The 434,170-nt window shown below is 70.2% G+C and carries 427 protein-coding genes, 2 tRNA genes and 101 pseudogenes (2 of these 530 cut by a window edge); 242 read left to right on the top strand and 288 right to left on the bottom strand.

Annotated elements, in window-relative coordinates; all coding sequences use genetic code 11:
* The 4 genes and pseudogenes from ACQ86J_RS35975 to ACQ86J_RS35960 all read right to left on the bottom strand — a co-directional run.
* Positions 1-233: pseudogene (locus ACQ86J_RS35975) on the bottom strand (TolC family protein); it reaches 952 nt to the left of the window's first position.
* A gap of 271 nt (positions 234-504) precedes the next feature.
* On the bottom strand, positions 505-876 hold the full coding sequence (locus ACQ86J_RS35970) for a hypothetical protein (RefSeq protein ID WP_431269262.1): 372 nt from the start codon (positions 874-876) through the stop codon (positions 505-507).
* 12 nt (positions 877-888) lie between these two features.
* Entirely contained in the window at positions 889-1,284 is a 396-nt protein-coding gene (locus ACQ86J_RS35965; protein WP_431269261.1) for a hypothetical protein, read from the bottom strand.
* 19 nt (positions 1,285-1,303) lie between these two features.
* The gene (locus ACQ86J_RS35960; RefSeq protein ID WP_431269260.1) at positions 1,304-1,909 is read right to left on the bottom strand and encodes a MerR family transcriptional regulator; all 606 of its coding nucleotides are present in this window, start codon (positions 1,907-1,909) and stop codon (positions 1,304-1,306) included.
* A 147-nt stretch (positions 1,910-2,056) separates the two neighbouring features.
* Here ACQ86J_RS35960 and ACQ86J_RS35955 point away from each other — a divergent pair, with 147 nt between their 5' ends.
* Positions 2,057-3,043: a cation diffusion facilitator family transporter gene (locus tag ACQ86J_RS35955; RefSeq protein ID WP_431269259.1), complete on the top strand. Its 987-nt coding sequence runs from the start codon at positions 2,057-2,059 to the stop codon at positions 3,041-3,043.
* 4 nt (positions 3,044-3,047) lie between these two features.
* Here ACQ86J_RS35955 and ACQ86J_RS35950 read toward each other — a convergent pair whose 3' ends face one another.
* Together ACQ86J_RS35950 and ACQ86J_RS35945 are read right to left on the bottom strand one after the other, a co-directional pair.
* Positions 3,048-3,785, bottom strand: a complete 738-nt coding sequence (locus tag ACQ86J_RS35950; RefSeq protein WP_431269258.1) for a hypothetical protein — start codon at positions 3,783-3,785, stop codon at positions 3,048-3,050.
* Complete coding sequence (locus tag ACQ86J_RS35945; protein ID WP_431269257.1) at positions 3,785-4,024, bottom strand: DUF29 family protein; 240 nt, start codon at positions 4,022-4,024, stop codon at positions 3,785-3,787. The genes ACQ86J_RS35950 and ACQ86J_RS35945 overlap by 1 nt, the downstream gene beginning before the upstream one ends.
* A 153-nt stretch (positions 4,025-4,177) precedes the next feature.
* On the opposite strand from ACQ86J_RS35945, the gene ACQ86J_RS35940 reads away from it, so the two are divergent.
* The 3 genes from ACQ86J_RS35940 (at position 4,178) to ACQ86J_RS35930 (ending at position 7,844) form a co-directional block, all read left to right on the top strand.
* The gene (locus ACQ86J_RS35940; RefSeq protein WP_431269256.1) at positions 4,178-6,466 is read left to right on the top strand and encodes a heavy metal translocating P-type ATPase; all 2,289 of its coding nucleotides are present in this window, start codon (positions 4,178-4,180) and stop codon (positions 6,464-6,466) included.
* The gene (locus tag ACQ86J_RS35935) at positions 6,463-7,005 is read left to right on the top strand and encodes a copper chaperone PCu(A)C (RefSeq protein WP_431269255.1); all 543 of its coding nucleotides are present in this window, start codon (positions 6,463-6,465) and stop codon (positions 7,003-7,005) included. Before ACQ86J_RS35940 ends, ACQ86J_RS35935 begins: the two co-directional genes overlap by 4 nt.
* A 146-nt stretch (positions 7,006-7,151) precedes the next feature.
* Positions 7,152-7,844 carry a sterol desaturase family protein gene (locus ACQ86J_RS35930; RefSeq protein WP_431269254.1) on the top strand — a complete coding sequence of 231 codons (693 nt, stop codon included), beginning with the start codon at positions 7,152-7,154 and terminating at the stop codon, positions 7,842-7,844.
* 47 nt (positions 7,845-7,891) lie between these two features.
* Here ACQ86J_RS35930 and ACQ86J_RS35925 read toward each other — a convergent pair whose 3' ends face one another.
* Both ACQ86J_RS35925 and ACQ86J_RS35920 read right to left on the bottom strand, forming a co-directional pair.
* Positions 7,892-8,287, bottom strand: coding sequence for a YnfA family protein (locus ACQ86J_RS35925; protein ID WP_431269253.1), 396 nt, complete (start codon positions 8,285-8,287; stop codon positions 7,892-7,894).
* Positions 8,288-8,304: 17 nt separating this feature from the next.
* On the bottom strand, positions 8,305-8,952 hold the full coding sequence (locus ACQ86J_RS35920; RefSeq protein WP_431269252.1) for a glycine zipper family protein: 648 nt from the start codon (positions 8,950-8,952) through the stop codon (positions 8,305-8,307).
* A gap of 233 nt (positions 8,953-9,185) precedes the next feature.
* Here ACQ86J_RS35920 and ACQ86J_RS35915 point away from each other — a divergent pair, with 233 nt between their 5' ends.
* The 16 genes and pseudogenes from ACQ86J_RS35915 (at position 9,186) to ACQ86J_RS35840 (ending at position 25,061) form a co-directional block, all read left to right on the top strand.
* Positions 9,186-9,551: a hypothetical protein gene (locus ACQ86J_RS35915; RefSeq protein ID WP_431269251.1), complete on the top strand. Its 366-nt coding sequence runs from the start codon at positions 9,186-9,188 to the stop codon at positions 9,549-9,551.
* A 166-nt stretch (positions 9,552-9,717) separates the two neighbouring features.
* Positions 9,718-9,882 carry a hypothetical protein gene (locus ACQ86J_RS35910; RefSeq protein WP_431269250.1) on the top strand — a complete coding sequence of 55 codons (165 nt, stop codon included), beginning with the start codon at positions 9,718-9,720 and terminating at the stop codon, positions 9,880-9,882.
* A gap of 23 nt (positions 9,883-9,905) precedes the next feature.
* Positions 9,906-10,127, top strand: a complete 222-nt coding sequence (locus ACQ86J_RS35905; RefSeq protein WP_431269249.1) for a FixH family protein — start codon at positions 9,906-9,908, stop codon at positions 10,125-10,127.
* A 15-nt stretch (positions 10,128-10,142) separates the two neighbouring features.
* Complete coding sequence (locus ACQ86J_RS35900) at positions 10,143-11,450, top strand: TolC family protein (RefSeq protein ID WP_431269248.1); 1,308 nt, start codon at positions 10,143-10,145, stop codon at positions 11,448-11,450.
* A 477-nt stretch (positions 11,451-11,927) separates the two neighbouring features.
* Positions 11,928-13,064, top strand: a complete 1,137-nt coding sequence (locus ACQ86J_RS35895) for an efflux RND transporter periplasmic adaptor subunit (protein WP_431269247.1) — start codon at positions 11,928-11,930, stop codon at positions 13,062-13,064.
* A complete protein-coding gene (locus ACQ86J_RS35890) occupies positions 13,061-16,225 on the top strand; it encodes an efflux RND transporter permease subunit (protein WP_431269246.1) in 3,165 nt (1,054 codons plus the stop codon). The genes ACQ86J_RS35895 and ACQ86J_RS35890 overlap by 4 nt, the downstream gene beginning before the upstream one ends.
* A pseudogene (locus ACQ86J_RS35885) lies at positions 16,222-16,716 on the top strand (protein-disulfide reductase DsbD domain-containing protein); the annotation flags it as partial. The gene ACQ86J_RS35890 and the pseudogene ACQ86J_RS35885, both read left to right, overlap by 4 nt.
* Before the next feature lie 61 nt (positions 16,717-16,777).
* Positions 16,778-17,842 carry a hypothetical protein gene (locus tag ACQ86J_RS35880; protein WP_431272781.1) on the top strand — a complete coding sequence of 355 codons (1,065 nt, stop codon included), beginning with the start codon at positions 16,778-16,780 and terminating at the stop codon, positions 17,840-17,842.
* On the top strand, positions 17,782-18,402 hold the full coding sequence (locus tag ACQ86J_RS35875; RefSeq protein ID WP_431272655.1) for a thioredoxin family protein: 621 nt from the start codon (positions 17,782-17,784) through the stop codon (positions 18,400-18,402). The genes ACQ86J_RS35880 and ACQ86J_RS35875 overlap by 61 nt, the downstream gene beginning before the upstream one ends.
* A 693-nt stretch (positions 18,403-19,095) precedes the next feature.
* Positions 19,096-20,361, top strand: a complete 1,266-nt coding sequence (locus ACQ86J_RS35870; RefSeq protein ID WP_431269245.1) for a multicopper oxidase family protein — start codon at positions 19,096-19,098, stop codon at positions 20,359-20,361.
* A gap of 32 nt (positions 20,362-20,393) precedes the next feature.
* Positions 20,394-20,834: a DUF411 domain-containing protein gene (locus ACQ86J_RS35865; protein ID WP_431269244.1), complete on the top strand. Its 441-nt coding sequence runs from the start codon at positions 20,394-20,396 to the stop codon at positions 20,832-20,834.
* Positions 20,835-22,762: 1,928 nt separating this feature from the next.
* Entirely contained in the window at positions 22,763-23,095 is a 333-nt protein-coding gene (locus ACQ86J_RS35860; RefSeq protein WP_431269243.1) for a hypothetical protein, read from the top strand.
* An 82-nt stretch (positions 23,096-23,177) separates the two neighbouring features.
* Entirely contained in the window at positions 23,178-23,450 is a 273-nt protein-coding gene (locus tag ACQ86J_RS35855; RefSeq protein ID WP_431269242.1) for a hypothetical protein, read from the top strand.
* A gap of 67 nt (positions 23,451-23,517) precedes the next feature.
* Entirely contained in the window at positions 23,518-24,000 is a 483-nt protein-coding gene (locus tag ACQ86J_RS35850) for a hypothetical protein (RefSeq protein WP_431269241.1), read from the top strand.
* Entirely contained in the window at positions 24,000-24,449 is a 450-nt protein-coding gene (locus ACQ86J_RS35845) for a MauE/DoxX family redox-associated membrane protein (protein ID WP_431272654.1), read from the top strand. Before ACQ86J_RS35850 ends, ACQ86J_RS35845 begins: the two co-directional genes overlap by 1 nt.
* A 105-nt stretch (positions 24,450-24,554) precedes the next feature.
* The gene (locus ACQ86J_RS35840) at positions 24,555-25,061 is read left to right on the top strand and encodes a class I SAM-dependent methyltransferase (RefSeq protein ID WP_431269240.1); all 507 of its coding nucleotides are present in this window, start codon (positions 24,555-24,557) and stop codon (positions 25,059-25,061) included.
* 255 nt (positions 25,062-25,316) lie between these two features.
* Here the strand turns inward: ACQ86J_RS35840 and ACQ86J_RS35835 are convergent, their stop codons facing one another.
* On the bottom strand, positions 25,317-26,684 hold the full coding sequence (locus tag ACQ86J_RS35835; protein WP_431269239.1) for a DUF4396 domain-containing protein: 1,368 nt from the start codon (positions 26,682-26,684) through the stop codon (positions 25,317-25,319).
* Positions 26,685-26,687: 3 nt separating this feature from the next.
* Complete coding sequence (locus ACQ86J_RS35830; RefSeq protein ID WP_431272653.1) at positions 26,688-26,915, bottom strand: heavy-metal-associated domain-containing protein; 228 nt, start codon at positions 26,913-26,915, stop codon at positions 26,688-26,690.
* Positions 26,916-27,483: 568 nt separating this feature from the next.
* Here ACQ86J_RS35830 and ACQ86J_RS35825 point away from each other — a divergent pair.
* From ACQ86J_RS35825 to ACQ86J_RS35810, 4 genes are read left to right on the top strand one after another with little or no spacing between them, the layout of a single operon-like run.
* A complete protein-coding gene (locus ACQ86J_RS35825) occupies positions 27,484-27,762 on the top strand; it encodes a hypothetical protein (protein ID WP_431269238.1) in 279 nt (92 codons plus the stop codon).
* A gap of 52 nt (positions 27,763-27,814) precedes the next feature.
* Positions 27,815-28,390 (top strand): multicopper oxidase domain-containing protein, encoded by a 576-nt coding sequence (locus ACQ86J_RS35820; protein ID WP_431269237.1) that lies wholly within the window; start codon positions 27,815-27,817, stop codon positions 28,388-28,390.
* Positions 28,276-29,637 carry a copper resistance system multicopper oxidase gene (locus ACQ86J_RS35815; RefSeq protein WP_431272652.1) on the top strand — a complete coding sequence of 454 codons (1,362 nt, stop codon included), beginning with the start codon at positions 28,276-28,278 and terminating at the stop codon, positions 29,635-29,637. The genes ACQ86J_RS35820 and ACQ86J_RS35815 overlap by 115 nt, the downstream gene beginning before the upstream one ends.
* Positions 29,634-30,422, top strand: a complete 789-nt coding sequence (locus ACQ86J_RS35810; RefSeq protein ID WP_431269236.1) for a copper resistance protein B — start codon at positions 29,634-29,636, stop codon at positions 30,420-30,422. The genes ACQ86J_RS35815 and ACQ86J_RS35810 overlap by 4 nt, the downstream gene beginning before the upstream one ends.
* A gap of 76 nt (positions 30,423-30,498) precedes the next feature.
* Here the strand turns inward: ACQ86J_RS35810 and ACQ86J_RS35805 are convergent, their stop codons facing one another.
* The 3 genes and pseudogenes from ACQ86J_RS35805 to ACQ86J_RS35795 all read right to left on the bottom strand — a co-directional run.
* A complete protein-coding gene (locus ACQ86J_RS35805; RefSeq protein WP_431269235.1) occupies positions 30,499-31,071 on the bottom strand; it encodes an HAD-IC family P-type ATPase in 573 nt (190 codons plus the stop codon).
* Positions 31,072-31,159: 88 nt separating this feature from the next.
* Positions 31,160-32,218, bottom strand: a pseudogene (locus tag ACQ86J_RS35800) (heavy metal translocating P-type ATPase); the annotation flags it as partial.
* A 440-nt stretch (positions 32,219-32,658) separates the two neighbouring features.
* Positions 32,659-32,718 (bottom strand): annotated as a pseudogene (locus tag ACQ86J_RS35795) (hypothetical protein); the annotation flags it as partial.
* 460 nt (positions 32,719-33,178) lie between these two features.
* Here ACQ86J_RS35795 and ACQ86J_RS35790 point away from each other — a divergent pair.
* A complete protein-coding gene (locus ACQ86J_RS35790; RefSeq protein ID WP_431269234.1) occupies positions 33,179-33,511 on the top strand; it encodes a four-helix bundle copper-binding protein in 333 nt (110 codons plus the stop codon).
* Positions 33,512-33,574: 63 nt separating this feature from the next.
* Here ACQ86J_RS35790 and ACQ86J_RS35785 read toward each other — a convergent pair whose 3' ends face one another.
* The 3 genes from ACQ86J_RS35785 to ACQ86J_RS35775 are packed head-to-tail and all read right to left on the bottom strand — an operon-like array spanning position 33,575 to position 34,929.
* Entirely contained in the window at positions 33,575-34,210 is a 636-nt protein-coding gene (locus ACQ86J_RS35785; RefSeq protein ID WP_431269233.1) for a calcium-binding protein, read from the bottom strand.
* Between the two features lie 52 nt (positions 34,211-34,262).
* Positions 34,263-34,556: a hypothetical protein gene (locus ACQ86J_RS35780; protein WP_431269232.1), complete on the bottom strand. Its 294-nt coding sequence runs from the start codon at positions 34,554-34,556 to the stop codon at positions 34,263-34,265.
* A gap of 1 nt (position 34,557) precedes the next feature.
* Complete coding sequence (locus ACQ86J_RS35775) at positions 34,558-34,929, bottom strand: calcium-binding protein (RefSeq protein WP_431269231.1); 372 nt, start codon at positions 34,927-34,929, stop codon at positions 34,558-34,560.
* A gap of 396 nt (positions 34,930-35,325) precedes the next feature.
* On the opposite strand from ACQ86J_RS35775, the gene ACQ86J_RS35770 reads away from it, so the two are divergent.
* Both ACQ86J_RS35770 and ACQ86J_RS35765 read left to right on the top strand, forming a co-directional pair.
* The gene (locus ACQ86J_RS35770) at positions 35,326-37,293 is read left to right on the top strand and encodes a copper resistance system multicopper oxidase (RefSeq protein ID WP_431269230.1); all 1,968 of its coding nucleotides are present in this window, start codon (positions 35,326-35,328) and stop codon (positions 37,291-37,293) included.
* Between the two features lie 17 nt (positions 37,294-37,310).
* Positions 37,311-38,150, top strand: a complete 840-nt coding sequence (locus tag ACQ86J_RS35765; RefSeq protein WP_431269229.1) for a copper resistance protein B — start codon at positions 37,311-37,313, stop codon at positions 38,148-38,150.
* A 256-nt stretch (positions 38,151-38,406) separates the two neighbouring features.
* Here the strand turns inward: ACQ86J_RS35765 and ACQ86J_RS35760 are convergent, their stop codons facing one another.
* From ACQ86J_RS35760 to cueR, 6 genes are all read right to left on the bottom strand, one after another.
* A complete protein-coding gene (locus ACQ86J_RS35760) occupies positions 38,407-39,084 on the bottom strand; it encodes a DUF1542 domain-containing protein (protein ID WP_431269228.1) in 678 nt (225 codons plus the stop codon).
* Positions 39,085-39,154: 70 nt separating this feature from the next.
* The gene (gene dmeF, locus ACQ86J_RS35755; protein WP_431272651.1) at positions 39,155-40,135 is read right to left on the bottom strand and encodes a CDF family Co(II)/Ni(II) efflux transporter DmeF; all 981 of its coding nucleotides are present in this window, start codon (positions 40,133-40,135) and stop codon (positions 39,155-39,157) included.
* A 55-nt stretch (positions 40,136-40,190) separates the two neighbouring features.
* Positions 40,191-41,090 carry a copper resistance D family protein gene (locus ACQ86J_RS35750; RefSeq protein ID WP_431269227.1) on the bottom strand — a complete coding sequence of 300 codons (900 nt, stop codon included), beginning with the start codon at positions 41,088-41,090 and terminating at the stop codon, positions 40,191-40,193.
* Complete coding sequence (locus ACQ86J_RS35745) at positions 41,087-41,443, bottom strand: copper resistance CopC family protein (RefSeq protein ID WP_431269226.1); 357 nt, start codon at positions 41,441-41,443, stop codon at positions 41,087-41,089. Before ACQ86J_RS35745 ends, ACQ86J_RS35750 begins: the two co-directional genes overlap by 4 nt.
* Before the next feature lie 214 nt (positions 41,444-41,657).
* Complete coding sequence (locus ACQ86J_RS35740; RefSeq protein WP_431269225.1) at positions 41,658-42,494, bottom strand: DUF305 domain-containing protein; 837 nt, start codon at positions 42,492-42,494, stop codon at positions 41,658-41,660.
* A gap of 493 nt (positions 42,495-42,987) precedes the next feature.
* On the bottom strand, positions 42,988-43,443 hold the full coding sequence (gene cueR / locus ACQ86J_RS35735; RefSeq protein WP_431269224.1) for a Cu(I)-responsive transcriptional regulator: 456 nt from the start codon (positions 43,441-43,443) through the stop codon (positions 42,988-42,990).
* 157 nt (positions 43,444-43,600) lie between these two features.
* Between cueR and ACQ86J_RS35730 the strand changes: the two genes are divergently transcribed.
* From ACQ86J_RS35730 to ACQ86J_RS35715, 4 genes and pseudogenes are all read left to right on the top strand, one after another.
* Positions 43,601-43,840 carry a heavy-metal-associated domain-containing protein gene (locus tag ACQ86J_RS35730; protein WP_431269223.1) on the top strand — a complete coding sequence of 80 codons (240 nt, stop codon included), beginning with the start codon at positions 43,601-43,603 and terminating at the stop codon, positions 43,838-43,840.
* Positions 43,837-44,628 carry a response regulator gene (locus ACQ86J_RS35725; RefSeq protein WP_431269222.1) on the top strand — a complete coding sequence of 264 codons (792 nt, stop codon included), beginning with the start codon at positions 43,837-43,839 and terminating at the stop codon, positions 44,626-44,628. The genes ACQ86J_RS35730 and ACQ86J_RS35725 overlap by 4 nt, the downstream gene beginning before the upstream one ends.
* A 167-nt stretch (positions 44,629-44,795) precedes the next feature.
* A pseudogene (locus ACQ86J_RS35720) lies at positions 44,796-45,257 on the top strand (hypothetical protein); the annotation flags it as partial.
* Between the two features lie 358 nt (positions 45,258-45,615).
* Positions 45,616-46,032, top strand: a complete 417-nt coding sequence (locus tag ACQ86J_RS35715; RefSeq protein WP_431269221.1) for a sensor histidine kinase — start codon at positions 45,616-45,618, stop codon at positions 46,030-46,032.
* Between the two features lie 202 nt (positions 46,033-46,234).
* On the opposite strand, the gene ACQ86J_RS35710 is transcribed toward ACQ86J_RS35715, so the two are convergent.
* From ACQ86J_RS35710 to ACQ86J_RS35680, 7 genes are all read right to left on the bottom strand, one after another.
* Positions 46,235-47,155, bottom strand: a complete 921-nt coding sequence (locus tag ACQ86J_RS35710; protein WP_431269220.1) for a site-specific integrase — start codon at positions 47,153-47,155, stop codon at positions 46,235-46,237.
* A 92-nt stretch (positions 47,156-47,247) separates the two neighbouring features.
* Positions 47,248-48,435 carry a hypothetical protein gene (locus ACQ86J_RS35705; RefSeq protein WP_431269219.1) on the bottom strand — a complete coding sequence of 396 codons (1,188 nt, stop codon included), beginning with the start codon at positions 48,433-48,435 and terminating at the stop codon, positions 47,248-47,250.
* Positions 48,432-49,763, bottom strand: a complete 1,332-nt coding sequence (locus ACQ86J_RS35700; protein WP_431269218.1) for a hypothetical protein — start codon at positions 49,761-49,763, stop codon at positions 48,432-48,434. The genes ACQ86J_RS35705 and ACQ86J_RS35700 overlap by 4 nt, the downstream gene beginning before the upstream one ends.
* Positions 49,764-50,373: 610 nt before the next feature.
* Positions 50,374-50,565 (bottom strand): DUF433 domain-containing protein, encoded by a 192-nt coding sequence (locus ACQ86J_RS35695; protein WP_431269217.1) that lies wholly within the window; start codon positions 50,563-50,565, stop codon positions 50,374-50,376.
* A 67-nt stretch (positions 50,566-50,632) separates the two neighbouring features.
* Complete coding sequence (locus tag ACQ86J_RS35690) at positions 50,633-50,995, bottom strand: hypothetical protein (RefSeq protein WP_431269216.1); 363 nt, start codon at positions 50,993-50,995, stop codon at positions 50,633-50,635.
* Between the two features lie 116 nt (positions 50,996-51,111).
* The gene (locus tag ACQ86J_RS35685; protein ID WP_431269215.1) at positions 51,112-51,261 is read right to left on the bottom strand and encodes a hypothetical protein; all 150 of its coding nucleotides are present in this window, start codon (positions 51,259-51,261) and stop codon (positions 51,112-51,114) included.
* Between the two features lie 202 nt (positions 51,262-51,463).
* Complete coding sequence (locus ACQ86J_RS35680) at positions 51,464-51,886, bottom strand: SPFH domain-containing protein (protein WP_431269214.1); 423 nt, start codon at positions 51,884-51,886, stop codon at positions 51,464-51,466.
* Positions 51,887-51,907: 21 nt separating this feature from the next.
* Here ACQ86J_RS35680 and ACQ86J_RS35675 point away from each other — a divergent pair, with 21 nt between their 5' ends.
* From ACQ86J_RS35675 to ACQ86J_RS35655, 5 genes and pseudogenes are all read left to right on the top strand, one after another.
* On the top strand, positions 51,908-52,174 hold the full coding sequence (locus ACQ86J_RS35675) for a hypothetical protein (RefSeq protein WP_431269213.1): 267 nt from the start codon (positions 51,908-51,910) through the stop codon (positions 52,172-52,174).
* A 24-nt stretch (positions 52,175-52,198) separates the two neighbouring features.
* Positions 52,199-52,363, top strand: a pseudogene (locus tag ACQ86J_RS35670) (hypothetical protein); the annotation flags it as partial.
* Between the two features lie 143 nt (positions 52,364-52,506).
* Positions 52,507-52,668, top strand: a complete 162-nt coding sequence (locus ACQ86J_RS35665) for an SDR family oxidoreductase (protein ID WP_431272650.1) — start codon at positions 52,507-52,509, stop codon at positions 52,666-52,668.
* The gene (locus ACQ86J_RS35660; protein ID WP_431272780.1) at positions 52,605-52,862 is read left to right on the top strand and encodes an SDR family oxidoreductase; all 258 of its coding nucleotides are present in this window, start codon (positions 52,605-52,607) and stop codon (positions 52,860-52,862) included. Before ACQ86J_RS35665 ends, ACQ86J_RS35660 begins: the two co-directional genes overlap by 64 nt.
* A gap of 180 nt (positions 52,863-53,042) precedes the next feature.
* Positions 53,043-53,327 (top strand): annotated as a pseudogene (locus tag ACQ86J_RS35655) (MaoC/PaaZ C-terminal domain-containing protein); the annotation flags it as partial.
* A 20-nt stretch (positions 53,328-53,347) separates the two neighbouring features.
* Here ACQ86J_RS35655 and ACQ86J_RS35650 read toward each other — a convergent pair.
* From ACQ86J_RS35650 to fusA, 5 genes and pseudogenes are all read right to left on the bottom strand, one after another.
* The gene (locus ACQ86J_RS35650) at positions 53,348-54,643 is read right to left on the bottom strand and encodes an ATP-binding protein (RefSeq protein WP_431269212.1); all 1,296 of its coding nucleotides are present in this window, start codon (positions 54,641-54,643) and stop codon (positions 53,348-53,350) included.
* 54 nt (positions 54,644-54,697) lie between these two features.
* A complete protein-coding gene (locus ACQ86J_RS35645) occupies positions 54,698-54,988 on the bottom strand; it encodes a hypothetical protein (protein ID WP_431269211.1) in 291 nt (96 codons plus the stop codon).
* Positions 54,985-55,344, bottom strand: coding sequence for a hypothetical protein (locus ACQ86J_RS35640; RefSeq protein WP_431269210.1), 360 nt, complete (start codon positions 55,342-55,344; stop codon positions 54,985-54,987). Before ACQ86J_RS35640 ends, ACQ86J_RS35645 begins: the two co-directional genes overlap by 4 nt.
* A gap of 277 nt (positions 55,345-55,621) precedes the next feature.
* Positions 55,622-57,076 (bottom strand): annotated as a pseudogene (gene rfaE1, locus ACQ86J_RS35635) (D-glycero-beta-D-manno-heptose-7-phosphate kinase).
* A 94-nt stretch (positions 57,077-57,170) separates the two neighbouring features.
* Positions 57,171-59,285 (bottom strand): annotated as a pseudogene (gene fusA / locus ACQ86J_RS35630) (elongation factor G).
* 313 nt (positions 59,286-59,598) lie between these two features.
* On the opposite strand from fusA, the gene ACQ86J_RS35625 reads away from it, so the two are divergent.
* Complete coding sequence (locus ACQ86J_RS35625) at positions 59,599-61,107, top strand: LVIVD repeat-containing protein (RefSeq protein WP_431269209.1); 1,509 nt, start codon at positions 59,599-59,601, stop codon at positions 61,105-61,107.
* A 147-nt stretch (positions 61,108-61,254) separates the two neighbouring features.
* Here the strand turns inward: ACQ86J_RS35625 and wrbA are convergent.
* Both wrbA and uraH read right to left on the bottom strand, forming a co-directional pair.
* Positions 61,255-61,889: pseudogene (gene wrbA, locus ACQ86J_RS35620) on the bottom strand (NAD(P)H:quinone oxidoreductase).
* Positions 61,890-61,952: 63 nt separating this feature from the next.
* Positions 61,953-62,309: a hydroxyisourate hydrolase gene (gene uraH, locus ACQ86J_RS35615; RefSeq protein WP_431269208.1), complete on the bottom strand. Its 357-nt coding sequence runs from the start codon at positions 62,307-62,309 to the stop codon at positions 61,953-61,955.
* A gap of 38 nt (positions 62,310-62,347) precedes the next feature.
* Between uraH and ACQ86J_RS35610 the strand changes: the two genes are divergently transcribed.
* On the top strand, positions 62,348-63,706 hold the full coding sequence (locus ACQ86J_RS35610; RefSeq protein ID WP_431269207.1) for a M20/M25/M40 family metallo-hydrolase: 1,359 nt from the start codon (positions 62,348-62,350) through the stop codon (positions 63,704-63,706).
* Positions 63,707-63,724: 18 nt separating this feature from the next.
* Here ACQ86J_RS35610 and ACQ86J_RS35605 read toward each other — a convergent pair whose 3' ends face one another.
* The 5 genes and pseudogenes from ACQ86J_RS35605 to ACQ86J_RS35585 all read right to left on the bottom strand — a co-directional run.
* Entirely contained in the window at positions 63,725-63,925 is a 201-nt protein-coding gene (locus ACQ86J_RS35605) for a hypothetical protein (protein WP_431269206.1), read from the bottom strand.
* Between the two features lie 2 nt (positions 63,926-63,927).
* Positions 63,928-64,179 carry a hypothetical protein gene (locus ACQ86J_RS35600; protein ID WP_431269205.1) on the bottom strand — a complete coding sequence of 84 codons (252 nt, stop codon included), beginning with the start codon at positions 64,177-64,179 and terminating at the stop codon, positions 63,928-63,930.
* A 44-nt stretch (positions 64,180-64,223) separates the two neighbouring features.
* Positions 64,224-64,835: pseudogene (locus tag ACQ86J_RS35595) on the bottom strand (alpha/beta fold hydrolase); the annotation flags it as partial.
* A 104-nt stretch (positions 64,836-64,939) separates the two neighbouring features.
* Positions 64,940-65,408, bottom strand: a pseudogene (locus ACQ86J_RS35590) (RidA family protein).
* A gap of 102 nt (positions 65,409-65,510) precedes the next feature.
* Positions 65,511-65,822: pseudogene (locus ACQ86J_RS35585) on the bottom strand (AtzH-like domain-containing protein); the annotation flags it as partial.
* A 269-nt stretch (positions 65,823-66,091) separates the two neighbouring features.
* On the opposite strand from ACQ86J_RS35585, the gene ACQ86J_RS35580 reads away from it, so the two are divergent.
* Positions 66,092-67,225: a hypothetical protein gene (locus tag ACQ86J_RS35580; protein ID WP_431269204.1), complete on the top strand. Its 1,134-nt coding sequence runs from the start codon at positions 66,092-66,094 to the stop codon at positions 67,223-67,225.
* Between the two features lie 53 nt (positions 67,226-67,278).
* Here ACQ86J_RS35580 and folE read toward each other — a convergent pair whose 3' ends face one another.
* Positions 67,279-67,887, bottom strand: a complete 609-nt coding sequence (gene folE / locus ACQ86J_RS35575; RefSeq protein ID WP_431269203.1) for a GTP cyclohydrolase I FolE — start codon at positions 67,885-67,887, stop codon at positions 67,279-67,281.
* A 164-nt stretch (positions 67,888-68,051) separates the two neighbouring features.
* Here folE and ACQ86J_RS35570 point away from each other — a divergent pair, with 164 nt between their 5' ends.
* A complete protein-coding gene (locus ACQ86J_RS35570; RefSeq protein ID WP_431272779.1) occupies positions 68,052-68,255 on the top strand; it encodes a hypothetical protein in 204 nt (67 codons plus the stop codon).
* On the opposite strand, the pseudogene ACQ86J_RS35565 reads toward ACQ86J_RS35570, so the two are convergent.
* Positions 68,186-68,527: pseudogene (locus ACQ86J_RS35565) on the bottom strand (MerR family transcriptional regulator); the annotation flags it as partial. The gene ACQ86J_RS35570 and the pseudogene ACQ86J_RS35565 overlap by 70 nt on opposite strands.
* Positions 68,514-68,829: pseudogene (locus ACQ86J_RS35560) on the bottom strand (integration host factor subunit alpha). The pseudogenes ACQ86J_RS35565 and ACQ86J_RS35560, both read right to left, overlap by 14 nt.
* A gap of 217 nt (positions 68,830-69,046) precedes the next feature.
* Between ACQ86J_RS35560 and ACQ86J_RS35555 the strand changes: the two are divergent.
* The 4 genes and pseudogenes from ACQ86J_RS35555 (at position 69,047) to ACQ86J_RS35540 (ending at position 72,084) form a co-directional block, all read left to right on the top strand.
* Positions 69,047-69,850, top strand: coding sequence for an FIST signal transduction protein (locus ACQ86J_RS35555; protein ID WP_431269202.1), 804 nt, complete (start codon positions 69,047-69,049; stop codon positions 69,848-69,850).
* Positions 69,757-70,188 carry an FIST C-terminal domain-containing protein gene (locus ACQ86J_RS35550; protein ID WP_431272649.1) on the top strand — a complete coding sequence of 144 codons (432 nt, stop codon included), beginning with the start codon at positions 69,757-69,759 and terminating at the stop codon, positions 70,186-70,188. Before ACQ86J_RS35555 ends, ACQ86J_RS35550 begins: the two co-directional genes overlap by 94 nt.
* A 5-nt stretch (positions 70,189-70,193) precedes the next feature.
* Positions 70,194-71,378 (top strand): diguanylate cyclase domain-containing protein, encoded by a 1,185-nt coding sequence (locus ACQ86J_RS35545; RefSeq protein ID WP_431269201.1) that lies wholly within the window; start codon positions 70,194-70,196, stop codon positions 71,376-71,378.
* Positions 71,264-72,084: pseudogene (locus ACQ86J_RS35540) on the top strand (putative bifunctional diguanylate cyclase/phosphodiesterase). Before ACQ86J_RS35545 ends, ACQ86J_RS35540 begins: the two are co-directional and overlap by 115 nt.
* Before the next feature lie 10 nt (positions 72,085-72,094).
* Here ACQ86J_RS35540 and ACQ86J_RS35535 read toward each other — a convergent pair.
* From ACQ86J_RS35535 to ACQ86J_RS35520, 4 genes and pseudogenes are all read right to left on the bottom strand, one after another.
* Positions 72,095-73,075 (bottom strand): beta-ketoacyl-ACP synthase III, encoded by a 981-nt coding sequence (locus tag ACQ86J_RS35535; protein WP_431269200.1) that lies wholly within the window; start codon positions 73,073-73,075, stop codon positions 72,095-72,097.
* A gap of 28 nt (positions 73,076-73,103) precedes the next feature.
* Positions 73,104-74,155 (bottom strand): annotated as a pseudogene (gene plsX, locus ACQ86J_RS35530) (phosphate acyltransferase PlsX).
* 32 nt (positions 74,156-74,187) lie between these two features.
* Positions 74,188-74,390, bottom strand: a pseudogene (rpmF, locus tag ACQ86J_RS35525) (50S ribosomal protein L32).
* A 111-nt stretch (positions 74,391-74,501) separates the two neighbouring features.
* A complete protein-coding gene (locus tag ACQ86J_RS35520) occupies positions 74,502-75,551 on the bottom strand; it encodes a YceD family protein (protein ID WP_431269199.1) in 1,050 nt (349 codons plus the stop codon).
* Positions 75,552-75,607: 56 nt separating this feature from the next.
* Between ACQ86J_RS35520 and ACQ86J_RS35515 the strand changes: the two genes are divergently transcribed.
* Positions 75,608-76,174, top strand: a complete 567-nt coding sequence (locus ACQ86J_RS35515) for an outer membrane protein assembly factor BamE (protein WP_431269198.1) — start codon at positions 75,608-75,610, stop codon at positions 76,172-76,174.
* 60 nt (positions 76,175-76,234) lie between these two features.
* Here ACQ86J_RS35515 and thiL read toward each other — a convergent pair.
* From thiL to ACQ86J_RS35440, 15 genes and pseudogenes are all read right to left on the bottom strand, one after another.
* Positions 76,235-77,198: pseudogene (gene thiL, locus ACQ86J_RS35510) on the bottom strand (thiamine-phosphate kinase).
* Positions 77,199-77,211: 13 nt separating this feature from the next.
* Positions 77,212-77,874 (bottom strand): transcription antitermination factor NusB, encoded by a 663-nt coding sequence (nusB, locus tag ACQ86J_RS35505; RefSeq protein WP_431269197.1) that lies wholly within the window; start codon positions 77,872-77,874, stop codon positions 77,212-77,214.
* On the bottom strand, positions 77,874-78,155 hold the full coding sequence (locus tag ACQ86J_RS35500) for a 6,7-dimethyl-8-ribityllumazine synthase (RefSeq protein WP_431269196.1): 282 nt from the start codon (positions 78,153-78,155) through the stop codon (positions 77,874-77,876). Before ACQ86J_RS35500 ends, nusB begins: the two co-directional genes overlap by 1 nt.
* A complete protein-coding gene (locus ACQ86J_RS35495; RefSeq protein WP_431269195.1) occupies positions 78,124-78,357 on the bottom strand; it encodes a hypothetical protein in 234 nt (77 codons plus the stop codon). Before ACQ86J_RS35495 ends, ACQ86J_RS35500 begins: the two co-directional genes overlap by 32 nt.
* Entirely contained in the window at positions 78,354-79,493 is a 1,140-nt protein-coding gene (ribB, locus tag ACQ86J_RS35490) for a 3,4-dihydroxy-2-butanone-4-phosphate synthase (protein ID WP_431272648.1), read from the bottom strand. The genes ACQ86J_RS35495 and ribB overlap by 4 nt, the downstream gene beginning before the upstream one ends.
* A 96-nt stretch (positions 79,494-79,589) precedes the next feature.
* A pseudogene (locus ACQ86J_RS35485) lies at positions 79,590-80,135 on the bottom strand (riboflavin synthase); the annotation flags it as partial.
* Between the two features lies 1 nt (position 80,136).
* Entirely contained in the window at positions 80,137-80,583 is a 447-nt protein-coding gene (locus ACQ86J_RS35480) for a dihydrofolate reductase family protein (RefSeq protein ID WP_431269194.1), read from the bottom strand.
* Positions 80,532-81,275, bottom strand: coding sequence for a bifunctional diaminohydroxyphosphoribosylaminopyrimidine deaminase/5-amino-6-(5-phosphoribosylamino)uracil reductase RibD (gene ribD, locus ACQ86J_RS35475; RefSeq protein WP_431269193.1), 744 nt, complete (start codon positions 81,273-81,275; stop codon positions 80,532-80,534). The genes ACQ86J_RS35480 and ribD overlap by 52 nt, the downstream gene beginning before the upstream one ends.
* 46 nt (positions 81,276-81,321) lie before the next feature.
* Positions 81,322-82,296 (bottom strand): Bug family tripartite tricarboxylate transporter substrate binding protein, encoded by a 975-nt coding sequence (locus ACQ86J_RS35470; protein WP_431269192.1) that lies wholly within the window; start codon positions 82,294-82,296, stop codon positions 81,322-81,324.
* Entirely contained in the window at positions 82,229-83,587 is a 1,359-nt protein-coding gene (locus ACQ86J_RS35465) for an alpha/beta fold hydrolase (protein ID WP_431269191.1), read from the bottom strand. Before ACQ86J_RS35465 ends, ACQ86J_RS35470 begins: the two co-directional genes overlap by 68 nt.
* A gap of 49 nt (positions 83,588-83,636) precedes the next feature.
* Positions 83,637-84,088 (bottom strand): annotated as a pseudogene (gene nrdR / locus ACQ86J_RS35460) (transcriptional regulator NrdR).
* A gap of 27 nt (positions 84,089-84,115) precedes the next feature.
* On the bottom strand, positions 84,116-85,420 hold the full coding sequence (gene glyA, locus ACQ86J_RS35455) for a serine hydroxymethyltransferase (RefSeq protein ID WP_431269190.1): 1,305 nt from the start codon (positions 85,418-85,420) through the stop codon (positions 84,116-84,118).
* Between the two features lie 24 nt (positions 85,421-85,444).
* Positions 85,445-85,894, bottom strand: a complete 450-nt coding sequence (gene rpiB, locus ACQ86J_RS35450) for a ribose 5-phosphate isomerase B (RefSeq protein WP_431269189.1) — start codon at positions 85,892-85,894, stop codon at positions 85,445-85,447.
* A gap of 159 nt (positions 85,895-86,053) precedes the next feature.
* Positions 86,054-86,872, bottom strand: a complete 819-nt coding sequence (locus ACQ86J_RS35445; protein WP_431269188.1) for a hypothetical protein — start codon at positions 86,870-86,872, stop codon at positions 86,054-86,056.
* A gap of 73 nt (positions 86,873-86,945) precedes the next feature.
* Positions 86,946-87,038, bottom strand: a pseudogene (locus ACQ86J_RS35440) (hypothetical protein); the annotation flags it as partial.
* 285 nt (positions 87,039-87,323) lie between these two features.
* On the opposite strand from ACQ86J_RS35440, the gene ACQ86J_RS35435 reads away from it, so the two are divergent.
* The 4 genes and pseudogenes from ACQ86J_RS35435 to ACQ86J_RS35420 all read left to right on the top strand — a co-directional run bounded on the left by ACQ86J_RS35435 (position 87,324) and on the right by ACQ86J_RS35420 (position 90,505).
* A complete protein-coding gene (locus ACQ86J_RS35435; protein WP_431269187.1) occupies positions 87,324-88,046 on the top strand; it encodes a PLP-dependent transferase in 723 nt (240 codons plus the stop codon).
* Positions 87,953-88,624: a PLP-dependent transferase gene (locus ACQ86J_RS35430; protein ID WP_431272647.1), complete on the top strand. Its 672-nt coding sequence runs from the start codon at positions 87,953-87,955 to the stop codon at positions 88,622-88,624. The genes ACQ86J_RS35435 and ACQ86J_RS35430 overlap by 94 nt, the downstream gene beginning before the upstream one ends.
* A pseudogene (gene hemB, locus ACQ86J_RS35425) lies at positions 88,621-89,641 on the top strand (porphobilinogen synthase). The gene ACQ86J_RS35430 and the pseudogene hemB overlap by 4 nt, the downstream one beginning before the upstream one ends.
* A gap of 72 nt (positions 89,642-89,713) precedes the next feature.
* Positions 89,714-90,505 carry an SDR family NAD(P)-dependent oxidoreductase gene (locus ACQ86J_RS35420; RefSeq protein WP_431269186.1) on the top strand — a complete coding sequence of 264 codons (792 nt, stop codon included), beginning with the start codon at positions 89,714-89,716 and terminating at the stop codon, positions 90,503-90,505.
* 162 nt (positions 90,506-90,667) lie between these two features.
* Here ACQ86J_RS35420 and ACQ86J_RS35415 read toward each other — a convergent pair whose 3' ends face one another.
* The 6 genes and pseudogenes from ACQ86J_RS35415 to ACQ86J_RS35390 form a co-directional block, all read right to left on the bottom strand.
* A complete protein-coding gene (locus ACQ86J_RS35415; RefSeq protein ID WP_431269185.1) occupies positions 90,668-91,483 on the bottom strand; it encodes an alpha/beta fold hydrolase in 816 nt (271 codons plus the stop codon).
* Positions 91,484-91,786: 303 nt separating this feature from the next.
* On the bottom strand, positions 91,787-92,575 hold the full coding sequence (locus tag ACQ86J_RS35410) for an alpha/beta fold hydrolase (protein ID WP_431269184.1): 789 nt from the start codon (positions 92,573-92,575) through the stop codon (positions 91,787-91,789).
* 320 nt (positions 92,576-92,895) lie between these two features.
* Positions 92,896-94,101 carry a CaiB/BaiF CoA transferase family protein gene (locus ACQ86J_RS35405; protein WP_431269183.1) on the bottom strand — a complete coding sequence of 402 codons (1,206 nt, stop codon included), beginning with the start codon at positions 94,099-94,101 and terminating at the stop codon, positions 92,896-92,898.
* Between the two features lie 72 nt (positions 94,102-94,173).
* Positions 94,174-95,459 (bottom strand): annotated as a pseudogene (locus ACQ86J_RS35400) (SLC13 family permease).
* A 38-nt stretch (positions 95,460-95,497) separates the two neighbouring features.
* Positions 95,498-95,752: a hypothetical protein gene (locus ACQ86J_RS35395; RefSeq protein WP_431269182.1), complete on the bottom strand. Its 255-nt coding sequence runs from the start codon at positions 95,750-95,752 to the stop codon at positions 95,498-95,500.
* A pseudogene (locus tag ACQ86J_RS35390) lies at positions 95,731-96,847 on the bottom strand (malonyl-CoA decarboxylase). The gene ACQ86J_RS35395 and the pseudogene ACQ86J_RS35390 overlap by 22 nt, the downstream one beginning before the upstream one ends.
* 366 nt (positions 96,848-97,213) lie before the next feature.
* Here ACQ86J_RS35390 and ACQ86J_RS35385 point away from each other — a divergent pair.
* The 5 genes from ACQ86J_RS35385 to ACQ86J_RS35365 all read left to right on the top strand — a co-directional run bounded on the left by ACQ86J_RS35385 (position 97,214) and on the right by ACQ86J_RS35365 (position 100,546).
* On the top strand, positions 97,214-97,921 hold the full coding sequence (locus tag ACQ86J_RS35385; RefSeq protein WP_431269181.1) for a GntR family transcriptional regulator: 708 nt from the start codon (positions 97,214-97,216) through the stop codon (positions 97,919-97,921).
* 79 nt (positions 97,922-98,000) lie between these two features.
* Positions 98,001-99,512: an aldehyde dehydrogenase family protein gene (locus ACQ86J_RS35380; RefSeq protein WP_431269180.1), complete on the top strand. Its 1,512-nt coding sequence runs from the start codon at positions 98,001-98,003 to the stop codon at positions 99,510-99,512.
* Between the two features lie 5 nt (positions 99,513-99,517).
* Positions 99,518-99,823, top strand: coding sequence for a hypothetical protein (locus ACQ86J_RS35375; protein ID WP_431269179.1), 306 nt, complete (start codon positions 99,518-99,520; stop codon positions 99,821-99,823).
* A gap of 259 nt (positions 99,824-100,082) precedes the next feature.
* Positions 100,083-100,274 carry a hypothetical protein gene (locus tag ACQ86J_RS35370; RefSeq protein WP_431269178.1) on the top strand — a complete coding sequence of 64 codons (192 nt, stop codon included), beginning with the start codon at positions 100,083-100,085 and terminating at the stop codon, positions 100,272-100,274.
* Between the two features lie 110 nt (positions 100,275-100,384).
* Positions 100,385-100,546 carry a hypothetical protein gene (locus ACQ86J_RS35365; RefSeq protein ID WP_431269177.1) on the top strand — a complete coding sequence of 54 codons (162 nt, stop codon included), beginning with the start codon at positions 100,385-100,387 and terminating at the stop codon, positions 100,544-100,546.
* Between the two features lie 87 nt (positions 100,547-100,633).
* Here the strand turns inward: ACQ86J_RS35365 and ACQ86J_RS35360 are convergent, their stop codons facing one another.
* Positions 100,634-101,677, bottom strand: coding sequence for a zinc-dependent alcohol dehydrogenase family protein (locus tag ACQ86J_RS35360; RefSeq protein ID WP_431269176.1), 1,044 nt, complete (start codon positions 101,675-101,677; stop codon positions 100,634-100,636).
* A 207-nt stretch (positions 101,678-101,884) separates the two neighbouring features.
* On the opposite strand from ACQ86J_RS35360, the pseudogene ACQ86J_RS35355 reads away from it, so the two are divergent.
* From ACQ86J_RS35355 to ACQ86J_RS35340, 4 genes and pseudogenes are all read left to right on the top strand, one after another.
* Positions 101,885-104,277, top strand: a pseudogene (locus tag ACQ86J_RS35355) (penicillin acylase family protein).
* A 46-nt stretch (positions 104,278-104,323) separates the two neighbouring features.
* A pseudogene (locus ACQ86J_RS35350) lies at positions 104,324-105,093 on the top strand (arginyltransferase).
* 32 nt (positions 105,094-105,125) lie between these two features.
* Entirely contained in the window at positions 105,126-105,245 is a 120-nt protein-coding gene (locus tag ACQ86J_RS35345) for a DUF202 domain-containing protein (protein WP_431269175.1), read from the top strand.
* A 123-nt stretch (positions 105,246-105,368) separates the two neighbouring features.
* A complete protein-coding gene (locus tag ACQ86J_RS35340) occupies positions 105,369-105,500 on the top strand; it encodes a hypothetical protein (RefSeq protein WP_431269174.1) in 132 nt (43 codons plus the stop codon).
* Between the two features lie 16 nt (positions 105,501-105,516).
* Here the strand turns inward: ACQ86J_RS35340 and ACQ86J_RS35335 are convergent.
* From ACQ86J_RS35335 to recO, 3 genes and pseudogenes are all read right to left on the bottom strand, one after another.
* A pseudogene (locus ACQ86J_RS35335) lies at positions 105,517-107,831 on the bottom strand (DNA topoisomerase IV subunit A).
* A 72-nt stretch (positions 107,832-107,903) separates the two neighbouring features.
* Positions 107,904-108,332 carry a hypothetical protein gene (locus ACQ86J_RS35330; protein WP_431269173.1) on the bottom strand — a complete coding sequence of 143 codons (429 nt, stop codon included), beginning with the start codon at positions 108,330-108,332 and terminating at the stop codon, positions 107,904-107,906.
* An 87-nt stretch (positions 108,333-108,419) separates the two neighbouring features.
* Positions 108,420-109,157 carry a DNA repair protein RecO gene (gene recO, locus ACQ86J_RS35325; RefSeq protein WP_431269172.1) on the bottom strand — a complete coding sequence of 246 codons (738 nt, stop codon included), beginning with the start codon at positions 109,155-109,157 and terminating at the stop codon, positions 108,420-108,422.
* Between the two features lie 124 nt (positions 109,158-109,281).
* On the opposite strand from recO, the gene ACQ86J_RS35320 reads away from it, so the two are divergent.
* The 8 genes and pseudogenes from ACQ86J_RS35320 (at position 109,282) to ACQ86J_RS35285 (ending at position 114,630) form a co-directional block, all read left to right on the top strand.
* Positions 109,282-110,364 carry an SbmA/BacA-like family transporter gene (locus ACQ86J_RS35320; protein ID WP_431269171.1) on the top strand — a complete coding sequence of 361 codons (1,083 nt, stop codon included), beginning with the start codon at positions 109,282-109,284 and terminating at the stop codon, positions 110,362-110,364.
* A 64-nt stretch (positions 110,365-110,428) separates the two neighbouring features.
* Positions 110,429-110,965: a transcription elongation factor GreB gene (gene greB / locus ACQ86J_RS35315; RefSeq protein ID WP_431269170.1), complete on the top strand. Its 537-nt coding sequence runs from the start codon at positions 110,429-110,431 to the stop codon at positions 110,963-110,965.
* Between the two features lie 31 nt (positions 110,966-110,996).
* Positions 110,997-111,344: a hypothetical protein gene (locus ACQ86J_RS35310; RefSeq protein WP_431269169.1), complete on the top strand. Its 348-nt coding sequence runs from the start codon at positions 110,997-110,999 to the stop codon at positions 111,342-111,344.
* The gene (locus ACQ86J_RS35305; RefSeq protein WP_431269168.1) at positions 111,326-111,991 is read left to right on the top strand and encodes a hypothetical protein; all 666 of its coding nucleotides are present in this window, start codon (positions 111,326-111,328) and stop codon (positions 111,989-111,991) included. Before ACQ86J_RS35310 ends, ACQ86J_RS35305 begins: the two co-directional genes overlap by 19 nt.
* 144 nt (positions 111,992-112,135) lie before the next feature.
* Complete coding sequence (locus ACQ86J_RS35300; RefSeq protein WP_431269167.1) at positions 112,136-113,002, top strand: alpha/beta fold hydrolase; 867 nt, start codon at positions 112,136-112,138, stop codon at positions 113,000-113,002.
* Positions 112,938-114,025: pseudogene (locus ACQ86J_RS35295) on the top strand (tripartite tricarboxylate transporter substrate binding protein). The gene ACQ86J_RS35300 and the pseudogene ACQ86J_RS35295 overlap by 65 nt, the downstream one beginning before the upstream one ends.
* Before the next feature lies 1 nt (position 114,026).
* Positions 114,027-114,311 (top strand): annotated as a pseudogene (locus tag ACQ86J_RS35290) (amidohydrolase family protein); the annotation flags it as partial.
* Between the two features lie 46 nt (positions 114,312-114,357).
* Entirely contained in the window at positions 114,358-114,630 is a 273-nt protein-coding gene (locus ACQ86J_RS35285) for a hypothetical protein (RefSeq protein ID WP_431272778.1), read from the top strand.
* 222 nt (positions 114,631-114,852) lie between these two features.
* Here the strand turns inward: ACQ86J_RS35285 and ACQ86J_RS35280 are convergent.
* A pseudogene (locus ACQ86J_RS35280) lies at positions 114,853-115,116 on the bottom strand (hypothetical protein); the annotation flags it as partial.
* 232 nt (positions 115,117-115,348) lie between these two features.
* On the opposite strand from ACQ86J_RS35280, the gene ACQ86J_RS35275 reads away from it, so the two are divergent.
* Positions 115,349-115,576 (top strand): hypothetical protein, encoded by a 228-nt coding sequence (locus ACQ86J_RS35275; RefSeq protein WP_431269166.1) that lies wholly within the window; start codon positions 115,349-115,351, stop codon positions 115,574-115,576.
* Positions 115,577-115,776: 200 nt separating this feature from the next.
* Here ACQ86J_RS35275 and ACQ86J_RS35270 read toward each other — a convergent pair whose 3' ends face one another.
* The 3 genes and pseudogenes from ACQ86J_RS35270 to ACQ86J_RS35260 form a co-directional block, all read right to left on the bottom strand.
* Positions 115,777-116,172, bottom strand: a complete 396-nt coding sequence (locus ACQ86J_RS35270) for a multicopper oxidase domain-containing protein (RefSeq protein ID WP_431272646.1) — start codon at positions 116,170-116,172, stop codon at positions 115,777-115,779.
* Entirely contained in the window at positions 116,058-116,657 is a 600-nt protein-coding gene (locus ACQ86J_RS35265) for a hypothetical protein (protein WP_431272777.1), read from the bottom strand. The genes ACQ86J_RS35270 and ACQ86J_RS35265 overlap by 115 nt, the downstream gene beginning before the upstream one ends.
* Before the next feature lie 46 nt (positions 116,658-116,703).
* Positions 116,704-117,598: pseudogene (locus tag ACQ86J_RS35260) on the bottom strand (Bug family tripartite tricarboxylate transporter substrate binding protein).
* Positions 117,599-117,722: 124 nt separating this feature from the next.
* On the opposite strand from ACQ86J_RS35260, the pseudogene ACQ86J_RS35255 reads away from it, so the two are divergent.
* The 3 genes and pseudogenes from ACQ86J_RS35255 to ACQ86J_RS35245 form a co-directional block, all read left to right on the top strand.
* Positions 117,723-118,130, top strand: a pseudogene (locus tag ACQ86J_RS35255) ((2Fe-2S)-binding protein); the annotation flags it as partial.
* Positions 118,131-118,282: 152 nt separating this feature from the next.
* Complete coding sequence (locus ACQ86J_RS35250; RefSeq protein WP_431269165.1) at positions 118,283-119,131, top strand: molybdopterin cofactor-binding domain-containing protein; 849 nt, start codon at positions 118,283-118,285, stop codon at positions 119,129-119,131.
* Positions 119,128-120,186, top strand: a pseudogene (locus tag ACQ86J_RS35245) (xanthine dehydrogenase family protein molybdopterin-binding subunit); the annotation flags it as partial. The gene ACQ86J_RS35250 and the pseudogene ACQ86J_RS35245, both read left to right, overlap by 4 nt.
* Positions 120,187-120,523: 337 nt before the next feature.
* Here the strand turns inward: ACQ86J_RS35245 and ACQ86J_RS35240 are convergent.
* Positions 120,524-121,480 (bottom strand): amidohydrolase family protein, encoded by a 957-nt coding sequence (locus tag ACQ86J_RS35240; protein WP_431269164.1) that lies wholly within the window; start codon positions 121,478-121,480, stop codon positions 120,524-120,526.
* 97 nt (positions 121,481-121,577) lie between these two features.
* Positions 121,578-122,771 carry a CoA transferase gene (locus ACQ86J_RS35235; RefSeq protein ID WP_431269163.1) on the bottom strand — a complete coding sequence of 398 codons (1,194 nt, stop codon included), beginning with the start codon at positions 122,769-122,771 and terminating at the stop codon, positions 121,578-121,580.
* Positions 122,772-123,185: 414 nt separating this feature from the next.
* On the opposite strand from ACQ86J_RS35235, the gene ACQ86J_RS35230 reads away from it, so the two are divergent.
* The 8 genes and pseudogenes from ACQ86J_RS35230 (at position 123,186) to ACQ86J_RS35195 (ending at position 127,709) form a co-directional block, all read left to right on the top strand.
* Entirely contained in the window at positions 123,186-123,329 is a 144-nt protein-coding gene (locus tag ACQ86J_RS35230; RefSeq protein ID WP_431272645.1) for a KGG domain-containing protein, read from the top strand.
* Positions 123,277-123,429: a KGG domain-containing protein gene (locus ACQ86J_RS35225; RefSeq protein ID WP_431272644.1), complete on the top strand. Its 153-nt coding sequence runs from the start codon at positions 123,277-123,279 to the stop codon at positions 123,427-123,429. Before ACQ86J_RS35230 ends, ACQ86J_RS35225 begins: the two co-directional genes overlap by 53 nt.
* A gap of 373 nt (positions 123,430-123,802) precedes the next feature.
* Entirely contained in the window at positions 123,803-124,072 is a 270-nt protein-coding gene (locus ACQ86J_RS35220) for a DUF6489 family protein (protein ID WP_133289556.1), read from the top strand.
* Between the two features lie 30 nt (positions 124,073-124,102).
* Complete coding sequence (locus ACQ86J_RS35215; RefSeq protein WP_431269162.1) at positions 124,103-124,261, top strand: hypothetical protein; 159 nt, start codon at positions 124,103-124,105, stop codon at positions 124,259-124,261.
* Positions 124,262-124,601: 340 nt separating this feature from the next.
* On the top strand, positions 124,602-125,162 hold the full coding sequence (locus ACQ86J_RS35210; protein WP_431269161.1) for an energy transducer TonB: 561 nt from the start codon (positions 124,602-124,604) through the stop codon (positions 125,160-125,162).
* Positions 125,163-125,504: 342 nt separating this feature from the next.
* Positions 125,505-126,650: a DUF3141 domain-containing protein gene (locus tag ACQ86J_RS35205; RefSeq protein WP_431269160.1), complete on the top strand. Its 1,146-nt coding sequence runs from the start codon at positions 125,505-125,507 to the stop codon at positions 126,648-126,650.
* Positions 126,550-127,138, top strand: a pseudogene (locus tag ACQ86J_RS35200) (DUF3141 domain-containing protein). The gene ACQ86J_RS35205 and the pseudogene ACQ86J_RS35200 overlap by 101 nt, the downstream one beginning before the upstream one ends.
* Positions 127,062-127,709 (top strand): DUF3141 domain-containing protein, encoded by a 648-nt coding sequence (locus ACQ86J_RS35195; protein WP_431269159.1) that lies wholly within the window; start codon positions 127,062-127,064, stop codon positions 127,707-127,709. Before ACQ86J_RS35200 ends, ACQ86J_RS35195 begins: the two are co-directional and overlap by 77 nt.
* Before the next feature lie 22 nt (positions 127,710-127,731).
* On the opposite strand, the gene ACQ86J_RS35190 is transcribed toward ACQ86J_RS35195, so the two are convergent.
* Positions 127,732-128,541: an enoyl-CoA hydratase-related protein gene (locus tag ACQ86J_RS35190; protein WP_431269158.1), complete on the bottom strand. Its 810-nt coding sequence runs from the start codon at positions 128,539-128,541 to the stop codon at positions 127,732-127,734.
* Between the two features lie 106 nt (positions 128,542-128,647).
* On the opposite strand from ACQ86J_RS35190, the gene ACQ86J_RS35185 reads away from it, so the two are divergent.
* The 4 genes from ACQ86J_RS35185 to ACQ86J_RS35170 all read left to right on the top strand — a co-directional run bounded on the left by ACQ86J_RS35185 (position 128,648) and on the right by ACQ86J_RS35170 (position 131,733).
* The gene (locus ACQ86J_RS35185; protein ID WP_431269157.1) at positions 128,648-129,871 is read left to right on the top strand and encodes an N-acyl-D-amino-acid deacylase family protein; all 1,224 of its coding nucleotides are present in this window, start codon (positions 128,648-128,650) and stop codon (positions 129,869-129,871) included.
* Positions 129,855-130,346: an amidohydrolase family protein gene (locus tag ACQ86J_RS35180; protein WP_431269156.1), complete on the top strand. Its 492-nt coding sequence runs from the start codon at positions 129,855-129,857 to the stop codon at positions 130,344-130,346. Before ACQ86J_RS35185 ends, ACQ86J_RS35180 begins: the two co-directional genes overlap by 17 nt.
* A gap of 155 nt (positions 130,347-130,501) precedes the next feature.
* Positions 130,502-131,230 (top strand): hypothetical protein, encoded by a 729-nt coding sequence (locus tag ACQ86J_RS35175; protein ID WP_431269155.1) that lies wholly within the window; start codon positions 130,502-130,504, stop codon positions 131,228-131,230.
* Positions 131,167-131,733, top strand: a complete 567-nt coding sequence (locus tag ACQ86J_RS35170; protein ID WP_431269154.1) for a hypothetical protein — start codon at positions 131,167-131,169, stop codon at positions 131,731-131,733. The genes ACQ86J_RS35175 and ACQ86J_RS35170 overlap by 64 nt, the downstream gene beginning before the upstream one ends.
* Positions 131,734-131,758: 25 nt before the next feature.
* On the opposite strand, the gene ACQ86J_RS35165 is transcribed toward ACQ86J_RS35170, so the two are convergent.
* Positions 131,759-132,217 (bottom strand): hypothetical protein, encoded by a 459-nt coding sequence (locus ACQ86J_RS35165; protein WP_431269153.1) that lies wholly within the window; start codon positions 132,215-132,217, stop codon positions 131,759-131,761.
* A 44-nt stretch (positions 132,218-132,261) separates the two neighbouring features.
* Between ACQ86J_RS35165 and ACQ86J_RS35160 the strand changes: the two are divergent.
* Positions 132,262-132,606: pseudogene (locus tag ACQ86J_RS35160) on the top strand (alcohol dehydrogenase catalytic domain-containing protein); the annotation flags it as partial.
* Between the two features lie 130 nt (positions 132,607-132,736).
* The gene (locus ACQ86J_RS35155; protein WP_431269152.1) at positions 132,737-133,312 is read left to right on the top strand and encodes a zinc-binding dehydrogenase; all 576 of its coding nucleotides are present in this window, start codon (positions 132,737-132,739) and stop codon (positions 133,310-133,312) included.
* On the opposite strand, the gene ACQ86J_RS35150 is transcribed toward ACQ86J_RS35155, so the two are convergent.
* From ACQ86J_RS35150 to ACQ86J_RS35125, 6 genes are all read right to left on the bottom strand, one after another.
* A complete protein-coding gene (locus ACQ86J_RS35150) occupies positions 133,309-134,073 on the bottom strand; it encodes an SDR family NAD(P)-dependent oxidoreductase (RefSeq protein ID WP_431269151.1) in 765 nt (254 codons plus the stop codon). The two genes, ACQ86J_RS35155 and ACQ86J_RS35150, sit on opposite strands and share 4 nt — an antisense overlap.
* On the bottom strand, positions 134,070-135,029 hold the full coding sequence (locus ACQ86J_RS35145; protein WP_431269150.1) for a 3-hydroxyacyl-CoA dehydrogenase family protein: 960 nt from the start codon (positions 135,027-135,029) through the stop codon (positions 134,070-134,072). Before ACQ86J_RS35145 ends, ACQ86J_RS35150 begins: the two co-directional genes overlap by 4 nt.
* Positions 135,030-135,099: 70 nt before the next feature.
* On the bottom strand, positions 135,100-135,957 hold the full coding sequence (locus tag ACQ86J_RS35140) for a thiamine pyrophosphate-dependent enzyme (protein ID WP_431269149.1): 858 nt from the start codon (positions 135,955-135,957) through the stop codon (positions 135,100-135,102).
* Complete coding sequence (locus ACQ86J_RS35135; RefSeq protein ID WP_431269148.1) at positions 135,851-136,756, bottom strand: thiamine pyrophosphate-binding protein; 906 nt, start codon at positions 136,754-136,756, stop codon at positions 135,851-135,853. The genes ACQ86J_RS35140 and ACQ86J_RS35135 overlap by 107 nt, the downstream gene beginning before the upstream one ends.
* Positions 136,753-137,163, bottom strand: a complete 411-nt coding sequence (locus ACQ86J_RS35130) for a carboxymuconolactone decarboxylase family protein (protein ID WP_431269147.1) — start codon at positions 137,161-137,163, stop codon at positions 136,753-136,755. The genes ACQ86J_RS35135 and ACQ86J_RS35130 overlap by 4 nt, the downstream gene beginning before the upstream one ends.
* Positions 137,135-137,284 (bottom strand): hypothetical protein, encoded by a 150-nt coding sequence (locus ACQ86J_RS35125; protein ID WP_431269146.1) that lies wholly within the window; start codon positions 137,282-137,284, stop codon positions 137,135-137,137. Before ACQ86J_RS35125 ends, ACQ86J_RS35130 begins: the two co-directional genes overlap by 29 nt.
* Before the next feature lie 73 nt (positions 137,285-137,357).
* On the opposite strand from ACQ86J_RS35125, the gene ACQ86J_RS35120 reads away from it, so the two are divergent.
* Positions 137,358-137,816: a hypothetical protein gene (locus ACQ86J_RS35120; RefSeq protein ID WP_431269145.1), complete on the top strand. Its 459-nt coding sequence runs from the start codon at positions 137,358-137,360 to the stop codon at positions 137,814-137,816.
* Here ACQ86J_RS35120 and ACQ86J_RS35115 read toward each other — a convergent pair.
* The 21 genes and pseudogenes from ACQ86J_RS35115 to ACQ86J_RS35015 all read right to left on the bottom strand — a co-directional run bounded on the left by ACQ86J_RS35115 (position 137,809) and on the right by ACQ86J_RS35015 (position 154,383).
* A complete protein-coding gene (locus ACQ86J_RS35115; RefSeq protein ID WP_431269144.1) occupies positions 137,809-138,288 on the bottom strand; it encodes a MaoC family dehydratase in 480 nt (159 codons plus the stop codon). The two genes, ACQ86J_RS35120 and ACQ86J_RS35115, sit on opposite strands and share 8 nt — an antisense overlap.
* 4 nt (positions 138,289-138,292) lie before the next feature.
* Positions 138,293-139,656: pseudogene (locus tag ACQ86J_RS35110) on the bottom strand (hydantoinase B/oxoprolinase family protein).
* Positions 139,580-139,915 (bottom strand): hydantoinase B/oxoprolinase family protein, encoded by a 336-nt coding sequence (locus ACQ86J_RS35105; RefSeq protein ID WP_431269143.1) that lies wholly within the window; start codon positions 139,913-139,915, stop codon positions 139,580-139,582. The pseudogene ACQ86J_RS35110 and the gene ACQ86J_RS35105 overlap by 77 nt, the downstream one beginning before the upstream one ends.
* Positions 139,915-140,220 (bottom strand): hypothetical protein, encoded by a 306-nt coding sequence (locus ACQ86J_RS35100; protein ID WP_431272643.1) that lies wholly within the window; start codon positions 140,218-140,220, stop codon positions 139,915-139,917. Before ACQ86J_RS35100 ends, ACQ86J_RS35105 begins: the two co-directional genes overlap by 1 nt.
* 316 nt (positions 140,221-140,536) lie before the next feature.
* Positions 140,537-141,229, bottom strand: a pseudogene (locus ACQ86J_RS35095) (hydantoinase/oxoprolinase family protein); the annotation flags it as partial.
* 236 nt (positions 141,230-141,465) lie between these two features.
* Positions 141,466-141,954, bottom strand: a pseudogene (locus ACQ86J_RS35090) (hydantoinase/oxoprolinase N-terminal domain-containing protein); the annotation flags it as partial.
* Positions 141,955-141,958: 4 nt separating this feature from the next.
* Positions 141,959-144,712, bottom strand: coding sequence for a TRAP transporter large permease subunit (locus ACQ86J_RS35085; protein ID WP_431272642.1), 2,754 nt, complete (start codon positions 144,710-144,712; stop codon positions 141,959-141,961).
* Between the two features lie 5 nt (positions 144,713-144,717).
* Entirely contained in the window at positions 144,718-145,008 is a 291-nt protein-coding gene (locus ACQ86J_RS35080; RefSeq protein WP_431272776.1) for a hypothetical protein, read from the bottom strand.
* The gene (locus tag ACQ86J_RS35075) at positions 145,005-146,375 is read right to left on the bottom strand and encodes a hydantoinase/oxoprolinase family protein (RefSeq protein WP_431269142.1); all 1,371 of its coding nucleotides are present in this window, start codon (positions 146,373-146,375) and stop codon (positions 145,005-145,007) included. Before ACQ86J_RS35075 ends, ACQ86J_RS35080 begins: the two co-directional genes overlap by 4 nt.
* A complete protein-coding gene (locus ACQ86J_RS35070; RefSeq protein WP_431269141.1) occupies positions 146,375-147,088 on the bottom strand; it encodes a hydantoinase/oxoprolinase N-terminal domain-containing protein in 714 nt (237 codons plus the stop codon). Before ACQ86J_RS35070 ends, ACQ86J_RS35075 begins: the two co-directional genes overlap by 1 nt.
* Positions 147,085-147,249, bottom strand: coding sequence for a hypothetical protein (locus ACQ86J_RS35065; RefSeq protein WP_431272775.1), 165 nt, complete (start codon positions 147,247-147,249; stop codon positions 147,085-147,087). Before ACQ86J_RS35065 ends, ACQ86J_RS35070 begins: the two co-directional genes overlap by 4 nt.
* 80 nt (positions 147,250-147,329) lie before the next feature.
* Positions 147,330-148,507 (bottom strand): annotated as a pseudogene (locus tag ACQ86J_RS35060) (hydantoinase B/oxoprolinase family protein); the annotation flags it as partial.
* Between the two features lie 115 nt (positions 148,508-148,622).
* Positions 148,623-148,772 (bottom strand): annotated as a pseudogene (locus tag ACQ86J_RS35055) (hydantoinase B/oxoprolinase family protein); the annotation flags it as partial.
* Between the two features lie 496 nt (positions 148,773-149,268).
* Positions 149,269-149,535 (bottom strand): annotated as a pseudogene (locus tag ACQ86J_RS35050) (alpha/beta hydrolase); the annotation flags it as partial.
* Positions 149,477-149,917, bottom strand: coding sequence for a hypothetical protein (locus ACQ86J_RS35045; RefSeq protein ID WP_431269140.1), 441 nt, complete (start codon positions 149,915-149,917; stop codon positions 149,477-149,479). The gene ACQ86J_RS35045 and the pseudogene ACQ86J_RS35050, both read right to left, overlap by 59 nt.
* Before the next feature lie 173 nt (positions 149,918-150,090).
* Positions 150,091-150,870: an alpha/beta fold hydrolase gene (locus ACQ86J_RS35040; protein ID WP_431269139.1), complete on the bottom strand. Its 780-nt coding sequence runs from the start codon at positions 150,868-150,870 to the stop codon at positions 150,091-150,093.
* A gap of 25 nt (positions 150,871-150,895) precedes the next feature.
* Complete coding sequence (locus tag ACQ86J_RS35035) at positions 150,896-151,189, bottom strand: PIN domain-containing protein (RefSeq protein WP_431269138.1); 294 nt, start codon at positions 151,187-151,189, stop codon at positions 150,896-150,898.
* A 205-nt stretch (positions 151,190-151,394) separates the two neighbouring features.
* Positions 151,395-151,568: an antitoxin gene (locus ACQ86J_RS35030; protein WP_431269137.1), complete on the bottom strand. Its 174-nt coding sequence runs from the start codon at positions 151,566-151,568 to the stop codon at positions 151,395-151,397.
* Positions 151,569-151,592: 24 nt separating this feature from the next.
* Positions 151,593-152,789 (bottom strand): amidohydrolase, encoded by a 1,197-nt coding sequence (locus ACQ86J_RS35025; protein ID WP_431269136.1) that lies wholly within the window; start codon positions 152,787-152,789, stop codon positions 151,593-151,595.
* 52 nt (positions 152,790-152,841) lie between these two features.
* A pseudogene (gene opgC / locus ACQ86J_RS35020) lies at positions 152,842-153,938 on the bottom strand (OpgC domain-containing protein).
* A gap of 4 nt (positions 153,939-153,942) precedes the next feature.
* On the bottom strand, positions 153,943-154,383 hold the full coding sequence (locus ACQ86J_RS35015) for a hypothetical protein (protein WP_431269135.1): 441 nt from the start codon (positions 154,381-154,383) through the stop codon (positions 153,943-153,945).
* Between the two features lie 96 nt (positions 154,384-154,479).
* On the opposite strand from ACQ86J_RS35015, the gene ACQ86J_RS35010 reads away from it, so the two are divergent.
* A complete protein-coding gene (locus ACQ86J_RS35010) occupies positions 154,480-154,839 on the top strand; it encodes a DUF427 domain-containing protein (protein ID WP_431269134.1) in 360 nt (119 codons plus the stop codon).
* Here ACQ86J_RS35010 and ACQ86J_RS35005 read toward each other — a convergent pair.
* From ACQ86J_RS35005 to modA, 6 genes are all read right to left on the bottom strand, one after another.
* Positions 154,803-155,819 carry a hypothetical protein gene (locus tag ACQ86J_RS35005; protein WP_431269133.1) on the bottom strand — a complete coding sequence of 339 codons (1,017 nt, stop codon included), beginning with the start codon at positions 155,817-155,819 and terminating at the stop codon, positions 154,803-154,805. The genes ACQ86J_RS35010 and ACQ86J_RS35005 overlap by 37 nt on opposite strands.
* A 40-nt stretch (positions 155,820-155,859) precedes the next feature.
* Positions 155,860-156,603, bottom strand: a complete 744-nt coding sequence (locus ACQ86J_RS35000; RefSeq protein ID WP_431269132.1) for a sulfite exporter TauE/SafE family protein — start codon at positions 156,601-156,603, stop codon at positions 155,860-155,862.
* Positions 156,604-156,872: 269 nt separating this feature from the next.
* Positions 156,873-157,082 (bottom strand): TOBE domain-containing protein, encoded by a 210-nt coding sequence (locus ACQ86J_RS34995; RefSeq protein WP_431269131.1) that lies wholly within the window; start codon positions 157,080-157,082, stop codon positions 156,873-156,875.
* A gap of 76 nt (positions 157,083-157,158) precedes the next feature.
* A complete protein-coding gene (locus tag ACQ86J_RS34990) occupies positions 157,159-157,932 on the bottom strand; it encodes a molybdate ABC transporter substrate-binding protein (RefSeq protein WP_431269130.1) in 774 nt (257 codons plus the stop codon).
* A 34-nt stretch (positions 157,933-157,966) separates the two neighbouring features.
* On the bottom strand, positions 157,967-158,140 hold the full coding sequence (locus ACQ86J_RS34985) for a substrate-binding domain-containing protein (protein ID WP_431269129.1): 174 nt from the start codon (positions 158,138-158,140) through the stop codon (positions 157,967-157,969).
* Positions 158,137-158,742 (bottom strand): molybdate ABC transporter substrate-binding protein, encoded by a 606-nt coding sequence (gene modA / locus ACQ86J_RS34980; RefSeq protein WP_431269128.1) that lies wholly within the window; start codon positions 158,740-158,742, stop codon positions 158,137-158,139. Before modA ends, ACQ86J_RS34985 begins: the two co-directional genes overlap by 4 nt.
* A 191-nt stretch (positions 158,743-158,933) precedes the next feature.
* On the opposite strand from modA, the gene queA reads away from it, so the two are divergent.
* From queA to queF, 3 genes are read left to right on the top strand one after another with little or no spacing between them, the layout of a single operon-like run.
* Complete coding sequence (gene queA, locus ACQ86J_RS34975; RefSeq protein ID WP_431272641.1) at positions 158,934-159,965, top strand: tRNA preQ1(34) S-adenosylmethionine ribosyltransferase-isomerase QueA; 1,032 nt, start codon at positions 158,934-158,936, stop codon at positions 159,963-159,965.
* Complete coding sequence (gene tgt / locus ACQ86J_RS34970) at positions 159,962-161,131, top strand: tRNA guanosine(34) transglycosylase Tgt (protein ID WP_431269127.1); 1,170 nt, start codon at positions 159,962-159,964, stop codon at positions 161,129-161,131. Before queA ends, tgt begins: the two co-directional genes overlap by 4 nt.
* Complete coding sequence (queF, locus tag ACQ86J_RS34965; RefSeq protein WP_431269126.1) at positions 161,128-161,598, top strand: preQ(1) synthase; 471 nt, start codon at positions 161,128-161,130, stop codon at positions 161,596-161,598. Before tgt ends, queF begins: the two co-directional genes overlap by 4 nt.
* A gap of 12 nt (positions 161,599-161,610) precedes the next feature.
* Here queF and ACQ86J_RS34960 read toward each other — a convergent pair whose 3' ends face one another.
* A complete protein-coding gene (locus ACQ86J_RS34960) occupies positions 161,611-161,799 on the bottom strand; it encodes a hypothetical protein (RefSeq protein WP_431269125.1) in 189 nt (62 codons plus the stop codon).
* Positions 161,800-162,001: 202 nt separating this feature from the next.
* On the opposite strand from ACQ86J_RS34960, the gene queG reads away from it, so the two are divergent.
* From queG to ACQ86J_RS34930, 6 genes are all read left to right on the top strand, one after another.
* On the top strand, positions 162,002-163,081 hold the full coding sequence (gene queG, locus ACQ86J_RS34955) for a tRNA epoxyqueuosine(34) reductase QueG (RefSeq protein ID WP_431269124.1): 1,080 nt from the start codon (positions 162,002-162,004) through the stop codon (positions 163,079-163,081).
* Entirely contained in the window at positions 163,081-163,776 is a 696-nt protein-coding gene (gene queC / locus ACQ86J_RS34950) for a 7-cyano-7-deazaguanine synthase QueC (protein ID WP_431272640.1), read from the top strand. The genes queG and queC overlap by 1 nt, the downstream gene beginning before the upstream one ends.
* On the top strand, positions 163,769-164,332 hold the full coding sequence (locus ACQ86J_RS34945; RefSeq protein WP_431269123.1) for a VUT family protein: 564 nt from the start codon (positions 163,769-163,771) through the stop codon (positions 164,330-164,332). The genes queC and ACQ86J_RS34945 overlap by 8 nt, the downstream gene beginning before the upstream one ends.
* 36 nt (positions 164,333-164,368) lie before the next feature.
* Positions 164,369-164,494 carry a hypothetical protein gene (locus ACQ86J_RS34940; RefSeq protein WP_431269122.1) on the top strand — a complete coding sequence of 42 codons (126 nt, stop codon included), beginning with the start codon at positions 164,369-164,371 and terminating at the stop codon, positions 164,492-164,494.
* Between the two features lie 85 nt (positions 164,495-164,579).
* Positions 164,580-164,897, top strand: a complete 318-nt coding sequence (locus ACQ86J_RS34935) for a hypothetical protein (RefSeq protein WP_431269121.1) — start codon at positions 164,580-164,582, stop codon at positions 164,895-164,897.
* Between the two features lie 84 nt (positions 164,898-164,981).
* Positions 164,982-165,422, top strand: coding sequence for a C1 family peptidase (locus ACQ86J_RS34930; RefSeq protein ID WP_431269120.1), 441 nt, complete (start codon positions 164,982-164,984; stop codon positions 165,420-165,422).
* Here the strand turns inward: ACQ86J_RS34930 and ACQ86J_RS34925 are convergent.
* The 8 genes and pseudogenes from ACQ86J_RS34925 to ACQ86J_RS34890 form a co-directional block, all read right to left on the bottom strand.
* Positions 165,419-166,369 (bottom strand): ABC transporter substrate-binding protein, encoded by a 951-nt coding sequence (locus tag ACQ86J_RS34925; RefSeq protein ID WP_431269119.1) that lies wholly within the window; start codon positions 166,367-166,369, stop codon positions 165,419-165,421. The two genes, ACQ86J_RS34930 and ACQ86J_RS34925, sit on opposite strands and share 4 nt — an antisense overlap.
* A gap of 55 nt (positions 166,370-166,424) precedes the next feature.
* Entirely contained in the window at positions 166,425-166,748 is a 324-nt protein-coding gene (locus tag ACQ86J_RS34920; protein WP_431269118.1) for a hypothetical protein, read from the bottom strand.
* A complete protein-coding gene (locus ACQ86J_RS34915) occupies positions 166,742-167,134 on the bottom strand; it encodes a molybdopterin cofactor-binding domain-containing protein (protein ID WP_431269117.1) in 393 nt (130 codons plus the stop codon). The genes ACQ86J_RS34920 and ACQ86J_RS34915 overlap by 7 nt, the downstream gene beginning before the upstream one ends.
* 185 nt (positions 167,135-167,319) lie before the next feature.
* A pseudogene (locus ACQ86J_RS34910) lies at positions 167,320-167,835 on the bottom strand (molybdopterin cofactor-binding domain-containing protein); the annotation flags it as partial.
* Positions 167,836-167,982: 147 nt separating this feature from the next.
* Entirely contained in the window at positions 167,983-168,627 is a 645-nt protein-coding gene (locus ACQ86J_RS34905) for a molybdopterin cofactor-binding domain-containing protein (protein WP_431269116.1), read from the bottom strand.
* Entirely contained in the window at positions 168,624-168,947 is a 324-nt protein-coding gene (locus ACQ86J_RS34900; RefSeq protein WP_431269115.1) for a (2Fe-2S)-binding protein, read from the bottom strand. The genes ACQ86J_RS34905 and ACQ86J_RS34900 overlap by 4 nt, the downstream gene beginning before the upstream one ends.
* Before the next feature lie 194 nt (positions 168,948-169,141).
* Entirely contained in the window at positions 169,142-169,510 is a 369-nt protein-coding gene (locus ACQ86J_RS34895; RefSeq protein WP_431272639.1) for a tripartite tricarboxylate transporter substrate-binding protein, read from the bottom strand.
* Positions 169,511-169,527: 17 nt separating this feature from the next.
* Positions 169,528-170,106: a tripartite tricarboxylate transporter substrate-binding protein gene (locus ACQ86J_RS34890; RefSeq protein ID WP_431269114.1), complete on the bottom strand. Its 579-nt coding sequence runs from the start codon at positions 170,104-170,106 to the stop codon at positions 169,528-169,530.
* 478 nt (positions 170,107-170,584) lie between these two features.
* Between ACQ86J_RS34890 and ACQ86J_RS34885 the strand changes: the two genes are divergently transcribed.
* Together ACQ86J_RS34885 and ACQ86J_RS34880 are read left to right on the top strand one after the other, a co-directional pair.
* Positions 170,585-171,889, top strand: a complete 1,305-nt coding sequence (locus tag ACQ86J_RS34885; RefSeq protein WP_431269113.1) for a peroxidase family protein — start codon at positions 170,585-170,587, stop codon at positions 171,887-171,889.
* On the top strand, positions 171,808-172,137 hold the full coding sequence (locus tag ACQ86J_RS34880) for a peroxidase family protein (RefSeq protein WP_431269112.1): 330 nt from the start codon (positions 171,808-171,810) through the stop codon (positions 172,135-172,137). The genes ACQ86J_RS34885 and ACQ86J_RS34880 overlap by 82 nt, the downstream gene beginning before the upstream one ends.
* A 28-nt stretch (positions 172,138-172,165) precedes the next feature.
* On the opposite strand, the gene ACQ86J_RS34875 is transcribed toward ACQ86J_RS34880, so the two are convergent.
* Together ACQ86J_RS34875 and ACQ86J_RS34870 are read right to left on the bottom strand one after the other, a co-directional pair.
* Complete coding sequence (locus tag ACQ86J_RS34875; protein ID WP_431269111.1) at positions 172,166-172,744, bottom strand: fumarylacetoacetate hydrolase family protein; 579 nt, start codon at positions 172,742-172,744, stop codon at positions 172,166-172,168.
* Between the two features lie 290 nt (positions 172,745-173,034).
* A complete protein-coding gene (locus ACQ86J_RS34870) occupies positions 173,035-173,805 on the bottom strand; it encodes a peptidase (protein ID WP_431269110.1) in 771 nt (256 codons plus the stop codon).
* Between the two features lie 119 nt (positions 173,806-173,924).
* Between ACQ86J_RS34870 and nhaA the strand changes: the two are divergent.
* Positions 173,925-175,129: pseudogene (gene nhaA / locus ACQ86J_RS34865) on the top strand (Na+/H+ antiporter NhaA).
* A gap of 38 nt (positions 175,130-175,167) precedes the next feature.
* On the opposite strand, the gene ACQ86J_RS34860 reads toward nhaA, so the two are convergent.
* Complete coding sequence (locus ACQ86J_RS34860) at positions 175,168-176,106, bottom strand: alpha-E domain-containing protein (protein WP_431269109.1); 939 nt, start codon at positions 176,104-176,106, stop codon at positions 175,168-175,170.
* Positions 176,106-177,552 (bottom strand): annotated as a pseudogene (locus ACQ86J_RS34855) (circularly permuted type 2 ATP-grasp protein). Before ACQ86J_RS34855 ends, ACQ86J_RS34860 begins: the two are co-directional and overlap by 1 nt.
* 263 nt (positions 177,553-177,815) lie before the next feature.
* On the opposite strand from ACQ86J_RS34855, the gene ACQ86J_RS34850 reads away from it, so the two are divergent.
* A complete protein-coding gene (locus ACQ86J_RS34850; protein WP_431269108.1) occupies positions 177,816-179,459 on the top strand; it encodes a thiamine pyrophosphate-binding protein in 1,644 nt (547 codons plus the stop codon).
* Entirely contained in the window at positions 179,456-180,073 is a 618-nt protein-coding gene (locus ACQ86J_RS34845; protein ID WP_431269107.1) for a pyridoxamine 5'-phosphate oxidase family protein, read from the top strand. The genes ACQ86J_RS34850 and ACQ86J_RS34845 overlap by 4 nt, the downstream gene beginning before the upstream one ends.
* A 143-nt stretch (positions 180,074-180,216) precedes the next feature.
* On the opposite strand, the gene ACQ86J_RS34840 is transcribed toward ACQ86J_RS34845, so the two are convergent.
* Both ACQ86J_RS34840 and ACQ86J_RS34835 read right to left on the bottom strand, forming a co-directional pair.
* A complete protein-coding gene (locus tag ACQ86J_RS34840) occupies positions 180,217-180,528 on the bottom strand; it encodes an amidase family protein (protein ID WP_431269106.1) in 312 nt (103 codons plus the stop codon).
* The gene (locus ACQ86J_RS34835; protein WP_431269105.1) at positions 180,513-181,625 is read right to left on the bottom strand and encodes an amidase; all 1,113 of its coding nucleotides are present in this window, start codon (positions 181,623-181,625) and stop codon (positions 180,513-180,515) included. The genes ACQ86J_RS34840 and ACQ86J_RS34835 overlap by 16 nt, the downstream gene beginning before the upstream one ends.
* A 370-nt stretch (positions 181,626-181,995) precedes the next feature.
* Here ACQ86J_RS34835 and ACQ86J_RS34830 point away from each other — a divergent pair, with 370 nt between their 5' ends.
* Entirely contained in the window at positions 181,996-182,208 is a 213-nt protein-coding gene (locus tag ACQ86J_RS34830) for a PsiF family protein (protein WP_431269104.1), read from the top strand.
* A 163-nt stretch (positions 182,209-182,371) separates the two neighbouring features.
* Here ACQ86J_RS34830 and ACQ86J_RS34825 read toward each other — a convergent pair whose 3' ends face one another.
* From ACQ86J_RS34825 to def, 7 genes and pseudogenes are all read right to left on the bottom strand, one after another.
* Positions 182,372-183,223: an ATP-binding protein gene (locus ACQ86J_RS34825; RefSeq protein WP_431269103.1), complete on the bottom strand. Its 852-nt coding sequence runs from the start codon at positions 183,221-183,223 to the stop codon at positions 182,372-182,374.
* 148 nt (positions 183,224-183,371) lie between these two features.
* Positions 183,372-183,731: pseudogene (locus ACQ86J_RS34820) on the bottom strand (PAS domain-containing protein); the annotation flags it as partial.
* Positions 183,613-183,876 carry a hypothetical protein gene (locus ACQ86J_RS34815; RefSeq protein WP_431272638.1) on the bottom strand — a complete coding sequence of 88 codons (264 nt, stop codon included), beginning with the start codon at positions 183,874-183,876 and terminating at the stop codon, positions 183,613-183,615. The pseudogene ACQ86J_RS34820 and the gene ACQ86J_RS34815, both read right to left, overlap by 119 nt.
* Before the next feature lie 320 nt (positions 183,877-184,196).
* The gene (locus ACQ86J_RS34810) at positions 184,197-185,498 is read right to left on the bottom strand and encodes an AsmA family protein (protein ID WP_431269102.1); all 1,302 of its coding nucleotides are present in this window, start codon (positions 185,496-185,498) and stop codon (positions 184,197-184,199) included.
* A 122-nt stretch (positions 185,499-185,620) separates the two neighbouring features.
* A complete protein-coding gene (locus ACQ86J_RS34805) occupies positions 185,621-186,070 on the bottom strand; it encodes an AsmA family protein (RefSeq protein ID WP_431269101.1) in 450 nt (149 codons plus the stop codon).
* Positions 186,071-186,170: 100 nt separating this feature from the next.
* Positions 186,171-186,764, bottom strand: a complete 594-nt coding sequence (locus tag ACQ86J_RS34800) for a COQ9 family protein (RefSeq protein ID WP_431269100.1) — start codon at positions 186,762-186,764, stop codon at positions 186,171-186,173.
* Positions 186,761-187,264, bottom strand: coding sequence for a peptide deformylase (gene def, locus ACQ86J_RS34795; RefSeq protein ID WP_431269099.1), 504 nt, complete (start codon positions 187,262-187,264; stop codon positions 186,761-186,763). The genes ACQ86J_RS34800 and def overlap by 4 nt, the downstream gene beginning before the upstream one ends.
* 218 nt (positions 187,265-187,482) lie before the next feature.
* Between def and rpsU the strand changes: the two genes are divergently transcribed.
* The 5 genes from rpsU (at position 187,483) to ACQ86J_RS34770 (ending at position 191,489) form a co-directional block, all read left to right on the top strand.
* A complete protein-coding gene (gene rpsU, locus ACQ86J_RS34790; RefSeq protein WP_007006360.1) occupies positions 187,483-187,686 on the top strand; it encodes a 30S ribosomal protein S21 in 204 nt (67 codons plus the stop codon).
* Between the two features lie 174 nt (positions 187,687-187,860).
* Positions 187,861-188,484, top strand: a complete 624-nt coding sequence (locus tag ACQ86J_RS34785) for a glutathione S-transferase N-terminal domain-containing protein (protein ID WP_431269098.1) — start codon at positions 187,861-187,863, stop codon at positions 188,482-188,484.
* Positions 188,485-188,691: 207 nt separating this feature from the next.
* A complete protein-coding gene (locus ACQ86J_RS34780; RefSeq protein WP_431269097.1) occupies positions 188,692-190,002 on the top strand; it encodes an MBL fold metallo-hydrolase in 1,311 nt (436 codons plus the stop codon).
* A gap of 395 nt (positions 190,003-190,397) precedes the next feature.
* Positions 190,398-191,213 carry a pyridoxal-phosphate-dependent aminotransferase family protein gene (locus tag ACQ86J_RS34775; RefSeq protein WP_431269096.1) on the top strand — a complete coding sequence of 272 codons (816 nt, stop codon included), beginning with the start codon at positions 190,398-190,400 and terminating at the stop codon, positions 191,211-191,213.
* Between the two features lie 141 nt (positions 191,214-191,354).
* Positions 191,355-191,489 (top strand): entericidin A/B family lipoprotein, encoded by a 135-nt coding sequence (locus ACQ86J_RS34770; protein WP_431269095.1) that lies wholly within the window; start codon positions 191,355-191,357, stop codon positions 191,487-191,489.
* A gap of 42 nt (positions 191,490-191,531) precedes the next feature.
* Here ACQ86J_RS34770 and ACQ86J_RS34765 read toward each other — a convergent pair whose 3' ends face one another.
* From ACQ86J_RS34765 to ACQ86J_RS34740, 6 genes and pseudogenes are all read right to left on the bottom strand, one after another.
* Positions 191,532-191,708, bottom strand: coding sequence for a hypothetical protein (locus tag ACQ86J_RS34765; RefSeq protein WP_431269094.1), 177 nt, complete (start codon positions 191,706-191,708; stop codon positions 191,532-191,534).
* A 359-nt stretch (positions 191,709-192,067) separates the two neighbouring features.
* Positions 192,068-192,130, bottom strand: a pseudogene (locus ACQ86J_RS34760) (hypothetical protein); the annotation flags it as partial.
* A gap of 2 nt (positions 192,131-192,132) precedes the next feature.
* Positions 192,133-192,636: a hypothetical protein gene (locus ACQ86J_RS34755; RefSeq protein ID WP_431269093.1), complete on the bottom strand. Its 504-nt coding sequence runs from the start codon at positions 192,634-192,636 to the stop codon at positions 192,133-192,135.
* An 82-nt stretch (positions 192,637-192,718) separates the two neighbouring features.
* Positions 192,719-192,874, bottom strand: coding sequence for a hypothetical protein (locus tag ACQ86J_RS34750; RefSeq protein WP_431269092.1), 156 nt, complete (start codon positions 192,872-192,874; stop codon positions 192,719-192,721).
* Complete coding sequence (locus tag ACQ86J_RS34745) at positions 192,837-193,610, bottom strand: MFS transporter (protein WP_431269091.1); 774 nt, start codon at positions 193,608-193,610, stop codon at positions 192,837-192,839. Before ACQ86J_RS34745 ends, ACQ86J_RS34750 begins: the two co-directional genes overlap by 38 nt.
* Before the next feature lie 255 nt (positions 193,611-193,865).
* On the bottom strand, positions 193,866-194,066 hold the full coding sequence (locus ACQ86J_RS34740; RefSeq protein WP_431272774.1) for a hypothetical protein: 201 nt from the start codon (positions 194,064-194,066) through the stop codon (positions 193,866-193,868).
* Here ACQ86J_RS34740 and ACQ86J_RS34735 point away from each other — a divergent pair.
* From ACQ86J_RS34735 to ACQ86J_RS34715, 5 genes and pseudogenes are all read left to right on the top strand, one after another.
* Positions 194,008-194,154 (top strand): annotated as a pseudogene (locus tag ACQ86J_RS34735) (hypothetical protein); the annotation flags it as partial. The gene ACQ86J_RS34740 and the pseudogene ACQ86J_RS34735 overlap by 59 nt on opposite strands.
* A gap of 94 nt (positions 194,155-194,248) precedes the next feature.
* Positions 194,249-194,404 (top strand): annotated as a pseudogene (locus tag ACQ86J_RS34730) (CoA transferase); the annotation flags it as partial.
* 94 nt (positions 194,405-194,498) lie between these two features.
* Positions 194,499-195,158, top strand: a complete 660-nt coding sequence (locus tag ACQ86J_RS34725) for a CoA transferase (protein ID WP_431269090.1) — start codon at positions 194,499-194,501, stop codon at positions 195,156-195,158.
* A gap of 114 nt (positions 195,159-195,272) precedes the next feature.
* Positions 195,273-195,941 carry a hypothetical protein gene (locus ACQ86J_RS34720; protein ID WP_431269089.1) on the top strand — a complete coding sequence of 223 codons (669 nt, stop codon included), beginning with the start codon at positions 195,273-195,275 and terminating at the stop codon, positions 195,939-195,941.
* Positions 195,899-196,024, top strand: a complete 126-nt coding sequence (locus ACQ86J_RS34715; protein WP_431269088.1) for a hypothetical protein — start codon at positions 195,899-195,901, stop codon at positions 196,022-196,024. Before ACQ86J_RS34720 ends, ACQ86J_RS34715 begins: the two co-directional genes overlap by 43 nt.
* Before the next feature lie 203 nt (positions 196,025-196,227).
* On the opposite strand, the gene ACQ86J_RS34710 is transcribed toward ACQ86J_RS34715, so the two are convergent.
* From ACQ86J_RS34710 to ACQ86J_RS34690, 5 genes are all read right to left on the bottom strand, one after another.
* The gene (locus tag ACQ86J_RS34710; protein WP_431269087.1) at positions 196,228-196,839 is read right to left on the bottom strand and encodes a glutathione S-transferase family protein; all 612 of its coding nucleotides are present in this window, start codon (positions 196,837-196,839) and stop codon (positions 196,228-196,230) included.
* Between the two features lie 20 nt (positions 196,840-196,859).
* Positions 196,860-197,102, bottom strand: a complete 243-nt coding sequence (locus ACQ86J_RS34705; protein WP_431269086.1) for a DUF2269 family protein — start codon at positions 197,100-197,102, stop codon at positions 196,860-196,862.
* The gene (locus ACQ86J_RS34700; RefSeq protein ID WP_431269085.1) at positions 197,039-197,323 is read right to left on the bottom strand and encodes a DUF2269 family protein; all 285 of its coding nucleotides are present in this window, start codon (positions 197,321-197,323) and stop codon (positions 197,039-197,041) included. The genes ACQ86J_RS34705 and ACQ86J_RS34700 overlap by 64 nt, the downstream gene beginning before the upstream one ends.
* Positions 197,320-197,880 carry a UGSC family (seleno)protein gene (locus ACQ86J_RS34695; RefSeq protein WP_431269084.1) on the bottom strand — a complete coding sequence of 187 codons (561 nt, stop codon included), beginning with the start codon at positions 197,878-197,880 and terminating at the stop codon, positions 197,320-197,322. Before ACQ86J_RS34695 ends, ACQ86J_RS34700 begins: the two co-directional genes overlap by 4 nt.
* Before the next feature lie 93 nt (positions 197,881-197,973).
* On the bottom strand, positions 197,974-198,984 hold the full coding sequence (locus ACQ86J_RS34690) for a hypothetical protein (RefSeq protein ID WP_431269083.1): 1,011 nt from the start codon (positions 198,982-198,984) through the stop codon (positions 197,974-197,976).
* Positions 198,985-199,086: 102 nt separating this feature from the next.
* Here ACQ86J_RS34690 and ACQ86J_RS34685 point away from each other — a divergent pair, with 102 nt between their 5' ends.
* From ACQ86J_RS34685 to ACQ86J_RS34665, 5 genes and pseudogenes are all read left to right on the top strand, one after another.
* Positions 199,087-199,413, top strand: a complete 327-nt coding sequence (locus tag ACQ86J_RS34685; protein ID WP_431269082.1) for an NIPSNAP family protein — start codon at positions 199,087-199,089, stop codon at positions 199,411-199,413.
* Positions 199,414-199,426: 13 nt separating this feature from the next.
* Complete coding sequence (locus ACQ86J_RS34680) at positions 199,427-200,506, top strand: arginase family protein (RefSeq protein WP_431269081.1); 1,080 nt, start codon at positions 199,427-199,429, stop codon at positions 200,504-200,506.
* Between the two features lie 39 nt (positions 200,507-200,545).
* Positions 200,546-201,082, top strand: a pseudogene (locus tag ACQ86J_RS34675) (hypothetical protein); the annotation flags it as partial.
* 124 nt (positions 201,083-201,206) lie between these two features.
* Positions 201,207-201,953: a hypothetical protein gene (locus ACQ86J_RS34670; protein ID WP_431269080.1), complete on the top strand. Its 747-nt coding sequence runs from the start codon at positions 201,207-201,209 to the stop codon at positions 201,951-201,953.
* A gap of 84 nt (positions 201,954-202,037) precedes the next feature.
* Positions 202,038-203,456 (top strand): homospermidine synthase, encoded by a 1,419-nt coding sequence (locus tag ACQ86J_RS34665; protein WP_431269079.1) that lies wholly within the window; start codon positions 202,038-202,040, stop codon positions 203,454-203,456.
* Between the two features lie 53 nt (positions 203,457-203,509).
* Here the strand turns inward: ACQ86J_RS34665 and ACQ86J_RS34660 are convergent, their stop codons facing one another.
* From ACQ86J_RS34660 to ACQ86J_RS34640, 5 genes and pseudogenes are all read right to left on the bottom strand, one after another.
* Positions 203,510-204,358: a zinc-dependent alcohol dehydrogenase family protein gene (locus ACQ86J_RS34660; protein WP_431269078.1), complete on the bottom strand. Its 849-nt coding sequence runs from the start codon at positions 204,356-204,358 to the stop codon at positions 203,510-203,512.
* A gap of 232 nt (positions 204,359-204,590) precedes the next feature.
* On the bottom strand, positions 204,591-205,724 hold the full coding sequence (locus ACQ86J_RS34655; RefSeq protein ID WP_431269077.1) for a zinc-dependent alcohol dehydrogenase family protein: 1,134 nt from the start codon (positions 205,722-205,724) through the stop codon (positions 204,591-204,593).
* A 12-nt stretch (positions 205,725-205,736) separates the two neighbouring features.
* Positions 205,737-207,653 carry a Bug family tripartite tricarboxylate transporter substrate binding protein gene (locus ACQ86J_RS34650; RefSeq protein ID WP_431269076.1) on the bottom strand — a complete coding sequence of 639 codons (1,917 nt, stop codon included), beginning with the start codon at positions 207,651-207,653 and terminating at the stop codon, positions 205,737-205,739.
* A gap of 10 nt (positions 207,654-207,663) precedes the next feature.
* Entirely contained in the window at positions 207,664-208,278 is a 615-nt protein-coding gene (locus tag ACQ86J_RS34645; RefSeq protein ID WP_431269075.1) for a Bug family tripartite tricarboxylate transporter substrate binding protein, read from the bottom strand.
* Positions 208,279-208,354: 76 nt separating this feature from the next.
* Positions 208,355-208,624, bottom strand: a pseudogene (locus tag ACQ86J_RS34640) (Bug family tripartite tricarboxylate transporter substrate binding protein); the annotation flags it as partial.
* Positions 208,625-208,791: 167 nt separating this feature from the next.
* On the opposite strand from ACQ86J_RS34640, the gene ACQ86J_RS34635 reads away from it, so the two are divergent.
* The 7 genes and pseudogenes from ACQ86J_RS34635 (at position 208,792) to ACQ86J_RS34605 (ending at position 215,012) form a co-directional block, all read left to right on the top strand.
* Entirely contained in the window at positions 208,792-209,013 is a 222-nt protein-coding gene (locus ACQ86J_RS34635; protein ID WP_431269074.1) for a DUF2795 domain-containing protein, read from the top strand.
* A gap of 11 nt (positions 209,014-209,024) precedes the next feature.
* Positions 209,025-209,594, top strand: coding sequence for a type 1 glutamine amidotransferase domain-containing protein (locus tag ACQ86J_RS34630; RefSeq protein ID WP_431269073.1), 570 nt, complete (start codon positions 209,025-209,027; stop codon positions 209,592-209,594).
* 57 nt (positions 209,595-209,651) lie between these two features.
* Positions 209,652-211,255: pseudogene (ggt, locus tag ACQ86J_RS34625) on the top strand (gamma-glutamyltransferase).
* Positions 211,256-211,298: 43 nt separating this feature from the next.
* Entirely contained in the window at positions 211,299-212,216 is a 918-nt protein-coding gene (locus ACQ86J_RS34620; RefSeq protein WP_431269072.1) for an ABC transporter permease, read from the top strand.
* Entirely contained in the window at positions 212,213-213,082 is an 870-nt protein-coding gene (locus ACQ86J_RS34615; protein ID WP_431269071.1) for an ABC transporter permease, read from the top strand. The genes ACQ86J_RS34620 and ACQ86J_RS34615 overlap by 4 nt, the downstream gene beginning before the upstream one ends.
* A complete protein-coding gene (locus tag ACQ86J_RS34610) occupies positions 213,079-214,062 on the top strand; it encodes an ABC transporter ATP-binding protein (RefSeq protein WP_431269070.1) in 984 nt (327 codons plus the stop codon). The genes ACQ86J_RS34615 and ACQ86J_RS34610 overlap by 4 nt, the downstream gene beginning before the upstream one ends.
* Positions 214,059-215,012 (top strand): ABC transporter ATP-binding protein, encoded by a 954-nt coding sequence (locus ACQ86J_RS34605; RefSeq protein WP_431269069.1) that lies wholly within the window; start codon positions 214,059-214,061, stop codon positions 215,010-215,012. Before ACQ86J_RS34610 ends, ACQ86J_RS34605 begins: the two co-directional genes overlap by 4 nt.
* A 145-nt stretch (positions 215,013-215,157) precedes the next feature.
* Here the strand turns inward: ACQ86J_RS34605 and ACQ86J_RS34600 are convergent.
* The 4 genes and pseudogenes from ACQ86J_RS34600 to ACQ86J_RS34585 all read right to left on the bottom strand — a co-directional run bounded on the left by ACQ86J_RS34600 (position 215,158) and on the right by ACQ86J_RS34585 (position 217,336).
* Positions 215,158-215,803 (bottom strand): annotated as a pseudogene (locus ACQ86J_RS34600) (MBL fold metallo-hydrolase).
* A 4-nt stretch (positions 215,804-215,807) separates the two neighbouring features.
* Positions 215,808-216,065, bottom strand: a complete 258-nt coding sequence (locus ACQ86J_RS34595; protein WP_431269068.1) for a hypothetical protein — start codon at positions 216,063-216,065, stop codon at positions 215,808-215,810.
* Between the two features lie 16 nt (positions 216,066-216,081).
* Complete coding sequence (locus ACQ86J_RS34590; RefSeq protein ID WP_431269067.1) at positions 216,082-216,327, bottom strand: hypothetical protein; 246 nt, start codon at positions 216,325-216,327, stop codon at positions 216,082-216,084.
* On the bottom strand, positions 216,317-217,336 hold the full coding sequence (locus ACQ86J_RS34585; protein ID WP_431269066.1) for an ABC transporter substrate-binding protein: 1,020 nt from the start codon (positions 217,334-217,336) through the stop codon (positions 216,317-216,319). The genes ACQ86J_RS34590 and ACQ86J_RS34585 overlap by 11 nt, the downstream gene beginning before the upstream one ends.
* 99 nt (positions 217,337-217,435) lie before the next feature.
* Here ACQ86J_RS34585 and ACQ86J_RS34580 point away from each other — a divergent pair.
* The 7 genes and pseudogenes from ACQ86J_RS34580 to urtE all read left to right on the top strand — a co-directional run.
* Positions 217,436-217,828 (top strand): annotated as a pseudogene (locus ACQ86J_RS34580) (EamA family transporter); the annotation flags it as partial.
* A gap of 151 nt (positions 217,829-217,979) precedes the next feature.
* Positions 217,980-218,354, top strand: a complete 375-nt coding sequence (locus ACQ86J_RS34575) for an EamA family transporter (RefSeq protein WP_431269065.1) — start codon at positions 217,980-217,982, stop codon at positions 218,352-218,354.
* A gap of 222 nt (positions 218,355-218,576) precedes the next feature.
* Positions 218,577-219,823: pseudogene (urtA, locus tag ACQ86J_RS34570) on the top strand (urea ABC transporter substrate-binding protein).
* 55 nt (positions 219,824-219,878) lie between these two features.
* The gene (urtB, locus tag ACQ86J_RS34565) at positions 219,879-221,447 is read left to right on the top strand and encodes an urea ABC transporter permease subunit UrtB (RefSeq protein WP_431269064.1); all 1,569 of its coding nucleotides are present in this window, start codon (positions 219,879-219,881) and stop codon (positions 221,445-221,447) included.
* Positions 221,448-221,488: 41 nt separating this feature from the next.
* A complete protein-coding gene (urtC, locus tag ACQ86J_RS34560; RefSeq protein WP_431272637.1) occupies positions 221,489-222,538 on the top strand; it encodes an urea ABC transporter permease subunit UrtC in 1,050 nt (349 codons plus the stop codon).
* Positions 222,535-223,284, top strand: a complete 750-nt coding sequence (gene urtD, locus ACQ86J_RS34555; RefSeq protein ID WP_431269063.1) for an urea ABC transporter ATP-binding protein UrtD — start codon at positions 222,535-222,537, stop codon at positions 223,282-223,284. The genes urtC and urtD overlap by 4 nt, the downstream gene beginning before the upstream one ends.
* Before the next feature lie 3 nt (positions 223,285-223,287).
* Complete coding sequence (urtE, locus tag ACQ86J_RS34550; protein ID WP_431269062.1) at positions 223,288-223,983, top strand: urea ABC transporter ATP-binding subunit UrtE; 696 nt, start codon at positions 223,288-223,290, stop codon at positions 223,981-223,983.
* A 103-nt stretch (positions 223,984-224,086) separates the two neighbouring features.
* Here the strand turns inward: urtE and ACQ86J_RS34545 are convergent.
* The 3 genes and pseudogenes from ACQ86J_RS34545 to ACQ86J_RS34535 all read right to left on the bottom strand — a co-directional run bounded on the left by ACQ86J_RS34545 (position 224,087) and on the right by ACQ86J_RS34535 (position 226,173).
* Positions 224,087-224,624 (bottom strand): annotated as a pseudogene (locus ACQ86J_RS34545) (GNAT family N-acetyltransferase).
* A gap of 70 nt (positions 224,625-224,694) precedes the next feature.
* On the bottom strand, positions 224,695-225,912 hold the full coding sequence (locus ACQ86J_RS34540) for an amidase (RefSeq protein ID WP_431269061.1): 1,218 nt from the start codon (positions 225,910-225,912) through the stop codon (positions 224,695-224,697).
* Positions 225,913-226,020: 108 nt separating this feature from the next.
* On the bottom strand, positions 226,021-226,173 hold the full coding sequence (locus ACQ86J_RS34535) for a hypothetical protein (protein ID WP_431269060.1): 153 nt from the start codon (positions 226,171-226,173) through the stop codon (positions 226,021-226,023).
* Between the two features lie 171 nt (positions 226,174-226,344).
* On the opposite strand from ACQ86J_RS34535, the pseudogene ACQ86J_RS34530 reads away from it, so the two are divergent.
* The 4 genes and pseudogenes from ACQ86J_RS34530 (at position 226,345) to ACQ86J_RS34515 (ending at position 229,985) form a co-directional block, all read left to right on the top strand.
* Positions 226,345-227,156, top strand: a pseudogene (locus ACQ86J_RS34530) (ferredoxin--NADP reductase).
* Between the two features lie 705 nt (positions 227,157-227,861).
* A complete protein-coding gene (locus ACQ86J_RS34525) occupies positions 227,862-228,089 on the top strand; it encodes a hypothetical protein (RefSeq protein WP_431269059.1) in 228 nt (75 codons plus the stop codon).
* A gap of 263 nt (positions 228,090-228,352) precedes the next feature.
* A complete protein-coding gene (locus ACQ86J_RS34520) occupies positions 228,353-228,997 on the top strand; it encodes an MFS transporter (protein ID WP_431269058.1) in 645 nt (214 codons plus the stop codon).
* Entirely contained in the window at positions 228,960-229,985 is a 1,026-nt protein-coding gene (locus ACQ86J_RS34515; protein WP_431269057.1) for an MFS transporter, read from the top strand. The genes ACQ86J_RS34520 and ACQ86J_RS34515 overlap by 38 nt, the downstream gene beginning before the upstream one ends.
* A 62-nt stretch (positions 229,986-230,047) precedes the next feature.
* Here ACQ86J_RS34515 and ACQ86J_RS34510 read toward each other — a convergent pair whose 3' ends face one another.
* The 5 genes from ACQ86J_RS34510 to ACQ86J_RS34490 form a co-directional block, all read right to left on the bottom strand.
* Complete coding sequence (locus ACQ86J_RS34510; protein WP_431269056.1) at positions 230,048-230,725, bottom strand: 3'-5' exonuclease; 678 nt, start codon at positions 230,723-230,725, stop codon at positions 230,048-230,050.
* A complete protein-coding gene (locus tag ACQ86J_RS34505; RefSeq protein WP_431269055.1) occupies positions 230,722-232,431 on the bottom strand; it encodes a DUF294 nucleotidyltransferase-like domain-containing protein in 1,710 nt (569 codons plus the stop codon). The genes ACQ86J_RS34510 and ACQ86J_RS34505 overlap by 4 nt, the downstream gene beginning before the upstream one ends.
* A 154-nt stretch (positions 232,432-232,585) precedes the next feature.
* Entirely contained in the window at positions 232,586-234,139 is a 1,554-nt protein-coding gene (locus ACQ86J_RS34500) for a cation acetate symporter (RefSeq protein WP_431269054.1), read from the bottom strand.
* Entirely contained in the window at positions 234,111-234,281 is a 171-nt protein-coding gene (locus ACQ86J_RS34495) for a hypothetical protein (RefSeq protein ID WP_431269053.1), read from the bottom strand. The genes ACQ86J_RS34500 and ACQ86J_RS34495 overlap by 29 nt, the downstream gene beginning before the upstream one ends.
* Entirely contained in the window at positions 234,281-234,586 is a 306-nt protein-coding gene (locus ACQ86J_RS34490; RefSeq protein ID WP_431269052.1) for a DUF485 domain-containing protein, read from the bottom strand. Before ACQ86J_RS34490 ends, ACQ86J_RS34495 begins: the two co-directional genes overlap by 1 nt.
* 223 nt (positions 234,587-234,809) lie before the next feature.
* Between ACQ86J_RS34490 and ACQ86J_RS34485 the strand changes: the two genes are divergently transcribed.
* Positions 234,810-236,714, top strand: coding sequence for an AMP-binding protein (locus tag ACQ86J_RS34485; protein ID WP_431269051.1), 1,905 nt, complete (start codon positions 234,810-234,812; stop codon positions 236,712-236,714).
* Between the two features lie 48 nt (positions 236,715-236,762).
* Here the strand turns inward: ACQ86J_RS34485 and ACQ86J_RS34480 are convergent, their stop codons facing one another.
* Positions 236,763-238,022, bottom strand: coding sequence for a nucleotide sugar dehydrogenase (locus ACQ86J_RS34480; protein WP_431269050.1), 1,260 nt, complete (start codon positions 238,020-238,022; stop codon positions 236,763-236,765).
* 366 nt (positions 238,023-238,388) lie between these two features.
* Here ACQ86J_RS34480 and ACQ86J_RS34475 point away from each other — a divergent pair, with 366 nt between their 5' ends.
* Genes ACQ86J_RS34475 through ACQ86J_RS34465 form a run of 3 tightly spaced genes read left to right on the top strand, consistent with a single transcriptional unit; the run spans position 238,389 to position 239,351 of the window.
* Positions 238,389-238,814: a GDP-mannose 4,6-dehydratase gene (locus tag ACQ86J_RS34475; protein WP_431269049.1), complete on the top strand. Its 426-nt coding sequence runs from the start codon at positions 238,389-238,391 to the stop codon at positions 238,812-238,814.
* Entirely contained in the window at positions 238,717-239,094 is a 378-nt protein-coding gene (locus tag ACQ86J_RS34470; protein ID WP_431269048.1) for an NAD-dependent epimerase/dehydratase family protein, read from the top strand. Before ACQ86J_RS34475 ends, ACQ86J_RS34470 begins: the two co-directional genes overlap by 98 nt.
* Positions 238,989-239,351 (top strand): hypothetical protein, encoded by a 363-nt coding sequence (locus ACQ86J_RS34465; protein WP_431272773.1) that lies wholly within the window; start codon positions 238,989-238,991, stop codon positions 239,349-239,351. The genes ACQ86J_RS34470 and ACQ86J_RS34465 overlap by 106 nt, the downstream gene beginning before the upstream one ends.
* A gap of 732 nt (positions 239,352-240,083) precedes the next feature.
* Here the strand turns inward: ACQ86J_RS34465 and ACQ86J_RS34460 are convergent.
* Positions 240,084-240,230, bottom strand: a complete 147-nt coding sequence (locus tag ACQ86J_RS34460; protein ID WP_431269047.1) for a hypothetical protein — start codon at positions 240,228-240,230, stop codon at positions 240,084-240,086.
* Between the two features lie 10 nt (positions 240,231-240,240).
* Between ACQ86J_RS34460 and ACQ86J_RS34455 the strand changes: the two genes are divergently transcribed.
* From ACQ86J_RS34455 to ACQ86J_RS34430, 6 genes are read left to right on the top strand one after another with little or no spacing between them, the layout of a single operon-like run.
* Positions 240,241-241,632: a glycosyltransferase gene (locus ACQ86J_RS34455; protein WP_431269046.1), complete on the top strand. Its 1,392-nt coding sequence runs from the start codon at positions 240,241-240,243 to the stop codon at positions 241,630-241,632.
* Positions 241,632-242,876: a glycosyltransferase family 4 protein gene (locus ACQ86J_RS34450; protein WP_431269045.1), complete on the top strand. Its 1,245-nt coding sequence runs from the start codon at positions 241,632-241,634 to the stop codon at positions 242,874-242,876. Before ACQ86J_RS34455 ends, ACQ86J_RS34450 begins: the two co-directional genes overlap by 1 nt.
* A gap of 28 nt (positions 242,877-242,904) precedes the next feature.
* Complete coding sequence (locus tag ACQ86J_RS34445) at positions 242,905-245,382, top strand: ATP-binding cassette domain-containing protein (RefSeq protein WP_431269044.1); 2,478 nt, start codon at positions 242,905-242,907, stop codon at positions 245,380-245,382.
* A gap of 43 nt (positions 245,383-245,425) precedes the next feature.
* Positions 245,426-246,943, top strand: coding sequence for an ATP-binding cassette domain-containing protein (locus ACQ86J_RS34440; protein ID WP_431269043.1), 1,518 nt, complete (start codon positions 245,426-245,428; stop codon positions 246,941-246,943).
* Positions 246,910-247,074: a hypothetical protein gene (locus ACQ86J_RS34435; protein ID WP_431269042.1), complete on the top strand. Its 165-nt coding sequence runs from the start codon at positions 246,910-246,912 to the stop codon at positions 247,072-247,074. The genes ACQ86J_RS34440 and ACQ86J_RS34435 overlap by 34 nt, the downstream gene beginning before the upstream one ends.
* Positions 247,058-248,431: an HlyD family type I secretion periplasmic adaptor subunit gene (locus ACQ86J_RS34430; protein WP_431269041.1), complete on the top strand. Its 1,374-nt coding sequence runs from the start codon at positions 247,058-247,060 to the stop codon at positions 248,429-248,431. Before ACQ86J_RS34435 ends, ACQ86J_RS34430 begins: the two co-directional genes overlap by 17 nt.
* Before the next feature lie 19 nt (positions 248,432-248,450).
* On the opposite strand, the gene ACQ86J_RS34425 is transcribed toward ACQ86J_RS34430, so the two are convergent.
* Entirely contained in the window at positions 248,451-249,647 is a 1,197-nt protein-coding gene (locus tag ACQ86J_RS34425; RefSeq protein ID WP_431269040.1) for a TRAP transporter substrate-binding protein, read from the bottom strand.
* 46 nt (positions 249,648-249,693) lie between these two features.
* Here ACQ86J_RS34425 and ACQ86J_RS34420 point away from each other — a divergent pair.
* From ACQ86J_RS34420 to ACQ86J_RS34410, 3 genes are all read left to right on the top strand, one after another.
* Positions 249,694-249,784: transfer RNA gene (locus tag ACQ86J_RS34420), tRNA-Ser, on the top strand.
* A gap of 411 nt (positions 249,785-250,195) precedes the next feature.
* A complete protein-coding gene (locus ACQ86J_RS34415) occupies positions 250,196-250,924 on the top strand; it encodes a HipA domain-containing protein (protein WP_431269039.1) in 729 nt (242 codons plus the stop codon).
* A gap of 99 nt (positions 250,925-251,023) precedes the next feature.
* Complete coding sequence (locus ACQ86J_RS34410; protein WP_431269038.1) at positions 251,024-251,812, top strand: HIRAN domain-containing protein; 789 nt, start codon at positions 251,024-251,026, stop codon at positions 251,810-251,812.
* Positions 251,813-252,467: 655 nt separating this feature from the next.
* Here the strand turns inward: ACQ86J_RS34410 and ACQ86J_RS34405 are convergent.
* The 20 genes and pseudogenes from ACQ86J_RS34405 to ACQ86J_RS34310 form a co-directional block, all read right to left on the bottom strand.
* A complete protein-coding gene (locus ACQ86J_RS34405) occupies positions 252,468-252,656 on the bottom strand; it encodes a hypothetical protein (RefSeq protein WP_431269037.1) in 189 nt (62 codons plus the stop codon).
* Between the two features lie 139 nt (positions 252,657-252,795).
* Positions 252,796-254,673: a caspase family protein gene (locus ACQ86J_RS34400; RefSeq protein WP_431269036.1), complete on the bottom strand. Its 1,878-nt coding sequence runs from the start codon at positions 254,671-254,673 to the stop codon at positions 252,796-252,798.
* A gap of 1,190 nt (positions 254,674-255,863) precedes the next feature.
* Complete coding sequence (locus ACQ86J_RS34395) at positions 255,864-256,058, bottom strand: hypothetical protein (RefSeq protein ID WP_431269035.1); 195 nt, start codon at positions 256,056-256,058, stop codon at positions 255,864-255,866.
* Positions 256,058-256,276, bottom strand: a complete 219-nt coding sequence (locus ACQ86J_RS34390) for a hypothetical protein (protein WP_431269034.1) — start codon at positions 256,274-256,276, stop codon at positions 256,058-256,060. The genes ACQ86J_RS34395 and ACQ86J_RS34390 overlap by 1 nt, the downstream gene beginning before the upstream one ends.
* A complete protein-coding gene (locus tag ACQ86J_RS34385; RefSeq protein WP_431269033.1) occupies positions 256,273-256,722 on the bottom strand; it encodes a DUF5681 domain-containing protein in 450 nt (149 codons plus the stop codon). Before ACQ86J_RS34385 ends, ACQ86J_RS34390 begins: the two co-directional genes overlap by 4 nt.
* Positions 256,723-257,002: 280 nt before the next feature.
* Complete coding sequence (locus ACQ86J_RS34380; protein WP_431272636.1) at positions 257,003-258,397, bottom strand: phage/plasmid primase, P4 family; 1,395 nt, start codon at positions 258,395-258,397, stop codon at positions 257,003-257,005.
* Entirely contained in the window at positions 258,397-259,011 is a 615-nt protein-coding gene (locus ACQ86J_RS34375; RefSeq protein ID WP_431269032.1) for a DUF7146 domain-containing protein, read from the bottom strand. The genes ACQ86J_RS34380 and ACQ86J_RS34375 overlap by 1 nt, the downstream gene beginning before the upstream one ends.
* Before the next feature lie 107 nt (positions 259,012-259,118).
* Positions 259,119-259,364, bottom strand: coding sequence for a hypothetical protein (locus ACQ86J_RS34370; RefSeq protein ID WP_431269031.1), 246 nt, complete (start codon positions 259,362-259,364; stop codon positions 259,119-259,121).
* Entirely contained in the window at positions 259,361-259,579 is a 219-nt protein-coding gene (locus ACQ86J_RS34365) for a hypothetical protein (RefSeq protein WP_431269030.1), read from the bottom strand. Before ACQ86J_RS34365 ends, ACQ86J_RS34370 begins: the two co-directional genes overlap by 4 nt.
* Positions 259,576-259,809, bottom strand: a complete 234-nt coding sequence (locus ACQ86J_RS34360; RefSeq protein WP_431269029.1) for a hypothetical protein — start codon at positions 259,807-259,809, stop codon at positions 259,576-259,578. The genes ACQ86J_RS34365 and ACQ86J_RS34360 overlap by 4 nt, the downstream gene beginning before the upstream one ends.
* Before the next feature lie 128 nt (positions 259,810-259,937).
* Positions 259,938-260,192, bottom strand: coding sequence for a helix-turn-helix domain-containing protein (locus ACQ86J_RS34355; protein ID WP_431269028.1), 255 nt, complete (start codon positions 260,190-260,192; stop codon positions 259,938-259,940).
* 1,813 nt (positions 260,193-262,005) lie between these two features.
* A complete protein-coding gene (locus ACQ86J_RS34350; RefSeq protein WP_431269027.1) occupies positions 262,006-262,332 on the bottom strand; it encodes a hypothetical protein in 327 nt (108 codons plus the stop codon).
* A gap of 122 nt (positions 262,333-262,454) precedes the next feature.
* Entirely contained in the window at positions 262,455-262,844 is a 390-nt protein-coding gene (locus tag ACQ86J_RS34345) for a tyrosine-type recombinase/integrase (RefSeq protein ID WP_431269026.1), read from the bottom strand.
* Positions 262,845-262,915: 71 nt separating this feature from the next.
* Positions 262,916-263,323, bottom strand: a pseudogene (locus ACQ86J_RS34340) (Arm DNA-binding domain-containing protein); the annotation flags it as partial.
* Positions 263,296-264,681, bottom strand: coding sequence for a TauD/TfdA family dioxygenase (locus tag ACQ86J_RS34335; RefSeq protein WP_431269025.1), 1,386 nt, complete (start codon positions 264,679-264,681; stop codon positions 263,296-263,298). The gene ACQ86J_RS34335 and the pseudogene ACQ86J_RS34340, both read right to left, overlap by 28 nt.
* A 28-nt stretch (positions 264,682-264,709) precedes the next feature.
* Positions 264,710-265,383, bottom strand: a pseudogene (locus ACQ86J_RS34330) (PrpF domain-containing protein).
* A 127-nt stretch (positions 265,384-265,510) separates the two neighbouring features.
* Positions 265,511-265,600: pseudogene (locus tag ACQ86J_RS34325) on the bottom strand (PrpF domain-containing protein); the annotation flags it as partial.
* A 17-nt stretch (positions 265,601-265,617) separates the two neighbouring features.
* Positions 265,618-265,854: a PrpF domain-containing protein gene (locus ACQ86J_RS34320; RefSeq protein WP_431269024.1), complete on the bottom strand. Its 237-nt coding sequence runs from the start codon at positions 265,852-265,854 to the stop codon at positions 265,618-265,620.
* A gap of 10 nt (positions 265,855-265,864) precedes the next feature.
* Complete coding sequence (locus tag ACQ86J_RS34315; RefSeq protein ID WP_431269023.1) at positions 265,865-266,125, bottom strand: hypothetical protein; 261 nt, start codon at positions 266,123-266,125, stop codon at positions 265,865-265,867.
* Complete coding sequence (locus ACQ86J_RS34310; RefSeq protein ID WP_431269022.1) at positions 266,118-266,885, bottom strand: Bug family tripartite tricarboxylate transporter substrate binding protein; 768 nt, start codon at positions 266,883-266,885, stop codon at positions 266,118-266,120. Before ACQ86J_RS34310 ends, ACQ86J_RS34315 begins: the two co-directional genes overlap by 8 nt.
* Before the next feature lie 235 nt (positions 266,886-267,120).
* Here ACQ86J_RS34310 and ACQ86J_RS34305 point away from each other — a divergent pair, with 235 nt between their 5' ends.
* Both ACQ86J_RS34305 and ACQ86J_RS34300 read left to right on the top strand, forming a co-directional pair.
* Positions 267,121-267,432, top strand: a complete 312-nt coding sequence (locus tag ACQ86J_RS34305; protein WP_431269021.1) for a tripartite tricarboxylate transporter substrate-binding protein — start codon at positions 267,121-267,123, stop codon at positions 267,430-267,432.
* Between the two features lie 25 nt (positions 267,433-267,457).
* Positions 267,458-268,096 carry a tripartite tricarboxylate transporter substrate binding protein gene (locus ACQ86J_RS34300; protein WP_431272635.1) on the top strand — a complete coding sequence of 213 codons (639 nt, stop codon included), beginning with the start codon at positions 267,458-267,460 and terminating at the stop codon, positions 268,094-268,096.
* 30 nt (positions 268,097-268,126) lie between these two features.
* Here the strand turns inward: ACQ86J_RS34300 and ACQ86J_RS34295 are convergent.
* Positions 268,127-269,744: pseudogene (locus tag ACQ86J_RS34295) on the bottom strand (ABC-F family ATP-binding cassette domain-containing protein); the annotation flags it as partial.
* A 123-nt stretch (positions 269,745-269,867) separates the two neighbouring features.
* Here ACQ86J_RS34295 and ACQ86J_RS34290 point away from each other — a divergent pair.
* Positions 269,868-270,707, top strand: coding sequence for a sugar phosphate isomerase/epimerase family protein (locus ACQ86J_RS34290; RefSeq protein ID WP_431269020.1), 840 nt, complete (start codon positions 269,868-269,870; stop codon positions 270,705-270,707).
* Here ACQ86J_RS34290 and ACQ86J_RS34285 read toward each other — a convergent pair.
* Positions 270,704-271,444 (bottom strand): IclR family transcriptional regulator, encoded by a 741-nt coding sequence (locus tag ACQ86J_RS34285; RefSeq protein WP_431269019.1) that lies wholly within the window; start codon positions 271,442-271,444, stop codon positions 270,704-270,706. The genes ACQ86J_RS34290 and ACQ86J_RS34285 overlap by 4 nt on opposite strands.
* Positions 271,445-271,629: 185 nt before the next feature.
* Here ACQ86J_RS34285 and ACQ86J_RS34280 point away from each other — a divergent pair, with 185 nt between their 5' ends.
* The 5 genes from ACQ86J_RS34280 to ACQ86J_RS34260 all read left to right on the top strand — a co-directional run bounded on the left by ACQ86J_RS34280 (position 271,630) and on the right by ACQ86J_RS34260 (position 276,311).
* On the top strand, positions 271,630-272,028 hold the full coding sequence (locus tag ACQ86J_RS34280; protein ID WP_431269018.1) for a hypothetical protein: 399 nt from the start codon (positions 271,630-271,632) through the stop codon (positions 272,026-272,028).
* Positions 272,029-272,174: 146 nt separating this feature from the next.
* Complete coding sequence (locus tag ACQ86J_RS34275) at positions 272,175-272,603, top strand: hypothetical protein (RefSeq protein WP_431269017.1); 429 nt, start codon at positions 272,175-272,177, stop codon at positions 272,601-272,603.
* A 16-nt stretch (positions 272,604-272,619) separates the two neighbouring features.
* Entirely contained in the window at positions 272,620-273,966 is a 1,347-nt protein-coding gene (gene hmgA / locus ACQ86J_RS34270; protein WP_431269016.1) for a homogentisate 1,2-dioxygenase, read from the top strand.
* A 78-nt stretch (positions 273,967-274,044) separates the two neighbouring features.
* Complete coding sequence (locus tag ACQ86J_RS34265; RefSeq protein ID WP_431269015.1) at positions 274,045-274,647, top strand: SRPBCC family protein; 603 nt, start codon at positions 274,045-274,047, stop codon at positions 274,645-274,647.
* 74 nt (positions 274,648-274,721) lie between these two features.
* Entirely contained in the window at positions 274,722-276,311 is a 1,590-nt protein-coding gene (locus ACQ86J_RS34260; protein ID WP_431269014.1) for a thiamine pyrophosphate-binding protein, read from the top strand.
* A gap of 6 nt (positions 276,312-276,317) precedes the next feature.
* On the opposite strand, the gene ACQ86J_RS34255 is transcribed toward ACQ86J_RS34260, so the two are convergent.
* From ACQ86J_RS34255 to ACQ86J_RS34225, 7 genes are all read right to left on the bottom strand, one after another.
* Entirely contained in the window at positions 276,318-277,106 is a 789-nt protein-coding gene (locus tag ACQ86J_RS34255; RefSeq protein ID WP_431269013.1) for a Bug family tripartite tricarboxylate transporter substrate binding protein, read from the bottom strand.
* A gap of 168 nt (positions 277,107-277,274) precedes the next feature.
* Positions 277,275-277,712, bottom strand: coding sequence for an acyl-CoA dehydrogenase family protein (locus tag ACQ86J_RS34250; protein ID WP_431269012.1), 438 nt, complete (start codon positions 277,710-277,712; stop codon positions 277,275-277,277).
* Positions 277,713-277,753: 41 nt separating this feature from the next.
* Positions 277,754-278,308 carry an acyl-CoA dehydrogenase family protein gene (locus ACQ86J_RS34245; protein WP_431269011.1) on the bottom strand — a complete coding sequence of 185 codons (555 nt, stop codon included), beginning with the start codon at positions 278,306-278,308 and terminating at the stop codon, positions 277,754-277,756.
* Between the two features lies 1 nt (position 278,309).
* Positions 278,310-279,524, bottom strand: a complete 1,215-nt coding sequence (locus ACQ86J_RS34240) for an acyl-CoA dehydrogenase family protein (protein ID WP_431269010.1) — start codon at positions 279,522-279,524, stop codon at positions 278,310-278,312.
* Between the two features lie 5 nt (positions 279,525-279,529).
* Positions 279,530-280,669, bottom strand: coding sequence for an NAD(P)H-dependent flavin oxidoreductase (locus ACQ86J_RS34235; RefSeq protein ID WP_431269009.1), 1,140 nt, complete (start codon positions 280,667-280,669; stop codon positions 279,530-279,532).
* 99 nt (positions 280,670-280,768) lie between these two features.
* The gene (locus ACQ86J_RS34230; protein WP_431269008.1) at positions 280,769-282,742 is read right to left on the bottom strand and encodes an NAD(P)-binding domain-containing protein; all 1,974 of its coding nucleotides are present in this window, start codon (positions 282,740-282,742) and stop codon (positions 280,769-280,771) included.
* A gap of 140 nt (positions 282,743-282,882) precedes the next feature.
* A complete protein-coding gene (locus tag ACQ86J_RS34225; RefSeq protein ID WP_431269007.1) occupies positions 282,883-283,503 on the bottom strand; it encodes a hypothetical protein in 621 nt (206 codons plus the stop codon).
* 130 nt (positions 283,504-283,633) lie between these two features.
* On the opposite strand from ACQ86J_RS34225, the pseudogene ACQ86J_RS34220 reads away from it, so the two are divergent.
* Positions 283,634-284,050 (top strand): annotated as a pseudogene (locus ACQ86J_RS34220) (DUF599 domain-containing protein); the annotation flags it as partial.
* Between the two features lie 62 nt (positions 284,051-284,112).
* Positions 284,113-284,316 carry a DUF599 family protein gene (locus ACQ86J_RS34215; protein WP_431269006.1) on the top strand — a complete coding sequence of 68 codons (204 nt, stop codon included), beginning with the start codon at positions 284,113-284,115 and terminating at the stop codon, positions 284,314-284,316.
* 547 nt (positions 284,317-284,863) lie between these two features.
* Here ACQ86J_RS34215 and alaS read toward each other — a convergent pair.
* A pseudogene (gene alaS, locus ACQ86J_RS34210) lies at positions 284,864-287,517 on the bottom strand (alanine--tRNA ligase).
* Between the two features lie 261 nt (positions 287,518-287,778).
* On the opposite strand from alaS, the gene ACQ86J_RS34205 reads away from it, so the two are divergent.
* Entirely contained in the window at positions 287,779-288,045 is a 267-nt protein-coding gene (locus tag ACQ86J_RS34205; RefSeq protein ID WP_431269005.1) for a DUF892 family protein, read from the top strand.
* Positions 288,026-288,313 carry a ferritin-like domain-containing protein gene (locus ACQ86J_RS34200; protein WP_431272634.1) on the top strand — a complete coding sequence of 96 codons (288 nt, stop codon included), beginning with the start codon at positions 288,026-288,028 and terminating at the stop codon, positions 288,311-288,313. Before ACQ86J_RS34205 ends, ACQ86J_RS34200 begins: the two co-directional genes overlap by 20 nt.
* A gap of 126 nt (positions 288,314-288,439) precedes the next feature.
* Here ACQ86J_RS34200 and recA read toward each other — a convergent pair.
* From recA to ACQ86J_RS34175, 5 genes and pseudogenes are all read right to left on the bottom strand, one after another.
* Positions 288,440-289,411: pseudogene (gene recA, locus ACQ86J_RS34195) on the bottom strand (recombinase RecA); the annotation flags it as partial.
* A gap of 178 nt (positions 289,412-289,589) precedes the next feature.
* Positions 289,590-290,327 (bottom strand): ATP-binding protein, encoded by a 738-nt coding sequence (locus ACQ86J_RS34190; protein WP_431272633.1) that lies wholly within the window; start codon positions 290,325-290,327, stop codon positions 289,590-289,592.
* On the bottom strand, positions 290,224-290,628 hold the full coding sequence (locus tag ACQ86J_RS34185) for a hypothetical protein (RefSeq protein WP_431269004.1): 405 nt from the start codon (positions 290,626-290,628) through the stop codon (positions 290,224-290,226). The genes ACQ86J_RS34190 and ACQ86J_RS34185 overlap by 104 nt, the downstream gene beginning before the upstream one ends.
* Before the next feature lie 188 nt (positions 290,629-290,816).
* Positions 290,817-291,146 carry a PAS domain-containing protein gene (locus ACQ86J_RS34180; protein WP_431269003.1) on the bottom strand — a complete coding sequence of 110 codons (330 nt, stop codon included), beginning with the start codon at positions 291,144-291,146 and terminating at the stop codon, positions 290,817-290,819.
* The gene (locus tag ACQ86J_RS34175; RefSeq protein ID WP_431269002.1) at positions 291,139-292,104 is read right to left on the bottom strand and encodes an EscU/YscU/HrcU family type III secretion system export apparatus switch protein; all 966 of its coding nucleotides are present in this window, start codon (positions 292,102-292,104) and stop codon (positions 291,139-291,141) included. Before ACQ86J_RS34175 ends, ACQ86J_RS34180 begins: the two co-directional genes overlap by 8 nt.
* On the opposite strand from ACQ86J_RS34175, the gene ACQ86J_RS34170 reads away from it, so the two are divergent.
* Positions 292,105-292,257 carry a hypothetical protein gene (locus ACQ86J_RS34170; RefSeq protein ID WP_431269001.1) on the top strand — a complete coding sequence of 51 codons (153 nt, stop codon included), beginning with the start codon at positions 292,105-292,107 and terminating at the stop codon, positions 292,255-292,257. It begins immediately after the preceding gene.
* Here ACQ86J_RS34170 and ACQ86J_RS34165 read toward each other — a convergent pair.
* Genes ACQ86J_RS34165 through ACQ86J_RS34145 form a run of 5 tightly spaced genes read right to left on the bottom strand, consistent with a single transcriptional unit; the run spans position 292,193 to position 294,200 of the window.
* Complete coding sequence (locus tag ACQ86J_RS34165) at positions 292,193-292,351, bottom strand: flagellar biosynthetic protein FliR (protein WP_431269000.1); 159 nt, start codon at positions 292,349-292,351, stop codon at positions 292,193-292,195. The genes ACQ86J_RS34170 and ACQ86J_RS34165 overlap by 65 nt on opposite strands.
* Entirely contained in the window at positions 292,351-293,232 is an 882-nt protein-coding gene (locus ACQ86J_RS34160) for a flagellar biosynthetic protein FliR (protein WP_431268999.1), read from the bottom strand. Before ACQ86J_RS34160 ends, ACQ86J_RS34165 begins: the two co-directional genes overlap by 1 nt.
* Positions 293,233-293,236: 4 nt before the next feature.
* The gene (locus tag ACQ86J_RS34155; RefSeq protein ID WP_431268998.1) at positions 293,237-293,533 is read right to left on the bottom strand and encodes a flagellar hook-basal body complex protein FliE; all 297 of its coding nucleotides are present in this window, start codon (positions 293,531-293,533) and stop codon (positions 293,237-293,239) included.
* Positions 293,533-293,940, bottom strand: coding sequence for a flagellar basal body rod protein FlgC (flgC, locus tag ACQ86J_RS34150; protein ID WP_431268997.1), 408 nt, complete (start codon positions 293,938-293,940; stop codon positions 293,533-293,535). The genes ACQ86J_RS34155 and flgC overlap by 1 nt, the downstream gene beginning before the upstream one ends.
* A 14-nt stretch (positions 293,941-293,954) precedes the next feature.
* A complete protein-coding gene (locus tag ACQ86J_RS34145; RefSeq protein ID WP_431268996.1) occupies positions 293,955-294,200 on the bottom strand; it encodes a hypothetical protein in 246 nt (81 codons plus the stop codon).
* Between the two features lie 305 nt (positions 294,201-294,505).
* On the opposite strand from ACQ86J_RS34145, the gene ACQ86J_RS34140 reads away from it, so the two are divergent.
* Both ACQ86J_RS34140 and fliP read left to right on the top strand, forming a co-directional pair.
* Complete coding sequence (locus ACQ86J_RS34140; protein ID WP_431268995.1) at positions 294,506-294,997, top strand: flagellar biosynthetic protein FliO; 492 nt, start codon at positions 294,506-294,508, stop codon at positions 294,995-294,997.
* Positions 294,994-295,731 (top strand): annotated as a pseudogene (gene fliP / locus ACQ86J_RS34135) (flagellar type III secretion system pore protein FliP). The gene ACQ86J_RS34140 and the pseudogene fliP overlap by 4 nt, the downstream one beginning before the upstream one ends.
* 80 nt (positions 295,732-295,811) lie before the next feature.
* On the opposite strand, the gene ACQ86J_RS34130 reads toward fliP, so the two are convergent.
* The 16 genes and pseudogenes from ACQ86J_RS34130 to ACQ86J_RS34055 form a co-directional block, all read right to left on the bottom strand.
* Positions 295,812-296,606 carry an FAD binding domain-containing protein gene (locus ACQ86J_RS34130; RefSeq protein ID WP_431268994.1) on the bottom strand — a complete coding sequence of 265 codons (795 nt, stop codon included), beginning with the start codon at positions 296,604-296,606 and terminating at the stop codon, positions 295,812-295,814.
* 81 nt (positions 296,607-296,687) lie between these two features.
* Complete coding sequence (locus ACQ86J_RS34125) at positions 296,688-298,472, bottom strand: xanthine dehydrogenase family protein molybdopterin-binding subunit (protein WP_431268993.1); 1,785 nt, start codon at positions 298,470-298,472, stop codon at positions 296,688-296,690.
* A gap of 40 nt (positions 298,473-298,512) precedes the next feature.
* Positions 298,513-299,136: pseudogene (locus tag ACQ86J_RS34120) on the bottom strand (xanthine dehydrogenase family protein molybdopterin-binding subunit); the annotation flags it as partial.
* Positions 299,137-299,206: 70 nt separating this feature from the next.
* A pseudogene (locus ACQ86J_RS34115) lies at positions 299,207-299,711 on the bottom strand ((2Fe-2S)-binding protein).
* 74 nt (positions 299,712-299,785) lie between these two features.
* Entirely contained in the window at positions 299,786-300,133 is a 348-nt protein-coding gene (locus tag ACQ86J_RS34110; protein ID WP_431268992.1) for a hypothetical protein, read from the bottom strand.
* A gap of 1 nt (position 300,134) precedes the next feature.
* Positions 300,135-301,184, bottom strand: a complete 1,050-nt coding sequence (locus ACQ86J_RS34105) for an ABC transporter ATP-binding protein (RefSeq protein WP_431268991.1) — start codon at positions 301,182-301,184, stop codon at positions 300,135-300,137.
* Positions 301,181-302,173, bottom strand: coding sequence for an ABC transporter ATP-binding protein (locus ACQ86J_RS34100; protein WP_431268990.1), 993 nt, complete (start codon positions 302,171-302,173; stop codon positions 301,181-301,183). Before ACQ86J_RS34100 ends, ACQ86J_RS34105 begins: the two co-directional genes overlap by 4 nt.
* Positions 302,174-302,177: 4 nt before the next feature.
* Entirely contained in the window at positions 302,178-303,110 is a 933-nt protein-coding gene (locus tag ACQ86J_RS34095; protein WP_431268989.1) for an ABC transporter permease, read from the bottom strand.
* A complete protein-coding gene (locus ACQ86J_RS34090) occupies positions 303,110-304,027 on the bottom strand; it encodes an ABC transporter permease (protein ID WP_431268988.1) in 918 nt (305 codons plus the stop codon). The genes ACQ86J_RS34095 and ACQ86J_RS34090 overlap by 1 nt, the downstream gene beginning before the upstream one ends.
* A gap of 42 nt (positions 304,028-304,069) precedes the next feature.
* A pseudogene (locus ACQ86J_RS34085) lies at positions 304,070-305,667 on the bottom strand (ABC transporter substrate-binding protein).
* Positions 305,668-305,841: 174 nt separating this feature from the next.
* The gene (locus ACQ86J_RS34080; RefSeq protein ID WP_431268987.1) at positions 305,842-307,425 is read right to left on the bottom strand and encodes an ABC transporter substrate-binding protein; all 1,584 of its coding nucleotides are present in this window, start codon (positions 307,423-307,425) and stop codon (positions 305,842-305,844) included.
* Between the two features lie 71 nt (positions 307,426-307,496).
* The gene (locus ACQ86J_RS34075) at positions 307,497-309,068 is read right to left on the bottom strand and encodes an ABC transporter substrate-binding protein (RefSeq protein ID WP_431268986.1); all 1,572 of its coding nucleotides are present in this window, start codon (positions 309,066-309,068) and stop codon (positions 307,497-307,499) included.
* A gap of 106 nt (positions 309,069-309,174) precedes the next feature.
* Positions 309,175-310,751: pseudogene (locus ACQ86J_RS34070) on the bottom strand (ABC transporter substrate-binding protein); the annotation flags it as partial.
* Positions 310,748-312,328, bottom strand: a complete 1,581-nt coding sequence (locus ACQ86J_RS34065) for an ABC transporter substrate-binding protein (protein ID WP_431272632.1) — start codon at positions 312,326-312,328, stop codon at positions 310,748-310,750. The gene ACQ86J_RS34065 and the pseudogene ACQ86J_RS34070, both read right to left, overlap by 4 nt.
* Positions 312,329-312,343: 15 nt before the next feature.
* Positions 312,344-313,941: pseudogene (locus ACQ86J_RS34060) on the bottom strand (ABC transporter substrate-binding protein).
* Between the two features lie 90 nt (positions 313,942-314,031).
* Positions 314,032-315,620, bottom strand: a pseudogene (locus ACQ86J_RS34055) (ABC transporter substrate-binding protein).
* A 371-nt stretch (positions 315,621-315,991) separates the two neighbouring features.
* On the opposite strand from ACQ86J_RS34055, the gene ACQ86J_RS34050 reads away from it, so the two are divergent.
* The 5 genes and pseudogenes from ACQ86J_RS34050 to ACQ86J_RS34030 all read left to right on the top strand — a co-directional run bounded on the left by ACQ86J_RS34050 (position 315,992) and on the right by ACQ86J_RS34030 (position 320,057).
* Entirely contained in the window at positions 315,992-316,282 is a 291-nt protein-coding gene (locus tag ACQ86J_RS34050) for a GtrA family protein (protein ID WP_431268985.1), read from the top strand.
* Positions 316,283-316,545: 263 nt separating this feature from the next.
* Positions 316,546-318,000: an exopolysaccharide biosynthesis polyprenyl glycosylphosphotransferase gene (locus ACQ86J_RS34045; RefSeq protein WP_431268984.1), complete on the top strand. Its 1,455-nt coding sequence runs from the start codon at positions 316,546-316,548 to the stop codon at positions 317,998-318,000.
* Between the two features lie 97 nt (positions 318,001-318,097).
* Positions 318,098-319,023: pseudogene (locus tag ACQ86J_RS34040) on the top strand (glycosyltransferase family 2 protein).
* A 166-nt stretch (positions 319,024-319,189) separates the two neighbouring features.
* Entirely contained in the window at positions 319,190-319,597 is a 408-nt protein-coding gene (locus ACQ86J_RS34035) for a glycosyltransferase (protein WP_431268983.1), read from the top strand.
* Positions 319,533-320,057 (top strand): glycosyltransferase family 2 protein, encoded by a 525-nt coding sequence (locus tag ACQ86J_RS34030; protein ID WP_431268982.1) that lies wholly within the window; start codon positions 319,533-319,535, stop codon positions 320,055-320,057. The genes ACQ86J_RS34035 and ACQ86J_RS34030 overlap by 65 nt, the downstream gene beginning before the upstream one ends.
* Positions 320,058-320,128: 71 nt before the next feature.
* On the opposite strand, the gene ACQ86J_RS34025 is transcribed toward ACQ86J_RS34030, so the two are convergent.
* Together ACQ86J_RS34025 and ACQ86J_RS34020 are read right to left on the bottom strand one after the other, a co-directional pair.
* A complete protein-coding gene (locus tag ACQ86J_RS34025; RefSeq protein ID WP_431268981.1) occupies positions 320,129-320,698 on the bottom strand; it encodes a WecB/TagA/CpsF family glycosyltransferase in 570 nt (189 codons plus the stop codon).
* A 194-nt stretch (positions 320,699-320,892) separates the two neighbouring features.
* The gene (locus tag ACQ86J_RS34020; RefSeq protein WP_431268980.1) at positions 320,893-322,164 is read right to left on the bottom strand and encodes an outer membrane beta-barrel protein; all 1,272 of its coding nucleotides are present in this window, start codon (positions 322,162-322,164) and stop codon (positions 320,893-320,895) included.
* A gap of 344 nt (positions 322,165-322,508) precedes the next feature.
* On the opposite strand from ACQ86J_RS34020, the gene ACQ86J_RS34015 reads away from it, so the two are divergent.
* From ACQ86J_RS34015 to ACQ86J_RS34000, 4 genes and pseudogenes are all read left to right on the top strand, one after another.
* On the top strand, positions 322,509-323,012 hold the full coding sequence (locus ACQ86J_RS34015; protein WP_431268979.1) for a hypothetical protein: 504 nt from the start codon (positions 322,509-322,511) through the stop codon (positions 323,010-323,012).
* Positions 322,972-324,477, top strand: a complete 1,506-nt coding sequence (locus ACQ86J_RS34010; RefSeq protein ID WP_431268978.1) for a type I secretion system permease/ATPase — start codon at positions 322,972-322,974, stop codon at positions 324,475-324,477. The genes ACQ86J_RS34015 and ACQ86J_RS34010 overlap by 41 nt, the downstream gene beginning before the upstream one ends.
* Positions 324,443-324,739 carry a hypothetical protein gene (locus tag ACQ86J_RS34005; RefSeq protein ID WP_431268977.1) on the top strand — a complete coding sequence of 99 codons (297 nt, stop codon included), beginning with the start codon at positions 324,443-324,445 and terminating at the stop codon, positions 324,737-324,739. The genes ACQ86J_RS34010 and ACQ86J_RS34005 overlap by 35 nt, the downstream gene beginning before the upstream one ends.
* Positions 324,739-325,092: pseudogene (locus ACQ86J_RS34000) on the top strand (hypothetical protein); the annotation flags it as partial. The gene ACQ86J_RS34005 and the pseudogene ACQ86J_RS34000, both read left to right, overlap by 1 nt.
* 21 nt (positions 325,093-325,113) lie before the next feature.
* On the opposite strand, the gene ACQ86J_RS33995 reads toward ACQ86J_RS34000, so the two are convergent.
* Positions 325,114-325,383: a hypothetical protein gene (locus ACQ86J_RS33995; RefSeq protein ID WP_431272772.1), complete on the bottom strand. Its 270-nt coding sequence runs from the start codon at positions 325,381-325,383 to the stop codon at positions 325,114-325,116.
* Between the two features lie 271 nt (positions 325,384-325,654).
* Between ACQ86J_RS33995 and ACQ86J_RS33990 the strand changes: the two genes are divergently transcribed.
* The 3 genes and pseudogenes from ACQ86J_RS33990 to ACQ86J_RS33980 all read left to right on the top strand — a co-directional run.
* Entirely contained in the window at positions 325,655-326,083 is a 429-nt protein-coding gene (locus tag ACQ86J_RS33990; RefSeq protein WP_431268976.1) for an HlyD family efflux transporter periplasmic adaptor subunit, read from the top strand.
* 174 nt (positions 326,084-326,257) lie between these two features.
* Entirely contained in the window at positions 326,258-326,536 is a 279-nt protein-coding gene (locus ACQ86J_RS33985; protein WP_431268975.1) for a hypothetical protein, read from the top strand.
* 240 nt (positions 326,537-326,776) lie between these two features.
* Positions 326,777-327,325, top strand: a pseudogene (locus tag ACQ86J_RS33980) (glycoside hydrolase family 5 protein); the annotation flags it as partial.
* Positions 327,326-327,375: 50 nt separating this feature from the next.
* Here the strand turns inward: ACQ86J_RS33980 and ACQ86J_RS33975 are convergent.
* The gene (locus ACQ86J_RS33975; RefSeq protein ID WP_431268974.1) at positions 327,376-328,278 is read right to left on the bottom strand and encodes an acyltransferase family protein; all 903 of its coding nucleotides are present in this window, start codon (positions 328,276-328,278) and stop codon (positions 327,376-327,378) included.
* Positions 328,172-328,540, bottom strand: coding sequence for a hypothetical protein (locus ACQ86J_RS33970; RefSeq protein WP_431272771.1), 369 nt, complete (start codon positions 328,538-328,540; stop codon positions 328,172-328,174). The genes ACQ86J_RS33975 and ACQ86J_RS33970 overlap by 107 nt, the downstream gene beginning before the upstream one ends.
* A 69-nt stretch (positions 328,541-328,609) precedes the next feature.
* Here ACQ86J_RS33970 and ACQ86J_RS33965 point away from each other — a divergent pair, with 69 nt between their 5' ends.
* The 4 genes from ACQ86J_RS33965 to ACQ86J_RS33950 are packed head-to-tail and all read left to right on the top strand — an operon-like array spanning position 328,610 to position 331,064.
* Positions 328,610-329,095, top strand: coding sequence for a hypothetical protein (locus tag ACQ86J_RS33965; RefSeq protein WP_431268973.1), 486 nt, complete (start codon positions 328,610-328,612; stop codon positions 329,093-329,095).
* Positions 329,089-329,835 (top strand): O-antigen ligase family protein, encoded by a 747-nt coding sequence (locus ACQ86J_RS33960; protein WP_431268972.1) that lies wholly within the window; start codon positions 329,089-329,091, stop codon positions 329,833-329,835. Before ACQ86J_RS33965 ends, ACQ86J_RS33960 begins: the two co-directional genes overlap by 7 nt.
* Positions 329,778-330,008, top strand: a complete 231-nt coding sequence (locus tag ACQ86J_RS33955) for a hypothetical protein (protein WP_431268971.1) — start codon at positions 329,778-329,780, stop codon at positions 330,006-330,008. Before ACQ86J_RS33960 ends, ACQ86J_RS33955 begins: the two co-directional genes overlap by 58 nt.
* An 18-nt stretch (positions 330,009-330,026) precedes the next feature.
* Positions 330,027-331,064, top strand: coding sequence for an acyltransferase family protein (locus ACQ86J_RS33950; RefSeq protein ID WP_431268970.1), 1,038 nt, complete (start codon positions 330,027-330,029; stop codon positions 331,062-331,064).
* Here the strand turns inward: ACQ86J_RS33950 and galE are convergent.
* Genes galE through ACQ86J_RS33935 form a run of 3 tightly spaced genes read right to left on the bottom strand, consistent with a single transcriptional unit; the run spans position 330,987 to position 334,247 of the window.
* A complete protein-coding gene (gene galE, locus ACQ86J_RS33945; protein WP_431268969.1) occupies positions 330,987-332,066 on the bottom strand; it encodes a UDP-glucose 4-epimerase GalE in 1,080 nt (359 codons plus the stop codon). The two genes, ACQ86J_RS33950 and galE, sit on opposite strands and share 78 nt — an antisense overlap.
* Before the next feature lie 8 nt (positions 332,067-332,074).
* Complete coding sequence (locus tag ACQ86J_RS33940) at positions 332,075-332,935, bottom strand: polysaccharide biosynthesis tyrosine autokinase (protein ID WP_431268968.1); 861 nt, start codon at positions 332,933-332,935, stop codon at positions 332,075-332,077.
* Positions 332,936-332,945: 10 nt separating this feature from the next.
* Positions 332,946-334,247 (bottom strand): GumC family protein, encoded by a 1,302-nt coding sequence (locus tag ACQ86J_RS33935; RefSeq protein ID WP_431268967.1) that lies wholly within the window; start codon positions 334,245-334,247, stop codon positions 332,946-332,948.
* Positions 334,248-334,603: 356 nt separating this feature from the next.
* Between ACQ86J_RS33935 and ACQ86J_RS33930 the strand changes: the two genes are divergently transcribed.
* Together ACQ86J_RS33930 and ACQ86J_RS33925 are read left to right on the top strand one after the other, a co-directional pair.
* The gene (locus tag ACQ86J_RS33930; RefSeq protein ID WP_431268966.1) at positions 334,604-335,167 is read left to right on the top strand and encodes a polysaccharide biosynthesis/export family protein; all 564 of its coding nucleotides are present in this window, start codon (positions 334,604-334,606) and stop codon (positions 335,165-335,167) included.
* Positions 335,168-335,316: 149 nt separating this feature from the next.
* Positions 335,317-335,991 (top strand): annotated as a pseudogene (locus ACQ86J_RS33925) (penicillin-insensitive murein endopeptidase).
* 79 nt (positions 335,992-336,070) lie between these two features.
* On the opposite strand, the gene ACQ86J_RS33920 reads toward ACQ86J_RS33925, so the two are convergent.
* From ACQ86J_RS33920 to ACQ86J_RS33900, 5 genes and pseudogenes are all read right to left on the bottom strand, one after another.
* Positions 336,071-336,394, bottom strand: coding sequence for an ABC transporter substrate-binding protein (locus ACQ86J_RS33920; protein ID WP_431268965.1), 324 nt, complete (start codon positions 336,392-336,394; stop codon positions 336,071-336,073).
* A gap of 115 nt (positions 336,395-336,509) precedes the next feature.
* A pseudogene (locus ACQ86J_RS33915) lies at positions 336,510-337,190 on the bottom strand (ABC transporter substrate-binding protein); the annotation flags it as partial.
* Between the two features lie 206 nt (positions 337,191-337,396).
* On the bottom strand, positions 337,397-337,579 hold the full coding sequence (locus tag ACQ86J_RS33910) for a 2Fe-2S iron-sulfur cluster-binding protein (protein ID WP_431272631.1): 183 nt from the start codon (positions 337,577-337,579) through the stop codon (positions 337,397-337,399).
* Between the two features lie 54 nt (positions 337,580-337,633).
* On the bottom strand, positions 337,634-337,882 hold the full coding sequence (locus ACQ86J_RS33905; protein ID WP_431268964.1) for a hypothetical protein: 249 nt from the start codon (positions 337,880-337,882) through the stop codon (positions 337,634-337,636).
* A gap of 281 nt (positions 337,883-338,163) precedes the next feature.
* Positions 338,164-338,631, bottom strand: coding sequence for a hypothetical protein (locus tag ACQ86J_RS33900; protein WP_431268963.1), 468 nt, complete (start codon positions 338,629-338,631; stop codon positions 338,164-338,166).
* Here ACQ86J_RS33900 and ACQ86J_RS33895 point away from each other — a divergent pair.
* The 3 genes from ACQ86J_RS33895 to ACQ86J_RS33885 are packed head-to-tail and all read left to right on the top strand — an operon-like array spanning position 338,602 to position 340,519.
* A complete protein-coding gene (locus tag ACQ86J_RS33895; protein ID WP_431268962.1) occupies positions 338,602-339,264 on the top strand; it encodes an alpha/beta fold hydrolase in 663 nt (220 codons plus the stop codon). The genes ACQ86J_RS33900 and ACQ86J_RS33895 overlap by 30 nt on opposite strands.
* A 14-nt stretch (positions 339,265-339,278) precedes the next feature.
* Positions 339,279-340,250 (top strand): LLM class flavin-dependent oxidoreductase, encoded by a 972-nt coding sequence (locus ACQ86J_RS33890; RefSeq protein WP_431268961.1) that lies wholly within the window; start codon positions 339,279-339,281, stop codon positions 340,248-340,250.
* The gene (locus ACQ86J_RS33885) at positions 340,247-340,519 is read left to right on the top strand and encodes a hypothetical protein (RefSeq protein WP_431268960.1); all 273 of its coding nucleotides are present in this window, start codon (positions 340,247-340,249) and stop codon (positions 340,517-340,519) included. The genes ACQ86J_RS33890 and ACQ86J_RS33885 overlap by 4 nt, the downstream gene beginning before the upstream one ends.
* 15 nt (positions 340,520-340,534) lie before the next feature.
* Here the strand turns inward: ACQ86J_RS33885 and der are convergent.
* The 4 genes and pseudogenes from der to ACQ86J_RS33865 all read right to left on the bottom strand — a co-directional run bounded on the left by der (position 340,535) and on the right by ACQ86J_RS33865 (position 343,964).
* A pseudogene (gene der / locus ACQ86J_RS33880) lies at positions 340,535-341,879 on the bottom strand (ribosome biogenesis GTPase Der).
* Positions 341,880-341,951: 72 nt separating this feature from the next.
* Entirely contained in the window at positions 341,952-342,167 is a 216-nt protein-coding gene (locus ACQ86J_RS33875; RefSeq protein WP_431272630.1) for a hypothetical protein, read from the bottom strand.
* Positions 342,067-343,305, bottom strand: coding sequence for a PQQ-binding-like beta-propeller repeat protein (locus tag ACQ86J_RS33870; protein WP_431268959.1), 1,239 nt, complete (start codon positions 343,303-343,305; stop codon positions 342,067-342,069). Before ACQ86J_RS33870 ends, ACQ86J_RS33875 begins: the two co-directional genes overlap by 101 nt.
* 14 nt (positions 343,306-343,319) lie before the next feature.
* On the bottom strand, positions 343,320-343,964 hold the full coding sequence (locus ACQ86J_RS33865; RefSeq protein ID WP_431268958.1) for a tetratricopeptide repeat protein: 645 nt from the start codon (positions 343,962-343,964) through the stop codon (positions 343,320-343,322).
* Positions 343,965-344,166: 202 nt separating this feature from the next.
* Here ACQ86J_RS33865 and ACQ86J_RS33860 point away from each other — a divergent pair, with 202 nt between their 5' ends.
* The 3 genes from ACQ86J_RS33860 (at position 344,167) to ACQ86J_RS33850 (ending at position 346,650) form a co-directional block, all read left to right on the top strand.
* Positions 344,167-344,592 carry a hypothetical protein gene (locus ACQ86J_RS33860; RefSeq protein ID WP_431268957.1) on the top strand — a complete coding sequence of 142 codons (426 nt, stop codon included), beginning with the start codon at positions 344,167-344,169 and terminating at the stop codon, positions 344,590-344,592.
* Complete coding sequence (locus tag ACQ86J_RS33855; protein WP_431268956.1) at positions 344,589-345,674, top strand: amidohydrolase family protein; 1,086 nt, start codon at positions 344,589-344,591, stop codon at positions 345,672-345,674. The genes ACQ86J_RS33860 and ACQ86J_RS33855 overlap by 4 nt, the downstream gene beginning before the upstream one ends.
* A 106-nt stretch (positions 345,675-345,780) precedes the next feature.
* Complete coding sequence (locus tag ACQ86J_RS33850) at positions 345,781-346,650, top strand: oxygenase MpaB family protein (protein ID WP_431268955.1); 870 nt, start codon at positions 345,781-345,783, stop codon at positions 346,648-346,650.
* Here the strand turns inward: ACQ86J_RS33850 and ACQ86J_RS33845 are convergent.
* Positions 346,643-348,413 (bottom strand): annotated as a pseudogene (locus tag ACQ86J_RS33845) (aminopeptidase P family protein). The gene ACQ86J_RS33850 and the pseudogene ACQ86J_RS33845 overlap by 8 nt on opposite strands.
* A gap of 237 nt (positions 348,414-348,650) precedes the next feature.
* On the opposite strand from ACQ86J_RS33845, the gene ACQ86J_RS33840 reads away from it, so the two are divergent.
* The 3 genes from ACQ86J_RS33840 to ACQ86J_RS33830 all read left to right on the top strand — a co-directional run bounded on the left by ACQ86J_RS33840 (position 348,651) and on the right by ACQ86J_RS33830 (position 350,311).
* The gene (locus ACQ86J_RS33840) at positions 348,651-348,989 is read left to right on the top strand and encodes a DUF1127 domain-containing protein (RefSeq protein ID WP_431268954.1); all 339 of its coding nucleotides are present in this window, start codon (positions 348,651-348,653) and stop codon (positions 348,987-348,989) included.
* Positions 348,990-349,118: 129 nt separating this feature from the next.
* Positions 349,119-350,051: an MFS transporter gene (locus ACQ86J_RS33835; RefSeq protein ID WP_431268953.1), complete on the top strand. Its 933-nt coding sequence runs from the start codon at positions 349,119-349,121 to the stop codon at positions 350,049-350,051.
* Entirely contained in the window at positions 349,985-350,311 is a 327-nt protein-coding gene (locus ACQ86J_RS33830) for a hypothetical protein (RefSeq protein WP_431268952.1), read from the top strand. The genes ACQ86J_RS33835 and ACQ86J_RS33830 overlap by 67 nt, the downstream gene beginning before the upstream one ends.
* A 126-nt stretch (positions 350,312-350,437) precedes the next feature.
* Here the strand turns inward: ACQ86J_RS33830 and ACQ86J_RS33825 are convergent, their stop codons facing one another.
* The 3 genes and pseudogenes from ACQ86J_RS33825 to ACQ86J_RS33815 all read right to left on the bottom strand — a co-directional run bounded on the left by ACQ86J_RS33825 (position 350,438) and on the right by ACQ86J_RS33815 (position 354,111).
* Positions 350,438-351,406 (bottom strand): 50S ribosomal protein L11 methyltransferase, encoded by a 969-nt coding sequence (locus tag ACQ86J_RS33825; protein WP_431268951.1) that lies wholly within the window; start codon positions 351,404-351,406, stop codon positions 350,438-350,440.
* Positions 351,406-353,620, bottom strand: a pseudogene (locus tag ACQ86J_RS33820) (ATP-dependent helicase). The gene ACQ86J_RS33825 and the pseudogene ACQ86J_RS33820 overlap by 1 nt, the downstream one beginning before the upstream one ends.
* Complete coding sequence (locus ACQ86J_RS33815; RefSeq protein ID WP_431268950.1) at positions 353,617-354,111, bottom strand: pentapeptide repeat-containing protein; 495 nt, start codon at positions 354,109-354,111, stop codon at positions 353,617-353,619. The pseudogene ACQ86J_RS33820 and the gene ACQ86J_RS33815 overlap by 4 nt, the downstream one beginning before the upstream one ends.
* Before the next feature lie 57 nt (positions 354,112-354,168).
* On the opposite strand from ACQ86J_RS33815, the gene ACQ86J_RS33810 reads away from it, so the two are divergent.
* Both ACQ86J_RS33810 and ACQ86J_RS33805 read left to right on the top strand, forming a co-directional pair.
* Positions 354,169-355,113, top strand: a complete 945-nt coding sequence (locus ACQ86J_RS33810; RefSeq protein WP_431268949.1) for a hypothetical protein — start codon at positions 354,169-354,171, stop codon at positions 355,111-355,113.
* On the top strand, positions 355,110-355,751 hold the full coding sequence (locus ACQ86J_RS33805; protein ID WP_431268948.1) for a 2-hydroxychromene-2-carboxylate isomerase: 642 nt from the start codon (positions 355,110-355,112) through the stop codon (positions 355,749-355,751). The genes ACQ86J_RS33810 and ACQ86J_RS33805 overlap by 4 nt, the downstream gene beginning before the upstream one ends.
* 3 nt (positions 355,752-355,754) lie before the next feature.
* Here ACQ86J_RS33805 and ACQ86J_RS33800 read toward each other — a convergent pair whose 3' ends face one another.
* Positions 355,755-356,555, bottom strand: coding sequence for a phytanoyl-CoA dioxygenase family protein (locus ACQ86J_RS33800; RefSeq protein ID WP_431268947.1), 801 nt, complete (start codon positions 356,553-356,555; stop codon positions 355,755-355,757).
* 115 nt (positions 356,556-356,670) lie between these two features.
* Here ACQ86J_RS33800 and ACQ86J_RS33795 point away from each other — a divergent pair, with 115 nt between their 5' ends.
* Entirely contained in the window at positions 356,671-357,642 is a 972-nt protein-coding gene (locus ACQ86J_RS33795) for a Bug family tripartite tricarboxylate transporter substrate binding protein (RefSeq protein ID WP_431268946.1), read from the top strand.
* A gap of 58 nt (positions 357,643-357,700) precedes the next feature.
* Here ACQ86J_RS33795 and metF read toward each other — a convergent pair.
* A pseudogene (gene metF, locus ACQ86J_RS33790) lies at positions 357,701-358,681 on the bottom strand (methylenetetrahydrofolate reductase [NAD(P)H]).
* Between the two features lie 189 nt (positions 358,682-358,870).
* Here metF and ACQ86J_RS33785 point away from each other — a divergent pair.
* The 3 genes from ACQ86J_RS33785 (at position 358,871) to ACQ86J_RS33775 (ending at position 361,697) form a co-directional block, all read left to right on the top strand.
* Complete coding sequence (locus ACQ86J_RS33785; RefSeq protein ID WP_431268945.1) at positions 358,871-359,716, top strand: MlaA family lipoprotein; 846 nt, start codon at positions 358,871-358,873, stop codon at positions 359,714-359,716.
* Between the two features lie 19 nt (positions 359,717-359,735).
* Positions 359,736-360,368, top strand: a complete 633-nt coding sequence (locus ACQ86J_RS33780) for an MlaC/ttg2D family ABC transporter substrate-binding protein (RefSeq protein ID WP_431268944.1) — start codon at positions 359,736-359,738, stop codon at positions 360,366-360,368.
* A 288-nt stretch (positions 360,369-360,656) separates the two neighbouring features.
* Positions 360,657-361,697 carry a Bug family tripartite tricarboxylate transporter substrate binding protein gene (locus tag ACQ86J_RS33775; protein WP_431268943.1) on the top strand — a complete coding sequence of 347 codons (1,041 nt, stop codon included), beginning with the start codon at positions 360,657-360,659 and terminating at the stop codon, positions 361,695-361,697.
* Here the strand turns inward: ACQ86J_RS33775 and ACQ86J_RS33770 are convergent.
* From ACQ86J_RS33770 to ACQ86J_RS33705, 14 genes and pseudogenes are all read right to left on the bottom strand, one after another.
* Entirely contained in the window at positions 361,645-362,151 is a 507-nt protein-coding gene (locus tag ACQ86J_RS33770; protein WP_431272629.1) for a GNAT family N-acetyltransferase, read from the bottom strand. The two genes, ACQ86J_RS33775 and ACQ86J_RS33770, sit on opposite strands and share 53 nt — an antisense overlap.
* A gap of 41 nt (positions 362,152-362,192) precedes the next feature.
* Positions 362,193-363,873 (bottom strand): annotated as a pseudogene (gene ettA, locus ACQ86J_RS33765) (energy-dependent translational throttle protein EttA).
* A gap of 94 nt (positions 363,874-363,967) precedes the next feature.
* Positions 363,968-364,483: a Bug family tripartite tricarboxylate transporter substrate binding protein gene (locus tag ACQ86J_RS33760; RefSeq protein WP_431272628.1), complete on the bottom strand. Its 516-nt coding sequence runs from the start codon at positions 364,481-364,483 to the stop codon at positions 363,968-363,970.
* A gap of 96 nt (positions 364,484-364,579) precedes the next feature.
* Positions 364,580-364,944, bottom strand: a pseudogene (locus ACQ86J_RS33755) (tripartite tricarboxylate transporter substrate-binding protein); the annotation flags it as partial.
* Between the two features lie 2 nt (positions 364,945-364,946).
* Positions 364,947-365,765, bottom strand: a complete 819-nt coding sequence (leuB, locus tag ACQ86J_RS33750; RefSeq protein ID WP_431268942.1) for a 3-isopropylmalate dehydrogenase — start codon at positions 365,763-365,765, stop codon at positions 364,947-364,949.
* Positions 365,678-366,031 (bottom strand): isocitrate/isopropylmalate family dehydrogenase, encoded by a 354-nt coding sequence (locus tag ACQ86J_RS33745; RefSeq protein WP_431268941.1) that lies wholly within the window; start codon positions 366,029-366,031, stop codon positions 365,678-365,680. The genes leuB and ACQ86J_RS33745 overlap by 88 nt, the downstream gene beginning before the upstream one ends.
* Positions 366,028-366,630 carry a 3-isopropylmalate dehydratase small subunit gene (gene leuD, locus ACQ86J_RS33740; protein ID WP_431268940.1) on the bottom strand — a complete coding sequence of 201 codons (603 nt, stop codon included), beginning with the start codon at positions 366,628-366,630 and terminating at the stop codon, positions 366,028-366,030. Before leuD ends, ACQ86J_RS33745 begins: the two co-directional genes overlap by 4 nt.
* A gap of 3 nt (positions 366,631-366,633) precedes the next feature.
* Positions 366,634-368,048: pseudogene (gene leuC, locus ACQ86J_RS33735) on the bottom strand (3-isopropylmalate dehydratase large subunit).
* A 15-nt stretch (positions 368,049-368,063) separates the two neighbouring features.
* Entirely contained in the window at positions 368,064-369,032 is a 969-nt protein-coding gene (locus ACQ86J_RS33730; RefSeq protein WP_431268939.1) for a tripartite tricarboxylate transporter substrate binding protein, read from the bottom strand.
* Positions 369,029-369,814, bottom strand: coding sequence for an N-acyl homoserine lactonase family protein (locus ACQ86J_RS33725; RefSeq protein ID WP_431268938.1), 786 nt, complete (start codon positions 369,812-369,814; stop codon positions 369,029-369,031). Before ACQ86J_RS33725 ends, ACQ86J_RS33730 begins: the two co-directional genes overlap by 4 nt.
* Positions 369,811-370,680 carry an NAD(P)/FAD-dependent oxidoreductase gene (locus ACQ86J_RS33720; RefSeq protein ID WP_431268937.1) on the bottom strand — a complete coding sequence of 290 codons (870 nt, stop codon included), beginning with the start codon at positions 370,678-370,680 and terminating at the stop codon, positions 369,811-369,813. The genes ACQ86J_RS33725 and ACQ86J_RS33720 overlap by 4 nt, the downstream gene beginning before the upstream one ends.
* A 35-nt stretch (positions 370,681-370,715) precedes the next feature.
* The gene (locus tag ACQ86J_RS33715; protein ID WP_431268936.1) at positions 370,716-371,765 is read right to left on the bottom strand and encodes an NADH:flavin oxidoreductase; all 1,050 of its coding nucleotides are present in this window, start codon (positions 371,763-371,765) and stop codon (positions 370,716-370,718) included.
* Between the two features lie 6 nt (positions 371,766-371,771).
* Entirely contained in the window at positions 371,772-372,704 is a 933-nt protein-coding gene (locus tag ACQ86J_RS33710) for an NAD(P)-dependent oxidoreductase (protein ID WP_431268935.1), read from the bottom strand.
* Positions 372,705-372,708: 4 nt separating this feature from the next.
* Positions 372,709-372,981 (bottom strand): carboxymuconolactone decarboxylase family protein, encoded by a 273-nt coding sequence (locus tag ACQ86J_RS33705; RefSeq protein WP_431268934.1) that lies wholly within the window; start codon positions 372,979-372,981, stop codon positions 372,709-372,711.
* Between the two features lie 232 nt (positions 372,982-373,213).
* Here ACQ86J_RS33705 and ACQ86J_RS33700 point away from each other — a divergent pair, with 232 nt between their 5' ends.
* Complete coding sequence (locus ACQ86J_RS33700; protein WP_431268933.1) at positions 373,214-373,723, top strand: VOC family protein; 510 nt, start codon at positions 373,214-373,216, stop codon at positions 373,721-373,723.
* Between the two features lie 11 nt (positions 373,724-373,734).
* Here ACQ86J_RS33700 and ACQ86J_RS33695 read toward each other — a convergent pair.
* Positions 373,735-373,827 (bottom strand) — tRNA-Ser (locus ACQ86J_RS33695).
* 89 nt (positions 373,828-373,916) lie between these two features.
* Positions 373,917-374,441 (bottom strand): glutathione binding-like protein, encoded by a 525-nt coding sequence (locus tag ACQ86J_RS33690; RefSeq protein WP_431268932.1) that lies wholly within the window; start codon positions 374,439-374,441, stop codon positions 373,917-373,919.
* 315 nt (positions 374,442-374,756) lie between these two features.
* On the opposite strand from ACQ86J_RS33690, the gene ACQ86J_RS33685 reads away from it, so the two are divergent.
* Positions 374,757-374,984 carry an NINE protein gene (locus ACQ86J_RS33685; RefSeq protein WP_431268931.1) on the top strand — a complete coding sequence of 76 codons (228 nt, stop codon included), beginning with the start codon at positions 374,757-374,759 and terminating at the stop codon, positions 374,982-374,984.
* A 137-nt stretch (positions 374,985-375,121) separates the two neighbouring features.
* Here the strand turns inward: ACQ86J_RS33685 and gatB are convergent.
* The 4 genes and pseudogenes from gatB to gatC form a co-directional block, all read right to left on the bottom strand.
* Positions 375,122-376,571: pseudogene (gene gatB, locus ACQ86J_RS33680) on the bottom strand (Asp-tRNA(Asn)/Glu-tRNA(Gln) amidotransferase subunit GatB).
* Complete coding sequence (locus ACQ86J_RS33675) at positions 376,555-376,938, bottom strand: hypothetical protein (RefSeq protein ID WP_431268930.1); 384 nt, start codon at positions 376,936-376,938, stop codon at positions 376,555-376,557. Before ACQ86J_RS33675 ends, gatB begins: the two are co-directional and overlap by 17 nt.
* A pseudogene (gene gatA / locus ACQ86J_RS33670) lies at positions 376,935-378,424 on the bottom strand (Asp-tRNA(Asn)/Glu-tRNA(Gln) amidotransferase subunit GatA). Before gatA ends, ACQ86J_RS33675 begins: the two are co-directional and overlap by 4 nt.
* Complete coding sequence (gene gatC, locus ACQ86J_RS33665) at positions 378,424-378,711, bottom strand: Asp-tRNA(Asn)/Glu-tRNA(Gln) amidotransferase subunit GatC (protein WP_431268929.1); 288 nt, start codon at positions 378,709-378,711, stop codon at positions 378,424-378,426. The pseudogene gatA and the gene gatC overlap by 1 nt, the downstream one beginning before the upstream one ends.
* Positions 378,712-378,771: 60 nt before the next feature.
* Between gatC and ruvX the strand changes: the two are divergent.
* The 11 genes and pseudogenes from ruvX to rpmG all read left to right on the top strand — a co-directional run.
* Positions 378,772-379,241 (top strand): annotated as a pseudogene (gene ruvX, locus ACQ86J_RS33660) (Holliday junction resolvase RuvX).
* A 78-nt stretch (positions 379,242-379,319) separates the two neighbouring features.
* Positions 379,320-380,270, top strand: a complete 951-nt coding sequence (locus ACQ86J_RS33655) for an aspartate carbamoyltransferase catalytic subunit (RefSeq protein ID WP_431268928.1) — start codon at positions 379,320-379,322, stop codon at positions 380,268-380,270.
* Positions 380,263-381,270: a dihydroorotase gene (locus ACQ86J_RS33650; RefSeq protein WP_431268927.1), complete on the top strand. Its 1,008-nt coding sequence runs from the start codon at positions 380,263-380,265 to the stop codon at positions 381,268-381,270. The genes ACQ86J_RS33655 and ACQ86J_RS33650 overlap by 8 nt, the downstream gene beginning before the upstream one ends.
* Positions 381,267-381,536 (top strand): amidohydrolase family protein, encoded by a 270-nt coding sequence (locus ACQ86J_RS33645; protein ID WP_431268926.1) that lies wholly within the window; start codon positions 381,267-381,269, stop codon positions 381,534-381,536. Before ACQ86J_RS33650 ends, ACQ86J_RS33645 begins: the two co-directional genes overlap by 4 nt.
* Positions 381,533-382,117 (top strand): glycerol-3-phosphate 1-O-acyltransferase PlsY, encoded by a 585-nt coding sequence (gene plsY / locus ACQ86J_RS33640; RefSeq protein ID WP_431268925.1) that lies wholly within the window; start codon positions 381,533-381,535, stop codon positions 382,115-382,117. The genes ACQ86J_RS33645 and plsY overlap by 4 nt, the downstream gene beginning before the upstream one ends.
* 171 nt (positions 382,118-382,288) lie before the next feature.
* Positions 382,289-383,429: pseudogene (gene dprA / locus ACQ86J_RS33635) on the top strand (DNA-processing protein DprA).
* Between the two features lie 72 nt (positions 383,430-383,501).
* A complete protein-coding gene (topA, locus tag ACQ86J_RS33630; protein ID WP_431268924.1) occupies positions 383,502-386,327 on the top strand; it encodes a type I DNA topoisomerase in 2,826 nt (941 codons plus the stop codon).
* 245 nt (positions 386,328-386,572) lie between these two features.
* The gene (locus ACQ86J_RS33625) at positions 386,573-386,728 is read left to right on the top strand and encodes a hypothetical protein (RefSeq protein ID WP_431268923.1); all 156 of its coding nucleotides are present in this window, start codon (positions 386,573-386,575) and stop codon (positions 386,726-386,728) included.
* Positions 386,713-386,982, top strand: a pseudogene (locus ACQ86J_RS33620) (ribonuclease R); the annotation flags it as partial. The gene ACQ86J_RS33625 and the pseudogene ACQ86J_RS33620, both read left to right, overlap by 16 nt.
* A 139-nt stretch (positions 386,983-387,121) precedes the next feature.
* On the top strand, positions 387,122-390,049 hold the full coding sequence (locus ACQ86J_RS33615; protein WP_431268922.1) for a VacB/RNase II family 3'-5' exoribonuclease: 2,928 nt from the start codon (positions 387,122-387,124) through the stop codon (positions 390,047-390,049).
* Between the two features lie 118 nt (positions 390,050-390,167).
* Positions 390,168-390,329 (top strand): annotated as a pseudogene (gene rpmG, locus ACQ86J_RS33610) (50S ribosomal protein L33); the annotation flags it as partial.
* A gap of 113 nt (positions 390,330-390,442) precedes the next feature.
* On the opposite strand, the gene ACQ86J_RS33605 reads toward rpmG, so the two are convergent.
* From ACQ86J_RS33605 to ACQ86J_RS33590, 4 genes are all read right to left on the bottom strand, one after another.
* Entirely contained in the window at positions 390,443-391,021 is a 579-nt protein-coding gene (locus ACQ86J_RS33605) for a diguanylate cyclase (RefSeq protein ID WP_431268921.1), read from the bottom strand.
* A gap of 114 nt (positions 391,022-391,135) precedes the next feature.
* On the bottom strand, positions 391,136-391,831 hold the full coding sequence (locus ACQ86J_RS33600) for a response regulator (protein ID WP_431268920.1): 696 nt from the start codon (positions 391,829-391,831) through the stop codon (positions 391,136-391,138).
* Positions 391,832-392,316: 485 nt separating this feature from the next.
* On the bottom strand, positions 392,317-392,877 hold the full coding sequence (locus ACQ86J_RS33595) for a VOC family protein (protein WP_431268919.1): 561 nt from the start codon (positions 392,875-392,877) through the stop codon (positions 392,317-392,319).
* Between the two features lie 346 nt (positions 392,878-393,223).
* Positions 393,224-393,757, bottom strand: coding sequence for a thermonuclease family protein (locus ACQ86J_RS33590; protein WP_431268918.1), 534 nt, complete (start codon positions 393,755-393,757; stop codon positions 393,224-393,226).
* Positions 393,758-393,896: 139 nt separating this feature from the next.
* Here ACQ86J_RS33590 and ACQ86J_RS33585 point away from each other — a divergent pair.
* Positions 393,897-394,737 (top strand): annotated as a pseudogene (locus ACQ86J_RS33585) (IS5 family transposase).
* A gap of 30 nt (positions 394,738-394,767) precedes the next feature.
* Here the strand turns inward: ACQ86J_RS33585 and ACQ86J_RS33580 are convergent.
* Entirely contained in the window at positions 394,768-395,952 is a 1,185-nt protein-coding gene (locus ACQ86J_RS33580) for a pyridoxal-phosphate-dependent aminotransferase family protein (protein WP_431268917.1), read from the bottom strand.
* Between the two features lie 338 nt (positions 395,953-396,290).
* Between ACQ86J_RS33580 and ACQ86J_RS33575 the strand changes: the two genes are divergently transcribed.
* The 19 genes and pseudogenes from ACQ86J_RS33575 (at position 396,291) to ACQ86J_RS33485 (ending at position 407,249) form a co-directional block, all read left to right on the top strand.
* Positions 396,291-396,893: a zinc-binding dehydrogenase gene (locus ACQ86J_RS33575; protein ID WP_431268916.1), complete on the top strand. Its 603-nt coding sequence runs from the start codon at positions 396,291-396,293 to the stop codon at positions 396,891-396,893.
* 8 nt (positions 396,894-396,901) lie between these two features.
* On the top strand, positions 396,902-397,099 hold the full coding sequence (locus tag ACQ86J_RS33570; protein WP_431268915.1) for a hypothetical protein: 198 nt from the start codon (positions 396,902-396,904) through the stop codon (positions 397,097-397,099).
* Between the two features lie 117 nt (positions 397,100-397,216).
* Positions 397,217-397,593, top strand: a pseudogene (locus ACQ86J_RS33565) (FAD-binding oxidoreductase); the annotation flags it as partial.
* Positions 397,594-399,111 (top strand): FAD-linked oxidase C-terminal domain-containing protein, encoded by a 1,518-nt coding sequence (locus tag ACQ86J_RS33560; protein WP_431272627.1) that lies wholly within the window; start codon positions 397,594-397,596, stop codon positions 399,109-399,111.
* A gap of 36 nt (positions 399,112-399,147) precedes the next feature.
* Complete coding sequence (locus ACQ86J_RS33555; RefSeq protein ID WP_431268914.1) at positions 399,148-399,837, top strand: hypothetical protein; 690 nt, start codon at positions 399,148-399,150, stop codon at positions 399,835-399,837.
* Positions 399,838-400,013: 176 nt separating this feature from the next.
* Positions 400,014-400,169, top strand: a pseudogene (locus ACQ86J_RS33550) (DUF924 family protein); the annotation flags it as partial.
* Positions 400,170-400,191: 22 nt separating this feature from the next.
* Positions 400,192-400,593, top strand: coding sequence for a DUF924 family protein (locus ACQ86J_RS33545; protein WP_431268913.1), 402 nt, complete (start codon positions 400,192-400,194; stop codon positions 400,591-400,593).
* 305 nt (positions 400,594-400,898) lie between these two features.
* Positions 400,899-401,150 (top strand): annotated as a pseudogene (locus tag ACQ86J_RS33540) (DUF1194 domain-containing protein); the annotation flags it as partial.
* Entirely contained in the window at positions 401,125-401,556 is a 432-nt protein-coding gene (locus tag ACQ86J_RS33535) for a DUF1194 domain-containing protein (RefSeq protein WP_431268912.1), read from the top strand. The pseudogene ACQ86J_RS33540 and the gene ACQ86J_RS33535, both read left to right, overlap by 26 nt.
* Positions 401,557-401,709: 153 nt before the next feature.
* A complete protein-coding gene (locus ACQ86J_RS33530) occupies positions 401,710-402,600 on the top strand; it encodes an EAL domain-containing protein (protein ID WP_431268911.1) in 891 nt (296 codons plus the stop codon).
* 45 nt (positions 402,601-402,645) lie between these two features.
* Entirely contained in the window at positions 402,646-402,834 is a 189-nt protein-coding gene (locus ACQ86J_RS33525) for an FAD-dependent oxidoreductase (RefSeq protein ID WP_431268910.1), read from the top strand.
* A gap of 89 nt (positions 402,835-402,923) precedes the next feature.
* Entirely contained in the window at positions 402,924-403,622 is a 699-nt protein-coding gene (locus tag ACQ86J_RS33520) for an FAD-dependent oxidoreductase (RefSeq protein ID WP_431268909.1), read from the top strand.
* A gap of 17 nt (positions 403,623-403,639) precedes the next feature.
* Positions 403,640-403,969, top strand: coding sequence for a DUF3253 domain-containing protein (locus tag ACQ86J_RS33515; RefSeq protein ID WP_431268908.1), 330 nt, complete (start codon positions 403,640-403,642; stop codon positions 403,967-403,969).
* Positions 403,966-404,415, top strand: coding sequence for a DUF1499 domain-containing protein (locus ACQ86J_RS33510; protein WP_431268907.1), 450 nt, complete (start codon positions 403,966-403,968; stop codon positions 404,413-404,415). The genes ACQ86J_RS33515 and ACQ86J_RS33510 overlap by 4 nt, the downstream gene beginning before the upstream one ends.
* Positions 404,416-404,451: 36 nt before the next feature.
* Positions 404,452-405,288 carry an SbmA/BacA-like family transporter gene (locus ACQ86J_RS33505; RefSeq protein WP_431268906.1) on the top strand — a complete coding sequence of 279 codons (837 nt, stop codon included), beginning with the start codon at positions 404,452-404,454 and terminating at the stop codon, positions 405,286-405,288.
* The gene (locus ACQ86J_RS33500) at positions 405,267-405,479 is read left to right on the top strand and encodes a hypothetical protein (protein ID WP_431268905.1); all 213 of its coding nucleotides are present in this window, start codon (positions 405,267-405,269) and stop codon (positions 405,477-405,479) included. Before ACQ86J_RS33505 ends, ACQ86J_RS33500 begins: the two co-directional genes overlap by 22 nt.
* Complete coding sequence (locus ACQ86J_RS33495; protein WP_431268904.1) at positions 405,476-405,994, top strand: ATP-binding cassette domain-containing protein; 519 nt, start codon at positions 405,476-405,478, stop codon at positions 405,992-405,994. The genes ACQ86J_RS33500 and ACQ86J_RS33495 overlap by 4 nt, the downstream gene beginning before the upstream one ends.
* A complete protein-coding gene (locus tag ACQ86J_RS33490; protein ID WP_431268903.1) occupies positions 405,967-406,188 on the top strand; it encodes a hypothetical protein in 222 nt (73 codons plus the stop codon). The genes ACQ86J_RS33495 and ACQ86J_RS33490 overlap by 28 nt, the downstream gene beginning before the upstream one ends.
* A 77-nt stretch (positions 406,189-406,265) precedes the next feature.
* Complete coding sequence (locus ACQ86J_RS33485; protein WP_431268902.1) at positions 406,266-407,249, top strand: YihY/virulence factor BrkB family protein; 984 nt, start codon at positions 406,266-406,268, stop codon at positions 407,247-407,249.
* Between the two features lie 57 nt (positions 407,250-407,306).
* On the opposite strand, the pseudogene recQ reads toward ACQ86J_RS33485, so the two are convergent.
* The 6 genes and pseudogenes from recQ to ACQ86J_RS33455 form a co-directional block, all read right to left on the bottom strand.
* A pseudogene (gene recQ, locus ACQ86J_RS33480) lies at positions 407,307-409,136 on the bottom strand (DNA helicase RecQ).
* A gap of 49 nt (positions 409,137-409,185) precedes the next feature.
* Complete coding sequence (locus tag ACQ86J_RS33475) at positions 409,186-409,578, bottom strand: OmpA family protein (protein WP_431268901.1); 393 nt, start codon at positions 409,576-409,578, stop codon at positions 409,186-409,188.
* A gap of 72 nt (positions 409,579-409,650) precedes the next feature.
* Entirely contained in the window at positions 409,651-409,737 is an 87-nt protein-coding gene (locus ACQ86J_RS33470) for a hypothetical protein (RefSeq protein WP_431272626.1), read from the bottom strand.
* Positions 409,707-409,844 carry a hypothetical protein gene (locus tag ACQ86J_RS33465; protein ID WP_431272770.1) on the bottom strand — a complete coding sequence of 46 codons (138 nt, stop codon included), beginning with the start codon at positions 409,842-409,844 and terminating at the stop codon, positions 409,707-409,709. The genes ACQ86J_RS33470 and ACQ86J_RS33465 overlap by 31 nt, the downstream gene beginning before the upstream one ends.
* On the bottom strand, positions 409,844-410,485 hold the full coding sequence (locus tag ACQ86J_RS33460) for a radical SAM protein (RefSeq protein WP_431268900.1): 642 nt from the start codon (positions 410,483-410,485) through the stop codon (positions 409,844-409,846). Before ACQ86J_RS33460 ends, ACQ86J_RS33465 begins: the two co-directional genes overlap by 1 nt.
* The gene (locus ACQ86J_RS33455) at positions 410,482-410,607 is read right to left on the bottom strand and encodes a hypothetical protein (RefSeq protein WP_431268899.1); all 126 of its coding nucleotides are present in this window, start codon (positions 410,605-410,607) and stop codon (positions 410,482-410,484) included. The genes ACQ86J_RS33460 and ACQ86J_RS33455 overlap by 4 nt, the downstream gene beginning before the upstream one ends.
* 207 nt (positions 410,608-410,814) lie before the next feature.
* Here ACQ86J_RS33455 and ACQ86J_RS33450 point away from each other — a divergent pair, with 207 nt between their 5' ends.
* The gene (locus ACQ86J_RS33450; RefSeq protein WP_431268898.1) at positions 410,815-411,294 is read left to right on the top strand and encodes an Hsp20/alpha crystallin family protein; all 480 of its coding nucleotides are present in this window, start codon (positions 410,815-410,817) and stop codon (positions 411,292-411,294) included.
* 143 nt (positions 411,295-411,437) lie between these two features.
* Here the strand turns inward: ACQ86J_RS33450 and cydC are convergent, their stop codons facing one another.
* Entirely contained in the window at positions 411,438-413,084 is a 1,647-nt protein-coding gene (cydC, locus tag ACQ86J_RS33445; protein WP_431268897.1) for a thiol reductant ABC exporter subunit CydC, read from the bottom strand.
* A 5-nt stretch (positions 413,085-413,089) separates the two neighbouring features.
* On the bottom strand, positions 413,090-414,763 hold the full coding sequence (gene cydD, locus ACQ86J_RS33440) for a thiol reductant ABC exporter subunit CydD (protein ID WP_431268896.1): 1,674 nt from the start codon (positions 414,761-414,763) through the stop codon (positions 413,090-413,092).
* A gap of 104 nt (positions 414,764-414,867) precedes the next feature.
* Between cydD and ACQ86J_RS33435 the strand changes: the two genes are divergently transcribed.
* The 4 genes and pseudogenes from ACQ86J_RS33435 to ACQ86J_RS33420 form a co-directional block, all read left to right on the top strand.
* Complete coding sequence (locus ACQ86J_RS33435) at positions 414,868-415,302, top strand: hypothetical protein (RefSeq protein WP_431268895.1); 435 nt, start codon at positions 414,868-414,870, stop codon at positions 415,300-415,302.
* Positions 415,299-415,757, top strand: a complete 459-nt coding sequence (locus ACQ86J_RS33430) for a hypothetical protein (protein ID WP_431268894.1) — start codon at positions 415,299-415,301, stop codon at positions 415,755-415,757. The genes ACQ86J_RS33435 and ACQ86J_RS33430 overlap by 4 nt, the downstream gene beginning before the upstream one ends.
* A complete protein-coding gene (locus ACQ86J_RS33425; protein ID WP_431268893.1) occupies positions 415,754-416,293 on the top strand; it encodes a lipocalin family protein in 540 nt (179 codons plus the stop codon). The genes ACQ86J_RS33430 and ACQ86J_RS33425 overlap by 4 nt, the downstream gene beginning before the upstream one ends.
* 215 nt (positions 416,294-416,508) lie before the next feature.
* A pseudogene (locus tag ACQ86J_RS33420) lies at positions 416,509-417,609 on the top strand (sensor histidine kinase); the annotation flags it as partial.
* Between the two features lie 265 nt (positions 417,610-417,874).
* Here ACQ86J_RS33420 and ACQ86J_RS33415 read toward each other — a convergent pair.
* The 3 genes and pseudogenes from ACQ86J_RS33415 to ACQ86J_RS33405 all read right to left on the bottom strand — a co-directional run bounded on the left by ACQ86J_RS33415 (position 417,875) and on the right by ACQ86J_RS33405 (position 420,964).
* Complete coding sequence (locus ACQ86J_RS33415; protein ID WP_431268892.1) at positions 417,875-418,774, bottom strand: hydroxymethylglutaryl-CoA lyase; 900 nt, start codon at positions 418,772-418,774, stop codon at positions 417,875-417,877.
* A gap of 133 nt (positions 418,775-418,907) precedes the next feature.
* Positions 418,908-419,966, bottom strand: a pseudogene (locus ACQ86J_RS33410) (CaiB/BaiF CoA transferase family protein); the annotation flags it as partial.
* 608 nt (positions 419,967-420,574) lie between these two features.
* The gene (locus tag ACQ86J_RS33405) at positions 420,575-420,964 is read right to left on the bottom strand and encodes a hypothetical protein (RefSeq protein WP_431268891.1); all 390 of its coding nucleotides are present in this window, start codon (positions 420,962-420,964) and stop codon (positions 420,575-420,577) included.
* Between the two features lie 221 nt (positions 420,965-421,185).
* Between ACQ86J_RS33405 and ACQ86J_RS33400 the strand changes: the two genes are divergently transcribed.
* The 3 genes from ACQ86J_RS33400 to ACQ86J_RS33390 are packed head-to-tail and all read left to right on the top strand — an operon-like array spanning position 421,186 to position 424,357.
* Entirely contained in the window at positions 421,186-421,377 is a 192-nt protein-coding gene (locus ACQ86J_RS33400) for a hypothetical protein (protein WP_431268890.1), read from the top strand.
* Positions 421,374-422,768, top strand: coding sequence for an amidase (locus tag ACQ86J_RS33395; RefSeq protein WP_431268889.1), 1,395 nt, complete (start codon positions 421,374-421,376; stop codon positions 422,766-422,768). Before ACQ86J_RS33400 ends, ACQ86J_RS33395 begins: the two co-directional genes overlap by 4 nt.
* 14 nt (positions 422,769-422,782) lie before the next feature.
* Positions 422,783-424,357: an ABC transporter substrate-binding protein gene (locus tag ACQ86J_RS33390; RefSeq protein ID WP_431268888.1), complete on the top strand. Its 1,575-nt coding sequence runs from the start codon at positions 422,783-422,785 to the stop codon at positions 424,355-424,357.
* Positions 424,358-424,501: 144 nt separating this feature from the next.
* Here the strand turns inward: ACQ86J_RS33390 and ACQ86J_RS33385 are convergent, their stop codons facing one another.
* The 6 genes and pseudogenes from ACQ86J_RS33385 to thiS form a co-directional block, all read right to left on the bottom strand.
* A complete protein-coding gene (locus ACQ86J_RS33385) occupies positions 424,502-424,969 on the bottom strand; it encodes an Lrp/AsnC family transcriptional regulator (RefSeq protein ID WP_431268887.1) in 468 nt (155 codons plus the stop codon).
* Between the two features lie 222 nt (positions 424,970-425,191).
* On the bottom strand, positions 425,192-426,322 hold the full coding sequence (locus tag ACQ86J_RS33380; protein WP_431268886.1) for a type III PLP-dependent enzyme: 1,131 nt from the start codon (positions 426,320-426,322) through the stop codon (positions 425,192-425,194).
* Positions 426,323-426,749: 427 nt separating this feature from the next.
* Positions 426,750-428,012, bottom strand: coding sequence for an FCSD flavin-binding domain-containing protein (locus ACQ86J_RS33375; protein ID WP_431268885.1), 1,263 nt, complete (start codon positions 428,010-428,012; stop codon positions 426,750-426,752).
* Entirely contained in the window at positions 428,012-428,293 is a 282-nt protein-coding gene (locus ACQ86J_RS33370; RefSeq protein WP_431268884.1) for a hypothetical protein, read from the bottom strand. The genes ACQ86J_RS33375 and ACQ86J_RS33370 overlap by 1 nt, the downstream gene beginning before the upstream one ends.
* An 87-nt stretch (positions 428,294-428,380) precedes the next feature.
* Positions 428,381-429,194: pseudogene (locus tag ACQ86J_RS33365) on the bottom strand (thiazole synthase).
* A gap of 3 nt (positions 429,195-429,197) precedes the next feature.
* Positions 429,198-429,446 (bottom strand): sulfur carrier protein ThiS, encoded by a 249-nt coding sequence (thiS, locus tag ACQ86J_RS33360; protein ID WP_431268883.1) that lies wholly within the window; start codon positions 429,444-429,446, stop codon positions 429,198-429,200.
* A gap of 98 nt (positions 429,447-429,544) precedes the next feature.
* Here thiS and aroQ point away from each other — a divergent pair, with 98 nt between their 5' ends.
* The 6 genes and pseudogenes from aroQ to serA form a co-directional block, all read left to right on the top strand.
* Positions 429,545-430,009, top strand: a complete 465-nt coding sequence (gene aroQ / locus ACQ86J_RS33355) for a type II 3-dehydroquinate dehydratase (protein ID WP_431268882.1) — start codon at positions 429,545-429,547, stop codon at positions 430,007-430,009.
* The gene (gene accB, locus ACQ86J_RS33350; protein WP_431268881.1) at positions 430,006-430,512 is read left to right on the top strand and encodes an acetyl-CoA carboxylase biotin carboxyl carrier protein; all 507 of its coding nucleotides are present in this window, start codon (positions 430,006-430,008) and stop codon (positions 430,510-430,512) included. Before aroQ ends, accB begins: the two co-directional genes overlap by 4 nt.
* 12 nt (positions 430,513-430,524) lie before the next feature.
* Positions 430,525-431,879 (top strand): annotated as a pseudogene (gene accC / locus ACQ86J_RS33345) (acetyl-CoA carboxylase biotin carboxylase subunit).
* 210 nt (positions 431,880-432,089) lie between these two features.
* Positions 432,090-432,760: pseudogene (aat, locus tag ACQ86J_RS33340) on the top strand (leucyl/phenylalanyl-tRNA--protein transferase).
* Positions 432,757-433,572 carry a hypothetical protein gene (locus tag ACQ86J_RS33335; RefSeq protein WP_431268880.1) on the top strand — a complete coding sequence of 272 codons (816 nt, stop codon included), beginning with the start codon at positions 432,757-432,759 and terminating at the stop codon, positions 433,570-433,572. Before aat ends, ACQ86J_RS33335 begins: the two are co-directional and overlap by 4 nt.
* Positions 433,573-433,614: 42 nt before the next feature.
* Positions 433,615-434,170: pseudogene (serA, locus tag ACQ86J_RS33330) on the top strand (phosphoglycerate dehydrogenase); it runs 690 nt beyond the window's last position.

Genomic DNA, 434,170 nt, shown 5'->3' with positions numbered 1-434,170 from the left:
GCCGCCTCGATGCGCGCCTGCCGCTTGCCGCCGGTCTCGATGCGCTGCGACAGGCTGTAGGTGGTCTCCAGGGTGGAGACGCCGCCGTAACGCCCGCTGCCGCCGATGTTCTCGGCGTTGAAGGAGAAGTCCGGGTTCGGTCGCAGCCCAGCGGTGACGCGGTCGCCCTGCGTCGCCCGGCGGCCCGCCTCGGCGCTGCGCAGGATCGGCGCGCGCGCCAGGGCCAGTTCCACCGCCTGCTCGGGGGAGGTCAGCAAGAGCCTGTCGCCCGCATCGGGCGGTGCCGGGGCGGGCGCCGCCTGCGCCGCGCGACGCCGCGCCGGAGGGTCGGCGGCAGCGGCCGGGGGCGTGGTTGTGGCGAGGACGGCCGCGCCCAACAGGGCGAGCGGGAATGTGGAGCGGAATCGAGGAGACATGGCACCCGGGACTGACGGAACGCGAGGCAAGGCGAGCCGCCGTCCCCGGTGTCTCCGGGGCGCGGCGGCCAGGGCGGCTCTGGTTCGGTCAGGCCCGGGGTGGGCGCGCGGGTGGCTTCGCCTCGAGCGAAGCGCGGGCGTACGCCGCAAAGGCCGGGTGGCCCACGACAATAAGGGCGGTAGGCGCCCAGGGCTGCGGCGGTGTCAGTCGGTCCGCCACCTGGCAGGCGCAGTGAGTGCCAGCGTGGACGATGCCGTCAGGGCGCGACGGCGTGCCCGGGGCGCCGTCCTGGTCCATGGCGGCCGACAGGGTCACGGCGGGGACGGACGGCGCGCCGGAGGCGGCGGCCACGGCGAGGGGCGGCACCAGCAGAGACGCGAGCAGGAAGGCAACGGCGAGCAGGCGGGCGATGACCGCCCACCTCCACGCCAGCCCTGTCCTGCCCGTACCCAGCTTCATGCTCGGTCCGCCTCAGCGTGCCGGGTCGACGTTGAAGCGGCCAGTGCCGAGCTCGCCCCCGGGACTGCGCAGGGTCACCGTCGCCCGGAACTTGCCGTCCACCTGGAAATCGACGGGTGCCACGAGGCGGTTCCCGCCCGCGGGCCGGAATTCCAAGGTACGGCGCTCGTTGCCCCGGGCCAGGACGACGGCGGTCACGCCGAAGGCGGCGCCGTCCACGGGCTGCTCCTTGTCGTCGACGATGGACAGGGTCGCCTGGCCGCCGCGGACCGCCAACTCCACCTCGTGGCGACCGATCCTGACCTCGTTCCCGCTGTGCGCGTGGCCGTGCCCAGCGGCTTGGCCCCAGGCCAGGGTGGGCGCCAAGGCGGTGGCCGCCACCAAGCCGGTCATGGTCCTTCGACGCACGCTGCTTCCCCTTTGCCGTTCATCCCTTGCCCCGCCGCGAACGCGGCAGGCGACCGAGGGTCGACACGGCGCTAGGTATAGAACCTCCAGCCACTAGAGATTCAAGCCTGAGCTTGATCGCTGGCGTGTTATTCAGGACGGTGCCATCGGCCGCCGCGTGGGCGGCGGACAGGCAGTGCCCGTGGTCGTGGTCGGCGAGGGTCTCAAGGACGCGGCACTCGGCGGCGATGCCGTCGCTACACCCGGTCTCCACCAGGCGCGCCAACTCGTCCCGCAGGCCCGCCAGCCGCCGGAGCTTGGCCTCGACCTCGGCAAGCTGGGTGACGGCCAGGGCGTGGGCATCGCCGCAGGGGCGCTCGGGATGGGCGGCGAGGTCCAGGAGCTGCCGGATCGCGTCGAGGCCGAAGCCGAACTCCCGCGCGTGCCGGATAAAGGCCAGCCGCTCTCGGTGCGGGCGGCCATAGAGGCGGTGGCCGCCGTCGGTCCTGGCGGGGCTCGGCAGCAGTCCTACCTCCTCGTACCAGCGCACGGTCTGGACCTTGCAGCCCGCCTCGCGGGCGAGCTGGCCGATTCCGATCAGCTCTCCCGTCTCAGTTGCGGCCCGCGGCGGAAGTGAATGATCCATGCGCCTTAGGATGGGTCCGGTCTGCCCGTGGCGCAACGCAACCGGTGCTCCCGGCGGGACGGCTTGGATGCCCGGCACCTGATGTCCGAAGAACCCGCGTGCCCACCGGCCGTTTGGCTGGGATCGAGACATCTGGGACAGACAACGATGGGCGCCGGGCATAGCCACGGAGCGGGCGCGAACGAGCGGGCGCTGCGCTGGGCGCTGGCGCTGACGGGTGGGTTCATGCTGGCCGAGGTCGTCGGCTCCTTCCTGACCGGCAGCCTCGCCCTGCTGTCCGACGCCGCCCACATGTTCACCGATAGCGCGGCGCTGGCGATCTCGCTCGTTGCCATCCGGGTCAGCCGCCGTCCCGCCGATCGCACGCGGACTTGGGGCTACCACCGCCTCGAGATCCTGGCGGCCGCATTCAATGCCTCCCTGCTTTTCCTAGTCGCCCTCTACATCCTGTGGGAGGCTTGGCAGCGCTTCCGCGACCCGGCCGAGGTGCAGAGCCTCGGGATGTTGGCGGTCGCCGTCGTCGGGCTGGTGGTGAACTGGCTCTCCATGCGGATCCTGGCTGGCGGCAGCGAGCACAGCCTGAACGTGAAGGGCGCCTACCTGGAGGTCTGGAGCGACCTGCTCGGTTCGGTGGCGGTCATCCTCGGCGCAGGCGTCATCTGGCTGACGGGCTGGTCCTGGGTGGACCCGGCGCTTGGGGTTGGCATCGCCCTCTGGGTGCTGCCGCGCACCTGGATCCTGTTGCGCGAGGCGGGGAACGTCCTGCTCGAGGGCGTGCCCTCCGAGGTCGACCTCGACGCGGTCGAGCGGGCCATGCTGGATGCCCAGGGCGTGCGCGGGCTGCACGACCTGCACGTCTGGGAACTCTCCTCCGGCAAGGTCGCACTCTCGTGCCATGTCGAGGTGGAAGCGTCCCTGGCCCGCGAAGAAAGGCTGGAGGACGCGCTCGGCGCCATGCTGGCGACGCGCTTCGGCATCACCCATGCCACGGTGCAGGTGGAGTTGCCCGGTGCCCATGGCGGCCGCGACCCGCACGCGGCCTGGGCAGCGGCGAACGACCGGCATGGCCACGACGATGGACACGACCACGACGCTGGCCAGGGAGAGGCGGCACGCGTGATGCGGCAGGGATGAAGCGTCAGGGGCGGCGAAAGGAAGGCAGCCGCACCCGAAGCCGCTGCGCGGTCAGCCTGTCGCCTCCTCGAGCAGCAAAAGGAGGAGAAAGCCAACGAAGAACATGGCGGTGACCAGCGGCGTCTCCGGGACCCTTGTGCGCCTCGACCAGCAGTTCCTCGGTCACGAGGTAGAGCAATGCCACCAGGGCGAAGGCGAAGAGCCCCGTCCTCCAAGCCAGCGGCAGGCCCGCCGTCGGTGCCCCGAGCAGTGCGCCGAGCGGCAGCAGCAGCGCGAGCCCGGCGACCGCCAGGACCGTCCGCGCGGCCGAGCCCAGCGTGGGCCTCAGTTCCGTGGTGACCGACAGGCCGAGGAACATGATCTCGATGGTCAGGGCGATCGTCAAAAGCAGGCCCTCGCGCGGTCCGGCGGCGAAGCCGAGGCCCAGCACCAAGCCGTCGATCAGTATGTCGACGCCGACGACCACGGCCAGGGCAACGCCGCCCTCGGCGCCCTCGCCCAGCCGCCGAACGATGAGCATGAGCGCGACGCCGACGGCGCCGCCGAGCGCCACGGGCAGGGCCGCGCCCGCGTGCTTCAGGTCGGGCAGGATCTCGCCCGCCGCCGCCGCGAAGACCACGCCCGCGGCGAAGTGCTGGATGGCGGCCGCGGTCTTGGGGCCGGGTGGGCGCCAGACCGCGATCGCGGCGCCCAGCACCGCTGCCGAGGCGGGGATCAGCGTGTAGAGCCAGGCGGCGGCCATCAGGCGGGGTCGCCCGACCCAATCCCGCCGCCCTCCCGGCGAGGCGCATCCCCCTCGGCGGCGCGGACCTCTCCCAGGCGCTCGATTTCCTCGGCCAGGTGCTCGTAGTCGAGCCCGATCGCCTCGGCGCCGCCGTGCTGCGCCGCCCGGAGGGCGGCCGCCTGCCGTCGGGTCCACTCCACGAAGTTACGGTCGTAAAGCGCGGCCGCCTGGGCCGCCGGAGTAGAACCAACCACCATCGCTGCCCTCTTGCCACCAGACTTCCGACCTCAAGCGTTGCCGGAACCGTCGCGTTCGCGGGGCATCTGCCAGGTCGCGACACCCGGCGTGGCCCTTGAACCTCCAGTCGCTGTAGGTCCCATACCTGGGGCCGACGATCATGGAGGCTGACGATGGCGGACGGGGTGCAGCGGGCTGGGACGACCCTGCCGGATGGCGGGGAGGCGCTGGCCTGGCGGCTCGAGGGCATGGACTGCGCCTCCTGCGTCGCCAAGGTCGAGGGTGCCCTGGCCCGGATGCCGGGCGTCTCCGCCGTCGAGGCCAACCTGATGGGCGAGCGGCTGACGCTCCGCCTCGACCGTTCGGCCGGGCCGGAGGCGACACCCGAGACGGTAGAGCGGCGACTCGCCGCAATCGGCCACCCGGCGACCCGCTTGGCGCCGCCCGGCGCCCCGGCCACCCACCGGGCGCGCGAGGCCGCCTCCGAGGCCCATGCCCGGGGCGAAGCCTTCCTGCATGCCCACGGCGACGAGGACGACGACGAGGCCGCCGAGGGCAGACGCTGGTGGCAGACCGCCAAGGGCAGGCTCGTCCTCGGCCTCGGCGCGCTGGTCGCGGCGGCCTGGGGGCTGTCGCACCTGCTGCCGCGCGAGGCCTACTGGATCTACCTCGCCGCCACGCTGGTCGCCCTCTGGCCCTTCGGCCGCCGTGCCGTCGCCCTCGCTCGGGCTGGCAACCCCTTCTCCATTGAGACCCTGATGTGCGTCGCCGCGCTCGGCGCGGTGGCGATCGGGGCGGCCGAGGAGGCCGCCGTCGTCGTCTTCCTCTTCGCCCTGGGCGAGCTGTTGGAGAACGTCGCCGCCGGTCGGGCGCGGGCGGGCATCCGCGCCCTGGTCGAGCTCATCCCGCGCACCGCCCGGCGGGAGCGGGCGGACGGCGCGGTCGAGGCGGTCCCGGCCGAGCGCCTCGGGGTCGGCGACCTCGTGCGGGTCCGGCCCGGGGACCGGGTGCCCTGCGACGGCGAGATCATCGAGGGCCGGTCCTCGCTCGACGAGAGCCCAGTAACCGGGGAGAGCGTGCCGGTCCCGCGCGGACCCGGCGAGCCGGTGCTGGCCGGGTCGGTAAACGCCGACGGCAACCTGCGCGTCCGCGTCACCCGCGCGGCGGCCGACAACACGCTCGCCCGCATCGCCCGCATGGTCGAGGAGGCCACCGCCTCGCGGGCGCCGACCCAGCGCCTCGTCGAGCGCTTCGCCCGCTGGTGGACGCCGGGCGCCATGGGCGCGGCGCTGCTGACCATCCTGGTCCCGCCGCTCCTCTTCGGCGGGGACTGGTGGACCTGGACCTACCGCGGATTGGCGCTACTGCTGGTCGCCTGCCCCTGCGCGCTGGTCATCTCGGTCCCGGCCGCCGTCGCCTCCGGCCTCTCCGCCGGGGCGCGGCGCGGGCTCCTGGTGAAGGGCGGGGCGGCGCTGGAGGCCATCGGCGCCGCGCGCACCGTCGCCTTCGACAAGACCGGCACCCTGACGGCCGGGCGGCCGCGCGTGACCGACGTCGTCCCCCTCGCGGCAGGTGCCGACGACGCTGCCGTGCTGCGGTCCGCCGCGGCGGTCGAGGCGGGCTCCTCGCACCCGCTGGCGCGCTCCGTCGTCGAAGCGGCCGCGGCGCACGGCATCGCGCCGCCGCCCGCGACGGAGGCGGGCACCGTGCCCGGCAAGGCGGTGTTCGCCACAGTGGAGGGCAGGCGCGTCGAGGTCGGCAGCCCGCGCCACGCCGCCGAGGCCGGGGCCGCGCTGCCCGCGGCCGCGGCGGCCCGCATCGAGGCGCTAGAGGCGGAGGGCAAGACCGTGGTCGCCGTGCTCTCGGGCGGCGCGCCGCTCGGGCTGCTCGCCTTCCGCGACGAGCCGCGCGAGGACGCGGCGGCGGGCATGGCCGCGCTGCGCGGGCTTGGGGTCACGCCGGTGATGCTGACCGGCGACAACGAGCGCACCGGGCGTGCCGTGGCAGGCGCACTCGGCATGGAGGTGCGTGCGCAACTGCTGCCCGAGGACAAGTTGCGCGTCATCGAGGCCATGAAGGCGGACGGCCCCGTCGTGATGGTGGGCGACGGCATCAACGACGCGCCCGCCCTCGCCGCCGCCTCGGTCGGCGTCGCCATGGGCGGCGGCACCGACGTGGCCCTGGAGGCGGCCGACGCCGCCCTTGTGCGCGAGCGTGTCATGGGCGTGGCCGAACTTGTCGCGCTCTCGCGGGCGACGGTCGCCAACATCCGGCAGAATGTCGGCATTGCGCTCGGCTTAAAGGCGCTTTTTCTCGTGACGACGCTGGCGGGGGTGACCGGGCTCTGGATCGCCATCCTGGCCGACACCGGGGCCACGGTGCTGGTCACTGCGAACGCGCTGCGGATGCTGCGCTGGCGTCCGGCGGCGGTCCCCGGGCCATCGACGGAAGCTCCCGCATGACCCGCGAACCGCCACGTCGTCGCCTCCTGCTGGCCGTAGCGGCGCTGCTGCCGATCCTTGCGCCGCTCCGGCCTTCGGCCGCCCAGCAGCCGAGTGGATCCGTAATTGAGGTCGAGCGCGCCTGGACGCGCGCCACCGGCCCGACCGCCCAGACCGCAATCGCCTACGTCGCGCTCCGGAACCGTGGCGCCGCGCCCGACCGGCTGCTGTCCGCCTCCTCGCCGGACGCGCGCGCGGTCGAGATGCACGAGACCACGATGGAGGGCGGCGTTATGCGCATGCGGCCGGTGGAGGGCGGCGTCGCCGTCCCGCCCGGCGGGATCGTGCGCTTGGAGCCGGACGGCGGCGGCGTGCATCTGATGCTGGTCGGCCCGACGCATCCCTTCGCCCGGGGCGAGCGCGTGCCACTGACGCTGACCTTCGAGCGCGCAGGTGACGTACGGGTGGAGATGACGGTCGAGGCCGCGGGCGCGCGCCGTCCCGCCGCGGCTGGCGGCGGGCACGGCGACCACGCGCCGGGCGGCCGCCCCGAGGGCTAGGCGGGAACGGCCGTCCCGCGCCGTTAGCCGGGCAGCAGGTCGACGATCCGCATCACCGCGACGGTGCTGCCGCTATTGTGCCCCGGCGGGCGCCGCAGACCGTCAGCCGCCGATGGCGCTGGCCAAGCAACCTTGGCGTTGTGGTCGTGGCCACGCTCGTGGTGCGCGTCCTGTTCCCCGCCGGGGCTGTTGGCATGGCGATGCTCGCGCAGGCCAAGGGCTGGGGCGCGCTGAACGTCCTACAGGCGCCGGGCTGGGTCGTCGTGCCTCTCTCCGTCCTCGTCCTTGACCTCGCCATCTACGCCCAGCACGTCGCCTTCCACCACGTGCCAGTGCTGTGGCGGCTGCACCGGATGCACCACGCCGACCTCGAGTTCGACGTCACCACGGGCGTGCGCTTCCACCCCGTCGAGATCGTCCTGTCCATGCTCATCAAGTCGGCTGTGGTCATCGCCCTCGGCGTGCCGCCGCTGGCTGTGCTCGCCTTGGAGGTGTTGCTGAACGCGACGTCGATGTTCAATCACGGCAACATCCACCTGCCGGGACGGCTGGACCGCGTCCTGCGCTGGCTGGTCACGCCGGAGATGCACCGCGTCCACCACTCCGTGCTGCGGCGAGAGACCCACAGCAATTTCGGCTTCAACCTTCCCTGGTGGGACCGCCTGTTCGGCACCTACCGCGCCCAGCCCAAGGCCGGACACCAGGGCCTGACTATCGACATCGACCGCTTCCGCGAGTCCCGCGAGCGGCGGCTCGACCGCATGCTGCTGCAGCCGCTCCGCCGCAACGCTTCCGATCCGCGTTCCGCGGCCACCGAGGGCACCCGCACCCGCGCATGATTTCCAGGTCCGAGCAGGAGGACCGATGTCGGACGAAGTCGAAGCCATCAGTGCGGCAGAGGGCGCCGGTCAGGCCGAGCGCGGCGCCCAGAGTATGAGCGCCGCGTCAGTAAGGCAGACGGCGCCCCCACAAGATCCCAGTGGTCAGGCCGCCGCCGCTCGACGGCCCAGAGCCAGAACAGCGATGCGTCGATGTAGACCCCGCTGCAGGCGGCGGAGGCGCGCTCGGCGGCGTCGCTGTCCTCCAAAGTCAGCAGGTAGCCGAACGCGGCCAGGGACAGCATGCCGGGCACGAGCCACCAGACCGTCTGATCCGGGCGCCGCCAAATCCAGTAGGCAAAGCAACCGGCGATTTCGGCAACGCGGCGCCGATGTAGGCGAGGATGGTGACCATGCGCCCGCCATACAACGCCGCGGTCCTTCGGCAACCCTCCGCTCGCCACCGCCGGAGCAAACCCGGCTAATGGCGATGGCCGTGCCCCCCGAAGTGGCGATGGCCGCCGAAGTGGTGGTGATGGCCGAAGTGGCGATGGCCCCAGCCGCCCCCGAAAAAGCCGAGGCTAACCGTCGGCGCACCCCAATAGGGGCCGTAGTAGGACGGCGCACCCCAGTACGAGGGGCCCCAGTAGGTGCTCGGGCCGTAGAGGTAGGGCGTGCCCGCCGTGGTTGTCGCCGCCGCCCTGTTGCCGCTCGCGGCCATGCACTGCAGGTAGGCCGCGTCGTACCGCTGTTGCAGGCCGCCCGCCGATGCCTGCGCGTTCCCGGCTCCGACCGCGGAGCCCGCCAGCAGGCCACCCCCGGCGCCGATCGCGGCGCCCGCCCCGGCGTTGCCGCCCGCCGCCCCGACCAGGGCGCCCGCGGCGGTGCCGAGCACCGTGCCGGCGGCGACGCTGCCCACCGCGCTCTGGCTCGCCGCCTGCTGGGGCGAGCCGTAGCCGATCTGCTGCTGCGCGCTGCCACGGCAGACGGCGTCCTCGCCCTGGAACTGCGCGAGGTTCTTGCCCTCTGGCGGGAGCACCAAGACGCTGGGACCCGTCGGTGGCGCGACGGTACAGGCGCTGAGGGCGATCGCCCCGGCGAGTGCGGCGGAAGATCTGAGGCCCGGCATGGCGGCGTTTCTCCGGCCCGCTTCGCGGCTCGTCCGGGCCGGGCGGGTTTGTAAGAAAAACGTCCTTCCGGATTGGGGGTTCTGTATGGTTGGGCGAGCAACGCTCGAAGCCACCATCCGCCCAGTCTCAGATCTCCCTGGGTTCCACACCCTGACCCGCGGACGGTCCCAGCGCATCGGCCGCTCTGACCGAGGCCCTTCTACCCCCACCCACACAGGGCTATGTTGACGCCATGCTCTCCCGGGTCGCCAGGCTGGTCGTCGCTATCATCACGGTCTGCGCCTTCCTCGGCGCCGGTCTGGTGCAGAACCTGCCGTCCTCGCAGGTGGACACGGCAGTCGTGGCCATGATGGCCGACATGGGGGACGACGGCGCGGCGATGCCCTGTCACGACACTCAAGAGTCGGATCCATGCAAGGACAAGGTGCCCGGGTGCATGACCGACATGGGCTGCATTTTCGTGGTCGGCATCCCGGTGCCTCACGCGCCTGCCGTCTCGGGTCTGGCTTGGTCCCGGGTGGCCTACTGGCAGTCCGTCCGGCTGGTCGACGGCGTCTCCCTCAAGCCCTATCTCGGGCCTCCCATCCGCTTCGTCTGAGCTGAGCCGCCCGCGCCCACGCGCCGCGGCTTCCCCTGCCCTCTCCGGTCTCTGGCGCACCCGGCCTCAACGGTTTTGCGGCGTGTCCGGCATCGGGAGAGCGGATTCCTCCAGACGCAACCAGCCGCTCGCCCTCGTCCGTGGGCGTCCGACGGAATGGGACAACATGATGTTCTCCAAGCTCCTGCGCGCGGCCGTGCTCGGCGCCGCCACCATGCTCGCGCTCGCCCTCCTCGCCACTGGCGCCTTTGCGGCCGCCAGCGACTACCGCTTCGAACTGGCCAGCGCGCGGCCGCCGGACCGGGTAAGACCGACGTCACCGTCCGCCTAGTGCGGGTCCGGGACGGCAGGCCGATGCCGGACGCGGTCGTCTTCCAGACCAGGGCCGACATGGCGCCCGCGGGCATGCCGACCATGACCGGCAACGTCGCCCTGCAGGCCGCCCAGCAGCCGGGCACCTACCGGTTCCAGGTAGACACCGGCATGGCCGGAGGTTGGGCGCTGACGCTGGCCGCCAAGGTCCAGGGCGAGCCGGAGACGGTGCGCGCCACGGTCAACTTCAACGCGGCCCAATGAGATGGCGCGCCCTGCATGGGGGCCGCTGCGCTCCCCGAGGCGCGCCGGGCGAGGGCCCGGCGCGACCCTCGCGCTCAGCCTGACGCTCGCTCTCCTGGCCGGGCCGGGTCAGGCCCAAACCAGGACGGCGCAGCGTGCCGCGGGGAGAACTCCCCGGGGCCACACTGGAGAGCGTCCTCGCCGTCGCCCACCAAGCTCAGCCCGGAGCTGGCGGCCCGCGCGCTCGACACCGCTGCCGCCCGGGCACGCGTCACCGTCGCCGGGTCGCTGCCTGATCCGCAGGTCCAAGTGATGTCGGACGACGTCGATCGGACCTCGGGGCCGCGGCCGAACAAGATGATCTACTCGTTCCAGCAGGAGATCCCGCTCTGGGGCAGGCGCGACCTACGGCGCCAGGTCGCCCGGGCCGAGGTTGGCCAGAGGATGGCGCAGGCCCAGGCGGCCGAGGTCGAGTTGACCGACCGGGTGAAGGTCGCCTTCGCCCGCTACTACACCTCCTACGAAGCGGTCCACCGGACGGAGGAGTTGCATCGGGCTATCCACGGCGTCTCGCAGGTGGCCCGGGAGCGCTACGCCCAGGGCCGTGGTGAGCAGCAGGAGGTGTTCCGGGCCGAAGTCGAGACCACGCGGGTGGCGACCGAGATCGTCCGCCTCGAGGCGGCGCTCCGCAGCGCGCAGGGGCAGCTGAACGCGCTCCTAGTCCGCCCGACCGACGCGCCGCTGACTCGGCCCGAGCGCCTGCGCCCGCTCCCCGACGCGCGCACCCTGGACGCCGCCCAGCTGGCCGGGCGCGCCAGGGGCACCAACCCGATGCTGGCGGCCGACGCCTCCGCCGTTCGCGGCGCCGAGACCAACCGCAGACTCACGGACCGGAACTGGTACCCGGACGTCACCCTGGGCGCGTCGGCCATCGACCGCTCGGGCTTTGGCCCGCCCGGATACCAGGCGTGGGTCGCGTTCAAGGTCCCGCTCCAGTGGGGACTGCGCGAGGCGCAGGCGGCAGAGGCCGGTGCCCAGGCCGGGGCGGCGCGGGCCCGGCTGGAGGCGCGCGAGCAGCAGATCCGGAGCGACCTCGCCGAGGCCGTGGCGGGCTTCGAGGGCAGCCGCCGGACCGCCGACCTCATCCGCCGCCAGCTCCTGCCGCAGGCCGAGGCGCTCGTGCGCTCCGGGGCTGCCGGGTACGGCTTCGGCCGGGTGGACCTCGCCTCCGTCCTGCGGGCGCAGCACGACCTCGCCGACTTCCGCCTGCAGCTCCTCTCGGCCGAGTTCGATGGGCAGCGCCAGCTGGCTCTCATTGAACGGCTCGTCGGAGGCGACCTGTGAACCGGCGCCTCCTTGGCGGCGTCTGCGTGCTTGCCGTGGCGACCGCGGTGGCGGGCTTCTGGCTGGCGGGACCGTCTCGACGTCTCCTTGCCCCCGGCGCGGCGGCGGCGCAGCAGCCCCCGCGCGCCAGCCGCTCTACTACCGCGATCCTTCGGGAGGGCCGGACTTCTCTCCGACCCCCAAGAAGGATTCGCAGGGCCGCGATTACGCCCCCGTCTACGAGGACGGCGACGCGGCGCCACCCGCGCCGGCGACCGCTTCAGCACCGGCTGCACCGGCGTCCGCGGTCCCGGCGCGCCGCCCGCTCTACTACCAGGACCCGTCCGGCAGGCCCGAGTATTCGGCCACCCCGAGAAAAATCACCGACGGGCGGGACTTCGTCCCCGTCTACGAGGACACCGGCGCACCGTCCCAGTCCGCGGCACCTGCCCCGGCGTCCCCAGAGGACGTGGCCGGATCCTCTACTACCGCAATCCGATGGGCCTGCCCGACACATCACCGGCGCCCAAGAAGGACTCGATGGGGATGGATTACATCCCCGTCTACGAAGACGAAGCCAGGCAGCCCGCGGGCACGGTCACGGTCAGTCCGGAGCGGGTGCAGATGCTCGGCGTCCGCACCGAGGCGGCGGCCGAGCGAACCATGACCCGCTCCATCCGGGCGGTCGGCACCATCGCCGTCGACGAGCGTCGGCTGACCGTCGTGGCGCCACGCTTCGAGGGCTGGATCCAGAAGCTCCTCGTCAACGAGACGGGGCAGCCGGTGCGCCGCGGCCAGCCCCTATTCGAGGTCTACAGCCCCGAGCTGGCGGCAGCCGAGCAGGAGTATGTCATCGCCCGGCAGGCGGAGGGCGCCATGGCGCACGCCGACCCCGCCATGCGCAGTGGCAGCTCGGGCATCGCGGCTGCCGCGCTGGCGCGGCTGCGCAACTTCGACCTGCCCGCCGAGGAAGTCGCCCGCCTGCGGCGCACCGGCGCGATCGGCCGCACACTCACCCTGACCTCGCCGATGGACGGCGTGGTCCTGGAAAAGACTGCGTTGCAGGGCATGCGCTTCGCCCCAGGCGACGCGCTCTACCGCATAGCCGACCTCTCGACCGTCTGGCTGCTGGCCGACGTCTTCGAGCAGGACCTGGGTCTCGTCGCGCCCGGCCAGGAGGCCAGTATCGCCATGACCGCCTACCCGGACCGGCGCCTCGCCGGAAAGGTCACCTTCGTCTACCCGACCCTGAACGCGGCCACGCGCACGGCCAGGGTGCGCATTGAGATCCCGAACCCGGAGCAGCTGCTCAAGCCGGACATGTACGCGACCGTCGAGATTGCGGCCCTCCTCGGGTCCGCGCCGGTGGTCGCCGTGCCGGACTCCGCGGTGCTCGACAGCGGGACGCGGCAGGTCGTGCTCGTCGAGCGGTCGCCGGGCCGCTACGAGCCGCGCGCCGTCCAGACCGGCCGTCGGGCAGACGGCCAAGTCGAGATCCGTCAAGGAATCAGGGCGGGCGATCGGGTGGTCGTCGGCGCCAACTTCCTTATCGATGCCGAGAGCAACCTGCGGGCCGCGCTCCAGGCGTTCGCGGCGCCCCCGCCGCCCACCCCACAGGAGGGCCAGCGGCCATGATCGCCCGCGCCATTCGTTGGTCGGCGGCCAACCCTTTCCTTGTGCTTCTCGCCACGCTGTTCCTGGTCGGTGCCGGGGTCTGGGCGGTCCGCAACACGCCGCTCGACGCCATCCCGGACCTCTCCGACGTCCAGGTCATCGTCTACACGGACTACCCCGGGCAGGCGCCGCAGGTGGTCGAAGACCAGGTCACCTATCCGCTGACCACGGCGCTATTGACGGTGCCGCGGTCGAAGACGGTGCGCGGCTTCTCCTTCTTCGGCTCATCCTTCGTCTACGTGGTGTTCGAGGACGGCACCGACCTCTACTGGGCCCGCAGCCGGGTGCTTGAGTACCTCAGCCAAGCCGCCCGGCGTCTGCCCGCGGGCGTGACGCCCTCGCTCGGACCGGACGCCACCGGCGTTGGCTGGGTCTACCAGTATGTTGTCACGGGCGCGCAGCGCACCTTAGCCGAGCTGCGGTCCATCCAGGACTGGTTCCTGCGCTACCAGCTCGCCCGAGCAGATGGGGTGGCCGAGGTCGCCAGCGTCGGCGGCTTCGTCCAGCAGTACCAGGTCGTGGTTGACCCGCAGAAACTCCAGGCCTACCGCATCCCGCTCTCGCGCATCACCGAGGCCATCCGCGCCAGCAATCGCGACGTCGGCGGCCGCTCGGTCGAAATGGCAGAGACCGAGTATCTCGTCCGCGGCCGTGGCTACCTGCGCGGAACCCAGGACATCGAACAGATTGTCCTGACAATGCAGAACGGCGTCCCCGTACTGCTGCGCGACATCGCCCGGGTCGAGCTCGGCCCTGAGGAGCGGCGCGGCATCGCCGAACTCAACGGCGAGGGCGAGGTGGTCAGCGGCATCACCCTCCAGCGCGAGGGCCAGAACGCGCTCACCGTCATCGAGAGCGTCAAGCGGCGGCTCACCGAGATCGCGGGCAGCCTGCCTGAAGGGGTGAGCGTCTCCGCAGTCTACGACCGCTCCGACCTCATCGGGCGCGCCATCGAGACCCTGAAGCACACCCTCTTGGAGGAGAGCGTCATCGTCGCGCTGGTCTGCGTGGTCTTCCTACTGCACGTCCGCAGTGCCCTCGTGGCCATCCTGATGCTGCCCGTCGGCGTCCTCATCGCCATGGCCCTGCTGCACGCGCTCGGGCTCAGCTCGAACATCATGTCGCTCGGCGGCATCGCCATCGCACTCGGCGCCATGGTGGACGCGGCCATCGTCATGATCGAGAACGCCCACAAGCACCTGGAGCGGGCGGAGCCGGGCGCGCCGCGTGCCCGGGTGCTGACCGAAGCGGCGGTCGAGGTCGGCCCGGCGCTGTTCTTCAGCTTGGCCGTCATCACCGTTTCCTTTCTGCCGGTCTTCACCCTTGAGGACCAGGAGGGGCGGATGTTCCGGCCGCTCGCCTTCACCAAGACCTTCGCCATGGCGGCTGGCGCGCTGCTGTCGGTTACCCTCGTGCCGGTGCTGATGCTGCTGTTCATCCGCGGCCGCATCCTGCCCGAGCGCCGGAACCCTGTGAACCGGTTGCTCATCTGGCTCTACCGTCCCCTCATCGCGGGCGTCCTCCGGGCCAAGACCCTGACCATCCTCCTGGCGCTGCTCGCGGTTGGCGCGACCGCCTGGCCGCTGGCCAGGCTCGGCAGCGAGTTCATGCCGACGCTGAACGAGGGGACGCTGATGTACATGCCGGTCAGCCTGCCTGGCCTGTCCGTCACCAAGGCCGCCGAGCTGCTCCAGACCCAGAATCGCGTCATCCGGAGCTTCCCGGAGGTGGCGAGCGTCTACGGCAAGGCGGGCCGGGCGGCGACCGCGACGGACCCGGCGCCGACCGAGATGATCGAGACCATCGTCAACCTCAAGCCGCCTGCCGAGTGGCGTCCGGGCGTCACCGTGGACTCCCTGATCGCCGAAATGGATGCGGCGCTGCGGATGCCCGGCGTCAGCAACGCCTGGACGATGCCGATCAAAGCCCGCATCGACATGCTCTCGACCGGCATCCGCACACCGGTCGGCGTCAAGGTCTACGGCCCGGACCTCGCGGGCATCGACCGGCTCTCGCGCGAGGTCGAGGCCGCGGTCCGGACAGTGCCCGGCACGACCAGCGCCTTCGCCGAGCGGGTCGAGGGTGGCTACTACCTGGAGATCGAGCCCGACCGGGCGGCGCTGGCCCGCTACGGCCTGACCGTCGGCGACCTGCAGGAGACCATTGCCATCGCACTCGGCGGCGAGCCGGTCACCACCACAGTCGAGGGCCGCGCCCGCTACACGGTGAACGTCCGCTATCCGCGCGGCCTGCGGAGCGACCCGCAGGGCATCGCCGAGCAGGTGCTGGTCCAGGGCATGCAGGGTGCCGCCATCCCCCTGGGCCAGCTGGCGGCCGTTCAGCTGCGGCGCGGCCCGCCAACCATCCGGACCGAGAACGCGCAGCTGGTGAACTACGTCTACGTTGACATGCACGGCCGCGACGTCGGCGGCTACGTCGCCGACGCACAGCGGGCCGTCGCGGAACGGGTGCGGATGCCGCCCGGCTACCACGTCGAGTGGAGCGGCCAGTTCGAGTACATGCAGCGCGCGAAGGCGAAGCTGGCCGTCGTCGTGCCCGTCACGCTGCTCGTCATCTTCGTGCTGCTCTACCTGAACTTCGGAAGGCTAACCGAGACGTTCATCGTCATGCTCTCGGTGCCCTTCGCCCTCGTCGGCGGCGTCTGGCTGATGCACCTGATGCACTTCAACCTCTCAGTCGCCGTCGCGGTCGGCTTCATCGCACTGGCCGGGGTTGCAGCGGAAACCGGTGTCATCATGCTCATCTATCTCGACCACGCGCTCGCCGAGGTGCAAGAGCGGTGCTGCGCCGCGGGGCGGCCGTTGACCCAACCCGACCTGCGCCAAGCCATCATGGAGGGTGCCGTCGAGCGGGTGCGGCCGAAGATGATGACGGTCACGGCCATCATGGCCGGGCTGGTGCCGATCCTCTGGAGCACCGGCACGGGCTCGAAGCTCATGCAGCGCATCGCCGTCCCGATGGTCGGCGGTATGGTGTCATCGACGGTGCTGACCCTCCTCGTTATCCCGGCCATCTACGGCCTCGTGAAGGGCTGGCGCCTGCCGCGGGCCGAGGCGGCGACGGCTCACGGGACACAACCACTGGCGAGGGCGGCGGAATGACCTGGGAGGCCGCCCCGGGTCGCGAGCGCACACAGCCTCACGACACTCGCCGCAAGGGACACGTCATGCGCTCGTCGAAGGACAAATGCGTCGGTGTCAGGGCAGCGGCCCGGCGCTGGCTCGGCAGGCCGCTCCTCGCGCTCGCACTGCTGTGGCCCGTCGCGGCGCCGCGGGCGGCGAGTGGCCCGTGGGCACCCGGGGACACCATGCGCGCGCGCCTGCTCGCGGCGGCCGACGCCGCCGGGGCCGAAAAGGAAATCCGCGCCGGACTCCAGGTCTCCATGGCCGAGGGCTGGGACACCTACTGGCGGTCGCCAGGGGACGCCGGGGCGGCGCCCACGGTGGACTGGTCCCGCTCGGCGAACGTCGCCGCGGTGGAGTGGCGCTGGCCCGCACCCACCCGCTTCACGCTGTTTGGTCTCGAGACCTTTGGCTACCTCGACGAGGTCGTCTTCCCGCTCACTGTCCGCCCCGAGCGGCCCGGCGAGCCGGTCGCGCTCCGGGGCAGGCTCGACCTCCTTGTCTGCAGCACCGTCTGCGTCCCGAAGAGCCTTGAAGCTCTCGCTCGACCTGCCAGTGGGCACGGTGGCGGTGGACCCGGAGGCGGCAAACCTCATCGCCCGCCACGATGCCCGGGTACCGGACGACGGCTCGCGGTCCGGGCTCGCTGTGGACGGCGTCGCCGCGGTCCCCGGGAACCCGGCCGCCCTCGAGGTCCGGATCTCCTCGCGGCAGCCGCTCTCGGCGCCGGACATCATCATCGAGAGCGACAGGTGGACCTTCGGGAAGCCGGGATTCTCCTTCGGCGCCGACCGCGGGACCGCCACGGCGGTGCTGCCCGTCACCTCGGGGCCGGACGCGGTCGGCATGCCCGGCACGGGCGTGACGGTGACCGTCCTCGACGGGCCGCGGGCGGCGGAGACCCGGGGCGCGGTCGCGGCGGGCACCGCCCGCCCAGGATGGGGCAACCTGCTGCCGTTCCTCGGGCTGGCGCTGCTCGGCGGCCTGGTCCTCAACCTGATGCCCTGCGTCTTGCCGGTGCTCAGCCTGAAGCTGATGGCCGCGCTGCGGCATCAGGGGCGGGCGCGGCGCCAGGTCCGCCTGGGCTTTCTGGCCACGGCGGCGGGCGTCGTCGCCTCCATGCTCGTCCTCGGCGGCGCGCTGGCCGCCCTGAAGGCCGCCGGGGTCGCCGTCGGCTGGGGCATGCAGTTCCAGCAACCGATTTTCCTCGTGGCGATGGCGGCCGCCGTCACCGTCTTCGCGGCAAGCCTCGCCGGGTTGCTCGAGATCCGGCTGCCGTCGCGCCTGGCAACGCGCTGGGCCGCCCGGGCGGGGACGGGCTCGCGGGCAGCTTCGCCGCCGGGGCGTTCACGACGGTGCTGGCGACGCCGTGCTCAGCCCCATTCGTCGGCACGGCTGTCGGCTTCGCGCTGGCGCGGGGCCCGGCCGAGATCCTGGCCATCTTCGGTGCCCTGGGGGCGGGACTGGCCGCGCCGCACTTCCTGGGCGCCGCCTTCCCCGGTCTCGTCCGCCTCCTGCCGAGGTCGGGGCGGTGGATGCTCGCGCTCCGGCTGGTGCTGGCCATGGCCCTGGCGGGGACGGCGGTTTGGCTGCTGACCGTGCTGGCCGCCCAGACCTCCTGGCAGGCCGCGGGCGCGGTGGCGGCTGCGCTGGCGGTGCTGACCGGGGCGGTGGCGCTCAAACCGCGGATCGGCGCACCCGCTGCCGCGGCGGTGGCCCTCCTGGCCCTGCTCGGAGCCGGAACCGCGGCCGTCGTGTTTACGGCGCCGCCGCCAAGCGCCGCGGCGACGGCCTGGGCGCCCCTCGACGAGGCGGCCCTCCGGCGTCTCGTGGCCGAGGGCAAGGTTGTCTTCGTGGACGTGACCGCGGACTGGTGCGCCAACTGCAAGGTCAACGACGCCCTGGTTCTGGCGCGGCCCGAGGTGGCGGCGGCCCTGGCCGGGCCGGGTGTGGTCGCCATGCGCGCCGACTGGACCCGCCCGGACGCCCGGATCTCCGACTACCTCGCCAGAAACGACCGCTTCGGCATTCCCTTCAACGCGGTCTACGGCCCCAGTGCCCCGCGGGGGATTCTCCTGTCCGAGGTCCTGACCCGGGAGGCGGTGCTGGACGCGCTCCGGCGTGCCCGCGGAGCCGACCTGGTGTCGTCGCAGTGAGGAGGGTCGGGCAGGCATGACCTTGCAGGGCGGATGCCGAGGGACATATCGTCCGGTCATGGGTATGCCCGTCCTCCGGCGCCTGGTGTTGGTCCTGACCGCCCTCGCCTTCATGCTGGCGACGGCGCTGCCGGGCACTGCATCGGCGATGCCCATGCCCGGCGGCACCATGATGGCGGGAGTCCCCGGCCAGCCCTGCGGCGACTGCGCGGCCAAGATGCCTGGCGGCGACGGCGGCGCAAAGATGATGCCCTGCGGTGCCCTCGCCTGCTCGGGTGCCGTCATCGGACTGCCGACCCCGACGGTCCTGGACGCGCCCGCCGCTGTCGCTTTCGAGTACGCGGCATGGGCACCCACGAGCCAGCGGGGCATGACGCCTCCGCCCGACCCCTTCCCGCCCAGACCCTCCTTCCTCGTCTAACCGCGGCCCGCCACTGCGGGCCGCGGCTGGAGTTCCATGGGTTCGGCCTTCGCCGGGCCCGCGCCACGCACCCGCCCTCGAGCGGCTGCGTCGGCATGACGAGGACAGGGACCATGCCAATCACCACACCGCTGGAGCTGACCCGGCGGCAATTCTGGAAGGCGGGCGGCGCCCTCGCACTGGCGGGTGGGCTTCCCGCCAGGGGACATGCCGCGGCCGCCACGAGCGCGCCCGCTTCCCTGCGGCTGACCGCCGCATCGGCTCGCGCGCCGATGGTCGGCGACGACTACCCCGCCACGGCCGTGTGGGCCTACGGCGGCTCGGTCCCCGGGCCCGTGCTGCGAGTCCGCCAGGGGACGAGGTTCCGCGCCGTCGTCGAGAACCGCCTGGACGAGAACACGACCGTGCACTGGCACGGCATCCGCCTGCCCAACGCCATGGACGGCGTGCCCGGGCTGACCCAGCCACCCATCAGGCCCGGCGAGAGCTTCGCGTACGAGTTCACGCCGCCCGACGCAGGAACCTTCTGGTACCACCCGCACGATAACAGCCTTGTCCAGATGGGGCGCGGGCTGGCCGGGGCGCTGATCGTCGAGGAGGCCGAGCCGGCCCGGGTGGACCGCGAGCTGCTCTGGGTCATCCAGGACTGGCGCCTGACGCGCGACGCCCAGGTCGCCCCGGGCTTCGGCGGCCGCATGGAGGCGGCGATGGCGGGCCGCGTCGGCAACACGGTCACCGTCAACGGCCGGGTTCCCGATGCGGTGCCCGTCCGCGCGGGCGAGCGGGTGCGGCTGCGCATCGTCAACGCGGCGACCGCGCAGATTGTGGCGCTGCGGTTCGAGGGGCACCGGCCCGTCGTCGTCGCGCTCGACGGCCAGCCTTGCGAGCCGCACGAACCTGCAGGCGGGCGGCTGCTGCTCGGCCCCGCAATGCGCGCCGACATCATTCTGGACATGACGGGCCGGTCGGGGAGCCGCCACGCCGTCATCGACGATTTCTACGACCGCCTCGCCTACGAGCTCGTCACTCTCGCCTACGAGCCCGGAGCGCCGCTGCGCGAGCATCCGCTGGACGCCCCGATGCGCCTGCCGCCCAATCCGCTGCCGCGGCCCGACATGGCCTCGGCGGCGCGGCACGAGCTCGTCCTCCAGGGCGGGATGATGGGCGGCATGGGCATGATGGGTGGCATGGGCATGCGCGGGGCGGCATGGGCCATCAACGGCATGTCCATGACCGGCGACGGCCATGCGGGAATGCCGCCGCTCCTGACGCTGGCCCGCGGCCGCACCTGCGCGCTGACGCTCCGGAACGAGACCGCCTGGTGGCACCCGATGCACCTGCACGGGCACAGCTTCAGGGTGCTCGACCGCACGGCTTCGCCGGGCACGGGAGCGATCTGGGGCGACACGGTGCTGGTGCCGCCGCGCGAATCCATTGAGGTCGCCTTCGTCGCCGACAACCCGGGCGACTGGATGCTGCACTGCCACGTCATGGACCACCAGGTCAGCGGTCTAATGACAATCATCCGCGTTGCCTGAAACGACACATGAAACACAAGAGGAGACAGAGCATGACGCCGATCTCACGCCGGGCCGCACTGCTGGCGGCTGTTTGCGCCCCGCTGCCCGCGCTGGCGAGCGCGCCCACGCAGGTCACGCTCCACAAGAGCCCGGAATGCGGCTGCTGCGAAGACTACGCGGCTTACCTCAGGCGGAACGGCTTCGCAGTCGACGTGCGGCCGACCCACGATTTGGCGACGATGAGCCGCGAGGCGGGGGTTCCCGAGGAGCTGGACGGCTGCCACATCGCGGTCGTCGAGGGCTACGTCGTCGAGGGCCACGTCCCCGTCGAAGCCATCCGCAGGCTTCTGGCCGAGCGGCCGTCGCTTCGGGCGATCACCCTGCCGGGCATGCCGCCCGGCTCGCCGGGAATGGTGGGGCACAAGCGTGAGCCGTTCACCATCCACGCAGTCGCCCGGGACGGCGGCACCAGCGTCTACATGACGATCTGAGGAAACCTGTCGATGACCACCCACCAAACGGAGCCGCGCGCGATCGAGCCCACCCCGCAGGCGCGGTACCGCGCCCGCGAGATTCACGCCCGAAGCAGCTGACGGAGGCTAATCATGACGAGGATCCCAAAGCACTTGCTCGCGGCCTCCGCCCTGCTCGGGGCTGCCACGCTCGCCGTCCCGGCGCTCGCGCAGCGCGGTGGCATGATGGAACGCCCTCACATGAGCGGCTCCGGGATGACGGGCGGCCACATGGGCCGGGGCGAGGTGGCACAGATGTGCGGCCGGATGATGCAGGGCAGGCCGGGCGGTGGGAATGGCGGGCGCCCGAACCAGCAATGGCGGCAGCGGGCACCCGCTTCAAACCGCGGATGAATGTGGCGACGTGGTTCACGTGGCTCGCTTCGTGGGCAGGAGGCACGCCACAATGCACGGCATGATGGACGGGATGATGTGGGGCATGGGCCTCGTGTGGCTCCTCATCATCGCGCTGCTGGCGCTCGGCATCGCGGCGCTTCTGAAGTACCTGCTCTCGCGTGGCCGGTGACCCACGCCGCACTCGGAGTGCAGCCCCGGGCGACTTGGCCTCGGGGTTGCAGTCCCCCGACGACCGTGAGCTTCGCGTCCGCCAAGAGCAGATCCGATGAGCGCTCGGCAGAAGGCGGCCGGAACTTAGGAGGCCCAAATCCTGACTGTGCCGCGCACGGGCTGTGCCACGCCCGGCACCCGGGCCGTGAGAGACAGGCTCCACTCGCCTGTTATCGGCAGCTCGGCCTGAAGGCGGAACGCGCCGTTGTCCTCGCCCGGGCCGACCGAGGCCGCCATCCACGACGCGATGTCCTTGTATCCGGACATCCACATGCCGAGCCGCTGGGGCTGTCAATCCCAGCGCCGGTCACCGGCCCAGTGGGGTAGTGCGCCGCTGCAAAACTGGCAGCAGGGCGGTGTGGTGCCATCCGAGGCGCCGCTGGTGCTGGCGGGCGCGGCAGGCAACGCGGGCCCGTTTGGGCCGCCCACCCGGAATGCCACAGCGACCAGCAGCATCGCCGGGATGCGTTCGGCCCACGTCTTGGTTGGCATAGGGAGGAGTTGTGAGAATGTCGGTCGGACCGCGCCATGCAGGAGGAAATCCTCTTGACCCTACCATGTGGGAAGCCCGGATGCTTCGGCCGCACTTACTCCAACACCATGGAGAAGAACGTGGCTGGCGCGAGGACGGCCGGGATGCACACGGAGCATCGGAGACGAAAGCGCACGGCAGTTCACCTCGCGCCGTCGCTGATCCAGTCTGTTAGCTGCCGGTGGACGCCGTCTCGCGCGGCGGGTCCTGGATGCGGCGACCGCGTGATCGACAGGAAGTCCGAATGAGCGGCTTCAGGATCCTGTATGGGATGATTCTCGCGCCGTGGGCGCGGCTAGCCGCGGAGCCGGGCGGCCCGCGCCTTGAACCGCTCGCACCCTTTGGCCAAGTCGCAGCCATGGTGCTCCGCCTTCTCAGGCCGCTGCTTGCCATCCTGGTCGCCGTCGCTCTGGTCGGGGCACCGACGGTCCAGGCGACGTCCGCGGTTCCGTGCGACACGATGCACATGACCAACGCGGACCATCAAGCATCTTCCGGCGGCGCACAGGCACCTGCGCCCTGCAAGATGATGCCTGGCTGCGTCGACGCGCTCGGCTGCGTCTCCTTGCCAATTTGCCTGTCCCTGCGATCTCGGCGGAGCCGTCGGTCTGGACCGCCATTGCTTACTGGATCGGCACGGACGTCTGCGAGGGGCGTTCCGTCGAACCCATCCTCGATCCTCCCATTCCGTTCGCCTGACCGCTGGGGCCGCCCGCCAGGGTGGCTCCGGGCCAAGACGCGCCGCCGGTTCCCCAGGACGACCACTCCCACACGCCGCGCCACGCGGCACAGCGAACGGATTCGAAAGATGAACACCTCCACCCCCACGCGGGACCTCGCCATGAACGCGCCCGTCCCGCGCGACGACAGCGGCCGACCATCGAGGGTTTCCGCCATTTGGGCCAATGCCCCAGCGTTCTTGCGGGGGCGCAGTGGCCTCCTCGCCCTGGCGGCCGCACTCGCAGCGACCGGGCTCCTGGCCGGGTGGGCCTGGCTTGGAGCGGCGGCGGTGCTGCCGCTGCTCTACACTCTGCCCTGCGCCGCGATGATGGCGATGTGCATGAAGGGCCACGGTGGCTCCGACGGGAACGCCTCGGCCAAGCCCGACGCCGCAAACACGAACGCCAGCCCGTCCCACTGACGTGTGCAACCTCGGCTTTGCAGGCGCCGCCTGCGCCAGAACCGATTCAGGGAGACCAGATATGATGACGAAGTGCATTTCCATGACTACTGCAGCGGTCCTGCTCGCCACCACCCTCGGCACGGCGGCGGCCCTCGCGCAGGGAAGCCAGTCCCAGACGCCGCAAGCTCCGGCGCCGCAGAACGCCCCCGACCAGGGCATGATGGGGCAAGGTGGCATGATGGGCCATGGCGGGATGATGGGTCAGATGGACCCGACGCAGATGAACCGCATGATGGAGAACTGCAACCGGATGATGGAGGGCATGCAACGCTCCCCGCCCACCCCGCGTGACGCGCAGCCCGGCCACGGCTGACCGAACGGCTCCCGCCGCCCAAGGCATGGGTGGCGGGGCCCGACGCCAGCAAGGAGGACCACTGCCTGTGACCGGCTACCCGAACTGGCTCTCCGCGCTACGTGCCTACCTGCTGACCGTCGCCGCGGGCGACCTCGCATGGGAGGCGGCCCACCTTCCGCTCTACACGCTTTGGCGGACCGGGACCGCGGGTGGGAAGCTGTTTGCGGTGGTCCACTGCACGTTCGGCGACCTCCTCATCGCGCTCGCCTCTCTCGCCCTTGGCCTCGTGCTTGCCGGGCACCGGGACTGGCCCGTCCGGCGGTTTGGGGCGGTCGCCGCGCTCACCGTGGCGTTCGGACTCGGCTACACCGCCTTCAGCGAGTGGCTGAACATCGTCGTCCGCGAGAGCTGGGCCTACTCCGAGCTGATGCCGGTCGTGCCGGTCTTCGGGTTCGAGGTGGGCGTTTCGCCCCTGCTGCAGTGGGTCATCGTTCCCGCGCTGGCCCTACACCTAGCCCACCGCGCGGGCGCAACCCGGAAGGCAACGGCCGCGGCGGCAACGTCGTGATGGTCGGGGAACGGGCCGCGGTGCATCCGTCATGGGTGACAGCGCTGCGATGCGTGCTGGCCGCCGTCCTGGTTGCAACCGGGCTTGGCAAACTGCTCGACCTCCATGGCTTCGCCGATATTGTTGCATCCTACCGGGTGCTTCCGGATGCCCTGAGCTTCGCGGCAGGAACCACGCTCAGTGTCACCGAGCTGGGCCTTGCGGTGTGGTTGCTGTCCGGATGGCGCCTGGCTTGGGCAGCGTCCCTGGCGGCCTTGCTGCACCTGGCATTTTTTGTCTGGGCGGCCTTGGCTCTGGCGCGTGGGCTCAACATTCCCAACTGCGGCTGCTTCGGCGTGTTCCTCGCGCGGCGCCTGACACCGCTGACGCTTGTCGAAGACGGGATCCTGTTCGCTGTCGCCCTTGCGATTGTCCTGGGAGCCCGACCTGGAGTGAGGCAGTGGCGATGAACGTGTACGAACGCTTCGTCCTTCCTCGGCTGCTGACGCTCGCCATGCGGAACCGCGAACTCGTGCCCTACCGCCAGCGGGTCGGGCTCGCCGCCTCGGGTCGGAGTGCTGGAACTCGGGATCGGCTCCGGCCTGAACCTTGGCTTCTACGGGCCCGACGTCACCTCGGTGGTCGGCGTCGATCCGTCTCCCCAACTCCTCCGGATGGCGCAGGAGCGGTCCCGAGGGGCACGCTTTCCGGTCGAACTCGTCGGGGCGGCAGGCGAGCGGCTGCCCCTCGACGACCGCAGCGTCGACACCGTCGTGACCACCTGGACCATGTGCAGCGTCAGCGACCCCGCTGCGGCGCTGCGGGAGGCGCGCCGAGTCCTGCGGCCCGGCGGCGCGCTGCTCTTCGTCGAGCACGGCCGCGCGCCCGACCGGGGCGTCCGCTGGTGGCAGGACAGGCTCACGCCCGCCTGGCGATGCATCGCGGGTGGATGCCACTTGAACCGCAAGATGGACGACCTTGTACGCGCCGCCGGGTTCCGCGTGGATAACGTGAAGACCGGCTACCTGCCAGGTCCGAAGGCCCTGACCTTCATCTACGAGGGCCGGGCTCGGCCGGACTGACGTCCGCGTCGGTTTCGCCGCGGTGCCTCTACCGCGAGGCAGGCCTCGCCCAGCGGCGAGCCCGGTGCGGCGTCGGGGCAGAGCGCCTCAAGGGCGCGCAACAGATGCTCGGCAACGTCCTCGCGCCGCTCCCGCAAGGCGTGCTCGAGAGCGGCCAGAACCTGGTCCTCGAGTAGCGGTGCGTCCGGCATCGGCGACTTCCTCCTGGTCCACGGTGGGCCACTCACGAAGGTGGGGTCTGCCTCCGTGGGAGGGTCAAGGGCCGCTTTCATGCTTTGTCACACAGCTTGGGCGCGCGGGACGGGGGCACTCGGCATCTTCCCGGATACGGTAGCGTTCCCCGCAACGAGGCGGGCCACAGGCGTCCGCTCGCGCCTTGGCCACCAACAGCGGCGCATACGGCAACCAAGGAGACACGCCGGGATGATCGATACTAAAGCGCTTCGAAGCACCGGCCTCGCGCTGGCGCTTGGCCTGTCGCTCGCGGCCTGCGCCCAGCAGCAGAGCCCCCCGCCCGCGCAGCAGACCGGCGGCATGTCCGGCATGGGCTCTCAGGGCATGGCGGGCCACAGCATGTCCGGGATGTCCGGCATGCAGGGGCACAGCATGTCCGGCATGAGCATGGAGCAGATGATGTCCCACTGCGCCCAGATGCGTCAGCAGATGCGGCCGGGCGCCACGATGAGCGCCGACATGCAGGCGATGATGACACACTGCGACCAGATGGACAGCCAGATGGGCGGGATGTCCGGAATGCAGCCCGGCGCCCGCCCGCAGGGTCGCTGAGCGAGTGGGCGGGAACGGCTCGGGCTGCTCCCGCCTTTCATACGCGTGGCTCAAGCGCGTGGCGCCCGCGCAAAGCGCCCCGTGCGCGAGGCACGTCCGGTCTACATCTTCTCCTTGATGCCCTTGCGGATGAGCCACCAGTTCACCGGATAAGAGGTGACAAACCCGCAAACCATGGCGATCTGCATCATGAACCAGAACTCGACCGAGTTGGTCTCGAGCCTCACCCCAGAGGAGATGGCGGAAGAGGTAAAAGCTGGCGAAGGCCATGAAGCCGTACATACCGACCTGCCACGCCGTCAGCGACAGGGTGTCCGCCTTGAGCGCCTGGAAGAGCCCCTCACCGACCGACAGGTTCCGCATCGGCTTGATGGTGAAGTATTGGAAGGCGATCCCGAGCGCGAAGGCAAAGATGTAATCGACGATCCAAACGGCATACATCTTCTCACCGAACAGGCTGTGCCAGCCGAACCAGACAGCGATCGCGGGCACGAAGAAGACCAGCCACTCGGCGAGGATGTCGCCGAGGGTGCAGCCGCTTCCGCAGTGGCTGGCGCCCTTGCCGACCATCACCGGGAAGGGCGTCTCCCGCTTGCTCGGCATCTCCTCGTGGCACTCCATCGCCGCGTGCGCCCGCTCGCGCGTGGCGAGGCGGCCATAGGTGAAGTAGCCCCACAGCGTGACGACGGTCCCGAACAGCGCCGTCACCGGCCAAACGACGTTCATGATCCCCATGTGCTGGGGATGGCGGATGACGTTGGCCGCAATGACCGCGGCGCAGATGGCCCCGAGCAACAGGGCGGCGATGGACAGGTCGTGCAGCCAGCTCGGAACCATCGGTCAGCACCCGCATCCGCAACCGCCTGCCTTTGGCGCTCTCCCGGGTAGCCCATCCGGCCCCATGGCGGCTCGGTACCCGGCTCCTCTCACGGCGGCAAGCAAGTCCTCCGGTCGCGCGCTGCCCCGAACCATGGCACGGGCCGCCCCGAGCTCGACATCGACGCTGACGGCGCCTGGAACGGCGGACAGCGCACGGTGGACGGCATTGGCGCAGGACCCGCAGGTCATGCCGCCAATGGAGAGGATGGCGCAGTCCCTGTCCTGGCCGGACAGCCCAACGCGCTGGGTCGTAGTGGCTTCGGTCATCTTCGATTCCCTGGATGTTGTTGGAGCTGAGGTGGTGATTCCCATCGTGGGAAGGTCAATACCCAAGGCGGCGCGGACACGCTCGTACCAGCGGGATTGGACGGCGGTGAGTGCTGGCGGGGCACCGCCGCGTCCAACGTCACGGGGCGCCAGAGCGCAGCACCCGGACAAACTTTGAAATATTCGCGGTGGCAAACGCATTCCCCTCGTCGCGTTCATGCGCAACCAAGAACGAGTGATGGACGGGGGCCTGTGTCCATGTCTTTCCAGCCGCCTATTGGAGAGCCAGCGCACGGGGCGGGAAGGCCCGCTCCACTGTCGGGGACAGGCCACCGCCGGTTGGCCCTCGAAGTCAGCCGAGGCGCGCACCAGCTTCTGAACCGTCGCGAGCGACCCTGGTCGCATCACCCTGTCTGGATGAACGGCGCGAACGCCTCCCTCGACCGGGGTGCCGTCGCAGCAAGAGCATCGGCGACGCCGCTGCCCAGCGATGGCCCTGACTGCCCTCGCCTTTGCGCTGGCGGCCTGCTCGTCGCCCACGCAGGCTCCAGGTTCGTCACGGCAGACCGCGTCCGGCCCAATCAAGGGGTATGGCGTTCTAGGCGTCGAGGGCCCTGACCTCGCGTCCATGCTGCGCACCTGCGGCACCATCGAGAACAACTCCTCGAGCGACCTCTCAGGCGCCGACCAGGATCTTCGGACGCGGTGCGACCAGTTGCAGCGAACGATGGGCACGCAGCCCGGCAACTCCGTTCGAGCCGAGCGGTGAGCCGGGATGACGCCAAGCGCCATGGGCTGATGCAATCCAGGGAGACCTTCCGATGAACCCAACGGCAACGCGCGCTGGCTTTAGCCGTCGCAGTCTCTTGCAAGGAACGGCGGCGATCGGCGGCGCAGGCTTGCTGGGCGGCTACCCCGGTGTCGCAGCAGCGGCGGGTGCCCGTGCCCGTGCCGCCTTTACGCTGACCAGTCCGGACGAGCCCACCGTGCGGCCCGGCCGGGAGTTCGACCTGACCGTGGACCGGCAGCCCATCAACAAGACCGGCACGCGATCCTGGGCCAACGCCGTGAACGGCGGCGTCCTGGCTCCAACGCTGCGCTGGCGCGAAGGCGACGTCGTCACCATCAACCTGACCAACCACATGCCTGAAACAACCGGTTTCCACTGGCACGGCATCATTCTGCCGAATCCGATGGACGGTGTGCCTGGCCTGCAATTCCCGGGCATCAAGCCGGGCGAGACCTTCACCTACCGCTTTCCGGTGCTGCAAAGCGGCACCTACTGGTACCACAGCCACATGGGCTTCCAGGAGCAGAAGGAGCCTACGGCGCACTCATCATCGATCCGGCGGGCGAGCCGCTGGTCAAGGCCGACCGCGACTATGCGGTCATCCTGAGCGATTGGACGGACGAGGATCCGCAGGTCATCGCCAACAACTTCAAGCAACAAAGCGACATGTACAACTTCCACAAGCGCACGCTCGGCACCTTCGTCTCGGACGCGGCGCGGAGCGGCCTCGGCGCCGCGGTTTCGGAGCGCCTGCGCTGGGCCGACATGCTGATGGACCCCACCGACGTGCAGGCGCCGACCAGCTACACCTACACCTACCTGGTCAACGGCTTCCCACCGGAGGCCAACTGGACCGCGCTGTTCCGCCCCGGAGAGCGGGTGCGGCTGCGCTTCATCAACGCCTCGGCGGTCAGCTTCTACGACGTCAGCCTGCCGGGCCTCACCATGGATGTCGTGCACGCGCACGGCAACGACGTGGTCCCCGTGCCGGTGGAGCAGTTCCGCATCGGCGTCGCCGAGACCTACGACATCATCGTGCAGCCGCGCGATGACCGGGCCTACACCATCTTCGTCCAGAGCATGGACCGCAGCGGCTACGGGCGCGCCACGCTCGCGCCGCGGGATGGCATGGAGGCGCTGATCCCGCCGATGGACGACCGCCCGCTGCGCACCATGACCGACATGGGGATGCCCGGCATGGCGCCTGCCCAGATCGGGGCTTCACCCACCGACAACAGCTTGCGCATCGGCGGCCTGATGCCTTCCATGCATGGCGGCCACGGGATGCCTGCTGCGAGGAGGCCAAGCGGGCAACCGAGGACCGAGAACCCACCGAACTCGCCCGGGACGGGCGTGGAGAGCCTGTTCGTGGCCCGGACGCCGACGCGACGGCTCGACCTTCCGGGCGACGGCCTCAACCACCTGAATCGACGGGTGCTCACCTATGCCGACCTCCGCTCGATCCAGCCAGGCGTGGACCGGCGCGCCCCGACGCGGGAGATCCTGTTGCACATCACAGGGAACATGCGGCGGTTCATCTGGGGTCTTGATGGCAAAAAATTCTCCGAGGTCGGCCCGATCGACGTGACGCTCGGCGAGCGTTTCCGGCTCCGCTTCATCAATGACACGATGATGAACCACCCCTTCCACCTGCACGGCATGTGGATGGTGCTGGAAAACGGCCAGGGCGACCACTGCCCCTACCTACACACCGTAAACGTTCAGCCCAGCGAGGACATCAGCATGCTGGTCACGCCGGTGGCGACCGGCCAGTGGCCACTGCACTGCCACGTGCTCTATCACTTCGAGGCGGGCATGTTCCGCACCGTCCGCGTGCTGCCGAGGAACGCATGATGCGCGCGCATATCTTGCTGACCCATTGGGCCGCCCTCGCCGTTCTCGTCGCCGTGCCGCAGGCGAAGGCGCAAGTGCGGCTGTTCGGCACCGGCCTGGGATCGGACACGCTGCAGGGCGCCGCGCCCTACGGCAATCCGATCCGGGACGACCGGGTTTACGCCCACGGCATCTTCAACCAGCTCGAGGGGCGAATCGGCGACGGCGCCTACCTACGCTGGAGCGGGCAAGCCTGGGTCGGTACCGACTACAACCGGCTCTGGTTCAAGTCCGAGGGGCGCTACAACGCGGACCGCCGCGGCAGGGTCTCGGACGGCGACCATGAGTTGCTCTATGACCGGCCGATCACGACGTTCTTCGACCTCCAGGCAGGGGTGCGCTACGATCTGGACGACAGCACGGGGCGGACCTGGGCGGCCCTTGGGGTGCAGGGCCTCGCCATCGGCTTCTGGAACGTCGAGGCGACGATGTACGCCAGCGACAAGGGGCATTACGCACTGCGGACCGACGCGTCCTATGACCTGTACCTGACCCAACGGCTCGTGCTGCAGCCCCAGTTCGAGACCAACTGGTACACCAAGATCGACCGCAGCCGTGGCGTCGGGGCGGGCCTGTCGGACATCGCTATGGGCCTGCGGCTTCGCTACGACGTCACCCGCAAGATCTCGCCCTATATCGGCGTTGCGTACCAGCGGTACTTCGGCGGGACACTCAACCTCCGCCGCGAGGAGGGACGCGATCCGGACGACCTCCGCTTCCTCGTCGGCATCAGGACATGGTTCTGATTCGGTGCCGCATCACGTCCACCTCATAGCCGCACGGTCCGCAGGCGCAGCGAGTTGCCGATGACCGACACCGAACTCAGCGCCATAGCCAGGGCCGCGACGATCGGGCTGAGCAGGATGCCGAGGAAGGGGTAGAGCACGCCCGCGGCCAGCGGATTCCGAGGGCGTTGTAGACGAAGGCGAAGAACAGGTTCTGCCGGATGTTGCGCATCACCGCGCGCGACAGTACCCGCGCCCGCGCGATGCCTGCGAGGTCACCCTTCACCAGCGTCACGCCCGCGCTTTGCATGGCGACGTCGGTGCCGGTGCCCATGGCGATGCCGACGTCGGCCTCGGCCAGCGCCGGAGCATCGTTGACCCCGTCGCCCGCCATGGCGACGACCTTCCCCTTGGCCCTGAGCTCGCGGACGATGCGGTGCTTGTCCTCAGGAAGGACGTCGCCCTGGAACTCGTCGATGCCGAGCCTCCGGGCGACCGCCTCGGCGGTAGTCCTGTTGTCGCCGGTCAGCATGACGATGTGGATGCCCTCGGCGCGCAGGCTCGCCAGCGCGGCGGGCGTGGTCTGCTTGACGGGGTCGGCTACGGCGATGACGCCGCCCGGCCTGCCGTCCACCGCCAGGAACAGCGCCGTGCCTCCCTCGCGCCGCAAGCTCGTCCGCCCTTGCTGCCAAGGCGCCCAGATCGACGCCCTGGTCAGCCATCAGCCGGGCGTTACCCAGCGCGACCCGGCGCCCACCGACCGAGCCGGTCACGCCCTTGCCGGTGACGGAGGCGAAATCGGCAGGTTCCTGAATGGCGACGCCGCGTTCCTTGGCCGCAGCAACGACGGCGGCTGCCAACGGGTGCTCGCTCGACCGCTCCAGGCTCGCTGCCAGCGGCAAGACTTCGGCCTCGGTTAGGCCAGGAGCCGGGACCACGGCCACCACCTTGGGCTTGCCCTCGGTCAGGGTCCCGGTCTTGTCTACGACCAGTGTGTCGACGCGCTCCATGTGCTCCAGCGCCTCGGCCGACTTGATGAGAACGCCCGCGCCGGCGCCCTTGCCGACGCCGACCATGATCGACATCGGGGTGGCGAGGCCGAGTGCGCAGGGGCAGGCGATGATGAGCACGGATACGGCGGCGATCAGCGCGTAGGACAGCGCCGGGCTCGGTCCCCAGATGGCCCAGGCCAGGAAGGCGAGGACGGCCACAGCGATGACGGCCGGGACGAACCAGCCCGCCACCGTGTCGGCCATGCGCTGGATGGGCGCACGGCTGCGCTGGGCCTCGGCCACCATGGCCACGATGCGGGACAGCATGGTGTCGGAGCCGACCTTGTCCGCTCTCATTACGAGCGAGCCGGTGCCGTTCACCGTGGCGCCGATGACCTTGGAGCCGGTCGCCTTCTCGACGGGCAAGGATTCGCCGGTGACCATGGACTCGTCCACGGCGCCGCCGCCCTCGAGCACCTCGCCGTCTACCGGCACGCTCTCGCCCGGCCGCACCCGCAGCCGGTCGCCAACCTGCACGTCCGCCAGCGGGACCTCCTCGTCCGAGCCGTCCGGCCGGATGCGGCGCGCCGTCTTGGGCGCCATGTTCAACAGGGCCCGGATGGCGCCGCCGGTCGCCTCGCGCGCCCGGAGTTCCAACACCTGGCCGAGCAGGACAAGAACTGTGATGACGGCCGCCGCCTCGAAGTAGACGGCCACCGTACCGTCCATGCCCCGGAAGCCCTCGGGAAAGATGCCGGGCGTGAAGGTCGCGACCAGGCTGTAGAGGTAGGCGGCGCCGGTCCCGAGCGCGATCAGGCTGAACATGTTCAGGCTGCGGTTCATCACCGATTGCCAGCCGCGGACGAAGAACGGCCACCCGGCCCAGAGCGCCACGGGCGTCCCGAGCAGGAACTGGATCCAGACCGAGGCCCTGGGCGAAACGAGGTGGTGCAGGTTCAGGCCGGGGAAGTGCGCGCCCATCTCCAAGATGACGACCGGGATGGACAGGGCCAGCCCGACCCAGAGCCGCCGCGTCATGTCGGCGAGCTGCATGGTTGGGCGCGGCCTCGGCTGTCACCTCCAGCGGCTCGAGGGCCATGCCGCAGATGGGGCAGTTGCCCGGCCCTTGCTGCCGGATCTCCGGGTGCATCGGGCAGGTGTAGATGGCGGCCTTCTCGCGCCGCCGTCGGCGCGGCAGCCTTCTCCGGCTTCAAATACTTCTCGGGGTCCGCCTCGAATTTCGTCCGGCACCCGGCCGAGCAGAAGTGGAAAGTCGTCCCGCCGTGCTCCAGGCGGTGCTTCGAGGTGGCCGGTTCCACCTTCATGCCGCAAACCGGGTCGGTGACCAGGGCGGCCTCGGCCATTGCCGCGTTCTCGTGGCCTTGCTGTTCGTGGCCATGGTCGCATTCCGGGCCGTGCTTGTGCCCATGCCCCCCGTGGTGCCCGTGTCCGTGACCTTGGTGCTGACCGCTCATGGTGCCGTCTCCGGGTTGGTCCGCCTCGGCGGGCCGGTTCTGGTTTGATTGCCGCAAGGTGGGGATTCCCTATGGTGGGAAGGTCAAGGCAGGCGTCGTCTGATGCCGGGCAGACATGTTTTGTCGCAATGGCAGGCGCAAACCTCACGGGCGGGTTGGGTTCACCTCCGGTCGGGGGCGCCAACGAGCTTCTGCCAGGACCCGGTCATCGCCGGGCACGCTCTGCGGTGGCGTTGGATGCGGGACACGGAGGTCACGGCGCCGCCTCCGTCCAGCCGACGGCGAGGCGCCATCAGAACGGGAGACGACCATGCACCAGATGTCCGCCGAGATGCGCGCCTGCATCGAGGAATGCCTGCGCCGCCACAGCACCTGCCTCGGGATGGCGATGAACCACTGCCTCGAGCAGGGCGGCAAGCACGTCGAGCCGGAGCATTTCAAGCTGATGATGGCCTGCGCCGAGATCTGCCAGACCTCCGCCAACTTCATGCTCATCGGCACCCACCACCACAAGCACACCTGCCGCGAGTGCGCCGAAATCTGCGAGGAGTGCGCCAAGAGCTGCGAGCAGGTCGGCGGCATGGACGACTGCGTGCAGCAGTGCCGCCGCTGCGCCGAGAGCTGCCGCAAGATGGCGGCCTGACCGGCGGCTCACCTCGGACGCCTGGGCGCCGGTCCGGGAGTTCCTGTCCGGCGCCCTCACGCCTCAGGCGAAGATGTACCAGGACCCGACGTCGCTGACGCCTTCCACGAACTGGGGCGTCGGGAACATGAAGTCGCTCTGCCGCAGTTCGTCCTTGGCCACCCCGAGGAGCAGGATGGAGCCGTCCTCCCCGCCAGCATGGTCCACGTCCCACGAGACCTTGGCGCCGAGGTCGGTGTCCTCGACCTTCACATCCTTCGCGTTGATATCCATGAAAGCGATGTGGTCGAACAGGCCCTGCGCCGGGCCGGTGGCGCGGAAGTCGAGCACGATGTCGTTGCCGCTGTCCATCGAGACCATGAAGGCGTCCGAGCCCGCGCCGCCCAGGTAGACGTCATCGCCCTTCCCGCCGTTGAGCATGCCGTGGCCCGGACCTTCAGCGAGCCAGTCCCGGCCGTCTCCGCCCATCAGCTCGTCATTTGCGGCACCACCAATCAGGGTGTCCCCGCCTTTGCCGCCTTCGAGCTGGTCCGGGCCGTCCCCACCCAGGAGCAGGTCCCTGCCACCGCCCCCATCGAGGACGTCGTCGCCGCCCTTGCCGAGCAGGACGTCGGCACCCGTGCGACCGAAGATCTGGTCCCAGTCGTCGCTGCCGCTCAGGAATCCGCCCTTCTCGGTCCCGATGGTGGCCGCGTACATGTCGAAGGCGACGGTGTGGGCGCCATCGCCGGAACCGGGAACCAGGGTTTTGTCAGCAGCCGAAAGGGAGCCGGTGATTTCCGGTCCGGATACGCTCGGGGTCGGGGCCTCGTCGACGGGCCCGTCCGGCGCGCGGGCGCCCGGCGGCAGGTCCGGTTCTGTTGTAGAACATGAAGTCATCCTGCGAGAGCTTGGACTTCTGCACGCCCTCGAGCAGGACGGAGCCATCGCTCCAGCTGACCTTCACACCACCATTGGTGTCGTTGATGGTCAGGTCTTCCCAACGGATCTCCTCGAGGGCGATGTGGTCGCCCACGCCGGGTCCGGCGGTGAAGTCGCGGACCACGTCATCCCCCGAGCCGTGGCGCACGATGAAGGCATCTCGGCCCCATGCCGCCAACGAGGGTGTCGTTGCCCTCCTCGCCGTCCAGGCTGCTGTGGCCGGGACCCTCGTCCAGGTAGTCGTTGCCGGGGCCGCCCATGAGTGCATCAGCGTCGGCGCCGCCATAAAGGGTGTCGTTGCCCGCGCCGCCGTGCAGGTGGTCCATCCCCGGGCCGCCCGAGAGCAGATCGGCTCCGTCGCCGCCTGTCAGGACGTCACCCTCGGGGCCGCCGCCGAGCTTATCCGCCCCGCCGAGCCCCCAGTAGTGGTCGGCGGCGTCAGTGCCGCCGAAGCTGTCCGCCCCGGCACCGCCTACTGCAAGCTGATGGTCTGGCATGCCCGCGAACCGGGTCGAGAACTGCTCGCGCTCGGTTCGCTCCGCCGCCGCTTCGCCCTCGCCTCCCCACCAGTCGCTCCACCGAATTAAGCATTTCGTCCGCCATGCCGCCATCCTCCGATTGCCTGGAGCCGCGCGGTCGAGGCTGCATTCGGGCAGGCGCTGGCGCGCGGCAGCCAGAGAACACGGCGTGCTCCGCAGGGGTTGGCCCCGCGTCCATGACGTAGTGTGTCAGCGTGTCGGTCTCAGACCGTTGCTGCCCGGCTGCGACCGCGGGCCAGCATGACGAAGTATGTCCAGGCGCCATTCACGCGTTGCGGGCGGCGAGCGCGGTCGGCAGCTTCCGACACCAATGTGAGCCTCGAGCGGCGGCGTGCCGGGGTCGGAGGTGTCGGGATGACGAAGGCATTCGGGTTCGGGGCCGCGCTCCGGCGGCTGTCGCTGGCCGGGGCGACGCTGCTGGCCATGGCGGCGCCCGCGCTGGCGCAGCGCTACGACCTGACGCTCGAGGAGCGCACGGTCAACATCAATGGCGCCGACCGACCGGCAGTTACCGTCAACGGTCAGTTCCCCGGCCCGCTGCTCCGCCTGCGCGAGGGCGAGGAGGCGGTGATCCGGGTGACGAACCGGCTGGACAAGGCCAGCAGCATCCACTGGCACGGCCTTATCCTGGCCGCGTCGATGGACGGCGCGCCCGGCTTCAGCACCGGCTTCGTCCGCGGCATCGCGCCCGGCGAGACCTTCGAGTACCGCTTCCCGGTCGTGCAATCCGGCTCCTACTGGTACCACGCCCACAACCTTGACCACGAGCAGCGCGGCCTCTACGCGCCAATCGTCATCGACAAGCGCGAGCCGGAGCCGTTCCGCGTACGACCGGGAGCACGTCGTACAGCTCTCGAGTGGACGGACGAGCGCCCGGTGCGTGTCCTCCAGAACCCTCAAGCGCGACCCCGGCTACTACAATTGGAACCGGCGCACGCTGGTGGACTTGGCCCGCGACCTGGGCCGCGCGCCGGACGCCGATGCGCGCCAGGACATCGTCCGGATCGCATCGAGTGGGGGAACATGCGAATGGACCCCACCGACATCGCCGACGTCACCGGCTCCACCTACCGCTATCTCGTGAACGGCTTCCGGCCGGAGGTGCCTGCCACCCTGCTGTTCCGGCCGGGCGAGCGCGTGCGCCTGCGGCTCATCAACTCGGGTGCCATGACCTACTTCGACGTCCGCATTCCCGGCCTCAAGATGACCGTGGTTCAGGCGGACGGGAACAACATCCAGCCCGTCGTCGTCGACGAGTTGCGCATCGCCGTCGCCGAGACCTACGACGTCATCGTCGAGCCGCGTGACGGCCGCCAGTACCAGATCCTCGCCGAAACCATGGACCGCACCGGCTGGGCCCGGACCCGGCTGGCGACGCGCATGGACGCCCCGGTCGAATCCTTGCCGCCCCATCGTCCGCGGCCGGTCCTGACCATGGCGGACATGATGATGAACCCGGGTCCGACCGGCCTCGACCGCGGCACGCCACGGCCTGAGCAGGACCAGCCCGGCCACGTGGCGCCCATGGGCGGCATGGACCACGGCTCCATGCCGGGGATGGGCGCCGGGCAGCCGCAGGGACAGGCGGCCGCCCCGGCCATGGACCACGCGGCCATGGGGCACGGCAACATGGCCGGGATGCCAGGCATGGGCGGTGGGCAGGGTGCTTCTCCCGCGATAGACCACTCCGCGATAGGGCACAGCGCACCGCCGCGTGCTGGCGCGCAGGGGCGCGGTACCCCGGCCACGACCACGGCGGGCGGGATGGAGGCGCATGCCGGGCACGACGGCATGGCGATGGCGGACCCCGTCCAGCAGGATACCGGCGCGCCGCCCAGCGCCCGCGTGCTGTCCTACCGCGACCTGCGCCCGCTGCGCGCCGATCCCCAGTGGCGGCCCTACGACCGCATCATCGAGGTGCGGCTGACCGGGAACATGGAACGCTACATCTGGTCAATGAACGGGAACGAGTTCTGGCGCGCCCAGCCCATCGTCGCCCGGCTCGGCGAGCGGCTCCGCATCAGGTTCATCAACGAGACCATGATGAACCATCCAATGCATCTGCACGGGATGTGGATGGTGCCGGACCTCGGCAACGGGGCATTCAATCCGCGCAAGCACGTGGTCAACATCAAGCCTGGAACCTCGCTCGACGTCGATGTCATCGTGGACGCCGAGGGCGACTGGGCCTTCCACTGCCACCTGCTCTATCACATGGAGTCCGGGATGATGCGCATCTTCCGCGTCACCCGCGATGGCGTGCCCGTCGCCTCCGCGCAGCAGCCCATGCAGGCCGCCATGCCCGCCGGTCACCGCCACTGATGCCGCGGAAGCGCAGCATGACCCTCTCGGTGTTCAAAGGCGTAGCGGCTGGCTTCGTGGCCGTCGCGCTCTCCTCCACCGCAGCCATCGCCCAGTCCGGCACCGATCACTCAGCGCACGGGATGGCGGCCGCGAATCCTTCCGCCGTCCAGAGCGCCGGGGCAACACCGGCGACCAATGCTGAGGAGCACACCGGCCACTCGCCCATCTATTTCGGTGCCGTGCTGCTCGACCAAAACGAGATGCGCAGCAACGGCCGCGGCAGCCCGATCTACGCCTGGGAGGGCTCGGCCTTCTACGGCACCGACTACCACCGCGTCTGGGTCAACACGCGCGGCGAGACCAGCCGCGAGCGCGGCGGCCTTGAGCGGACCGAGGCGCAGGTGCTCTACTCGCGCCTGGTCGGCTACTACTGGGACCTCCAGGCGGGGGTGCGCCACGACTTCCGCATCGACCCGCGCGAGGGCACGCCTTCGCGGACCTACGGCGTTTTCGGACTCCAAGGACTGGCACCGGGCTTCTTCGAGGTACAGCTGCAAGGATTCGTTGGGGGCAATGGCGTGTTCCTCGCCCGCGCCGCCGCGTCCTACGACCTGCTGATCACCAATCGGCTCGTCCTCCAACCCGAAGCGGAGCTGAATTTCTCGACCGGCTGGGACCGCGACGCCCTCATTGCGCCCGGCATCTACCGGACCGAGGTGGGGCTGCGGCTGCGCTACGAGATCACCCGCGAGTTCGCGCCCTACATCGGCTACTCGTTCGAGAGCTTCAACGGTGGCGCGACCGGCCTGAACCGGCGGATTGGTCAGCAGCCCTCGCAGTCGACGGTCGCCGCGGGCATCCGTATCTTCTTTTGAGAGCAGGCACCGTGCTGACAAACGCAGGACCCATGCTGCAGCGGACGGGACTTTTCCTTGCGGCGGCCATCTTGCTGGCTGCCTGCGCCACTGCGCCGACCGGAATGCAGCGGGCGACTTCGCCCGCCCACGCCACCGGCGAGGGCCTAGCCAAGCCATCGGGCGCGACCGGCGCGACCGCGGCGGTGGCCCCGGACACAGCCTCGGAGCACCGGCATCACTGACACCGGGCGTGGGGCCGGTATCCGCTCCTGAGCTATAGGCCCAGCGCACCGCGTATGACGGGGCCGACCTGCTCCCAGACACCGGCCAGGTCGGCGGCGGCCCCGAGAGCGCCGCTCAGTCCTCCTATCACCGCCTTTAGCATGCCCGGCTTTCGCTGCTCGGGCTTCGCGACGGCCTGCTGGGCCACGTACTCGACCTGGTCCAGCAAAGCGTTCTTCTCGGTGTCGCTAGCGTCTTTGGACTGTATGATTGCTTCGGTCAGGGTTTTCAAAGCCTTCTCGACTTCGTGGTGCCCTGCCTCGCCCAGCCCCTTCACCGTGACGACAATGCTACGGACGGTGCCCGTATTGATCGAGCCGACTACCCCGCCACTGACGGTGATGCTGGTGTTGGAAATGGCGCCGTTGGGGATTTGTGGCACTTGCACTCGGTAGCTCCCTCCAATGCCGCCGGTCATCGCATCCATCTCGGCCAGCGCCATGGTCATCATGGCGGCGTGCTGCTGGAATTGGAGCGTCTGGGCTATGGTGAACCGGTAGTAACAGTCCACGCACAAACCCTGGCCATCTACGTTCATCAAAGCGGGGCGGCCATCCTGCGAACAGACGAGGACGCGGGCCTTCTTGGCTGCGGAAGAGGACGCATCAACCATAGCCTCTTCTATCCTCGCGGCCCCGTGATGGCTCTGCGGATTGATGTGCCGACGCATCTCCAAGGCGCTCCGCCGCCGAACTCGCTGAAGCGGAGGGTCGAGGGCAGTGTCCCCGTGCTACCGATCCTTACGCCGCATGGTCATGCACCGCAGGCCGCTCCCTGCACTCCTGCACCTCGACCGTGACGTGGGCGATGCCCAGATCCCCCGGGATGAGCGCCTTGTAGTGCTCCGGCGGGCGCGGCGTGTGTGTAATCACCCCAAGAGCGGCCGCGTAGACGCCGGGCGCCACAGACCAGACGTGGAGGTCGTAGAGGCGGTTGTCGGCCACGGCCTCGACGGCCTCGCGCACCGCTCGCAGAACCGATTCCGGCGCCTGGTGGTCGAGCAGGATGCGGCTAGTGTCCCGCAGCAGCCCCCAGGACCATCGCGTGACCAAGGCGGCGCCAAGCAACCCCATCATTGGGTCCATCCACCACGCGCCAAGGAACAGGCCCGCCAGCAGCGCCGCGATGGCCAGCACCGAGGTTAGCGCGTCGGCCAGAACATGCAGGTAGGCCGACCGGAGGTTCAGGTCGTGCCCATGCCCATGGTGTTCGTCATCGTGGTCGTGGTGACCATGGTCATGATGGTCGTGGTCGTGATGGTGGTGGTCATGACCGTGGTCGTGAACGCCGAGTATCAGCACCGAGGCCGCGTTGACGGCGAGGCCGACCACAGCGACCGCAATGGCCCAGCCGAATGCGATGGGGACCGGGTTCAGGAGCCGGGCGACACTCTCCCAGACCATCGCCAGCGCGAAGGCTGCGAGCAGGACGGCCCCGGTGTAACCGGCGAGCGCATTGACCTTGCCGGTCCCGAAGGCGAAGCGCGGGTCGGCCGCGTGGCGGCGCGCGTAGGCGTAGGCTAACGCGCTGATGCCGAGGGCGGCCGCGTGCGAGCCCATGTGCAGCCCGTCCGCGAGCAGGGCAACGGAGCCGAACGCCATCCCGGCGCCGATCTCGACCACCATCGTGATTGCGGTGAGCAGAAGGACGAACAGCGTTCGCCGCTCGCCCCTGTGAGGGAGGTCCTGGCCGAAGGTGTGGCCGTGCCGCCAAGTGTCCATCGAGTGCGTGTGCATAGTGCTCCTAACGCCGCCATCGCTTTGGAGGCATCGTGCCTCAGTGCATCCGGTGCGCGAGGCCCGGAGGCGACGTCGAGACCATCTCGGCGGCCGCGTAGAGGACCAGCAACGCGACCACCGCCTCGAGCGCGACCGATCGGGCCAGCCTGGCCCCAGCGTCCGGGGCACAGGCCGCCAGCGCCGGTGTCAGCCTGAAGCGGTGCCAGGCCGCGAAGCCCAGAAGAACTGCCACAAGGGCCACCTTGGCCATGAGCGCCCAGCCGTACCAGGAGCCGAGGAGCTGCCCGAGGTCGCCGACGATCCACCAGGCGAGCACCAGGCCCGCCGCCACCAGAACCGGCACGGCGACCGCCGCGACGCGGGCCCAGTCCTCGACGAGGCGGGCCGCGTGCGGGCCGTCGCGCCGAGACACCCAGGCGAGCGGAGGGAGGCTGCCGATCCAGTAGGCAGCCACCACAAGGTGGACCAGCAGCAGTCCCGCCAGCAGTGGCCGGGGGGCGAGCGACGTCGTGTGTCCGAGGAGCGCGTAGCTGGCGCAGGCCAGGACGCCACCGGCGGCGGCCAGGGGCGCCCACCGCGCCCCAAGGGCAAGCGAGGCGACAAGGAGCATGCCCGCACCGCCCACGCCGTAGGAAGCCCCGGCCGGTGACATGAGCACGATAGTCCAAGCGTCGGGGTCCGTGAGGGTCTCACCACCCATCAGGACGCCGACATGGGCAGTTATGGTGCCCGCACCTGCCACGACGCCCAGCAGGGCGGCGCCGAGCACCCAGCGCCGCAGCCGCCGGGCGTCCCCCTCGTCCAGCCGGGAGTCGAACAGGAGCGCGAAGAAGGCGAAGCCCGCGCCACCGAGGCTGCCCGCGTAGTAGGAGGCGCGCAGCACGACGGCTGCAGCACCCCAGCCCAGTTCGCTGCCCTGGAGCAGGGCCAGGATCACCGGCTGGCGCGCTCGATCCGGAAGGTCAGCGTGCCGCCGCCAACATGGCCATCGGCCGAGGCGCCGCGCCATTCGACCCGGTAGGCTCCGGGCTGCAGCGTCTCCTGAACGGTCGCCCGGGCCTCCTCGACGGCGGCGGCGCGATTGCCCTCCCGGACCAGTTTCTTCTCGCGTCCGGCCTCGTCCACGAGCTTCAAGGTCATCACCCGCACCGGCATCGCAAACACCAGGGAAATGGCGGGCGGGGAAGTCCGGAGCACGGCGCCGTCGGCGGGTTCGGCATGGTGAACGTCGGAGTGTGCCAGGGCCGATCCGGCCGCAGCCAAGGAGAGGAGGACGGTGGTGACAGCCACGAGGGCGCAGCGTCGGAAAAGCGAAGCAGTCATATCAAACCTCTGGTCTGCAGCCGGGCCACTCCGGGCCGCGGGGCCTGCGTGTGGACAGATCCCATCGCATGCGCCAGGGGCGCCACGGAACAGACCGGACATCGCCAGCAATCATTCGAAATCTGGGTGTCCGATCGGCCGCGGCTTGGCTCGGCAGCTATGCGGCTGCCGAGCCTGCTGGTCAGTGCGCGTGCCCGCTGTGGGACATGCCCTTCATGCCATGAATCATAGAGGCGTCCACCTGCACCGCGTTCGGGTCGCCAGGGTAGGAGGCGATGACCGAGTTCATCAGCGCGATCTCCTGGGCTTGGTCGGTGATAATGTCGACGTTCACCAGGCCGAGGAAGCCGTTCCGGGCCGCCGGATTGGCGTGGTAGGCGCGCGCCATGTCCAGGGCCGCCTGGTGGTGCATCGTCATTCCCTTGGCGAACTGCACGTCCCGCGCCGTGACCGGGGCACCGGGATCAGCCAGCGCCGCCTCGGGTCCGGGGATGGGCAAACGCTGGAAGCGCTGGATCTGACCGATGCCCTCGGTTGCCGCGGGCTGTAGCGCGAGCCGGGCCAAACCGCGGTTCAGCACCACCGGCGGCCGGTCGAGGTTGCGGCCCACCTCGTTGGGCAAGCCGATCTCAAAGCTCTGGTTGCGGATGATCGCCCGCGCCAACGCCTTGAGAATGGGGCTGCTCGCCTGCGGATCGGCTAGGTACTCCTTCGCCATCGTCAGTGCGCCTGCATGGTGCGGCCTCATCCCGGCGACATAGTCGCGGTCGGCCTTAAGCGCTGCCGGATCGGCAGCCTCCCACCAGGTCGTGGGCACGGGCGACCCGTTCGGGTCGTAGCCATCCTCGATGGCGGCCATGGCTGGTGCCGTTGCGAGCGCCAGCCCGACAGCCGCCGTCGCCAGGGCGAGACGCAGCGCGGGCCGCCGAGAGGTCTGGTTCGGGTTGTTCGTGAACAACGTCGTTGTCCTGTCCTTGAGCCGTAAACCCGCGAGCGCGTGGCCCTGCGGGCGGGGCATTTCGTCGTTCGAAGCGCGATGCTGCGCCGCCGCGGCCGCTCATTGCTGCCGTCAGCGGCCTCGATCAGGCGGCTTCGCGCGGCGGCGGCAGGGCCGGAGCAACGTCAGTGCCGGAGGCTTGGGGCAAGTGTAGAGCGTCGCGCACAAGTGGGCCCTGCCACGGCAGGAATTCCGGCTGCATGACAGGGAGGCTCCCGAGCAGCATCGGACACTGGAGGGCCAAGCAGCAGGTCAGTGCAGGTTCGGACCAGTGATGCCCCCGCCCGGCTGGCCATGGTCATGCCATGCGGAGGCGGTGGCTGGGCCGTCGCCGCCCGGTAGCAGGCAGTCTTCCGCAGCAGGCAGTCTTCCGCAAGGTGGCGGTGGCCGTCGTGGGCCGTCGGCCTCGCAGCCGCGAGCGACGGCGAGGCCGACAGCGCGAGCATGACCATGACGAGCAGGCCCGCAGTCAGCCTCCGGAACATGCCCGTCCGCACCATCGTCAGCCTGACCGTCAACCCTGCGCCGCGACAAGCGCGTCGGCGACGCGCCTGCGGCTGGCGGACGCACCGGAGGGAACGGCACCGCCCTCGAGGTCATGCAGGATCGGGCAGTCGGGTCGGTGGTCGCCGTGGCAGGCGTCGGCCAGCTCCTGCAGGGTGTCCCGCATGGCGGTGAGTTCGAGAATTTCGGCGTCGAGCTCGGCCACATGCTCCGTGGCGACCCGCTTCACGTCGGCGCTGGACCGCTCCCGGTCCTGCCACAGGCCGACCAGCAGCTTGATGCGCTCCATAGACAGGCCGAGGTCACGCGCCCGCCGGATGAAACGGAGTGTGTTCACGTCCGTCGCCGAGTAGACGCGGTAGCCCGCCTCGGTCCGGGCTGCCTTCGGGAGAAGCCCGATGCTCTCGTAGTAACGGAGCATCTTGGCCGACACGCCCGAGGCTGCCGATGCCTGCCCGATGTTCATGCCTGCCTCCATCCGAACCGCTGACCAAGAAGATGGGGCTTCCCATTGTGGGAAGGTCAACGGCGATTTTGTCACCGCCATAGACTTGAGCGGCCATTGACCTTCCCATCATGGGAAGCCCCATCTGGGGAGCCTCCCCGGGTTACAAGAGGGCGGCATGGTGGTCTTCAAGGTTGCGAACTTGAGATGTGGCGGCTGCGTCCGGTCGGTCACGTCTGCCCTGCGCGGCGTTGACCCGGCGGTCGAGGTCCGGGTGGACCTGGGGCGCCGTGAGGTCACCGTCGAAGGCGCGGCGGACGTGGACGTCCTAGCCCGGAGCGCTGCGCGGGGCGGGCTTCGAGGGCGAGAGGATCGACGCTTGATGGTCGGCCTGGCACCCCGACCTGGCCCGGGATGAACACCGTCCGCAGCGGCGGCCAATCCGGCGAGCCTCCGGGCCGTCGCGGCATCGACCCGGAGGCGCACGTCCTCGTCGTCGAGGACGACGCGGCGATGCGCCACCTCATCTCCCGCCTGCTGCGCGAGAACGGCTTCCGCTCCACCGGCGTCCGCGATGGCCGGGAGATGTGGGAGACGCTCAGAAACACCGAGATCGACCTGATCCTGCTCGACGTGATGCTGCCCGGCGACTCCGGGCTCAAGCTCCTCCGCGACCTGCGGGCCGAGCGTGGGGCGCTGCCGGTGGTCATGGTGACCGCCAAGGGGTCGGAGGCGGACCGCGTGCTCGGCCTCGACCTCGGGGCCGACGACTACCTGCCGAAACCCTTCGGGCGGCGGGAGCTGCTGGCGCGCGTCCGCGCGGTGCTGCGTCGCACCCGCACCCCGACCGAGGCGCCTGTGGAGCCTGCGGCCCGCGCCACCGTCCAACGGGTGCGCTTCGATGGCTGGACCGTGGACCTGGCGCGGCGGGAGGTGCTGGCGCCCGGGGACACGGTCGTTGAACTCTCCGGCGCCGAGTACGACCTGCTGCTGGCGTTCCTCGAGCACCCGCACCGGGTGCTGGCGCGGAACCAAATCCTTGAGCTGTCGCGCGGCCGCCTCGCGGATCCGAATGACCGCAGCGTGGACGTGCTGGTTAGCAGGCTACGTCGCAAGCTCGAGGGCGAGACGGGAGGGACCACGATGATCAAGACGGTGAGGGGCGCGGGCTACATGTTCCTGCCCGCGGTGGAGCGCGTGGTTTGAGGCGCGGGCTCGGCTGGCTCTCGCCGGCGACGCTGGCGGGACGGACAACCCTCGCCCTCCTCGCCGGGCTCTTGGTCTTCCATCTTGGGAGCGTCTGGCTCCTCGAGCGTGACGTGCGCGGCGCGGTTGAGGAAGGACGCGAGACTCATTTGGCGGACCACGCGGCCATGGCGGCGCGGGTCATGGGCACCCTGCCCGAGGACGTGCGGGAGGCCGCCGCACGAGCCCTCTCGACGCCTGCCTTCGAGGCTACCTGGGGCCGCTCTGCCCCAACGGAAGCTGCAGACAACACGGCCTCGGCGACGCTCCGCGACCGGCTGCTACGGCGCGTGCCCGAGTTAGCGAACCTTCGCCTCCGGCTCGGCCTCGCCCCCAAGGACGACGGCTCGAGACGCCTCCGCGGCACCATGCGCCTTGCAGACGCAAGCTGGGTTTCCTTCGCCACCGAGGCGCCGGATCTCGCGCCAGTACCGACCCACACCTCGCTTCCCTCGCTCAGCGCCATGGCGCTCGGCATCGTGCTGGTTTCCCTGCTGGTCGTGCGTTGGATCACTCAGCCGTTGCGGCACCTCGCCAGAGCGGCGGAGAGCTTCGGTAAGGGTGCCTCGCCGGTGCCGCTGACGGAGAGTGGACCGCGCGAAGTCCAGGAGGCCGCGCGGACCTTCAACGCTATGCAGGCAAGGATCCACCGTCTGGTCGCCGACCGCACGCAGGCGCTCGCTGCCGTCAGTCACGACCTGCGCACCCCCATCCAGCGGCTGCGGCTGCGCGCGGGCTTCCTCGACGACATCGAGGCGCAGCGAGCCATCGACGGCGACCTCGACGAGATGGAGGGGATGGTCGAGATCGACCCTCGCCTACCTGCGCGGCGAGACCGAGAGCGAGAAGCCGCGCCAAGCCGACCTCGCAGCCATACTGGCCACGCTTGTGGACGACGCCTCCGACCGTGGCGCCACGGCGACCTACACTGGGCCCGACCGGCTCCCGATGCAGCTGCGGCCGGTCGCCATCAAGCGCGCCCTGGCGAACCTCGTGGACAACGCGGTCAAGCACGGGGGCGGGGCACGCGTCACCCTCGAGGAGAGGCCGGGGGTCGTCACCGTGCGGGTCGAGGACAATGGCCCCGGCATTCCGGAAGCGGCGCTCGAGGCGGTGTTCGAGCCATTTCACCGCCTCGACGCCTCACGCAACGGGGTCACCGGCGGCACGGGGCTTGGCCTCGCCATCGCACGCCAGGTGGTGACCGCCCACGGTGGCAGCGTGGCCTTGGTCAATCGTCCCGGAGGCGGGTTAGTGGCCACCGTGCGGCTGCCGCGCCCGCACGCGACCGGACGCGACGGCGCCGCCGTCGTCGGCGCAGGCGCTCGCCCGCCGGTGACGCCCCTTGGCGAGCATCAAGCCTGACCGTCCCTGAGCACGGAACGACCTGTAAAGCGTGCTGCCCTTACGCGTCATCTCGGGAGCCGCGTTCGCGGCACCGGACCCGGCGCCGACCGGACGCGGCGGACTTAAGGAGTGAATGTCGCCATGGCTCTAAACATCGCACGGCTCGCCGCCATCCGCCCCTGCGGTGTCGAGAGGTCAAGATCCCCAAACTTGCATTGACCTACAAGTCGAGGCGCTTCGCGGGGCTGTCCTCGAGCAACTTCGCCCGTCGCACATACCTGCGCATCGTCCGAAGGTCGCGGTGCCGGCTGTGCTGCATAATTTCCTCATCGCGAAGCCCGGCATTGTAGGCCTGCGTGACGAACCCTGCTCGTAGGCCATGCGAGCTGATGGGCTCGAGCGCGGTGCCTTCGATGCCGGCCTGCTCGGCCCGCCGAAGAAGGATCTGTCGCACACCGCTCGGGTGCAGGCGGCCAGGCTCCAGCCCGCCCCACCTGTTCACCTTGCGGAAGATCGGCCCGTACTTCGTATCAGAGGCCACCATCCAGGCTTCGAGAGTTCGAACGGGACAAGTTTCTCGGCGTTGGCCCCGGGGAATGCCGAGATCCTCACCTTCCCCCGCTTGGTCGCCTTTGCTCTTGGGGATGTGCAGCCGCAGGCCCTGCGCGTCGAACCTGAGGTGCTCGACGTCGACCGCGACCAGCTCGGCGCGACGCAGGGCCGCGGCGTAGCCGAGCAGGATGAGAGCGCGATCGCGGAGCCCGGCCAGATCCGAGCCGCAGGTCGCCACCAAGCGTCGGATTTCCGGCGTCGTGAGTGCCGCGGCGCGACGCTGCGGGCGGCCTCGACTGCGCGTGATGCCGCGCAGGGTTTCACCGATGATTGGATGAGCTGGCCAGAATCCGGTGTGCCCGGCCACGCGGTGCGCCTTGGCGATCGACACCAACCGACGGCGTAGAGTGGCGACGGCATGGGTTCGCGCCAGAGCGGCCAGATACCCGGCGACCGTCTCCGGCGTCGCCGGCAGGGCAGCAAGGCCAGTCGTGATGCACCAAGCGGCGAAATCCTGCCAGTCCGAGGCATAGGCGAGGCGAGTATTGTCCGACAGGGCCCCGCGGGCGTACCCGAGCGCCTCCTCCATGGCCTCGCGGGCCGCCGGCGAGAGAGCGGTAGCCGTCACCGCTTCGAGGTCAGCAGAAGCCATAGGAGCAGACGGCGGGTTCTGACGTTCGCTCACGCACCTCCCTTCCCCAGTAACTGCAGAAGTGAATCGGTGTGTTCATTCGAGGATGACGACTCTGGATTGCCGCTCTGAGGTTGCTCTATCGCCTCCGCCTCCAGCAGCATGTTGACATCTCTTTCTACGGCCGAAGCGAAATCCTTCGGCAGCCCGGCGGCATTCACAAGATATGCGGTGACGGCAAAGATGAACTGGCGAGCCCGCGGGTTCTGTCGGAACATGCGCTGCAGTCGTACATCCGCAAGCGGCAAGGGGGCTTGGGCTAACCTGAATGCCATTTCTTTAGCAAGGAGCGGCAGTGCACTCAGCGCATCCGGTGCGTCGAGTAGACTCCTCATTAGGTTGATAAGCCGGCCCCATTCTGGAAGGAGATCACTGCTGTCCTCGACACCCCGCGCGCGCTCAAGGGCCGCCCGCATCTGCCTTCTAATCTCGTAATTTTCCCGGCCTTCCCAGATGAAGTAGCGGAGCGTCTTCTCGAACGGCTCACGCTCCATTGGTAGGGCTAGAACATCCTTGAGTTCTCCGACCGCTCTGGCGAGAAAAACGAGATAAGCAGACAAGCCACTGCCGAAGAGAAGACGGTGCCTCGGCTTTGCTGGATCGAGTTCGGGTGCAGCCTTTAGGAAGGCCGCCAGCCCATGACGCAGCCCCCGACCGCCCGACTTCTCAAGCGCCGCCTGTGTACAAGAGAACGAGACGAGGTTCTCCAGCGGCCCTACTCCCGCCATGGCGAACAGTTCGTCCCACGTTTCGGGGTTCTCCAGATACGTCGCCCCAGACACATAGTCGGCTGCTAAGCTCGCGGCATACAGGTCGAACGTCTTCTCCGTGTGCAATAGGATGCCCATGCGGCTGGCCGCGAGCTTGTGACTGTGCGGCGTCTCCCGCTGTTGGATGACGAAGGCACGTTCCGCACCCACCAACAATTTGAGGCCACCCGCCCACAGAGCGCGGTTAATGGGAGTCAACTTGGGGCCGCCAGTTTTGCAATCGAACAGCGTGCGCGACGTGGTACCCGCACGCGACAGCTCGAGACCCACAACGTCGATGTCGGTGATATTCATCGGGCTCTCGTCGAGGCTTGCCGGCGAGCGCACCACCACCTCAAGGAATGGAACCAAGCCCTGTGCCGCGCAGAATCTTGCGGCCATTCGTTTTTGCTCGCGGTCCTTGATCATGGCAGCTGCAGCCAGAGTTGCTTCATCTCCGCCTCAGCGCGCTTCGACATGGGGACGGGCGTAGGCTTACGAAGGCTAGCCGCAGAGATCTGCGACCTCACGTAGGCCTCGTCTTGGCCCAACAGCAGCCGTGCCTCTTTGTCCTGTTCCAGGTTCATTGGCTGCTCGCCGACCAGTAGAATCCTGGCGATTCTGACAGCCTGGAGATTCTCCGGAACATCGATGAGATGGAATCGGTGGAAGTCACCCCCAGTGCTAACGAGTCGTCCAACGCCGAGGACGGCAAGATTTTTGTACTGGTACGCCGCCTCAGAACTAGCATTGATCCACTTTCTGTCCTCCAGCGCTGAGAGCAGGGCCTGTGGAGACCGAATCCTGACCTGCTCCGGTAGTAACTGCCCCTTCCGGACCGCCGCGGCGAGCGCCATTCCCTTCTCGTAGATCTCCCGGTTGGCCGCAGACATCCTTACCCGGCCCGGAGACGGCGTGAAGACGAAGCGCTCCTCCATGCTGTTTGGCCGGATGATAGAAGGTGGTTTGATGATACCCTCGCTCGCAAGCGCCTGTAGCAACGCCGCCTCGTCGGCGGAGATCGAGGTCTCGGCAATCCTATGCTGCGACAAGATCGTCGACAGCGGCATACCTTGGTGCTGCTTAACGAGGCCGAGCAGCCGTTTGAGGTGCGGCGTATCACCACGCGCCGCCACATCAATCAGCGCGTCCAGGTTGTCGAAATAGAGAGGGCTAGCGACGATATCGCGACCACGCGCGCGCTGGTCGAGCATGACACCTGCCTGAACTCCGATCTCTAAGCAGGAGTCGAAGGCAGCTTTGTCGGCGCCGAGCTTGGCGCGGAGTGCATCTCGGTTCATTGGGTGCTGATGCAGATGATGCAGCAGGGCTACCGTCAGCTGCTCAAGCTCGTTCAAAGGCCGCGCGGCAACGTAGGCGCCAACACGCTCGTATATGTCCTCGAAGTGGGGGACGTCGGGGATTACGGTGTTGATAGTGGCGCCCCGGGTGACGAGTTTCACGAGTTCCAAGTCGGCGAGGATCCGCAGCACGCCATCGAGCACATCTGAGCGGACATGGAAGTGACGCGCCGCGACCAGTCTTAGGGTCTGGTACTGCACTTCGCCCAGTCCGCGGAGATTAACCGCGAGGACAGCGGCGTTCCCTACCGCTGTTGCAGCGTCGTATTCGGGCACGTCCGCACCTTGCAGGCCGACCTGCAGGTCGAAGGCATGTTCGGCGACCGTTTTGGCGGTCATGAGGGCAGCAAAGCCAACTTTGGGACTGCCTGCGCTACTATTGGTCTTCCCATCCATCTTGAACGAAGTCCCTGCCATCTCAGCTGTAAGGTAAATTTGGAAGTCCGATTATTCGCCTAGATACGATTTAACAACATAAATGTCCTGAGACGAAGACGCCCTTTCGCTCGCTTCTAATCGTCTATCACCAGCCTCGCGCAGTTGAGAACCGTATACCCCTTCAGCTACCGGTAGCAAAGCTAAAATACCATAGCTGTCTATTATCGAACCTTATACCGGATATCTCAGTCAGTTGGTAAGACTTAGACACCTAAGCAACTATATACGTAACCCTGCGACCCCTTCCCAGGAGGGCCTCGCGGCCGACAGCAGAACGCGGGGGGCCAAAAATCCAAGTCGCAGCCCTGGCCCCAGGGTCCGCACACGATTTACCCCCTCCAGATTACGGGTCGTCAGCCGTGAGATCGTACTCGTCGCCAGGCGCCCCGTGCTGCTCCGCAGCCGCTTGTGACGCCACTGCCCAGAGGCCGGCCATCGCTCTCCGCTCCTGTTCGATCCTGGCCTTGAGATCAAGCGCGTTGGGCACCGTGGGGCGGCCAGCCACGCCGGCCACGATGACCCGTGCGCCTGGTGGGATCCGTTCGGACAGAGGTCGGGGCGGCTTCGCCTACGGCGGGTTGTCCCGGTCCCAGGCGACCGCTTCGGCAACCTGCTCGGCCGTGATGCTGGGGTAACTGCGCAGGACGTCCTCCAGGGGGACGCCGGCGTTGGCGGCGTGGGCGATGTCTCGGGCTGGAACCCTGGTGCCTGCTATCACCGCCTCTGATCCACCAAGGATGTCAGGATCCACCGGAATCATAACCCGCTGTTCTTTAAGCGTTTTTCCCGCATTTCTCCAACTTTGCCGATTTGCGGGAAAAATCGGCCTAGATCAGAGACATAGTTTCGACTGGACCGGCCAGGGTCAGCTTGGCCTTGCGCCAGATACGCCGCCGCAGCGCCTCGTCTTGGAACCCCACTAGGGAGGGGAGCGGCGAGGAGAGCCGGAAACGCGTCATCTTGGCGTTCCGACTTACGATGGCCCGCCTGACGTCCGCCGGGCCGCGGCCGAGAAGGCGGTCCCACTCTGCAGCGCAATCCAGCGCCGCCCCCTCGGCCAACCGTCGCCGCACGAGGCCACGCGCCTGCTCGACCAACGCCGGGTCCTGCGCGAGGCGGCGCGCGATCAGGCGGTGCATGAGAAGTTTTGCTCGGTCGTTGACGCTTTCCTTGTTCACGGCGCTCGGCATGGATCTTTCCAGGGCATGCTCCCAACGACTCTCGATCTCCTGAAAAAAGAACGAACAGGCTGAAAATCTATTGCCGCCCTGGTGACGCTCCGATGCGGGCCGCGCCCGGCAGCGGGTCAGGCCGTTCCGGCGACGCTGCCGGGCACGAAATCGCGGTAGGCGCGGTGCGGCAACTCCGCCAAGCCGCCCAGCAGGCGATCGAAGCTGGCGTGCCGGATGTTTCGCCGGCTCCAGCGCCACCCGAATTCGTCTACGTGCACCTGCACGCGCGAGCGGCGGAAGCGAGCCTTCTATCGCTGATGACCACCCGTCCCTGACCTCGGGCGAGGGTACCAAGCGCCTACCGCATGCCCCTCGCGTTTGCCGCGCTCAATCGTTCGTTGATTAGAACATTTTCTACTATGAGCACGTCGCTTTGCGATAGGCGCAACAGCAAAACCGGATATTCCAGGGACTGCCGTTGCGCATTTAAGCCCGGTACGGTCGTGCGGCGCAACAAGGTTCAAACCGGAGGGAGTCGCCGATCACCGCGCGGATATTGGTCATCGCCAGGGCGGTCAGCGCCTGTTCCATCCGCTGCACCGCATAGGCCGCCTTGGCCGGGTCCATCACCCGGTAATAGACGATGCCGTCGACCAGGACCGAGGCATTGTCGCGGGTGATGACCGACTGCTCGGGGATGTCGAGAACGACCTCCTGCACGTTCAGCTTCCGCCCGACCTGGTCGATGAAGGGGATCACCAGGTTCAATCCGGGCTGGAGCAACCGGGTGAAGGCGCCGAAGCGCTCGACCGTCCAGACCTCCCCCTGCGGCACGGTGCGGATGCCCTTCGACACCGCGAGGACGGCGAGCAGCAGCAGGACGAGGAGGACGATCTCGGTGCCGGTCATGGCAATCCTTCCGGACATTCGTTGCGGCCCCGTATAGCACGTCCCGCGGCGCGGCGGCGGCCAAGCTTCGGCGAGGCCCGGCTTGCGCCCGCCGCGCCGCCGCCCGACCATCGCGGCGAACCGGGGAGGCTGGGGTCGACGCAGGCCAATCGGGCGCCGCTGACGGTGCGGCTGGACGGGTCGCGGGTGGCGGTCAGCGCCGGGGCGGGCGGCATCGGCCGCGCCCTGGCGGACCGGTTCGTCGGCTGCGGCGCCCGGGTCTTCCTCCGCGATATCGACCGCGAGTAGCGGGCCGCCTGCCCGCACCCCGCGATGCTCGCCGACATGGAGACGGTCGAGGGCTGCGAGGGCTTCGCCGATGCCGCCGTCGCGCATCTCGGGGGTCTCGACGTGCCGGTGAACAATGCCGGCATCGCCGGCCCGACCGCGCGGGTCGAGGAGGTGACGCCGGAGGCGCTGACCCGCACGCCGAAGATCGCCCTGGAAGCGATGTTCCACTGCCCGCGCCGGGCGGTGCCGGCCCCGCGCGCCGCGGGGGCGGGTCCATCGTCACTCTCTCCTCCGCCGCCGGGCGCTTCGGCTTTCCGCTCCGCAGCCCCCATGCCGCGGCGAAATGAGGCATCATCGGCTTCACCAGGTCGCTGGCGATCGAGCTGGGGCCGGAGGGCATCCGGGTCAACGCGATCCTGCCCGGCCTGGTCGCCGGCGACCAGGCCGGGTGGTGGAGGCCAAGGCGCAGGCGGATGGCCGCAGCTTTGCCGAGCGGGAGGCGGAGGCGTTGAAGCTGGTCCCGCTGCGCTGCTACGTGACGCCGGAGGACATCGCCAACATGGCGCTCTATCTCTGCTCGGCCTTCGGCGCGACCATCAGCGGGCGGTCGCTGGCGGTCGGCGGGGACATGCAGTCGCTGGCCAGAAGAGGAAGATCGGGGAGGGAAAAGTATTTCCTTCCCAAGCCCCACCCTTCCCTCTCGTGAGTCTGGCTCCCGTCGCGCAGCGGATGCCAGACTCGCAAAAACAGATGAGGGGTCCGGGGAGAATGCCTTCTCCCCGGCCTTGTTCCTTTCGACGCGCATCGAGGCCCCCCGCATGATCACCCCCTCGCCTCCTTCGACAAGCTCTCGGTCGGCCAGGAATTCCACTTCGGCAGCATCCGGATGGAGCTGGAGGAGATCCTCGACTTCGCCCGGCGCTGGGACCCGCAGCCCTTCCACATCGACCCGGAGGCCGCCGCCGCGCGGCCCTTCCGCGGCCTCATCGCCAGCGGGCTGCACACCCAGGCCGCCTGCTTCGGCCACATCATCCGCAGCGGCTGGGTGGCGCAGGTCTCGATGGGCGGGGCGGACCAGCTGGTGCGCTGGCCGGCCCCGGTGCGGCCAGGCGACGAAATCGCGGTGAGCGCGCGGATCGAGGCGCTGACCCCGTCCCGCAGCAAGCCCGACCGCGGCGTGGTGAAGGTGCTCTATACCGGCCGGCGCACGGCCGACGGCGCGGTGGTGCTGGAGATGCTCGGCACCCACATTCTCGAGGCGCTGAGCCGCAACGACCCGGCCTCGGCCGGCGCCTCCGTCGGGTCGGGTGCAGCGGCCAGGGTGATGGTGAAGACCGCCCCGTCCGCGTCATTGCGCGCCTCGATCGTCCCGCCCATGCCGCGCACCAGCCCATGGCAGATGGACAGGCCGAGCCCGGTGCCCCTCTCGGCATCCTTGGTGGTGACGAAGGGCTCGAACAGCCGGTCCAGCACCGCCTGGGGAATGCCGCCCGCGGTATCCGCCAGGGTGATCCGCACCCGCCCCGCCGCCTGGTCGGCGGTGATGCGCAGCCGGCGGGGCGCCCCCGGTGGATGGTCGGCGAAGGCATCCCGCGCATTGCCGATCAGGTTGGCCAGCACCTGCTCCAGCGGCACCAGCTGGGCCATCACCAGCGGCCCCGGCGGCGGCCCGAGCGCGACCTCGAGCGTCACATGCGCATCGCGCAGCAGGCGCCGACCAGCGCCAGCGCGCCGTCCAGCGCCCGGCGCAGCGGCATCGGACCCGGCATCTCCCCCGCCTCGGCGCCGCGGGCGAAGCGGCGCAGGTGCTCGATCAGCTCCCCGCCCGGGCCGCCTGGGCGGCAATCCGGTCGAGCCGGCCGAGCGCGCCGCTTGGTTTTCGGCCCGCAGCGCCCGGGCGGCGTTCTCCGCCGCGAGGGAGATGATGGCGAGCGGCTGCTTCAGCTCATGCGCCAGGCCGGCCGCCATCTCGCCCAGCGCCGTCAGCCGGCCGGAGGCGGCGGCGCGCGCCGCCGCGGCGCGCTCGACATGGATGTCGAGGATGCAGCCCACCACCTCGGCCCCGCCCTCCGGCCGGTGCGACAGCACCCGCGCGGTGGTCCGCATCCAGCGCCAGCTGCCATCCGGCTGGCGCAGCCGCCATTCCGAGGAGGCGCTGCCCTCGGCCACCACCCGGCGCAGGAAGGGGACCAGCGGCGTGGTGCCCGGCGCCGCCAGTTCGGTCATGTCGGGGCTGGCGGCGATGCGCTCGGCGGGCCAGCCGAAGACCGCCGCGGTGTCCCCGCCGCGATAGAGCAGCCGCGATTCGCCGTCCGCCGCGACCGAGCGGAGGAAGACGACGGCGGGCAGGTTGCGCAGCAGGCGCTCGATCTCCGCCCGTCCGGCCCGCAGCGCGGCTGCACTCGTTCCGCCTCGCCCGCGTGGTCTGCCGCCAGGCGGCCCAGCCCACCGCGGCCAGGCCGAGCAGCAGCGCGAAGGCGCCGGCAAGGGTCCAGCCAATGACCCGCCTGGCGGAGATCAGCTGCGCCGCACGCGGGCTGGCTACCACCACCGACCAGCCCGGGGCGATCTGCAGCCGCTCGAAGGCGAAAGTGGTCGGCTCGCCACGCAGGTTGCGGGCCTGGAAGACGCCACTGGCGCGCCCCGCCTCCCCTTGGCGGCGGTCGCCGGGATCGGCGCGCCGACCAGCATGGCATTATCGCTGACGGAGGTCGCGACGATGCGGCGGTTGCCATCCGCAATGGCGACGAAGCTGCCGACCGGCAGGTCCTGCCGCGTCAGCAGCGCATGCAGCCGGGATGGCTCGAAGGCCATGGCGACGGCGCGGATCACCCGCCCCTCCCGCCGCACCGGTGCCAGCGCCCAGAGCAGCGGCAGGCCGATCGCCGGCCCGGTGAAGAGATCGGAGATCGCGGACTCCCCGCGCTCGAAGACCCCGCGAGCGGCCTGGCCAGGGCCGGGTCAAGCTGGGGGTCGCGCAGCCAGGCCGGCATGCAGGGCACGTCGGGCAGGGTGATGGCCTGGAATCCGTAGTCGGGCCCGGGTCCGATGACGACGAACCAGCCGCCGAATTCCCGGCCGATCGGCCGGGCATTGAGGGTGAAGCGGGCAAGGTCGCCGCCGCTGTCGAGCATCGGCCCGTAGGACAGTGCCCGGGCGGCGGAGGCATAGCTGGCGAAGCTGGGCATCGACCGCGGCGGCAACCGCCCTGGTGGTGCCGCGCAGCCGCGCCTCGTCCGCCGCGTGGTAGGCCCGGGATGCCTCGAGCATGGCGAAGACGGCCAGCGCGACGAGCGGCAGGAAGGCGCAGAGCGCCACGGCCAGCAACGTGCGGTCCTTCCTGCCACCCCGGGCGACCGCGGCCTCCATGTCGATCCTCCCCTCTCCCGGTCTACAGCGATGCCGCGATCCTGGGATGCCGATCAACCTATGGGTTGAGACTGCCTGACCCCGCGCGAAAAAGCTTCATCCTTCGCTCGGCCGATGCCCGGCCATGCGGGCGACGAGGCCCGTGGTCGAGCGGCCCGGAACCAGGTCGATCAGCACCACGTCCCCGCCCGCGGCCTGGACGATGTCGGCCCCGACCACGGTCTCGATCGTGTAATCGGCGCCCTTCACCAGCACGTCGGGCCGCAGCAGGCGGATCAGCTCGCGCGGCGTCGGCTCGTCGAAGGCGACCACGGCATCCACCGCGGCCAGCGCCGAGATCACCGCGGCGCGGTCGGCCAGGCCGTTGATCGGCCGGGTCGGCCCCTTCAGCCGGGCCACGCTGGCATCGGTGTTCAGCGCCACCACCAGCCGGTCGCAGCGCCGCCGCGCCGCCCGCAGCAGCGACACATGGCCGGCATGGAGGATGTCGAAGCAGCCATTGGTGAAGCCGACCCGCAGCCCATGCGCCTGCCAGTCGCGCATGAGCCCGGCCGCCGCCGCATGGTCCAGCAGCGCCTCCTCCCCGGGCGTCGAGCCGCTGCCGGCGCGGAGCGCATGCGCCAGCTCATCCGCCGTGACCGTCGCGGTGCCGAGCTTGCCGACGACGATCCCGGCGGCGGCATTGGCGATCCGCATCGCCTCCGGCAGGGATGGCCGCCGGCATGGGCGAGCGCGAGGGCGGCGATGACGGTGTCGCCCGCGCCGGAGACGTCGAAGACCTCGCGCGCCTCGGCCGGGACGCTGTCCACCCCGCCCGCGGCGCGGACCAGGGTCATGCCCTTCTCCGCCCGGGTGCAGAGCAGCGCGGGCAGGCCGGCGGCGGCCATGACGCTGTGGGCCGCGGCGACCACCTCGGCCTCCGTCCCGACCGGCAGCCGGGCGGCGCGGCCGAGCTCCCGCGCGTTCGGGGTCAGGCAATGCGGCACCGCGGTGGAGGGCGAAGTCGTCGCTCTTCGGGTCGGCCAGGACCGGGATGCCCTGGCCCCGCGCCGCGGCGATGGCGGCGGCGACCACGGCCGGGGCCAGCACGCCCTTGGCATAGTCCGACAGGACCAGCGCCGCGCAGCCCGGCAGGGCGGCCTCGACCGCGGCGATGAGCGCCGCCTGTTCGGCCGCATCGGCCGGGGCGGCGGTCTCGTCGTCCAGCCGGACCACCTGCTGGGTGCCGGCGATGACCCGCATCTTGCAGATGGTGGGGCGGCCGGCGCTTTCGACCAGGGCATCGGCGATGCGCGGGTCGGCGGCGAGCAGGGCACGGAATTCGGCCGCCGCCGCGTCGCGCCCGACCAGCCCGACCAGCACCGCCCGGCCGCCGAGCGCGGAGATGTTGCGGGCGACGTTGCCGGCGCCGCCGGGCATCGCCAGGCTGCGGCCGAGCCGCACCACCGGCACCGGCGCCTCGGGCGAGATGCGTTCCACCGCGCCGTAGAGGAAGCGGTCGAGCATGACGTCGCCGAGGACGAGGATGCGCAGCGCGGAGAAGTCGAACATGCCGCCGGAATAGACTGCGGCGGGGCGGAAAAGCAAACGGCGCGGGGATTTCTCCCCGCGCCGTTCCCAGAACCCGTGGCCTACGGCCGCGGGATCAGGCGCTGTTCTTCATGATCTCGTCCGCCACGTTGCGCGGCACCGGATCGTAGTGGTGGAACTGCATCGAGAAGCTGGCGCGGCCCTTGGTCATGCCCCGCAGGTTGGAGATGTAGCCGAACATCTCCTTCAGCGGCACATGCGCCCGGACGATGACCGAGGTGCCGGCCATGTCCTGCGACTGGATCACGCCGCGGCGGCGGTTGAGGTCGCCGACCACGTCGCCGACATGGTCCTGCGGGGTCGTCACCTCAACATCCATGATCGGCTCGAGGATGACGGGACCCGCCTTCTCGCATGCCCCTCGCGGAAGCAGGCCTTGCCGGCGATCTCGAACGCGAGCGCCGTGACGAGTCGACGTCGTGGTACTTGCCGTCGACCAGGGAGAACTTGAAGTCCACCGTGGGGAAGCCGGCCAGCACGCCGGTCTCGGCCTGCACCTTGATGCCCTTGTCGACCGCCGGGATGTATTCCTTCGGCACCGCGCCGCCGACCACGGCATTGACGAACTCGATGCCGGTGTTCCGCTCCTTCGGCTCGAAGGTGATCTTCACCTCGGCGTACTGGCCCGAGCCGCCCGACTGCTTCTTGTGGGTATAGGTCTCGGTATGCGGCTTGGTGATGGTCTCGCGGTAGGCCACCTGCGGGGCGCCGATATTGGCGTCCACGCCGTATTCGCGCTTCAGCCGGTCGACGATGATCTCAAGGTGCAGCTTGCCCATGCCGGACAGGATGGTCTGCCCGGTCTCCTGGTCGGTCTTCAGCCGCAGCGAGGGATCCTCGCCGGCCAGCTTCTGCAGGCCGAGGGTCATCTTCTCGACGCTGTCCTTGGTCTTCGGCTCGACGCTGATGTCGATGACCGGGACCGGGAAGGCCATGCGCTCGAGCACGACCTCGTTCGACTTGGAGCCCTGCAGGTTCGGCGCCGTCAGCGTGTCGCCCGTGCCGGTGTCCTTCAGCCCGACGAAGGCGGCGATGTCGCCGGCGATGACCTCGTTGATCTCCTCGCGCTTGTCCGCATGCATCTGGTACATGCGGGAGATGCGCTCCTTGGTCCCCTTGGTCGTGTTGATGACCGTGTCACCGGTCTTCAGCGTGCCGCGGTAGACCCGGACGAAGGTCAGATTGCCGAACTTGTCGTTGATGATCTTGAAGGCGAGGCCGGCGAAGGCGCCGTTCGGGTCGGCCTCGATCGTCTCGCGCTCGACGGTCTCGTCCTGGCCCTCTTCCGGCGCGACCTTGATGCCGGCCACTTCGGTCGGGCTCGGCAGGTAGTCGATCACCGCGTCCAGCAGCGGCTGCACGCCCTTGTTCTTGAAGGCGGTGCCGCAGAGCACCGGGCGGAACTCGCCGGTGATGGTGCCCTTCTTGATGCACTTCTTCAGCAGGTCGGTCGGCAGGTCCTCGGTCTCGAGGTAGACGTCCATCGCCTCGTCGAGGGCGGTCGCCGCGGTCTCGACCAGCTTGGCGCGGTATTCGGCCGCCAGCTCGCGCATGTCCTCGGGGATCGGCTCCTCATGGTAGGAAGCGCCGAGGTCGTCGCCCTCCCAGATGATCGCCTTCATCTCGACGAGGTCGACGAGGCCCTTCATCGTGTCCTCGATGCCGATCGGCAGCTGCAGCGTCACCCAGTTGATGCCGAGCTTCTCGGTCAGGGTCGCGCAGGCCTTGTAGAAATCGGCGCCGGTGCGGTCGAGCTTGTTGACGAAGATGATGCGCGGGACGTTGTAGCGGTCCGCCAGGCGCCAGTTCGTCTCGGACTGCGGCTGCACGCCGGCCACGCCCTCGATGATGAAGATGGCGCCGTCGAGCACGCGCAGCGAGCGGTTCACCTCGATGTTGAAATCGATGTGGCCGGGCGTGTCGATGATGTTGATCTGGTAGTCGTTCCAGCGCGCGGTCACGGCGGCCGAGGTGATGGTGATCCCCGCTCGCGCTCCTGCGCCATGTAGTCGGTCGTGGTGTTGCCGTCATGGACCTCACCGATACGGTGGGACTTGCCGGTGTAGTACAGGATCCGCTCGGTCGTCGTGGTCTTGCCGGCGTCGATATGCGCCGTGATGCCGATGTTGCGGATCTTCTCGAGCGGGGTATGCGCCACTTGGGCCTCCATAGGCGAGAGCGGGCCCGGCGCCTGGGCTCCCTGCTTCGGGGCCTGGCGCCGCCCGCCGAACGGTCTCGGTCGTCGGTGAGGTGTCGGGCAGGGACATGCCCCTCTGGCCCGGATTTGCAAGCGCGAAGGCACAGGCGCGCAGCATGCCCGGGGCCAGCCGGGGGACGGAGCGCCAACCTTTATGCTGTGGTATCGTTCCCCGGGACAACCCGCAGGCAGGACAACCCGCCCGGAGCCACCAATGCCGCTCAGCCGCGGCTTGAGCAACCTCTCGGCAGCAGGCCTGGCACAGCCAGGGCCAGTTCGGTCTAGCATGGCGCCAACCGCCGGAAGGCGGAGGAGGATCATCCATGCGACGTGCCCCGCCCGCCTTTCTGGCCGCCAGTCTCCTGTCGGCCGGCCTGCTCGCCACCGGCGCCCCCGCCGCGGCCCAATCCGCGCCGGAGGCGGCGAACATGCGCCTCCTCGGGTCGCACGACCTGCAGGCCCGCAGCGCCTACCAGCCGACGATCCACCGCCAGGGGAGCGCTGGATTCTCTATGTCGGCCACCACGGCGGCACCGCGGCCGAGCCGAAGCCGCTCAACCCGATCACCGGGCAGCGGGAGTTCAACGGCACCTCCATCCTCGACGTCACCGACCCGGCGAAGCCCGCCTATCTCGCGCATATCCCGGGCGAGGAGGGGCTGGACGAGGATGGCGGGGCGCAGATGGTCCGGGTCTGCGACGGACGCGGGCTGAAGGGCGCCGACCCGGCCGCCTTCTACATGCTCCGCACCCAGGGCAATGCCGGGCACCAGGTCTTCGACGTCTCCGACCCGGCGAAGCCCCGCCTGCTCGCCCGCATCCCGGCCGGGCACACCCACAAGAACTGGTGGGAATGCGACACCGGCATCGCCTATCTCGTCTCCGGCAACCAGCCGCCCTGGCGGGTCCGCCGCATGACCCAGGTCTTCGACCTGAACGACCCGGCCCATCCGAAGCACATCCGCGACTTCGGCCTGCCCGGCCAGCAGATCAAGGAAGGCGAGGCCCCGGGCCAGCAGCATGGCGAGCACGGCGCCATCCCGACCGAACTGCACGGCGGCATCTCGACCGGGCCGGAAGGCAATAGGATCTACTTCGGCTACGGCACCAATTCCGGCGGCATCGTGCAGATCGTCGACCGGAAGCGGCTGATTGAGGGCCCGGCGGCCCCGACCGACGACAACCTCCGCGCGCCCGAGCTCGGCCGCCTCGTGATGTCGCCGCTGGTCGGGGCGCATACCGCCTATCCGCTGCTGGGCATGGCGATCCCCGACTTCGCCAAGGACGCCAAGGGCGCGACGCGCGACATGCTGATGATCGTCGACGAGGCGCTGAAGAACGAGTGCCGCGACGAGGCGCGGCAGATGGTCTGGTTCGCCGACATCACGGTGGAGAGCCAGCCGATGGTGGTGTCGAACTTCACCGTGCCGGAGGCCTCGGGCCATTTCTGCGCGCGCGGCGGCCGGTTCGGCTCGCACTCGTCGAACGAGAGCATGGCGCCGGTCTTCCACAGGAAGCTGGCCTTCATCGCCTGGTTCAATGCCGGGGTCCGGGCACTGGATATCCGCAACCCCTACCGGCCGCGCGAGGTCGGCTTCTACATCCCGGCCACGACCGAGCGGACGGCGCCGCGCTGCGTGACGGTGGACGGCCAGCAGCGCTGCAAGCGGGCGATCCAGACCAACAACGTCGAGACGGATGAGCGCGGCTATGTCTACATCGTGGATCGCGCCAATACCGGGGTGCACATCCTGGAGGTGACCGGCGAACCGCGGGAGATCGCCGGACTGCGCTGAGCAGGCAAGCTTGGGGAGGAAAGTATCTCCTTCCCAAGCGCCACGTTGTTTCTTCCGGATCGGACCGCCGCCAGGCGAGACCATGCCTGGCCAGGCAAAATAGATGAAGGGACCGGGGAGTATACTTTCTCCCCCAGCCCCTTCATCTTACAGCGGCGACCCGCCCTCCCCCGCATCCTGCACGGCCCGGGCCAGCTTCGCCGCGATCTGCGCGACATGCCGTCCCTGGAAGCGCGCCAGCTCCAGCTCGTTCGCGCTCGGCTGCCGCTCCCCTTGCCGCCGGCGATGGTGGTGGCGCCATAGGGGGTGCCGCCGCTCACCTCGTCCAGGACGGTCAGCCCGGGCGCGCTGTAGGGCAGGCCGACCAGCACCATGCCGTGGTGCAGCATCATGGTGTGCATGGCCATCAGGGTGGTCTCCTGCCCACCATGCTGGGAGGCCGTGCTGCTGAAGGCGCTGCCGACCTTGCCGATCAGCGCCCCGCGCGCCCAGAGCCCGCCGGTCTGGTCCCAGAACTGCGCCATCTGCGCCGCCATCCGCCCGTAGCGCGTCGGGCAGCCGAGGATGATGGCGTCATAATGCTCCAGCTCCTGCGGGGAAGCCTCGGGCGCCGCCTGGTCCAGCTTCGCATGCGCCTTCTCGGCCACCTCGCGCGGGACCAGCTCCTGCACCCGCTTGATTGTCACCTCGGCGCCGGCGGCGCGGGCACCCTCGGCCACGGCGCCTGCCATGGTCTCCACATGGCCGTACATGGAATAATAGAGGACGAGAATGCGTGCCATCGCCGGGCCCTTTCCGCTGCCCCGGGATGACGCGCGGTGCCCGTTCCGGTTGCCTCCGGCGGCTCAGGACCCGCGATAGGTCGTGTAGCTGTAGGGCGCGCAGAGCAGCGGCACGTGGTAGTGGCCCTGCCCGGCCGCGAGGTGGACGCGCACCGGCACGACGTCCAGGTAGGGCGGGTCGCTGGCCAGGCCGGCCGCGGCGAAGTAGGCGCCGATATGGAAGCGCAGCTCGTAGCGGCCGGGGACGAAGCCCGGCTCGGGCAGCAGCGGGTCGGCGTTGCGGCCATCCTTCGTGGTCACCGTGGTGGTGACATGCGCCGGGTCCGGCTCCAGCCGCCAGAGCTCCACCGTCACCCCGGCGCCCGGCCGGCCGCGCGCGGTGTCGAGGATATGGGTGCTGAGATAGCTGTCATGCGCCATGGTCGGTCGTGCTCCCGCTCGGAGGATGCTGGCCTAGCATGATCTCGCGCCGCACCCGCTTGACGCCGGGCGGCGAGCCGCGCTGTAGCGCAACCCTGGATCGGGACGAGGGCGGGATGGGCAGCACGGTAGCGCCGAATGCGGTGGCGGCGGTCAGCGAGGCGCGCCAGTGGGACCGGCTGATGGAGCTGGCGAAACTCGGCGCCATCACCGGCGCCGACGGCTCGCCCGGCGTCAACCGCCAGGCCCTCACCCCGCTCGACCGCGCCGCCCGCCGGCTGGTGATCGGCTGGGGCGAGGCGATCGGCCTGACCGCCTCGGTCGACATCCTCGGCAACCTCTTCCTGCGCCATGAGGGGACCGAGCCGGGCGCGGCGCCGGTGCTCGCCGGCAGCCATATGGACAGCCAGCCCGCGGGCGGCCGGTTCGACGGCATCTGGGGCGTGATCGCGGCGCTCGAGGCGGTGCAGGCGCTGCGCGAGGCGGGCGTCGCCACCCGGCACCCGATCGAGGTGGTGGCCTGGACCAACGAGGAAGGCAGCCGCTTCGCCCCGGGCTGCATGGGCAGCATGGCCTATGCCGGCCACAGCGCGCCCGATACCTGGGATGCGGTGACGGATGGCGAGGGCTTGGCCTTCGGCGCCGAAGCTGCGCGCCCTGCTCGACAGCGAGGCCGACCTGCCGCGGCGCGGCCTCGGCGTGGTCGAGGGGCCGAGGCCGCACGCCTATGTCGAGGCGCATATCGAGCAGGGCCCGATCCTCGAGGATGCGGGGATCGATATCGGCGTGGTCACCGGCATCCAGGGCAGCCGCTGGTTCCTGGTCGAGCTGACCGGCGAGAGCGCGCATGCCGGCACCTCCCCGTCTCCACCCGGCGCGACGCGGTGCAGGACATGGTCCGGGCGATTAACGCGCTGAACGCGCTGATGGCGGACCCGACCGACGTGCTGCGCTTCACCGTGGCGCGGATCGAGGTGGCGCCGAACAGCTCCAACTCGGTCGCCGAGACCGTCCGCTTCACCATCGACTTCCGCCACCCCGACGCCGGGGTGCTGACCGAGCGCGGCGACGCGATCGAGGCGACGATCCGCGGCGCGGTGCGGGATTGCGACGTGGCGGTGACCGAGCGCTTCCACGCCCTGCCGGTGGCCTTCGCGCCTGAGGTCACGGGCGCGGTGGAGCGCGCCGCCGCGGCGCAGGGTCTGAGTGCCAAGCGGATGCCCTCCGGCGCCTTCCACGACGCCCAGTTCATGGTGCCGCTCTGCCCGAGCGGGATGATCTTCGTGCCCAGCCGGCGGGGGATCAGCCACAACCCGGCGGAGTATTCCTCGTCCGAGCAGCTGGCCAAGGGCACCCGGGTGCTGGCGCAGGTGCTGGCGGAGCTGGCGAAGGGCTGACGCCGGCCAGCGCCGCGCTCAGCCGCCGCGCCGCCCGATCATGCGGGCCAGCACCATCAACCCGAGCCCCGCCGCTACCACCCCGTAGGTCTCCGGGTTGCGGCGGACCGCGGCGACCGCGGCCTCGGGGATCCAGAGCAGGGCGTCCCAGCCGATCCAGGCTGCGGCGAGCCCCAGCAGCACCAGCAGGCCGCCGAGGCTGGAGAGCCAGCGGGCCATGCTCAGCCCGGGCGCCGGGCGCGGTCCTGGGCCAGCGCCGTCTCGATCAGCCTCCGGTCGCGCGCCTCCCGCTGCCGGCCGCGGACGACCAGCACGGCCCAGGCGACCGCGAGGCCCCAGGTCATCAGCCCAGGCACGAAGGGCAGGACGATCAGCACCAGGCCGGAAAGCCAGAGCAGCGCGTTGAAGACCGCCTGGAAGGGGCGGCCGGCCAGCAGGAGCGCCAGCGGCAGGATCAGCAGGGCGAGCATCATCACGCAGCGAAACCTTCGGGGGGCCGGATGGTTGCCCCGCCGCCTCAGCCGAGGCCGAGCAGCAGCGCCGCCGGCGCCTCCGGCGCGGTGATGTTGGGGCTGTGGCTGGCATCTAGGGCGTGGAAGCGCCAAGCCGGGTCGGCGCGGAAGCGGTCGGCGAACTGCGCGAAGACGTCCGGCCCCTGCTTGCGGGTGCAGTGGATGTAGCTGCGCGGGAAGGCCGGGGCGGCTTTCGTCACGCGAAGCTTCTGGCTGAAGCACCGGACCGGCTGGTGGACCCGGCGCGGCAGGGTCCAGGCGAGGTCGGCCTCCGAGGTGTCGGGGGCCGAGGGGTTGGGCGGGATCAGCCAGCCGGCGAGCGGCGCGGCCACCGGCGCGGCGCCGACCAGATCCTGCAGCGACTGGCCGTCCCGCGGCACGAAGGCATCCAGGTAGCAAAGATGCCGGACCAGCCCCGGCACCCGGTCCGCGACGCCGGTCGCCACCATGCCGCCGTAGCTGTGGCCGACGAGCAGGATGTCGCGCAGCCCCTCGGCCTCGATCACTCCGAGGATGTCCTGGATATGGGTCTCGAGGTCCACCAGCGGATGCGCCAGGTGGGCCCGCTCGCCGAGGCCGGTATAGGTCGGCGTGAAGACCTCGTGCCCCGCCGCCCGCAGCGGCGGGCGCAGTTTCTTCCAGGCCCAGCCGGCGGACCAGGCGCCGTGGCAGATGAGGTATGTGGCCATGGCGGCGCCTCGCCCGGGGTGACGTGGATAGGTCAGCCGATCTCGAACATCCCCTCGACCTCGACCGCCGCGTCGCCGGGCAGCGAGGGTACGCCGATGGTGGTGCGGGCATGCCGGCCGGCCTCGCCGAAGACCTCGACCGCAAGGTCGGAGGCGCCGTTCATCACCACGGCATGCTGGGTGAAGTCCGGACCCGCGGCGATGAAGCCGCCAAGGCGGACGACGCGGGTGACCTTGTCGAGGTCGCCGCCGCAGGCCGCCTTCACCTGGGCGACGAGGTTGATGAAGCAGAGCCGCGCCGCGGCCCGGCCATCCTCCATCGAGACGCCGGCGCCGACCTTGCCGGTGAAGGCGATCTTGCCGTCGCGCAGCGGAATCTGGCCGGAGACGACCACGAAGCTTCCCCGTGACGTTGTAGGGGATGTAGTTCGCCACCGGCGCCGCCGGCGTGGGCAGGGTGATGCCGAGTTCCGCCAGCCGCGCCTCGATCCGTCCAGCCATGCTCGTCTCCTGATCCTTCTGCACCCGGCCGGGATCGTTGCCCGCCAGCAGCGAGACATGCGCCGAGACGACCTTGAAGCCAAGCCCGGGGATGCGCGCCATGATCTTGGTCTCGCGTCCCACTAGCCCGGTATCGGTGCGTTCGTACTCCAGGTGGGTGCAGGCCACGTCCTGGCCGAAAGCGGTGATGTGGACGCGGCGGATGGCGCGCGGTGCGTAGCGGGCGACGCCGGCGCGGAAGGCGCGGATCGCCTCGATGCCATAGAGGATCTCGGTCGTGCCGAAGCGCACGGTGCGCGGGTCGGCCCAGAAGCTGTCGTCCAGCACGGCGGTGTCGTTCCCGGCGATCGCCCGCTCGTAGCGGTCGAAGACGGCACGGGCCTCGGCGATCACCGCCGGGTCGTCGATCTGCATGCGGCATGGCTCCTGGCTGCGTGGCGAGGATGCCGCGATCCCGATGGGGCGGCAAAAATGACAGCGAGTTCATGCGACATCGCTCGCGAAATACTGAATACAATAGCCGATCACGAATTCCTTGGGACCCACCCGATGCTGGACGCCCTCTCCCCGCTCCCGCTGCCTCCCTGTCGCCGCACGCGCTGGCCAGCCAGGGCTTCCTGTTCGCCACCGGCATCGAGAACAGCGCTCCCACCATCCAGGGCGGCCGGATCCGGCGCGACCAGATGGCCGAGTGCGGCCATTACGACCACTGGAAGCTCGACCTTGCCCTGGTGAAGGAGATCGGCTGCAGCCTCCTCCGCTACGGCCCGCAGATCCACACCACCCTGCGCGCGCCGGGTGTGCATGACTGGGCCTTCGCCGACGAGGGCTTCGCCGAGATCCGCCGGCTCGGCATCGTGCCGGTCGTGGACCTTGCCATTTCGGCCTGCCGGACTTCCTCGGCGACTTCCAGAACCCGGACTTCCCGCAGCTTCTTCGCCGACTACGCCCAGGCTTTCGCCGCCCGCTTCCCCTGGGTGCAGCTCTACACCCCGGTGAACGAGATGTTCATCACCGCGGTCTTCAGCGCCAAGTACGGCTGGTGGAACGAGGAACGCCGCGACGACCGCAGCTACGTCACCGCCATCAAGAACATCGTCCGCGCCAATGTCCTGGCGATGCGCGCCATCCTGAAGATCCGCCCGGACGCCATCTTCATCCAGTCGGAATCGACCGAGCATTTCCACCCGGAATGCCCGCTCGCCCTGCCGCATGCCGAGCACCGCAACGCCGAGCGCTTCCTCACGCTCGACCTCAACTACGGCCGCCGCGTCTGCTCGGCGATGTACGAGTTCCTGGCCGACAACGGGATGACGCGGGAGGAATACCACTTCTTCATGCGCGGCAAGGAGCTGCGCCGCAGCTGCATCATGGGCAACGACTGGTACGTCACCAACGAGCACCTGATCGGCGGCGACGGCCATAGCCGCTGGGCCGGCGAGGTCTTCGGCTACGACACCGTCACCCGCGACTACCACGCCCGCTACGGCCTGCCGGTGATGCACACCGAGACCAACATGGACGAGGGCCCGCGCGGCGACGAGGCGGAGCGCTGGCTGTGGAAGCAGTGGTCCGGCATCATGCGGCTGCGCCAGGACGGCGTGCCGGTGCTCGGCTTCACCTGGTACTCGCTGACCGACCAGGTGGACTGGAACCATGCGCTGCGCGAGCAGCGGGGCGACGTGAACCCGCGCGGGCTCTACGACCTCGACCGCAACATCCGCACCGTCGGCCGCGCCTACAAGCGGCTGATCGAGACCTGGAAGCCGGTGCCGCAGGCCGAGAGCCACTGCCTGCGGCTGCCCGTGACGGCCTGAGCGAGGGCGCGCCAGGTAGGAGGCCTTCTCGGGCCTCCGGGCGGCTCTCCGGCTCAGCTCTTGCCGATGAGCGCCATCAGCTCGCGGCGGGTATTCGCGTCGTCGCGGAAGACGCCGAGCATCCGGCTGGTGACCATGCTGGCGCCGTGCTGGTGCACGCCGCGCGTCGTCATGCACTGGTGCTCGCTCTCGATCACCACGCCGACGCCGCGCGGCTGCAGCACCGCCTCGATAGTGTTGGCGATCTGCGCGGTCAATTTCTCCTGGATCTGCAGCCGCTTGGCATAGGCCTGCACCACCCGCGCCAGCTTGCTGATCCCGACCACCCGGTTGCTCGGCAGGTAGGCGACATGGGCGCGGCCGATGATCGGGACCATGTGGTGCTCGCAATAGGATTCGAGGCGGATGTCCTTCAGCAGGACGATCTCGTCATAGCCCTCGGTCTCGGCGAAGGTGCGCTCCAGCACCGCCACCGGGTCCACCGCATAGCCGGCGAAGAACTCCTCGTAGGACCGCACCACCCGGGCCGGCGTGTCGAGCAGCCCCTCCCGCGCGGGATCGTCGCCGGCCCAGCGCAGCAGCGTCCGCACGGCGGCTTCCGCCTCGGCCCGGCTGGGGCGGGCGACGGGCATCGGCGTCTCGGCAAGCGGCTTGGCGACCATGGGGGACCTCCGTGAAGGGCTTCGCCACCGCAACGCCCGGGCGGCCCGCGGTATCCCCTTCGCCTCGTCCGGAGTGCGATCCGCGCCGCGCAACTGCAGGCTGGCTCGCCGTGTCGCCGGGCCGGCCGCATTCCCGCGGCCTGCGGCATTCGGTCGCAACGGCCATGTCGTCGCATCGTGGCGAGGTCAGGCGCCGGCCCGCCTCACCGCCCGGCAAGGGCGTGCAGCTCCTCGGCCAGTTCCTCCAATTCCTCGAGCAGCGCCCCGACGCTGCCGGGCGGCGAATCCGGGTCGCCCAGGGCAGCTTCTGCTCGCCCTCGGCCAGCCCGCCCTCGCGCAGCAGGCGTTGCACGCCCTTGATGGTGTAGCCCTGGGTATAGAGCAGGTCGGAAATCCGCCGCAGCAGGGCGATGTCCTCCGGCCGGTAGTAGCGCCGTCCGCCGCCGCGCTTCAGCGGCTTCAACTGGGAAAGTTTCGTCTCCCAGAAGCGCAGCACGTGCTGCGGGATGTGCAGGTCGTCCGCCACCTCGGAGATGGTGCGGAAGGCGGTCGGCGCCTTGCGGGCCCGCAACCGGCTGGCCTCGCCGTGATCCTCGGTCATCGGCACGCGCGGTCCATGCCCCGGCTCATGCCTCGTCATCCCCGCCGGTCACCGCCTGCCCGTTGATCCGCGCCTTCAGCACCTGGGACGGGCGGAAGGACAGCACCTTGCGCGGCAGGATCGGCACCTCGATGCCCGTCTTCGGGTTGCGGCCGACCCGCTGGCCCTTCTGCCGCACCATGAAGGTGCCGAAGGCGGAGATCTTCACCGCCTCCCCGGCCTCGAGCGCCCCGGCCATGCGGTCGAGCACCGCCTCCAGCAGCGCCGCGGATCTCGTTCCGCGAGAGCCCAACCTGGCTGTAGATCGCCTCCGCGAGGCTGGCACGCGTCAGCGTGTTCATGGCGCAACTGGGTCCCGCAAGCCCTTATGCAGCCTAGGAAACCTGTATCGATTGCGGTGGTCAAGCAAGGTATCGCACCGGCGCATCGAAGCTGGCCGGGCGTGTCCCGTACGCCGCAGTGTGTTGTAAATGGCACACCTCGGACGCTAACCGAACCTTATCCCCTTGGTTGCATCCTGTGCCCCCGACCCCGTGACGGGGCCGGCGGAGGCTGCGGATGCACTGCGACGAGATGGTCTGGACCCCGGCCACCGGCTGGCAGGGCGGCGCCCCCTTCGGCGCGGCGGCTGGGGTGGTGCTCTATTTCGGCCGGCGCGACCTGCTGGCGGATGGCGCCTGCCACCGCGAGCTGCAGGCCAGGCATCCCGGCGCCCTGGTGCTGGGCTGCAGCACCGGCGGCCAGATCCGCGGCGAGGAGGTGGAGGATGACGGCGTCGCCGCCCTGGCCCTCGCCTTCCGTGCCACCCGGCTGCACCTGGCGGTCGAGCGGGACTGCGCGCCGTCCCGCTCGCACGCCTGCGGCACGGCGCTCGGCCGGGCGCTCGCCGCGCCGGGGCTGGCCGGGGTCTTCGTGCTGGCGGACGGACTCCGGGTGAATGGCAGCGCGCTGGCCGAGGGGCTGGCGGCCGCGCTCGGCCCGGGCGTGCCGGTGACGGGCGGCCTGGCGGGGGACGGCCCGCATTTCGGCGCCACCCTGGTCGGCGCCGGGGCGCACATGCCGCAGCAGCGGCTGGTCGCCGCCCTCGGCCTCTATGGCGATGCGCTGCGGCTGGGCCATGGCAGCGCCGGCGGCTGGGAGGCCTTCGGCCCCGCCCGCCGGGTGACCTGGTCGGCCGGCAACGTGCTGCGCGAACTGGACGGGGCGCCGGCGCTCGACCTCTACGAACGCTACCTGGGGAGGAAGCCGCCGGCCTTCCCGGCACCGGGCTGTTCTACCCGCTGCGGGTCTGGGACCCCGGCAGGCCGGACCATGACCTGGTCCGCACGCTGCTCGGCATCGACCGCGCGGCGCGCAGCCTGACCTTCGCCGGCGACGTGCCGGAAGGCTGGGCGGCGCAGCTGATGCGCGGCGGCCCCGACCGGCTGACCGCCGGCGCGGCGGAGGCGGCGGCGCAGGCCGCGGCGGGCGGCATGGGCCAGGGCCGCGGCGTGGCGCTGCTGGTCAGCTGCATCGGCCGCCGCCTGCTGCTGGGCCAGGCGACGCCTGATGAGATCGAGGCGGTGGCCGGGCAGCTCCCGCCCGGCACCCGGCGGTTCGGCTTCTACTCCTATGGCGAGATCGCGCCGCACCCGGTCTCCGGCAGCGCCGAGCTGCACAACCAGACCATGACCGTCACCCTGCTCTCGGAAGTGGACTGACCGCCATGCCGGGCCCCCAGCACCGCCTCTTCGCCAAGCAGCTGGCGCGCGCGACCGATGCCGCCGGCGCGGTGGACATCGCCCGGCTCGGCGCCCTGGTCGGCGCCGCCTATGCCGAGGCCGAGCGCGGCCGCCGCCGCACCGAGCGCGCCATGGGGCTGATGGCCGAGGAGCTGGCCGCGACGAATGCCCGGCTGGAAGCGCTGGTGCAGGCGCTCAGCACGCAGAACCGGCGGTTCGAGGCGGCGCTCGACAACATGCCGATGGGCCTGGCGATGTACGATGCCGGGGAGCAGCTGGTGGTCGCCAATGCCCGGCTGAACGCGGTGCTGAGTCCGCAGCCCGGCACGCTGCGGGCCGGCATGTCCTACCGGCAGGTGGTCGCCGCCTGTACCGAAGCCGGCCATTTCGCCGAGGCCAGCGCCGAGGAGGTCTATGCCGCCCGCCGCCGCATCTTCGCCCCCGGCAGCGCCTACGCCTTCGAGGAACGGCGCGGCGACCGCATCGTCGCCGTCGCCGGACGGGCGCTCGAGGGCGGCGGCTGCATCCTGACCTTCCAGGACATGACCGAGCGCCGCGAGGCCGAGGCACGGATCGAGCACATGGCGCGGCACGACGCGCTGACCGGCCTGCCGAACCGCGCCCAGCTCCGCGTGCGGATGGAGGAGGCGCTGGCCCGCGCCCGGCGGGGCGAGCAATTCGCCGTCCTCTGCCTCGACCTCGACCGCTTCAAGGCGGTGAACGACACGCTGGGCCACCCGGTGGGGGACGGGCTGCTGCGCGCCGTCACCCTCCGCCTGCGCGGCCTGGTGCGGGAGACCGACACGGTGGTGCGGCTGGGCGGCGACGAATCCGCCATCATCCAGGCCAGCGTGCCGCAGCCCGATGCCGCGACCGCCCTCGCCCGCCGGCTGATCGCCGAGCTGGCCGAGCCCTACGAGATCGAGGGGCATCAGGTGGTGGTCGGCGCCAGCGTCGGCATCGCGCTCGCGCCGCAGGACGGCAGCGGCGCCGACCTGCTGCTGAAATCGGCCGACCTCGCGCTCTACCGCGCCAAGGCCGATGGGCGCGGCACCTGGCGGTTCTTCGAGCCGGAGATGGATGCCCGCATGCAGGCGCGGCGGCAGCTCGAGCTCGACCTGCGGCAGGCGCTGGCGGCGGGGAGTTCCATCTGCTCTACCAGCCGCTGATCGACCTCGCATCCGGCCGCATCACCGGATTCGAGGCGCCGCTGCGCTGGCACCATCCGGAACGCGGCCTGGTCTCGCCGGCCGATTTCGTGCCGCTGGCGGAGGAGACCGGGCTGATCCTGCCGCTCGGCGAATGGGTGCTGCGGCAGGCCTGCGCCGAGGCTGCCGGCTGGCCGCCCGGAATCTCGGTCGCGGTCAACGTCTCCGCCGTGCAGTTCGGCAGCCCGCGGCTGGTCGATGCGGTGGCCGAGGCGCTGGCCGCCTCCGGCCTGCCGGGCGCACGGCTCGAGATCGAGGTGACGGAATCGATCATGCTGCAGGACACCGCGCAGACCATGGCCGTGCTGCACCGGCTGCGAGGCCTCGGCATCCGCATCTCGATGGATGATTTCGGCACCGGCTACTCGTCGCTGAGCTACCTGCGCAGCTTTCCTTCGACAAGATCAAGATCGACCAGTCCTTCGTGCGCGACCTCGAGAAGCGGGGCGACGCGCGGGCGATCGTCCGGGCGATCTCCGGCCTCGGCGGCAGCCTCGGCATGCGGACAAGCGCCGAGGGGGTCGAGACGCGCGAGCAGTTCGAGCAGTTGCGCGCCGATGGCTGCACCGAGGGCCAGGGCTGGCTGTTCGGCCGGCCGCTGCCGGACAGCGCCGCCAGGGCGCTGCTGCAGTCGCAGCCCGGTTTCGCCGAGCCGAGCGCCGCCTGAGGCGGCCGGCTCAGAAGCGGGCGAGCGCCGCGCCCCAGGTCAGCCCGCCGCCGATGCCTTCCAGCACCATCAGGTCGCCGCGCTCGATCAGCCCGCGGCCATCCGCATCGGCCAGCGCCAGAGGGATGGAGGCGGCGGAGGTATTGGCATGGCGGTCCACCGTGACCACCACCCGCTCCTTCGGCAGGCCAAGCTTCTTGCCCATGGCGTCGATGATCCGCAGGTTCGCCTGGTGCGGGATCAGCCAGCGGATGTCGGACTGCGCCAGCCCATTGGCGGACAACGCCTCGTCGACCACCGAAGCGAGCTTGGAGACGGCGTGGCGGAACACCTCCTTGCCGGCCATCCGCAGCTTGCCGGCCTCGCCGTTCAAGCCGGCGCCGCCATCGACCAGCAGGATGTCGCCGAAGCGGCCATCGGAATGCAGGTGGGTCGAGAGGATGCCGCGGTCGGCCGCGTCGCCCTGCCCTTCCCCGGCGACCAGCACCACCGCGCCGGCGCCGTCGCCGAACAGCACGCAGGTGCCGCGGTCGGTCCAGTCGAGGATGCGGGAGAAGACCTCGGTCCCGACCACCACGGCGCAGCGTGCCTGGCCGGTGCGGATCAGCGAATCCGCCAGCCCCAGGGCATAGACGAAGCCGGTGCAGGCGGCCGAGACGTCGAAGGCGAAGCCGCGCGTCGAGCCGAGCGCCGCCTGGATGCGGACGGCGGTCGCCGGGAAGGCGCTGTCCGGCGTCGCGGTGGCGCAGACCACGAGGTCCACCGCCTCGCCCGGGATGCCGGCGCGCTCCAGCGCCTTCCGCGCCGCCGCGGCGCCGAGCGAGGAGGCGGTCTCCTCCGGCCCGGCGATGTGGCGCTGGCGGATGCCGGTGCGCTCCACGATCCAGGCGTCCGAGGTCTCGATGCCGAAGGCCTCGGCCAGCCCGTCGTTGGTGACGACCCGTTCCGGCAGGTAGCCGCCGCAACCGGCGATGATGGCCCGGGTCACCATGACGGTCTTGTCCCCAACGGTCGGAGTCTCAGGGCCGGGCGGGCGCCAGCGGCGCGGCCGGCACGGTGGACAGCCGGGAGAGGCCCTCCCGGATGCGGTCGTTGAAATGGTGGGTCACCATGTCCATGGCAACGTCCACGGCATGGGCGAAGCCCAGCGCATCGGTGCCGCCATGGCTCTTCACCACCACGCCGTTGAGCCCGAGCAGGATCGCGCCGTTGTAGCGCCGCGGGTCCATCCATTCGCGCAGCCGGTCGAGCGCCGGCCGCGCCAGCAGGTAGCCGAGCCGCGCCGGGACGCTGCTGGTGAAGACTTGGCGCAGCAGGTCGCGCATCAGCTTCAGCGCGCCCTCGCCCGTCTTCAGCGCGACATTGCCGGTGAAGCCGTCGGTCACCACCACGTCGACGGTGCCGGCGGTGATGTCGTGGCCCTCGACGAAGCCGTGGAAGCCGGCGCCGATATGGCTCTCCCGCAGGATGTCGGCCGCAGCGCGGACCCGGTCGTCGCCCTTCAGCTCCTCTGAGCCGACATTGAGCAGGCCGAAGCTCGGCGTGGTCAGGCCGAGCACGGCACGGGCGAAGGTCTCGCCCATCACCGCGAATTCCACCAGGTTGCGCGCGTCGCAGGCGACATTGGCGCCGAGGTCGAGCATGACCACGTCGCCGCGGGCCGAGGGCATGATGGCGGCGAGCGCCGGCCGGTCGATCTCCGGCAGCGCCTTCACCACGATCTTCGCCAGCGCCATCAGCGCGCCGGTATTGCCGGCCGAGACCACGCCTGCGGATTCCCGCGCGGCGACGCTGTCGATGGCGATGCGCATCGAGCTGTTGCGGCCCTGCCGCAGCGCCGCGGTCGGCTTCATCTCCGAGGAGATGACGTCAGGCGCATGCCGGATCATGCAGGCCTTGGCGGCGCGCGGCCGGCGGGCGAGCAGGCCGCCGATCCTGGTCTCGTCGCCGACCAGCAGGAAGCGGGCCTGCGGATGCCGCTCGGCGGCAAGCTCCAGCCCGTCCAGTACGATATCGGGTGCGTTGTCACCCCCATGGCATCGATCGCCAGGGAGAAAGCGTGCGACACGATCTGCGTTTCCTTGCCGGCCGGGGCCCGGCGGCTCAGGTGCGGACCACGCCCTTCACGGCGTCGGCGGCGATAACTTCACGGCCGTCGTAATGGCCGCAGGAGCCGCAGACATGGTGCGGGCGCTTCAGCTCGCCTGCAGTCCGGGCACTCGGCATGCGCCTGGGTCGGCAGCGCCTCATGCGCACGGCGCATGCCGCCGGCGGGAGGGCGAAACCTTCTTCTTCGGAACGGCCATGGCGCCGAGCCTTTCTTGTCACAAACAGCAGGGTTCTGCGGGAGCGGGCGGCTGTAGCACCGCCCCCCTATACGCAAGCATCATGCCCCGGACCGCCCGGCCCGCGGGCCGCTACGATCCCTTGCGACGCAACGCCGCGAGCGCCGCGAAGGCTCCCGCCCCCGCGTCCGTCGCCTCCGGCGGCAGCTCCGCCCCCGGCGCCCTCGGGTAGGGGTCGAGTGCCAGAGCGAGCTGCTCGGCCACCGCCTCGCCCAGCTCGGCGATCCCGCCCTCGGTCTCGATCTCGTCCGGCTCGTCCGGCCCTTCCGCGGGCTCGCGCCCCGCCGGCAGCAGGCGGAACGCGATGTCCTCGGCGACCCGCTGCGGCACCGGCTCCAGGGTCACGACGCAATCCTGCACGACCGCCGCCTCGAGCCGGCCGCTGACCATGACCGCGCCGTCCTCCTCCGGCACCAACCGCAACGTGGCGCGCAGGCTGTCCACGGCGGGGATGCCGAATCGGCGGGCCAGCGCCGCGCGCTCGGACTCGCTCGCCTCCAGCACCTCGGTGCGCCCCTCCGGCCCCACCCGGCCGAGCGCCAGGGGGCGCGAGAACTCGAGTCGGTCAGCCGGCATCGGCGGGCACCTCCGGGCCAGGGAACCGCGCCTCGCCGCGCAGCAGCGCCGCGATCGGCTGCGTCTCGAGCGCCGCCGCGACGCGGCGCGCCTGGTCCGCCAGCAGGCCCGCCTGGGGCGAAGCCTCGCCCTCCGCGCGCCAGACGTTGCGCTGCAGGGCGGCGGCAAGCGCCGCGGCATCGCCCGCCTCGATCGCCGTCTCATAGGCCTGGGCACGGCCATGGAAGGCCTCCACATCGCCCGCACCCGCTTGCCCACGGCAAGGTCGCTGACTCCCATCTCCCGCAGGTTGATGTCCATGTCGGCGAACATGGCGTCGAACACCGCCTGGGCCAGCGCCGCGCCGCGCGCGTCAGGGTCCTTCCGCAGCCGGCGGATCAGCAGGGCCACATGCAGCCCGACCAGGTCGAAGCGGCCGTCCAGCGTATCCGGCACGCCGAGCGGGCCGAAGAACCAGGGGTCGCGGGCGGCCGCGACCGCCTTGCCGTACAGCTCGAATCCGGCCCGCTCGTGCGGCTTGCGGCGGAACAGGGCGGAGAGGCCCATGGGGGCGGGGTCCTTCAGGCTGGGCGCGGCGGCGTGGTTGACCAGGGCGCGGCAAGGTGGCATTCGGCCGCAGACATGGATCGCCCTTCCCGCCCGGTCAACGCGCCCCCCGCCCTCCGCGCGCTCCGCGTGGCCCGGCGCTCGCCCTGCTCGCCCTGCTGGCGCTTCCCGGCTGCAGCTTCTTCCAGGCGCCGACCATCCAGCGCGGCAACCGGATCACCGAAGAGCAGCTCAAGGAGATCACGCCGGGCGTGCAGACCCGGCAGGATGTCCAGGCCGTGCTCGGCTCGCCGACCCAGACCAGCACCTTTGGCGACAACACCTGGTACTACATCAGCAGCAAGACCCGGCAGCGGCCGGGCCGGGCGCTGTCGGTGACCGACCAGGAAACCGTGGTGGTCACCTTCGACGCCCGTGGCACCGTGCAGGAGATCAAGCGGGTCGGCGAGGACCAGGCGCAGGACGTCACCATGGTCACGCGCGAGACGCCGACGCCCGGCAACGACCGCACCCTGCTGCAGGCGCTGTTCGGCAATGTCGGCCGCTTCGGGCCGGGCGGCGGCCTGCCGACCGGCGCCGCCGCGGCGCCGGGCGGCGGCAGCGGCAGCGGGATCGCGCGGTAGGGTAAGGCAAGGCCGGGGAAGATACGTCCCCGGGGCCCGATCGTCGGCGGCCGGCTGGCGTCAGAAGTGGCTCCAGCCCCCTTGCGGCAAAGCCATCGGCGCCGAACCCGCATCCAGCACCTGGACCACGGGCGCGCCTGGCCCGAAGCGGCCGATGCGGGCGACCGGGACGCCGGCCGCGGCGGCACGCTCCAGGACGAGCGCCGCGGCCCTCCGGCGCCGCCGCGAAGAGCAGCTCGTAGTCGTCGCCTCCGGTCAGGCAGAGCGCCAGCAGCGCGGGATCGGCCGCGACCAGGGCCCGCGCGGCGGCGGAGAGCGGCACCTCCGCCGCCCGCAGCACCGCGGCACAGCCGGCGGCTCGGCAGAGATGGCCAAGGTCCTGCACGAGCCCGTCCGAGACATCCATCGCCGCCCGCGCCAGGCCCGCCAGCGCCTGGCCCAAGGCCAGCCGCGGCCGCGGCAACCGGAAGCGCCCGGCCAGGTGCCCGGCCGCGTCGGCTGCCAGCCTGCCCTGCAGCACCCGCAGGCCGAGCGCCCCATCGCCGATGCTGCCGGAGACCCAAATGTCGTCGCCCGGCCGGGCGCCGTTGCGGCGCAGCGCCGCGCCGGGCGCCACCGTGCCGAGGATGGTGAGGGAGAGCGAGAGCGGCCCCGGCGTCGAGACCGTGTCGCCGCCCAGCACCGAAAGCCCGAACTCCGCCTGGTCCAGCGCCAGCCCGTCGACGAAGCGGCCCAGCCAGTCCGCCGGCAGGCCGCGCGGCAGCGCCGTGGTCATCAGGTAGCCGAGCGGCGCCGCCCCCATGGCGGCAAGGTCCGAGAGGTTCACCCGCAGCAGCTTGCGGCCGATCGTCTCCGGCGGGTCCTCGGGCAGGAAATGCACGCCCGCGACCATGGCGTCGGCGGCCAGCACCAGTTGGCGGCCAGCCGGCGGGTCGAGCAGCGCCGCATCGTCCGAGAGGTCGAGCGCCCCTGGCCCGGCGAGCCGGCGGAAATGCCGGGCGATGAGGGCGAACTCGCCCGGCAGCGCGTCCGTCGGGTCAGCCACCGCGGCGGCGCGGCGGGCCGGTGAATTCCTCCGCGCGCAGGGTGCGGGCCATGGCGTCCAGCACGCCATTGGCGAAGCGTGGCTCGTCGCCGCCGAAGAAGCCGTGCGCGATGTCGAGATATTCGTTGATCAGCACCTTGGCCGGCGGCGCGGCGGCGGGCTGCTCGCGCAGCTCGGCGCAGGCGACGCGCAGCAGCGCCCGCAGCACCGGATCGAGCTTGCCGAGTGGCCAGGACGGGTCGAGATGCGCGGACACCACCTTGTCCACCGCCTCGGCATTCCGTGCCACCAGCATGACGATGGAGGAGAAGAGCGGCACGTCGGCCTCGGGCACCCGGCCTTCCTCGAAGCCGCCATCGCCGGGCTGGGTGCCAAGGCGGTGGCGCTGGAACTGGCTGACCACGGCCTCTGCCGGCTCGTTGTTCTGCTCGCTCTGGAACAGCGCCTGCACCGCGGCGACCCGGGCGCCGGTGCGCGGCCGGCCGCGCGGCTTCGACACGGCGGACTTCCTGCCGGCCTTCGCCGCGGCCGTGGGCGCCTGGCCCGGCACGGCGGGACGCAGCTGCGGCGCCGGGGCCTGCTGCGCCCGCTGCTCCGCCTCGTACTCCGCCCGCAGCCGGTCAAGCTCGCTCATCTCGGTCTTCGGCTCGGGCATCAGAGGCCCCAGCGGCGCCGCAGCGCCACCTGGCCGAGCAGCGCATGCGCCGCCTCGGCCCCCTTGTTGTGCCGGTCGTCGCCGGCGCGGGCCAGCGCCTGCTGCAGCGTGTCGACGGTCAGCAGGCCGAAGCCGATGGCCGCGCCCGTCTCGGCACTGATCTGCATCACGCCGTTGCAGATGGCGTCGCAGATGAAGGTGTAGTGGTCGGTCTCGCCCTTCACCACGGCGCCGAGCAGCAGGAAGCCGTCATAGCGCTCGGCGGATTGCGACAGCGCCATGCGCAGCGCCGCCGGCGAGCTCGTAGCCGCCGGCGACATCCACGGTCTGGTGCAGCGCGCCGGCCTCGGCGAAGACGCGCTCGGCGCCGCGCCGCATGCCGCCGACCACCTGGTCGTAATAGGGCGCCTGGATGGTCAGCAGCCGCGGCGCCGGGCCGGGGATGGGCTGGGCGGCGCGCTCCGGCGCGTCGATCGTGCTCATGCGTTGTCCTTGCTCGTCCTGGTCAGCGGCCGGGTCTCGACCACCCGCAGCCCATACCCTTCGAGGCCGACGATCGGCCGCGGGTTGTTGGACAGCCGCACCATGTCCCTGACGCCCAGATCCGCCAGGATCTGCGCGCCGATGCCGTAGTCGCGGATCTCGGGCGGCGAGACCCGGCGATCCTTGTTGCGCTTCACCTGCTCGCTCATGTTGGTGAGGCGCCAGTCGCGGATCACCACCACCACGCCGCGGCCGGCGCTGTTGATCATGCGCATGGAATCATGCAGGTCCGCGGTGCCGTCGCCGGCAACGATGTCGTGCAGCAGGTTGGCGGCGTGCATCCGCACCAGCACCGGGCCGGGGGCGGAGACGTCACCCTTCACCAGCGCCAGGTGCTCGGCGTATTCGAGCGTGTTGGCATAGACCACCAGCCGCCAGTCGCCGCCGATCTGGTGCTCGATCTGGCCTTCCTGCACGCGGCGCACCAGCCGTTCCGTCCGGCGGCGATGCGCGATCAGGTCGGCGATGGTGCCGAGCTTGAGGCCGTGGTGCTGGGCGAAGGCGACCAGGTCCGGCATGCGGGCCATGGTGCCGTCGTCGTTCATGATCTCGCAGATCACGCCGGAGGGGTTGAGGCCCGCCAGGCGCGCGATATCGACCGAGGCCTCGGTATGCCCTGCGCGGACCAGCGTGCCGCCGTCCCGCGCCAGCAGCGGGAAGACATGGCCGGGCGTCACGATATGCTCGCGGCCCATCTCCGGGTTGATCGCGGTGGCGATGGTATGGGCGCGGTCGGCGGCCGAGATGCCGGTGGTGACCCCCTCCTTTGCCTCAATGCTGACGGTGAAGGCGGTGCTGTGCCGGGTGCCGTTGGCGGCGGCCATCAGCGGCAGGCCGAGCTGGTCGACGCGGTGCCGCGTCATCGCCAGGCAGATCAGGCCACGGGCGAAGCGGGCCATGAAGTTGATCGCGTCGGGCGTCGCGGATCGCCCAGGGATGACCAGGTCGCCCTCGTTCTCCCGGTCCTCGTCGTCCACCAGGATGAACATGCGGCCGCGGCGCGCTTCCTCGATCAGCTCCTCGGTCGGGCTGACGAAGTCGGAGAAGTTGACGCGTTGCGGCGCGGCGGCGGTCATGCTCGGAATCCTCCAGCGAACGCCGGTGGCGCCCTGGTCTGCCGACACCAGCCGGGCGACGTAGCGCGCCAGGGTGTCGATCTCGATGTTCACGCGGCCGCCCGGCTGCAGGGTGCCGAAGGTGGTCACGGCCGCGGTATGCGGGATGATGTTGACCCCGAACACGTCCCCGTCAACCTCGTTGACCGTGAGCGAGCAACCATCGATCGCGACCGACCCCTTGGCAGCCACGAAGCGCGACAGGCCGGGCGGCAGCCGGAAGCGCCAGCGCACGGAAGCATTTTCCGGCACCGCCGAGAGAACCTCGGCGACGCCATCGACATGGCCGGAGACGAGGTGGCCGCCCAGCTCGTCGCCGAGGCGCAGCGAGCGTTCCAGGTTGATCCGGCTGCCGGCCCGCAGCAGGCCGAGCGTGGTCTTCGACAGGCTCTCGGCCGAGGCGTCCACCGCGAACCAGTCGCCGCCGAGTTGCACGGCGGTCAGGCAGCAACCGGAACAGGCGATGGAGGCGCCGATGACGGCCGGGGCCGGCTGCGCCAGGAAGGCCGGCGAGGTGCCGATGACGAGGCGCATGTCGTTGCCGTCGCCGAGCGGTTGGACCTCCCGCACCGTGCCGAGGTCCGTCACGATCCCGGTGAACATGTTACGGATCCTCCTCGCGCAGCAATTCGGTGAGCCAGTCGGCGCCGACGGGACGGCTGGCCACACGGCGGAAGCGTGGCATGGCGGAAAGCGCGGCCAGCGGCAAGGGTTGGACGGCCGGCAGCCCGTCCCCGCCCATGATTCCCGGCGCATGGAACCAGGCGATGCGGTCGACGTAGCCGCCGCGCAGCAGGGCGGCGGCGAGCCCTGCGCCGCCCTCGGCCATCACCCGCGTCACCCCGCGTTGCGCAAGCGCCCCGAGCAGGGCGCCGAGGTCGAGGCCCGGCCGGGTGCGCGGCACCGAGAGGATCTGCACCCCGGCTTCCAGATAGGGCGCCAGCACGCCCGGCCGCTGGTTGGTCCGGGTGGCGATCCAGGTCGGCACCTGCCGCGCCGTCAGCACCAGCCGGCTGTCGAGCGGGGTGCGCAGGCGGGCATCGGCGACCACCCGGGCGAGCGGCACAAGGGCGGTGCCCGGCAGGCGGGGGTCAGCTCCGGATCATCGGCCAGCACCGTGCCGCTGCCGACCAGGATGGCGTCGTGCCGGGCGCGGATCGCATGCGCCTCCCGCCGCGCCTCCGGCCCGGTGATCCACTGGCTCTCGCCGCCGGCGGTGGCGATGCGGCCATCGAGGGTCGTGGCAAGCTTGAGCGTCACCAGCGGCAGCCCGAGGGTGATGCGGCGGGCGAAGCCGGCATTGATGGCGCGGGCCTCGGCGCCGCCGAGGCCGAGTTCGACGATCACCCCGGCCTCGCGCAGCCGCTGCAGGCCGCGCCCGTCCACCCGCGGGTCAGGGTCGCCGGTCGCCACCACCACCCGGGCGACGCCGGCCTGGATCAGCGCGTCGCAGCACGGCGGGGTGCGGCCCCAATGGGAGCAGGGCTCGAGCGTGACATAGGCGGTGGCGCCGCGTGCTGCCTCGCCGGCCCGGGCCAGCGCCTCGGTCTCGGCATGCGGGCGGCCGCCGGGCTGGGTCCAGCCGCGGCCGACCACCCGGCCGTCGCGCACCAGGACGCAGCCGACCGCCGGGTTCGGCCAGGTATTGCCGAGGCCGCGCCGCGCCACGGACAGGGCGGCCGCCATATGGGCGCGGTCGGCCTCGGGGTCGGGCATCGGCTCAGCGCGGGGGAAGGCGATCATGCCGGCATAACTGGCGCAGCCGCGGGCGGCGGGAAAGGGGGCACCGCTACTGCATCTCGATCCCGGCGGCCTTGATGACGGCGGCATTGCGGTCGATGTCGGCGGCGATGCGGGCGCGGAAGGCCTCCGGCCGCAGCACCATGACCTCCCCCTGGCTGAGCAGGAGCTGGCGGGTGGCCGGCGCCGCGGCTGCGGCCTCCATCAGCCCGACCAGCCGGTCGAGGATCGCCGGCGGCAGCCCGGCGAGGGCGACCAGCCCGTTCCAGAAGGTGAAGACGAGATTGGGATAGCCAGAAGCGGCCAGGGTCGGCACCTCAGGCAGGTCGCGCCAGGGCGCCGGACCGGTGACGGCGATCAGGGTCAGCGCGCCGGACCGCATCAGCGGCGTCGCGGAGGGCGTCTCGAGCATCATGTCCACGTCGCCGGCAACGAGCGCGTTCTCCGCCGGCGCGGCGCCGCGGAAGGGGACGTGCAGCAGGCGGATGCCGGCCGCGGCGGCAGATTGCTCCATGTAGAGGTGCTGGAGGTTGCCGTTGCCGCCGGAGCCATAGCTGAGTCCGCCCGGATTGGCGCGGGCCAGGGCCAGCAGCTCGGCCAGCGTGCGGATGGAGCTGGTGCGCGGGCTCTTCGGCGAGGTGGTCAGGATGAAGGGGCTGAGGGTGATCGAGGCGACCGGCAGCAGGTCGCGCAGCGGGTGGTAGCGGATGTCCCGGTAGAGCAGGTGGTTGACCGTCATGGTGCTGGTGTTGCTGACCAGCAGGGTATGGCCGTCCGGCTCGGCCGCGGCGACCGCGGCGGCGCCGAGGCTGCCATTGGCGCCCGGCTTGTTCTCCACCAGCACGGGCTGGCCGATCCGGGCGCGCATGTCCTCGGCGAGGATGCGGGCGCAGAGATCGGTGGAGGCGCCGGCGGGATAGCCGACGATCAGCCGGACCGGGCGGCTGGGCCAGGCCTCAGCCGCGCGGGCGATCGCAGGGATGGCGAGCGCGCCCAGCAGGGCGCGCCGGCGGAGCGGCGGCATGGCCTTTCTTCCTCCCGTTTCGCGGGAGCAGACCAGAGGCGCGGGGCGGCGTCCAGCGCTGCGCCCGTCGTTGGCCCCGGCCGGGAGGAAGCAAGGCCGGGGAGACGGTGTTCTCCCGTCGGACGCCATGCGTCCAACCCCTCATCGATTTCGGTGAGTCGGACACCCGCCGCGCGGTGAGCGCCAACCCACAAGAAGCAAAGATGGGGCGTGGGGAGGAAATGCCTTTTCCTCCCCGATCTTCCTTTTCGGCCGGCATATTCAGCCCGGCCAAGCCGCCGGCACCCGCTGCGCCAGCCAGCGGGCGAGCGCGGCGTTCACCGCCGCCGGCTGCTCCTGCGCCATCCAATGGCCGGATTGCACCACCACCTCGGTCAGGTCGGCGCAGGCCGCGCGCATCGGCCGGGCGAGTTCGCTGTCCATCGTCTCGCAGGTGGTGTCGCAGGCGCCATGCAGGAACAGCACCGGCATGCCCAGCCGGCCGCCATCCGGCGCGCGGGCGGCATAGGCCGCATTGGCGGCGTGGTTGAGGTACCAGGAATCCGGCCCGGCGAAGCCGGTGCGGGTGAAGCGCCGCGACGTAGCGGCTATGGTCGGCCGGGGTCAGCACCGCCTCGTCCAGCGGTACGTCGGGCGCGCGATCGGCGCCGCCGAACCAGCCGCCATCGCGGCGGATCGTCGCGGTCCGGCCGGGCTTGCCGCGCGCCGCCGGGTTGCCGCGGCGGAACAGGGCGCGGACGGTCGCGTCCACATCCGCCTCGAACACCGCCCGGGCCCGGGCCGGGTTCTCCTCGTAGAAGAACTGGTAGTCCCATTGCCCGGCCGGGTACTCGGCCGCCGGATAGGTGCGGCGGTCGACCAGCGCGATCAGGTTGGGCAAGGCGAAGCCGGCGGGGATGTAGGGCACGCAGAGATTGGCGACCGCCACGCAGCGCTCCGGGTGGTGCGCCGCCAGGCTCCAGACCACCGGGCTGCCCCAGTCATGGCCGATCCAGACCGCCCTCTCCCGCCCCAGCCCCGCCAGCAGCTCCAGCATGTCGGCCGTGATTGCCTCCAGCGCGTAGTCGGGCGGCGCGGGATGGACGGAGGAGCGGCCATAGCCGCGCATGTCAGGAGCGATGCAGCGGAAGCCCATGGCGGCGAAGCAGGGCAGCTGGTGGCGCCAGCTGATCGAGAGCTCCGGCCAGCCATGCAGGAAGACCAGCAAGGGCCCGTCGGCCGGGCCGCAATCGAGGTAGAAGCTGGTATGGCGCGCAGTCCGCACCACGCCCTCGCGCCAGGCCTGGTCCATAAATGCCTCCCCGCGACCTTGCCGCCCCGGCATCAGGATGCGGCGGCCGCTAGCCTCCGTCCATCTTACCGAGGAACTCGCGGAAGTCCTTCGCCTCGCCGAAGTTCTGGTAGACGCTGGCGAAGCGGACATGGCCACCTGGTCCACCTCCTTCAGCGTCAGCATGACGATCTCGCCGATCTGGCGGGAGGTGACCTCGCTCTCGGCCTCGGTCTCCAGCTTGCGCTGGATGCCGTTGACGATCCGCTCGATCCGGTCCTCGTCCACCGGGCGCTTGCGAAGCGCGACGCGGATCGACCGCGCCAGCTTCTCCCGGTCGAAGGGCACCCGGCGGCCGTCGGTCTTGAGGACCGTGATCTCGCGCAGCTGGACCCGCTCGAAGGTGGTGAAGCGGCTGCCGCAGGAGGGGCAGGACCGGCGCCGGCGGATGGCGGCATTGTCCTCCGCCGGGCGGCTGTCCTTCACCTGGGTGTCGTCGCTCCCGCAGAAGGGGCAGCGCATATCCTTGCCCTCCCCTTCCCGGCCGGCTCAGGCCGGGTAGATCGGGAAGCGCTGGCAGAGGCCGAGGACGCGGGCCTTCACCCCCTCCTCCACCGCCGAGTTGGCCGCAGGGTCGTTGGCCCGGGCCAGCCCGTCCAGTACTTCGCCGATCAGCTTGCCCACCTCGCGGAACTCCGCCTCGCCGAAGCCGCGGGTGGTGCCGGCCGGGGTGCCGAGGCGGACGCCGGAGGTCACCATCGGCTTCTCCGGGTCGAAGGGGATGGCGTTCTTGTTGCAGGTCAGGTGGGCGCGGTTCAGCGCCGCCTCGGAAGCCTTGCCGGTCAGCTTCTTCGGCCGCAGGTCGACCAGCAGCAGGTGGTTGTCGGTGCCGCCGGTGACGAGGTCGAGGCCCTGGGCCTTCAGCTCCTCGGCCAGGGCCGCGGCATTGGCGACCACGGCGCGGGCATAGCTGCGGAATTCGGGCTTCAACGCCTCCCCGAAGGCGACCGCCTTGGCGGCGATCACGTGCATCAGCGGGCCGCCCTGCAGGCCGGGGAAGACCGCCGAGTTGAACTTCTTGGCCAGCGCCTCGTCGTTGGTCAGGATCATGCCGCCGCGCGGGCCGCGCAGGGTCTTGTGCGTGGTGGTGGTCGCCACATGCGCATGCGGGAAGGGCGACGGGTGCGCGCCGCCGGCGACCAGGCCGGCGAAATGCGCCATGTCCACCATGAAATACGCCCCGACCTCGTCGGCGATCTCGCGGAAGGCCTTGAAGTCCCAGACCCGGGCATAGGCCGAGCCGCCGGCGATGATCAGCTTCGGCTTGTTCTCGAGCGCGATGCGGCGGACCTCCGCCATGTCGATCCGCTGGTCCTCGCGCCGCACCGTATAGGGCACCGGCTTGAACCACTTGCCCGAGAGGTTGGCGGCCGAGCCATGCGTCAGGTGGCCGCCGGCCGCGAGGTCGAGGCCCATGAAGGTATCGCCCGGCTGGAGCAGGGCCAGGAAGACCGCCTGGTTGGCCTGGGCGCCGCTATGCGGCTGCACGTTGGCGAAGCCGCAGCCGAAGAGCTTCGTCGCCCGCTCGATCGCCAGGGTCTCGGCGACGTCCACGTATTCGCAGCCGCCGTAGTAGCGGCGACCGGGATAGCCCTCCGCATACTTGTTGGTCATCACCGAGCCCTGGGCCTCGAGCACCGCCCGGGAGACGATGTTCTCCGAGGCGATCAGCTCGATCCCGTCCTGCTGCCGGCCGAGTTCCTGGCCGATCGAGGCGGCCAGCTCCGGGTCGGCTTCGGCGAGGGAGGCGGCGAAGAAGCGCTCGGGGATGCGGTAGGCGGTGGTCTCGTTCATCGGATCGGCCCTGGAAAATAGCGGTCAGGCAGGCAGGTTGATCTTGTCGAGGCGGCGCTGGTGGCGGCCGCCCTCGAATTCAGTGCCGAGGAAGGCGGCCAGCGCGTCCAGCGCCACTTCCGGCCCGGTGGTGCGGGCGCCGAAGCAGGCCACGTTGGCGTCGTTATGGGCGCGGGTCAGCCGCGCCTCGGTCGTGCCGTGCAGGACGGTGGCGCGGATGCCGGCATGGCGGTTGGCGGCGATCTGCATGCCGATCCCGGTGCCGCAGACCAGCACGCCGAAGGTGGCCTTGCCCGCTTCCACCGCGGCGCAGACCTGGTGGGCGAAATCCGGGTAGTCGACGCTGGCGCTGGCATTGGTGCCGAAATCGACCACGGCATGCCCGGCGGCGGCCAGGGCCTCCTGCAGGGTGGCCTTCAGCGGCAGGCCAGCATGGTCGCCGCCGATGGCGATGGTGAGGGGCGCGGGGCTCATGATGCAGACCTACCATGCGCAGGGGGTTGGGGCGATGGCAAACCCCCAAGGCTAGTACCCCGGGAGTCCGTGGCCGGCAGATGGCAGCCCGGCCAGCGCCGCGCCAGGGCCGGAATCCGCAAGGCCGCCATGCGGGCAGCGGAATGGCGCCCCCGGGGGTCAGCCCGTCTCCCGCGCCGGCGCGCCAGCGGCGAAGCCGGCCGGCAGCGGCGGCAGGCCGAACAGGCCGGGTATCCGGCCCAGGACCCGGCCGGCGAGCAGCGACAGCGTCACCGCCGCCAGCGTCGCCAGCAGCACCCAGGCAGTCCGCGGCAGGGAGTCCGGCCGGTGGAACAGCAGGAAGAAGACCCGCATCACCAACGGGTGGAGCACATAGATCGGCAGGGTGTTGCGGCCGACCAGGATCAGCCCGCGCGCCAGCGGCCCGCCCCAGGCCGCCAGCCAGACCGCCGCGCCGAGCCCGGCGGGCACCGCCAGCAGCGCCAGCACCGCGGTGACCGGGGTGCCGAACAGCGGGTCGACCCGCACCGCGAAGCGCGTCGCCAGCGCCCAGAGCAGCCCGACGCCGAGCAGCGCCGGCCAGGCGCCGAGCCGCGGCGCCATTGCCCAGAGCCAGGCCGAACGCGACGCGCCGAAGGCGAAGAACGGGTAGTACCAGAGCTGGTCGATGGCGGTGGCGCCGCTGGCCCGGCCCCAGTCGAGCAGGCCGGGCACCGCCAGCAGCAGGGCGATGGCGGCATGCAGCCAGCCGGGCAGCCGGGACAGCAGCAGCGCCAGGCCGAAGAAGACGGCCAGCGCGTAGAAGAACCAGTGGTCGTCCTGTGCCGTGACGAACAACCGGGCCAGGCTGGGCGGGCTGGTGAAGATCGGCTCCATGCCGAAGGGCCCGAAAGGGTCGAGCCGAAGCTGGAGGAACCGCCCCAGCGCCCACCACAGCACCAGCAACCAGAGATAGCGGCCTACCCGGTGGACCAGCACGCCGCGCGCGCGCGCGCGAGGACCCCGCCCCGAGCACGCCCGAGATCAGGAAGAACAAGGGCTGGCGCAACGGCACCAGCAGCTCGTTCAGCAGGTGCAGATGCTCGTCGTTCTGGCCGATATGGCGCAGCGCATGGTCGACATGCAGCAGCACCACCAGGACCATGCAGGCGCCACGCGCCAGGTCAGGCCATGCCAGCCTTGCCTTCGGGACACGGGGCGCCATGCCCACGCCCGCCCGTGTCCCCGCCACCGCATCCATGCCCACTGGCCCCGCCGGCCTGCCCGGTCCTGATCATCTAGGTCGGCAACCGCCATCGTTGCATTCACGACGCCAATAGTGCGCTACACCTCCGGGCGAGCGGCGCCGCCCCTTCCGCGGCGCCGCCGGAAATGCGACGACTGCGCCGGAAACGCCCCACAGAGCGGACCAAGAACACGGAGACCCAGCATGTCGAAGCCCGCCTGGACCAGCCCCGAGACCCTGGCCCTGCATGGCGGCAGCCACCGGGCCGACCCGACCACCGGCTCGGTCGCCGTGCCGATCCACCAGACCACCAGCTTCCAGTTCCAGGACACCGGCCACGCCGCCCGGCTGTTCGGGCTGCAGGAGCTGGGCAACATCTACACCCGCATCATGAACCCGACCCAGGACGCGCTGGAGACCCGGGTGGCAGCGATCGAGGGCGGCGTCGCGGCGCTGGCCGTCGCCTCCGGCCAGTCGGCCACCGCATTCTGCGTGCTGAACCTGACCGGGCCGGGCGACAACATCGTCTCCTCGACCGACCTCTATGGCGGGTCCTGGAACCTCTTTGCCAATACCATGAAGCAGATGGGCGTCGAGGTCCGCTTCGTCGACCCGGCGGACCCCGAGGCCTTCGCCCGCGCCACCGACAGCCGCACCCGTGCCTACTATGCCGAGGTCCTGCCCAATCCGAAGCTGCAGGTCTTCCCCATCGCGGAAGTCGCCGCCATCGGCCGCAAGCTCGGCGTGCCGCTGATCATGGACAACACCGCCGCCCCGATCCTTTGCAAGCCGCTGCAGCACGGCGCCGCCGTGGTGATGCACTCGACCACCAGATCATCGGCGGCCATGGCACCTCGATCGGCGGCATCGTCGTCGATGGCGGCAATTTCGACTGGGAGGCCGGCGGCGCCCGCTTCCCCACGCTGAACAGCCCGGACCCCAGCTATCACGGCGCAGTCTGGACGGAGGCGGTGAAGCCGCTCGGCCCGATCGCCTACATCCTCAGGATGCGCACCTGCCTGCTGCGCGACCTCGGCGCCGCCACCACGCCCTTCAACGCCTTCATGGCGATCCAGGGCCTGGAGACGCTGCCGCTGCGGATGGAACGGCACTGCGCCAACGCCATCCGCGTCGCCGGCTGGCTGGCCGAGCAGAAGGGCGTGACGCGGGTGATCCACCCGAGCCTGCAGAGCGGCGAGGCGAAGCGCCGCGCCGATGCCTATCTGAAGGGCGGCTATGGCAGCCTGATGGGCTTCGAGCTGGCTGGCGGGATGGAGGCCGGCAAGCGCTTCATCGACGCGCTACAGATGTTCTACCATGTCGCCAATATAGGCGATGCGCGCAGCCTGGCGATCCACCCCGCCAGCACCACCCACAGCCAGCTCTCGGCCGAGGAGCAGGCGCAGACCGGCGTGACGCCGGGCTATGTCCGCCTGTCGATCGGCATCGAGCATATCGACGACATCATCGCCGACCTCGATCAGGCCCTGAAGGCAGCAGCATGAGCATCGCCACGCCTACGGGGAGCTTCCCCAACACCCGCATGCGCCGCAACCGGCGGGACGGCTGGACCCGCCGGCTTGTCGCCGAGAACACGCTGAGCGTGGACGACCTGATCTGGCCGATCTTCATCCGCGAGGGCACCGGCCAGACCACCGACGTGGCCTCGATGCCGGGCGTCGTGCGCGTCACGCTCGACCGGCTGGCGGGGCATGTCGAGAAGGCCGCCGCGCTCGGCATCCCGGCGATCGCGCTCTTCCCGATGACGCCGCCCGGGATCAAGGACGCGGAGGGGCGCGAGGCGCTGAACCCCGAGAACCTGATGTGCCGCGCGGCGCGCCTGCTGAAGCGCGGATTTCCCGACCTCGGCCTGGTCGGCGATGTCGCGCTCGACCCTTATACCGACCACGGGCATGACGGCGTGATCCGCGACACGCGGGCAGGCGAGTATGTCCACAACGACGACAGCGTCTCGATCCTGGTCACCCAGGCGGTCAACCAGGCGGAAGCCGGCATCGACGTCATCGCGCCGTCCGACATGATGGACGGCCGCATCGGCGCTGATCCGCCAGGCGCTGGACGCGAAGGGACTGATCGACACGCGGATCATGTCCTATGCGGCGAAGTATGCCAGTGCATTCTATGGCCCGTTCCGCGACGCGGTCGGCTCGGGCAAGGCACTGCGCGGCGACAAGAAGACCTACCAGATGGACCCCGCCAACACCGACGAGGCGTTGCGCGAAGTGGCGCTCGACCTTGCCGAGGGCGCCGACATGGTGATGGTCAAGCCGGGCATGCCCTATCTCGACATCGTCCGCCGGGTGAAGGACCGCTTCGGCGTGCCGACCTTCGCCTACCAGGTCAGCGGCGAATACGCGATGATCATGGCCGCGGTGAACAACGGCTGGCTCGAGCACGACCGGGCGATGATGGAAAGCCTGCTCGGCTTCAAACGGGCCGGCGCCAATGGCGTGCTGACCTACTTCGCCGTGCAGGCGGCGCAGCTGCTGCGCACCGGCTGAGGCAGCGCGGCCCCTTCCCTTGACCTACCCCGTCGCGGTGCGTCTCATGCGCCGGGATGGGGAGCGGTAAACATGAACGATGATTGGCTGGGCCTCGGCGGAAAGATCGCCGTCGTCACCGGCGCGGCGGGCGGCATGGGCCGCGCCATCGCCGCCTCCTTCGTCGAGGCCGGCTGCGCCGTCGCGCTGCTCGACCGCGAGCTCGATGCGCTGAAGTCGCTGGAACGCCAGTTGCTCGATGCCGGCGGCCGGGTCACCGCCATCCTCTGCGACACCGGCAGCGAGGGCAGCATCGCCGATGCGGCGCTGACCAGTTCGGACCGGCTCGGCGCCGCCGACATCCTGGTGAACAATGCCGGCATCCTGCGGCCGGGCGCGCTCGCCACGCTGCAGCTGGAGGAATGGAACACGCTGCTCAACGTGAACCTGACCGGCTATCTCCTGTGTGCCCAGGCCTTCCGCCACCAGATGATCGGCCGCGGCGGCGCGATGGTGCATATCGCCTCGATCGCCGCGAGCAACCCGCAGCCGCGCAGCGGGGCCTACAGCGCCTCGAAAGCCGCGGCCGCGATGCTGTCGCGGCAGCTGGCGCTGGAATGGGGCCCGGACGGCATCCGCAGCAACGTGGTCAGCCCCGGCTTCATCCGCACCCCGATGTCGGAAAGCTTCTACCAGCAACCCGAGGTGAAGGAGCGGCGGGAGAAGATGCTCCCCAGCCGGCGCATCGGCACGCCGCAGGACATCGCCGATGCGGTGATCTTCCTCGCCAGCCCGCGCAGCGCCTACGTGAACGGCGGCGAGATCCTGGTCGACGGCGGACTGGACCAGGTGATGATGGAGCTGACGCCGCGGCCGGGATTCTAGAAGGCCGGGGAGAAGGTATTCTCCCGCCCCCTCGTCTGTCTTCCTGAATCTGGCACTCGCCGCTTGGCGGGCGTGCGCCTCAAAAAAGGCATAGCTGGGGTTTGGGGGGAAATGCCTTTCCCTCCCCAAGGCTTGCCTGCCTCGCCGCGACGCGCACCGGCGTCAAGCGGCCTCGTCGACGCTACCGGCCGGTTCCGCCTGCCCCGCCGCCACGCCTTCGAAGAAGCCGCCAATCGCCCGCACCGCCATCGCTTCCGCCCGCCAGTCATAGAAGCCGCAATGCCCGCCGCCGCCGACCAGCAGCGGCAGCACCGCCGGGCAGGCCTGCCAGTCGATCCCCTCCATCGAGCCGATCGGCACCAGCGGGTCGTCCGCCGCCAGCATCACCAGCGTCGGCACCCGGATCTGCGGCAGCATGGCGGCCGGGCGGTTCACCTCGCAGAACACGTCATAGGACGGGTAGCCGAAGCGCGGCGCGGTCACCCGCGCCTCGAATTCCTGCACCGAGCCGGCTTCGCGCGCCGCCTGGCGCAGCGCGGGCGGCAGGTCGCGTGCCGGCACCGCCAGCACCTCCCGCCGGTACATCGCCAGCAGGGCGCGGCCGAGGACCGGGTTGGCGTCGATCGCCGCATGCGCCAGTTCGGGCTGCAGCGGCGGGGAGATCGCCGCGACGCCGAGCAGGCGCGGCAGCCCCGGCGTCGACGCCGCCCGGCCGAGCAGCAGCAGCGCCAGCGCGCCGCCGAGCGACCAGCCGGCGATCACCACCCCTTCCCCGGCCAACGCCGCCGGCAAGGCCGCCAGCGCCTGGGCCAGGTCCTCCGACCGGCCGAGATGGTAGTGGCTGGTGCTGTGCGGCTGGCTCATCGGGCTGCCGCGCAGGTTCAGCCGCAAGACGCGGAAGCCGCGCCGCAGCAGGCCGCGCGCCGCCTCCCGCAGATAGGGGTCGTCCTCGCCGCCGCACAGGCCGTGTACCAGCACCGCCAGGGAAGCGGACGTGGCGCGTCCGGGAAATGCAGCATGGCGGCCAGCGCGTCGCCATCGTCCAGCGGCAGCCAGAGCCGATGGCCCTCCGGCAGCGCGGCGGGGATCGGCCAGCGCAGGGCGCGGATCGTCTGCAGGCGGCCGGTCAGCCAGGGCGGGCGGGGGTGGAAGGGCAGCATGCAAGCGGCAACGCGGAACTGGGGAAAAGGTATTCCCCGCCTCCCGCCTTCCCTCGCCGCGGCGCCGCCGGGTCAGGCGGCCGACAGGAATCCGAGATAAGCCCAATCTGCGCCGGGTCCATCAGCGCCGGGGCATGGCCGCAACCGGGATCTCGGCCAGCCGGACGCCGGGGCGCCGGGCCATGGCGCGGGCCGTCTCGACCGGCAGCAGGTCGCTCTCGGCCCCGCGCAGGACCAGCACCGGCGCGGTCACCCGCGTCCAGATCGGCGAGAGGTCCATGTCCACCGGCTCGGCGCCGCGGAAGGGCGCGGCGATCGCCGGGTCGTAGTGCAGCGCGACCCGCCCGCCCGTGCCGGGCCGGGACGAGGTCTCGGCGAGGTACCGCCATTCGGCATCGCTTAAGCGCCCGAAGGGCGCATGCACCGTGCGAAGATAGCGTTCGAGCGCCGGTACGTCCGCGAAATCGCCGACCTCGCCCAGGTAGTCGCCAATCCGGGCGAGCGATTCCTTCGGCACGAAGGCGCCGATGTCGTTCAGCACCAGGCGGCGGATCGGGTGGCCCGGTGTCGCCGCCACCACCATGCCGCAGATCCCGCCCAGAGACGTGCCGACCCAGTCCACCGGCCCGTCCAGCCGGGCCAGCAGGTGCGACAGCGCCGCGACATAGGTCGGCGGAACATAGAGCGTCGGGTCGGGCAGCCAGTCGGAGGCGCCGCGCCCCGGCAGGTCCGGGCAGAGCACCCGGCGGCCTTCCAGTGCCAGGGCGGCTGCCAAAGCGTCGAAGTCGCGCCCGGTGCGGGTCAGGCCATGCACGCAGACCACGGGCGCGCCGTCCTCCGGCCCCCATTCGGTCCAGGCCAGGCCGAAGAAGCCCTGCGGCAGCAGGTAGCGCAGGTGGTGGCGACGCATGGAAACCCCCGTCTCGTCCAGGCAGTCCGGTGGCCGTGATGCCCGGCGCGCGAGGCACCGGATGCCGAACGGATGTTTCCTTCCCTTTTCATGGTTCTAGCCCGGCGCCGGCGTGCCGGGAAAGCACGCCTGCGCGGGATTCGCCCCGCAGGCCAGCCCAATTCGGACCATCGCGGCCTGCGCCGCTCCGGTCACCGGACCGAATGACGGCCGGACCGATTCAGACCGTCGCGGCTCACGCCGCTCCGGTCATCGGACCGAATGACAGCCGGACCGATTCAGACCGTCGCGGCTCGCGCCGCTCCGGTCATCGGACCGGATCAGGTGATCCCCTTCTCCTGCAGCCCGGCGATCTCGGACTCGCTCATCCCAAGCAGGCCGCCCAGCACCTCCCCGGTGTGCTGGCCGAGCACCGGCGGCGGGCTTCGATAGGTGGGCGGAGTGGCCGAGAGCTTCACCGGGTTGGCGATGACCTTCACCGGCTCGCCGGTCGGGTGCTGCATCTGAACCACCATGTTGCGGGCGACGACATGCGGGTCGGCGAAGACCTGTTCCAGCGTGTTGATCGGGCCGCAGCCGATCTTCTGCGCCTCCAGCAGGGTGATCCACTCCGACGTGGTCTTCGACTGCATCACCGGCGTCAGCGTCGCCGTCACGTGGTCGCGGTTGGCGACGCGGATCGGGTTGGTGGCGAAGCGCGGGTCGGAGAGCAGGTGCTCCTGCCCGGTCGCCTTGCAGAAGCGCTCGAAGGTCGGGTCGTTGCCGACGGCCAGGATGATGTAGCCGTCCTTGGTCGGGAATTCCTGGTAGGGCGCGATGTTCGGGTGCTGGTTGCCGAGCCGTGGCGGGTTCTCGCCCGTGGCGAGGTAGTTCATGCCCTGGTTGGCCAGCCAGGCGACATGGGTGTCGAGCATGCCGATATCGATCTGCTGCCCCTCCCCGGTCGCGTTGCGATGGTTCAGCGCCGCCAGGATTCCGATGCAGCCATAGAGGCCGGCGAACAGGTCGGCGACCGGCACGCCGACCTTCTGCGGCGAGCCCTTGGGCTCCCCGGTCAGCGACATGACGCCGCCCATCGCCTGGATCAGCGCGTCGTAGCCCGGGCGCGGCGCATAGGGGCCGGTCTGGCCGAAGCCGGTGATCGAGCAGTAGATCAGCTTCGGAAATTTCACCTTCAGCTGCTCGTAGCCCAGGCCGTACTTGGCCAGCGCCCCGACCTTGAAGTTCTCCGCCAGGATGTCGCAATGCTCGAGCAGCTTCAGGATAAGCGCCTGACCCTCGGGCTTGCCGATGTCGACGGTGACCGACTTCTTGTTGCGGTTCACCCCGACGAAATAGGCGCTCTCCTTGGTGTTCGGGATGAAGGGCGGGGCGAAGCCGCGGGTGTCGTCGCCGGCCTCGGGCCGCTCGATCTTGATGACCTCGGCGCCGAGGTCGCCCAGCATCTGGGTACAGGTCGGACCCGCCAGCACGCGCGTGAGGTCGAGTACGCGGATGCCCTTCAAGGGCCCGTTCGGTTCCTGCATCGTCCACTCCCCTGTCGGTCGAATTCCACGCGTCTCATGCACCAGTGCGCCGCGGCTTCCTAGCCACCCCGCCTACATCCAACCCGGCACGATGAACAGCAGCCAGGCCAGCGGCGGGCCGGCCAGCACCACCAGGATGCTGTAGACCAGGAAGCGCTTGTAGACGCGGTCGCGCTCCTCCGGCGCCGCATTGGCCACCACCAGCGCCCCGTTGGTCGAAAAGGGCGAGACATCCACCACCGTGGAGGAGATCGCCAGCGCCGCGACCATCCCCGCCGTGCCGATCTGGCCCTGCTGCAGGAAGGGTACCGCCAGCGGGATGATGGCGCCGAGCACCCCGACCGAAGAGGCGAAGGCCGAGACGACGCCGCCGATGTAGCAGAGCAGCAGGGCCGCCAGGAGCGGCGCGCCCATGCCGGAGACGCCCTGGCCGACGCTGTCGATGGCGCCCGATTTCTGCAGCACGCCGACATAGGTGATGACGCCGCCGACGAGCAGGATGGTGGACCAGCCGATCTTGTCCACCGCGCCCTTCTGCTCGTTCGGCGCGATCAGGGTCAGCACCACCGCCACCGACACGGCGACCAGGCCGACATTCAACCCGAAGACCAGGGCGCCGACCGCCAGCGCGGCGAGGCCCACCAAGGTCGCCACCTGCTGGAGGTTCAACGCATCCACCGCCGGCCGCGCGCCATGCGCGATGCTGGCATCGGCGTTGGTGCCATGGCCCTCGATGCCGACATCCGTCACCGGCGCCTGGGCGGCGCCGGCCGTCGCCATCCCGTGCCGCTTGCCGAGCAGGGCGCGGCCGCCGAAGGCGAAGAAGACGCCCAGCGCGCAGAGCAGGTTGAAGCCGAGGCTGGCGAGGAAGAGCGAAACCTCGCCGACCGGCAGGCCGGACCGGGCCACTACCTGGTTGGTGATGCCGCCATAGATCGAGATGGGAGAGAAGCCGCCGCCCTGGGCGCCATGGATCACCAGCAGGCCCATCAGCAACGGGCTGATGCCATAGGCGCGGGCGGATTGCAGGGCGACGGGGGCCAGGATGGCGCAGGCCGCGGGCGAGACAGCGCCGACCGCGGTGAGCGCCGCGGCGACCGCGAACATGATCCAGGGGATCGCCGCGATCCGCCCGCCCACCGCCCGCACCGCCTGGTGCACCAGCCAGTCGATCGTGCCGTTCTTCTGCGCGATGGCGAAGAGATAGGTGATGCCGACCAGGGTGACGAAGAGGTCCCCGGAAAGCCGGCGATGATGGCGTTCGACGACATGCCCACGAAGAGCGTGCCGATGAGGAAGGCCATCGCCAGGGCCAGCGCGCCCATGTTGATCGGCAGCGCGGTGGCCACGACGAACATGACGACGAGCCCCAGGATCGAGGCGGTTTGCGGGGACATTATGGTTTCCTCCCAGTGGGGCTGATCGGGGGCGGCCGATCAGCCCGGTTTGCCGCCGGCCTTCTCCTCGCCGCCCAGGAGGCGCGCGAAGGCGGAGCGTGAGGGGCGGCCGGCATCACCCGCGGCATCGACAGCAGCCCGTCGACCGCGGCGGAGCGGACCACCTGGCCGGAATGGACGAAGGCCTCGTGGTTCGCCTCGATCGCGTCGGGGTCATAGAGATAGTTGACCATCACCCCGTAGCTCTCGCGCATGCGCGCGCGGCGGTGTTGCCGAGCCAGTTGATGCGCTCCAGCTGCGCCCCGTTGCCGAGGTGGAAGCGGGCAACCGGGTCGATCCCGCCCATGCCGCTGTTCGGCCGGGTCAGGTAGGTCGCGGCCAGCCGCAGCAGCGGCGCCCGCAGCGCCTCGCGCCGCGGCTCGTCCTCCCACCAGGCGCCGGCGCTGACCGCCTTGAAGCCCTCGACCGGGTCGGTGCCGCCGAAGGCCGCCGCCTCCTCCGGCCGGAACAGCCCGCCTTCCGGCGGGCTGGCCAGCTGGCGGTCGAGCCAGCGGCGGAAGCCGGGCACCGGGGACAGGGTGGCGAAGCGGCTGAGCTGCGGCAGCTCCGCCTTCAGCTCCTCCACCACCTGCTTGATGAGAAATTGCCGAAGGAGATGCCGCGCAGCCCCTCCTGGCAGTTGGAGATCGAATAGAAGATCGCGGTGTCGGCCTCCCGCGCGCTGGCCGGGGCCTGGTCGCGCTGCAGCAGCGGCTGCACGGCATCGGCCATGCCGCGGACCAGAGCGACCTCGACGAAGATCAGCGGCTCCCCGGCAGCGCCGGGTGGAAGAAGGCGAAGCAGCGGCGGTCGGCCTCCAGCCGCCGGCGGAGGTCCTCCCAGCCCTGGATCTCGTGCACCGCCTCGTAGCGGATCAGCTTCTCCAGCACCGCGGCCGGGGTCTGCCAATCGATCCGCCGCAGCTCGAGGAAGCCGCGGTTGAACCAGGAGGCGAACAGGTGCTTCAGGTCCGCGTCCAGCAGCTTGAGCGCGGGGTCCTGGCGGGCGGCGGCGCCCAGCTCCTCCCGGATCCGGACCAGGGCCGCGGTGCCGCGCGGCGCCATGTTCATCCGCCGCAGCAGCTCCTGGCGCGGCGGCTCGGCGGCATCGGCCAGCCGCGCGGCGGTCTCCGCATCCGGCGCCGCCAGCCAGGCCTCGGCGGCCTTCCGCAGCTTCGCCGCATCCGGCGCGAAGCCCTTGGCGAGGAAGCGGAAGAAGGCGATGCGGTCCTCGGGCCCGAGCGCGGCCAGGCTCTCCTGCAGCTCCCGCGCCACGGCGGCGCCCGAAGCCTCGCCCCGTTCCGAGAGCATGGCCCTCGCCAGCCGGCGAGCACGTTCCAGCGGTGGCAGGCCGGAGCTCGGCACATCGGCATAGGCGCGGCCGCGATCGGCGATGCTGGACCAGAGGCGTTCCAGCCAGCCTCTGGTCTCGGAAACGCCGGTCGGACCCGGGCTGGGGCTGAGGCTGGGGCTCGGCGTGACCTGCGTCGCGGCGTCCTGCATGCAATCTCCCCGGGGCTGGAGCGCCCATGGTATTCAAAGCTTGTGTTTCACAACATTTCCGTATGCGCAAGCCTGCAGAATCGGCCCTTTTGTATAACGTTCGACGCTCGACCGCCGTCCCGGCCACTGGCATCATCGACAGTCCGGCCGGGACGCCGGCGGGAGGGCTGGTTCATGTCGCGTGGACGCAACGCGGAAGGTGCCGAGATCGTGCCCCTCGCCCCAGCGCCTGCCCTGGGCGCCACCACCCTGGCCGAGACCATCCGCGTCGCCCTGGCCGAGGAGATCATCACCGGCCGCCTCGCCCCCGGTACCGAGATCGAGGAGCAGCAGGCGGCCGAGCGTTTCGGCGCCTCCCGCACCCCGGTCCGCGAGGCGCTGCGCGAGCTGGCCGCGGCCGGGCTGGTGACGATCGAGCCGCGCCGCGGGGTGCGCGTCGCCGCCCTGACGCTGGAACGTCTGGGCGAGATGTTCGAGGTCATGGCGGAGACCGAGGCGATGTGCGCCCGTCTCGCCACCCACCGCATGACCGCGCCGGAGCGCTTCGCCCTGCAGGCGCTGCACGCGCAATCCGCCGCCGCGGTCGAGGCTGGCGACGTGGGCGGCTACGATGCGCTGAACCGGGAATCCCACTCGGCGATCTACCGCGCCACCCATAACGGCTTCCTGGCCGAGCACGCCCAGGCGCTGCGGCTGCGGCTGGCGCCGTTCCGCCGCGCGCAATTCCACGGCGAGGACCGGCTGCGCCGCAGCTTCGCCGAGCATGAGGCGGTGCTGCGCCAAGTGCTGCGCGGCGACGGAGAGGAGGCCGGGCGGCAGATGCGGGCGCATATGCTGACCGCGGGGGCGAGCCTGGCCAGCACCATGCGGGGACCGGGCTAGCCTGTCTTGCCGGGGGGCTGCGGGCGATCATCTTGCCGGCCGGCTGAACCACGGATTCCGTTTCGGGAGGACCCCCATAATGCTCGACCGGCCCCACCCCACCCCCGCCGATCCCTGCCTCGACCCCTTCGCGCTGGCCAAGGCGCTGTCGGGTTTCCACTTCATCGGCGGTGGCTATGTCCCGGGCCGCAACGGCAAGAGCTTCGCCGTGGTGAACCCGGCGACCGGCATCGAGGTCGCCCGCGCCGCCGAGGGCGATGCGGATGACGTCGATGTCGCGGTGCAGACCGCCGCTCGCGCCCAGAAGGAATGGGCCAAGCTCCCCGCCCGCAAGCGCGGCGCCATGGTGCATGCCTGCGCCGCCCTGCTGAAGGAGCACCAGGAGGAGCTGGCGCGGCTCATCGCGCTCGAGACCGGCAAGGCGCTGCGCACCGAATCGCGCGTGGAGGCCGGCGTCGTCGCCGATGTCTTCGAATTCTTCGGCGGCCTCGGCTCCGAGCTGAAGGGCGAGAGCGTGCCCTTCGCGCCCAACGTGCTGTCCGTGACGGTGCGCGAGCCGCTCGGCGTGGTCGGCGCCATCATTCCCTGGAACGTGCCGATGCTGCTGATGGCGCTGAAGGTCGCGCCGGCGCTGGTGGCGGGCAACACGGTGGTGGTGAAGTCGGCCGAGGAGGCGCCGCTCGCGGTGCTGCGCATCTGCGAGCTGATGAACCGCATCCTGCCGCCCGGCTGCTTCAACATGCTGTCGGGCTTCGGCCCGGAATGCGGCGCGCCGCTGGTGGACCACCCCAAGGTCCGCAAGGTGACCTTCACCGGCTCGGTCGAGACCGGCAAGATCGTCGCCCGCGCCGCGGCGAACAAGCTGATCCCGGTGACGCTCGAGCTCGGCGGCAAGTCGCCGATGATCGTCTTCGCCGATTGCGACTTCGACAAGACCGTCTCCGGCGCGCTGACCTCGATGCGCTTCACCCGCCAGGGGCAGAGCTGCACCGCGGCGTCCTGCATCTATGTCGAGCGGCCGATCTTCGACCGCTTCGTCGCGGCGATGAAGGACGCGGTGGACAAGATGGTCATGGGCGACCCGCTCGACGAGAAGACCGATATCGGCACCATCGTCTCCGAGGGCCAGCTCGAGAAGGTGCGCGGCTTCATCGAGGAGGGCACGAAGACCGCCGGCGCCACCGCGCATGTCTGCTCCGCCATGCCGACCGACCCGGCGCTGAAGAAGGGCCTGTTCATCCAGCCCGTCATCTTCACCGGCCTCGGCGCCGACAGCCGGCTGGTGCGGGAGGAAATCTTCGGCCCGGTCACCGTCATCGCGCCCTTCGACGAGCCGGAAGCGGTGCTGGCCGAGGCGAATGACAGCGAGTACGGCCTGGCCGCCAGCCTCTGGACCAACAACCTGAAGGTCGGGCTGGATCTGGCGCACCGGCTGGAAGCGGGGCTGGTACAGATCAACCAGAACCTCGTGGTGCAGGCCAACCTGTCCTATGGCGGGGTGAAGTCGAGCGGCCTCGGCAAGGAAGCCAGCCTCGAGGCGATGCTGGAGCACTTCACCCACAAGAAGACCATCATGGTGAACATGGGCTGAGACCCATGGGACGCGGCGCCGCCCGGCTGCGGCGCGGGCTCTGCGCCGCAGCCGCGCTCCTGCTCGCTGGCGGTGCCGCGGCGCAGACCGCCGGCGTTCCGGGGCGCGGCGGCTGCGCCGCGTATGAGGCGGAGTTCCCGGCGCTGGCCGGGCTGACCGAGGCGGCGGCGATCGCCGCGCTCGAGCGGATGCCCGGCATCCGCACCGTGCGCGTTGCCGGCGCGGGCGCGCCGGTGAGCCGCGACTGGCGGCCCGAACGGGCGACGCTGCTGCTGCGCGACGGCAAGGTCGACCGGGTGCTCTGCGGCTGAGATCCAGACCGCGGCGGGCACGAACGTCTTCATTGCATGATGCGTGCGGCGATTCCCTGGCCGGATGCCGGCCGGGCGGAGTCGCGCCCTCGGGCCGTCGCGCCTCGCCGCACCTCAATCCTCCATTGAACAGCCCCCAGGGCCAACGGGCCGCGCGGAGATTCCATCCCGCGGCCGGCGCGGCTGTGCGTTTGGACATTGTGCAACCAATCGGGTTCGGAAAAAGTATACAGCCTACGAACCGGAATGGAGACACCGCATGATGATCCAGCGCATTCCCTGTCCGCCGCATCCTGCGCCGGCCGCCGGCCAGTTCAAGGGACTGCATCTCGCCCTTCTCATGGTCCTGCCGGTCGCCCTGCTGTTCGGCGGCCTGGAAGTTGTCGCCACCCCGGAGCACATCGCCGCCATGGACCCCGTCCTCTGGCTCCTCGACGGTCCGGCGGGCTGACCCGGCCGCCGACCGAAGGCGGGAGACCCCGCATCCGGCTGCGCCGCTGTGCCGTATCGCACAGACAGGCGCGCCGGAGGTGGCGACCCTGCCATCCGAAGGAGGCCCGCATGAATCCGCATCCCCGCCACCGCAGGCCCGCCGGGCCGGTGCTGCTCGTGGCCGGCGCCTTCTGCTTCTGGCTTTTTGTCGTCAGCGCCCTGGTCGCGGTGCTGCCGGACCACGTCGCCTCGGCGGACCAGCCGGAGCGTGTGGCCTGGTCCGGGGACTGACCCCCGCGCTCCGTGCCGGCGCCATGGATCATGCGTGCCGGAGGCGGACACGGGCGGAGGCATGGGCTCCCCGCCCGCGCCGGCCGCTCAGATCAGGAAGACGCCCTTGCCGGTATTCTGCTGGTCGAACAGCTTGTAGGCTTCCTCCGCCTGGTCGAGCTTCCAGGTCTCGGTGAAGAGATCGTCAACCTTGATGCCGCGGTCGACGATGAACTGGGCGCATTCCTCCTGCCCGACGCTGGAGAAGGTCCAGGAGGCGACCACCGTCGCCTGCCGGCGCAGCATGTCGGGGGAGACGTCGATCGTCACCTCGCCCCCCTCACCGACGAAGCAGCAGGTGCCCCAGACCTTCAGCGACCGGATCGCCTGGATCCGCGCCTGCGGCGAGGAGGAGGTGTCGAGCGTCAGCTCCGCGCCGAGGCCGTGGGTCAGCTCGCGGATCGCCTCCACAGGGTCGGCATTGGAGGGATTGATGGTCTCGGCCGCGCCGAATTCCTTGGCCCGCTGCAGCCGCTGCGGCGAGATGTCGAGCGCGATCACCCGCGCGCCCATGGCGGTGGCCAGCTGCGTGGCGGAAAGTCCCACCGGCCCCTGGCCGAAGATGGCGATGGTGTCGTTGCCGGAGATGTTCATGCGCCGCAGCGCGCCCCAGGCCGTGCCGGTGCCGCAGGAGATGGCGGCGCCGGCCTGGAAGGTCAGCGCCTCGTGCAGCGGGACCAGGGTATTGGCGGGCACGCACATGTACTGCGCGTGGCCGCCATGCGCGTTGTTGCCGTACACCTTGACCGAGGTCTTCTGGCAGAGCTGCTGCCAACCGGTGCGGCAATGGCCGCAGGTGGTGCAGCCCTGGTAGTGGTGCACCATCACCCGGGCGCCCTCCTTGGCGACGCGCGGATCGACCCCGGGGCCGATCGCGGCGACCACGCCGCAGGGCTCATGCCCGGCGATGGTCGGGCCTTCCGGAGTCGCCAGGCCGTTGTTCTGCCGCACGCCGCGGGGACGGCGATACTGCTTCAGGTCGCTGCCGCACATGCCGGAGGCCTTCATCTCCAGCACCACCTCGCCGAAGCCCGGCGTGGGGTCGGGGAAGGAGATGATCTCCAGCTCCCGGTCACCGGTGAAGCGAGACACCGCGCATCGTTCCCTCCATGAATCTGGTTGTTGCCGCCGATGCTAGGGCCGGCCGGCGCGGGGCGAAACCCGTCTTCGCGCGGCGCGCGGCGAAAGCCCCGGCGCAAAGGCGGCGGCCCAGCCTTTGTTGAGCCAGCGACTCACGACCTGGGTATTTCCCCTCGGGGCGATCGCGGCTAGGTCGGAGGCGATGACGCATCCGATCGCGTGTCCGGCGCCGTGACTCGTCCCTCGCATGGCTGGCGCTGGCTGCGTCGCCTGCTGCTTGGCGCCCTGGCGCTGCTCCTCCTCGGCGCAGGCGGGATCGCCGGCGCCGTCTGGTGGACCGTCCCGGCGCGCGACGCGACGCTGCGGCTGCCCGGCCTCGCCGCCCGCGTCACCGTCACGCTGGACGCGCACGGTATCCCCCGCATCGCCGCGCGGACGGAAGCCGATGCCGCCATGGCGCTCGGCTGGCTGCATGCGCGCGACCGCCTCTTCGCCATGGAGCTGATGAGGCGCGGCGCCGCCGGGCGGCTGTCCGAGATCGCCGGGCCGGCGACGCTCCGCGCCGACCGCTTCGTCCGCACCCTCGGCCTGGCGCGGCGGGCGGCGGCGGACCTCGAGGCGCTACCGGTCGATGCGCGGGCCTTGCTGGAGGCCTATGCCGCCGGGGTGAATGCCTGGATCGCCGCGCATGGCCGCTTCGCCGCGCCGGAATTCCTCCTGCTCGGGGCGCCGGAGCCCTGGCGTCCGGAACACAGCCTGCTCTGGGCCAAGGTCATGGGCATCTGGCTGTCGGGCAATTGGCGGGCTGAGCTCGACCGCGCCCGGTTGGCGGCGATCCTCCCGGAGCCGCGGCAGCGCGAGCTCTGGCCCGAGGACACCACCGCCGGACGGCCCGACCTCGCGCGGCTGGACCCTGCCCATCTCGGCCGCCTTGCCGCCGCCCTGCCGCGCTTCCCGGAACCCGGCACCCTGCCGGGCTCCGCCAGCAATGCCTGGACGGTCGGCGCCGGGCGCTCGGTCTCCGGCGCGCCGCTGCTCGCCGCCGACCCGCATCTCGGCTTCCAGGCGCCGATCCTCTGGTATCTGGCAAGGATCGATCTGGCCGATGGGCGGATGCTGGCCGGCGCGACCAGCCCGGGCGTGCCGCTCATGGTGATCGGCCGCAACGCGGATCTCGCCTGGGGCTTCACCACCACCCAGTCGGATACGCAGGACGTCTTCGTCGAGCGGCTTGCCGGTTCGCATGGCTATGAGACGCCGGACGGCCCGCGGCCCTTCACGGTGCGGGAGGAGGTGATCCGGGTGCGCAGGGCCGCGCCGGTGACGCTGCGGGTGCGGGAGACGCGGCACGGCCCGGTGATCTCCGACCTGGACGAGGCGCCGCCCGCCGGCCGCGTGCTTTCCGTCGCCATGGCCAACCTGGCCCCGGCGGACTCCGCCGCGGCCGGGCTGCTGGCGCTGAACCGCGCCGGATCGCTGGCCGAGGCGCGCGCCGCCGCGGCGCTGATCTCGACGCCGCCGCAGAACCTGATGGTCGCCGACCGGGCGGGGCGGATCGGGATGTACCTCACCGGCCGCACCCCGGTCCGCCGCGGCGGTGACGGCACCCTGCCCGCCCCGGGCTGGGACGGCAGCCATGACTGGACCGGCTGGGTGCCCTTCGACGCCATGCCGCATGTCGAGGACCCGGAGAGCGGCGCCATCGCCAATGCCAACAACCGCCCCGCCCCGCCGGGCGGCCCGGTCTTCCTCGGCCGCGACTGGCCGGATGACGCGCGCTTCCGGCGCATCGGCGCGCTGCTCGCGGCTCGGCCGCAGCACGATGCCGCCGGCTTCGCCGCGATGCAGGCCGACACCGTCTCGATCTTCGCCCGCGACCTGCTCGGACCCGGGGCGCTGCTGCGGCGCCTGGCCCGGCCGCAGGGCGCCGCCGGCACCGCGCTGGACCTGCTGCTGGCCTGGGACGGCGATGTCCGGGCCGACCGGCCGGAAGGGCTGATCTTCAATGCCTGGATCGACCGGCTCGGCGAGCTGGCCCTGACGGCGGGCGGGGTGCCGGAGGGCGCCTGGACGCCGCGCGCCGGCTTCCTCCGCCTGGTGCTCTCGCCCGATGGCGCCGGCGGCGCCTGGTGCGGCGGCGATTGCGCCGCCCTGGCCGGCCGGGCGCTGGCGGAGGCTGTGGCCGGTCTGGCCGCCGGCCAGGGGCCCGACCCCGCCGCCTGGCGCTGGGGGCGGTGCATGTCGCCCGCTTCGAGCACCCGCTGCTGCGCGCCCTGCCCGGGCTCGGCTGGCTGACCGCGCTCGCAACGCCGACCGGCGGCGACGAATGGACCGTCTCCCGCGGCGGCATCCGCGGCTATGGCCCGGACCCCTTCGCCCATGTCCATGGCGCCGGGCTGCGGCTGGTGGCGGATCTGGCCGACCCGGATGCGACGCTGGCTGTGATCGCCACCGGCCAGTCCGGCAACCCGGCTTCCACCCATTGGGGCGACCTGCTGGCGCCCTGGCGGGACGGCCGGATGCTGCCGCTCGGCCAGGCGGCAGACGTGCTGGGGGGCGGATCACCCTCACGCCTTGATGTAAGACGAACCCCGTTGCGTCGAAGCGGTTGATTTCAGCGGCTTCCCCCGACACTGTCCCCGTCGAACCGTTAGGCCGATGCTGCACCGCCCCACTCGCCGCCCGCAATTCTTCTACACCACCGCCCCGCTGCCCTGCCCCTACTTGGCCGGCCGGACGGAACGGAAGATCGTGACCGAGCTGACCGGGCCCGGATGCGGAGGCGCTGCACGACCGGCTGTCCCGCGCCGGCTTCCGCCGCAGCCACAACATCGCCTACTCGCCGGTTCTGCCCGGGCTGCGCCGCCTGCATCCCGATCCGCATCCTGGTCCCGCGATCTGAGCCCAACCGGGCGCATCGCAAGCTGAACAAGATCAACGCCGACCTGGCCGGGTTCGAGATGCCGGCGCGCGCCACCGCCGAGCAGTTCCAGCTGTTCCAACGCTACCAGCAGGCCCGGCACGGCGATGGCGACATGGCGGCGATGGGCTTCTACGACTACCGCGCGATGGTCGAGGACACGCCGATCACCACCGGCATGATCGAGTTCCGCGATGGCCAGGACCGGCTGCTGGGCGCCTGCCTCACAGACTGGCTGAGCGACGGGCTCTCGGCGGTCTATTCCTTCTTCGACCCGGCCCAGGCGCGCCGCAGCCTCGGGTCCTGGGCGATCCTCTGGCTGGTGGCGCGGGCCCAGGCGCTCGGGCTGCCCTATGTCTATCTCGGCTACTGGGTGCCGGAGAGCCGGAAGATGTCATACAAGTCGCGCTACCGCCCGAGCGAGGTGCTGACCGGCGGCGTCTGGCGGGTGCTGGAGGACAGCATGGTGCCGGCCGAGGCCGCGATGGTGCCGGAGACGGCGGGGTAGCCACCCAAGGCGCGCTGCGGCGTTGCCGTGGCATGCCGGATTCCAACGACGATCCCCGCGTCCCCTATGCCGCCGACCGCACGGTGCTGGCGGCCGAGCGCACCTATGCCGCCTGGGTCCGCACCGGATTGGTCTCCTCGCGGCCGGGGTAGGGGCGAAGACCTCGCTCGGCGGTACCCTGCCGGAATGGGCGATCCTGTTCTTCGCCTCGCTGCTGGTGCTGTTCTCCGCCTTCTGCTTCGCCGTCGCGGTCTGGCGCGACCTGCGGCCGGGACATGATCTCGCCGCAACGCTCGGATGTGTGGCGCATACCACCGGGGGTGCTGCTGGTGGTGAATGGCGGGCTGCTGCTGGTGGCGCTCGGCGCGCTGCTCGGCGTCTGGTTCGGCCGGACGGGCGGCGGCTGAGCGCCGCCGCGCCGGCCTATTCGAACCGCCCGTGCTTCGGAAAGCCGTTGGGCGGTGCCTTGCCGGCGCCGGCACGGTTGCCGCGCCAGGTGGTCAGGTCGTCCTCCCGCCGCTGCCGGTCGCCCAACATCCAGGTCAGCCCCTCCTTCCGGGTGAAGACCTTCACGTCGGCCAGGGTGGTGTCGGCATCCTTGTAGCTCTGCAGCTGCACGCCGCGGCCGCGCGCCATCTCCGGCACCTGGTCCAGCGGGAAGACCAGCAGCTTGCGGTTGGTGCCGATGACCGCGACATGGTCGCCCTCGGCCTCGGTGCAGACTGCCGCCTCCTGCCCCGCCTCGGTCACCAGCACCTGCTTGCCGGTGCGCTTCTCCGCCAGCAGGTCCTCGCCCTTGACGACGAAGCCGCGGCCATCGGTGGCGGCGACCAGGAAGCGACGGCCCTCGGCATGCACAAACATGCAGACGATCGCGTCCTCGTTGGTCATGTCGACCATCAGCCGCACCGGCTGCCCGTCGCCGCGGCCGCGCGGGATCGCCTCGGCCTTCAGCGTGTAGGCGCGGCCGTTGGTGGCGAACAGGACGATGCGGTCGGTGCTCTGGGCATGCACCCAGGTGTGCAGCTGGTCGCCTTCCTTGAAGCGCAGCTCGGCCTCGGGCGCGATATGGCCCTTCTGCGCGCGGATCCAGCCCTTCTCCGACAGGATGACGGTGATCGGCTCGCGCTCGACGAAGGCGGCCTCGTCCACCAGCACGGCCGGCAGCAGGCGCCCGGTCTCGGTGCGGCGGGCGCCGAGGGACCCTTCGCCGAAGGCCTTCCGCGTCGCCTCGATCTCCGCCTCGATCGCCGCCCAGCGCTTGGGCTCCGAGCCCATCAGCCCCTGCAGCCCCTTCTGCTCCTTGGTCAGCTTCGTGTGCTCGCGGCGGATCTCCATCTCCTCGAGCTTGCGCAGCGCGCGCAGCCGCATGTCGAGGATGGCGTTGGCCTGCAGCTCGGTCAGCGAGAAGGTCGCCATCAGCGCCTCCTTCGGCTTGTCCTCCTCGCGGACGATGCGGATCACCTCGTCGAGGTTGAGATAGACGATGAGGTAGCCGTCGAGGATCTCGAGCCGCCGCGCGATGGCCGCGAGGCGATGCTCGGTGCGCCGCACCAGCACCACGTGGCGGTGCTCCAGCCAGGACCACAGCACCTCGGGCAGGCCCATCACCCGCGGCGTGCGCTCGGCATCCAGCGCGTTCATGTTCAGCGGCAGGCGCGTCTCGAGGTCCGTCGCGCGGAACAGGGTCTCCATCATGACCGCCGGGTCGACCGTGCGGCTCTTCGGCTCCAGCACCAGCCGGACCACATCGGTGCTCTCGTCGCGGACGTCGCCGAGCAGCGGGAGCTTCCTCTCCTCCAGCAGGGCGGCGATCTGCTCGATCAGCTTGGCCTTCTGCACCTGGTAGGGGATCTCGGAGACGATGACCTGCCAGGTGCCGTTCTTGGCGGCGACCTTCTCCCAGCGCGCCCGCAGCCGGAAGCCGCCGCGGCCGGTGCGGTAGGCCTCGCGGATCGCCTCCGGCGGCTCGACCAGCACGCCGCCGGTCGGGAAGTCGGGGCCCGGGATCGCCGCCAGCATCGGCGCGAGCGAGGCCTCGAGGAACTCGGCCCGGGTCGTGCCGCCGGCCTGCAGCGCCACCTGATCTAGGCCGAGCCTGCGCTCGCGGAAGACCTGCAGCTGCGCCAGCGCCGCGGCGCAGAGCTCGCCGGCATTGTGCGGCGGGATGCTGGTCGCCATGCCGACCGCGATGCCGTTCGCGCCGTTCGCCAGCAGGTTCGGGAAGGCCGCCGGCAGCACCACCGGCTCCTGCTCCTCGCCATCGTAGGTGGAGCGGAAATCGACGGTGTTCTCGTCGATCCCGGCAAGCATGGCCTGGGCGACCTCGGTCAGCCGCGCCTCGGTGTAGCGCATGGCCGCGGCGTTATCGCCGTCGATATTGCCGAAATTCCCTGGCCCTCGACCAGCGGGTAGCGGGCGGCGAATTCCTGCGCCAGCCGCACCATGGCGTCGTAGATCGCGGCGTCGCCATGCGGATGGTACTTGCCCATCACGTCGCCGACGATGCGGGCGCATTTCTTGAAACCCGCGGCCGGGTCAAGCTTCAGCTGGTGCATGGCCCACAACAGGCGCCGGTGGACCGGCTTCAGCCCGTCCCGCACATCCGGCAGGGAGCGGGACATGATGGTGGACATGGCATAGGCCAGGTAGCGTTCCGACAGCGCGGCCGCCAGCGTCTGGTCCTTGATGGTGCCGCCGTCCGGTGACGCCGGCGGGGCCTTGGTCTGGTCGGGCATGGGTCAGGGATTCGCGCTTCGTTCCCCTCCCTTCTAGCCGGTCGGGGCGCCCGGCGCCACCGCTACGCAGGCTCAGCGGGCGAGCGCGGCCATCACCTCCTCGACCGTCTCCCGCACCGCCACGTCCCGGGTATAGAGCAGCCCGACCATCACCAGCGCGGTCCGTGCCCCGGCGGCGTGCCGGGCCTCCGAGCCGCGGATCAGCACGATGCGGTCGGCCGCCAGCCAGGTGCGCTGGCCGCTCGGGTCGGTGAGCGGCACGAGGCGCACCCCGGCGGCGGCCAGCCGGTGCGCCAGGCTGTCCATCGGCTCGGCCGTGCGCTGCTGCACCCAGGCGGCGGTGTCGATCACCGTCTCGCCCTGCAACCGGCCGATGCGGACCACCTGGGAGACAGCCAACCGGACCGGCCCTTGCCCGGCGGGCGGCGCTAAGTCGATGAAGGTGCCGGAGGGGGTGACGAAGACCTGGTATGGCGCGGCAGCCGCCGGCAGCGCGCCCAAACCGGGCAGCAGAAGCCAGAGAACGCCGAATACGCGACTGGCCGGCAAGCGCCGCCTCCCGCCCGGGGTGATGCTATTCCATCCCAATCACAACCGGGCGTCCAGGGTTCCCACTCGGTCCGCAAGCATCGCGCGTGCCTGCGGCAGCCCGCCCGGCCGGTCGCCGAAGACGTCGCGCGAGAGGAAATGGCCAGTCAGCCGCAGGCCGGACAGCCAGTCCGACGGCCCCTCCCCGCCCCATTGCCCGAGCAGGTAGCGCGGCAGCGGCAGCAGCCGCGCCGCCCAGGGCTCTCCCGCCGCGGCCGAGACCGCCCGGCCGGTGCGCGGCGAGACCCAGGCCAGGTCCTCCGCCGTCCCGGTCGCGGCGCAGCGGGCCAGGTCGAGCCCGTAGCCGAGCTTCCCCAGCAGCTCGGCCTCCCAGCGCACGTAGTCCGGCAACAGCGGGCCGGCGCCCTCGCCGAGCCGAGCGATGAGCGAGACCATGCCGTGGAAGCAGCGCGGATGCGGCTCCCGCTCCGGCAGTGCGCCTTCGGCCACCGCGCAGGCGGCCGAGAGCAGCGCCAGCGCCAGCGGGTCCTCCATCGCCAGGGCCGCCGCGGGATGCACAAGCTCCCCGGTCAGGGCGCCGAGCTGGTCGGGCAGCCGTGCCACCCAGCGCGCCTCCACCAGGTTGCCGCGCTGCCAGACCGGCGCCTGGGCGCGCGAGGCGCCGCCCTTGGCGAGGCCGGCATGCCGTCCATGCGCCTCGGTCAGCAGCGAGACCACCGCGCCGCTCTCGCCGAGCGGACGGGCATCCAGCACCACGGCGGGAGCCTGCCATTCCATCACGCAATCATATGGGATGCCGCCCGGTTCAGCACAGCGTGCGCGCTGCATCGCGGCAACGGTCGGGAGCAACCCGGGGCCGGTCCGCATTGTTTCATCGTTAGAAAGCGAGGGATCGAGCAGGATGGCGGAGACCGAGGATCTGGCCCGCCCGCGCCCCCTGCCGCTCCGCTTCGCCGGGCTGGCCGGCGGCTTCTGGTCCGGCCCGACCCGCTGGCAAGCAGTGGCGCTGACCGGCATCCTGTTCAGCCTGACCGCGGCCGAGATCGCCCTCTCGGTCCGCTTCAACACCTGGCTGGGCGGGTTGTTCGACGTGCTGGACCGCCGCGCAGCGGCGGAGCTGCCGGCGCAATGCGCCGTGCTGGCCGCCCTCGTGCTCGGCTTCGGGGTGCAATCCGGGCTGCACCTGACCTGCCGGCGGGCGCTGCAGCTGCGCTGGCGGCGCTGGCTGACCGACCGCCTGGCCGGCGCCTGGCTGCGGCGCGCCGCCCCGGCCGAGTCCGACCCCGGCGCCGCCAATGTCGATGGCCGCATCGCCGAGGACATCCGCATCGCCACCGAAGAGGCGGTCGAGCTCTGCGGCTCGCTCTGGCAGGCGACGCTGCTGCTGGTGGTCTTCGGCGGGCTGCTCTGGGAGATCTCCGGCAGCCCGACCTTCCACCTGTTCGGCCGCGACGTGACCGTCACCGGCTACCTGGTCTGGCTGGCGCTGCTCTATGCCCTGGTCAGCGGCATCGCCGCCTTCGCGCTGGGCCGGCCGCTGGTGCCGGCGACCGACCGCCGGCAGGCTGCCGAGGCCGAATCCCGCGTCGCCCTGGTGCATCTGCGGGACAGCCCGCCCATGGCGCGGCGCGGCGGCATGGCGCGGCTGCGGCCGTTGTTCGCCATGGTGGGCCGCACCTGGGACGGGCAGACCCGCAGCATGGCACGGTTGGCCGGCTACAATGCCGGGCATGGCCGGGTGACCACGACCTTCCCGATCCTCGCCGGGCTGCCGGGCTACTTCCAGGGCGTGATGAGCCTCGGCGGGCTGATGCAGGGCGCCCAGGCCTTCCAACAGCTGGCCGCGGCGCTGACCTGGCCCGTGACCAGCATGGAGCGCGTCGCCACCTGGGGCGCCTCGGCCGAGCGGGTGCTGGCGCTGCAGGCGGCGCTGGCAGGGCAGGAACGGCCGCTGCCGGCGGCGCTGCCGGTGCCGGCGGAGTAGCCGGACCGCGGGCGGAGAAGTCGCGGGGCTGCCGCCGAGGCCGCTTCGCCGCTACACCCCGGCGATGGCCACGCATGACGACGATGACGACGACGCGGAGGGCCCGCCCGGCCTGCCCGCCGGCACGCCCTTCTACATGACCCCCGCCGGCCATGCCGCGCTGGCCGAGGAGCTGCGCCGGCTCTGGTACGACGAGCGGCCGAAGGTGGTGGAGGTGGTGTCCTGGGCCGCCGGGCTCGGCGACCGCTCGGAGAATGCGGACTACCAGTACGGCAAGCGCCGGCTGCGCGAGATCGACCGACGCGTCCGCTTCCTCCGCAAGCGGCTGGAACGGGTGCAGGTGGTGGACCCGGCGGCGCAGGCGAAGCGCGGCACGGTCTTCTTCGGCGCGACGGTGACCTATGCGCGGGATGCCGACCGGGAAGTCACCGTCACCATCGTCGGCGTGGACGAGGCCGACAGCTCGGCCGGCCGGATCTCCTGGGTTTCGCCGGTCGCCCGCGCGCTGCTGGGCCGGCAGGTCGGCGACGAGGTGAAGCTGCGCACGCCGCAGGGCGTCGAGGGCATCGAGGTCGTGGCGATCCGCTACCCCGAGCGCTGAACGACCGGCCGGCGCCGGCGTTGGCCATATCATGAGCGAACCGTCCGCCCGCCCCGCCCCGCCCCGCTTCCAGGATCACGGGGCGGCGACGCTGCCGGCGGTGATCCTCGACGGCTACAACGCCGAGCTGCGCACGCCGGAGGGCTTTCTCGGCGACCGCGCCAGCAGCCGCGCCTTCAAGGCGCTGCTGGACCATTGGCGCAAGCGGATCCGCGGCAGCGCCGAGGACGACCCACTGGGCGACGCGCCGACCAAGGACATCCCGCGCAAGAAGCTCGACGAATTGCTGGCCAGCGGCGACACCGAAGCGGCCGGGCTGGTGCATGGCGTGGTCGAGGATTCGCCCAGTCGCTCGCCACGGTGGTCCGCGCCCTGCTGAAGCTGAAGCATTGGCGCGAGGTCGAGCGCATCGTCGTCGGCGGCGGGATGCGCAGCAGCCGGGTGGGCGAGCTCGCGATCGGCCGCACCGCGATGATCCTGAAGGGCGAGGATATCGGCATCGACCTGCGGCCGATCCGGCACGACCCGGACGAGGCCGGGATGATCGGCGTGGTGCAGCTTGCGCCGCCCTGGATTTTCAAGGGGCATGACGCGCTGCTCGCGGTGGATATCGGCGGGTCCAACATCCGCGCCGGGCTGGTCCGGCCGCACCTGAAGAAGGCTGCCGATCTGTCCGAGGCCTGCATCTGGGAATGCGAGATCTGGCAACACCGGGCCGATCGGCCGGCGCGGGAGGCGGCGATCGACCGGCTCTGCGGCATGCTGGGTGACCTGCTGCACAAGGCGGAGAAGCGCGGGCTGCACCTCGCGCCGCTTCATCGGCGTCGGCTGCCCCGGCCATATCGAGCCCGATGGCAGCATCGCCAAGGGGCCCAGAACCTGCCCGGCAATTGGGAAAGCAGCCGCTTCAACCTGCCCGAGCGGCTGCGCGCCGCCCTGCCGGAGATCGGCGGCCAGGGAGACGGTGGTGGTCATGCACAACGACGCCGTGGTGCAGGGGCTGAGCCAGGTGCCCTGGATGAGTGACGTGAAGCACTGGGGCGTGCTGACCATCGGCACCGGCCTGGGGAATGCCTGCTTCACCAACCGCGAGCGCTGAGCCTCGCTGGACAGCGCGGCCGCCCCGGCCGACAAATCGGCCAAGGGACGGGACAGCGGGACCAGGACGCGATGCAGGACGGGCTGAGCAGCACCATCGAGGCACCGGAGGCGATGCTCGCCCGGCTGCAGGCCGGCGCCCGCCGGCTGGAGACGCCCTGCGGCGACGGGACGATGGCCTGGCACATCTGGGGCGAGGGCGAGCCACTGGTGCTGCTGCATGGCGGCAGCGGGTCCTGGCGGCATTGGGCGCGCAACATCGGCCCGCTGGCTCGGCACCGCATGGTGGTCTGCCCGGACATCCCCGGGCTCGGCGACAGCGCCATGCCGCCGCCGGCCGAGAGCCCCGCCCCGGTCGCCGCCATCATCCGCGCCGGGATCGGCCAGGTGCTGGGCGAGGCCATGCGCTACGACCTCTGCGGCTTCTCCTACGGTGCGCTGCTGTCCGGCCATGTCGCCGCCCAGGCGGGCGACGAGCTGCGCAGCGTGACGCTGGTCGGCGCCGGCGCGCTCGGCCCGAAGCGGCAGGTGACGGAGCTGACCAAGGTGCGCAGCCTGGAGGGCGAGGCGCGGGTCGCCGCGCACCGCCACAACCTGGCCGCGCTGATGTTCGCCGACCCGGCCAATATCGACCCGCTGGCCCTGGCGATCCAGGAATGGAACACCCGCCACGCCCGCTTCGTCAGCCGCGGCTTCGCCGGCAGTACCGGGCTGCGCGACAGCATCGCGGAAGCGCGCTGCCCGGTGGCGCTGCTCTACGGCGAGCGCGACGCGATCGCCTGGCCGGAGCTCGAGCTGCGCTTCGCCGCGCTGCGCAGCGTGCAGCCGGAGGCCTGGACCGGCGTCATCCCCGGGGCCGGTCATTGGGTGGCCTATGAGGCGGCGGAGAGCTTCACAGCCATGCTGCTGGACATGCTGCGCCGCCGGATCGGGTCATAGGCGGCACGCCTGCCCTGCCCTATCCTGGGCGGATCGGGAGGCCAGCATGACGAGCCCATCCATCACCCTCGGCCGCCGCGCCCTGTTCGCCGCCGCCGCGCTGGCCGCCGGCCCGGCCCGGGCGCAATGGGCGCCGCCGCGGCAGATGCGGCTGGTGGTGCCCTTCACCCCGGGCGGCGGCGCCGACACCACGGCGCGGCTCCTCGCACCCGGCATCTCTGCCTTCCTCGGCCAGCCCGCGGTGGTGGAGAACCGGCCCGGCGGCGGCGGCACCATCGGCGCGCAGGAGGTCGCCCGCGCCGCGCCGGACGGCACCACGCTGCTGGTCGATGCCGCCAACCAGGCGGTGGCGCCTTTCATCTTCCGCAACCTGGCCTTCGACTATGCCACCGCCTTCATCCCGATCAGCCGCGTCACCCTCTACCCGCTGATCCTGGTGGTGAAGGCCGACAGCAAGCTGCAATCGCTTCAGGCGCTGCTGGACCGGGCGCGGCGGCGCCGGGGCGGCTGAGCTATTCCTCCTCCGGCAATGCCATCTCCAACCACATCGCCACCGCCCTGCTGGCGAGCCGGGCGAAGGTGGAGCTGACCCATGCGCCCTATCGCGGCGGCGGGCCGGCGCTGCAGGCGGTGCTGGCCGGCGATGTGGATTTCGGCTTCGCCACCGTGGCCTCCGCCGCGGCGCTGGTCAGCCAAGGGCAGCTACGGGCGCTGGCGGTCTCCACTGCGCAGCGGGTCGCGACGCTGCCGGATGTGCCAACCGTCGCCGAACTCGGCTTCCCCGGCTACGACCAGGCCGAATGGAACGGCGTCTATGGCCCAGCCGGCCTGCCGGCCGAGGCGGTGGCGCGAATCCATGCCGCCTGCCTAGCCGCGCTGGCCGATCCGGCGGTGCAGCAGCGGCTGGCGACGCTCGGCGCCATCGGCCTCGGCACCGACCCGGCCCATTTCGCCGCCTTCCTGAAGGCCGAGCGCCTGGCGATGGAGGCGCTGGTGCGCGACGCGAAGATCTCGGCGGACTGAGATGGGGCCGGTCTTCGATGCGCATTTCCACATCTTCGCGCCCGGGGAGGCAATGCCCGGCCATGCCGGCTTCGTCCCGCCGGCCTTCGGGGTGGAGGACTACCGCACCCGGGCCAGGGCCCTCGGCATCACCGGCGGGGTGAACGTCGCCGGCAGCGTGCAGGGCGGCGACCCGCGGCCGCTGCTGGAGGCCGCGGCGGCGCTCGGCCCCGGCTTCGTCGTGGTGGCGCAGGCCGATGCCGGCCAGGGCGAGGCGGCGATGCGCGCCCTGGCCGTCGCCGGCGTGCGCGGGCTGCGCTACAGCCTGTACCGCGGCCAGTGGTCAGACCCGCATGCCAGTCGCGGACCACGCGGCGCGCGCCGCCGGCTGCGGCCTGCATGCGCAGGTCTATGCCGATGCCGCGGTGCTGGCGCCGGCCGCCGCCGCGCTGTCCCGCCTGCCGGCGCTGGTGATCGACCATCTCGGCATGACCGAGGCCGGCCTGCCCGTGGTGCTCGACCTCGCCCGCGCTGGGGCCAAGGTGAAGGCCAGCGGCTTCGGCCGGGTCGCGCCCGACGTGCCCGCGCCCTGGAACGCATTGCCGCGGCGGCGCCGGCGGCGCTGATGTTCGGCAGCGACCTGCCTTCGGTCCGCGCCGCGCGGCCCTTCGCCCTCGGCCGATATAGGCCTGCTGCGCGAGGTGCTGGGCGCGGCGCTGGCGCGCGCCGCGCTGCACGACACCGCGGCCGCCTTCTACCGAGTCACCACGGGTCCGCAGTGACCACGAAGGGCGCATCATCGCGTCATCCTCATGCGAGAGGATGTGGCAGTGCCGGACATAGTCGCCCGGCAGGTCGAAATGGGCGATGATGTCGATGGATTGGTGTGCCCCGACCCAGACGGTGTCCTGCCGCCCGGTATCTTCCGGGGCGATCGGCAGCGCGTCGCCGAGCGACCAGGCGCCGCCATCCGGGACGCCGTCCGCTCTGGCCTCCCTGCCTTCGTCCGTCTCGTCGGCGAAGGCTAGGCGTTCCGGGCCAGCAGCTGGAACTGCACCTGGTGCAGGTGGATCAGGGTGGGCGTCGTCGGTGAAGTTGGCAATCCGCCACATCTCGGTGGCTCCGAGATGGATCACCTCGGTCACGGCGCATCCCAGGGCAGCGGGCCGAAGGGGCACCGCTTTGCCGTCGATGTCCACCCCCGGCGCGGCCAGCCTAGCTCCGGCATCGGCTTCGGCCGAACGCGTCCACCGGCTCGAACAGGCCGCAGCTGGCGGACATGGTCCGGCACGGTCCAGCGATCGATGAAGTCCGGGTTCAGCGGCGTGCCATCGGTGACGGTGGATGGCGGGCGCGGCCCCGCAGGCCGCCACCTGGAACTGCAAGAGCTGGCCGACCGACGTGCTCTGCCGCGGCCTCTGGCTCATCGCCCGCCAGTGGCAGCCACTCGGGGTTGAGGCCCTGAAAGGGGTCGAATGCCGGACCTGGATCTGGCTGCAGCGTCACCGCATGCCCTGCTGCATGCGAGAAATCGACCATCAGGTCGAGCCGGTCGGCCGGCGCCAGCACTGAGCTCGCCTGGCCGCTGCAGGCCGTCGCCATCCATCACGGTGATAGCACTTCGGCAGCAGCTTCCGCCATCGGTGCTGACCAGCGTCGCAGCCACGTGCGGATCATCGAAGCGCATCACGTAGAAGCGGCTGTCAGAGGCATTCAGCAGATGCAGCATGTACTGCCCGGCCCCACCTGCGCCATCGGCCAGCGCATGCCGTTCACCAGCGGCACGTCGCCGAAGAACTCCGGCAGGATGGTCGGCACCGGCCGGCATAGTCGGGCGGCAGGTCGTCCGCCACGGTACCCTCCTTGCCCGGGATCGGGTCGCCCGGGGCGGACGGCATGTAGAGCTGCCCATCCGCGGTGAAGGCGCGGTCCTGCAGGATCAGCGGCAACTCGGCCGCGGCATCCGGCAGCACGCCGTCCCGCACCAGGCTCTGCCCGGTCGCGTCGCGCAGCAGCAGCATACCAGACAGGCCGGAATCCATGTGGATGCGGGTCAGGCCCAGCGCGTGGTCATGGTACCAGAGCGTCGCCGCCGGCTGGTCGTTGGGGTAGCTATAGACTTCAGTCGAGACACAGGGCCGGTTTCGGCAAAGTCCTGGGTGAACCAGGCCTCGGGCAGGCCGTCGCTCGCGGAGGGCGCATGCGCGCCGTGCAGGTGCACGACTGTCGGCACGTAGCCCTCCGCGAGCGTGGTGTCCTGCGGCATGGCCATGTGGATGCTGGTGTCGACCGGCAGCAGGTGGCCGGCGACAGGCAGCGCATTCTCCCACAGCACCTGCATTGGCTGGCCGCTGGCGGCCATCAGCGTTGGCCCCGGCGTGGTGGTCGGGCCGTCGGGCAGGCCGTAGCCCCAGATGACGGTGGAAAGCGGGTTGCCGGCCTCGTCCACCAGGCCGAGCCATTGCTGCGCCTGGCGAAGCTGCAGCGTGACCTCGGGGTTGCCGCCATATCGATTACCGGCGGCACGGGCAGCAGGTTGACGAAGCGCGGCTGCGTCGCCGGGTCCAGCAGGACGGGCGCCTCCGGGGCATGCTGCATGGCCGTCTCCTCTCCTGCCTGGAGAAGCAAGGGATGCCCGGGAGGTTCCAGCCACGCTTGCGGAACAGCAACGATGTAAATGTCTCTTGCGATTCACATGCTCAGCGCGTCATCAGCCTTCCCAGCGCGCCACGTCGCGCGCGACATATCCTTCCGACTCTGGGCGGCGTCGCCAGCACCCGGTCGACGCCGAGCTCGGTCCACTTCTTCCGGATCGCCTCCGTCCCCTGCACCCGGGCGATCGCCGCATGCAGCGCGGCCTTGAGCGGCGCCGGGGTCGCGGCCGGGACGAAGACGGCCTGCCAGACCACCATCTCGGCATCGACGCCGATCTCTCGCCAGGTCGGCACGTCCGGCGCCGTGGCGCTGCGGGCGGGCGAGGTGACCGCGAAGGCGCGCGCCTGGCCGCCCTTCGCGGTCTGCAGCCCGGTCAGGGCGATGTCGTAGACCAGCTGGATCCGCCCAGCCGCGAGGTCGAGCGTCGCAGGCGCTCCGCCGCGATAGGGGATCTCGTTCATCGAGAGGCCCGTGGTCTTCAGGAACAGCAGCGCCGCCATGCCGAGCGTGCCGCCGCCGCCGGTGCTGCCATAGTCAGATTTGCCGGGCGCGGCCTTCACCTTCGCCAGGGATTCCCGCCCGTCCTTGGCCGGGAAGTCGTTCGAGACCAGCATCACCATCGGCATCTCCGAAAGGATGGCGACTGGCGAGCTGCCGGATCGGGTCGATCGGCGCATTCGGCACCACCACGCGCAGCACGGCGTGGCTGGTATTGTTGAACAGGATGGTGTGGCCGTCGGCCGGGGCACGGGCGACGAATCCGGCGGCGATCATCCCGGCCGCGCCGACCCGGTTCTCCACCACCACTGGCTGCGGCAGCACCTGGGTCAGCGCCTCGGCCAGCACGCGGGCGCCGACATCGGTGGCGCCGCCGGCGGTGTAGGGCACCACCAGCCGCACCGGGCGGTCGGGCCAGGACTGCGCTGCGGCGGGCAGCATGGGGGCTGGCAGGACGGCAGCAATCAGGCCGAGCAGGCCCAGGGCGACTCGTTTCAAGTTTATATCCTCCCGGCAGGGGCGGCGATGGACGTAGGCCGCGCTTTAGGCTTCCTTACGCGCCGGAATGCAAGCCCGAGGGAGGCAAGGAATGAGCCAGGCACTGGCCATGACCGTCAACGGCCGCGCCGTGACCGTGACCGTCGACGACCCCGAGATGCCGCTGCTCTATGCGCTGCGCAACGACCTCGGCCTGACCGGCCCGCATTACGGCTGCGGCCTCGGCCAGTGCGGCGCCTGCACGGTGCATGTGGACGGCGCCGCGGCGCGGTCCTGCCAGCTGCCGGTCGGCAGCATGGCGGGCAAGCAAATCACCACGCTCGAGGGCCTCGGCACGGAGGCGAAGCCGCACCCGGTCCAGGCCGCCTTCATCGCCGAGCAGGCGGTGCAATGCGGCTACTGCGCCAACGGCATGATCATGGAGAGCGCCGCCTTCCTGGCGCAGACCCCGAAGCCGACCGAGGCGCAGGTGCGCGAGGCCCTGGCCAGCAACATCTGCCGCTGCGGCACTCAGCCGCGCGTGGTGCGCGCCGTGCTGCGCGCCGCGGCGCAGGCCCTAAAGGGGAGGCGATCATGGACGGCATGCAGCTCTCCCGCCGCGGCCTGTTCGGGGCCGGCGGCGCGCTCGTGGTCTCCTTCGCCCTGGGCGGCGCGAAGCCGGCCGCGGCCTGGACCGACAAGCCCGTGGCGCTCGAGCAGGTGGACAGCTTCCTGGCGATCGACGCACAGGGCCGCGTCACCATCTATGTCGGCAAGGTCGATCTCGGCACCGGGCTCCGCACCGGCTTCGTGCAACTCGCGGCCGAGGAGCTCGACGTGCCGATGGCCGCCGTCTCGGTGGTCGAGGGCGACACGGCCCTGACGCCGGACCAAGGCCCGACCTATGGTTCGCTCGGCATCCAGATCGGCGGCGTGCAGCTGCGCCAGGCGGCGGCGACCGCGCGCGCCCTGCTGGTGGCGGAGGCCGCGTCGCGCTTCGGCCTGCCGGCGGAGACGCTGCGCACCGAGGACGGCGCGGCGGTCGCGCCGGACGGGCGGCGCGTCACCTATGCCACGCTGGTCGGCGGCAAGGCCTTCGCCCGCCCGATCGATCCCGGCGCCACGATCAAGCCACCCGAGGCGCGTAAGGTGGTCGGCAAGCCGGTGCCGCGGGTCGACATCCCCGACAAGGTCATGGGCCGCTTCGCCTATGTGCACGACCTCAAGCTGCCGGGCATGCTGCATGGCCGGACGGTGCGGCCGCCGGCGATGGGCGCGGTGGCGGAGGCGGTGGACGAAGCGTCGGTCGCCGGCATCCCCGGCATCGTCAAGGTGGTCCATGAGAAGGGCTTCGTCGGCGTCGTCGCCGAGACCGAATGGGCCGCGATCAAGGCGCAGCAGGCGCTGAAGGTGCGCTGGTCCGCCTGGGCCGGGCTGCCCGACCAGGCGAAGCTCTGGGAGCATGTGCGGGCGACCCCGTCGCGCAGCGCCAAGTGACCAGCGAGAGGGGCGACCCGGCGGCCGGCATCGCCGGCGCTGCGAAGAACTTGTCCGCCAGCTACGATTTCGCCATCCACACCCATGGCTCGATGGGCCCGTCCTGCGCCGTCGCCGCGTTCAAGGAAGGCCGGCTGACGATCTGGACCGCCAGCCAGGCGACCCACAACCTGCGCAAGCAGCTCGCCATGATGCTCGGCCAGCCGGTCGAGCACATCCGCTGCATCTACCAGGAGGGCGCCGGCTGCTGCGGCCGCAACGGGCACGAGGACGCGGCGGCCGATGCGGCGCTGCTGGCCAGGGCCGTGGGCAGGCCGGTCCGCGTGCAATGGATGCGGGCGGAGGAGCATGGCTGGGACCCGAAGGGCCCGCCGACCCTGATCGACCTGCGCGCCGGGCTCGACGCGAACGGCAAGGTGGTGGGCTGGGAGAGCGAGGCCTTCATCCCGAAGGGCGCCGGCGGCAACGTGGACCTGGTCGCCGCCGAACTCGGCGGCCTGCCGCGGGAGAACCTGCTGTCGCCCGGCAACATCGTCCACAACCTGGCGCTGCCCTACAGCTTCCCGGCGGTTCGCACGACCTGCCTGCGGCTGGAGAGCACGCCCTTCCGCCCGAGCTGGATCCGCACGCCCGGCCGGATGCAGAACACCTATGCCAGCGAGGCCTTTCTCGACGAGCTGGCGGCGGCGGCGGGGAAGGATCCGGTGCAGTTCCGCCTGGAGAACCTCGACGACGCCCGCGGCAAGGAGGTTCTGGAACGCGTGGCGAAGCTGGCGGACTGGCAAGCCCGCCCTTCCCCGCAGCGCGACCAGGCCGGTGAGGTCCTGCGCGGCCGCGGCGTCACCTATGTGAAGTACGAGCTGGTGCGGACCTATGTCGCCGGGGTCGCCGAGGTGGAGGTGAACCGCCGCACCGGCGAGATCCGCGTCACCAACTTCTTCTGCACGCATGACTGCGGCCAGATCATCAACCCGGATGCGGTGACAGCGCAGATCGAGGGCAATGTGGTCTCAACCCTCAGCCGAACCCTGAAGGAGGAGCTGACCTTCGACCGCGGCACCGTGACCAGCCTCGACTGGGCCAGCTACAAGACGATCACCTTCCCAGAAATCCCGAAGATCACCGTGGAGCTGATCGACCGCCCGGCGGAGAAGCCCTGGGGCGCCGGGGAGCCGGCGGCGGCGATCGTGCCGAGCGCGGTGAGCAACGCGGTCTTCGACGCGACGGGGTGCGGCTGCGGAGCGTGCCGTTCAGCCCGGCCAAGGTGCGGGCGGCACTGCAAGGGGCGTAAGGTTGGGGAGGAAAGTGCATTTCCTCCCCAAGCCCCGCCTTTGCTTTGCGTGGGTCCGGCACTCGCCGCGCGGCGGGGAGAATACCTTCTCCCCGGCCTTCTCAGCCGAAGCCGTAGAGCCGCGCCGGGTTGTCCACCAGGATCTTCCGCCGCGTCGCCGCATCCGGCGCCCATTTCGCCAGCTGATTCAGCAGCAGCCCGTCATCGATCGGCACCGGCTCCGATATCTCCGTCGCCGGCTTCTGCAGCGAGGTATTGGGGTGCGGCCAGTCGGTGCCCCAGACGATGCGGTCGGGGTTGGCGGCGATCAGCGCCTGGGCCAGCGGCGTGACATCGGCGAAGTCGGGCGCTGCATTGCTGCTGCGATAGGCGCCGGAGATCTTCACATAGGCCTTCCCCGCCTTCACCAAATCGACCAGGGAAGCGAAGCCCGGCTGCGAGACGCCGAGCTCGCCGCGCGCCCCGCCGAAATGATCGACGACCAGCGGCACCGGCATCTGCATGAGCTGGTCCTTCAGCGCCTCGATGATCGAGAGCCGGGTGTAGGTCTGCACATGCCAGCCGCGCGCCTTCACCTGGTCCACCGCCGCCTTCAGCTTCTGGCCGGAGGCGGCGGGATCGACCACGCCGGCCGTCTCCAGGTTCACCCGGACGCCGCGGATGCCGGCCTGGTGCAGCTCATCGAGCTGCGCCGGGGTGGCGCTGCCGTCGATCACCGCGATGCCGCGGGCGCGCTGCGGGCCGAGTTCGCGGATGCCGTCCAGCGTCGCGCGGTTGTCGGTGCCATAGACGCTCGGCGTGACGATGACGACGCGGTCGAGCTTCAGCGCGCGCTGCAGCTGCAGCAGGTCGGCGGCGGTGGCGACCGGCGGGGTGTAGCTGCGGCCGGCGAAGAAGGGGAAGCGCGCCGGGTCGGGAAAGACATGCACATGGCAATCGCACGCGCCGGCCGGTATTTCGAAGGACGGGGCGGTCGGCGTCGCGGCCCGCGCCGGGCCCGTCGCCATCGCCGCGGCACCAAGGGCCGCGGCCTGCATCACTCTGCGCCGTGTGGTCATCGGGTTCCCTCCGTTCCACGCGTCCAGGCGACAAGGCCGGCGCGGGTTGCCGGAAAGCTTGCCCCTGCCCGCCGCGCCAGCGCAGCCCGCAGCGGGATCAGGCCCACTCGGCCCGATGCGTGCCGAGCGGCACTGGCGGCAGTGTCCAATGCGGCGGCGTCGCCGCCAGCCGGCCGGAATGCCGCAGCGCGGTCAGCGGGCCGAAGCCGCTCGGCCCGCTCTCCAGCAGGTCCCCCAGCTCCTCAAGCTTCGCCACCGGCACGCCGAAGCCGTCCTCCAGCCGCCCGAGGCTGCGCAACCACTGCCCGGTCCCGGCCAGCGAGACGGTGACCTTCCAGGAGCCGCCCTCCTCCGCCCGGCGCAGCAGTGCCGCTAGGGTGCCGAAGGCCAGCAGGAAGCCGGAGGCATGGTCGAGCGCCTGGGCCGGCAGCACGCGCGGCTCGGGGTCGGCCGGGTCGGCGCCGGCCGCCACGGCCTCGGCATGGTTGAAGCCGCTGGCGGTCTGCACCAGGCTGTCGAAGCCGCGCCGGCCGCCCCAGGGGCCGACCTCGCCATAGGCCGAGAGCGAGGTGCAGACGATCCCCGGCCGCAGCGCCGCAAGCTCGGCCGGCGCGAAGCCATGCGCCGCCACCGCGCCGGGGCGGTAGCCCTGGACGAAGACATCCGCCCCCGCCGCCAGCCCGCGCAGCGCCGCACGCCCCGCCTCGCTGCGCAGGTCGAGCGAGGCGCTGCGCTTGCCGCGGCCGGTATCTGGCAGCAGGTCGTCGAAGCTCGGCAGGTGCGCGGCGCTGATGTGCAGGACGTCGGCGCCGTGCGCGGCGAGGGTCCGGCCACAGACCGGCCCGGCGATCACCCGCGTCGCCTCCAGCACCCGGATGCCTTGCAGCGGCCGGTCGCCGAGCGGGGGCAGCGGCGTCGGCGGCGCCTCGCCGATCCGCTCGAGCCGCACCGGCGGCAGCGCCGCCACCGCCTGGCCCTGCGGATGCGCGTCCCATTCGGCGAAGCTGCGCATGGCGGCGACGCACATGCCGGCCTCGGCGGCCGCCTGCTCGAAGGCGAAGCCTTCCCAGTCCCGCAGCGCCTTGCCGACCGAGGCACGGTTGCCCTCGCAACCCAGCAGCCGCAGCACCCCGGCCCGGTGGTGCGGGAAATTGGTATGCAGCCGGACCCAGCGGCCATCGCCGCAGCGATAGGTGCCGGCAATGTCGTCCCAGCGCGCCGGGGCTGGGGCGTCGCCGAGCCGGAGATACCGCTCCGAGCCGGATTCCCAGCGCCGCGTGCCGCATCTCAACCTCGGCCTGCTGCGCGGGGCCGCCGCGCCGACGGTGGATTTCCGCCGCCGCCGCGGTCGCCGCGGCGATCGAGGCCTGGGCGGCGGCGCCGATCCGGAAGGAGGAGGGCAGCGCCGGCTCCTCCCCGTCAGCCGTGCCGGGGCCTCGTCCGCCAATCCCGCCCCCTGCCAGAGCCCGTCGAGGATCCTTCGCACCGCCGGTCCTGCCATCTGCGCCTCCTGCCCCACTGCCGAGCCTAGGACACCGCGGCCCCAGCCGAAACCCGCGCGGTCGTGGGCGGTTGGCGCTGCAACCGTTTTGCTAACGTCAAATAATGAATTGTTCCGATGGAAACGGCGGCGCCTCTACGCGTTTTACGAGTGGAGGCGCCATCGCGACGCCTCCCGCACGACAGAAGACGAATGGAAACGACCATGGCCAATCAGCAGCAGTCTGGCGGTGGTGGCAGGAACAATCCCGGCAACTTCGCCAATGACAGGGAAAAAGCGCGCGAGGCCGGCCGCGCTGGCGGCACCCATCAGGGCAAGGCGACCAATCCCGGCATATTTCGCGAATGACCGCCAGAAGGCGGCGGAAGCCGGGCGCAAGGGCGGCCAGCACAGCCATGGCGGGCATGGCAGCGCGCAGAGGGCCGAAGGCAAGGGCACAGCAAGTTAGCCGCGGGGCCGCGCCGGGCCTGCCGGCGGGGCTTTCCGCCTGAAACGCCGGTCATCGCCGCTCCTGGCACCGCCCCGCCTCGGGCACACGGTCGCCGCGTCGTCGCACCTCCGATCTTCGGGCCGGCGCGCAGGCGGCGGGACCGGCGGCTCGATGACCAGGGGGCCGTCCTTGCAAGGGCGCCCGGGCCGGGGCGGGTCCCGCCCCGGCCCGGCCTCTCCGGCGCAAGCGGGATAGGCCGCACCTGCACCTGCCGACCCCTTGCCGCGGCGGCGGACCGATCCGCCCCGTCGCGGCCTGGCAAACGCTGGCGGTGGGCCGCCGCCGGGTCCATATGGCGGGCTGGGCCGCAGCGGGGCGGAGCGCGCGACACATGAAGGTCAATGTCGAGATCGATTGCACTCCCGAGGAGGCCCGGCGCTTCCTCGGCCTGCCGGATCTGCGGCCGATGCAGGATGCGGTGATGGCCAAGGTGCAGCAGCAGATGCTGGACGCGGTCAACGTTCTGTCGCCCGAGAGCCTGCTGAAGACCTGGATGCCGCTGGCCCCGCAATCGCCGGAGCAGATGCGCGACGCCATGGCGGCGATGTTCCGCATGTTCACCCCCGGCGGCGGCGCGGGCGGCAAGTCCGGGCCGGGCTGACCATCAGGCGTGCGCGCATCCGAGCCACCGGTGATCGAGCGGCCCGCCGCCGCGCCGCGCCCGGCGCTGGCCTGGCCGCGCGTCGTGGTCGAGCCCGCGGCGCGGCCGCGCCCCGGCGGGGCCGGCGGGGCGGGCTGCGGCCCGGCCTCGCGGCCTCCATCCTTCTACATGGCGGCTTCTTCGCCCTGATCATCCTGGCGGTGCTGACCCGCGCGCCGCCACGCGAGCCCGGCTCGACCGAGGGCTTCGAGGTGGAGTTCATGCCGCCCGAGGACGCCGCGCCCGGTGGACCGCCGACCCCGCCGGCCCCGCTGCAGGCGGTGCCCATGACCGTCCCGCCCGCGCCGCCGCCCCTCTTGCCGACGCAGCCGCCGCAACCGCCGCGGGAGGTGACGCCGCCGCCCCTGCCGCCGGCGGCGCCCCTGCTGGCCCCTTCGGCCCCTTCGGCCCCCACGGTGACCGCGGTGCCGCCGCCGCCCGACCTGCGCCGTGCCGAGATCCCCCACCGCCGCCGGCACAGCCCGACGCCATGCCCCTGCCGCCGCCACCACCCCCGGCGCCGCGCCAGGAACGGCAGCAACAGGAGGCCACGGTCATCGCCCCGCCGCGCCCGGTCCGGCCGGCGCCGCCGACCGAACGGCTGCCCGGGCTCTGGCTGCCCGATGGCGCGAGGCTGGCGCCCTCGCCCGCGCCGCGGCCGGATGCCCCGGCGCGGCGGGGGATGGATCTCTCGCTCAACTCGCTGTCCGTCATCGGCCGCAACCAGCCGGAGGCGCAGGTCAGCATCCGCGGCGCCAATGTCGGGGATGACTGGCGGAAGGGCTTCCGCCGCTGGCTCGACGAGAATGTCCGCTATCCGGCCAATGCCGCCGCCGTTGGGGATGAGGGGGTGAACCGCATCCAGTTGCTGGTCGCGCCCGACGGGCGGGTGAAGTCCTGGCGGATCGTGCGGCGTTCGGGCTCGGTCTGGCTGGATGCCGGGCTGGAAGGGCCGTTCCGCAATGCGGTGCTGCCCGCCTTCCCACCTGGCGCCGATCCTGATGGGGTAGAAATCAACCTTACGGTTCATTGGAACATCATCCGGCAGTAGCATCGGGCATGGCGGGCAAGGCCGGTCCCGGCTATGCCTCGCTGCCGCGCGATGCCCCGCCGGCAGATCGGGCGGGAGCCGGAGGCTGGGCCTGGCGTTGGCGTGAGGGATGCGGGCCGGGCGGCATTGTCGGCCGCGCGAACGAGGCTGCCGCAGGCCTTCCCGCCACCCGGGCCGGATGCGCAATTGGCTGGACCGGGCTTATGCTGCAGTGCACCATAAAGCCACGAGCAAGGAACGCCTAACCTATGACCATGCTGCCTCCGCCCCCGGCCCGCGAGTTCATGCTGCGCGGGGCCGAGACCATGTCCCGGGTGATGGACCAGGCCCGGGCCCTGGCGGATGTCACCCGCCGGCGAGGCCGAGGCGCTCCGGCCGAGCTTCACCCCGCCCAAGGCGCCCCCGCCGCCGGCCAATCCGGCGACCCTGGCCCGCGATGCCGCCGAATATGCGTTGGATGCCGCGCAGCGCGCCGTCCTGTTCTGGGACACCATGCGCCAGGCCGGCAACACCTTCACCGAGCACGAGGAGGCCGGTTGCCCGCCGGTGCTGTTCTTCGACTACGACATGGTGGTCGATGGCCGCACCCTGTCGCGGCCCTGCAACTATGCCCTGGTGCGCATCCAGGTGCCGGAGGATTGCCCGCCGACAGACCCGAAGCTGCGGCCCTTCGTCATCATCGACCCGCGCGCCGGCCATGGCGCCGGCATCGGTGGCTTCAAGTCGGACAGCCAGGTGGGCGTCGCGCTGCGCCGCGGCCATCCCGTTTATTTCGTCATCTTTTTCCGCGATCCGGAGCCGGGCCAGACCATCCTCGACATCACCCGGGCCGAAGGCATTTTCCTCGAGAAGGTGCACGAGGCGCATCCGCAGGCGCCGAAGCCGGTCGTGATCGGCAACTGCCAGGGCGGTTGGGCGGTGATGATGCTGGGCGCATCCCAGCCGGAGCTGACCGGCGCGCTGGTGCTGAACGGCGCGCCGCTGTCCTATTGGGCGGGCGAGCGCGGCCGCAACCCGATGCGCTACCTCGGCGGCCTTGCCGGCGGGTCCTGGCCCGCGGCGCTGATGGCGGATCTGGGCAACGGCAAGTTCGACGGCGCCGGGCTGGTGCTGAACTTCGAGAGCCTCGTCGCCCGCCAACACCTGGTTCAAGAAGTACTACAACCTGTTCCAGAAGGCCGACACCGAGGCCGAGCGCTTCCTCGATTCGAGCGCTGGTGGGGCGGCTACTTCCTGATGAACCGCGACGAGATCCGCTGGATCGTCGAGAACCTGTTCATCGGCGACCGCTTCGCCCGCGGCGAGATCAGCGCCGGCGGCGGCGCCGACCTTCAACATGCGGGCGGTGCGCAGCCCCGTCGTCGTCTTCGCCTCGGCCGGCGACAACATCACCCCGCCCGGCCAGGCGCTGCGCTGGATCGCCGACGTCTACCGCGACGAGCAGGAGATCAAGGCGCTCGGCCAGACCATCGTCTATCTGATGCATGACGACATCGGGCACCTCGGCATCTTCGTCTCCGGCGCGGTGGCGCTGAAGGAGCATTCGGAGATCGCCGAGCTGCTGACGCTGATCGACAGCGTCGCTCCCGGCCTCTACGAGATGCTGATCACCCGCGAGTCCGACAGCAATGCCTCGGCAGGTCGAGCTCAAGGAGCGGACCATGGCCGATATCCGCGCCCGCAGCGGGGAAGCCAAGAACGAGGCCTTCCCGGCGGTCGCCAAGATCTCGGCGCTGAACCAGTCGATGTACGACCTGTTCGTCGCGCCGGTGGTGCGGCAGATGGCGACCGAGGAGAGCGCCGAGAAGCGCCGGCAGATGCATCCGCTGCGTCTGCGCCGGACCCTGGTCAGCGACAAGAACCCGCTGATGGCCTCGGTCCCGGCCTTGGCCGGGCTAGGTGAAGCAGAACCGCCGCCCGGCCCGCCCCGACAATCCCTTCCTTGCCTGGGAGAGCCTCTGGGCCGAGAGCGTTGAGCGCAGCCTCGACACCTGGCGCGACTGGCGGGACGCCTGGACCGAGATCGCCTTCCACGGCGTCTATGGCGCCCTCGCCGCGGTCGGCGTGGCCGGCGGCGAGACGCCGGAGGAGGCGCCCTCCGCCGCATCGCTGGCCGATGCGCCGGAAGTCCGCCAGGCGCTCGCCCGCATCGCCGCCGGCGGCTATGCCGAGGCGGTGGTGCGGATGATGATCCTGCTGGCCCAGGCGCGCGGCGGCGTCCGGCGCTCGCGCCTCGCCCGGTCCAATGCGCTGATGCAGAACGAGCCGCCCTTCAGCGAGATGACCGCCAGCGCCCGCCAGGCGCTGATCCGCGAGCAGACGGTGATCGCCAGCATGGCGCCCGCCGAGGCGCTGGCCGCCCTGCCGAAGCTGCTGCCGAAGCTGGCCGACCGCCGCCGCGCCATGGCGGCGGTGGAAGGCGTGGCCGGGCCGGAGGAGGAGCTGGGCGATGCAGCGCAGGCGATGCTCGGCCAGCTGCGCAGCGCGCTTGGCCTGAGTGGTGGGCTGGTGCCGGTGGGCTACGAGATCGCGGCCGTGCCGGATTGAGCCGCCCGCGGGGAGGTGCCCCCTACCGCCCCTTGAAGTCCGGCTTGCGCTTTTCGTTGAAAGCCTTGATGCCCTCGATCCGGTCCTCGGTCGGGATCAGCTGGTAATAGGCCTCGATCTCGAACAGCATGCCGCTCGCGCGGTCCATCTGCAGGCCCTGGGTGATCGACTTCTTGGCCTGCCGCACGCTGAGCGGCGCGTTGGCGGCGATGGTCCGCGCCGTCTCCAGCACCGCCGGCAGCAGCTCGGCGGCCGGATAAAGCTTGTTCACCATGCCCCAGGCCAGCGCATCGGCGGCGGAGAAGGGCCGCCCCGTCAGGATGACCTCCTTCGCCCGCCGCTCGCCGATGGTGCGCGGCAGGTTTTGCGTGCCGCCGGCGCCCGGCATGATGCCAAGCGTCACCTCGGTCAGGGCGAAGCGCGCGGTCTCGGCCGCATAGGCGAAGTCGCAGCAGAGCGCGAGCTCGAGCCCGCCGGCGAAGGCCGCGCCGTTGATCGCGCCCAGCAAGGGCGGCGGGCAGGCCAGGACGGCGCGGGCCATCCGCTCGAACAGGTAGTGCTGGGCGGAGAAATCGGCATCGGTCATGCCGTTCCGCTCCTTCAGGTCGGCGCCGGCGCAGAAGGCCCGCTCCCCCGCCCCGGTCAGCACCACGCAGCGATAGGCGCCGGGCGTCGCTTCCAGCGCCTGGAAGACCTCAATAATCTCGCGGCCCATCTGACTGGTGAAGGCATTCGCCCGGTCCGGGCGGTTCAGCGTCACCTGCAGGATGTGCTCGGCCGGCTCCTGCACCAGCAGAGTATCGAAGGCGCGGTCGAGCGCGGCGAGCTGCATGGGGGTCTCCTCCTCGATTGGGGGCGGGACGCTACCCCCATCGCCGGGCTTGGAACCCCACCCAAAAAGCCTAGCCTGCTACCCAACAGGCAAAGGGAAACGGACCATGGAAGACCTGGTGATCCGCGGCGGCACCGTCATCGACGGCAGCGGCGCCGCAGGCCGGAAGGCGGACCTGGCCATCAAGGACGGGCGGATCTCGGCAATCGGCGAGGATCTACCGCGCGGCGCCGAGGAAATCGACGCGACCGGCCGGCTGGTGACCCCGGGCTTCGTCGACATCCACACGCATTATGACGGCCAGGCGGTCTGGGACAGCCATCTCGCCCCGTCGGCGATCCATGGCGTGACCACGGCGGTGATGGGCAATTGCGGCGTCGGCTTCGCCCCGGTGCGGCCGGGCACCGAGATGCAACTGATCGAGCTGATGGAGGGCGTCGAGGACATCCCCGCCCCGGTTCTGTCGCAGGGCCTCGACTTCCGCTGGGAGAGCTTCGCCGAATACCTCGACGTGCTGGACCGGAAGCCGCGCGACATCGACATCTGCGCCCTGGTCCCGCACGCCGCGGTGAGGGTCTATGTCATGGGCGAGCGCGCGCTGGCGCTTGAAAGCGCCAATCAGGGCGACATCGCCGAAATGCGCCGCCTGGTCGCCGAGGCGGTCGAGGCCGGCGCCTTCGGCTTCTCGACCAGCCGCACCATCAGCCACAAGACCTTGAAGGGCGACTTCACCCCGACGCTGCGGGCGCAGGAGGAGGAGCTGTCCGGCATCGCCGACGGGCTGCGCGCCGTCGGTCGCGGCTTCATGGGATTTGTCTCCGACTTCAACCAGCCCGACCCGGCGACCGAGTTCGGCCTAATCCGGCGCGTGGTGGAACGCAGCGGCCGGCCGGCGGTCTTCTCCCTGACGCAGCGGCACGATCGCACCGAGGTCTGGAAGGAGCTGCTCGCCCTCTCGAACCAGGCGGCGCGCGAGGGCGTGGCGATCCGCCCGGTCTTCCCGCCGCGGCCGATCGGGATCCTGATGGGCCTGCTCGGCAGCCAGAACCCGTTCAGCGGCGCGCCGTCCTACAAGGCGATCGCCCAGCTGCCGGTCTCGGCGCGCGTCGCCGCGATGCGCGACCCGGCGACCCGCGCCCGCATCCTGTCCGAGGACCGCTTCGCCGGCAGCACATTTCCCGCTGCTGACCCGGCTCTCCTTCGACCGCATGTTCCCCTTCGGCGACCCGCCCGACTACACCCCGCCGCAGGAAAGCAGCATCGGCGCCCAGGCGGCGCGCGAAGGCCGCCGTCCCGAGGAGGTCGCCTACGACATGCTGCTGGCCGATGAGGGCGAGAGCTTCATCTTCTGCGCCCTCACCAACTATGCCGACTACACGGTCGAGGCCAGCGCGGAGTTGCTGCGGCATCCCAACACCATCGTCGGGCTTTCGGATGGCGGCGCGCATGTCGGCTTCATCTCCGACGGCAGCTTCCCCAGCCACCTGCTGACCTATTGGGGCAAGGTGCGCGGCCTGCCCGTCGAGGAGCTGATCCGCCGGCAGACCAGCGACACCGCCCGCGCCGCCGGGCTGCCGGACCGCGGGCTGCTGAAGCCCGGGATGCGCGCCGACCTCAACGTCATCGACTGGGAGGCGCTGGCGCTGAACCGGCCGGGGATGCTCTACGACCTGCCGGGCGGCGGGCGCCGGCTGATGCAGACGGTGCGCGGCTACGACGCCACCATCGTCGCCGGCGCCATCACCTACCGGCATGGCGAGGCGACCGGCGCCCTGCCCGGCAAGCTGGTGCGCTGCCCGGCATAGGGGTAAGGCCGGGGAGGAAGCATCCTCCCTGGACGCTCCTCTATTTCTGTGAGTCGGCAGCCGACGCGCGGCGAGGGCCAGACCCACAAAAAAGGAAGGGTGGGGTTTGGGGAGGGAATACTTTTCCCTCCCCAATCTTTCTGAGGAGTTCAACCATGGCCATGGAGCGCCAGTTCCGCCTGCTGCTTTTGGCGCTCGGGGCGATGTTCGCGCAGCAGACCTTCGCCTCGATCGGCCGCGGCCTGCCGGCGGTGGTGGCGCCCGCGGTCATCGCCGACCTGCATTTCGACCCCGCCTGGTTCGGCACCTATGTCAGCCTCTCGGCCCTGGCGGCGCTGACCTTCCAGCTCGGCTGCGGCAGCTTCCTGATCCGCCACGGCGCCCTGCGCATGAGCCAGGTGGCGCTGGTCATGCTGGGCATCGGCCTCGGCGCCGCAGCCAGCGGCAACGTCCTGCTCTTCATCGTCTCGGCGGTGATCGGCGGCGGCGGCGCGGCGGTCTCGACGCCGGCCAGCTTCGCACCTGCTCGGCCGCTATTGCCCGCCGCGCACCGCACCGCTGGTCTATTCCATCAAGCAGACGGCGGTGCCCGCCGGCCTGCTGCTGGCAGGGCTGCTCGGCCCGGCGCTGATCGGCTGGACCGGCTGGCGCGGCACCTTCCTGGTCGCCGCTGCGGCCTGTCTTGGCTTCGTGCTGGTGCTGCAGCCGTTGCGGCGCGAACTTCGACTCCGATAGGCAGCCGAGCCGCCGCTTCCACCTGCGCGACTTCGGCACGACGCTCGGCACCGTCACCGCGACGCGCGACCTGCGGACACTGTCGATGGCCTGTTTCGCCTTCAACGGGCTGCAGACCGTCTTCACCGCGTACTTCATCATCTTCCTGACGACGCACGGCCAGGACCTGGCGGCGGCGGGGGCGATCTTCTCGCTGGCGATGGTCGTCGCCCTGCCCTGCCGGGTGCTCTGGGGCTGGCTCGGCAGCGGCTTCGTCGCGCCGCGGCTGATGATGGCGGGGCTCGCCTTCGGCATGGCCGCCAGCGCCGGGCTGCTGGGGATCTTCGGCCATCGCTGGCCGCTATGGGCGATCGCCGTCGCCGGCATGGTGCTGAGCGCGACGGCAATGTCCTGGCACGGCGTGCTGCTGGCCGAAACCGCGCGGCTGGCGCCCGACAACATGCACGGGGCCGCGACTGGCGGTGTGCTCTCCTTCGGCCAGGTCGGTGCCTTCCTGCTGCCGCTGGCCTATGCCGCCTGCCTCAGCCTCACCGGCAGCCACGGCATGGGTTTCGTGGTCTGCGGCCTGCCGGCGCTGCTGGTCGGCCTGGCCCTGCTGCGCGGCGGCGGCGCGCAGCAGGCGGAGCCGGTTGCCTATTCGACCGCGACGTAGGGCTGGCGCTTCACCTTGTCCATGTTCAGCCCCTCGATCCGCAGCAGGCGGGTGGCGCCGTCGCGGCGGGGGAGTGCAGCACGCCGGGTTCGTACAGGTAGGCGTCACCCGGCTTCAGCACGTAGTCCTGGGTCCGCTTCGCCTTGCCAGGCTGGTCGCCCTCGGGCCGCGCCAGGCAATCGTAGTCGGTCATGACGGTCTCGCCTTCCGCCTGGCCGTAGATCGCCCAGGAAGGCCCGTGGTCGTGCGGGCTGCTGTTCTTCGCGCCCTTGTAGGCATGCGCGAGGATGGTGAAGCCGAGATCGGGATCCTCGTAGAGCACCTTCCGCTCCGGCGTGCCCTCGGGCAGCGCGGCGGCGACGAAGCCGGGATCCTTCAGCGCCGCCTGCACCAGTTCGACCACATGGACGCGGCCGGCGGGGCCGGGATCGGCGACCAGGGCCTGGCGGCATTGCCGGGCGAATTCCTCGACGGACAGGGACATGGCTGGGTCCTCCTTTGGCGCAAGCAAGCCGGGTGCCGGCCGGGATGTCAAACCCCGCGCCCGTGCCGCAGAATAGCGCCAAGAACGCGGGAGGGCGAAGCATGCGCGCAGTGTGGTACGACCGGACCGGGCCGGCGCGGGAGGTGCTGCACTACGGCGAGCGCCCCCTGCCCCTCCCCGCGCCGGGCGAGTTGCGGGTGAAGCTGCTCGCCTCCGGCGTCAACCCGGCGGATACCTATCGCCGCGCCGGGACCAGCTACGCCAACGGATTCCCGCTTATCGTCCCAAACAGCGACGGCGCGGGTTTTATCGAGGCGTTGGGCGATGGCGCCGACCCCGCGCTGCTCGGCCGAAGGGTCTGGCTCTACAACGCGCAGCGCTTCCGCCCCTTCGGCACGGCCGCGGAGTTCACCTGCGTGCCGGCGGAGTGCGTGCACGACCTGCCGGAGGACGTCCCCTTCGAGGTCGGCGCCTGTCTCGGCATCCCCGGCATGACGGCGCATCGCTGCCTCTTCGCCGATGGGCCGGTGGCGGGGCTGCGGGTGCTGGTGTCGGGCGGCGGCGGCGCGGTCGGCAACTACGCGGTGCAAGCTGGCCCGCTGGGGCGGCGCGGCGCAGGTGCTGGCGACGGCGAGCGGCGGCTGGAAGGCCGAGGATGCCGCGACCGCCGGCGCAGAGGCGGTCTTCGACTACCGCGCGCCGGATTGCGCCAAGCAGATTTTGGCGGCGACCGGCGGGCATGGCGTGGACCGCATCGTCGAGGTCGATGTCGCCGGCAATGTCGCGCTTTGGTCCGCGGTGGTGGCGCTGAACGGCAGCGTCATTGGCTATGCCAGCCGCGGCGGACCGACCCCGCCGATCCCGGTCTCCGGCACGTTGATGCGGAAGAACGTCAACCTGCGCGGCGTGGTGCTGAACAGCGCCCCGGCCGCGGCTCGGCGGCAGGCGATGGAGGAGATCACCCGCTGGCTGCGGGAAGGCACGCGGCTGCACCGCGTCGCCGCCACCTTCCCGCTGGCCGAAACCGCCGCCGCGCATGAAGCCGTGGAGGCCGGCACCAAGCGCGGCACCGTGGTGGTGCTGCCCCAGGCCTAGCCAAGCGTCAGCCCGCCATCCACCGTCACGGTCTGGCCGGTCACCATCGCCGCGCCGGCGAGGAGGAACAGCATCACCTCCGCGAGGTCGTCGGTGGTGCAGCGCCGCTTCAGCAGCGCCTTGTCGATCGAGCCGCTGCGCTGCTCGTTCGACCACTCGATCATCCAGGAACTGTCCACCGCGCCTGGCGCCACCGCGTTCACCCGCACATCCGGCGCCAGCGCCCGGGCCAGGTTCTTGGTCAGGCTCACCACGCCCGCCTTGGTCGCGCCATAGGCCATCGACGACCCGACCGACCCCAGCCCGGCGATCGAGGCGGTGTTCACCACCGCGCCCTTTGCCGCCCGCAGCGCCGGCGCCGCCGCCTTGGTGCAGCGGAAGACGCCCACCAGGTTCACTTGCAGCAGCGTGTCCCAGAGCTCGTCGGTGATCCGGTCCAGCTCCTTCGGCGCAATGGTCGTGCGGCTGCCCGGCGTGCCGGCATTGTTGGCCAGGTAGTCCAGCCGGCCGAGATCGCGGACCGCCTGCTCCACCATCCGCACGCCGTCGGCGGCATCGCCGACATTGCCGGGGGCGGAGATGACATCGAGCCCTTCCGCCTTCAGCTTCTCCACCTGTTCCGGCCCGCGCACGTCATCGGCCAGGTGGTTGATCGCCACCTTCGCACCGTTGCGCGCCAGCTGCGTGACCAGCGCCAGCCCGATGCCAGAGGCGCCGCCGGTCACCAGCGCCGTCTTGCCCGTGAGTTCGTAGCGGATCATTCGCTTCGCTCCAGCCCTGCCATGGTCCCGATCTCGCGCATTGCCTGCTTCAGTTGGATCAGGCGCCGGTCGCGTGCCTCGAACAGCGCCGCCGGGTCGCCCGGCCAGTCGTAGTAGCCGGCGCCGGCCAGCACGCCGGTGCGGCCTTCCTCGACCAGCTTGTCGAGCACCGGGCTGCCGCCCTTCGGAACCGGCGGCGTGTAGCTCTTGTTCCGCGCCACCGCCTGCATCAGCGGCAGGCCGGTGAAATCCGCCTTGGCGTAGAAGCCGAGGATCGGCAGCCGCAGCGCCAGCCCGTGGATGATTGCCGCGTCGATCTCCGCCGCGGTCGCCACGCCCTCGTCGAGCAGGTTCTGCACCTCGAGCCCGATCGCCGCCTGGATGCGGTTGGCGACATAGCCGGGGACGAATTTCTTCAGCCCGAGCGGCTGCTTGCCCATGGCTTTCAGCATGGAGAAGACGCTGTCGAAGGCCGCGGGCTCGCATTTCGGCCCGGGGATCATGTCCACCAGGTCCACCAGATAGGGCGGCGTGTACCAATGCGCGATCAACGCCTTGGCCTGCCGGGCTTCCGGGATCAGCGGGAAGACATCCAGGTGGCTCGTATTGCTGGCGAGGATGGCATCCGCCGGCGCGCAGGCGTCGAGCCGCGCATAGAGCTCACGCTTCGCCTCCGGCACCTCAATGATCGCCTCGACGATCAGCTCGGCGCCGTCCACCGCCTCTTCCAGGCGCTCATGCCGCGTCACCGCCTGGGCGAGGTGGCCCGAGGTCCAGTCCTTCGGCGCCTCGCCGCCCTGCACCAGGGTGGCGAGTGCCGTCTCCATCAGCCCCTGCGCCTTCGCCAGGGTTGCCGGGTTGCTGTCGGTCAGCCGCACCCGGTGCCCGCCGAGCGCGAAGACCAGCGCCAGCGCATGCCCCATGGTGCCGGCGCCGATGACCGCGACACGTGCCATTATCTGCTCTCCTCTGCTTGGTCGGCCGATTCACGCCTGCACGCCATGCGGCGCTCCGGCGACCGGGCGACTAGGGCGTCCAGGGCTCCGGTGCCCGGCAGTCGATGTCGGTGACGACGTCCACCACGCAGGCCTCGCCGCTCGCCATCGCCTCGGCCAGCGCGGCCGCGAGGTCCCGCGGCCGCTCGACGCGGATGCCCTTCAGGCCGAACTGCCGCGCCACCGCGGCGAAGTCGGTCGGGCCGAAGCGCAGCACCTGCTCCGCCGCCACCGGCCGGTTGCCGGCCTGCTTCAGGTAGTTCGGCCAGCCCTGGCCGAAGCCCGAGTTGTTATTCACCACCAGCGTCACCGCGATGCCGCGCCGCTTCGCCGTCTCCAGCTCCGGCAGGTGGTAGTACAGCGCGCCGTCGCCCGACCAGCACACCACCTTGCGATCCGGCGCCGCGCATTTCGCGCCGAGCGAGGCCGGGAAGGCCCAGCCCAGCGACCCCGCCGCACGCAGATAGGTCTGGCCCGGCTCGAGCTCGACCAGCGTGCCGGTCCAAATGCCGGAATAGCCGGTATCGGCCACCAGGATGCCGTCCGGCGGCAGGGCGCGGGTGATCTCGGCGCAGAGCCGCGCCGGGTCGATGGCGACGGCATCGCTCGCCAGCCGTGGCGCGATCTCCCGGCGCCAGCCGGCCATGATCGCCTGCGCCTCGGCCAGGAAGCCGCCATCGCGCACCGGCGTCCCGACCGCCACCGCCAGCGCCGCCACCGCCGCCTTCGGGTCGCCCAGCAGTGCTACCTCGGTCGCGTAGCTGCGCTCGAACTCTAGCGGGTCAGCATCGATCTGCACCACCCGCGTGCCGGGCTTCGGCACCCGCCAGCCATGAGTCACCTGGTCGCCGGTGTCGCAGCCGATGAACAGCACCAGCTTCCGCCGCATGCACCACCTGGTTCGCCGGTGGCGCGGAGTAGTTGCCGACCACGCCGACATGCAGCGGGTGCCGCGTGGAGATCATGCCGCGCGCGCCGAGCGAGGTGGCGACCGGTGCCCGCAGCGCCTTCGCCAGCGCCAGCACCTCCGCCCCGCAGCCCGACAGCGCCGCGCCATCGCCGGCGACAATGACCACGCGCGAGGAGGAGAGCAGCGCCGCCGCGGCCGCCCGAACCGCGGCGGGATCCGCCCCCGGCCGGTGGCGCGGCGTGGTCCAGCCACCAAGTGCGGCCGGCGCCTCCATTGTTTCGCTAGTCTCGACGAACTCGCCCATCAAGCCGTTGAGGTCGAGATGCACCGGTCGCGGAGGCGCTGCGACGGCGGCCGCCCAGGCCTGGCGGAATTGCCGCGGCAGGTCGGCGGCCTCGAGTACCTGCGCCGCATGCCTGGTCACCGGCGCGAAGAGCGGCGCATGCGCCACTTCCTGGTAGGCGTTGCGATGCTGGTGCCCGACCGGCTTGTGCCCGGTCAGCGCAAGCACCGGGCTGCGGCCGAGCCAGGCATCCTGCAGCCCCGCCGCGAGGTTGGCCGTGCCGACCGACTGCGCCGCCACCACGCCCGGCCGGCCGGAGACCCGGCCATAGGCATCGGCCATGTAGACCGCCGCCTTCTCGGTATGAGCGAGAACCGGCTGCACACCGACCCGTTCGAGCTCGAGCAGGGTCCGCCGCAATACCGCGTCGACGAAGAAAAGATGGGTCTGCCCTGACTCCTTGAGGCTGCGGGCCAGCCATTCGAAGCCCTTCACGACAGCGGGTCCGCGCCGTTGATCTCGAGCGCTTCCAGCACGCGGGAGACGCAATTGTAGCCGGCGATGGTGACGACCAGTTCCACGACCTGCCGCGGCGGCAGCGCCGCCTTGACCTGGACGAAGATGTCCTCCGGCACATGCACCTGCCTGGTCATGGCATCGCAGAGCGCCAGCGCCGCCGTCTCCGCCGCGTCGAACAGCCCGCATTGCACCGACCAGTCCGGCAGCGCATCCAGTTGCGCCTGGGTGGCGCCTTCCTTCAACGCAATCGGTGCATGCGCCGCCCATTCGTATTGCGCGCCGTTGATCGCGGCCACCTGGCACATCGCCAGTTCCCGCAGCTTGCCCGACAGCTCGGTCTTCCAGCGCACCGCATCATAAAGTTCGATCCAGCCCTTCGCCACCGGCGGACTGTTCCAGCAACATGCGGTGGAGGTGGCCGAGCTTCCCACGGCTGGCCAGGATATGGGCCGCAGCCTCCCGGTTCTCCGGCGCCTCCGGGTCGGCATAGGGGATGCGGGCCATGGCGATGCGTCCTCGGCTTGTCGTTTGTGCGTTGGCGGCGATACTGCCCCGACAAGCGACAGGAGGAAACCCGATGGCCGACCTGCTGATCCAGCCCGGACGCGGCGAAGGCGTGCGCTACCAGGACCTGGAGAACCCGGCAGACACTTGGCACTGGCTGGAGAAGCCGCCCGCCGGCGCCACGGACGGCACGCCCTATGCCTTCATTGCCTCGCTCGGCGATGTGAGCCGCCCGGCGCCCTTCCTTTACACGGTGGAGCTCGACATCGCCGAGGCCGACCTGCCGGCGGTGTACGAATGGTATGAGAAGGAGCACCTGCCGCTGCTGACCAGCGTGCCCGGCTGCATTGGCGGCACGCGCTACAAGCGGCTGGATGACGGCCGTCCGAACCTGCTGGCCGCCTACCGGTTCGAGCGGCCGGAGGTGAACCAATCCCCCGAATGGATCGCCGGCCGCAGCACCGCCTGGTGTGAGCGCATCCGCCCGCTCTTCCGCGGTACGCGGCGCTATGTCCGCCGGCTCCTCAGCTGACCGAGCGCTTCCGCAGCAGGTAGCGGTGGCGGCCTTCCAGCACCTGCACGCCGTGCTGGTTGTGGATGGTCGCCCGCAGGCCGAGGATGCCGGTGCTACGCTGCGCCGTCAGCTCGTCGACCTCCAGTAAGGGATAGAGCGTGTCGCCCAGCACAACGGGGTGTAGGAAGCGGCTCGATTGTTCCAGGAAGCCCTTCAGCGAGTCCTCGACCATGTGCGGAAACAGCCCGGCCCCGGCGCAGGTCTGGATCGCCACCTGGTAGCCATGCGCCAGCATGCCGGACAAGCCATGCGCCTTGCAGTACTCCGCATCGTAGTGGATCGGGTGGTTGTCGCCGGAGGCAGCCTGGAAGGCGGCGAACAACCCGCTGGTCATGGTGCGGGACGGCAGCGGAAAGCGTTCGCCGAGCGTGAAATCCTCGAACCAGCGCTGCTCCGGAACCAGCCGGTGCGCCCGCGGGTCGAAGCTCATCGCGTCACGTAACCCAGTGCGAGGTCGCGCGCCCGGGCCGCCGGATCGCGTGCGGCAGGGTCGCCGAAGCCGCCGCCGCCCGAGGTTTCCAGCCGCACGCGGTCGCCCTGCTGCAAGGGCATGTTGTCCGATTTCGGCGGCAAGGACTCTCGGCGCCGTCCCGCGTCAGCACCAGCCTGCCGGTCGAGGCCGCACCGCCGCCGGCCAGCCCATAGGGGGCATGGACGAAGCGGTCCATGTTGGCGGTGAAGAAGCAGCGCGGACTGTCGACGCGCCATTCCCGCAGCAGGCCGAGCCCGCCGCGCCGTGCCCCGGTGCCGCCGGAATCCGGCAGCAATCCGTAGCGGATGATGGTTAGCGGCGCCTGCGCCTCGATCATCTCCACGGGGATGTTGCTGTTGTTGTGCATGCCGGAGGACAGCGCATTGACGCCGTCCTTGGCCGGATGCGCGCCGGTGCCGCCGATCTCGATCTCCACCAGCACCTCGCGCTTCGCATCCGCCGCGACGGTCTGGAAGGTGCAGACATAGGAGTTGCCGTAGTAGGCGGCCGGGATGCGGTCCGGCACCGCCTGGTGCAGCGCGCCGAACATGGCGTTCAGCAGCCGATGCGTGACGGCGATGCGGTGCACCACCGGCGCCGGATGGCGGGCATTCACCACCAGTCCTTCCGGCGCGAAGGTGCTGATCGGGCGGTAGCAGCCGGCATTGGCGGCAAAGGGCTCGTCGCAAGCGCACATGACGGCGAACATCACCGCGGCATTGCTGCTGGCCAGTGTCGCATTGGTCGGCCCCTGCACCTGCGGCGAGCAGCCGGACAGGTCGACCGAGATTTCCTCCCCTTGATGGTCAGCGCAACATGCAGCCTGATCGGCTTGCCGAGATCGATCCCATCGTCGTCGAGCCAGTCGGTGAACTCGTAGGTGCCGTCCGGCATGCGCGAAATGGCGGCGCGCATCGCCGCCTCGCTCATGTCGAGGATGCGGCGCCCGGCCTCCAGCATCCCGTCCGCGCCATAGCGCGCCGCCAGCCGCCGCAGCGCCGTGGCGCCGACCTCAAGCGAGGCGATCTGGCTCTGCAGGTCGCCGAGCAGCAGGTCGGGCTTGCGGATGTTCTGCCGGATCATTGCCCAGACGCCCTCGTTGCGGACGCCGTTCTCGATCAGCTTGAGTGGCGGGATCCGAAGGCCTTCCTGGAAAATCTCGATCGCCTTGGCGGCGTAGCTGCCGGCCACCAGCCCGCCCACGTCGATGTGGTGGCAGAGCGTGCCGACGAAGGCGATACGCTTGCCTTCATGGAACACCGGCCTGAAGGCGCAGATGTCCGGCAGGTGCTGGCCGCCACAATAGGGGTCGTTGGAGATGACCACATCCTCCGGCCCCCAGCTCGCCGGGTCCACATACTTGTCCAGCAGCTTCGCGCAGAAAATGCGACATGCTGTTGAGATGGCTCGGGATGCGGGCGGACTGAGCCAGGTTGTTGCCCTCGGCGTCGAAGACGGCGGTGGAATAATCCAGCAGCTCGCGCACGATGGTGCTGCGCGAGGTGCGCCAGACCGTCACGTCCATCTCCGCCGCCGCGGCGGTCAGGGCGTTGCGGATGACCTCGATCTCGATAGGGCCCAGCATCACGCGTCACTCCGGGCGATCAGCGCGCCGGCGGCGCCGAGCGTGGCGGTCCAACCGCGGGCGATCCAGTGGGTGGCGAAGGGCTCCTCGACCAGTGCGGGGCCGGTGATGCGGTCCTCGGGCGGCAGCGCCTCGCGGTCCCAGACCGGGACGTCGCGCCAGGCGCCCTCCTCGAAGACGCGGCGCGTGCCCTTGCAGGGCTGGGCGCGCGGCCGGTGACGGATCCGTGGCCTCGGGCTTCGGCAGGCGCCCGGTGGCGATGGCGCGAAGGGTGACGATCTCCACCGCCTCGGCCTCGTCTGCATAGCTGAAGCGCTGGCGATGCATCGCGTGGAAACGCGCCAGCAGCGCCGGCAGGCCCGGCGCATCGGGCCAGGGCACCAGCAGCTCGAAGGCCTGGCCATGGTAGCGCATATCGACGGCGACCACGATCTCGCGCCACTCCGGCGCCACGCCGTCACGCGCCAGCCCGGCATCCGCCTCGGCGCGCAGCGCATCCATCAGCGCCGCGATCGCCGGCAGGCTGGCCGGCACCGCCGGCATGACGCGGGACCGTGCGATATCCTGCACCAGGTCGCTGTAGAGTATGCCATAGGCAGACAAGGTGCCGGGCTCGCGCGGGAAGATCACCTCGCGGATGCCCATCTCGGCGGCGACGTCGGTCGCATGCAGCCCGCCGGCGCCACCGAAAGACAGCAGGGAGAAGTCGCGCGGGTCCAGCCCTTTCTCGAACAGCGAAAGCCGCACCGCGGCGCCGAGATTGGCGTTTACCACGGTCAGCATGCCCTGGGCCGCCGGCTCCACCGCCAGGCCGAGCTTGTCGCCGACCTCCGCCGCGATCGCCGCGCGGGTCGCCGGCATGTCTAGCTTCATCATGCCGCCCAGGAAATAGTCGGGATCGAGGCGGCCGAGCGCCAGGTTAGCATCCGTCACCGTCGGCTCGGTCCCGCCGCGGCCATAGGCCACGGGCCCGGGGCGGGAGCCGGCGCTGCGCGGCCCGATCGTCAGCCGCCCGCCAGGATCGACCGAGGCGGTGGAGCCGCCGCCGGCGCCGATGGTGCGCATCTCGACCATCGGCAGGCGCACCGGCAAGCGGTCGATCTCGCCCTGGGTCACGACGGAAACGCGCCCGCCCTGCACAACGGAGACGTCGTAGCTCGTGCCGCCCATATCCACCGCAACCAGGTTCGGTCGCCCAAGCAGCTGGGCGATCCGCCCCGCCGCCAGCGCGCCGCCGGAAGGGCCCGAGAGCAACAGCCGTGCCGGCTGTTCCGCGGCATGCCGCAGGCTACAGACGCCACCATTGGACTGCACCAGGAAGACCAGCGGATGGAAGCCCCCTGCCCCAGCCGCGCTTCCAGCTTTTCGAGATAGGCCTTCACCACCGGCATCAGCAGCGCGTTCAGCACCGTGGTGCTGCTGCGTTCGTACTCGCGGATCTCCGGGCTGATCTCGGAGCTGAGCGAGACCGGCAGGGCCGGCCGCGCGGCCTGGATCAGCGCCTTCAGCCGCTGCTCATGCGCCGCATTGGCGTAGGCGTGCAGCAGGCAGACCGCGACCGTTTCGGCCCCCAGCGCATCCAGCCGCGCCAGCAGGGCCGGCAGCGCGGCCTCGTCCAGCGGCTGCTCGGCCGTGCCGTCCGCCCGCATGCGTTCCGGCACGCCGATGCGGCGGTCCCGCTCGATCAGGCAGGGGAAGGGATCGAGATCGACCTTGTAGAGCTCCCGCCGGACATGGCGGGTGATCTCCAGCACGTCCTCGAAGCCTGCCGTGGTCAGCAGCACGCCGCGTGCCAGCTTCCGCTCGAGCACCGCGTTGGTGGCGATGGTGGTGCCGTGCAGCAGCAGGCCGACATCGGAAAGCGCGAATCCGAAGCGCTCCGCCGCCTCCGTCACGCCGCGCAGCAGGCCGATGCTCGGATCCTCCGGCGTCGTCGGGGTCTTCCAGGCGCGCACGCTACCGTCGCGGGCGTCGAGTACCTGAAGGTCGGTGAAGGTGCCGCCGATATCAACGGCGATGCGGACCGGTCGCTCACTCATAGGTTCAACCCATAACCCGTGGCAGCCAGAGCGCAATCCCCGGCCAGATCATCAGCAGCGCCACCGCCAGCAGGTAGGCGGCAAGGAAGGGCATCACCCCGACGAAGACATCGGTGATCGGCCCCGGCCGCGGACGCATGCCCTGCAGGACGTACATCACGGTGCCGTCCGGCGGGCTGATCTGGGCGATCTCCACCAGCATCGTCACCATCACGCCGAACCAGATCGGATCGTAACCGAGCGCGGTGACGACGGGGAAGACTACCGGCACCGTGGTGATGATCATGGAGAAGCCCTCCATGAAGGTACCGAGCGCCAGGTAGAGCGCCAGGATGCAGGCCATGATGGCCCAGGGCGGCAGCGGCAGCCCGCCGATGAAGCCGGCCAGCGTCTGCGGCACGTTGATCGCGGTCAGCAGGTAGTTCAGCAGGTAGGCGCCGAAGATGATCAGGCCGAGCAGCGCCGTGTTGCGCGCCGTCGCCTCGGCGCTCGCATTCAGCAGGCGGAAGGAGAGCTTGCCCTCGATCGCGGCGAAGACCGCGGCGCCGACCACGCCCAGCGCCGCGGCCTCGGTCGGGGTGGCGAAGCCGGCATAGATCGAGCCGAGGACCAGCAGCATCAGCAGCAGGGTCGGCACCAGGTCGATCAGCGCCCGCAGCTTCAGCGCCAGCGGCAGCCGCGGCGGCTTCTCCATCGGGTGGCGGAGCCCATGCACCAGGATGACGCCGAGGAAGAGGCCGGTGACCAGCAGGCTCGGCAGAAGTGCTGCGATGTAGAGCGCGCCGACCGAGGTCTCGGTGATCAGCCCGTAGATGATGAAGGTGATCCCCGGGGGGATCAGATTGCCGAGCGCGCCGCCGGCGGCGAGCGAGCCGAGCACCATGCGCTGGCTGTAGGCGCTGCTGTTGAAATAGGGCAGCGCGACGGAGCCCATCGTTGCCGCGGTCGCCACCGAACTGCCCGAGATCGCCGAGAACACCGCGCAGGAGACGATGTTGGTGTGCAGCAGCCCGCCCGGCAGCCGGTTCAGCCAGACGTTCAGCGCGCGGTACAGCCTGTCCGACAGCCCGGCACGCAGCAGGATCTCTCCCATCAGCAGGAAGAGCGGCACGGCGACGAGGACGAAGTTCGACGAAGGTCCCCACAGCGTCTGCCCGGCAAAGGCCCACCAGGGCCGGTCGGAAAAGGTGAGGCCGATCAGGATGCCGAGCAGCCCGAGCACCGCCGCGATGTAGACGCCTGCGCCGAAGAAGACCAGGAAGGCGCCGGTCAGCGCCAGGATCTCCACGACCGGCACCGCCTGGCCGCCAGAGGCCGCGGCGAAGATGGCAGCCGCCAGCAGCACCAGCAGGAAGACGACGGCGATCACCGCGTACCCTCCCGTGCCATCTCGACCGCTTCCAGCGCCTCCGCCGTCTCGTCCTCCAGCGTGCGCGAACTCAGCAGGGTGTCGAGGTCGGCGCCGCGCCCGAGCATCAGCGACAGGACCGATCTCGATCGCCAGCACCAGGATCATCAGGCAGAAGGCGAGGATGCCGAAGGTCCAGATGCCCTGCGGCAACACGAGCGGCACGCGCAGCGCGCTGTTGTCGTGCGCGTCGAACAACAGGCTCTCATCCACCAGGCCATAGGCCGCCCAGGCGCAGAACACCGCGAAGACCGCCAGCAGCAGCAGCGAGAGCAGGTGCAGCGCCGCGCGAAGGCCGAGCGGCAGGCGGTTGACCCAGACATCGACGCGGATATGCGCGCGCCGCGCCAGGGTATGCGCCAGGCCCCAGGCGATGCCGCCGGCCAGCATGTAGCCGGTGATCTCGATCGTTGCCTTGGAGGAAAAGCCGAACAGGCTGCGCGCCACCACGTCGAAGGTGATGAAGAGCGCGCAGGCGATGTAGTTCCAGCCGGCGACATGCGCCATGACGGCGGCGAGCCACGCTGCGCCGGCCTGGAGCGCCCGCGCCGCACGCAGCGGCGCGGGGATCGCGGTCGTGCCGCTCACCCGCCGAAGCGCACGCCGGCGATCGGCGCGATCACCTGGTTGAACACCTCGCCGCAGCGCGCTCCGCAACGCTTGACGAAGCCGGGAAGCACGTCTTTGTCCAGGATCTCGCGCAGCGCCGCGCGGTCCGCCTCGGTCGCCGGGACCTCGGTCATCGGTCGCGTCGCCAGGGTGTGGATCTTGCAGCTTTCCGCCTTGCCTGTCGCGCAGTCGAGCCCGTCCCGCGTCGCCGCATCGCCCAGCGCCCATTGCCTGTCGTTGACCTCGGCGAAGGCCGCCTCCAGGAGCCGCGCGCACCGCGGGGTCCAGCTTGTTCCACCAGGCGACATTGACCATGTAGCCGGCAAGCGCCCAGGACACCGGCAGGTTGGAGATATGCGTGGTCACCTCGGGCCAGCGCGCGGCGACGCCGCTGCCGGTACCGGTGATGGCGCAATCCACCACGCCGCGTTCCAGCGCCGAATAGACCTCGGGGAAGCCGATCGAGACCGGCTGGGCGCCGAGGGCAGTGAAGAAGTCCACCAGCGAGTTGCCGAAGGTGCGGATCTTGCGGCCCTTCAGGTCGGCGAAGCTGGTGAAGGGTGCGCGGCAATAGACCACCTGCGCCGGGAAGGGATAGATGACCATCAGCCGGGCGCCGAAGCGTTCGAGGTCCTTGTTGACCACGGGCAGCATCGCCTCGGCGATCCTGCGCGCATCGCCGATGCCCGGCGCGAGGCCGGCGAGGTCGACGCCGTCGAGGATCGGCACGTCGCCCGACAGCGTGCTCAGGGTGGCGGCGGCGATGTCGGCCTGGCCGGAGCGGACCAGGCGGACCAGCTCGGTGCCCGAGAGGTTGCGCTCGGCATGCGTGGAGCTTGCACCTCGATCCGCCCGCCGCTCCGCGCCGCGAGGCCTTCCTTGAGCACCGGCACGTCGACGCGGGTGTATTGCGGCTGGGTCGGCAAGGGCTGGGTGACCGCGACCACGCTGACCTTCGGCCCGGCCGGCACGGATTGCGCCGATGCCGCCGCGCTCAACGCGAAAGCGGCGACGGCGCCGAGTAGCAGGTGTTTCATGCGGAAGGCTCCCCCTCGATGTCGATGATGATGTTTCCGAAGGCATCGAGCGACGCGGTCGCGCCCGGCGGCACCAGGCAGGTGCAGTCGTATTCCTCGATGATGGCCGGCCCGGGCCTGGGCGCGGCAAGCGCGCTGCGGGCCAGCAAGGCGGTGTCGCGCCAGCCGAGCGCGCGGCCGAAATAGGCGGGGCGGGAGGGTTGGGCCGGCGCGACCGCATGCGGCGCAAGATGGTCCGGCAGGCGTGGGCGGTCCGGCAGGCCGGTGCCGACCACCTGCAGGGTGACGAACTCCACCGGCTCCTCGGTGCCGGCACGGTGGCCATAGGTGCGCTCGTGCTCGGCGCCGTAGCGTTTCTCGACCACGTCCGGCCCCTCGCCCGCCGCGAAGCCGACCTGCAACTCGAAGGACTGGCCCTGATAGCGCAGCGTCGCGGCGCGGCGGATCCGGATGCGCGCGGGCGGGAAGCCCTGCATCGTCAGCCGGTCGCGCGCCTCCGCCTCCAGCGCCGCCGCAGCGTCCTCGAGCGCTGCGGGATCGAGGCCGCGCGCGAGGCGGCGCCAGGAGCGGGACAGATGCACCTCGACATCCGAGGCCAGCAGCCCGACCGCGGAGAAGACGCCGGCGGAGGGCGGCACCACCACGCGGGTCATGCCGAGGGCGCGTGCCATGCCGGCGGCGAACAACGGCCCGTTGCCGCCGAAGGCGACGAGGGCGAAGGCGCGCGGGTCGCGGCCGCGTTCCGAGGAGACCGCCTTGATGGCGCGGATCATGTTGGAGGCGGCAATCAGATGCGCGCCATGCGCCGCATCCTCCACGCCGAGGCCAAGCGGCGCGGCAACCTTCCCGGCGATGGCAGCGCGCGAGGCCGTGGCGTCGATCGGCAGCGCGCCGCCAACCAGCGCCTGCGGGTTGAGGTAGCCGAGCACGACATTGGCGTCGGTGACGGTCGGCTGCGTGTTGCCGCGGCCATAGCAGACCGGGCCGGGAAAGGCGCCGGCGCTCTCCGGCCCGACCTGCGGCGCGCCCGCGGCATCGAGCCAGATCAATGAGCCGCCGCCGGCGCCGACCTCCGCCAGGTCGATCGCCGGGACCTTCAGCTGGTAGCCGGCACCCGAGAGCAGGCGGGAGCCGACCATGATGCCGCCGCCGACACTGTACTCGCCGGCGCGCGTCACCTCGTAATTCTCGATGACCCCGGCCTTGGCGGTGGTGCCGCCCATGTCGAAGGAGATGGCGTTGGCGAGGCCGATCCGCTTCGCCAGGGCCTGGGCGCCGATGACGCCGGCGGCCGGGCCGCTCTCCACCACATGGACAGGCAGGCGTGCGGCGTCCGCCGCCGGCATCAGCCCGCCCGAACTCTGCATCAGCAGCAGCGGCGCCCCACCCCGGCGCCGACCAGGTCGCCGGCGAGGGCGGTCAGGTAGCGGCCGAGGACCGGGCCGATATAGGCGTTGATGACGGTGGTCGAGGTGCGCTCGTACTCCTTCATCTCCGGCAGGACGTCGACGCTGAGCGAGACCGGCATACCCGGCGCGCGGGCGGCGATGATCTCGCCGAGCCGGCGTTCATGGGCGGGGTTGGCGTAGGAGTGCAGGAAGCAGACGGCGATCGCCTCGACGCCCTCGGCCAGCAGCGCATCGACGGCGGCGATGGCGCCGGCCTCGTCCAGCGGCGTCTCGACCTCGCCGCGGACATTGACCCGCTCGGCGACGCCGAGGCGGAGATGCCGCGGCACCAGCGGCGCCGGCTTCTCCCAGCGCAGGTCGTAGAGGCGCGGCATGCGCAGCGTGCGGATCTCCAGCACGTCGCGGAAGCCGGCCGTGGTGATCAGCCCGGTCCTGGCGCCCTTGTGCTCGAGGATCGCGTTGGAGGCGACGGTGGTGGCGTGCAGCACCTCCTCGACCTCGCCCGCCGCGAAGCCGGCCTCGGCGAAGAGCTCGCCCAGGCCCTCGACGATGGCGCGGCCATAGTCGCCGACGCTCGACGACACCTTCTTCATCCGCAGCGCGCCGCCCGGGCCGATGGCGACCAGGTCGGTGAAGGTGCCGCCGATATCGGCCGAGACCCGCCAGCTCATGCCGCGCGCTCCCGGGTGATGGCGGGCAAGGGCGGGCGCGGCCTGGCGCGGAGCGCTGCGGTCGCGGCTTCGTCCACGGTCCAGCCGGCGGCGATGGCGACCCCGTACTCCGCCCGCGCCGCCTCAAGCGAGACCAGGCCGTTGCGCGCATCCGCCAGCACCGCGGCGGGATCGCGCGTGAAGGGTCGCCCCAGCCGCCGCCGCCCGGCACCTCCAGCCGGAAGACGTCGCCGTATCTCAGCGTGATGCAGAACTTCGAGGGCAGCGGCTCCGTCCGCCCCTCCCGCACCAGCCAGTTCATCGAGGGCGCGCCGGCCCCGCCCCCTGCAGGCCGAAGGGCAGGAAGGCGCGGCGGTCGGCGCGGACCTGCAGCACGCCCTCGGCCTCGAGGAAACAGTACTCGCGGCAGAAGGGCGCGCCGCCGCGGTACCGGCCGGCGCCCATGGTATCGGCCAGGAATTCGTACTTCAGGATCTGGATCGGCTGCTCGGCCTCGGTCACCTCGATGCTGGGCGAGGCCATGTTGGCGAACATGTGGCTGTTGCCGTCGCAGCCATCGGCGAAGGGCCGGCCGCCCCAGGCGGAGCAGGTGAAGTCCACATAGATGAAGGGCTGCCGCGCCGGCGTGTAGCCGCCGATCGAGACGCCGATATTGCCGCCATCCCCTGCCGCGCCGACCCGGTCCGGCAGCATCTGCGCCAGGGCGCCAAACAGGCAATCCACCATGCGGAAGCCGGTCAGGCCGCGCGCGGCGCAGGCGGCCGGCAGCTCGCCATGCGCGATGGTGCCCTTCGGCGCGATCACCTCGATCGCGCGGAAATAGCCTTCGTTGTTCGGGATATTGGCCGGCAGGATGGACTTCACCGCGCAATAGGCGGCCGAGCGCGTGTAGCTGAAGGTGTTGTTGATCGCGCCCTTCACCTGCGGGCTGCTGCCGGTCCAGTCCACCAGCATGCGGTCGCCGGTCTTGGCGATGCGGACGCGGAGCGGGATGGGGCGGCCGACCTCCACCCCGTCGTCGTCGATATGGTCCTCGAACCGCCATTCCCCGTCCGGCAGGTCGCGCAGCGCGGCGCGGGTCAGGCGCTCGGCATAGTCCAGCAGCTCGTTCATGTAGAAGCGCGTGCGGTCGAGCCCGGTGCGCGCCACCAGGTCCTTGAAGGCCCGCTCGGCGATGGTGCAGGCGGCGAGCTGCGCCCGCAGGTCGCCGAAGACCTTCACGGGCACCCGCACGTTGCGCTCGATCAGCGCGTGCAGCGTGGCGTTCGGCACGCCGCGCTCGTAGAGCCGCAGCGGCGGGATGCGGAGGCCTTCCTGGTAGATCTCCGTGCTGTCCGAGGCGTTCGAGCCCGGCACCCGGCCGCCCACATCGGTGTGGTGGCAGATGGTGGCGGCGATCGCCACGCGCTCCCCGCCCACGTGGATCGGCTGGAAGAGGAAGATGTCGGGGAAGGTGCATGCCCCCCTCGAAGGGATCGTTGAGGACGAAGATGTCGCCCTCCGCCATCGAGTCGCCGTAGCGGCGCATCACCGCGGCCAGCGCCTCCGGGATGCTGCCGAGATGGCTCGGCAGGGTCAGTCCCTGGGCGACCAGCCGCCCCTCCGCGTCGCAGAAGGCGGTGCTGTAGTCCATGTTGTCCTTCAGCACGGCCGAATAGGTCGTGCGGTGGACGGTCAGCGCCATCTCGTCCGCGATGGAGAAGAGGGCGTTCTTGAACAGCTCGAACTCGATGGGGTCGAGGGATGGCATGCGCCGCGCTCCGTCCGCGGCGGCAGCTTGGCATGGCGGGAGCGGCGCGCCAGCCCCGCCGGCGGGTCCCTCGGCAGGTCCGGCGCGCGCATTGCCCGCGCCGCGGGCAGGTGCCTGCACCGGGACAAGGCGGCCAGTCCTGGTTCGGGCCTGCCGCGGCTTAATCCGCTTAATCCGGCTCAACCGGGTTGAGGCCGGCGCGGCCCTATCCGCGGGAATGCCAGGACGGCGGCCGGCCTCGCCGCATGCGGTTTAGGAATTGAGGAGTTAAAGCGCCAAAACGCGGCGTCGCGGTTTCGGACAAACCCCGGGGGCGACCTTGCATACCGGACCACGACCGCCAGGGCTCGGCAGCGGCATGGGGCTCCTCCGGGGTCGTGTGGCGGGGCCAGGATAGACCGGAGGCGCCGTGATGCTCAAGATAGTATTCCTATGGAGGTCCTGACCCGGCGCCCCGGCGGAAAGGGGCGGCGTCCTGCGCGCAAACCGTCCCCTCGGGCGGCAGGGTGCCCTCGATCAGGTACGCGCTCTCTATCTCGGCGGCGCAGCGACTCGGGTTCAGCAGCACGGTGTGGCCGTAGCCCTCAACCGTCAGCAGCCGCGCCTGGCCGAGCAGCCCGGCCATGGCGACGGCGTTCTCATAGGCCGTCGAGGGGTCGAAGGTATTGCCGATCACAAGCACCGGCGCCGGGTTGCTGTCCCAGGGGCCGGCATAGCGCTCGGCGGCGCGGGCCGGCCAGGCGGAGCAGGGCTCGTCGCCCCAGCTTCAGCACCTCCCCCACCGGGCCGCCGCGGCCGACGGCGAAGTTCGCAAGGCGGCGGAAGGCGGCGCCGCGGCGGGGGTTGGGGCTTTCGGCGCATTCCACGGCCAGGTCCTGCAGCGGGCTGGTGTAGGGATCCTCCGCCTCGGGCGCCGCCACGGGCGGGGGCGAAGCGGCGGGCGCCGCCGCCGGCGCGTCGTGCAGCGCCTGCAGCAGGCCGGCGGCGAAGGCCCAGCCGCGGAAGCCGCCGGGCCGCGGCTCCACCGTGAAGAGCACGCCCTGCATCTCCGCCAGCAGCCCGGCATAGGTGATGGACACGCCCTCGGCCGTGATGGGACCTTGGCGCAGCCGATCCAGCAGGGCCGCAGATTCCGCCCGCGTCGCTGCCGGGCTGCCGGCCGAGAAGGCGCAGGCGCCCTCCCCCGGCCCCGGCTCCGCCGCGCCGCAGAGGTCGAGGAAGCGGTCCAGCGTGCGACCGGTGGCGATGTCGTTCAGCAGCCGCAGCGCCGTGCTGAGCCCGGCCCCCGCGCGTTCCAGGCAACCGGGTCGACATTGCCGTCCAGCACCATGGCGCGGACGCCACGGGGGAAGATATTGGCATAGACCGCGCCGAGATAGGTCCCGTAGGAGACGCCGAGATAGTTGAGCTTCGCCTCGCCCACCGCCTGGCGCAGCAGGTCCAGGTCGCGCGCCGTGTCGGCGGTCGAGACATGCGCCAGCCGGGCGCCGTTGCGGGCCTCGCAGAGGCGGCCATAGGCCTCGAAGCGGGTGATCCAGGCGGCCTGTTCGGCTGACCCGACGGGGAAGCTGTCGGTCGGGATGCCGTCGAAGAAGGCGGCCTCGGCCTCGGCATTCGGGAAGCACTGGATGCCGTCGCTGTCGCCGATGCCGCGGGGGTCCCAGGAGACGAGGTCGAAGGCGGCGCGCAGCGGCGCGGGGAAGAGCGGCAGCCAGGCCGGCAGGTCCCTTGTGCCGGCGCCGCCCGGGCCGCCGGGGTTGAAGAAGAGGGTGCCGATGCGGCGGGACGGGTCCTCGGCCGGGTGGCGGACGACGGAGAGGGGTGAGGCGGCGGAGGTCGGGGTGGCGGTGGTCGAGCGGGACCTCGAAGCGGGCGCAGTCGAAGCCAGATTGGGTGGGGCTGGTGCAGGGGGTCCAGTGGAGAGTGGGGGGTGGGTTGGCAGTGGCGAGGCGGAGAGGGGCGGCGAAGAGCGCACACAGCAGGAAAGCGGCGCGGAGGCCGGCTTGGCGATGCATCGGATGGTGGCCCCCACCTTCGGTGAATCGGATTTCGTAAGGCTAACGGTCAGGCCGGGGCCTGGGAATCACATGGTTGCGGGGTCGGGCGCGAAGCCGGTTCTCCAGCGCGAGGCCGGGGACGCGCTGGAACTCCCGGAGGTTGGCGGTGACCAGGGTGGCGCCGAGCGCCAGGGCATGGGCGGCGATCAGCAGGTCGTTGGGACCGATCGGGGTGCCGGCGGCGTCCAGCGCGGTGCGTAGGGTGCCATAGGCGGCGTCGACCGGGGCTTCCAGCGGCAGGATGGGAAAATGGCCGAGGATCGTGGAGGCGCGGCGATCCGCTGCGGGCGGCACCGGGTGCGAAGCTCGGCGGCGGTGACGATGCTGAGGGCGATGGCACTCTCGCCGACGCGGGCGATGTGGGGCGGCACGCGGCCCTGGGGCTTGCGCACCAGGTCGGAGACGATGTCGGTGTCGAGCCGGTAGCGGGTCACAGCGCGACGGGGTGCAGCGGCAGGAGCGTCTCGTCCAGGTTGTGGAAGGGCTCGTCCAGCGGCGCCTAGCCGGCGAGCAGGCCGGCCTCGCGCACGGGCTCGATGATCAGGCGATCGCCCTCGCGGTGGATCAGGGCGTCCTGGCCGGGGAGTTCGAATTCCACCGGGATGCGGATGGCCTGGTTGCGGTTGTTGCGGAAGAGACGGACGCGGCGGGGTGGCGGATTGGGCTGGGCCATAGAGGCGGCCTCGGTGGCGTATGTCTACGACATATGCCGTGCCGGAGCCGAATCAAGGCAACGGTTTTCCGGATGCCATGCCACCCTGCCCCGAAACACCAACAGCCCCCGCTTCGCATGCTGCGCCACCGCCTCCGGAACGCTCTCGGCCGTGACCGACACGAAACTCGCCACCGCCCCCACCGCCACCGCCGGCACCTCCACCCCCATCGCCCGCGCCCCCGACTCCACCACCCAGCCGAACACCCGCTCCATCGCCGCATCCGTCCGCGCATCCAGCCGCCAGCCGATGATCGCCGCCCGCTCCAGCATGTCCCCGGTGCCATAGGGCCCCCAGGTATCCCGCATGTTGTCGTTGCCGAGCGCGATCGGCACTCCCGCATCGCCCAAGCGCAGCAGCGGCGGCAGCGGCGCGGCGCCGGCGCCATGGCTCACCAGCCCCACCCCCGATGTGGCCATGTCGGCCGCCGCCGCCATCAGCTTCCCCTCCGGCGCCGCCCCCAAAGCGAAGCCGTGGCTGATCCAGACCCGCCCCTGCATCCCTGCCGCCCGGGTCCGCGCGCAGATCTCGGCGATCGAGAAGAGCCCGAGCTTCCCCGCCTCGTGCAGGTGGATGTCGAGCCCGACGCCATGCCGCCCCGCCAGAGCGAAGAGCGCATCCAGCTGCCCCTTCGGGTCGCGGTCCACCTCGCAGGGGTCGAGCCCGCCGAGCACGTCGGCCCCCTGCCGCAGCGCCTCCTCCAGCAGCTCCAGCGTCCCCGGCGCCCGCATCACCCCGGCCTGCGGGAAGGCGACCGTCTGGATGTGGCATTGGTCCGCATGGGCGGCCTTCACCGCCAGCACGCCTTCCAGGTTGCGCAGGCCGAAGGCGGGGGTGATGTCCACATGGCTGCGGAAATGCACGCTCCCCGCGGCGATGCAGCGGCGCAGCATGGCGGTGGCGCGGGGCTCCACCGGGAGTGCGGGCAGCACGCGGGCATCGGTCTCGATCCGGCTCATCCGGTCGGGGCCGGCGGCGTGCGGCATCCAGGGCAGGCCGAAGAGCGACTTGTCGAGGTGGAGGTGGAAGTCGGTCAGCGCGGGCAGCAGCAGGGCGCCGCCGACATCCACCACCTCGGCATCCTCCACCGGGGCATCCAGGATGGCGGCGACGCGCTCGCCCCGGAGCAGCACGTGCATGCCCGTGCGGCCGTCGGCCAGCCGGCAATCCGTCAGCAGCATCGCAGCCCCCAGGAAGAAAGCGCCGGGGGCAAGTATCCCCCGGACCCGCCCTCTATTCTTGGGAGTCTTTCAGCGCGCGGGTCAATCGGGGCGTCCCCTCGGACAGGGAGGCGAAGGCCAGCAGGGCGAGGCAGCCGAACGCCACCAGCGCCTCCAGCCAGACCGACCAGCCGAGGAGGCGGAACAGCACGGCCAGGCCGTAGGACAGGAACAACCCGACGCAGAAGACGTGCAGGCTGTTGCGGCCAGCCGCGGCCAGGGCGCGGGACAGGGGCCGCGCAGCGCCACCTCCCGCACCCGCCAGAGGCTCACGGCGGCATAGGCAAGCGCCAGGCTGTGCAGCACCCGCGCCGGCGCCAGGTCCTGCTTCGCGGCCAGGGCGGAGAGATCGAGGATGCCCTGGTGCTCGGCCAGCTTCGCCACCACCCCGGCCGCCAGCACCAGCAGCGCGCCGCCCAGCAGCCAGCGGTTCGCGCCGATCGCGCGGCCCTGGAACAGCGCCCGCCGGCCGAACCAGGCGCCGAGGATGAACAGCAGCTGCCAGGCCAGCGGGTTGAACTCCACCTCCGTCCCGCCGAGGCCCGGCAGGTGCCAGCCCCATTCCTGCACCGCGCCGTAAAGCGCGACGGACGGCAGCAGCGCCCAGGCGCCGATGCGCCCGACCAGCCAAAGGAAGCCGGGCAGGAGCAGCATGGACCAGAGGAAGACCGGCAGGATGCCCATCTCCGTCGGCTGCCACAGCAGCGTCGCCGCCCCGGGCAGCGCCAGCCAGGGCGCCTCCAGCAACCAGGACCAGCCGAGCCGCGCCGCCTCCCCGGGCAGCGGCACCGCCATCTCCACCGCGATCACCATCGCCGCCATCGAACAGACGACGACCAGGTGCGTCGCCCAGAGCCGGCGGATGCGTGGGCCGAGGTCGCGCAGCCCGGCCCGCCAGCCGCCGCGATGCGCCTTCAGGGTGAAGACCGAGCCGAGCGCGAAGCCCGACAGGTAGACGAACTGCTCCGAGCTGTCGGAAAAACCCCAGGCCGCGGTGATCAGCCAGGCGCCGATCAGGGAGCCATGCGCGTGGGAGGCGAAGATCTGCAGCTGCAGCCAGCCGCGCAACAGGTCGAGCCGCGTGTCGCGGGGTGGCCGCTGCAGGGTCATCGCGTCATGCCGCCTTCGGTCCCAGGAAGGGAGCATAGCGCCGGAGCAGCGCCAGGGCTTCGCGCCGGTGCGCGAACAGCACGAAGGCGGCCATGACCCAGGTGAAGCAGGCCTCCTTGAACAGCTGCGCGCCGTCGTCATAGGGATCGACGCCGAGCGGCGTGAACAGGTGGAAGAAGATCGCCCCGCTCATGATCCCCAGCGCGAAGGCGGCGCCGAACACGCGGGTGCGCGGGATCAGCACCAGCAGCGCGGCGCAGATCTCCATGCTGGCGACGAAGAGCCGGAAGGGCTTCTCGGGGATGCCGCTCCAGGCGCTCAGCCGGTCGAAGACCAGGGTCGGGCCGGCGAGCTTGTACTGCTCGTACCAGAGGAATTCGTAGGCGATCCAGATCGCGGCGATCCAGGCCAGCTGCCGCAGGATGCGGTCCTTGTCGAGGGTCATCACGGTGCCTCCCCTTGCCAGGACCGTTTCGCCGCCCGGGCGCCGCTGGTTACGCGGCCCCGGCCGCCCCATCTTGCGGGGCAGGAGGACCCTCGCATGAAGCTCCCCGGCCCCGACCATCCCATCACCATCACGCCGAACCCGAAGCGGCTGCGCGTCACCTTCAACGGCCAGGTGGTGGCGGAGACATCCCGCGCCCTGACCCTGCAGGAGGCAAGCTACCCGGCCGTGCAGTACATCCCGCGCGAGGATGCCGACGCGGCGCTGCTGAAGCGCACCGAGCGCAGCACGCATTGCCCCTACAAGGGCGATGCCAGCTACTACAGCATCGAGGCCGGCGGCCGCCGCGCCGAGAATGCCATCTGGTCCTACGAGGCGCCCTTCCCGGCGATGGCCGAGATCGCCGGCCACCTCGCCTTCTACCCCGACCGCGTCGACCGCATCGAGGAGGTGTAGCCGGCGCAGGGCGGCCGTTGCGGCGGCACGCCCGCCTCGCCGACCAGCTCGAAGCGGAAGGGCTGCGCCGCCCCGGGGTCGAGCGTGACGACCACCGCCTGCACGTCCGCCTCGCCCGGCACCTGCAGCCGGGTGAGGTTGGGTGCCGCATCCAGCGGTTCGTGGTGGACGAAATAGTGGCTGTCGCCGTTCACCAGCAGCACTGGCCGGCCGAAGGCGGCGGCGGTCTGGACGATGGACTCGCGGATCGCCCGGTAGCCGCTGTCGTAGCCCTGGCCGCAGACCCGGCGGAAGAACAGGTCGGCCTGCAGCGCGATCACCGCCGCCTGCGCCTCCGGCGCGGCGGCGAAGCCCTCGGCCAGCCAGGCGCGGTTGGCGGCGTCCCGCGCCGCGAACTCCGCCAGCGCCGCCTCGCCCTGCGGCAGCGACCGCGCGCCGGGCTCGCCCGGCTCGGCCGGCCTTCCGTTGTTGCTGCCGGGCACGTGCAGCGTCAGGAACAGCACGCCGTCCCGCATCCAGCGCGCATTCTCGATGGTTGGCGCCGCCTGCCGCAGCAGCGGCATCGGCCGCCGGCCGAGGCTCCCGGGACCGGCGAAGAACCGGGCGCGCAGCAGCGCCAGCCGCTCCTGCGGGTCGTAGCGCCCGGCGCGGTCCTGCCAGCAATCCGTCCATTCGTTGTCGCCGGGCGTATAGACCAGCGGGTGGTCCGCCAGTCCCATCCAGCTGTGCGCGCGCAGCAGCTTGTCGTCGGTGCAGAGCTCGGCCCCGCCCTTGGTGTCGCCGACGAAGATGGAAAAGGCCGGCCGCGCCGCGTTGATCGCGCCCATCAGCCGGGCGACGCGGCCCTCCTCCGCGGCGCAGCGCTCCGGCGCCTCGGGCCGGCAATAGGGCATGTCGCCGAAAGCGACGAAGCGCACCGGCTCGGCCCCGGCGGAAGAGGCAAAGCCGAGCAGGCAGGCGAGCAGCGCGAGGCGGCGCATCGGGCAGGTCACTCCGGGAAGCCGCATCCCGCCTAGCACGTCACCACAGCTTCGGCACCGCCGTCGCCAGCAGCACCAGGCCCGAGACCGCCAGCAGCCCCAGCACCACCCGGCGGAAGGCCATGTCGCTGAACCGCCGGTACAGCCGCGCGCCGAGCAAAGCCGGCAGCAGCATCGCCGGCCCGGCGACGAGGCAGAGCGGCCAAGCCGCCGCCGGGAAGGTGCCGCTGGCCAGCAGGGTCGCCATGGTCAGCGCGTGCATCGCCAGGTTGAAGCCCTGGAAGACCGCCCGTTGCGCGTCCCGCCCCCAGCCGCGCAGGGTGACCCAGAGGGTCGGCGCCGGCCCGGTCAGGCCGCCAAGCCCGCCCATCACCCCGCCGACCAGCCCCGCCGCCGCATCCGCCAGCCGTCCGCCCCGTGTCACCCGGGGCAGGTCGCGCGCCAGCAGCATCGCCGGACACCAGACCACCAGCAGCAGCCCGACCGCGAGCCGGAAGACCACCGGGTCGATCCGCTGAAGCAGCACGACGCCGATCGGCACGCCGAGCACGCCACCGAGGATGAAAGGCAGCGCCCGGCGCGGCTCGAAGGCATGGCGCAGCGAGCCGATGCTCAGCAGCTGCCCGACCAGCGAGCAGAAGACGGTCAGCGGCCCGGCCAGCACGGGGTCCAGCACCCAGGCCCAGATGCTCAGCGCCACCAGGCCGAAGGCGAAGCCCGAGAGGCCCTGCACGAAGCCGCCCGCCGCGGCGCCCAGCGCCACCACGCCGATCAGGGGATCCAAGCCCGCCTCGCCTCCCGTGCCGCGGCGGCGTAGGGCCCCCGGTCATCGTCAGCTTCCCGTCGATCGGCGGCGCCGCACAGGGGCGGAGGCGACGAAACCTTGCGCCCTGGCCGCGGCACGGGCCGCATCCATCGCCGGCCCAGACCCGGCGGCGACGGCGCCCCCCTGCCCCGGCGCGCGCCGGAGGCGATCCGCGCCGCGCCGGCGAGGCGCCAGGCGACCGGCGATGCTGCGCCTGCGCCGGGCCGGCTGCCCCGCCTTGCCGGATGTCAGCCCTTGCCGACCATGACGTCTGAGGCCTTGATCACCGCGAAGACGCTGTCGCCCACCGCCAGCGCCAGGTCCGCCACCGCCTCGTTGGTGATGGAGGCGGTGACCGTCTGGCCGCCCGCGAGCCGGATCGTGACGTGGGAGGTGGTAGCGCCGGGGGTCACCAGCTCGACCGTGCCGGGCAGCTGGTTGCGGGCGGACAGCTTCATGGCGATGGTCCCTGACCGGTGGCGATGCCGGCCCGTCGTATCCCGCCGGCCATAGCGGAGGCAACGGATCCCGCCGTCACCGCGGCGCGAGCGGCGCCTCGAACCCATGCCGCGCCAGGACCGCCTGGCCCGCCGGCGAGAGGATGTGCAGCGCCAGCCGCGCCGCCTCCGGCCGGTCGTCCAGCAGGATCAGCCCGTACTCGGCGCCGGTCGCCAGCGACGGCGGCAGCGGCACCATCCGGGCGCCCGGCACCTCCGCCGCCGCCACCACGGCATTGGTGCAATAGGTCAGGAACAGGTCGGCCGCGCCGCCGGCGATCAGCCAGCCATAGGTGGAGCGCGGCTCGCCCGGCGGCGGCGCTGGGCTGTCGAGCGCGCCGACCAGGCGGATCGCCTTTGCCTCCAGCCTCGCTTTGGCGCCGGGCCGCAGCGCCTCGGCCCGGGCGAAGGCCGCCCAGGCATAGTCGCCGGACGGATCGGCCCGCGGGGTGGAGGTGCCGAGCCGCACCGCCGGGTCCAGCATGTTGTCGAGCAGCGTCTCCGGCGTCGCCACCACCCCGGGGGCGGCCAGGGCGCAGAGCCGGTTGCGGGCAAAGAGCACGTAGGGCCGGCCGCGTGCCTCGCCCAGCGCGCGGGGATGGCCGAGATCGGCCGAGGCGAAGAGGTCGGCCGGCGCCCCGGCCTCGATCCTGTGCCGCAGCAGGCCGGACGGGCCGTACTCGGCCTCCACCGGCGCGTCGCGGAAGCCGGCGAGCAGTTCGGTGAAGGCGGCGCGCAGGCTGCCGGCCGCGAGCAGGCGGACCGGCTCCGCGGCCTGGGCGGGCGGCAAGGGCATGAGCCAGCCGAGCATGAGGGCCGCGAGCGGGGCAAGCCGGCGCACGGGGTCAGGGCGCCGCGGTGGCGAAGCCGAAGCGGCGCCAGGTCGCGGCCGCCTCCGGCCCGGCGAGGAAGGCCAGCAGCGCCCGCGCCTCCGCCCGGCCGGCGGCTCGGCGGGTGACGGCGAAGGGATAGGTGACTGGCGGGTGGCTGCCGGGCGGGAAGCTGCCGAGCAGCTTCACTCCGGCGCTGGCTCGCGCATCCGTCGCATAGACGATGCCGAGCGGCGCCTCCCCCGCTCGACCAGCAGGAGCGCGGCGCGGACATTCTCCGCCCGGGCCAGGCGCGGGGCGATGGCGGCCCATTGGCCGAGGCTCTCGAGCGCGGCCTTGGCATAGATCCCGGCCGGGACATGCGCCGGGTCGCCGGTGGCGAGCCGCCCCTGCGGGCCGAGCAGCCCGGCGAGATCGGTGCCGGGCCCGATGGCGACGGGCGCCGCCGGCGAGTTGGCCGGCGCCACCAGCACCAGGGCATTGCCGAGCGGGCTGACCCGCGTCTCCGGCAGGATCAGCCCGCGCTGGGCCAAATAGTCCATCCAGGGCTCGTCGGCCGAAAGGAAGAGGTCGGCCGGGGCGCCCTGCTCGATCTGCCGCGCCAGCGCCGAGGAAGCGGCAAAGGAAAGGCGGAGCGGCGGGTGGGCGGCATCGGCGCGCCATTCCGGCTCCAGCGCCCGCAGCGCATCCTGCAGCGAGGCGGCGGCGAAGACGGTCAGCGGCGCGGCCGGCTGGGCGTATGCGGGATGGCAGGCCAGGGCAGGCGCGGCAAGCAGCAGGCGGCGGCGCATGGGACTCCTCTCGCGAGCCTCGGGCGACCGTCATAGGGCGGTGCCCTCGGCGCGCGAAGCCGGAACCGGCGCGGGTGCGAACCGGGCGCGGCTTCGTGTTGCCTTCTCCCCCCGGCGCGCTACCGCCCGCCGGTGCCCGACACCCCTGCCCCCCGCCACCGCCGCTCAGGACGGAGGATTTCAACTTCGCCCTGCCCGAGCGGCTGATCGCCCAGGCGCCCGCCCGGCCGCGCGACGCCGCCCGGCTGCTGCTGGTCGATCCCGCCGGGCCGCGCGACCGGGGCATGCGCGACCTGCCCGGGCTGCTCGGCCCCGGCGACGTCATGGTGGTGAACGACACCAGGGTGATCCCGGCCCGGCTGCGCGGCCGCCGCGGCGAGGCGGCGATCGAGATCATGCTGAACCGCGCCGACCCCGACGGCAGCTGGGAGGCGCTGGTGCGCAACGCCCGCCGCCTGCACCCGGGCGACGTGATCGCCATCGAGGGCGCGCCCGGCCTGCCCTGCCGCGTGCTGGCGCGGGAGGGCGGCACCGCAAGGCTCGATTTCGGCCCCGACCCGGCGGCGCTGGCGGCGGCGCTGGAGCAGGCCGGGGAGATCCCCCTGCCGCCCTACATCGCCCGGCCCGAGGGTCCACGGCCGGAGGACCGGGAGGACTACCAGACCCTGTTCGCGGAACGGCCCGGCGCCGTCGCGGCGCCGACCGCGAGTCTCCACTTCACCCCGGAGCTGGTCGCGGCGCTGGAGGCGCGCGGCGTGCAACGCGCCACCGTCACGCTGCATGTCGGCGCCGGCACCTTCCTGCCGATGCGGGCCGAGGACCCCCGCGCCCACCGGCTGCACGCCGAATGGGGCGAGGTGACGGAGGAGGCCGCGGCGACCATCAACGCGGCGCGGCCGGCGGGCGGGCGGATCGTCGCCATCGGCACCACGGCGCTGCGGCTGCTGGAGACGGCGGCGCTCGGCGGCGGTGACGACCTGCGGCCGGTGCGGCCCTTCCGCGGCCTGACCGACATCTTCCTGCTGCCCGGCCACCGCTTCCGCGCCGCCGACCTGCTGCTGACCAATTTCCACCTGCCGAAGTCGACGCTCTTCATGCTGGTCTCGGCCTTCGCCGGCACGGCGCGGATGCGGGCCGCCTACCAGCACGCGATCGCCGAGGGCTACCGCTTCTACAGCTATGGCGACGGCAGCCTGCTGACCCGCGCGGATGACGAGACATGACCCTGCACTGGACCAGGCTGGCGCAGGACGGCAACGCCCGCCGCGGCGTGCTGCACACCGCGCATGGGGAGGTGGAGACGCCGGTCTTCATGCCGGTCGGCACCGCCGGCACGGTGAAGGCGATGACCGCGGACAGCGTGCGCGCGACCGGCGCCCGCATGGTGCTGGGCAATACCTACCACCTGATGCTGCGGCCGGGCGCCGAGCGGGTCGGCCGGCTCGGTGGGCTGCACACCATGATGGACTGGCACGGGCCGATCCTGACGGACAGCGGCGGCTACCAGGTGATGAGCCTGAACGAGCTGCGGCAGATGGACGAGGGCGGCGTCACTTTCCGCAGCCATCTCGACGGCAGCAAGCATCGCCTCACGCCGGAGCGCAGCATCGAGATCCAGCGGCTGCTGGATGCCGACGTCACCATGTGCCTCGATGAATGCACGCCCTTCCCGGCGACCGAGGAACAGGCCGCGACCTCGATGCGGCTGTCGATGCGGTGGGCCAAGCGCTGCCGCGACGCCTTCGTCCCGCGCGAGGGCTATGGGTTGTTCGGAATCGTCCAAGGCAGCACCTATCCCGAGCTGCGCGCCGAGAGCGTCGCCGCGTTGAGCGGGATCGGCTTCGAGGGCTATGCGGTCGGCGGCCTCGCGGTCGGCGAGGGCCAGGAGATGATGTTCGGCGTGCTCGACTGCACCCTGCCACTGATGCCGACGCACGCGCCGCGCTACCTCATGGGCGTCGGCACGCCCTCCGACATCGTCGGCGCGGTCAGGCGCGGCATCGACATGTTCGACTGCGTCATCCCGACGCGGTCGGGCCGCACCGGCCGCGCCTATACCAGCCGCGGCATGATGAACCTGCGCAACGCCAAGCACGCCGAGGATAAGCGGCCGATCGACCCGGACTGTGCGTGCCCGGCCTGCGCGCGACATTCCCGCGCCTATCTCCACCACCTGATCAAGGCGGAGGAGATGCTCGGCCCGATGCTGCTGACCTGGCACAACCTGCAGTACTACCAGGACCTGACGCGCGGGCTGCGCGACGCCATCTCCGCCGGGCGGCTGGATGCGCATGCCGCGGCGCTCGAAGCGGCCTGGGCCGCCGGCGACGCACCGCCGGAGGATGCCGCCGCGGCGGAGCTGGCCGAGGACCGGGAGACGCTGCGATGACCGAAGCCACCACCGATACCTCCGGCCTGACCCTGCTCGGCCACTATACCCAGGCGCCGTCCTCGCCAGAGGCCGCGGTGCTGGAGCGCGTGCCGAACCCGCATCCCGGGGTGCAGTACCTCGTGCGCTTCGCCGCACCGGAATCCACCTCGCTCTGCCCGATGACCGGACAGCCCGACTTCGCGCATCTGGTGATCGACTACGTCCCGCAGGACTGGCTGGTCGAGAGCAAGTCGCTGAAGCTGTACCTGGGCGCCTTCCGCAACCACGGTGCCTTCCACGAGGCCTGCACCGTCTCGATCGCCCGTCGGCTGGTGGAGGCGCTGGCGCCGCACTGGCTGCGGATCGGCGGCTACTGGTACCCGCGCGGCGGCATCCCGATCGATGTCTTCTACCAGACCGGCCCGGTCCCGGCCGGGCTCTGGGTGCCGGAGCAGGGCGTGCAGCCCTATCGCGGCCGCGGCTGAGGACGCGCCTTCTCAGTCGGCGATGAAGCGGCCCTGCGGGTAGAGGCCGCTGGCGAGCAGCCGGGCGCGGACATGCTCCGCGGCGATGCAGGTGGCGAGCAGGGCGACGGCGCCGAAGGCGCCGAACAGGGTCTGGAGCATGAGGCTCTCCCGAGGGATCGGGATGCGGGAGAACAGGCCGGGGCTCTTCCGGGCCTCCATCGCGCATCCGTGAGCCTGAGTGATCCCATGGAGCCGCATCGGCAACCAAGAGTTGCGGTGCCCAGACATGCCCAACCGGCAGGGCTGCGGCAGGAGACCGGCAAGGCCCCGGGCGCATCCTGGACCGCCCGTCCCCGGGCCCGCGCGGGGCCGCCATGCCGCATGGCGGTGGCATCATCCCCCGCCTGTCCTAGAAGCCGCCATGCTCCAGCAGATCGAAGCCCCGGGACGCGCCCCGGCGCGGGAGGCCGGCCGCCTCGCGGCCGAGGCCATCCGTGCCGAGGCCCTGCGGCTCGGCTTCGGCACGGTCGGCTTCACCGAGGCGCTGCTGCCGGACGCGGTGCGCGCCCGGCTCGACGCCTTCCTCGAGGCCGGCATGCATGGCGGCATGGGCTGGATGGCGGACCGGGCGGCGCAGCGCGCCCAGCCCCGGACGCTCTGGCCGGAGGCGGTCAGCGTCGTCAGCCTCGGGATGAACTACGCGCCGGGGCAGGACCCGATGGCCATCCTCGCCCGGCGCGACCGCGGCGCCATCAGCGTCTATGCGCAGGGCCGGGACTACCATGACGTGGTGAAGTCGCGCCTGAAGCAGCTCGGCCGGTGGATGGCGCAGCGCTTCGGCACGGAACTGAAGGTCTTCGTCGATACCGCCCCGGTCGCCGAGAAGCCGCTGGCGCAGCAGGCCGGGCTCGGCTGGCAGGGCAAGCACACCAACCTGGTCAGCCGCAGCCACGGGTCCTGGCTCTTCCTCGGCGAAATCTATACCACCCTGGCGCTGCCGCCGGATGCGCCGGAGCGCGACCATTGCGGCTCCTGCCGCAACTGCCTCTCCGTCTGCCCGACCGATGCCTTCCCGGCGCCCTACCGGCTGGATGCGCGGCGCTGCATTTCCTACCTGACGATCGAGCAAAAGGGGCCGATCCCGGAGGAGCACCGGGTGCCCATGGGCAACCGCATCTATGGCTGCGACGACTGCCTGGCGGTCTGCCCCTGGAACAAGTTCGCCAGGGCCCATGCCGAGCCCGGCTTCGCCCCGCGCGCCGCGCTGCAGGCGCCGAAGCTGGCGGAGCTGGCCGCGCTGGACGATGCCGGCTTCCGCGCGCTGTTCAGCGGCAGCCCGGTGAAGCGCATCGGCCGCGACCGCTTCGTCCGCAACGTGATGATCGCCGCGGGCAATGCCGCCGACCCCGCGCTGCGCCCGGTCGCCCAGGCCCTGGCGGAGGACGCCGACCCGGTGGTGGCCGAGGCGGCGCGCTGGGCCGCGCGACGACTGGAGGCATGATGCGCGACGACGCAGCCCTGGTGCTGTTCAGCGGCGGCCAGGATTCCGCCACCTGCCTCGCCTGGGCGCTGGACCGCTTCGCCCATGTCGAGACCATCGGCTTCGACTACGGCCAGCGCCACCGCGTCGAGCTCGAGCTACGCACCACCTTCCGCGCGCGGCTCACGGCCGAGAACCCGCACTGGGCGCCGAGGCTCGGCGCGGACCAGGTGCTGGCGCTCGACGCGCTCCGCGCCGTCTCGGACACCGCGCTGACGCGGGAGACCGAGATCGCCATGCAGGCGGATGGGCTGCCCAATACCTTCGTACCCGGCCGCAACCTGATCTTCGTCACCTTCGCCGCCGCCCTGGCCTACCGGCGCGGCCTCAGGCACATCGTCACCGGCGTCTGCGAGACCGACTATTCCGGCTACCCCGATTGCCGCGACGACACGCTGAAGGCGCTGCAGGTCGCCATCAATCTCGGCATGCAGGCGCGCTTCGTGCTGCACACGCCGCTGATGTGGCGCGACAAGGCGGCGACCTGGGCGCTGGCCGCGCGGCTCGGCGGCGCCGCGCTGGTCGAGGCGATCCGCGTCGATACCCATAGCTGCTACCTCGGCGACCGCACCCATCTTCACCCCTGGGGCCATGGCTGCGGCAATTGCCCCGCCTGCGACCTGCGCCGGCGCGGCTGGGAGACATGGCATGGATGACACCAATTCCCGCCGAGGCGAGGGCTTCCTCTTCCTCCTGCTCTTCGGCCTCAGCATCCCGGCCGCCAACTGGCTGATCGGCCATGCCGGCACCGTCTGCGTCCCGCAGGGCCCCTGCCTGATCCCGGTCGCGCCGGGCATCATGGCGCCCTCCGGCGTGCTGATGGTGGGGCTCGCCCTCGTGCTGCGCGACCTGGTGCAACGACGGCTCGGGCTGTGGTGGTCGGTCGCGGCCATCCTGGCCGGCGCGGCGCTCTCGGCCCTGCTGGCGCCGCCGGCGCTGGTGCTTGCCTCGGCGGTTGCCTTCCTGCTGAGCGAGCTCGCCGACCTGCTGGTCTACACCCCGCTGCAGCGGCGCGGACTGGTTCGCGCGGTGGTGGTCAGCAGCCTGGCCGGGCTGGTGGTGGATAGCCTCGTCTTCCTGCAGCTCGCCTTCGGCAGCCTCGACTTCCTACCCGGCCAGGTGATCGGCAAGCTCTGGATGGTGGCGTTGAGCCTGCCCCTGCTGCATTGGCTGCGCCGGCGCGATGCGCGGCTCGGCCTCACGCCGGCCTGATCGCGACGGCAGCGCCAGCGGCGCGCTGCGACCGGCGTGATCCGATACCTTTCCCTGCTGGCGATGCTGGCCCTGGCTGCCTGTGGCCCGCTGCAGCCGGCCAGCGACCCGCCGCGCTACAATGTCGGCGGCGGCACCCGCAGCAGCAATGGCGGCGCCTGACGCGCCCCACGGATTGACAGCGCGGATAGGGGCTTCGTAGCGTTCCGCTTCCGATCGCGTGTGGTGGCGCAGGAAGCGACACGGAATGGCCGAGGCCAGGCAGCAGGACATTGCGGCGGCGCAGCACCGGATCCGCAACCTCGTCCCATCGAAGGATACGTCGCGCGACTGGACGCTGCACGACGCGGTGCGCGCCGGTGCGGTGCATCACCATGCGCTGCCCCCAGCGGTCGACCTGCGCGCACCCTGGTGGCGGGTGGGCAACCAGGGATCCACCGGCTCCTGCATCGGCTGGGCCGCAGGCCGACGGCGTCATGCGCTACCTGCTTGTCAAGGCCGGGCGGCTCGAGCCGACCACGCTGCTCTCGCCGCGCTTCATCTGGATGGCGGCGAAGGAATCTGACGCGGATCGCCGGCGGCCGGAGACCTTCATCGAGGCAGCCGGCACCAGCCTGAAGACGGCGGCCGACATCTGCCGCAATTCGGCGTGGCGCTCCACAGCGAATTGCTCTTCGCCATCCGCACCTCGATGGTGCTCGGCGACCCCGACAAGTTCTTCGAGAGCGTGGCGACGCGGAAGGCCGCGAGCTACTTCAACGCACGGCAGGATTTGGATCATTGGCGCAAGGCGCTGGCCGCCGGCCGCCCGATCCTCACCGGGCTCAACGCCGACAGCAGCTGGGACGACGCGCCGCCCGACGGCAAGCTGGACGGCTGGAAGGGCCCGGGCGGCGGCCATGCGGTCTGCGTCGTCGGCTACCGCCGCGACGGCCGCTTCATCATCCGCAACAGCTGGGGCCGGCACTGGGGCCACCGCGGCTTCGCCTATGCCTCGGAGGAGTACATCCGGGCCGCCTTCTTCAAGGAGGCCTATGTGCTCAGCGTTGCCAGCGGACCTGCTCCGGCCGTGCCGGCCGCGCCCGCCTAGCCCGGCTCCGCCAGCGTGCTCGGGTGGAACAGCGCCTCGGGCGGGATCGCCTCCGCCGCCAGCCCGTCGGCGACGGCGTAGCGGATCATCGCCGCGATCTCGGCCCGGTTGCGGGCGAAGCCATAGGGCCAAGGATCGCCGCCCATCGCCGCGGCCTGCTCCTCATAGGCTGCGGCGATCCAGGGCAGCGAGACGCGCAGCACGTTGACAAGCTGCAACTCGGCCAGCGACAGCGCCTTCGCCCGGCAGACCGCACGGTGGAGCTCGAGCGGCAGCCAGGGATGCTGCTCGGCGATGTCCTTGCGCACCGCGAGGCAATGCATGATCGGGAAGAAGCCGCTGGCCTTGTGCCAGGCCAGCTCCTCCGCCCGGTAGTCGGGATAGAGCCGCGCCACCGGTGCGCGCCCGAGGCAGGCGGGCGGGCGCGGCGCGATCAGCGCGTCGATCTCCCCGGCCTCGAGCGCCGCTTCCAGGTCGCGGCCGAGCGGGCGCACGTCGAAGCCCGGCGGCAGGGTGATCGCCACACGCTCGCCGCCGGTGCGCCAGGCGATGCCGCACGTATCCACGCCATAGTGCTCGCGCAGGATGCCGCGCACCCAGAGCGCTGCGGTCTGCTGGTATTCCGGCAGGCCGATGGTGCGGCCGGCGAGATCGGCGGCGGTGCGGATGCCGCGGTCGGTGCGGACATAGATGGCGGAATGGCGGAAGGCGCGGGAGAGGAATACGGGGATGCCGACATAGGGGCTGTCGCCGCGCGCCGTGGTGACGATGTGCGAGCCCATCGACAGCTCGCTGACCTCGAAGGCGCGGTCGCGCAGCGCCCGGCGGAAGATGTCCTCCGGCTCGCCGGGCAGGAAGGTGATGTCGCAGCCGGGCACGGTGACGCGGCCATCCATCAGCGGCCGGGTGCGGTCGCTGGCGGTGCAGGCGAGGGTGAGCTTGATCATGACCCCGATCGATCGTTGAAGGCGCATCGCGCCGAAGACGTGAAGCGGCCGGACATCAGCTCTCCGCCTTGGCGAGGTTGTCCGGCGTGAAGGGCAGCGCGCGCGGCCGGACGCCGAGCGCATCGGTGATCGCCGCGGCGATGGCGGCGATGGTCGGCGCCATGCTCGCCTCCCCGGCGCCGAGGAAGGGCTGGTCGGGCCGCGCGATGATGTCCACTGCGACCTTCGGCACTTCGGAGAAGCGGAGGATCGGGAATTCCTCCCATGCATCGCTGAGCACGCGGCGGCGGTCGAACCGCACCTCCTCCAGCAACGCGACGGAGGTGCCGTGGATGGCGCCGCCCTCGAACTGGTTGGCGACGCCGTCGGGGTTCACCACCTCCCCACATCGCCGGCGATCCAGAGCCGGCGGCAGAAGACCCGCTCGCGCGCCTCGACCTCGGCCACCACCGCGGCCCAGGCGCCGGTGTTCTTGTAGCGGGCGAAGCCGAGCCCCATGCCCCAGCCGTCGCGCTTTGGCCGCTCGCGCCAGTTCGACATGGCGGCGACGCGGGCCAGCACGGCGACCGCGCGCGGGTCGTCCAGGTGGCGCAGCCGGTATTCCAGCGGATCGGCCCCGGCCAGCGCCGCCGCCTCGTCCATCAGGCTCTCGATCGACCAGACATTGATGGTGGCGCCAAGGCCGCGGAGCGCCGAGGTGCGCAGCGGCATCTCCAGCAGCCGCGTGGTCTCCACCTGCACCGCCGGGAAGCGGTAGAGCGGCACGCCGTTGCGCGGCGCGCGCCGCCGGCGGCCATCGGCGGGTTGATGCTGGGCTTCACCGCGAAGGGCTCCGCCAGCATCGAGGCCGAGAGCAGCGTCGGCTCCGGCGCCCGTCCAGGGCGGGAGGAATGGCCGTTGCTGATGATGTGGCTGCGCCAGGCGGCGATGTCGCCGGCGGCGTCGAGATCGGCCTCTGCCTCCACCAGCATGGCCGGGGAGAAGGGCGACCAGCCGAGTTCCTCGGCCCGCGACCAGAGCATCCGAAGCGGCACGCCCGGCACCGCGCGGGCCGCGAGCACGGCATCGAGCGCCACGTCGTCGGCGCCGTTATGGCCGTAGCAGCCCGCGCCCTCGCGGTGGCGGACCACGACCTTCTCCGGCGCGCAGCGCAGCGCCTTGGCCAGGTCGGCGCGCAGATTGTAGGGCCCCTGGCTATGGGTCCAGACGGTGACCGCATCCCCTCCCAGCGCGCCACGGCGCAGGAGGGTGCGATGGAGGCATGCGCGAGATAGGGCCGGAAGAAGCTGCGGCGCAGGGTACGGGCCGCGGGGCCTGCCGCACCCTCGCGGAGGACGTCGCTGCGCTCGCCGCGCGCCGCCGCCTCGCGCAGCCAGTCCGCCAGCCCCGCCTGCTCGGGCAGCGTTTCCCGCGCCTCCCACGCGGCCCGCGCCGCCACGCGCGCGGCGGCGGCCTCGGCGTCCCATTCGGTCGTCGCCAGCACCGCGAGGAAGCTGCCGTCGCGCACCACGCGTGCATCGCCGGGCAGCGGGCCCTCGTGCAGCGCCGTCAGCACCGCGCCACGCTCCGGTGGTCGCACCATGCGCGCCTGCAGCATGCCCGGCAGCCGCAGGTCAGTGCACGTAGCGCGCGGCGCCGAAGACCTTGTCGGGCAGGTCGATGCGGGCGACGGAGGTGCCGGCGATTCGGCGCGCCCCGGGCGGCTTGGCCCTGGCCTCCGGCGTCGCCTCGGTCTCCAGCAGGGCTTGGTCGGCGAGTTCCCAGTAGCTGCCGATCGGCCCGCCCGGGCCATGGAAGGTGCCGTCCTCGACGGTGATGGACTCGACCGGCACGCCGGTGCGCTGGGCCACGACCTGCGTAAAGATCGCCCGCGCCGCGGCGCAGGCATGGCGCAGCGCGCCGCCGCTGTCCTGGGTGGAGAGGCTGCCGCTGGTCACCGCCTCGTCCGGGCTGTCGGGCGTCGCCGCCGCGCGGGCGGTGACGCGGTGGAGCTCGACGTCGAGCTTGTCGGCGGCGATCTGGCTCAGCGTGGTCAGTATGCCCTGGCCTAGCTCCACCTTGCCGGGCGTGATGGTGACGCGGCCATCGGCGTGGAAGCTCAGCCACTGCGACAGGCGGCGGTTCAGGTGCAGGCTGCCCGGCAGGCGCGGCTTGCCGTCATCGACCCGCAGCGCTGCGCCGAAGCCGCTCGGCGGCGTGGTGCGGCCGGTGAGCGGATCGGCCAATCGCGGCGCGGGGCCGTCCGTGCCGGCGCTCATCGGCCTATCTCCCGCGCCGCGCGCTGCACCGCGCGGATGATCCGGCCATGGCTGCCGCAGCGGCAGAGATGCGGCTCGAGCGCGGCGCGGATCGCCTCCTCCGTCGGCGCCGGGTCGCGCGCCAGCAGCGCCGCGGCGGAGACCAGGATGCCGGCGAGGCAATAGCCGCATTGCCCGGCCTGCTCCGCCAGGAAGGCGGACTGCAGCGGGTGCGGCGCCTCCGGCGTGCCGAGACCCTCCACTGTCACCACCGTGCGCCCGGCGCAGGCCTCCGCCACCAGGGTGCAGGCAAAGGCCGGCGCGCCGTCCAGCAGCACCATGCACGACCCGCATTGTTCCGTGCCGCAGCCGAAGCGCGGGCCGGACAGCCCCGCCGGCCGCGCAGCGCGTGCAGCAGCGAGGCCCCGGGCGGAACATCCAGCGCGACCGGCGCGCCGTTCAGGCTGAACTGGACCATGCGTCCCCCTTCTGCGGCGCGCAGATTGGCCCCGCCGGCCGGCACCGCCAAGCCCGGCTAACCCGGCTGGATGCCGGCCATGCGGATCCACTCGCCCTGGCGGTCGATGTCGCGGCGCAGGAAGGCGTCGAACTCGGCGATCGACATCGCCATCGGGTAGGCGCCGCTGCGCGCCATCGCCTCCCGCATCCGCGGCGCCTCGAGGATGCGGCCGCACTCCGCATGCAGTCGTTCCACCACCGGCGCCGGCATGCCGCGCGGTCCCATCAGGCCGAGCCAGATCGAGGCCTCGTAGCCTGGCAGCGTGTCCGCCACCACCGGGAGCTCGGGCAACAGCGGGCTGCGTTGCTGCCCAGTGGTCGCCAGGCCGATGACGCGGCCGCCGGTGATCTGCTCCCGCATGGTCGGGATGGCGTCGAACATCATCGGCACCTGGCCGCCGATCAGCGCGGTGCACGCGCCTCGTTCGAGCCGCGGAAGGGGATGTGGTTGATCTCGATCCCGGCCATGGCGCGGAAGACTTCGCCGGCAATGTGATAGGGCGTGCCGGGGCCGGAGGAGGCGTAGTCGATCCTCCCCGGCGTGGCCTTCGCCTTGGCGATCAGCTCGGCCACGCTGCTCACGCCGAGCGAGGGATGCACCGCCAGCACATGCACCGCGACGTTGATGGCGGCGACCGGCATCAGGTCGCGCATCAGCACATAGGGGCGCTGCGGCAGCAGCGTCTCGTTCGCCGTGTGGGTGTTCGACATCAATAGCAAAGTATGACCGTCCGGCGCCGACTTGGCCGCCGCTTCGGTACCGATGACGGCGCCGGCGCCGGGACGGTTCTCGACCACCACGGGCTGGCCGAGCGCCTGCGACAGCGGTTCCGCCAGGGCGCGCGCCGCGACATCGGCGGAGCCGCCGAGGCCGAAGGGAACGATGACGCGGATGGGGCGGCTCGGCCAGGGCGCCTGGGCGCGGAGGGTGGCCGGCAGCGCCAGCAAGATGGGCAGGGCAAGGCTTTCCCGGCGGCGCATGGGACGGCTCCTTCTCGTGGCTTGGAGGAAAGTCGGATGCCCGCCTGCGCGCAAGAGGTGGGGCGGGCGGACACGTTCAGGTGACCTAACCGACTTGCCTGGCGCGGCGGCACCTCGGCGAAGGCCGGGATGCTGGCCCCACGGTACCCGCGCGGACCCTATTTGCGATTGCAACCCATTATTAGTTTCACAAAGTATATCACGGGATCGGTCGCAGCATGCGCAGCGGCCGCCCGCCAACTCATTGCTTGCGCACCGCAGCAGCAATGCGGCGCGGCTGCAACGACGACCCACGCGCAGATTGCTGCAACGGTCGCATTCCGCGCAAGGCGTCATTAACCGAAGATGTCCGGATTATTGACGCAATGTCGGCCGGCTGTCTCCGTGGCCGCATCGGGCCGACGCGCCGCGCGTCAGGCGTCCCTGGCGGGAGGCCGACCTGCCCGCCCCCGGACCCCCTCGTTCAGGAATGCGCAGCATGGAATTCCGCAGCCTCGATGGTTCAGGCAACACCCTGGCCGAGCCGTCTACGAATGCCGTCGGCACCGCCTTCATCCGCCTGACCGACCCGGTCTTCGCCGATGCCGAGCGTGGCTTGGTCGAGGGTCCGAACCCGCGCGTCATCAGCAATCTCGTCGTCGGCGAGGGTGAGGCCGACATCCCCAACCCGCAGGGCCTTTCGGGGATGATGTATGCCTGGGGCCAGTTCATCGACCACGACATCAACCTGACCGCCGACAGCCGCACCGCGACGCCGATCTTCATCACCATTCCCGAAGGCGACCCGGACTTCCCGGATGGCGGCTTCATCCCGATGAACCGCGCCGCGGCGGACCCGCACGGCGAGCCGATCAACGCGCTGAGCGGCTGGCTCGACGCCTCCATGGTCTATGGTTCGACGGCGGAGGTCGCGGCGAAGCTGCGCGCCGCGGACGGCCATATGCTGACCTCGGAGGGCAACAACCTGCCAGTCGGGCTGATCGACCCGACCGGGGAGAACGGCTTCGGCACCGCGCAGCTCGGCCATCTCGCGGGCGACGAGCGGGCGGACGAGAACCCCTCCCTGACCGCGCTGCAAACCCTCTTCGTAAGGGAGCACAACTACCAGGTGGACCGGCTGCAGGCCGCCGATCCCTGCCTCGACGCCGAGACGCTGTACCAGATGGCGCGGGCGATCGTGACGGCCGAGATCGCCAACGTCACCTACAGCGAATTCCTGCCGCATCTGCTGGGCGACCTCGCGCCCGGCCCCTGGCAGGGCTACGACCCCGCGGTCGATCCGCGCATGGCGGTGGAATTCGCCGGCGCCGCCTATCGCTTCGGCCATTCCACTGTCTCGCCGGAGACCGAGAAGCTGGACGAATTCGGCGAGCCGGGCGGCACCTCCGAGCTGCGCGACGCCTTCTTTCTCGCGCCCGATCTCTTCGCCGCGGATGGCGGGGCGGACGGGATGCTGCGGCACCTCTCGGCCGACCTGGCCCAGGCGATGGATGCGCGGCTGGTGCCGGACCTGCGCAATTTCCTGTTCGACCCGCCGGTCGGCATCGACCTCGCCGCCATCAACATCCAGCGCGGCCGCGACCTCGGCCTGCCGCACCTGAACGAGATGCGGCAGGCGCTGCATTTGCGGCCCTACGACGACTTCGCGGAGATCACCGAAGACGCCGGCACGGTGGCGGCCATGAGGAGGCCTTCGGGTCGGTGGACCTGGTCGATCTCTGGACCGGCGGCCTCTCGGAATCCGTCCTGCCCGGCGCCTTCGTCGGCGAGACATTCGGCCTGATCATCGCCGACCAGTTCGCCCGGCTGCGCGACGGCGACCGGCTCTGGTGGGAGAACCAGGGCTTCGACTGCGCCACGGAGCAGGCGATCCGCCACACCACGCTAAGCGACCTCATCCTGCGCAACACCGACACGCGCTACCTGCAGGAGGACGTCTTCACCTACTACGAGCGCCGTGCCGAGGGGACCGAAGCGGCGGAGCCGGAGCTGCCGCAGCTGCTGATCCCGGCGGATACCGTCCTGGCGTGAGGAAGGGTGCGCGCCACCCCCGCCCGTCTCAGACGATCCGCACCGACAGGTCGGGCAGCCCGGCGATCTTGCAGAGCAGCACGTCGCCCCGCACCACTGGCCCGACATTCTCCGGCGTGCCGGAATAGATGATGTCGCCCGGCATCAGCTCGAAGGCCGCGGAAAGCTGGGCGATCTGCTCCGCCACCGACCAGATCATGTGCTCGAGCGTCGCATCCTGCTTCACCGTGCCGTTCACCGCGAGCGAGATGGCGCCCTTGGTGAAGTGCCCGACCTTCTCGACCGGGTGGATCGGCCCGATCGGCGCCGAATGGTCGAAGCTCTTGCCGATCTCCCAGGGCTTCTTCTGGTCGCCCATGCCGCGCTGCAGGTCGCGCCGGGTCATGTCGAGCCCGACGGCATAGCCGTAGACGTGCTCCAGCGCCTTCTCGGCCGGGATGTCGCGCCCACCGGATTTCAGCGCCGCGACCAATTCCACCTCGTAGTGGTAGTTCTTCGTCAGCGTCGGATAGGGATGGTCGGCGACGCTGCCAGGGGCCACGAACTGGATGGCGTCGGTCGGCTTCTGGAAGAAGAAGGGCGGCTCGCGGGTCGGGTCGGAACCCATCTCCCGCGCGTGGGCCGCGTAGATTGCGGCCGATGCAGTAGATCCGCCGCACCGGGAAGACCTGCTCGGTCCCGACGATCGGGATGGTTGTGGCGGGCACCGCGAAGATCGGGGCGGCATTGGCGCCTAGCGCCGGCGCGGCGGCCAGCGTGGTGCCGGCGAACGCGGCGCTGCCGGCGGAAGCGGCGGCGGTACGGCCGAGGCCGCGGCGGGTGATGGGCATGGGCGAGGCTCCCGGGCGTTTCTTGGGGGCGGGATCATGCCCGACCCTGGCCGTCAGGCAAGCGCCCTCAGGGCACCCAGTCGGGCCGTGGCATCTCCAGATAGGCCTGGCGCAGGGCGGCGCTCCAGCCTTCCCGGATCAGGCGGAAATAGGCGTCCTCCTCGGTGATCCGCCGGCGCAGCGTCACCGCGAAGCTATCGGCCCGGTAAACCAGCAGGTCGATCGGCATGCCGACCGTCAGGTTGGACCGCAGTGTGCTGTCCATGCTGATCATCACCAGCTTCACCCCATCAACGACCGGCGTCTCGAAGCTCACCACCCGGTCCAGGATCGGCTTGCCGTATTTGTGCTCGCCGATCTGCAGGAAGGGCGTGTCGGCCGTCGCCTCGATGAAGTTGCCGGCGGCGTAGATGAGGAACAGTCGCGGCGCCTCCCCGACGATCTGCCCGCCCAGCATCAGGGAGATGTCGAAGCGAACCTCCTGCGCCTGGAGCGCCGCGCCATCCGCCTGGAACACGTCCCGCACCGCCTGGCCGACCAGCTGCGCCGCATGGAACATGTTGCGCACGGTGCGCAAGGTGTGTTGCGCCCCGTCGAACCGGACGCCTTCCTGCAGCCGGTTCCAGACCGCCTGGGTGATCGCCAGGTTGCCGGCCGAGAGCAGGCTCAGCACCCGCTCCCCCGGCACCTCCTCCACCTGCATCTTCGAGAAGATGGAGATGTTGTCGACGCCCGCATTGGTGCGGGTGTCGGAGAGCAGGACGATTCCCTCCCGCAGGTAGAGTCCGACGCAATAGGTCATGCCGCGCTCCCGCTCGTCAGCCCCGGTATAGGGCATTTCCCCGGCCGGGTTCCTCCCGGATCTCTCATTTCACCCGGCTCAGAAGGTGTGGCCCAAGGGCTGCATCCCGCCGCGCCCTGGCGCGTTCGGCGGCGAACCCACGGAGACCACCCGGAATGCCCGACGGCAGCCTGCGAGGCCCGCGCCGCCCGCTATCGATGCTGCGCCACATGCTGGACAACGAGGCTTCGGGCGGCCTCGTCCTCATGGGCGCCGCCGCGCTGGCCCTGGTGCTCGCCAACTCGCCGATGTCGGGGGCCTATTTCGGCACCCTGCACGCCTATCTCGGCCCGCTCTCGGTCCAGCACTGGATCAATGACGGGCTGATGGCGATCTTCTTCCTGTTCGTCGGGCTCGAGATCAAGCGCGAGTCCTCGACGGCCAGCTCGCCAGCTGGCCACGCCGCGCCCTGCCTGGCATCGCCGCGGCCGGCGGCATGGTGGTGCCGGCGCTGATCTACGCCGCCTTCAACTGGAACGACCCGGCGACGCTGCGCGGCTGGGCAATCCCCTCCGCCACCGACATCGCCTTCGCGCTCGGCGTGCTGTCGCTGCTGGGCGACAGGGTGCCGAGCTCGCTCAAGGTCTTCCTCGCGGCGCTGGCGATCATCGACGACCTCGGCGCCGTGCTGATCATCGCCGTCTTCTACTCCGGCGAGCTGTCGCTCCTCGACCTCGGCCTGGCCGCCGCGGTGGTCGCCGCCCTGGTGGCCATGAACCGGGCCGGCGTGGTGCGGCTGCTGCCCTACCTGCTGCTCGGCGCGGTGCTCTGGCTGCTGGTGCTGCGCTCCGGCGTGCATGCGACGATTGCCGGCGTCGTCCTGGCGCTGACCATCCCGCTGCAGGCCGAGCCGGGCCGGCCCGACGCGATGCAGGCCTCGCCGCTGCATCGGCTGGAACATGGGCTGCACAACTGGGTCGCCTTTCTGATCGTGCCGCTCTTCGGCCTGGCCAATGCCGGCCTGTCCTTCGCCGGGCTGACCGGAGAAGCCCTGGTCGACCACCTGACGCTCGGCGTCGCACTCGGCCTTGTGGCCGGCAAGCTGGTCGGCGTCTTCGGCAGCGCGGGGCTGGTGATCCGGCTCGGCCTCGCCGACCTGCCGATGGGCGCGGGCTGGCTGCAGATGGTGGGCGTCTCCCTGCTCTGCGGGATCGGCTTCACCATGAGCCTGTTCATCGGAATGCTGGCCTTCGCCGGCGACCCGCTGCTGCAGGACGAGGTGAAGGTGGGCATCCTGCTCGGCTCGCTGGCCGCCGGTCTCGCCGGCTGGGGCGTGCTGCGCTTCGCCCCGCGGCAGGTGCCGGCACCGCGGCGCAGCTAGCGCGGCCGGGTCGGGGGCATGCCTCCCCGGCCCCGGCCTCAATGCTTGATGTAGAACGCGTCGATCCCGGCGCCGATCTCTGCGGTGCGGGTGATCATCCCGGTGAGGAAGTCGTGCAGTCCCTCCGCCAGGATGTCGTCGATCCGGCCATAGCGCAGCTGCGCCTTCAGCAAGCCCGAAAGGCGGTGGCACTCGCCCATCCGGCCGCCCTGGCCGATCCCGATCGCCTCCAGCGTATCCGCCACCTCGGCATGGCAGGCCGCGAGGACCCGCGGCAGCTCCGGCCGCAGGATCAGCAGCTCGGCGATGCGGCGGGCGCTCAGCCGCTCGCGGTAGACCCATTGGTAGGACCGCAGCGCTGAGACCGAGCGCAGCACGGCCTGCCACTGGACGTAGTCCACCGCCCCCTCCTCGCCCAGGGTGAAGAGCTCGTGCTTCACGTCCAGCAGGCGGGCGGTGTTGTCGGCGCGTTCCAGCATCGTGCCGAGATGCACGAAGCGCCAGGGTTCGTTGCGCAGCATGGTGTCATGCGCTGCGCCATTGAACAGCGTGACGCGTTCCTGCACCCAGCCGAGGAAGTTCGGCAGCTGCTCGCCCTCGGTCGCATCCGGCGACAGGTTGCGCAGGTGGTTCCAGCTGTCGTTCAGCGCTTCCCACATGTCGACGGTCAGGGCGGTGCGCACCGCCCGCGCATTGCGCCGCGCCGCCTCGAAGCAGGAGAGGATGCCGGAGGAGTTGTCGGGATCGAAGACCAGCCAGTGGATGACGGATTCGGCGTTCGGAGTCTCGTATTTCCGATAGAAGCCGGTATCGCCGCCGGAGGCGGTCAGGAGCGACCGCCACTCCGCCACCTCGTTGCCGAGGCGAGCGGAGATCGCCGCCATGCGGGAGGCGACGCCGAGGCCACGCGCCACGTTTCCGGCGCGCTCGGTGTAGCGGGCGAGCCAGAAGAGGTTGTCGGCAGTTCGGCTGAGCATCAGGCGCCGGCCGTCTGCGACTGGGACTGCGACTGGCTCGGCTCGCTGTCCGGCCCCTCATCCTCGAGGATCCAGGTATCCTTGGTCCCGCCGCCCTGGGAGGAGTTCACCACCAGCGAGCCGTCCTTCAGCGCCACGCGCGTCAGCCCGCCTGGAACGATGCGGATTTCCTTGCCGGAGAGCACGAAGGGTCTGAGATCGACATGCCGCGGCGCGATGCCCTGCTCGACCACGGTCGGGCAGGTGGACAGCGCCAGCGTCGGCTGGGCGATGTAGTCGCCCGGCCGGGCCAGGATGCGGGCGTGGATCCTCGCACTCCGCCTTGGTCGCGTGCGGGCCGATCAGCATGCCGTAGCCGCCCGAGCCCTTGGCCAGCTTCACCACCAGCTTGTCGATGTTCGACAGGACGTACTTGCGGTCCTCCTCCCGCTCGCAGAGGAAGGTTGGGACATTGGCCAGCAGCGGCTCCTCGCCCAGGTAGAAGCGCACCATCTCCGGCACATAGGGGTAGATCGCCTTGTCGTCGGCGATGCCGCCGCCCGGCGCATTGGCCAGGGCGACATTGCCGGCCCGATAGGCCTCCATCAGCCCGGGAACGCCGACCAAGCTGTCCGGGCGAAAGGCCTCGGGGTCGAGGAATTCGTCGTCAATCCGGCGATAGATCACGTCCACCCGCTTCGGCCCGGCGGTGGTCCGCATGTAGACCACCTTGTCGGTCACGCAGAGGTCGGCGCCCTCCACCACCTCGACGCCCATCTCGTCGGCCAGGAAGCAGTGCTCGTAATAGGCGCTGTTGTAGGGGCCGGGGGTGAGGATCGCGACTGTCGGGTGCGCGCCGGCACGGGGCGGGGCGACCGCCTTCAGCGTCTCCAGCAATTCCTCCGGATACCGGCCGACGGGCGCGATCTTGTGCCGGGCGCAGAGCTTCGGGAAGAGGCGCAGCATCGCCTCCCGGTTCTCCAGCATGTAGGAGACGCCGGACGGCGTGCGGCAATTGTCCTCCAGCACGTAGAATTGGTCAGGCCCGGTGCGCACCATGTCGATGCCCGAGATGTGCGTGTAGACGCCGCCGGGCGGCACGATGCCGACCATCTCCTGCCGGTAGCCCTCGTTCTCCAGCACCAGGGCGCTCGGGATCTTGCCGGCCTTCAGGATTTCCTGTCGCCCATAGACATCGGTCAGGAAGGCGTTCAGCGCCCGCACCCGCTGGCGCAGCCCGACCGAGAGCCGGTCCCATTCGCTGCGGGCGATGATGCGCGGGATGATGTCGAAGGGGATCAGCCGCTCCGGGTCGCCACCCTCCCCGTAGACGGCGAAGGTGATGCCGATGCGGCGGAACAGCAGCTCCGCCTCGTGGCGCTTGCGGTCGAGCTGCTCGCGCGGCGTCGCGCGCAGCCAGCGCTCGATCTCGGCATAGGCGGCGCGGACCTCGTCCTCGGCGCGCATTTCATCGAATGCGGCGGTCTTGGCTGGCGACACTCGGCTGCGGTCCCCTCTTGCTTGGTCCGTCTGCGCAGAAACCAGCACGGAGCATACCCTGCCCGCAAGAAGGCATGAGCAATGAATTCGGGCGGAGGCCAATCCCCTGCTCATTACCTGACCATGCGCGCCCAGTGATGCGGCAGATCGAAGCGGGGCGCTGGGCTGGGCAGCCATGACGGGCGCCCTATGCTGCAGCCCGCGCAAGCGCGGGAGGAGACGGTGTGAGCATGCCGCAACAGGATGATACGATCACAACGGGCGCCGGGGCGGTGGCCGAGGCGCTGCAGGCGGCCGGCGTGCCGCGGCTCTACGGCGTGCCCGGAGGCGGCTCCAGCCTCGACCTGATCGAGGCCGCGGCGGCGCGCGGCATCCCCTTCGTCCTGGCCCGGCAGGAGAGCGCCGCGGTCATCATGGCAGCGACCGAGGCCGAACTGTCCCACCGCCCCGGCGCGGTGGTGGTCACTCGCGGCCCCGGCGTCGGCAATGCGGCCAACGGCATGGCCCAGGCCTCTCTGGACCGCGCCCCGCTGCTGCTGCTGGCGGATGGCTTCACGGGTGCCGAGCGCGCCTTCGCCAACCACCAGTTCTTCGACCATGCCGGCATGCTGGCGCCGGTGACCAAGGCGGCGGCCCGGGCGGCGGAGCCGGGCGGCGCGCCGGGCGCCGTGGCGGCAACCCTGCTGGAGACGGCGCTCACCGCGCCGCGTGGCCCGGTGCTGCTGGAATTGTCGGCCGGCGTCGCCCGCGGACCGGCCGCCCACCTTCCCGCCGCCGCCCTCGCCGCGCCGGACCGGGTGTCGGATAGCCCGGCGCTCGAGGCCACCCGCACATTGCTGCGCCGCGCCCGCCGTCCGGTGCTGGTCGCCGGGCTGGAGGCGAACCGGCCCGACGCCTGCGACGCCTTCCGCGCGCTGGCGGCGCGGCTCGGCTGCCCGGTGCTGGTCACCTACAAGGCCAAGGGCGTGCTGCCGGATGCCGACCCGCTCTTTGCCGGCGTCTTCACCGGCGGCGAGGCCGAGGCGCCGGTGCTGCGCGAGGCCGACCTGATCATCCTCGCCGGCGCCGACCCGGTGGAGTTCATCCCGCAGCCCTGGCGCTTCACCGTGCCCATTATCGATATCGGCACCGCGCCGCGGCCGCTGCATTATCGGGCGCCGGCGGCGGCGCTCTACGGGCCGCTGGCCCCGGCGCTCGCGGCGCTGATCGAAGCGGCCGCCCCTGGCGCCTGGGACGCCCGGGCGATCGCCGCGCACCGCACCGCCTGGCTGACCTGCCTGGCCAATGCACCGGGCGGCAACCAGGGGCTCTCGCCACAGGCGGTGGTGGAGATGGCCCAGGCGGCGTGCCGCGCCGCCGGGCGCGACCCGCGCATCTCGGTCGATGCCGGCGCGCATATGTTCCCCTGCACCAGCTTCTGGCAGGCGGAACGCCCGGGCGACCTGCTGATCTCGAACGGGCTGGCCACAATGGGCTTCGCCCTGCCCGCCGGCATCGCCGCCGCGCTGCACGACCCGGATCGCGGCGCGCTGGCCTTCACCGGCGATGGCGGGCTGCTGATGGCGCTCGGCGAACTGGCGACGGCGACCGCGCTCGGCGTCAAGCTGACCATCATCGTCTTCAATGACGCGACGCTCTCGCTGATCGACATCAAGAAGGGCGGGCGCGACCTGCCGGGCGGCGCGCTCGGCTGGCCGATGGCGGATTTCGCCGGGGTGATGCGCTCGCTCGGCGGCATCGGGCTGCGCGCGGCGGACGAAGCCGGCTATCGCGCCGCCCTGGCCGAGGCGCTGGCCACGCCCGGCCCGGCGCTGGTGGACGCGCGGGTCGATCCCGGCAGCTACCCGGCGCAGATCAAGGCGTTGCGCGGATGAGCGACGGCTTCGCCATCACCACGGCAGAGCAACTCGCCGCCGCCTACGAGGCGCCGCATCCGCGCTTCCTGGCCAAGGTGACGGACCGGCTGGAGGCGACGTCGCGCGCCTTCATTGCCGCCTCGCCCTTCTGCATCCTGGCGACGGCGGGGCCGCATGGCCCGCATGCGACACCGCGCGGCGATGCGCCGGGCTTCGTGGTGCCGCTGGACGACCGGACGCTCGCCCTGCCCGACCGGCGCGGCAACAACCGGCTGGATGGGCTGCGCGACATCCTGGACGATCCGCAGGTCGCGCTGCTGTTCCTGATCCCCGGCGTCGGGGAGACGCTGCGGGTGCACGGCATGGCGCGGATCACCACCGATCCGGCGCTGCGGGCGCGCTTCGCGGTGGCCGGGCAGTTGCCCGCCACGGTGCTGCTGGTGACGGTGCGGGAGGTCTATGCGCATTGCGCCAAGGCGCTGATGCGGTCGGGGCTCTGGACCGGGCGGGAAAGGCCGCCCGGCGTGCCGACCAACGGCGCGATGATCGCGGCGCATACCGCCAGCGGCGGGATCGATCCGGCGCAATACGAAGCGGAGTACCAGGCGCGGATCAAGGCCCAGCTCTACTGAGCAGAAAGGTCGGGGAGAAGGTATTCTCCCCGCACCCCTCATTTATCTCTCGGGGTCGGCACCCTCTGCGCGGCGAGCGCCAACCCACAAGAAGGACGGGGTGGGGTTCGGGGAGGGAATGCTTTTCCCTCCTCGACCTTGCCTCAGAGCGTCGGTGCCTTTCGATGCCAATCCGTCACCTGCTGATAGGCATCCGCCGCCCGCAGCACCGTCGCCTCGGCGAAGGGCCGCCCGGCCAGCTGCAGTCCCACCGGCAGGCCGCGATCGTCGAAGCCGCAGGGGATGCTGATCGTCGGCAGGCCGAGATAGTTGAACGGCCGCGTATTGGCCGAGACCGCCATGAAGCGCGACCAGTTCGCCGGGTCGGCGTCGATGTCGGTCTCCGCCAGGGTCGGCACCCGGGTCCGCAGCGTCGGCGTCGCCACCAAGTCGAAGCCGGTCAGGGTCTCCGCCACGAATTGCCGCAGCAGGGGCCGCGCCGCGCCAAGCCCTCGATATAGAGATGCGCCGGGATCGCATAGCCGCCGAACAGGCGCGCCGAGAGGTGGATCGAATAGTCGCCCGGCTGCTCGCGCATCCAGTCGGCGTGGATCGCCGCGCCCTCGGCCCGGCTGACCAGCGCGGTATATGCGGCGATCGCCCGCAGGCTCGGTGCCTTGACGCGCGTGACCTCGGCGCCGGTGGTTTTCAGCGTCGCCAGCGCCGCCTCGAAGGCGGCGATCACCGGCGCATCGGCGCCGTCGAGGAAATAGGTCTCGCAGACCGCGATCCGCATGCCGCGCGCGCTGCCGGTCAGCGCCGCCTCGTAATCCGGCACCGGCTCCGGCGCGCTGGTCGGGTCCCTGGGATCCCTGCCCGCGATGACGCCGAGGAAGCGCGCCGCGTCGCGCGCGGTCCGCACCAGCGGCCCGACATTGTCGGCCGAGAAGCTCAGCGGCATGACCCCGGCACGCGAGACGCGCGTCTGCGTCGCCTTCAGCCCGGTGACGCCGCATAGCGTCGCCGGCAGCCGGATGGACCCGCCGGTGTCGCTGCCGAGCGCCGCGGTGAAGAAACGCGCCGCCACGCCGGCACCGGACCCGGAGGAAGAGCCGCCCGTGCAGTAGTCGAGGTTCCAGGGATTGTGGCAATCGCCGTGATGCACGTTGTGGCCGGTCGGATTCTGCGCGAACTCCGCCATGTTAAGCGTGCCCATGTCGATCGCGCCGGCGGCGTCGAGCCGCTCCAGCACCGTCGCAGTCACCTTGGGGACGAAGTTGCGGCGGATGGCGGAGCCGCAGGTGCTCACCTTCCCGGCCCGATAGTACATGTCCTTGTGCATCATCGGCGCGCCGGCGAGCGGGCCGAGGGTCGCGCCGGCGGCGCGCGCCTTGTCCTGCGCCGCGGCGGCTTCCAGCGCCGCCTCGCGGTCCAGCCGGATCACCGCATTCACCTTGCCATCCTGCGCCGCGATCCGGTCGAGGCTGGCGCGCACCAGGGCTTCCGCGGACACCTCGCCCTTGGTGAAGGCATCGGCGGCTTCGGTCATCGACAGCGTGGTGAGGTCGCTCACTGGCCCACCCCTTCGATGCCGGCTCCATGCAGTCGCGCAGCGCCGCCTCGAAGCTGCTCGGCTCGTCCTCGAAGACCATGGTGCCGCGCAGCGCCTCAAGATCGGCAAGCAGGGCGGCGTAATCGGCCAAGCCCAGCCGGGCTGCTTCATTGGGCAGCGACACGCCGCTCCAGCGGCGGATCGCCTCCATCGTCGGCAATACGAGGTCGGGTTCAGTCGGCATGGCTATCCCCTTCACCGGCGCCACCGGGCGGCGCGCTCCGGCCAAAAGGTTAGCAAGGCGCATGCCCGGCAACAGTCCCGAACGTCAGGGTTGAACCGAATCGGTGCCGCAAACTATTCTGTCTACATCGCCTAGGGAGAGCCAACGATGCGGCGCCTTCTCGTCCCCCTGCTGCTGATTGCGGCGACCTCGCCCAGCCTCGCCGCCGAATCCAAGCCGAAGCGGGAACCGAGCCCCGCACAGGAGGCGCAGCACGAAAGGATGCGCCAGTGCAGTGCCACCGCGAAGGAGAAGGGCCTGCACGCCGACCCGCGGAAGGCCTTCATGAAGGATTGTCTGTCGAAGCACGCCGCGGGGTAGAGCGGATGGCAGAGGGGCAGAAGCGCCCAGAGGCGTGAACCGTTCTGCATAAAACAAGCCGAGACGGCGTGCCGCAGCGCAGGTTCGGCGCACCGCCTGACGCGGATTGGACGGGGGCGGCGCAGGCGCCACCGAGGCGCCGGACGGGGGGTCCGCCGCCCCCTCAACCGATGCCGGTGGGCCCGTCCAGCACCTGCCGCACCTTCCGGCCGAGCTCCAGACGCCGATAAGGCTTGTTGATCACCTCGAATCCCGAACCGCCGATATCGGCCCGCTCGATCGAGGCCTCGGCATAGCCTGTCATGAGCAGGACCTTCAGCCGCGGCCGGCGGCGACGTGCCTCCCGCGCCAGCATCACGCCGTTCATGCCGCCCGGCATGATCAGGTCGGACAGCAGCAGGTGCACCAGCCCGCCGCCGTCCAACACCGCCAGCGCCTGCCGCGCGTTCCCGGCGCGCAGCACGCGATAGCCGAAATCCTCGAGGAAGGCCTGAGTGACGTCGCCGACATCGGGCCGGTCTTCTACCACCAGCACGCATTCGCTGCCTTCGCGCTCCTTGGCGCGGGACGGTGCCACCGCCGGTGCGCGGCTCTCGCCGTCATCCGCCGGGAAGTACATCTGCACGGTGGTGCCGACGCCTTCCTCGGACTCGATGCGGACCGCGCCGCCGGATTGCCGGGTGAAGCCATAGACCATGGACAGACCGAGCCCGGTGCCCTTGCCTTCCTCCTTGGTGGTGAAGAAGGGCTCCAGCACCCGGGCCCTGACCTCGGCCGACATGCCGGTGCCGGTATCGGCCACCGCGATCGTGGCGTAGCGCCCGGACGGCAGGCCGGCGAACGCCGCCACATCCTCGGGTCCGACGAGAATGTTGGCGGTTCTTACCGTCACCTGCCGCTGCTCGCGACCGGCCATGGCGTCGCGCGCGTTGATCAGCACGTTCAGCAGCGCGACCTCGCACTGGCTGGGATCGACGCGGCAGTTCCAGAGGTCCTTCGCCAGGTCCAGGCGCAATCTCGATCTCGTCGCCCAGCGTGCGGCGGGCCATGTCGTGCATGCCGCGCACCGCCTGGTTCAGGCTCAGCACCCGGCCGTGCAGCCGCTGCTTGCGGGCAAAGGCGAGCAGCTGCTGGGTCAGGGTAACGGCGCGTTCTGCCGCCGCCTGCGCGTTGCCAAGGCCGCGCTTCTGCCGGGCGACGTCGATCGGGTCGCGGTCGAGCCCCTGCAGGAGCAGCTCCTGGTAGCCGAGCACAACCTGCAGCAGGTTGTTGAAGTCGTGTGCGATGCCGCCGGTCAGCTGGCCGAGCGCCTCCATCTTCTGCGCCTGGCGCAGCGCGTCCTCGGCATCCCGGCGGCGGGAGACGTCGAGCTGCGAGCCGAAGAAGTACAGCAGGCCTCCCTGCTTATCGAGTACTGGGGAGATGAACAGCGCATTCCAGAAGGAGGAGCCGTCCTTGCGGTAGTTCAGGACTTCGGTCGCCAGCTCGGTGCGGTCGCGGATCGCGTCGCGGATGGCCGCCACGGTGTCGGGATCGGTCTGCTGCCCCTGCAGGAAGCGGCATGATGTGGCCGACGATCTCGTCCCAGCCATAGCCGGTCATTGCCAGGAAGGCCTGGTTGGCGAAGATGATCGGGTTGTCCGGCTGGTGCGGGTCGGTGACGATCATCGGCATTCGGGTCGTCTGGACCGCGGCGAAGAACACCTCGCTCTGCCGGTTCTTCGGGTCGAAGGGCGGGCCGGCATCCAGCGTCGGCCGGGGCCGGCGGCCGGCTTCTCGGCGGGGGTGCGGTTCATTGGATCTCGTCGAGGATGCGCCGAGGGGCCGATGGACCCCAGGGGCGATATGCTGATGACTACGGAACGGTATTAGGCGCACCATCCCCTGAGGGTTGCCCTGCGTGGCACGCACGATGCCGCGACGCGAAGCCAGGCTCAGCGTCGTGCCGGGGCCGGGCCGCCTCCCTGCGACTTCGCGACCCGCGCGGGTCAGCCGCTCGCACTGGCTGTTCTCCCCGACGCCGAGCTGGATCGTTGGCAGCAGCAGGCCAGCGGGGCGAACAGCACGCCCAAGCCCACTGCCGCACCGGCCCGCGCGCCAAGCTCCCCCATGTCGGGTGCGATGTCGGGCGACTTGAAGCTGCCGGTGATGCCGATGCTGGTGGGCAGCGAGCCGATGCTGAAGCGTTTGCTGTCTGTGCGCAGCCGCAGGTCCAGCACCTCCTTGCCGAGGCCCGCCACACCGCTGCCCGTGACCACATGGCTTTCGGTATCGAGCAGCAAGGTGCGAACCGAGAGCGCGCCCTGGCGCAGGCCGAAATCGCCGATCAGGCACTCGATCTGCGTGCGTTCGGGGATGCCTAGCGCCGAGAGCAGCGCCTTGCCGAATTCGAGGCCGGAGAGATCGGCCAGCAGTGAACTGATGTTGCCGCCGACCGAGACCACGGTCAGCGACCCGTTGCCGTTGCCCAGCATCTCCGACAGCGACCGGCCGGTGGTGTCGATCTGCCCGACCCCGCCGACGCTGCCCGCGCCGCCGGCGCCTGCCGCCTGCATAAGACGGGCGATGTCGACCCGGCGCAGCTCGATCTCCGCCTTGGCGCGCAGCATGCCGTTCTCCTGCGGTTTCAGGGTGGCATCGGCGCTGATCTCGCCGCGGCCGACCTTGAAGGCGCCGGGGTGCAGCCGGATCACACCATCGACGATGTCGAGCACCATCTCCAGCCCGTCGAAGGGGATGCCCCGGCCGCGGATGCTGTCGGCCCGGTAGCGGACATGGATGTCGGCCGCCCGCAGCCGCGGGATGCTGATCGGCGCGGTCGGGATCAGCCGCGGGCTGGCCGCGGCGCGGGCGATCTCGCGACGCTGCTCGGCAGTCTGGCCGGGCGTGCCGGCGCGTCCGGGGGTGCCGCCGATCACCCCGCCGAGATCGGCGAGGTCCACCCGCTTCGAATGTAGGTCGGCTGTGAAGTCGGTGCGGGCGCCGGTCGAGACGGTATAGGCACCGGCGATGTCGCTGTTGCCGACCTGGCCCTCGACATCGGTGAAGCGGAAACGGCCTGCAGCGTAGTCGAGCCGACCGGAGGCACGGAAGGGCGGGGTCGCCGGAATCGGCACTCCGGTCAGTGGGGTCAGCCGTGCCATGTCGGGCGTCTGCACCTCCAGCCGCAGGTCGGCGCCGGCCAGCTTCACCGGATCCCGCACGGTGCCCTTCAGGCTGACCCGGGTCGGGCCGTTGGACAGCTGCAGGTCGACCGGCCAGGGCCGCTCGGCATCGCGCAGGTTCAGCACCGCGCCGCCACGGAACTTGGCGGCGATCGGCTGGGCGGCGTAGCGGCCTTCGGCATCGGCCAGCAGGGCAGGCTCCTCCCCGGGCGGCTCCTCGGTCTTCAGGTCGACGCTGAAGTCGGCCTTCAGCCCGGCGATGGCGGCGTGGACCTTGCCGTCGCGGATGCGCAGGGCGCCAAGCTGCGGACCACCGCCCTCGGCGCCCTCCCCGGCGGGCCGGCGGCGTCGAAGGCATAGTTGGTGCTGCCGTCCGGGCGGCCGACCAGCTCGACCTGCGGCTGGTCCAAGGTCACGGCGGGGATCACCACCGCGCCGCGCAGCAGCGGGGCCAGCGCGACATCGACCTCGGCCCGCGGCAGCCGGGCCAGCGGCGGGTCATCCTGGAACCCCGCGGGGTTGCCGACCCGCAGCTCCTCGGCAGTAACGGTGATGGTGCGGCCGAGCTTCACATGCAGGTGCTGTAGCGTGACTGGCCGGCCGAGCCGGGCGGAGGCCTGGGCCTCGACGATGGGGATCAGCCAGTCCCAGCGGAACAGCACGAGGAACAGCGCCAGCCCCGCCAAAGGCAGCCCCACTCCCAGGCCCCAAGCCCATGCCCGCCGATTCGCCATGCTCTCCCGCCCTGCCCTGTCCCGGCCCAAGCGCCCCAGGACCGGCAGGGTTCAGCGACGGGGGTCAGGCGGCGACGGCGGGCCGCTTGCGGCGGAGCCTCTGCAGCCGGGACAACTCGGCCAGCCGGCGGTCGAGGAACTGCATGGCGCTGTAGATCGAGGGATCGGAGTCCCGCAGCCACCAGGCGACGGTGGAGGTGTAGATGCCGGCCAGCGTCGCCCGGCGGGTGTACCAGGAGAAATCCGCCGAGCTGTCGCCGGCGGCGTGCCACATGGCATCCACCGCCCCGGCCGTTGCCCGCAGCCCCTGCGGCGCGTTCCAGGGCAACGCCAGCAGGGCGAGCGCCCGGCGCAGCGCCGCCTTGTGCGGTGCCATGGCGATCAGCCGCAGCTCGACCACCCTGCGGATGCGCTGGGGAACGCGGAGGGCGGTGACCGCCTCCGCCGCGGCGGAGGCCTCCATCTCCCGGTTGAGCAGGTCGATCCAGGCCAGCACGGCGCCGACCGGGCCGGTCGGGAAATGACTCTCGGCCAGGGCCGGGTCCTCCCCCGCCGCCCGCAGCCCGGCGCGGATCGAGCCCCAGTTCCAGCCATCCCGGGCGGCGACCGGCAGGATCGCGCGGATCGCCCGGTCGCGGGCCTCGCTGCGCTCGGTCATCGGCCGGCGCTGCCGGCGGCGCGGGCCAGCTCCTCGGTGAAGCCGAACAGCGCGAGGTCCCGCATGCGCATCGGGTACATCACCCCATCCAGGTGGTCGGTCTCATGCTGCATGACCCGGGCGGTCATGCCCTCGGCCTCGCCCTCCACCGGGTTGCCCCCGGCGTCCAGGCCGCGGAAGCGGATCCGCTTTGGCCGGCTGACGCAGCCGCGCAGGCCGGGGATGGACAGGCAACCCTCCCAGGCGCTCTCGACTTCCTCCCCCACCGGCTCCAGCTCCGGATTGATCAGGGCGGAGACCCCTGGGGTGCCGCGCCAGACGAAAAGCCGCAGAGGGACATGGACCTGCGGCGCGGCTAGGCCGATGCCGGACGCATCCTGCATCGTTTCGGCCATGTCGGCGATTAGCCGGCGGATCTCCGGATGTGTGGGGTCGTCGACCGGCTCGGCCTCCCGCAGCAAGACCGGGTGGCCCATGCGGGCGATCTTCAGGATGGGCATGGGGCCTCCGGGGATGTCTGCTGCCGGGGATGCAAATAGGATCGCCCAGCCGCGGCGGCGAGGGCTTCCAGTCAAGGTCATAACCATGCTAGACGCCCCGTCTCCGCAATACGGTAGGGGGTAGCCGCGCGGGGTCCCGGGTGATCGGGGCCAGCCGGAACCGTCTGCCGCTTGCGGCCGTTTGCTTTTGTCCCAACAGCGATAGGAGGCTGGGCCGCGTGCAAGTCGTCGTCCGTGACAACAACATCGACCAGGCGCTGAAGGCGCTCAAGAAGAAGCTGCAGCGCGAAGGTGTGTTCCGCGAGATGAAGCTTCGTCGCCATTACGAGAAGCCGTCCGAGCGCCGCGCCCGCGAAGCCGCTGAGGCCGTCCGCCGCGCCCGCAAGGTCGAGCGCAAGCGCCTGGAGCGTGAGGGCTTCTAAGCTCGATTCGCCCGCCCTTCCGGCGGGCGAGACCTGACCGAAGCAGCCGCGGCACGGGATGACCCGTGGACCGCGGCTTCGCTTTTGGGGGTTCATCATCGCTTCGGCCCGGCGCAGTCTCCCCGCCTCGGACGGGGGAAAGCAGCGCATGGGGTCGATTCGAAACGCCGGCGGGTGCGGCGCGCCATGATGCGGCTGCACTGGTCCTCTCGCTCTCCCTTCGTCCGCAAGGTGATGGTGGTGGCGCATGAGGCGGGGGTGGCCGACCGCATCGAGCGCATTCCCACCGTGGTCGCGCTGACCAGGCAGGACCCGGCCGTGCTGCGGCAGAACCCGCTGGGCAAGATCCCCACCCTGATCCTCGAGAACGGCCGCGCGCTCTATGACTCGGTGGTGATCTGCGAGTACCTGGACGGGCTGGGCGGCTCCCCGCGGCTCTTCCCCTCCGCCGGGCCGGCGCGGATCGAGTCGCTCCGGCGTCAGGCGCTCGGCAATGGCGCGTTGGATTTCCTGCTGCTCTGGCGCGGCGAGATCGGCCGGGCGGCGCCCGACGAGCGCATCATCGCCGGCTTTGAGGTCAAGCTGGCGGCGGTGCTGGCGACGCTTGAGGCCGAGGCGGCGGCGCTGTCGGCCGGCCCCCTCGATATCGGCCGGGTGGCGATCGGCTGCGCGCTCTCCTACCTCGATTTCCGCTGGCCCGGGTCCGGCTGGCGGACGGCCCATCCGGCGCTGGCCGCCTGGCATGCCGGCTTCGCCGCTCGGCCCTCGGTCCGAGCGACCGAGCATATCGACGCCTGAGCCGCGAGGCTTGGGCCTCTCCCCGGCCCGGCGCGCTGGCCTGTCGCCCGCGTCAGGGCTAGGGCTTCGGCCAAACGGGGGAAACCACACCATGCAGCCCTTGCGGATCGGCGACGTCACGATCACCAGCATCGTCGAGCGCGACGGCCCCTGGCGCCGCCCGGCCGAGATGTTCCCGCATACGACGCGGCGGTCGGGGCGAAGCACTTGGCGACACTGGACCCCGTGGTCTTCGACCCTGCCACCGGTCGCATGGTCATCACCTACCAGACCTTCGTGGTACGCACCCCGAAGCACACCATCCTGGTCGATACCTGCACCGGCGAGGACAAGGGCTATCCGGCACCGATGGACTTCCCGAAGCAACCCTGGCTGGACGGCTTCGCCGCCGAGGGGCTGCGCTTCGAGGACATCACGCATGTCTTCTGCACCCACCTGCATATCGACCATTGCGGCTGGAACACCCGGCTGGTGAACGGACGCTGGGTACCGACCTTCCCGAAGGCCAAGTACATCTTCCACAAGCGCGAGTACGCGGCCTGGGAGGAAGCGACGGCGCGCGGCAGCAACCCGCCCGGCAATGTCTGGCGCTACAATTGCGAACCCGTGGTCGCGGCCGGCCAGGCGCTGCTGGTCGACGACGACTTTGCGCTCGACGACACCATCACCCTGCAGCCGACCCCGGGCCATGCGCCCTGCCATTGCTGCATCAACATCCGCTCGGGCGGCCAGCGCGCGGTGGTCACCGGCGACCTGATGCACCATGCGCTGCAGGTGCGGGAGCCGGATTGGTCGACCATCTTCGATTGGGACCCGAAGATGGCCGCGGCCGCACGGCGCACATTCTTCGACGAGGTTGCCGGACACCCCGGCGGTGATGCTGCCGATCCACTTCCCCGGCCGAACGGCCGGCCGCATCACCGGTGGCGCGGCCGGCTTCGACTACAAATTCCTCTAGAGGAAACGCCCATGGCCCGCCTCCCCTACCTGGAGAAATCCGACCTCAAGCCGGAAGACCAGGACCTGCTGAAGCGCGAGATCACCCTGCACAAGGCGCTGGTGAACAGCCCCGGCGCGGCGCGCGCCTTCAGCACGCTCGGCCAGTATATCCGCTACGGCGCCAAGCTCGATCCGCGCTTGCGCGAAGCTGGCAATCCTGCAGGTCGGCTGGCTGGCGCGCTCGCCTTACGAATGGTCGCACCATGTCAAGATCGGCTACGATTTCGGCGTCACCGACGAGGATATCGAGGCGATCAAGACCGAGACGCGCGGCGAGACCACCGCACTCGACCCGCTGGCGCGGCTGGTGCTGCGCGCGGCGCGGGAAGTCTATGCCGGGCCCGGGATTGGCTACGAGACCTTCGCCGCTTTGCGCGCCGCGCTCGACAACGAGGCGATCGTCGACCTCACCGTCACCGCCAGCTTCTACTGCGCCGTGGTCCGCGTGCTGGCCTCGCTCGAGGTGGATGTCGAGGACAGCTACATGCCCTATCTGCGCAAGCACCCTTCCCGGTCTGACCGACAAAGGACATTTTGATGAGCGCCAGCGAGACCCCGCGGAAGCCCCGCGGCCGCCTGCTTCTTCGCCAATCCCGGCCCGACCAATATCCCGGACAGCGTGCTGCTGGCGACCGCCCACCACACGGTGGACTTCGCCGATCCCGCCTTCGGCGAGATCTACTGGGCCTGCATGGAGGGGCTGAAGCGCGTCCTCAAGACGAAGCAGGAGATCTTCCTCTATACCGGCTCCGGCCATGCGGCCTGGGAGGCCTGCCTGGCCAACCTGCTCTCGCCTGGCGACACGATTCTCGTGTTGGAGAGCGGGCATTTCTCGCAATCCTGGGGCCGGATGGCGACGGATCTCGGGATCGAGGTGCAGACCGTCGCAGCCGACTGGCGCCGCGGCGTCAGACATGGCCGCGGTGAAGGCGGCGCTGGCGGCCGATACCGGCCATGTCATCAAGGCCGTCGGTGTGGTGCACAACGAGACCTCCACGGGCATGATGATCCCGATCCCCGAGGTGCGCGCGGCGCTCGACGCCACCGGCCATCCGGCGCTGTTGCTGGCCGACACCATCTCCTCGCTCGGCAGCCTCGACTTCCGGATGGACGAATGGGGCGTCGATGCCGCGGTCGGCGGCAGCCAGAAAGGGCTGATGCTGCCGACCGGGCTAAGCTTCACCGGCGTCTCGCAGAAGGCGCTCAAGGCGCATGAGGCCTCGACGCTGCCGAAGCACTACTTCAACTGGAGCGCCATGATGAAGCGCCCGCTGAAGAGCTTTCTCGGCACGGTGCCCACCAGCTTCTTCTTCGGCTTGCAGGAATCGCTGCGGCTGATGGAGCAGGAGGAAGGCCTGGAGAACGTCTTCGCCCGGCACACGCGGCTAGCGCAGGCAGTTCGCGCGGCGGTGCAGCACTGGTCGGGAAACGACGGGCCGCAGCTCTTCTGTACCACGCCGTCGCGCTACTCCGACAGCGTGACCGCGGTGCTGATGCCGGACGGCGTGGATGGCGACGTCTTCCGCCGGGTGGCGATGCAACGCTTCAACCTCTCGCTCGGCGGCGGACTCGGGCCCTTGGCCGGCAAGGTCTTCCGCATCGGCCATCTCGGCGACCTGAACGAGCCGATGATCCTGGGCACGCTGGCGACGGTGGAATTGGCGATGAAGGTCGCCGGCGTGCCGCACACCCCGGGCGGGGTGGACGCGGCGATCGCCGCGCTGGCCTGAGGCAAGGAACGCAAGCGCAAGAATGTGCGCGCCGCCGGCGGCCACGCTCGGGCTGCGGCGGCGTTGCAACTTCGGAGGCGCTTTCCGCCCTCGCGGGATGCTGCCGCCAAGGTCCATGAACCGACCGGAGACAGCATCCCGATGCGCAACCGCACCCTGCTCGCCTTCGCCCTGCTCGCCTTGCTCGGGGCCTGCCATACCACCGCGGGCCTCGGCGAGGACATCTCGCGGACCGGCAAGACGATCGAGCGGTCGGCCGTGAAGGCCGCCCCCTGACGCAAGGCGGCGGGGGCGTGATCGCTCCCGCCGCGCGCGGGCCTAGCCTTTCAGCACGAAATCGCGCAGCACCTCCGGCTTGAAGGCCAGGCCATGGCCGGGCCGTTCCGGCGCGACGATGTGCCCGGCCTCGTAGGCCGGCGGGTCGATCCAGACATCGTCGAGCAGGCCCATGTTCTCGGCCCAGATTGCGTTCGGGATGCTGGCCAGCAGATGCACGTTCAGCTCCGGGGAAGAGGTGCGGCGCCATGGTCATGCCCCAGGTGTCGGCGACCGTGGCGATCTTGCGCAGCTCGGTCAGCCCGCCGCGCATCGGGTCGGGCTGCAGGATGGGCAGGCGCGGGTTCTCGAGAACCGGCTTCAGGTCGGCCCGGCCGAAATGCGCTCTCGCCGCCGACCACGCGCGTGGTCAGCGCCTCGGCGCAGCGGAGGTAGCCGAGCAGAAGTCGTCCGGCAGCACCGGCTCCTCGATCCAGTAGGGGTCGTAGTCCTGAAAGGCGCGGCCGGCGATGATCGCCTGGCTCGGCGGTCCAGCCCATGTTGATGTCGATCATGATCTCGACATCCGGTCCGACCGCGTCGCGTACCATGCGCAGGTTGCGCACGTCCTGCCGCCAATCGCCGATATGAGCCGCCTGCATCTTTATGGCGGTGTAGCCCTGGCCGGCGAAATGCTTCGCCTTGGCCGCCATGCCTTCCCCCAGTGCGCCGCGGAAGCAGCCGCTGCCATAGGCCGGATGCGGCTGCGGACATGGCCCCAGAGCCGGTGCAGCGGCAGGCCGGCCGCCTTGCCCACCACGTCCCACAGCGCGATGTCGATCGCCGACTGCGCCATCATCGTCACCCCGCCGCGGCCGCCGGTCAGGGTCGCGCGCCAGAGGTCCTGCCAGATCCCCTCCACCTCGGTCGCGCTGCGGCCGACGACGCGCGGCGCCAGGGCCTCGGCGATGCAGGCGCCGATCGTGCGCTGCAACGGCAGGTTCAGCAGATGCAGGTAGCCCATGCCGGTGAGGCCGGAGGCGGTGACGACCTCCACCACCACGAGGTCGCGCTGTGCCCCGAGCGCACGGCCGAACAGCCAGGGATCGTCCGCCCAGGCAGCCTGCAGCAGGGTGGTGCGGATCTCGCGGATCGTCAGGTCGGTCATGTCGTGGCTCCCTCTCCCTTCACCAGGATGGCACGCCAGAGCGGCCAGCACAGTCCCAGCGCCAGCAGCCCGAGGCCGCCGGTCAGCGCACAAGGCGATGGTCGCACTCCAGCGCATCGGCCGCGAGGCCGAGCGCCAGGAAGCCGATCGGCCCGAGCCCGATGCAGACCGAGAGCAGGCCGAGCACCCGCATCCGCACCTCAGGCGGGGACAGCAGGTAAACGAGGGTCGCCTGCATGATGCTGAAGCCCGACTGGCCGAAGCCGACCAGCAGCAGCGCGGCCCCGGCGACCGTCGCGTTCGGCGCCACGGGCAAAGCCGGTGACCATGAGGAGGTAGAGGCTCAGTCCCCCGACATAGAGCCGGGCATACCAGGCCGGCCTGGCAAGTGCGGCCATCAGCAGCGCGCCGGCGAAGGCGCCGACGCCGTCCATGCTGGCCAGGATGCCGGTTGCCTCCGGCCCGAGGCCATAGCGGTGCTGCGCCACCACCGGCACCAGGCTCGTGAAGGGCCAGCCGAAGATGTTGAACAGGATCGTCACCACCAGCGTGCCGCGCAGCCGAGGGGACCGCCGCACCGCCTGCAGCCCCTCCCCCATCCGCGCCAGCACCCCTCCCCACCTGCGGGCCACTGCCGCGCTGCGGTAGCGCAGCGTCACCGCGGCGATCAGCGCGAGGAGATAGAGCGCAACGGAGACGAAGAAGCTGCCCTCGATGCCCACGGCCGCGAACAGCAGGCCGGAGACGGTCGGGCCCAGCATGCGGCTCGCATTGTTGCTGCCGACATCGAAGGACATCGCCTGTCCCATGGCGGCGGGCCCGACCACCTGGCCGATCAGCATCCGCCGCACCGGGTTGTCCGCCGCCCAGGCGATGCCGTTGACGAAGCTGGCGAGTGCCAGGTGCCAGACCGCGAGCATGCCCGTCATGGCCAGCGCCGCAAGGCTGGCCGAGGTCAGCAGGCTGACCAGCACGATGGCGGTGAGCGCACCTGCGCGGCTGCACGCGTTCTGCCAAAACGCCGATCGGCGCGCCGAACAGGCCCATCGGCAGGATGCGCAGCATGCCCATCATAGCGACCAGGAAGGCGGAGCCGGTGGCCTGCCAGACGAAGATCGAGACCGCAAGCATCTCGAGCCAGCGGACCATGAAGACCACCAGCCCAATGCCCCAGAGCCGGCGGAAATCAGGAAAGGCGAATGGACGCGGCGGCGCTTCCGCCGGCGCGGTCAGGGCTGGTCGTTCCCTCCATGGCGGGTATGGTGCAGCCGATTGGCGTGCGCCGCCAGGGTGGGCATACTCCCGGCAAGAACGTCCAGGGAATACCCGCCATGCGTCCTTTCGAAGGCATCCGGATCATCGACATCACGCATGTGCTGGCGGGCCCCTTCGCGGCCTACCAGCTGGCGCTGCTCGGCGCCGACAGTCATCAAGGTGGAGCCGCCGGACGATCCCGACCAGAGTCGCGACAGCGGCCCCGACCTGGCGCTGAACCGAGCCAACATGGGCAGCTACTTCCTGACCCAGGGCTCCAACAAGCGCGCGATCACGCTCGACCTGAAGCAGAAGGCGGGCCAGGGACGTCCTGAAGAAGCTGGTCGCCGGCGCCGACGTGCTGGTCGAGAATTTCCGCCCCGGTGCCTTCGAGGCGCTGGGCCTGGGCTGGGAGGCACTGAGCGCCATCAACCCGAGACTGATCTATTGTTCCATGTCCGCCTTCGGCCAGACCGGGCCACGCGGCGTGCAGACCGCCTATGACCACGTGATCCAGGCGACCTCCGGCATCATGGCGCGCGACCGGCACGCCGGAGGTCAACCCGATCAAGTTCGGGGCGCCGGCGATCGATTACGCCACCGGCACCATGGGCGCCTTTGCGCTCTCGGCGGCACTCTTCCAACGGGAGCGGACCGGCCGAGGCCAGCGGATCGACCTCGCCATGCTCGACGTCGCGCTGATGATGCAGGCCAGCCACGTGACGGCCTACCTCGCCTCCGGCAAGGCAGCGAAGCCGAGCGGCAACAAGCACCCGCAGGCCACCAACAGCGCCTATCCGACCAAGGATGGCATGGTGATGCTGGGGGCGAGCAACCTGCGGCAGCAGAGGCGGCTCTGGGCCGCGCTCGGCCGGCCGGAGATGGCGAAGTCGACCAATGAGCAGCGCCTGGCCGCCCGCGACGCCGAGGAAGCTGTGCTCAACGAGATCATGCTGACCCGCACCGCCGACGAGTGGGAGGCCTATCTGCAGTCGAAGCACGTGCCGGCGGCGCGGGTGCGGCGGATGGAGGAGGCGCTGGCCGACCCGCATCTCGCTTCGCGCGGCGTGGTCCACCGCTTCGAGGGCGGCGCGCCCGGCGTGCCGCAGCCCTTCGGCGTGCCGGTCGCCGCCTTCACGCTTGCGCATGGCGGGCCGCGCGTCGACAGCCCGCCGCCGACGGTCGGCCAGCACACCGACGCGGTGCTGGGCGAGCTCGGCTATTCCGCGGCCGAAATCGCCGCGCTGCGCGCCAGCAAGGCGGTTTGAGCATGCGCGACCCGGGGCAGCGGCTGCGCTTCCTGCTGGTGCAGGCCTTCAGCCTGCCGCCCGGCTCGGCCAATCGCTACCGGGACGACGGCGGGACCAAGGAGACGAGACCTGATGAACCACGCGGAGGTCGCCCCGCTGCTGGCCGACCTCGACTGGGACCTGCACCCCGGCCCGATCGCGCCGCATGGAGACTGGCCGGTGGAGACGCGGGAGGAATTCGCCATCGCCGGCGTCGCCCGGCTGCCGATCGTGCGGGAGGCCTGCGAGAGCGGCCGCTACGACGCCATCGTGCTGCTCGGCGGCGGCGATCCCGGCTTCATGGAGGCGCGGGAGATCGGCCGGCGCCACCGCATCCCGGTGACCGCCAATGCGCATGCGCAGATGCACTTGGCGATGACGCTCGGCAACCGCTTCTCGATCATCGACATCTCCGAGGCGCACAACGCCCATATGGCGGAACTCGTAGTGCGCTACCGGATGACGCATGGCCTCGCCTCGATCCGCAACATCGACTACCCGCTGCCGCGCCGGCGCATCGCGGCCGGCCGACCCTGCGCGGCGAGGCGGAGGGCTTCGCCCGCGGCGAGGCCAGCGGCATGCTGGAGGCAGCGGTGCAGGCCGCGGCCGCGGCGCTGGAGGAGGATGGCGCGGAGGTGCTGCTGCTCGGCTGCAGCGGCGCCTTCTGGCTACAGGGACCGCTGCAGGCGCGACTGGCGGCGCTGGGCTGGGACGTGCCAGTGCTGGAGGGCTATCGCTGCGGCATCAAGCTGGCACGGCTGATGGTGCATCTCGGCGTCGATGCAAGCGGCATCACCTTTCCGGCCGATCCGCCGACGCATCGGCGGCGCCGGCGGATTGCCTAGAGCCGATCGCGGGAGGACGCGAAGGTCCGGACGCGGGGCCCTGCTCTGACAACAACGGGCCACAACGGTGCGGCCGTCACGCCTGAACGCCAACCGCTGCAGGGCAAGCGATGCCTGGGCGGCCCCGCCCAGGCGTCGTGAGCGGCGCGCGACCACAGGGCTGGCTCGTACGGCGCGAGCCCTCGTCGAAGGCGCCAGGCGGATCAGGCCGCGGCCGAGGGCCTCGCCTTCATCCGCTCCATCAGCCCGGTCACCGTGGTCAGCTCCGGCTTCACCGGCTGGCCGACCTGCGCGCCGAAATCGAGGAAGCAGAACAGCATGATGTCGGCGAGCGTCAGGCGGTCGCCGCAGACGAATTCACGCCCCTGGATCAGCCCATCCAGCCAGGTCAGCTTCTCCTGCGCCGTCAGCTTCAGGTCATCGGCCGCCTGCGGGATGCAGCGGATGCGGTTCTGAAAGAGCTTGAGGCCCTGGCTGAAGCGGAAGCCGTTGGTCATCGGCTCGATGATGTTGAGGTCGATCCGCCGCGTCCACATCCGCGTCTCGGCCCGCTGCTGCGGCGTCGCGCCGATCAGGCTTTCGCCGGGCGTGATCTCGTCGAGGTATTCGCAGATGGCGGTGATCTCGCCGAGGACGGAGCCGTCGTCGAGCTCGAGGCAGGGCATCTGGCCGGCCGGGTTCTTCGCCAGATAGGCCGGCTGGCGGTTCTCGCCGCCGCGCAGGTCGATGGTGGTCTTCGGCAGCTCGATCCCGCGCTCCGCCATGAACATGCGGACGACGCGTGGATTGGGCCCGATCGAGTCATACAGCAGCATTGTCTTGTTCCTCCCGTGGTTCAGGACTTGGCTACCATGCTCCACATTGCGCCGACCAGCGGGACGGTGGCGACCAGCCCCCAGACGATCCAGCGGCGCCCGAGCGCGAAATAGAAGTCCGGAATCTCCCCATCCGCGGCGAAGTCGCGCGCCATGCGCGCCTGGCGGATCTGGATCGGCACCAGCAGGAACAGCCAGATCATTCCAGCAATGACGAACTGCACTTCCGACCAGACCAGCCAGTCGTCGCGCAGCGGGTCCATGCCCGCCATCCAGGCCGCGGCGAAGCCCCCACCACCAGCAGCACGATGCCCCAGAAGGTGAAGAACCAGTCGGTGACGGTCACCAATCGCTGGGCGAAGCCGATGATGCGCGCATCGCGCGTGCGGTCGGCATAGAGCTTCCAAATCGAGGTGACGGTGACATTGCCGACCAGCAGCACCATGCCCGACAGGTGGATCAGCTTCCAGAATTCGTAGCTCACCGGGTGGTCAGTGCCCCAGCCACACCGCCTGCGCCTGCAACGCGATCTGCGCCACGCGCGCGGCGACTTCCTCGGCCGTGATGGAGCTGACGGGGTGGTCGATCACCACCGGGCGCAGCCCCGGCATGCCGAGCGCCGCCCGGGTCAGCCTGGTCTCCTCGACGAATTCTGGTGGTGATGATGCAGGCCGCAGGCACGCCCAGCCGTTCCAGCGCGATGCTGTCCCGCACGCAGCAGGAACAGCAGGACCCGCAATCGCCGATCGCCGTCAGCACGATGTCGCACTCGGCGGCCAGCTTTGCGATCAAGGCTGGGTCCGCGTCCTTCGAGAAGCTGTGCTTCACGGCATAGGTGACGGCGGCGAAGCGCAGCGAGCCCTCCAGCGCCGCCTGCGCCCCGCGCAGCAGCTTGTTGGCGTTCCACTTGCTGTTGTCGAGAATGCCGAGCCGCAGCCCGCCCAACGCCGCTGGACGTGGCGCGATGGGAGTCTCGGCGCTGTCGACCCTGCCGCGCGGGTCGAAGACGAAGCGGCTATCGGCATCGAGTGTCGTAAGCATGACTCCCCTCCCTTCAGATCGCACAGACGCCGCCGGCGCAATCCGGCCCGTCCGGTGCCGCCGCTTCGCCAACCGGCTTCACCACCGGCGTGTTCATGTGCCCCAGCCCGGGATGAAGGCGGAGAACCGCCCGGCATGCCCGCCGACGACAAAGAGGTGGATGTTGTCCGGGCTTGGCACGACGGGAATGCGGCTGTCCGGGTCCCGCTTGTACCATTTCGGCAGGTTGCGGTTGTAGACGCGGCCGTAGCGGTGGTCCCGGCTGATCAGCCGGAAGGTATTGCCGCTGTGCATCCAGAGGTAATGGCGGATGTCGTGCCGGGTCCAGCCGTGCCGGGCGATGTCCCGCGCATGCTCGAGCCCCAGCGCCACCGCGCAATGCCCGGACAGCACCGCGTTGTTGGAGGCGATGGTGCTCATTGCCGAGCAGATGGTGTCGAGGATGCCCTCGGGGTCGTTGCACTGGTGGTCGGTGACGCTGTGCGGCGCCTCAGCGGCCATGGCGAAGACCGTGCTGTCGCCAGGCCTCCAGCCGTGCTCGACGTGGTAGGGCGCGAAGGGGCTCTCCGCCTCGTTCTCGCAGATGGCATAGCTGTACTTGGCCGGGTTGCCGAGCGTGCACTTGTCGAGGTCGGGCGGATGCGCCCCGCCGACATTCAGCATCATCAGCCGGATGGCGCGGCCGATCGTCGCATTCGCGCGGTTGCCCGGGCCGAAGGCATTAGCGCCGCCATTCATGCCGGCCGCGCGCGCCGCCGGCCCGTTCACGATGACCAGGGGCGCGGCCATGTGCGTCGTCGCCTGCACGCCGTTCAGGTTGAAGGCGGGGTCGCAGAGCGCCAGCATCGCCGCCCGCAGCACCGGCGCATGGGCCGGCAGGCAGCCGGCCATGACGGCATTGATCGCCAGCACCTCACGCGTCAGCAGGCCCCAGCGCGGCGCGACCTTGCATTCCACGAGGTCCGGCTCGCCGCCCAGCCCAGCGACGAAATCCGCCACCTTCGCCGGGGTCGGCGGCACCACCGGCAGGCCATCGGTCCAGCCTGCGGCGTAATAGTACTCGACGAGGTCGGTGCCGGCCTCGACGGCGGTGGCGATCGACATGCGCGTCTCCCCTTTCGCGCCATCCTGCACCGGCCGGGCCCCGGCTTCCAGCCGCCCCCGATCGCGGGCTAGCATCCCCCACCCACAAGGGAGGAACCCGCCATGATCCACGAGCTTCGCATCTATCACTGCCTGCCGAACCGCCTGCCGGCCCTGCTGAACCGCTTCAACACGGTCACGCTGAAGCTCTGGGACAAGTACGGCATCCGCCAGGCCGGCTTCTGGACCACGCTGGTCGGCCCCTCCAACCACGCGCTCTACTACCTCGTGGAATGGGAAAGCCTGGCGGAGCGCGAGGACAAGTGGAACCGCTTCGCCGTGGACCCGGACTGGGTGGCCGCCCGCACGGCGTCCGAGGCCGACGGTCCGATCCTCGAGCGGGTCGAGAACATGTTCCTGCAGCCGACCGCCTTCTCCGCCGTCAAGTAGGCGGCGCATCCGCATGGCCGGCACCCCGACCTTCGCCACCCCGCCGGGCTTTCTCGGCATCACGCGGCAGGATCCGGGGGCCGGCGTCTGCATCGCCGGCGTGCCGCTCGATATCGGCACCACCAACCGCGCCGGCACGCGCGACGGCCCGGCGGCGATCCGCCGGGCCAGCCGCATGCTGGTGGACGGCGTCCACCCGCAGCACTGGACCGACCCGCGCAGCCTCGACATCGCCGATCTCGGCGACTTCGCCATCGCGCTCGGCGACATCCCGGCCAGCCTGGCGCTGATCGAGCGGCAAGCCGCCGCCTGCGCCCATCTGGTGACCTTCGGCGGCGAGCACCTGGTGACCCTGCCGCTGCTGCGCGCCCTCGCCCGGCGGCTCGGCGGGCCGGTCGGCCTGCTGCACATGGATGCGCATGTCGACACCTGGGAGACGAATCTCGGCCAAAGTCTGGCGCATGGCTCGGTCTTCTTCCACGCCATCCGGGAGGGGATCGTCGACCCGAAGCGGATGATCCAGATCGGCATCCGCTCCCCGGTAGACCGGGAGACCTGGGACTGGACCCTCGCGCAGGGCGTCACGGTGGTGACGGCGCAGGAGGCGCACGAGACCACCCCGGCGGCGCTGGCCGACCGGGTGCGCGGCGTGCTCGGCGCGGCCCCCTGCTACCTCTCCTTCGACATCGATGCGCTGGACCCCGCCTTCGCGCCGGGCACCGGCACGCCGGAGGTCGGCGGCCTTGCCAGTTGGCAGGCGCAAGCGCTGCTGCGGCGCCTCGGCGGCCTCGAATGGCGCGGGATGGATCTGGTCGAGGTCTCCCGGCGCATGACCATGCCGAGATCACCGCGCTGGCCGGCGCCACCATGGCCTGGGAATACCTGGCCCTGCTGGCCAGGTCCTGACGGCGCCCCGCCGGCAAGTTTCCGGCAATCCGCCACCGGCTCCGGCGGTCATGCCCGTGGCTCCGCCGAGCCCCCACAAAAAACATGGCAATCCCGGCCGGGAGGCACTATTTCTCCGGCCGCGCTGCCCGTGAGGGGTGGCGCTGACGCCATCGCACGTGCCGCGAGCCCCAAGCCGGTCCAGTGACCCGGGGCACAGCAACGACGGGACGCGTCCTTTTCGTCCATGCCGGCGCCTTCGGGAGCTGGGGTCGCAAGGGATTGTCTATGTCGCTCGAACGCTCCGCGGCGCTGCCCAGTCCGCACCGCATCGTCTGAAGGCCGGCCGGGCCCAGCCCGGCCCCCATCCATGCCATGCCGATCCGCCGCGCCCCGTGCGTGGCGTGATGCCGTGAGGACCCGACCGATGGACCTGATCCGCGCCCGCGCTGCCGTCGCCCCGCTGCGCCGCGACCTCGATGCCGCCAACGCCCTGCCGACCGTGGATGCCCTGGTCGCCGTCGCGCGGCCGGAGGAGCCGATGCACTGCCTGCGCCCCGCCGCCATCGCCGCGGCCGCGGCCGCCTTCGTCCAGGGCTTCCCGGGCGAGACACTCTATGCGGTGAAGTGCAACCCGGAACCTGCCGTGCTGCGTGCGGTCTGGGACGGCGGCGTGCGCCATTTCGACTGCGCCTCGGCCGCCGAGGTGGCGCTGGTCCGCAGCATTTTCCCGGCGGCCGGCATCCACTTCATGCACCCGGTGAAAGCCCGCGGCGCGATCCGCGAGGCTTGGCAGTGCCAGGGCGTGCGGGACTTCGTCCTCGACACGGCGGAGGAGCTTCGCCAAGATCCTGGCCGAGACCGGCGGCGACGCGGCGCAGGGCCTCGGACTCTTCGTCCGGCTTGCCTTGCCCAAGGGCGTCGCTCGCTACGACCTGTCCGGCAAGTTCGGCGCCGAGGCGGCCGATGCCGTCGCCCTGCTGCGCGCGGCGCGGCCGCATGCGGCGCGGCTCGGCCTGCATTTCCATGTGGGGTCCCAGTGCCTGGACCCGCTGGCCTGGCGCCGCGCCATGGAACTCGTCGGCCAGGTGGCCCGCGCCGCGGGCGTGCCGCTCGAGGTGGTGGATGTCGGCGGCGGCTTTCCCGTCGCCTATCCGGACGTCACGCCGCCTCCGCTCGGCGCCTTCTTCGCCGAGATCGAGGCCGCCTTCGAGGCGCTGGACCTGCCGGGCGCGGTGCTCTGGGCGGAGCCGGGCCGGGCGCTGGTGGCCAGCGGCGGCAGCGTGGTGGTGCAGGTGCAGCAGCGCCGCGGCCATGAGCTGTATGTGAACGATGGCGTCTATGGCGCGCTGTCGGATGCCGGCGCGCCGGGCTTCGTCTTCCCCTGCCGGCTGATCCGGCCGGAAGGGGTCGCAAGCCAGGCATTGCAGGGCTTCGCTCTGTACGGCCCGACCTGCGACAGCGCCGACCGCATGGCCGGGCCCTTCTGGCTGCCGGCGGATGTGCAGGAGGGCGACTGGATCGAGATCGGCCAGCTCGGCGCCTATGGCGCCTGCCTGCGCACCGCCTTCAACGGCTTCGACCGGGCCCGCCTGGTCGAGGTCCGCGACCGCCCGATGCTCGACGCGACGGGCGAGGCCGCGCTCGCGGCCTGACATCGGATTGCCTTTTTACTGGGGCGGCCCCGCTGGCCTATGGCGGCGGGGCCGCCCGACCGCGTGCCCAGGAGTACCCTTACCGTGATCCACGCTTCCTTCTCCGGCCGTCTGGTGATGCTTGGCTTCGGCAGCATCGGCCAGGGCGTGTTGCCCCTGATCCTGCGCCATATCGACCTGCCGAAGGACCGGATCACGATCGTGACCGCCGAGGAGCGCGGCCATGAGGTCGCGGCTGAATACGGCGTGAAATTCGTGGTCGAAGCGGCGACGCGGGAGAACTACCGCGACCTACTGACTCCGCTGCTGCGGAAGGGCGATTTCCTGCTGAACCTCTCGGTCGACGTCTCCTCGGTCGCGCTGATGCAGCTGTGCCGGGAGCTCGACGTGCTCTACCTCGACACCGTCGTGGAGCCCTGGCTGGGCGGCTATACCGACCCGTCGCTGTCGCCCTCCGAGCGGTCGAACTATGCGATGCGCGAGAGCGCGCTGGCGCTGCGCGAGTCCTTGCGCGGCGGCCCGACCTCGGTCACCGCGCATGGCGCCAATCCCGGCCTGGTCAGCCATTTTGTCAAGCAGGCGCTGCTCGACATCGCGCGCGACACCGGCGCACCGGTGGAGAGCCTGCCGCCAGCCCGCGACCGCGCCGCCTGGGCGCGGATCGCGCAGGGCCTCGGCATCAAGGTGATCCACATCGCCGAGCGCGACACCCAGGTGGCCGACCGGCCGAAGCGCCCCGGCGAGTTCGTCAATACCTGGTCGGTGGACGGCTTCGTCGGCGAGGGCTGCCAGCCGGCCGAGCTCGGCTGGGGCACGCATGAGAAGGCGCTGCCGGCTGACGGCCGCCGACACGAGAGCGGCTGCGACGCGGCCATCTACCTGCTGCGGCCGGGCGCCTCGACCCGTGTCCGCACCTGGACGCCGCTGGAAGGTCCCTTCCACGGCTTCCTGATCACCCACAACGAGAGCATCTCGATCGCCGACTACTACACGGTGCGCAATGCCGATGGCAGCGTCGCCTACCGGCCAACCTCGCACTACGCCTACCACCCCTGCGACGACGCGGTACTGTCGGTGCACGAGCTGGCCGGCAAGAATTGGCAGATGCAGCCGGAGAAGCGGCTGATGACGGACGAGATCATCCGCGGCATGGACGAGCTCGGCGTGCTGCTGATGGGCCACAAGAAGGGCGCGTATTGGTACGGCTCGCGCCTGACGATCGAGCAGGCGCGCGGCCTGGTGCGGCACAACAACGCCACCTCGCTGCAGGTGACGGTGGCGGTGCTGGCCGGGGTGATCTGGGCGATGGAGAACCCGCGCCAGGGCCTGGTCGAGTCCGACGAGCTGGACCACGCCCGCATCCTCGAGATCTGCGCGCCTTATCTTGGCGAACTCGTCGGCGTCTATTCCGACTGGACGCCGCTGCAGGACCGAGCTGCGCTGTTCCCGGAAGATATCGACGCGAGCGACCCCTGGCAGTTCAGCAACATCCGGGTGGCCTGACGGCAGCAAGGGCGGGGGGAGGTTTCTTCCCGCACCCCTTCCATTCTTGTGAGTCAGGGCGCCAGGACTAGGGCGCCCGTCACCTTCCCGGCGCGCAGGCGGTCAAGCGCCAGAGCGGCAGAGGATAGCGGCAGGAGCTCGACTTCGGTGCGCACGGGCACCTTGGGCGCCAGCGCGATGAAGGCCTCCCCATCGGCGCGCGTGAGGTTGGCCACCGAGCGGATGCTCCGCTCTTCCCACAGGATAGAATAGGGGAAGCTCGGGATATCGCTCATGTGGATGCCGGCGCAGACCACCGTGCCGCCGCGATCCACCGCCCGCAGCGCTGCCGGCACCAGCGCCCCGACGGGCGCGAAGAGGATCGCCGCATCCAGCGGCTCCGGCGGCGCTTCCTCGGATCCACCGGCCCAGACGGCGCCCAGCCCGCGCGCGAAATCCTGCGCCACCTGGTCGCCGTCGCGGGTGAAGGCATAGACCTCCCGCCCCTCGTGCCGCGCCACCTGCGCCACGATATGCGCAGCCGCCCCGAAGCCGTAGAGGCCGAGCCGCCGCGGGTCGCCCGCCATGCGCAGCGCCCGGTGGCCGATCAACCCGGCGCAGAGCAGCGGCGCCGCCTCGGCATCGGCATAGGAGGCCGGGACGCGCAGGCAGAACCGCGCATCCGCGACCGCATACTCCGCATAGCCGCCATCGATCTGGTAGCCGGTGAAGCGCGCCGCGGCGCAGAGATTCTCCCGCCCCGAGCGGCAGAACCGGCAGGTCCCGCAGGTGGAACCCAGCCAGGGGACACCGACCCGGTCGCCGATTGCGAAACGCTCCACGCCCGGCCCCGTCGCCACCACGCGCCCGACGATCTCGTGGCCCGGGATCACGCAGGGCTTCGGTGCGGGAAGCTTCGCCATCCACCACATGCAGGTCGGTCCGGCAGACCGCGCAGGCGGCGACCCGCAACAGCACCTGGCCGGGCCCCGGCACGGGATCGGGCACCGCCTCCGCCACCAACCGGCCAGGGCGGTGCAGCCGCATGGCCCGCATCGCAGCCTCCCCTCGCAGCACGACCAGTCGGATAACCGATCCGGCCGGACGGCTGCGTCACCCCTCCCCCATCACGATCGGGCGGGGCACCGGATTGCCTTACATGTTCGGCCGCAACACCTGCCGCAGCACGCTACCATCCGACAGCCGGTCGAAGCCGGCATTGATCTCGGACAGCGGCAGGAAGCCGCTCTTCAGCGACCCCACCGGTAGCTTGCCGCGCTTGTAGAGTCCGAGGAAGCGCGGGATGTCGCGCTCGGCGATGCAGGAGCCCATATAGCTGCCGAGGATGCTCTTCTCGTCCGAGACGAGCCCGGAATGCATATAGGAGAAATTCGCCCCCTGCGCCGGCAGCCCGGCGCTGACCACGCTGCCGCCGCGCGCGGTGATGGCATAGGCGAGTTCCATCGCGCGGATATTGCCTGCCGTCTCGATCACCGTGTCGACGCCGCCATCAGTCGCCGCCTTGACCTGCTCGACGCAATCCTTGTCGGTGGCCAGGAAGGTGTCCGTCGCCCCCCATTGCCGAGCCAGGCCGAGCTTCTCTGCGCTGGTGTCGATGGCGATGATCCGCTCGGCACCGCCCGCGATGGCGGCGAACAGCGCGTTCATCCCTACGCCGCCGAGGCCCACCACCGCGATGGTGTCGCCGGCCTGCATCTTCGCGGTATTCAGCACCGCCCCGGCGCCGGTCATCACCGCACAGCCAAAGATCGCCGCATCCTCCAGCGGTACCGAGGAGTCGATCTTCACCGCGGAACGCCGCCCCACCACGGCATATTGCGCGAAGAGCGACAGGCCGCTCCCGTGGTTGATCGCCTCCCCGTTCAGCCGCTTAATCCGCTTGGCGCCGGACAGCAGCGTCCCCGCGGCGCGTGCCGCGTTGCCGGCATTGCAGATGTTCGACCGGCCGCGCACGCAGTTGCGGCAGACCCCGCAGGAGGCGACGAAGACCGTCACCACATGGTCGCCCGGCTTCAGGTCGGTGACGCCCTCGCCGCATTCGCGGACGATCCCGGCGCCCTCATGCCCGATCACCACAGGCAGCGGCCGCGGCCGGATGCCCTCGATGGCGGAAAGGTCGGAATGGCAGAGCCCGGCCGCGGCGACCTCGATCAGCACCTCGCCGGGGCCGGGGCCTTCCAGCTCGACATCCTCGATCACCAGGGCGTTGGAGGTGGCATAGGGGCGCGGCTTCCCCTGCTCGAACATGATCGCGGCCTGCATGCGCATCGGTGATTTTCCCTATTCGGCCTTCATGCCCGCCTCGCGGGCGACCTCCGCCCAGGCGCCAAGGTCGGCCCGGATGCGGCTGGCGGATTCCTCCGGCCCGAGGGCCAGCACGACGGAGGCCTGGCTGGCGAGGCGGTCCTGCACCTCCCGCGTCCGCAGCAGCGCCGCCATGTCGTCCGCCATGCGGCGGACCAGCGGCGCCGGCGTCCCGGCCGGCGCCAGCAGCCCGTACCAGACGCCTGTATCGACCAGCGGATGGCCGAGCTCGGCCAGCGTCGGCACATCCGGCAGCTCCGGCGCCCGCTGCGGCGAGAGCACTGCCAACGGCCGGATCTGGCCGTTGCGGAAGCCGCCGATGGTGCCGACCAGCGTACCGACGGTCAGCGGCACCAGCCCCGCCACCACGTCCTGCATCGCCGGCGCGGTGCCCTTGTAGGGCACATGCGTCAGCTGGATGCCAAGCGCACGCTGCAGCAGCTTCCCGCCGTAATGCCCGTTGCCGCCGATGCCGGTGGTGGCGAAGCTGAGCGCGCCCGGCTTCGCCCGAGCCGCCGCGACCAGCTCCGCCAGGCTGCGCCAGGGCTGCTGCGTGCCGCACCAGAGCACGTTCGGCGAGACGGCGATGGCATGCACCGGCGCGAAGTCGCCGATCGGGTCATAGGGCAGCTTCGCATAGAGCGGCGGGTTCATGACGTGGTTGTTCGCCGCCAGCAGCAGCGTATGGCCATCGGGGGCGGAGCGCGCCACGGCCTCCGTCGCGATAGTCGCATTGGCGCCGCCGCGGTTCTCGATCACCACCGGCTGGCCCCAGGCCGCCTGCAGCCCGGGCGCCACGGCGCGGGCGATGAAGTCGGTCGGCCCGCCCGGCGGGAAGCCGACGAAGAGCCGCACCGGCCGCTCCGGCCAGGCCGCCCGGGCCGGTCCCGCCGCCAGCAGCGCCGGCAGCGCCAGCAGGGATCGCCGCGTCGCGCTCATTCGGCGCGGATCCCGATGGCGCGCGCCACCTCGATGCTCTCCTCCATCTCCCGCCTGATGCGGGCGCCGAACTCCGCCGGCCCCTCGTCCAGCACCACGCCGCCCTGGTCGATGATGCGGGCGCGGATCTCTGGGCGCCGCAGGACCGTGCGTGCATCCGTCGCGATCCGCTGCACGACGGCCGGCGGCACGCCGGCCGGCCCGACCAGGCCGAACCAAGGGCTGGTATCGGGGATGTCGAGGTCGCTCTCGGCTAGGGTCGGCACATCCGGCAGCGCCTCCACGCTGCGGCGCGCAGACCGCGATCGCGCGGATCGCCCCCGCGCGCGCCAGGGTCAGCGCCCCGGAAAGGGTTGCGAAGCTGATCGGCACCCGGCCGCCGATCAGGTCCTGCAGCGCCGGCGCCGCGCCGCGATAGGCGATGTGGGTCAGGTCGACCTTGGCCTTCCGCGCGAACATGCCGCCGGCGAAGTGGCCGGAGGAGCCGTTGCCCGAGGTGGCATAGGCCAGCGTGCCCTCCTTCCGCGCCAGCGCCACCACGTCCCGCGCGGCCTTCAGCGGCGAGTCCTTCGGCACGAAGAGCACGGTCGGAGAGCCGTAGAGCAGCGCGATCGGGGTGAAGTCGGCGATGCTGTCATAGGGCAGCTTCGGGTAGATCGCCGGGTTGCTGCTGTGGACGCTGGTCGCCAGCAGCAGGGTATAGCCGTCCGGCGCGCTATGGGCGACGACCTCGGTCGCCAGCACCGCGCTGGCGCCGGGACGGTTCTCGATCACCACCGGCTGGCCCCAGAGCGTCGTCAGCGGGTCCTGGAACAGCCGGGCGACGAAATCTGTCGGCCCGCCCGCGGTATAGCCGACGATCAGCCGCACCGGCTTGTCCGGCCATGTCCCCTGGGCGCGGGCCATGGCCGGCAGCAGCGGCAGCAGCCCGAGCGAACGGCGGGTCAGGCGCATGGTCGTCTCCCTACTCGGCCTTGATGCCGGCGGCGCGGGCGATTCCGGCCCAGCGCGAGATCTCGGCATTGTAGCGGGCGGTGAATCTCGCCGGCCCCTCGCCCACCGGGATGGCCGCCTGCTCGACGAATCGGGCGCGGATCTCCGGCTGGCGCAGCAGGCCGATGACATCGTCGGCGATCTTTGCCTGCACTGCCTGCGGCGTCCCGGCCGGCACCAGCAGCCCGTACCAGACGCCGCAATCGGGAATGTCGAAGCCGAGTTGCCGCAACGTGGGCAGGTCCGGCAGCGCCGCGACCCGGCTGTCGCCGGCGACCGCCAGCGCCCGCAGCTTGCCCTCGCGCAGCAGCGGCATGGCGCCGGCGAGCGTGCTGAAGGTCAGCGGCACCCGCCCGCCGACCACGTCGGTCAGCGCCGGCGGCGCGCCGCGATAGGCGATGGAGGTGAGCTCGATCCCGGCGGCGCGGGCGAAGGAGGCGCCGGCGAATTGCCCGGGCGAACCATTGCCGGAGACCGCATAGGCAAGGCCCGGCTGCGCCTTCGCCGCTGCGACCAGGTCCGCCACGCTGCGCCAGGGCGAATCGGCGCCGACGAAGAGCACGGTGGGCGAGATGTAGATCAGCACCACCGGGGCGAGCTTCGGACGGCTCGTACGGCATGCGCGGCATGATCGCCGGGTTCATTGTGTTCGGGCTGTTGCCGAGCAGGATCGTGTAGCCGTCCGGCGCGCTGCGAACCGTGGCCTCGGAGGCTATGATGCCGCTCGCGCCGGGGCGGTTCTCGATCACCAGCGGCTGGCCCCACAAGCCCTGGAGATGCGGCTGCAGCAGGCGCGCGGCGAAATCGGTCGGGCCGCCGGCGGGATAGCCGATCAGCAGCCGGACCGGCTTGTCCGGCCATGCGCCCTGGGCACGGGCAACGAAGGGTGCGGCAAGGCCGGCCGCCAGCAACGCACGGCGCTGCGCGCGCATCCCGGCCGAGGGGCCACTTCCTGTCCGCATCGTTTCCTCCGGCACGGCTGCCATTCCGGCAGGCCGCATACGGCAGACGATCCGACCCCGAGCCGGGCGCGTCAAGTCGCCGCAACCCCGGTCGTGCCGGGCCGTTCTGCGCGCTGGCACACACGGAGGAGAAAGCCATGACTCGCGGTCTCGGCGGGCACTCGCCCGCGAATGTCACGCACCACCTGAAGGGCATCCACTTCCCGGCGAAGAAGCAGGATTTGGTGAAGCAGGCCAAGAAGAACGGTGCCGAGAAGGACATCATGGACGTGCTGAACGGCATGGAGGAGCAGGAATTCGCCAGCATCGCCGAGGTCATGAAGGCGGTCGGCGAGGTCGAACGCGACATGCAGACCTGAGGCGTCCGGACATGGCAAGAGAACTCAGCGGCAAGGCGGTTGCCGTCCTGGCCACCGACGGCGTCGAGCAGGTGGAACTCACCGAACCGGTGAAGGCGCTCAAGGCGGCCGGCGCCACGGTGCACGTAGTCTCGCCGAAGGACGGCTCGCTGCAGGGCTGGAACCACTTCGACAAGGCCGACATGATTCCGGTGGACCAGGCTCTCGAGCACGCCGACCCGGCGGCCTACGCGGCGCTGCTGCTGCCGGGCGGCGTCATCAACCCGGACCAGTTGCGGCTGCAGCCGAAGGCCATCGCCTTCATCCGGCATTTCGTCGAGCAGCGGAAGCCGATCGCGGCGATCTGCCACGGGCCCTGGACGTTGATTGATGCCGGCGGGGTGGAGGGTCGGAAGATGACCTCCTGGCCCTCCTTGCAGACCGATTTGCGCAATGCCGGTGCGGAGTGGGTGGACCAGGAGGTCGTCACCGACCAGGGTCTCGTCACCTCCCGCAAGCCGGACGACATCCCGGCCTTCTCGCGGAAGATGATCGAAGAATCCCGCGAGGGTCGGCATACCGGGCGGCAGGCTGCGGAGTAGGCTTCCGCCGCGGCGCCGGGCGTGCTGCCATGGCGGGGTTCATCGAGGGAGCCCGCCATGCATCCGGCCCTGCGCAGCCACCGGCCGTTGATCATGGGACGCCGCGGCGCGGTCGCCACCAACCATCCCATTGCTACCCAGGCCGGCCTCGACGTGCTGCGGGCCGGCGGAACGGCGGTGGATGCCACCATCGCCGTGTCGCTGATGCTCGGCGTCGTCGAGCCGGCGATGTCCGGCCTCGGCGGCGACGGATTCTTCAACGTCCACTTGGCCGGCGCGCCGGGTTTCTGCGTCAACGCTACCGGCGCCGCGCCGGTGGCGGCGACGCCCGAGGCCTATCGCGACGGCATCCCGGTCGCCGGCCCCCGCAGCACCTCGACGCCCGGGCTGCTGGCCGGGCTGGCGCTGCTGCATGCGCGGTATGGCACCCTGCCCTGGGCCCGGCTGGTGGCGCCGGCGACCGAGGCGGCGCGGGACGGCTTCGCCGCGACCCATGCCTATAGCCACTTCGCCTCGGAATGCCTGGCCAAGCTGCGGGCCAGCGCGCCCAGCGCGGCACGCTTCCTGGCGGATGGCGCCGCCCCGGCACTCGGCGCCATGGTGGTGCAGCCGGAACTCGCCGAAACGCTCGCAGAGATCGCCACGGAGGGCGCCGAGGGCTTCTACCGCGGCCGGCTGGCGGCCCGGCTCCTGGCCGGCATCGCCGCGGCGGGCGGGGTGGTCGCGGCCGCCGACCTCGCCGCGTGCACGGCCGAGATCCAGCCACCCATCGCCATCCCCTTCCGCGGCTTCGAGGTGCGCCAGACCCCGCCGATCCCACCGGCTTCACCTTCCTGCAGATGCTGCGCATCCTCGACCGGTTCGACTTGGCGGCGCATGACCTGGACAGCGCCGGGCTGATCCACCTGATGGTCGAGGCGAAGAAGCGCGCCTTCTGCGACCGCGAGCGCTGGGGCGCCGACCCGCGCGGACGCGACATCCCGCTCGAGCGCCTGCTCTCGGCGGATTACGCCGCGCAACAGGCGGCGCTGATCGACCCGCATCGCGCGGCCGATCTGCCGGTGCGGCCAGAGAAGGAAAGCGACACCACCTATTTCTGCGTGGTGGATGCGGCGGGCAATGTGGTCTCCGCCATCCAGTCGATCAACTCCGCCTTCGGCAGCGGCGTGACGGCGGGCGATACCGGCGTGCTGCTGAACAACCGCATGGCCTATTGGCACCTGGAGGAGGGCCATCCGAACCGGCTCCGGCCGGGGATGCGGGTGCGGCACACCATGAACGCGCCGATGGTCTTCAAGGACGGCGCCTTCTGGGGCGTCTTCGGCACCCCGGGCGCGGACAACCAGGTGCAGGTTAACCTGCAGGTCATGGTCGCCATGGCGGTCCACGGGCTCGACCCGCAGCAGGCGCTCGAGATGCCGCGCTGGACCAGCAACCAGCTGGGTCAGCCGGCCAACTACCCGCATATTGGCGATGCCATCCTGACGCTGGAAGCCGGGCTTGCCGATGCGGCGAAGACGCTGGAAGCCATGGGGCACCAAGTGAAGGTGGTGCCACCATTCGAGGGCCCTTGCAGCGTCGAGGCGATCCGCCTGTTGGAGAACGGCGTGCGCATGGCCGGCAGCGATCCGCGCCGGGACGGCTGGGCCGCGGCCTATTGAGGCATCTTGCCGCGCCGCAGCATCGCCCCTAGCCTGAGCCCTCATGCTTCGCTTCGCCCTCCGTCGCCTGATCGTCGCGCTGCTCGTCGCCCTGACGGTGATGGTGCTGAGCTTCATGCTCACCCGCGTCTCGGGCGACTTGGCCATCTCCATCGCCGGCGCCAGCGCCACGCAGCAGGATGTGGAGATCATCCGGCACGCCTATGGGCTCGACCAGCCGCTGGCGATGCAGTTCCTCGACTGGATCGGCCGCGCGGCAGTCGGTGACTTCGGCGAGAGCTTCTTCTTCAAGGCGCGCACCGCCGACCTGATCATGGAGCGCATGCCGATCACCCTGACGCTCGGGCTGGTTGGGCTGGGCATCGCGCTGCTGGTCTCGATCCCGCTCGGCGTGCTGGCGGCGGTGCGGGAGAATACCTGGGTGGACCGCCTGGTGCAGTTCGTCGCCATGATCGGCCAGGCGATGCCGAGCTTCTGGCTCGGCCTGATCCTGATGATCACCCTCGGCCTGCAACTCGGCTGGCTGCCGATCTCCGGCACCGGCTCCTGGGAGCACTACGTGATGCCCGGGATCGTGCTGTCCTTCTCCGCCATCCCGGCACTGACCCGCCTGACCCGCAGCGGCATGATCCAGGCGCTCGGGTCGGACTATATCCGCACGGCGCGGGCCAAGGGGCTGAGTCGCCTTTCCATCCTCGGCAAGCATGCGCTGCGCAACGCGGCCATCCCGGTGGTCTCCATTGCCGCGGTCCAGCTCGGCTTCATGCTCGGCGGCTCGATCGTCATCGAGACGGTCTTCGCCCTGCATGGCGTCGGCTTCCTTGCTTGGGAGAGCATCAGCAAGAACGACTTCCCGGTGGTGCAGGCGGTCGTGCTGGTGCTGGCGTTGATCTACATCGCGTTGACCATGGCGGCCGACCTGCTGAACGCGCTGCTCGATCCCAGGCTTCGGTCATCGTGAGCGGCGCCGTGGTGATGCCGAAGCGACGGCGCTTTGCCTGGATGCGCCGGACCGGGCTTGTCTTCGGTGCGCTGATCGTCGGATTGGTGCTGCTGGTGGCGATCCTGGCGCCCTGGATCACCCCGCACGACCCCTTCGTGCAGAACCTCGACAACCGGCTGAGCGTGCCCTTCTGGATGGAAGGCTTCAAGCCGGAGAACCTGCTGGGCACCGACGGCCTCGGCCGCGACTACCTCTCCCGCCTGATCTACGGCGCCCGCATTTCCATGCTGATAGGCCTGCTGACGGTCGTCACCTCCGGCCTCATCGGCACCACGCTCGGCGTGCTCGGCGGTTTCTTCGGCGGGAAGGTGGATGATGCGGTGCTGTTCGCCATCACCTGCCGGCTGGCGATCCCGGTAGTGCTGGTGGCGCTGGCCGTGGTCGGGCTGCTGGGCTCGAGCCTGATGCTGGTCATCCTGGTGCTCGGCCTGCTGCTCTGGGACCGGTTCGCCGTGGTCGCGCGCTCGACCACCATGCAGGTGCGCAACCTCGACTACGTCGCCGCCGCCTGGGCCTCGGGCCTCTCGACTCCGGCGATCCTGGTAAAGGAGATCCTTCCCAACATCGCCAGCCACCTCGCGGTGGTGGCAACGCTGGAGATGGCACTGGCCATACTGCTGGAGGCGGCGCTGTCCTTCCTCGGACTCGGCGTGCCACCGCCCCTGCCCTCCTGGGGGCTGATGATAGCTGAGGGCAAAGACTACATGTTCTTCTCGCCCTGGGTGATCTTCGTGCCCGGCGTCGCGCTCTTCGTGTTGGTCTTCGGCATCAACCTGCTGGGCGACGGACTGCGTGACCTGCTGGGCGCGGGCGATACGCGATGAGCGAGGTGTTGCTCGACATCGCCGGCTTGCGGGTCGAATTCGGCGACACCGCGGCAGTCCGCGGCGCCTCCTTCACCGTGGCGCGCGGCGAGACGCATTGCATCGTCGGCGAGAGCGGCTGCGGCAAGTCGGTCTCGGCGCTCGCCGTCATGGGCCTGCTGGCGCGCAACGCGCGACGCAGCGCCGATCGGCTGGCCTTCGCCGGCGAGAACCTGCTGGCGCGGAACGAACGGCAGATGTCGCTGCTGCGCGGCGACCGCATGGCGATGATCTTCCAGGAGCCGATGACCAGCCTGAACCCGGCCTATACGGTCGGCTCGCAGATGGCCGAGGTCTTCACCCGCCACCGCGGCGGCAGCCGGCGCGCGGCGCTGGACCGCGCCGCGACGTTGCTCGGCCGCGTCGGCATCACCGCGCCGGGCATGCGGCTCGGCCAGTTCCCGCACCAGCTTTCGGGTGGCCTACGCCAGCGGGTGATGATCGCCACGGCGCTGATGTGCGACCCCGAGTTGCTGATCGCCGACGAGCCGACCACGGCGCTCGACGTGACGGTACAGGCGCAGATCCTGCGGCTGCTGGCCGAGCTGCAGCGCGACCTCGGCCTCGCCATCCTGCTCATCACCCACGACCTCGGCATCGTCGCTCGCATCGCCGACCGGGTCAGCGTCATGTATGCCGGCGAGGTGGTGGAGAGCGCGCCGACCGCGACGCTCTTCGCTGATCCCTCTCACCCTTATACGCTCGGACTGCTTGACTGCGTGCCGGTGCCGGGCAAGGTCAGGCCGGGCGATCCGCTTGGCAGCATCCCCGGCACGGTGCCGCGTATCCAGCCCGGCTTCGGCGGCTGCGGCTTCCGCGATCGCTGCGCTCATGCCGCGCCAGAATGCGCCGGCGCCGTGCCGCGCCAGCAAGCCGGCGGCCTGCACGAATTCCTCTGCCGCCTGCCGCCCGGCTGGACGGCCACGGGCCAAGCCGCATGATTCCGGCGATTGAGGTCCGCAATCTGCGCCGCATCTTCCGCGTCCGCGGCGGGATATTCGGCCAGGACCGCGAGGTCGTCGCGGTCGACGATGTCTCCTTCAGCCTGCCGACCGGCGGCGTGCTGGGCGTCGTCGGCGAATCCGGCTGCGGCAAGTCGACACTGGCGCGCGTCATCCTCGGCCTGCTGGCACCCACCGCCGGCGAGGTGCTGGTCGAAGGCCAGAGGCTCTCGGGCATGGACCGCCGCGCCCGCGCGCGGCTGATCCAGCCGATCTTCCAGGATCCTTTCGCCTCGCTCAACCCACGCCGGCGCATCCGCGACATCGTGGCGATGCCCCTCGCGGCCCAGGGTGGCATCTCCTCGCGCCAGGTCTCCGACCGGGTGGCGGAGATGCTGGCCCGCGTCGGCCTTTCGGCCGAGCAGGGCGAGCGTTTTCCGGCGCAGCTTTCCGGCGGCCAGCGGCAGCGGGTTGCCATCGCCCGTGCCCTGGTGCTTCGCCCACGCATCGTCATCTGCGACGAGCCGACCAGCGCGCTCGACGTCTCGGTCCAGGCGCAGATCTTGAACCTGCTTGCGGAGCTGCGGCGGGAGCTGAACCTCACCTACCTCTTCATCAGCCATAACCTTGCGGTGGTGGAGCATGTGGCAAGCGAGGTGGCGGTCATGTATCTCGGCCGCATCGTCGAGCGGAACGCGGCCGAGGCGCTGTTCCGCGCCCCGAAGCACCCCTACACGAAGGCGCTGCTCGCCAGCGTGCTGACGCCGGAGCCGGGGCTCGGCGTGCCGGATGTCGGTCTCGGCGAGGTGCTGCCCGACCCTGCTAATATTCCCCCTGGCTGCCGCTTCCACCCGCGCTGCCCGGTGGCCGAGCCGCGCTGCGCCACGCAGACGCCGATTGCGGTCGCCGGCGCCGAATGCCTCCTGCTGGAAGGTGCCGGCATACCGTGAACCCGAGGGCACCCGGCGCTTTCAGGCCGGGTCACGGGGATGGTCGCCGATGTGGATCCTGCTCGCCCTGATCGTCGTGGTCGTCGCGCTCGTCGTGCTCGACCGCTTGAATTCGCCAGCGTCTTCCGCCGCAAGCGGGACCGGCTCAACCGCCCCTGAGGAAGGGATTTGTCCGCCGCTCCTGGCCGAAGCTCGAGCCGGGGCCATGGCCGCAGAGGAAGGCGATGTCGTCGCCGAGCGGCAACAGCTTGTTGTGGATCGAGCAGAATCAGCGCCTCGGGGTCGCCATAGGGGAAATCGGTCCGCCCGACCGAGCCCTGGAACAGCACGTCGCCGACGAAGGCGATGCGCATCGCCTCGTTGACGAAGACCAGGTGACCCGGCGTATGGCCGGGGCAATGCAGCACGGCGAAATCCTCGCCGGCGATCGAGACCGTCTCGCCTTCCGTCAGCCAGCGGTCGGGTGTCACGTTGCGGCAGGCGAAGCCGTATTGCGCGCCCTGTGTCTCGATCCCCTCCAGCAGGAAGCGGTCGCGCTCGTCCGGGCCGATGATGGGCGGCCGGTCCGGCAGCGCCTCCTGCAGCGCCGCGGCGCCGCCGGCATGGTCGAGATGACCATGCGTCAGCAGGATGCTACCGACCTTGAGCTTCAGCTCGCCGATGGCGTGCAGGATCTGCTCGACGTCGCCGCCGGGGTCGACCACCACGCCCTCGCCCGTCGCCTCGTCCCACCACAGCGAGCAATTCTGCTGGAACGGGGTGACGGGGACGATCGCTGCCTTCAGTCCCATGCGCTTACTTCCAGCTTGCCAGGTAGAAGCGCGGCAGCTCGTCCGCGAAAGGCTTAAAGTTGAGCTGGCGGGAGAAGCCATAGGTCGTGACGTAGGTGTGCAGCGGCAGCCAGAAGGCGTTCTCCGTCGCCCGCTTGATGGCGGCGCTGTAGGCTGTCTTGCGCACCTCCGGGTCGGTGCTGCTGCCGCCTTCCAGCATCAGCTTCTGCATCTCCGGGTCGCGGACATAGTCGTCGTTCCCGCCGCCGAAGAAGACCGGCATGATCGCCGAGACGTCGTTAATGGAGTAACTGCCCCAGCTGCCGAGGAAAAGCGGCGTTCTGCCCCTGCCAGCTGCGCTGGATGGCGGCCGAGACCTGCATCTGGGTCAGCCGCGCCTTGATGCCGACCGCCTGGAGGTAGTTCTGCACCGCCGAGCCCCATTGCGGCAGCACGTAGCTGACCAGCTCGGTCTCGAAGCCATTCGAAAGGCCGGCCTCGGCCAGCAGCGCCTTCGCCCTGGCGGGATCGTAATCATAGGTCACCGCAGCGGTGGCGTCGCAGCCGGATCTGGCTGGAGTAACAGGGCGCCGCCGGCACACGGGACCCGCCGGTGACCAGCTTGTCGGCGATCGACTTGCGGTCGATCGCATGCCAGATCGCTTGGCGCACCTTCAGCTTGGTGAGCGGGTTGTCCGGCCCGCTGCGGCCGGCAGCGTCGATCGAGAGATAGCCGATGCGCATTGATTCCTGGCGGATCGCCTGCACCGTCGGCAACCTGTTCACCTGGTCGAACTGGTCCGGGTTCAGGTTCCAGATCCAGTCGGCGCGGCCGCTCAGCAGCTCGGTCATCTCAGTTGCCGCATCGGGGACGAAGCGCACGGACAGCTTGCGGATCGCCGGCTTTCCCTTCGGGCTACCCTGCCAGTAGCCATCAAACCGCTCGAACTCCACCGCGGCACCCGGATCGAAGCGGGTGATGCGATAGGGGCCGGCGCCGACCGGCGCACGGACATAGCCCTCGGCGCCGACCTTCTCCCGATAGGCCTTGGGATAGATCGGCGTGACCAGGGCCAGGTATTCCAGCGCCGCCGGGGTAGGGCGCTTCAGGGTGACGCGCACGGCGAAGGGGCCGGTGGCCTCGACCTTCTCGATCCAGGCATAGTTGCTGGGGGTCGAAACCCGCGCATCCGGGTTGGAGACGGTGTTGATCGTATAGACCACGTCCTCCGCGGTCAGGTCGCTGCCGTCGTGGAACTTCACCCCCTGGCGGATCTCGAGCTCGAGCACCGTCGGCGAGGCGAAGCGCCAGGCGGTCGCCAACAGCGGCTTCAGCTCGAAGCTGTCCGGGTCGCGGTGGACAAGCGTGTCCCAGCCCTGATGCGCCATGACCAGACCGGTACGAAGGTTGTTGTAGTAGGGATCGATGTTCGGCAAAGCGTCGCGCATGACGATGCGCAGTGTGTCGGCGGATTTCTGCGCCAGTGCGTCATGCCCAAGGCCGATCCCAGCTACCGCGCCGGCTCCCGCCAGCAGCACATCTCGTCGCAGCATCGCCCTGTCTCCCCGGCTGACGGGCGATGACGGTAGGGGGCAATCTCCGGATCGGCAAGCGGGCTGGACCGCGCGCCCACCCCGCCGCAGGCTGGCCACATGTCCACGCCCGACCGAGCCTCCGCCAGCGGCACCCTGCCGCCGGCCGCGATTGCCCTGATGATCCTCCTCTCGGCTCTCTGGGGTCTCAACGTGGTGATGGTGAAGGTCACCAGCCTCGGCATCCCGCCGGTCCTGCAGGCCGGGTTGCGCTCCGTCCTCGCGGCGCTGCTGGTGCCACTGCTCTGCCGCCCGCTAAGCCTCCGCTTCGGCGCTTGGCGGGACGGCGGCACCCTGGCGGTGGGGATCTTTGCCGGCCTGCTCTTCGCCCTGGAGTTCGTCGCGCTCTACATCGGCATCGGCCTGACGACCGCCGCGCGCGCCGTCGTCTTCCTCTATGGCGCACCCTTCTGGGTGGCGCTCGGCACGCATTACCTGGTGCCGGGGGACCGACTGACCCGGGCCAAGGCGATCGGGCTCTGCGTTGCCTTCGGCGGGCTGGTCCTTGCCTTTGCCGATGGAGCTGCGCGCCCCGGCCGGGCCAGCTTCGCTGCTCGGCGACGTACTCTGCTTGGTCGGCGGCGCGCTCTGGGCGGCGACGACGGTGCTGGTCAAGGCCTCCGCGCTGCGCGCGGCGCCGCCGGCCCTGGTGCTGCAATACCAACTGGTGATCTCGGCCCCGCTGCTGCTGCTCGCCTCGCCCCTGCTCGGCGAAGCCTGGGCGATCGACCCTTCGCCGCTCGTGCTCGGCGCCTTCCTCTATCAGGCCGTGGCCATCGCCGGTGCGAGCTACCTGGCCTGGTTCTGGCTGGTGTCGCGATATTCCGCCTCACGGCTCGCCGCCTTCAGCGTGCTGACGCCGGTCTTTGGCGTCCTGACGGGCGTGCTGCTGCTGGACGAAGCACTGGGCGGCGGGTTCCTGGCCGCAGTAGCACTGGTTGCCCTCGGACTCTGGCTGGTGAACCGACCGGCAGGCTGAGCCGGCGCGGGAGTTGCACCCACCACCAGCAAACCGACGCGGTCGAATCGGTTTCCTGCTCATTTTTCGCGCATCTCATTTTCTCCCGGCGGCGAGCAGGCCGGGCTAGCGGTGGCACGACTCTCGCTAAACGGGGAGGCGCCCGCGCACCCACCGGGGGGTGGATCAGGCGCGTGCCGCTGCGGCCGAACAGGCCAGGGCTTGATGAGGAACGACAGTCGAATGACCACCACGTCCCCTACCCTCACGCGCCGCGCTGCGCTGGCGGGCCTCGGAGCCAGCCTCGCCGCGCCGATGATCCAGCCGGCCTTCGGCCAGGGCGCGCCGATCAAGGTCGGCGTCCTGCACTCCCTCTCCGGCACCATGGCGATCAGCGAGACCGCGCTGCGCGACACCGTGCTGTTGATGGTCGAGTATGCCAACAGCAAGGGCGGCCTCCTCGGGCGCAAGCTGGAAGCCGTGGTCGTCGACCCCGCCTCCAACTGGCCGCTGTTTGCCGAGAAGGCGCGCGAGCTGCTGCAGGTCCACAAGGTCGACGTGACCTTCGGCTGCTGGACCTCGGTCTCCCGCAAATCCGTGCTGCCGGTCTTCGAGGAGCTGAAGGGCCTGCTCTTTTATCCCGTCCAGTACGAGGGCGAGGAGGAGAGCCCGAACATCTTCTACACCGGCGCCGCGCCGAACCAGCAGGCGATCCCGGCGGTCGAGTACCTGATGTCGAAGGATGGCGGCGAGGCCAAGCGCATCGTCCTGCTGGGCACCGACTACGTCTATCCGCGCACCACGAACCGCATCCTGCGCGGCTTCCTGAACTCCAAGGGCATCGGCAATGCCGACATCATGGAGGAATACACCCCCTTCGGCCACAGCGACTGGCAGGGCATCGTCGCCCGTGTGAAGCGCTTCGCCGCCGAGGGCAAGAAGACCGCGATCGTCTCCACCATCAACGGCGACGCGAACGTCCCCTTCTACCGCGAGCTCGGGAACCAGGGCATCAAGGCCGAGGACATCCCCTGCGTCGCCTTCAGCGTCGGTGAGGAAGAGCTGGCCGGCATCGACACCAAGCCGCTGGTCGGCCACCTGGCGGCATGGAACTACTTCATGTCCACGCCGGGCAAGCCGAACGAAGAGTTCAAGGCGATGTGGCAGGCCTACATCAAGAACCCGAAGCGCGTCACCAACGACCCGATGGAAGCCACCTATACCGGCTTCAAGATGTGGATGCAGGCGGTCGAGAAGGCGAAGACCACCGCGGTCGCCGCCGTGACGCCAGCGTTGATCGGCCAGAAGATCATGGCCCCTGCGGCTTCGAGGAGGAGATGCTGCCGAACCACCACCTGTCGAAGCCGGTATTGATCGGCGAGATCCAGGCCGATGGCCAGATCAACACGGTGTGGAAGACCCCGGGCGTGGTGAAGGCCGAGAACTGGTCGCCCTTCATCCCCGAGAATGCAAACCGCGCGAAGAAGTAACCCGCGATGGGGCGGCGCCGGGTCCTTCCGGTGCCGCCGTCCTGCGAAGGGCATCATGACCGCTTTCATTCTCCGCATTTCCCTCCTGCTGCTACTGGCGTTGCCGGCCCGCGCGCAGGATGCCTTCACCGCGTCCCTCCCCGGCCTGACCGGCGGCTTCAGCGACGTCGCCGCATCGGTCGACCGCCTCGGCACCCTCGGCGATCCGCGCGCGCTGCCGGTCCTGAAGGCGTTGCAGGAAGGCAAGCTGCAGAAGACGGCCGATGGCCGCCTGCTGCTCCCGGATGGCGCCGGCGCCACCGATGCGGCGACCGGCCGCCCGGCCGACACCACGGGCGCCGAGACCGTGCGGCTGAACAACCGCGTGCGCCAGGCGCTGCGCGGCGCGCTCGGCCGGTTACAGCTCGTCTCGCCCGATCCGGCCGAGCGCGGCGCCGCGGCCGAGGCCATCTTCCGCGGCCGCAGCGCCGAGGACGTACCGCTGCTGCAGGTCGCCATCGGGCGCGAGCAGATCCCCACGGTGCGCGAGAAGATCGAGCTGGCGCTTGCCGCGGCGCAGCTGGTCGCGCCGGACGAGGCAGCCAAGCGCAACGCGATCGCGCGCCTCGGCGCCGCCGGATCGGTCGAGGCCCGCGCCTTGCTGATCGAGGCACGGGCCGCCAATCCCGACCTGATGAACAGCATCGACGTCTCCATCGCCTCGATCGAGAAGCAGCTGGCGATCCGCCGGATGGCGGAGACGCTGTTCCAGGGCCTCTCGCTCGGCTCGGTGCTGCTGCTGGCGGCACTCGGCCTCGCGGTCACCTTCGGCGTCATGGGCGTGATCAACATGGCGCATGGCGAGTTCGTCATGCTCGGCGCCTATGCCACCTTCGTGGTGCAGGAGCTTTGCCGCGGCATCCCCTGGCTCGCGCCTTGGTCGCTGCCGCTGGCCGTGCCGGCCGCCTTCCTGGTGACCGCCGCCGCCGGCGCGCTGCTGGAGCGTGGGCTGATCCGCCATCTCTATGGTCGGCCGCTCGAGACACTGCTCATGACCTTCGGTGTCGGAATGATTTTGCAACAGGCGGTGCGGCTGGCTTTCGGTGCGCAGAACCGTGAAGTCATCTCGCCTTCCTGGATGCAGGGCACGCTCACACTGCCGGGCGGCGTCGCGGTCACGCAGAACCGGCTCTGGATCATCTTCTTTGGCCTCGCTGTGCTGGCCCTGGTCTTCGCCGCCATCCGGCTGACCCGCTTCGGGCTCGAGATGCGGGCAGTGGTGCAGAACCGCCGCATCGCCGCCACCATGGGCATCCGCACCGGGCGGGTGGATGCGATGACCTTCGCGTTCGGTTCAGGCCTCGCCGGCCTCGCCGGCGTTGCGCTGTCGCAGATCGACAACGTCTCACCAAATCTCGGCACCGGCTACATCATCGACAGCTTCATGGTGGTGGTTTTCGGCGGCGTCGGCTCGCTCGCCGGCACGCTAGTCGGCGCGCTCACACTCGGCGTCGTCAACAAGATGCTCGAGCCTTGGGCCGGCGCAGTTCTGGCCAAGGTCTTCGTCCTTGTCGCCATCATGTTGTTCATCCAGCGCCGGCCCAAGGGACTGTTCGCGCTGAAAGGAAGGGCCGCCAGATCGTGAGCGCCACTCTCGCCTCCCCGCTGCCCGGCAGCGCCGGGCGCATGACCCTGCGACTGGTACTGCTTGGCGTCGTGCTCGTCCTGGCGGTGCTGCCGGCGCTGAATCGGCTGCCGGTCGACAGCGCGCTGCATGTCTCCGACTTCCTCATCAGCATCACCGGCAAGTGGATCACCTATGCCATCCTGGCCTTGGCAATCGACTTGGCCTGGGGTTATGCCGGCATCCTCTCGCTCGGCCATGGCGCCTTCTTCACGCTGGGCGGCTATGCCATCGGCATGCACCTGATGCGGCTGATCGGCACGCGCGGCTCTTACGGCCACCCGACCCTGCCAGACTTCATGGTCTTCCTCGGCTACAAGGAACTGCCCTGGTACTGGCTGGGCTTCGACTTCTTCCCATATGCGCTCTTCATGGCCATGGCGGTGCCGGGGCTGCTGGCCCTGGTGGTCGGCTACCTCGCCTTCCGCAGTCGCATCACCGGCGTCTATCTCTCCATCATCACCCAGGCGATGACCTATGCGCTGATGCTCGCCTTCTTCCGCAACGACATGGGTTTTGGCGGCAACAACGGCTTCACCGATTTCAAGGAACTGCTGGGCATGCCGCTGAACACGGCGAATGCCCGGGCCGCGCTGTTCTACGCCTCCCTCGCCCTGCTGGTGGCGGCCTTCGTCCTGTGCAGCCGGATCACCCAGTCGAAGCTCGGCCGGGTGCTGGTGGCGATCCGCGATGCGGAAAGCCGGGTGCGCTTCCTCGGCTACGACGTGACCCAGCACAAGCTCTTTGTCTTCGTGCTCTCGGCGGTGCTCGCCGGGCTCGCCGGCGCGCTCTACGTCCCGCAGGTCGGTATCATTAATCCCGGGGAGTTCAGCCCCGGCAACTCGATCGAGGCCGTCATCTGGGTCGCGGTCGGTGGCCGCGGCACGCTGATCGGCGCGGTGCTCGGCGCCTTCTCGGTCAATGCGCTGAAGACCTGGCTGACGACCGTCGCGCCCGACCTCTGGCTGTTCGCCCTCGGCGGGTTGTTCGTCGCCGTCACCCTCTTCCTTCCGCGCGGCCTGATCGGCCTGTTTTCAAAGGCGAAGCCATGAGTGGCGGCAGCGGTGATCCGGTCCTGTACCTCGACGGTGTCTCGGTCACCTTCGACGGCTTCAAGGCGCTAAACAATCTCTCGCTCTTCGTCGAGCCGGGCGAGCTGCGGGCGATCATCGGCCCGAACGGCGCCGGCAAGACGACGATGATGGACGTCATCACCGGCAAGACCCGGCCTACAGAAGGCACGGTCCGCTTCCACCAGCACGACCTGACCCGGCTGGACGAGGCCAGCATCGCCAATCTCGGCATCGGCCGGAAATTCCAGAAGCCGACGATGTTCGACGCGCTGACCGTGTTCGAGAACCTCGAGCTCGCCCTGAAGGCGCCGCGCGGTCCCTTCGCCTGCCTGCGCTGGGTCCTGACCGGCGAGGCCCGGCGGAAGATCGAGGCGGTGATGGAGGAGGTCGGGCTCGGCGCCCGGGCGCAGGACCGCGCCGGCGTGCTGAGCCATGGCCAGCGGCAATGGCTAGAAATCGGCATGCTGCTGATGCAGGACCCCGAGCTCCTGCTGGTGGACGAGCCGGTCGCCGGCATGACCGACCAGGAGACCGAACATACCGCCGCCCTGCTGGTCCGCATCGCCGGCACGCGCAGCGTAGTGGTGGTGGAGCACGACTTGGAATTCGTCCGCGCGCTGGGCAGCAAGGTGACGGTGCTCTGTGAGGGCTCGATGCTGTCGGAGGGCAGCATCGACCATGTTCAGAACGACCCACGGGTCATCGAAGTCTATCTGGGACGTTGAACGATGCTCCGCGTTGAGACCATCGACCTCTCCTACGGGGCCTCCCGCTGCCTGCGCAGCGTCTCGCTGGAAGCCGATCCCGGCAGGATCACCTGCGTGCTTGGCCGCAATGGTGTCGGCAAGTCGAGCCTGATGCGGGCGATCGTCGGGCTGGAACGCGTGCAGTCCGGCCGGATCATGTGGGAAGGCAGGGACATCGCCGGCATGGCGCCGGCCGATCGAGCCCGGGCCGGTATCGGTTATGTGCCGCAGGGCCGCGAGATCTTTCCCTTCCTGACCGTGCAGGAAAACATCGAGACGGCGCTCGCCGCGGCACCCCGGGGCAGCAGGGTGCCGGAGGCGGAAATCTACGCGCTCTTCCCAATCCTCAAGCAGTTCCTGAAGCGGCGCGGCGGCGATCTATCAGGCGGCCAGCAGCAGCAGCTGGCGATCGCCCGGGCGCTGACCGCGCGGCCGCGCCTGCTTATCCTCGACGAGCCGACCGAGGGCATCCAGCCGAGCGTCATCAAAGACATTGCCCGGGTCATTCGCCTGCTGGCGCGCGAGAAGAACTTCGCGGTGGTGCTGGTTGAGCAGTACTACGGATTCGCCCGCGAGCTGGCCGACCGCATCGCGGTCATGGTGCGCGGCGAGATGGCGTTAGGCGGCCCTGTCGGCGAGCTGGACGACGATGCGGTGCGGCGCCTGCTGACCGTCTGACGCACCGGCGGAACACGGAGGAGCGGGACGAAAGTATTCTACCCGCCCCCCCTCATCTCTCTTTCGGATTCTGGCAGCCACTTGGCCATCGACCCTGCCTGCCTCAGCCCGGGACGTCGCGGTCGCCGGCACCGATGCTGCGCTGCATGAACACCACGTCCAGCCAGCGGCCGGATTCTCACCCCGGCCGCCTTCAGCACCCCGGCACGCTGGAAGCCCAACGACAGGTGCAGGCCGATCGAGCCGACATTGTCGCTGTCGCCAATCACCGCGAACATTTGCCGGAAGCCGGCCGCCTCGGCCCGCGCAATCAGCGCCGCGACAAGAGCCTTGCCGACCCCCATGCCGCGGACGTCGTTGCGGACATAGACGCTGTTCTCCGCGGCGAAGCGATAGGCGGAGCGGTTGCGGAACTGGGCGATATAGGCATAGCCGATCAGCCCGGGCGCCTCGCCCGGCAGCCCCTCGCCCTCCGCCACCAGCCAGGCCCAGCCGCGCGCCTGGCCTTCCGCGAAGCGAGCCGCCATCTCCGCCTCGGTCGGCGGAACTTCCTCGAAGGTGCCGGTGCCGTGCAGCACATGATGCGCGTAGATGGCGGTGATGGCCGGAAGGTCGGCCTCCACGGCGTCGCGGATGTGCATGCAAGCGTCCTCGTACTGACCGACCTGTCCAGGCAAGCTGTAGCGGCCGGCTTCCTCAGCGACAAGCACGTCAGCCAGGCAAGCCGGTTGCCTCGGACAGCCGCGCCGCCAAGGACAGCAAGGCACGGTCGCGCCCCGGCGCGGCGACCAGCGAGAGCCCGACCGGGGCGCCGCCATCCCGCCCGGCCGGAATCGAGACCTCGCAGAGCCCCGCCAGGCCGGAGATGGCGCTGACGCCCATGGTCAGTTCCCGCACCGCATTCTGGTCCGCCAGGCTCGCGGTCAGCTTCGGCGCCGGGGCCGGGCTGGTCGGGAAGACCAGCACCGCGCCACCTGCCAGCAGCGCGCGCATCCGGGCCTGGAACACTCGGCGGAAGGCCCGCCCGGCAGCGGCCTTCTCCGGCGGCATGGTGCGGGCGGCGTCGAAGCGTTCCTGCACGCCGGGCCCGAAGCGCGGCCCGATGGCGGCGACCCAACTGCCGAGCGTCGCCCAGGCTTCCTCCGCCTGCGCGCAGCGGAAGCTTTCATACAGGGTGGCCAGTCCCTCAGGCGCCAGGTCGACGCGCGCGGTGCGGCCGAGCAACCCCTCCAGCGCCTGCAAGGCATCGGTCAAGGCGAGCACGGTGGAGGGCAGCGCATTCATCCAGGCTGCCTCCACCTTCAGCAGCGGGCCGAGCCGGGCGCCAGGCGCGGTGTCCTCCGGCAGCAGCACCTCGCCGACCTGCGCCAGCACGCTGGCGCGCGCAGCGAACCAACCGGCGGTGTCGAAGCTGGGGCCGAGGCCGCAGGCGCCGGCAAGGCTGACCGCTCCCCAGGAAGGGCGGATGCCGAAGATGCCGCAATAGCTGGCCGGGATGCGCACCGAGCCGCCGGTATCCGACCCCATGGCGAAATCGACCAACCCGGCCGCGACGGCGGCGGCCGAGCCGCAGGAGGAACCACCGGGGAAGCGATCCGGTGCTGCGGGATCCAGCGGCGTGCCGTGCCAGACATTCTCCCCGGTGAGCCCATAGGCGAGTTCGACCGTTTTGGTCTTGCCGCGCAGGAAGCCGCCAGCCTGCAGCAAAGCCTGGACCACCGGCGCATCGGCGGCGGCGACCGGATGGGTCCGGGCCCAGTCCGGGTTGCCATAGGTCGTCGGCGTGCCGGCGACGTCGTACAAATCCTTCACCGCGAAGCTGAGCCCGGCCAGCGGGCCGGACGCGGCGCCGCGGCGCTCCACCCGCGGTCCCGGCACGAAGGCGCTGACCGTGTCGGTCAGGTCACCAAAACCCGGAGCTTCGGTCATCGTCATCCCATCCCGCCTGCCGATGGCAGGATGTTGCAACTTTGCTGCCAAGTAAAACCGGCGCCCATGCGCGATCGCCGGTCGTGGCGTCGGCCGAGCGCTCGACCGTCAGCCCAGCAGCATTGTCTTGGTAGCCAGCGCGGCCAGCGTGGCGGTCACTGCTGCGGCGGGCAGGCCGCCCCGCCGCTCCAGAGCCGCAAAGGCGACGCCGCCAATGATCAAGGCCCAGGCAACGGCCTCGGTGAGCTCAATGGCGGGCATGTTAGCCTCTCCTTTAATGGACTGGTTTTAATCTATCATAAATCTGGCCGCCATAAAACACCTGATGTGTCGGCTGCTCGCCAGTGCTCTGCCTTCGCCGACACTGATGCAGGTCAGGATTGCGCCATATCCTGTTGCGCTGCGGCGCGCAGTTCCGCATTTAGGCTCGCCATGGACGCCCTGCCCCTCGCCCCTGCGAAGCCCGCCATCCCGCCCGCCTTCTATGGTGAGACGGTGACCTGGGTCCATCATTGGACCGACAAGCAGTTCTCCTTCCGCTGCACACGCGACCCGGCCCTGCGCTTTGTCGCCGGCCAGTTCGCCATGATTGGCCTGATGGTGGACGGCAAGCCGCTGGTGCGGGCCTACTCCATGGTCAGCCCGCCCTGGGAGGAGGAACTCGAATTCCTCTCCATCAAGGTGCAGAACGGCCCGCTCACCTCGCGTCTTCAGCATATCAAGGTTGGCGACACGGTGTTGATTGGCAGGAAGCCGACCGGCACCCTGCTGGTCGAGAACCTGCTGCCCGGCAAAACGCTTTGGATGGTTTCGACCGGCACCGGCATCGCCCCCTTCATGTCGCTGATCCGCGAACCCGAAGTCTATGAGCGCTATGAGCATGTCGTGCTCATGCACGGCGTGCGGGAAGTCAAGGAACTCGCCTACCACGATTATATCGGCACCGAGCTGCCGACGCATGAGTTCCTGGGCGAAATGCTGCGAGGCAAGCTGCTGTACTACCCGACCGTGACGCGGGAAGCATTTCCGACACAAGGCCGCGTCACGACGCTGCTGGAAAGCGGCAAGGTCTGCGCCGATCTCGGCCTCGCCGCTCTCTCGCCCGAGCATGATCGGATCATGCTCTGCGGCTCCGAGGCAATGAATGCCGACGTCAAGGCGCTGCTCGAAGCGCGGGGCTTCATCGAGGGTTCGAACAGCGAGCCGGCACCTATGTCGTCGAAAAGGCCTTCGTGACCAAGTAGCGGCGGTCCCGGCCAAGCTTCCCCAGCCAGTCGCGCGTCTCGCGGCCCTATTATCCAGTCATCGCCAGCGGCACCGCCGAAACCAGGATGTATCAATCCCGGTTTCGGCGCAGACCGAGACTGCCGAATCGGTCGCGGCAGGAATGTGTCACCAGTGCGACCGGGCGGTGTATCCCGAGGCCCGGCGCTGGTGGCTATCGCGGGCGTCGCCACTGGGGAAGGACGACCGATGGATGCAGCCCTGCGTGACAGCGCAGCAAGATGGCTGGCGGATGCGGTGCGGACCGGTAGTTCTGGACGCTCCGCTGCCCCCTTCGCGATGCCACGCAGCATGCTGGACGGGCAGCGGATCGCTGCCCGTGTCCTTGATATGCTGGACCTTTCCGCCTGCGGCCTGCGCTTGGCCAGCCCGACCAATGGCCGACCGGTGCCCGGCCCGGTACTGGAGGAGCGCCTGCTGAAGGAAGGCACCAGTGTATCCATGTCGAAGCTGCGCCATCCGCGCGTCAGCGCCGCCGTAGTCGGCGAACTGGCTGCGGACCTGCCGCGGCGCGGCGACGAGACGCCGACTTCGCCGCCCTCCACCCCGCCGTCGATATCGCCAGCTGGCGCCTCCCCGAGCCGCCATCCACCGGCGCACTGGCTGCAGCGGACCTGGCCGGACTTGGCTTCATCGTCCGTGGCAAGGCCAAGCGGATGCTGCCAATGCGCCTGCGCATATCGCTCGCGCCGGTTGGAACTTGGCGCCGCGGGGAGGAAGTGGACCTCGAGGAAGCCATGATGGCGGCGGCACTGGCGGCGCGGCGGGCCGGCGGGCTGCCGCGCGGGTCCTTCCTGGTGGCGCTGCTGGGCGAGTCGCTCGAGCCACAGGCGGGACTGGACCTGCACGCCTCCTTCGGCCGGCTCGGCCGGGTCAGCGTCCGGTTCGAGTAGCCGAAAACTCGGCAAACTCTCCCGGACCATGCTTCATCCGATTATTTCTATCCTTTTGGCGGAAAGCAGATTGACGGTGCATCAGCGTTCTGATTAGCGCTCAGGTGTCGTGCCTGCCCTGAAATCACGCCCCGAAATTGCGCTGGCCTCTGCTTTGGCGCACGGGTTGGTCGTTGGGCTGGTTCGACGCGTAAGATCGTTGACAGGGGCGAGGAATGGCCAGTCAAGTAGCAACAATGAATACGGACCAAAAGACGCGTCCCATGAGCCGCGAGGAGAGGAAGGTCATCCTGGCCTCCTCGCTCGGCACGGTGTTCGAATGGTACGATTTCTATCTCTACGGGTCGCTCGCGGCGGTCATCGGCGCCAACTTCTTCAGCCAGTTTCCGGAGAGCACCCGCAACATCTTCGCCCTGCTGGCCTTTGCCGCGGGCTTCCTGGTGCGCCCCTTCGGCGCCCTGGTCTTCGGTCGGTTGGGTGACCTGGTTGGACGCAAATATACCTTCCTCGTGACCATCCTGATCATGGGCGGCAGCACCTTCGTGGTCGGCATCCTGCCGACCTCGGACAGCATCGGGATCATCGCGCCGATCGTCCTCATCGCCCTGCGCCTGCTGCAGGGCCTGGCGCTCGGGGGCGAGCATGGCGGCGCAGCGACCTATGTGGCGGAACACGCGCCGCATGGCCGACGCGGCTTCTATACCTCCTTCATACAGATCACCGCGACTGCCGGCCTGTTCCTGTCGCTGCTGGTCATCCTCTTCACCCAACTTGCGGTGGGCCCAGACGCCTTCAAGACCTGGGGCTGGCGGGTACCCTTCCTGCTGTCGATCGCGCTGCTCGGCATCTCGGTCTGGATCTCGCCTGCAGATGGAGGAAAGCCCGGCCTTCAAGAAGATGAAGGCTGAAGGCACCCATTCGAAGGCACCGATCGCCGAAGCTTTCGGCCAGTGGAAAAACGCCAAGATCGCCTTGCTGGCGCTACTCGGCTTGGTCATGGGCCAAGCGGTAGTGTGGTACACTGGCCAGTTCTATGCGCTCTTCTTCATGGGCACGGTGCTGAAGGTCGATCCCTTCACCACGAACATGCTGATCGCTTGGTCGCTGCTACTGGGCTCGGGCGGGTTCGTCCTGTTCGGTTGGCTGTCGGACAAGGTCGGCCGCAAGCCGATCATCCTCGGCGGCTGCTTGCTGGCGGCGCTGACCTACTTCCCGCTGTTCAAGCTGATGAGCCACGAGGCCAACCCGGCCCTGTCCAAGGCCCACAGCGAGATCTCGGTCCAGGTGGTCACCGACCGGTCGAGCTGCTCCTTCCAGTTCAACCCGACCGGCACTGCGAAGTTCACCGAGCCCTGCGACCTGGCGAAGGCCGCTCTCGCCCGCGCCTCGGTCAACTACTCGGTCGAGAATGTGCCCGGCGCGGTCGCCGCGGTGCGCATCCAGGGCGGCCAGGTGATCCCGGCCGACAGTCCAACCTTCGCCGCCGATCTCGGCAAGGCCTTGACCGCGGCGGGCTATCCGGCGGCCTCCAACCCGACGGTCGTGAAGATGTCGAACCCCTTCGACATCTTCCGCGAGCAGCCGGCGGTGCTGGTCGGCATCCTCACCCTTCTTGTGATCTACGTGACCATGGTCTATGGCCCGATTGCCGCGGCGCTGGTGGAGCTCTTCCCCACCCGGATCCGCTATACCTCGATGTCGCTGCCCTACCACATCGGAAACGGCTGGTTCGGCGGCCTGCTGCCGGCGACCTCCTTCGCCATGATCGCGCAGACCGGCGACGTTTATTTCGGCTTGTGGTACCCGATCGTCATCGCCCTCGCCACCGTGGTGATCGGCCTGTTTTTCGTGCCCGAAACCAAGGACGTCGACATCTACGCCGAAGACAAGGCGTAAGACGAAACGCCACACGAAACGAGGCGCCGGGGGCAACCCCGGCGCCTTTTCCTTTGCCCGCCTTATCCACCGGTCGGTGGCGGCGGTCCCTGCCCCATGCGCTCGCGCCGGATGCGGGCGCCACGTGTCTTCATGTCGCGCAAGGTAAGATAGGCCATCCCCGCCATCACTGCGTCGTTCAGCGCGTCATGCGCCGCCAGCGGCGGAATGCCGAGATCGCTCAGGATGTTGTCGAAGCGCAGGTCGAAGACCGTCCCGGGCGGCGCATTGCCGTATTTGCGCTCGTAGTAAAGCGCGCTGACCTCGATCTGCGGATTGGGCAGCTTCACCTCGATCAGGTCCATCGCATACTTGTCCAGCATGCGGACGTCGAAATCGATATAGTAGCCGACCAGCGGCCGGCCGCCGATGAAGCGCAGCAGCTCCGGCAAGATCTTCCGCATGGGCAGCGCATCGGCCACGTCGCGCTGGCGGATGCGATGCACCTTGATCGACTCCGCCCCGGCCTGGCTGTCCTCCGGCCGCACGAAGGCCTCGAAGCGTTCGCTGGTCAGAATACGGTTGCCACGGATGCGGACTGCCGCGACCGCGACGATGTCGTCGCGCCGCGGATCGAGCCCGGTGGTCTCGCAGTCGAGCGCCACCGCCTCATCCTCCGGCCCCGGCTCAAAGAGGAACTTGTAGGCATGGTCGCCGAGCGAGGCCCTGTAGAACAGCCGCCATAGTGCCCCGCGGCTCATCCGAAGGCGGCCAGGTTGTAGCGGGTGCGAAGCGTTTCGCGGAACTGCCGGACGATCCGTAGCGCGTCGCGGAGGATATCGCGGTCCGTGGGCGAGAGGCTGCCAGGCAGCACCAGCGCCTCCATCTCTAGCACGCCGCGCCGGACGGCTTCCAACTGCGCCCGCAGCCGGTACTCCATGAAGACTCGCAGCGCCGAGAGCAGCTCCTGGCCGAAGCTGGCGCTGAAGGCACCGGCGCCGACCAGCGCCTCGATCCGTCCGGCCGTGGAAGTCGCCATGATGCCGCGGTCCATCGCCATGGCGCGCATGCCATGGACGATTGGAAAGATGCCGGCCTTCTTGATGTCGATCGCATCGGCGGCGACCCCGACCTTCTCCATCAGGGTCGAGAGCACCCCGAGGCCGGGCGTCTCAAAGCTCTCGACCAGGTTGGCGAAGCGGGCAATCAGCGCCCGTTCGCCTCGCATCATCTCGCCCAGGGCCAGCTTGGCCTCGGCAAGCAGGCCGGTGCGGCCGGTGACGGCGACCGCATCGAAGAAGATCGCCAAGTTCAGCGTCGCCTCCGGCGTGCGATCCATGATCCAGTGCCGGAGCTGCCGCAGCAGCCCGTCCAGCGGCTGCGACCAGAGCGGGTTGCGGACCATGACGTTGCCCGGGCAGGGCGGGAAACCGAAGCCGGCCAAGGCGTCGGAGAAGGCTTCCCGGAACTGGGCGAGTTCCGCCGCCGGCACTGGCCCATCCAGCAACAGCCCGTTGTCCTGGTCGGTGCGGACCGTCTGCTCGCCGCGGCCCTCCGACCCCATGATCATCAGGCAGCCCTGCGCACGGATGGCGGGCGGCGCCAGCAGGTCGAAAAGCTTGACGAAGAGGCGACGGTTGAGGTCGGAGGTGATCTCGGCGATCTGCTCCACCTTGACGCCCTGGCGGTGCAACCGCTCCACCTGGCCCTGGATATCCTGCGCCGGGCCGGCCAGGTCCGCCACTGTCCGCGCTCGGTCGATGCGGCCGGGGATGAGCTGGGAGTTGCCCGCGACGAGGCCAAGGATATGGATGTCTTCGAGGAAGCCGGTGAACTCGCCCGCGGTCCGCACCGCTACGCGGCGCTTGTCATGGCGGGTCATCAGCAGCAGCGCCTCGAAAATGAAATCCTCGGCGTCGACGGCGATGACGTCGAAATGGCAGACCTGTCGCACCGGCGTGTCGAGCGGCAACTGCTGCAGGAGCACCGCCTTGGCCAGGTTCATCCCGGTGACGACACCGGTCCGCCCATCCTCGCGGACATAGGCGGCGTTGATGCTGGCGTCCTGCATCCGGGCGGCGGCTTCGGCGAGCGTCGCGTCGCCCGGGACCACGATGGCCGGGCCGCGGCTTGCCTCCCGCACCCTGGAACGGAGCACGCTCTCCATTCCCTCCTGCCGATGGGCACGGGCGAAAGCGTCGAGCTTGGCGGAAACTTCGGAATAGAAGAAGGCGGCGAAGCCGGCATTGCGGGCAATCAGCCCCAACACCACCGCGCGTGGGATGAGGTAGCAGAGCGTCTCCTCGGCAGCGATGAAATCCTCGCCTGCCGCGCCATGCACCAGGGCGCGGCTGTCGAAGGCGTCCTTCGGGCCGAGCACGGCGTTGAGCGTGCCACCATCGCGGACCTCGATCGAGCCCTTGATGATGACATGCAGGTGCTCGGCCTGCTGCCCGGGAATCAGCACCGCCTCGCCCGGCCGCAGGTAAGCGATGTCGAGGGATGCGCGGAGCTTCGCCGATCTGCTCTTGCGTGAGCCGGTCGAAAGGCGGGTTGCTGGCGTCGAAGGCGCTCGGCATAGGGAGGTGCGGGCGGCCGGTTACCCGGCCGCCCGCGTCGTCTCAGTGGATATGTGCCGAGGCTGCGCCGATCCCCGTCTCCGACCGCACGTATTGCGCGTCGTAGGAGGCCAACTCGCGCTTGGCGCGGGCGCTGCTGTCCAGCTTCGAGACCACCCAGATGCCGACGAAGGCGATGGTCATCGAAAACAGCGCGGGGTTGTCGTAGGGGAAGAGGGCAGTCTTGTTGCCGAGCGTCTGCACCCAGACCGCCTTGGACAGAACCACCATCACCACCGCCGAGAGCAGCCCGAGAAAGCCGCCAACCATGGCGCCGCGGGTGGTGCACCCCTTCCACATCGTGCTCATCAGCAGGACGGGGAAGTTGCAGCTCGCGGCGACGGCGAAGGCCAGGCCGACCATGAAGGCGACGTTCTGGTTCTCGAAGACATAGCCCAGGATGATGGCGACGATGCCGATCACCACGGCGGAGATCTTCGAGATGTTGACCTCCTTCCTCTCGTTGGTCCGGCCACGGGCGATGACCTCGGCGTACAGGTCATGGCTGACCGCCGAGGCGCCCGAGAGCGTCAGGCCGGCAACCACCGCGAGGATGGTGGCGAAGGCGACTGCCGAGATGAAGCCGAGGAAGAGGCTGCCGCCGACCGCATTGGCCAAGTGGATGGCTGCCATGTTGGTGCCGCCCAGGATACCGGTGATCTTGTTGATCACGCCGCCCGGACCCGCGGCGTAGTAGGTCGGATCGACCATCAGGAAGGTGATGGCGCCGAAGCCGATGATGAAGGTCAGGATGTAGAAATAGGCGATGAAGCCGGTCGCGTAGAACACCGACTTCCGCGCCGCCTTGGCGTCGGAGACGGTGAAGAAGCGCATCAGGATATGCGGCAGGCCGGCGGTGCCGAACATCAGCGCCAGGCCGAGCGAAATGGCAGAGACCGGATCGGCCACCATGCCGCCGGGCGCCATGATGGCATCGCCCTTCGGATGCACCTTCACCGCCTCGGCGAACATCGCCTCCGGGCTGAAGCCGAAGTGGAGCATGACCATGAAGGCCATGAAGGTGGCGCCACCGAGCAACAGGCAGGCCTTGATGATCTGCACCCAGGTGGTGGCCTTCATGCCACCGAAGGCGACGTAGACAATCATCAACGCGCCGACGATGACCACGGCATAGAGGTAGTCGAGGCCGAAGAGCAGCTGGATCAGCTTACCCGCGCCGACCATCTGGGCGATCAGGTAGAAGGCCACCACCACCAGCGTGCCGGTCGCCGACAGGATGCGGATCTGGGTCTGGTCGAGCCGGAAGGAGGCGACATCGGCGAAGGTGAACTTGCCGAGGTTGCGCAGGCGCTCCGCGATCAGGAACAGCACAATCGGCCAGCCGACCAGGAAACCAATCGAGTAGATCAGCCCGTCGAAGCCGGAGGCGAAGACCAGGCCGGAGATGCCGAGGAAGGAGGCTGCGGACATGTAGTCGCCGGCGATCGCCAGGCCGTTCTGGAAGCCGGTGATGCCGCCGCCGGCGGCATAGAAATCCGCCGCCGATTTGGTCGAGGCGGCGGCGCGATCACGTGATGAACAGGGTGCCGATGACAAAGAGGAAGAACATGCCGATGGCGGCGATGTTCAGCCCCTGCTTCTCCACCGCACCGTCGACCGCGCCGGCCGCCCAGGCCACCGCATGCGTGCCGAGGAAGCCGACGAGGCCGGCCACCGTGGCGAGACTGAGCCGGCGCATCAGGCGATGTCCTTCTGCAGGTCGCGGGTCAGCGCATCGAAACGGCCATTGGCGCGCTGCACGTAGATCCCGGTGAGCAGGAAAGCCGAGACGATAACGATCAGGCCCAGCACGATGCCGACCGAGGTCGCGCCGCCGGCCACCTTCGCCGCCATCAGGTCGTGCGCAAAGGCCACCAGGAAGATGAAACCAAGATAGATCGCCAGCATGACCGCGGCGAGGGTCCAGGCGAAGCTGGAGCGGGTCCGCACGAGTTCCTGGAATTTCGGATTGCCGAGTATGCGGTCCTGTTCCGATGTTGCCACGTCGCTTCCTCCCTACGGCGAGTTTAGGTGCATCGCAGCATAAACCAAACACGGACGAGGCCGTATTGATCCAGCGCAATGCGGGTCCAGCGGGTCTCGCCTAACGGCCCCGCGCGAGACGCGCCAGTCCCTCCTGGCCGGGTCGCGTCATCACGCCCAGCAACGGCTTGCCGCCCGCCCCGGGCCTTGCCAGTTTGCCGGGGAGACGGTCCGGGAGGCACCCATGCAGACCAGCGACGGCCACAGCCGCTACGCCACCAGCTACGCCGCCTGGCAAGCCGACCCAGACGCATATTGGGCCGCGGCGGCCCAGCGGATCGACTGGGACAAGGCACCCGACCGCATCTTCGACCCCGCTTCCGGCCCCTATGGCCGCTGGTTCCCGGATGCACGGCTGAACACCTGCCACAATGCCATTGACCGCCATGTGGCAGCCGGCCGCGGGGCACAACCCGCCATCATCTGGGACAGCCCGATGACGGGGCGAGTCGAGACGCTGACCTATGCGGCGCTGCTCGGCCGGGTCTCGAAGCTGGCCGGTGCGCTCGCTGCCCGCGGCGTCGGCGCCGGCGACCGCGTGGTACTCTATATGCCGATGGTGTCTGAGGCGGCGATCGGCATGCTGGCCTGCGCCCGGCTCGGTGCGGTGCATTCCGTGGTCTTCGGCGGCTTCGCCGCGGTGGAGCTGGCGGCGCGCATCGCCGATGCCCGGCCGAAGGTGATTCTTGCGGCGTCCTGTGGGCTCGAGCCCGGCCGCGTCGTCGCCTACAAGCCGCTGCTCGATGCGGCGATCGCGCTATCACCGCACAAGCCGGATGCGGTGCTGGTGCTGCAACGCGAACAGGCCCTCGCCGCGCTGGTTCCCGGCCGCGACGAGGACTGGCTGGAAGCCGAGTCCGCCGCGGCGCCCGTCGCCTGCGTCTCCGTCGCCGCGACCGATCCGCTGTATATCCTCTACACGAGCGGGACGACCGGCAAGCCGAAGGGCGTGGTGCGCGACAATGGCGGGCATGCCGTGGCGCTGCGCAATCCCATGGCCATGCTCTACGGCGTCGAGCCGGGCGAAGTGATGTTCACCGCCTCCGATGTCGGCTGGGTGGTCGGCCATTCCTACATCGTCTACGCGCCGCTGCTGACCGGCGCGACGACCGTGCTGTTTGAGGGCAAGCCGGTCGGCACGCCGGATGCGGGCACCTTCTGGCGGGTCTGCGCCCAGCACGGAGTGAAGGCGATGTTTACCGCGCCGACGGCGATCCGCGCCATCAAGCGCGACGACCCCGAGGGCAGGCTGCTGGCGCAATACGACCTGTCAAGGCTGGAGGCGCTGTTCCTTGCCGGCGAGCGCTGCGACCCGCCAACCGCCGAGTGGTGTGCGGCAATGCTTCGCAAGCCGGTGATCGATCACTGGTGGCAGACCGAGACTGGCTGGGCGATCACCGGCAACTTCCGCGGCCTCGGCCTGTTCGCGCCGCGCTTCGGCAGCGGCGGCAAGGCATCGCCCGGCTATGACGTGGCGGCACTGGACGAGGCCGGGCAGCGGCTGCCGCCCGGCGAAACCGGCACGCTGGCGGTGAAGCTGCCCTTGCCGCCTGGTTGCCTGCCGACGCTGTGGCAAGCCGACGACCGCTTCCGCGTCTCCTACACCGAGACCTTTCCCGGCTGGTACAACACCTCCGATGCCGGGGTGGTCGATGCTGAGGGCTATGTCTCCGTCATGTCTCGGACCGACGACATCATCAACGTCGCCGGCCACCGGCTGAGCACGGGGGCGATGGAGGAAGTGCTGGCGGGCCATCCGGATGTCGCCGAATGCGCCGTGGTCGGCGTCAAGGACAGCCTGAAGGGCCAAGTGCCGCTTGGCCTAGTGGTGCTGAAATCCGGCGTCGCCAAGGGCGAGGCGGCGATCTGCCGGGAACTGGTCGGCTTGGTGCGAGACCGGATCGGGCCGGTCGCCGCCTTCAAGGATGCCCGCGTGGTGGCTCGGCTGCCAAAGACCCGCAGCGGTAAGATTCTGCGTGCGACTCTGCGGAAGATCGCCGATGGTGAGGACTACATTGTGCTGCCGACCATCGACGATGCCAGCATCCTCGACGACATGGAAGGCGCGCTGCGCGGGATCGCGCGGTAGGACGCCTGCCGCAGCGTCCTGCTGCCGCGGCGGCTCGGGGAATCCGGCTCAGGCCTTGACGATGCCGGGGCCGCGGAGGCCGCGGCGGGCGCAGGCGTCCCGGGTATCGACAACCAGCCGCATCGCGGCGCACAGCCCGGCATAGTCGAGCCCGTCATGATCGGTGACGATCAGCGCGGCGTCGCAGCCCAGCGCCTCCGCCCAGGACACGGATCGCCGCCCGGCCAGCCCAGGATGCTCCGGCAGGCTGGGCAGTTCCGGCACCAGCGGGTCATGGTAGGGCGCCGCGCCACCCTGCGCCTCGATCAACTCGATCAGCCGCAGCGCCGGACTCTCCCGTACATCCTCGATGCCCGGCTTGTAGGCGGCGCCCAGCACCAAGATGCGGCTGCCGGCGATCCCCCTGCCCAGCCGTGCCCGCAGCGCAGCCTCCAGCGCCGTCGCCACATGAAAGGGCATGTCGGCATTGATCTCGCCCGCCAGCTTGACGAAGCGGGCCGGCACCCCCGCCGCCCGCGCTTTCCAGGCGAGGTAGGCCGGATCGACCGGAATGCAGTGCCCGCCCACTCCGGGGCCGGGCCAGAAGGGCATGTAGCCGAAGGGCTTGCCGGCGGCGGCGGCCACCACTTCCCAGATGTCGATACCCATGGCGCCGAAGGCGAGCTTAAGCTCGTTTGCCAGGGCGATGTTGACGGCACGAAAGGCGTTCTCGGTCAGCTTCACCGCCTCGGCCGCTTCCAACGAACCGACCGGCACGACCCGCTCCACCACCGCGCCGTAAAGCGTCTCGGCCAGGTGCAGCGCATCCGCGTCGGCGCCGCCGACCACGCGCGGGATGCCGGCGGTGCGGAAGTCGGTGTTGCCCGGGTCCTCGCGCTCCGGCGAATAGGCCAGGAAGAAGTCCTCCCCGCAGCGCAGCCCGGTCGACTCCAGGATCGGCTGCACCACTTGGCGCGTCGTGCCGGGCCAGGTGGTGGATTCGAGCACGACAAGCTGTCCTGGCCGCATGTGCCAGGCAAGCGAGCGGGCCGCAGCCTCGACCGCTGAGAGGTCCGGCTGGCGGTCCGGCCCCAGCGGAGTCGGCACGCAGATCAGCACGGCATCGGCCTCGACCAGCATGGCCCAGGTGCCGGAGACCGCGAAGCGCTTCGACCGCAGCGCGGCACCCAACGCCTGCGGCCCCACATGCCGCATGCCGCTCTCACCCGCCTGAAGCCGGCCCAGCTTGGCGGCATCCTGATCCAGTCCGAGCGTGACGAAGCCGGCTTCCGCCAGAGCGAGCGCCATCGGCAGCCCGGCATAGCCCAAGCCGACTACCGCGACGCGGGCACGGCGGGTGGCGAAGCGGTCTGCCAGCGCGCTGATCCAGCCCGGGGCATGATCGGGCGAGACTGGCGCGCTGATCGTTCGATGCTGATAGTCTAAGTATCGTTTTGCATCTGGCATGGTTTTTTAGGCCTGGATCAGCTGCGAGGTCGTCAACCACAGATCGATTCTCAGCTCATAACGTTTCCGTAAGAAGTGAGAATTTCCGTTAAAGGCCGCTGAGCGGCGGAAGGCGGCGGCGGCAATTCTCGTCCCGTCGCGTTCTGGCTCTATCTGAAGCGCCTTACAGCTTGGATTGCCGGTCAATGAAGGTTCTGGTCACCGGCAGCGCCGGGTTCATCGGGTTCCATGTCCTGCCGCCGGCTGCTCGAGGCCGGGCATGCCGTCGCCGGCATCGATGCCATGGTCCCCTACTACGACGTCCGGCTGAAGCAGGCGCGGCATGCGCAGCTTGAACGCCAGCCCTGCTTCGCCCCTCATCTCTTCGACCTGACCGATGCGGCGCGCCTGTCCGAGGTGATGGCCGCCGAGGCGCCGGAGGTGGTCATCCATCTCGCCGCACAGGCCGGCGTGCGCTATGCCCTGGAACACCCCGAGAGCTACATCCATGCCAATGTCCAGGGCAGCTTCTGCCCTGCTGGAAGCCTGCAAGGCCCGGCCTGTGCGGCATCTGCTGATGGCTTCCACCAGTTCGGCCTATGGCGCCAATACCACGATGCCGTTCCGGGAGACGGATGCGGTGGCCTCGCCACTGAACATCTACGCCGCAACTAAGATGGCAACCGAGCAGATGGCGCACGCCTATGCTGCGCTCTGGCGGCAGCCGATGACCATGTTCCGCTTCTTCACGGTCTATGGGCCCTGGGGGCGGCCGGACATGGCCTTCTTCAAGTTCACCGATGCGATTCTCAAGCGGCCGCGCCATCGACATCTCACAACCACGGCCGGATGGAACGCGACTTCACCTATGTCGACGACCTGGTCACCGCAATCCTGCGCCTGGTGGATTGCGTGCCGACAGCCGGTCAGCCGGTGGCGGCCTGCGACAGCCTGAGCCCAGCCGGCCCCTTCCGGATCGTCAATATAGGCAATGCCCAGCCGGTCCAGCTGCTCGACTTCATCGCCGAGATCGAGCGTGCCTGCGGCCGCGAAGCTGTTCGCAACTACATGCCGATGCAGCCGGGCGAGGTGCTGAAGACCTGGGCTGACACCGCGCTGCTGCAGGCGCTCACCGGCTACCGCCCCTCCACCGGGATCGAGACCGGGGTCGCCGCCTTCGTCACCTGGTATCGCGCGCATTACGGGGTCTGACTCGCGGCGCGGCGTGGCGCTAGACAGCATCCAGAGACCGGCAAGGACTGCAGTCTAACCCAGCAGCATGACGGCAGCACTCCTCCCCGGTACGGCCGCAGAGGCCGCCGCTGGCATCGCATCCCGAAGCGGTGCCGCGATCCGCGGGCCTGCTCGCCTTGTCGCCGCGCCTGGTCCTCCTCGCGCTGCCGGACGTGCCGGGCATCGACCGCGTGGCCGAGGCGGTGCCGACCGGTGCGGAGGGACCGCTGCAGGCGCCACTCTCCTGGCAGAGCCTCGCCTTGCCCGAGGGCCGAATCAACCTGCTCCTGGCGCGCGCCCAGCCGGGCCTGGTGCCGAATGCCGTGCTGCAGCTTCGCCACCACCACCGGCGGGATGACGACCCGCCTGCAGCTGGAAGCCGCCGAGGATGCCGAGGCGCTGCTCGGCAGCGCGGCGCCGGGCGTCCTCCTGGCCTTGCTGCGCTTCCTGGCGGGCAAGGCGCTCGGTGCCTTCCGCGCCGCAGCGGATGCCGAGCTTGCCGCCCTATGCCGCAGCCTTGCCGCCACGCTGCGCGCTGGCGCGCGTGCGGCGCAACCGGTCGCCCGCTGCGGCCGCGATGCCTTGGCCTGGACGCTGCCCGCCGGGACTGCGCCGGGCCCGCATATCCTGCTGGCACCACGTCGCCTGCACCGCACCGTCCTGGCTGGGGAGCCGGCCATCCTGCCGGATTGCGGCGCGGCCGAGGGCTGGTTACTGCCGCCAAGTGGTGAGGCGCTGATCCACCTGCCCGTCCCGCCTCGGCTGCCCAGCCTCGGCCAGCTCGGCCGCGGCAAGGATCCGCGCGGCCGCGCCCTGCACCGCGCGGCAGCAGACGAGCTGGCGCGCGCGCGCCGCCACGGAAGCGCCGATGCAGCGCCTGCTGCGCGACCAGCAGCTGCTGCAGGCGACACTCCACATGCGCCAACATGCCGTGCCGGAATCTCCCTTCGGAGCCAGCCTCGATCTGGCCGTGCCGGACCATGCCGGCGGACTGTTCCTGCGCGGCTGGCTGCGCGACCCGCTCGGCCTGGTCGGCAGCCTCACCCTGGTCGGCCCACATGGCGAGCAGCCCCTGCCCTCCGCCACGCTGCTTCGCTTCCCGCGCCCCGATCTGGTGAAGGAGTTCGCCGCGGCCCCGCATGGCGGTGCGGAGTGCCAGGCCGGTTTCGCGCTGCACCTGCCAGACGGCGCGGCCCGCCCCGCAGCGCAGTTCCGCCTGCGGCTCGGCCTGACGACCGGGGACCAGATGACGCTCGTCGCCCCACCCGGCCTGCTGCACCCGCAGGCGGCGCGCGATGCCATCCTCGGCGCCATCGCCCCGGCCCATGCGACAGCGACGCTGATCGCCCAGGCGATCGCCCCGCCGGTCGAGCGCCTGCATGCCCTGGTCATGGCCGGCCGCGGCACGCCGGAGGTGATCCGCATGGGCCACCCGCCCCGGACGCCGATCGCCAGCCTGATCGTGCCGCTCTACCGCAACCTGCGTTTTCTACGCCACCAGCTCGGCGCTTTTGCCCGCGACCCTGACCTGGAAAAGGCGGAGCTGATCTACGTGCTGGATAGCCCGGAGCAACGCGACGAGGTCGAGCACCTGCTGCGCGGCATGCACCGGCTGTACCGCCTGCCACTGACGCTGGTGGTCCAGCCACGCAATCACGGCTACGGCGCCGCATGCCACGCCGGCGCCGCCGAGGCGCGCGCCCCGGTGCTGGTGCTGCTGAACTCGGATGTCGTGCCGGCCGCACGCGGCTGGCTGGCGCCGATGCTGGCCGCGCTGAAGCGCCAGCGGAAGCTGGCCGCGGTGGGGCCGAAGCTGCTGTTCGAGGACGGCTCGCTGCAGCATGCCGGGCTGTACTTCCTGCGGATGCAGGGCGAGGCGGAGTGGTTCAACGACCACTACTTCAAGGGCTATCCGCGGCACTGGCCGGCGGCGCAAGTCGCCCGCCGGGTACCCGGCATCACCGGCGCCGCCTTCTGCGTTCGCGCCGAGGCCTGGAAGGCGGTCGGCGGCATCAGCACCGACTACGTCATCGGCGACTACGAGGATCCTGACCTCTGCCTGCGGCTGCGCGCCGCGGGCGGCGAGATCGGATACGTCCCGCAAGCCGAGCTATTCCATTTCGAGCGGCAGTCGATCCGTGACCATGGCGGCTATGCGAGAAGCCTTGCCTCCACCTACAACCGCACCCTGCACCACCGCCGCTGGGCGCCCGAGATCGCCGCGTTGATGGCCCGCCAGGTGCGGGCGGAGCGGCACTGATGCGGGTCCTCTTCCTCTGCCACAACCACCCCGGCCTGCAGCCGGGCGGCACCGAGGTCTTCGCCCGCGGCCTGTTCCGCACCCTGCGTGACCGGCATAGCGTGGAGGGCATGTTCCTCGCCGCCGTCACCGGCGCGCACCGCGAACGCCGGCCCGGCACGCTGCTGCAGGGCATCGGCGATGCGCCGGACGAGGCGCTGGTCTGGCTCGGCCATTTCGACCGCTTCAGCATGGCCCAGCCGGATACCTACGGGCTCGCCTCGCTCGGCCCGGTGATCGAGGCGCTGCGGCCGGACATCGTGCATGTCCACCACCTGCTGCAATTCCGGGGTGGAGACGGTGGACCTGCTCCGCCGCGCCGCGCCGCAAGCCCGGCTCATCTTCACCGCGCACGATTTCTTCCCGCTCTGCGCCCAGGAGGGCCGCTGCTGACGACCGATGGCCGGCTCTGCTCCGGCCCCTCGCCCGATCGCTGCCAGGCCTGCTTCCCCGGCCGCAGCGGCGCCGACTTTGTCATGCGCGAGCTGCAGATGCGCGACGTGCTGGGCGAGTTCGATCGCATCCTGACGCCGAGCGCCTTCGCCCGTGACCGCTACCTCGCGGCCGGCTATCCGGTCCGGCAGGTCCAGGTCATGCCGAACGGCATCGCTGCCCTGCCGCCGGCGCCGCATCGCGCCGCGGCCAAGGGTCGGCGCGACCGCTTCGGCTTCTTCGGCCACCTCAACCGCTTCAAGGGCGGAATGGTGCTGCTCGATGCCTCGCGCCGGCTCTCGGCCGAGCGCGTAGACCATGGCGTCACGCTGCATGGCGGGGCCGCCTACCAGTCGGAGGCGTTCATGGCGGGCCTCGCCACGGCGCTGGCCGATGCGCCCGCCGCGCGGCATCACGGTCCCTACGAGGCCGCCGGCCTGTCCGGCCTGATGGCGCAGGTCGATTGGGTCGTGGTGCCCTCGATCTGGTGGGAGAACGCGCCGCTGGTGATCCAGGAGGCCTTCCTGCACCGCCGCCCGGTGATCTGCGGCGAGATTGGCGGCATGGCCGAGATGGTGCGGGACGGCGTCGACGGCCTGCATGCCCCGGTCGGCGACCCGGCCGGCTTGGCGCGGGTGATCCGCCAAGCGATCGAGACCGAGGGGCTCTGGGACCGGCTGGCCGGGAACATCCGCCCGCCGCTAACGATCGAGGCGGCCGCGCTGCTTCACCTCGACCTCTATCGGGACACCCTGGGCGCGCGCGCCGCGTGACGAGCCCGCTGCAAGGGAAGCACAGACCATGCTGATCCAGACACCGGACGCCACGGCCCCCGACGCCGAGCGGCTGAGCGAAGCCGGGTCCGGCCAGGCTGGGCCGGGCCGCAGCTCCGATGTTCGCGGGGTGATCGACAATGCGACGCCTGACCGCCTTTATGGTTGGGCCTGGGATTTCGGCCATCCGGCGCATCGCGTCCAGGTGGTCCTGCGCATCGCCGGGGAGACGCTGGCGGAAGCGCGGGCCGATGGCGCCCGCCCCGACCTGGCGAAGGCGGGGATCGGCGACGGCTGCCATGCCTTCGAGCTGCCGCTGCGCCCCGAATGGCGCGACCGGCCGACGGAGCTGGCCGTGATCGCCTTCGGCGAGGACGGCCGCGAATACCCGATCGCGGTCCGCCTGCCGCGCCAGCCGGCGCAGCCCGGCAACCCGCTGCAAAGGACGATGGACGGCGTCATCGCCGAACAGCGCAACCTGCGGCGCGAGCTGGTGGCCCTGCGCGAGCAGGCCGGCCAGCAGCATGTGGGCCAGCAGCCGGCCGAGGCGGCGGCGATCGAGACGCTTCAGGGCCGGGTGCAGCAGCTCGAGCTCTGGCTTACGCGGCTCGATGCGCGTCTGGCCGAGCTGACGGCGCCTGCGCCAAAGGCGGCCGCGACAGGGATCGATCCCTGGCAGGCGGTGCTCTATGCCCTGCTCGCCTGCCTGTCGACCGGGCGCTGGCCGCCGCCGCCTGCGCTGGCTGGGCTGAGCGGCATGGCGACTGCCCCAAAGCCTGGCGCCGGCCCCGCAGCCTCGGCTGACGCGTTGCTGCGCGGCGCGATCGAAGACACCTTGCGGATCGTCGCCGGATGGTTCGCCCTGACGCTCGGGCTCGGCCTGATCGGCGTGCTGCTAGGCTTCGGCATCATCCTCAACAAGAACAGCCTCTTCACCCTGCTGCCGGTGACGCGCAGCGCCGATACGCTTTTTGCCGCCGCGATCTTCTGGACCATGGCCCTGGTCGCCGTCGCGGTGGTCCGGATCATCCAGCACCGCGCGGTCGCCGCGGTATCCCGCTACATCGCGGAACGCCTAGCGGTGCCGACCGTGCTCTGCACCGCGCAACGGGCCGGCCGACCCGAAGTGCTCTCCAGCGCCGCGCTCGATGCGATCGAGACTCTGCGCGGCGCATTGTCTGGCCCACTGCCGCACATCGCCATCACCCTGCTGACCGCGCCGCTGCTCCTGGCGCTGATCTTCGCCATGCATTGGGTGGCCGGCGTCATGTCGCTGGCCTTCTGTCTCGCAGGCACCCTGGTCAGCCTATTGATGACGAGGGCCGCGCACCGGGCGGCCGCGGTGGCCGGAGAAGGCCGCAGCAGGGCCTTCGGCATGGCGGCGGACGCCATGCGGTCGGGCGAGGCGGTGCTGGCCATGGGCATGCTGCCGCGCCTGGTGCGCCAGTGGGTCGCGACCGCGGCCGAGGGATCGGCCGAGGCCTGGGACGGCGAGCGCCGGGCCGAGCGGCTGCAGACACTGCTGGATTTGCTGGTCGGCGTGCTACGCGGCAGCATCATGTTCCTCATGGCGGCGCTCAGCCTGAGCGGCCAGAACATCAACGCCACCTTCGGCGCATCCGTGCTGGTGATCGGGATGGTTGTCAGCCCCTTCATCGGGATCGGCACGCATCTGCGCGACCTAACCGAGGCGATGGCGGCCTGGCAGCGCCTGCGCGCGATGATGCGGGCGACCGCGGGGATCCCCGAGGGAATTGCCTTCCCGCCGCCCGCCGTGCGGCTGACCGCCGAGCACCTGTCCTTCGGCTTCCGCGGCCCGCAGCCGGCGCTTTTCCGCAACCTCCAGCTCGAAGTCAGCGCCGGCGAGATCGTCGCCGTCGTCGGCCCTTCCGGCAGCGGCAAGAGCACGCTGCTGCGACTGCTGGTCGGGATCCTGCGACCGAATGGCGGCGGCGTGTACCTGGACGGCCACGCCACCAGCCAGTGGGACCGCCGGGAGCTCGCTCGGCATCTCGGCTACCTGCCGCAGGACGCCTTGCTGTCGCGCGCCACCGTCGCCGAGGTGATCGCCCGGCTTGAGGCGCCCGACGTGCCGGAGGTGCTGGAAGCCGCGCAGCGCGCCGGGGCGCATGCAACGGTCATCGGCCTGCCCTGCGGCTATGCGACTCCGCTGACCGGCGGCTGGCAGCTCTCGATGGGCCAGCGGCACCGCATCGCCCTCGCCCGCGCCCTCTACGGCCGCCCGCGGCTATTGGTGCTCGACGAGCTGGCCGGCGCGTTGGACCCTGAGGGCGAAGCGGAGGTCGCGCGTTTGCTGCGCCGGCTGAAGGCGGAAGGCACTGCGGTCGTCTTCACCACGCATCGGCCGAGCCTGCTGGACGCCGCCGACCGTGTGCTGGCGATCCGCCAGGGCCAGTTGGTGCCAACGGGAGAGGAGCGCTTGCCGCCCGCCGGACGCCCACAGAAGCTGCCGCGGCCGCGCCGCCCGGCAATGGTGCCCGCATGAGCAACCCTGCCCCCGCAACAGTCTGCGGCTGCGCGACCTCGGCGTGACGCCGAGCTTCGTCGCCGCCCTGGTCCTGCTGACGCTCGCCAGCCAGACGGCTTTCCTCGGCTTCCTGCTGGTGATGAAGCATCTGAGCGACGGAGTGCTGGACACCCGGAACAGCGCGACGGCGATCGGCTTCGCCGCACTGTTCAGCCTGGTCGTCGGGCTTTCCGGCTGGTACGGGCACCTCCGCACCCGGCTGCTTGGAGCGCTTGCCGAGCGACTGGGCGTTAGCCTGCGGGCCGAGGCGCTGCAGGCCGCGGTCCGCAACGCGGTCCGTACCGACCTGGCGCAGGGCGCTACCGTGCTGCGCGAGATCGCCAAGGTCCAGGCGCTATTCGCCAGCCGAGCGGCGATGCTCGTCCTCGAGCTGATTGGCGCCGTGGTCGCCATCCTGGTGATGTTCACCCTCGACACCACGCTCGGCTTCATTGGCCTTGGCGGCGCCATGCTGGTGGCGGGCCTCGGGGTCGCCTTGCACCTTGCCACCCGCAAGCGGCTGCGGGACGGCGCGCAGGCGATGGACGAATGCGAGACGGAGCTGAGCGCCCAACTCTCCCACCCGGACCTGGTCCGCGGCCTCGGCCTGGTTCCCGCGACCCTGTCGCGCTGGCAGCACCGCTATGGCGCCGCGTTATCGGCGGAGGATGCGACGCATCGCCGGACCGAGGCGCTGCACGAGATCGAGACGCTGGTCGTCAACCTGCTGCAGATGGGCGCCTTCTTCCACGTTGGCAGGCTGCTCTTCGACGGCTCCGCCACGGCAGGCATGCTCATGGGCGTCTACTTCTTGATGTCGAATGCGCTGCATCCCTTTTCCCAGCTGACGGTCTCCTGGGAGAACTGGGCGGGCGGCATGACCGCCTGGGGTCGGCTGCGCCGGGCCATGCGGCAGGATGCGGCGCCGGCACCGTTGCCGCGCGACCCGGCGGCGCCGGTCGGGCTGCTGCTGGATGGCGTCGCCTTCCATCCGTCGGGGCGCCCGACGCCGATCATCGGCGGCATCTTCCTGTACCTGCCGCCCGGTTCGGTCTGCACCGTCCAGGGCGCCAACGGTGTTGGCAAGAGCACGCTGCTGCGGCTGACCCTTGGCCTGCTGCCACCGACCGCGGGCCGCGTGCTGTTGGACGGCCAAGACAGCCACCATTGCGAGCGCGAGGAATTCGGCGCGCGCATCGGCTACCTGCCGCAGGACGTGCAGCTGCTGGACACGGACGTCTTCAACAACATCGGCCGCGGCCCCGATGCGGCGCCGGAGGACGTGGTGGACGCGGCGCGGGCGGCCGGCGCGCATTCGATGATCGGTCACCTGCCGCTCGGCTACCAGACCCAAGCCGGCCAGACCGCCGGCCTCTCGGCCGGGCAGCGCCGGCTGGTCGGCTTGGCGCGGGCGCTGTTCGGGGAGCCTTCCTGCTGGTGCTGGACGAGCCGGAAGTCGGGCTCGACGGCACCGCCAGGGCCGAGTTGCGCAGCGCGGTGGAGCGCATGCGCCAGCGCGGCGGCATCGTGCTGGTGGTGACGCATGAGCCGCAGACCTGGGCGGATATCGCCGATACCCGCCTCATTCTCGGCCCCGCCGGCCATTGGGAGACGCAGACCGGGCGTCCCGGCGCCGGCCTCATGGAGAACGGCCTTGCAGCAAATCGTTGAACGCGGCGGGACCATCGCCCTTCCCTCGCCGCTACCACGCCCTTCGCTGGAAGCGCAGCTGGAGGCGGCGATCCGCACGCCGCCGGTAGCGCGGCTGACGCGCCGAGCCCTGCTGGTCCTCGGCCTGACCCTGCTGCCGCTCGGCGGCTGGGCGACGATGACGACGATCGAGCAGGCGGTGCTGGGCAATGGCCAGCTGATTCCGGAAGGCAAGCGGAAGACGGTGACCCTGCTGGAGCCGGGCATCCTCCGCCACCTTATGGTGAAGGAAGGCAGCTTCGTCGAGGCCGGGCAGCCGCTGGCGCAACTCGATGTCACCCAGGCGGAGGCGGCGTCCGACCAGGCCCGCGCCGCGGTCTGGAGCGGCCGCGCCCGCATCGCCCGGCTGCGGGCGGAGCAGGCAGACCAGCGCAATCTGGAATTCCCGGCCGAGCTGCGGCAGGCCGCCGCCGCCGATCCGGCGATCGACATCTTCCTGAAGGCCGAGCAGGCCCTCTTCGCCGCCCGCTGGTCGAATTACGACAGCCAAATCGCGGTTGGGGAGAAGCAGATCATCCAGTTCCGCGAGCAGGCCGCCGGGGCCCGTTCCCAGCGCGAGGGCGCGGAGCAGCAGGTACGCTCGGCGCGAGACCAGATTTCCGGCCTCGCGCGGCTGCTGTCGCAGGGCTTCGCCTCACGCTTCACGGTGCTCGAGCTGCAGCGGCAGGAGGCAATTCTCACCGCCCTCGCCGGCACCTCCGCCGCGCAGGAGAAGCAGTTCCAGCAGGCCATGCTGCAGGGCGAGCAACAGCTCACCACGCTGCGCTTCACCCGGCTATCCGATATTGCCAACGACCTGCAGACGACCGAAGCCACGGTCGCCTCGGCGGTCCAGCAGCTGCGCGCGGCGCAGGACGTGCTGGCACGGCGGGAGCTTATAGCGCCTGAGGCCGGGCGGGTGACCAACATCCAGGCCTTCACGCCCGGCAGCAGCATCGCCGCCGGCCAGCCGATCCTCGACCTAGTCCCGGCTGCGGACCGGCTGGTGGTCGAGGGGCAGATCCTGCCGAGCGACATCGAGCAGGTGGCGGTCGGCCAGAAGGCCAACCTGCGCCTGAGTGCCTACCGGATGCGCGAACTGCCGGTGCTGCCGGGGCGGGTGACACTGGTCGCCCCCGATATTGCCACCCTGCAGAACGGCGAACACTACTACACCATCCGAGCGGAGCTGGAGCCGGATGCGCTGCGGCACTTCCCCGAGGTGCGGCTCTTCGCCGGCATGCCGGTGGAGATCTACGTCCTCGGCGAGAAACGGACGCCGATCAGCTATTTCTGGACGCCGATCCGACATGCGGCGCGGCGGGCCTTCCGGGATTGAGGCCCGCCCTCCCACAGCCTCAGCGCCGGGAGGCCTGGGCCAGATAATTGTCGAAGGACAGCTCGGCGACGCGGAACCAAGCCCGCATGTCGTCGCGCGCCTTCGCCCAGTTACCGTGGATTTTCTTGTACTCGGGGCTTTTCGCCGCCAGCTCCTGTTCCAGCGCCAGTGCCTCGCGGTAACAGGCGTCCATCACCTCGCGCGGGAAGGCGCGGAGCTGGGTGCCACTCGCCAGCAGGCGCCGCAACGCATCGGGGTTGCGGGTATCGTAGCGAGCGACCATCCAATGCGTCGCCTCGGCCGCGGCGACGCGGATGGCGGCCTGGTAGCTCTTCGGCAGGGCGTTCCATTGCTCGAGGTTCACCACCAGCGAGGTATTTGCCGCGCCCTCCCACCACGCGGGGTAGTAATAGTAGGGCGCGACCTTGTTGAAGCCGAGCTTCTCGTCGTCATAGGGGCCAAGCCATTCGACCGCGTCGATCGTGCCGCGTTCGAGCGCCGGGTAGATGTCGCCGCCTGCCAGCTGCTGTGGCACGCCGCCGACCCGCTGCAGCACGGTCCCGCCGAGCCCCGCGATGCGCATCTTGAGGCCCTTGAGGTCCTCGGTTGTCTTGATTTCCTTGCGAAACCACCCGCCCATCTGCGCGCCGGTGGTCCCGAGCGGCAGGGAATAGGCGTTGTACTGGCGAAACACCTCGTTCAGCAGGTCGATCCCGCCGCCCTCGTACATCCAGGCATTCTGCTGCCGGGTGTTAAGACCGAAGGGTACGCCGGTGGCGAAGGCGAAGGCGGGATTCTTGCCGATATAGAAGGAGGAGGTGGTGTGGCAGGCCTCCACCGTGCCGGCCTGGACGGCATCCAGCGCCTGCAGGGCGGGCACCACTTCGCCCGGGCCGAAGACGCGGATCTGGAAGCGGTCCTCGGTCAGCTCGGCGACGGTCCTGGCGAAGACATGGCCCGCGCCGTGGATGGCGTCGAGGCTGGTGGGATAGCTGCTGGTCAGCCGCCAGCGGATCGCAGGCGTCTGGGCATGGCCGATGGCGGGGCCGCAAGCGGGACGGTGGCAGCGGCGACGGCGCTGCGGCGAAGGATGGCGCGGCGGTCCATGGTGGGGTCCCTTCCGGGGTGATACGGAGGCGGCAAGAACCACGGAAGCGGGCGGCGGAAAAGCCCCCTCATTGCGCGAAGGCGGGTTGCCCTGGGCGGGTCGCGCCACTATGGTCCGCCGCCCTGCGGGAGCCGCGACGGTACCCCAGGGCGATGGACAGGTGGCCGAGCGGTCGAAGGCGCGCGCCTGGAAAGTGCGTATACGTCAAAAGCGTATCGTGGGTTCGAATCCCACCCTGTCCGCCATCGCACGCGGTTGTTTGCCGCGCCAACGGCGCCTCCACGCCACAGTCCACAAACCAGGCCACAAAGCCAAGCTTAGTAGAGCCATTATGGTAGTTGAGTCGTAGGTGTTGAGGCTTAGGCAGCACTTCGATCGGGGCGGCGAAGCTTCCTGCGAGCTATGAGGCGCTACGACCTGCGCCCTCAACACGGTCGGCGGGTCGGAGGGCCTGGGCGGGGTGACACCGGTAGGCGCTGAAGTGAGGCGGTTGCCAGGCTACATGCGGCTGGTGCCGGAACGAAGGCCGCAGCTACGATTGCCGTTCCAAGGCGAATGGCTAAAGGCTGCTGGACGATGAACTTTCATCCCCCTTCGACCAGCCTGCCGGGGATATCCTCTTTATCGAGGACTGGGCATCAGACGACTTCGACGTCATGCCCAAGGGGGCGAGGCCGAAGCGCACCGTAGTCTGTCCCAACCCGCCGCCCCGGTCTTATCTGATAGGCGGACACCGCTACCTATTCAAACATCCCAGCGGACGGACGGCGCAACAGATTTGGAGCGAGGTCATAGCCTACAAGCTTGCTCGCGAAGTAGGGGTAGATGTACCGCCCGCATTCCTTGCGTGCGATAGCGCGACGGCTGAGGCCGGCGTCCTTATCGAATACTTCTATGGGCCTCCTGGGCGACGAGACGTTAGGTTCGTCCATGCGGTTGATAGGTTCCAAGCCCATGCTATCAGCTTTGACGAAAAGGCTGGCGCGCTAACCAACAATATTGCCGTCTCCCGAATGCAAGGAGCACCGGATTGGCGAGGGTGGTGGGCTCGAACCCTCGCCTTCGATACATTGATCGGCAACACGGATCGACATTCGGAGAACTGGGGATTTCTTGTCGATTGGCAGGCTGGCTCCAGACCGACATACGAATTGGCGCCTGCGTTCGATAACGGAAGCAGCCTAGGGTGCGCCATCAGAGATGAGGATCTCATCCGGTATCATGAGCCGGACCGTTTCAAGCGCTTCTTAGGTCGTGGCCATCACTATAGCTGGCGAGATCGAGATGATACGCCTGGAGGGCACGCTGCATTGTGCGGCAATTTGTCGGGCGATATGGCGAAGCTGCCCCGATCATGGGTAGGATCGCGGCCGTACCCGATCTGACGATCGATCGGATTTTGGCTGGCTGCGTGGAGTGTCCGTTCCCGGTGACGTTCTCAGCACAGCGCGCAGAGTTTGTGCGCGCGCAAATCCGGGCTCGGCGTGACGCGCTGGTTCGGCATCTGGGAGGCTGAAATGGATCGCTGGATCAAGCATTTCGTGGAGCCGCCAAAGCTGATCCTGTCTTGGCAATCTCCGCCCGGGATCGCCGATCGTGCACGTTGGGCCGTCGGTGAAGTAGTCCGCGGAGAAGAAGTTACCTTTCGGTATTTTCGCGGGCAGGAGCTGGCTGCCGCAAACGGCGGACGCACGGAAGAGCGGCTCTGCGATGCGGGATTTGCTGGCTATCCCGCGTTCCGCTGGACGCGGTTCAAGGCTGGGCATGTCTTCCGCGACCAGGTTTTGGAGGCCTTCCTCAGGCGCGTTCCGTCGCGTCGGCGGGAGGATTTTGGACGTTACCTGGAGCGCTTTCGTCTGCATCGACTCTCAAGTTTTTCTCCATTTGGACTTCTCGCTGCCACTGGCGCCGAACTTCCTAACGACGGGTTCTGCTTGGTAGACCCGCTCGACGTGCAAACGGCTGTTCAGGACGTAGTGCTTGAGATTATGGGTCACCACTACTACGCACTTGAGGGGCGTCGATTGAACGTCGGTGCGGCGGTAAATCTGGTGCCGGAACCTACGCTGGAGCGTGATCCGAACGCTGTTCGGGTAGAACAAGACGGTGAGCTGCTCGGTTACGTTAACCGCCTACAAGCCAAGGCCGTATCCGCTTGGTTGGCCGACCGGTCTATCTACGCTTGGGGTGCACGCGTGAATGGATCAAAGGATCGACCGCGCGCATTCATGTTCGTAGAAGTCCGCGCTCACGCGCTCGCGCCGGCGGCCTGAACCCTTCGCTGAGGCCCAGCCCAGCCCGTCCCTGTAGCCGTTGCCGGAGTGGCTCAAGCCGGATCCGGTCCTGCATGGTCACCGTTGGCGGGCCGGCCAAGAGGGCGATCTGCTTCCGCGCAGCGCGAGGCGGCAGGCTGCCGAAGGTGAAACCCAGCGCCGCCTGTTATTTGCCCTCATCTGAGATTAGCCCGCCCATACTCCGCCACCCACTCCTTCATTGTCATCTCAGGCGGCGCCAGCATCACCGGCCCGGTCCCACCAGTGCGGCGCTGATGCCCGCCAATCGCCGCCTCAGCTGCTGCTGGATCCGCTAGCTCCTCGTCGGTGACCCAGACGACATAGCTCCTCGCAGGCTGGCGACTGCCTTCGAGAGCCTCCAACCGCCGGCGCATCGCCCCGGTCACGGCTTACACTCCTTTGTCTCGGCGACATTAGCGATGATGCACCCGAGTTCGGCGTCTGTCGTGCTTTCAGGAAGCCCCAGAGCGCCGCGTCGGGCCACTGCTCTGGTGGGACATGCCGGAACCCCTCGCAGCCCGTTCCATCGGCGCGCTCGAGGCGGGTAAGGCGCAGATCGATCGGCTTCATGCCTGAGCCTCCCTATCGGCAGCAGCGCGGGGTGCCACGCGCCCTGCGATGAGCCTTGCCGCCATCACTCCGCGTCCCCGATGGTGACGACGATCAGGCGGGCATTCCGTAGGACCCTCTCACCGCCAAAATGCCGCGCCAAAGCGGCCCGGCGGGTCTCGCCTGTTGCCTGATCTACAACCACGGTTTCCCAAGGCGGCGGGGCGCTCGGCCTGGCCTTCTCCAGCGCGGCCAGCTTCGCTTCCAGCCGCATCAGGGGTTCGTCCTCTGCTCATGTGCGTCTTGGATCGGGGTAGCGTCCGCGGAGGTGGTGGAAACTCCGGCCTTGGCCGGGGTGTAGGGCTGAGGTGGCCATCGGCCCAGGCGGTCTAGGGTGGCGACAGGACCAGCTATCAACCGCGGCACTCTCCGCGTGGGCCGCAAATCGGTGTCCCAGTATCCGCAGGCGGTTCAGTGAGCGGCGGCATGGGCTGGGGCACCTGCTCCCCTAGCGCCTGCAGTCGTTGGCGGGCGTCGGCGTTGCCCTGTTCGGCGGCGAGCCGGTACAGCCGCACCGCCTCGGCCCGGCTGCGCACCAGTCCGCCGCGGCCCTGCTCGTGCATGAGGCCCAACTGGGCCTGCGCGATCTCGTCTCCCTGCCCGGCGGCGAGGCGGTAGAGGCGCACCGCCTCGCGCTCGTCCTTGCGCAACCCGCCGCGGCCCTGCTCGTACATATTGCCAAGGTTGGTCTGCGCTATCGCGTGTCCCTGCCCGGCGGCGAGGCGGTAGAGACGTGCCGCCTCGCGCTCGTCCTTGCGCAACCCGCCGCGGCCCTGCTCGTACATAATGCCAAGGTTGATTTGTCCGACCGCGTTGCCCTGCCCGGCGGCGAGGCGGTAGAGGCGCACTGCCTCGCGCTCGTCCTTTGGCAGCCCGCCGCGACCCTGCTCGTGCATAATACCAAGGTGGGCTTGTGCGACTGCGTCGCCCTTCTCGGCAGCGAGGCGGTAGAGGCGGACAGCTTCGATGTCATTGCCCTCGCGCACTCGCTGCCAGCCGAGCAAGGTATTCTCCGCTGGTGACCGAGATGTCGCATCGGGGCTTGGCGTCGGCGGCAGGGCGGCCGCGGGTGCCGCGGGCTGGTCCGGCGCCAAAGCGGCGGGGAGCGGCGTCGTCAGAAGGGGCACCGCGGCGGGCTGCTGTGGTGCTGACGGCGCAAGGGCGGCCAGGCGGTTGCGGGCGAGGTCGGCGTAGAGGCCCTGTGGGAAGCGCCGCAGGTAGGCCTCGAAGTCCTCGCGTCGGTTGCTGTCGCGTACAGCCGCCCACAGCGCTGTGTCGGCGGCCAGCGGGTCGGGTTGAGGTGCCGGCGCGGGCGGCTGTGCCGGGCCGGCCAGGAACACGTCGCCATTGAGGTTGTCCACGATCTCCGGCCGCTGTCGGCCCGCAGTGGCCTGTAGCACGTCCGCGCGCACCCGGCGGAGCACCTGCGCCACGTCGCGCTCCGGCGTGCGCAGGTGCCGCGCCAGTGCCGCGGCGTAGGGGCTGTTGCGCCCGGTCCCGTCGTCCGCCAGCGCTCCGGCCGAGGTGGCGTACGAGACAAGCGTGCCCAGCGGTAGACTGGCCTGGGCGACAGGGATCAAGCCGCTTCGTGCCTGTGCCCCGCGCGTGCCCTGGCCGGCCATGCGCGCCGCCGCCGGATTGTCGCGGCAGGCGTCGAGTAGGATCACCACCGCGCCCCGGCTGCGCTGCGCCGTCTCAGCCAGCAACTCGCGCAGGGCCAGCGCTTGGCGCGGTAGGTCGCGCGCGTCATCGAGCCGGGCATCGGTGGGCAGCAGGTAACTCTCCGGCACCTCGCCCGGGGCGGGGGCGAGTTGCAGCCCGTGGCCGCTGAAGTAGACCACCGCCAGCTCGGCGCCGCGCGCCCGCTCGCCGAATTCACGCACCGCCCGAAGAAGCCCGGCGAGGTCGAGATCCAGCAGCGGCTCGACCCGGCCGCCCTCAAAGCCTAGCCGGCTAAGCTCGGCGGCCACCGCCCGCGCGTCCGCGCCCGGGTTGTCCAGCGCCGGCATGAGCCGGTAGGCCGCGTTGCCCACCACGAGTGCCACCCGGCCCTGCGCCGAAGCGGACCCGGACCAGCATGCCAGCAGCAGGATGGTAAACGCGAGAAGGAGGGGAGCGATGACCTTGCGGCCGCATCTCGCGCCACTCTGCGCGGACCCCGCCTGCCGGTGCCCAAGGGCTTTTCCGCCGCCCCCCAACGGCCCCACCGGGATAAAGAATTCGCGGAACATGCCCGCCTTCAAAGTTGTTTTAGGAGATTTTGTATTTTGCTGATTGGTACCGGCAAATGGCAGCCTCGTGAGCATAGTTTAGTTCGACTTTGTGAATAATTCGCCCAGAAGAACTCGTCCGAGGGATTGCACGTCGGGTCCGGCCGCACTCCTCGCTCGGCTACCGACCACCCGCGCCAGAGACCGTGGCGATGGCGGGGCCAAGTACCGGCTCAGGAGGCGTGGTCGTGGTCCTGACCTGGTCTGGTCCTGATCCACTAAAAATCCGACCGGGCCACTCGATGGGGGCTGGTCACGCAACGTGTGCTGGTCTCGACCAGCGCCATGGGCGTGTCCAGACTGACCTCGCGGCGGATCTGGGCGGGGGCTGGTCAATGCGGGGTATAGCTGTTGCGGCCGGTGCCTTGATGGCGTTGGTATCGGGGCAAGCAAATGCCAGCCCCTGCGACGTCTCAGTCGCCGAGGTGATGGAGCGTACCGCCGCCAGCTTTCAACGTAGATCCCCAAGTGGCCAGAACGTCTTCCTGAAGCACCAAGCGGTCCGAGACTTTATCGTCTTCTGCGGGGTAGATGGGGAGGCGCCGAAATCGGTTGGCGGCGAGTGGGACGAGCTCTACCCGCCCCAGGGCTTTTCCCGGCTCTCGCTGCCGCCGGCAGCGTGGTGACTTTGGGGCAGGCCTTCCGTATCGAAACGGCTATCCGCGATTGTCACAAGCGCGCCCTGGCCGGCAAGGGTGAGCGAGGCTCTGGCGCAGTGCGAGCGGGTCCGGCTTACGTCACCTGCAACACGACGCGGATGTTCGAGGGCTCGGTGCTCGTCACCATCAGTCAGCCGAGCGGCGGATGAGAAGCGCTGGGTGGCCCGGATCGAAAGACTTTCCTTTTGGCCCACTCAGCAATGCTGCGCTTGCTGCTCGGCGGAAACATATACGACGTAGCCGCGCGCAGGCTGGGGCAAGCCTCTATCACCGCAACGCGCCGCTGGGTTGCACCGCCCATGGCAGCCTGTGCTTCGCCTCAGAGGCCCCTGTGGCGATGCGCCGGAGCTTCGGCATCATGGGTGCTCTCATGAAGCCCCAGGAAAGCCCAGAGCGCCGCGTCGGGCCACTGCTGCATCGGGACATGCTTGTAGGCCTGCCAGCCAGCCCCGTAGGCTTGCTCGAGGCGATGAAGGCGCGCCTGGACCGGCTTCATGCCTTCGCGTCTCCAATGGTGACGATGATCAGGCGGGCATTGGGCGGGGCTCCGTTGCTGCCGAAGTGCCGCACCATGGCGCCGGCACGGGTCTCGCCTGCGGTCTGGTCGACCAGCACCGTCTCCCATGGCTGTAAGGTGCTTGGCCTTAGCCGCTGCTCAATCGCTGCCAGCTTCGTCTCCAGTCGCATCACAGGCTCGTCCTTTGCTCGGGTTCGTCCTGCATTGGCTGCCAGGTGAAAACTAGCACCTTGGCATTCTGCGGAGCTCCGGCCGAGCCGAACCTGCGAGCCAGGGCCGCTTCCTCGCTCTCCCCGGGCATCAGGAACATGCAAATGGTCTCGGGCGTCTTGGCGGTCTTCCCTTCGAGCGCCGACAGCCGCCGGACAAGATTGCTTTCGCCCTTCATGGGCTGGTCCTTTCCTCAAGCGCTGCTATCCGTTCGGCGAGGTTTTGCGTCTCGATCGTCCTGCGCTGGATCTCGACGACGCCGGCGACGGCCTGGGCTTCTTCTGGCGTAAGCTCACCGGTCACCACCGCGTCGACGATTGCGGCCATGGCCTTGACCGCATCGGCTGGAGCCGTGATCGGCGGCAGGTCGAACTCGACCACGCGCCCCTTTCGCTCCGGCCAGATCCGCCGCAGCAGGATCTCCGCGGCGCGCATATCTCCGCCCCTCGCCGCGGTGACGACAGCCTCCAGGATATCCTTCGAGGCCTCGTCACCGATCGCGTCGAGGGCCAGCAGAGCTTTGTGGCGGGTCCCCTTCGGCTTCCCAGCCGGGTTGCCGGACTGGCCAGGCTCGAACGGCCTGCCCCGCTGTTTCGGCTGTGCATTACCAGCATCGGTGGTCACGGCTGGGCTCCTTGTTACCCCGACGCAGGGTGGTGCGATGCAGGTCGGCGACCGGGCGGAACGCTTGGTGCGCAAGCGTCCTGCTGCGCCGGTCGACCTCCAACTCGGTCGAATGGGAGCCGAGATACATCACCGCCGCCCCCAGCGGCGAACGACGGGTGGTGGGTTGTGGTGGGTTCTCTATTTAGAGCGTTATATAGATGATCCACGCACCCGAAATGATACGGCTGAAATGGGAAACCCGCCACAACCCACCACCCGGCCTGACAGGGAGTACTCATCAGAACACCCCTGTGTCGGACGGGCGGAGGCGAATGCCGATGAACATCGACCCCGCTTTGGTCGACTTCTTTGCGTGGTGCCGTTCAAGCGCCGCTGAAAAGGCCTTGTTGGTGCCGGCCACCTCACCCCTGCCCTCTGCCCAGGCTCGCCAGTCGCGGTAGAGGGCCGCCGATGGTGCCTCGGCCCGCGGGACAGGCTCGCACCGCTCGGCTAGCCACTGGGCCAGCATGTCTTGCTCGGCAAAGTACTCGGCCGTCGCGTCTGCCACGATCTGAGGTTTGCCCAGTCCTTCGCGCTGCCAGGCGAGGCAGCCCTCGATCGCCCAGGCCAGAATGCCGGACAGCTCCGCCCTCAGCCGCTCCTGCAGGTCATGGTCAGGCTGCGCCGGCTTGAAGGTGATGGGCAGGAGATGGAGCCGGCGCCGCATGGCGTCGTCCGGGTTGCGGATGGACGGGCGATGATTGCCGACCATCACCAGCTTGAAGGCCGGCACGTACTCGAAGAAGTCGCCGCGCATGAACCGGGCGGCAACCTTGTCCCCGCCGGTGAGGACCTTGATCCGGCTCTCGGCGAGGGCCCGGCCGGCTTCGGTCTCGGTGGCCACCACGAGCCGTGCGCCGCGGAGGGCGGCGAGGTCGGTCGGGTGCCGATCGCTGTTCGAGACCATGAAGGTCTCCATCGGCGAGGTGGTGGCATAGTCGCCGAGGGCCGCGGCGAGGGTGTTTACGAGCACCGATTTGCCATTCCCGCCGGGTCCGAAGGCGAACAGGAAGGCGTGTTCCCGGGTTTCACCGGTGAGCATGTAGCCGGCCCAGCGCTGCAGATAAGCTACGGCCGCAGCGTCGCCCTGCATGATCTCGAGGAGGAAGTCGCGCCACCGCGGGCAGTCGCCACCCGGAGCAACACCGGCCACCTTCGTGAAGAGATCGGTGGCTCGCTGCCGCCGCAGCTTGCCGGTCCAGAGGTCGACAACACCGCCCGGCGTGTTCAACTCCCACGGGCTCGCGTCGAATAGCTCCGCCGCTCGGGCATGCCGCCGATCGGCACGGGCCAGGCGCTCGACCGCGGCGACCTTCTGGCCACTCGCGATTTTTGCGATCCAACCTGCCCCGCCCTTGGTCCTGGCTTCAGCCTGAGCCGCCTGCTCCCGGCAAACGGACCGGACGAGATCGAATACGGCAAGCGTGCTGTCGCGCGCCCAGCGAGCACCGTCCCAGCGCAGCCATTGCCCCCATTCCGGCACGAACAGCAGATTGCCCGCGTGCCGGCTGGAGAAAGCGAGCCCCACCGCATCATCGGAGTACTCGGGCGTCTCGGCTTCGGGGCCGGCCGCTTCGGAGATGGTGGCGCCGGCAGCGCGAAGCATCTGCTCCGGGGAAGCTGTGCCATGCATCACGCCGCATTCCCTCTCAGAACGTCGTTGAAGTCCCGTCCGGTCGGGGCAGCGACGATGCCGACCTCCCTTCCTGCTGCAGTCCACCGGCCGGCGCAGGCCTCGGCTGCGGCCATTCCGGCACCGTCCGCATCGGCAAAGATGGTCAGGGTGTCGATCCCGGGCAGCACGGGCAGCGAGCGGACCATGCCGGCGGAGGTCGCCGCCCAGACTGGCCGCCTGCTGAAGCCCTGCATGACGCTCAGTGCCGTCTCGATGCCCTCGGCAACACCGAGGCCCATTGTCACCTCGTCGTCCGACACGAGCCGCACCAGCCCAGCCTGGCCCGCCATCATCTTGGCCGGCATCGGGCCGGGCGCCTTCCCGCGTCCGTCCCGGGCGAGAAAGGTCCGGTGCACGCCGCAGGCTTCGCCGGTAACCGGGTCGCTCATTAGGGCCAGCATGGCCGGCCACCGTTCGGCACCGCGCGGGCATTCGGGATGGAAGCGCAACGGCGCATCCGCCGGCGGGAACAGTCCACGCGCCCCGAGGTAAGCCGGAACCAGCGACCCGGCCGCATCCGCTGGCCTCGCCTCGCGCCACAACCGCCGGGCCATGTCCAGGGTATCGGGCAAGGATGCCCCTTGCTTGCGCACAGAAGGCGCCACAGCGCGGCACGGCGTCTGGAGATGCTCACACATCTCCCGAATGCCGAGCCAGCCCAGCGCCCAGCGCCAGGCGTCTACCAGGCGCATGCGTCGAAGATGGGCCACCAGCGCCAGGGCATCCCCGCCGCAGCCCCCTCGTGATCAAACCATGAGCCGCGGTCAGGGCCGCCGACCACCACCGAGAGCGAACCTTTACCGCGGAACCGCCATTCCTGACGGCCCTTAGTGGTCGGCCTGTCGGCGGTGAGCTCGAGGACCAGCTCGGTCACGCGCTGCCCAAGCAGCTCCGCGACCTCACGCATGTCGGGCCCGCGTTTCATCGGCCACCTGCATTGCGCGGTGGGGCCTCGGCGAACATCAGCACGTGCGTGGGGTCGTCCTCGCCCTGCCGGTCCCGGTTTTCCATCACGAGCACCTTCAGCCCACCCAGGCGGCCGACCAGGTACTCGGTGCCTTTCGCACTAGTCCGGCGCCAAAGCTTCGCCGCGGTCAGCATCGGACCGGCGCGATCACGGGGTTTGTCCGAGGCGCTCATCCGCGCACCTCATGCAGTGGCCGGCGCGGGAAGCGGTCGCCTCCCGCGGACCGGAGCAGCTTGGGGGAAAGGCGGCGCTGGTACTCCGCAAGCAGGTCGAGCAGAGCCGGCATACCGCCGATGCGAGCGGTCAACTCGCTCAGCAGCTCGGCCGTGGCGCGCGGGCCCAGTTGGTGGAGATGCTCGACCCCGCGCCGGAGGCGGAGTGCATCGAGAGGGGTGATGTTCACGGTGTCGCGGCCTTTGTTGAAGGCGCGGCGGGCTGGAAATCTGAGGCTCGGCCTGCTATGTCGCGGGTGTCGAGTGTCCACGCCATAGTTTCCGCAGCCCGTCCGGTCCGCCGGGCGGGTTTTGCGTTTCAGGCGGCCTGCTGCGGCGCGCGAATCGAGGCGGTGGGGAGACTAGCCAGGAAGTCACGGACCGTGCCAGCGTCGACAAGCGTAGTCCGCCCGACCTTCATGAACCGAATGCGTCCTTCACCTGCCAATCGGTAGAGTGTCGAACGCGACAAGCCGAAGATGGCGGGCGCGCGGGGAAGTGGCACTGCCTCAGGAAGCTGAACATCCGAGCCCGTCGAGGCAGCACGCAGGGCTTTGTAGGCGGCAGGGTGCATCACATGTCTCCTGTGCCGTCATGTGCTGGTACGTCCCAGGCGGCACGGGAGGATGATTGCGGAGTACTACCTGCCTAAAATAGACCCATGAAATCAGTCAGCGCTCGATGATTTCATGGCTTCCCTGAACGTGCGCCAGTCAGACCTTATTGCGTTCTCTAGCGCCTTCACGGTGGGTTGCGGCTCGTTCGGATGGTTCACGCCGAGCCAGCAAAGCAATGCAGTCGCCTCAGAACGCAATGTGTCACGCGCGGTACCGCAGCCGAGGCGGCGTCTCATCTCAGTTTTCACCAGATCAGCGCTCGATGGCCGGCCTGCCATGCCGCTCCTTCGCCTAGCAGAAGTCGCAGCCGACCCTATGGCTGATGCCGATGCTGTTGCTTCGGCGAAGGTCCCGGCATCCTGAGGAGGGTCCACGTGCGGCTCCGCGGATTGAAGCGGGTGAGGCCAAAGCCGCATCACGTCCGCGGCGGCAAATGTAATTTCTCCCCAGCGTGGGCGAGTGCTGTCGAATACGTCGCCCAAGGCCGTGTGCCCGCCCTTGTCGGGAGGCAACTCCACCGTCCCCTGCGGAGTGATCGTCCGATCTGCGCCGCGGAAAACACTTGCCTCGATCAGCGCTCGCTTCTTATCCCCGGCGAATTTCCCCTTGAAAGTCCAATTGGGCGCCCCAGGCTTCTAGGAGGCCGTCCGCCACGGCGGTAACCAGTTTTGCCTGCGCGTCAGCCAAGCCGGTCTCCATAGCGTTCATGCGAGCTAGGTCAGCCTCCAGTCGTCTTACGAGCACTGCGGCATCCTCTTTTATCTCGCGCACAAGTCGGCGCGCGACGGCGCGGTAGCGAGAGGCTGGCAGGACGAGAGGGTGCGTGGGACGCCACAACTGGTGCGCAGCACGCGCTCGGAGCGCCGGCAATAGATCGTCTGGAGGGTTGAACACCCAGTTGCACGACCAGAACTTCCCCGGCATCTCCGGCCAGGGTGCGGTCGGGTCCGCCGCCCCGAGTGCGATCCACGCGAGCGCCTGGGCCGCGGTCCACCATCCTTTTGCCACGACCATACCAGCGCCTCCGCATCGCACGTGGTCCGCGTATAGGGGCCGCGGGGCAACCCGGCGCGGAGGTCCGGGCTTTCGGGGGCCAGCCCTAGCCCCGCCGCGGCCGGGCTAAGCGTCTGCAGGCGATGTCTCTACGATGCGAAGGCCGCCAGACCTTGCCGCGCGGCTTGCGCGCCGGGCTGCACGTTCGGCCGTAGCAGCTTCGACCTCCCGTGCATGCTGCAGCACGATATTCGCAAGCTGAGCTGTCCACGCTAGCCGCTCGAACGCATCGTGTATGAAGAACGCTCCTCCCTTTCGCTCCTCATCGCAGCCCGCCATGCTCACGAGCATCGCCGCTTTTGCGCCATCACTGATGATGCCTGGCAAGACACGAAGCACGTGCTCGGCCCGCCCGACGTCGGAGAGGGCAGCCCATGCCCTCGGCGCGTAGTGGCCTACAGGTCTCATACCCGCCAGCATTGCAGCGGCCTTCAGAGGGTCGCGGTCGACTTGTACCAACATTCTTACCTCCAAAAATCCATGGCGAAGACCGAAGCAGAGGTCGCTCGGCGCGTCAGCCATTCACGTTCGACGATAAGACGACGTGACGATCGTTGATCGTTTGCCGACGTGGTTGAGGTAGATGTGTCACCAACCTTGGTCATGGTCTGCTCCATGGCATGGGCCAGGCGGGCGAGGGCGCCTGGAACGCCCCCGTCTGCCGCTTTGCCCGGTGCCGCCGGGCCCGGACCGAGGAACCGCCCCGGCGCGGACCGGTCACGCCGTTGCGTCCGCCGCCGGCCTGAGTGCCCGAACCTGCGCCGGAGCTTTGGCGCAGTAGTCGGCCCAGTCCTGCATCAGAGCTGCGCGCTTCTGGAATAGGTCGCCGCGCCGGTACGCGGCCTCGACCCGATCGCCGATCGTGTGTGCGAGCGCCGCCTCGGCCACCGCGTGCGGGGTGCTGGTGGCCTCCTCGCACCAGTCGCGGAAGCTGCTGCGGAAGCCATGCGCCGTGATAGCTGCGCCCGTCCGCCCATCACGCCAGCGCGGCAGCTCGCCATCGGCGCCTCGGTTCATTCGACGCAGCAGCATCAGCATCGCCATGTTGGACAGCGGCTTGCCAGGCATCTGGCCCGGGAAGACGTAGGCGTCACCCATCGGCGGTCGAAGCAGCGCTATCTGCGCCAGCACCTGCCAGCGCCGCGGAGGAGAGCGGCACCCGGTGTTCACGGCCCGCCTTCATACGGCCTCGCCGGAACGGTCCAGACGGCAGCCTCCATGTCAATCTCGGACCACCGCGCACCGAACACCTCGCCGCTGCGGCAGGCGGTCAGGATCGCAAACTCGAGAGCGCGTGCGGCCGTGGCGCTGGTCGCACGCAGCGCGGTCATAAAGCTGGCCATTTGCTGCCAGGGCAGCGCGGCGTGGTTCTCGACGGTCGCCACCTTGGACCGCCGCGGCAGCAGATGATCGAGGTGGCCACGCCAGCGAGCCGGGTTCTCGCCCTGCCGCCAGTTGCGAGCTGCGGCATATGACAGCACCGCCTCGATCCGACCGCGTACCCTGGACGCCGTTTCCGGCTTCTCGGTCCAGATGGGCTGCAGCGCACGCAGCACGTGGTCGGTCCCATCAGGGCCACAGGCAGGTCCCCCATCGCAGGGTAGGCGTAGGTCTCAAGCGTCGAGCGCCACTGCGCCCGGTGCTTCTCGTTTCGCCAGCCTGCCTCATGCGCGCCGACGTGCATCTCGGCCACGTCTCGGAAGGTGCGGGTCGCAGCTTCGGCAGCGGCCTTGGCCTGCCTCTCCGTCTCCATCGCGACTTTCTTTTGCTCAAGAGGGTCGAGCCCCTGCCGCAGAACAGCCCTCACCTCCTCCGCTTTCACGCGAGCCTGGGCCAGGGTCACGCCGTCCCTGCCCTCCGGGTCACAGGCGCCGAGCCCCATCTCGCGGGCCTTGCCGGCGAGCATGTAGCGCAGGGTCCATTTGCCCGAAGTGGGTCCGGCGATGCGGAGATAGAGGTTGCCGCCGTCCGCATGGGCGCCGGGCTTGCCCTTCGCCACCAAGCTTTTCACCGCGTTCGCCGTGAGCTTCGCCATCGCCCCCGTCCACAAGCTGGACCACAAGTAACTTGTGGACTGATGGGGGACAAGAGAAAACGTCCGGGGACGCCCAGCTTGGTATTTCCGCCTTTAGGCCTGACTTTTCGGACGTGTCTGGGAAAGCGGGGAACACCGAGAGACAATACTTCGACGGACACCCTGTCCGCCATTCCCCGATCGGGCCATGTCCAGGTCCCGCCAGCCGCCGCCCCAGCGCGGCTAGGTGCCATCAAGCCGAGTCGACCTCCAGCACCATGCCCAGTGTCGTGGCCTGCCGCTGCTCGAAGGCCCGCCGGACCGAGTCGTAGGCCTGACCGCGGATGCCGCCCCTGCACCGTACGGGCGGCGACGCTGCGGTAGCCCGGCCGCCAGGCCGCCGGCAGCGCCCGGGCATCAGGCGGAGTCAGCCAGAGCCGGAACAGCAGCCGCTTGTCCGCCGCGTCCGCATGGTCCTCGAATCCGGTGCGGGAATGCAGCGTGACATGGCTGTTGAGCAGTTGCATGTCGCCCGGCGCCAGGTGCATCGCATACATCACCTGGGGCCGCCTCAGGATCTCGTCCAGCAGGTCGATCGCCGCGCGCTGCGCGGCGCTCAGGGGCGGAACGCCAGGCAGCTTCTGGGCCGAGGTGATACGGTTGCGGTTCCACCGGCTATGCAGGCGTCCGTCCAACTCGGCAAAGATGGGATGCGGGTAGAACGGCGCCTCATCGGGCGCCTGCTCGGCCTGCCGGCTGAAGTGGAAGGTCCCGTGCAGCAATGCCGCAAGATCCGGGCGTTCCGCGACCATGATGTTGTGCGCGGTGACTGAACTGCTAACCATGCTCATGCCGCCTGCCTTGGCGGTGTTGAAGCAGGTCAGTGCGACGACATCCGCGCCGTCGGTATGGAAGTCCAGCTCGGCATTCGAGGAATAGCCGCGCCCGGTGCCGCTGCGGTAGACTGTGCCGATATCCCGCACTGCGGACAGGTAATGCGTGGCCTTGCCCTGCGGCCGCGGCACGCCGGCGTGCAGCCCGATCGCCCAGGTCAGCAGCTCGAATTCCGGCTCGGACAGCGCCGCGCGCGGCAGGCCGCGCACCAGCGCGATGCCGCGACCATCGCGGGTTTCGGCGAAGGCCGCGCGCAGCACTGGCAGCGCCGCGTCGAACTCGAAATCGTCCCGCCGATAGTCGATCAAGGGCTGGCCGGGCCGATGTGCCCGCCTGATGGCCCGCACCATGTCGCCCGCCGCCACCTCGCCCAGCGAGAATATCCAGGACGGGTCGGCGAGGAGTTCGGGCACCAACCATGCGGCGCGGCTGCCGGCGCCGACCGGCCGCACGGCGCCGATACTCTCAGCCTGCTCCATGGACATCTTGCCCTCCCTTCGGCATCGTCAAATCCTAACCTTCCGGCACGAAGACCGTCCCTTCAAGGATACGCCGGGCGGTGCGGCCAAGCGTCGCGCGCCGGACCGCGCCATCGGCGGCGATCTCGGTCTCGGTCTCGATCACGCCAGCCGGGTGGCCAATGCGGATGGTGGCGCGGTTATGCAGCCTCGCCACCTCATGCACCAGGGTGCCGGGCAGCCGCGCGGCGACGCCGGTACAAACCGTGCTGGTGCCGGCATAGGTCTTGTGCATCTGCTGCATGAACATCAGCCGGGCAACGAGATCGACGTCCGCCTCCGCCACCATGCCGTCCCCCAGAGCATTGCGGTAGGCGGCAGGCGGACCCACCATGCCGAGCAGCGGTGTCGCCGGCGTCTCCTCCCGTGCACGGGCCGCATCGGCGACCATGCCCATGCGGAGGGCAGCCATGCCGCGGATCCGCTCGAGCAGCGCGAAGCTTCGGGGCGGGCGTCGATCTCGGCGGCAGTCTCGGTCCCGGTAAGCCCCACATCCCGTGCCCGCAGAAAGACATGGGCATTGCCGATATCGACTAGCGAGACGTCGAGCAGGCCGAAGCCCGGCACGTCCAGCCGGTCCACCGGCCGTCCGGTCGGCAGTAGGCGGCCAGTGGCGCCGCCGGCGGTCTCGGCGAAGTCGATCAGGATGCGCGCGCCGCTGCCCGGCACGCCCGGTACCACGTAGTCGCCGCGCTCCAGCGGCCGGCCATGCGCCACCGGCACCCTCGATCCGCAGGATGCGTTCGAGGTTGGTGTTGTAGGCGCGCACCACGGTGACCGGGGAAGTCGCGGCGACCATGCCTTCGTAGACGGCGAAGGCACCAACCGCGGCGCTGATATTCCCGCAGAGGCTGCGCCAGTCGACCTCCGGATGGTCGATCTCCACCTGGCCAAAGGTATAGGTCAGATGCGTGCCGGCGGCGCGCGGCAATCCTCGCGCGGCGGGCCGATGATCGCCAGCTTGCTCGTCAGCGGATCGGCGCCGCCGAGGCCGTCGATCTGCCGCCGGTCTGGCGAGCCATAGACCGCGAGGATCAGCCGCCGACGGGCGTCCGGCTCGGCCGGGATATCGGCCTCCTTCAGGAAGACTGCCTTGCTGGTGCCGCCGCGCATGATGACGCAGCGCAGGGAATGCGGCATGCGGCGCCTCCTATTCCGGCGTGATCCCCGCCTTCCGCATCAACACCTCGTTTAATGCGAGGTCGCGGGTGATGCGCGCGCGCATCGCCTGCGGGCCGAGCGGCAGAGGTATGAGGCCGAGTTCCTCGGCCAGGCGCCGGGCCTGCGGGCGGGCGACGGCGTCGCGCACTGCTTGTTCCAGTGCCGTAGCGAGCAGTGCCGGAAGCCCGGCAGGCCCGGCGAGGCACCACCACGCGCTGACGAGCAATCCCGGCAGTCCGAGTTCACCCATCGTCGGCACCTGGGGCACCGCGGCCAGCCAGCTGCTCGTGCGGCGCGCCGAGTGCATTCAACCTGCCTTCCAGCACATGCCCGCGCGCCGGCGCGAAGGTGGTGAACATCAGATCGACGCGGCCGGCCAGGATTTCGGTCAGTGCCGGGGCCGGGCCGCCGAAGGGGACGTGCAGCATCTCCACCCCGGTCCGCTCGCACAGGTCAAGCATCAGCATATGCGCGGTCGAGCCGACGCCCCAGGTGCCGTAGGACAGCTTGCCAGGTTGGCGCTTCGCCGCCTCGATCACCTGCGCGAAGCTGCTCCAGCGCTGGTTCGCTACCAGCAAATAGGCCGAGGCGTAGAGCAGGCTGATAAGGGTGAAGTCCGCCAGCGGGTCGTAGCCCAGGTTGCGGTAGGCGAAGGGCGCCTGCGACAAGGCGGAGTTGCTGCCGACCAACAGCGTGCCACCATCCGGCCGCGCCCGGGCGACGAAGCGTGCGCCGACCGTAGTGGAGGCGCCCGGCTTGTGCTCCATGACGAAACTGCCGCCGAAGGTCTCGGCGAAGCCTTCCTGCAGGATGCGCGCCACGACATCGGTGCCGCCACCCGGGGTGAAGGGGACGACCAGGCTGACATTGCGGCCATGCGGCCAGCCCTCCGGCCCCCTGCCCTGCGCAGCCGCGATCGTCGGCGCGGCGAGCAGGCCAAAGCCGCCGAGCACGGCGCGGCGGGTCCTGCCGTAGCCGTTCATCGGCCCGGCGCCGCGGGAAAGGGGCATGGCGCCACGCAGCCTGGGGCATTCAGCATCCGGACCGGTCTCCTCCAACGTCCCGGCAATCAAGTGCCGGGCTCTTGCCGCTTGCGGGAAGCCTAGGGGCGTTGCCGTCCGCTGCGAAGGCCGGATCTCTCCCGCGGTGCCTCGCCAAGCAAGGCAGCGGCGTTGAGCTCGGGCGCGGATCCAACCTAGGTTGCCTGCCGAGGCCGCCGGCAGAGCGGCCGCAGGGGGATAGGCCATGCACCTCACGCGCCGCCGGCTGGGTCCGATCGCCGCCGCGCTGCTCGCCGCGCCGTCGCCGGGCCGGGCCACCGGGTTCCCCGACCGGCCGATCAGGCTGATCGTGCCTTGGGCCGCAGGCGGCTCCACTGATGGCCAGATGCGGGTCCTGGCGGAGATCGCCGGGCGGGAACTGGGCCAACCGGTGCTGGTGGAAAACCGTCCCGGGGCGCGTGGCACCTTCGCCGCCCAGGTGCTGCACGGGCAGGCCAAGCCGGATGGCTATACCATCGGCCAGATCCACTCCGGCGTCCTGTCGCACCCTTCATGACCCGCGCCGCTACCTGGGACCTCTGGTGAACGACTTCACCTACATCCTTGCGCTGACCGGCTACCTGTCCGGGCTGGTGGTGCGGAGCGAGGCGCGCTGGCGCGACTGGCCCTCCTTGATGGCCGAGGCCCGCGCCAATCCCGGCAAGCTCTCCTTCGGCAGCTCGGGCGTGGGCGGTCTGTCGCACCTTGTCATGGCACAGCTCCTGACCGCTGAGGGGGTGGAGATGCTTCATGTGCCCTATCGCGGCGTGGCAGAGACGACGACCGCGCTACTGTCGGGCCAGGTCGACGCCATCGCCGATTCCAGCGGCTGGGCCCCGCATGTCGATGCCGGGCGGATGCGGATCCTGGCGATCTGGGGCAATGAACGGCCGAAGCGCTTCCCCGAGGCGCCGGCGATCAGCGAGTACGGCCACGACATCGGCGGGATCGCGCCCTATGCACTGGCCGGGCCGAAAGGGATGGACCCTGCGGTGGTGCGGCTGCTGCACGATACCTTCCGCAAGGCGCTGTTCGACCCGGCGCACCAGGCGGCGCTGGCGCGCTACGACATGCCGACCCTCTACATGACCGGCGAGGAATACCGCGCCTGGGTGGCCAAGCGGGTGCCGATCGAGCGCGACCTGATCCGCACGCTTGGCATCACGTTTGAGGGCGGCTGAAGGTGCGGCGCTGCGCGGCCTCGGCTTCCGCAGCCCCGGCGCTTCCTGACCCGTCCGCGCGACGTATTCGGTATAGCCGCCGTCATACTGGTGAATGCCGTCGGGCGTCAGCTCCAGCACGCGGTTCGAGAGCGCCGCCAGGAAATGCCGGTCGTGCGAGACGAAGAGCATGGTGCCCTCATACTGCGCCAGCGCCGCGATCAGCATCTCCTTCGTCGCCATGTCGAGGTGGTTGGTCGGCTCGTCCAGGACCAGGAAGTTCGGCGGGTCGTAGAGCATCATCGCCATGACCAGCCGCGCCTTCTCGCCGCCCGAGAGCACTCGGCAGCGCTTCTCCACCTCGTCGCCGGAAAAGCCGAAGCAGCCGGCGAGCGACCGCAGCCAGGAACCCTGCGAGGCGCGTGGGAACTGGTCCTCCAGCGACTGGAACACGGTCCGCTCGCCGTCGAGTAATTCCATCGCATGCTGGGCGAAGTAGCCGAGCTTAACGCTGCCCCCAGCGTGACCGTCCCAGCATCCGGCGCGGCATTGCCGGTCACCAGCTTCAGCAGCGTCGACTTGCCGGCGCCGTTGATGCCCATGACGCAGCAGCGCTCCTGCCGGCGCACCAGCAGGTCCAGCCCCTTCAGTAGATCACCCGGTCGCCGTAGCGCTTGTGGACGCCCTTCAGGTTCACCACGTCGTCGCCGGACCGCGGCGCCGGCTGGAACTCGAAAGTCACCGTCTGGCGGCGCTTCGGCGGCTCCACCCGCTCGATCTTGTCGAGCTTCTTCACCCGGCTCTGCACCTGCGCCGCGTGCGAGGCGCGCGCCTTGAAGCGCTCGATGAAGTTGATCTCCTTGGCCAGCATGGCCTGCTGGCGCTCGAATTGCGCCTGCTGCTGCTTCTCGCCTGGGCGCGCTGCTGCTCGTAGAATTCGTAGTTGCCGTTGTAGCTGGTCAGCCCGCCGCCATCGATCTCGATCAGCTTGTTGACGATGCGGTTCATGAACTCGCGGTCATGCGAGGTCATCAGCAGGGCGCCGTCATAGCCCTTCAGGAAATTCTCCAGCCAGATCAGGCTCTCGAGGTCGAGGTGGTTGCTCGGCTCATCCAGCAGCATGACGTCGGGACGCATCAGCAGTATGCGGGCGAGCGCCACGCGCATCTTCCAGCCGCCCGAGAGCGCGCCGACATCGCCGTCCATCATCGCCTGGCTGAAGGACAGGCCGGCCAGGACCTCACGCGCCCGGCCCTCTAGCGCATAGCCGCCGAGCGCCTCGAAGCGCCCTGCACCTCACCGAAGCGTTCGATGATCCCGTCCAGCCGGTCCATCTGGTCCGGGTCTGCCATGGCGGCTTCCAGCGCTGCCGCTCGGCCGCCACGGCGCTGACATCGCCAGCGCCGTCCATCACCTCGGCCACCGCGCTGCGGTCTGACATCTCGCCGACGTCCTGGCTGAAGAAGCCGATGCTGACGCCGCGATCGACCATGACCAGCCCCTCGTCCGGCGAAGCTCCTGCCCGGTGATCATGCCGGAACAGCGTCGTCTTGCCGGCGCCGTTGGGGCCGACCAGGCCGATCTTCTCGCCCTTCTGGAGCGCCGCGGAAGCCTCGATGAAGAGGAGCTGCTGGCCGTTCTGCTTGCTGATATTGTCTAGACGAATCATGGGAACTCGGGGCTTGGGTGCGGTTGGGCGCGCTTATGGCACGCGGCGCGGCGGCATGGGACAGCGCCGGCGCAGTTTCCATCGCCGCAAGGAACCCGCATCCTGCCGGCGGAGGAACCCGCCATGCCGCAGAGGCTCGCCGTCTACCAGTCGCTCTGGGCCATGGAGCGGCGCGCTCCGGATGGCCGGGAATGGTCGCTCGACCGCAAGCTGGAGATGATCCGCGACGCCGGCTTCGACGGCGCCGGGGTGCGCTTCATCGATCCCGGCTATGCCCGCGAGGTCACCGGCTTCCTCCGGGCGAATGGGATGACGTGGCAGGCGCAATGCTACCCGCAATCCGTCGCCGACCTCGCTCCGGTGTTGGATCTGGTGGCCGAACTCGGCGCCGATCACGTTAACCTCCAGCCTGACACGCCGCCCCACAGCATCGAGGCATGCGTCCCTTATCTGGAGGGTTGGCGGCGCCTCGCGGCCGAGTCCGGCATCCCTGTGCATGTCGAGACCCACCGCGACCGCATGACCACCGACCTTTTCTTCACCCTGCGGCTGCTGGACTGCTTCCTCGACCTGCGGCTGACCGCCGACCTGTCGCACCACCTGGTCGGCCGCGAATTCGCCTGGCCGGTCACGCCGGAGAACCATAGGCTGATCCACCGCATCCTCGACAACAGCTGGGGCATCCATGGCCGGGTCGCCAGCCGGGAGCAGGTGCAGGTGCCGCTCGGCTTCCCGCAGCATCGGGGCTGGGTCGAGCTGTTCATGGGCTGGTGGGACTACTGCTTCCGCTCCTGGCGCCGCCGGGCGGGGCCGGACGCCACCCTGACCTTCCTGGTCGAGCTGCTGCCGCCACCCTACGCCATCACCGGCGCCGACGGGTATGAGCTGTCCGACCGCTGGGAGGAGGCGCAGCGCATGATGCGGGACATCCGCGCGCTATGGGATCGCACCGCCCCCGATTAGCCCGGCCTGCCGTGCAGTTCCGCGGCCAGATCCGCCGCCGCCTGCCGCATCAGCGCAACCACCGGCCCGGCCGGCGCGACATTCAGCCGGCCGACGCGGCTGAAGACAGTCAGCGCCAGCCGGATGCGCGTCCCTCCGGCATCGAAGACCGGCACGGAGACAGCGGCGAGGCCGGTATCGCCCTCATTCGCCGTCGTGGCGAAGCCCTGCCGGCGTACCGCGGCGACGATCCGCTCCAGCGCCGCCGCATCGGCCGGGGCGCCCGGGCGGCCGATGGCGCGGCTCTGCGCCATCTCGCGCTCGGCGAAGGGCGCGATCCGGTCAGGCTCGCCGAAGGCGCAGAAAACCAGACCGGAAGCCGAATAGGTCAGCGGGCAGACATGGCCGGGCGGGACGCTGGCCGCCAGCGCATGCCGGGCCGCCACCAGCCGGACATGGGTTGGGCCATGCGTGCCCCATACGGCAGCGGCCGCGGTCTCCCCGGTGCGGGCGACGATTGCCTCCAGGGCCCGCTCCGCCCGCTTCAGCAGGTCCGAGCGGCCGAGCGCGGCAAGGCCGGCGCGCAGCATCAGCGGGCCGAGCTCGTAACGCGCCGTCGCCGGATCCTGCTCGACCAGCCCGGCGCGGCCGAGGCTGACCAGGTATCGATGCGCCTTGGCCGAGGGCATGGCGGCAGCGCGCGACAGGTCGGCCAGACGCATCGGCCCGCCCGCCTCGGCCAGCAGCCGCAGCAGCATCCCCGCCACCTCGACTGGAGTTGACCCCGCCGCGGGAATTCTCGGTGACCGGCATGTCCTGGTCGCGCGGCACTTGACAGGCGCCCTCAATGCTTCGCTACATATGACATAGCAAGCTACGCAATACGTAGCAAGCATCCTGCCCGCGGCCGAGATGGCGGGATGCGCCAGCAGAGGAGACACCCATGTCCGGCTTCGCCAGCAGCAACGACCTGACCGAGAAGGTGGTCTCCTTCGACGAGCTCGGCCCGGGCCTCTATGGCTGGACCGCCGAGGGCGACCCGAATCCCGGCATCGTCATCGGCGATGACAGCGTGCTGGTCGTTGATGCGCAGGCGACGCCGCGGATGGCCGCCGACGTGATCGCCAAAATCCGCACCGTCACCGACAAGCCGGTGAAGCATGTCGTGCTCAGCCACTACCATGCGGTACGGGTGCTCGGCGCCTCCGGCTACCAGGGCGCCGAGATCATCGCCTCCGACGTCACCCGCGACCTGATCGTCGAGCGCGGCCAGCAGGACATGGACAGCGAGATCGGACGCTTCCCCGGCTGTTCCGCGGCAAGGAGAGCATCCCCGGCCTAACTTGGCCGCATGTCGTCTTCCACAAGCGGATGACGCCTGGATGGGCAAGCGGGAGGTGCAAATCATCCAGATCGGCCGCAGCCACACCGCCGGCGACACGGTGGTCTGGCTGCCGAAGGAGAAGGTCTCGCTTCGCCGGCGACGTGGTGGGACTTGGTGCCACGCCCTATTGCGGCGATGCGCATTTCACCGACTGGCCGGCGACGCTGGCGGCGTTGAAGGCGCTCGGGGCGGAGAAGCTGGTGCCCGGCCGCGGCCGCAGCCTGCTCACCCTGAAGGATGTCGAGGAGGGGATCGCCGGCACGGCCGCCTTCACATCAGACCTTTTCGCCATCGCCAAAGCGGGCGCAGCCAGGGGCGCGACGCTGAAGCAGGTCTATGACGAGGCGATGGCCGCGATGCGGCCGAAATACGGGCATTGGGTGATCTTCGAGCACTGCATGCCCTTCAACGTCTCCCGCGCCTATGACGAGGCCAAGGGGCTCGACCACCCCCGCATCTGGACCGCCGAGCGCGATGTCGAGATGTGGAAGGCGCTGGAGCATGGCGCGGCGGCGAAATCCGGCGAGATCTGACGCACAGGAGGATGCGATGACCATCGTCCAGCCCATGACCACCGCCCGCACCGGAACCGCCGAACCGGGCTACATGACCGGCTTCGGCAACCAGTTCGAGACGGAGGCGCTGCCCGCCGCCCTGCCGGTCGGCCGCAACTCGCCGCAGCGCTGCGCCTACGGGCTTTATGCCGAGCAGCTTTCGGGCTCGCCCTTCGCCGCGCCGCGGGCCTCGAACGAGCGGAGCTGGCTATACCGGATCCGCCCGACGGTCGCGCATTGGGGTGCCTTCCGGAAGATCGATGCCAAGCTCTGGCGCACCGCGCCCTGCGCCGAGGTGGAGATGCCGATCCAGCCGCTGCGCTGGAACCCGATCCCGCTGCCGGCGGAGGATGTGAGCTTCCTGCAGGGCATCCGCACCATCACCACCGCCGGCGACGCGGCGACGCAATCCGGCATGGCGACGCATGTCTACCTCGCCACGCGGTCGATGGTGGACGAGGTCTTCTACAATGCCGATGCCGAGATGCTCTTCGTCCCGCAGCACGGCGCACTGCGGCTGGCGACCGAGTTCGGCTGCATCGACATTGTCCCGGGCGAGATCGCCGTCATCCCGCGCGGCGTGAAGTTCCGCGCCGAGCTGCCGGCCGGCCCTGCGCGCGGCTATCTCTGCGAGAACTATGGCGGTGCCTTTACCCTGCCGGAGCGTGGGCCGATCGGCGCCAACTGCCTGGCCAATCCGCGCGACTTCCTGACCCCTGTGGCCAGCTACGAGGACCGCGACGCGCCGACGCGCATGGTGGTGAAGTGGGGCGGCAATCTCTGGGCGACCGAGCTGGCGGCCTCGCCGCTCGACGTCGTCGCCTGGCATGGCAACTACGCACCCTACAAATACGACCTGCGCCGCTTCTCCCCGGTCGGGCCGCTGCTCTTCGACCATGCCGACCCGTCGATCTTCACCGTGCTGACCTCGCCAAGCGAGACCCCGGGCACCGCCAATATCGACTTCGTCATCTTCCCCGACCGCTGGATGGTCGCCGAGAACACCTTCCGGCCGCCTTGGTACCATATGAACGTGATGTCCGAGTTCATGGGTCTGATCTACGGCCAGTACGACGCCAAGCCGCAGGGCTTCGTCCCCGGCGGCTTCAGCCTGCACAATTGCATGCTGCCGCACGGCCCGGACACGGACGCCTTCGAGGGTGCTTCCAACGCCGCGCTGAAACCGCACAAGCTGGAAGGCACCATGGCCTTCATGTTCGAGACGCGCTTCCCGCAGCGGGTCACCCGCTATGCCGCCGAGTTGCCGGAGCGGCAGGCGGAGTACGGCGCCTATGGCGCGAAGCTGCAGAAGCACTTCAATCCCGGCAAGCGGGACCCCTAAGGGCACTGGCCCCGGCTTGCGCATCGCCGCCGGGTTCCGCAGGGTATGGGCAACATCAAGCCCAGCCCGGAAACGTCGATGCCAGAGCTTGCCGAACAGACGCGCATCGCGGCGCCGCTTGCGACCGTATGGCCGCTGCTGAGCGACCCCGCCGCGGTTGCCAGTTGCATCCCCGGCGCGACCCTGGCGCCCGACCAAGGAGACGGCGTCTGGCGCGGTGCGGTGAAGGTGCGCTTCGGCCCCACCACCGCGACCTTCCGTGGGGAGGCAACACTCACCTTCGATCATGTGGCGCATCGCTGCGCCATCGAGGGACGCGGGATCGACCAGCGCGGCGCCTCGCGGGCCCTCTCCTCCGGCACCGTGCAGGCGAGCGCCGAGGGCGATGCGACGCTGCTCGACGTGCAGGGCAGCTTCACCGTCACCGGCCCGCTCGAAACCTTCGCCAATGCCGGCGGCGTGCATGTCGCGCGCGCGCTGCTCGCCGAATTTTCCGCCAACATGGCGAAGCTGGTGGCGGAGCGCGCGCCGTCCACCGCCGCCCCGGCGGCTGAGGAGGTCCTCGAGGCCGCACCGCCCTCTCCGTCCCCCGCCCCGGCGGCCGAGTTAAGTGCCGCCAGCCTGCTCTGGCGCGCGCTCCTGTTCTGGCTGCGCGGCCTCCTCGTCCAAGGGAAGCGATAACATGGCCATCAAACTGCAGGATGTCCTCGCCCAGGCCTTCGCGGCCGAGGGCTGCGAGGTGCCTCTTCACCCTGATGGGTGACGCCAACATGTACTGGACCGAGGCGATGTCCCGGCAGCCCGGCGTCACCGTGGTGAATGCGCGGCACGAGCATTGCGCCGTGGCGATGGCCGATGGCTACGCCCGGGCCACCGGCAAGGTCGGTGTCGCCTCCACGACCTGCGGCCCGGGCTTCACCCAGATCATGACCGCGCTGGCCATCGCCGCGCGGGCCAACGTGCCGCTGGTTGTCTTCGCCGGTGATTCGCCGATGCTTGCCTCCTTCTACCTCCAGCAGATCGACATGGCGCCGCTGGCCCAGGCCACGGGCGCCGCCTATATCGCGGTGAAGTCGCTCGACCGCGCGCTGGACAATGTGCGTGAGGCCTTTCACATCGCCGCGCTGGAACGGCGCCCTGTGGTGCTGAGCGTGCCGATGGACCTGCAGAAGCAGGCTTATCCCTTCATGGCGGACTACATCCCCTCCTCCGACACCCTGCCGCTGCCGCAGCGGCCGATGCCGGACCCGGCCATGGTGCACCGGCTGGTGGCGATGATCGCCGAGGCGGAGAAGCCGATCATCATCGCCGGCCGCGGCGCCAAGCTGGCCCGGGCCCGCGCGCCGATCGAGGCGCTGGCCGAGCAATCCGGCGCGCTGCTCGCCACCTCGCTGCAGGCCAAGGGGATGTTCGACGGCAATCCCTACGCGCTCGACATCGCCGGCGCCTTCGCTTCCGACTTCTCCCGCGAATGCTTCGCCGAGGCCGACTTGGTAATCGGCCTTGGCGTCGGGCTCGGCGCCTATACGACCGAGAGCGGCTACCTCTATCCCAATGCCCGCACCGTGCAGGTCGACATCAACCCGCGCGGGTTGTGGCAGGAGCTGCGCACGGCGGACATGCACATCCGCGCTGATGCCGCCGGCGGCGCGGAGGCGATCACCGCCGCGCTCAAGGCCCGCGGCATTCACAAGGACGGCTATCGCAGCGCCGCGCTGGCGCAGCAGATCGCGGCAGACCAGCCAGATGCGAAGGAGTTCGCCATCGCCCCGGGCGTCGTGGATCCGCGCACAGCAATGCTCGAGCTCGATGCCACTGTGCCGAAGGACTGGGATGTGGTGATCGGTGGCGGCCACTATCTTGGCATCGCCATGACGCATCTGCGCGGCCGTGCGCCGGAGCGCTTCCACGTGGTCTGCGATTTCGGCGCCATCGGCAACGGATTGCCGGCTGCCATCGGCATCGCCGCCGCGCGCCGCGACGGCAAGGTGCTGCTGATCGAGGGTGATGGTAGCCTGCTGATGCATGTGCAGGAACTGGAGACGGTGCGTCGTGAAGGGCACCGTATGCTGATGGCGATCATCAACGATGGCGGCTATGGCGCGGAGATCCACAAGTTTCGTGCCGGTGGCCTCGACCCGTCGCTGGTGATCCATGGCCGCGGCGATCTTGCCGGCGTGTCCACCGGCTTTGGCGTGAAGGGCAGCACGGTGACCAGCCTGGGCGCCATGGCGGGGATGTTCCGTGAGCATCAGGCGAGCAACAGCGCCAGCCTCTGGGACATTCACACCGACGACGCCGTGGTCTCCCGCCCCTATCGCCGGATCCATTACGGCGAGGCGTGACCGCTGCTACTCGAGCCGGATATTTGCCTCGCGCAGCAGCCGGCCGAGCGAGTCCGCCACCGGGTGCATCTCGGTGGTGAAGGCCTCGGGTGGGCCGGGCTGCGGCGGGACGCCGTTCTCGATCAGCCAGACCTGCATCGCCGGCGTGCGGATGATCCGCTGCAGAGTCGCGTTCAACTGGGCGATGATCGGCGCCGGCGTGCCGGCCGGGGCGAAGATGCCGAGCCCTTCGGTGATGCTGGCGCCCGGCACCGCCTCCGCCACCGTGGGCAGGTCGGGCGCGACCGGCGCGCGGGCGCCGTTCGCCACTGCGATTGCTCTGGCGCTGCCATCCGCGATGTAGGGCCGGGCAAACAGCCACGTGGCGAGTGTTGCCTGCACCCACCCGCCGAGGAAATCCGTCATCGCAGCAGCACCGCCGCGATAGGGAACATGGGTCACGTTCAGCCGGCCATAAGCGGCCAGCTGCTCGACCAGCAGGTGGTAGGAGCTGCCGAAGCCGACGCTGGCGAAGTTGACCTGGCCGGGACGCGCCGCGACATGGCGGACGAAATCCTGCAGCGTCCGCGCCGGGAAGTCCGGCCGCACCAGCAGCACCACCGTCATCGGGCCGATCATCCCGACCGGCGCCAGGTCCCGCCAGGGGTGGAAGCCGAGCTGGAGGTCGGCGGCGGCCGCGATGATAAGGTTGCCGTAAGAGGTAAAGAGCAGAGTGTGGCCGTCCGGCGCCGCACGCGCGACATAGGCGGCGGCCAGGTTGCCGCCAGCGCCGCCGCGATCTCTCCACCACGACATTGGTGCCGAGCGCGTTGCCGATTTGCTCCGCCATGCGCCGCCCGACCGTATCGACAATCGCCCCGGGCGGGTAAGCGACGATAAGGCTCACCGGCCGCGTCGGCCAGGGCGGATCGGCCGCGATGGCCATGCCCGGCAGCACGAGGGCCAGCAGCAGGAATAACCGCGTCATGCCACCAGCTCCTGCGCTGCCGCCGCTTCCTCGCGGCAGCGCTCCGGGCCACCGAGCAGCTGCCGGTTGGCGGCGATGCGCTTAAACCAGAACGGCAGCCCGAGCAGCTCGGTGAATCCCATGCCGCCATGCACCTCGGTCGCGTGCCGGGCGACGTCGCGGCCGACCTCGTCCAGATGCGCCTTCACTTGGCAGGCCAGCATATGCGCTTCCGGGTCGGGCGCGTCCTGCGCCTGGGCGGCGAACCAGACGAAAGCCCGGCAGGGTTCCAGCCAGGCGGCCATCTCAGCGCAGGTGTGCTTGACCCCCTGGAAGCTGGCGATACTGCGGCCGAATCGCCGGCGCTGCCCGGCATAGGCGACCGCCTGGTCCAGCAGTGATTGCGCGGCGCCGAGCGTCTCCGCGGCCAGCACGACGCGGCCGGCATCCAGCACGCGCCCGGCATCGGCGGCAAGCCATTCGGCCGGCGCCGCGGCTAGTGCCAGATCGGCAAGCGGGCGCAGCCGATCAAGGCTCGGCGCGGCCGCAGCGCCACACCGGAGGCATCGGCCGCGACGAGGGTCAGGGCGCCGTCTGGCAGCGCCAGCAGCAAGTGCGTGGCACCTGCCGCCTCCAGCAATGCGGTGGCGTTGCCAGAGATCCGGTTGCCGTCGCGGCGCAGCGTGACGGCGCCGGTGCTGCCGGTCAGCGCGCCGAGGCAGGCCGCGACACGCATGCGGCCCGCGGCGATCTCCGGCAGGTACGGCGTGTCACGCAACGCGAGCGGCGCCAGCACGGCGCTGCCAAGGAAGGGCGTCGGCGCGGCATGCCGCCCCAGCGCCTCCGCCACCAAAGCCGCGTCCAGCATGCCGAGCCCGGCACCACCAGCCTCCTCCGGTACCAGCAGCCCCGATAGACCGAGCTTGCACAGCCCGGCCCAGAGTGCGACATCGTCGCCGGTCCGCCGTACATCCATCGTCACGCGGTCGGTCAGGAACCGGCGAAGCGCATCGCCGAACTGCCGCTGGTCCTCGCTCAAGCCGAAGTCCATGTCACGCCCCGCCTACGGTTTTCGGCTCGCGCGGCATGCCGAGGCCACGCTCCGCGATGATGTTCTTCTGGATGTTCGAGCTGCCGCCGCCGATGATCAGGCCGAGGTCGTACATCCAATCGGCGTACCAGGCGGTGGCGACAGAATCCTCGCCGACCTCGTCATGCGGTTCGTAGGCCAGACCGGCATCGCCCAGCGCGTCCACCGCCAGCGTCGCCAGCCGCCAGGCCAGCGTCGTGCCGTAGTACTTCACCACCGGCAGGCCGAGCCCGCTGTCCTGGTCGCGCGACGCCTCGCTCAGCAGCCGCATCTGGTGATACTTGGCGGCCAGCACCTCGCCCTGCAGTCGCAGGAAGCGGTCGCGCCAGACCGGCCTAGCCAGCAGCGGCGTGCCATCCACGATCGTCTCGGCGAGCAGCGTGCGCAAGCGGTGCAGCCGGTGCATCAGCTTCGACGAATCGCCGAGCAGCATGCGCTCATGCTTCAGCGTGACGTTCGCCACCTTCCAGCCATCGCCGCGGCCGAGCACGATCTGGTCCACCGGCAGCCGCACGTCGGTGAAGAAGACCTCGTTGAAGGTGGCATGGCCGGTCATGGTCGGCAGCGGCCGCACCTCGATCCCCGGCGTCGACATCGGCAGCAGGAGGTAGGAGATGCCAAGATGCTTTGGCCGGTCCGGCTCGGTCCGTACCAGAAGGAACATCATGTCGGCGTAGTGGGCGGAGCTGGTCCAGATCTTCTGGCCGTTGATGACAAAATGCCCATCTTCGACATGCGCCCGAGTTCGCAGCGAAGCGAGGTCGCTGCCCGCCTCAGGCTCGGAATAGCCCTGCGCCCAGTGGATCTCGCCGCGGATGGTCGGGCCGATCCAGCGCTGGCGCTGTTCCTCCGTGCCCACTTCCAGCAGCGTTGGAACCAGCATGCGGATGCCCTGGCCCTGGATGCCGAGGCTGAGGCCCGCGGCGTTGAAGGCCTCGGTGATCAGCGCCGCGTCCAGCACGTCGGGCTCGGCCCCATAGCCGCCATACTGCTTCGGCACGGCACGGGCGGCGAAGCCATGGGCGATCAGCAGCGCCTGCCAGTCCAGCACGCGCTGGTCCGGCCGCTTGCGCCCGCCGCCGCCGCCGACGGGCGGCGACGCAGGGCCATGCCGGGCAATGAAGTCGCGCAACTCCGCCTGCAGCGCGCGATGGCGGTCCGACAGCGTCAGGTCCATCGCAGCTAACCCTGGACGAAGCCGCCGGCACGTCCCAGCACGCGCTCGGCGCCGGCGACGAGTTCCCGCATGACGGCGGCAGCCGGCTGCACCGCCCGGACCATGCCGAGCCCCTGCCCGGCGAAGCCGCCCCAGACATCCGCCCGCCCCGCCGCCAGCGCCGCCGCGGTCACGTGCGTCGAGACCATGGTTTGGTAGGGCATCGGCAGCGGCTCCAGCCCCGCCTCGATGTAGGCCGCGGCCCAACGGTTCTTGACCATCCGCGCCGGCTTGCCGGTGACGGAGCGGGACACGGTGGTGCCCTCGTCGTTGCCCTCGACCAGCGCCTGCTTCTGTGGGCCGCTGATGCCCGCCTCCTCGGTCGCCAAGAAGGCGGTGCCGATCCAGACGCCCTCGGCGCCCAGCATCAGCGCGGCGGCAATCCCTCGTCCATCGCCGATGCCGCCGGCCCCAACCACCGGCACGCGGCCGCCAACTGCATCCACCACCTGCGGAATCAGCGCCATGGTGCCGATCGGTGAGTTGTGCCCGCCGCCATCATGGCCCTGCGCGACGATGACATCGATGCCGGAGTCCAGTACCTGCTTCGCGTGCCGCGTGGTGCCGACCACCGCCATTACCTTGGTGCCGTTGGCGTGCAGGCGTTCCAGCCAGGGCCCGGGATTGCCGAGGCCGGCGGCATAGACCGGCACGCGCTCCTCGATCACCACCTCCATCTGCGCTTCGAAGAAGCCGCGCGACAACGGCGCGGGCCCGTCCCTGTCGGCCGGATCGCGGTCGAGGATGCGCTCCAGAGTCTCGGCATCGACTGCCTCCAGGTCCTGCGCCACCATGAAATCCTGGGCAAAGCGCCGATGCTGCGGCACCAGCGTTTCGGCCGAAGGCCCGCCAACATTGCTGCCGCTGCGCCGGACCGAGGCCGGCAGCAGCGTATCCACGCCGAACGGCTTTTCAGTCATCTCCCGCGTTCGGCGGATCCAGGCGCGGAGCTGGTTGGGGCCGCAACTCGCCGCGCCGATGACGCCGAGGCCGCCGGCATTGGAAACGGCGGCGGCCAGTTCCGGCGTGCTCGCGCGACCCATGCCGGCAAGCAGGATCGGGTACTGGATTCCGAGCAGCGCGCAGAGGCGCGTGTGGAGTGCCATGATCTTTGTCCTCCCGCGCCGCCTCTGCCGGACGACGTCAGCATTGTGGTCCGGCGAGCCATTTCCCGCGCCGCCGCGCGGGGCGATCGCGGATCTGCTTCAGCTTACGGGCAGTTGGCCGGCGAAGGCCACCGCCTCCCGCTCCTGCCCCGGCACCCTCGCGGCCTGGCCCGGCTTGCCTGCCCGGAACTCCTCCGGCACGAAATGCTGCGTCAGCTTCCAGTAGTCGAGCAGCCGCCAGGGCGATGTCACCGTCACACGGTTCGCCTTGTTCTTGTACCAGCTGGTCACGCCTGGATGGGTCCAGACCATGCCGGCGCATTTTTCGTCCAGCAGGTGGTTGTAGGCGTCGTGGATGTCCTGACGGACTTCCAGCGTGCTGTAGCCCTGCTCGATCATCTCCCGCAGCGCTTGGCAGATGTAGCGGACCTGGCATTCATGGTGGAAGATGATGCTGCCGCCATGCGCCAAGTTGGTGTTCGGGCCGTAGATCATGAAGAGGTTTGGGAAGCCCGGCGCGGTGATGCCTAGATAGGCGCGCGGGTCGTCATCGCCCCAGGCTTGGCGGATGGTGTTGCCGCCGCGGCCGACGATCTCCATGGGCGCCAGCATTTTCGATGCCTGGAAGCCGGTGGCGAGGATGATGACGTCGACCTCATGCACCGTGCTGTCCCGCATATGGATGGCGTGCTCGGTGATGCGCTCGATCGGGGTGGTCTCCAGCACCACGTTCGGGCGCTTGAGCATGCGGTACCAATAGTTGTCGCGTAGCATGCGCTTGCCGTAAGGCGGGTATTGCGGGATTACCTTGGCCAGCAACGCCTCGTCACCGTCGAGCTCCTTACGCACGTAATCGGTGATCAGCTCGCGCATCTTGTGGTTCGCCTCGTTCAGCGAGAGCGCCGGCTGGCTCCAGTCGGGATCCCGCTGCAACGAGGCATGGAAGCCGTCCGAGCCCGCCCAGAACAGCTGGAAGCGAAGCCACTTGCCGAAATACGGGATGTGCTCCAGGCACCAGAAATTCCCCGGGCTGACCGCCTTGTGGTAGTTCGGGTTGTGCATTGCCCAATGCGGCGTGCGCTGGAAGACCACCAGCGTCTCAACCTCAGGCGCGATGGATGGGCCGGTTTGCACCGCGCTCGCCCCGGTGCCGATCATCGCCACCCGCTTGCCCTTGAGATCGACGGAGCCATCCCATCGCGCGGTGTGGAACATCGGCCCGCGGAAATCGTCGAGACCCGGGATCGGCGGGATCGAGGGCCGGTTGAGCTGGCCGACCGCGGTGATCAGCGCGTTGCAGGACAGGCTCTCCACCCCGCCATCGGCGCGACGCAGCGCGACGGTCCAGCGCCCCGCAGCCTCGTCGAACCGCGCCTCGGTCACCTCGACATTGAAGCGGACATGCCGGCGGATGTCGTACTTGTCGAAGCTGTCCTCGATGTAGCGGTGAATTTCCGGCCGTTGGGAGAAGTGACGCGACCATTTGTTGTTGGGGTTGAAGGAGAAGGAGAAGAAATGGTTCGGCGTGTCCACGGCGCAGCCGGGATACTGGTTCTCCAGCCAGGTGCCGCCGACGGTCGGGTTCTTCTCAAGAATGGTGAAGGGGATGCCCATCTCCTTCAGCCGGACCGCCATGCCGAGGCCGGCGATGCCGGCGCCAATGATGACCACCCGGAAATCCTGGATCGGCAGGCCGACCGGGTCGCGCTGCCAATGCACCGCGCGCGGATCCTCGGGACCGAGGCGGGTCTCCTCAACCAGTAGGGGGATATATTCCTCCGGCACGGTCTGACCCACGCCGCCGCTCATCATCCGCTGCAACGTCTCGGAAGGCGGCAAGGGCGGCGCCGGGCGGTCGAGCACCGCACAGTCCTGCAACGCTTCGACCAGATGGTCGGCGACTTTTTGCTTCAGGGCTGGCGGCACCGATTCGAGAAAACTCCAGGCGCCATGGATATGCGGCGCCACCTCGTCGAGGATCTCCAGGTCGCCGGTGAGTTGCACCAGCACCATGAGCTGCGGGGCGATATCCGCATCAGCCAGCGCCGCCCGCAGCGCCGTCTCATCCCGCACGGCCTCCTGGACCTGAGCCTGGAATCCCCTTGGCATTCGTCCTCTCCCCGGGTTTTGCCGGAAGTGTAGCGGATGCCGTTGGGCGCAGAAGGGGCGCGGTGTTCAGGCTTCCGCGCCCGCCCTCCTTGCCGGGGGCGCGCTCAGGCGAGGGCGGCGACGATGACCTCGCCGGCCATCAGGACCTGCGGCGAGCGTGGCCAGATATCGCGGTTCTGCGCCATCAGCGCGGCCACCTGCGCATGCGCCGCCGTCGCGGTGCTGCGGTTGGTGAAGACAGACACGGCGATGGCGCGGTCCGGCTGGGTCTCGTCCCTGCCGGTGTAGAGGTGCCGGAAGCCCGGCTGCTCCAGCGTCAGCGGGACTAGTTTGTCTTGCACGGCCGGCAGGGTGCCAGCGGCGGGTCCAAGGCCCTCGGTCATCCGTACCAGCATGTAGCTCTCGCCACCCTTGCGCTCCGCATCAAGGTGGACGGCAACCGTGGCGCGGGTGATCAACGGCGCGCCGGTCAGCAGGTCGGCGAGATTGTCGCCGGCCCAGCCGAGGACATGATCGCTGATCCGCCGGGCGACCGCCTGGTCGTCGAACACGGTGGCCGAGAAAATGCCGCCGCCGCCATCGATCCGGGCGACGTAGTAAGCACGGAAGGAGGGCTCCTGCCGCAGGGTCGGCAGCAGCCCGTCGCGGACGCGCTGGGCAATCTCCTCCGGCGCACCAGTGCCGCTGTAGCGGCGAATCGTCAGGTACCACTGGGGATCGTTCATGGAACCTCCTCACCGGCCGCGGCGGGTCCTGGGCGGGCCCGGCGGCTTCGGGACATCGTAGCACAATGCCGCCGCCGCGGCCCGAGCGCCACAGGCGAGCGCCCTGGGGGCATCCCGCCAGGCTGTGGCGATGCATTCCCTGACCATCCTCGACTGGGTCGCCCTGGCGATCTTCGCCGGCTGCTGGATCGGCTACTCGACCCTGGTGGACCGTCATCCGGCGTTGCGCGCCCGCAGCGTCATTGCCGCCATGGACGAGCACCGCCGCCGCTGGCTGCGGACCACCGTGACGCGGGACAACCGCATCATGGATACCAACATCGTCGGCAACCTGATGAACAGCACAAGCTTCCTAGCCAACACTGCGATCTTCATCCTGGGCGGCCTGGTGGCGATGATGGGCAGCCCGGAGCTCGGCGCCCGGGTCCTCGGCGCCCTGCCCTTCGCCACGCCGCCCAATGCCGCGGCTTGGGAGATGAAGATCGCCCTGCTGCTGCTGATCTTCGTCCGTGCCTTCTTCGAGCTGACCTGGGCACTGCGACAGTTCAACTACTGTTCCATCGTCATCGGCGGCATCTCCCACGACCCGCAGGATGCCACGCGCAGGCGATGCATGCCGAGATGGCGGCCAAGGTCGCCAACCGGGCGGCGCGGCATTTCAATACCGGGCTCCGGGCCTATTACTTCGGCCTGGCGGCGCTCGCCTGGATCCTGCATCCCCTAGCGCTCGTGGTGGCCAGCCTGTTCGTGCTGCAGGAGTTGTACCGGCGGGAATCCCGCAGCGTCGTGCGGGAGGCGCTGCAGGAGCGCTGAACCAGCATCGCCTCGAGTGTTTCCACTCAAGACGATCGCCGGCTAGCTGCGCCTCGATCCGTCGCAGCACCTGCCAGAATTGGGTGAAGATGCCGATACGAATGCCCCGCTCGGGCTCGGCGCAGCGCAGCCGGTCGGGGTGGAAATGCACGGCGAAAGCCTGCTTGGCGCGGCGGAAGCGCTCCTCCGGCGGGCCGGGGCGGGCGGACACCGCCTCGGCGAGCAACAGGGCGCGGCGAACCCGCTCGAGCTCAGTGATCAGCGCGGCGATCCGCACAGCCTGCTGGCGGTTCTGCGCGCGAGAGGCGCGGAGCCGCACGCCCCGCAACGCCGGCAGCCGCCGCCCCGCCTGCCGCGGGCCGAACAGCAAGGTCAGGCCGCGCCCCAGCCAGCGCAGCAGCCGCCAGACCAGGATGCCGAACACGAGGATCAGCAGCGCCAGCAGGACGCCAAGGGCTTCGACCATGGCCGCGGAGTGTCCACGGCCAGGGTGATCAATCGCCTAACACGCGCAATGCCTCCGCCCGGCGCCGGCGGCCACGGAACGTCAGCCCGCCAGCAGCGCCCGCGCGGCGGCCAGGGCGTCATCGGCCTTCTCGCCCTCCGGCCCGCCGGCCTGGGCCATCTCCAGGCCGGCCGCCGCCACCCTTGCCGCCCACGGCCGCGGCGGCCGCACGCACCAGGGCCACGGCATCGGCCCGGCCCTTTGCCGCCTCGCCCAGCCCGGCGACGATGCTGGCCTTGCCCTCGGCGGTCGAGACCAGAACCACGATATCGGCCGTACCGCCCTTCAGGATCGCCTCGGCGATGCCCTTCAGGTCGCGGGCCGGGGTGTCACCCAGGTTGCGCAGCGCCACCCGGAAGCCGCCAATTGTCTCCGCCGCCGCCGCGCCGCCGCCGGTCGCCAGCTGCTTGCGCAGTTCCGCCACGTCACGTTCCAGCCTGCGGCGCTCCTCCACCAGCGTGGCGATACGGGCCGGCAGGTCGGCCGGCGGCACGCGCAGCACCGCGGCGGCTTCCTTCAACTTGGCTTCGGCCGCCTCGACCAGTTTGAGAGCGGCCGGGCCGGTCACCGCCTCCACCCGGCGGACACCGGCAGAGACGGCGCCTTCCGAGACGATCTTGAACAGGCCGATATCGCCGGTCCGCTGCACATGGGTGCCGCCGCAAAGCTCCAGCGAGTAGACGCCGAATTTCTCGGTCGCCGCCGGATCGTGACCCATCGAGACGACGCGGACCTCGTCGCCGTACTTCTCGCCGAACAGTGCCATGGCGCCGATCTGCACCGCGGCGTCCGGCGTCATCAGCCGGGTGACCACCTCGGCATTCTCGCGGATCCGGGCATTCACCTCGGCCTCGGTCCAGGCCAGGTCCTCATCGGTCATCGGAGTCGGCTGGGAGACGTCGAAGCGCAGCCGGTCCGGTGCGTTAAGGGATCCCTTCTGCGCCACATGGGTGCCGAGCCGCCGGCGCAGTGCCTCGTGCAGCAGGTGGGTTGCGCTGTGATGGGCACGGATATCAGCCCGGCGGGCGTGGTCAACCTCGGCCTGCACGGCCAAGCCGACCGTCGCCTCGCCATGCGCCACGGTGCCGAGATGGACGAAGAGGTCGCCCAGCTTCTTCTGCGTGTCGCGCACCACGATCCGGCAGGCCTCGCCGGCCGAGATCAGGCCGGTATCGCCGACTTGGCCGCCACTCTCGCCATAGAAGGGCGTCTGGTTGAGCACCACCGCCACCTCGGCGCCGACCGGGGCGCTCTCAACCGGCTTGCCCTCGTGCACGATCGCCAAGATCTGGCCCTCGGCGGTCTCGGTCGAATAGCCGAGGAACTCGCTGGCCCCAACCTTCTCGCGGAGGTCAAACCAGACCGCGTCGGTCGCGGCCTCCCCGCTGCCGGCCCAGGCGGCGCGGGCACGGCGCCGCTGCTCGGCCATGGCGGCACCGAAGCCTTCCACATCCACCGTCTTGCCCTCGGAGCGCAGCGCGTCCTGGGTCAGGTCGAGCGGGAAGCCGTAGGTGTCGTAGAGCTTGAAGGCGACCTCGCCGGACAGCGTGCCACCATCGCCGAGCCGGCCACTCTCCTCGGACAAAAGCCCAAGCCCGCGGTCCAGCAGGGAGCGGAACTTCATCTCCTCGAGCTTCAGCGTCTCAATGACGAGCGCCTCGGCCCGCTGGAGCCTTCGGATAGGCGGCGGCGCCCATCTGGCGGACCAGGGTGGGGACCAGCCGGTGCAGCAGCGGCTCCCGGCTGCCCATCATGTGCGCGTGGCGCATGGCGCGGCGCAGGATGCGACGCAGGACGTAGCCGCGGCCTTCGTTCGAGGGCAGCACGCCGTCGGCGATCAGGAAGGTGCCGGCACGCAGATGGTCGGCGACGACACGGTGGCTGACCTTCCAACGGCCGTCCGGGTCTTGCCCGGTCGCCTCAGCCGAGGCCAGGATCAGCGCCCGCAGCGTGTCGGTGTCGTAGTTGTCGTGCTTGCCCTGCAGGATGGCGGCGAAGCGCTCAAGACCCATTCCCGTATCGATCGAGGGACGCGGCAGCGGCACGCGGGTGCCGGGCGGGCCTTCCTCGTACTGCATGAAGACGAGGTTCCAGATCTCAATGAACCGATCGCCATCCTCATCCAGGCTGCCGGGCGGGCCGCCGGGGATCCGGTCACCATGATCGAAGAAGATCTCGGAACAGGGCCCGCAGGGGCCGGTATCGCCCATGCGCCAGAAATTGTCTGAAGTCGGAATACGGATGATGCGGCTGTCCGCCAGGCCAGCGACCTTCTTCCAGTAGACCGGGGCCTCCTCGTCCTCGGAATAGACCGTCACTAGCAGGCGGTCTTTCGGCAGGGCGAAGTCCTTGGTCAGCAGGGTCCAGGCATGCTCGATCGCCTGCTCCTTGAAGTAGTCGCCAAAGCTGAAATTCCCCAGCATCTCGAAAAAGGTATGGTGCCTGGCGGTATAGCCGACATTGTCCAGGTCGTTATGCTTGCCGCCAGCTCGAACGCATTTCTGCGCGGTGGTCGCGCGGGAATAGGCCCGCTTCTCCTGTCCGGTGAAGACGTTCTTGAACTGGACCATGCCGCTGTTGGCAAACATCAGCGTCGGGTCGTTGCGGGGAACCAGCGGCGAGCTCTCGACCACCTGGTGACCGTTGCGGCCGAAATAGTCGAGGAAGGTCGCGCGGATGTCGTTGCTGCTGGTCATCGGCGGTGGGGGTCCCGTCTCCAGCCCCAGCCCAAGGGGCATTCATAGGGCGAATTTGCCTGAGTTTAGGGCGGTTTCCGCCTTACCCGCGACCCCTGCCCTGCGGCACAGGCTCTAGCGCGCATGGCCGGGAGCGTCGAGGGGCGGCCTTGCGGCGCACCCGGGACGTGACGTTGCGATGGCCCGCGGCAACTGCCGCGGGGGCGGCCCGTTCCCGCTGCCGCGTGGCGGTTCCGCCGCCCGGGATCCAAGGAGGACGTCATGGCCAGCGACATCCGCGACCTGCTGACGATGGAATTGCAGGATACTTACAGCGCCGAGACCCAGCTGCTTGAGGCCCTGCCGGCAATGCAGGAGGCCGCGACCAACCCGAAGCTGAAGCAGGCCTTCACCGAGCACCTCGCGGTCACCCAGCGTCAGGTCGAGCGGCTGGAGCAAGTCTGCCAGCAGCTCGGCATCGAGACCGAAGGCGAGACCTGCAACGCCATGGAGGGGCTGGTCGAGGAAAGTGAGGAAGATCATCGATGAGCTCGACGAGGGCCCAGTGCTTGACGCCGCCCTGATCGGCGCTGCGCAGAAAGTCGAGCATTACGAGATTGCGGCCTATGGCACGCTCACCTCGATGCTCAAGGCGATGGGCGAGATCCAGGCCGCCGACCTCATGGCGCAGACCCTGAAGGAGGAGAAGGACACCGACGAGCTGCTGACCCAGCTGGCCGAGTCCGAGGTGAACCCGGCGGCGCTCGGCAAGCGGCCGGCCAACGATCAGACCAAGGGCAGCCGCGGCGCGGCCTGATCCAAGGCGGTGTGGGAGGGGGCTCCCCTCCCCGCCCCGGACCCTGGACCTACTCCGCCGCGGCGGCGTCCTCGGACTCCGTCGTTCTCGCCGGCCACCAGCATCGCATTGGCCACGACGCCGGCCTGAGCGCACCTTCTGCTCGATGGTGTTAGCGATCTGCGGGTTGTCACGCAGGAAGGATTTGGCGTTCTCCCGCCCCTGGCCGATCCGCTGGCCCTCAGCGCTGAACCAGGCGCCCGATTTCTCGACGATCGTCGCCTTGACGCCGAGGTCGATCAACTCGCCGAGCTTCGAGATGCCCTCGCCATACATGATGTCGAAGTCGACCACCCGGAACGGCGGCGCCATCTTGTTCTTCACCACCTTCACGCGGGTCTGGTTGCCGACCACGCTGTCGCGGTCCTTGATCGCGCCGATGCGGCGGATCTCCATGCGGACGGAGGCGTAGAACTTCAGCGCATTGCCGCCCGTCGTCGTCTCCGGGTTGCCGAACATGACGCCGATCTTGAGCCGGATCTGGTTCAGGAAGATCAGCAGCGTGTTGGAGCGGGAAACGGTGCCGGTCAGCTTGCGCAGCGCCTGGCTCATGAGCCGGGCATGCAGGCCGACATGGCTGTCGCCCATTTCGCCTTCAAGCTCGGCGCGCGGCACCAGCGCCGCGACGCTGTCCACCACAAGCACGTCGACCGCACCGGAGCGGACCAGCGTGTCGCAGATCTCGAGCGCCTGCTCACCGGCATCCGGCTGGCTGATCAGCAGGTTGTCCACGTCGACGCCCAGCTTCTTGGCATAGCCGGGGTCGAGCGCGTGTTCGGCATCGATGAAGGCGCAGGTGCCGCCCTTCTTCTGCGCCTCCGCGATGGCGTGTAGCGCCAGCGTAGTCTTGCCCGAGCTTTCCGGCCCGTAGATCTCGACGATGCGGCCCTTCGGCAGGCCGCCGATGCCGAGCGCGATGTCGAGCCCGAGCGAGCCGGTCGAGACCACCTCGATCTCACCTTCCTGCGCTTGGCGCGCGCCCATGCGCATGATCGAGCCCTTGCCAAACGACCGTTCGATCTGGCTGAGCGCGGCGTCGAGCGCCTTTCCCTTATCCATCCTGGCTGCCCTTGTCCTTGATCGCGTCCTGGATCCGCCCCCATCATTTCAACTTTTGATGGAAACAGACCAATCTCGAATCGCCCTGTTCGCCAGGGCAGTGTGGCAGAGACTATGGCCCTGGGGGCGCCGAAAAACAAGAACATTTGGTAAACACGAGCAAGATCGCCGTCCACCGTCATGCCCCTGCGGCGTCTTGCCCGCCAAGCGCCGCCGCCACTTCCCGCAGCAGCTTCGGCGGGCCAAAGGGCTTGTCGAGAAAGCGGAAGCCCTCCGCCCCCAAGTCCCGGTCCAGCACGGCTTCGGCATAGCCCGAGAGCAGAAGCACCGGCAGCGCAGGCCAACGCCGCCGCAGCCGGCGCGCCAGTTCCACTCCATCCGCACCGGGCATGGCCACGTCGCTGACCAGCAGCGCAGGCACCGCCCCGGCCCCGACCAGATCGAGCGCGGCTTCGGCGCTGTCCGCCGCCAGCACGGCATGCCCGCCGCGTTCCAGCAACCGCGCGCCAAGCAGGCGCAGCGGGGCGTCGTCCTCGACCAGCAGGATCGGGCCGCCGGGCGCCGGCGCGGCGGCCGGCGGCTCGGCTGCCTCGGCCTTTGGCGCCGCCACCGCCGCCTGGCGCGGCAGGTGAATGCGGAAGGTCGTGCCCTCTCCCAATCGGCTCTCGACCGCGATATGGCCACCGGACTGTGCGACGATGCCCTGCACCGTGCCCAGGCCGAGGCCCGTCCCGCCCTTGTCGATCCGCGTGGTGAAGAAGGGCTCGAAGAGTCGCGGCACGAGCTCGGGCGGAATGCCGCCCCCGGTATCGCTAATCTCCAGTACCACCCAGCGGCCAGGGGGGGTGCCCTCGCCCCCCGGCCGCAGCACCACCCGGTGGCCGGTAGCAATGCGCAGCCTGCCACCCTCCGGCATGGCGTCCCGGGCATTCACCGCCAGGTTCAGGATCACCTGGTCGAGCTTGCGTCGGGTCCGCCTTGACCCAGCGTCCCGGCGTTTCCAGCGCCAGGTCGAGCCTTACCGCCTGCCCGAGCAGCCGGCGCAAAAGCGGTGCGATCGCCAGGACGGCGTCATTCAGCGCCAGCACGCGCGGCTGCAACTGCTGCTGCCGCGCGAAGGCGAGCAGTTGCCGGACCAGCGCCGCGCCGCGCCGCGCCGCATCCTCCACCACCGCAAGCTCAGCAGCAGCCGCGTCCGGGATGCCGACCGCGCGCACCGCGCCGGCGCCGCCCAGGATGGCGGCGAGCAGGTTGTTGAAGTCATGCGCGACCCCGCCGGCGAGCCGCCCGACCGTCTCCAGCCGTGCCGACGCCGTGCCCCGGGCCTCGGCCCGCCGTGCCTGGGTCCGGTCCTCGACCCGGAGCAGCAGCCGTGCCGCCGGCCCCGCCGCCTCGGGCAGGGGCGTCAGCCGCAGCAGCCACTCCGCATCCGCCGGCGCCGCCGGATCGCCAGGCGCGACTCGCAGCGGCGACGGGGTACCGCCTTGAGCCCGGAGGCCAGCGCCGCGACGAAGGCCTCCCGCGCCGAGGGTGCCAGGAGGACGGCGGCCGGCGAGCCGGGCCGCGGCGCGGCGAGCGGCCCCGCCAGAGCGGCCAGTGCCGGATTGGCGGCGAGCACCCTTCCTCCGCTATCCAGCACCGCCAATCCCTCGGGCGCCGGGTCGGCCAGCAGCCGGAAGCTTTCGAGGAAGCCGGACGGACCTGTCGGCCGGCGGAGCAGGCGTTCGCTAGCCACGCGCCACGCGATCCTGCAGCCGCCAGACATAGGCGATGATCTCGGCGACAGCCTGCCAGTGCTCGGGCGGCACCTCGGTCTCGACCTCCAGCCGGAACAGGGCGCGGGCTAGCGGCGGGTTGGCGACGATGGGCACTCCATACTCCTCCGCCGCTGCCCGAATCCGTGCCGCCATTTCATCAGTCCCTTTGGCAACGAGTCGCGGTGCTGCCGCTTCACCCTGGTGATAAGCCAGAGCGACTGCGAAATGAGTCGGATTCGTTATCACAACGGCGGCATTTGGAACGGCCGCGATCATGCGCTGCCGGGCCCTGCTTTCACGGATCTGCCGCAAGCGCGCCTTCACCTGTGGGTCACCCTCCGACTCCCGCATTTCCTCCCGCAGGTCCTCGCGGCTCATGCGCAACTGCCGCAAGTGGCGCCACCGCACCACCAGCACGTCCAGCATGGCCATTCCGCCGAAAGCGCCGAGCGCGACCAGCAGCAGGCGCAGCGCCTCACGCCCGATCAACCCGGGCAGCGCCCCGACCGGCTGGTGCAGAGCGGTCTGTAGCACCGCGACATCCAGGGCGTGCCAGAGTGCGGCGCCAACCACGGCGAGCTTGAGCCCCGTCCGCAGCAGCTTGATCCAGCCATCGGTGCCCAGCAGCCGGCGCAACCCGGCCAGCAGGTTCAGCCGCGACAGGTCGGGCAACAGCGCCTCGCCACGCAGCAGGAGCCCGGTCTGCGCGACGGTCGCCAGGATGGCCGCCACCGCGACCGCTCCTAGCACCGGCAGGACGCCTTGTGCCGCGGCACGCAACAGAGCGAGCGGCGCCTCGATGCCCGCCTCAGGCGCCTGGAGCAGGGCCTGCAGGGCCCGCAGCCAAGCCAGCGCGACCGGCGGCAGCGTGAGGTAGCCGGCGAGCGTCGCGGCCAATAGCGTGCCGAATCCCACCGCTTCCCGCGACAGCGGCACTTGGCCTTGCTGGCGGGCCTCGGTCCAGCCTGCGGGCGGTCGGGGCTTCCGAGCGGTCCTCGGCGTCCTTGCCGTCCTCCGCCACGGCTCAGGGCAGCCCTGGCAAGGTCAGGAAGGCATCCCGTGCCGCGGCGATCCAGGTGCCAAGCATAATGGGCAGCAGCAGCGCCAGGAGCAGCAGCCCGGCCAGGATCTGCCCGGGCGCCGCGACCATGAAGACCGGCACCCGCGGCGCCAGCCGTGCCATCAGGCCGAGCGCGAATTGCCTCGAGCACCGAGGCCAGGCACCAGCGGCGCCGCCAGCCGCAGCGCCAATGACAAACTATCCGCCACCGCCTGGGTTATCGTCGCGGCTTGGCCGGCGGAGGTGGCAGCCATCCCAACCGGCAAAGTCGTGTAGCTTTCTGCCAGGGCCCGTAGCGGCAGCGCATAAAGGCCCGCCGTCAGCACCAGCATCGTCGCCGCCAGGCCGAACAGCCGCGATAAGGCGGTGCCCTGGGCGCCTATCGCCGGGTCCGTCTGCAAGGGGCTGGCGAGGCCAACCATCAGCGCCATCACCTGCCCTGCCTGGGCCAGCGCGAGTTCCACCACCCGCGCCAGCAGGCCGAGCCATAGGCCGGTCGCGGCTTCCAGCGCCATCAGCCGGAGCATCTCGGGCAGTTCCGCAGGCAGGGGCGGCAGGCCCGGCTGCACCAAGGGCAGCACCAACGCCGTGAGTGCCAGCACCAGGGCCAGCCGGATGGTCGCCGGCACCTCCGGCGCGCCAAGGCCGGGCAGCAGCATCACTGCCCCGCCGATCCTCGTCAGCACCAGCATGGCCTGGAAAGTGAGGTCGGGCAGCGCCTCGATCACCGGGACGGACCGCCCAGGGCGACGATGCGATTGAAGAAGCTGCGACGCGTAGCCCTGCATGGCGACCGTCATTGCCGGCCCGGTCAGCAGCAGCACCGCCGCCATGATCACCACCTTGGGCAGGAAGGCCAGCGTCGCCTCCTGGATCTGGGTGACGGCCTGCAGCACGGAAACGATCAGCCCGATGGCCAGCATCGCCAGCAACGGCGGCCAGGCCAGGTGCAGGGCCAGCCACAGCGCCTCGCGCAGGGCCAGCGCGGTCGGGTCCTCCGCCATCACGCTAGATCGGCATGCGCATGACGTCCTGGTAGGCGGCGACCACCTTGTCCCGCAGCGTCGTGGCAGTCTGCAATGCCATCTCCGCCCGCGAGACCGCCAGGACCACATCCGTGACACTGCCCTGGCCGAGCAACGCCTGGGTGCTGGCGGCATCGGCGGAACGGCCTAGATCCACAGCATCTTCCATCGCCCGCTGCAGGGCGGCGCCGAAATCGCCACCCTCACTGCCTGTCCCGGCCTGCGCCTGGGTTGCGCGATAGGCGGCCGCGGCCTGCACGGGGGCGAGAGTCGGCGGCATCAGCGCAGCGCCTCGATCGTCCGGGTCAGCATGCCGCGGGTGACCTCCAGCACCGAGAGGTTGGCGCTGTAGCTCCGCTGCGCCTCACGCATGTCCATCATCTCGACCAGGCTGTCGACATTCGGGCGCTTGACGTATCCCCGCGAATCGGCGGCCGGGTGGCCGGCATCGTAAACCTCCGGGAAGTCACCGGGGGCAGTGCCGATGCGGCGCACCTCCACTGTCTCCGCCGCCAGGGCGCGGTCAAGCCGTGCGCCGAAGGTCACGGTCTTGCGCCGGAAGGGCTCGGCTCCCGGTGAATCGCCGGTGCTGTCGCGGTTGGCGAGGTTCTCCGCCACGACCCGCAGGCGGGTGGACTGCGCCGCCATGCCGGCGGCGGAAATGCGAAGCGCCCGTTCCAGATCCATGCAGGCTCCCTTTGTTATTGCGCCCGGCCCAGCGCCGTGCGGAACATGCCAAGCCAGCGGCGGTGCAAACCGATGGCCAGTGCATGCGCACTGTCCGTGTCGGCGACCTTCATCGCCTCCCGATCCAGGGAAACGGCATTGCCGTTCGGCTTGGCGTCAAACGATTGCCGATCCACTCGCGCCTGCGGGTCGCGCGCTGCGGCCAGGTGATGCCGGTCGGTGCGGGCAAGGCCGACCGCGGCGGCGTTGCCGCGCCGCACCAGCTTCGGCGAAATCCGGCAGGTCGCGCGGCCGGTAGCCCGGCGTATCGGAATGCGCGATGTTCTGCGACAGCACGCGCTGCCTAGCATCCAGCCAGGCAAGGCGGCGCTCGGCGAGGGCGAGTGGGGCGCTCTGCGACGGGTCCATGCCGCACCCTGGCCGGCATCAGGCAAAGATCTCGGTTAAGCTCCAACCCCATGTTGCCGGGCGAGGTCAGGTGGCGAGGTTTCCTTAACCCATCGCCGGCCAGACTGCACCAATGGCTGTTCCAGACCCCGCCCCCTCCCTCGCCGCAATCGAGGCCATGCGGGGAACCCTCGTCCTCGCCCGCGCCCTGGTCGAATCGGGGCGGCAGATCGACCTCACCGGACTCGATGCCGGTGCCGCCGCCCTGTGTGCCGCCATCACCATGCTACCGATCGAAGCGGCGCGACCGATGCTGCCTTCCCTGGTCGCGCTGCTGGCGGAGCTGGACGGCCTCGGCGCCGCCCTGACGCCCCCTGACCGCATCCCCGAGCCGGCAGGAGGCCGCTCCTTGATACTCGACATGGATGGATTGCTACGGGCCTTCGGCACCCTGGCCGCACTGCTGATACCGCTCTCGCTTGCCGCCAGGGCACTCCGCGGCGGGCAACGCCGGCGACCCGGACGGCGCCTCGGGGTCACCGAGGTCGTAGCGGTGGATGCGCGCCGCCGCCTGGTGCTGGTCCGCTGCGACGGAAAGGAAGTGCTGCTGCTGACCGGTGGTGGCCAGGATGCGGTGCTCGGCTGGTTGCCGGAGCGGAGCGCGCCATGAGGCGCCTGACGCTTGCCGCGCTGATGCTCCTCGGCGCCGCGCTGCCTGTGGCCGCCCAGAGCGTCAGCATTGACCTCGGCGCCGCCGGCCAGCCGGGCGCGACCTCGCGCCTGGTTCAGCTCGCCGCCCTGGTCGGGCTGCTGTCGCTGGCTCCATCGCTGCTGGTAATGGCCACGGCCTTCACCCGGATCGTCATTGTGCTCTCCCTGCTGCGCAGCGCGATCGGCGCGCAGGGCGTGCCACCGAACCCGGCGCTGATCGGCCTCGCGCTATTCCTGACCCTGTTCGTCATGCAGCCGGTGATGGAGCAGAGCTGGGCCAGCGGCCTCGAGCCGCTGATGCAGGGGCAAATCGGCGAGCTTGAAGGGCTGCGTGCCGCTGCTGAGCCTTTTCGTCAATTCATGGCGGCTCAGGTGGCCGATGCCGACCTGTTGCTCTTCCTCGACCTGGCGAAACTGCCGCCGGTGCCGGAAGGCACGGCGTCCGAGCAGATCCCCTGGCGTGCCCTGCTGCCCGCCTTCCTGGTCAGCGAGCTTGAAGCGCGCCTTCGAAATCGGCTTCCTGCTCTTCCTGCCCTTCCTGGTGCTCGACATGGTGGTGGCGAGCCTGCTCATGTCGCTCGGCATGATGATGCTGCCACCAAACGTGGTGGCGCTACCTTTAAGCTGATCTTTTTCGTTTTGGTCGATGGCTGGAGGCTGGTGGCCGGCAGCTTGGTGCAGGGCTTCGGGTAGATCCTGCACCGCCCGATGCACTGGTCCGCCGGCGCCGGCCAGCCGCGGAGATCCGCGGCGGGTCGGGCAACTACCGTGGTTCAGCCCGCCGCGGCAACGGCGCGCTTGGCCATGACGGTGACTAGGTGGGCGCGGTACTCGGCGCTGCCATGGATGTCGCCATTCAGCCCATCGGCCGACTGCTTGATCACGGCGACCGCGGCTTCCGACCAGTTGGACGTCAGCGCCTTCTCCATGTCGGACTGGCGGAACACGCCAGGGCCGGCGCCATTGACCGCTACGCGCGCGCCGGACTTGGTCTTGGCAACGAAGACGCCGGCCATGACGTAGCGGCTGGCCGGGTTGCGCATCTTGGCGTAGCCGGCCTTCTCGGGGATCGGGAACTCGATCGCCACCAGCAGTTCGCCCGGTTCGAGCGCCGTGGTGAACATGCCCTGGAAGAAGTCGTCCGCCGCGATCCGGCGCTTGTCGGTGACGATCGTGGCGCCGAGGCCGAGCACCGCCGAGGGATAGTCCGCCGCCGGGTCGTTGTTGGCGACGCTGCCGCCGATGGTGCCGCGGTTGCGCACCTGGGTATCGCCGATGGTGCCGGCCATCATCGCCAGCGCCGGGATGGCCGCCTTCACCTCGGGGCTGTTCGCCACCTCGATATGCTTGGCCAGGGCGCCAACGACAAGCGTGTCGCCATCACGCCGGATGCCCTTCAGCTCGGCGATTCCGGACAGGTCAACCACGGAGCTCGGCTTGTTCAACCGGTGCTTGAGCGCCGGCAGCAGGGTCTGCCCGCCGGAGATCGGCCGAGCATCCGGGTCGGCAGAGAGAATCTTGACCGCATCTGCGACGGAAGTCGGCTTGTGATAGGCGAAATCGTACATCGTCTGAACTCCCTTTGGTCATTCGCCGGCCGGTTCACGCTTCCGGGCTTGCGCCCTCCAGCGACCGGCCGGCAGGCACCGCTATTCGGCGGCCAGCTTATGGCCGGCGTTGATGATGTTCCAGATCTTGGCGGGCGTCGCCGGCATCTCAATGTGGCGGACGCCATAATCTTGAAGCGCATCGACCACAGCATTGATCACCGCGGGCGGCGAGCCGATGGCACCCACCTCGCCGCAGCCCTTCACCCCGAGCGGATTGTGGGTGCAGAGGGTCGTGTGGGTGGCGACCGAGACGGGCGGCAGGTCGTTCGCCCGCGGCATCTGGTAATCCATGAAGCTGGCCGAGAGCAGCTGGCCGCTCTCGTCATAGACTGCCGATTCCAGCAGCGCCTGGCCGATACCCTGGGCGACGCCGCCCTGGACCTGGCCCTCGACGATCATCGGGTTGATAACCCGGCCGACATCGTCCACCGCGGTGAAGTTGACCACCGAGACCTGGCCAGTTTCGGGCTCGATCTCGACCTCGCAGATATGGCAGCCGCCGGGATAGGTGAAGTTCTTCGGGTCGTAGAAGGCGGTCTCGTCGAGGCCCGGCTCCAGCTCCTCGATCGGGTAGTTGTGCGGGACATAGGCCGTCAGCGCGATCTCGCCCCAGGACTTGGTCTTGTCGGTGCCGGCGACGCGGAAGGTGCCGCGGTCGAACTCCACGTCCTCGACCGAGGCCTCCATCAGGTGCGCCGCGATCTTGCGGGCCTTGAGCACGATCTTGTCCATCGCCTTGACCATGGCGCTGCCGCCGACCGCCAGGCTGCGGGACCCGTAGGTGCCCATGCCGAAGGGGATCTTCGCGGTGTCGCCATGGACGATGTCGACCTGTGCCAGCGGCACGCCGAGCCGGTCGGTGACCAGCTGCGCCAGGGTCGTCTCATGCCCCTGGCCATGGCTGTGCGTGCCGGTCAGCACGGTGACGCTGCCGGTCGGGTGGACGCGGATGGTGCCCACCTCGTACAGCCCGGCGCGGGCGCCGAGCGACCCCACCACGGCCGAGGGCGCGATGCCGCAGGCCTCGACATAGGTGGAGATGCCGATGCCGCGCAACTTGCCGCGGGACTTGGCCTCGGCCCGGCGCTGCTCGAACTCCGCCCAACCGGCGGCCTCAAGCCCCATGTCAAGCGTCGCCTTGTAGTCGCCGCTGTCATATTGCAGCGCGACCGGCGTCTGGTAGGGGAAGGCATCCGCCGGGATGAAGTTGCGGCGGCGGATCTCGATCCGGTCGATCCCCGTCTCCCGCGCCGCGACGTCCACCAGGCGTTCCAGCAGGAAGGTCGCCTCCGGCCTTCCAGCACCGCGATAGGCATCGACGGGCACGGTATTGGTGAAGACCGCCTTCACCTCGGCATAGACGGTGGGCGTGGTGTACACGCCGGAGAGCAACGTGGCGTAGAGGTAGGTCGGCACGCTGGTGGCGAAGGTGGAGAGGTAGGCACCCATATTCGCCAGCGTCCGCACATGCAACGCCAGGAACTTGCCATTGGGATCGAGGGCGAGCCGCGCCTTGGTGACGTGGTCGCGGCCATGCGCGTCGGTCAGGAAGCTTTCGGTCCGGTCGGCGGTCCACTTCACCGGACGGCAGACCTTGCCCGCGGCCCAGGTGACGATCGCCTCCTCGGCATAGTGGAAGATCTTGCTGCCGAAGCCGCCGCCGACATCGGGAGCCACCACGCGCAGCTTGTGCTCCGGCAGGTGCAGCACGAAAGCGCCCATCAGCAGCCGGATGACATGCGGGTTCTGGCTGGTGGTGAAGAGCGTGTACTCGTCCGTGGTGCGGTCGAGATTCGCCGATCGCCGCGCGCGGCTCCATCGCATTCGGTACCAGCCTGTTGTTCACCAGGTCGAACTCGACGACCTTGGCGGCGCCGGCGAAGGCCGCGGCATTCACCGCCGGGTCGCCTATATGCCAGTCGTAGCAGACATTGCCGGGGACGTCGTCGTGCACCGCCGGCGCACCGGGTGCGATCGCCGCCTCGACGCCCGCCAGCGCCGGAAGCACCTCGTAGTCGACCTCGATCGCCTCGGCGGCATCCTTCGCCTGGGTTCTTGTCTCGGCAATCACCACCGCGACCGCATCGCCGACGAAGCGCACCTTACCGACTGCCAGGACAGGATGCATCGGCTCAGCCATCGGCGAGCCGTCCTTGTTGTGGATCTGCCAGCCGCAGGGAATGCCGCCGAGGTCGGGCATGTCCGCGCCGGTGAAGATGCCGACCACGCCCGGCATGGCCTTCGCGGCAGCGATGTCGATGCCAGAGATCCGTGCATGCGCATGCGGGCTGCGGAGGATGTAGGCGTAGGTCTGGTTGGGACGGTTGATGTCGTCCGTGTACTGGCCGCGGCCCGAGAGGAAGCGCAGGTCTTCCTTGCGCTTCACGCTTGCGCCGATGCCCTCGAAGGGGTCACCACGTTCATTGCAACGCCTCCCTGGCTTGGGGTCTGCCCTGCCGGGGCGGCCAGCCCGCACGGCCCGGGGCATTCCCGGTCTTCTTGTGTCTGAGTCTTCCCGTATCCACCTTCGGGGCGCGCCAAGGCGCGCCCGCCCTGGCCTACTCGGCGGCGGGGGCCAGCTCGGCCCGGCGGCCGTGCATCACGTCCTGCGCCGCCGCGATCGCCTTGACGATGTTGTGGTAGCCGGTGCAGCGGCAGAGATTGCCCTCAAGACCCTCGCGGATCTCCCTTCTCCGACAGGCCGTCAGGATGCTTCTGCACTAGGTCAATGGCCGACATGACCATGCCCGGCGTGCAGAAGCCGCATTGCAGGGCGTGGTACTCGCGGAAGGCCTCCTGCATCGGATGCAGCGTGCCGTCGGGCTTGGCGAGCCCCTCGATCGTGGTGACCTGCGCGCCATCGGCCTGCAACGCCAGGATGGTGCAGGACTTCACGCTGTCGCCGTTGATGTGCACGACGCAGGCGCCGCACTGGCTGGTATCGCAGCCGACATGAGTTCCGGTCAGGCGCAGCGTCTCGCGCAGCAACTCCACCAGCAGCGTGCGGCCTTCGACCTCGGCCGTGTGGGTGGTCCCGTTCACGGTCAGTGTGACTTGCGGCATCCCGCGTCTCCCCCGGTGGAAGCGGCCGACAGGCCGCGTATCGGGCACAAAGGTCGCCTCGCCCCAGTCTTCCGTCAAGCGGCGCTGGATATTCCTTTGTGCGAAGGCGGGCCGATCAGCCCCTTCCCGGCCCCAGGCACCGGGATCAGCCGCTTGCGGCCGCGGGTGACAAGCACCAGCAGCCCCAGCACCAGGGTGCCGAGCGGCCAGAAGACCCAGATCGTCCCAAGCGCCATGGCGCCGAACATCCCGGCGCCAGCCGCGACCTCGGGGTCGACGCCGGTCACGAAGGGGCCGATAGCGGCGCAGGTCGCCAGGCCGCCCAGCAGCATGATGCCCTGGAACCACCAGAAGAGGCGCTTAACCACGCGCCCGAAAGGCCCGCGGCGTTCGCGGGCCTCCACCAGCACCGGTCCCGCCATCTCAGGCGGCGATCAGCGCCGCGCCCTTGGCAATCGCCAGTGGGTTCTCCGCCTCCGGCTGGTCGTGCAGGTGGCAGGCGGCGACATGGCCGCTGTCCAGCGCCGTCGGCACCGGCTTCAGCGCCGGCTTCTCCACCCGGCAGCGGTCGAAGGCATAAGGGCAGCGGGTGTGAAAGCGACAACCCTTGGGCGGGTTGATCGGGCTCGGCACATCACCCTTCAGGATGATGCGCTGCCGCTGCGCACCGGGCATGGGAACCGGCACCGCGGAAAGCAATGCCTCGGTGTAGGGATGCTTCGGCGCGGCGAACAGGCCGCGCTTCGGCGCCACCTCGACGATCTTGCCGAGATACATGACTGCGACGCGGTGCGTCATGTGCTCGACGATGGCCAGATCATGGCTGATGAAAAGCATCGCCAGGCCAAGCTCGGCCTGGAGATCCTGCAGCAAATTGACGATCTGCGCCTTGACCGAGACGTCAAGCGCCGAGACCGCCTCATCGCAGACGATCAGGTCAGGCTCGGCCGCAAGGGCACGGGCAATGCCGATCCGCTGGCGCTGGCCGCCGCTGAATTCGTGCGGCCAACGGTTCACCGCATCCCGCGGCAGGCGGACGGTGTCCATCAGCTTGGCGACACGGTCGTCCAGGTCCTTGGCATCCTTAGCGAGGCCGAAGTTGCGGATCGGCTTGGCGAGGATGTCCCGCACCCGCATGCGCGGGTTCAGCGAGGAGAAGGGATCCTGAAACACAACCTGAACGCGTCTGCGCATTGGCCGCAGCGCGGTAGGCGAGAGGTCATCGATCCGCCTGCCGTCAAGAACCACCTGGCCTGCGGTGATGTCGAACAGCCGCAGCACGGCCTTGCCGACGGTGGACTTGCCGCAGCCAGACTCGCCGACCAGCGACAACGTCTCGCCGCGGGCTATCTGGAAGGAGACACCATCAACGGCATAAACATAGCCAGTAGTGCCGCCGAGAAAGCCGCCCTTGAGGGGGAAATGCTTCTTGAGGTCGGTAACCTCGAGCAGCCGCGCAGCGGAAGCACTCATGCCGCGATCGCCCCTTCCTTGATGGCGTAGTGGCAGGCGGCCACGTGGCCGGGTGCCTTCTCCTCCAGCGCCGGCGCAACCTGGCGGCAGAGGTCCGTCACCTTGGGGCAACGGCCGGCGAAGACGCAGCCGGGAATCTTCTGCTTCAGACTGGGAACCAGGCCGGGAATCTCCGCCAGCCGGCTCTCGGCGCCGTGCAGGGAGGATCCCAGCTTCGGCATCGAACCGAGCAGGCCTTGCGTATAGGGATGCTTCGGGTTGTTGAAGAGCAGCCCGACCGCCGCTTCCTCGACCTTGCGGCCGGCATACATGACGATCACCCGCTCGGCGACCTCGGCCACCACGCCCAAGTCGTGGGTGATCAGGACGATAGCGGCGCCGACGCGATGCTTCAGGTCGCGCATCAACTCCAGGATCTGCGCTTGGATGGTGACGTCGAGCGCGGTGGTTGGCTCGTCCGCGATCAGCAGCTTCGGATTGCAGGCGAGCGCGATCGCGATCATCACGCGTTGGCGCATGCCGCCCGAGAGCTGATGCGGGTATTCCCGCACGCGGCGCGCCGGCTCCGGGATGCCGACAAGCGTCAGCATCTCGACCGCCTTGGCCTCGGCCTGCTTGGCCGAGAGCCCCTGGTGCAGCCGCAGCGTCTCGCCGATCTGCCGCCCCACGGTGAGTACCGGGTTCAGCGAGGTCATCGGCTCCTGGAAGATCATGCTGATCTCGTTGCCGCGGATATCGCGCATCTCGCGGTCCGAGCACTTCAGCAAGTCGCGGCCCTCGAAGCGGATGGCGCCGGCGATCTTCCCCGGCGGCTCGGGGATGAGCCGCAGGATCGACATGGCGGTGACCGACTTGCCGCAGCCGCTCTCGCCAACGATGGCCAGGGTCTCGCCGGCATTCACGTGGAACGTGACGCCGTCCACGGCACGATTGACCCCGTCCGGCGTGCGGAAATGGGTCTGCAGGTTATCGACCTCGAGGAGCGCCATCGGTTCAGAGCCTCTTGGCCATGCGGGGATCGAGCGCGTCGCGCAGGCCATCGCCGAGCAGGTTCACTGCGAGCACAGTGATGGACAGGAAGATCGCCGGGAAGAAGACGATATAGGGCTTCACCTGCCAGAGCGCCCGGCCCTCCGCCATGATGTTTCCCCAGGACGGGATGATCGGCGGCGTGCCCGCGCCGATGAATGACAGGATCGCCTCGGTGATCATGGCCGCGGCACAGATATAGGTTGCCTGGACGGTGATCGGCGCCAGCGTATTGGGCAGGATGTGGCGCCAGATGATCATCGGCGTGCGGGTGCCGGCAGCGACAGCCGCCTCGACATAGGGGTTGCTCGCGCAGCGACAGCACCACGCCGCGCACCAGGCGCGAGACGCGGGGATCTCGGCGATGGTGATGGCGATGATGACGTTCTGCACGGACCCGCGGGTCAGCGCCATCAGCGCGATGGCAAGCAGGATTGGCGGGATGGACATCAGCCCGTCCATCACCCGCATGATGACGCTGTCGGCCAGGCGAATGTAGCCGGAGATCATGCCGATCGCCATCCCGATCACCGAGGCCAGAAAGGCCACCGAGAAGCCGACGAGCAGCGACACCCGGGCGCCGTAGAGCACGCGCGAATAGACATCGCGGCCCAGCATGTCGGTACCGAACCAATAGAGTGCGGAAGGTTCCCGCGTCCGCTTGGCGGGCGCCAACGCGGTCGGGTCGACGGTCCACAGCAAGGGCGCGAAGACCGCGATGAACAGCATCAGCAGCAGCAGGAAGCCACCGACCGCCATGGTCGGGTTGCGGCGCAGGAAGCCGATGAAGCCCTTCCGCGTTTTTACCGGCGGCAGCACGTCCGGCAGCGGGGCCGCGGCGGCATAGCCTTCGGGCGCAGCGGCCTCGATCGGGGACAGGACGGTCGCGGAGGCCATCAGTACCGGATCCTCGGGTCAAACAGGGTATAGGCGAGGTCGATCAGCAGGTTCACCAGCACGTAGATAAAACTGAAGAGCAGCACGACCCCCTGGATTACCGGATAGTCGCGGCGCAGGATCGCATCTACCGTCAGCCGGCCAAGGCCAGGAATGGCGAAGACGCTTTCCGTCACGACCGCGCCACCGATCAGCAGCGCGATACCGATGCCGATCACGGTGACGATCGGCACGGCGGCGTTCTTGAGGGCATGCAGGAAGAGGATGTTGGACTGGCCAGCGCCCTTGGCGCGCGCCGTGCGGATGTAGTCCTGCTGCAGCACCTCGAGCATCGTAGCCCGGGTGATGCGGGCGATCAGCGCAATATAGACGCCGCCGAGCGCGACGGCCGGCAAGATCAGGTTCTCCAGCCAGGGCAAGAAACCGGCCTTGAAGGCGGTGTAGCCCTGCACCGGTAGCCAGTCGAGCTCCAGCGCGAAGACATAGGCCAGCAGGTAGCCGACGACGAAAACCGGGACGGAAAATCCGAGCACCGCGAAGCCCATCACCGCCCGGTCGATCAGCGTACCCTGCTTCCAGGCCGCCACCACGCCCATTGGCACGGCGATAGTGACGGCCAGGATCAGGGTCAGGATCATCAGCGAGAGCGTGGGCTCGACCCGCTGCTGGATCATGGTGGTGACGGGCAGGTTGGTAAAGATCGAAACGCCCATGTCGCCGTTCAGGATGTTCCAGACCCACTCGCCGAAGCGGATCAGGAAGGGACGATCGAGACCCAGCGAGGCCCGAATGCGTTCCACATCCTGCGGCGTCGCCTGATCGCCGGCAATCACCGCCGCCGGATCGCCCGGCGCGATGTACAGGAGGGAGAATACGAACAATGCGACCAGCGCCATCACGGGGATGGTCGCCAGCACGCGGCGGATCACATAGGCGAACATCGCGCTACTCTCTTGCGGTCAGGACTTCGAGACGCCCCAGGAGAAGGGCAACGGCCCCTTCACCACGCCCGAGACATTGGAGCGCCAGGCCTGGTAGCCGAGAAAGAAGCCGGTCGGAACGTAGAGCGCGTTGTCGACCGCCGCCTTGTTGAGCCGGGCAATCGCCGCCTTCTCCGTGGCCAGATCCGGCGCCTCGAACCAGTTAGTCACCTCGGTCTCCACAGCGGGAATGTCTGGCCAGCCGAACCAAGCCTTGTCGCCATTGGCGCGGATGGCGATGTAGACGGCCGGATTGATGCAATCGGCGCCGGCATGCCAGGAGTGGAACATGCTCCAGCCCCCCTGCCCGACGGGGTTCTTCATGGCGCGGCGCTGGCCGGTGGTGCCCCAATCGGTCGCCACATAGTCCACGTTGAAGCCGATGCGCTTCAGCAGATCGGCGGTGACGTCGCCCTGCGCCTTGGTGATCGGCTGGTCCTGCGCCACGACGCAGGTGACCGGAGAGCCGTTGTAGCCGCTTTCAGCGAGCAACCGCTTGGCTAGGTCCATGTTCGGACCTTTTAGGATCTCGCCGCCATTCTCGGTGTAGAGCGGCGTGCCTGGGGTGAAGTAGCCCGGCAGCTTCTTCCACATCGCGTTGTCGTCGCCGACCAGGGCGCGCATGTAGTCTTCCTGGCTCAGCGCCGCCATAACCGCCTGCCGCGCTTTCAGGTTGTTGAACGGGGTGGTGAGATGGTTCATGCGAAAGGTACCGATATTGCCCAGCGGATCGGCAATGTCGGCGCGGATATTGCGGTTGCGCTTGAGCTGCGGGACGAGGTCGGTGATCGGGTTCTCCCACCAGTCGACCTCGCCGTTCTGCAGCGCGGCCGAGGCCGTGGCCGGGTCGGGCATTACCAGCCACTCGATACGGTCGACGCCCATGCGCTTGCCGCCGGCCAGCCAGCTGCTCGGCTCCTCCCGCGGCACGTAGTCGGCGAATTTCTCAAACACTGCCTTGGCGCCCGGGACCCATTCGTCGCGCTTGAAGCGCATCGGGCCGGAGCCGACATATTCGTTGATCTGGGTGAAGGGATCGGTCTTGGCGATCCGCTCCGGCATGATGAAGGCCATGGGCGTGGAGTTCTTGCCCAGCGCCATCAGCATCTTCGGGAAGGGCTTCTTCAGCACCCAGCGGACCGTGCGGTCATCGGCCGCAATCAGGTCTTGCTGCAGCGCCTTCAGCATCAGACCCATCGAGTCGCGCGCCGACCAGCGGGTCAGGCTAGCGACGACGTCCTTGGCGAGGACTGGGCTACCATCGTGGATTTCAGCCCGGGGCGCAGCCGGAACTCCCAGGTCAGGCCATCGGACGAGACCTGCTCAGATTCCACCATCTGGCGCTGCGGGCGAAGCTGGTCGTCGAAGCCGTACAGAGTGTCCCAGACCAGGACTGCGGCGTTGCGGACGACATACTGGGTCCCCCAGATCGGGTCGAAATCTGCCAGGTTGGCCTGCGGCACGAAGCGCAGAGTCCGGCCCGCAGCGCCCTGGGACAGCGCCGGCGCTGGCAAGCCGCCAGACATCGCCGCGCCACCGACTGCCGCGCCGGCCTTCAGGAAAGTCCTGCGATCCATGGTCTCTTTCTCCCAGCCCCGTTCGGCGCACCCATGAGGCGCCCCGTTTCGAGCCAACTTGCCTCAGCCTTGGGCAGCGCGCCAGCACCCTTGCAGGGGCGCGGCTGCCCGGGCATGGACTGGCCCGATCTCGGCGGGTGTGGCTTGCACACCCCGTGCCAGGATTGCGGGAAATCAACCCCGGCGAACATTCCAGAACAGCGCCGGGCCGCCCGTGACCACGCCGGTCAGGCTCCGCCGATAGGCCATGGGTGGCCGCAGCAGGCCTAGCGGGACGAAGGGTGCTTCCTCCCAGAGCATAGCCTGCAGGTCCCGGGCAATGACCTTCTCGGCCGCCAAGTCGGGCGCGGCGAACCAAGCCTCGCGGAGCGCTTCCCGCTTCGGGCTGGTGGACCAGCCAAACCAGCCCTCCGTGCCGTTACCACGTAGCGGCTGGTGGCTGCCGGGGACCGAGACATCGAGCCCTTCCCAGGTAGTGCAGAAGATGTTCCAGCCGCCTTGCGCAGGCGCGTCCCGCTTGGCCCGGCGCTGCACCAAGGTCCCCCAGTCCATCGACTGCGCGTCGACGTTGAAGCCGATCTTGCGGAGCGTGTCGACGGCGACCTCGGACAGGCCATTCAGGGTCGGGAAGTCGGTCGGCACCAGCATCACCACCTTCCGGCCGTCATAGCCGGCCGCCCGCAGCGCCCGCTTCGCCGCATCCAGGTCACGCGGGCCGGTCAGCGTGTCGAGACCCGCATCATTCGCGAGCGGCGTGCCCGGTGTGAAGGCACCGACCGGGACCTGCCACAGCGCCGGATCCTCGCCGAGCGCGGCTTGCATAAAAGTCTTCTGATCGACCGCCGGGAAAAGCGCGCGGCGGATCGCCGGATTGTCGAAGGGCGGCTGCAGGTGGTTGAAGCGAAGCACGCCGAGCGCGCCAGCAGTATTCACTACCTCGACCGCGATGTCCTTGTGCTTGCGGAGCACGGGCAGCAGGTCTGCCAGCGGCGTCTCCCACCAGTCAATCTCGTTGTTCTGCAGCGCAGCGGCGGCGGTCGCCGGGTCCGGCATGATGCGCCATTCGACACGGTCGAAATGCACCTGCTTGCCGCCGGCAAGAAAATCCGCCGGCTCATCACGCGGCACATAGGTGCCGTGCCGCTCGTAGACGGCGATGCTGCCCGGCACCCATTCCTTGGCGGTGAAGCGGAAGGGGCCGGAGCCGGTGTAATCCGTGATCTGCTGGAACGGGTCGGTTTTCGCCACCCGCTCCGGCATGATGGCACAGAGATTGGCGGAAGGCTTGCCGAGTGCCCAGACCAGGCCGGGCCAGGGCTGCTTGAGGACGATCTCGAAGCGGTCGTCTGCAGTGGCGCGCATGTCCTGCAGCAGCAGGTTCAACCGCTGCCCGAGCACATCCCGCTTCGACCAGCGCGCGATGGAGGCGATGCAGTCGCGCGCAGTGACCTTCTCGCCGTCATGGAAGCGGAGGTCAGGACGCAGCGCGATGCGATGGGTCAGACCGTCGGGGGCAACCTCGTGCGCCGCCGCCATCTGCAGCCGCGGCTGGAAGTCGTGGCCGAGGCCGAAGAGCGTGTCGTAGATCATCAGCGCGTGGTTGCGCGCGATGACCGTGGTGGTCCAGATCGGGTCAATATTCGCCAGGTTGCCCTGCGGCACGAAGCGCAAGGTACGGGCGCTGCTCTGCGCCGAGGCCAGATCTGGCGCCGCGAGCAGGGCTGGAGCGGCTTGCAGCAAGGTGCGGCGGCGCATCATTCGGTTCTCCGGCAGCGCCGCGGACCCCGGCCGCCGCGCGCCTGCTCCCTAGCGCCGGCGCCGTCGGCGCATCAAGCCTTGGACATGTTCCAGAAGACTGTGGCAGGAGCACGGAACGCACCGGTCACGTTGCGCCGCCAAGCCGAAGGCTGCCAGTAGAAGCCGAGCGGGATATAGGGCAGCACCTCCATCGCACGGCGGTTCAGCGCTTCCGCCACCGGCTTCTGCGCAGCCAAGTCGGGTGCCTCAAGCCAGGCTGCGCGCAACCGCTCGATTTCGCGGTCGCTCGGCCAGCCGAACCAGGCATTCGCCCCGTTTGCGCGCAGGAACAGGTGATAGACCGGCAGCGCCAGCGACTGGCCGGAGGAGGTGGTGTGGATGATGCTCCAGCCGCCCTTCTCCACCGGCTCTTTGCTCACCCGTCGCTGCACCAGGGTGCCCCAATCGGTCGAGACCAGCTCGAGATTCATCCCGAGCCGCGTCAGCAGGTCGGCGGTGACCAGCGAGAGCGCGTTGATCTGCGGATAGTCGCCGGGCGCGACCAACACCACCTTCTCCCCGGCGTAGCCGGCCTCCTTCAGCGCCGCGCGGGCGCGGTCGATGTTGTGGACCTTGAGGATCTCACTGCCCGCCTCGTTGGCGAGCGGGGTGCCGCAGGTGAAGACGCCCTCGCAGACCTCCCAGCCATGCTTCTCATTGCCGGCGACGGCCCGCATGTAGTCGCGCTGGTCGACTGCCATGGCGACGGCGCGGCGGATGCCCGGGTTGTTGAAGGGCGGCTGCAGATGGTTGAAGCGGCAGATGCCATAGGTCCCGTCCAGCAATCGCTGCTCGACCACGACCTCCCGATTGCGCCGCAGCAGCGGCAGCAGGTCGTGCAACGGGTATTCCCAGTAATCCTGCTCCCCAGTCGTCATCGCATTGGCCGAGGTGGCCGGGTCGGAGATGACGGTCCACTCCACCCGGTCCAGCCGCGGCATGCGGCCGCCGGCCAAGCCATCCACCGGCTCCTGCCGCGGGACGTAGCCGTCGAACTTCGCCCAGACGGCGCGCTGGCCGGGATTCCACTCGTTGGCGACAAAGCGGAAGGGGCCACTGCCCACCGCCTCGCGGATCTGCTGGAAAGCGTCGGTGCTGGCGATGCGCTCCGGCATTATGAAGCAGGGGAATTGCGTCTGCCCGAGCGCCATCAGCAGCAAGGGCAGCGGCCGGTTCAGGCGGAAGCGGAAGCGCCGGTCGTCCAGCGCCTCGACCTCGGCGACCGGCGGCCAGAGCACCTGGGCGAAGGGGTCTCGCCGCGCCCAGCGCTTGATGCTGGCGATGCAGTCGCGGGCCAGCACCCGCTCACCGTCATGGAAGCGGAGGCCCTCGCGCAGGGTGAAGGTCCAAGCCAGGCCGTCCGCCTCCCGCACCCAGCCTTCCACCATCTGCGGCCGGATCTCGCCCTTGGCGTCCTGGGCGCAGAGCTGGTCGTAGACCAGGAAGGCGTGGTTGCGCGTCACCACCGCCGTGGTCCAGACCGGGTCGAGGCTGGTGAGGTTGGCCTGCGGGATGACTCGCAGCGTACGCGCGGTTGCGCCCTGGGCAAAGGCCGGGGCGGGCAGCGCGGCGAGGCTGGCCTGGAGCAGGGTGCGGCGGTGCATCGCGAACTCCCGTTTGGCTTCGAGGTAGCAAGGCCTGGGAGAAGGCAGTCTCCCCAGACCCCTCATCTATGGTTCCGAGGTCGGGTCCCGACCATTCTTGGTCAGGTCTTCCGGATTCCCAGAAGATGGCGAAGCCCTTGACCCGGTCCACCAGGGACCGCCGGTGCGCGGTGATGGAGTAGTAGGCTCCGGTCGGGATATAGGGCAGGCCCTGCATTGCCGCCGCCTGGATGCGCCGGGCAATCGCCTGCTGTGCCGGCAGGTCCGGCGCTTCCAGCCATTCGGCGCGCAGCGCCTCGACCTCCGGCAGGTCCGGCCAGCCGGGCGCGGCATTGGCGCCGTCCGAGCGCAGTTGCAGATGCGTCACCGGATTGACGAAATCCATGCCCGAGGTGGCGAAGCAGGCGATGGACCAGCCGCCCTGGTCGAGCGGCCCCTTGTTCATCCGCCGCTGTGCGACGGTGCCCCAATCGGTCAGCACCACATCGGCGTTGATCTCCAGCCGCCGCAGCAGGTCGGCCGCCACCTGCGCCTGGGCGGTGGTGGAAACGATATCGGTGGTGCCAAGCAGCCGCACCAGCTTCGCCCTTGTAGCCGGCTGCCTTCAGTGCCTGCTTCGCCTGCTCGATGCTGCGCGGTCCCTTCAACGGCGCCAGACCCTCATCGCTGGAGAAGGGACTGCCCGGGGTGAAGAAGCCCATGTCCTTGACGTATTTCGCCGGGTCCGGCCCGACGATCGCAGTCATGAAATCCTCCTGGCTGATCGCGGGGAGGAAAGCGCGGCGGATCGCCGGGTTGTCGAAGGGCGGCTGGCGATGGTTGAAGCGGAACTGCCCCGGCAGCGGCATCGGGTCGATCGGCTCCAGCAGCAGGCGGCGGTCGCGGCCGAGCAGCGTCTGGATCTCGGCCGGCATCTGCTCCAGCCAATCGACCTCGCCGGCGGTCAGCGCCGCGGCGGCGGTGCCGGCATCGGGGATGATGGCCCACTCGACCCGGTCGAGATGCACCACCTTGGGCCCGGCGGTCAGCCCGCTGCCGCCGCCCGGGCTCGGCACATAGTCCGGGTTGCGCTCCCAGACCGCCCGGGCGCCCTGGCGGAACTCGCTCATTACGAAGCGGAAGGGGCCGCTGCCGGTCGGCTCGCGGATCTGCTGGAAGGGATCGGTCGCGGCCAGCCGCGCCGGCATGATGAAGGGCTGCGGGTTGGACGGCACCGCCAGCGCGTCGATCAGCAGCGGGAAGCGCGACCTCAGCCGAAAGCGGAAGCGCTTGTCATCCAACGCGGCAAGCTCCTCCGTCCGCGCGGCAAGCACCTGACTCCATCGGGCTGCGGCGCATCCAGCGCCGCAGCGAGACGACGCAATCCTCCGCCCGCACCGGCTCGCCGTCATGGAATCGCAGGCCCTCGCGCAGGGTGATGGTGCAGGTCCGGCCGTCATCCTCGAGCAGGTGGCCCGCGGCCATCTGCGGATGGGTGCGGAATTGATGGTCCACGCCATACAGCGTGTCCCAGACCATGTAGCCATGGTTGCGGATGACGTTGGAGGAGATCGCGATCGGGTCCAGCCCGCCGAGATCGGCCTGCGGCACGAAGCGCAGCACCCGCGCCCCGGCCGGCTGCGTCAGCGCCGGCGCCGCGAGCAGTGCGCCACCGGTGCCGAGCAGGGCGCGCCGCCCGATCATGCGCGCTTCATGTTCCAGTAGATGGCGAAGCCCGGTACCCGGCCGGTGATGTTCCGCCGCAGCGCAGTGATCGACATGTATGCGCCGACCGGCACGAAGGGCAATTCGTCCATCGCCACCGCCTGGATCTTCCGCGCCAGGCGCTGCTGCGTCGGCAGGTCCGGCGCATCGAACCAGGCATCGCGCAGGGCCTCGAGCCGCGGGATGGTCGGCCAGCCCGGCCAGGCGCCGGTGCCGCTGCCGCGCAGCGGGATATGGCCGGCAGGGTCGAGGAAATCGAAGGAGGAGAAGGAGGTGAGCAGCGCCGACCAGCCGCCCTTCTCCAGCGGCTCGCGGCTCGACCGCCGCTGCACGACCGTGCCCCAGTCGGTCAGGACGAAGTCGAGGTTGACGTCGAGCCGGCGGAACATGTCGCCCGCCACCTGCGTCATGGCGGCCGGTGCCACGATGTCGGTCGGCCCGATCAGCCGGATCGGCTGGTTGATATAGCCAGCCTCGCGCAGCAGCGCCTTGGCGCGGTCGATGCTGCGCGGCCCGGTCAGCGGCTCGAGCCCGGCATCGTTCGCCAACGGCGTGCCAGGGGTGAAGACGCCGACCCCGGTCTGGTAGAGCGCCGCGTCGGCGCCGACGATCGCCGCCATGTAGTCCGCCTGATCGACTGCGGGCAGGATCGCTTGGCGAATCCGCTTGTCGTTGAAGGGCGAATGCAAGTGGTTGAAGCGCAGGATGCCAGTCAGCGGCAGCGGGTCGATCGGTTCGACCGCGATGGCGCGGTTGCGCCGCAGCAGGGTCTGCAGCTCGGGCGGCGGCTGCTCGAACCAGTCGATCTCGCCCTGCTGCAGGGCGGCGGCGGAGGTCGCGGCATCGGTGATGATGCGCCATTCCACCCGGTCGAAATGCACCACTTTCGGCCCGGCCGTCAGGCTCGGCTGACCGACCGGGTTCGGCACGTAGTCAGGGTTGCGCTCGTAGACGACGAGGCTGCCGCTGTTGAACTCGTCCTGCTTGAAGCGGAAGGGGCCGCTTCCGGTCGGGTCGCGGAATTGCTGAAAGGCGTCGGTCTTCGCCACCCGCTCCGGCATGATGAAGCACGCCGGGTTGGCGGGCGAGGCGAGGCCGCGGATCAGCATCGGGAAGGGCCGCTTGAGCCGGAAGCGCAGCCTGCGGTCATCCACCGCGACGAGTTCGTCGAGCACCGTCTCGAGCTTCTGGCCGGTCGGGTTGCGCTTCATCCAGCGGGCGATGCTGGCGACGCAATCGGCAGCGCGTACCGGCTCGCCGTCGTGGAAGCGAAGGCCGCTGCGTAGGGTGATGGTGACGCTGCGGCCCTCCTCCTCCACCACGTGGCCTTCGGCCATCTGCGGATGGTCGCGGAAGCCGGCATCGAGGCCATAGAGCGTGTCGTAGACCATGAACCCGTGGTTCCGCGTGATGTTCGCGGTGGTCCAGATCGGGTCGATGCTGGTCAGGTTAGCCTGCGGCACCATGCGCAGCACGCGGCTGCTCGCCGGCTGAGCAATGGCAAAATAGGCAGGCTGGCCGGCGGCGGCAGCGGCCAGCAGGCTGCGTCGATGCATCATGGTCTCCCGGCGTCAGGCGGTCTTCTTCAGGCTCCAGAACAGCGGCATGCCCTTGGGCACGTCGCTCAGGCTGCGCCGGAACGCCGTGGCCTGGAAGTACTGGCCGAGCGGCAGGGTCGGCGCCTCCTCGAAGGCCAGCACCTGCATCTCCCGTGCCACCACCTTTTGCGTCGGCAGGTCAGGCGCATCGAACCAGCGCTGCCGCAGCGCCTCCATGCCCGGGGAGGTCGACCAGCCCCACCAGCCATCCTTGCCATTGCCGCGCAGCGGCTGGTTGACGCCGGGATTGATCACGTCGAGCCCGGTCCAGAAGGTGAAGAAGATGCTCCAGCCGCCCTTCTCCGGCGGCTCCCGGCTGGCGCGCCGCGCCACCACGCTGCCCCAGTCGGTGGCGACGAACTCGACGTTCATCCCAGCCCGACGCAGCATGTCGTTGCCAACTTGGCCGAGCGCGTTCAGCGTTGGGAAATCAGTCGCGGCCAGGAGCACCACCTTCTCCCCTTGTAGCCGGCCGCGGCCAGGTCGCGCTTGACCTTGTCGAAGTCGCGCGGGCCCTTCAGCACCTCGAGCCCGGCCTCGCTCGCCAGCGGCGTCTCCGGCGGGAAGAAGCCGACATGGTCGCGCCAGAGGCTGCGGTCGGTGCCGGTCACCGCCGTCATGTAGTCCTCCTGGCTCACCGCACCCATCAGCGCCCGGCGGATCGCCGGATTGTCGAAGGGCGGGTGCAGGTGGCTGAACCGGCCCCAGCCGATCAGTCCGGTCGGGTTCGGCATATCGATGACGACATTGCGGTTCCGCTTGAGAAGCGGCAGCAGGTCGGAGGTCGGCACCTCCCACCAGTCCATCTCGCCATTCTGCAGCGCTGCCGCGGCGGTCGAGGCGTCCGGGGTGACGATCCATTCGACGCGGTCGAGGTTCACCCGCTTCGGCCCGGCCGTCCAGCTTGCCTCGCCCTGCTCGCGGGATACGTAGTCGGTAAAGCGCTCGTAGACGAAGCGGCTGCCCTGGACGCGCTCATCCGCCTTGAAGCGGAAGGGGCCGCTGCCGATCATCTCGGTCACCTGCTTCGACCCGTCGGTTTGCGCCAGGCGCTCCGGCATGATGAAGCAGCAGGGCGTGACAAGGCTGCCCAGCGCCTCGGCCAGCAGCGGATAAGGGCGCTTGAGGCGGAAGACGATGCGCCGGTCATCGGCGGCGGCCATCTCCTCGAGTCGCGCGTTCAGGCTTCTGGCCCAACGGATGTCGCGCCGCCCAGCGACGGATCGAGGCAACGCAGTCCTGCGCCCGCACCGGCGCTCCGTCATGAAATTCTCAGCCCGCTGCGGAGGGTAATGGTCCAGCGCCTGCCCTCATCCTCGACCACATGGCCCTCGGCCATCTGCGGCGTGATGCGGAACTGCGCATCCATGCCGTAAAGCGTGTCGAAGACCATGAAGCCGTGGTGGCGGGTGACATAGGCGGTGGTGATATGCGGATCGAGGATGCCGAGATCCGATTGCGGGATGAATTCTCAGCAGCCGGCTGCCGCCCGGCTGCGCCAGGGCGGGGGCACCAAGGGCACCGCCCAGCGCCATGCCCGCACTGCCGAGGAGAACGTCGCGTCGAAGCATGGCCCGGACCCCGCCTTTGTTGCGACGGAGTAGATCATGCTGCGGGCTGCCTTTCCAGGCACCCCGCAGCGGTCCGGCCTGAGTTGGCCCTCAGCCCTTCTTCACGTTCCAGAACAGCGGCATGCCGTTGAGCACGTTGCTGATATTGGTGCGGTAGGCCCAGGGCTGGAGGTAGGAACCAACCGGAATGTAGGGCACCTCCTGGAAGGCCTCGAGCTGGATCTCGCGGGCGATCCGCTGCTGCTCGGCCAGGTTCGGGGCGTCGAACCATTCGCCGCGCAGCGCCTCGACCTTCGGCATGGTCGGCCAGCCGAACCAGGCATTCAGCCCATTCCCGCGCAGGCCGAGATGGCCGGCCGGGCTGAAGAAGTCGAGCCCGGTGAAGAAGGTGAGGAAGATGTTCCAGCCGCCCTGGTCGGGCGGGTTCCGGTTCGCCCGGCGGGCGACGACGCTGCCCCAGTCGGTCGAGACATAGTCGACGTTCATCCCCGACTTCTGCAGCATGTCGAGGCAGACCTGCGCCAGGGCATTCAGCGAGGGGAAGTCGGTCGCGCCCATCAGCACCACCTTCTCCCCTTGTAGCCGGCTGCGGTCAGGTCGGCCTTGACCTTGGCATAGTCGCGCGGCCCGGTCAGCGGGGCGAGGCCGGCATCGGAGGCGAAGGGGGTACCGGGCGGGAAGAAACCGACATTCTCCTTCCACATGCTTTTGTCGGTGCCGATCACCGCCGTCATGTAGTCGGCCTGGCTGGTAGCTCCGAGCAGGGCACGGCGGATGGCCGGGTTGTTGAAGGGCGGGTGCAGGTGGTTGAAGCGGCACAGGCCGAGCAGGCCGGTCGGATCATAGGTTTCGACCTTGACGCCGCGGGCGCGCTTCAGCAGCGGCAGCAGGTCGGCGGTCGGCTGCTCCCACCAGTCCATCTCGCCGGACTGCAGCGCATTGGCCGCGGTCGAGGCGTCGGGGATGACATTCCACTCGACCCGGTCGAAATTCACCACCTTGGGACCCGAGGTCCATTCCCGCGGCGCCGCCTTGGCGCGGCAGGTAGTCCGGGTTTCGCTCATAGACCAGCTTGCTGCCGGCGATCCGCTCATCCGCCTTGAAGCGGAAGGGGCCGGAGCCGACCATCTCCTTGATGGCGGTATTGGCGTCGGTCGCCGCGACGCGCTCCGGCATGATGAAGCAGACAGGACTGCCCGGCTTGGCCAGCGCGTCGAAGAGTAGCGCAAAGGGCTTCTTCAACCTGAAGGTCAGGGTGCGGTCGTCGGTCGCCGAGAGGTCCTCCGTCGCCAAGGCCAGCGCCTGGCCCATGGCGTCGCGCTGCCACCAGCGTTTGATGCTGGCCACCGCGTCCTTGGCCAAGACCGGCGCGCCGTCATGAAATTGGAGCCCCTGGCGCAGGGTAACGGTTACCCGCTTCCCACCATCCTCCACCACGTGCCCTTCGGCCATCTGGGCTGCGCCCTGAACTGCCCGTCGATCCCATAGAGCGTGTCGTAGATCAGGAAGCCATGGTGCCGGGTCACATAGGCGGTGGTCAGAATCGGGTCGATCACCGCTAGGTCCGCCTGCGGGATGAATCTCAGCACCCGTCCGGCGGCCGGTTGCGCCAGCGCTGGGGCGCCGAGCGACAGGGTTGCCGCCCCTGCCGTCCCAAGAAGGAAGCTACGACGATCCATGATTTGGTCCCTAGATAGTGACGCCGTTGCAAGGCAAGCCCGATCCGTCGCAGTTGCGCAAGAGGGTTGGGTCCTCACCCCCACGGCGCCGGGGCCTCGGTTCCTGGCCGCCCGCATCTGACGCCCCTTGCCGGACACGCCCACCCTCGAGCCTGGGACACCGGCTGACGTGCCCAGCGGAGTTCGGTCCATTTCACGCCGTGGAACGTGACGGCCATCTCGGCAATGGAAGGCGATGGCTGCCGTCTCGTCACCGCGGCGTGGTTTGTTTCGCCGCTCCCGGACCGGTAGATCATTGTCATCCGAGATGCATGACATGACCGCCGCCCCCATCACCGAGAGCACTGATATCCCGGTCTGGGCCGCGCGACTTGGCCCCGAACGTGCCCGCGTCGCAGTTGAAGCTGCTGCGCTTTGGCGTGGTCGGGATCGCCGGTTTCGTGGTCGACTCCGGCATGCTGACCGTAGCGATCGCGCTCGGGCTCGGGCCGTGGCTCGGCCGCGTGCTGTCCTACCTAGCCGCGGCCACGACGACGTTCGCACTCAACCGTGCATGGACGTTTCGTGGCACGGCAAGCAAAAGCCCGGTCCAGCAGTGGGCGCTTTTCCTCGCGGTGAATTGGTCGGCTTCGCCTTCAACTACGGCACCTATGCCGCCCTGATCGCGTTCGTCCCATTGGTGGCGGCGGCCCCCGTGCTGGGTGTCGCCGCTGGGTCCCTGGCGGGCCTGTTTGGGAACTTCGTTCTCTCGCGGCGCTTCGTCTTTGGCCAGGGCGGCAACGGCCGTCCGTCCCGCAACTAAAGGACGGCAAAGGCCATGCCCCAGCATCGATCCACCCGGCTGTTCCAACGGCCAGCCCCCCATCCGGGACTGCGCGCATGCATGGCATGAGCCAATCCGAACACGGCACCAAGGACTCCGCCCATGCTGCCGGCAGTGGCCGATGCGGCTTGGCCTGGCTTTGCCGGTGTCCGGTTGCCTGAGCCTCTACGTCGGCCGCGCCGACTGCCCCGTCCAGTCTCGCCCACCCTGCTTGCGGCGCTGGTCGCCGGGCTGGATGCGCTCGCCGTCATCCTCTCGGGGGTCATCCTGCAATATGTCCCGCTGGAGCGCGGTTCGCCCTCACCGCAGTTGGTCGCTTTCTTCGCCGCGCTGACCATCAGCTTGGCCGGGTTCGGCGGTGGCTATGCTCATGCGGCGCTTTTCGGAGGTCGCCGGGCGATATCCGCCGCCTTCGGCGCGCTGGTCATGGGGGGCAGCGGGTTAGCCGCTGCAGCACTGGTGCTCGGCGCGCCGGTCACCTTTCGGCCCGGCGCCGCACTGCTGTGGCTTGGTCTTGCGGCGCCGATGCTGTTGGCCGGGCGCCTCGGTTCGGCCGCCGCCTTCCGTGCTATGCCGCAGGTCACGCGCCAGCGGGCCGTACTGGTCGGCAATGGCCCGCAAGCGGCTCGTTTCGCCGCCAGCATTGCCGGCCGGCACGACCAAGGGGTCGCGCTGCTCGGTCTGGTGGACAATGATGCGTCAGCCGCTGTCGGTAGCGGCGGACTGGCCTATCTTGGCCCGGTGACCGCACTCGACGGCATGATCCGCCGAGGCGAGGTTGATCAGGTCATCCTCTGCATGCCCTGGGCGGAAGAACGTCGGGTGCGCGACATGCAGGCCTTGCTGGCCGATTACCCGGTGGACGTCTGCCTCGCCCCGGATCTGCTGGCCTATCGGCACAACGCAGCAGAGGCGCCTCGCTTGCTGCGGCTGGCGGACCGGCCGATCCGCGGTTGGGCCGCCGTGGTGAAGGTGATCGAGGATTATGCGCTGGCGCTCGGCGCCCTTGCGATCGCGGCGGTGCCCATGGCACTCATCGCGCTGGCCGTGCGGCTGGACAGCCCGGGCCCGGCGCTGTTCCGGCAGAAGCGCACCGGCTTCAACAATCGCGACTTCTACGTCCTCAGATCCCGCACCATGTACCACGATGCCGCCGACCATTCGGTCAGGCAGCAGGTCATGGCCGGCGACCCGCGGGTTACCCGCGTCGGCGCCATCCTCCGGCGCACCTCGCTCGACGAACTGCCGCAGATCTTTAACGTGCTGCGCGGTGAAATGTCCTTCATCGGTCCGCGTCCGCATGCCCCCGGCACCCGCGCCGGCGGCCGCCCTTTCGAGGAGGTGATGGCCCGCCATGCGGCGCGGCACCGAGTGAAGCCGGGCCTGACCGGCTTGGCGCAGGTGCGCGGCTGGCGGGGACCGACCGAAACCGAGGACAAGCTTATTCGACGCGTCGAAAGCGATCTGGAGTATATCGAGACCTGGTCGCCCTGGCTCGATCTCGTGATCCTGGTGCGGACCCTGCTGGCCGTTGCGCGGATGCGCAATGCCTGCTGAGACCACGTCCCGCCGGAGATTCCGCTTGCCCGATACCCTGCCGCAGACTGTCCCGGGATTCGATCCGGATCAGCACCGCCCGGCGCCGCGCGTCGCCGTGCTGGTGCCTTGCTACAACGAGGAGGTAGCGATCCCCCGCGTGGTGGAGGCCTTCCGGGCCGCCCTGCCCGAAGCCGCTATCTATGTCTATGACAATAATCCGAAGGATCGGACGGTGGAGGCGGCACGCGCCGCCGGCGCGATCGTCCGCACTGAGTCGCTGCAGGGCAAGGGCCATGTAGTTCGCCGGATGTTCGCCGATATCGAGGCCGACATTTATGTGTTGGTTGACGGCGACGATACCTACGAGGCTGCCGCTGCCCCGCGTATGGTCGCCAAACTGGTTGACGAGACGCTGGACATGGTGACCGGCATCCGGATCAGCGATATCCAGGAAGCTTACCGGCCTGGCCACCGCTTCGGCAATCTGATGCTGACCGGGATGGTGCGGACCATCTTCGGGAACCGCATCACCGACATGCTCTCGGGCTATCGGGTCTTCTCCCGCCGGTTCGTAAAGAGTTTCCCGGCACTGGCGGCCGGCTTCGAAACCGAGACTGAGTTCACCGTCCATGCGCTCGAGCTTGATGCTGCCGGTCGGCGAGGTCGAGACGGCCTATAAGGACCGGCCGGCCGGCAGCACCTCGAAGCTGCGGACCTTCTCGGATGGCTGGCGCATCCTCAAGGCCATCATCGCCCTGGTGAAGCGTGAGAAGCCCCTCCCCTTCTTCTCCTGGATAGCCGCGGCGCTGCTGCTCGTCGGGCTCGGCTTCGGCACCCCGGTAGTCTGGGGAATCCCTGGCCACCGGCCTGGTGCCGCGGCTGCCGACCGCGGTGCTCGCCATGGGCCTCGTCTTGCTGTCCTTCCTGTCCTTCGCCTGCGGGATGATCCTCGACACCGTCACCCGCGGCCGGATGGAGGCGAAGCGGACCGCCTACTTGGCGATCCCGGCGCCCGATTTCGAAGGAATCCGACCGGGATGAGCCTGCCCGCCTATCCGCCGCCGCGGCACATCGCCGGGGCCATTGGTCCGGTCGAATCGGGTTACGATGCCGATGTCATCATCCTGGCGCTTGACCGGGCGGAGGACACGGTTGCGGCGATCGCCTCGGCCCGGGAGCAGCTGGGCATCGCCAAGCACATGTCTGGGTGGCCGACCAGGGCAGCCGGCCGGAAAACTTGGCATTGCTGGCTGCGGCGGTGGAAGGGGCGAAGGACGCCACCCTGGTGCAGCTCGATCGCAATTGGGGCGTCGCCGGTGGGCGGAATCGGGCGACGGCGCTTGGCACCGGGCGGTGCGTCTTCGCGCTGGACAACGACGCCGAGTTCGCCGGAACAGACACCCTCGCCCAAGCGGCGCAAGCGTTGGTGGCCGAGCCGGATCTCGCCGCCATAGCCTGCCGCATTCTGGTCTTCTCCAGCGGCGCCGATGACCTCTCTTCCTGGGGTTACCCCCGGGCTGCTGCCGCGATCGGCCGAGAGCTTCGATGCAGTGACCTTCGTCGGCGCGGGGCATGCCATTCGGCGGTCCGACTTCGAGGCAGCAGGCGGCTATGACGATGCGCTCTTCTTCTGTTGGGAGGAGTTCGACTTCGCTCTTCGCGCCATCAACATGGGGCGCCGTATCCGTTACCGCGGCGACATCGCGGTCCGCCACAAGGTCAGTGGGGAGCGGCGTTTCGCCTGGAACGGCACGCGCTGGTACCATTTTGTCCGGAACCGTATCTATATTGGCCTGAAATACGGCGCCGGCCTCCGCTCACTGCTGCCTCGCTTCCTCGCTTATCAGGTGAAGGGGGCCCGCAATGGAGTGCTGGCCCAAGGGTTGCGAGCCGGGCCGGCGGCGCTGCGGCTGGCGCAAGCGTTCACGCCAAATCCAGAAGAGGCGGCGCTCTACCGGCTCAGCCAAGCGGCACGCGACTATCTGGCAAAGAACGACACCGCGCATCGCGGTGGGCTGCCCCGGCGGGTCCGGGCGGAACTCCTCGCCGCCCTGCCTGGCGCCGCGACGCGGTAGGATCCACAGGGCGGAACCAGCCGCAGTCGGGGCTGGTGGAGCCCAGGTCTTGCGCAGCGCCGCGAGCTTCTTCAATGTGGCTCGCGGCGCGCCCGGGCTTCATCCCGCAAAAGTCGTAGCACCGCCGGACTATCCACCAGATAGCGCCGCGCCAAGCGCCGTGGATCCTGTGCCAGGCGCCAGGCCCATTCCAGACCAGCCCGCTGAACCGGTCGCGGTGCGCGTCGCTCGTGTCCGGAGAGGAAAAGCAGGCTGGCGCCGATGCAGAGGCCGGTGCCACGCGCCCGGCCCCGCTGCGTGACTGCGTGCGCCACCATGCATTGCCGCGGCGAGCCAACCGCAAGGAAGGTAAAGCGCGCCGGATGTTCCTCGATGAAGCGGATCGCCTGCTCCATCGACTCCGGGTGGCGCTCGAAGCCCATGGAGGGATTGAAATGGTGTACGTGTCGCAACTTCCAGCGTTGCGCCAGGGCACCTACCGCTTCCGGCTCCATCCCGAGAATGGTGACCGGCTCTTCGGGAGTGATCACCTGCCGCACCAGATGAGCTGTCAGGTCGCTGCCCGGCACCACTGCGGGGGCCGGCAACCCCGCGGCCTTGGCCGCCCGGGCGACGACCCGGCTGTCCAGCAGGCGGAGCATGGCATCGGCATAAAGCGGTCGCAGTCGAGGCTGCCGCTGTATCCGGACCAAGTGGTCGGCATTCGGGGTCACGACATAGCCGAAGGGGGCATCCGCCGGGCGCGCAGCCGAGCCAGCCTATGACCGCGCCGAGAGACATGTCGGCGAAGTCCAGCCCCAATAGCGGGCGGGTCGGGACGCCCGCTTGCCCCTGGTCAAAGGGCAACGCGGAGCCGGACCTGGAAGAGGTTGCGATCGAATTCTGACAAACCATTAGTGGCTTCGAAACGACGGGAATAGGCATAAGTTCCGACCACCGAGAGATTGCGGTTGATCAGGTAACGCGCGGTCGCGGTAAAAACACCGTCGAAGGCGGTCTGGTTTGGACTCTGGTACTCACGGTAGTCGGCACGGAAATCGGCGCTGAGAATAATGTTGCGCTTCAACTCATGGTCGACGCCGACGGCGCCCAGGGTTCGGTAGAAGCTGACCGCGTCCACGCGGATTGACTCTCGATGGTCCGGGCGACGTTCAGCCGGACCGTGGTCAACAGGGTCGGCGCCCAGGTCAATTGGCCTTCCACGGCAGGCCCGGCAAAGTTCTTCAGATCTGGATCCTTGTAATCGCGCTCCCGCCAGCCAAAGGCGATGCGCCCTTGCCAAACTCCGTCGAAATCGTAGGTGAAGCCGCCCAGCACCTCCCAGGTGAAGCTGTCGCGACCCTGCGATGCCTGTTTCTGGTAAGTTGATGTCCTGAACCCTAAATATAACGTTTGCGTAGCGTCCTTGGGAGAAGGCATAGCTAGTGCCAAGTGCCCCGATCGTCGTGTCGAAATCGTTCAGCGAGACGCGATTCGGCACGCCCCCGATGACCACATCCTGAAACCGATAAGTGCGGTGCATCCCGGTGCCGAGCAGGCCGACACGGCCGAACTGGGTCGTGCCGCTGACCTGGAACTCGTCGGAGTCATACGGCACCGGCCGTGTGATACCTGCCGACTGCACGTCAACGCTATAGACATCAAGGTGGTCACGGTAATGCCGGTAGCGAGCCTCGGTATTGGTTCTGGCATCAAAATCGTAGCGGCCATAGCCGCCGAGATCCCAATCGACCCAATTATACCCGTTATTGGTGAAGTACTGCCGGCTGTCCATGTTGCCCGAAATACCGACGCCGTGCCGGGTCCAGTCACTGTCGAGCGTGACCGCAGCCGCCTCGTCCATAAAGCCGTCAGACTTCTTGTTGGTCTTCGTGCCTTCAAGGTTGCTGTCATACCCCGGCCCGCCATCAATCTGGCCATTGAGGGTGAAGCCGCCAAGGCGAACGCCGAGCGGGTTATAGTCTCGCCGCTGCCGCGATGTGACGGTTACGCCACGTTCGACGTCCTGGCGCGAGATACCACTATCCGCCTGCGCGGCCGCCTCCGACAGCGGCAACCCGCCCAGGAAAACTGCGCCGGCGATCCAGGCTGGAATCCTGCTCACCATCCACCCCCCAAATCCCACGGGGGGCTTGCTACCATAGCGGCGGCGGCGGCGCGACAAATCGCAACGATCACGTTCTGTCGCGCGGGCAAAAGCAACCCGGCATGTGTCTTGGAGATCGGCCACCCCGGTCACTAATCCGCGCCAAGGCGCGATAGGGTCGCCCATAACCACCCAGTTAGGTTACACTCTCATATGGTTTGGTCGTTTGGGCTTGCAATTGCGGCCGCCGCGCGCGCGTATTCGGCCCGTCGTCTCCCCGCGCTATGGTCGCACGGGGCGGCCCCTGTTCGCGCCACACGGTGTCACGCACCCGCCGGGCGGCAGCGAACCTTGGCGCTGCCCGTATGGGCAGCCCGATTCGGAGCCTAAACATGGCCACGACTACGACATTGCGGCCGGAACCGTCCGGTCCGACTGAGCTACCACATACCCAGAGCCAATCGGCTCGCGATCTCGACATTTATGTTGCGGGGCGCCCTTCCGAGGAGCGCGTTCTGGACCTGCTGGCTTTCGCCCTCGCCACCGAAGCCGGCCATCCCACGACGCCCGACGGCATCGAGCGGTCTCGCCAGGCTGCCGCGGCGGCGCTCAGTGACCATGCATTCCGCTATCTCCACAACTCCATCGACAGGATCCGCCGCGAGGCAGCGGCAGAGCAGCTTGCCAAGCTGTCGCGGCCGCCCGGCTTCGGCACCATCCTGCTGGCTAATCTTGTCGCACTGGCCCTGGCCGGTGGGCTGGCCGCCTGGCTGGCGCTCCACCCCGCAACCCTGGCCGGCCTTGCCGGCCTTCCTCGCAGGCTGACGCATGTCCTATGCACGGATTGCCGGGCCTTCCGCCGGCTTTGAGAATGCCACCGTCACCCCGCTGCAACGGGCGCTGCGTGCCTGCCGCAAGCAGTTCCTCCTCGTCGGCGTCTTCAGTGGTGTGGTCAACCTGCTGCAGCTCACCACCTCTATCTACATGATGCAGGTGTTCGACCGCGTGCTCGCCAGCCGCATCCTCGACACGCTGTATTTCCTCTCGCTCATCGCCATAGTCGCCACCCTGGTGCTCGCGCTGTTGGAAGCCGTGCGAGGTCAGGTGATGCAGCGGCTGGCGGCATGGGTCGAGCAGCGGGTTGCCCCCGAAGGCTTCGTCCGCGCACTAGAGAGCACCTTGCGCGGGCGGCCCTACCGGATGGAGGCCCTGCGCGACCTCGCGGTCTGCCGCGGGTTTTTAGGCTCGCCGGGCGCGCTGTCGTTGTACGACGTGCCCTGGGTGCCGATCTATCTCGGTTTTATTTTCATGCTGCACCCGGTCATGGGCTTCATCGCCCTGTCCGGCGCGGTGATCCTGTTCGGCCTGACCCTGACCAGCGAGCTCTCGACCTCGAAGCTGCTCCGGGAGTCCAACATCGCCGCCATGAACTCGCAGCGCCGGGCCGAGAGCATCACTCGCAATGCCGAAGTGATCGACAGCATGGGCATGCTGCCGGCGGTTATCGGCCAGTGGCGTGAATCCGTCGCCGCCATGACGGTGCCGCAGCAGCGCGCCGCGGACCGCGCTGCAATGCTCGTCGCGGCCACCAAGTTCTTCCGGCTCGCGGTGCAGATCGCCATCCTTGGTGTCGGCGCTTACCTGGTGCTGCAGCAGGAGCTGACCTCGGGCGCCTCGATCGCCGGCTCGATCATCATGGGCAGGGCGCTCGCCCCGGTTGAACAGCTGATCGGCGGCTGGAAGCAGCTCGTACAGGCGCGGCAATCCTTCCGCCGGCTACAGTCCTTCCTGACCGAGCCGCGGCTGCGTCCCGCCGGCATGCCGCTGCCGGAGCCGACCGGGCGCGTCACCGTGGAGCGGGTCTCCTACGCCTTCCCGGGCCAGAGCGCGGCCTTGATCAAGGGCGTGAACTTCTCCCTACAGCCCGGCGAGAGCCTGGCGGTGATCGGTCCCTCAGCGGCCGGCAAGACCACGCTGATCCGCCTGCTGATCGGCACCCTGGCACCCTCCGCCGGCACCGTCCGGCTGGACGGCGCTGATGTCTACCAGTGGATGCGGGAGGATTTCGGCCGCCATGTCGGCTACCTCCCGCAGGATGTCGAGCTGTTCGACGGCACCGTCTTCACCAATATCGCCCGCATGGCCGATGCCGAGCCGGCCGCGGTCTACGAGGCGGCCAAGCTCGCCGGCTGCCACGAGATGATCCTCCGTCTGCGGAATGGCTACGACACCCAGATCGGCGATGGCGGCCAGCACCTCTCCGGGGGCCAGCGCCAGCTGGTCGGCCTCGGCCCGGGCGATGTTCGGCCGGCCCAAGCTGATCGTGCTCGATGAGCCGAACAGCAACCTAGACGGCGACTCCGAAGCGGCCCTGACCATGGCAATGGAGCGGCTCAAGGAGCAGGGCACCACGGTGATCCTGGTCTCCCATCGGCCAACCCTGGTCCAGGGCGTCGACAAGGTGCTGTTGCTGAAGGATGGCGCGCTCGAGATGTTCGGCCCGCGCGCCGAGGTGCTCAAGCGCCTGATGAATCCCCGCCCGACCGAAGTGGCCCCGCCGCAGCCCAGCCAGCGCCTTGAGGGGAGTGCCGCCTGATGAGCGTCACCACAGAAGCCCAGACCGCCCTCGCCCCGGCGGCTCCGCGCGCGCTGGCGCCGTTGCCGAGGCATGATTTCGGCTCAAACCTACCGCCCTTCCCGTCCCATCCGCTACTGGATACGGCAAGGCCGCGAACTCGTGCGCCGATGATATTCGGCCTCGTAGTGTTCCTGGTTTTTGTCGTCGGCTTTGCAATCTGGTCGGGCTGGGCGCCGCTGGCGGAAGCCTCCGTCGCGCCGGGCACCATCAAGGTCGAAGGCACCCGCCGGACGATCCAGCATCTGGAAGGTGGCCTGGTGAGGGAAATCCTCGCCCGCGACGGCGCCAAGGTGAAGGCCGGCGACGTCATCATGCGGCTCGACCCGGCGCAGTCAGACAGCGTGCTCGAGATGCAGCGGGCGCAGCGCTGGGCCCTGCTGGCGCAGGATGCCCGACTGGAGGCGGAAATCGGCCGTGCCGCCCAGATCACCTTCCCCGAGGACCTGCGGAACAGCCCCGACCCGCGCGCCATGGAGGCGGTGACCGGCCAGCGCGCCCTGTTCGAGGCTCGGCAGGCGAACCCTGAACAGCCAGGTCCAAGTGCTGCATGCCCGCATCGACCAGCAGTTGGGCTTCATCTCCGGCGCGAAGGGCCAGCTCAACGCCACGCGGCAGCAAGCTGGTCTTCGCCAAGCAGGAAGAGCAGATGCGCCGCAGCCTGGTGTCCCAGGGGCTCGGCCGGCTGCCCGAACTGCTGGCGCTCGCAGCGCGCGACGGCGTCGCTCGAGGGCACGATCGACGACCTGAACGGCCAGATCGCCTCGGGCCAATGCCTCGATCGACGAGGCCCGCAAGCAGATTCAGACCACCCTCGACCAGCGTCTGGCCGAGGCCGCCACCGACCGTCGAGACGTTCGCTCCAAGCTGACGGACGTGGAGGAGAAGCTGCGGGCGGCGGTCGACATCTCCGCGCGGCGCGACATCATCGCCCCGGAGGACGGCACGCTGGTCAACCAGAAGGTCTTCACCGTCGGTGCCGTGGTCAAGCCCGGCGACACGATCTTCGACCTGGTCCCGGCGAAGGACCGCCTGGTGGCCGAGGTGAACGTCCAGCCGATGGACATCGACGTCGTCTATCCCGGCCTGCGCGCTGAGGTGAGATTGCCGGCCTTCAAGCAGCGGCTGGTGCCGTTCCTGCACGGCCATGTCACCTGGGTCGCCGCCGACGTTACCAGCAACGAGCAGACCCGCCAGCAATACTACCGGGCCTATGTCCTGATCGATCCGGACCAGCTTCGCGCACCTGCCGAACGTGTTCCTGACACCCGGCATGCCTGTGGAAGCGCATATCCAGATCGGTGAGCGGACCTTCTGGCGTTACATCACGCAGCCGCTGCGCGACAGCTTTAGCCGCGCCTTCCGGGAACAGTAGCCAGGCCCGGCCGGGCGGCGGCGCCTCGCCGCCCGGCACGACGCCTTGCACATGACGATACGAAGCACCATCAGTAGTGCGATCCGAGCTCCGGAGCCGATGACATGACCAGTGGCCCCACGCTTTTCTGCGACGGCATCCTCGACGGCAGCGTCACCTTCGGGGTAGCACGGCTTACGCTCGCCCAGACCGGGCCAGACGGCAAGCTGACCGCCGCGGGACAACTCGTCGTCCCGCTGGTGCAACTGCCGGGGCTGGTGAATGGCCTCGCCGGTTTGTTGAAGCAGGTCGAGACCCGGATGCGGGAGCAGCAGGCCCAGCAGCCCGCCGCCGAGACGCCCACGGACGTTCCGCCGCCCGCAAGCGCCTTCCGCTTCGGCTGACCCCCGAGGTCGTGCTGCAGCATCTTCTTCCGCGCCTTCCCCGCCGCCGTCTCCTTGCTGCCGCCCTGCTCACATCCCCCCGTATCAGCGCAATCGGGCGATCTCCGCACCCGGTTAGCGCGCCTACGTTGCGGCGCTAATCTCGAACGCTGGTACGCGGTCGCCCGCGATAACCATCCTCGCCGCCTCGGCCGTGGCTGGTGGCAGGATTTCCGCGCCGCCGGCTTCGACCATGTGCGGATGTTCGTCCCCGGCGGCGGCGGCGGCAGCGAGCTTCTCGAGCAGTTCCAGCAGGCCATCGGGGATGCCAACGCCGCCGGACTACCTGTGCTCTTCGGCCTCAACGACATCGTCCAGCAGAATACGCCGGAAGCCGAGGCGTGGGACAAGCTGGCGTCCCGCGCCCGCTTCTTCGCCAACCGCACGGACCCGGAGATGGTCGCCCTCGCGCCATTGAACGAGCCCGCCTTCGAGACAACGGCCGCCTGGCGACCGGTACGCGACCGGATGCTGGCGGTTCTGCGCGCCGCCGCGCCGCGCCACCTGCTGACCTGGGGCGGGCGGGAGTGGAACAGTTTGCGTTCCCTGCTGGAAATCGCCCCACCAACCGATCCCTGGACCATTGCGGAGGTCCATGACTATGGCGGCGGGCAAACCGCGGAGGTGCGGAAGCGCTTCGCCGATGCCGCGGCTTGGCGGGACCGCTACCGGATCCCGGTCTTGGTCACCGAGTACAATGGTAAGGGCGGCGGCCAGGCCGACCGCGCCACCTGGACGCAGGACCTTCGACAAGGGCTGCCAGCACTGCGCGCCCTGGGTCTGCCCGCGACGCTGTGGTCCTACAGCCATGGCAGCTGGTACCGTATGCAGCCGGATGACGGGCCAGCCCCTATCCCGAGGTTCGCGCACTGCTGGGCTGAGCACCGGCAATCGCTACCGGCCGCCGACGATCGGTCCGGGCCAGGATCCAGCGATGGGCCGGTACTCTCCACCCAGCGCCAAGCGCACCAGCCGGCCGCGAGCGTCGCGGCGAAGCCGGCCGCCATCAGGACCGCCCGGCCGCCCGGACCAGGCCCGGTCAGGCGCAGCAGGCCGACCACGCCAGCCTCGACAAAGACCCAGCTCAGATAGATTCCGAAGGACGCCTCGCCGAGTCGGAGCAGCAGGTCCGGCCGCGCCGGGACCGGCTTGCCCAGCCCCGCCTGCCAGATGCGCAGCAATGCGCCGGCCAAGCCTAGGACCGTCAGCGAGTCCTCCTGCAGCCAAAGGCCGAGAGGCAGGCCGGCCAGAGCCAGCCAGGGCAGCATTGGCGGCAGCCGGTCCTCCGTCGCCAGCCGTCCCAGGCCCAGGCCAAGGACAAACTCTAGGCCAAAGCGAAGCAGCCCGTAGGTAAGCGTATAATTCAGCCCGCCAATCGGGCCGAACAGGCTCAGCCATGCGAGGCCAGCCAGGCCCAGCAACGGAACGATCGGCAGCAGCGCCCGAGGCATCCGCAGCAGCGCGGCCAACACCAACGGGAAGACCAGGTAACCAGCCCACTCGACCGAGAGCGCCCAGGACGGGTAGTTCCAACTGAAACGGTCGGTCGTCTCCCAGCCATGCACCAGGAAAAGCTGCAGGACGAAGTCACGCGCGCTAAACCGCTCCGGAGCTCGGATCGTCACGCCAAGCGCCGTGGCAAGCCCGACCAGCAGCGCCAGCGTGAGCAGCGCCACAGCATGCAGCGGCCAAATCTTCGCCACCCTGCGCAGCAGGAAACGCCACGTCCCCGCGGCAGCCGCGCGGCGGCCGAGTGCCGTAGCCGAGCCAAAGCGCGAAGCCCGATAGCAGGAAGAAGCCGTCGACGCCCAGATAGCCGCGCCACAGCACTGGGCCGAGCCAGGTCCAGGTGTCGGTCACGTGCAGCGGCAGGTTGAGGTGATACAGGATCACCCAGCCGATCAGGAAGAAGCGGAGCCGCGTGAGGCCCGCATGCCGCTGCCCCGAACCTGTCGCCTGCATCACTTCGCGGCCCCTCACCTGACACAACCCTGATTTGTCCTGTCCCCTGCCCGCATGGGACAACACCGTTGCATGAACATCGCCCTCTCGCCCGCGACGCAGCGCCTCATCGCCCTGCTCGGCGCCGCCTTTATCCTGATCGGCGCCGTGGCGATGCCGGAGCGCATGCTCCAGCTTGTCCCGCTGATGGTGCTAGTGCTCGCGGCGCTGGCCTTCTACCAATTTCCGCGTGCGCTCGTGCTGGTGCTGATACTCTGCTGCGGCCTCGGACTCGATATCCAGACGCAGATGGCGGCAGGCATCGGCGGCTCGCTCGGCGCCGCGGCAGTGAAGACGGTGCCCTTCGCGCTCGCCGGCGCGCTGCTCCTGCGCTATGGACCGGCCAGCGACATTAACTGGCCCTTCCTTACCTTCATCGCCATCGCGGGGCTCAGCATCGCCATCCTGCCCATGGGGCGGATCGCCACGAATGCCGACATGGTCCGCAGCTTCATCGGCTCGACCGCACCGTTCGCGCTGGCTTCGCGCTGGCACCACGGCGGGTCTGGACGATGGTGATCCGTGGCGCCGCATTGGTGCCGATCATCAGCGCGGTGGGCGCCGTGCTGACCACGGTCGCGGGCATCTGGCCCTTGTTTGACATCGGTGGCCGGTTCCAGGGGCTGCACACGCCGCCCTTCCTTGGCGGCTTCTGCGTCACTGCCATCTTCGCCGCGACGCTGGAATACCTGCGTGGCTTCAAGCTGCAATGGCTGATCATCGGCGGGCTCGACCTCGCGATCCTGCTGCTCACTCAGGCGCGGGCGCCGTTGATCGCGGTGGCGGTCTTCCTCGGCATCATCTTCCTCTTCTCCAACCGCCAGATCTTCCCGCTGCAGCGCAAGGTGGACTTGGCGATGGGTGGGATGATCCCAGGGGTGCTCGCGCTCGGCCCCGCCATCTACTTCGCCTTCGACCGCATTGCCGGAATGTCGGACAACATGTCGGGCCGCGACATCATCTGGCCCTACTTCATTGAGGCAATCGAAGCGCGCCCGCTGTTCGGCTTCGGCCTCGGCGCGGGCAAGCTTATCGTTAATCCTGAGGACCCGACCATCCGCCTGCTCGGCAGCAATGCCGCGCACAATGAATACCTTCGGCTATCGGTCGATGCCGGCATCATCGGCTGTGCAGCGATCTTCCTGTCGATCATTCTCTGGGTCTGGAGCGGCGCGAAAAGGCGCCACCGGCAGACCGGCTGGTGCTGCGGGCCGGCCTGCTCGCGGCACTGCTGCACAGCGGCTTCGACAATACGCTGATCGCCAGCACCGCGCTGATGCAGTTCAGCTTCTTCTACGCCGCCATGGCGCGCGCCAAGATCGACGCGCGGGAGATGGTGCCGCAGCGGTCTCGGCACGGCCGGCGGGATGCCGGGCCGGAGGAAGGCGCGATGTCCGCCGCCCTCGCCCGTCAGGCCCGCGGCCTCGGCTGAATGCCGGATACGACGCCGGTGGCCGCAGCCACCCTGCCGGCACGCCCGAAGCGGGAACGCCGGCTCGACCTCGATCGGGCCAAGGGCTACGCGATCCTGCTCGTGGTCGCCGGCCACTTGGTAGCGAATACCCCGCCGGAGGGCAGTGGCTGGTACGAGCCATTTCGCTACGCGCTGTACCGCTTCCACATGCCTTTCTTCCTGTATCTCAGCGGCACCGTCGCGGTCCTTAGCGGCGTGCTGCTGGCGCCCCCGCCAGCTGGCCGCGCCAGATGCTCCGGCGGGCGCAGCGTCTGCTGCTCCTTCTTCGGTATCGGCCTGCTGATCCTCGGCGCCAAATGGGTGGCGATGCAGGCGCTGGTTGTCGACAACCCGCCCGACGGGCTATGGGGCGGGTTGTTCGACCTCCTGTGGGACACATCGCACAGCCCGGCGACCTCTGTCTGGTACCTGCTGGTGCTTTTCCTCTGCACCCTGGCGGCGATGGTGCTGCTCCGGGCCGGAATCGGCACGACGGGGCTGGTGCTGCTGGGGTTGGCGTTGCTGATCCTCGACGTGCCGCCGGTCGCCTATTTGGACCGCTTCGCCCGCTTCTTCTTGTTCTTCGCCGCCGGCGCCTGGGTGGCCGAACGGCAGGACCGGCTGCTGCCGCTGATGGACCGGCGGCAGGGCGTGTGGTGGCTGCTGTTCGGCCTGGCACTGCTCGCCTCGATGTCGGTTTGGGTTGATGTGCCCTGGTACATCAACGACCGCTGGTCGCTGGTGCTCTGCGGCCTCCTTTGCATCCCCGCCCTGCACGGGCTGATCCGCCGACCGCCGCTGTCGCGGCCGAATTGGCCGGTGACGCTCGGGCGCTATGCAATGGTGATCTACCTGTTCAACACCTTGGCAATCGGTGCGGCCAAGGCGGGGCTGATCAGGTTCGGTGTTGGCTATACGGCAGCGAATTTCCCACTGCACTTGGCCATCGCCATGCTGTCAGGGGTGGCCCTGCCGCTGCTCCTCAAGCATTTGGTGCTGCGCCGGATCCCTATGCTGGACCGGCTTACCGACTGACGGATCAGCGGCGGTCGTCGAACCCTTCGGGTGGTTCGAATGCCAGTCCCAGGCGGTCCGGACGATGTCGTCGAGCGCACCATAACGCGGGGTCCAGCCGGTCTCCTCGCGCAGCTTGGCCGAGGAGGCGACAAGCACTGCTGGATCACCCGGCCGCCGCGGCCCGAGCGTATGCGGCACCGGACGGCCGCCGATCCGCTCCACCGCATCGATGACTTGGCGTACAGAATAACCGGTGCCGTTGCCTATATTGTAACGGCAACTCGCCTGGATCAGCCGCTCCAGCACCCGGATATGCGCATCCGCCAGGTCCAGCACATGGACATAGTCACGGATACAGGTTCCATCGGGCGTCGGATAGTCGGTGCCGAAGACGGTCAAGGGCGGCCGGGTGCCGAGCGCCGCGCAGATCGCGAGCGGCACCAGATGCGTCTCCGGGTCATGGTCCTCGCCGATGACGCCGCTCGGGTCGGCGCCGGCGGCATTGAAGTAGCGCAGGCTGGCACTGCGTAGGCCATGCACCTGGTCGGCCCAGGCCAGGCCGCGCTCCACCATCAGCTTGTGCTCGCCATAGGCGGAGACCGGGGCGACCTCCGCCTCCTCGTCGATCGGGATGCGCTTCGGGAAGCCGAACAGCGCCGCGGTCGATGAGAGGACGAACTTCAGACAGCCGGCCTTCACCGCGGCATCCGCCACGATCAGGCTGTTCGACAGGTTCTCGGTGCAGTAGCGCAGCGGATCGCGCATGCTTTCCCCGACCAGGGACAGCGCGGCGAAATGGAACACGGCCTCGAACTTCCAGGCGGCGAAGACCTCCGCCATCCGGCGGCGGTCGCCGACCTCTGCCTGGACCAGTTCCACACCGCCAGGCACCGCTGCCCGATGCCCCTGCCGGAGATCGTCGACCACGACGACCTCCGCACCACGCTGCACCAGGGTTCGGACGAGATGGCTGCCGACATAACCGGCCCCGCCAGTGACGAGGAAACGCCGTCCGTCCATTAGAGCCCCTATTCCCTGAAATAACCCCCGTAGCGCGGATGATACACTTCGGCATCCGCATAGCCGGACCGGCCATGCACCTTGGCATCAACCTGCGTGAGGGCCGCGCCCACGACCCGTGCATGCGCTTCCTCGAGCAGCCCGAGGGAGTTGCGCACCACCGAGCGCGGGGTATCGCGCCAGCGGACACAAAGCAAGGTTGCATCCGCAAGCCGCGCCACAACTCGCGCATCGGCCATGGCCAGGGCCGGGGGCGCATCCAATACGATAAGGTCATAGTCACGCCTGACGCGATCCAGCAGCCCGGCCATCGCTTCGGACATGAAGAGGCCGAGCGAATGGATCTCGGCCGCGCCGGCCGGGATGTAGTCGAGGCTGGACAGGTGATCGCGGCGGATGATCCGCTCCAGCACCGCCTGACCGAGCAGAAGGTCGGTCACGCCTGGCGCACCCTCACAACGGAACACCCGGCCCAGCGAGGGCTGCCGGACGTCGCAGTCGATCAGCAGCACGCGTTCGCCGTTCATCGCCGCCGAGCGTGCGAGCGCGACCGAGGTGGTGGTCTTGCCCTCGCCTGGTCGCGCCGCGGTGATGACGACGACGCGCGGCGGTTCGGACCCGAGCCAGAGCGCGGCGCGCAGCGTCCGCATGCTCTCAGCGAAGGGGCTCAGCGGCTTGCGGACGACATAGTCCTCGACCCGGTGGCGGCCCAGCAGGCCGCGCCGCAGCATCGGCACCAGTGCCAGGCAGGGCAGCCCGAGCCCGGCGCGGATCTCCTCGCCGGACCGCAGGGTGCTGTCCGATTGTTCGAGGAACCAGATCACCAGCAAGCCGAACACAACGCCCAGCACCGTCGCCGCGATGACCATCAGCAGGGTCTTAGGAAAGCTCGGCGAGCCGGGCATTGTCGCGGGCGACAGGATGCGCGCGTCCGGCTTTTCGATCGCAGTCTCGCGAAACGGTCTGCTGCGAGCGTTCGAGCACGGCGCGCAGCAGGGTGCGGCTCGCCTCCGCCTCGCGCTCCAGCGCCGCCACCTGAATCTCGGCGGTCTGGCTCTGGTTCACCCGGGCTTCCTGCGAACGCAAGGCGTCCTCCAGGCTGCGGACCCGGGCGCGTGCCTCGCGCACGGCGGCATCGAGCGCCTGCACCACACGGCCTGTCTCGGCGCCGACTGCGCGGTCGATATCCTGCAGGCGCGACCGCGCCGCGCGGACATCCGGGTGGTTGGAGCCAAGCGTCGCCGAGAGCCGCTCCAGATCCGCCCGCGCCGTGTCGCGCATCGCGCGCTGCTGCACCAGGTTCGACGCGCCGAGCGCCGTCATGTCGGCACCGCCACCGCCGCTCCGCGCCGCGGCAAGCCGTGCCTCGGCCATCGCCAGAGTGTTGCGCGACTCGACCAGATCATTGTTGATCTTGCTCACCTGCTCGGTCGACAGCGCCGCGCTCACGCCGCGGGTGAGGCCGGAGGTGGTGCGCAGCTCGGCGATCCGCGCCTCGGTCTGGCCCAGCTCCTGCCGGAGCTGGCCGACCCGGCCATCGAGCCAGTCATTTGCGCGCCGCACCGCGTTGAACTTGGCCTCGAGCTGGTCGGAAATGTAAAGCTCGGAGGCGAGGTTCGCCGCCTCCATCGCCAAGCGCGGATTTTCCGAGGTGAAGCTGACGGTGAGCACGCGCGAGTTGCGCACCACCGCGACCTGGAGACGGTCGCGTACTGCTTCGGCCGCCGCGATCTCGGCGCGCTCCTCCGGCGGGCGCGCTGCCGGCGGCTCAGGCGCCACCAGTTCGGCAAGGCTCGGCGAGATGCTGTTCAGCCGGCGCGCGAGCGCTGCATTCCAGCGGTAGATCGGGCTTTCCACCCGCTTCGCCTCGCCTGCCCACCAGAAAAACTCGTCATTGTTCGTCAGGTCGAACTGCCGGACGATCCGCCGCGCTACCGAGAGGCTGCGAATCACCTCTACCTGGCTGGCGAGGACCGCATCCGTCGTCGTCTCGTCGCGCAGGATGCTCTGCAACTCGCGCGCCGCGTAATCCGTCGGCTCGAACATCACCGTCGCACTGGCAGTGTAGCGCGGCGTTAGCTGCTTCGCCGCGACCCAGGCGGCGATCGGGAACAGCAAGGCGCACAGGATCAATACCCAACGCCGCCGGCGCAGGGCCGCGATCAGCGCGGTGACCGTCATGCCCTCGGGCTCGATCGGTGCCGCGACGGGGACGGGGTGCGTAGTGTCGGCCGCTTGTCGGCGGGTGGCCTGGACTCAACCGGTCTGTCAAGCATGAGGGTTGCGTCTTCCCTTTGCGCCAGCGCTGTACAGGCGAGTGGCAATACGCGTCGGCTACTCAAGGGGTCAATCAACGGGCTGGCGAACATCGTGGTGCGGCGCAAACAACGGCGTGATGAACCACCTGCGCAAGGAAACGCGAATGTGCTCCCGGCTTGCGCTCTGGCACAGAGGCCGCGTGGGAAGATTGCGCGATACCGGTGCATGCGGCGTCGATGCCGCGCGGTCTCGCGAGAGCTGGGAAGGAAAGCCTTACGATGATTGGACGCCGCCTGTTGTGGACGCTCCCCGTGTTCGCGGTCGCCGCCTGCAGCGGGCCTGGGGGCAGCCTGCCGCCCTTGCCCGACGCGACGGCTGCCGCCTATCGTCTCGGCCCTGACGATCAAGTGCGCGTGACCGTATTCAATGATCCGCGACTCACGGGAGATTTCCGGGTCTCCGACGCCGGCACGATCGCGCTGCCGCTGGTCGGCGCCGTGCAGGCCGCTGGCCGCACCACCGGTGAAGTCGAGCGGGCGATTGAGCAGGAGATGAAGTCGAAGAGCCTGTTCCGCGACCCGAGCGTGGCCGTGCAGGTCACCGGCTACCGGCCGATCTTCGTGCTCGGCATGGCGGAACGGCCGGGGCAGTTCCCCTACCAGCCCGGCATGACCACGCTCACCGCCGTAGCCGTCGCCGGCGGATTCAACTATCGTGCCATCCGTGATTATGTCTCGGTTACGCGAATTGGCCCGGAAGGCCGCCCGGTAGAGTATCGCGCAGGGCGTGAAGCGCTGGTGCAGCCAGGCGACGTGATCACCATCTTCGAGCGGCGCTTCTGATCCGCGCGGCCGCCCTTGCGCTGCTCCTGGCGCTTGCCCCGGATGGCGGCGCCAGGGCGGAAGGGGCGACCTGGGCCGCGGTGGCGACACCCAGCGCCGGTCCGCCGCGGATCATCGGCCAGACCGGCCTCGGCTGCATCGCCGGGGCCATGGCCCTGCCGCCGGACGGGCCGGGCTGGCAGGCAGTGCGGCTGTCCCGCAACCGCAACTGGGGCCATCCAGTGCTGGTCGGGACATTGCGCGAGTTCGCCACGCAGGCCAAGGCGCAAGGCTTCCCGATCCTTTGGATCGGCGATCTTGGTCAGCCGCGCGGCGGGCCGATGCCCTATGGCCATTCCAGCCATCAGGTCGGGCTTGATGCCGATATCTGGCTGGAACTCCGCCAAAGCCGCCGCTGACGGTGGCGGCGCGGGAAGATATCGCCGTCCCCTCCCTGGTCCTGCCGGACGAGAGCGGCATCGACCCGGCGCGCTGGACCTCCCGCCATGCCGCGCTGATACGGCTCGCGGCGGAGCTTGCCGGGTGTAGACCGAATCTTCGTCAACCATGCCATCAAGCGGCAGCTATGCCGCAGCGAGGCGGGCGCCACCTGGCTGCGGCGAGTCCGTCCCTGGCGCGGCCATGACAGCCACATGCATATCCGCCTGCGCTGCCCGGCCGACCAAGCCGATTGCCGAGATCAGGCTCCGCCGCCGGCCGGTGATGGCTGTGACGCCTCGCTCGACTGGTGGCTGACACCGGAAGCTCGCCAGCCAGCTGCGCGTGCGCCCGGTCCGGCTCCGCGCCTACCGGCGGATTGCCAAGCGGTTCTGGAATCCCGCTGACCAGGCGCCGCATCGAAGGACGATGTGCGAGGCCGTCCGACCGCAACGCCGGATCCGGGCTTCGCGCGGCGGGCCGGCCTCAACTTTTCAGAAAGGGACAGCCCCCATCGGCAATAGGCCGGAACGCCTGGTCGGCCGGCGTGGTGGCGACCAGCCTTAGCAGGTCCCATTCGCTTTTGCTTTCGGCGGGCTGCTTCGCTTCCATGAGGTAGGTCGGGTGGATCTTTCGGCCATCCTCACGCACCAGACCGGGGCCATGCACGTCGTCATCGGTCGGCAGGCGCTTCATCGCCTGCACCACGTCGAGCCCAGAGGCCTTGGCCCGGGCGACGCCTACCGCTTCCACTGCCTTCAGGTAATGCAGCGCGCAGGAATAGGCTTGGCCTTGCACGCTGGTAACCATGCGGTTGCCGATCATCTTGCCCTTCAGGCGCTCGGCAACGCGCGCGGCTGCGGTCGTTCATGTCCCAATAGTAGCTCTCGGTCAGGGTCAGGCCCTGCGCCGTCGGCAGGCCCATCGCATAGACGTCGCTGAGGAAGCCGATCATTGCCGCGACCCGGATTTTCCGGCCCGCGAGGCCGAATTCCTGGCCCTGCTTGACGCAATTGATCATGTCCGTCCCGGCATTGCAGAGCGCGATGACGTCCGGCCTGAGCGAGGCCGCGGTGACCAGGAAGGAGGAAAAGTCGGTGGTCTGCGGGAAGGGATAGACGCTGCTGCCAACCACCTGTCCGCCGGCCGCCTGGACCACCCGCGTCACCTCCCGCTGCACCGAATGGCCGAAGGCATAGTCGGCAGTGATGCAGTACCAGCGCTTCGCCCCGGCCTTCGACAGCGCGCCCGCCGTGCTTTGCGCATTGGCCCATGCATCGGTGGTCCAGTGCACCATGTTGGGCCCGCAGCCGGGACCGGTGAGGTCGGAGGAGGCGCCGCCGCTGTTCAGGTGGACCTTGTTCTTCTCCTGGGCCAGCTTGGTGACAGCCAGGGCGATGGCGCTGTTGTTGACCTCGAGGATGGCGTCGACCCCCTGGTCGTACCACTGGCGGGCGATGTTGACGCCGACATCGGCCTTGTTCTGGTGGTCGGCCTGCAGGATCTCGACCGCGATGCCGCGCGCCGCGGCGCCGAAATCCTGCACTGCCTGCCGGGCGGTGACGACGCAATCTGGGCCGCTGATGTCGCGGTAGGGACCGGACATGTCGCTCAGCACGCCGATGCGGATGGTCTGTGCGGCACCGCTTCCCTGGGCGCGCGCGCCGCCGATGCCTGATGCCGTCGCCATGGCCGCGCCCAGCGCCGCCCGCCTCGTGATCTGCATGTGGACCCTTCCCCGTACCGCCTTGGCGCGGCATCGGCGGGAAGCCTAGGCGAAACTTCGGGCGGGAGGAAACCGCTTCGCTGGCGTCAGGTCTGGCGGTCCGGCAGTTGCAGGATCACGCCGTCACTGGCCGGCAGCTGGCAGCTCAGCCGGCTGTTCGGCCGCCGCTCCGCCGCGGTGCCGTCCAGCAGGGCATCCTCGTCCGGCGTCGGCGGCGGCAGCGCACCGGCCGGGTCCTCGACCACATAGACATGGCAGGTGGCGCAGATGCAGTTGCCGCCGCACTCGGCCAGGATCTCCTCCAGCCCCTCCGCCGTCGCCGCCTACATCGCGCTGCTGCCGGCATCGGCCTCGATCACCCGGCGGCGGCCATCGGGCTGGACGAAGGTGATGCTGGGCATGGCAGGTCCTCGGGCGGCGTGCAGGGTCAGCGGTAGGCTGGCCAGGCCGCGCAGCGTGTTGTTGTAGCGCCGTACCGGGGCGCCGGCGATCTCGATGGCCCGCAATCGCTGGGCGAGCGCCGCCAGCAGCACCTCCCCCTCCAGCCGCGCCAGGAGCTGGCCGACGCACATACGGATTCCGGCGCCGAAGCCGAGATGGCCGGCGGTGCGGCGGGCGATGTCCTAGTCGTCCGGCCTATCCCACCGGCGCGGGTCGCGGTTGGCGACGGCGAGGAACATCAGCACCTACTCCCCTCTCCCAGCGGCACGCCGCCAAGTTCCACCGGCCCCGCCGTGGCGCGGAAGCAGGTCTGCACCGGGCTCTCGAAGCGGATCGCCTCCTCGAAGGCGGCGCGGGCCAGGAACGGGTCGGCATGCAGCTTTGCGCATTCGTCGGGAAAGCGGGCGAGGCATCAAAGGGCGGCGCCGATTCCATTGATGGTGGTGTCGAACCCGGCGGAGAACAGCGACCGCACCAACACCGGCACCTCCTCCGGCGTCAGCCCCCGGTATCGGCGGCGGCATGGATCGCGGCGCCGAAGCTGCCGGGCGCCAAATCTTTTTCGCCGGCATTGCTCCATGACCCAGGCGAGGTGCGGGGCGGCGCCGGCCAGCGCCTGACGGCGGAGTTCGTTGTCCGGCCCGAAGGCGTTGAAAGTCGACGGCGCATTGACACCTGTATCGGCGGGCTGCTTGCGTTCGGGAAAACCGGAGGAAAGCGGCCGATGGCAGACCAGCTCGCCTGGCAGGAAAGCCTGCATCCAATCGCCGGGGTGCAACTGCGCCTGCGCCGCGCTGGCAAGGGCCCGCCGCTGCTGGTCCTGCACCATGATACCGGCACGCTGGACCAGTTGCCCGCCTATGCCGCGCTGGCCCGACATTTCGAGCTGCTGCTGGCGGAGCATCCGGGCTATGGCCAGTCCGAGCGGCCGGTCTGGATGCGCTCGGTCCGCGACTTGGCGGTCGTCTATCGCTGGCTGCTGGCGGAGCTTGGCCTCTCGCGTGCCGCGCTGCTGGGCCTTGGCTTCGGCGGCTGGATCGCCGCCGAGATGGCGAGCATGGCGCCCGAGGACCCGGCGCAGGTGATGCTGGTCGGGCCGATGGGGATCAAGCCGCCGGAGGGTGACATCCTCGACCAGGCGCTGGTCAGCCATATCGATTATGCCCGTGCCGGCTTCCACGATCCGGCCGCCTTCGAGGCACTGTATGGCGCCGAGCCGAGCACCGACCAGCTGGTCGAATGGGACCTCTGCCGGGAGATGAATTTCCGCATTGCCTGGAAGCCCTACATGCACAGCCTGACCCTGCAGCATCTGCTGGGCGGCGTACGCTCGCCCACGCTGATCGCCTGGGGCGCCGAGGACCAAGTGGTGCCGTCAAGCGCCGCGGAACGCTGGCGGCAGGCCATGCCGAAGGCGCGGATCGAGATGATCGCGGGCTGCGGCCATTGCGTCGAGATGGAGAAGCCGGCGGAGCTCGTCCGCCTCGTCACCACCTTCGCCCAGCGCGGCTGACAGGGAGACGTACCATGCACATCATGTACTTCACCGAGCAGCCTATGTCCGCCTATCCCGCGGACAAGGGCCTCGAGTTCGGCGCCACCGCGCTGATGTTCCCGAACACCCATTTCGATCCGGTGGCCGGCTCGCGCCTCTACAACGAGTTCATCGAGCAATACAAGCTGGCCGAGGCCGTCGGCTTCGACGGCATCATGCTGAACGAGCACCACAACGCGCCCTTCTGCATGCAGGCCAAGGCCAATGTCTTCGCCAGCATCCTGGCCGCGATTACCGAGCGGGTGAAGATCGTCATCCTCGGCAATCCGCTGCCCCTATCGGAGAACCCCGTCCGCATCGCCGAAGAGCTCGCGATGATCGACATGATCTCGAAAGGTCGCCTGGTGTCAGGATTCGTCCGCGGCGGCGGGCAGGAGCAATTGGCGACGGGCGTGAACCCCGCCTACAACCGCGAGCGCTTCGAGGAGGCGCACGACCTCATCGTCAAGACCTGGACCCAGCCCGGCCCCTTCCGCTTCGAAGGCAACCACTACCACAACCGCGTGGTGAACCCGTGGGCCGTGCCGCTGCAGAAGCCGCATCCGCGCATCTGGATTCCTGGCGTCATCAGCAAGGAGACGGTGATCTGGGCGGCGCAGCACCGCTACCCCTACATCGCGCTGAACACGACGGTCGAGCAGACCAACAATATCTGGAAACTCTACGACAGCGTCGCCGAGGACGTCGGCTTCAAGAGCGGCCCGGAATACCACGGCTACCTGAAGCAGGTGCATGTCGCCGCGACCGACGAGAAGGCGATCGAGAATGCCCGGCAGTTCACCTGGATGCAGGGGAGTTCACCGGCCTCGCCCATCCCGTTTGGTCCACGCCCTCCGGCTATTCCTCGCCCGAGAACCGTCGCGGCTTCGTCGAATTCTCGACCGGCCGCGGCACCAGCCCGCGCCGTCGGCCGACCTTCGAAGAGCAGATCCGGAACAACATGATCATCGCCGGCAAGCCGGAGACGGTCATCGCCAAGCTGCGCCAGGTGATGGAGCAGACAAGGCCGGGCATCATGTCGCTCTGGGCCAATGACGGCGCGGTCAGCCAGGCGGACAGCCTGACCTGCATCCGCCTGCTGGGCCAGGAGGTGCTGCCGGCGCTGCGGGAGACGGCGAAGGCGCTCGACCTCAACAGCCCCTTCGAGGCGGAGACGCCGGTCAGCCTGCAGTTCAGCACCGACCTGCGGCCCCGGGTGGCGGCCGCCGAGTAGCGCTGTCGCTGGCGGCTATCCCTCCGCCTCCGCGTAGGGATTGCTGGTGCCGCGCAGGTTCAGCCGGACCGGCACGCCCGGCATGTCGAAGGCCTCGCGGAATCCGTTTACCAGATAGCGCCGATAGTCCTCCGGCAGCTGCTCCGCCCGCGTGCCGAAGACCGCGATGGTCGGCGGCCGGGCCTTCGGCATGGTGGCGTAGCGCAGCTTGATCCGGCGGCCTTCGGCCAGCGGCGGCGGATGCTTGGCGATCATCGCCTCGAACCAGCGGTTCAATTCGCCGGTCGGGATGCGGCGGTTCCACAGTGCATAGGCCTGCCGCACCGCGGGCATCAGCTTGTCGACGCCCCGCCCGGTCTGGGCCGAGAGTGCGACCACCGTAATCCCGCGCAGCTGCGCCAGGCTGGCCATCAGCACGTCGTCCAGTTTGCGGCGGGTAGCCACCCGGTCCTCGACCGCGTCCCACTTATTGAAGGCGAGGACGATGCCGCGGCCCTCGCGTTCGGCCAGGCGGGCCAGGCGCAGGTCCTGCTCGTCCATCCCCAGCAAGGCGTCCACCACCAGGATCGCCACCTCGCATTCCTTCAGCGCGGCAATCGAGGCGGCGGTCGACATCTTCTCGAGCGCCTTTTCGATCCGCGCCTTTTTGCGAAGGCCGGCGGTGTCGACCAGCCGGACCTTGCCCCCCGTGGGGTCGGTCCATTCGACGGCCACGGAATCCCGCGTGAGTCCGGGCTCCGGCCCGGTGATCATCCGCTCCTCGCCCAGCAGGGCGTTCAGCAGGGTCGACTTGCCGGCATTCGGCCGGCCGATGATGGCCAGGCGCAGCGGCCGGTTCGGGTCCTCCCGCTCGTCCGCTTCCGCCTCCTCGGGCAGGTGCTCGCGGATCGCGTCGTGAAGTTCGCCGATGCCGTCGCCATGCTCGGCGGAGACCGCGGTGGATCGCCGAGGCCGAGCTCATAGGCCTCCATCGCGGCATAGCCGCCCTGGCGTCCCTCGGTCTTGTTCGCCACCAGCACGACCGGGACGGTCTGCCGCCGCAACCATTCGCCGAAGGCGCGGTCGGAGGGGTGAGCCCTGCCCTGGCATCGACCACGAAGACCACCAGGTCGCTCTCGCGCACCGCGGCCTCGGAACTGGCGCGCATGCGGCCCTGGATGGTCTCGGGCGGCGCTTCCTCGAGCCCAGCAGTGTCAAGGATGCGAACATCCCGGCCGCCGATGCGGGTCTCGGCTTCCTTGCGGTCGCGGGTGACGCCCGGCTGGTCGTCGACGATGGCGATCTTCCGCCCGACGAGCCGGTTGAACAGAGTGGACTTGCCGACATTCGGCCTGCCGATGACGGCGATGGTGGGGAGCATGCGCCCCCGATAGCCGAAAGCGGCGGCCAGGGCCAATGGAACCCTGGCCAATGGAACCCGGGGTGGAGGCGGTCAGGCCCCTGGCGAGCCGCCCCGCATCGCCACCACGTCACCATCATCGGTCAGCAGATAGAGCACCCCGCCCGCCAGCGCCGGCGCCAGGGTCGTGCTGGCCGGCAGCTTCGTCTCACCGGCCTTCTCGCCGGTCAGCGGATCGACCTCGACCATCCGGCCGATGCTGTTGGCGACCAGCAGGCGGCCGCCGGCCAGCATCGGCGGCCCCCAGATGTACGGGTCGCGGCGCTTTTCCGGATCTCTGGTAGCGGCCCAGCGGGGTGATCCAGCGGACCCGGCCGTCCTCCCGGCCGAGACAGGCCAGGTCGCCACTGGTGGTCACCAGAAAGATCCAGTCGCCAACCGCCCATGGCGTCTCGCCCACCGCGACGTCACGTTCCCAGAGTCGCCGGCCGGAGCGAAGGTCGATGGCGATCGCCAGGCCGCCCAGCCCGGCGGCGATGACCCGGTTGCGGTCGATGACCGGCATGGCGGTGATGGCGGCGATATCCGCCAAGCCGCCGCCGCGGGCGGAGGAGAGCGTCTCGCTCCAGATCAGCCGGCCATCCTGGGTCCGCAGCGCTGCCAGTTCGCCGGAGGCGAAGCCGGCCACCACCGTCTCGCCCTCGACCGCCGGTGCAGGCAGGCCGAGCACCATGGTGGTGGTCGGCTGGCCGCGATAGGTCCATTGCCGCGCCCCATCGGTGGTGGACAGCGACAGCAGGTGGTTTTCCGTGGTGAGCACGAAGATCCGCCCGCCGGCCACGGTCGGCGCCCCGCGCGCCGGGGCCGGCAGCGGCGCCCGCCAGCCGAGATTGCCGGTCGCCGCATCGAGGGTCATGACCTCCGCCAAGCCTGTCACGACGTAGACAATCCCGGCATCGAAGGCCAGGCCGGCGCCGAGCGCGCCGTCGCGCTCCTTCTTCGGCCGGGTGTCGAAGGACCAGCGCTCCCGCCCGGTCGCGGCGTCGAGCGCGGTGACTTGGCCATAGGCATCGGCGGCGAAGACCAGCCCGGCGGCCACTAGCGGCGGCGAGACCAGGCGGCGACGGTAGCCGGCGCCGGTGCCGACCGACGTACTCCAGGCCTGTCGAAGCCCGGTGCCGAGCGCCGGATGGCCGATCGCATGGCTCGGCACGCCGCCCGCCTGCGGCCATTCGGCAAGCGCGGTCACGGGCGGCAGGGTCACCGTCCGGGTCTCGTTCGGGTCGACGTCGAGCGCGCGGTCGGCGGTCAGGACCGGCTTGCGGTCGCCCTTGAGCGGGACCTTCCGCTCGCCAAACCAGTTGTCGAAGGTATCGGTGATCGACTCGCAGCCGGACAGCAGGCCGGCCCCGCCCAGCAGGGCGGCCCTTCGGGTGAAGCGCCGCATGGAATCTCCTCGCATCAGCCGCCCAGGCCCGCCAGCAGCCGCCCGGCCCGGTCCCGCACGCCCTGCGGCGCCAGCGAATCGGTCGAGAGCGCCGTCAGGATCTGCTTCGCGGCATCGGTGTCGTTGCGCTTCATCGCCACCAGCGCCCGGACTTCCTCGGCCGAGGCCCGCCACGGCCCCTGCAGGAGCGGCGCCAGCCGGGCCTCGACCGCCGACGGATCGCCGGCATCGACCGAGTGCAGGGCCCAGAGCAGGTTCGCCAGGTCGCGGTAGAGCGGGTCGGTGGCGCTGTCCCGGGCGATAGCGTCCCAGTCAGCCAGGGCGCCGGCGGCATCGCCGGCCTCGGCCTTCAGCGCCGCGGCGCGCAGCCGGGCCAGGGTTCGGTAGCCGCCCGGCGCCTCGGCAGCCACGGCCTCGTAGCGGCCGGCGACGGATTTGAGGTCGGCATTCGGCTCGGTCGCGGCGCGGCCGGCGGCCAGGTAGGACTCCGCTGCCTTGCCGGCCCCCTGCGCCTCGTACCAGTGCCAGCCCTGCAGGCCCGCGACGCCGGCAACGACCAGCAGGGCGGCGCCGGCCAGCAACCCGCCATAGCGCGTGAGCAGGCGCTTCATCCGCTCGGCGCGGAGGTCCTCCTCGACCTCGTCGAAGATATCGGGCACGCGGTGATCCTTGCGGCGGAGCCGCGCTGCATGGGGATGGCAAAGTCGTGCCGCAAAGCGGCAGCAAGGCTGCGCTGCATAGCAGCCCCTTGGCGGGGCGTTAAGCCCGCAGCGCTAGGACGGGCGGATGCCGCCTCGCCGCCTCCCCCGCCGCATGCCACTGGTTGGCCTTTGCCTCTTGCTGGCGGGATGCGATTCCTCGGTGACGGGCGGGCTCGCCGCGGCCAATCTCGGCAGCGTGATGGTGATCGGGCGCAGCCTGCCGGATGCTGCGGTTTCGGCGATCTCCGGGCGGGATTGCTCCATCGTGCGGCTCGACCAGGGGCAAGCCTATTGCCGGCTGCCGGAGCCGCCACCGCTGCCGCCGCCCTATTGCACTCGCTCGATCGGCCGGGTGGATTGCTGGCGCGCGCCGCCCTTGCCCTGCCGCTACCTGTCGGCATCGCCGATGGCCGCGCGATCCTCAGCGCCGAGCAAGAGACACACCGGACGCGACGCTGGCCCGGGTTGTGGTGAGGCCGCCTGCCGCCGGATCGGCGCCGCATTGCAGCATGTTTTCCGGTTTGCGCCGCTGCGCCTTTCGGGCAAGGCTTGTCGTCAACAAAAAACATGGGGGACCATCCGATGACGTCACGCAGGGGATTCCTGGGCGCCGCCGCCGCAACCGGTGTTGCGTTCTGCAGCTGCGGGCTGCTTGACAGGGCGCATGCCGCAGGCGCCGCCAAGCGCCAAGCCGTTGCGGTCAACGGCAAGAAGGTCAAGACCATCGACGTGCACGCGCATTGCGTGTTCCTCGACGTCCTGCCGCTGATCGACAATAACCGCTCGATCCTGGTCAATACCGTGCGCGGCGGGACCGAGGCGCCGATCGACGTCGCCACCCGCTTCGCCGCCATGGACGCCCAGAAGGTGGACATGGAAGTCCTCTCCGTGAATCCCTTCTGGTACGGGCGCGACCGCGACGTCGCCGCGCAGATCGTCAAGATCAACAACACCAAGATGGCTGAGCTCTGCGCCGCGCATCCGGATCGCTTCGCCGGCTTCTGCTCGCTGACCCTGCAGGACCCGCAGCTGGCGGTGCAGGAGCTCGAGACGGCGATGAAGCAGCAAGGGCTCAAGGGCGCGGCGGTCGGCACGAATTTCGGCGGTGTGCCCTTCTCCGACCCGCGCTTCCACCCGATCTGGGCGAAGGCCGAGGAGTTGGGCGCCCCGCTGTTCTTCCACCCGCAGGGGGTGCCGGAGCTCAACAAGCAGCTCGCCGGCAATGGCTGGCTCACCAATGCGGTGGCTTATCCGACTGAGACCACCATCACCCTCTCGAAGCTGATCTTCGAGGGGACGCTCGACAAGTTCCCCAACCTGAAGATCATAGCCGCGCATGGCGGCGGCTGGCTGCCGCACTATGCCGACCGGCAGGACCATGCCTGCCTGGTCAATCCCGGCGGCTGCGACCCGAACGTCACGCTGAAGAAGAAGCCGTCCGACTACCTGAAGCAGATGTATTTCGACAGCCTGGTCTTCACCCCGGAAGCCCTGCGCCACCTGACCGCGGTGGTCGGCGCCGGCCAGGTCATCCTGGGCAGCGACTACCCATATCCCTGGGAGCTGAACCCGGTCGACCACATCTTCGCAACCAAGACGCTGAGCGACGAGCAGAAGCTCGATATCCTCGGCCGCACGGCGGCGAAGGTGCTGAAGATCAAGGTGTGATCCGGCCAGGCCGGGTGATCGCGCCGGCCCGGCGTTGACCCCGGCGCTGGCGACGCCACGTCTGTCGGGTGAACCGACATCCCCATCATGCGGGTGGGCCGGGCTGATGGCCTATCCCGCCCTCACCGCCACGACGTCTCCGGGCGCGGCACTTGCCCGCCCGCTCAAACGGGCGATCGCCGGCCGGATCGTCTCCCTCTTCAACGACCAGGCCCGTGGCGAACGGCCGGTGGCGCGCCGCCCGGACGGGCTGTTCGGCCCGAACGCGGTCGCCTGGCGGGTGCATGGCGACGTCGCCTCCATGATGGTCGGCGGCATCGCCGGGTTGATGCTGCAGATGCTCTATCCGGCGGTGCTGGCCGGGGTCTGGGACCATTCGCGCTTCCGCGACGACCTGGCCGGCCGGCTGCGCCGCACCGCCCGCTTCATCGCCCTGACCACCTATGGCAGCCGCGAGGAGGCCACGGCGGTGATCGAGCGGGTGCGCCGCATCCACGGCCATGTCCGCGGCACCCTGCCGGACGGCACGCCCTATGCTGCCAACGACCCCGAACTGCTGGCCTGGGTGCACGTGACCGAGGCGACCACCTTCCTCGAGGCCTGGATCCGCTATGCCGAGCCGGACATGCCAGGGCCTGACCGCGACCGCTACTTCGCCGAGATGGCGGTGGTGGGCGCGGCGCTCGGCGCCGACCCGCTGCCGCGCAGCCGGGCGGAGGCACGGGCAATCCTGCGCGCCATGCGGCCGAAGCTGCAGGTGGACGACCGCACCCGGGAGGTCGCCCGCATCCTGCTGACCCGCCGGGCGGAAACCAGCTGGCAGGAGCCGTTGCAGCAACTCACCCAGCAGGCCGGGCTCGACCTGCTGCCGGACTGGGCACGGCGGATGCACGGGCTGCCGCCGCCGCCGGCACGGCCGCTGCTGCGGGCCGGAACGCTCGGCGTGGCGCGGACGATCCGCTGGGCCTTCAGCTGAGCGGCGCGCAGGCCGCCCGCAGCCAGGCCGCCGTCGCCGAATCGCAATGCGGCCCGACCTCGGCCAGCACCCAGGTCTGATAGGCATCCACCCAGGCCCGCTCGGCCGGGGTCAGCAGCCCAGTGTCGATCAGCGTGCGATCGTAGGGCGCAAGGGTCAGCGTCTCGAATTCTAGGAAGGGCTTCACCTGGTCCGGGCGTGACTCGGCCTCTCGCACAAGCAGCAGGTTCTCGATCCGGATGCCGTATTGCCCGGGCAGGTAGTAGCCTGGTTCGTCTGAAAGGATCATGCCCGGCGCCAAGGGCACCGGCTTGGCCGCCCGGCTGAAGGCCGCCGGTCCCTCATGCACGGACAGGAAGCTGCCGACGCCATGGCCGGTGCCGTGGTCGTAGTCGAGCCCGGCCTCCCACAGCGCGCGCCGGGCGAAGGCGTCCAGATGTGGCCCGGCGACTCCTTCGGGAAACGTAGCGTCGCCAGCGCGAGATGCCCCTGCAGTACCCGGGTGTAGCGCTCCCGCAGCGTTGCCGGCGCCGGGCTGGGCCCGGTCCATAAGGTGCGGGTGACATCGGTGGTGCCGTCGAGAAACTGCCCGCCGCTGTCGATCAGGTAGCATTCATCAGGCCGGATCGGCCGATCGCTCGCCGCCGTGGCGCGGTAATGGATGACCGCGCCGTGTTCCCCGGCGCCGCTGATCGCCGGGAAGCTTTCGGCTTGAAACAGCGGCGCCTCCCGCCGGAAGGCCAGCAGCCGTTCGGCAACGCTCATCTCGGTCTGCCCGCCCGCGGGCGCGGCAGCGGCGAACCAGGCGAGGAAGCGGGCCAGCGCCACCGCGTCGCGCCGATGCGCGGCCCGCGCCCCTCCTGTTCGACCGGGTTCTTGCAGGCGCGCGGCAGGCGGACCGGGTCATCGCCGGCGGCGACCTTCGCGCCGGAGGCGCGCAGGGTTTCGGCGAACCAAGCTGGCGTCGCCTCCGGGTCCACCCGCACCGTCTTGCTGGCCAAGGCCCGCAACGCCGCCGGCAATGCCTCGCGCGGTCGCACCGTGACCTGGTTGCCGAGATGCGCGCGCGTCTCCGCCGGGACCTTGCCAGGAGCCATGAAGAGCTCGGCCGAGGCATCGGCGCGCAGCACACCGAAGCCGAGGGCGAGCGGCGTATGCGCCAGGTCGCCGCCGCGGATGTTGAACAACCAGGCGAGCGAGTGGCTGTCGGCCAGGATGGCGGCGTCCTCCCCCGCCTCGCGCAGCGCCTTGGCCGCAGCCGCGCGCTTCTCGGCCGCCGCGGCGCCGGCATAGTCGAGCGGATGCGGCACCGCCGCTGCCATCGGTGGGGCGGGGCGGTCAGCCCAAACCGCGTCGAGCGGGTTGGCCGGTAACGGGACCAGGGTGACCCCCGCCGGCTCCAGCCGCTTCAGCGCGGCTTCCGGGTGAAGCCAGGGATCGTAGCCAATGCGGCGGCCGGCCGCGTGCTCCTTCAGCCAGTCCACCGCCGGCTGTTCGGTGATGTGCCGCAACTCCCAGAGCGACGGGTCGAGCTGCTGCTGGGCCTGTGTGGTGTAGCGACCATCGGTGAAGAGCGCGGCGCGATCGTCCAGTACCACGGCCAGGCCGGCACTGCCGGTAAAGCCGCTCAGCCAAGCCAAACGCTCACCGGAGGGTGGGACATATTCGCCGAGATGCTCGTCGGCGCGGGGAATCAGGAAGCCCTCCACGCCGGCCCGGCGGAGTGCGGCGCGCAGCACGGCGAGGCGTTCGGCGGGCGTCATCGGGGGCTCCTTCCTGGATGCCAGAGTCTCGCCGGATTCGGTGACCGACGAAAGGTCAACAGAGATAAACCAAAAATGCACGCATCCACAGATGAACATGATTTAGATGCATAGCTCCGCTGCCGCTTTCGCGCGCGTTCCGCTGCGCCCCCGTACCTATGTTGCGCATGCGAAGGCGGCGAGAGGCCGCCCCCGGCGCCGGGCCTCCCCGGCAGGATTTCTTCAGGATTCAAACGAATGGACGCCCGTCTCATCCAGGCGGAATCTGCCTACCTTCTCCCCTTGCCCTCCTCGCCCGAACGCGAGCGCGCCGTGGCTGAGCGGATCGCGGCCGGCGAGGCCTACCAGACCAGCCTGCTGCGCGGGGTGACGCATCTGCTCGCTCGGATCGGCGACGCGCTGTTCGGCTGGATCGAGCGTGCCCGTCTAAGGGCCGAGCTGGCCTCGCTCACCGACCGCGAACTGGCCGATATCGGCCTGACCCGCGGCGATTTCGACCGCGTGCTCGGCGAGCCCAAGGCGGCTGCGCCGCAGGCCCGCCGCCCAGCGCGTATCGGAGCGCAGCAGCCAGCCTGAGGCCAGGCGGGGCCGGCCACCAAGCCAGCCCCCTCTCCTGCAGCCCGCCGCCGAGACATCACGGCGAAGCATGGCGGGTCGGCGCCAAGCGCGCTTGTTGCCCAGGCGGCGCTCCCGTCTCATGCCGGGATGCGCCCCGCCATCTGGACCACCGTCGCCGCCGCCGCCGCGTCCATCAGCCTGGCGCTGGGGATGCGGCAGACCTTCGGCCTCTTCCTCCTGCCGCTCTCGGCCGAGGCGGGCATATCCCCTGCCGTGCTCGGCACTGCGGTCGCCATCCACAACCTGGTCTGGGGCCTGTCGCAGCCAGTGACGGGCGCGCTTGCCGACCGCCATGGCGCCGGGAAGGTGATGGCGACGGGCGCGCTGCTGCTGGCGCTCGGCGTCGGCCTGCCGGCGCTCTGGACATCGGCCCCAGCCATTCTGATCGGCATCGGGCTGCTCACCGGCATGGGTGTCTCCTGCTGCGGCACCGGCGCGGCGCTGGCCGCGGTCGGCCGCGCGGTCCCGCCGGAACGCCGGGGCGAGATGATCGGCCTGGCCTCGGCCGGCGGCTCGCTCGGCCAGGCGGCGATGGTGCCGCTGGCGCAGAGCCTGATCGGCGGGGTCGGCGCCATTGCCACCCTCGGCATCCTGGGGCTGAGCCTGCTGGTGATCCTGCCGATCTCGCGCGCGATCGAATGGCAGGCGCCCAGGCGCGTTCCGGGCCACCAGGCGACCGGCCTGGCCGGCCTGCCCGACCTTGCACGGAAGGCCCTGGCCGACCGCGACTTTGCGCTGCTGACCGCAGGTTTCTTCGCTTGCGGCTTTCAGCTCGCCTTCCTGACCATGCACCTGCCGAGCCACCTGACCATCTGCGGCTTGCCGGCCGGGCTAGGGGCGATGGCGCTGATGACGGTCGGGCTGTTCAACATCCCCGGCAGCTGGCTCTGCGGCCGGGTCAGCAATTCATGCAGCCGGAGCGCGCGCTGGCGATCATCTATGCCGTGCGGACGGTGGCGATCGCCTGCTTCGCCTTTGCCACGCCGAGCTATGCCGGCACGATCGTCTTCGCCGCGGTGATGGGCTTCGTCTGGCTGGGCACCATCCCGCTGACCAGCGCGGCGATCTCGCAGCGTTTCGGCGTGGTGGACCTCGGCGCGCTCTATGGAGTCTGCTTCCTCAGCCACCAGGTCGGCGGCTTTCTCGGCGCCGCGGCCGGGGCGGTGTTGCTGGAGACGGCCGGCAGCTACCAGGCCTTCTGGCCGGTGATGATCGTGGTCGGGATTGCGGCCAGCGTGATGAACTGGATGGTGCGGGCGCCGCGGGTCGCGGTGGCCTAGCGTCCTGCCCTCGAAGTTCGTCGCCACTGCCGGCGAACGGAGCGGACCAGCAGGCCACTGACAACAAAGCCTCGTGGCGCAACCCGAAGGGCGCCGCCACTGGCGACGAACTTCGGAAATGGGACACTAGGCGCGCCGAAGGACCAGCGTGCTCCAGGGCCCGACATCGATCCGCCGTTCCAGCCAGAGCCCCTGCCGCCGATGCGCCGCCAGCACCATGCGGACCTGGGTGCCAAGCAGCCCTGCCAGGATCGCGGTGCCCCGCGGCGTCAGATGCGCCGCGAGGTCATGCGCCATGGAACAGAGCGGCCGCGCCAGGATATTGGCGAAGACGAGGTCGTAGCGCCCGGCCTTCACCACCCGGTGCCGCCAGCCATCCGCCAACCGCGCTGCGACGAAGCGCTGGACGCCGTTCAACACGGCATTCTCGGCGGCGACGCGGACCGACCATGGCTCGATATCCGTCGCCAGCACCGGCCGGTGCAGCCGCTTCGCCGCGGCCAGCGCCAGGATGGCCGAGCCGGTACCGAGGTCCAGCACCCGCCGCGGCTTGCGGTGTGCGATGGCGTCGAAGGCCATCAGGCAGCCCTGGGTAGAGGCATGCTCGCCGCTGCCGAAGGCCAGTCCGGCGTCGAGCCGCAGCACGGTGCGGCCATGGACCAACGGATTCGGAACATGGGTCGGCCGGATGAGGAAGCGGCCGATCGGGAATCCCGAGAAGCTTTCGATGGTGCGGGCTAGCCAGCCATCAGCCTCGATCGGGCCGACCTCCAGCGCCGGCAACTCGATCCCGCCAACCGCGGCCGCCAGTGCCAGTGCGCCGGCCAGCTGGTCGTCCCCCCAGCCCGCCTCGCGCACGCCCTCGACCCGCCAGGTGTCGGTCGGCTCGTCGCGGAAGTAGGCGACGGTGACGCAGACCGTCTGCAGTGCTGCCTCGAAGCCCGGCACGGCTTCCTCGGGCAGGCCCTCGATCGCCAGCAGTTCCAGAGGCTCCGTGCGGCGTCGGGAAAGCGGCGTCGGCCATTCATGCCCCCCGCTCGCCGGCCCGTCCTGCGCGTCACGGTCTTCGGCGCGGCGGTCGTCGGACGGCTGCATCAGGCACGCTCCAGAAAGCTGTCCATCACCCGCTTGGGGTCGGACTTCTCGAAATCCACGTCAACCCGGTTGTCGTCGACGGCGGTGACCGTGCCATAGCCGAATTTCTTGTGGAAAACTCGGTCGCCGACCTGCAGCGGCTCGGCATGTGCCGGCCGCGCCTGCACCTCCCAGGCGCCGGCCTCGATGGTGCGGGGCTTGCGGGCCATCAGCCCACCCGCACCGGTGAAGACGGAGGGCATGTCCACCACGCGGTTGCGCGCCATGCCGGTGCTGCCCTCGCGCTGGATATGCTCGGCCGGTAACTCGTCGAGGAAGCGGGAGGGAATCGAGCTCGACCAGTTTCCGTAGATCCGGCGATTGGCGGCGGCGCTGACGATGGCCTGCTTGCGGGCGCGGGTCAGGCCGACATAGGCGAGGCGGCGCTCCTCCTCGAGCCCTTTCTCCCCGCCCTCCTCCATCGCCCGGCTGTGCGGGAAGAGGCCCTCCTCCCAGCCCGGCAGGAAGACCATGTCGAATTCCAAGCCCTTGGCGGCATGCAGCGTCATCAGGGACAGCCGGTCGCCCTGGGCGTTCTCGTCGGTCTCCATCACCAGGGCGACGTGTTCCAGGAAGCCGGCCAGGGTCTCGAACTCGCCGAGGGCGCGGATGAACTCCTTCAGGTTGTCGAGCCGGCCGGGCGCCTCGGGCGACTTGTCCTGCTTCCACATGTCGGTGTAGCCGCTCTCGTCGAGCAGCGTTGCGGCGACCACCACATGGCCCTCGCGCGCCAGGCCCTCGCGCCAGCGGGCGAAGCCGTGCAGCAGCTCGGAAAGCGCCATCCTGGCCTTCCCGGTCATGCCGCCGCCCTGGACCAGCTTGGCCGCGGCCATGGTCAGCGGGATGCGCTCGGCCCGGGCGATCTCGTGCATCTTCCGCAGCGCGGTGTCGCCGAGCCCGCGCTTCGGCGTATTGACGATGCGCTCGAAGGCGAGGTCGTCGGCCGGCTGGGCCAGCACGCGCAAGTACGCCATGGCGTCGCGGATCTCGGCCCGCTCGTAGAATTTCAGCCCGCCGACCACCTTGTAGGGCACGCCGAGGGTGATCAGCCTTTCTTCGAAGGCGCGGGTCTGGAAGCCGGCACGGACCAGGATGGCGATCTCGGCCAGCGGATGGCCGCTGCGCTGCGCCGCCCTCGATCCGCTCGCCGACCATGCGGGCCTCCTCCTCGGAGTCCCAGAGCGAGACCACGCGCACCTTGTCGCCATCGGCGTCGTTGCGCCCGGTCCGCAGCGTCTTGCCGAGCCGGCCGCTGTTATGGGCGATCAGCCCGCTCGCAGCGCCGAGGATCGGCTTGGTCGAGCGATAGTTGCTTTCCAGCCGCACCACCCGGGCGTTCGGGAAATCCTTCTCGAAGCGCAGGATGTTCTCGATCTCGGCGCCGCGCCAGGAATAGATCGACTGGTCGTCGTCACCGACGCAGCAGATGTTCTTGTGGCCCTGGGCCAAGAGCCGCAGCCAGAGATACTGCACCAGGTTGGTGTCCTGGTACTCGTCCACCAGGATGTAGCGGAAGCGGCGGTGCCAGTCGGCCAGCACCTCCGGATGGCCGCGCAGGATCTCCACCATGTGCAGCATCAGGTCGCCGAAATCGGCGCAGTTGAGGTCGCGCAGCCGGGACTGGTAGGCGGCGTAGAGCGCCCGCGCCCGGCCGCCGGCATAGTCGGTGTCCTCGGCCGGCGTCACCCGGTCCGGCGCGATGCCGCGGTCCTTCCAGCGCTGCACCTGCGCCATCAGCCCCTGCGCCGGCCAGCGCTTCAGGTCGATGCCCGCGGCGTCCATCACCTGCTTCAGCAGCCGCATCTGGTCGTCGGTGTCGAGGATGGTGAAGCCGCTGGTCAACCCGACCAGCTCGGCATGCCGCCGCAACATCCGGGCGCAGAGCGCGTGGAAGGTACCGAGCCAGAGCCCCTCCGCCGGCCGGCCGAGGATCGCCGAGACGCGCTCCCGCATCTCCCGCGCCGCCTTGTTGGTGAAGGTGACCGAGAGCACCTGACCCGGGAAGGCGCGCTGGGTCATCAGCAGGTGGGCAAAGCGGGTGGTCAGCACCCGGGTCTTGCCAGTGCCGGCGCCGGCCAGGACCAGCAGCGGGCCGTCGAGCGTCTCGACCGCCTCGCGCTGCTCGGCATTCAGCCGGGCCAGGTAGTCCGGCGCCGCCGCCATGCCGCCGCTCATCGGCAGGCCCCGACCGAGCCGGCGGCGCAGAGCCGCGTCCCATCGGTCCAGCGCGCGCCCTCCAACTGAGCATGCAGCAGGTCGGCGCCCTCGAGCCGCGCGGCGGTGAGGTCGGCGCCGCGCAGGTCGGCGCGGAAGAAGCGGATACGGCGGAGATCCGCCCCGACCAGCCGGGCCCCAGACAGGTTGGCGCGCGTCATGTCGGCCCGCAGCAGCTTCGCCTCGGTCAGGTCGGCACCGCGCAGGTCGGCCGCCACGAAGCGGACGCTGTAGCCGACCACGCCGCGCAGCGTCGCGCCGCGCAAGTCGCTGTTCGACAGCGAGGCGTCGCGCAGCACCGCCCCGGTCAGGTCGGCCTTCCGGAGGTCGCGCGCCTCCAGCAGGCAGCGTCGCCAGTCGATGCCGGGCTGCGCCTGCGCAGCGCATTGCGCCGCCTTGGCCGGCGCGAGGTGCAGGAGCAGCAGGGGGAGGAGCAGGAATGGTGTGCGCACACCGGCCGATATAGAACGGGAAGCGAACTCCTCCAACCGTCACGGCGACCCCTGCCCTTGCTTCTGCGCCTCATCGGCTGGCCGGCCCGGCATGGCACCGCCCTGCTGGCGGCCAGCATCTTCCTTGGGGTCGCCTCCGCCCCGCTGGCTGCCGCGCTGCGGCCGCTGGTCACGCCCGCCGTCGCTCTGCTGATGACGCTGGTGCTGCTGCGCATCGACCCGGCGCAGGTGGTCGCCTGGCTGCGGCGCCCATTGCTCGTGCTTGGCCTCTCGGCCTGGGTGCTGGTCGCCTGCCCGCTGGTCGCCTTCGCGGCGACCCGGGCGGCCGGGCTCGACGGACCGCTTGGCACCGGGCTGGTGCTGGGGGCGGCCGCCTGCGCCGCCGTCTCCGCCCCGGCCTTCGCCCGGCTGGTCGGGCTGGATGCGGAGATCAGCCTGGTGGTCTCGGTGCTGACCACGTTGTTGCTGCCCTTCACCGCGCCCCCGCTGGCCCTCGGGCTGCTCGGGCTCGACCTCGCCATCACCGTCCCCGGCCTGATGCTGCGCCTGCTGTTGATCGTCGGGCTGCCGGCGCTGCTGGCCTGGGGGTTGCGCGCTGCGCTGGGACCGGCGCGGCTGGCGCGGGCCGGGACGGCGCTGGATGGCAGCGTGGTGCTGATCCTCGTCGTCTTCGCCTTCGGGGTGATGCATGGCGTGCAGGCGCGGCTGCTGGCCGATCCGCTCTGGGTACTTGGCGGCGTGGCGCTGGCCATGGCCGGTAATCTTGGGCTCAACGCCCTGACCGCGGCCGTGCTCTGGCCGCTCGGGCGCAACCTCGCGCTCTCGTCCGGGATGCTGGCGGGCAACCGCAATCAGGCGCTGTTCCTGGCAGTGCTGCCGGCTGCCGCCGATCCGGGCGTGCTGCTGTTTTTCGCGCTCGGCCAGGTGCCGATGTTTCTCTCGCCCTTCCTGCTGCGGCCGGTCTATGCCCGGGTACGGGACGGACAGGGAGGCGGCGGATGACCGGCGGGACCACCATCACCTGGTATTTCGACACCGTCTCCCCCTTCGCCTGGATCGCCCTGCCGCGGATCGAGGCGCTGGCGGCGCGGCGGCCGGTCACCCTGGCGCCCGTGGTGCTCGGCGCGGTGCTGGCGCATTGGGGCAGCATCGGCCCGGCGGAGCTGCCGCCGAAGCGGCTGCACACCTATCGGCTGAGCCAGTTCATGGCGGAGGCCGCCGGCCTGCCGCTGCGCTATCCGTCCCGCCACCCTTTCCGCTCGCTGGAGGTGCAACGGCTGCTGACCGCGCTCTGCGCCACGCCGGCGGCGGTGCGGACGGCCTTCGAATTCATCTGGCGGGAGGGACGCGATGCCAGCGAGCCGCAGGAATTCGCCGCGCTTTGCGGCCGGCTGGGCGTGGCGGATTACGCCGGGCTGGTCGCGGCGCAGGACGCCAAGGCGGCGCTGCGCGCGACCACCGAGGCGGCGACGGCGGCCGGCGTCTTCGGCGTGCCGACGCTGCGCATCGGCAAGGAGAAATCCTGGGGCGCCGACGCCCTGCCGATGGCCGAGGCCTATCTTGCCGACCCCGGCCTGTTCGACCGCGGGGAGATGGCGCGGCTCGCCACCATACCCGCCGCGGTCGAGCGGAAGCGATAGCGCCTATTCCGCCGCCTGCTTGTACCGTCGCGCATACTGGGTCAACGCGTCGTCCGGCACCGGCTGGATCGGCGCGAAATCGGTATGTGCTATCCATTCCGGCCGGGTCGGCTTGCGGATGTGGTTCGAGACCGCGTTGAGCGTCAGGTAGACGATCTTCCGCGGATAGGGCGTGATGTTCGGCGCCGAGCCATGCACCAGGTTGCCGTGGAACATCAACACCCCGCCCGGCTTGCCGGTCGGCGCGACGATCCCGCCTTCCTGCACCAGCTTGGTCACCACCGCGTCGTCCAGCGTCCAGAGCGGGTAGGAGGTGGTGCCGAGGTCGTGCGAGGCGTCGAGGTTGCCATGCGCCTGGCTGCGCGGGATCAGCATCAGCGGCCCGTTGATCGGCATCACCTCATCGAGGAAGACCGCGATGTTCATGGCGCGCGGCTCCGGCATGCCGTCGTCACGCAGCCAGGTGCCGTAGTCCTGGTGCCACTGCCAGACATCGCCGGTGAAGGCCGCCTTCGCATTGATCTTGAACTGGTGCATGTAGAGCTGCTCGCCAAAGAGCTGCTCGATCGGCTCGACCAGCCGCGGATGCGCGCCCAGCAGGCGGAAAGCCTCGTTGTAGGTATGCGCGGCGAAGGCGGTGCGCGGCGCGCCGGACTTCTCGCGCCAGATCTCCGGCCGGTTGGCGGCGTAGATCGCCTCGGCCTCCTCGCGCAGCACGGCGACTTCCTCGGCCGAGAAGGTCTCCGGCAGGAACAGCCAGCCTTCCTCTCGAAACTGGCGAACCTGGTCCTCTGACAGGCGCATGTTTTGTCTCCCTTCCTGGACGTTCCGCGCATCCTAAGCCCTGGCCGCGGTGGACCAAAGGCTTTCCCAACGGCGGCCGGGCGGGCAGGATGCGGCAAAGACCACGGAGGAAAGCATGACGCACCGGTTCGGCCGCCGACCGCTGATCGCCGCCGCCCTCGCCGCACCTCTCGCCGCGCGGGCACAATCCGATTGGCCGAGCCGCCCGGTCCGTGTCGTCATTTCCTGGCCACCCGGCGGTGGGGCCGACATTCCGATGCGGCTGGCCGCCCCGGCGATGCAGCAGGTGCTCGGCCAGCCACTGGTGCTGGAGAACCGCGCCGGTGCCAGCGGCTCGGTCGGCGCCGGGGTCGTCGCCCAAGCCGCGCCCGATGGTTACACCACGCTGGCCGATACCGCCGGTGGCTCGGTCAACCACTTGTTGATTCCGAGCCTGCCCTATGATTTCGCCAAGCAATTGACGCCGATCAGCCAGATGGTCCGCTCGCCGCTGGTCTGCGTGGTGCGGGCCGACCACCCCTCGCGCGACCTGCCGGCGCTGATCGAGCGGCTGCGGGCAGCGCCGGGGCAGATTCCCTATGCCTCCTCGGGCGTCGGCACCGCGACGCATCTAGCGCCGGCGCTGCTGCTGCGGCGCGCGGGCGTCACCGCCAACCATGTCTCTTACCGCGGCGGCGCCGCCTCGATCGCCGGCATCCTGGCGGGGGATGCCGAATTCGTCTTTTCCACCCTGCCCTCGGCGACGCCGCTGATCCATGAGGGCCGGCTGCGCGGCCTGGCCGTCAGCATCGCCCAGCGGCTGCCCAACCTGCCGGACATCCCGACGGTGCAGGAACAGGGCTATCCCGATTTCGACGTGGCCGACTGGCTCGGCTTCTACGCCCCCGCCGGGACGCCGGCGCCTGTCATCGCCCGACTGGCGGAGGCCGCGCAGGCTGGCATGCGCGACCCCAATGCGGTGAAGCGGCTTGGCGAGATCGGCATGATCCCGGTCGGCAGCAGCCCCGCGGAGTTCGCCGCCTTCTTCCACGACCAGCGGACCCGCATGGGCGCGTTGATCCTGGCCGAAGGGATCAAGGTCGAATAGCCCGCCGCGCTCCTGCCGGGCGCCGCCGGCCGCGCAGGCCGCCGAGTTCTACCGGAGATCAGGCCGGATCAGCCGCCGGTCTTGGCCGCGCGCCCAGGATATGGGCAATGGCGAAGACCAGGTCGGGGCGGTTCAGCGTATAGAAGTGGAACTCGTCCACGCCATTTGCCTGCAGCAGCCGTACCTGCTCAGCCGCCACCACAGTCGCCACCATGCGGCGAGTTTCGACGTCGTCCTCCAGCCCCTCGAAAAGCCGGCCCATCCAGTCCGGCACGCCGGCGCCGCACATGGCGGAAAACTTCTTCATCTGGGTGAAGTTCGAGACCGGCATGATGCCGGGGACGATCGGCACGGTGATGCCGGCCGCCAGGCAACGGTCGAGGAAGCGCAAGAAGACGTCGCTGTCGAAAAAGTACTGGGTGATCGCCCGGGTCGCCCCGGCATCGATCTTCCGCTTCAGGTTGTCGAGATCATGGTCGGCCGAGAGCGCGGTCGGGTGCGTTTCCGGGTAGGCAGCAACGCTGATCTCGAATGGCGCGATCCGGGCCAGGCCGGCGACCAGGTCGGCGGCATAGGCATAGCCTTCTGGATGCGCCTCGTAGCGCTCGGCCCCGGCCGGCGGGTCGCCACGCAGCGCCACGATGTGCCGCACCCCGGCGGCCCAATAGGCCCTGGCCACGTCGTCCACCTCCCGCGCGCCGCACCGACGCAGGTCAGGTGCGCCGCCGGAGTCAGGGAAGTTTCCTGCACGATCCGCGACAGCGTCGCATGGGTCCGCGCCTGGGTGGTTCCGCCGGCGCCATAGGTGACTGAGACGAAGCGGGGCGCCAGCGGCTCGAGCCGCCGGATACAGGACCAGAGCTGGGTCTCCAGCGCGTCGGTCTTGGGCGGGAAGAATTCCGAAGGACAGCGCCGGGGCCGGCAGGGCGGCGAGCTGCGGCAAGCCATCGACACGCGGCCCGGTCAGCCAGCGCTGCAGCGTGCCGCGCGTGGCATCCGGAAGGCGCCGGTCGGCCGGTTCGGTCAAGGTCTGGTCCATGGTTTCCCCTAGGCCACCGATCAACGTCTTCGCAAGCGGGGCACCCGATACAGTTTGTGGCGTTGCAGCAAATCTCCAACGGTCATAATGGCCGTGGGGTCGCGGTAGATGGCGGGAGGTTGACCCACCTTCCGCGGTTCACCGTGCCAAAATATTGCGTTACCTTAACGCAAAAGGGCCCTGCCGCCAATGCGCCTGACCATGAGATCCCGGTTCCGCTCCAGCGTGCCCCGCTGCACCGTCGCGCTGTTGGCGCTGGCGATCCTGGCCGGCTGTGCCGCCCGCCCCGATCCGAACGACCCGGACGAGGTCGCCGAGTTCAAGCAGACCAACGACCCGATCGAGCCCTTCAACCGCACCATGTTCGCGGTGCACCAGGGGATCGACCGCGTGATCCTGCGTCCAGTGGCGGTCGCCTATCGCGACGTGGTGCCGCAGCCGGTCCGCACCGGCATCCGCAATGTGCTCGGCAACTTGCGCACCCCGGTGATCCTGGCGAACGATATGTTGCAAGGCGAGCCGCGCCGCGCTGGCGACACGCTTGGCCGCTTTCTTATCAACTCCACGTTAGGTCTCGGCGGACTCTTCGATGTCGCCAGCAGCCAGTTCGGTGTCAAAGGGCATTCCGAAGACTACGGCCAGACCCTGGCGGTCTGGGGAGTCGGTGAGGGTGCCTATTTGTTCATCCCGGTCCTCGGCCCGTCCAATCCGCGCGACCTCGCAGGCTTCGGCCTTGGCATCGCGAGCGATCCGCTGACCTGGGTCGGCCAGGGCGTCACGGTCGACGTCCTGACCGGCACCCGGGCCGGCATGTCCGTGGTTGATACCAGAGAGTCGCTCATCGAGGTGATCGACATCGTCAACACCGAGTCGCTCGACCCTTACGCGACGCTGCGCAGCGCCTATCGCCAGCGCCGCAACGCCGAAATCCGCAACACCAACGACGGCTCGGCGCCCTCCGCAGCCGGTGCGACGGGGTATGGCGTCGGTACCGGCGTCCGGCCGCCGCCGCCTGGCACCCCGCTGCCGCGCTGACCGATTTGGAGAGACCCGAATGACCGCACTTCCCCGCCGCCTGCTCTTGGGCGCCGGCCTCGGCTTGCCCTTCGTTGGCCGCGCCTTGGCGCAGCAGGATATCGGCCGCGCCGCCAGCTTCATCCAGACCACCGGCCAGGACTTGGTGGCCGCCATCAACGACACCCGCTCCGATCTTGCCACCCGCCGGTTGCGGGTCGCCGCGGTGCTGCGGAAGGCAGTGGATATTGAAGGCGTCGGCCGTTTCATCCTGGGCCGCTGGTGGCGTCAGGCGACGCCCCAGGAACAGGCGGAATACGTCAAGCTGTTCGAGGAGACGCTGATCTGCAACCTCTCGGCCCGCTTCGGCGAGTACCAGGGCGTGCGCTTCTCGCTCGGCCGCAGCCAGCAGCGGACCGAGGACGACGTGCTGGTCAACACCATCATCGAGCGGCCGAACAGCGCGCCCTTCGCGCTCGACTGGCGGGTCGGCGAAGTCGGCGGTCAGCCCAAGGTGGTGGACGTGATCGCCGAGGGCACCTCGCTTCGGCTGACCCAGCGCAGCGAGTATTCCGCGGTGATCCAGCAGAACAACGGCTCGGTGGCTGCCCTCCTCGCGGCGATGAAGCGGCAGATCCAGCAGCTTGCCGCCCGGGAACAGGGCGCCCGCTGAGCCTGCCTGCGGCCGGCCAAAGCGAACCGGCCCGCCCTGCACCGCACCGCCCGATGCCGACACCGCGGCGCGGGCGGGGCGTCGCCGCAATGGCGGATCTTGGAAGTGCGGTGGTGACGGCCTGGCGATCCATCGGTGGAGGTGCCTGACACATATTGGCGGGTGCTGCTTTCCGCTTCAGCGATGCGGGCCCTCTGGTTACCCTACCCATGGGGAAACGCCGTCCCGCGACACCCTCTCTGGGTGTCCCGCCGGGTCCGAGCAAGACCGCACGGGAGGAAAGCCGCCATGCGCCGCCGGAGCCTTGCCTTCGCCTTGCTCGCCGCCTTGGTCCCGGTTGCGGCAGGCGCCTTCCCCGACCGCCCGATCACCCTGGTCACCGGCTACGCGCCGGGCGGCAGCACCGACATCGCCGCCCGCATCCTAGCCGACCGGATGCCTTCGTATATGGGGTCGGAGGCACGGATCGTGGTGGACAACCGACCGGGCGCAGCCGGCGTCATCGCCACCGAATGGCTGAAGCGCCAGCCGGCCGACGGCTACACGATCATGGTGACGGAAACCGGCGCCTCGGCCGCCGCACCGGCCGCGATGATCGGCGGCACCCGCTACGACCCCGTCACCGACTTCACCCATATCGGGATCGTCAGCACCCCACCCGGCGTGCTGGTGGTGACCGAAAGCCTGCCCGGCCGCACCCCAGCAGAGGTGCTGGAGACGCTGCGCCGCGCCGCGCCCGACCAGCTGACCTATGCGAGTTCCGGCGTCGGCGGGGTGCTGCACCTGCGGGCGGAGATGCTCGCCCAGGCCTTTGGGACCCGCTACGTCCATGTGCCCTACCGCAGCGGCGCCCAGATGGTGCAGTCGATCATGACGGGGGAGTCGCAATCCGGCATCGCCGCCCTCGCCTCCGCCACGCCGCTGATGCGCGATGGCAAGATCCGCGGCATCGCCATGGTCGGCGACCGTCGCTTCCCGCTTTATCCGGACATCCCAACGCTCGGGGAACTCGGCGTGCCGGGCTTCGACAATGGCGGCTATTTTCTGCTGATCGCCCCGGCCGGCCTGCCGCCGCGGGTGGCGGAGGCGCTGAACCGCGCGCTGGTGCGGACGCTGGCCGAGCCGATCGTCAGGGACCGCATGCTGACCGCCGGGCATGAGCCGCCGGACGGGCCGAACGACCTGGCCGCGGCGCGCTGCCTTCATGGTGCGGGAATATGCGACCTACCAGAAGATCGTCGAGCAAACCGGGGTCCGGCTGCAGCCCTGACCGAGGTCAGGCCCTGCTGCGGCTTTCGTAGACGATCATCCGCCGCTCGCGGTAGGTGAAGGCATCGCATTCGACCATGCCGATATCCTGCAGGACAGCGCGGGACGCTAGGTTCTCCACCCAGGCCACCGCGATGATGCGGTCCAGCCCGGCGCGATGGCCGAAATCAAGGCCCGCCTTCGCCGCTTCCCGCGCATAGCCCTTCCCGCGGCATTCCGGCCAGAGCGCAAAGCGCAGCGCCACGCCGCGGCCATCCGGCCGCTCCATCAGCCCGGCAATGCCGAGGAACTCGCCCGTTCCGGTCAACCAGACGCACCAAGTGCCGTAGCCGCGCACCTGCCAGAACTCGATATCGTCCTCGAGCTTGTCCCGCACGCGGTCCTCCGAGCGGACGCCATGCAGCATCAGCTCGAAGACCCTCGCATCCGTCTTCAGCCGGATCAGGTCGGGCAGGTTCTCCTTGCCCGGCGGCACCAGGGTGAGCCGCTCGGTGCGGACCAGCCGCCCGGGCATCGGGATGGGCAGCGCGTGCCGCATGCCGCGAACGCGTCGCCCTAGCGGGTCAGCGGTCGGTACTTGATGCGGTGCGGCTGGTCGGCCGCGGCGCCCAGGCGGCGGCGCTTGTCGGCTTCGTAGGCCTGGAAGTTGCCCTCGAACCACTCGACATGGCTGTCGCCCTCGAAGGCCAGGATATGTGTCGCCAGGCGATCGAGGAACCAGCGGTCGTGCGAGATGATGACGGCGCAGCCGGCGAAGTCCTGCAGCGCCTCTTCCAGCGCGCGCAGCGTGTCGACATCGAGGTCGTTGGTCGGCTCGTCGAGCAGCAGCACGTTGTGCGGACGCTTCAGCATCTTCGCCAAGTGGACGCGATTGCGCTCGCCGCCCGAGAGCACGCCGACTGGCTTCTGCTGGTCGCCGCCCTTGAAGTTGAAGGCGGCGCAATAGGCCCGGCTGGGCAACGCTGCGCTTGCCCATGGTGATCTGGTCCATGCCGTCCGAGATTTCCTGCCAGACGGTCTTCTTGTCGTCGAGGCTGTCGCGGCTCTGGTCGACATAGCCGAGCTGGACGCTCTCGCCGACGACGAGCGTGCCCGAATCCGGCTTGTCGACCCCGGTGATCATCTTGAACAGCGTGGTCTTGCCGGCGCCGTTCGGGCCGATCACGCCGACGATGCCGCCGGGCGGCAGCTTGAAGGACAGGTCGTCGATCAGCAGCCGGTTGCCGAAGCCCTTGCGGAGCTGGTCGGCGACGATGACCGTGTTGCCGAGGCGCGGCGCGGGCGGGATCTGGATTTCGGTCGGGTCGGGCGCCTTCTCGAGGCTCTTGGCCAGCAGGTCCTCGTATTTCGAGATACGCGCCTTCGACTTGGCTTGCCGGGCGGCCGGGCTGCGGCCGATCCATTCCTGCTCCTCGGCGAGCTGCCGCTGGCGGGAGCTTTCCTCCTTCTCTTCCTGCGCCAGACGCTTGCGCTTCTGCTCGAGGTAGGCGGAGTAGTTGCCCTGATAGGGGATGCCTCGGCCGCGATCGACCTCAAGGATCCAGTTGGTGACGTTGTCGAGGAAGTAGCGGTCGTGGGTGACGATCAGCACCGCGCCGACATAGTCACGCAGCGTGGTCTCAAGCCAGGAGACGCTCTCGGCGTCGAGGTGGTTGGTCGGCTCGTCGAGCAGCAGCATCTCCGGCTTCTCGAGCAGCAGCTTGCAGAGCGCAACGCGGCGCCGCTCACCGCCGGAGAGATTGGTCACCGGGCTGTCGGCCGGCGGGCAGCGCAGCGCGTCGAGCGCGATCTCGACCGTGCGGTCGATCTCCCAGCCATTGCCGGCATCGATCTTCTCCTGCAGGTCGGCCTGCTCCGACAACAGGGCGTTCATCTCGTCGTCGGTCATCTCCTCGCCGAACTTCATCGAAATCTCGTTGAAGCGGTCGAGGTACCCCTTCATGTCCTTGAAGGCGAGCATGACGTTCTCGCCGACGGTCAGGTCGGGCTCGAGATGCGGCTCCTGCGACAGGTAGCCGACGCGGACGCCCTCCGCCGCCCAGGCCTCGCCACCGAATTCCTTGTCCTGCCCGGCCATGATGCGCATCAGGGTCGACTTGCCGGCGCCGTTCGGGCCGAGCACGCCGATCTTCACATCCGGCAGGAAGGACAGGGTAATGCCTTTGAAGACCTCACGCCCGCCCGGGTAGGACTTGGTGAGGTCTTTCATCACATAGGCGTACTGGTAGGAGGCCATGGGGCGGTAACCTGTCGGGCGGGGGTTCGGCGCCCCTCATAGCCGCTGCGGCCCCCCGCGCCAAGGCGGCAGAGGCCGGCGGCCCCCTGCCCTGTCAGCCCAGGGTGATCCCGGCCTCCCGGATCACCTGCTCGCAGATCACCCGCTGGGCGGCGAGCCAGGTGGCGAACTCGGCCGGGCTGTTGCCGACCATGATGGCGCCGGCCGCATCCATCCGTTGCCGCACCGAGGCATCCGCCGTAGCCTTCCCGATGGCAGCGGCCAGCCGGTCGATGATCGGCTGCGGCGTGCCGGCTGCGGCGAAGACGCCGTTCCAGTCATTCATGTCGTAGCCGGGGAAGCCGCTTTCCGCGAGGGTCGGGACATCCGGCAGGGTCGGCACCCGCTGCGGGCTGGTCACCGCCAGCACCCGTGCCTGGCCGGCCTGCATGGGCGGTCGGATCGAGGAGGTGGTGATCAGTACCGCGTCCACCACGCCGGCGGCGATGTCCCGCGCCGCGTCGGCGCCGCCGCGATAGGGGGTGTGGATAAGCTTGATGCCGGCCTGCTTCTGGAAGACCTCCCCGGCCAGATGCGCCATGCCGGCCGCCGGCGGGGTGCCGTAGCTGATACTGTTCGGCCGTTCCCTGGCAATGGCGATGAATCCTGGATCGTCCGCGCCGGGAAGTCTCGCTTCACCGCGATGACCTGCGGGAACTGGCAGAACTGCGACACAGGGATGAAGGCGGTGCGGTAGTCGAAGCCGAGGTCCTTCATCAGCGGCGGGTTGGTCAACTGGTTCGCTGCATCGACCAGGAAGGTGTAGCCGTCCCGCGGCGATTGCAGCGTCGCATTGGCGGCGATGACGGCATTCCCGCCGGTGCGGTTCTCGATCACCACGGACTGGCCGAGGATGTCGCCCAGCTTCTGGCCGACGGTGCGGGCCGCGGTATCGGCGGCCCCGCCGGCGGCGAAGGCGACGATCAGCCGAACCGGGCGATTCGGCCAATCCTCCGTTCCCTGGGCGCGGGCAAGGGCGGCAGGCGCCGAAAGCGCCAGGCCAAGCACGGCGCGACGGGTGGTGGCTGCCATTGTCATTTCCCCTTCAACGCCAGAATGGCGCGGACCACCGCGTCGCCCATGGAGTCGGTTCCGAGGCGGTTCGCTCCGGCCTCCATGATGTCGCCGGTGCGATAGCCCTCGGCCAGGACCTGGCGGACGGCGCGTTCGACCAGCACCGCCTCCGCCTCAAGCTTCAGGGAATGCCGCAGCAGCATGGCCGCCGAGAGGATGGAGGCAAGTGGGTTGGCCATGTCCTTGCCGGCGATATCGGGCGCTGAGCCATGCACCGGCTCGAAGAGCCCTCGCCCTTCCCCATTCAGCGAGGCCGAAGGCAGCATGCCGATCGAGCCGGTCAGCATCGCCGCGGCATCGGACAGGATGTCGCCGAAGATGTTGCCGGTGACGATGACGTCGAAGTCGCGCGGCCGGCGGATCAGATGCATCGCTGCAGCATCGACATATTCGTGGCGCAGCGCGACATCCGGGTAGTCCCGCGCCACCTCGTTCGCCACTTCCCGCCACAGGACGCTGGTCTCCAGCACATTGGCCTTGTCGACCGAGCAGAGCTGCTTCCGACGCTTTCGTGCCGCCTCGAAGCCAGCTCGCAGCACGCGGGCTATCTCGGCTTCCGAGTAGCGCATGGTATTGAAGGCGCTGCGCTGGCCCTCGGCATCGATGGTGCGGCCGCGCGGCGTGCCGAAATAGATGTCGGAGGTCAGCTCGCGCAGCACGACGAGGTCGACACCCTCGATCGCCTCGCGCTTCAGGGTGGAAGCGCCGACGAGCTCGGGGAAGGCGAAGACCGGGCGGAAGTTGGCGAAGAGATCGAGCTGCTTGCGAAGCCGCAGCAAGCCATGGCCGCCACGTGCTTCGGGGGACGCAGATCGCTTTCATAGGTGCCGGCGGCGCCGAACAGGATGGCGTCCGCCTTGGCCGCCAGCTCGGCGGTGGCGGGCGGCAGCGGGTCGCCGTGCCGGTCATAGGCGGCATCGCCGATCGGCGCTTCCGCCATCTCGAATTGCGGGCCGTTATTGGCGGCGATGGCGCGCAATGCCTTGACCGCCTGGGCGGTGACTTCCGGGCCGATCCCGTCGCCCGCGAGGACAGCGATCCTCACAGCGCATTCTCCCGCCCGTAGCGGCGTTCGAAGGCGGCGATCTCGTCCTCATAGGTCGCGGTCAGGCCGAAATCGTCGAGCCCCTGCAGCAGGCAATGCTTGGCGAAGGGGTCGATCTCGAAGGGGTGTACGCCGCCATCGGGCGAGGTCACCGTCTGCAGCGGCAGGTCGACCGCGATCCGGGCGCCGGGCGTGGCCTCGAGCTGGGCGATCAGGCTCTCGACCACCTCGGCCGGCAGCACCACCGGCAGCAGGCCGTTCTTGGTGCCGTTGCTGCGGAAGATATCACCGAAACTGGGCGCGATGGCGCAGCGGAAGCCGGCATCGAACAATGCCCAGACGGCGCTCTCACGCGAGCTGCCGCAGGCGAAATTGCGCCCGGCAACGACGATCCGTGCCGGCTGCCATTCCGGCCGGTTGAGCGGGAAGTCCGGGTCCTGCGTCCCGTCCGGCGAAAGCCGCGCATCATGGAACAGGAACTGGCCATGATTCACCTCCCGCGGGCGGGAGAGGAAGCGGGCGGGGATGATGCGGTCGGTGTCGATGTTCGGCTGCGGCAGCGGCACGGCCACGGCATCCAGCTGGCGAAAGGCTTCCATGGCTCAGGCCTCCATCAGGGCGCGGACATCGGCGAAGCGGCCGGTGACGGCCGCCGCCGCGGCCATGGCCGGGCTCAACAGGTGTGTCCGCGCGCCGGCGCCCTGGCGGCCCATGAAATTGCGGTTGGAGGTGGAGGCGACGCGCTCCCCGGCTGGGCGATGTCGCCATTGGTGCCGAGGCACATGGAACAGCCGGGCTGCCGCCAGTCGAAACCGGCGGCGGTGAAGACCTCGTGCAACCCCTCGGCTTCCGCCTGGCGCTTCACCGGCTCGCTGCCCGGGACGACCCAGGCGGTGACGCCCTCGGCCACCTTGCGGCCCTTCGCCACCGCGGCGGCCGCACGCAGGTCCTCGATGCGGGAACTGGTGCAGCTGCCGATGAAGACGCGGTCGATGGCGATATCGGTCAGCGCCGTGCCGGGGGCGAGACCCATATAGTCGAGCATCCGTTCCATCTGGCCGCGGCGCTCGGCATCCGGGGCGGCGGCGGGGTCGGGGATGCTGCCGCCGATCGGCAGCGCATCTTCCGGGCTGTTGCCCCAGGTGACCATGGGCTGGATGGCATTGCCGTCCACCACCACCTCGGTGTCGAAGACGGCGCCCTCGTCGCTCGGCAGCGCGCGCCAGCGGGCGACGGCCTGGTCCCATTCCGCCCCTTCGGCGCATAGGGGCGGCCGCGCAGGTATTCGACGGTGATCTCGTCCGGCGCCACCATGCCGGCGCGGCCGCCGGCCTCGATCGACATGTTGCAGAGCGTGAGGCGGCCCTCCATCGACAGGCCGCGGATGGCGCTGCCGGCATATTCGATCACATGGCCGGTCGCCCCCGCCGCGCCGATCTGCGCGATGATCGCCAGTATCACGTCCTTGCCGGTCACCTGCGGCCCGAGCGTCCCCTCCACGGTGATGCGCATCGTCTTCGGCTTGCGCTGCCACAGCGTCTGGGTTGCCAGCACATGCGCGACCTCGGTGCTGCCGATGCCGAAGGCCAGGGCGCCGAGCGCGCCGTGGGTCGAGGTATGGCTGTCGCCGCAGACCAGCAGCAGTCCGGGCTGGGAAAGGCCGGTCTCCGGCCCCACGACATGCACGATGCCCTGGTTGGGGTCGCCCAGGCCGAATCTCGCGGATGCCGTGCTCCGCGGTGTTGCGCGCCAGCTTCTCCACCATCTCGCGGTGGCGGGGATCCTCGATCTCGGCCAGAGTCCGCGACGAGGTCGAGACGTAATGGTCCGGCGTGGCGAAGATGCGGTCCGGCGCGCGCGGCTTCAGTCCGCGCTTGCGCAGCACGTCGAAGGCGGTGGCGCCACCGTCATGCAGCAAGTGCCGCCCGACATAGAGCAGCGTCTGGCCATCCTCGCGCTCCATCACCCGATGACGCGACCAGATCTTCTCGAAAAGCGTGCGCGGTGCGTCCGCCATGGTGTGTTCCTCGACTCAGTCCAGCCTGACGCCGGACAGTTCAACAAGGCCTTTCCAGACCGCATCCTCGCGGCGGATGAGCTCGGTGAGTGCGGCCGGACTGTCATCAGTGATGGCAGTGAAGCCGAGCGGCAGCAGCTTCTCGGCATAGGCAGGGGACCGAGCGGCGCCGATGGTGGCCTGATGGAACCGTGTCACCAGCTCGGCGGGCGTACCGGCGGGGGCGGAGAGGCAGTACCAGAAGGCCATGTCCATGTCGGTCCCGGGGATCAGCTCGGCCATGCCGGGAACGTCCTCGATCCCCGGGACATAGGTGACGCGCTTCGCGCTGCCAACCGCCAGCGCCCGCAGCCGGCCTTCCCGCACATGCGGGACGATAGCGGGCAGGCCATCGAAGAGCAGGTCGAGGTTGCCGGCCAGCAGGTCGTTGATGCCCGGCGCCAGGCCGCGATATGGCACCTGGCCGATCTCGATGCCGGCCGCCTTACAGAGCTTGGCGATGGTCAGGTTACTGATGGTGCCCCAGCCCGAGTTCCCGGCCGAAAGCCGGCCCGGCGCCGCCTTCGCCGCGGCGACGAACTGGCCGAAGTCCCGCCAGGGTCGGTCGGCGCGTGTCACCAGCAGCGTGGTGCCGATCGAGACGCGCGAGATATGCGCGAAGTCGCGGAGCGCATCGAAGGGCATGCTGCTGCGATAGAGATAGCGGTTGGCGCAGAAGATCGTCGCGCCGCCGAGGAAAACTGTGCCGCCATCGGGCGCGCTGCGCGCCACAGCCTCGGCGGCGATGTTGCCGCCGGCGCCAGGCCGGTTCTCGATCACCACCGGCTGATTCAGCAGCGGCGCCATCTGCTCCGCCAACAGCCGGGCGGTGATGTCGGCCGCGCCACCCGGCGGGAAGGGCACGACGATCTTCACGGGCCGCGCCTGCGCCCGGGCGATCGCTGGCGCCGCCAGGGCGCCGAGCAGCAGTCCGCGGCGCCTCATGCAGTCGGTTCCACGTCGAGCCGCACGGCGATGCCTTCCAGCCCCGGCACCGCGGGATAGCGCTGCATCACCAGCGGGTCGTGTCCGGGGACGATGTGCTTCGGGCTTGGCGCCAGCCGCTTGAGCTTGTCGAAGCCTTCCAGCATGTTGCCGACATGGAAGGCGGTGGTGAAGGGCCGCTTCGCCTCCAGGTTCTCGTAGAAATGGGTGACGTCGGAGGCGAGCACGACCAGCCCGCGCGCGGTCTCCACCGTCACGCATTGCAGCCCCATGGAATGCCCGCCGCAGGCATGCACCTTGATGCCCGGCGCCAATCCCGCATCGCCGTCATGGAAGACCACGCGGTCGGCGAAGGTCATGCGGACGATGCCGGCGACATCCTCGAACTCGAAGGAATGGCGCAGCTTGTGGTGGCACATGTAGCGGCCGGTGGCGTAGCGCATCTCCTCCTCCTGCAGATGGAAGCGGGCGCGCTTGAACTTGTGGAAGCTGCCGACATGGTCGTAATGCATGTGGCTGATGATGACGTTCTCGATCGCGTCGGGGTCGATGCCCAACAGCCGCAGCCCCTCGACTGGGCAGCGCAGGTATTCCCGCTTGCGCCGCGCCGCGACCTCGGCGGTGAAGCCGGTGTCGATGATCCAGGCTTTCCCTCCGCCGACCGCGGCCCAGACGAAGTAGTCCATCGGCATCAGCGCGTCATGCGGGTCGCCGCCGATGAAATGCTCCTGCCGCTTGGCATCGCGGCGAGCGTAGCGCAGGGCGAACAGCTCATAGGTCATGCGGGGAGGCTTTCGCTGGGCAGGCCGAGGGCCAGGCCGGCCATGGAAGCGTCGCGGAGGACGGAGAGGAAATCGCCGGGATGGTTGGCATCGCCGACCAGGGTGAAGGGCACCTCGGCACCCTCGACCGCCGGCAGCACGTCGCGGTTGGCGACGGCGCCGATGGCAGCGATGACCAGGTCCACATCGATCGCGTGCGGCGCGTTCTGCACACTGAACTCCAGCCGCGTACCGGCCAAGCGCCGCACCCGGGCGCCGGTGTGGAAGGCAACGCCCGCCGCGTCCAGGCGGATCAGCAGGTCGGTGCGGTTGTTGCGCGCCATGTTCGGCGCCAGCGCCGGCAGCGCCTCCAGCACCGTCATGCGGCAGCCGCGCAGGGCGAGGATATCGGCCACCTCGAGCCCGACGATGCCGCCGCCGATGATGGCGACGCGGGCGCCTTCCGGCACCTGCGACGGATCGGCGATGACGTCCCAGGCCTGCAGCGGCGAGGCGCCTTCCAGCAACAGGGGCCGCGGCCGCGCGCCGGTCGCCACCACGACGTGGTCGGGGCGATGTGCGCGTATCATCGTCGCGGTCGCGTCCATGCCGCAGCGAAGCGCGACGCCCAGCGTCGTCATCCGCTTCCAGCGGTAATCCCAGACCGGACGGACCTCCTCCTTGTCGGGGGCGGCCACCGCCAGATGGATCTGCCCACCGGGTCGTGCCGCCTTCTCCCAGATCTCGACCTGGTGGCCGCAGGAGGCGGCCATGCGCGCCGCCTCCATCCCGGCGATGCCGGCACCCAGCACCAGGACACGCAGCGGCCTTGCCGCCTTGCGCCGCGGCTCGGACAGGGCCGGCTCTTCGAATTCCGTGCCCAGCATCGGGTTGACGACGCAGGCGACGTCCTTCTCGAGCGTCAGCCGCTCGAAGCAGACGTTGCAGGAGATGCAGGCGCGGATCGTCTCCCCGATATCGCCTTCTTCGGCCAGAAGGCATCGGCCGTCAGCGCCCGCCCCAGCGAGATGAAATCGGCGCTGCCGTCGGCCAGCACGCCCTCGGCATCCGCCGGCGTGATGATGCGGCCGGCGAGGATGGTCGGAATGCCGACCGCCGCCTTGATCGGCCGCGCATGCGGCTCGAGCGCGCGCCTTGGCATGGAGGGAGGCTGGATGCAGAAGCGCGACAGCGCCGGGCTTTCATTCGTGCCGCCGGACAGGTCGAGCGCCGCGACGCCCGCTTCCTCCAGCAGCTTGGCCACCGCCACCACATCCTCGCTGGGGTAGCCGTCCTCGCAGTATTCCGTGCAGGACAGCCGGACCCAAAGCGGGAAATCGGGCAGCGCGTCCTTCACCCGATGCACCGTCTCCAGCAGCAGCCGGGCGCGGTTGCCGATGCTGCCGCCATAGTCGTCGGTGCGGCGATTGATGCGCGGCGTCAGGAACTGCTGGAACAGGTAGCCATTCGCCGCATGCAACTCGACGGCGTCGTAGCCGGCCTGCCACAGCCGGCGCGCCGCAGCGACGAAATCCTTCTGGATCGCCACGATCTCGGCCCGGTCCAGCGCCCGGACCTCGTCGCCCGTGTTGGGGTTGCGCCAGGGCGAAGGCCCCACCGGCTCCATGTTCAGGACCATCCGCCGCAGCAGCGCGCCGCGGTGGTTGAGCTGGCCGATGGTCAGGCAATCATGCGCCTTGATCGCCTGGACCAGCCGCGCCAGGCCAGGGATGAAGCGGTCGTGGTAGATCCAGAGGCTGTTGTTGTGCGCCCGCCCGCCCTCTGAGACGGCCATCGCCTCGGTGACGATGGCCGCCACGCCGCCCTCGGCGCGCAGCGCATAGTAGTGCCGGTCGCGCTCGGTGGAGAGCCCGTCGCTGGTGCCGAAATTGGTGCCCATCGGCGCCATGATCAGCCGGTTCTTCAGCCGCAGCGGGCCGATCATCCCCGGCTGGGCGAGCAGGCTCTCCACCTGCAATCAGCCCTTGTCGGCGTCGAGCACCGCCTGCACGGCGGCCGGATCGGCCTTGATCTCGACCCCCGCGCGCTCGGCCTGCAGCAGCATCGGCACGCGGCTGTCGCGGTGGCCCCAGCCGCGCGCCAGGGCTTCGTTCATCTCCTCCAGCGTCAGCTGGCAGAAACGCATCGGCACGCCGAGCTCGCGGCCCATATTGGTCGCCAGCGTGACATCCTTGTGCGCCAGCTTCAGCGCGAAGGCCGGCGGGTCGTACTTACCGATCAGGAACTGATCGGCGACCCGGTCGAAGGTGCGGCGTCGGCCGAGCGCGCCCTGGCGCACCGCCTTCCAGAGGTCGAGCGGGTCCATGCCCGCCTTGACGCCCATGGTGAAGACCTCGGCCATTGCGGTCTGCACGGCGTAGCCGGCCATGTTGTGCACCAGCTTGGCGACGGTCGCGGTGCCGATCGGGCCGATATAGGCAGCCTGATCGCCGATCGCGTCCAACACCTTCTTGTGCTGCTGGTAGACCGCCTCGTCGCCGCCGACCCAGATCGCGAGCTTGCCGGTCTCGGCGCCCTTCGGCCCGCCGGAGACCGGGGCGTCGAAGCCATGCGCGCCCTTCTCGGCCAGCGCCGCATTCACCCGCCGCATCAGCGCCTGGCTGTTGGTCGAGAGGTCGAAATAGGCCATGCCGGGATGGGCGCCGGCCAGGATGCCGTCCGGGCCGAAGACCACGGCTTCCACTTCCGGCGGCCCGGGCAGGCTGGTGAAGACCACGTCGCATTGCTCGGCGATCGCCTTTGGCGTCGCGCCCCATTCGGCGCCGGCCTCGAGGTGCTGCGCCGCGGCGTCGCGGCGGACATCGAGCACCACTAGCTTGTACTGCGACTTCTGCAGGTTGGCCGCCATGAAGGCACCCATGGTGCCGAGGCCGATGAACCCGATCTTCATGCGCTCAACCCTTCGCCTTGTCCTGTTCGTCGAAGACGTCCACCGCGACGTGGGAAGCCGTCATCGCCGCCGGCCAGCCGGCATACATCGAGAGATGCGTGATGATCTCGGCAATCTCGTCGCGCGTCAGGCCATTACCGAGGCCGCGGCCGATATGGCTGTTGAGCTGGTCCTCCCAGCCGAGCGCCACCAGCGCCGCGATGGTGACCAGGCTGCGGTCCCGCTTCGAGAGCTGCGGGCGCTCCCAAAGGTCGCCGTAGACATAGGTGTTCGTCATCTCGACGAGCTTCGGGAAATGCGGCTTGATCCGGTCCCGCCGGGCCGAAGGGGGGCTGCCATCGTTGTTCCTCTGCTGCCTCAGGGCCCGACGGGGGAGAGGCAGGGCACGTGGCATGGTGACGCGGCAGGCAGCCGACGCATCGGACCTTCCCCCTGATCGGTTCTTGGCTACGATCCTAGGTCATTCGACCGCCCGTGCAAGCCGGGCGGCTGGGAAAGCGAGGAGCCGGATGACCGAAACGCCGCTGGTCAGGACCGTCACGCAGGTCGGCATCGTGGTGCGCGACATCGACCGGGCGCTGGCCGAGTACACCCACAAGCTCGGTATTGGCCCGTGGCGGGTCTATACCTATGCGCCACCCAGGCTGACCGGCATGCGGATCCGCGGGGTCGATACGCCCTACAGCATGAAGCTGGCGCTGGCCTGGACCGGCGACATGATGTGGGAGTTGATTCAGCCGCTGGATGGCCCTTCGATCTATCAGGAATTCCTTCGCGACCACGGCGAGGGAATCCACCATGCCATGGTGGACTGCGGAGCGCGGACATTGGCGGAGGTGAAGGCCGAATTCGCCGCCCGCGGCTGGCCAGCGTTGATGGAGGGCAATTTCCTCGGCAGCCAGTATGCCTATTTCGAAACCGAGGGCAGCCTGACCACGACGATCGAGGTGCGCTGGTCGGCTCCAGGCTGGCAACGGCCGGAGCCGGATTACTGGTATCCGGCTCCGGCCGAGGCATAACACGAGGGGAATGGAGGAGGGGAAGGGATTCGAACCCTCGAAGGGCCTTGACGACCCTTAACGGTTTAGCAAACCGTCGCCTTCAGCCACTCGGCCACCCCTCCTCAGGTGCAGCAGGCCCACGACGTATGCAGGAGGCGTCTTACAGGCGGGCAGGCCGGGCGTCAAACCTTCCGGCCGCCCATTTCGCCGGTCAGGACAACTCTACCGCGAACCCCTTCGCGGTCGCCGGCCGGGCCATCATGCGCTCGTACCAGGCGGCGACATTCGGCAGGTCGTCGAAGGGCACCTGGTGCCGCTCGTGCCGCCAGGCCCAGCCGAGGATGGCGAAGTCGGCGATGCTCGGCCCGCCTGCGGTGGCCACGAAGTCCCGGCCGGCCAGTCGGCGGTCGAGCACGCCATAGAGGCGCTGCGTCTCCTTGTGGTAACGGGTGAAGCCGTATTCCTTGGCTGGCCCGTCCGGCTGCATCAGGAAGTGGTGGACCTGACCCGGCATAGGGCCAAAGCCGCCCATTTGCCACATCAGCCATTCCAGCACCGGCACCTTCGCCCGCGGGTCGGACGGCATGAACTTTCCGGTCTTTTCTGCCAGGTAGATCAGGATAGCGCCGCTTTCGAAGACGCTGATCGGCTGCCCGCCCGGGCCGTCCGGATCGATGATCGCCGGAATGCGGTTGTTGGGACTGGATTTCAGGAAGGCGGGGTCGAGATTGCTCATTCTTCGAGATGTTCACGGGCTTGACCACGTAGCGCAGGCCCATTTCCTCCAGCGCGACGCTGATCTTGCGGCCGTTGGGGGTGTTCCAGGTGTGCAGTTCGATCATCGGGGGCTCCGGTCCGGACGTTTCCGCGGCGAGGCTAGCCGAGGACCTGCCCGGCGGCGAGGCCGCCCGGCGCGGCCGCGCCGCCACGATGCAGGAAAGACGAAGCCGTTGATGCGAAACGCCTTCCCATGCGCCACACGGTACAGCAACTTGGGATCGGCGCCGTTGCGTTTGGGGTACGGACGGGGCCGGATCGGGGGATTTTTGACATGGACGCGTTGATGTTGCCGGGCTCACGCCGGAAATCGGTGGGGCTTGCCTATCTGCTGCTCGCCTTCTTCGGCCTGTTCGGCCTGCACCGCCTTTATCTCGGCCGCAGCCTCTCGGGCGCCGGGATGGCCGCGATCACGCTGCTCTCCATCCCCCTGATCTGGAGCGGCCTCGGCCTCCTCGGCTTCGTCACCACGGGCAATGGGCTCTGGCGGATGCGCTGCTGATCCCGTCGATGGCGCGCGAAACCAACCAGGCGATGCCGGCACTGGCCTGACAACTGGCAGCCCTCCCCCGGGGCTCGACGGACAACAAGGTACGGCCGGGGAATGCCTTCCCCGGTCCCCCAACTGTTCTTACAAGTTCAGCTCAGCTTCCGCTTGACCGCTTCGTTCACCAGGGCCGGATTGCCCTTGCCCTGCATGGCCTTCATCACCTGGCCGACGAAGAAGCCGAACAGCTTGTCCTTGCCCGACCGGTATTCGGCCACCTTGTCGACATTCGCCGCCATCACCTGCTCGACCATGCGGTCGATCGCGCCGGTATCGGTCACCTGCCGCAGCCCGCGCTCCTCGACGATGGCGCCAGGGCTCTTGCCGGTCTCCACCATCGCCTCGAAAACCTGCTTCGCCAGCGTGCCGGACAGGGTCTTATCGGCCAGCAGGTCCAGCAAGGCGCCGAGATGCGCGGCCGGCACCGGCGGTTCGGCAATGCTGGTCTTGGTGCGGTTGATGGCAGCGAAGAGGTCGCCGGTGACCCAGTTGGCAGCGACCTTGGCGTCGCGGCCCTGCGCGACCTCCTCGAAATAGACCGCCGTCTCCTTTTCGAGCGTCAGCACATGCGCGTCGTAGGGCGTCAGCCCCATCGCCACGTATCGCGCGCGCCGCACATCGGGCAGTTCGGGCAACGCGGCCTTCAGGCTGCGCGACCCAATCGGCCTCCAGCACCAGCGGGGGCAGGTCGGGGTCGGGGAAGTAGCGGTAGTCATGCGCGTCCTCCTTCGACCGCATGGAGCGGGTGATCCCGCGGCCGGTGTCGAACAGGCGGGTCTCCTGCACGACCTCGCCGCCCTCCTCCCAGACCTCGATCTGCCGCCGCGCCTCGGCCTCCACCGCCTGCATGACGAAGCGGATGGAGTTGACGTTCTTCACCTCGCAGCGGGTGCGGTAGTCCTCGCCCGCCTTCCGGACGGAGACATTGACGTCGGCCCGCATCGAGCCCTCGTCCATGTTGCCGTCGCAGGTGCCAAGATAGCGCAGGATCTGCCGCAGCTTGGTCAGGTAGGCGCCGGCCTCCTCTGGGCTCCGCATGTCGGGCTCGGAGACGATCTCCATCAGCGCGACGCCCGAGCGGTTCAGGTCGATGAAGCTCTTCGACGGGTGCTGGTCGTGCTGCGACTTGCCCGCATCCTGTTCCAGGTGCAGCCGGGTGATCCCGATGGTCTTGGTGCTGCCGTCGGCCAGCGTGATCTCGATCTCGCCGGTGCCGATGATCGGGTGGGCGAACTGGCTGATCTGGTAGCCCTGCGGCAGGTCGGCATAGAAGTAGTTCTTGCGGTCGAAGCGCGACCACAGGTTCACCTGGGCGTTCAGGCCAAGCCCGGTCCGCACCGCCTGTGCCACGCATTCGCGGTTGATCACCGGCAGCATGCCCGGAAAACCGGCATCGACGAAGCTGACCTGGGTGTTCGGTTCGGCGCCGAACTCCGTCGCCGCGCCGCTGAACAGCTTCGCCTTCGACGTCACCTGCGCATGGACTTCCAGGCCGACGACGACCTCCCAGGGGCCGGTGCGGCCCTCAAGCGTAAAGGACATGGCCCCGTTCCTTGTCTGCCCAGGCGAAGACGCGCTGCTGCTCGTCTGCCAGGAATGCGGCGGCGTCGCCGCCCACGATGCGCCCGCAACGCTCCGCCGCGCGGGCGAAGCCGATCAGCGGCCGGCCGCGCATGGCGCCATGCGCGACGCTTGTCTGGTCCACCACGATGGCCGAGAGCAGCGGCCAGCCCCGCTCCGTTGCCCAGGCGCAGAGCGCGAAGAGATGCGGGTCCATCCGCCGCCGCGCCGCCTGCCAAGCCAGCCCGCTCGCCGCGGCGACGGCACCGTAGCTGAGGAAGCGGTGCGCCTCGGCCGCCGCGCGGATCGCGGCGAAGCTGCGGCCGCGGTCGAGCGCCGCCTCGGTCACGCCCCGGCCCGCAGCGCCGGCACGGCGCGGAAATCCGCCGCCGTCTCGATCGCCGAGCCGACCGCGAAGACCGTCTCCTCGTCGAAGGCGCGGCCGATCACCTGCAGCCCGAGCGGCAGGCCCTGCGCGTCGAGTCCCGCCGGCACCGCGAGGCCCGGCAGCCCGGCCAGGTTCGCGGTCACGGTGAAGACGTCGTTCAGGTACATCGTCACCGGGTCGTCCTGCTTCTCGTCCATCCCGAAGGCGGCCGAGGGCGTCGCCGGGGTGACGATGGCATCGACCTTCTGGAAGGCCTCGTCGAAGTCGCGCTTGATCAGCGCGCGGATCTTCTGCGCCTTCAGGTAGTAGGCGTCGTAGTAGCCGGCGCTCAGCACATAGGTGCCGATCATGATCTCGGCGCTTGACCTCAGGGCCGAAGCCGGCGGCGCGGGTCCGCTCGTACAGGTCCTTCAGGTCGCTGTCCTTCGCCGCCTCGCGCAGGCCGAAGCGCACGCCGTCATAGCGAGGCGAGGTTCGACGAGGCCTCGGCCGGCGCGACGATGTAGTAGGTCGGCAGCGCGTAGCGGGTGTGGGGCAGGCTGATCTCGACCGTCTCGGCGCCCTGGTCGCGCAGCCATTGCAGGCCCTGCTCCCAGAGCTTTTCGATCTCGGGCGGCGTGCCCTCCAGCCGGTATTCCTTCGGCACGCCGATCCGCAGCCCCTTCACCCCGCGGGCGCAGGCGGCGGCGAAATCCGGCACCGGCACATCCGCCGAGGTGCTGTCCTTCGGGTCGAACCCCGCCATGCTCCGCAGCAGGATGGCGCAATCCTCGACGGTGCGGGCGACCGGCCCGGCCTGGTCCAGGCTGCTGGCGAAGGCGACGACGCCCCAGCGGCTGCACCGCCCGTAGGTCGGCTTGATCCCGGCGATGCCGCAGAAGGCCGCGGGCTGGCGGATCGAGCCGCCCGTGTCGGTCGCCGTGGCACCCAGCGCCAGCCGCGCCGCGACCGCCGTGGCCGACCCGCCCGAGGACCCGCCCGGGACCAGCCGGGCATCCGGGTCGTTCCGCCGCGACCAGGGGTTCTCCACCGGCCCGAAGGCGCTGGTGGTGTTCGACGACCCCATGGCGAATTCGTCGAGATTGACCTTGCCGAGGAAGACCGCGCCATCCCGCAGCAGGTTGCCCGAGACCGTGCTCTCATAGGGCGGCACGAAGTTGCCGAGGATCTTGCTCCCCGCTGTGGTCCGCGTCCCCGCCGTGCAGAACAGGTCCTTGATCGCCAGCGGGATGCCGTCGAGCGGCCCGGCCAGGCCCTCAGCCCGTCGCGCATCGCTCGCCCTGGCCTGCTCCAGCGCCTGCTCCGCGGTGACGGTCAAATAGGCGTTCAGCCGCGGGTTCAGCGCGGCGATGCCGTCCAGATGCGCCTGGGTCAGCTCGACGCTGGTCAGCAGCCCCTCGTTCAGCGCCTCGATGGCGCCGCGGAGCGAGAAATCCGTCGGATGCATTATTCAACCACCTTCGGCACGCCGAAATACGCGCCCATGCGGTCCGGCGCATTCGCCAGGACCTGCTCGGGGATGCCGCCATCGGTCACGGCATCCTCCCGCATCCGCAGCGACACCGCGCCGCCGCCGGCCATCGGCTCGACTCCGGTGGTGTCCACCGCCTGCAGCTGCTCGATCCAGCCGAGGATGCCGTTGAGCTCGGCCTGCATGCGACCGACCTCCTCCTCCTCCAGCCGGATGCGGGCAAGGGAGGCGATGCGCCTCACCGTGGCGGTGTCGAGGGACATGCGGGGTTCCAGACCTGGCCAGGGGCTATCAATCGGCTCGGCAGGGCTATAACGGCGGCCATGCCCCTCTTCAACCTGACCGACCTCCGCTCTGGCCTGCCCCGCGGCCGGCGGCTGATCGGCCTCGATCCCGGATCGAAGCTGATCGGCGTGGCGCTGTCCGACGTGCTGCTGATGCTGGCCTCGCCCTATGGCTCCCTGAAGCGGGGAAGCTCAAGGCCAATGCGGCGGAGGTCGCGGCGATTGCCCGCAAGGAGGGCGCCGGCGGGCTGGTGGTCGGCCTGCCGCTCGGGATGGACGGGTCCTTCGGCCCGGCGGCCCAGGCGGCGAAGGACTGGGCCCTGGCGCTGGGCGAGGCTGCCGGCCTGCCGGTGGCGCTCTGGGATGAGCGGCTGAGCAGCTCGGCGGTCAACCGGGCGATGATCGAGGCCGATCTGACGCGGGCCAAGCGGGCGGCCGCGGTGGATGCGGCGGCCGCGGCCTACACGCTTCAATCGGCGCTGGATGCGACGCGGCCCGCCCTCGGCTGACCCCACCATCCGGCGCAACTGCTTGGCCGCCCTCCCCGGCAAGGCTAGCTTGCCCACCGCCGCAGCCCGCGAGTCCCGATGTCCTTTTCCTTCCCGATCCTCCCCGGCGGCCACCTGCTGGCCATCGAAGGCCTGGAGCCGCCGCATATCGGCGCCCTGCTCGACCTGGCCGAGAGCTACGCCCTGCTGAACCGCAGCGGGAAGACCCAGCGCGACCTGCTGAAGGGCCGGACCCTGATCAACCTGTTCTTCGAGGACAGCACGCGGACCCGCACCAGCTTCGAGCTGGCCGGCAAGCGGCTGGGGGCGGATGTGATCAACATGTCCGTCTCGAACAGCAGCGTGAACAAGGGGGAGACGCTGCTGGACACGGCGCAGACCCTGAACGCCATGCATTGCGACCTGCTGGTGGTCCGCCACGCCCAGTCCGGCGCCCCGGCCCTGCTCTCCCAGAAGGTCTCCGCCAGCGTCATCAACGCCGGCGACGGCACGCACGAGCACCCGACCCAGGCGCTGCTCGACGCCCTGACGATACGCCGCCGCAAGGGCAGGCTGGAAGGCCTGGTGGTCGCCATCTGCGGCGACGTGCTGCACAGCCGCGTCGCGCGCTCCAACATCCACCTGCTGACGGCGATGAATGCCCGCGTCCGCCTGGTCGGCCCGCCGACCCTGATCCCGGCCGAGGCCGCCCGCCTCGGGGTCGAGGTCTTCCACGACATGAAGGCGGGCCTCGCCGGCGCCGACGTGGTGATGATGCTGCGGCTGCAGAAGGAGCGGATGACCGGCGGCCTGGTACCATCCTCGCGCGAGTTCTTCCGCTTCTTTGGCCTGGACCGGGAGAAGCTGGCCGTCGCCCGGCCGGATGCGATCGTCATGCATCCCGGGCCGATGAACCGCGGCGTCGAGATCGACAGCGCCGTCGCCGACGACCCGGAGCGCAGCGTGATCGGCGAGCAGGTGGAAATGGGCGTCGCCTGCCGGATGGCGGTGCTGGACGTGCTGGCACGGGACCTTCGCCGCAATGCGTGACCTTCTCTTCCGCGGCGCCCGGCTGCTCGACCCCGCGACCGGGCTCGACGCCACTGGCGACCTGCTGGTCCGCGACGGGCTGATCCTCGACCACGGCACCGGCCTTGCCGCGCCCGAGGCGGCCGAGACCATCGACTGCGCCGGCCGCTGCCTGGCCCCCGGGCTGGTGGACCTGCGCGCCGATGTCGGCGAGCCCGGGCACGAGCACCGCGAGACCATCGCCTCGGCCGCCGCCGCCGCCTCGGCCGGGGCATCACCACGCTCTGCGCCCTGCCGGACACCGACCCGGCGCTGGACGACCCGGCCCTGGTGCAATCTCGTCCTCCGCCGCGGCGAGGCGACCGGCAGCATCACCCTGCTGCCCTATGCCGCCGCCACCAAGCATTGCGAGGGCCGCGAGCTGGCCGAATACGGCCTGCTGAAGGAGGCCGGGGCGGTCGCCTTCACCGACGGGCGCCGGGCCATCGGCAATGCCCGCACCATGCGGCTGGCGCTGTCCTATGCCCGCGCCTTCGGCAGCTTCATCGTGCAGCACCCGGAGGAGCCGAGCCTGGCCGCCGGCGGCGCCGCGACCGAGGGCGAGCTGGCGACGCGGCTCGGCCTGCCCGGCATCCCGCCCGCCGCCGAATCGATGATGGTGGCGCGCGACATCGCCCTCGCCCGCATCACCCGCGGCCATGTGCACTTCGCCCATGTCAGCACCGCGGCGGCGCTCGACCTGATCCGCGCGGCGAAGGCCGAGGGGCTCCCGGTCACCTGCGACACCGCCCCGCCCTATTTCGACCTGAACGAGACGGCGATCGGTGACTGGCGGACCTATGCCAAGCTGTCGCCGCCGCTGCGGCCGGAGGCCGACCGGCTGGCCGTGGTCGCGGCGCTCGCGGACGGCACGATCGATGCCATCGCCTCCGACCACCAGCCGCGCGACGCCGACGACAAGCGCCTGCCCTTGCCCAGGCCGAGGCCGGCGGTGCCGGCCTTGCCACGCTGCTCGGCGTGACCCTGGCCCGGGTGCATGGCGGCGACCTCTCGCTGCTGGCGGCGCTCGACCTGCTGACGGCGCGGCCGGCGAAGCTGCTCGGCCTGCCGGTCGGCCGGCTGGCCAAGGGCGCGGCCGCCGACCTGGTGCTGCTCGACCTCGACCGTGGCTGGCAGGTGAAGGACGGCCAGCTGCCGGGCAAGGCGCAGAACACGCCCTTCGACGGAAGGGCGCTCGAAGGCCGGGTGGTCGGCACCTGGAAGACCGGGCGGCGGGTCTTCGGATGACCGGGATCCTGGCACTCGCCCTCGGCTACCTGCTCGGCTCGGTGCCCTGGGGGCTGCTGCTGACCCGGGCGGCCGGGCTCGGCGACATCCGCAGCATCGGCTCGGGCAATATCGGCGCGACCAACGTGCTGCGCACCGGCAATAAGTCGCTCGCCGCAGCGACAATGGTGCTGGACATCCTGAAGGGCGTTGCGGCCCTGGCCCTGGCGCGGGCGCTCTGGGGCGAGACGGCGGGGCTGCTGGCCGGCTTCGGCGCCATGCTGGGCCATGCCTTCCCGGTCTGGATCGGCTTCAAGGGCGGCAAGGGCGTGGCGACCGGCGGCGGCGTGCTGCTGGCCGCGGCCTGGTGGCTCGGCCTCGGCGCGGCCCTGGTCTGGCTGGTGATGGCCTTCGTCACCCGGATCTCCTCGGCCAGCGCGCTCGCCGCCTGCGCCGTGGCGCCGGCGATCGCCGCGGCGGCCGGGCGCTGGGATCTCGCTGCCTTCTCGGCCGGGATCGCTGTGCTGGTGGCTTGGCGGCACAAGGCGAATATCGAGCGCCTGCTGGCCGGGACGGAGCCGCGGATCGGCCGCAAGGGCTGACACTTCGACGGGCTAATTTGTTGCAAAATCGCATGTAGTTCTGGCATCGCCGCGACGGCTTTCGTATATTTCTCCCGGCCGAGGAGGATCGCCGGGCATGTCCGACATCCATGGGCAGGGCAGCGCCCTGCGGCTCCCGATGGCGCCGCGGGACGGATGAACCTCCCGGCCATGACCATGCTCCCGCCCGCCGAGGCCCTGGCCCGCCTTCGTCTCGCCCGCACCGACGGCATCGGTCCCCTCACCTTCCGCCGCCTGCTCGAGCGCCACGGCAATGCCGGCGCCGCGCTCGCCGCATTGCCCCGGCTCGCCGCCCGCCGCGGCACGCCCTTCGCCCTGCATCCGGAGGCCGAGGCGCGGCGCGAGATCGAGGCGCTGCAGCGCATGGGCGCACGCCTGCTGTTCGCCGGGCTGCCGCCCTACCCGCCCCTGCTGGCGATGCAGGAGGACGCGGCGCCGGTCCTCGCCCTGCTCGGCGACCCGGCCGCCCTCGCCCCGCGCGCCGTCGCCATTGTCGGCGCCCGCAACGCCTCCGCCGCCGGCCGGCGCATCGCCGAGGAACTGGCCGAGGCGCTGGCCGCCGAGGGCCTCGCCGTGGTCTCCGGCCTGGCCCGGGGCATCGACGCCGCGGCGCATCTCGGCGCGTTGCGGCGTGGCCGCACGATCGCCTGCGTCGCCGGCGGACTCGACCAGCCCTACCCGCCGGAAAATGCCGCCCTGCAGGCCCGCATCGCCGCGGAAGGCGGCGCGGTGCTGGCAGAGGCGCCGCTCGGCACCGCGCCGCTGGCCCGCCACTTCCCCGCCGCAACCGCATCGTCGCCGCCATCTCGCTCGGGGTGGTGGTGATCGAGGCTGCGCTGCGCTCCGGCAGCCTGATCACCGCCCGTATGGCGCTGGAGGCCGGGCGGGAAGCTTCTTCGCCGTCCCGGGCAGTCCGCTCGATCCCCGGGCGCGGGGGTCGAACGACCTGATCCGCCAGGGCGCGCACCTCGCCGAGAGCGCCGAGGACGTGCTGCTGCATCTGCCCGAAGCGCCCCATGCGGCGCCGCTGTTCGCCGCGGCCACGACATGGTCCGGCGGCGAACCGGAACGGGCATTCGTTTCGCAATCACCGGAAGACTCCGAAATTACCTCTCAAGTCGTTGATATGCTTGGGGCCTCTCCGATAGCGGTTGACGAGGTGATGCGGCGCTGCCACCTGTCGCCCTCCGCGATCCAGGCGATCCTCCTCGATCTCGAACTGGCTGGACGGGTCGAACTGCTGCCGGGCAACCGCGTGGCGCTCACCGGACGGGGCCAGGACGAGGGCTAGGAGGGGCGCCCGCTTCGCCGCAAATGCCGCAATCCCCTCCCCGGGGCCACGGCCACAGGATGTGTGGAGTCCATGACGGACGTCGTCGTCGTCGAAAGCCCCGCCAAGGCCAAGACCATCAACAAGTATCTCGGCGGGGACTTCACCGTCCTGGCGAGCTTCGGCCATGTCCGCGACCTGCCCCCGAAGGACGGCTCCGTCCGCCCGGAGGAGGACTTCGCCATGGATTGGGAGTCCGAGGACCGCGGCGAGCGCCAGGTCAACGAGATCGCCCGCGCGCTGCGCGGCGCCAAGCGCCTCTACCTCGCCACCGACCCGGACCGGGAGGGCGAGGCAATCTCCTGGCATGTCAAGGACATGCTGGCCCGCAAGGGAGCGCTGAAGGGCGTCGAGGTCCAGCGCATCACCTTCAACGAGATCACCAAGCGCGCCATCCAGCATGCGGTCGCGCACCCCCGCCAGCTCGACACGCCGCTGATCGATGCCTACCTGGCGCGGCGGGCGCTGGACTACCTCGTCGGCTTCACCCTCTCGCCCGTGCTGTGGCGGAAGCTCCCCGGCAGCCGCTCCGCCGGCCGGGTGCAGTCGGTGGCGCTGCGGCTGATCTGCGAGCGGGAAGCCGAGATCGAGGCCTTCCGCGCCCGCGAATACTGGACGGTCGAAAGCCGCTTCACCACGCCGCAGGGCGCCCCATTCACTGCCCGGCTGACGCATCTGGACGGCCGGAAGCTCGACCAGTTCGACCTGCCGGACGAGGCCAGCGCGATGCGCGCCAAGGCGGCGGTCGAGGCCGGGACCTTCAGCGTCCTCTCGGTCGAGAAGCGCCGGGTCAAGCGCAACCCGCCGCCGCCCTTCACCACCTCCACCCTGCAGATGGAGGCCAGCCGCAAGCTCGGCATGGGCGCGCAGCAGGCGATGCGCACCGCGCAACAGCTGTATGAGGGCGTCGAGATCGGCGGCGAGACCGTCGGCCTCATTACCTATATGCGGACCGACGGGGTGCAGATGGCGCGGGAGGCGATCGCCGCCATCCGCGACCATGTCGGCTCGAGATTCGGCCGGGACTACCTGCCCGGCGCGCCGCGCGAGTATTCCTCGAAGGCCAAGAACGCCCAGGAGGCGCATGAGGCGATCCGCCCGACCGACGTGCGCAATACGCCGGAGAAGGTCGCCCGCTACCTCGATGAGCGGCAGCGCCGGCTTTACGAGCTGGTCTGGAAGCGCGCCGTCGCCTCCCAGATGCAGTCGGCCGAGCTGGACCAGACCACGGTCGAGATCGGCGACGCGGCAAAGAAGACCATCCTGCGCGCCACCGGCTCGGTCATCGCCTTCGACGGCTTCCTGAAGCTCTACCGGGAGGACCAGGACGACACCGAGGCCGACCGCCGTGCCGGCATCACCGGCGCCGCGCCCGGGAGCGAGGACGAGGACAGCCGCACCCTGCCGCCGATGCGGGAGCGCGACCCGCTGAAGCGCGGTGATGTATCGGCGCTGCAGCACTTCACCCAGCCGCCGCCGCGCTACTCGGAAGCCTCCCTGGTCAAGCGGATGGAGGAGCTCGGCATCGGCCGCCCCTCCACCTATGCGTCCATCCTGCAGACCCTGCAGGACCGCAATTATGTGAAGCTCGAGAAGCGGCGCCTGATGCCGGAGGACCGGGGGCGGCTGGTCACCAGCTTCCTGGTCAAGTTCTTCGAGCGCTACGTTGATACCGGCTTCACCGCCGGGCTCGAGGAGCAGCTCGACGACATCTCCGGCGGCAAGGTCGACTGGCGCGCGGTGATGCGGGCCTTCTGGGAGGAGTTCAAGCGGGCGATCGACGCCACCAAGGACCTCAAGATCAGCGACGTCATCGACGCGCTGGACGAGGAACTCGGCCCGCACTTCTTCCCCGAGCGTGAGGGCGGCACCGACCCGCGCGCCTGCCCCGCCTGTTCGGGCGGCCGGCTCGGCCTGCGGCTCGGCCGGACCGGCGCCTTCATCGGCTGCTCCAACTACCCGGAATGCCGCTACACCCGGCCGCTGATCGCTCCGGGCGCCGAGGGCGACGGGACGACGGGCCTCAGCGACGGGCCGCGCGAGCTGGGCACCGACCCGGCGAGCGGCGAGAAGGTCACCGTCCGCCGCGGCCCCTATGGCGTCTATGTCCAGCTCGGCGAGGGCGGCACCGACGCGAAGGGCAAGCCGACCAAGCCGCGCCGGGCCAGCCTGACCAAGGACATGGATCCCGATACGCTCGATCTCGACCGGGCGTTGAAGCTGCTGTCGCTGCCGCGGCTGATCGGCCGCGACCCCGAGAGCGGCGAGGAGATCCAGGCCGGGCTCGGCCGCTTCGGGCCCTACATCAAGGTCGGCTCGATCTTCCAGTCGCTCGAGCCGGGGGACGACGTGCTCTCGCTCGGCATGAACCGGGCGATGGAGCTGCTGGCCAAGGCGCGGGCGAAGGTCCGCTTGGTCGGCCAGCACCCGAAGGACCAGGCGCCGGTCGAGATCCGCAAGGGCCGCTTCGGCCCCTATGCCCAGCACGGCAAGACGGTCGCCAACCTGCCGCGCAACCTGGCGATGGAGGATGCGACGCTCGACGAGGTCGTCGCGCTGCTGGCCGAGAAGGGCAAGGAGCTGAAGCCCATGACCAAGGGCGGCGCCAAGGGCAAGGCGAAGCCCGCGGCCAAGCGCGCCGCCAACGGCGCCTTGGTCGGGGACGACGCCGCCCCGCCGGCCAAGCCCGCCGCAAGGAAGGCGGCCGCGCCGGCCAAGCCGGCCACCCGCAAGGCGCCGGCCCGCAAGGCTGCCGCCCCAGCCGCGGCCGCCGCCCGCAAGCCGGCCGCGGCGGCGAAGCAGCCCGCCGCCAAGCCGGCCGCCGCGAAGAAGCCGGCGGCACCGAAGAAGAAGGCCTGAGATGCCCCGCCGCCCGACCGGCGGCGGAGACGCGCCGCTGCCCTCGAAGGAGGCGCTGCGGCGCTTCCTGCGGAAGCCAGTCCCGGCAAGGTCGGCAAGACCGAGATCGCCCGGCATTTCGGCCTCGGCACCGACCAGCGCCCGGCCTTGCGGGAGTTGCTGAAGGCCTTGAAGGCGGATGGCAGCGCCGCCCCGGCCGGCCGCCGTGGCCTGGCGGCGCCCGGCCGGCTGCGCCGGAGATGGCGGTGATCGAGGTCACCGGCACCGACCCGGATGGCGACCCGATCGCCCGCCCGCTCGGCTGGAAGGCCGAGCAGGGCCGCATGCCCGTGATCTTCATGCGCCCCGAGCGCGCCGGGCAGCCGGCCCTCGCCCCGGGGAGCGGGTGTTGGCGCGGCTGAAGCCGGCGGGCTCCGGCAAGTATGAGGGCACCACGGTCAAGCGGGTCGGCGGCGCCGCCCCGGCCCGGGTGCTTGGCGTCTACGAGAATGGCCGCATCGTGCCGACCGACCGTCGCCACCGTGCGGAATGGGTGGTCCCGCCCGGCGAGGCCGGCGGCGCCGAGGACGGCCAGATCGTGCTGGCCGAGCCGCTGCCCGGCCGCAAGCTCGGCCTGCGCCCCGCCCGCGTGGTCGAGGTGCTCGGCCAGATGGGTGAGGCGAAATCCGTCTCACTCATCTGCATCCACGCGCATGGCATCCCGGACGTCTTCCCGGCCGAGGCGCTGCGCGAGGCCGAGCAGGCGCGGGGGCGTCGCTGCCACAGGGCGCGAGGACCTGCGCGAGGTCCCGCTGGTGACCATCGACGGCGAGGACGCACGCGACTTCGACGACGCCGTCTGGGCCGAGCCCGACGGCACCGGCTGGCGCGTGCTCGTCGCCATCGCCGATGTGGCGCATTACGTCCGCCCCGGCTCGGCGCTTGACCGCGAAGCCTGGGCGCGCGGCAATAGCGTCTATTTCCCCGACCGGGTCGTGCCGATGCTGCCCGAGCCACTGTCGAATGGCTGGTGCAGCCTGCGCCCCGGGGAGGATCGCGGCTGCCTCTTCGTCGAGATGCGCATCGATGCGGGCGGCACGAAGACCGTCCACCGCTTCGGGCGCGGCATCATGCGCAGCGCCGCCCGCCTGACCTATGAGCAGGCTCAGGCCGACCACGACGCCGGCGAGGATCCGACCGGCACCCTCGCCCCGCTCTACGGCGCCTTCCGCGCCCTGCTGGCGGCGCGCGACCGCCGAGGCACGCTGGAGCTCGATCTGCCGGAGCGTCGGGTGCGGCTGGACCCGGCGGGTACCGTGCTCGGCGTCGAGCCGCGCGCCCGGCTCGATTCGCACCGGCTGATCGAGGAGTTCATGGTCACCGCCAATGTCTGCGCGGCGGAGGAGCTGGAGCGCCTGTCCCAGCCCCTGCCATGTACCGGGTGCATGACCGGCCCTCCGACCAGAAGCTGGAGGGGCTGCGCCAGTTCCTCGATGCGCTTCGGGATCGGCCTGCCGCCGGGCGACCGCATCCACCCGCGTGACTTCGCCCATGTGCTGGCGCTGGTGGCCGACAGGCCGGAGGCCCGGCTGGTGCACGAGACGGTGCTGCGCAGCCGGTCCCAGGCCGCCTATGCGCCGGACAACATCGGCCATTTCGGCCTCGCCCTCGGCCGCTACGCGCACTTCACCAGCCCGATCCGCCGCTATGCCGACCTGCTGGTGCACCGCGCGCTGGTTCGCGGCCTGAAGCTGGATGAAGACGGGCTGCAGGAGACCGAGGCGGCCCGCTTCCCCGACACCGGGGAGCACATCACCCAGACCGAGCGCCGGGCGGCGGCAGCCGAGCGCGACGCCGTGGACCGCTACCTTGCGGCATACATGTCGCAGCGGATCGGAGAGGTGTTCGACGCACGCATTTCTGGGGTGACACGGTTCGGCCTGTTCGTCACCGTAGAGGCGAATGGCGCAAGCGGAATCGTTCCCCTTGCGTCGCTGCCGGACGACCGATGGACCGAGGACCAGGCCAGGCATGCGCTGTCGGGCCAGCGTACGGGGATCAGCTTTGCCCTGGGCCAGGCGGTCGAGGCGCGGCTGGTCGAGGCGACGCCCCGGACCGGCGGCATGGTCTTCCACCTGATGCAGGGCATGCCCGCCGCGCACCACGCCCCGAAGCTGCGCAAGGCAAAGCCCGGCAAGCGAAAGGCCGGCAAGGGCGGTCGCCCGGCCTCCCTGACTCTGCTGCTGCTGCTGCTCTTCCCCGCCGGCCGCCGGCGCGCAGGGACAGCCTTTTCCCGCGCGAGCAGGTGCAGGCGGTGCTGGCCACGGCGCTCGGCGCCGTGCTGGAGCGTCACCTCGACCTCGTCACCCCGGCCCAGCTCGGCCTCTGGAGCCTGCGCGGGCTCGAGGTGCTGGAGCCAGCTCTGCAATCCGAGTTGCAGAGCAACACGCTGCTGCTCTCGGCGCCCGACCGCCTGCTCTCGGCCCGCCCGATGCCCGTCCTGCCGGCTCAGGGGCCGCCAGCGGCCGCGGCGCTGCCGCTTGCGGTGGCGCTGTCCGGCATGTTCGACGCCGCTTGGCGGGCGTCACCTGCAATCCGCCGGGCCGGCACCGAACGCATGCTGCGGAGCGCCTTCGAGGAGTTGTTCAACCATCTCGACCCCTACAGCCGCTACGCATGACGCCGGAGGAGGCGATGGCGGCGCGGGCGCGGCGGATCGGCCAGACCGGACTTGGCCTGCGGCTGGCGGCGGGTCGCGGCAATCTCCGTGCCTGATCGCCACCATCCGGCCCGACTCGCCGGCGGCCGAGGCCGGGCTCCGGGTCGGCGACCGGGTGCTGACGGCGGAGGGCGTGCCGCTCTCGGCGCAGGACCTGGCCGCCGCCGCGGCGCTGCTGGAAGGCCCGGCCGGCACCGAGGTGGCGCTGCGCGTCGCGCGCGGCAACCGCCGCTTCACCGTCCTGCTGCTGCGGAGCACCGTGCCACCGGAGACCCTGCACGCCCAGCGGCGGGAGGAGATCCTCTGGCTGCAGCTCGACGGCTTCTCCAACGCCACCGACCTGCGGCTGACCGAGGCGCTGCTGGAAGCCTTCCCGCGGCACTGGCCCGCGCGCGGGGTGGTGCTGGACCTGCGCGGCAACCGCGGCGGGCTGCTGGGCCAAGCGGTGGCGGTGGCCAGCGCCTTCCTGGCCGAGGGCGTGGTGGCGCTGACCAGCGGCCGCCATCCGGATGCGGCACGGACCTATGTCTCGGCCGGGCCGGACCTGGCCCGCGGCGTGCCGCTGGTGGTGCTGGTGGATGGCCGCACCGCCTCAGCGGCGGAAATCGTCGCCGCCGCCCTGTCCGACCGCGGCCGCGGCGTGGTGGTGGGCAGCGCCACCACCGGCAAGGGGCTGATCCAGGCGGTGGTTCCGCTGCCGAATGGCGGGGAGCTGCTGGTCACCTGGTCCCGCGTGCTGGCGCCGCGCGGCTGGCCGATCCAGGGACTCGGCGTGCTGCCCGCGGTCTGCACCAGCCTCGGCACCGAGGCGACGGCGGCGGCCCTCGCCCGGCTGCGCCAGGGCGACTCCTCGATGGCGCGACCCTTGGCCCGGCTGCGGGCGGCCCGCGCCCCGGTGCCGGGCAGCGAGGTGACGGCGCTGCGCAACACCTGCCCGCCGGCCGAGGGCCGCCCCGGCGATCTCGGCGTGGCGCGGACGCTGATCGAGCAGGCCGACGCCTACGAGTCGGCGCTGGCCCGCTGACGCAGCGCGGCGCGGCAGAGGTCGCGGCGGGCGCCTTCGCCCTTGACGCCGCCGCCCTGCACGCTACTGTCCGCGCCCTCCCGCCAGCCCGGCAGACCGAACACGCGAAGGCTTCGTCATGGCCAAGTCGAACACCATCCAGATCAAGCTCGTCAGCAGCGCTGAGACCGGCTTCTTCTACGTGACCAAGAAGAACGTCCGGAACACCACCGGCAAGCTCGAGATGAACAAGTACGATCCGGTCGTGCGCAAGCACGTCGTGTTCCGCGAAGCCAAGATCAGTAAGGCCCGCGGCGCGACCGCGCCGCATCGCCTGCCGGTAGCTGGAAGCGGACGGGGCGACCCGGCCGCTTTTGTGCGTGGGGGCCGCGGGACCGCCGCTGCCGCCCCGGCTCAGCCCTCCGTGGCCTGATCCGGCGGCGGTGCGATGAAGTCCTCCGGCACCGCCGGCTCCACCCGGTTCCGCCCGGCGGCCTTGGCGCGGTAAAGCGCCGCATCGGCCGCAGCGATGGCGCCGGAGACGGAGCAGCCGGCCGGGGCGATCGCCAGGCCGATGCTGACGGTGATCGGCAACAGCGCCGGTCCGACCGAGATCGGGTCGTTGCTCAGGGCCCCGCGCAGCCGGTCGGCGACCATGGCGGCGTAATCGGTCGGCGCGCCGGCCAGCACCACCATGAATTCCTCGCCGCCATAGCGCGCCAGCACATCGGCGGCGCGCAGGTGCGACTTCAGCCGCTCGGCGACCTCCTTCAGGGCGGTATCGCCGGCGGCATGGCCATAGGTGTCGTTGATCGACTTGAAGCGATCGACGTCCAGCAGCATGACCGCGGCGTCCGAGCCGCGCAGCACCCCGTCCAGGTGGCGCCGGACATAGCGGCGATTGCGAAGCCCGGTCAGCGGATCGGTCACCGCCAGCTCGAGCGAGCGATCGAGGTCGTTCCGCAGCCTCTCCTGGTACCATTTGCGGCGCACCTGGTTGCGCGCCCGGGCGCGCAGCTTCGTTGGCGTCGATCGGCCGCAGCACGTGGTCGTTGGCGCCCAGGTCGAAGCCGCGCAGCACCAGGCCGCGCTGGCTGGAATCTGCGGTCAGCAGCACCGGCAGGTCGCGCGTCGCCGCCTCCGCCCGCAGGCGGGAGGCGAGACGGAGCACGTCGCCGCCCTCGGGCGGCAGGCAGAGCACCGCGAGGTCGAAATCCCCTCCAGCAGCGCCCGCCGCGCCTCGTCAGAGCGGGCGGACTGATGCACCTCGACGCCATCGGTGCCCAGCGCATCGGCAATCTGCTGGCATTCGCCCGGCAATTCCGACAGCACCAGCGCGCGGGCGCCCTCGATCCCGGCGCGCGGCTCGGGCGGCGGCTCGATGCCCAGCTGGCGGGCGGTGTCGGTGCGCTGCCGCCAGGCGTCGAGCACCTGCTTGACCCGCAGCAGGGCGCGCAGCCGGGCGAACATCGTCGCGTCGTCCACCGGCTTCGAGAGGAAGTCGTCGGCCCCGGCCTCGAGGCCGCGGACGCGCTCGGCCTGATCGATGAGCGCGGTCACCATGACGACCGGCAGGTGCGCCGTGGCATCCTCCGCCTTCAGCCGGCGGCAGACCTCGTAGCCATCCATCCCCGGCATCATAACGTCGAGCAGGATGACGTCGGGCGCCCAGCGGGCGGCCATGGCCAGGGCCTCCGGCCCGCTCGAGGCGAGGGCGACCTCGTAGTACTCGGCCAGCAGCTTGGCTTCGAGGAGGCGGAGATTGGCCGGGATGTCGTCGACCACCAGGATCCGCGCGGTCATACGACGGCACCATGACATGGCGCAGGACGGGCGTGACCGCCCGCTTCCTTCCCGTGGCCGGGAGCCCGGCAGCGGTCCAAATCGTGCCAGGGATGGCAGGGCACCTGCGCGAGGTCCTTCCGGAAGTGAACGGGATGTGCCGCATGCCGCCAGTGCAGCCGCCGCGGGGACGGCAGCGGCGCTGCACGGCGGCGGTCGAATCCGTGGCCCCTGGCCAGGGCCGGCTGCCGCATCCCGGCCGCTCCGCCCCGCCATTGCCGGAGGGCAGGCCGGAGCAGCACGCCGGGCGCGAGGCCTGGACGCCGCTCAACCATCCGCCGGCCCGTCTCTGGCGGTATAAGCCGCGGCGGTAATGCTGCCATGCGCCTCGCCCAAGCATTGGTCCCAGCGGACGATCCACCGCTGGCTGGTGCCGAAGCTGTGTAGCACAGGCGCAAAGCCCGGTTGAAGGCGGGCCGGGCGATCTATTTCGAACCCTCTAAGGTTCAGCCGCTGCTGAGGGTGACCTCCTGCCCATCGGCCCGGCGCAGCCGGCCACCAACCGGGCATCGCGGGCTGCGGCGGACCTTCAGGGCGTCCTCTAGTCCGCGATCGGCCAGCGCTGCCTTGACCGCATCGGCCTCGGGGTGCTCGGCCTCCAGGTGCAGCAGGCGGACATGGCTGTCCGGCAGGCGGGAGGACGCGCCCTCCCCCTTCCACTCGATCAGCGCGGGGATCAGGTTGTCCATGTCCTGGCGCTGCGGCGGGAAGGCCATGCGCCAGTGCAGGTCGCCCCGGCTCATCTCCCGCACCTCCCCGGCGCGATGGCCGAGCCGCGACACGACCGCATCCATCACCGGGGTGCGCGCCACCCAGGCGATCAGCCGCGGCTCGGCTTCCAGCATCACCTTCACCGCCGGATCGTCCAGGTCGAAGAGCCGGGACTGCGACGGCTCCGGCTGGTCGGGGTCGGGAGCGATGATCTCGAGATAGGTTCCCTTGCCGAGGCCGAGCAGCATGTTGTGGGTGCCGAACCCCTCATGCCTGCCGCCCGGGCGGGGCCTCACGCCGAGGTGCTGCTCGACGAAGGCGGCGCCTTCCTCAGAGAGTCCGGGCGCCCAGCACGATGTGGTCGATTTCGGCCATCCTGATCTCCCTTGCCGCGGTTGCCGGGTGCCGGCCGCCGCGCGCCATGTCGTCGCGGCCGGCGCACCGCGAATTGCGTCCCGCCGCCCATCACTGCGCGCCCCGGCTCGGCCACCTGCGCCCCAGCGCCGGCTCTCCGCCGGCACCGGACGCCAGGACGCAGCACGGCGCGCGCAGCGATGGCATCATGCCAACGCCGCAGACAAGGGTAATGCGCCAGATCAATTCCGCGGCGACCCAGGGAGCGGAGCTGGCCCGCCCCGGGGCTCAGCCGGGCGCGGCGCGACGTTGCCCAGGCTCGGCGTCACGCTCCGCCTTGGCGCGGCGGCGCCATTCCCAGGGCGGCAGGCGCTCGGCCTCGGGCAGCGCCCAGAGGCCGCGACGGGCGGCGCGCGCCTCGGCCTCCAGCACCGGAAGCTTCGGGTCGTGGTTGTAGCGGTCGTAGACCCAGGCAGCGCCGCGGCGGACCATCTCGGCATTCACGTCGCGGCCGCCGGCATAGACATGCCCGACGCTGCGGCCGTAGCGGTCGATGTCCTCCACCACCACCCGCACCCGGCGCTGAAAGGCAAGGTCGGCCAGCGCCGCCCGCGCCCGGCTGCCATAGGGCTGGCGGCGCTCGGGCGTGTCGATCTCGGCCAGCCGCACCTTGGTCTGGCGGCGATCGGGGGTCAGCAGCGTCAGCGTGTCGCCATCGGTGATGCCGACCACCTGGCCGGTCAGCTCCTCGGGCGCCGCGAGCGCGGGCGGGACCTGCAGCGCGGCAAGCAAGGCAAGGATGAAAGCCGGCAGGCGTCGCAAGCGGAAAACTCCAAAGTGGCAAGCCTAACCATCATGCCACTTCGGAGTTCGAAGGCTAAGAGCCCATCCGGAAAGGAATTGAATCGCCTGAATCGGATGTGATTCGCTGTTCCTGCGGGCGATTCGCGGGAGGAGACGGATGGCATGGACGGCGGAACATCGGCGTGCGGCGGACCGGCGGGGGCTGCGCTATCCCTCAGATTTGACGGATGCCGAGTGGGCGCTGGTTGCGCCACTGATCCGGCCAGCGAAGCACGGCGGCAGGCCCCGCAAGGTGGACGTGCGCGAGGTGTTGAACGCGGTGTTCTACGTGCTCTCCGCCGGCTGCCAATGGAGCGCGCTGCCGAAGGACCTGCCGCCGAAGAGCACGGTTTGGGATTACTTCTCGCGCTGGGAATGGGAAGGCACCATCGAGCGCATCCACCACGCGCTCTACGTCGCGGTGCGCGAGGGTGCCGGGCGTGAGGCCAGCCCGACGACCGCGATCATCGACAGCCAGACGGCGAAGGGCGCGCAAAAGGGGGCTCTACGCTCGACCCGTCCGGCTACGACGCGGGCAAGAAGGTCGTCGGCCGCAAGCGCCACCTGCTGACCGATACCATCGGCATGCTACTCGCGGTCATCGTGCATCCCGCCAACGTGCAGGACCGCGATGGCGCCGAGCCGCTGCTGCGCCAGGCGCGCAGGCTGTTCCCTTTGTCGAGCGCATCATCGGCGGTGCAGGCTATCAGGGGCCGAAGATGGCCGCCGCCGTCGCCCGCACCGGTACATGGAAGATGGAGATCGTGCGACGCTGCGATAGGCACCGCTTCGTCGTGCTGCCGAAGCGCTGGATCGTCGAGCGCACCATCGGCTGGATCAGCCGCAACCGGCGGCTGGCCCGCGACTTCGAGCGGCATTGCCGCATCGCCGCCGCCTTCGTCCGCATGGCCATGATCCGCATCATGCTTCGACGGCTGGCAACAAAGCCCTCAGCATGAACCCAAACTTCCCGGATGGGCTCTTAGCCTTCAAGCGTTGCCGTTCAGATAGGCCATCGCCACCTGCACGCCGCCCGGCTTGTGCGGCACCCCGGCGGCGCCGAGGCCCATCTCCACCCCGCCCAGCGTGCCGACCAGCTGCAGCGGGCCGAAATCGCCGAGATGGCCGATCCGGAACACCCGGTCGTTCAGCCGGCCAAGCCCGTTGCCGAGGCTCATGTTGAACTTCTCGAGGATCGTCGCCCGCAGCGCATTGGCGCTGTGGCCCTCCGGCAGCCGCACGGCGGTCAGCACCGAGGAATACTCGCCGGGCACCTCGACCTGGACCTCGAGACCCCAGGCGCGCACCGCGCGGCGGGTCGCCTCGGCGAAGCGGTCATGCCGGGCGAAGACGTTGTCGAGGCCCTCCTCCATCAGCATGTCGATGGCGGCGTCGAGACCGTAGAGCAGGTTGGTCGCCGGGGTGGAGGGAAAGAACCCTTGGGCATTCGCCGCCAGCATCGGCCGCCAGTCCCAGTAGCTGCGCGGGATCCTCGCGCCCTCGGCCGCCTTCAGCGCCTTGGCCGAGATCGCGTTGAAGGACAGGCCGGGCGGCAGCATCAGCCCTTTCTGGCTGCCGGCGATGGTGACGTCGACGCCCCATTCATCGTGCCGGTAGTCGATCGAGGCGAGGCCGCTGATGGTATCGACCAGCAGCAGCGCCGGATGGCCGGCGGCGTCGATTGCCTTGCGCACCGCGGCGATGCGCGAGGTCGCGCCGGTGCTGGTCTCGTTGTGCACCACGCAGACCGCCTTGATGCCGTGCCCCTTGTCCTCGCGCAGCGCCGCCTCGATCGCCGCGACATCGGCGCCGCGGCGCCAGTCGGTCTCGATCAGCTCGGGCTTCAGGCCGAGCCGGCCGGCGAGCTCCTGCCAGAGATGCGCGAACCAGCCGGTCTCGCACATCAGCACGCGGTCGCCGGGCGAGAGGGTATTGGCCAGCGCCGCTTCCCAGGCGCCGGTGCCGGAGGCCGGGAAGACGATGACCGGCTGGCTGGTCTTGAAGACCGCGCGGAGCTTTTCCAGCAGCTGCTTGCCGAACTTGCCGAAATCGGGGCCGCGATGGTCCATGGTCGGGTAGTCCATCGCCCGCAGCACGCGGTCCGGCGTATTGGACGGCCCGGGGATCTGCAGGAAATGCCGGCCGGAGGTCGGCTTGGACTGGAAATAGGCCATGGGTCGCTTCCTCGTGTCGGGCGTCTTATGGCGCCGATCCATCCATGGGCGCCAATGAGAAGCCCTTCTTGGATTGATGAGCATTATAGATCGGACAGCGGCTTGCTCCACCGCTAGCTTGCCGCCATCCCCGGTGAGCAAAGGCACAGGAGGCGACACATGGCCGAGGCGATCATCCTCCCGCGAGCATGGCGGTCCGGCGGTGCTTCGCGCCGAGCCGGTCGCGGTCGGCGATCCCGGCCCGGGCGAGCTGCGGGTCCGGCACACCGCCATCGGGGTCAATTCTCCACGACTGCTATGTCCGCTCCGGCCTCTATCGCACCCTGGCGCTGCCCGGCGTGCCGGGGATCGAGGCGGCGGGGGTGGTCGAGGCGGTCGGCCCCGGCGTCAGCGGCATCGCCGCCGGCGACCGCATCGGCTATGTCACCGCCGGCTATGGTGCCTATGCCTCCCACCGCCTGCTGCCGGCGGCGCTGGCGCTGAAGCTGCCCGAGGGGATGAGCGACCGGCTGGCCGCCAGCGTCCTGCTGAAGGGGCTGACGGCGGAGATGCTGCTGCGCCAGGTGCATCGCGTCGAGGCCAGCCAGACCCTGCTGGTGCAGGCCGCGGCCGGCGGCGTCGGCCGGCTGCTCTGCCAGTGGGCGGCGCATCTCGGCGCCACGGTGATCGGCACGGTGGGCTCGCCGGCCAAGGCGGAGATCGCCCGCGCCGCCGGCTGCCACCACGTGATCCTGTACCGGGAGGAGGATTTCGTCGCGCGGGTGAAGCAGATCACCGGCGGCCACGGCGTCGATGCCGCCTATGATCTGGTTGGGGCCGACACCTTCGACGGCTCGCTCGAATGCCTCGCCCTGCGCGGCCACCTGGTGAATTTCGGCCAGTCATCCGGCCCGATCCCGCCCTTCGCCGTCACCGCCTCGCGGCGAAGTCCAATAGCCTGACCCGCCCCATGGTCTTCCACTATACCGCCGAGCGCCCGGCGCTCGAGGCGATGGCAGCATCGCTTTTCGCCGCCCTCGCCGTCGGTGCCCTGCGGGCGGAGGTCGGCCAGGCCCTGCCGCTGGCCGAGGCGGCGCGGGCGCATGACCTTCTCGAATCGCGGCAGGCCGAGGCGCCCCTCATCCTGCTGCCGCAGGAATCCGCTTGATGAACGTGGTGACCACCGAGGCCCGTATCGGCGACAGCCGCATCGCCGACCGCCTGCGCCGCGAAACCCAGGGCGAGGTGCTCTGGACCCCCGCCGACCGCGGCCGCTACGCGACGGATGCCAGCATCTACCAGGTCGAGCCGATCGGCGTACTGGTGCCGCGCAGCATCGCCGATGTCGAGGCCGCCATGGCGCTCTGCCGGGAGGAGGGCATCCCCGTCCCGCCGGCGTGGCGGCGGCACGTCGCAATGCGGCCAGACGGTGAACCGGGCGCTGGTGATCGACTGCACCAAGTACCTGCGGGAGCTCGTCGCGGTCGACCCGGCGGCGCGCACCGCGACGGTGCAGCCGGGCATCGCGCTCGGCGCGCTGAACGACCAGCTGAAGCGGCACGGCCTGTTCTTCCCGGTCGATCCTCGACCTGGGCGCGTTGCACCATCGGCGGCATGGCCGGCAACAATCCCTGCGGCAGCAAGTCGATCCGCTACGGGCTGATGGCCGACAACGTGCTGGGCATCGACGCGCTGCTGGCCGATGGCAGCCGGTTCCGCTTCGGCGAGCTGCCGGACAACCTGGGCGCCGAGGTGCCGGCCGGCATCGCCGACCTGATCCAGCGGCTGCGGGCGCTCGGCGCGCGGGAGGCCGAGGAGATCGCCGCCCGCTTCCCCGAGCAGCTCCGCCGGGTCGGCGGCTACAACCTCGATGCCCTGACCCCGGCGGGGCGCGCCGCCGGCCGCGGCAGCCTGGCGCGGCTGCTGGTGGGCAGCGAGGGCACCCTCGCCTTCTCCGCCGCGCTCGATCTCAAGCTATGGCCGATCAAGCCGCGCAAGGCGCTCGGCATCTGCCAGTTCCCGAGCTTCCGCGCCGCCATGGCGGCCTCGCAGCACCTGGTCACGCTGGACCCGGAGGCGGTGGAGCTGGTCGACCGCACCATGATCGACCTCGGCCGCTCGATCCCGATCTACCGCGCCACCATCGACCGCATCGTGATGGGTGACCCGGACAGCCTGCTGATCGTCGAGTTCCACGGCGAGGAGGACGGCCCGCTGGCCCGCCGCCTCGATGCGCTGGACGAGATGATGGCCGATCTCGGCTATCCCGGCGCCGTGGTCCGCTGCATCGATCCCGGCTTCCAGGCGGCCGTCGCCGAGGTGCGCGAGGCCGGGCTCAACATCATGATGAGCATGAAGGGCGACGGGAAGCCGGTCTCCTTCATCGAGGATTGCGCCGTCGGCCTGTCCGACCTCGCCGACTACACCGAGCGGCTGAACGACGTGTTCGAGAAGCACGGCACCAAGGGCACGTGGTATGCCCATGCGTCAGTCGGCTGCCTGCATGTCCGTCCCGTGCTGAACATGAAGGACGGCGAGGACGTGCGGAAGATGCGCGCGATCGCCGAGGAATGCTTCGCCCTCGTCCGCGAGTACAAGGGCAGCCATAGCGGCGAGCATGGCGACGGCATCGTCCGCTCCGAGTTCAACGAGCCGATGTTCGGCCCGCGCGTCGCCCGCGCCTTCGAGGCGGTGAAGGACGCCTTCGACCCCGCCGGCCTGCTCAACCCCGGCCGCGTCGTCCGCCCGCCACGGATGGATGATCGCAGCCTGTTCCGCTACCACCCGGACTACGCGGCCGACGCCAAGGTCACGCCGGCGCTCGACTGGTCGGCCTGGCCCGGCCCGCAGGGCGGGCTGCTCGGCGCGGTCGAGATGTGCAACAACAACGGCACCTGCCGGAAATTCGATGCCGGCGTGATGTGCCCGAGCTTCCGCGCGACACGCGACGAGCAGCACCTGACCCGCGGCCGCGCCAATACGCTGCGCCTGGCGCTCACCGGCCAAGCTCGGCCCGGATGCGCTGGCCTCGGACGAGGTGCATGCCGCGCTGAAGCTCTGCGTCTCCTGCAAGGGCTGCCGGCGGGAATGCCCGACCGGCGTCGACATGGCGAAGATGAAGATCGAGGCCATGGCGGCGCGGGCGGCGAAGCTACGGCGTCAATGCCAAGGACCGGCTGATCGCCACGATGCCGCGCTGGGCGCCCTTTGCCAGCCTTGCCCCCCATCCTGGCCAATGCGCGGGACAGCATCCCCGGCCTGGCCGGCCTGTCCGAACGCCTGCTCGGCTTCGCCGCCGGGCGCAGCCTGCCCCGCTTCCGCCGCGACGCCTTCCACGATGCCGAGCTGCCGGCGCCGGACGGGCGGGAGGGCGAGGTCATCCTCTTCGCGGATGTCTTCAACCGCTACTTCGAGCCGGAGAACCTGCGCGCCGCGGCACGGGTGCTGGCCGCCGCCGGCTACCGCGTCGCCGTCGCCCGGCCGGCCAAGGGCGCCCGGCCGCTGGACGAGGGCCGCACGCTGCTCGCCGCCGGGCTGGTCGAGGAGGCACGGGCCGAGGCGCGGCGGACGCTGGAAGCACTCCCTGGCTTCGCCTCCCCGGTCATCGGCATCGAGCCCTCCTCGCTGCTGACGCTGCGCGACGAATTCCCCGCCTTGCTGCCGGGCCAGGCCGCCCGGGGCGCTGGCCGAGCGCGCCCTGCTGCTGTCGGAATCCCTGGCGCGGGAGAAGCCCCGCATGGCGCTGAAGCCCATCGCCGCGGCCGCCGCGCATATCCACGGCCATTGCCACCAGAAGAGCTTCGGCGCCTTCCCCGCCGCGGTCGCCATGCTGACCCTGGTGCCGGGCCTGAAGGTGACGCCGATCACCTCCTCCTGCTGCGGCATGGCCGGGTCCTTCGGCTATGAGGCGGAGAACCTCGAAGTCTCGAAATCCATGGCCGAGCTTTCCCTGCTGCCGGCGGTCCGCGCCGCCCCGGCCGACCACCTGATCGTCGCCGACGGCACCTCCTGCCGCCACCAGATCGCCGACCTCGCGGGGCGGAGGCGCTGCACAGTGTCCGCGTGCTGGACCGGGCGCTGTCATGACCGAACCCGCGGAGATCCTCGACTTCTGGTTTGGCCCCGACCTCGCGCCGTGGCAACTCGAGCGCTGGTTCCGGCCCGACCCGGCCTTCGACGCCGCCTGCCGCGACCGCTTCGGCGACCTGCTCGCCCCGGCGCGGGACGGCGCGCTGGATGCCTGGGCGGCGACGCCGGAGGGTGCGCTCGCCCTGCTGCTGGTGCTCGACCAATTCCCCGCGCAACCTGCACCGCGGCACGGCCGCCGCCTTCGCGTCGGATCCCCATGCCCGCGCCGTGGCGCGCCAGTCGGTGCTGCGCGACCGGCACGACCTGGCCCTGCCCTGCACCGCCCGCTGCTTCCTCTACCTCCCCTTCGAGCATTCCGAGGAGTTGGCCGACCAGGACCTCTCGGTCGCGCTCTTCGAGGGGCTGCGCGACGACCCGGTGCATGCCGCACCAGGGGCCAGCATCGCCTATGCCTGGGCGCATCGCGCGGTGATCCGCCGCTTCAGCCGCTTCCCGCACCGTAACGCCGCGCTTGGGCGGCCAAGCACGCCCGAGGAGGAAGCCTATCTGGCGCAGCCCGGCGCCGGCTTCTGAGGCAGCGCCAAGACACTGGCCACCTTTTTTCGCCAGGTTGTCGGCAACCCGGTGACATCGCCCGCGTTGTGCATTGCAACATTATCTTGCGATGCAACAAGACGGCTTCTAGTCTGACCGCAAGAACAGGGAGCAGCCCAGCCTACGGCCCGCCTTCAGGTCCTTGCCGGACCGCACCGTCCCGCGCGTCGCGGCCCGGGCACCGGCACAAGGGGGTCATATGCTCCGTCGTTCGCTGCTGGGGGCCGCCCTGGCCACCCCCGCCCTCCTGCTGTCCTCCCGCGCCCGCGCCAACACCCCGGTGGATGTCGAGCTTGATCCTGGCGGTCGATGTCAGCCGCTCGGTCGACCCCGAGGAGCAGGAACTGCAGTTCAGCGGCTACGAAGCCGCCTTCCGCGACCGCAAGCTGATCGAGGGCATCATGGGCGGCCCGGTCGGCGCCATAGCCTGCCAGATGTTCACATGGTCCGACTGGCACATCCAGAACATCCTCGTCCCCTGGACCAAGCTGGACAGCGTCGCCTCGGCCAATGGCTTCGCCGATGCCATCGCCGCCGCCCCCCGCCGCACTTGGCTCTACACCTCGATCTCCGGCGCCATGGACTTCGCCGCGCGACAATCTCGGCCAGGGCTTCGAGGGCACCCGCAAGGTGGTCGACATCTCCGGCGACGGGGTGAACAATCCCGGCCGCCCGGTTGCCGATGCGCGGGAGGAGGCGCTGGCCCAGGGCATCGTGCTGAACGGCCTCGCGGTGCTGGACAAGCAGCCGGGTCCCTTCGCCCAGACCGCCGGCATGCCGCCGCTCGACACCTACTACCGCGAGGAGGTGATCGGCGGCCCCGGCGCCTTCCTGGTGGTGGCCGAGGGTTTCCCGGCCTTCGAGGCCGCGGTGCGCCGCAAGATCATCCGCGAGATCGCGGCCGTCCCGGCCCCGGGCGCCCGGGTGGAGCGCTTCGCCTGAGGCCCGAGCCAGCTTCAAGGCTAGTGTGATTCAATACCGAAAAACCCCTGAGCGTGCGTTGGCGACTGACGGCAGGTAAGCCGCACCGTGCCGGGTGTTAGGGGTTGCTTCACGCCAGGGGTGGCTACTGCCGCTGCACAGAGGACCGGCAGGATGCCAGCACGCAACAAAGCCCCTGGGACACCCTCGGCCAAGGGCCCGGTCGCAGTCGCGGCCAGCCTGCTGGACCGCGCGCTCCGCCGCCGCCTGGCAACCGACCTACGCGGCGCCATCGGCCGCAGCGAGCTGACGCTGCACTACCAGCCCCGCATCCGGCTGGCCGATGGCCTGCGCAACGGGGCGGAGGCCCTGCTCCGCTGGCACCACCCCGCGCGCGGCAGCGTCCCGCCCACTGCCTTCATCCCGATCGCCGAGGGCTCCGACCTCATCGTGGAACTCGGCGGCTGGGTGCTGCGCCGGGCCGCGGAGGAGGCTGCCCGCCACCCGCAGCTCGGCCGCGTCTCGGTCAATGTCTCGGTGCGGCAGCTTGCCGCCGGCGTGCTGCCTGTCCAGGTGGACCTTGCCCTGGCGGAAAGCGGCCTGGCGCCGGAGCGGCTGGAGCTGGAACTGACCGAGAGCCTGCCGCTGGCCGACGTCACCCAGGTTGCTGCCATGCTGGGGGCGCTGCGCAGCCGTGGCATCGGCCTGGCGCTGGATGATTTCGGCACCGGCTATGCGTCCTTCGCCTGGCTCGCGGCGGCTGCCATTCAGCACCCTGAAGCTGGACCGCAGCCTGATCGCGCCCCTGCCCGCCCAGCCGGCCGACCTGGCGATCCTGCGGGCCATCCGCGACATCGGCAAGGCCATGCAGCTCCGCCTGGTGGCCGAGGGGTGGAGACCCTGGCGCAGCAGGCGCTGCTGGCCGGGCTGGGCTTCGAGGAAGCCCAAGGCTTCCTGTTCGGCGGGCCGATGCCGCTCGGGATGCTGCTCGCCGGCCCCGCCGCCGGGCCGGCGACCGGCCTGCCCGCGGCCGGCGAGGCAACCGCCTCGCCGGCGACCGGCTGAGCCCCCTCTTGCGGCGGCGCGGCAAAGCCCCATCGTTGCGGCTGCATGACCCGCCCCCGTATCGCCGTGATCGGCGCCGGCCTCGCCGGCCTCAGCTGCGCCCGCGCCCTCCTCGCCCGCGGCGCCACCATCCGCCTGTTCGACAAGGGCCGCGGCGCCGGCGGCAGGCTGGCGACGCGGCGGGCCGAAGCCGGTGGCCAGCCGCTGCATCCGACCACGGCGCGCAGTACCTGACCGCGCGGGGCGAAGCATTCGCCGCCCTGCTGGCGGCGCATGGCGCCGCACCCTGGGGCGAGCCGGGCCGGCTGGTCGGCGTGCCCGGGATGTCCGGCCTGCCCCGCGCCCTGGCCGCCGGGCTCGACCTGGCCGCGGCCCGGCATGTCATCGCGATCGAGGGCGGGCCGGGCGCCTGGACCATCCGTCATCTCGAGGCCGCGCTTGTCCGCCCCGGCCGGCCGCTGCCAGCGGCCGAGCCGGCGCGCGACGGGCCCTTCGATGCCGTCGCCCTTGCCTTGCCGCCGGCGCAGGCCGCGCCGCTGGTGGCGCCGCATGCGCCCGGCTGGCCCGCCTTGCTGGATGCGGTGCGGCTGGCTCCCTGCTGGACCGTGATGGCAGCCTTCGCCGCGCCCTTGCCGCTGCCGGACGGGCTGCGGCCGGGCGATGGCGGGCCGGTCAGCTGGGCGGCGCGGGACAGTTCGAAGCCGGGCCGGCCACGGGGCGCCGAATGCTGGGTGGTGCAGGGGAGCCCGTCCTGGTCCCGCATGCATCTGGAGGAGGCGCCCGAGGCAGTGGTGCCGGCGCTGCTCGAGGCGCTCGCCGCCCTGGCCGGGGCCGCCCTGCCCGCGCCGATCCACGCCGCGGCGCATCGCTGGCGCTATTCGCTGGTGGAGGTGCCGCTCGGCCGGCCCTGCCTGGCCGACCCGGCGCGCGGCCTCGGCCTTGCCGGCGACTGGTGCCTGGCCGGGCGGGCCGAGGCGGCCTTCGACAGCGGCACCGCGCTCGCCGCCGCGCTGCTGGGGTGATCCCCGGGACACGAAACATGGCTGGTGCCGCGGCTGGCCCGGCCTATCTTCGCCGCATCATGACGATTCCCGCGCCGGAGGCGATCGCCTCCGAAATCCTCCGTCAGGCTGCCGCCCGCGGCGCCGACAAGTCGATCTGCCCCAGCGAGGTCGCCCGCGCCCTGGCCGGCGGCGACGAGGCCGCTTGGCGGCCGCTGATGGGCAAGGTGCGGCAGGCTGCCGTGACCCTTGCCGGGGCCAGGCAGCTGGAGATCCTGCGCAAGGGCAAGCCCGTGACGGTTGACGCCGTGCGCGGCGTGATCCGCCTGAGGGTGCCGGGTGGCACTGCCGGGGAGCCGGAGGCATGAGCGCGCCGATCGCCTCCCTCTTCTCCTCCGGCGCGGGCGGGCTGCCGCCGGCCGAGCCGCTGGACTTCGCCACGCTGCGGCTGCCCGCCTCGCCCAATGCCTGCCTCGCGGCGCCGGCCGGCGCGCATCCGCAGGCGCAGGTGGTCACGCCGCCCCTGCCGGTCGACGCCGGCACCGCATGGCCGGTGCTGCGGGCGCTCGGTGACGGCATGGACCGCGTCGCCCGCTACGGCGAGTTCCCCGCCCGGCGGCAGGCGCAATGGGTGGCCCGCTCCGCGCTGATGAACTACCCCGACATCATCGTGGCGGAGCTTGTGCCCGGGGCGCAGGGTGCCGGGCTCTTCCTCTATTCCCGCAGCCTGTTCGGCTGGTCCGACATGGGCGTGAACCGCAAGCGGGTCGAGGCGTGGCTGGCCGCCCTCGACGCCGCGCTGCGGCGGCGCTGATCCCTCCTTTCCCCTCCTGACCTGCGGAGAAGGCCCATGCGGCGCCTCAGCTTCTTCCTGGCCGATGCCTGGCGCATCGCCGGCCCCTTCTGGCGCAGCGAGGAGCGCTGGCGCGCCCGGCTGCTGCTCGGCGTCGTCGTCCTGCTGAACCTGTCCCTGGTCGGGATGAGCGTGCTGCTCAGCTACTGGAACCGGGAGTTCTTCAACAGCCTGCAGGCGAAGGACGCCGACGCCTTCTGGGCGCTGCTGTTCTGGTGGCGGCAGACGGAGTCGGGGCCGATGCCCGGCTTCGTCTTCGTCGCGGTGCTCTACATCCTGATCGCGGTCTACCAGCTCTACCTGCGCCAGGCGCTGCAGATCCGCTGGCGCGGCTGGATGACGCGGCAGGTGCTGGACCGCTGGCTGGCCGACCGCGCCTATTACCGCATTGCGCTCACCGATCCCGGCACCGACAACCCGGACCAGCGGGTCGCCGAGGACCTCAGGATGTTCGTGGACAACACCCTGGCGCTCGGCCTTGGCCTGATGCGCTCGGTCGTGTCGCTGTTCAGCTTCATCCTGGTGCTCTGGGGTCTGTCGGGCCCGGCGACGCTCTTTGGCATCGAGATCCCCGGCTACATGGTCTGGGTGGCGCTGGTCTACGCCGTGGTCGGCACCGTTCTGGCGCATTGGGTCGGCCGGGCGCTGATCCCGCTGAACTTCAACCAGCAGCGGGTCGAGGCCGACTTCCGCTACGCCCTGGTCCGGTTGCGCGAGAATGCGGAAGGCATCGCGCTCTATGGCGGGGAGGCCGACGAGCGGCGCGGCCTGGTGCAGCGTTTCCAGGCGCTGATCGAGACTGGTGGGCCATCATGGTCGCCACCAAGCGGCTGACCTTCTTCACCGCCGGCTATTCGCAGGTGGCGACCGTCTTTCCCTTCGTCGTTGCCGCTCCGGCCTATTTCGCCGGCAAGATTCCGCTCGGCGGCCTGACCCAGACGGCCAATGCCTTCGGGGAGGTCCAGGGGCGCTCTCCTGGTTCGTCGACAACTACGCCTCCCTCACCGAATGGCGCGCCACGGTGAAGCGCATCACCGGCTTCATGGACGCGATCGATGCCGCCCGCGGCGCGACCGAGGCCGGCGCCGGGGTGCAGGCGGCGGCCGAGCCGCGGCCCGACCTGGCGCTGGACGGCGTGACCCTGGCGCTGCCCGATGGCCGCGTCCTGCTGCGGGACGCCGCGGCCCGGATCGAACCCGGCGAGGCGGTGCTCGTCGCCGGGCCATCCGGCTCCGGCAAGTCCACCCTGTTCCGGGCGATCGCCGGCATCTGGCCCTTCGGCGCCGGGCGGGTGCGGGTGCCGCAGGGCGCCTCGGTCCTGTTCCTGCCGCAGCGGCCCTACCTGCCGCTTGGCTCGCTGCACCGCGCGGTCTGCTACCCCCGCCCGGTGACCGACTTCACCGAGGCCGAGGTGCGGGCGGCGCTGGAGGATGCCGGGCTCGGCCACCCGCGGCGCGGCTGGAGGAGGAGGATGCCTGGGACCGGCGCCTCTCGGGCGGCGAGCAGCAGCGCGTGGCGCTCGCCCGCGCCCTGCTGCTGAAGCCGGACTGGCTCTTCCTCGACGAGGCCACCGCCAGCCTCGACCCGGAGGCCGAGGCGCGCTTCTATGCGTTGCTGAAGGAAAGGCTGCCGCGGACGACGCTGGTCTCGATCGCGCATCGGCCGGCGGTGGCGCAGTACCACCAGCGGGCATTGCGGGTGCGGGAGGGGCGGCTGGCGGCCGGCGCGATATAGCGCGGAACCGCGGTGCGTCGCAGCCCGTTCACCGCCGCGTGCACCCGGGGGCCGGAGCCACCCGGGAAGGAGAGACTATGCTGCAACGGCTCTGGGACCTGATCCGCGGCAGCGTCGAAGGCTACATCGCCGACGACGCCATGAGTCGCGGCGCCGCGATCGCCTACTACTCCTTCTTCTCCGTCGCCCCGCTGCTGGTCATCGCCATTGCCATCGCCGGCATCTTCTTCGGGGCCCAGGCGGTGGAGGGCGCGGTCGCGCACCACCTGCACGAACTGATGGGCGATACCGGCGCCCAGGTGGTGGAGGGCCTGATCCGCAGCGCAGCCGACCAGCAATCCGGCCGCATCGCCGCGGTGATCGGGATCGCCGTGCTGCTGATCACTGCCAGCAGCGTCTTCACCGAGGTGCAGACCGCGCTGAACGTCATCTGGCGCGCCCCGCCGCCTGAGCGCGATACCTGGATCCACCTGCTGCGCAACAAGCTGGTCAGCGTCGGGCTGGTGCTCGGCACCGGGCTGCTGCTGCTTGCATCCCTGACCGCGACGGCGGTGATGGCGGCAGTGACCACCTGGGCGACCGAGCTGGTGCCGCAGACCAGCAACCTCATCGGCCTGACCAACTTCGCGCTCAGCTTCGGCATGACCGCGCTGGTTTTCGCCGGCATATACAAGGTGCTGCCGAACCGACATATCGGCTGGCGCGACGTGGGCGTCGGCGCCCTGGTCACCGCCTTCCTCTTCACCATCGGCAAGTGGTTGATCGGCTTCTATATCGGCACCACCGGCATCGCCAGCACCTATGGCGCGGCGGGCGCGCTGATGGCTGTGCTGCTCTGGATCTACTACTCCGCGCAGATATTCCTGCTGGGCGCGGAGTTCACCAAGGTCTGGGCCGGCATGCTGGGCAATGCCGAGGCGCAGGAGGCTCTGGCCGCCGAGCCGGTCAATCCCTGCCGCAAGCAGCGGCGCCGGGAAAGGCCGCGCAAGAGCGCCGCCCCCACGGTCGGCGCCGCGGCACTGACGGCGGTGGCGCTGACCCTGCTGAAGCGCAAGCGCTAGCCGGGGTGGTCGAGCCGTGATTTACGCCCTGCACGGTTCCACTCAGGACGATCGCGGCTAGCCCTCCTCCCGCACCACCCGCAGCACGCCATCGGCGTAGCGTTCCAGCTTGCTGCGGCCGACGCCCGGGATCATCGCCAGGTCTTCGGCATCCTGCGGCCGCATCGTGGCGATCGAGGCCAGCGTCTCGTTCGAGAAGATCATGTAGGCCGGCAGGCCCTGGATCTCGGCCTCCCGCTTCCGCCAGGCACGCAGCGCGTCGAACAGCGGGTCGCCCGCCATGGCCGGCGGGGCGCCGCGGCCGGCCCGCTCGCGCGGCGCGCCGGCGGTCACCGCCTCGGCCCGCAGCATGACCTTCCGCTCGCCCTTCAGGATCGGCTTGGCGGCATCGGTCGGCACCAACTCGCCATGGTTCTCGATGGCGACGTCAAGCGCGCCGATCGCCACCAGCTGCCGCGCGACGCCGCGCCAGGCCTGGTCCGACAGGTCCTTGCCCACGCCGAAGGTCGGCAACTGGTCGTGCGAGAATTGCGCGACCTTGTCGGTGACCTTGCCGCGCAGGACATCCACCAGATGCGCCACGCCGAAGCGCCGCCCGGTCCGCAGCACCGCGCTCAGCAGCTTCTGCGCCGGCACCGTGCCGTCGAACAGCCGGGGCGGGTTGCGGCAGACGTCGCAGGCGCCGCATTCTCCGGCCCGTCCTCGCCGAAGCAGCGCAGCAGGATGCGCCGCCGGCAGGTCGCCGCCTCGGCGATCGAGACCATCGCCTCCAGCCGGGCCCGCTCGATCCGCTTCTGCTCCTCGGTCGCCGGGCTCTCCAGGATGCGGTGGCGGGCCAGCGCGATGTCGCCGGCGCCGTACAGCAACAAGGCACGGGCCGGCAGCCCGTCCCGCCCGGCGCGGCCGATCTCCTGGTACCAGCTCTCCGGCGATTTCGGCAGGTCCAGGTGCGCGACCCAGCGGACATCCGGCCGGTCGATGCCCATGCCGAAGGCGATGGTCGCCGCCATGACAACGGCATCGCCACGGGCGAAGCGGCGATGCGCGTCCCGCTTGGCGCCCGGCTCCATCCCGGCATGGAAGCTCAGTGCGTCGTAGCCGTCGCCGCGCAGCCATTCCGCGGTCTGCTCGGTCTTGGCCCGCGTGCCGCAATAGACGATGCCGGCGCCGGTGCCGTCGCCGGCCGCCTTGATGAAGGCGCGCAGCTGGCCGCGCTCGCTCTCGCGCGGCTCGGCGGCGATCAGGATGTTCGGCCGGTCGAAGCCGCCGCGGAAGACCGGGCTGTCGGCGAGGCCGAGCTGCGCCCGGATGTCCTCGACCGTGCGCGGATCGGCGGTCGCCGTCAGCGCCATCCGCGGCACCTCGGGGAAGCGCGTCGCCAACAGGCCGAGCCCGCGATATTCCGGCCGGAAGTGGTGGCCCCACTGGCTGACGCAATGCGCCTCGTCGATCGCAAACAAGGCCAGCGGCCGGCGCTCGAGGAAGTCGAGCGTCCCGTCCAGCAGCAGCCGTTCCGGTGACACATAGAGCAGCTTGATGGCGCCACGGGCCAGGTCGCGCTTCACCTCGCGCGCCGCATCCTCGGGCAGGTCGGAATGCAGCGCGGCGGCGGCGACGCCCTGCTGCCGCATCGCCGCGACTTGGTCTTCCATCAGCGCAATGAGCGGCGAGACGACGACGCCGAGTCCGGGGCGGCAGAGCGCCGGCACCTGGAAGCAGAGCGATTTACCGCCCCCCGTCGGCATGAGCACGAGTCCGGAGCCGCCCGCCATCACATGGCGGACGATCTCCTCCCTGGCGTCCGCGGAAGGCGGGGTGGCCGAAGACGCGGTGCAGGACCTCCTCGGGCGCCTCGCCCTCGGTGTCCTGCCTCGGCTGGTCGAGCATGCCGCGGCTATAGCATGCCGCGGCCGAGTCCCAACCGCCTCGCGCGGCCTTATTGGCCGATCACGATCTCCACCCGGCGCGATCTGGTCGGGAAGCTGTCGAACGGCACCGCCCCGCGCGATCTGATGCGGATGCGGCTACGCGGGATGCCGTTCTCCGCCAGGTGGTCGGCCACGTGCTGCGCCCGTGTCGTGGCGAGCGCCTTGTTGAAGGCGGCGGTGCCGCTGTCGGGCGCCGCGAAACCGCGGACGCGCACGGGGGCGTTGGGCCTCTCCTTCGCCATGCCTGCGGCCTGGGCGACGATCGCCTGGGCATTCTCGTCAAGCGCCGCGCTGTCGGCGTTGAAGAACACCACCGTCACCGGGGCGGGTGCGGGCTCCGGCGACTGGCAGGCGGCCAGGGCCAGCAGGGGCAGGACAGCGAAAGCGAGGCGACGGCGCATGGCGCGACTCCGGATCGGTCAGTGCGGAGATTGGTCCGGGAAAGCCACGCCGCCGTCAACCACGTCGCCGCCTCAGCGCGAACAGGCGGCGCCGCCGAGGACGCAGAATTCGGCGCAATGCGGATGGTTCAGCGCCACCGGCCGGGACGCCTCGGCCAGCGTAGGCCCCAGCTCGACTGCGGGTCGTAGGGCAGCAGCGTGCAGGCCAGCACCGCAGGCCGTGCGGCGCCGCGCCGCTTCACCAGCATGCGGGCGGAGGCGCACATCAGGCTATCGGGTGACTTCCGCAGGATGCCCCAGCAGGCGGTGGTGATCTCCGGCACGTCGGCGCCGGCATCCATCTCCGGGAACAGCATGAGCGAGACCGGGTCGGCGGCATCGATCGGGATGGCGTGTTCAGCGAACAGGGCCGCGAAGCCGGCCCGCATCGCCGCCTCCCCTCCTGGCCGAAGCCGGCGCGGCCGGCGACATGGGTGCGGAAGCCCTGCCGCGCCAGCCATTCCAGCCCGTCCAATGCCTGGGCGAAGCTGCCCTCCTGCCGTTCCAAGTCGTGCAGCAGCGCCGAGTGGTGGTCGAGGCTGACGCGCAACGTCAGGCGGTCGCCATGCGCCGCGCGCAGTGCCAGCAGCGCGGCGCCGTGGTTGCGCATCGGCTTCATCGCATTGGTCAGCACCAGCGCCCGGAAACCGCGCGACAGCACCTCCTCCAGCATCTGCGGCAAGTCGCGGTTGAGGAAGGGCTCGCCTCCGGTGAAGCCGATCTCCTCGACCGGCAGGGCGTCGCGGGCGACCTCGTCGAGGTAGGGGCGCAGCTCGGCCGCGGTGAGATAGGCCAACGCGTCGTTCCGCGGGCTGCTCTCTATGTAGCAGTTGCGGCAAGTGATGTTGCAGAGCGTGCCGGTATTCACCCAAAGCGTCCGCAGCGCCGAAAGCGCGACGCTCGCCCGCGGCTCCCCTTCGCCGTCACCAGCGGGTCGCGGAACTTCAGCGGGTCGATCGGGCGGGTCGCGGGGGTGGCGATGACGGACACGCGGCTTTCGCTCCTGGCAGGCAGAGGACCGGTACGACCCTGCGGGTGCCGGTGGTTACCCCGGAGCCTATCACAGCTCCTTGTCGGCGCGGCGACCGGCCAGGCCCGAGGCATTTGAGGCGGCGCAAGGCCGCTGCCGCGACACGGCGGAATCCTGGCGCCCGGGCCCAGGCTGGGCCCGTGGCAACAGCAACGACGGAGATGTCCATGCTCTCCCGCTTCCTTGCATCCCGCAACGACCTGACCCGCGGGGACGATCCCTTCTTCCAGCTCCAGCGCGAGCTGAGCCGCGCGGTGGACGACGTGTTCCGCGGCGCCGCCGGCCCGCGCATGCCCTTCGGTGGCGGCTTCGCCCCGAGCCTCGACGTCAAGGAGACCGAGGCCGGGCTGGAGCTGACCGCGGAACTTCCCGGCGTCGCCGAGAGCGATATCGACCTGTCGCTGGAAGGCGAGACGCTGACGCTGCGCGGCGAGAAGAAGGAGGAGAAGAAGACCGAGGAGCGCGGCCTGCACATGCAGGAACGCAGCTTCGGCAGCTTCCGCCGCAGCCTGCGGCTGCCCTTCGCGCCGGAGCCGGGCAGCGTCTCGGCCAGCTTCGACAAGGGCGTGCTGCATGTGACGCTGCCGCGGCCGGCCAAGGCAGAGGCCGCCGAGAACAAGATCCAGATCAACGGGCCGAAGGGCTGAGGGGAAGGCAAGGCCGGGGCGAAGGTATTCGCCCCGGATCCCTCAGCTATTTCCGGGCGTCGGCATCCGCCGCGCGGCAGCACCCGGACTCACAAAAAGCAACGGTGGGGTTTGGGGAGGACATGCTTTTCCCTCCCCAACCTTCAGCCGGCCGCTGGCAGCGCCCGTCCGCCGGCCAGCCGCAGCACCCGCGTCGGCCGCTCGACGCCCACCAGCCGATGGGTGATCAGGATCACCGTGCGGCCGGCGGTCACGCCCTCCAGCGTCTCGAGAAAGGCCCGCTCGGTTTCCGCATCCAGCCCCGCCGTCGGTTCGTCCAGCACCAGCACCGGCGCGGCCGAGAGCAGCACCCGCGCCAGCGCCAGCCGCCGTGCCTGGCCGCCGGAAAACCGCGCGCCGCCCTCGCCGCAGCGGGTCGCCAGGGCTTCCGGCAATGCCCGCACCAGCTCGCCTATCCCCGCCTTGTCCAGCGCCCGCCACAGCGCCGCATCCGGCGCGCCGGGCGCGGCGATGCGCAGGTTGGCGGCGATGCTGTCGTCGAACAGCCGGGCATCCTGGGTCAGGCAGGCGATGCGGCGGCGGATGAACTCGGCGGGCAGCTCGGCGATGTCCACGCCGCCGAAGCTGATCCGCCCGGCCTCGGGCACCGCCAGCTTCAGCAGCAGCGCCACCAGGCTCGACTTGCCGATACCGGAGGGGCCGAGCAGCGCCAGCCGGGTGCCCTCCGGGATATCGAGATCGAGCCCGTCGAAGACCGCGGCGCGGTCAGGCGTCCAGGCGAAGCGCAGCCCCTCCACCCGGATCGCATGGCCGGTCGGCTCCTCGGCGGGCGCCACCGGCTCGGCCACCGGCGGCGGCGCATCGGCCAGCTTGAAGAGCCGCCGCGCCCCGGCCGCGGCGCCGGCCAGCGCAACGCCCGCCCGCGGCAGCAGGCCGAGGGCTTCCGCGGAGGCGACCGCCAGGAACAGCCCGAGCACCGCAAGCGCGGCGCCCTCCGCCCCGGCCGCAAGTCCCCAGGCCAGCGCGCCGAGCAGCGCCGCCTGCACCAGCAACGTCCCCGCAGCCCCGGCCCAGGCGGCCCGCCAGCCGAGACCGCGCTGCGCCCGGGCCAGTGCGGCGGCCTCCCGCGCCAGGGTGGCGCCAGCCGCCTGCTCGCCATTCGCCGCCAGCACGTCCTCGACGCCGAGCAGCGGGTCGATCGCCGCGGCGCGCAACCGGCCCTGCGCCGCGGCGGCCTGCGCCGCCGCCCGCGCCGCGCCAGGGGCCAGCAGCAGCGGCAGCAGCAAGGCGAGCGCGAGCGGCAGGGCGACGATCGCCGCAAGCAGCGGGGCCCCGGCCAGCAGCGCCGCGCCCGCCAGCACCACGGCCAGCGCCGAGATCATCGGGACCAGCGCGCGCAGATAGAGCCCGTCGAGCGAGTCCACGTCGGAGACCAGCCGCCCCAGCAGGTCGCCCGACCGCCCGAGACCGATGCCGCCCGGCAGGCGGTCCGACAGCCGGCGGAAGAACCAGATGCGGGTATCGGCCAGGGCGCGGAAGGTGGCGGCATGGGTGACCATGCGCTCCGACCAGCGCGCCGCCGGGCGCAGCGCTACCAGCGGCCGCAGCAGCAGGAAGGCGATCCCGCCGCCCACCGCCGCCCCGCCGAGCGCGGCGGCGATGCCCTGCCCCGCCAGCGCCAGCAGCGCCACGCCGAGCAGCGTCGAGCCGGCCGAGACGGCGATCCCGGCGGCGAGCCAGCCGGCTTGCGCCCGCCAGAGGCCGAGGGTGCGGCGAAGGTCGCGCAGCATCGCGCCTAGCCCTGCGCCATGCGCGGTGTGCCGACCGCGCGCCCGGCCTCGATCTCGAGCACCCGGCCGAGCCGCGCCCGCGCCCCGCTATGGCTGGCGATGATCGCGGTTCGGCCGAGGCAGAGCCGCTGCAGGCTCTCGATCACCTGGGATTCCGTGCCGGGGTCGAGATGCGCGGTGGGTTCATCGAGCAGCACCAGCGGCGCGTCGCGCAGGAAGGCGCGGGCCAGCGCCACCCGCTGCGCCTGGCCGCCGGACAGGCCCCAACCACCCTCGCCCACCAGCGTATCCAGCCCCTGCGGCAGGGCTTCGGCGAAGTCCAGCACATGCGCGGCCTGCGCCGCAGCCTCGACCTGCGCCGGCGTCGCCTCCGGCCGGGCGAAGCGGATGTTCTCGCGCAGGGTGGCGCGGAACAGGTGTGGATGCTGCCCGACATAGGCGCTCAGGCGGCGCAACTCGGCCGGGCGCAGGGCCATGGCGTCCTGGCCGTTGATCGAGACGCGGCCCGCCTCCGGCCGGGCGAAGCCCATCAGGATGCGCAGCACCGAGGACTTTCCGGCGCCCGAGGGCCCGGCCAGCACCAGCGTCTCCCCGGCGCTCGCCCGGAAGGAAAGCCCATCCAGCGCCGGCGGCCGCGCCGGGTCGTAGGCGAGCCGCACATCGGTGAAGGTGACGGTGACGCGCGGCGGCATCGCCTCCAGCAGCAGGCCGGGCGCCGGGCCCTCCGCCAGCAGCGGCGCCAGCGCGGCGGCGGCGCCGGCGGCCGAGAGCCGGTCCTGGTAGGCCGCGGCGAGGCCGCGCAGCGGGGCGAAGAAGGCCGGCACCAGCAGCAGGCTGAACAGCGCCGCGGTCGGGTCGGCGCCGCCGCCGAGCAGCGCCCGGTGCCGCCAGGCGAGGCAGGCCAGCACCCCGGCCGAGAGCAACTCGAGCGCCGTGCCCGAGAGGAAGGCGACGCGCAGCACCTTCATGGTATGGGCGCGCAATTCGGTGGCGGCCTCGCCCAGCGCCACCGCCTCCGCCTCCTGCCGGTTGAACAGCACCAACGTCGGCAATCCGCGCATGCGGTCGAGGAAGCGGCCGGACAGCCGCCCCAGCGCCTCGAACTGCCGTCGGCTGGCCTGGGCGGCGCCGATGCCGGTCAGCGCCATGGCGACGGGGTAGAGCACCCCGGCGATCGCCAGCACCACGCCGGAGCCGAGATCGGCCCAGGTCACGGCGGCGAAGACCAGCACCGGCCCGACCATGGCCAGCGCCGCGGCGGGGATCCAGCGGGCGAAGTAGCCATCCAGCGCCTCGACCCGGTCCACCACGAGCGAGGCGCGGTCGCCGACGCCGGCCTGGTCGGCCGGGCCGCCCTCCAGCAGCCGGGCGAAGGCGGCATCGCGCAGCCGGGCGCGGGCGGTCTCGCCGGCCGCGAGTTGGGCGCGTTCCTGGGCGAGCGCCAGCGCGGCGCCGAGGAGGGCCAAGGCGGCGGCCGCGGCGAGTTCCGACCAGCCGGCATCGCCATGCCCGAGCAGCGCGGCGAGCAGCCGCGCCACCAGCCAGGCGCCGGCGACCGCCGCCACCAGGGCACCTAGGCCCAGCAGGATGGGCAGCAGCACCTGCCGCCGGAGCGCACGGGATTCGCGGCGCAGCAGCGCCCGGGCGGCGCCGTCCCGCGTCGCCGAGGGAGAGTCCATGGCCCCTTCTAACCCCGCCGGCGGCAGGACGTCACGCCAACCCGGCTTGCCGCCGGCTGAAACCGCCGTCACATGCGGGCGGACCGTTCCGGAGACGCCCGCCGATGCTGCCCCACCATGGCCGCTATGCCTACCACCCCTGGCCCGAGCGGCCGCGCTACGCCTGGCCGGGCGGGGCCAGGCTGGCGGTCTATCTCGGCGTCAATCTCGAGCATTTCGCCTTCGGCGAGGGGCTCGGGGCGGAGCTCGCCCCCGGCGGGCCGCAGCCCGACGTGCTGAACCATGCCTGGCGGGATTACGGCAACCGGGTCGGCGGCTGGCGGCTGATCGAGCTGCTGGACCAGCTTGCGCTTCCCGCCACCGTGCTGCTGAACAGCGCGATGTACGACCACGCGCCGCAAGCTCGTCGCGGCGCACCGCGCGCGCGGCGACGAGATCGCCGGCCATGGCCGGACCAATCCCGAGCGGCAGAGCCTCCTGCCCGAGGCCGAGGAGCGCCGGCTGATCGCCGAGAGCACCGCCGCCATCCGCCGGCATGAGAGCGCGCGCCGCGCGGCTGGCTTTCCCCTGGATCGCCGAAAGCCGGCGGACGCCGGAGCTGCTGGCCGAGGCCGGCTACGCCTATACGCTCAACTGGTGCATGGACGACCAGCCCATCTGGATGGCGACGGAGGCGGGACGGCTGCTGGCCATCCCCTATCCGCAGGAGGTCAACGACATCCCCGCCATCGCCGTCCGCCGCGACGGCGCCGAGCAGTTCGCCGCCATGGTGCTGGCGGATTTCGAGGAGCGGCTGGAACAGGTCGGGCGCGACGGCATCCCCCAGGTGATGGGGATCGCGCTGCACCCCTACATCATCGGCCAGCCCTACCGGATCAGGGCGCTGCGCGGCGCGCTGGCCGCCATCGCGGCGCGGCGGGACGCGGTATGGATCACCACCGCTGGCGCGGTCTTCGACCACCTCGCCACGCTGCCGGAGGGAATGCTGCCATGATCAGATGCGGGCTGGTGCTCGGCACCCTGCTGCTCGGCGCCTGCGTCGGCGCGCCGGATGCCTCGACGCCGCAGCCGGTCGCGGCGGTCGAGGTGCCGCGCTACCTCGGCGCCTGGCACGAGGTCGCCCGGCTGCCAATGTGGGCGCAGGATCTGTCCTCCGTCTCCTGCGAGGACACAGTGGCGACCTACACCGCGCGGCCGGATGGGCGGATCGGCGTGCTGAACCGCTGCCTCAACGCGCTCGACAATGACAAGCCGCGCGAGGCGGCCGGCCAGGCCTATGCGGTCGCGGGCAGCAACAATGCCCGCCTGCGGGTCAGCTTCTTCTGGCCCTTCTACGGCGACTACTGGGTTATCGGGCTCGACCCCGACTACCGCTGGGCGGTGGTGGGGGAGCCGTCGCGCCGCTGGCTCTGGGTGCTGTCGCGGACACCAAGCCTGCCGCAGGCGGAATTCGACAAGGCGCTGGGGATCGCGCGAACGCAGGGCTACGACCTGGCGCCGCTGAAGGTCGCCCGCGGGCAGCGGGGCTGAGCCGCGCCCCGTCGCCTCGAGCCAATTCATTCCGGCTCAAGCCGGTTCAGGCCGCGGGCAGCCCGGGCTTGCCTTTCGTCCGCCTTTTCAACGGCCTGCCACCGCGGCCGGATCCAGGCGTTCAGGCTTTGAGGGAATAAGCCGGGGCTCGGCGGGCCGCGGCCATCGTTTTCGGACAAAGCCCCGGCCGCCGACGGGCGCAGCTTGCGGGTCGGATGCGGCTATCAAAGAACAAGGAAAAATATCCTATATCGGCTCGGCGGCCTGCGCCAGTCCTATTCCCGCCCGGCGCTGCTGCCGCACCGCCACACTTCCGCGCCATCCCCGTCCCGCGCACCACATCTGGCGCAGCCAGCGCAAGCGCGAACCGTTCGGTGCGGATGAACAGCAGAAACCTCATCGATGGTGCGATCCGCGCCACCCGGCGCTGGCCGGTGCCGCTGCGCTACGCGGCAACCTGCGCCCTGGTCGGCGCCGTGCTGGCGCTGCGGCAGCTGGCCGACCCCGTTCTCGGCGAGCATGAGCGCTTCCTGCTCTTCCTGGCTGCCATCCTGCTGGCGGCCACGCTGTTCGACCGCGGCTCCGGCATCCTGGCGACCCTGCTCTCGGCCATGGCGGTCAGCTTCGTCTACATGCCGCCGCACTACAGCCTAGTGATCGGCGACCGCGCCCAGCTTGCCTCCCTGCTGATCTTCGTGGTGATCGGCGTCCTGCTCGCCAGCGTGGTCGAGGCCATGCACCAGGCGATCGAGGGCCTGCAGGCAGCGCAAGCCAACCTGCAGGAGGTGCAGCGGGCCCGCGCCCTGCTGCTCGAGGAGTTCCGTCACAGGACTCGCAACGACCTCGGCTCCCTGGTCGGCATCCTGCTGCTGCGGGCCCGGGCAGCGACCTCGGAAGCCGTCCGCGACGGGCTGCGCGAGGCGGCCGGCCACGCCATGGCGCTCGCCCGGGTGCATACGCGGCTGGCCCAGGGCAGCGTCGCGGCGGATGACGCGACCACGGTGGACACCCGGGAATTCGTCGTCGGGCTCTGCGAGGACCTGGCGAAGGCGATGGCCGGCAACGGGCTGCGCCCGGTCGCGCTGCATGCCGAAGCGGAGGCGCACCGGCTGAGCACCGAGCGTTCGGTGCAGCTTGGCCTGGTGCTGAACGAGGCGATCACCAATGCCTTCAAATACGCCTTCCCCGAGGGCCGAGGCGGCCAGGTGCTGGTCCGCTTCTGGCGGGAGGACGGGCATTTCCGGCTGACGGTGGTGGATGACGGGCCGGGCGTCTCGCCCGATGGCGAGGCGGCCGAGACGCCGCCGCAGGGCTCCGGCCTCGGCACCCGGCTGTTGCGGGCCCTGGCGGCGCAGCTGCGCGGGTCCTTCGCCCGGCGGGCGGGGAGGATGGGGTGGGCACGGTGGTGGAACTGCGCTTCCCGGCGGATACGCCGGCGCGGGGTCAATAAGGCTGGGGAGAAGGTACTCTCCCCAGACCCCTCATCTACTTCTGTGAGTCGGCACTCGCTGGGCGGCGGCAGCCGACTCACGGAAAGGAAGGGTGGGGTTCGGGGAGGGAATACTCTTCCCCCGAGCTTTCCTAGGCCGCCAGCCGGCCCGCCGGTACCCGCCGCATCGCCCCGCCCGGCGTGGCGCCCGGCACGGCCGCGGCCATGTCGGCCGCGACCAGCAGCTTCTGCCAGTCGACGCCGGTCTCGACCCCCATGCGGCGGAACAGCCAGACCACGTCCTCCATCGCCACGTTGCCCGTGGCGCCCGGCGCGAAGGGGCAGCCGCCGATGCCGCCCGAGGCGGCGTCGAAGATGCGGCAGCCGGCCTCCCAGGCCGCCGCCACGTTGGCGACGCCCATGCCGTAGGTGTCGTGGCCGTGGAAGGCGAAGCGCAGCCCCCAGGCCTTGTGGGCCTGCTCGAAGACGCGCCGCACCTGGTCGGGCGAGGCGTTGCCCGTCGTGTCGGCCAGCGCGATCTCCATCGCCGGGTCGAGCGCGACGACGCGCTCGATGAAGTCCAGCGCGTCGCGTTCCGGCACCACGCCCTCGAAGGGGCAGTGGAAGGTGCAGGAGAGATTGAAGCGGATCTTCGTGCCCTTCGGCGCCTCCCGCACGATGGCGGCGAGGTCGGCGAAGCTCTCCTCCCGCGTGCGGTTGAGGTTGGCCTTGTTGTGGCTCTCGGTCACCGACATGAACAGGCCGAGCCGGTCGGCGCCGGCATTCATCGCCGCGTCGAAGCCCTTCCGGTTCGGCACGAGGACGGTGCATTCGAGCCCGGCAAGCTGCTTGGCGACCTTCAGCACCTCCCCCGTATCCGCCATCTGCGGCACGGCGCGGGGCGAGACGAAGCTGCCGACCTCCATCCTGCGAAGCCCCGCCTCGTAGCTGGCGCGGACCAGGGCGATCTTGGTCTCGGTCGGCACGAAGGCGCCGATGGACTGCAGGCCGTCGCGCGGCGCGACCTCGGAAAGCTCGACCGTCTCGGTCATGGCGCGTCCTCCTTGGGGAATACCTGGTCGTTGTGGGCGCCGGCGGCGGACCGGTCCAGCGCACCATGTCCCGCGGCGAGACGCCGTCGAAGCGGAAGGGCGCGGCCGGGTGCAGCACGGTCCCGAGCAGCGGGTCCTCCACCTGCATCACCAGCCCGCGGGCACGGAAATGCGGGTCCTCGGCGCAGTCGCGCATGTCGTAGAGGCGCGAGCAGGGCACCTCGGCAGCCTCGAGGATCGCCTCGGCCTCGGCGCCGGTCTGCGTCCGGGTCCAGGCGGCGATGGCCGCGTCCAGCTCGACGACATTCTCGCAGCGCAGCGCGTTGGTGGCGAAGCGCGGGTCGGCGGCAGATTCGGGGCGGCCGATCGCCGCCATCATCCGGCGGAAGATCAGGTCGGAATTGCCGGCGATGCAGAGCCACTTGCCGTCAGCGCAAGGGTAGGTGTTGGTCGGCGCCGCTGTCTTGATGGCGGCCCCCTGCGGCTGCCGCACCCAGCCGAACAGCCCGTATTCCGGCAGCATGCCCTCCATCAGGCTGAACACGCTGCTGACGAGATCGACGTCGATGACGCGGCCGCGCGCGGCGGGGTCGCCCTTCACCTGCCAGCAGGCGGCGACCAGGCCCATCGCGGCATACATGCCGGCCAGGTCGTCGCTGATCGAGACGCCGCAGCGCGGCGGCGGGTGCTCGGACTGGCCGGGATTGGCGGTGAGGTGGCGGAGGCCGCCCATCGCCTCGCCGATCGCGCCGAAGGCCGGCTTGTCGCGATAGGGGCCGTCCTGGCCGTAGCCGCTGATGCGGGCGATGACCAGTCGCGGGTTGACCGCGTGCAGCGCCTCGGGGCCGAGCCCGTAGCGCTCGAGCTGGCCGGGGCGGAAATTCTCGACCAGCGCGTCGGATCTGGCGACGAGCTGCTTCAGCTTCGCCTTGTCGGCGGCATCCTTCAGGTTGAGCGTGACCGAAAGCTTGTTGCGGCCATGCACGCTGAACCAGACGGCGTTGCCCGCCACCGCCGAGCCCCAGCCGCGCACCGGGTCGCCCTCGGGCGGCTCGACCTTGATGACCTCGGCGCCGAGATCGGCCAGCAGGCGGGTGGCGAAGGGCGCGGCGATGTAGTGGCCGAGCTCGACGACGCGGAGGCCCGTGAGGGGCAGGTTCGGGGCCGCTGGGGCCGGGTTCTTCTCGGACATGGCCGGAAGACATAGGCCAGAACGGCGCGGGCCGGAACCGGCCGGAGGCGGAGGCCTGGCGCCTCCGCCCCGGCGGCTCAGCGGAAGGGCATCGCCGGCTGCGGCATGGCCTTTCCCTTGGCCGCGTCGCCCTGGCTCATCCGGTTCAGGCTGCCGGTGCTGTCGACGGCCTGGGTCGGCAGAATCGGTGCCGGCCTGGGCCCGGGACAGGCTCTGGGCATTCAACTGGTCGGCCATGTTGTCCTGCGGGTTGGCGGAGCGGCGGGACTTCTGGCTGGCCGCCTCGGCCGTGCCGGCGGCAAGGGTGAAGGCCAGGGCCGCCGCGGCGATGGCGATGCTGGAAAAGCGCATGCTGTTCCTCCCGTTGGGGTCCGTGGACTTGGCCGCCAAGCGGAAGCCCGGACGGCAGCAGCATGAACCGAAACGGGGCAGCGGGACTGCACCTCACGCCGATTTGGGCCAGACCGGCGCGGAATCACGCACCGATCCATCCGGGCACCCGGCAGGCGGGCCCGTGTCCCGCCCCATCGGGGCCGCCGTGGAGCGGCGCCGCGGCTCCCTGCCGAAGCCGCAGGCGGCGCGACCTCTGCCGGTCGCGCCGCGGGCCCTTAGCGCATGCCGCCGCCCGCGCCGACCGGCCCGCTGCTGCCGGTGCCGCCGCCGCCGCTCATGCCGGGCCCCCCATCGAGGAGCCGGACATGCCGCGGCCCTGCATGCCGGAGCCCGACATGCCCATGCCGCCGCTGCCGGACATGTCCATGCCGCTGCCCATGCCGCTTCCCCATGCCACTGCCGGAGCCGCCCATGGCGTCGCGGCCGCCCTGGGCGCGCTGCAGGCTCTGGGCGTTCAGGTCATCGGCGCTGTTGTCGCTGGCGCTGGCGGCGCCGCGGGCCGTGGCGCCGCGCTGGTGGTGGCGCTCGGACGCCGCATCGGCCGGAAGCGAGGCGAGGCAGAGGCCGAGCGCGGCAGCGGCCGCGACGAAACCGGTAAAGCGCATAGGTGCAATCTCCCTGTCCTTGTGGCGGGGCAAGGCGCCCCGGCCGCGGCGGGGCGCCGCGGGGCGGAGGGACGGACCTGCCCCCTGCCGCCGCCCGGGTCACCCCCGGCGACGGGATTTCCACCGGGGCGGCAACGGGGCCGCCGGGGGAGGGTTTCCCGCCCGCCCATCCTGCGCCAGCATCCCTCCCCGCACCGTCATCGCAGGGGAGACCGGGGCCGATGCCCGACACGGAGACCGCCAACGCCGCCCTGGCCGCGGCCGCCGGCGCGCAACGCGCCTGGGCCGACCACCGCGCGGATGTCGAGCAGGCGATCGCCGCCGCCGCCCGGCTGCGCAGCGGCTTCACGCGGCCCGCCGACCCGGCGGCCGAGCCGCTGCCCGCCCACACCGCCCCGGAGCCGAAGCGGTGACCGCGCCGCACCTCCTGCCGCTGGCCGAGGCCGCGGCGCTGATCGCGGCGCGGCGCCTCTCGCCGGTCGAGCTGCTGGCCGATTGCCTGGCGCGGGTCGAGGCGCTGGAGCCGCGGCTCAACGCGGTGATCCGCCTGGTCGCGGAGCAGGCCATCGCGGCGGCGAAGGCGGCCGAGGCGGAGATCGCCACCTCCGGCCCGCGCACGCCGCTGCATGGCATTCCCGTGGGCCTGAAGGACATCATCGATCTCGCCGGGCACCCCACCACCTGCCATTCGAAGCTCTGCCTCGACCGCCGCGCCGGCGCGGATGCCGCCGTGGTGGCGCGGCTGCGGGAGGCCGGGGCGGTCTTCCCGGCGAAGCTCGCCACGCATGGATCCGCCATCGGCGGGCCGGCCTTCGACCTGCCCTTCCCGCCCGCGCGCAATCCCTGGAACACCGCGCACCACCCGGGCGGCTCCTCCTCCGGCTCGGGCGCCGCGGTCGCGGCGCGCATGCTGCCGGCGGCGCTCGGCACTGATACCGGCGGCTCGGTGCGGCACCCGGCCAGCCATTGCGGATTGGTGGGACTGAAGCCGACCTATGGGCTGGTCTCCCGCCGCGGGGTCTTCCCGCTTTCGTTCACGCTCGACCATGTGGGACCGATGACCCGCACGGTGCGCGACAACGCCATCCTGCTGAACGCCATCGCCGGGCACGACCCGGAGGATCCCGGCAGCGCGGCGCATGCGCCGGAGGACTATGCCCGCCACCTGCACCGCGGCGTCCGGTCGCTCCGCATCGGCTTCGTCCGCCACTTCCACGAGCGCGACCTGCCCGCCTCGCCCGAGGTCAGCGCGGCGCTCGAGGCCGCCGCCGCGCTGCTGGCCGCCGAGGGCGCGACGATCGTCGATGTCACGCTGCCGCCGCTTGGCGAGTTCGCCGCCGTCAACCGTGCCATCATGCTGCCGGAGGCGACCGCGATCCACGAGGCCTGGCTGCGCGAGCGGCCCGGCGACTATGCCGCGGTGACGCGCCGCCGGCTGCTGCCCGGCCTCTTCGTCAGCGGCACCGACTATGTCCAGGCGCAGCGCCGCCGCCGGCAGCTGACCGATGCCGTGCAGGCCGCCTTCGCCGAGGTGGACCTGCTGCTCTGCGCCAGCTCGATGGACCCGGCCAGCCTGATCGACGACGAGCCGGAGGTGGAGCGGACCTATCCGCGCCAGGCGCGGACGCCCTTCAACGTCACCGGCCATCCCGCCATCTCCGTCATGTGCGGGCTTAGTCCCGCCGCCGGCCTGCCGCTCGGGATGCAGATCGTCGGGACGAGCTTCTCCGAGGCACTGATCTTCCAGGCCGCTGCCGCGTATGAACGGGCCGCGCCCTGGCGCGACATGATGCCGCAGCTATGACCGGAACCCGATTCATGCACCGCCGCCTTCTGCTTGCCTGCCTTGCCTCCAGCATCGCCCTGCCCGCCGCCGCGCAGCAGCCGGGGGTGCTGAACATCGGCATCGGCGGCGCCGTCACCTCGGTCGATCCGCATTTCTACAACGCCTCGCCCAACAACAGCCTGGCGATGCACATCTTCGACCGGCTCGTGGAGCGCGACGCCACGGCGCAGCCCTATCCGGGCCTCGCCGAGAGCTGGCGCACCGTCTCCGACACCGTCTGGGAGTTCAAGCTGCGCCCAGGCGTCAAGTGGCATGACGGCCGCGACTTCACCGCCGAGGACGTCGCCTTCACCATCCAGCGCACGCCGAACGTGCCGGGCAGCCCGGGCGGCTTCGGCGGCTTCGTCCGCGCGATCGAGAAGGTGGAGGTCGTGGACCCGCTGACCATCCGTTTCCACACCGCAAGGCCGCACCCGCTGCTGCCGACCGAGCTCGCCTCCGTCGCCGTCGTCTCCAGGCATGCCGGCGAGGGCGCGGGAACCGAGGACTACAACAGCGGCAAGGCCGCCATCGGCACCGGCCCCTACCGGATGGTGGCCTACCGCCCCGGCGACCGCACCGAGCTGGCGCGGAACGAGGCCCATTTCCGCGGCGCCGAGCCCTGGGCCCGGGTGAACTACCGCTTCATCGGCAATGACGGCGCCCGCACCGCGGCGCTGCTGGCGGGCGACGTCGACCTGATCGACCAGGTGCCCTCGACCGACCTCAACCGGCTGAAGCGCGACCCCAAGCTCACGGTGTCCGAGGTGCAGGGCCTCCGGGTGATCTACCTGGCCACCGACCATTCGCGGCAGAAGGACGTCCCCTTCATCAGCGACAACGACGGCAAGCCGCTGGCGGCGAACCCGTTCAACGACGTTCGGGTGCGCCGGGCGCTATCGATGTCGATCAACCGCGCCGCCCTTGCCGAGCGGGTGATGGAGGGCACCGCCCAGCCCACCGGCCAATGGTTGCCGCCCGGCACCTTCGGCTACAACCCCGAGGTCAAGCCGCCCGCCTTCGACCCGGAAGGCGCGAAGCGGCTGCTGGCCGAGGCCGGCTACCCCCAGGGCTTCCGCATGACCCTGCACAGCCCGAACGACCGCTACCCGAACGACAGCAAGGCGGCGCAGGCAGCGGCGCAGATGTTCAGCCGCATCGGCATCCGTACCGAGGTCGAGGCGGTGCCCTGGGCGAGCTTCTCGCAGCGCTCCAACCGGCAGGACTATGCGATCCGGCTGGCGGGCTGGGGCAGCGTGACCGGCGAGGCGAGCTATGCGCTGGTCAACATCCTCGGCACCTTCGACCGGGAGAAGCGGACCGGCGCCAGCAATGCCGGGCGCTATTCCAACCCGGAGCTGGATGCGCTGACCGCCCGCGCCGCGGCGACCATCGACGACAAGGCGCGCGAGGCGCTGCTGCAGCAGGCGGTAAAGCTGGCGATGGACGACGTCGCCATCATCCCGCTGTTCCAGCTGGTCAACAGCTGGGCGCTGCGGAAGGGACTGACCTACGACGCGCGGATGGACGAGCGGACGACGGCGATGGCGACGCGGGCGGCGAAGTAGAAAAAGGTCGGGGAGGGAAACAGGTGTTCCCTCCCCGAACCCCACCCTTCCCTTTTGGGAGTCGGCACCCGCCGCGCGGTGGGTGCCAGACCTCACAGAAATAGATGAGGGGGTCCGGGGGGAAAATACCTTCTCCCCCCGTCCTCATTCCTCCGGATCCGCCGGCGCCACCGGCAGGATGCTCGTCTCCTTCACCGTGGCGATCGCCAGCAGCGTCTCCACCCGCTGCACGCCGGGCAGGCTGCGCAGTTCCTCGTTCAGGAAGGTGTCGAGCGCGGCCATGTCGGGCAGGCGCAGCTTCAGCAGATAGGTCCAGGGGCCGGTGACGGCGTGGCATTCCAGCACCGCCTCCTCCCGCCGCATCGCCTTGCGGAAGGCGGTGTCGTCGCGGCCAGGCGCGACGGCCGCCAGCACATGCGCCAGCAGCGGGCAGCCGGCCTGGAGCGGGTCGAGGTCGGCGCGCCAGCCGCGGATGACCCCGCGCTCCTCCAGCCGCTTCACCCGCTCCGCGGTGGCGGAGACGGACAGCCCCGCGACCTTGGCCAGTTCCGCCAGCCCAGCGCTGCCATCCAGCTGCAGGGCGACGGTCAGGTTCCGGTCGATTTCATCCATGACGAGAGCTTAATCGCCCTCGCCCGGCTTGTGAACGGAAGGATTTTCGTCGGCCGGGGAATGACCCTCCGGTCGGCAGGCAGATCCATCCGGTTCACGCCTGCGGTGCTCGGCGGCTGAGCCGCTTCCGCCCAGCGGCGGTCGGATGACAGCAAACCATTCGATTCACGCCTGCGGCGCTCGGCGGCTGAGCCGCCTGCGCCCTTCGGCGATCGGCTGGGGTCAGACGTAGTGCTCGACCAGCGGGCGGAAGCCGTTGAAGGCCTGGCTCGCATAGGTCGTCACATAGGCGCCGGTCGAGAGCAGCTCCACCCGGTCGCCGCAGTCGAGCGCGAGCGGCAGGCGGTAGTTGGACTTCTCGTACAGCGTGTCGGTGCTGTCGCAGGTCGGGCCGGCGATGGTCACCGGGCCGTCCGCCTCGCCGTCATGCGGCGTGCGGAAGGCGTACTTGATCGACTCGCCCTCGGTCTCGGCCAGGCCGCCGAAGCGGCCGATATCCAGGTAGACCCAGCGCACCGGGTCGTTCTCCGCCTTGCGGGAGACGAGCACGACCTCGGCCGAGACCACGCCGGCATCGCCCACCATGAAGCGGCCCGGCTCGATGACGATCTCCGGCAGCGCATTGCCGAAATGCTGCGCCATGGCGCCCATGATGGCGGCGCCGAAATCGTCGATCTCCGGCACCTCGGCGCGGTAGCGCACGGGGTAGCCGCCGCCGAGGTTCACCATCCGCAGGTTGATCCCGGCCTCCTTGAGGTCGGTGAACAGCATCGACACGCGCCCGATCGCGGCCTCGTAGGCCGTGGTCTTGGTCTGCTGGCTGCCGACATGGAAGGAGATGCCATAGGGGTCGAGGCCGAGCTCGCCGGCCTGCACCATCAGCGCCTTCGCCATCTCGATGTCGCAGCCGAACTTGCGGTTCAGCGGCCATTCGGCGCCATCATTGCCGACCAGGATGCGGCAATAGACCCGGGCGCCCGGCGCGCTGCGCGCCAGCTTGCGCAGCTCGGCTTCCAGATCGAAGGCGTACATGGTCACGCCGGCCTCGAAGGCGGCGCGGATCGCGCTCTCCTTCTTGATGGTGTTGCCATAGGAGATCGCCTTCGGCGCCGCGCCGGCGGCGAGGCAGGCCTGCACCTCCTCGAGGCTCGCGGCGTCGAAGCAGGAGCCGAGGTCGACCAGGCGCTTGAGGATCGGGGCGGCGGGGTTCGCCTTGACCGCGTAGTAGACGCGCGCCAGCGGCATCGCGCCCATCAGGCGGCGATAGTTCTCCTCCACCCGGTCCACGTCGAGGACGAGGCAAGGCGTAGCCGGCGCGACATCGCGCAGATAGCGGGCGACCTTCGGGGTCATGCCAGCACCCTCCAAAGACAGGAAGGACCGCCCCCATGTTCCGGGACGGCGGCCCCAAGTTGACGAAACGGTCGAACGAACCAGCGACCAAGTGGACCGCACGGGGTGACCCGAACGGGGTTGCCAGAACGCTTGACGTCGTTGCGTAAACCTTGCGCTGCGGTGACCCGATACTTGGCGCCGTTGTGGAGGAGCGCCGGGGTTCCGTGGGCCTGGGGCCAGAGGCACGTGCGTACTGCGTCTAGGGCGGCATATAGGCGCCACCCCCTCCCCTGCAAAGCGGAAAATCGGCCTCGGCCGGATTTTTTCCAGCAACCTTCGCTGGCGGCCGGAATCTCCCCGGAACCGTCGCGAGGCTCAGGCTGAAACGCCTGCCGTCGGGCGAATCGGCCGGGAATCCACCGGTAGCGACCGCACCAAGGCGGGTTCAGCCGCTGAACATGTCCCGGGTGATGCTGGCGTACCAGGCATCGGCATAGGCCGCCTCCAGCCGCCGCTGCTCCGGCAGCACGCCGCGCGGAGAGACGCCGCCGGAGTTCGGCACCTCGACGAAGCCGCCCGGGCCGGGGCGGAAGATGCCGACGATGCTGATGCCGTAATCATCGGCCACATGGCTGTAGCAGGTATTGAAGTAGACCCCCTCCGGCGGCGCCTGCCCGCGCAGGGCGGCGGCGGCGCAGGCCACCGCCTGCTTCGCCGTATTGTTGGCGACGAAGCCGGATTTCGGCATCGGCGCGCCGTTGTTCGCGTCGCCCACGATGTGGATGTCCGGCGCGGCGCGGGAGGCAAAGGTGAGCGGGTCGACCTCCGCCCAGCCGGTATTCGCCGCGAGCCCGCTGTCGATGACGATGCGCGCCGCCGATTGCGGCGGGATGACGTTGCCGACGTCGAGCTTGTGGCGGGTGCCGAACTCGGTCTCGAAGACGCGCTCGGCCGGGTCGACCCGCGCCACCGCGCCGTCCTGGCTGGCCGGCACCCATTCGACCATCGCGCCGTAGAGCGCCTTCCAGCCATCCTGGAACAGGCCCTGCTTGCTGAAGGCGTCCTTGGCATCGAGGGCGAGGATCTTGGACTTCGGCTTGTGGCGCTTGAGGTAGGCCGCGACCATGCTGATCCGCTCATAGGGGCCGGGCGGGCAGCGGAAGGGGTTGGCGGGGATGGACATCCCGACCAGGCCGCCATCCGGCATCGCCTCCAGCTGCCGCCGCAGCAGCCGGATCTGGCTGCCGTCCCCGCCCATCCAGGCATGCGGGAAGACCTCGGCCGCGGCCTCGTCATAGCCCGGCAGCGCGCCCCAGCGAAGGGCGATGCCGGGCGAGAGGATCAGCTTGTCATAGGCCAGGGTCTCGCCGCCCTGCAGCCGGACGGAGCGCGCCGCGGCGTCGATCCCGGCGGTGCGGTCCTGCACCAGCCGGATCCCGGCGGCGCGCAGCCCGTCATAGGAATGGGTGATGTCGCCGATCTGCCGGGTGCCACCCAGGACCAGGTTGCCATAGGGGCAGGTGACGAAGCGGGCCATCGGCTCGACCAGCGTGACGGCCAGCTCGGGGTAGCTGGTCCGGGCGAAGCGGGCGGCGGAGGCGCCGCCGAAGCCGCCCCCCACCACCAGCAGCCGCGCCGCCCCCTGGGCAACGGAGACGGCGGGGGCGGCCAGCAGCCCGAGCGCGGCGCGGCGGGTCAGGCGCGGCATCAGCGGACCGCCGCGAAATAGGCGGCAGCCGCCGCCAGCTCGGCTTCCGTATAGCCGCGTGCGATGCGGTTCATGATGGTGCCCTGGCGCTGGTCGGTACGGTAGGCGCGCAGCAGGCCATCGAGTTCCGCCGCCTCCCGCCCGGCCAGCCGCGCGCCGGCGCCGATCCCTCGCCCCGCGGGCCATGGCAGCCGAGGCAGCCCTGGGCCGCGAGCGGCGCCGGGTCGGCCATGGCGGGAATGGCGAACAGGCTGGCGGCCAGCAGCGCGCCGGTGAGCCAAGGCTTCGATCGCATGGGCCGGCGCCCTCCCCTTCACCCCATGTGGAGAGAGTAGGGCGCCGCGCCCGGCCGACCAGCCGGAAAGCGCTCAGTTCCGGCCGAGGATGCCCTTGGTCAGCGGGCTCGAGGGGTCGGCGGCGTATTGCCGTGGCATCCGCCCGGCGAGGAAGGCGTGCCGCCCGGCCTCGACCGCCGCCTTCATGGCCCGGGCCATCCGCACCGGGTCCTTGGCATGGGCGATGGCGCTGTTCATCAGCACCGCGTCGCAGCCGAGCTCCATCGCCAGCGCCGCGTCGGAGGCGGTGCCCACCCCGGCATCGACCAGCACCGGCACCTTCGCGTTCTCGATGATGGCCCGGATCATCACCGGGTTCTGGATGCCGAGCCCCGAGCCGATCGGCGCGCCCAGCGGCATCACCGCGACCGCGCCCATCTCTTCCAGCCGCTTGGCGGCGATCGGGTCGTCCGAGCAATAGACCATGACCTGGAAGCCGTCCTTCAGCAGCGCCTCCAGCGCCTCGAAGGTCGCTCGCATGTCGGGGTAGAGGAAGGGCGGCGGGCCGAGCACCTCGAGCTTCACCAGGTTCCACCCCCGCCTCGCGCGCCAGGCGCAGGGTGCGGACCGCATCCTGCGCGGTGAAGCAGCCGGCGGTGTTCGGCAGGTAGGTGTAGCGCTTGGGATCGACGAAATCCTGCAGCATCGGCGCCGAGGGGTCGCCGAGATTCACCCGCCGCACCGCGACGGTGACGATCTCGGCGCCGGAGGCGTCGATCGCGCGGCCGGTCTCCTCGAGGTCCTTGTAGCGGCCGGTGCCGACGATCAGGCGGGAGCGAAAGCGAAGGCCGGCCACCTCCCAGGAATCCTCGTCGACGGCTGCCAGCGGGGTCGGAATGGTGTCCATGGCTCAGCCTCCGCCGATGAAGTGGACGATCTCCAGCTGGTCGCCGGCGCTGAGCGCCGTCGCGGCGTAGGTGGAGCGGGGGACGATCTCCAGGTTGCGCTCGACCGCCACCTTGCGCAGGTCGAGTCCGATGCGCGCCAGCAGGTCGGCCACCGTGGCGGGGTGGGGGATCTCCCGCGCCTCGCCGTTCACCGTGATGGATATCGTCGCCCCCATGCGGCGGAACATGGCGAAGCCGGCGGTCCGGGGCAAGGCACCCCAGGGGCGACCGCGACGCAGCCCTGCATCCCACCGCTTGCGGCACGAAAACCCCCGTGCTAGCCCACCCCCACCCGACAGGACACCCTGCCGTGACTCCGCCGCTGATCACCGTCCTGAATGGCCCGAACCTCAACATGCTCGGCACGCGTGAGCCGGAGAAGTACGGCCATGCGACGCTCGACGACGTTGAGGCGCTGTGCGCCGAAACCGCCGAGGGACTGGGCCTGGCGATCGATTTCCGCCAGACCAACGGCGAGGGCGAGCTGGTGACCTGGGTGCAGGAATGCCGCGGGCGCTCGGCCGGGATCATCATCAATCCGGCCGGCTACACCACCACCTCGATCGCCCTGCTCGACGCGCTGCTGGCGGTCGGGCTGCCGGTGATCGAGGTGCACATCACGAACATCCATCGCCGGGAGGAATCCCGGCACCACAGCTTTGTGTCGAAGGCGGCCACCGGCGTCATCGCCGGCCTCGGCGTGCAGGGCTATGCCCTCGCGCTGCAGGCCATGGCGGGGCTGGTCGATCCGCTCGACCCGGACGAAGACGCATGAGCAATGGCATCCAGTTCGACCCGGCGGCGATCCGGGCGCTCGCCCAGATCCTGAAGGACACCGACCTCACCGAGATCGAGCTGGTCGAGAAGGACAGCCGGATCCGCGTGGCTCGCAAGATGCCGGCCGCCGCCGCCCCGGTGCAGGTGGCTTGGCCCGGGCCGATGCAGCAGGCCCCGGCCGCGCCGCAGGCCGCCGCGGCGCCCGTCGTCGTCGCGCAGACCGCGGCGCAGCTCGCGGCGGAGGAGAGCCTCGACCTCGCGCGGCATCCGGGCCTGGTCGCCTCCCCCATGGTGGGCGTCGCCTATCTGGCGCCCGAGCCGGGGCAGCCTCCCTTCGTCACCCTCGGCTCCAAGGTCGCGCAGGGCCAGACCCTGCTGCTGATCGAGGCGATGAAGACCTTCAACCAGATCAAGGCGCCGAAGGCCGGCACCGTGACCCGCATCCTGATCGAGCCCGGCACGCCCGTCGAATACGGCGAGCCGCTGATGATCGTGGAGTAGGCGCGCGTGCGCATAGGGAAGGTCCTGATCGCCAACCGCGGCGAGATCGCGCTGCGGATTCATCGTGCCTGCCAGGAAATGGGCATCCGCACCGTCGCCGTGCATTCCACCGCCGACACCGCGGCGATGCACGTCCGGCTGGCCGACGAGAGCGTCTGCATCGGCCCGCCCGCGGCCCGCGACAGCTACCTGAACGTCGCCGCCATCCTCTCGGCCGCCGCCATCACCGGCGCCGACGCGGTCCATCCGGGCTACGGCTTCCTCTCGGAGAACGCCAATTTCGCCGAGATGGTGGAGGCGCACGGCCTCGCCTTCATCGGCCCGCGCCCCGAGCATATCCGCATGATGGGCGACAAGATCGCCGCCAAGGACGCGATGCGCCGGCTCGGCGTGCCCCTCGTCCCCGGCAGCCTCGGCGCGCTCGCCTCGGTCGAGGAGGCCCGCGCGGTGGCGGCCGAGGTGAAGTACCCCGTGCTGATCAAGGCCGCCGCCGGCGGCGGCGGGCGCGGCATGAAGGTGGCACATTCCGAGGACGAGCTCGAGGAAGCCTGGCGCGTCGCCCGCACGGAGGCCAAGGCCGCCTTCGGCAATGACGAGGTCTACCTCGAGAAGTATCTCGACCGTCCCCGCCACATCGAATTGCAGGTGATGGCCGACAGCCACGGCAATGTCGTCCATTTCGGCGAGCGCGACTGCTCCCTGCAGCGCCGCCACCAGAAGCTGGTGGAGGAGGCGGGCTCGCCGGTGCTGACCGCCGCCGACCGCGACGCGCTCGGCGCGCAGGTGACGCGGGCGCTGCGCGAGCTCGGCTACCGCAATGCCGGCACGCTGGAATTCCTCTGGCAGGACAACCAGTTCGCCTTCATCGAGATGAACACCCGGCTGCAGGTCGAGCATCCGGTGACCGAGATGGTCTGCGGCATCGACTTGGTGAAGGAGCAGCTCCGCGTCGCCGCCGGCGAGACGCTGGGCTACGACCAGTCCGAGATCCGCTTCCACGGCCATGCGATCGAGTGCCGCATCACCGCCGAGGACCCGGAGACCTTCGCCCCCTCCCCGGGGCGGGTGCACACCTACCACGCGCCCGGCGGGCTCGGCGTGCGGGTCGATAGCGCGCTCTATTCGGGCTACGCGGTGCCGCCGCACTACGACAGCCTGGTGGCCAAGCTGGTGGTGCATGGCGCGACCCGGGCCGAGGCGATCGCCCGTCTCAGGCGATCGCTCGCCGAGATGGTGGTGGACGGCATCCAGACCACGCTGCCGCTGCACCGTGCCATCATGGAGGACCCGGATCCCAGTCCGGGAACTATACCATCCATTGGCTGGAACGCTTCGTGGCGGGCCGGCAGGCGGCAGCGGGCGGCTGAGCCCGGGCCGGCGGCGCGGGCGCGGCGGCCCGGGATGGCGGCTCGCCGCCGGGTGACGCCGCGCGGCCCCCAGGGACGTGGCGTCAGCGGCTGCCGCTCGATATAGTCGGGCGATGCCGATCCCGCCTCCCGTCGCCTCGTGCTGAACGCGCGCCCCCTCGCGGGTGGGACGGGGCGGCGGATGTCCCGCGGCGGGGCGGGCCCTGCGGCATGAGCCGCCGGCAGATCGACATCACCCCCGACCTCATGCTGCGCGCCTATCGCGCCGGCCTCTTCCCCATGGCCGAGAGCCGGCGCGGCGACCGGCTCTACTGGCTGGACCCGGAGCGGCGCGGGATCCTTCCGCTCGATGCCGGCTTCCATCTGCCGAAGCGCCTGCTCCGCACCGTGCTGCGCAGCCACTACCGGGTCACCGCCGATGCCGACTTCGCCGGCGCCATCGCCGGCTGCGCCGCCCCGCGCCGGGCCGCGAGGACACCTGGATCAACCCGGAGATCGAGCTCCTCTTCCTCTCGCTGCACCGCCAGGGCCATGCCCATTCGATCGAGGTCTGGGACGGCCAGGCGCTGGTCGGCGGGCTGTACGGCGTCGTCCTCGGCGGCGCCTTCTTCGGCGAAAGCATGTTCAGCCGCGCCCGCGACGCCTCGAAGCTCGCCCTGGTGCACCTCGTCGCCCGGCTCCGGCTCGGCGGCTTCACCCTGCTCGACAGCCAGTTCCTGACCGAGCACCTGGCCCAGTTCGGCGCGCACGAGATCCCCCGCGCCGAATACAAGCGCCGCCTCGCCCATGCGGTGGGCGAGCAGGCGCGCTGGCTCGCCGCCCCCGACCCGGCGGCGCTCGAGGCCGAGATCCGCGCGCTGCGGGAGCCTGCCGCCGCGTGAGCGCCGCCGAGGACGGATTGGCCCCCGCCGCTGCGCGGAAGAAGCGCGTGCAGGGCGGCACCGCCACCGCCGATGTCGTGCTCTCGGCCCATGCCGGCGGCAATCCGGCGCTGTTCCCGCAGATCCTGGCGCTGCACGTGCCGGACGGCGCCATCATCGCCGACGTCACCTTCGGCCAGGGCGTCTTCTGGCGGGAGGTGACGCCAGGCCGCTACACGGTGCTGCCCTCCGACCTCGCCACCGGCACCGATTGCCGCGCCCTGCCCTATGCGGCCGGGGCGATCGACGCCCTGGTGCTCGACCCGCCCTACATGGAAGGCCTGCTGCGGCCGAAGGCCGATACCCGCGGCGGGCTCGGCAGCCATGTCGCGCTGCGCGAGTTCTACGCCGCGGGCGGCGCGCATGCCGCGCCCGGCGGCGGCCGCTGGCACCAGGCCGTGCTCGACCTCTACCTCGATGCCGGGCGGGAGGCGCGGCGGGTGCTGCGCGACCACGGCATCCTCATCGTCAAGTGCCAGGACGAGGTCAGCGCCAACCGGCAGGAGCTGACCCATGTGCAGATCGTCATGGGCCTCGCCGCGCTCGGCTTCTATGCCCGCGACCTCTTCGTCCTGGTCCGCAGCGGCCGGCCCGGCGTCGCCCGGCTGCTGCGCCAGGTCCACGCCCGGAAGAACCACAGCTACTTCCTGGTCTTCCAGAAGGTCCCGGCCGGCCAGGAGGTCGCCCGCTACCGCACCCGCGACCTGCCCCCGCGCGGCGCGCAAGGCGGCCTTCCCGCCGTCACGCTTCCGCCAGCGGTCGATCCGGCCTAGACAGCCGGCCTCGCGGCCCCCGCCGCACCTCCGGAGCCGCCCATGTCCGACCGCATCTCCCTCCCCAAGGACCGCATCAAGGTCCTGCTGCTGGAGGGGATCTCCGACAGCGCCGTCGAGCTGCTGGCCGGCGCCGGCTACCAGAACGTCACCCGGATGGCCAAGGCGCTGGACGGCCCGGCCCTGGCCGAGGCGCTTGCCGGCGTCCACATGCTCGGCATCCGCTCCCGCACCCAGCTGCGGGGGAGGCGCTGGCGGCCGCCGACCGGCTGATCACCGTGGGGTGCTTCTGCATCGGCACCAACCAGGTCGACCTCGACACCACCCGCACCCGCGGCATCCCGGTCTTCAACGCTCCCTTCTCCAATACCCGCTCGGTGGCCGAATTGGTGATGGGCGAGGTGGTGATGCTGCTGCGCGGCATCCCCGACCGCTCGCGCTCCGCCCATGTCGGCGGCTGGGACAAGTCGGCCGAGGGCAGCTACGAGGTGCGCGGCCGCACCCTCGGGCTTGTGGGCTACGGCAATATCGGCAGCCAGCTGAGCGTCCTTGCCGAGGCCTTCGGCATGCGGGTCATCTACTGGGACCACACGACGAA

It is taken from the genome of Dankookia sp. P2 (assembly GCF_050632255.1).
Lineage (GTDB): Bacteria > Pseudomonadota > Alphaproteobacteria > Acetobacterales > Acetobacteraceae > Paracraurococcus.
This window is presented reverse-complemented; position numbering and strand designations above follow the sequence as displayed.

What these genes read in the sequence shown, in the direction of transcription:
- ACQ86J_RS33710 (WP_431268935.1), bottom strand. Translation starts at nt 372,704, where the DNA reads ATGAAGATCGGGTTCATCGGCCTCGGCACCATGGGTGCCTTCATGGCG.
- gatC (WP_431268929.1), bottom strand. Translation starts at nt 378,711, where the DNA reads ATGTCCCTCGACACCGCCACGGTGAGGCGCATCGCCTCCCTTGCCCGC.
- rpiB (WP_431269189.1), bottom strand. Translation starts at nt 85,894, where the DNA reads ATGAGCCCCGCGCCCCTCACCATCGCCATCGGCGGCGACCATGCTGGC.
- ACQ86J_RS35970 (WP_431269262.1), bottom strand. Translation starts at nt 876, where the DNA reads ATGAAGCTGGGTACGGGCAGGACAGGGCTGGCGTGGAGGTGGGCGGTC.
- ACQ86J_RS35220 (WP_133289556.1), top strand. Translation starts at nt 123,803, where the DNA reads ATGAAGGTCAATGTCGAGATCGATTGCACTCCCGAGGAGGCCCGGCGC.
- ACQ86J_RS35005 (WP_431269133.1), bottom strand. Translation starts at nt 155,819, where the DNA reads ATGCGCCGCCTCGCGCTGCTCGCCTGCCTGCTCGGCTTTGCCTCTTCC.
- ACQ86J_RS33655 (WP_431268928.1), top strand. Translation starts at nt 379,320, where the DNA reads ATGTCCTTTTCCTTCCCGATCCTCCCCGGCGGCCACCTGCTGGCCATC.
- leuD (WP_431268940.1), bottom strand. Translation starts at nt 366,630, where the DNA reads ATGGAAGCCTTTCGCCAGCTGGATGCCGTGGCCGTGCCGCTGCCGCAG.
- ACQ86J_RS34065 (WP_431272632.1), bottom strand. Translation starts at nt 312,328, where the DNA reads ATGCATCGACGCAGCCTGCTGGCCGCTGCCGCCGCCGGCCAGCCTGCC.
- ACQ86J_RS35210 (WP_431269161.1), top strand. Translation starts at nt 124,602, where the DNA reads ATGCCCCTGCCGCCGCCACCACCCCCGGCGCCGCGCCAGGAACGGCAG.
- ACQ86J_RS33800 (WP_431268947.1), bottom strand. Translation starts at nt 356,555, where the DNA reads ATGCGCCTGTCAGAGGACCAGGTTCGCCAGTTTCGAGAGGAAGGCTGG.
- ACQ86J_RS34450 (WP_431269045.1), top strand. Translation starts at nt 241,632, where the DNA reads ATGCGGGTCCTCTTCCTCTGCCACAACCACCCCGGCCTGCAGCCGGGC.
- ACQ86J_RS35180 (WP_431269156.1), top strand. Translation starts at nt 129,855, where the DNA reads ATGCTGCTGGCCGATGAGGGCGAGAGCTTCATCTTCTGCGCCCTCACC.
- ACQ86J_RS34140 (WP_431268995.1), top strand. Translation starts at nt 294,506, where the DNA reads ATGCGGGGAACCCTCGTCCTCGCCCGCGCCCTGGTCGAATCGGGGCGG.
- ACQ86J_RS33835 (WP_431268953.1), top strand. Translation starts at nt 349,119, where the DNA reads ATGCGCCCCGCCATCTGGACCACCGTCGCCGCCGCCGCCGCGTCCATC.
- ACQ86J_RS35375 (WP_431269179.1), top strand. Translation starts at nt 99,518, where the DNA reads ATGGGACGCGGCGCCGCCCGGCTGCGGCGCGGGCTCTGCGCCGCAGCC.
- ACQ86J_RS35790 (WP_431269234.1), top strand. Translation starts at nt 33,179, where the DNA reads ATGCACCAGATGTCCGCCGAGATGCGCGCCTGCATCGAGGAATGCCTG.
- ACQ86J_RS35860 (WP_431269243.1), top strand. Translation starts at nt 22,763, where the DNA reads ATGAACACCTCCACCCCCACGCGGGACCTCGCCATGAACGCGCCCGTC.
- ACQ86J_RS34635 (WP_431269074.1), top strand. Translation starts at nt 208,792, where the DNA reads ATGACTCGCGGTCTCGGCGGGCACTCGCCCGCGAATGTCACGCACCAC.
- ACQ86J_RS35895 (WP_431269247.1), top strand. Translation starts at nt 11,928, where the DNA reads ATGGGCCTGCCCGACACATCACCGGCGCCCAAGAAGGACTCGATGGGG.
- def (WP_431269099.1), bottom strand. Translation starts at nt 187,264, where the DNA reads ATGCCCATCCTGAAGATCGCCCGCATGGGCCACCCGGTCTTGCTGCGG.
- ACQ86J_RS34800 (WP_431269100.1), bottom strand. Translation starts at nt 186,764, where the DNA reads ATGACCGAGCGCAGCGAGGCCCGCGACCGGGCGATCCGCGCGATCCTG.
- ACQ86J_RS34235 (WP_431269009.1), bottom strand. Translation starts at nt 280,669, where the DNA reads ATGGCACTCCACACGCGCCTCTGCGCGCTGCTCGGAATCCAGTACCCG.
- ACQ86J_RS34470 (WP_431269048.1), top strand. Translation starts at nt 238,717, where the DNA reads ATGGCTTCCACCAGTTCGGCCTATGGCGCCAATACCACGATGCCGTTC.
- ACQ86J_RS35960 (WP_431269260.1), bottom strand. Translation starts at nt 1,909, where the DNA reads ATGGATCATTCACTTCCGCCGCGGGCCGCAACTGAGACGGGAGAGCTG.
- ACQ86J_RS33890 (WP_431268961.1), top strand. Translation starts at nt 339,279, where the DNA reads ATGCACATCATGTACTTCACCGAGCAGCCTATGTCCGCCTATCCCGCG.
- ACQ86J_RS34435 (WP_431269042.1), top strand. Translation starts at nt 246,910, where the DNA reads ATGCGCCAGCGCGGCGGCATCGTGCTGGTGGTGACGCATGAGCCGCAG.
- ACQ86J_RS34770 (WP_431269095.1), top strand. Translation starts at nt 191,355, where the DNA reads ATGCGCAACCGCACCCTGCTCGCCTTCGCCCTGCTCGCCTTGCTCGGG.
- flgC (WP_431268997.1), bottom strand. Translation starts at nt 293,940, where the DNA reads ATGGATCTGGAACGGGCGCTTCGCATTTCCGCCGCCGGCATGGCGGCG.
- ACQ86J_RS35025 (WP_431269136.1), bottom strand. Translation starts at nt 152,789, where the DNA reads ATGCTGCTGACGGATTGCCGGCTGGCCGACGGCCGCACGGGCATGCAC.
- ACQ86J_RS33730 (WP_431268939.1), bottom strand. Translation starts at nt 369,032, where the DNA reads ATGAGGCGCCGCGGACTGCTGCTCGGCGCCCTGGCGGCGCCAGCGATC.
- ACQ86J_RS35115 (WP_431269144.1), bottom strand. Translation starts at nt 138,288, where the DNA reads ATGAGCTTCGACCCGCGGGCGCACCGGCTGGTTCCGGAGCAGCGCTGG.
- ACQ86J_RS35835 (WP_431269239.1), bottom strand. Translation starts at nt 26,684, where the DNA reads ATGGTTCCGAGCTGGCTGCACGACCTGTCCATCGCCGCCCTGTTGCTC.
- ACQ86J_RS35740 (WP_431269225.1), bottom strand. Translation starts at nt 42,494, where the DNA reads ATGCCCCGCCCGCAGGGCCACGCGCTCGCGGGTTTACGGCTCAAGGAC.
- ACQ86J_RS35495 (WP_431269195.1), bottom strand. Translation starts at nt 78,357, where the DNA reads ATGAGCACGATCGACGCGCCGGAGCGCGCCGCCCAGCCCATCCCCGGC.
- ACQ86J_RS33450 (WP_431268898.1), top strand. Translation starts at nt 410,815, where the DNA reads ATGCTCTCCCGCTTCCTTGCATCCCGCAACGACCTGACCCGCGGGGAC.
- ACQ86J_RS35950 (WP_431269258.1), bottom strand. Translation starts at nt 3,785, where the DNA reads ATGGCCGCCGCCTGGCTCTACACGCTGATCCCCGCCTCGGCAGCGGTG.
- ACQ86J_RS35935 (WP_431269255.1), top strand. Translation starts at nt 6,463, where the DNA reads ATGACCCGCGAACCGCCACGTCGTCGCCTCCTGCTGGCCGTAGCGGCG.
- ACQ86J_RS35890 (WP_431269246.1), top strand. Translation starts at nt 13,061, where the DNA reads ATGATCGCCCGCGCCATTCGTTGGTCGGCGGCCAACCCTTTCCTTGTG.
- ACQ86J_RS34680 (WP_431269081.1), top strand. Translation starts at nt 199,427, where the DNA reads ATGGCCGGCACCCCGACCTTCGCCACCCCGCCGGGCTTTCTCGGCATC.
- ACQ86J_RS34095 (WP_431268989.1), bottom strand. Translation starts at nt 303,110, where the DNA reads ATGGCCTCCGCGACCGTCCTGTCCCCGATCGAGGCCGCTGCGCCCGAA.
- ACQ86J_RS34005 (WP_431268977.1), top strand. Translation starts at nt 324,443, where the DNA reads ATGTTCGGCCGGCCCAAGCTGATCGTGCTCGATGAGCCGAACAGCAAC.
- ACQ86J_RS34895 (WP_431272639.1), bottom strand. Translation starts at nt 169,510, where the DNA reads ATGATGTTCGACGCCATCCCGACCATGCGGGAGCAGATCACCGGCGGC.
- ACQ86J_RS33580 (WP_431268917.1), bottom strand. Translation starts at nt 395,952, where the DNA reads ATGGCCTATTTCCAGTCCAAGCCGACCTCCGGCCGGCATTTCCTGCAG.
- ACQ86J_RS34110 (WP_431268992.1), bottom strand. Translation starts at nt 300,133, where the DNA reads ATGGCGGGACCGGTGCTGGTGGAGGCCCGCGAACGCCGCGGGCCTTTC.
- ACQ86J_RS35940 (WP_431269256.1), top strand. Translation starts at nt 4,178, where the DNA reads ATGGCGGACGGGGTGCAGCGGGCTGGGACGACCCTGCCGGATGGCGGG.
- ACQ86J_RS35870 (WP_431269245.1), top strand. Translation starts at nt 19,096, where the DNA reads ATGGTCGGCGACGACTACCCCGCCACGGCCGTGTGGGCCTACGGCGGC.
- ACQ86J_RS34160 (WP_431268999.1), bottom strand. Translation starts at nt 293,232, where the DNA reads ATGGCGGAGGACCCGACCGCGCTGGCCCTGCGCGAGGCGCTGTGGCTG.
- ACQ86J_RS34705 (WP_431269086.1), bottom strand. Translation starts at nt 197,102, where the DNA reads ATGGACCCGCTGCGCGACGACTGGCTGGTCTGGTCGGAAGTGCAGTTC.
- ACQ86J_RS33435 (WP_431268895.1), top strand. Translation starts at nt 414,868, where the DNA reads ATGCTGCCCCACCATGGCCGCTATGCCTACCACCCCTGGCCCGAGCGG.
- ACQ86J_RS33400 (WP_431268890.1), top strand. Translation starts at nt 421,186, where the DNA reads ATGCCCGACACGGAGACCGCCAACGCCGCCCTGGCCGCGGCCGCCGGC.
- hmgA (WP_431269016.1), top strand. Translation starts at nt 272,620, where the DNA reads ATGACCATCGTCCAGCCCATGACCACCGCCCGCACCGGAACCGCCGAA.
- ACQ86J_RS34990 (WP_431269130.1), bottom strand. Translation starts at nt 157,932, where the DNA reads ATGCTCGGCTGGCTCATGCCCTTGCCGCCCGCCCAGGCCGCGGAGCCG.
- ACQ86J_RS33785 (WP_431268945.1), top strand. Translation starts at nt 358,871, where the DNA reads ATGCGCCTGACCATGAGATCCCGGTTCCGCTCCAGCGTGCCCCGCTGC.
- ACQ86J_RS35395 (WP_431269182.1), bottom strand. Translation starts at nt 95,752, where the DNA reads ATGCGCGAGAGCTACGGGGTGATGGTCAACTATCTCTATGACCCCGAC.
- urtC (WP_431272637.1), top strand. Translation starts at nt 221,489, where the DNA reads ATGACCCTGCGACTGGTACTGCTTGGCGTCGTGCTCGTCCTGGCGGTG.
- ACQ86J_RS35580 (WP_431269204.1), top strand. Translation starts at nt 66,092, where the DNA reads ATGGCCGAGTGCGGCCATTACGACCACTGGAAGCTCGACCTTGCCCTG.
- ACQ86J_RS33885 (WP_431268960.1), top strand. Translation starts at nt 340,247, where the DNA reads ATGATCATCGCCGGCAAGCCGGAGACGGTCATCGCCAAGCTGCGCCAG.
- ACQ86J_RS35690 (WP_431269216.1), bottom strand. Translation starts at nt 50,995, where the DNA reads ATGCCGAGCGCCGTGAACAAGGAAAGCGTCAACGACCGAGCAAAACTT.
- ribD (WP_431269193.1), bottom strand. Translation starts at nt 81,275, where the DNA reads ATGATCGCCTTCCCCCGCGCTGAGCCGATGCCCGACCCCGAGGCCGAC.
- ACQ86J_RS35695 (WP_431269217.1), bottom strand. Translation starts at nt 50,565, where the DNA reads ATGATTCCGGTGGATCCTGACATCCTTGGTGGATCAGAGGCGGTGATA.
- ACQ86J_RS33375 (WP_431268885.1), bottom strand. Translation starts at nt 428,012, where the DNA reads ATGCCGCGCCTGACCCGCCGCGCCGCGCTCGGGCTGCTGGCCGCCCCC.
- ACQ86J_RS34010 (WP_431268978.1), top strand. Translation starts at nt 322,972, where the DNA reads ATGTCCTATGCACGGATTGCCGGGCCTTCCGCCGGCTTTGAGAATGCC.
- ACQ86J_RS33525 (WP_431268910.1), top strand. Translation starts at nt 402,646, where the DNA reads ATGACCCGCCCCCGTATCGCCGTGATCGGCGCCGGCCTCGCCGGCCTC.
- ACQ86J_RS34125 (WP_431268993.1), bottom strand. Translation starts at nt 298,472, where the DNA reads ATGCGATGGAGCCGCGCGCGGCGATCGGCGAATCTCGACCGCACCACG.
- ACQ86J_RS33770 (WP_431272629.1), bottom strand. Translation starts at nt 362,151, where the DNA reads ATGCCCGGGCGGCTGGTCCGCACCGAGCGGCTCACCCTGGTGCCGCCG.
- ACQ86J_RS34755 (WP_431269093.1), bottom strand. Translation starts at nt 192,636, where the DNA reads ATGACCGACCTGACGATCCGCGAGATCCGCACCACCCTGCTGCAGGCT.
- ACQ86J_RS34725 (WP_431269090.1), top strand. Translation starts at nt 194,499, where the DNA reads ATGGGCGCCTTTGCGCTCTCGGCGGCACTCTTCCAACGGGAGCGGACC.
- ACQ86J_RS34775 (WP_431269096.1), top strand. Translation starts at nt 190,398, where the DNA reads ATGGCCGCGGTGAAGGCGGCGCTGGCGGCCGATACCGGCCATGTCATC.
- ACQ86J_RS33775 (WP_431268943.1), top strand. Translation starts at nt 360,657, where the DNA reads ATGCGCCGCCGGAGCCTTGCCTTCGCCTTGCTCGCCGCCTTGGTCCCG.
- ACQ86J_RS34075 (WP_431268986.1), bottom strand. Translation starts at nt 309,068, where the DNA reads ATGCACCGCCGCACCCTGCTCCAGGCCAGCCTCGCCGCGCTGCCCGCC.
- ACQ86J_RS34445 (WP_431269044.1), top strand. Translation starts at nt 242,905, where the DNA reads ATGCTGATCCAGACACCGGACGCCACGGCCCCCGACGCCGAGCGGCTG.
- ACQ86J_RS33935 (WP_431268967.1), bottom strand. Translation starts at nt 334,247, where the DNA reads ATGACGGTCACCGCGCTGATCGCGGCCCTGCGCCGGCGGCGTTGGGTA.
- ACQ86J_RS35170 (WP_431269154.1), top strand. Translation starts at nt 131,167, where the DNA reads ATGGCCTGTTTCGCCTTCAACGGGCTGCAGACCGTCTTCACCGCGTAC.
- queF (WP_431269126.1), top strand. Translation starts at nt 161,128, where the DNA reads ATGACCGAAGCCACCACCGATACCTCCGGCCTGACCCTGCTCGGCCAC.
- ACQ86J_RS34995 (WP_431269131.1), bottom strand. Translation starts at nt 157,082, where the DNA reads ATGAAGCTGTCCGCCCGCAACCAGCTGCCCGGCACGGTCGAGCTGGTG.
- ACQ86J_RS35730 (WP_431269223.1), top strand. Translation starts at nt 43,601, where the DNA reads ATGGTGGTCTTCAAGGTTGCGAACTTGAGATGTGGCGGCTGCGTCCGG.
- folE (WP_431269203.1), bottom strand. Translation starts at nt 67,887, where the DNA reads ATGGTCGCCAAGCCGCTTGCCGAGACGCCGATGCCCGTCGCCCGCCCC.
- ACQ86J_RS34225 (WP_431269007.1), bottom strand. Translation starts at nt 283,503, where the DNA reads ATGAACGATCCCCAGTGGTACCTGACGATTCGCCGCTACAGCGGCACT.
- ACQ86J_RS35810 (WP_431269236.1), top strand. Translation starts at nt 29,634, where the DNA reads ATGATGCGCGCGCATATCTTGCTGACCCATTGGGCCGCCCTCGCCGTT.
- ACQ86J_RS35370 (WP_431269178.1), top strand. Translation starts at nt 100,083, where the DNA reads ATGATGATCCAGCGCATTCCCTGTCCGCCGCATCCTGCGCCGGCCGCC.
- ACQ86J_RS34885 (WP_431269113.1), top strand. Translation starts at nt 170,585, where the DNA reads ATGGAATTCCGCAGCCTCGATGGTTCAGGCAACACCCTGGCCGAGCCG.
- ACQ86J_RS34485 (WP_431269051.1), top strand. Translation starts at nt 234,810, where the DNA reads ATGCAGACCAGCGACGGCCACAGCCGCTACGCCACCAGCTACGCCGCC.
- ACQ86J_RS35240 (WP_431269164.1), bottom strand. Translation starts at nt 121,480, where the DNA reads ATGACCACACGGCGCAGAGTGATGCAGGCCGCGGCCCTTGGTGCCGCG.
- ACQ86J_RS35275 (WP_431269166.1), top strand. Translation starts at nt 115,349, where the DNA reads ATGGCGGGCGCGGCCCCGCAGGCCGCCACCTGGAACTGCAAGAGCTGG.
- ACQ86J_RS33505 (WP_431268906.1), top strand. Translation starts at nt 404,452, where the DNA reads ATGCGGCGCCTCAGCTTCTTCCTGGCCGATGCCTGGCGCATCGCCGGC.
- ACQ86J_RS34660 (WP_431269078.1), bottom strand. Translation starts at nt 204,358, where the DNA reads ATGGCGAAGCTTCCCGCACCGAAGCCCTGCGTGATCCCGGGCCACGAG.
- ACQ86J_RS33430 (WP_431268894.1), top strand. Translation starts at nt 415,299, where the DNA reads ATGAGAGCGCGCGCCGCGCGGCTGGCTTTCCCCTGGATCGCCGAAAGC.
- ACQ86J_RS34015 (WP_431268979.1), top strand. Translation starts at nt 322,509, where the DNA reads ATGGGCAGCCCGATTCGGAGCCTAAACATGGCCACGACTACGACATTG.
- ACQ86J_RS35190 (WP_431269158.1), bottom strand. Translation starts at nt 128,541, where the DNA reads ATGCAGCTCGCCGCGCTCGACCGCGCCTTCGATACTCTGCTGGTGCAG.
- ACQ86J_RS34925 (WP_431269119.1), bottom strand. Translation starts at nt 166,369, where the DNA reads ATGATCAAGCTCACCCTCGCCTGCACCGCCAGCGACCGCACCCGGCCG.
- ACQ86J_RS35545 (WP_431269201.1), top strand. Translation starts at nt 70,194, where the DNA reads ATGCCGGGCCCCCAGCACCGCCTCTTCGCCAAGCAGCTGGCGCGCGCG.
- ACQ86J_RS33500 (WP_431268905.1), top strand. Translation starts at nt 405,267, where the DNA reads ATGGTCGCCACCAAGCGGCTGACCTTCTTCACCGCCGGCTATTCGCAG.
- ACQ86J_RS35145 (WP_431269150.1), bottom strand. Translation starts at nt 135,029, where the DNA reads ATGGCACGTGTCGCGGTCATCGGCGCCGGCACCATGGGGCATGCGCTG.
- ACQ86J_RS34620 (WP_431269072.1), top strand. Translation starts at nt 211,299, where the DNA reads ATGCTTCGCTTCGCCCTCCGTCGCCTGATCGTCGCGCTGCTCGTCGCC.
- ACQ86J_RS34945 (WP_431269123.1), top strand. Translation starts at nt 163,769, where the DNA reads ATGGATGACACCAATTCCCGCCGAGGCGAGGGCTTCCTCTTCCTCCTG.
- ACQ86J_RS34355 (WP_431269028.1), bottom strand. Translation starts at nt 260,192, where the DNA reads ATGCACCCTGCCGCCTACAAAGCCCTGCGTGCTGCCTCGACGGGCTCG.
- ACQ86J_RS34315 (WP_431269023.1), bottom strand. Translation starts at nt 266,125, where the DNA reads ATGGGTGAACTCGGACTGCCGGGATTGCTCGTCAGCGCGTGGTGGTGC.
- ACQ86J_RS35465 (WP_431269191.1), bottom strand. Translation starts at nt 83,587, where the DNA reads ATGGACCAGGCCTGGCGCGAGGGCGTGGTGCGGACTGCGCGCCATACC.
- ACQ86J_RS34610 (WP_431269070.1), top strand. Translation starts at nt 213,079, where the DNA reads ATGAGCGAGGTGTTGCTCGACATCGCCGGCTTGCGGGTCGAATTCGGC.
- ACQ86J_RS34285 (WP_431269019.1), bottom strand. Translation starts at nt 271,444, where the DNA reads ATGCTGCTGCGGCTGCTGGCCGAGGCGGGCGGGCCGATGCGTCTGGCC.
- ACQ86J_RS33690 (WP_431268932.1), bottom strand. Translation starts at nt 374,441, where the DNA reads ATGAGCAATCTCGACCCCGCCTTCCTGAAATCCAGTCCCAACAACCGC.
- ACQ86J_RS34540 (WP_431269061.1), bottom strand. Translation starts at nt 225,912, where the DNA reads ATGACCGAAGCTCCGGGTTTTGGTGACCTGACCGACACGGTCAGCGCC.
- ACQ86J_RS35410 (WP_431269184.1), bottom strand. Translation starts at nt 92,575, where the DNA reads ATGCGTCGCCACCACCTGCGCTACCTGCTGCCGCAGGGCTTCTTCGGC.
- ACQ86J_RS35150 (WP_431269151.1), bottom strand. Translation starts at nt 134,073, where the DNA reads ATGATCCGCTACGAACTCACGGGCAAGACGGCGCTGGTGACCGGCGGC.
- ACQ86J_RS35185 (WP_431269157.1), top strand. Translation starts at nt 128,648, where the DNA reads ATGGAAGACCTGGTGATCCGCGGCGGCACCGTCATCGACGGCAGCGGC.
- ACQ86J_RS34455 (WP_431269046.1), top strand. Translation starts at nt 240,241, where the DNA reads ATGCAGCGCCTGCTGCGCGACCAGCAGCTGCTGCAGGCGACACTCCAC.
- ACQ86J_RS33600 (WP_431268920.1), bottom strand. Translation starts at nt 391,831, where the DNA reads ATGACCGCGCGGATCCTGGTGGTCGACGACATCCCGGCCAATCTCCGC.
- greB (WP_431269170.1), top strand. Translation starts at nt 110,429, where the DNA reads ATGGCCACGCATGACGACGATGACGACGACGCGGAGGGCCCGCCCGGC.
- ACQ86J_RS35230 (WP_431272645.1), top strand. Translation starts at nt 123,186, where the DNA reads ATGGCCAATCAGCAGCAGTCTGGCGGTGGTGGCAGGAACAATCCCGGC.
- ACQ86J_RS34935 (WP_431269121.1), top strand. Translation starts at nt 164,580, where the DNA reads ATGGCCGAGGCCAGGCAGCAGGACATTGCGGCGGCGCAGCACCGGATC.
- ACQ86J_RS35365 (WP_431269177.1), top strand. Translation starts at nt 100,385, where the DNA reads ATGAATCCGCATCCCCGCCACCGCAGGCCCGCCGGGCCGGTGCTGCTC.
- ACQ86J_RS34525 (WP_431269059.1), top strand. Translation starts at nt 227,862, where the DNA reads ATGCGCCTGCGCATATCGCTCGCGCCGGTTGGAACTTGGCGCCGCGGG.
- ACQ86J_RS33700 (WP_431268933.1), top strand. Translation starts at nt 373,214, where the DNA reads ATGACCGAAACGCCGCTGGTCAGGACCGTCACGCAGGTCGGCATCGTG.
- ACQ86J_RS33685 (WP_431268931.1), top strand. Translation starts at nt 374,757, where the DNA reads ATGGACGCGTTGATGTTGCCGGGCTCACGCCGGAAATCGGTGGGGCTT.
- ACQ86J_RS33960 (WP_431268972.1), top strand. Translation starts at nt 329,089, where the DNA reads ATGGTGATCCGTGGCGCCGCATTGGTGCCGATCATCAGCGCGGTGGGC.
- ACQ86J_RS35775 (WP_431269231.1), bottom strand. Translation starts at nt 34,929, where the DNA reads ATGCCAGACCATCAGCTTGCAGTAGGCGGTGCCGGGGCGGACAGCTTC.
- ACQ86J_RS34875 (WP_431269111.1), bottom strand. Translation starts at nt 172,744, where the DNA reads ATGGGTTCCGACCCGACCCGCGAGCCGCCCTTCTTCTTCCAGAAGCCG.
- ACQ86J_RS34365 (WP_431269030.1), bottom strand. Translation starts at nt 259,579, where the DNA reads ATGAGCGCCTCGGACAAACCCCGTGATCGCGCCGGTCCGATGCTGACC.
- ACQ86J_RS35770 (WP_431269230.1), top strand. Translation starts at nt 35,326, where the DNA reads ATGACGAAGGCATTCGGGTTCGGGGCCGCGCTCCGGCGGCTGTCGCTG.
- ACQ86J_RS34280 (WP_431269018.1), top strand. Translation starts at nt 271,630, where the DNA reads ATGTCCGGCTTCGCCAGCAGCAACGACCTGACCGAGAAGGTGGTCTCC.
- ACQ86J_RS33725 (WP_431268938.1), bottom strand. Translation starts at nt 369,814, where the DNA reads ATGACCTATGAGCTGTTCGCCCTGCGCTACGCTCGCCGCGATGCCAAG.
- modA (WP_431269128.1), bottom strand. Translation starts at nt 158,742, where the DNA reads ATGCGCCGCCGCCTGCTGCTTGCCGCGCCTGCCCTGGCCTGCCATCCC.
- ACQ86J_RS33485 (WP_431268902.1), top strand. Translation starts at nt 406,266, where the DNA reads ATGCTGCAACGGCTCTGGGACCTGATCCGCGGCAGCGTCGAAGGCTAC.
- glyA (WP_431269190.1), bottom strand. Translation starts at nt 85,420, where the DNA reads ATGAACGAGACCACCGCCTACCGCATCCCCGAGCGCTTCTTCGCCGCC.
- ACQ86J_RS35570 (WP_431272779.1), top strand. Translation starts at nt 68,052, where the DNA reads ATGTCGTCGCATCGTGGCGAGGTCAGGCGCCGGCCCGCCTCACCGCCC.
- ACQ86J_RS35865 (WP_431269244.1), top strand. Translation starts at nt 20,394, where the DNA reads ATGACGCCGATCTCACGCCGGGCCGCACTGCTGGCGGCTGTTTGCGCC.
- ACQ86J_RS35205 (WP_431269160.1), top strand. Translation starts at nt 125,505, where the DNA reads ATGTCACCCGCCGGCGAGGCCGAGGCGCTCCGGCCGAGCTTCACCCCG.
- ACQ86J_RS34830 (WP_431269104.1), top strand. Translation starts at nt 181,996, where the DNA reads ATGCGGCGCCTTCTCGTCCCCCTGCTGCTGATTGCGGCGACCTCGCCC.
- ACQ86J_RS35435 (WP_431269187.1), top strand. Translation starts at nt 87,324, where the DNA reads ATGTCGAAGCCCGCCTGGACCAGCCCCGAGACCCTGGCCCTGCATGGC.
- topA (WP_431268924.1), top strand. Translation starts at nt 383,502, where the DNA reads ATGACGGACGTCGTCGTCGTCGAAAGCCCCGCCAAGGCCAAGACCATC.
- ACQ86J_RS34255 (WP_431269013.1), bottom strand. Translation starts at nt 277,106, where the DNA reads ATGTCGTGGTGGAGAGATCGCGGCGGCGCTGGCGGCAACCTGGCCGCC.
- ACQ86J_RS35520 (WP_431269199.1), bottom strand. Translation starts at nt 75,551, where the DNA reads ATGGGCCTCTCCGCCCTGTTCCGCCGCAAGCCGCACGAGCGGGCCGGA.
- ACQ86J_RS34595 (WP_431269068.1), bottom strand. Translation starts at nt 216,065, where the DNA reads ATGCCGGTCTTCTTCGGCGGCGGGAACGACGACTATGTCCGCGACCCG.
- plsY (WP_431268925.1), top strand. Translation starts at nt 381,533, where the DNA reads ATGACCGGGATCCTGGCACTCGCCCTCGGCTACCTGCTCGGCTCGGTG.
- ACQ86J_RS34510 (WP_431269056.1), bottom strand. Translation starts at nt 230,725, where the DNA reads ATGAGCCGCGGGGCACTATGGCGGCTGTTCTACAGGGCCTCGCTCGGC.
- ACQ86J_RS33720 (WP_431268937.1), bottom strand. Translation starts at nt 370,680, where the DNA reads ATGCTGGGCACGGAATTCGAAGAGCCGGCCCTGTCCGAGCCGCGGCGC.
- accB (WP_431268881.1), top strand. Translation starts at nt 430,006, where the DNA reads ATGAGCAATGGCATCCAGTTCGACCCGGCGGCGATCCGGGCGCTCGCC.
- ACQ86J_RS35385 (WP_431269181.1), top strand. Translation starts at nt 97,214, where the DNA reads ATGTCGCGTGGACGCAACGCGGAAGGTGCCGAGATCGTGCCCCTCGCC.
- ACQ86J_RS34515 (WP_431269057.1), top strand. Translation starts at nt 228,960, where the DNA reads ATGGAGGAAAGCCCGGCCTTCAAGAAGATGAAGGCTGAAGGCACCCAT.
- ACQ86J_RS35500 (WP_431269196.1), bottom strand. Translation starts at nt 78,155, where the DNA reads ATGGCGCTGTCGCAATCCGCCGAGCGCTATGACGGCTTCCTGCTGCTC.
- ACQ86J_RS34740 (WP_431272774.1), bottom strand. Translation starts at nt 194,066, where the DNA reads ATGACTGTCGGCGCCGAGCAGCGCCAGCTGGTAGGCCGCGAAGGGGCC.
- ACQ86J_RS34105 (WP_431268991.1), bottom strand. Translation starts at nt 301,184, where the DNA reads ATGAGTGCTTCCGCTGCGCGGCTGCTCGAGGTTACCGACCTCAAGAAG.
- galE (WP_431268969.1), bottom strand. Translation starts at nt 332,066, where the DNA reads ATGGACGGACGGCGTTTCCTCGTCACTGGCGGGGCCGGTTATGTCGGC.
- ACQ86J_RS35700 (WP_431269218.1), bottom strand. Translation starts at nt 49,763, where the DNA reads ATGGATGGGAAGACCAATAGTAGCGCAGGCAGTCCCAAAGTTGGCTTT.
- ACQ86J_RS33510 (WP_431268907.1), top strand. Translation starts at nt 403,966, where the DNA reads ATGAGCGCGCCGATCGCCTCCCTCTTCTCCTCCGGCGCGGGCGGGCTG.
- ACQ86J_RS34650 (WP_431269076.1), bottom strand. Translation starts at nt 207,653, where the DNA reads ATGCGCCTGACCCGCCGTTCGCTCGGGCTGCTGCCGCTGCTGCCGGCC.
- ACQ86J_RS35955 (WP_431269259.1), top strand. Translation starts at nt 2,057, where the DNA reads ATGGGCGCCGGGCATAGCCACGGAGCGGGCGCGAACGAGCGGGCGCTG.
- ACQ86J_RS35705 (WP_431269219.1), bottom strand. Translation starts at nt 48,435, where the DNA reads ATGATCAAGGACCGCGAGCAAAAACGAATGGCCGCAAGATTCTGCGCG.
- ACQ86J_RS35310 (WP_431269169.1), top strand. Translation starts at nt 110,997, where the DNA reads ATGAGCGAACCGTCCGCCCGCCCCGCCCCGCCCCGCTTCCAGGATCAC.
- ACQ86J_RS34245 (WP_431269011.1), bottom strand. Translation starts at nt 278,308, where the DNA reads ATGGACTTCGGCTTGAGCGAGGACCAGCGGCAGTTCGGCGATGCGCTT.
- ACQ86J_RS34205 (WP_431269005.1), top strand. Translation starts at nt 287,779, where the DNA reads ATGGCCAGCGACATCCGCGACCTGCTGACGATGGAATTGCAGGATACT.
- ACQ86J_RS34860 (WP_431269109.1), bottom strand. Translation starts at nt 176,106, where the DNA reads ATGCTCAGCCGAACTGCCGACAACCTCTTCTGGCTCGCCCGCTACACC.
- ACQ86J_RS35535 (WP_431269200.1), bottom strand. Translation starts at nt 73,075, where the DNA reads ATGGTGACCCGGGCCATCATCGCCGGTTGCGGCGGCTACCTGCCGGAA.
- uraH (WP_431269208.1), bottom strand. Translation starts at nt 62,309, where the DNA reads ATGGCGCATGACAGCTATCTCAGCACCCATATCCTCGACACCGCGCGC.
- ACQ86J_RS35905 (WP_431269249.1), top strand. Translation starts at nt 9,906, where the DNA reads ATGCCGGACGCGGTCGTCTTCCAGACCAGGGCCGACATGGCGCCCGCG.
- ACQ86J_RS35300 (WP_431269167.1), top strand. Translation starts at nt 112,136, where the DNA reads ATGCAGGACGGGCTGAGCAGCACCATCGAGGCACCGGAGGCGATGCTC.
- ACQ86J_RS35765 (WP_431269229.1), top strand. Translation starts at nt 37,311, where the DNA reads ATGACCCTCTCGGTGTTCAAAGGCGTAGCGGCTGGCTTCGTGGCCGTC.
- ACQ86J_RS35010 (WP_431269134.1), top strand. Translation starts at nt 154,480, where the DNA reads ATGAAGCTCCCCGGCCCCGACCATCCCATCACCATCACGCCGAACCCG.
- ACQ86J_RS33795 (WP_431268946.1), top strand. Translation starts at nt 356,671, where the DNA reads ATGACGCACCGGTTCGGCCGCCGACCGCTGATCGCCGCCGCCCTCGCC.
- dmeF (WP_431272651.1), bottom strand. Translation starts at nt 40,135, where the DNA reads ATGGACACTTGGCGGCACGGCCACACCTTCGGCCAGGACCTCCCTCAC.
- ACQ86J_RS35715 (WP_431269221.1), top strand. Translation starts at nt 45,616, where the DNA reads ATGCAGCTGCGGCCGGTCGCCATCAAGCGCGCCCTGGCGAACCTCGTG.
- ACQ86J_RS33705 (WP_431268934.1), bottom strand. Translation starts at nt 372,981, where the DNA reads ATGACGAACACCTATGTCTACGGCGACCTTTGGGAGCGCCCGCAGCTC.
- ACQ86J_RS35125 (WP_431269146.1), bottom strand. Translation starts at nt 137,284, where the DNA reads ATGGCCCGCATCCCCTATGCCGACCCGGAGGCGCCGGAGAACCGGGAG.
- cydC (WP_431268897.1), bottom strand. Translation starts at nt 413,084, where the DNA reads ATGCTGCGCGACCTTCGCCGCACCCTCGGCCTCTGGCGGGCGCAAGCC.
- ACQ86J_RS35760 (WP_431269228.1), bottom strand. Translation starts at nt 39,084, where the DNA reads ATGCGTCGGCACATCAATCCGCAGAGCCATCACGGGGCCGCGAGGATA.
- ACQ86J_RS35710 (WP_431269220.1), bottom strand. Translation starts at nt 47,155, where the DNA reads ATGGAGGAGGCGCTCGGGTACGCCCGCGGGGCCCTGTCGGACAATACT.
- ACQ86J_RS34020 (WP_431268980.1), bottom strand. Translation starts at nt 322,164, where the DNA reads ATGGTGAGCAGGATTCCAGCCTGGATCGCCGGCGCAGTTTTCCTGGGC.
- ACQ86J_RS33985 (WP_431268975.1), top strand. Translation starts at nt 326,258, where the DNA reads ATGACCAGTGGCCCCACGCTTTTCTGCGACGGCATCCTCGACGGCAGC.
- ACQ86J_RS34720 (WP_431269089.1), top strand. Translation starts at nt 195,273, where the DNA reads ATGAACCACGCGGAGGTCGCCCCGCTGCTGGCCGACCTCGACTGGGAC.
- ACQ86J_RS34045 (WP_431268984.1), top strand. Translation starts at nt 316,546, where the DNA reads ATGCTGCCGGCAGTGGCCGATGCGGCTTGGCCTGGCTTTGCCGGTGTC.
- ACQ86J_RS33900 (WP_431268963.1), bottom strand. Translation starts at nt 338,631, where the DNA reads ATGTCGGGCCAGCGCGGCATAGGCGGGCAACTGGTCCAGCGTGCCGGT.
- ACQ86J_RS35900 (WP_431269248.1), top strand. Translation starts at nt 10,143, where the DNA reads ATGGGGGCCGCTGCGCTCCCCGAGGCGCGCCGGGCGAGGGCCCGGCGC.
- ACQ86J_RS35070 (WP_431269141.1), bottom strand. Translation starts at nt 147,088, where the DNA reads ATGAGCTGGCGGGTCTCGGCCGATATCGGCGGCACCTTCACCGACCTG.
- tgt (WP_431269127.1), top strand. Translation starts at nt 159,962, where the DNA reads ATGACCCTGCACTGGACCAGGCTGGCGCAGGACGGCAACGCCCGCCGC.
- ACQ86J_RS34350 (WP_431269027.1), bottom strand. Translation starts at nt 262,332, where the DNA reads ATGGCGATGCTGATGCTGCTGCGTCGAATGAACCGAGGCGCCGATGGC.
- urtE (WP_431269062.1), top strand. Translation starts at nt 223,288, where the DNA reads ATGCTCCGCGTTGAGACCATCGACCTCTCCTACGGGGCCTCCCGCTGC.
- ACQ86J_RS33855 (WP_431268956.1), top strand. Translation starts at nt 344,589, where the DNA reads ATGACGTCACGCAGGGGATTCCTGGGCGCCGCCGCCGCAACCGGTGTT.
- ACQ86J_RS33515 (WP_431268908.1), top strand. Translation starts at nt 403,640, where the DNA reads ATGGCTGGTGCCGCGGCTGGCCCGGCCTATCTTCGCCGCATCATGACG.
- ACQ86J_RS34605 (WP_431269069.1), top strand. Translation starts at nt 214,059, where the DNA reads ATGATTCCGGCGATTGAGGTCCGCAATCTGCGCCGCATCTTCCGCGTC.
- ACQ86J_RS35155 (WP_431269152.1), top strand. Translation starts at nt 132,737, where the DNA reads ATGGGCCGGTGGCGGGGCTGCGGGTGCTGGTGTCGGGCGGCGGCGGCG.
- ACQ86J_RS34215 (WP_431269006.1), top strand. Translation starts at nt 284,113, where the DNA reads ATGCATGCCGAGATGGCGGCCAAGGTCGCCAACCGGGCGGCGCGGCAT.
- ACQ86J_RS35030 (WP_431269137.1), bottom strand. Translation starts at nt 151,568, where the DNA reads ATGGCCCAGCCCAATCCGCCACCCCGCCGCGTCCGTCTCTTCCGCAAC.
- ACQ86J_RS35605 (WP_431269206.1), bottom strand. Translation starts at nt 63,925, where the DNA reads ATGGCCCGCTGGCTCTCCAGCCTCGGCGGCCTGCTGGTGCTGCTGGGG.
- ACQ86J_RS35080 (WP_431272776.1), bottom strand. Translation starts at nt 145,008, where the DNA reads ATGAAACACCTGCTACTCGGCGCCGTCGCCGCTTTCGCGTTGAGCGCG.
- ACQ86J_RS33380 (WP_431268886.1), bottom strand. Translation starts at nt 426,322, where the DNA reads ATGACCCCGAAGGTCGCCCGCTATCTGCGCGATGTCGCGCCGGCTACG.
- ACQ86J_RS34405 (WP_431269037.1), bottom strand. Translation starts at nt 252,656, where the DNA reads ATGCGGCTGGAAGCGAAGCTGGCCGCGCTGGAGAAGGCCAGGCCGAGC.
- ACQ86J_RS34080 (WP_431268987.1), bottom strand. Translation starts at nt 307,425, where the DNA reads ATGATGCGCCGCCGCACCTTGCTGCAAGCCGCTCCAGCCCTGCTCGCG.
- ACQ86J_RS34400 (WP_431269036.1), bottom strand. Translation starts at nt 254,673, where the DNA reads ATGTTCCGCGAATTCTTTATCCCGGTGGGGCCGTTGGGGGGCGGCGGA.
- ACQ86J_RS35820 (WP_431269237.1), top strand. Translation starts at nt 27,815, where the DNA reads ATGAACCCAACGGCAACGCGCGCTGGCTTTAGCCGTCGCAGTCTCTTG.
- ACQ86J_RS34190 (WP_431272633.1), bottom strand. Translation starts at nt 290,327, where the DNA reads ATGCCGGAGGGTGGCAGGCTGCGCATTGCTACCGGCCACCGGGTGGTG.
- ACQ86J_RS34870 (WP_431269110.1), bottom strand. Translation starts at nt 173,805, where the DNA reads ATGCCCTATACCGGGGCTGACGAGCGGGAGCGCGGCATGACCTATTGC.
- ACQ86J_RS34260 (WP_431269014.1), top strand. Translation starts at nt 274,722, where the DNA reads ATGGGTGACGCCAACATGTACTGGACCGAGGCGATGTCCCGGCAGCCC.
- ACQ86J_RS35610 (WP_431269207.1), top strand. Translation starts at nt 62,348, where the DNA reads ATGATCTCGCGCCGCACCCGCTTGACGCCGGGCGGCGAGCCGCGCTGT.
- ACQ86J_RS35340 (WP_431269174.1), top strand. Translation starts at nt 105,369, where the DNA reads ATGATCTCGCCGCAACGCTCGGATGTGTGGCGCATACCACCGGGGGTG.
- ACQ86J_RS34265 (WP_431269015.1), top strand. Translation starts at nt 274,045, where the DNA reads ATGCCAGAGCTTGCCGAACAGACGCGCATCGCGGCGCCGCTTGCGACC.
- ACQ86J_RS35165 (WP_431269153.1), bottom strand. Translation starts at nt 132,217, where the DNA reads ATGTCCCTGTCCGTCGAGGAATTCGCCCGGCAATGCCGCCAGGCCCTG.
- ACQ86J_RS33920 (WP_431268965.1), bottom strand. Translation starts at nt 336,394, where the DNA reads ATGGTTACCAGCGTGCAAGGCCAAGCCTATTCCTGCGCGCTGCATTAC.
- ACQ86J_RS35830 (WP_431272653.1), bottom strand. Translation starts at nt 26,915, where the DNA reads ATGACCTGCGGGTCCTGCGCCAATGCCGTCCACCGTGCGCTGTCCGCC.
- ACQ86J_RS35285 (WP_431272778.1), top strand. Translation starts at nt 114,358, where the DNA reads ATGCCAGTCGCGGACCACGCGGCGCGCGCCGCCGGCTGCGGCCTGCAT.
- ACQ86J_RS34310 (WP_431269022.1), bottom strand. Translation starts at nt 266,885, where the DNA reads ATGCCCCTTTCCCGCGGCGCCGGGCCGATGAACGGCTACGGCAGGACC.
- ACQ86J_RS33940 (WP_431268968.1), bottom strand. Translation starts at nt 332,935, where the DNA reads ATGGTCATCGCGGCGACGGTGCTGGGCGTTGTGTTCGGCTTGCTGGTG.
- ACQ86J_RS33560 (WP_431272627.1), top strand. Translation starts at nt 397,594, where the DNA reads ATGGCCGACAACGTGCTGGGCATCGACGCGCTGCTGGCCGATGGCAGC.
- ACQ86J_RS34475 (WP_431269049.1), top strand. Translation starts at nt 238,389, where the DNA reads ATGTCCTGCCGCCGGCTGCTCGAGGCCGGGCATGCCGTCGCCGGCATC.
- ACQ86J_RS34695 (WP_431269084.1), bottom strand. Translation starts at nt 197,880, where the DNA reads ATGCTTACGACACTCGATGCCGATAGCCGCTTCGTCTTCGACCCGCGC.
- ACQ86J_RS34905 (WP_431269116.1), bottom strand. Translation starts at nt 168,627, where the DNA reads ATGAGCGCCGGCACGGACGGCCCCGCGCCGCGATTGGCCGATCCGCTC.
- ACQ86J_RS35680 (WP_431269214.1), bottom strand. Translation starts at nt 51,886, where the DNA reads ATGACCGGCACCGAGATCGTCCTCCTCGTCCTGCTGCTGCTCGCCGTC.
- ACQ86J_RS35120 (WP_431269145.1), top strand. Translation starts at nt 137,358, where the DNA reads ATGGCCGACCTGCTGATCCAGCCCGGACGCGGCGAAGGCGTGCGCTAC.
- ACQ86J_RS33805 (WP_431268948.1), top strand. Translation starts at nt 355,110, where the DNA reads ATGACCGGCGGGACCACCATCACCTGGTATTTCGACACCGTCTCCCCC.
- ACQ86J_RS35625 (WP_431269209.1), top strand. Translation starts at nt 59,599, where the DNA reads ATGGCGCCAACCGCCGGAAGGCGGAGGAGGATCATCCATGCGACGTGC.
- ACQ86J_RS35555 (WP_431269202.1), top strand. Translation starts at nt 69,047, where the DNA reads ATGCACTGCGACGAGATGGTCTGGACCCCGGCCACCGGCTGGCAGGGC.
- ACQ86J_RS34535 (WP_431269060.1), bottom strand. Translation starts at nt 226,173, where the DNA reads ATGCCCGCCATTGAGCTCACCGAGGCCGTTGCCTGGGCCTTGATCATT.
- ACQ86J_RS35470 (WP_431269192.1), bottom strand. Translation starts at nt 82,296, where the DNA reads ATGCCGCCGCTCCGCCGGCGCGCCCTGCTGGGCGCGCTCGCCATCCCT.
- ACQ86J_RS33870 (WP_431268959.1), bottom strand. Translation starts at nt 343,305, where the DNA reads ATGCGGCGCTTCACCCGAAGGGCCGCCCTGCTGGGCGGGGCCGGCCTG.
- ACQ86J_RS34380 (WP_431272636.1), bottom strand. Translation starts at nt 258,397, where the DNA reads ATGCATGGCACAGCTTCCCCGGAGCAGATGCTTCGCGCTGCCGGCGCC.
- ACQ86J_RS34130 (WP_431268994.1), bottom strand. Translation starts at nt 296,606, where the DNA reads ATGTACGATTTCGCCTATCACAAGCCGACTTCCGTCGCAGATGCGGTC.
- ACQ86J_RS35915 (WP_431269251.1), top strand. Translation starts at nt 9,186, where the DNA reads ATGCTCTCCCGGGTCGCCAGGCTGGTCGTCGCTATCATCACGGTCTGC.
- cydD (WP_431268896.1), bottom strand. Translation starts at nt 414,763, where the DNA reads ATGGACTCTCCCTCGGCGACGCGGGACGGCGCCGCCCGGGCGCTGCTG.
- ACQ86J_RS35175 (WP_431269155.1), top strand. Translation starts at nt 130,502, where the DNA reads ATGGCCATGGAGCGCCAGTTCCGCCTGCTGCTTTTGGCGCTCGGGGCG.
- ACQ86J_RS35100 (WP_431272643.1), bottom strand. Translation starts at nt 140,220, where the DNA reads ATGCAGACGAGGCCGAGGCGGTGGAGATCGTCACCCTTCGCGCCATCG.
- ACQ86J_RS34685 (WP_431269082.1), top strand. Translation starts at nt 199,087, where the DNA reads ATGATCCACGAGCTTCGCATCTATCACTGCCTGCCGAACCGCCTGCCG.
- ACQ86J_RS34320 (WP_431269024.1), bottom strand. Translation starts at nt 265,854, where the DNA reads ATGCCGCATTCCCTGCGCTGCGTCATCATGCGCGGCGGCACCAGCAAG.
- ACQ86J_RS35405 (WP_431269183.1), bottom strand. Translation starts at nt 94,101, where the DNA reads ATGCAGGAACCGAACGGGCCCTTGAAGGGCATCCGCGTACTCGACCTC.
- ACQ86J_RS34960 (WP_431269125.1), bottom strand. Translation starts at nt 161,799, where the DNA reads ATGGAGGCCCGGAAGAGCCCCGGCCTGTTCTCCCGCATCCCGATCCCT.
- ACQ86J_RS35345 (WP_431269175.1), top strand. Translation starts at nt 105,126, where the DNA reads ATGCCGGATTCCAACGACGATCCCCGCGTCCCCTATGCCGCCGACCGC.
- ACQ86J_RS33570 (WP_431268915.1), top strand. Translation starts at nt 396,902, where the DNA reads ATGGTCTTCCACTATACCGCCGAGCGCCCGGCGCTCGAGGCGATGGCA.
- ACQ86J_RS34465 (WP_431272773.1), top strand. Translation starts at nt 238,989, where the DNA reads ATGGAACGCGACTTCACCTATGTCGACGACCTGGTCACCGCAATCCTG.
- ACQ86J_RS35845 (WP_431272654.1), top strand. Translation starts at nt 24,000, where the DNA reads ATGGTCGGGGAACGGGCCGCGGTGCATCCGTCATGGGTGACAGCGCTG.
- ACQ86J_RS35910 (WP_431269250.1), top strand. Translation starts at nt 9,718, where the DNA reads ATGATGTTCTCCAAGCTCCTGCGCGCGGCCGTGCTCGGCGCCGCCACC.
- ribB (WP_431272648.1), bottom strand. Translation starts at nt 79,493, where the DNA reads ATGACCGCCGCCGCGCCGCAACGCGTCAACTTCTCCGACTTCGTCAGC.
- ACQ86J_RS35420 (WP_431269186.1), top strand. Translation starts at nt 89,714, where the DNA reads ATGAACGATGATTGGCTGGGCCTCGGCGGAAAGATCGCCGTCGTCACC.
- ACQ86J_RS35320 (WP_431269171.1), top strand. Translation starts at nt 109,282, where the DNA reads ATGGCGGAGACCGAGGATCTGGCCCGCCCGCGCCCCCTGCCGCTCCGC.
- ACQ86J_RS35855 (WP_431269242.1), top strand. Translation starts at nt 23,178, where the DNA reads ATGACTACTGCAGCGGTCCTGCTCGCCACCACCCTCGGCACGGCGGCG.
- ACQ86J_RS34335 (WP_431269025.1), bottom strand. Translation starts at nt 264,681, where the DNA reads ATGTCCATGGAGCAGGCTGAGAGTATCGGCGCCGTGCGGCCGGTCGGC.
- ACQ86J_RS33825 (WP_431268951.1), bottom strand. Translation starts at nt 351,406, where the DNA reads ATGCAGCCGTCCGACGACCGCCGCGCCGAAGACCGTGACGCGCAGGAC.
- ACQ86J_RS35725 (WP_431269222.1), top strand. Translation starts at nt 43,837, where the DNA reads ATGAACACCGTCCGCAGCGGCGGCCAATCCGGCGAGCCTCCGGGCCGT.
- ACQ86J_RS34520 (WP_431269058.1), top strand. Translation starts at nt 228,353, where the DNA reads ATGAGCCGCGAGGAGAGGAAGGTCATCCTGGCCTCCTCGCTCGGCACG.
- ACQ86J_RS34495 (WP_431269053.1), bottom strand. Translation starts at nt 234,281, where the DNA reads ATGCGCCGGCTCAGTCTCGCCACGGTGGCCGGCCTCGTCGGCTTCCTC.
- ACQ86J_RS35600 (WP_431269205.1), bottom strand. Translation starts at nt 64,179, where the DNA reads ATGATGCTCGCCCTGCTGATCCTGCCGCTGGCGCTCCTGCTGGCCGGC.
- ACQ86J_RS35945 (WP_431269257.1), bottom strand. Translation starts at nt 4,024, where the DNA reads ATGGTGGTTGGTTCTACTCCGGCGGCCCAGGCGGCCGCGCTTTACGAC.
- ACQ86J_RS34240 (WP_431269010.1), bottom strand. Translation starts at nt 279,524, where the DNA reads ATGGACCTGACGCTGTCGGACCGCCATCGCGCGCTGCAGGCGGAGTTG.
- ACQ86J_RS34585 (WP_431269066.1), bottom strand. Translation starts at nt 217,336, where the DNA reads ATGCTGCGACGAGATGTGCTGCTGGCGGGAGCCGGCGCGGTAGCTGGG.
- ACQ86J_RS33385 (WP_431268887.1), bottom strand. Translation starts at nt 424,969, where the DNA reads ATGGATGAAATCGACCGGAACCTGACCGTCGCCCTGCAGCTGGATGGC.
- ACQ86J_RS34415 (WP_431269039.1), top strand. Translation starts at nt 250,196, where the DNA reads ATGCCCAAGGGGGCGAGGCCGAAGCGCACCGTAGTCTGTCCCAACCCG.
- ACQ86J_RS34815 (WP_431272638.1), bottom strand. Translation starts at nt 183,876, where the DNA reads ATGATCGTCACCGACCCGCACCAGCCGGACAACCCGATCATCTTCGCC.
- ACQ86J_RS35785 (WP_431269233.1), bottom strand. Translation starts at nt 34,210, where the DNA reads ATGTACGCGGCCACCATCGGGACCGAGAAGGGCGGATTCCTGAGCGGC.
- ACQ86J_RS33425 (WP_431268893.1), top strand. Translation starts at nt 415,754, where the DNA reads ATGATCAGATGCGGGCTGGTGCTCGGCACCCTGCTGCTCGGCGCCTGC.
- ACQ86J_RS34100 (WP_431268990.1), bottom strand. Translation starts at nt 302,173, where the DNA reads ATGGCGCTCCTCGAGGTCGATAACCTGCAGACCCATTTCCGCACGCCG.
- ACQ86J_RS34305 (WP_431269021.1), top strand. Translation starts at nt 267,121, where the DNA reads ATGCACCTCACGCGCCGCCGGCTGGGTCCGATCGCCGCCGCGCTGCTC.
- queG (WP_431269124.1), top strand. Translation starts at nt 162,002, where the DNA reads ATGCTCCAGCAGATCGAAGCCCCGGGACGCGCCCCGGCGCGGGAGGCC.
- urtB (WP_431269064.1), top strand. Translation starts at nt 219,879, where the DNA reads ATGACCGCTTTCATTCTCCGCATTTCCCTCCTGCTGCTACTGGCGTTG.
- ACQ86J_RS33840 (WP_431268954.1), top strand. Translation starts at nt 348,651, where the DNA reads ATGGACGCCCGTCTCATCCAGGCGGAATCTGCCTACCTTCTCCCCTTG.
- ACQ86J_RS34710 (WP_431269087.1), bottom strand. Translation starts at nt 196,839, where the DNA reads ATGCTGCTGTATGACTCGATCGGGCCCAATCCACGCGTCGTCCGCATG.
- ACQ86J_RS34750 (WP_431269092.1), bottom strand. Translation starts at nt 192,874, where the DNA reads ATGCAGGCGACCCTCGTTTACCTGCTGTCCCCGCCTGAGGTGCGGATG.
- ACQ86J_RS35380 (WP_431269180.1), top strand. Translation starts at nt 98,001, where the DNA reads ATGCTCGACCGGCCCCACCCCACCCCCGCCGATCCCTGCCTCGACCCC.
- ACQ86J_RS34165 (WP_431269000.1), bottom strand. Translation starts at nt 292,351, where the DNA reads ATGGCACGGCTGGCGCCGCGGGTGCCGGTCTTCATGGTCGCGGCGCCC.
- ACQ86J_RS34845 (WP_431269107.1), top strand. Translation starts at nt 179,456, where the DNA reads ATGAGCGACGGCTTCGCCATCACCACGGCAGAGCAACTCGCCGCCGCC.
- ACQ86J_RS34630 (WP_431269073.1), top strand. Translation starts at nt 209,025, where the DNA reads ATGGCAAGAGAACTCAGCGGCAAGGCGGTTGCCGTCCTGGCCACCGAC.
- ACQ86J_RS35015 (WP_431269135.1), bottom strand. Translation starts at nt 154,383, where the DNA reads ATGACCCTCGACAAGGACCGCATCCTGCGGCAGCTGGCCTGGATCGCC.
- ACQ86J_RS35105 (WP_431269143.1), bottom strand. Translation starts at nt 139,915, where the DNA reads ATGCTGGGCCCTATCGAGATCGAGGTCATCCGCAACGCCCTGACCGCC.
- ACQ86J_RS35825 (WP_431269238.1), top strand. Translation starts at nt 27,484, where the DNA reads ATGGCCCTGACTGCCCTCGCCTTTGCGCTGGCGGCCTGCTCGTCGCCC.
- ACQ86J_RS34655 (WP_431269077.1), bottom strand. Translation starts at nt 205,724, where the DNA reads ATGCGCATGCAGGCCGCGATCATGTTCGAGCAGGGGAAGCCGCGCCCC.
- ACQ86J_RS34390 (WP_431269034.1), bottom strand. Translation starts at nt 256,276, where the DNA reads ATGAAGGGCGAAAGCAATCTTGTCCGGCGGCTGTCGGCGCTCGAAGGG.
- nusB (WP_431269197.1), bottom strand. Translation starts at nt 77,874, where the DNA reads ATGCCCGAGCCGAAGACCGAGATGAGCGAGCTTGACCGGCTGCGGGCG.
- ACQ86J_RS34290 (WP_431269020.1), top strand. Translation starts at nt 269,868, where the DNA reads ATGCCGCAGAGGCTCGCCGTCTACCAGTCGCTCTGGGCCATGGAGCGG.
- ACQ86J_RS33405 (WP_431268891.1), bottom strand. Translation starts at nt 420,964, where the DNA reads ATGCGCTTTACCGGTTTCGTCGCGGCCGCTGCCGCGCTCGGCCTCTGC.
- ACQ86J_RS34890 (WP_431269114.1), bottom strand. Translation starts at nt 170,106, where the DNA reads ATGCGCCGCCGGGAAAGCCTTGCCCTGCCCATCTTGCTGGCGCTGCCG.
- ACQ86J_RS33905 (WP_431268964.1), bottom strand. Translation starts at nt 337,882, where the DNA reads ATGTGCGTCGGCCAGCTCCTGGCGCGGCTGGAGGGGGAGGTGCTGCTG.
- ACQ86J_RS34690 (WP_431269083.1), bottom strand. Translation starts at nt 198,984, where the DNA reads ATGTCGATCGCCACCGCCGTCGAGGCCGGCACCGACCTCGTCGAGTAC.
- ACQ86J_RS33520 (WP_431268909.1), top strand. Translation starts at nt 402,924, where the DNA reads ATGTCCGGCCTGCCCCGCGCCCTGGCCGCCGGGCTCGACCTGGCCGCG.
- ACQ86J_RS34025 (WP_431268981.1), bottom strand. Translation starts at nt 320,698, where the DNA reads ATGCTCCGCCTGCTGGACAGCCGGGTCGTCGCCCGGGCGGCCAAGGCC.
- ACQ86J_RS34900 (WP_431269115.1), bottom strand. Translation starts at nt 168,947, where the DNA reads ATGGTGCTGCTGGACGGCGCGCCGGCCTTTGCCTGCACCCTGGTGGCG.
- ACQ86J_RS33535 (WP_431268912.1), top strand. Translation starts at nt 401,125, where the DNA reads ATGGCTTCGCCGATGCCATCGCCGCCGCCCCCCGCCGCACTTGGCTCT.
- ACQ86J_RS33965 (WP_431268973.1), top strand. Translation starts at nt 328,610, where the DNA reads ATGAACATCGCCCTCTCGCCCGCGACGCAGCGCCTCATCGCCCTGCTC.
- ACQ86J_RS33650 (WP_431268927.1), top strand. Translation starts at nt 380,263, where the DNA reads ATGCGTGACCTTCTCTTCCGCGGCGCCCGGCTGCTCGACCCCGCGACC.
- ACQ86J_RS35640 (WP_431269210.1), bottom strand. Translation starts at nt 55,344, where the DNA reads ATGCCCAGCTTCGCCAGCTATGCCTCCGCCGCCCGGGCACTGTCCTAC.
- ACQ86J_RS35875 (WP_431272655.1), top strand. Translation starts at nt 17,782, where the DNA reads ATGCTCGCGCTCCGGCTGGTGCTGGCCATGGCCCTGGCGGGGACGGCG.
- cueR (WP_431269224.1), bottom strand. Translation starts at nt 43,443, where the DNA reads ATGAACATCGGGCAGGCATCGGCAGCCTCGGGCGTGTCGGCCAAGATG.
- ACQ86J_RS35075 (WP_431269142.1), bottom strand. Translation starts at nt 146,375, where the DNA reads ATGCAGAGTTCGGGCGGGCTGATGCCGGCGGCGGACGCCGCACGCCTG.
- ACQ86J_RS35140 (WP_431269149.1), bottom strand. Translation starts at nt 135,957, where the DNA reads ATGCGGCGGAAGCTGGTGCTGTTCATCGGCTGCGACACCGGCGACCAG.
- ACQ86J_RS33390 (WP_431268888.1), top strand. Translation starts at nt 422,783, where the DNA reads ATGCACCGCCGCCTTCTGCTTGCCTGCCTTGCCTCCAGCATCGCCCTG.
- ACQ86J_RS33530 (WP_431268911.1), top strand. Translation starts at nt 401,710, where the DNA reads ATGCCAGCACGCAACAAAGCCCCTGGGACACCCTCGGCCAAGGGCCCG.
- ACQ86J_RS34395 (WP_431269035.1), bottom strand. Translation starts at nt 256,058, where the DNA reads ATGCGACTGGAGACGAAGCTGGCAGCGATTGAGCAGCGGCTAAGGCCA.
- ACQ86J_RS33780 (WP_431268944.1), top strand. Translation starts at nt 359,736, where the DNA reads ATGACCGCACTTCCCCGCCGCCTGCTCTTGGGCGCCGGCCTCGGCTTG.
- ACQ86J_RS33475 (WP_431268901.1), bottom strand. Translation starts at nt 409,578, where the DNA reads ATGCGCCGTCGCCTCGCTTTCGCTGTCCTGCCCCTGCTGGCCCTGGCC.
- ACQ86J_RS34850 (WP_431269108.1), top strand. Translation starts at nt 177,816, where the DNA reads ATGCCGCAACAGGATGATACGATCACAACGGGCGCCGGGGCGGTGGCC.
- ACQ86J_RS34155 (WP_431268998.1), bottom strand. Translation starts at nt 293,533, where the DNA reads ATGCCGCCGACTCTCGCCCCCGTGCAGGCCGCGGCCGCCTATCGCGCA.
- ACQ86J_RS33930 (WP_431268966.1), top strand. Translation starts at nt 334,604, where the DNA reads ATGATTGGACGCCGCCTGTTGTGGACGCTCCCCGTGTTCGCGGTCGCC.
- ACQ86J_RS34370 (WP_431269031.1), bottom strand. Translation starts at nt 259,364, where the DNA reads ATGAAACGCGGGCCCGACATGCGTGAGGTCGCGGAGCTGCTTGGGCAG.
- urtD (WP_431269063.1), top strand. Translation starts at nt 222,535, where the DNA reads ATGAGTGGCGGCAGCGGTGATCCGGTCCTGTACCTCGACGGTGTCTCG.
- ACQ86J_RS35920 (WP_431269252.1), bottom strand. Translation starts at nt 8,952, where the DNA reads ATGCCGGGCCTCAGATCTTCCGCCGCACTCGCCGGGGCGATCGCCCTC.
- recO (WP_431269172.1), bottom strand. Translation starts at nt 109,157, where the DNA reads ATGGAATGGCAGGCTCCCGCCGTGGTGCTGGATGCCCGTCCGCTCGGC.
- queC (WP_431272640.1), top strand. Translation starts at nt 163,081, where the DNA reads ATGCGCGACGACGCAGCCCTGGTGCTGTTCAGCGGCGGCCAGGATTCC.
- ACQ86J_RS33415 (WP_431268892.1), bottom strand. Translation starts at nt 418,774, where the DNA reads ATGACCGAGACGGTCGAGCTTTCCGAGGTCGCGCCGCGCGACGGCCTG.
- ACQ86J_RS33850 (WP_431268955.1), top strand. Translation starts at nt 345,781, where the DNA reads ATGGCCTATCCCGCCCTCACCGCCACGACGTCTCCGGGCGCGGCACTT.
- ACQ86J_RS33465 (WP_431272770.1), bottom strand. Translation starts at nt 409,844, where the DNA reads ATGTGCGCCTCCGCCCGCATGCTGGTGAAGCGGCGCGGCGCCGCACGG.